General features: G+C 61.7%; 382 protein-coding genes, 3 tRNA genes, 6 pseudogenes and 1 riboswitch (2 of these 392 cut by a window edge). Of the genes and pseudogenes, 217 read left to right on the top strand and 174 right to left on the bottom strand.

Annotation, left to right across the window (positions count from 1 at the left end):
• The 4 genes from IC757_RS14780 to IC757_RS14765 all read right to left on the bottom strand — a co-directional run.
• Window positions 1-97, bottom strand: partial view of a YceH family protein gene (locus tag IC757_RS14780; RefSeq protein ID WP_190975051.1) — the start only. Its footprint begins 566 nt before the window's first position; 97 of the gene's 663 nt are visible here — the first part of the coding sequence; the start codon lies at window positions 95-97; its stop codon lies off the left edge, out of view.
• A gap of 120 nt (window positions 98-217) precedes the next feature.
• Window positions 218-421 (bottom strand): cold-shock protein, encoded by a 204-nt coding sequence (locus IC757_RS14775; RefSeq protein WP_190975050.1) that lies wholly within the window; start codon window positions 419-421, stop codon window positions 218-220.
• Between the two features lie 211 nt (window positions 422-632).
• A complete protein-coding gene (locus tag IC757_RS14770; protein ID WP_190975049.1) occupies window positions 633-1,997 on the bottom strand; it encodes a GTPase/DUF3482 domain-containing protein in 1,365 nt (454 codons plus the stop codon).
• A complete protein-coding gene (locus IC757_RS14765) occupies window positions 1,994-3,451 on the bottom strand; it encodes a DUF2868 domain-containing protein (RefSeq protein WP_190975048.1) in 1,458 nt (485 codons plus the stop codon). Before IC757_RS14765 ends, IC757_RS14770 begins: the two co-directional genes overlap by 4 nt.
• Window positions 3,452-3,613: 162 nt before the next feature.
• Here IC757_RS14765 and ccoN point away from each other — a divergent pair, with 162 nt between their 5' ends.
• From ccoN to ccoS, 9 genes are read left to right on the top strand one after another with little or no spacing between them, the layout of a single operon-like run.
• Window positions 3,614-5,041 carry a cytochrome-c oxidase, cbb3-type subunit I gene (gene ccoN / locus IC757_RS14760; RefSeq protein WP_190975047.1) on the top strand — a complete coding sequence of 476 codons (1,428 nt, stop codon included), beginning with the start codon at window positions 3,614-3,616 and terminating at the stop codon, window positions 5,039-5,041.
• Window positions 5,038-5,694 carry a cytochrome-c oxidase, cbb3-type subunit II gene (ccoO, locus tag IC757_RS14755; RefSeq protein WP_190975046.1) on the top strand — a complete coding sequence of 219 codons (657 nt, stop codon included), beginning with the start codon at window positions 5,038-5,040 and terminating at the stop codon, window positions 5,692-5,694. Before ccoN ends, ccoO begins: the two co-directional genes overlap by 4 nt.
• Window positions 5,691-5,864: a CcoQ/FixQ family Cbb3-type cytochrome c oxidase assembly chaperone gene (locus IC757_RS14750; RefSeq protein ID WP_190975045.1), complete on the top strand. Its 174-nt coding sequence runs from the start codon at window positions 5,691-5,693 to the stop codon at window positions 5,862-5,864. The genes ccoO and IC757_RS14750 overlap by 4 nt, the downstream gene beginning before the upstream one ends.
• Complete coding sequence (gene ccoP, locus IC757_RS14745; RefSeq protein WP_190975044.1) at window positions 5,861-6,769, top strand: cytochrome-c oxidase, cbb3-type subunit III; 909 nt, start codon at window positions 5,861-5,863, stop codon at window positions 6,767-6,769. The genes IC757_RS14750 and ccoP overlap by 4 nt, the downstream gene beginning before the upstream one ends.
• Complete coding sequence (locus IC757_RS14740) at window positions 6,762-7,067, top strand: hypothetical protein (RefSeq protein ID WP_190975043.1); 306 nt, start codon at window positions 6,762-6,764, stop codon at window positions 7,065-7,067. The genes ccoP and IC757_RS14740 overlap by 8 nt, the downstream gene beginning before the upstream one ends.
• The gene (ccoG, locus tag IC757_RS14735) at window positions 7,064-8,452 is read left to right on the top strand and encodes a cytochrome c oxidase accessory protein CcoG (protein WP_190975042.1); all 1,389 of its coding nucleotides are present in this window, start codon (window positions 7,064-7,066) and stop codon (window positions 8,450-8,452) included. Before IC757_RS14740 ends, ccoG begins: the two co-directional genes overlap by 4 nt.
• A 4-nt stretch (window positions 8,453-8,456) precedes the next feature.
• Entirely contained in the window at window positions 8,457-8,969 is a 513-nt protein-coding gene (locus IC757_RS14730; RefSeq protein WP_190975041.1) for a FixH family protein, read from the top strand.
• On the top strand, window positions 8,966-11,524 hold the full coding sequence (locus tag IC757_RS14725; RefSeq protein ID WP_190975040.1) for a heavy metal translocating P-type ATPase: 2,559 nt from the start codon (window positions 8,966-8,968) through the stop codon (window positions 11,522-11,524). Before IC757_RS14730 ends, IC757_RS14725 begins: the two co-directional genes overlap by 4 nt.
• Window positions 11,521-11,697, top strand: coding sequence for a cbb3-type cytochrome oxidase assembly protein CcoS (gene ccoS / locus IC757_RS14720; RefSeq protein ID WP_190975039.1), 177 nt, complete (start codon window positions 11,521-11,523; stop codon window positions 11,695-11,697). The genes IC757_RS14725 and ccoS overlap by 4 nt, the downstream gene beginning before the upstream one ends.
• A 22-nt stretch (window positions 11,698-11,719) precedes the next feature.
• Here the strand turns inward: ccoS and IC757_RS14715 are convergent, their stop codons facing one another.
• Window positions 11,720-12,067, bottom strand: a complete 348-nt coding sequence (locus tag IC757_RS14715) for a PilZ domain-containing protein (protein ID WP_190975038.1) — start codon at window positions 12,065-12,067, stop codon at window positions 11,720-11,722.
• Between the two features lie 95 nt (window positions 12,068-12,162).
• On the opposite strand from IC757_RS14715, the gene IC757_RS14710 reads away from it, so the two are divergent.
• On the top strand, window positions 12,163-12,882 hold the full coding sequence (locus IC757_RS14710) for a sulfite exporter TauE/SafE family protein (protein WP_190975037.1): 720 nt from the start codon (window positions 12,163-12,165) through the stop codon (window positions 12,880-12,882).
• 255 nt (window positions 12,883-13,137) lie between these two features.
• Here the strand turns inward: IC757_RS14710 and IC757_RS14705 are convergent, their stop codons facing one another.
• From IC757_RS14705 to IC757_RS14695, 3 genes are all read right to left on the bottom strand, one after another.
• The gene (locus IC757_RS14705; protein ID WP_190975036.1) at window positions 13,138-13,608 is read right to left on the bottom strand and encodes a PaaI family thioesterase; all 471 of its coding nucleotides are present in this window, start codon (window positions 13,606-13,608) and stop codon (window positions 13,138-13,140) included.
• A 135-nt stretch (window positions 13,609-13,743) separates the two neighbouring features.
• The gene (locus IC757_RS14700) at window positions 13,744-17,571 is read right to left on the bottom strand and encodes a translocation/assembly module TamB domain-containing protein (RefSeq protein WP_190975035.1); all 3,828 of its coding nucleotides are present in this window, start codon (window positions 17,569-17,571) and stop codon (window positions 13,744-13,746) included.
• On the bottom strand, window positions 17,568-19,505 hold the full coding sequence (locus IC757_RS14695; protein WP_190975034.1) for an autotransporter assembly complex protein TamA: 1,938 nt from the start codon (window positions 19,503-19,505) through the stop codon (window positions 17,568-17,570). Before IC757_RS14695 ends, IC757_RS14700 begins: the two co-directional genes overlap by 4 nt.
• A 197-nt stretch (window positions 19,506-19,702) precedes the next feature.
• Here IC757_RS14695 and IC757_RS14690 point away from each other — a divergent pair, with 197 nt between their 5' ends.
• Entirely contained in the window at window positions 19,703-20,914 is a 1,212-nt protein-coding gene (locus IC757_RS14690) for an aminotransferase class V-fold PLP-dependent enzyme (protein ID WP_190975033.1), read from the top strand.
• Window positions 20,915-20,989: 75 nt separating this feature from the next.
• A complete protein-coding gene (locus tag IC757_RS14685) occupies window positions 20,990-21,448 on the top strand; it encodes a hypothetical protein (RefSeq protein ID WP_190975032.1) in 459 nt (152 codons plus the stop codon).
• Window positions 21,449-21,487: 39 nt separating this feature from the next.
• Here the strand turns inward: IC757_RS14685 and IC757_RS14680 are convergent, their stop codons facing one another.
• Entirely contained in the window at window positions 21,488-22,090 is a 603-nt protein-coding gene (locus tag IC757_RS14680; RefSeq protein ID WP_190975031.1) for an ATP-binding protein, read from the bottom strand.
• Window positions 22,091-22,155: 65 nt separating this feature from the next.
• On the opposite strand from IC757_RS14680, the gene IC757_RS14675 reads away from it, so the two are divergent.
• Genes IC757_RS14675 through IC757_RS14665 form a run of 3 tightly spaced genes read left to right on the top strand, consistent with a single transcriptional unit; the run spans window position 22,156 to window position 26,769 of the window.
• The gene (locus IC757_RS14675; RefSeq protein WP_190975030.1) at window positions 22,156-23,295 is read left to right on the top strand and encodes a tyrosine-type recombinase/integrase; all 1,140 of its coding nucleotides are present in this window, start codon (window positions 22,156-22,158) and stop codon (window positions 23,293-23,295) included.
• The gene (locus IC757_RS14670) at window positions 23,282-24,970 is read left to right on the top strand and encodes a hypothetical protein (protein ID WP_190975029.1); all 1,689 of its coding nucleotides are present in this window, start codon (window positions 23,282-23,284) and stop codon (window positions 24,968-24,970) included. Before IC757_RS14675 ends, IC757_RS14670 begins: the two co-directional genes overlap by 14 nt.
• Entirely contained in the window at window positions 24,970-26,769 is a 1,800-nt protein-coding gene (locus tag IC757_RS14665) for a hypothetical protein (protein ID WP_190975028.1), read from the top strand. The genes IC757_RS14670 and IC757_RS14665 overlap by 1 nt, the downstream gene beginning before the upstream one ends.
• A gap of 453 nt (window positions 26,770-27,222) precedes the next feature.
• Here the strand turns inward: IC757_RS14665 and IC757_RS14660 are convergent, their stop codons facing one another.
• Window positions 27,223-29,778 (bottom strand): SIR2 family NAD-dependent protein deacylase, encoded by a 2,556-nt coding sequence (locus tag IC757_RS14660; RefSeq protein WP_190975027.1) that lies wholly within the window; start codon window positions 29,776-29,778, stop codon window positions 27,223-27,225.
• Between the two features lie 676 nt (window positions 29,779-30,454).
• On the opposite strand from IC757_RS14660, the pseudogene IC757_RS14655 reads away from it, so the two are divergent.
• The 8 genes and pseudogenes from IC757_RS14655 to IC757_RS14620 form a co-directional block, all read left to right on the top strand.
• Window positions 30,455-30,574 (top strand): annotated as a pseudogene (locus tag IC757_RS14655) (transposase); the annotation flags it as partial.
• An 82-nt stretch (window positions 30,575-30,656) separates the two neighbouring features.
• Window positions 30,657-31,040, top strand: coding sequence for a transposase (locus IC757_RS14650; RefSeq protein WP_190975025.1), 384 nt, complete (start codon window positions 30,657-30,659; stop codon window positions 31,038-31,040).
• Window positions 31,037-32,098 (top strand): DDE-type integrase/transposase/recombinase, encoded by a 1,062-nt coding sequence (locus tag IC757_RS14645; protein WP_190975024.1) that lies wholly within the window; start codon window positions 31,037-31,039, stop codon window positions 32,096-32,098. The genes IC757_RS14650 and IC757_RS14645 overlap by 4 nt, the downstream gene beginning before the upstream one ends.
• Window positions 32,040-32,447 (top strand): IS200/IS605 family transposase, encoded by a 408-nt coding sequence (gene tnpA, locus IC757_RS14640; RefSeq protein ID WP_411913460.1) that lies wholly within the window; start codon window positions 32,040-32,042, stop codon window positions 32,445-32,447. Before IC757_RS14645 ends, tnpA begins: the two co-directional genes overlap by 59 nt.
• A 325-nt stretch (window positions 32,448-32,772) precedes the next feature.
• Window positions 32,773-33,435, top strand: coding sequence for an NUDIX hydrolase (locus IC757_RS14635; protein ID WP_190975023.1), 663 nt, complete (start codon window positions 32,773-32,775; stop codon window positions 33,433-33,435).
• A 24-nt stretch (window positions 33,436-33,459) separates the two neighbouring features.
• Complete coding sequence (locus IC757_RS14630; protein WP_190975022.1) at window positions 33,460-34,353, top strand: SPFH domain-containing protein; 894 nt, start codon at window positions 33,460-33,462, stop codon at window positions 34,351-34,353.
• Window positions 34,343-35,278, top strand: coding sequence for a hypothetical protein (locus tag IC757_RS14625; RefSeq protein WP_223846150.1), 936 nt, complete (start codon window positions 34,343-34,345; stop codon window positions 35,276-35,278). Before IC757_RS14630 ends, IC757_RS14625 begins: the two co-directional genes overlap by 11 nt.
• Before the next feature lie 40 nt (window positions 35,279-35,318).
• Complete coding sequence (locus IC757_RS14620) at window positions 35,319-35,567, top strand: hypothetical protein (protein WP_190975020.1); 249 nt, start codon at window positions 35,319-35,321, stop codon at window positions 35,565-35,567.
• A gap of 957 nt (window positions 35,568-36,524) precedes the next feature.
• On the opposite strand, the gene IC757_RS14615 is transcribed toward IC757_RS14620, so the two are convergent.
• The 6 genes from IC757_RS14615 to IC757_RS14590 form a co-directional block, all read right to left on the bottom strand.
• Entirely contained in the window at window positions 36,525-37,622 is a 1,098-nt protein-coding gene (locus IC757_RS14615; RefSeq protein WP_190975019.1) for a DUF262 domain-containing protein, read from the bottom strand.
• Window positions 37,619-38,716, bottom strand: coding sequence for an adenine-specific methyltransferase EcoRI family protein (locus IC757_RS14610; protein WP_190975018.1), 1,098 nt, complete (start codon window positions 38,714-38,716; stop codon window positions 37,619-37,621). The genes IC757_RS14615 and IC757_RS14610 overlap by 4 nt, the downstream gene beginning before the upstream one ends.
• 141 nt (window positions 38,717-38,857) lie before the next feature.
• Window positions 38,858-39,373, bottom strand: a complete 516-nt coding sequence (locus tag IC757_RS14605; RefSeq protein WP_190975017.1) for a hypothetical protein — start codon at window positions 39,371-39,373, stop codon at window positions 38,858-38,860.
• Between the two features lie 156 nt (window positions 39,374-39,529).
• Entirely contained in the window at window positions 39,530-43,120 is a 3,591-nt protein-coding gene (locus tag IC757_RS14600) for a PIN domain-containing protein (protein ID WP_190975016.1), read from the bottom strand.
• A 551-nt stretch (window positions 43,121-43,671) separates the two neighbouring features.
• Complete coding sequence (locus IC757_RS14595; protein ID WP_190975015.1) at window positions 43,672-43,965, bottom strand: hypothetical protein; 294 nt, start codon at window positions 43,963-43,965, stop codon at window positions 43,672-43,674.
• 223 nt (window positions 43,966-44,188) lie between these two features.
• Entirely contained in the window at window positions 44,189-45,151 is a 963-nt protein-coding gene (locus IC757_RS14590) for a YifB family Mg chelatase-like AAA ATPase (RefSeq protein ID WP_190975014.1), read from the bottom strand.
• Window positions 45,152-45,390: 239 nt separating this feature from the next.
• Here IC757_RS14590 and IC757_RS14585 point away from each other — a divergent pair, with 239 nt between their 5' ends.
• The 4 genes and pseudogenes from IC757_RS14585 (at window position 45,391) to IC757_RS14570 (ending at window position 46,973) form a co-directional block, all read left to right on the top strand.
• Window positions 45,391-45,735, top strand: a complete 345-nt coding sequence (locus IC757_RS14585) for a UPF0175 family protein (protein WP_190975013.1) — start codon at window positions 45,391-45,393, stop codon at window positions 45,733-45,735.
• The gene (locus IC757_RS14580) at window positions 45,717-46,205 is read left to right on the top strand and encodes a DUF3368 domain-containing protein (protein WP_190975012.1); all 489 of its coding nucleotides are present in this window, start codon (window positions 45,717-45,719) and stop codon (window positions 46,203-46,205) included. Before IC757_RS14585 ends, IC757_RS14580 begins: the two co-directional genes overlap by 19 nt.
• A 254-nt stretch (window positions 46,206-46,459) precedes the next feature.
• A pseudogene (locus IC757_RS14575) lies at window positions 46,460-46,714 on the top strand (transposase); the annotation flags it as partial.
• Window positions 46,715-46,811: 97 nt separating this feature from the next.
• Window positions 46,812-46,973, top strand: coding sequence for a hypothetical protein (locus tag IC757_RS14570; RefSeq protein WP_190975010.1), 162 nt, complete (start codon window positions 46,812-46,814; stop codon window positions 46,971-46,973).
• Between the two features lie 13 nt (window positions 46,974-46,986).
• On the opposite strand, the gene IC757_RS14565 is transcribed toward IC757_RS14570, so the two are convergent.
• Both IC757_RS14565 and IC757_RS14560 read right to left on the bottom strand, forming a co-directional pair.
• Window positions 46,987-47,472, bottom strand: coding sequence for a PIN domain-containing protein (locus IC757_RS14565; protein ID WP_190975009.1), 486 nt, complete (start codon window positions 47,470-47,472; stop codon window positions 46,987-46,989).
• Window positions 47,473-47,477: 5 nt separating this feature from the next.
• A complete protein-coding gene (locus IC757_RS14560) occupies window positions 47,478-47,777 on the bottom strand; it encodes an AbrB/MazE/SpoVT family DNA-binding domain-containing protein (RefSeq protein ID WP_190975008.1) in 300 nt (99 codons plus the stop codon).
• Between the two features lie 128 nt (window positions 47,778-47,905).
• Between IC757_RS14560 and IC757_RS14555 the strand changes: the two genes are divergently transcribed.
• Window positions 47,906-50,245 (top strand): glycosyltransferase, encoded by a 2,340-nt coding sequence (locus IC757_RS14555; protein ID WP_190975007.1) that lies wholly within the window; start codon window positions 47,906-47,908, stop codon window positions 50,243-50,245.
• Window positions 50,242-51,105 (top strand): EamA family transporter, encoded by an 864-nt coding sequence (locus tag IC757_RS14550; RefSeq protein ID WP_190975006.1) that lies wholly within the window; start codon window positions 50,242-50,244, stop codon window positions 51,103-51,105. The genes IC757_RS14555 and IC757_RS14550 overlap by 4 nt, the downstream gene beginning before the upstream one ends.
• Before the next feature lie 34 nt (window positions 51,106-51,139).
• Here the strand turns inward: IC757_RS14550 and IC757_RS14545 are convergent, their stop codons facing one another.
• Window positions 51,140-51,391, bottom strand: a complete 252-nt coding sequence (locus tag IC757_RS14545) for an accessory factor UbiK family protein (protein ID WP_190975005.1) — start codon at window positions 51,389-51,391, stop codon at window positions 51,140-51,142.
• Between the two features lie 158 nt (window positions 51,392-51,549).
• Here IC757_RS14545 and IC757_RS14540 point away from each other — a divergent pair, with 158 nt between their 5' ends.
• Complete coding sequence (locus IC757_RS14540; protein WP_164228770.1) at window positions 51,550-51,888, top strand: P-II family nitrogen regulator; 339 nt, start codon at window positions 51,550-51,552, stop codon at window positions 51,886-51,888.
• A gap of 68 nt (window positions 51,889-51,956) precedes the next feature.
• Here IC757_RS14540 and IC757_RS14535 read toward each other — a convergent pair whose 3' ends face one another.
• Complete coding sequence (locus IC757_RS14535; RefSeq protein WP_190975004.1) at window positions 51,957-52,430, bottom strand: hypothetical protein; 474 nt, start codon at window positions 52,428-52,430, stop codon at window positions 51,957-51,959.
• A 69-nt stretch (window positions 52,431-52,499) separates the two neighbouring features.
• Between IC757_RS14535 and IC757_RS14530 the strand changes: the two genes are divergently transcribed.
• The 3 genes from IC757_RS14530 (at window position 52,500) to IC757_RS14520 (ending at window position 56,965) form a co-directional block, all read left to right on the top strand.
• Window positions 52,500-54,416 carry a M1 family metallopeptidase gene (locus tag IC757_RS14530; RefSeq protein WP_190975003.1) on the top strand — a complete coding sequence of 639 codons (1,917 nt, stop codon included), beginning with the start codon at window positions 52,500-52,502 and terminating at the stop codon, window positions 54,414-54,416.
• A 121-nt stretch (window positions 54,417-54,537) separates the two neighbouring features.
• Window positions 54,538-55,089 carry a putative Fe-S cluster assembly protein SufT gene (gene sufT / locus IC757_RS14525; RefSeq protein ID WP_190975002.1) on the top strand — a complete coding sequence of 184 codons (552 nt, stop codon included), beginning with the start codon at window positions 54,538-54,540 and terminating at the stop codon, window positions 55,087-55,089.
• A 76-nt stretch (window positions 55,090-55,165) separates the two neighbouring features.
• Complete coding sequence (locus IC757_RS14520) at window positions 55,166-56,965, top strand: carboxypeptidase-like regulatory domain-containing protein (RefSeq protein WP_190975001.1); 1,800 nt, start codon at window positions 55,166-55,168, stop codon at window positions 56,963-56,965.
• On the opposite strand, the gene IC757_RS14515 is transcribed toward IC757_RS14520, so the two are convergent.
• The gene (locus IC757_RS14515; RefSeq protein ID WP_190975000.1) at window positions 56,896-57,924 is read right to left on the bottom strand and encodes a helix-turn-helix domain-containing protein; all 1,029 of its coding nucleotides are present in this window, start codon (window positions 57,922-57,924) and stop codon (window positions 56,896-56,898) included. The genes IC757_RS14520 and IC757_RS14515 overlap by 70 nt on opposite strands.
• A 185-nt stretch (window positions 57,925-58,109) precedes the next feature.
• On the opposite strand from IC757_RS14515, the gene IC757_RS14510 reads away from it, so the two are divergent.
• On the top strand, window positions 58,110-59,339 hold the full coding sequence (locus IC757_RS14510) for a hypothetical protein (RefSeq protein WP_190974999.1): 1,230 nt from the start codon (window positions 58,110-58,112) through the stop codon (window positions 59,337-59,339).
• Between the two features lie 48 nt (window positions 59,340-59,387).
• On the opposite strand, the gene IC757_RS14505 is transcribed toward IC757_RS14510, so the two are convergent.
• The 3 genes from IC757_RS14505 to IC757_RS14495 all read right to left on the bottom strand — a co-directional run bounded on the left by IC757_RS14505 (window position 59,388) and on the right by IC757_RS14495 (window position 65,093).
• Window positions 59,388-61,166 carry a TonB-dependent receptor domain-containing protein gene (locus tag IC757_RS14505; RefSeq protein WP_190974998.1) on the bottom strand — a complete coding sequence of 593 codons (1,779 nt, stop codon included), beginning with the start codon at window positions 61,164-61,166 and terminating at the stop codon, window positions 59,388-59,390.
• 118 nt (window positions 61,167-61,284) lie between these two features.
• Window positions 61,285-61,490: riboswitch (cobalamin riboswitch) on the bottom strand.
• A gap of 241 nt (window positions 61,491-61,731) precedes the next feature.
• Window positions 61,732-64,212, bottom strand: coding sequence for an acyl-CoA dehydrogenase (locus IC757_RS14500; RefSeq protein WP_190974997.1), 2,481 nt, complete (start codon window positions 64,210-64,212; stop codon window positions 61,732-61,734).
• Entirely contained in the window at window positions 64,209-65,093 is an 885-nt protein-coding gene (locus tag IC757_RS14495; RefSeq protein WP_190974996.1) for an alpha/beta fold hydrolase, read from the bottom strand. Before IC757_RS14495 ends, IC757_RS14500 begins: the two co-directional genes overlap by 4 nt.
• 123 nt (window positions 65,094-65,216) lie before the next feature.
• Between IC757_RS14495 and IC757_RS14490 the strand changes: the two genes are divergently transcribed.
• A complete protein-coding gene (locus IC757_RS14490) occupies window positions 65,217-65,819 on the top strand; it encodes a TetR/AcrR family transcriptional regulator (protein WP_190974995.1) in 603 nt (200 codons plus the stop codon).
• 27 nt (window positions 65,820-65,846) lie between these two features.
• Here the strand turns inward: IC757_RS14490 and zapE are convergent, their stop codons facing one another.
• Both zapE and IC757_RS14480 read right to left on the bottom strand, forming a co-directional pair.
• Window positions 65,847-66,944, bottom strand: coding sequence for a cell division protein ZapE (zapE, locus tag IC757_RS14485; RefSeq protein ID WP_190974994.1), 1,098 nt, complete (start codon window positions 66,942-66,944; stop codon window positions 65,847-65,849).
• Window positions 66,945-66,962: 18 nt separating this feature from the next.
• Window positions 66,963-67,622 (bottom strand): alpha/beta hydrolase, encoded by a 660-nt coding sequence (locus IC757_RS14480; RefSeq protein WP_223846149.1) that lies wholly within the window; start codon window positions 67,620-67,622, stop codon window positions 66,963-66,965.
• Window positions 67,623-67,709: 87 nt separating this feature from the next.
• Here IC757_RS14480 and IC757_RS14475 point away from each other — a divergent pair, with 87 nt between their 5' ends.
• The gene (locus tag IC757_RS14475; protein WP_190974993.1) at window positions 67,710-68,318 is read left to right on the top strand and encodes an ACP phosphodiesterase; all 609 of its coding nucleotides are present in this window, start codon (window positions 67,710-67,712) and stop codon (window positions 68,316-68,318) included.
• Here the strand turns inward: IC757_RS14475 and IC757_RS14470 are convergent.
• Both IC757_RS14470 and IC757_RS14465 read right to left on the bottom strand, forming a co-directional pair.
• A complete protein-coding gene (locus IC757_RS14470; protein WP_190974992.1) occupies window positions 68,294-68,797 on the bottom strand; it encodes a c-type cytochrome in 504 nt (167 codons plus the stop codon). The two genes, IC757_RS14475 and IC757_RS14470, sit on opposite strands and share 25 nt — an antisense overlap.
• Before the next feature lie 98 nt (window positions 68,798-68,895).
• Window positions 68,896-69,273 carry a hypothetical protein gene (locus IC757_RS14465; RefSeq protein WP_190974991.1) on the bottom strand — a complete coding sequence of 126 codons (378 nt, stop codon included), beginning with the start codon at window positions 69,271-69,273 and terminating at the stop codon, window positions 68,896-68,898.
• A gap of 172 nt (window positions 69,274-69,445) precedes the next feature.
• Here IC757_RS14465 and IC757_RS14460 point away from each other — a divergent pair, with 172 nt between their 5' ends.
• Window positions 69,446-71,734: a putative bifunctional diguanylate cyclase/phosphodiesterase gene (locus tag IC757_RS14460; protein WP_190974990.1), complete on the top strand. Its 2,289-nt coding sequence runs from the start codon at window positions 69,446-69,448 to the stop codon at window positions 71,732-71,734.
• A gap of 22 nt (window positions 71,735-71,756) precedes the next feature.
• On the opposite strand, the gene IC757_RS14455 is transcribed toward IC757_RS14460, so the two are convergent.
• From IC757_RS14455 to IC757_RS14445, 3 genes are read right to left on the bottom strand one after another with little or no spacing between them, the layout of a single operon-like run.
• Window positions 71,757-73,010 (bottom strand): EAL domain-containing protein, encoded by a 1,254-nt coding sequence (locus IC757_RS14455; RefSeq protein ID WP_190974989.1) that lies wholly within the window; start codon window positions 73,008-73,010, stop codon window positions 71,757-71,759.
• A 54-nt stretch (window positions 73,011-73,064) separates the two neighbouring features.
• Entirely contained in the window at window positions 73,065-75,695 is a 2,631-nt protein-coding gene (locus IC757_RS14450; RefSeq protein WP_190974988.1) for an ATP-binding protein, read from the bottom strand.
• On the bottom strand, window positions 75,692-76,771 hold the full coding sequence (locus tag IC757_RS14445; protein ID WP_190974987.1) for an ABC transporter substrate-binding protein: 1,080 nt from the start codon (window positions 76,769-76,771) through the stop codon (window positions 75,692-75,694). The genes IC757_RS14450 and IC757_RS14445 overlap by 4 nt, the downstream gene beginning before the upstream one ends.
• 665 nt (window positions 76,772-77,436) lie before the next feature.
• Between IC757_RS14445 and IC757_RS14440 the strand changes: the two genes are divergently transcribed.
• The 8 genes from IC757_RS14440 (at window position 77,437) to IC757_RS14405 (ending at window position 86,539) form a co-directional block, all read left to right on the top strand.
• Window positions 77,437-77,513, top strand: a tRNA-Arg gene (locus tag IC757_RS14440).
• Between the two features lie 312 nt (window positions 77,514-77,825).
• Window positions 77,826-78,194 (top strand): hypothetical protein, encoded by a 369-nt coding sequence (locus IC757_RS14435; RefSeq protein ID WP_190974986.1) that lies wholly within the window; start codon window positions 77,826-77,828, stop codon window positions 78,192-78,194.
• A gap of 124 nt (window positions 78,195-78,318) precedes the next feature.
• A complete protein-coding gene (locus IC757_RS14430) occupies window positions 78,319-78,612 on the top strand; it encodes a DUF1778 domain-containing protein (RefSeq protein ID WP_190974985.1) in 294 nt (97 codons plus the stop codon).
• Entirely contained in the window at window positions 78,605-79,120 is a 516-nt protein-coding gene (locus IC757_RS14425) for a GNAT family N-acetyltransferase (RefSeq protein ID WP_190974984.1), read from the top strand. Before IC757_RS14430 ends, IC757_RS14425 begins: the two co-directional genes overlap by 8 nt.
• An 813-nt stretch (window positions 79,121-79,933) precedes the next feature.
• Window positions 79,934-80,785: a type IV toxin-antitoxin system AbiEi family antitoxin domain-containing protein gene (locus IC757_RS14420; RefSeq protein WP_317976580.1), complete on the top strand. Its 852-nt coding sequence runs from the start codon at window positions 79,934-79,936 to the stop codon at window positions 80,783-80,785.
• 10 nt (window positions 80,786-80,795) lie between these two features.
• Window positions 80,796-81,437: a nucleotidyl transferase AbiEii/AbiGii toxin family protein gene (locus IC757_RS14415; protein WP_263405571.1), complete on the top strand. Its 642-nt coding sequence runs from the start codon at window positions 80,796-80,798 to the stop codon at window positions 81,435-81,437.
• A 669-nt stretch (window positions 81,438-82,106) separates the two neighbouring features.
• The gene (locus IC757_RS14410) at window positions 82,107-85,337 is read left to right on the top strand and encodes a DEAD/DEAH box helicase (RefSeq protein WP_190974982.1); all 3,231 of its coding nucleotides are present in this window, start codon (window positions 82,107-82,109) and stop codon (window positions 85,335-85,337) included.
• A 173-nt stretch (window positions 85,338-85,510) separates the two neighbouring features.
• Window positions 85,511-86,539, top strand: a complete 1,029-nt coding sequence (locus IC757_RS14405; protein ID WP_190974981.1) for a M28 family peptidase — start codon at window positions 85,511-85,513, stop codon at window positions 86,537-86,539.
• Between the two features lie 42 nt (window positions 86,540-86,581).
• Here the strand turns inward: IC757_RS14405 and IC757_RS14400 are convergent, their stop codons facing one another.
• Window positions 86,582-87,580: a hypothetical protein gene (locus tag IC757_RS14400; protein ID WP_190974980.1), complete on the bottom strand. Its 999-nt coding sequence runs from the start codon at window positions 87,578-87,580 to the stop codon at window positions 86,582-86,584.
• A 302-nt stretch (window positions 87,581-87,882) separates the two neighbouring features.
• Window positions 87,883-88,386, bottom strand: coding sequence for a hypothetical protein (locus tag IC757_RS14395; protein ID WP_190974979.1), 504 nt, complete (start codon window positions 88,384-88,386; stop codon window positions 87,883-87,885).
• 228 nt (window positions 88,387-88,614) lie between these two features.
• Here IC757_RS14395 and IC757_RS14390 point away from each other — a divergent pair, with 228 nt between their 5' ends.
• The 5 genes from IC757_RS14390 (at window position 88,615) to IC757_RS14370 (ending at window position 96,092) form a co-directional block, all read left to right on the top strand.
• On the top strand, window positions 88,615-89,991 hold the full coding sequence (locus tag IC757_RS14390) for a sigma-54-dependent transcriptional regulator (RefSeq protein WP_190974978.1): 1,377 nt from the start codon (window positions 88,615-88,617) through the stop codon (window positions 89,989-89,991).
• Window positions 89,984-91,276: a sensor histidine kinase gene (locus IC757_RS14385; RefSeq protein WP_190974977.1), complete on the top strand. Its 1,293-nt coding sequence runs from the start codon at window positions 89,984-89,986 to the stop codon at window positions 91,274-91,276. Before IC757_RS14390 ends, IC757_RS14385 begins: the two co-directional genes overlap by 8 nt.
• Before the next feature lie 153 nt (window positions 91,277-91,429).
• Window positions 91,430-92,680 (top strand): efflux RND transporter periplasmic adaptor subunit, encoded by a 1,251-nt coding sequence (locus IC757_RS14380; protein ID WP_190974976.1) that lies wholly within the window; start codon window positions 91,430-91,432, stop codon window positions 92,678-92,680.
• 89 nt (window positions 92,681-92,769) lie between these two features.
• A complete protein-coding gene (locus tag IC757_RS14375; RefSeq protein WP_190974975.1) occupies window positions 92,770-93,522 on the top strand; it encodes an ABC transporter ATP-binding protein in 753 nt (250 codons plus the stop codon).
• Between the two features lie 59 nt (window positions 93,523-93,581).
• Window positions 93,582-96,092, top strand: coding sequence for an ABC transporter permease (locus tag IC757_RS14370; RefSeq protein ID WP_190974974.1), 2,511 nt, complete (start codon window positions 93,582-93,584; stop codon window positions 96,090-96,092).
• Between the two features lie 14 nt (window positions 96,093-96,106).
• Here IC757_RS14370 and IC757_RS14365 read toward each other — a convergent pair whose 3' ends face one another.
• From IC757_RS14365 to IC757_RS14355, 3 genes are all read right to left on the bottom strand, one after another.
• Window positions 96,107-97,321, bottom strand: coding sequence for an EAL and HDOD domain-containing protein (locus IC757_RS14365; protein ID WP_190974973.1), 1,215 nt, complete (start codon window positions 97,319-97,321; stop codon window positions 96,107-96,109).
• A gap of 90 nt (window positions 97,322-97,411) precedes the next feature.
• The gene (locus IC757_RS14360) at window positions 97,412-100,084 is read right to left on the bottom strand and encodes a serine/threonine protein kinase (RefSeq protein WP_190974972.1); all 2,673 of its coding nucleotides are present in this window, start codon (window positions 100,082-100,084) and stop codon (window positions 97,412-97,414) included.
• Window positions 100,081-100,680: an ECF-type sigma factor gene (locus IC757_RS14355; RefSeq protein WP_190974971.1), complete on the bottom strand. Its 600-nt coding sequence runs from the start codon at window positions 100,678-100,680 to the stop codon at window positions 100,081-100,083. The genes IC757_RS14360 and IC757_RS14355 overlap by 4 nt, the downstream gene beginning before the upstream one ends.
• Window positions 100,681-100,930: 250 nt before the next feature.
• Between IC757_RS14355 and IC757_RS14350 the strand changes: the two genes are divergently transcribed.
• From IC757_RS14350 to IC757_RS14265, 18 genes are all read left to right on the top strand, one after another.
• Window positions 100,931-101,725 (top strand): type II secretion system protein, encoded by a 795-nt coding sequence (locus tag IC757_RS14350; RefSeq protein ID WP_190974970.1) that lies wholly within the window; start codon window positions 100,931-100,933, stop codon window positions 101,723-101,725.
• 34 nt (window positions 101,726-101,759) lie between these two features.
• A complete protein-coding gene (locus IC757_RS14345; RefSeq protein ID WP_190974969.1) occupies window positions 101,760-102,647 on the top strand; it encodes a type II secretion system protein in 888 nt (295 codons plus the stop codon).
• 4 nt (window positions 102,648-102,651) lie between these two features.
• Window positions 102,652-103,128, top strand: a complete 477-nt coding sequence (locus IC757_RS14340; RefSeq protein WP_190974968.1) for a hypothetical protein — start codon at window positions 102,652-102,654, stop codon at window positions 103,126-103,128.
• Entirely contained in the window at window positions 103,125-104,402 is a 1,278-nt protein-coding gene (locus tag IC757_RS14335) for a hypothetical protein (protein ID WP_190974967.1), read from the top strand. The genes IC757_RS14340 and IC757_RS14335 overlap by 4 nt, the downstream gene beginning before the upstream one ends.
• Window positions 104,399-104,941 carry a hypothetical protein gene (locus tag IC757_RS14330; protein ID WP_190974966.1) on the top strand — a complete coding sequence of 181 codons (543 nt, stop codon included), beginning with the start codon at window positions 104,399-104,401 and terminating at the stop codon, window positions 104,939-104,941. The genes IC757_RS14335 and IC757_RS14330 overlap by 4 nt, the downstream gene beginning before the upstream one ends.
• A complete protein-coding gene (locus IC757_RS14325; RefSeq protein WP_190974965.1) occupies window positions 104,938-105,591 on the top strand; it encodes a hypothetical protein in 654 nt (217 codons plus the stop codon). Before IC757_RS14330 ends, IC757_RS14325 begins: the two co-directional genes overlap by 4 nt.
• Complete coding sequence (locus IC757_RS14320) at window positions 105,588-106,331, top strand: type II secretion system protein (RefSeq protein WP_190974964.1); 744 nt, start codon at window positions 105,588-105,590, stop codon at window positions 106,329-106,331. Before IC757_RS14325 ends, IC757_RS14320 begins: the two co-directional genes overlap by 4 nt.
• Window positions 106,332-106,368: 37 nt before the next feature.
• Window positions 106,369-108,039, top strand: coding sequence for a pilus (MSHA type) biogenesis protein MshL (mshL, locus tag IC757_RS14315; protein WP_190974963.1), 1,671 nt, complete (start codon window positions 106,369-106,371; stop codon window positions 108,037-108,039).
• Complete coding sequence (locus tag IC757_RS14310; RefSeq protein WP_190974962.1) at window positions 108,036-109,013, top strand: tetratricopeptide repeat protein; 978 nt, start codon at window positions 108,036-108,038, stop codon at window positions 109,011-109,013. Before mshL ends, IC757_RS14310 begins: the two co-directional genes overlap by 4 nt.
• A gap of 2 nt (window positions 109,014-109,015) precedes the next feature.
• Window positions 109,016-110,416: an ExeA family protein gene (locus tag IC757_RS14305; protein ID WP_190974961.1), complete on the top strand. Its 1,401-nt coding sequence runs from the start codon at window positions 109,016-109,018 to the stop codon at window positions 110,414-110,416.
• The gene (locus tag IC757_RS14300; RefSeq protein WP_223846147.1) at window positions 110,394-112,133 is read left to right on the top strand and encodes a GspE/PulE family protein; all 1,740 of its coding nucleotides are present in this window, start codon (window positions 110,394-110,396) and stop codon (window positions 112,131-112,133) included. The genes IC757_RS14305 and IC757_RS14300 overlap by 23 nt, the downstream gene beginning before the upstream one ends.
• On the top strand, window positions 112,130-113,401 hold the full coding sequence (locus tag IC757_RS14295; RefSeq protein WP_190974960.1) for a type II secretion system F family protein: 1,272 nt from the start codon (window positions 112,130-112,132) through the stop codon (window positions 113,399-113,401). Before IC757_RS14300 ends, IC757_RS14295 begins: the two co-directional genes overlap by 4 nt.
• 1 nt (window position 113,402) lies before the next feature.
• Complete coding sequence (locus IC757_RS14290; RefSeq protein ID WP_190974959.1) at window positions 113,403-115,700, top strand: hypothetical protein; 2,298 nt, start codon at window positions 113,403-113,405, stop codon at window positions 115,698-115,700.
• Complete coding sequence (locus IC757_RS14285) at window positions 115,697-116,887, top strand: type II secretion system protein (RefSeq protein ID WP_190974958.1); 1,191 nt, start codon at window positions 115,697-115,699, stop codon at window positions 116,885-116,887. The genes IC757_RS14290 and IC757_RS14285 overlap by 4 nt, the downstream gene beginning before the upstream one ends.
• Window positions 116,888-116,913: 26 nt before the next feature.
• On the top strand, window positions 116,914-118,074 hold the full coding sequence (locus tag IC757_RS14280; RefSeq protein ID WP_190974957.1) for a Tfp pilus assembly protein FimT/FimU: 1,161 nt from the start codon (window positions 116,914-116,916) through the stop codon (window positions 118,072-118,074).
• Window positions 118,075-118,078: 4 nt separating this feature from the next.
• A complete protein-coding gene (locus tag IC757_RS14275) occupies window positions 118,079-118,786 on the top strand; it encodes a prepilin-type N-terminal cleavage/methylation domain-containing protein (RefSeq protein ID WP_190974956.1) in 708 nt (235 codons plus the stop codon).
• A gap of 38 nt (window positions 118,787-118,824) precedes the next feature.
• Complete coding sequence (locus IC757_RS14270; protein WP_190974955.1) at window positions 118,825-119,550, top strand: SOS response-associated peptidase; 726 nt, start codon at window positions 118,825-118,827, stop codon at window positions 119,548-119,550.
• 97 nt (window positions 119,551-119,647) lie between these two features.
• Window positions 119,648-120,484 carry a methylated-DNA--[protein]-cysteine S-methyltransferase gene (locus tag IC757_RS14265; protein WP_190974954.1) on the top strand — a complete coding sequence of 279 codons (837 nt, stop codon included), beginning with the start codon at window positions 119,648-119,650 and terminating at the stop codon, window positions 120,482-120,484.
• 30 nt (window positions 120,485-120,514) lie between these two features.
• Here IC757_RS14265 and IC757_RS14260 read toward each other — a convergent pair whose 3' ends face one another.
• Window positions 120,515-121,711: a globin-coupled sensor protein gene (locus IC757_RS14260; RefSeq protein ID WP_190974953.1), complete on the bottom strand. Its 1,197-nt coding sequence runs from the start codon at window positions 121,709-121,711 to the stop codon at window positions 120,515-120,517.
• A gap of 78 nt (window positions 121,712-121,789) precedes the next feature.
• On the opposite strand from IC757_RS14260, the gene IC757_RS14255 reads away from it, so the two are divergent.
• The 5 genes from IC757_RS14255 (at window position 121,790) to IC757_RS14235 (ending at window position 136,650) form a co-directional block, all read left to right on the top strand.
• The gene (locus tag IC757_RS14255) at window positions 121,790-122,554 is read left to right on the top strand and encodes an SDR family NAD(P)-dependent oxidoreductase (RefSeq protein WP_190974952.1); all 765 of its coding nucleotides are present in this window, start codon (window positions 121,790-121,792) and stop codon (window positions 122,552-122,554) included.
• 290 nt (window positions 122,555-122,844) lie between these two features.
• Entirely contained in the window at window positions 122,845-132,051 is a 9,207-nt protein-coding gene (locus IC757_RS14250) for an isopeptide-forming domain-containing fimbrial protein (RefSeq protein ID WP_190974951.1), read from the top strand.
• 124 nt (window positions 132,052-132,175) lie between these two features.
• Window positions 132,176-133,960, top strand: a complete 1,785-nt coding sequence (locus tag IC757_RS14245) for a GGDEF domain-containing protein (RefSeq protein WP_190974950.1) — start codon at window positions 132,176-132,178, stop codon at window positions 133,958-133,960.
• On the top strand, window positions 133,960-134,688 hold the full coding sequence (queC, locus tag IC757_RS14240) for a 7-cyano-7-deazaguanine synthase QueC (RefSeq protein WP_190974949.1): 729 nt from the start codon (window positions 133,960-133,962) through the stop codon (window positions 134,686-134,688). Before IC757_RS14245 ends, queC begins: the two co-directional genes overlap by 1 nt.
• A gap of 123 nt (window positions 134,689-134,811) precedes the next feature.
• Window positions 134,812-136,650, top strand: a complete 1,839-nt coding sequence (locus IC757_RS14235; RefSeq protein ID WP_223846146.1) for an SLC13 family permease — start codon at window positions 134,812-134,814, stop codon at window positions 136,648-136,650.
• A gap of 18 nt (window positions 136,651-136,668) precedes the next feature.
• Here IC757_RS14235 and IC757_RS14230 read toward each other — a convergent pair whose 3' ends face one another.
• On the bottom strand, window positions 136,669-136,995 hold the full coding sequence (locus IC757_RS14230) for a Rieske (2Fe-2S) protein (RefSeq protein WP_190974948.1): 327 nt from the start codon (window positions 136,993-136,995) through the stop codon (window positions 136,669-136,671).
• 28 nt (window positions 136,996-137,023) lie between these two features.
• On the opposite strand from IC757_RS14230, the gene IC757_RS14225 reads away from it, so the two are divergent.
• Window positions 137,024-137,287 (top strand): hypothetical protein, encoded by a 264-nt coding sequence (locus IC757_RS14225; protein ID WP_190974947.1) that lies wholly within the window; start codon window positions 137,024-137,026, stop codon window positions 137,285-137,287.
• Window positions 137,288-137,291: 4 nt separating this feature from the next.
• Here the strand turns inward: IC757_RS14225 and IC757_RS14220 are convergent, their stop codons facing one another.
• The 11 genes from IC757_RS14220 to IC757_RS14170 form a co-directional block, all read right to left on the bottom strand.
• Window positions 137,292-138,983 carry a Na(+)/H(+) antiporter subunit D gene (locus IC757_RS14220; protein ID WP_190974946.1) on the bottom strand — a complete coding sequence of 564 codons (1,692 nt, stop codon included), beginning with the start codon at window positions 138,981-138,983 and terminating at the stop codon, window positions 137,292-137,294.
• The gene (locus tag IC757_RS14215) at window positions 138,973-139,227 is read right to left on the bottom strand and encodes a hypothetical protein (protein WP_190974945.1); all 255 of its coding nucleotides are present in this window, start codon (window positions 139,225-139,227) and stop codon (window positions 138,973-138,975) included. Before IC757_RS14215 ends, IC757_RS14220 begins: the two co-directional genes overlap by 11 nt.
• A 29-nt stretch (window positions 139,228-139,256) precedes the next feature.
• On the bottom strand, window positions 139,257-140,729 hold the full coding sequence (locus IC757_RS14210) for a proton-conducting transporter membrane subunit (RefSeq protein ID WP_190974944.1): 1,473 nt from the start codon (window positions 140,727-140,729) through the stop codon (window positions 139,257-139,259).
• Window positions 140,726-142,207, bottom strand: coding sequence for a monovalent cation/H+ antiporter subunit D family protein (locus IC757_RS14205; RefSeq protein ID WP_190974943.1), 1,482 nt, complete (start codon window positions 142,205-142,207; stop codon window positions 140,726-140,728). Before IC757_RS14205 ends, IC757_RS14210 begins: the two co-directional genes overlap by 4 nt.
• Window positions 142,204-142,566, bottom strand: a complete 363-nt coding sequence (locus tag IC757_RS14200) for a cation:proton antiporter subunit C (RefSeq protein WP_190974942.1) — start codon at window positions 142,564-142,566, stop codon at window positions 142,204-142,206. The genes IC757_RS14205 and IC757_RS14200 overlap by 4 nt, the downstream gene beginning before the upstream one ends.
• Window positions 142,563-143,015, bottom strand: a complete 453-nt coding sequence (locus tag IC757_RS14195) for a Na(+)/H(+) antiporter subunit B (RefSeq protein WP_190974941.1) — start codon at window positions 143,013-143,015, stop codon at window positions 142,563-142,565. Before IC757_RS14195 ends, IC757_RS14200 begins: the two co-directional genes overlap by 4 nt.
• Complete coding sequence (locus IC757_RS14190) at window positions 143,012-143,581, bottom strand: DUF4040 domain-containing protein (protein ID WP_263405570.1); 570 nt, start codon at window positions 143,579-143,581, stop codon at window positions 143,012-143,014. Before IC757_RS14190 ends, IC757_RS14195 begins: the two co-directional genes overlap by 4 nt.
• A 29-nt stretch (window positions 143,582-143,610) precedes the next feature.
• A complete protein-coding gene (gene mnhG, locus IC757_RS14185; protein WP_190974940.1) occupies window positions 143,611-143,961 on the bottom strand; it encodes a monovalent cation/H(+) antiporter subunit G in 351 nt (116 codons plus the stop codon).
• Complete coding sequence (locus IC757_RS14180) at window positions 143,954-144,247, bottom strand: monovalent cation/H+ antiporter complex subunit F (RefSeq protein WP_190974939.1); 294 nt, start codon at window positions 144,245-144,247, stop codon at window positions 143,954-143,956. The genes mnhG and IC757_RS14180 overlap by 8 nt, the downstream gene beginning before the upstream one ends.
• A gap of 1 nt (window position 144,248) precedes the next feature.
• Window positions 144,249-144,740, bottom strand: a complete 492-nt coding sequence (locus tag IC757_RS14175) for a Na+/H+ antiporter subunit E (protein WP_190974938.1) — start codon at window positions 144,738-144,740, stop codon at window positions 144,249-144,251.
• Between the two features lie 83 nt (window positions 144,741-144,823).
• A complete protein-coding gene (locus IC757_RS14170; RefSeq protein WP_190974937.1) occupies window positions 144,824-145,609 on the bottom strand; it encodes a nuclease-related domain-containing protein in 786 nt (261 codons plus the stop codon).
• A 171-nt stretch (window positions 145,610-145,780) separates the two neighbouring features.
• Here IC757_RS14170 and IC757_RS14165 point away from each other — a divergent pair, with 171 nt between their 5' ends.
• The 4 genes from IC757_RS14165 to metF all read left to right on the top strand — a co-directional run bounded on the left by IC757_RS14165 (window position 145,781) and on the right by metF (window position 151,059).
• Window positions 145,781-147,187, top strand: a complete 1,407-nt coding sequence (locus tag IC757_RS14165) for a phospholipase D-like domain-containing protein (RefSeq protein WP_190974936.1) — start codon at window positions 145,781-145,783, stop codon at window positions 147,185-147,187.
• Between the two features lie 90 nt (window positions 147,188-147,277).
• Complete coding sequence (gene metK / locus IC757_RS14160) at window positions 147,278-148,498, top strand: methionine adenosyltransferase (protein ID WP_190974935.1); 1,221 nt, start codon at window positions 147,278-147,280, stop codon at window positions 148,496-148,498.
• Window positions 148,499-148,617: 119 nt separating this feature from the next.
• A complete protein-coding gene (gene ahcY / locus IC757_RS14155) occupies window positions 148,618-150,078 on the top strand; it encodes an adenosylhomocysteinase (protein WP_190974934.1) in 1,461 nt (486 codons plus the stop codon).
• A gap of 111 nt (window positions 150,079-150,189) precedes the next feature.
• On the top strand, window positions 150,190-151,059 hold the full coding sequence (gene metF / locus IC757_RS14150; RefSeq protein ID WP_190974933.1) for a methylenetetrahydrofolate reductase [NAD(P)H]: 870 nt from the start codon (window positions 150,190-150,192) through the stop codon (window positions 151,057-151,059).
• Between the two features lie 67 nt (window positions 151,060-151,126).
• Here the strand turns inward: metF and IC757_RS14145 are convergent, their stop codons facing one another.
• Both IC757_RS14145 and IC757_RS17015 read right to left on the bottom strand, forming a co-directional pair.
• The gene (locus tag IC757_RS14145; RefSeq protein ID WP_190974932.1) at window positions 151,127-151,963 is read right to left on the bottom strand and encodes a glycosyltransferase family A protein; all 837 of its coding nucleotides are present in this window, start codon (window positions 151,961-151,963) and stop codon (window positions 151,127-151,129) included.
• 107 nt (window positions 151,964-152,070) lie between these two features.
• Window positions 152,071-152,247, bottom strand: coding sequence for a CPXCG motif-containing cysteine-rich protein (locus IC757_RS17015; protein WP_190977050.1), 177 nt, complete (start codon window positions 152,245-152,247; stop codon window positions 152,071-152,073).
• Window positions 152,248-152,637: 390 nt separating this feature from the next.
• Between IC757_RS17015 and IC757_RS17010 the strand changes: the two are divergent.
• Window positions 152,638-153,033 (top strand): annotated as a pseudogene (locus IC757_RS17010) (DUF885 family protein); the annotation flags it as partial.
• Window positions 152,964-153,725, top strand: a complete 762-nt coding sequence (locus tag IC757_RS14135) for a DUF885 domain-containing protein (RefSeq protein ID WP_263405568.1) — start codon at window positions 152,964-152,966, stop codon at window positions 153,723-153,725. The pseudogene IC757_RS17010 and the gene IC757_RS14135, both read left to right, overlap by 70 nt.
• Here the strand turns inward: IC757_RS14135 and IC757_RS14130 are convergent.
• From IC757_RS14130 to IC757_RS14120, 3 genes are all read right to left on the bottom strand, one after another.
• Window positions 153,617-154,216 (bottom strand): GNAT family N-acetyltransferase, encoded by a 600-nt coding sequence (locus tag IC757_RS14130; RefSeq protein WP_223846145.1) that lies wholly within the window; start codon window positions 154,214-154,216, stop codon window positions 153,617-153,619. The genes IC757_RS14135 and IC757_RS14130 overlap by 109 nt on opposite strands.
• Before the next feature lie 108 nt (window positions 154,217-154,324).
• On the bottom strand, window positions 154,325-155,041 hold the full coding sequence (locus IC757_RS14125; protein ID WP_190974931.1) for an alanyl-tRNA editing protein: 717 nt from the start codon (window positions 155,039-155,041) through the stop codon (window positions 154,325-154,327).
• Between the two features lie 29 nt (window positions 155,042-155,070).
• Window positions 155,071-156,069 carry an isoaspartyl peptidase/L-asparaginase family protein gene (locus IC757_RS14120; RefSeq protein WP_190974930.1) on the bottom strand — a complete coding sequence of 333 codons (999 nt, stop codon included), beginning with the start codon at window positions 156,067-156,069 and terminating at the stop codon, window positions 155,071-155,073.
• Between the two features lie 92 nt (window positions 156,070-156,161).
• Between IC757_RS14120 and IC757_RS14115 the strand changes: the two genes are divergently transcribed.
• Entirely contained in the window at window positions 156,162-156,569 is a 408-nt protein-coding gene (locus tag IC757_RS14115; protein WP_190974929.1) for an MAPEG family protein, read from the top strand.
• Here the strand turns inward: IC757_RS14115 and IC757_RS14110 are convergent.
• On the bottom strand, window positions 156,519-157,079 hold the full coding sequence (locus tag IC757_RS14110) for an NUDIX hydrolase (protein ID WP_190974928.1): 561 nt from the start codon (window positions 157,077-157,079) through the stop codon (window positions 156,519-156,521). The two genes, IC757_RS14115 and IC757_RS14110, sit on opposite strands and share 51 nt — an antisense overlap.
• Before the next feature lie 104 nt (window positions 157,080-157,183).
• Between IC757_RS14110 and IC757_RS14105 the strand changes: the two genes are divergently transcribed.
• Window positions 157,184-158,551, top strand: a complete 1,368-nt coding sequence (locus IC757_RS14105) for a hypothetical protein (protein WP_190974927.1) — start codon at window positions 157,184-157,186, stop codon at window positions 158,549-158,551.
• Here IC757_RS14105 and IC757_RS14100 read toward each other — a convergent pair.
• Both IC757_RS14100 and IC757_RS14095 read right to left on the bottom strand, forming a co-directional pair.
• Window positions 158,520-159,452: a 5'-3' exonuclease H3TH domain-containing protein gene (locus IC757_RS14100; protein ID WP_190974926.1), complete on the bottom strand. Its 933-nt coding sequence runs from the start codon at window positions 159,450-159,452 to the stop codon at window positions 158,520-158,522. The two genes, IC757_RS14105 and IC757_RS14100, sit on opposite strands and share 32 nt — an antisense overlap.
• 15 nt (window positions 159,453-159,467) lie before the next feature.
• The gene (locus tag IC757_RS14095) at window positions 159,468-160,082 is read right to left on the bottom strand and encodes an HNH endonuclease (RefSeq protein WP_190974925.1); all 615 of its coding nucleotides are present in this window, start codon (window positions 160,080-160,082) and stop codon (window positions 159,468-159,470) included.
• A 248-nt stretch (window positions 160,083-160,330) separates the two neighbouring features.
• Between IC757_RS14095 and IC757_RS14090 the strand changes: the two genes are divergently transcribed.
• Window positions 160,331-161,686 (top strand): Do family serine endopeptidase, encoded by a 1,356-nt coding sequence (locus IC757_RS14090; protein ID WP_190974924.1) that lies wholly within the window; start codon window positions 160,331-160,333, stop codon window positions 161,684-161,686.
• A 59-nt stretch (window positions 161,687-161,745) separates the two neighbouring features.
• On the opposite strand, the gene IC757_RS14085 is transcribed toward IC757_RS14090, so the two are convergent.
• Complete coding sequence (locus IC757_RS14085) at window positions 161,746-164,070, bottom strand: Tex family protein (RefSeq protein WP_190974923.1); 2,325 nt, start codon at window positions 164,068-164,070, stop codon at window positions 161,746-161,748.
• 170 nt (window positions 164,071-164,240) lie between these two features.
• Here IC757_RS14085 and IC757_RS14080 point away from each other — a divergent pair, with 170 nt between their 5' ends.
• Window positions 164,241-165,290, top strand: coding sequence for an OmpA family protein (locus IC757_RS14080; RefSeq protein ID WP_190974922.1), 1,050 nt, complete (start codon window positions 164,241-164,243; stop codon window positions 165,288-165,290).
• An 86-nt stretch (window positions 165,291-165,376) separates the two neighbouring features.
• Here the strand turns inward: IC757_RS14080 and IC757_RS14075 are convergent, their stop codons facing one another.
• The 9 genes from IC757_RS14075 to IC757_RS14035 form a co-directional block, all read right to left on the bottom strand.
• Window positions 165,377-166,504, bottom strand: coding sequence for a hypothetical protein (locus IC757_RS14075; RefSeq protein ID WP_190974921.1), 1,128 nt, complete (start codon window positions 166,502-166,504; stop codon window positions 165,377-165,379).
• 110 nt (window positions 166,505-166,614) lie between these two features.
• Complete coding sequence (locus IC757_RS14070) at window positions 166,615-167,634, bottom strand: hypothetical protein (protein WP_190974920.1); 1,020 nt, start codon at window positions 167,632-167,634, stop codon at window positions 166,615-166,617.
• Window positions 167,635-167,636: 2 nt separating this feature from the next.
• Window positions 167,637-168,152 (bottom strand): hypothetical protein, encoded by a 516-nt coding sequence (locus tag IC757_RS14065; RefSeq protein WP_190974919.1) that lies wholly within the window; start codon window positions 168,150-168,152, stop codon window positions 167,637-167,639.
• Window positions 168,153-168,228: 76 nt separating this feature from the next.
• Entirely contained in the window at window positions 168,229-170,046 is a 1,818-nt protein-coding gene (locus tag IC757_RS14060) for a DUF294 nucleotidyltransferase-like domain-containing protein (RefSeq protein WP_190974918.1), read from the bottom strand.
• Between the two features lie 38 nt (window positions 170,047-170,084).
• Entirely contained in the window at window positions 170,085-172,247 is a 2,163-nt protein-coding gene (locus tag IC757_RS14055) for an exonuclease domain-containing protein (protein WP_190974917.1), read from the bottom strand.
• A 2-nt stretch (window positions 172,248-172,249) separates the two neighbouring features.
• A complete protein-coding gene (locus IC757_RS14050; RefSeq protein WP_190974916.1) occupies window positions 172,250-172,618 on the bottom strand; it encodes a response regulator transcription factor in 369 nt (122 codons plus the stop codon).
• A 135-nt stretch (window positions 172,619-172,753) separates the two neighbouring features.
• A complete protein-coding gene (locus IC757_RS14045) occupies window positions 172,754-175,507 on the bottom strand; it encodes a sensor histidine kinase (protein ID WP_190974915.1) in 2,754 nt (917 codons plus the stop codon).
• The gene (locus IC757_RS14040) at window positions 175,507-175,704 is read right to left on the bottom strand and encodes a hypothetical protein (protein WP_223846144.1); all 198 of its coding nucleotides are present in this window, start codon (window positions 175,702-175,704) and stop codon (window positions 175,507-175,509) included. Before IC757_RS14040 ends, IC757_RS14045 begins: the two co-directional genes overlap by 1 nt.
• Window positions 175,701-176,777 carry a DUF294 nucleotidyltransferase-like domain-containing protein gene (locus tag IC757_RS14035; RefSeq protein ID WP_190974914.1) on the bottom strand — a complete coding sequence of 359 codons (1,077 nt, stop codon included), beginning with the start codon at window positions 176,775-176,777 and terminating at the stop codon, window positions 175,701-175,703. Before IC757_RS14035 ends, IC757_RS14040 begins: the two co-directional genes overlap by 4 nt.
• Before the next feature lie 183 nt (window positions 176,778-176,960).
• On the opposite strand from IC757_RS14035, the gene IC757_RS14030 reads away from it, so the two are divergent.
• The gene (locus tag IC757_RS14030; protein ID WP_190974913.1) at window positions 176,961-180,560 is read left to right on the top strand and encodes a PAS domain-containing hybrid sensor histidine kinase/response regulator; all 3,600 of its coding nucleotides are present in this window, start codon (window positions 176,961-176,963) and stop codon (window positions 180,558-180,560) included.
• Between the two features lie 54 nt (window positions 180,561-180,614).
• Here IC757_RS14030 and IC757_RS14025 read toward each other — a convergent pair whose 3' ends face one another.
• The 9 genes from IC757_RS14025 to acs all read right to left on the bottom strand — a co-directional run bounded on the left by IC757_RS14025 (window position 180,615) and on the right by acs (window position 188,941).
• Entirely contained in the window at window positions 180,615-181,454 is an 840-nt protein-coding gene (locus tag IC757_RS14025) for a hypothetical protein (RefSeq protein WP_190974912.1), read from the bottom strand.
• An 8-nt stretch (window positions 181,455-181,462) separates the two neighbouring features.
• On the bottom strand, window positions 181,463-182,074 hold the full coding sequence (locus IC757_RS14020) for a hypothetical protein (RefSeq protein ID WP_190974911.1): 612 nt from the start codon (window positions 182,072-182,074) through the stop codon (window positions 181,463-181,465).
• Window positions 182,071-182,298, bottom strand: coding sequence for a helix-turn-helix domain-containing protein (locus IC757_RS14015; RefSeq protein ID WP_190974910.1), 228 nt, complete (start codon window positions 182,296-182,298; stop codon window positions 182,071-182,073). The genes IC757_RS14020 and IC757_RS14015 overlap by 4 nt, the downstream gene beginning before the upstream one ends.
• 241 nt (window positions 182,299-182,539) lie before the next feature.
• Complete coding sequence (locus IC757_RS14010; RefSeq protein WP_190974909.1) at window positions 182,540-183,091, bottom strand: hypothetical protein; 552 nt, start codon at window positions 183,089-183,091, stop codon at window positions 182,540-182,542.
• A 198-nt stretch (window positions 183,092-183,289) separates the two neighbouring features.
• Window positions 183,290-185,062, bottom strand: coding sequence for a sodium:solute symporter family protein (locus IC757_RS14005; protein ID WP_190974908.1), 1,773 nt, complete (start codon window positions 185,060-185,062; stop codon window positions 183,290-183,292).
• Window positions 185,063-185,074: 12 nt separating this feature from the next.
• Window positions 185,075-185,344, bottom strand: a complete 270-nt coding sequence (locus IC757_RS14000; protein WP_190974907.1) for a DUF4212 domain-containing protein — start codon at window positions 185,342-185,344, stop codon at window positions 185,075-185,077.
• Window positions 185,345-185,492: 148 nt separating this feature from the next.
• A complete protein-coding gene (locus IC757_RS13995; RefSeq protein ID WP_190974906.1) occupies window positions 185,493-185,789 on the bottom strand; it encodes a DUF3817 domain-containing protein in 297 nt (98 codons plus the stop codon).
• 432 nt (window positions 185,790-186,221) lie between these two features.
• Window positions 186,222-186,884: a response regulator transcription factor gene (locus IC757_RS13990; RefSeq protein ID WP_190974905.1), complete on the bottom strand. Its 663-nt coding sequence runs from the start codon at window positions 186,882-186,884 to the stop codon at window positions 186,222-186,224.
• A 110-nt stretch (window positions 186,885-186,994) separates the two neighbouring features.
• Entirely contained in the window at window positions 186,995-188,941 is a 1,947-nt protein-coding gene (acs, locus tag IC757_RS13985) for an acetate--CoA ligase (RefSeq protein ID WP_190977047.1), read from the bottom strand.
• 550 nt (window positions 188,942-189,491) lie between these two features.
• Between acs and IC757_RS13980 the strand changes: the two genes are divergently transcribed.
• The 5 genes from IC757_RS13980 (at window position 189,492) to IC757_RS13960 (ending at window position 194,577) form a co-directional block, all read left to right on the top strand.
• Entirely contained in the window at window positions 189,492-190,808 is a 1,317-nt protein-coding gene (locus IC757_RS13980) for a DcaP family trimeric outer membrane transporter (RefSeq protein ID WP_190974904.1), read from the top strand.
• Between the two features lie 196 nt (window positions 190,809-191,004).
• Complete coding sequence (locus IC757_RS13975) at window positions 191,005-192,114, top strand: MlaE family ABC transporter permease (protein WP_190974903.1); 1,110 nt, start codon at window positions 191,005-191,007, stop codon at window positions 192,112-192,114.
• Window positions 192,108-192,905: an ABC transporter ATP-binding protein gene (locus IC757_RS13970; protein ID WP_190974902.1), complete on the top strand. Its 798-nt coding sequence runs from the start codon at window positions 192,108-192,110 to the stop codon at window positions 192,903-192,905. The genes IC757_RS13975 and IC757_RS13970 overlap by 7 nt, the downstream gene beginning before the upstream one ends.
• Before the next feature lie 5 nt (window positions 192,906-192,910).
• Complete coding sequence (locus IC757_RS13965; RefSeq protein WP_190974901.1) at window positions 192,911-193,879, top strand: MlaD family protein; 969 nt, start codon at window positions 192,911-192,913, stop codon at window positions 193,877-193,879.
• A complete protein-coding gene (locus IC757_RS13960; RefSeq protein ID WP_190974900.1) occupies window positions 193,876-194,577 on the top strand; it encodes an ABC-type transport auxiliary lipoprotein family protein in 702 nt (233 codons plus the stop codon). The genes IC757_RS13965 and IC757_RS13960 overlap by 4 nt, the downstream gene beginning before the upstream one ends.
• Window positions 194,578-194,613: 36 nt before the next feature.
• Here the strand turns inward: IC757_RS13960 and IC757_RS13955 are convergent, their stop codons facing one another.
• The 3 genes from IC757_RS13955 to IC757_RS13945 all read right to left on the bottom strand — a co-directional run bounded on the left by IC757_RS13955 (window position 194,614) and on the right by IC757_RS13945 (window position 198,437).
• The gene (locus IC757_RS13955; protein WP_190974899.1) at window positions 194,614-195,681 is read right to left on the bottom strand and encodes a response regulator; all 1,068 of its coding nucleotides are present in this window, start codon (window positions 195,679-195,681) and stop codon (window positions 194,614-194,616) included.
• A 150-nt stretch (window positions 195,682-195,831) separates the two neighbouring features.
• Window positions 195,832-196,782 carry a D-Ala-D-Ala carboxypeptidase family metallohydrolase gene (locus tag IC757_RS13950; protein WP_190974898.1) on the bottom strand — a complete coding sequence of 317 codons (951 nt, stop codon included), beginning with the start codon at window positions 196,780-196,782 and terminating at the stop codon, window positions 195,832-195,834.
• Window positions 196,779-198,437, bottom strand: coding sequence for a murein L,D-transpeptidase (locus IC757_RS13945; RefSeq protein ID WP_190974897.1), 1,659 nt, complete (start codon window positions 198,435-198,437; stop codon window positions 196,779-196,781). Before IC757_RS13945 ends, IC757_RS13950 begins: the two co-directional genes overlap by 4 nt.
• A gap of 197 nt (window positions 198,438-198,634) precedes the next feature.
• On the opposite strand from IC757_RS13945, the gene IC757_RS13940 reads away from it, so the two are divergent.
• A complete protein-coding gene (locus IC757_RS13940) occupies window positions 198,635-199,147 on the top strand; it encodes an Hsp20/alpha crystallin family protein (RefSeq protein ID WP_190974896.1) in 513 nt (170 codons plus the stop codon).
• 107 nt (window positions 199,148-199,254) lie between these two features.
• On the opposite strand, the gene IC757_RS13935 is transcribed toward IC757_RS13940, so the two are convergent.
• A complete protein-coding gene (locus IC757_RS13935; protein WP_190974895.1) occupies window positions 199,255-199,521 on the bottom strand; it encodes a hypothetical protein in 267 nt (88 codons plus the stop codon).
• Here IC757_RS13935 and IC757_RS13930 point away from each other — a divergent pair.
• The 13 genes from IC757_RS13930 (at window position 199,502) to pmbA (ending at window position 216,207) form a co-directional block, all read left to right on the top strand.
• Window positions 199,502-200,854 carry a leucyl aminopeptidase family protein gene (locus IC757_RS13930; protein WP_190974894.1) on the top strand — a complete coding sequence of 451 codons (1,353 nt, stop codon included), beginning with the start codon at window positions 199,502-199,504 and terminating at the stop codon, window positions 200,852-200,854. The genes IC757_RS13935 and IC757_RS13930 overlap by 20 nt on opposite strands.
• Before the next feature lie 84 nt (window positions 200,855-200,938).
• Entirely contained in the window at window positions 200,939-201,451 is a 513-nt protein-coding gene (locus IC757_RS13925) for an energy transducer TonB (protein ID WP_190974893.1), read from the top strand.
• Window positions 201,452-201,547: 96 nt separating this feature from the next.
• Window positions 201,548-204,136 carry a leucine--tRNA ligase gene (gene leuS, locus IC757_RS13920; RefSeq protein WP_190974892.1) on the top strand — a complete coding sequence of 863 codons (2,589 nt, stop codon included), beginning with the start codon at window positions 201,548-201,550 and terminating at the stop codon, window positions 204,134-204,136.
• Window positions 204,136-204,630 carry an LPS assembly lipoprotein LptE gene (gene lptE / locus IC757_RS13915; protein ID WP_190974891.1) on the top strand — a complete coding sequence of 165 codons (495 nt, stop codon included), beginning with the start codon at window positions 204,136-204,138 and terminating at the stop codon, window positions 204,628-204,630. Before leuS ends, lptE begins: the two co-directional genes overlap by 1 nt.
• Complete coding sequence (gene holA / locus IC757_RS13910; protein ID WP_190974890.1) at window positions 204,627-205,646, top strand: DNA polymerase III subunit delta; 1,020 nt, start codon at window positions 204,627-204,629, stop codon at window positions 205,644-205,646. Before lptE ends, holA begins: the two co-directional genes overlap by 4 nt.
• The gene (gene nadD, locus IC757_RS13905; protein WP_190974889.1) at window positions 205,643-206,290 is read left to right on the top strand and encodes a nicotinate-nucleotide adenylyltransferase; all 648 of its coding nucleotides are present in this window, start codon (window positions 205,643-205,645) and stop codon (window positions 206,288-206,290) included. The genes holA and nadD overlap by 4 nt, the downstream gene beginning before the upstream one ends.
• Before the next feature lie 94 nt (window positions 206,291-206,384).
• The gene (gene rsfS / locus IC757_RS13900; protein WP_190974888.1) at window positions 206,385-206,753 is read left to right on the top strand and encodes a ribosome silencing factor; all 369 of its coding nucleotides are present in this window, start codon (window positions 206,385-206,387) and stop codon (window positions 206,751-206,753) included.
• 17 nt (window positions 206,754-206,770) lie between these two features.
• Window positions 206,771-207,232: a 23S rRNA (pseudouridine(1915)-N(3))-methyltransferase RlmH gene (rlmH, locus tag IC757_RS13895; RefSeq protein ID WP_190974887.1), complete on the top strand. Its 462-nt coding sequence runs from the start codon at window positions 206,771-206,773 to the stop codon at window positions 207,230-207,232.
• A gap of 124 nt (window positions 207,233-207,356) precedes the next feature.
• Entirely contained in the window at window positions 207,357-207,923 is a 567-nt protein-coding gene (locus IC757_RS13890) for a Maf family protein (RefSeq protein WP_190974886.1), read from the top strand.
• A gap of 73 nt (window positions 207,924-207,996) precedes the next feature.
• A complete protein-coding gene (rng, locus tag IC757_RS13885; protein WP_190974885.1) occupies window positions 207,997-209,469 on the top strand; it encodes a ribonuclease G in 1,473 nt (490 codons plus the stop codon).
• A 35-nt stretch (window positions 209,470-209,504) separates the two neighbouring features.
• Window positions 209,505-213,230, top strand: a complete 3,726-nt coding sequence (locus IC757_RS13880; RefSeq protein WP_190974884.1) for a YhdP family protein — start codon at window positions 209,505-209,507, stop codon at window positions 213,228-213,230.
• A 65-nt stretch (window positions 213,231-213,295) separates the two neighbouring features.
• Window positions 213,296-214,726 carry a metalloprotease TldD gene (tldD, locus tag IC757_RS13875; RefSeq protein WP_190974883.1) on the top strand — a complete coding sequence of 477 codons (1,431 nt, stop codon included), beginning with the start codon at window positions 213,296-213,298 and terminating at the stop codon, window positions 214,724-214,726.
• A gap of 95 nt (window positions 214,727-214,821) precedes the next feature.
• Window positions 214,822-216,207 (top strand): metalloprotease PmbA, encoded by a 1,386-nt coding sequence (pmbA, locus tag IC757_RS13870; protein WP_190974882.1) that lies wholly within the window; start codon window positions 214,822-214,824, stop codon window positions 216,205-216,207.
• 6 nt (window positions 216,208-216,213) lie between these two features.
• Here the strand turns inward: pmbA and IC757_RS13865 are convergent, their stop codons facing one another.
• The gene (locus IC757_RS13865) at window positions 216,214-216,789 is read right to left on the bottom strand and encodes a DUF2845 domain-containing protein (RefSeq protein ID WP_190974881.1); all 576 of its coding nucleotides are present in this window, start codon (window positions 216,787-216,789) and stop codon (window positions 216,214-216,216) included.
• Between the two features lie 212 nt (window positions 216,790-217,001).
• On the opposite strand from IC757_RS13865, the gene IC757_RS13860 reads away from it, so the two are divergent.
• From IC757_RS13860 to nuoN, 19 genes are all read left to right on the top strand, one after another.
• Window positions 217,002-217,592, top strand: a complete 591-nt coding sequence (locus IC757_RS13860) for a YceI family protein (RefSeq protein WP_190974880.1) — start codon at window positions 217,002-217,004, stop codon at window positions 217,590-217,592.
• Between the two features lie 261 nt (window positions 217,593-217,853).
• Complete coding sequence (gene tpiA, locus IC757_RS13855; protein WP_190974879.1) at window positions 217,854-218,603, top strand: triose-phosphate isomerase; 750 nt, start codon at window positions 217,854-217,856, stop codon at window positions 218,601-218,603.
• Window positions 218,604-218,633: 30 nt separating this feature from the next.
• Entirely contained in the window at window positions 218,634-219,044 is a 411-nt protein-coding gene (gene secG, locus IC757_RS13850) for a preprotein translocase subunit SecG (protein ID WP_190974878.1), read from the top strand.
• A 27-nt stretch (window positions 219,045-219,071) separates the two neighbouring features.
• Window positions 219,072-219,158 (top strand) — tRNA-Leu (locus tag IC757_RS13845).
• Between the two features lie 66 nt (window positions 219,159-219,224).
• Window positions 219,225-219,581 (top strand): NADH-quinone oxidoreductase subunit A, encoded by a 357-nt coding sequence (locus IC757_RS13840; protein ID WP_190974877.1) that lies wholly within the window; start codon window positions 219,225-219,227, stop codon window positions 219,579-219,581.
• Complete coding sequence (locus IC757_RS13835) at window positions 219,572-220,120, top strand: NuoB/complex I 20 kDa subunit family protein (protein WP_190974876.1); 549 nt, start codon at window positions 219,572-219,574, stop codon at window positions 220,118-220,120. Before IC757_RS13840 ends, IC757_RS13835 begins: the two co-directional genes overlap by 10 nt.
• The gene (locus IC757_RS13830) at window positions 220,117-220,842 is read left to right on the top strand and encodes an NADH-quinone oxidoreductase subunit C (protein WP_190974875.1); all 726 of its coding nucleotides are present in this window, start codon (window positions 220,117-220,119) and stop codon (window positions 220,840-220,842) included. Before IC757_RS13835 ends, IC757_RS13830 begins: the two co-directional genes overlap by 4 nt.
• Window positions 220,839-222,092 (top strand): NADH-quinone oxidoreductase subunit D, encoded by a 1,254-nt coding sequence (locus IC757_RS13825; protein WP_190974874.1) that lies wholly within the window; start codon window positions 220,839-220,841, stop codon window positions 222,090-222,092. The genes IC757_RS13830 and IC757_RS13825 overlap by 4 nt, the downstream gene beginning before the upstream one ends.
• A complete protein-coding gene (nuoE, locus tag IC757_RS13820; protein WP_190974873.1) occupies window positions 222,089-222,616 on the top strand; it encodes an NADH-quinone oxidoreductase subunit NuoE in 528 nt (175 codons plus the stop codon). Before IC757_RS13825 ends, nuoE begins: the two co-directional genes overlap by 4 nt.
• A gap of 267 nt (window positions 222,617-222,883) precedes the next feature.
• Window positions 222,884-224,179 (top strand): NADH-quinone oxidoreductase subunit NuoF, encoded by a 1,296-nt coding sequence (nuoF, locus tag IC757_RS13815; protein ID WP_190974872.1) that lies wholly within the window; start codon window positions 222,884-222,886, stop codon window positions 224,177-224,179.
• Between the two features lie 184 nt (window positions 224,180-224,363).
• Complete coding sequence (gene nuoG, locus IC757_RS13810) at window positions 224,364-226,712, top strand: NADH-quinone oxidoreductase subunit NuoG (protein ID WP_190974871.1); 2,349 nt, start codon at window positions 224,364-224,366, stop codon at window positions 226,710-226,712.
• A complete protein-coding gene (gene nuoH / locus IC757_RS13805) occupies window positions 226,712-227,728 on the top strand; it encodes an NADH-quinone oxidoreductase subunit NuoH (protein ID WP_190977046.1) in 1,017 nt (338 codons plus the stop codon). The genes nuoG and nuoH overlap by 1 nt, the downstream gene beginning before the upstream one ends.
• A 4-nt stretch (window positions 227,729-227,732) precedes the next feature.
• On the top strand, window positions 227,733-228,221 hold the full coding sequence (gene nuoI, locus IC757_RS13800) for an NADH-quinone oxidoreductase subunit NuoI (protein WP_190974870.1): 489 nt from the start codon (window positions 227,733-227,735) through the stop codon (window positions 228,219-228,221).
• An 18-nt stretch (window positions 228,222-228,239) separates the two neighbouring features.
• The gene (locus IC757_RS13795) at window positions 228,240-228,836 is read left to right on the top strand and encodes an NADH-quinone oxidoreductase subunit J (RefSeq protein ID WP_411913459.1); all 597 of its coding nucleotides are present in this window, start codon (window positions 228,240-228,242) and stop codon (window positions 228,834-228,836) included.
• A 1-nt stretch (window position 228,837) separates the two neighbouring features.
• Window positions 228,838-229,143 (top strand): NADH-quinone oxidoreductase subunit NuoK, encoded by a 306-nt coding sequence (gene nuoK / locus IC757_RS13790; RefSeq protein WP_190974868.1) that lies wholly within the window; start codon window positions 228,838-228,840, stop codon window positions 229,141-229,143.
• Between the two features lie 175 nt (window positions 229,144-229,318).
• Window positions 229,319-231,274, top strand: coding sequence for an NADH-quinone oxidoreductase subunit L (gene nuoL, locus IC757_RS13785; RefSeq protein WP_190977045.1), 1,956 nt, complete (start codon window positions 229,319-229,321; stop codon window positions 231,272-231,274).
• Window positions 231,275-231,287: 13 nt separating this feature from the next.
• Window positions 231,288-232,799, top strand: a complete 1,512-nt coding sequence (locus IC757_RS13780; protein WP_190974867.1) for an NADH-quinone oxidoreductase subunit M — start codon at window positions 231,288-231,290, stop codon at window positions 232,797-232,799.
• A gap of 18 nt (window positions 232,800-232,817) precedes the next feature.
• The gene (locus IC757_RS13775; protein ID WP_190974866.1) at window positions 232,818-232,976 is read left to right on the top strand and encodes a hypothetical protein; all 159 of its coding nucleotides are present in this window, start codon (window positions 232,818-232,820) and stop codon (window positions 232,974-232,976) included.
• Window positions 232,973-234,409: an NADH-quinone oxidoreductase subunit NuoN gene (nuoN, locus tag IC757_RS13770; RefSeq protein WP_190974865.1), complete on the top strand. Its 1,437-nt coding sequence runs from the start codon at window positions 232,973-232,975 to the stop codon at window positions 234,407-234,409. The genes IC757_RS13775 and nuoN overlap by 4 nt, the downstream gene beginning before the upstream one ends.
• Window positions 234,410-236,480: 2,071 nt before the next feature.
• Here nuoN and IC757_RS13765 read toward each other — a convergent pair.
• Window positions 236,481-236,984, bottom strand: coding sequence for a DUF456 domain-containing protein (locus IC757_RS13765; protein ID WP_190974864.1), 504 nt, complete (start codon window positions 236,982-236,984; stop codon window positions 236,481-236,483).
• A gap of 129 nt (window positions 236,985-237,113) precedes the next feature.
• Here IC757_RS13765 and IC757_RS13760 point away from each other — a divergent pair, with 129 nt between their 5' ends.
• Window positions 237,114-238,838 carry a hypothetical protein gene (locus IC757_RS13760; RefSeq protein ID WP_190974863.1) on the top strand — a complete coding sequence of 575 codons (1,725 nt, stop codon included), beginning with the start codon at window positions 237,114-237,116 and terminating at the stop codon, window positions 238,836-238,838.
• Between the two features lie 214 nt (window positions 238,839-239,052).
• On the opposite strand, the gene IC757_RS13755 is transcribed toward IC757_RS13760, so the two are convergent.
• The 3 genes from IC757_RS13755 to IC757_RS13745 form a co-directional block, all read right to left on the bottom strand.
• Window positions 239,053-239,457: a hypothetical protein gene (locus tag IC757_RS13755; protein ID WP_190974862.1), complete on the bottom strand. Its 405-nt coding sequence runs from the start codon at window positions 239,455-239,457 to the stop codon at window positions 239,053-239,055.
• A 124-nt stretch (window positions 239,458-239,581) separates the two neighbouring features.
• Complete coding sequence (locus tag IC757_RS13750; RefSeq protein WP_190974861.1) at window positions 239,582-242,899, bottom strand: UvrD-helicase domain-containing protein; 3,318 nt, start codon at window positions 242,897-242,899, stop codon at window positions 239,582-239,584.
• Window positions 242,892-245,510: a PD-(D/E)XK nuclease family protein gene (locus IC757_RS13745; RefSeq protein ID WP_190974860.1), complete on the bottom strand. Its 2,619-nt coding sequence runs from the start codon at window positions 245,508-245,510 to the stop codon at window positions 242,892-242,894. The genes IC757_RS13750 and IC757_RS13745 overlap by 8 nt, the downstream gene beginning before the upstream one ends.
• 378 nt (window positions 245,511-245,888) lie before the next feature.
• Between IC757_RS13745 and ilvD the strand changes: the two genes are divergently transcribed.
• From ilvD to ilvA, 10 genes are all read left to right on the top strand, one after another.
• Window positions 245,889-247,616 carry a dihydroxy-acid dehydratase gene (ilvD, locus tag IC757_RS13740; RefSeq protein WP_190974859.1) on the top strand — a complete coding sequence of 576 codons (1,728 nt, stop codon included), beginning with the start codon at window positions 245,889-245,891 and terminating at the stop codon, window positions 247,614-247,616.
• Window positions 247,613-248,629: a ketol-acid reductoisomerase gene (gene ilvC / locus IC757_RS13735; protein WP_190974858.1), complete on the top strand. Its 1,017-nt coding sequence runs from the start codon at window positions 247,613-247,615 to the stop codon at window positions 248,627-248,629. Before ilvD ends, ilvC begins: the two co-directional genes overlap by 4 nt.
• A gap of 22 nt (window positions 248,630-248,651) precedes the next feature.
• Entirely contained in the window at window positions 248,652-250,361 is a 1,710-nt protein-coding gene (gene ilvG / locus IC757_RS13730) for an acetolactate synthase 2 catalytic subunit (RefSeq protein ID WP_317976531.1), read from the top strand.
• Window positions 250,358-250,687 carry an ACT domain-containing protein gene (locus IC757_RS13725; protein ID WP_190974857.1) on the top strand — a complete coding sequence of 110 codons (330 nt, stop codon included), beginning with the start codon at window positions 250,358-250,360 and terminating at the stop codon, window positions 250,685-250,687. Before ilvG ends, IC757_RS13725 begins: the two co-directional genes overlap by 4 nt.
• Before the next feature lie 79 nt (window positions 250,688-250,766).
• Window positions 250,767-252,359 (top strand): 2-isopropylmalate synthase, encoded by a 1,593-nt coding sequence (locus tag IC757_RS13720; RefSeq protein WP_190974856.1) that lies wholly within the window; start codon window positions 250,767-250,769, stop codon window positions 252,357-252,359.
• Between the two features lie 33 nt (window positions 252,360-252,392).
• A complete protein-coding gene (locus IC757_RS13715) occupies window positions 252,393-253,367 on the top strand; it encodes a branched-chain amino acid transaminase (protein WP_190974855.1) in 975 nt (324 codons plus the stop codon).
• Window positions 253,348-254,799 carry a 3-isopropylmalate dehydratase large subunit gene (leuC, locus tag IC757_RS13710; protein WP_190974854.1) on the top strand — a complete coding sequence of 484 codons (1,452 nt, stop codon included), beginning with the start codon at window positions 253,348-253,350 and terminating at the stop codon, window positions 254,797-254,799. The genes IC757_RS13715 and leuC overlap by 20 nt, the downstream gene beginning before the upstream one ends.
• Window positions 254,796-255,380, top strand: coding sequence for a 3-isopropylmalate dehydratase small subunit (leuD, locus tag IC757_RS13705; protein ID WP_190974853.1), 585 nt, complete (start codon window positions 254,796-254,798; stop codon window positions 255,378-255,380). The genes leuC and leuD overlap by 4 nt, the downstream gene beginning before the upstream one ends.
• Window positions 255,380-256,519, top strand: coding sequence for a 3-isopropylmalate dehydrogenase (leuB, locus tag IC757_RS13700; RefSeq protein ID WP_190974852.1), 1,140 nt, complete (start codon window positions 255,380-255,382; stop codon window positions 256,517-256,519). The genes leuD and leuB overlap by 1 nt, the downstream gene beginning before the upstream one ends.
• A gap of 17 nt (window positions 256,520-256,536) precedes the next feature.
• Window positions 256,537-258,090: a threonine ammonia-lyase, biosynthetic gene (gene ilvA / locus IC757_RS13695; protein WP_190974851.1), complete on the top strand. Its 1,554-nt coding sequence runs from the start codon at window positions 256,537-256,539 to the stop codon at window positions 258,088-258,090.
• Between the two features lie 22 nt (window positions 258,091-258,112).
• Here the strand turns inward: ilvA and IC757_RS13690 are convergent, their stop codons facing one another.
• Complete coding sequence (locus IC757_RS13690; RefSeq protein WP_190974850.1) at window positions 258,113-258,379, bottom strand: ribbon-helix-helix domain-containing protein; 267 nt, start codon at window positions 258,377-258,379, stop codon at window positions 258,113-258,115.
• 24 nt (window positions 258,380-258,403) lie between these two features.
• On the opposite strand from IC757_RS13690, the gene IC757_RS17005 reads away from it, so the two are divergent.
• The 10 genes from IC757_RS17005 (at window position 258,404) to IC757_RS13640 (ending at window position 264,979) form a co-directional block, all read left to right on the top strand.
• A complete protein-coding gene (locus IC757_RS17005) occupies window positions 258,404-258,550 on the top strand; it encodes a putative quorum-sensing-regulated virulence factor (protein ID WP_190977043.1) in 147 nt (48 codons plus the stop codon).
• 498 nt (window positions 258,551-259,048) lie between these two features.
• The gene (locus IC757_RS13680; RefSeq protein WP_190974849.1) at window positions 259,049-259,300 is read left to right on the top strand and encodes a type II toxin-antitoxin system Phd/YefM family antitoxin; all 252 of its coding nucleotides are present in this window, start codon (window positions 259,049-259,051) and stop codon (window positions 259,298-259,300) included.
• On the top strand, window positions 259,290-259,703 hold the full coding sequence (locus tag IC757_RS13675; protein ID WP_190974848.1) for a putative toxin-antitoxin system toxin component, PIN family: 414 nt from the start codon (window positions 259,290-259,292) through the stop codon (window positions 259,701-259,703). The genes IC757_RS13680 and IC757_RS13675 overlap by 11 nt, the downstream gene beginning before the upstream one ends.
• A gap of 179 nt (window positions 259,704-259,882) precedes the next feature.
• Complete coding sequence (locus tag IC757_RS13670; protein WP_190974847.1) at window positions 259,883-260,596, top strand: Crp/Fnr family transcriptional regulator; 714 nt, start codon at window positions 259,883-259,885, stop codon at window positions 260,594-260,596.
• Window positions 260,597-260,945: 349 nt separating this feature from the next.
• A complete protein-coding gene (locus tag IC757_RS13665) occupies window positions 260,946-261,653 on the top strand; it encodes a Crp/Fnr family transcriptional regulator (RefSeq protein ID WP_190974846.1) in 708 nt (235 codons plus the stop codon).
• A gap of 212 nt (window positions 261,654-261,865) precedes the next feature.
• Window positions 261,866-262,231, top strand: coding sequence for a DUF4398 domain-containing protein (locus IC757_RS13660; protein WP_190974845.1), 366 nt, complete (start codon window positions 261,866-261,868; stop codon window positions 262,229-262,231).
• A 65-nt stretch (window positions 262,232-262,296) separates the two neighbouring features.
• Window positions 262,297-263,259 (top strand): OmpA family protein, encoded by a 963-nt coding sequence (locus IC757_RS13655; protein ID WP_223846143.1) that lies wholly within the window; start codon window positions 262,297-262,299, stop codon window positions 263,257-263,259.
• A 95-nt stretch (window positions 263,260-263,354) separates the two neighbouring features.
• Window positions 263,355-263,681, top strand: coding sequence for a PA2779 family protein (locus IC757_RS13650; protein WP_190974844.1), 327 nt, complete (start codon window positions 263,355-263,357; stop codon window positions 263,679-263,681).
• Window positions 263,681-264,634, top strand: coding sequence for a PA2778 family cysteine peptidase (locus IC757_RS13645; protein WP_190974843.1), 954 nt, complete (start codon window positions 263,681-263,683; stop codon window positions 264,632-264,634). The genes IC757_RS13650 and IC757_RS13645 overlap by 1 nt, the downstream gene beginning before the upstream one ends.
• Before the next feature lie 156 nt (window positions 264,635-264,790).
• Complete coding sequence (locus tag IC757_RS13640) at window positions 264,791-264,979, top strand: Thivi_2564 family membrane protein (protein ID WP_190974842.1); 189 nt, start codon at window positions 264,791-264,793, stop codon at window positions 264,977-264,979.
• A gap of 116 nt (window positions 264,980-265,095) precedes the next feature.
• On the opposite strand, the gene IC757_RS16890 is transcribed toward IC757_RS13640, so the two are convergent.
• Window positions 265,096-265,383 carry a prealbumin-like fold domain-containing protein gene (locus IC757_RS16890; protein ID WP_263405599.1) on the bottom strand — a complete coding sequence of 96 codons (288 nt, stop codon included), beginning with the start codon at window positions 265,381-265,383 and terminating at the stop codon, window positions 265,096-265,098.
• Window positions 265,384-265,515: 132 nt separating this feature from the next.
• Window positions 265,516-266,055, bottom strand: a pseudogene (locus IC757_RS17000) (ice-binding family protein); the annotation flags it as partial.
• 1,001 nt (window positions 266,056-267,056) lie between these two features.
• Here IC757_RS17000 and IC757_RS13630 point away from each other — a divergent pair.
• The gene (locus IC757_RS13630) at window positions 267,057-267,260 is read left to right on the top strand and encodes a hypothetical protein (protein WP_190977081.1); all 204 of its coding nucleotides are present in this window, start codon (window positions 267,057-267,059) and stop codon (window positions 267,258-267,260) included.
• On the opposite strand, the gene IC757_RS16995 is transcribed toward IC757_RS13630, so the two are convergent.
• Genes IC757_RS16995 through IC757_RS13610 form a run of 4 tightly spaced genes read right to left on the bottom strand, consistent with a single transcriptional unit; the run spans window position 267,191 to window position 268,528 of the window.
• Window positions 267,191-267,340, bottom strand: a complete 150-nt coding sequence (locus tag IC757_RS16995) for a lmo0937 family membrane protein (RefSeq protein ID WP_190974840.1) — start codon at window positions 267,338-267,340, stop codon at window positions 267,191-267,193. The genes IC757_RS13630 and IC757_RS16995 overlap by 70 nt on opposite strands.
• 59 nt (window positions 267,341-267,399) lie before the next feature.
• Window positions 267,400-267,810: a hypothetical protein gene (locus IC757_RS13620; RefSeq protein ID WP_190974839.1), complete on the bottom strand. Its 411-nt coding sequence runs from the start codon at window positions 267,808-267,810 to the stop codon at window positions 267,400-267,402.
• Window positions 267,807-268,253 (bottom strand): phage holin family protein, encoded by a 447-nt coding sequence (locus IC757_RS13615; RefSeq protein WP_190974838.1) that lies wholly within the window; start codon window positions 268,251-268,253, stop codon window positions 267,807-267,809. Before IC757_RS13615 ends, IC757_RS13620 begins: the two co-directional genes overlap by 4 nt.
• 14 nt (window positions 268,254-268,267) lie before the next feature.
• A complete protein-coding gene (locus IC757_RS13610) occupies window positions 268,268-268,528 on the bottom strand; it encodes a DUF883 C-terminal domain-containing protein (RefSeq protein WP_190974837.1) in 261 nt (86 codons plus the stop codon).
• Window positions 268,529-268,720: 192 nt separating this feature from the next.
• Between IC757_RS13610 and IC757_RS13605 the strand changes: the two genes are divergently transcribed.
• Window positions 268,721-269,200, top strand: a complete 480-nt coding sequence (locus IC757_RS13605; RefSeq protein WP_190974836.1) for a hypothetical protein — start codon at window positions 268,721-268,723, stop codon at window positions 269,198-269,200.
• 188 nt (window positions 269,201-269,388) lie between these two features.
• On the opposite strand, the gene IC757_RS13600 is transcribed toward IC757_RS13605, so the two are convergent.
• From IC757_RS13600 to cls, 4 genes are all read right to left on the bottom strand, one after another.
• Complete coding sequence (locus IC757_RS13600; protein ID WP_190974835.1) at window positions 269,389-270,090, bottom strand: hypothetical protein; 702 nt, start codon at window positions 270,088-270,090, stop codon at window positions 269,389-269,391.
• Between the two features lie 248 nt (window positions 270,091-270,338).
• Window positions 270,339-271,301: a hypothetical protein gene (locus IC757_RS13595; protein ID WP_190974834.1), complete on the bottom strand. Its 963-nt coding sequence runs from the start codon at window positions 271,299-271,301 to the stop codon at window positions 270,339-270,341.
• 26 nt (window positions 271,302-271,327) lie between these two features.
• Complete coding sequence (locus IC757_RS13590; protein ID WP_190974833.1) at window positions 271,328-272,944, bottom strand: murein L,D-transpeptidase; 1,617 nt, start codon at window positions 272,942-272,944, stop codon at window positions 271,328-271,330.
• 260 nt (window positions 272,945-273,204) lie between these two features.
• Window positions 273,205-274,635, bottom strand: coding sequence for a cardiolipin synthase (gene cls / locus IC757_RS13585; RefSeq protein WP_190974832.1), 1,431 nt, complete (start codon window positions 274,633-274,635; stop codon window positions 273,205-273,207).
• A 106-nt stretch (window positions 274,636-274,741) separates the two neighbouring features.
• Here cls and IC757_RS13580 point away from each other — a divergent pair, with 106 nt between their 5' ends.
• The 3 genes from IC757_RS13580 to IC757_RS13570 all read left to right on the top strand — a co-directional run bounded on the left by IC757_RS13580 (window position 274,742) and on the right by IC757_RS13570 (window position 279,158).
• The gene (locus IC757_RS13580) at window positions 274,742-276,037 is read left to right on the top strand and encodes an AI-2E family transporter (protein WP_190974831.1); all 1,296 of its coding nucleotides are present in this window, start codon (window positions 274,742-274,744) and stop codon (window positions 276,035-276,037) included.
• Window positions 276,038-276,251: 214 nt separating this feature from the next.
• Window positions 276,252-278,399, top strand: coding sequence for a PKD domain-containing protein (locus IC757_RS13575; protein ID WP_190974830.1), 2,148 nt, complete (start codon window positions 276,252-276,254; stop codon window positions 278,397-278,399).
• A 177-nt stretch (window positions 278,400-278,576) separates the two neighbouring features.
• Window positions 278,577-279,158 carry a YSC84-related protein gene (locus tag IC757_RS13570; protein WP_223846142.1) on the top strand — a complete coding sequence of 194 codons (582 nt, stop codon included), beginning with the start codon at window positions 278,577-278,579 and terminating at the stop codon, window positions 279,156-279,158.
• 65 nt (window positions 279,159-279,223) lie between these two features.
• On the opposite strand, the gene IC757_RS13565 is transcribed toward IC757_RS13570, so the two are convergent.
• The 5 genes from IC757_RS13565 to IC757_RS13545 form a co-directional block, all read right to left on the bottom strand.
• Window positions 279,224-280,285 (bottom strand): NAD-dependent epimerase, encoded by a 1,062-nt coding sequence (locus IC757_RS13565; protein ID WP_190974829.1) that lies wholly within the window; start codon window positions 280,283-280,285, stop codon window positions 279,224-279,226.
• Between the two features lie 159 nt (window positions 280,286-280,444).
• Window positions 280,445-280,654, bottom strand: coding sequence for a DUF3185 family protein (locus IC757_RS13560; protein ID WP_190974828.1), 210 nt, complete (start codon window positions 280,652-280,654; stop codon window positions 280,445-280,447).
• Window positions 280,655-280,839: 185 nt separating this feature from the next.
• Window positions 280,840-281,235, bottom strand: a complete 396-nt coding sequence (locus IC757_RS13555) for a PRC-barrel domain-containing protein (protein WP_190974827.1) — start codon at window positions 281,233-281,235, stop codon at window positions 280,840-280,842.
• A 52-nt stretch (window positions 281,236-281,287) separates the two neighbouring features.
• Window positions 281,288-282,457 carry an IS4 family transposase gene (locus IC757_RS13550; RefSeq protein ID WP_190974041.1) on the bottom strand — a complete coding sequence of 390 codons (1,170 nt, stop codon included), beginning with the start codon at window positions 282,455-282,457 and terminating at the stop codon, window positions 281,288-281,290.
• Window positions 282,458-282,593: 136 nt separating this feature from the next.
• On the bottom strand, window positions 282,594-282,746 hold the full coding sequence (locus IC757_RS13545; protein ID WP_190974826.1) for a CsbD family protein: 153 nt from the start codon (window positions 282,744-282,746) through the stop codon (window positions 282,594-282,596).
• A 525-nt stretch (window positions 282,747-283,271) separates the two neighbouring features.
• Here IC757_RS13545 and IC757_RS13540 point away from each other — a divergent pair.
• From IC757_RS13540 to IC757_RS13520, 5 genes are all read left to right on the top strand, one after another.
• The gene (locus tag IC757_RS13540; RefSeq protein ID WP_190977040.1) at window positions 283,272-284,015 is read left to right on the top strand and encodes a matrixin family metalloprotease; all 744 of its coding nucleotides are present in this window, start codon (window positions 283,272-283,274) and stop codon (window positions 284,013-284,015) included.
• Window positions 284,016-284,274: 259 nt separating this feature from the next.
• On the top strand, window positions 284,275-285,522 hold the full coding sequence (locus IC757_RS13535) for a YcjF family protein (RefSeq protein WP_190974825.1): 1,248 nt from the start codon (window positions 284,275-284,277) through the stop codon (window positions 285,520-285,522).
• Window positions 285,519-287,048: a GTPase family protein gene (locus IC757_RS13530; RefSeq protein ID WP_190974824.1), complete on the top strand. Its 1,530-nt coding sequence runs from the start codon at window positions 285,519-285,521 to the stop codon at window positions 287,046-287,048. The genes IC757_RS13535 and IC757_RS13530 overlap by 4 nt, the downstream gene beginning before the upstream one ends.
• A gap of 440 nt (window positions 287,049-287,488) precedes the next feature.
• Window positions 287,489-291,715, top strand: a complete 4,227-nt coding sequence (locus tag IC757_RS13525) for a choice-of-anchor D domain-containing protein (RefSeq protein WP_190974823.1) — start codon at window positions 287,489-287,491, stop codon at window positions 291,713-291,715.
• The gene (locus tag IC757_RS13520; protein WP_190974822.1) at window positions 291,708-293,087 is read left to right on the top strand and encodes a Kelch repeat-containing protein; all 1,380 of its coding nucleotides are present in this window, start codon (window positions 291,708-291,710) and stop codon (window positions 293,085-293,087) included. Before IC757_RS13525 ends, IC757_RS13520 begins: the two co-directional genes overlap by 8 nt.
• 120 nt (window positions 293,088-293,207) lie before the next feature.
• On the opposite strand, the gene IC757_RS13515 is transcribed toward IC757_RS13520, so the two are convergent.
• Window positions 293,208-294,023 carry a PRC-barrel domain-containing protein gene (locus tag IC757_RS13515; protein WP_190974821.1) on the bottom strand — a complete coding sequence of 272 codons (816 nt, stop codon included), beginning with the start codon at window positions 294,021-294,023 and terminating at the stop codon, window positions 293,208-293,210.
• Window positions 294,024-294,424: 401 nt separating this feature from the next.
• Between IC757_RS13515 and IC757_RS13510 the strand changes: the two genes are divergently transcribed.
• The 11 genes from IC757_RS13510 to IC757_RS13460 are packed head-to-tail and all read left to right on the top strand — an operon-like array spanning window position 294,425 to window position 306,927.
• Window positions 294,425-295,060, top strand: a complete 636-nt coding sequence (locus tag IC757_RS13510; protein ID WP_223846140.1) for an XrtA/PEP-CTERM system exopolysaccharide export protein — start codon at window positions 294,425-294,427, stop codon at window positions 295,058-295,060.
• Between the two features lie 13 nt (window positions 295,061-295,073).
• Window positions 295,074-296,618, top strand: coding sequence for an XrtA system polysaccharide chain length determinant (locus IC757_RS13505; RefSeq protein ID WP_190974820.1), 1,545 nt, complete (start codon window positions 295,074-295,076; stop codon window positions 296,616-296,618).
• On the top strand, window positions 296,615-297,376 hold the full coding sequence (locus IC757_RS13500) for a tyrosine-protein kinase family protein (RefSeq protein WP_190974819.1): 762 nt from the start codon (window positions 296,615-296,617) through the stop codon (window positions 297,374-297,376). The genes IC757_RS13505 and IC757_RS13500 overlap by 4 nt, the downstream gene beginning before the upstream one ends.
• Before the next feature lie 10 nt (window positions 297,377-297,386).
• Complete coding sequence (locus IC757_RS13495; RefSeq protein ID WP_190974818.1) at window positions 297,387-298,718, top strand: hypothetical protein; 1,332 nt, start codon at window positions 297,387-297,389, stop codon at window positions 298,716-298,718.
• Window positions 298,719-298,725: 7 nt separating this feature from the next.
• Entirely contained in the window at window positions 298,726-299,943 is a 1,218-nt protein-coding gene (locus tag IC757_RS13490) for a glycosyltransferase family 4 protein (protein ID WP_190974817.1), read from the top strand.
• Entirely contained in the window at window positions 299,943-301,040 is a 1,098-nt protein-coding gene (locus IC757_RS13485; RefSeq protein WP_190974816.1) for a glycosyltransferase, read from the top strand. The genes IC757_RS13490 and IC757_RS13485 overlap by 1 nt, the downstream gene beginning before the upstream one ends.
• On the top strand, window positions 301,037-302,356 hold the full coding sequence (locus IC757_RS13480; RefSeq protein ID WP_190974815.1) for an O-antigen ligase family protein: 1,320 nt from the start codon (window positions 301,037-301,039) through the stop codon (window positions 302,354-302,356). Before IC757_RS13485 ends, IC757_RS13480 begins: the two co-directional genes overlap by 4 nt.
• Window positions 302,353-303,171 carry a polysaccharide deacetylase family protein gene (locus IC757_RS13475; protein WP_190974814.1) on the top strand — a complete coding sequence of 273 codons (819 nt, stop codon included), beginning with the start codon at window positions 302,353-302,355 and terminating at the stop codon, window positions 303,169-303,171. Before IC757_RS13480 ends, IC757_RS13475 begins: the two co-directional genes overlap by 4 nt.
• The gene (locus IC757_RS13470) at window positions 303,171-304,292 is read left to right on the top strand and encodes a glycosyltransferase (RefSeq protein WP_190974813.1); all 1,122 of its coding nucleotides are present in this window, start codon (window positions 303,171-303,173) and stop codon (window positions 304,290-304,292) included. The genes IC757_RS13475 and IC757_RS13470 overlap by 1 nt, the downstream gene beginning before the upstream one ends.
• Window positions 304,292-305,596 (top strand): glycosyltransferase family 4 protein, encoded by a 1,305-nt coding sequence (locus IC757_RS13465; RefSeq protein WP_190974812.1) that lies wholly within the window; start codon window positions 304,292-304,294, stop codon window positions 305,594-305,596. Before IC757_RS13470 ends, IC757_RS13465 begins: the two co-directional genes overlap by 1 nt.
• Window positions 305,590-306,927, top strand: a complete 1,338-nt coding sequence (locus IC757_RS13460) for a nucleotide sugar dehydrogenase (RefSeq protein ID WP_190974811.1) — start codon at window positions 305,590-305,592, stop codon at window positions 306,925-306,927. The genes IC757_RS13465 and IC757_RS13460 overlap by 7 nt, the downstream gene beginning before the upstream one ends.
• Window positions 306,928-307,164: 237 nt before the next feature.
• Here the strand turns inward: IC757_RS13460 and IC757_RS16945 are convergent, their stop codons facing one another.
• Window positions 307,165-307,752: a serine O-acetyltransferase gene (locus tag IC757_RS16945; RefSeq protein WP_190974810.1), complete on the bottom strand. Its 588-nt coding sequence runs from the start codon at window positions 307,750-307,752 to the stop codon at window positions 307,165-307,167.
• Between the two features lie 252 nt (window positions 307,753-308,004).
• Here IC757_RS16945 and IC757_RS13450 point away from each other — a divergent pair, with 252 nt between their 5' ends.
• Both IC757_RS13450 and IC757_RS13445 read left to right on the top strand, forming a co-directional pair.
• Window positions 308,005-308,862 (top strand): YdcF family protein, encoded by an 858-nt coding sequence (locus tag IC757_RS13450; protein WP_190974809.1) that lies wholly within the window; start codon window positions 308,005-308,007, stop codon window positions 308,860-308,862.
• The gene (locus IC757_RS13445) at window positions 308,813-309,604 is read left to right on the top strand and encodes a class I SAM-dependent methyltransferase (protein ID WP_190974808.1); all 792 of its coding nucleotides are present in this window, start codon (window positions 308,813-308,815) and stop codon (window positions 309,602-309,604) included. The genes IC757_RS13450 and IC757_RS13445 overlap by 50 nt, the downstream gene beginning before the upstream one ends.
• A 163-nt stretch (window positions 309,605-309,767) precedes the next feature.
• Here IC757_RS13445 and IC757_RS13440 read toward each other — a convergent pair whose 3' ends face one another.
• The 4 genes from IC757_RS13440 to IC757_RS13425 form a co-directional block, all read right to left on the bottom strand.
• Window positions 309,768-310,997: an ISL3 family transposase gene (locus IC757_RS13440; protein WP_190974807.1), complete on the bottom strand. Its 1,230-nt coding sequence runs from the start codon at window positions 310,995-310,997 to the stop codon at window positions 309,768-309,770.
• Between the two features lie 175 nt (window positions 310,998-311,172).
• A complete protein-coding gene (locus tag IC757_RS13435; protein ID WP_190974806.1) occupies window positions 311,173-312,324 on the bottom strand; it encodes a GNAT family N-acetyltransferase in 1,152 nt (383 codons plus the stop codon).
• A gap of 85 nt (window positions 312,325-312,409) precedes the next feature.
• Window positions 312,410-312,643, bottom strand: a complete 234-nt coding sequence (locus tag IC757_RS13430) for a hypothetical protein (protein WP_190974805.1) — start codon at window positions 312,641-312,643, stop codon at window positions 312,410-312,412.
• A gap of 140 nt (window positions 312,644-312,783) precedes the next feature.
• A complete protein-coding gene (locus tag IC757_RS13425; protein ID WP_190974804.1) occupies window positions 312,784-314,235 on the bottom strand; it encodes a lipopolysaccharide biosynthesis protein in 1,452 nt (483 codons plus the stop codon).
• Window positions 314,236-314,357: 122 nt separating this feature from the next.
• On the opposite strand from IC757_RS13425, the gene IC757_RS13420 reads away from it, so the two are divergent.
• The gene (locus IC757_RS13420) at window positions 314,358-314,996 is read left to right on the top strand and encodes a serine O-acetyltransferase (protein ID WP_190974803.1); all 639 of its coding nucleotides are present in this window, start codon (window positions 314,358-314,360) and stop codon (window positions 314,994-314,996) included.
• 19 nt (window positions 314,997-315,015) lie between these two features.
• On the opposite strand, the gene IC757_RS13415 is transcribed toward IC757_RS13420, so the two are convergent.
• On the bottom strand, window positions 315,016-316,542 hold the full coding sequence (locus tag IC757_RS13415) for a right-handed parallel beta-helix repeat-containing protein (protein WP_190974802.1): 1,527 nt from the start codon (window positions 316,540-316,542) through the stop codon (window positions 315,016-315,018).
• A 140-nt stretch (window positions 316,543-316,682) separates the two neighbouring features.
• On the opposite strand from IC757_RS13415, the gene IC757_RS13410 reads away from it, so the two are divergent.
• Genes IC757_RS13410 through IC757_RS13400 form a run of 3 tightly spaced genes read left to right on the top strand, consistent with a single transcriptional unit; the run spans window position 316,683 to window position 320,118 of the window.
• Entirely contained in the window at window positions 316,683-317,789 is a 1,107-nt protein-coding gene (locus IC757_RS13410) for a GNAT family N-acetyltransferase (protein WP_190974801.1), read from the top strand.
• Window positions 317,786-318,961 carry a DegT/DnrJ/EryC1/StrS family aminotransferase gene (locus tag IC757_RS13405; RefSeq protein ID WP_190974800.1) on the top strand — a complete coding sequence of 392 codons (1,176 nt, stop codon included), beginning with the start codon at window positions 317,786-317,788 and terminating at the stop codon, window positions 318,959-318,961. The genes IC757_RS13410 and IC757_RS13405 overlap by 4 nt, the downstream gene beginning before the upstream one ends.
• Window positions 318,962-318,963: 2 nt before the next feature.
• Window positions 318,964-320,118 carry a GNAT family N-acetyltransferase gene (locus tag IC757_RS13400; protein WP_190974799.1) on the top strand — a complete coding sequence of 385 codons (1,155 nt, stop codon included), beginning with the start codon at window positions 318,964-318,966 and terminating at the stop codon, window positions 320,116-320,118.
• Window positions 320,119-320,198: 80 nt separating this feature from the next.
• On the opposite strand, the gene IC757_RS13395 is transcribed toward IC757_RS13400, so the two are convergent.
• On the bottom strand, window positions 320,199-321,866 hold the full coding sequence (locus tag IC757_RS13395) for a right-handed parallel beta-helix repeat-containing protein (protein WP_190974798.1): 1,668 nt from the start codon (window positions 321,864-321,866) through the stop codon (window positions 320,199-320,201).
• Between the two features lie 418 nt (window positions 321,867-322,284).
• Here IC757_RS13395 and IC757_RS13390 point away from each other — a divergent pair, with 418 nt between their 5' ends.
• Window positions 322,285-323,283: a hypothetical protein gene (locus IC757_RS13390; protein WP_190974797.1), complete on the top strand. Its 999-nt coding sequence runs from the start codon at window positions 322,285-322,287 to the stop codon at window positions 323,281-323,283.
• A gap of 246 nt (window positions 323,284-323,529) precedes the next feature.
• Here the strand turns inward: IC757_RS13390 and IC757_RS13385 are convergent, their stop codons facing one another.
• From IC757_RS13385 to IC757_RS13365, 5 genes are read right to left on the bottom strand one after another with little or no spacing between them, the layout of a single operon-like run.
• A complete protein-coding gene (locus tag IC757_RS13385) occupies window positions 323,530-324,648 on the bottom strand; it encodes a polysaccharide deacetylase family protein (RefSeq protein ID WP_190974796.1) in 1,119 nt (372 codons plus the stop codon).
• Window positions 324,645-325,619 carry a glycosyltransferase gene (locus IC757_RS13380; protein ID WP_190974795.1) on the bottom strand — a complete coding sequence of 325 codons (975 nt, stop codon included), beginning with the start codon at window positions 325,617-325,619 and terminating at the stop codon, window positions 324,645-324,647. The genes IC757_RS13385 and IC757_RS13380 overlap by 4 nt, the downstream gene beginning before the upstream one ends.
• Window positions 325,616-326,683, bottom strand: coding sequence for a UDP-glucose 4-epimerase GalE (galE, locus tag IC757_RS13375; RefSeq protein ID WP_190974794.1), 1,068 nt, complete (start codon window positions 326,681-326,683; stop codon window positions 325,616-325,618). The genes IC757_RS13380 and galE overlap by 4 nt, the downstream gene beginning before the upstream one ends.
• Entirely contained in the window at window positions 326,683-327,651 is a 969-nt protein-coding gene (locus tag IC757_RS13370) for a glycosyltransferase family 2 protein (RefSeq protein ID WP_190974793.1), read from the bottom strand. Before IC757_RS13370 ends, galE begins: the two co-directional genes overlap by 1 nt.
• Window positions 327,648-329,189: a TIGR03013 family XrtA/PEP-CTERM system glycosyltransferase gene (locus IC757_RS13365; RefSeq protein ID WP_190974792.1), complete on the bottom strand. Its 1,542-nt coding sequence runs from the start codon at window positions 329,187-329,189 to the stop codon at window positions 327,648-327,650. Before IC757_RS13365 ends, IC757_RS13370 begins: the two co-directional genes overlap by 4 nt.
• Window positions 329,190-329,397: 208 nt before the next feature.
• Here IC757_RS13365 and IC757_RS13360 point away from each other — a divergent pair, with 208 nt between their 5' ends.
• The 4 genes from IC757_RS13360 (at window position 329,398) to IC757_RS13345 (ending at window position 335,242) form a co-directional block, all read left to right on the top strand.
• The gene (locus IC757_RS13360; RefSeq protein WP_190974791.1) at window positions 329,398-330,216 is read left to right on the top strand and encodes a class I SAM-dependent methyltransferase; all 819 of its coding nucleotides are present in this window, start codon (window positions 329,398-329,400) and stop codon (window positions 330,214-330,216) included.
• 226 nt (window positions 330,217-330,442) lie between these two features.
• Entirely contained in the window at window positions 330,443-331,153 is a 711-nt protein-coding gene (locus IC757_RS13355; protein ID WP_190974790.1) for a Crp/Fnr family transcriptional regulator, read from the top strand.
• A 145-nt stretch (window positions 331,154-331,298) separates the two neighbouring features.
• A complete protein-coding gene (locus IC757_RS13350; protein WP_190974789.1) occupies window positions 331,299-333,614 on the top strand; it encodes a S8 family serine peptidase in 2,316 nt (771 codons plus the stop codon).
• Window positions 333,611-335,242, top strand: a complete 1,632-nt coding sequence (locus IC757_RS13345) for a right-handed parallel beta-helix repeat-containing protein (protein WP_190974788.1) — start codon at window positions 333,611-333,613, stop codon at window positions 335,240-335,242. Before IC757_RS13350 ends, IC757_RS13345 begins: the two co-directional genes overlap by 4 nt.
• Before the next feature lie 9 nt (window positions 335,243-335,251).
• Here IC757_RS13345 and IC757_RS13340 read toward each other — a convergent pair whose 3' ends face one another.
• From IC757_RS13340 to IC757_RS13320, 5 genes are all read right to left on the bottom strand, one after another.
• The gene (locus IC757_RS13340) at window positions 335,252-335,998 is read right to left on the bottom strand and encodes a hypothetical protein (RefSeq protein WP_190974787.1); all 747 of its coding nucleotides are present in this window, start codon (window positions 335,996-335,998) and stop codon (window positions 335,252-335,254) included.
• 356 nt (window positions 335,999-336,354) lie between these two features.
• Window positions 336,355-338,907 (bottom strand): chemotaxis protein CheB, encoded by a 2,553-nt coding sequence (locus IC757_RS13335; protein ID WP_223846139.1) that lies wholly within the window; start codon window positions 338,905-338,907, stop codon window positions 336,355-336,357.
• A 16-nt stretch (window positions 338,908-338,923) separates the two neighbouring features.
• Entirely contained in the window at window positions 338,924-339,514 is a 591-nt protein-coding gene (locus IC757_RS13330; RefSeq protein ID WP_190974786.1) for a PAS domain-containing protein, read from the bottom strand.
• Between the two features lie 103 nt (window positions 339,515-339,617).
• On the bottom strand, window positions 339,618-341,066 hold the full coding sequence (locus IC757_RS13325; protein ID WP_190974785.1) for a M48 family metalloprotease: 1,449 nt from the start codon (window positions 341,064-341,066) through the stop codon (window positions 339,618-339,620).
• A 133-nt stretch (window positions 341,067-341,199) separates the two neighbouring features.
• A complete protein-coding gene (locus IC757_RS13320; RefSeq protein ID WP_190974784.1) occupies window positions 341,200-341,358 on the bottom strand; it encodes a DUF3309 family protein in 159 nt (52 codons plus the stop codon).
• A 200-nt stretch (window positions 341,359-341,558) separates the two neighbouring features.
• Here IC757_RS13320 and IC757_RS13315 point away from each other — a divergent pair, with 200 nt between their 5' ends.
• Window positions 341,559-341,969 carry a hypothetical protein gene (locus IC757_RS13315; RefSeq protein ID WP_190974783.1) on the top strand — a complete coding sequence of 137 codons (411 nt, stop codon included), beginning with the start codon at window positions 341,559-341,561 and terminating at the stop codon, window positions 341,967-341,969.
• Between the two features lie 47 nt (window positions 341,970-342,016).
• Here IC757_RS13315 and IC757_RS13310 read toward each other — a convergent pair whose 3' ends face one another.
• The 11 genes and pseudogenes from IC757_RS13310 to IC757_RS13260 form a co-directional block, all read right to left on the bottom strand.
• Window positions 342,017-342,568: a hypothetical protein gene (locus tag IC757_RS13310; protein ID WP_190974782.1), complete on the bottom strand. Its 552-nt coding sequence runs from the start codon at window positions 342,566-342,568 to the stop codon at window positions 342,017-342,019.
• A 271-nt stretch (window positions 342,569-342,839) separates the two neighbouring features.
• Window positions 342,840-343,982 carry an acyl-CoA desaturase gene (locus tag IC757_RS13305; RefSeq protein ID WP_190974781.1) on the bottom strand — a complete coding sequence of 381 codons (1,143 nt, stop codon included), beginning with the start codon at window positions 343,980-343,982 and terminating at the stop codon, window positions 342,840-342,842.
• 102 nt (window positions 343,983-344,084) lie between these two features.
• Window positions 344,085-344,507, bottom strand: coding sequence for a PRC-barrel domain-containing protein (locus IC757_RS13300; protein ID WP_190974780.1), 423 nt, complete (start codon window positions 344,505-344,507; stop codon window positions 344,085-344,087).
• Window positions 344,504-344,683 carry a CsbD family protein gene (locus tag IC757_RS13295; protein ID WP_190974779.1) on the bottom strand — a complete coding sequence of 60 codons (180 nt, stop codon included), beginning with the start codon at window positions 344,681-344,683 and terminating at the stop codon, window positions 344,504-344,506. Before IC757_RS13295 ends, IC757_RS13300 begins: the two co-directional genes overlap by 4 nt.
• A 25-nt stretch (window positions 344,684-344,708) precedes the next feature.
• Window positions 344,709-345,023 (bottom strand): BON domain-containing protein, encoded by a 315-nt coding sequence (locus tag IC757_RS13290; protein ID WP_190974778.1) that lies wholly within the window; start codon window positions 345,021-345,023, stop codon window positions 344,709-344,711.
• A 116-nt stretch (window positions 345,024-345,139) separates the two neighbouring features.
• Window positions 345,140-346,483 carry a diguanylate cyclase domain-containing protein gene (locus IC757_RS13285; protein WP_190974777.1) on the bottom strand — a complete coding sequence of 448 codons (1,344 nt, stop codon included), beginning with the start codon at window positions 346,481-346,483 and terminating at the stop codon, window positions 345,140-345,142.
• A gap of 421 nt (window positions 346,484-346,904) precedes the next feature.
• Window positions 346,905-347,573 carry a hypothetical protein gene (locus tag IC757_RS13280; RefSeq protein ID WP_190974776.1) on the bottom strand — a complete coding sequence of 223 codons (669 nt, stop codon included), beginning with the start codon at window positions 347,571-347,573 and terminating at the stop codon, window positions 346,905-346,907.
• Window positions 347,570-348,328, bottom strand: a complete 759-nt coding sequence (locus IC757_RS13275; protein ID WP_190974775.1) for a class D sortase — start codon at window positions 348,326-348,328, stop codon at window positions 347,570-347,572. The genes IC757_RS13280 and IC757_RS13275 overlap by 4 nt, the downstream gene beginning before the upstream one ends.
• 109 nt (window positions 348,329-348,437) lie before the next feature.
• Window positions 348,438-349,302 (bottom strand): annotated as a pseudogene (gene istB, locus IC757_RS13270) (IS21-like element helper ATPase IstB).
• Window positions 349,292-350,313 (bottom strand): annotated as a pseudogene (gene istA / locus IC757_RS13265) (IS21 family transposase). The pseudogenes istB and istA overlap by 11 nt, the downstream one beginning before the upstream one ends.
• Window positions 350,314-350,650: 337 nt before the next feature.
• Window positions 350,651-351,847: an ATP-binding protein gene (locus IC757_RS13260; protein ID WP_190974774.1), complete on the bottom strand. Its 1,197-nt coding sequence runs from the start codon at window positions 351,845-351,847 to the stop codon at window positions 350,651-350,653.
• A gap of 227 nt (window positions 351,848-352,074) precedes the next feature.
• Between IC757_RS13260 and IC757_RS13255 the strand changes: the two genes are divergently transcribed.
• On the top strand, window positions 352,075-353,280 hold the full coding sequence (locus IC757_RS13255; RefSeq protein ID WP_190974773.1) for an ATP-binding protein: 1,206 nt from the start codon (window positions 352,075-352,077) through the stop codon (window positions 353,278-353,280).
• A 350-nt stretch (window positions 353,281-353,630) separates the two neighbouring features.
• On the opposite strand, the gene IC757_RS13250 is transcribed toward IC757_RS13255, so the two are convergent.
• Window positions 353,631-354,281 (bottom strand): hypothetical protein, encoded by a 651-nt coding sequence (locus IC757_RS13250; protein WP_190974772.1) that lies wholly within the window; start codon window positions 354,279-354,281, stop codon window positions 353,631-353,633.
• A gap of 775 nt (window positions 354,282-355,056) precedes the next feature.
• Here IC757_RS13250 and IC757_RS13245 point away from each other — a divergent pair.
• On the top strand, window positions 355,057-357,288 hold the full coding sequence (locus tag IC757_RS13245) for an Ig-like domain-containing protein (protein ID WP_190974771.1): 2,232 nt from the start codon (window positions 355,057-355,059) through the stop codon (window positions 357,286-357,288).
• 36 nt (window positions 357,289-357,324) lie between these two features.
• On the opposite strand, the gene IC757_RS13240 is transcribed toward IC757_RS13245, so the two are convergent.
• Both IC757_RS13240 and fic read right to left on the bottom strand, forming a co-directional pair.
• The gene (locus IC757_RS13240) at window positions 357,325-357,477 is read right to left on the bottom strand and encodes a hypothetical protein (protein WP_190974770.1); all 153 of its coding nucleotides are present in this window, start codon (window positions 357,475-357,477) and stop codon (window positions 357,325-357,327) included.
• A gap of 17 nt (window positions 357,478-357,494) precedes the next feature.
• A complete protein-coding gene (gene fic / locus IC757_RS13235) occupies window positions 357,495-358,607 on the bottom strand; it encodes a protein adenylyltransferase Fic (RefSeq protein WP_190974769.1) in 1,113 nt (370 codons plus the stop codon).
• Window positions 358,608-359,050: 443 nt separating this feature from the next.
• Between fic and IC757_RS13230 the strand changes: the two genes are divergently transcribed.
• From IC757_RS13230 to IC757_RS13220, 4 genes are all read left to right on the top strand, one after another.
• Window positions 359,051-360,256 carry a hypothetical protein gene (locus IC757_RS13230; RefSeq protein ID WP_190974768.1) on the top strand — a complete coding sequence of 402 codons (1,206 nt, stop codon included), beginning with the start codon at window positions 359,051-359,053 and terminating at the stop codon, window positions 360,254-360,256.
• A gap of 74 nt (window positions 360,257-360,330) precedes the next feature.
• Window positions 360,331-360,456 carry a hypothetical protein gene (locus IC757_RS16880; RefSeq protein ID WP_263405567.1) on the top strand — a complete coding sequence of 42 codons (126 nt, stop codon included), beginning with the start codon at window positions 360,331-360,333 and terminating at the stop codon, window positions 360,454-360,456.
• Window positions 360,457-360,582: 126 nt separating this feature from the next.
• Window positions 360,583-361,416, top strand: a complete 834-nt coding sequence (locus tag IC757_RS13225; RefSeq protein ID WP_190974767.1) for a DUF5694 domain-containing protein — start codon at window positions 360,583-360,585, stop codon at window positions 361,414-361,416.
• A 7-nt stretch (window positions 361,417-361,423) separates the two neighbouring features.
• Window positions 361,424-362,848, top strand: a complete 1,425-nt coding sequence (locus IC757_RS13220) for a hypothetical protein (protein ID WP_190974766.1) — start codon at window positions 361,424-361,426, stop codon at window positions 362,846-362,848.
• A 224-nt stretch (window positions 362,849-363,072) separates the two neighbouring features.
• Here the strand turns inward: IC757_RS13220 and IC757_RS13215 are convergent, their stop codons facing one another.
• Window positions 363,073-363,963 carry a LysR family transcriptional regulator gene (locus tag IC757_RS13215; RefSeq protein WP_190974765.1) on the bottom strand — a complete coding sequence of 297 codons (891 nt, stop codon included), beginning with the start codon at window positions 363,961-363,963 and terminating at the stop codon, window positions 363,073-363,075.
• 103 nt (window positions 363,964-364,066) lie between these two features.
• Here IC757_RS13215 and IC757_RS13210 point away from each other — a divergent pair, with 103 nt between their 5' ends.
• On the top strand, window positions 364,067-364,432 hold the full coding sequence (locus tag IC757_RS13210; protein WP_190974764.1) for a VOC family protein: 366 nt from the start codon (window positions 364,067-364,069) through the stop codon (window positions 364,430-364,432).
• 49 nt (window positions 364,433-364,481) lie between these two features.
• Here the strand turns inward: IC757_RS13210 and IC757_RS13205 are convergent, their stop codons facing one another.
• The 3 genes from IC757_RS13205 to IC757_RS13195 form a co-directional block, all read right to left on the bottom strand.
• Window positions 364,482-365,045: a GNAT family N-acetyltransferase gene (locus IC757_RS13205; RefSeq protein ID WP_223846138.1), complete on the bottom strand. Its 564-nt coding sequence runs from the start codon at window positions 365,043-365,045 to the stop codon at window positions 364,482-364,484.
• Between the two features lie 89 nt (window positions 365,046-365,134).
• Window positions 365,135-365,608, bottom strand: a complete 474-nt coding sequence (locus IC757_RS13200) for a hypothetical protein (RefSeq protein ID WP_190974763.1) — start codon at window positions 365,606-365,608, stop codon at window positions 365,135-365,137.
• Between the two features lie 570 nt (window positions 365,609-366,178).
• Complete coding sequence (locus IC757_RS13195) at window positions 366,179-366,904, bottom strand: AraC family transcriptional regulator (protein ID WP_223846137.1); 726 nt, start codon at window positions 366,902-366,904, stop codon at window positions 366,179-366,181.
• Window positions 366,905-367,118: 214 nt separating this feature from the next.
• On the opposite strand from IC757_RS13195, the gene IC757_RS13190 reads away from it, so the two are divergent.
• From IC757_RS13190 to IC757_RS13130, 13 genes are all read left to right on the top strand, one after another.
• Complete coding sequence (locus IC757_RS13190) at window positions 367,119-370,349, top strand: amidohydrolase family protein (protein WP_190974762.1); 3,231 nt, start codon at window positions 367,119-367,121, stop codon at window positions 370,347-370,349.
• 161 nt (window positions 370,350-370,510) lie between these two features.
• Window positions 370,511-372,847: a M9 family metallopeptidase gene (locus IC757_RS13185; protein WP_190974761.1), complete on the top strand. Its 2,337-nt coding sequence runs from the start codon at window positions 370,511-370,513 to the stop codon at window positions 372,845-372,847.
• Window positions 372,848-373,007: 160 nt separating this feature from the next.
• Complete coding sequence (locus IC757_RS13180) at window positions 373,008-376,187, top strand: diguanylate cyclase (protein ID WP_190974760.1); 3,180 nt, start codon at window positions 373,008-373,010, stop codon at window positions 376,185-376,187.
• A gap of 88 nt (window positions 376,188-376,275) precedes the next feature.
• Entirely contained in the window at window positions 376,276-377,226 is a 951-nt protein-coding gene (locus tag IC757_RS13175) for a proline racemase family protein (protein ID WP_190974759.1), read from the top strand.
• Window positions 377,226-378,338 (top strand): NAD(P)/FAD-dependent oxidoreductase, encoded by a 1,113-nt coding sequence (locus tag IC757_RS13170; protein ID WP_190974758.1) that lies wholly within the window; start codon window positions 377,226-377,228, stop codon window positions 378,336-378,338. The genes IC757_RS13175 and IC757_RS13170 overlap by 1 nt, the downstream gene beginning before the upstream one ends.
• The gene (locus tag IC757_RS13165) at window positions 378,335-378,586 is read left to right on the top strand and encodes a (2Fe-2S)-binding protein (RefSeq protein ID WP_190974757.1); all 252 of its coding nucleotides are present in this window, start codon (window positions 378,335-378,337) and stop codon (window positions 378,584-378,586) included. The genes IC757_RS13170 and IC757_RS13165 overlap by 4 nt, the downstream gene beginning before the upstream one ends.
• Entirely contained in the window at window positions 378,583-379,893 is a 1,311-nt protein-coding gene (locus IC757_RS13160) for an FAD-dependent oxidoreductase (RefSeq protein WP_190974756.1), read from the top strand. Before IC757_RS13165 ends, IC757_RS13160 begins: the two co-directional genes overlap by 4 nt.
• Complete coding sequence (locus IC757_RS13155; RefSeq protein WP_190974755.1) at window positions 379,890-380,795, top strand: dihydrodipicolinate synthase family protein; 906 nt, start codon at window positions 379,890-379,892, stop codon at window positions 380,793-380,795. The genes IC757_RS13160 and IC757_RS13155 overlap by 4 nt, the downstream gene beginning before the upstream one ends.
• The gene (locus tag IC757_RS13150; RefSeq protein WP_190974754.1) at window positions 380,795-382,387 is read left to right on the top strand and encodes an aldehyde dehydrogenase family protein; all 1,593 of its coding nucleotides are present in this window, start codon (window positions 380,795-380,797) and stop codon (window positions 382,385-382,387) included. Before IC757_RS13155 ends, IC757_RS13150 begins: the two co-directional genes overlap by 1 nt.
• 13 nt (window positions 382,388-382,400) lie before the next feature.
• On the top strand, window positions 382,401-384,713 hold the full coding sequence (locus IC757_RS13145; RefSeq protein WP_223846136.1) for a DPP IV N-terminal domain-containing protein: 2,313 nt from the start codon (window positions 382,401-382,403) through the stop codon (window positions 384,711-384,713).
• A gap of 233 nt (window positions 384,714-384,946) precedes the next feature.
• Window positions 384,947-387,859, top strand: a complete 2,913-nt coding sequence (locus IC757_RS13140) for a TonB-dependent receptor plug domain-containing protein (protein WP_223846135.1) — start codon at window positions 384,947-384,949, stop codon at window positions 387,857-387,859.
• Between the two features lie 367 nt (window positions 387,860-388,226).
• Window positions 388,227-390,968 carry a TonB-dependent receptor plug domain-containing protein gene (locus IC757_RS13135; RefSeq protein WP_190974752.1) on the top strand — a complete coding sequence of 914 codons (2,742 nt, stop codon included), beginning with the start codon at window positions 388,227-388,229 and terminating at the stop codon, window positions 390,966-390,968.
• Window positions 390,969-391,595: 627 nt separating this feature from the next.
• Window positions 391,596-394,688, top strand: coding sequence for a TonB-dependent receptor plug domain-containing protein (locus IC757_RS13130; protein ID WP_190974751.1), 3,093 nt, complete (start codon window positions 391,596-391,598; stop codon window positions 394,686-394,688).
• Between the two features lie 89 nt (window positions 394,689-394,777).
• Here IC757_RS13130 and bioB read toward each other — a convergent pair whose 3' ends face one another.
• From bioB to IC757_RS13110, 4 genes are all read right to left on the bottom strand, one after another.
• Complete coding sequence (gene bioB, locus IC757_RS13125) at window positions 394,778-395,770, bottom strand: biotin synthase BioB (protein WP_190974750.1); 993 nt, start codon at window positions 395,768-395,770, stop codon at window positions 394,778-394,780.
• Window positions 395,771-395,887: 117 nt separating this feature from the next.
• Window positions 395,888-397,045, bottom strand: a complete 1,158-nt coding sequence (locus tag IC757_RS13120) for an ABC transporter permease (RefSeq protein WP_190974749.1) — start codon at window positions 397,043-397,045, stop codon at window positions 395,888-395,890.
• The gene (locus IC757_RS13115) at window positions 397,042-397,773 is read right to left on the bottom strand and encodes an ATP-binding cassette domain-containing protein (protein WP_190974748.1); all 732 of its coding nucleotides are present in this window, start codon (window positions 397,771-397,773) and stop codon (window positions 397,042-397,044) included. Before IC757_RS13115 ends, IC757_RS13120 begins: the two co-directional genes overlap by 4 nt.
• Window positions 397,766-399,226 (bottom strand): alpha/beta hydrolase, encoded by a 1,461-nt coding sequence (locus IC757_RS13110; RefSeq protein WP_190974747.1) that lies wholly within the window; start codon window positions 399,224-399,226, stop codon window positions 397,766-397,768. Before IC757_RS13110 ends, IC757_RS13115 begins: the two co-directional genes overlap by 8 nt.
• 210 nt (window positions 399,227-399,436) lie before the next feature.
• On the opposite strand from IC757_RS13110, the gene IC757_RS13105 reads away from it, so the two are divergent.
• The 4 genes from IC757_RS13105 to IC757_RS13090 are packed head-to-tail and all read left to right on the top strand — an operon-like array spanning window position 399,437 to window position 401,160.
• Window positions 399,437-399,637, top strand: coding sequence for a helix-turn-helix transcriptional regulator (locus IC757_RS13105; protein ID WP_190974746.1), 201 nt, complete (start codon window positions 399,437-399,439; stop codon window positions 399,635-399,637).
• Window positions 399,634-400,086, top strand: a complete 453-nt coding sequence (locus IC757_RS13100) for a hypothetical protein (protein ID WP_190974745.1) — start codon at window positions 399,634-399,636, stop codon at window positions 400,084-400,086. The genes IC757_RS13105 and IC757_RS13100 overlap by 4 nt, the downstream gene beginning before the upstream one ends.
• Window positions 400,087-400,096: 10 nt before the next feature.
• Window positions 400,097-400,309 (top strand): DUF3820 family protein, encoded by a 213-nt coding sequence (locus tag IC757_RS13095; protein WP_190974744.1) that lies wholly within the window; start codon window positions 400,097-400,099, stop codon window positions 400,307-400,309.
• Window positions 400,306-401,160, top strand: coding sequence for a DMT family transporter (locus IC757_RS13090; RefSeq protein ID WP_190974743.1), 855 nt, complete (start codon window positions 400,306-400,308; stop codon window positions 401,158-401,160). Before IC757_RS13095 ends, IC757_RS13090 begins: the two co-directional genes overlap by 4 nt.
• Window positions 401,161-401,267: 107 nt before the next feature.
• Here IC757_RS13090 and rraA read toward each other — a convergent pair whose 3' ends face one another.
• Both rraA and IC757_RS13080 read right to left on the bottom strand, forming a co-directional pair.
• On the bottom strand, window positions 401,268-401,747 hold the full coding sequence (gene rraA, locus IC757_RS13085; RefSeq protein WP_190974742.1) for a ribonuclease E activity regulator RraA: 480 nt from the start codon (window positions 401,745-401,747) through the stop codon (window positions 401,268-401,270).
• An 83-nt stretch (window positions 401,748-401,830) separates the two neighbouring features.
• Window positions 401,831-401,905: transfer RNA gene (locus IC757_RS13080), tRNA-Val, on the bottom strand.
• A 168-nt stretch (window positions 401,906-402,073) separates the two neighbouring features.
• On the opposite strand from IC757_RS13080, the gene IC757_RS13075 reads away from it, so the two are divergent.
• From IC757_RS13075 to IC757_RS13065, 3 genes are all read left to right on the top strand, one after another.
• Window positions 402,074-403,828 (top strand): DUF885 domain-containing protein, encoded by a 1,755-nt coding sequence (locus tag IC757_RS13075; RefSeq protein WP_190974741.1) that lies wholly within the window; start codon window positions 402,074-402,076, stop codon window positions 403,826-403,828.
• A gap of 52 nt (window positions 403,829-403,880) precedes the next feature.
• Window positions 403,881-404,696: an alpha/beta hydrolase gene (locus IC757_RS13070; protein ID WP_190974740.1), complete on the top strand. Its 816-nt coding sequence runs from the start codon at window positions 403,881-403,883 to the stop codon at window positions 404,694-404,696.
• 98 nt (window positions 404,697-404,794) lie between these two features.
• Complete coding sequence (locus IC757_RS13065; RefSeq protein ID WP_190974739.1) at window positions 404,795-405,781, top strand: hypothetical protein; 987 nt, start codon at window positions 404,795-404,797, stop codon at window positions 405,779-405,781.
• Between the two features lie 17 nt (window positions 405,782-405,798).
• On the opposite strand, the gene IC757_RS13060 is transcribed toward IC757_RS13065, so the two are convergent.
• From IC757_RS13060 to IC757_RS13040, 5 genes are all read right to left on the bottom strand, one after another.
• Window positions 405,799-407,328: a Ppx/GppA phosphatase family protein gene (locus IC757_RS13060; RefSeq protein ID WP_190974738.1), complete on the bottom strand. Its 1,530-nt coding sequence runs from the start codon at window positions 407,326-407,328 to the stop codon at window positions 405,799-405,801.
• A complete protein-coding gene (gene ppk1 / locus IC757_RS13055) occupies window positions 407,321-409,420 on the bottom strand; it encodes a polyphosphate kinase 1 (RefSeq protein WP_190974737.1) in 2,100 nt (699 codons plus the stop codon). Before ppk1 ends, IC757_RS13060 begins: the two co-directional genes overlap by 8 nt.
• Before the next feature lie 103 nt (window positions 409,421-409,523).
• Complete coding sequence (locus IC757_RS13050) at window positions 409,524-412,544, bottom strand: efflux RND transporter permease subunit (protein ID WP_190974736.1); 3,021 nt, start codon at window positions 412,542-412,544, stop codon at window positions 409,524-409,526.
• Window positions 412,541-413,677 carry an efflux RND transporter periplasmic adaptor subunit gene (locus IC757_RS13045; protein WP_190974735.1) on the bottom strand — a complete coding sequence of 379 codons (1,137 nt, stop codon included), beginning with the start codon at window positions 413,675-413,677 and terminating at the stop codon, window positions 412,541-412,543. Before IC757_RS13045 ends, IC757_RS13050 begins: the two co-directional genes overlap by 4 nt.
• A 23-nt stretch (window positions 413,678-413,700) precedes the next feature.
• Window positions 413,701-414,300 (bottom strand): TetR/AcrR family transcriptional regulator, encoded by a 600-nt coding sequence (locus IC757_RS13040; protein WP_190974734.1) that lies wholly within the window; start codon window positions 414,298-414,300, stop codon window positions 413,701-413,703.
• 218 nt (window positions 414,301-414,518) lie between these two features.
• On the opposite strand from IC757_RS13040, the gene IC757_RS13035 reads away from it, so the two are divergent.
• Together IC757_RS13035 and IC757_RS13030 are read left to right on the top strand one after the other, a co-directional pair.
• Complete coding sequence (locus tag IC757_RS13035; protein ID WP_190974733.1) at window positions 414,519-415,589, top strand: efflux RND transporter periplasmic adaptor subunit; 1,071 nt, start codon at window positions 414,519-414,521, stop codon at window positions 415,587-415,589.
• A gap of 7 nt (window positions 415,590-415,596) precedes the next feature.
• Window positions 415,597-418,824 (top strand): efflux RND transporter permease subunit, encoded by a 3,228-nt coding sequence (locus tag IC757_RS13030; RefSeq protein WP_190974732.1) that lies wholly within the window; start codon window positions 415,597-415,599, stop codon window positions 418,822-418,824.
• 17 nt (window positions 418,825-418,841) lie between these two features.
• Here the strand turns inward: IC757_RS13030 and IC757_RS13025 are convergent, their stop codons facing one another.
• Both IC757_RS13025 and IC757_RS13020 read right to left on the bottom strand, forming a co-directional pair.
• A complete protein-coding gene (locus tag IC757_RS13025) occupies window positions 418,842-419,486 on the bottom strand; it encodes a 2OG-Fe(II) oxygenase (RefSeq protein WP_223846133.1) in 645 nt (214 codons plus the stop codon).
• Window positions 419,483-420,490, bottom strand: a complete 1,008-nt coding sequence (locus tag IC757_RS13020; protein ID WP_190974731.1) for a serine/threonine protein kinase — start codon at window positions 420,488-420,490, stop codon at window positions 419,483-419,485. Before IC757_RS13020 ends, IC757_RS13025 begins: the two co-directional genes overlap by 4 nt.
• Before the next feature lie 131 nt (window positions 420,491-420,621).
• Here IC757_RS13020 and IC757_RS13015 point away from each other — a divergent pair, with 131 nt between their 5' ends.
• Entirely contained in the window at window positions 420,622-421,818 is a 1,197-nt protein-coding gene (locus tag IC757_RS13015; RefSeq protein WP_190974730.1) for a hypothetical protein, read from the top strand.
• Between the two features lie 58 nt (window positions 421,819-421,876).
• On the opposite strand, the gene IC757_RS13010 is transcribed toward IC757_RS13015, so the two are convergent.
• Window positions 421,877-423,214 carry an erythromycin esterase family protein gene (locus IC757_RS13010; RefSeq protein ID WP_190974729.1) on the bottom strand — a complete coding sequence of 446 codons (1,338 nt, stop codon included), beginning with the start codon at window positions 423,212-423,214 and terminating at the stop codon, window positions 421,877-421,879.
• 44 nt (window positions 423,215-423,258) lie between these two features.
• On the opposite strand from IC757_RS13010, the gene IC757_RS13005 reads away from it, so the two are divergent.
• The 3 genes from IC757_RS13005 (at window position 423,259) to IC757_RS12995 (ending at window position 429,513) form a co-directional block, all read left to right on the top strand.
• Window positions 423,259-424,527, top strand: a complete 1,269-nt coding sequence (locus IC757_RS13005) for an FAD-dependent oxidoreductase (protein WP_190974728.1) — start codon at window positions 423,259-423,261, stop codon at window positions 424,525-424,527.
• Window positions 424,528-424,595: 68 nt separating this feature from the next.
• Window positions 424,596-426,737, top strand: a complete 2,142-nt coding sequence (gene rlmKL, locus IC757_RS13000) for a bifunctional 23S rRNA (guanine(2069)-N(7))-methyltransferase RlmK/23S rRNA (guanine(2445)-N(2))-methyltransferase RlmL (RefSeq protein WP_190974727.1) — start codon at window positions 424,596-424,598, stop codon at window positions 426,735-426,737.
• Window positions 426,738-426,768: 31 nt separating this feature from the next.
• On the top strand, window positions 426,769-429,513 hold the full coding sequence (locus tag IC757_RS12995) for a serine/threonine-protein kinase (protein ID WP_190974726.1): 2,745 nt from the start codon (window positions 426,769-426,771) through the stop codon (window positions 429,511-429,513).
• Here IC757_RS12995 and IC757_RS12990 read toward each other — a convergent pair whose 3' ends face one another.
• From IC757_RS12990 to gltB, 4 genes are read right to left on the bottom strand one after another with little or no spacing between them, the layout of a single operon-like run.
• Window positions 429,514-430,938 (bottom strand): FAD-dependent oxidoreductase, encoded by a 1,425-nt coding sequence (locus IC757_RS12990; protein WP_190974725.1) that lies wholly within the window; start codon window positions 430,936-430,938, stop codon window positions 429,514-429,516.
• A gap of 14 nt (window positions 430,939-430,952) precedes the next feature.
• Complete coding sequence (locus IC757_RS12985; protein ID WP_190974724.1) at window positions 430,953-431,390, bottom strand: type II toxin-antitoxin system VapC family toxin; 438 nt, start codon at window positions 431,388-431,390, stop codon at window positions 430,953-430,955.
• The gene (locus IC757_RS12980) at window positions 431,391-431,630 is read right to left on the bottom strand and encodes a type II toxin-antitoxin system Phd/YefM family antitoxin (RefSeq protein WP_190974723.1); all 240 of its coding nucleotides are present in this window, start codon (window positions 431,628-431,630) and stop codon (window positions 431,391-431,393) included.
• A gap of 48 nt (window positions 431,631-431,678) precedes the next feature.
• Window positions 431,679-436,124, bottom strand: coding sequence for a glutamate synthase large subunit (gene gltB, locus IC757_RS12975; protein WP_190974722.1), 4,446 nt, complete (start codon window positions 436,122-436,124; stop codon window positions 431,679-431,681).
• Between the two features lie 205 nt (window positions 436,125-436,329).
• Between gltB and grxD the strand changes: the two genes are divergently transcribed.
• Window positions 436,330-437,232: a Grx4 family monothiol glutaredoxin gene (gene grxD / locus IC757_RS16940; protein ID WP_190974721.1), complete on the top strand. Its 903-nt coding sequence runs from the start codon at window positions 436,330-436,332 to the stop codon at window positions 437,230-437,232.
• 10 nt (window positions 437,233-437,242) lie between these two features.
• Complete coding sequence (locus IC757_RS12965; protein ID WP_190974720.1) at window positions 437,243-438,724, top strand: lytic transglycosylase F; 1,482 nt, start codon at window positions 437,243-437,245, stop codon at window positions 438,722-438,724.
• A 7-nt stretch (window positions 438,725-438,731) separates the two neighbouring features.
• Here the strand turns inward: IC757_RS12965 and xth are convergent, their stop codons facing one another.
• Window positions 438,732-439,496 (bottom strand): exodeoxyribonuclease III, encoded by a 765-nt coding sequence (xth, locus tag IC757_RS12960; protein WP_190974719.1) that lies wholly within the window; start codon window positions 439,494-439,496, stop codon window positions 438,732-438,734.
• A gap of 345 nt (window positions 439,497-439,841) precedes the next feature.
• On the opposite strand from xth, the gene can reads away from it, so the two are divergent.
• Window positions 439,842-440,450 (top strand): carbonate dehydratase, encoded by a 609-nt coding sequence (can, locus tag IC757_RS12955; RefSeq protein ID WP_190974718.1) that lies wholly within the window; start codon window positions 439,842-439,844, stop codon window positions 440,448-440,450.
• A 40-nt stretch (window positions 440,451-440,490) separates the two neighbouring features.
• Here can and IC757_RS12950 read toward each other — a convergent pair whose 3' ends face one another.
• The 3 genes from IC757_RS12950 to IC757_RS12940 form a co-directional block, all read right to left on the bottom strand.
• Window positions 440,491-441,918 (bottom strand): Glu/Leu/Phe/Val family dehydrogenase, encoded by a 1,428-nt coding sequence (locus IC757_RS12950; protein ID WP_190974717.1) that lies wholly within the window; start codon window positions 441,916-441,918, stop codon window positions 440,491-440,493.
• A 142-nt stretch (window positions 441,919-442,060) separates the two neighbouring features.
• Entirely contained in the window at window positions 442,061-442,393 is a 333-nt protein-coding gene (locus tag IC757_RS12945) for an SET domain-containing protein (RefSeq protein ID WP_190974716.1), read from the bottom strand.
• A complete protein-coding gene (locus IC757_RS12940; protein ID WP_190974715.1) occupies window positions 442,390-443,490 on the bottom strand; it encodes a hypothetical protein in 1,101 nt (366 codons plus the stop codon). Before IC757_RS12940 ends, IC757_RS12945 begins: the two co-directional genes overlap by 4 nt.
• Window positions 443,491-443,551: 61 nt before the next feature.
• Here IC757_RS12940 and IC757_RS12935 point away from each other — a divergent pair, with 61 nt between their 5' ends.
• Window positions 443,552-443,989 (top strand): GNAT family N-acetyltransferase, encoded by a 438-nt coding sequence (locus IC757_RS12935; protein WP_223846132.1) that lies wholly within the window; start codon window positions 443,552-443,554, stop codon window positions 443,987-443,989.
• On the opposite strand, the gene IC757_RS12930 is transcribed toward IC757_RS12935, so the two are convergent.
• Both IC757_RS12930 and IC757_RS12925 read right to left on the bottom strand, forming a co-directional pair.
• The gene (locus IC757_RS12930) at window positions 443,969-444,532 is read right to left on the bottom strand and encodes a YkvA family protein (RefSeq protein ID WP_190974713.1); all 564 of its coding nucleotides are present in this window, start codon (window positions 444,530-444,532) and stop codon (window positions 443,969-443,971) included. The two genes, IC757_RS12935 and IC757_RS12930, sit on opposite strands and share 21 nt — an antisense overlap.
• 87 nt (window positions 444,533-444,619) lie before the next feature.
• Window positions 444,620-444,994 carry an MAPEG family protein gene (locus IC757_RS12925; protein WP_190974712.1) on the bottom strand — a complete coding sequence of 125 codons (375 nt, stop codon included), beginning with the start codon at window positions 444,992-444,994 and terminating at the stop codon, window positions 444,620-444,622.
• A gap of 118 nt (window positions 444,995-445,112) precedes the next feature.
• Between IC757_RS12925 and IC757_RS12920 the strand changes: the two genes are divergently transcribed.
• Entirely contained in the window at window positions 445,113-445,634 is a 522-nt protein-coding gene (locus tag IC757_RS12920) for a hypothetical protein (protein ID WP_190974711.1), read from the top strand.
• A gap of 66 nt (window positions 445,635-445,700) precedes the next feature.
• Window positions 445,701-447,911 (top strand): putative bifunctional diguanylate cyclase/phosphodiesterase, encoded by a 2,211-nt coding sequence (locus tag IC757_RS12915; RefSeq protein WP_190974710.1) that lies wholly within the window; start codon window positions 445,701-445,703, stop codon window positions 447,909-447,911.
• Between the two features lie 6 nt (window positions 447,912-447,917).
• On the opposite strand, the gene tatA is transcribed toward IC757_RS12915, so the two are convergent.
• The 7 genes from tatA to nosR all read right to left on the bottom strand — a co-directional run bounded on the left by tatA (window position 447,918) and on the right by nosR (window position 455,894).
• Window positions 447,918-448,121: a twin-arginine translocase TatA/TatE family subunit gene (gene tatA / locus IC757_RS12910; RefSeq protein ID WP_190974709.1), complete on the bottom strand. Its 204-nt coding sequence runs from the start codon at window positions 448,119-448,121 to the stop codon at window positions 447,918-447,920.
• A gap of 30 nt (window positions 448,122-448,151) precedes the next feature.
• Entirely contained in the window at window positions 448,152-448,661 is a 510-nt protein-coding gene (locus tag IC757_RS12905; RefSeq protein ID WP_190974708.1) for a nitrous oxide reductase accessory protein NosL, read from the bottom strand.
• A 25-nt stretch (window positions 448,662-448,686) separates the two neighbouring features.
• Window positions 448,687-449,517, bottom strand: coding sequence for an ABC transporter permease (locus tag IC757_RS12900; RefSeq protein WP_190974707.1), 831 nt, complete (start codon window positions 449,515-449,517; stop codon window positions 448,687-448,689).
• On the bottom strand, window positions 449,510-450,442 hold the full coding sequence (locus IC757_RS12895; RefSeq protein ID WP_190974706.1) for an ABC transporter ATP-binding protein: 933 nt from the start codon (window positions 450,440-450,442) through the stop codon (window positions 449,510-449,512). Before IC757_RS12895 ends, IC757_RS12900 begins: the two co-directional genes overlap by 8 nt.
• Window positions 450,439-451,722 (bottom strand): nitrous oxide reductase family maturation protein NosD, encoded by a 1,284-nt coding sequence (locus tag IC757_RS12890; RefSeq protein ID WP_190974705.1) that lies wholly within the window; start codon window positions 451,720-451,722, stop codon window positions 450,439-450,441. The genes IC757_RS12895 and IC757_RS12890 overlap by 4 nt, the downstream gene beginning before the upstream one ends.
• Before the next feature lie 73 nt (window positions 451,723-451,795).
• Window positions 451,796-453,706: a TAT-dependent nitrous-oxide reductase gene (gene nosZ / locus IC757_RS12885; RefSeq protein WP_190974704.1), complete on the bottom strand. Its 1,911-nt coding sequence runs from the start codon at window positions 453,704-453,706 to the stop codon at window positions 451,796-451,798.
• Window positions 453,707-453,770: 64 nt separating this feature from the next.
• Window positions 453,771-455,894: a transcriptional regulator NosR gene (gene nosR / locus IC757_RS12880; protein WP_190974703.1), complete on the bottom strand. Its 2,124-nt coding sequence runs from the start codon at window positions 455,892-455,894 to the stop codon at window positions 453,771-453,773.
• Between the two features lie 235 nt (window positions 455,895-456,129).
• Here nosR and IC757_RS12875 point away from each other — a divergent pair, with 235 nt between their 5' ends.
• Window positions 456,130-456,483 carry a hypothetical protein gene (locus IC757_RS12875; RefSeq protein ID WP_223846131.1) on the top strand — a complete coding sequence of 118 codons (354 nt, stop codon included), beginning with the start codon at window positions 456,130-456,132 and terminating at the stop codon, window positions 456,481-456,483.
• Window positions 456,484-456,695: 212 nt separating this feature from the next.
• Here IC757_RS12875 and IC757_RS12870 read toward each other — a convergent pair whose 3' ends face one another.
• The 6 genes from IC757_RS12870 to IC757_RS12845 form a co-directional block, all read right to left on the bottom strand.
• Window positions 456,696-457,394 carry an alpha/beta hydrolase gene (locus IC757_RS12870; RefSeq protein WP_190974702.1) on the bottom strand — a complete coding sequence of 233 codons (699 nt, stop codon included), beginning with the start codon at window positions 457,392-457,394 and terminating at the stop codon, window positions 456,696-456,698.
• Between the two features lie 82 nt (window positions 457,395-457,476).
• Window positions 457,477-458,313, bottom strand: a complete 837-nt coding sequence (locus tag IC757_RS12865; protein WP_190974701.1) for a polysaccharide deacetylase family protein — start codon at window positions 458,311-458,313, stop codon at window positions 457,477-457,479.
• Window positions 458,314-458,330: 17 nt separating this feature from the next.
• Complete coding sequence (locus tag IC757_RS12860) at window positions 458,331-458,798, bottom strand: hypothetical protein (RefSeq protein ID WP_190974700.1); 468 nt, start codon at window positions 458,796-458,798, stop codon at window positions 458,331-458,333.
• 52 nt (window positions 458,799-458,850) lie between these two features.
• Window positions 458,851-459,732 carry an ABC transporter permease gene (locus IC757_RS12855; RefSeq protein WP_190974699.1) on the bottom strand — a complete coding sequence of 294 codons (882 nt, stop codon included), beginning with the start codon at window positions 459,730-459,732 and terminating at the stop codon, window positions 458,851-458,853.
• Complete coding sequence (locus tag IC757_RS12850; protein ID WP_190974698.1) at window positions 459,729-460,688, bottom strand: ABC transporter permease; 960 nt, start codon at window positions 460,686-460,688, stop codon at window positions 459,729-459,731. The genes IC757_RS12855 and IC757_RS12850 overlap by 4 nt, the downstream gene beginning before the upstream one ends.
• Window positions 460,685-461,373 carry the final stretch of an ABC transporter substrate-binding protein gene (locus tag IC757_RS12845; RefSeq protein ID WP_190974697.1) on the bottom strand. It continues 1,096 nt past the right edge of the window, so 689 of the gene's 1,785 nt are visible here — the last part of the coding sequence; the start codon falls outside the window, past its right edge — the gene reads right to left on this strand; the stop codon is at window positions 460,685-460,687. Before IC757_RS12845 ends, IC757_RS12850 begins: the two co-directional genes overlap by 4 nt.

The raw sequence follows: 461,373 nt of genomic DNA, 5'->3' as shown, positions 1-461,373 counted from the left end.
CCTTTTCCATCAGGCAGCCGAGCACCCGGGCTTCGGCTGCATCCAGTGGCGGATCAAGTGGCAGGTCCATGGTCTCGGGTGTTTCGCTGTGGGTCATGGCGGTCTCCTCGGGCTAGTGAATCATGTTACTCGGGCTAGTGATGCGCGCATTGTGCAGACAAAAAAAGCCCCGCACGCGGCGGGGCTTCTCGTTCCCTGTTGATCGCAGTGATCCGCTTCAGTCCGCCTGGACGTTTGCGGCCTGCGGGCCCTTGGGGCCATCCTGGATGTCGAAGGAGACCTTCTGACCTTCGGCCAGGGTTCTGAAACCGGAGCCCTGGATGGCGGAGAAGTGAACGAAGACGTCCTTGCCGCCGTCATCCTGGCTGATGAAACCGAATCCTTTGGCCTCGTTGAACCACTTGACTGAACCTGTTGCCATGATACTTGTTACCTGTATAAAAATGAACAAAACGCTTGCAGCTTATTGCGGAAGGAATGTCGGACGGGAACCTTGGCGAAACGCGGAGGGAACTGTCTTGACTCAATCTGCCATAGGCTACAGGCCGCTTTATTGTACGCCCTTGTCACGGCAAAAGCCAGCGTGACGTCAGGCACACTGCCACCGGGGCTGACCGGACCGGGTAAGGTCTTCAGGCATCGTCTCCGGTGGTTCGCATTTTCCCGGCCAGGCGCTGGATGCAGTCTTCGCGACGGGTGTCGGGTCGCCAGCGTTTGTCCAGTGACGACCAGCTTGGATGAAAGCGCGACTTTCGGAGCGGGGCGGGCAGGCGATCAAAGACCGGCCGCGACTTGTCGATAGCACCGACCGGCGCCTGGCTGCCATGACCGCGGCGAACCAGGGTGGCCAGCAGGTGCAGTTGCCGGGTCGCCAGCAAGCCCAGGGTCTTGTCATCCACCGCCAGCACGGCACGACTGCGCATGCGGCCCAGCAGTCGGTCTCCGAGTGTTCTTGTCAGACCCACACCCGTACCGATGAGCGTACCGGCCAGGGTGCCGGTGCCGAGGGTCAGCCCGCCGGTGCCGATGTCGATGGCGGCTCCCGTGCTCGCGCCGGCGCCCAGGTACTTGCCGGTGCGAATGCCGTAGTACTTGAGCGTTTCGGTGTCGAAGGGGTCGGCGTCCCACTGCCCCCCGCTCAGGGGCAGGTCACTGTCGTCGTAGTCCTCATGGCCGAACCGGTAAAGCTCGAGCAGGATCTCGACACAATGCTGTTCGCGCTCGCTCACCCGGGCCTGCATGGCTTGCCACTCGGTCAGGGCGGCGGTCTCGGGCACCTCCTGTCGATAGGCGGCCACATCCACCAGCATCTCGGCGATGGCGCGCCGGGCGGCGTGATGTCGTTTGGCTTCCTGTTCGCGGCGGTGATCCATCCAGCGTTTGATCGTGGCGGCGTGCTCGTCGAGCAGGGTGGCGATCTTCTCGAGCAGGCGCCATTCCGTGCCGGGGTCGCGAATGGCCGCGTCGAAAGCCACCACGTTGTGCAGCATCAGGCGCGACAGCGCTTCGCGCCACTCGGCTTCGCGACTGGAGGGGGCCGCGACAAAATTGAGCAGGGCCACGATGGGGCGGCCGCTCAGCCCGAGGATGGCCAGCTCGTCCTTGTACTTCTCCAGTACAGGTTCTCGCGTGTCGATCACGTAGAGGGCAACATCCACCTGGCCGACCAGCTCCAGCACCCGTGCTTCGTGGTCGAATCGTTCCCGCGCCTGACGGTCTTCGAGCAGCCGGCCGATCCGTTCAGGGCCATCGTGGCGTCGCCCCGGCAGATCTTCCAGCCATTCGATCAGTTCCGGGGCATTTTCCAGGCCCGGCGAGTCGAACAGTTCGATCAGGGTTTCATCGGCGATCGCCAGATCCACCACGCTGACCTGACGCGTGGTGCCGCCGCGATCGGCGACTTCGCCAAAACCGCGGTCGTGCGTCAGGGTGCGCACCAGCGAGGTCTTGCCGGTATTGGTGTGGCCGACCAGGGCCATTTTCAGGCTCCTGTTCACGATACGGATTCGCCCCGCAGAGATTGCTGCAGGTGCGCCAGTGCCGAGGCGTCCGGCTGTTGGCTGTCAAGCGCCACGCAGTCGGCACCCACCCGCTCGGCCAGGTCCTGCCAGTCGGCCAGACGAGTTTTCAACGGTCCGCCTCGTTCGACCAGCAGTTCCGATTCGTCCAGCACCAGGATCAATGGGGCGCCGGCCGTGTCGGCCAGCCCGGCCAGGAAACGCTCGGTGCCGGCATCCGGCGTGCGCAGCATGGAACACACTGCAATCAGCGCTTCAGGAGGCCGCCGGCGTTCACCGACGAGCCGGCGCACGGCCTGACGCCCAGCACGATCATCGGCCAGACCAATGCGGTCGGCAGCCAGGCCGGGCAGCTCCGGGGGATGCCCATCGTGATCACGCTCCAGTTCTATCCCGAAGACCACCGCCCGGGATGGATTGTTCGGCCGCTTGTGTCGGGCACGCTTGCGCGGTTTCGCGGGCTGGTCGCCCAGGGTCCGCGATGACAGCGAGATCGGCTCGAGTTCCGCGGCCAGGCGCAGATACTCCGGGTGGGACGTGTCCAGCGCCAGATTGCGCCGGGCACGCCATGCAAGCCAGGCCGACAGCAGCACCAGCAGCAGTCGTGGCAGGCTGCCGTAGACCAGCACGCTGGCCATGAGAAAGCTGGCCCATTCGGCGCGCGCACCGATCTCGGGTGTGTCCTGTCGAGCAGCCAGGATCCACTCCGCTTCGGGCACGCCCATCAGTCCCAGTGCCGCGGGCAGGGCCGCCAGGCCCGAGACCAGTTGCACCACGCTGTCTTCGTCGAGAATGGTGGTGCCCCAGACCAGGTCGTACTGGGCAAAGGAAAAGTAAAGCCCCAGGGTCAGCGTTGCCACCAGGGTAAAAACCAGCCAGAACCCGTGCATGATGCTGGCCAGAAACCAGCGGCCCAGGCGGGCCTGCATCAAGCCGGCACCGGCCTCGGCCAGTTCGCGGGCCAGCGGCCCGGACAGAAAGCGGGCGCCGATGCGACGCAGCGCGCCGGTCAACGCCTGGCCGATCAGTCCACCCGAGCCGGTGGTGCCACGCCGGGCAGACATCAAGATCAGCCACAACAACAGGGTCAGCGTGGGTGGGGCCAGCACCACGATCATGGCCAGCAGCACATTGATCTGTTCATCAGGAACACTGGCGCGTGCCGTGGCCAGTCCGGCCAGAGCGGCCATGGCCAGCGTCAGTCCGGCCAGGATCCGCAACAGGCTTCCCAGGCGAGCAAGATCACGCCCGGAGGCCTGACCCACCGTCAGCCTCGCGGCCCGTGTCATCAGTCGCTGCGACAGGCTGCCGGCCGAGCTGCGCGCCAGGGCGACGGCGGCAGCGTCCTCGCAGCGGCCCTGACGGGCCTCGTGCAGGCGCACGGCTTCTGCCAGCAACCAGCCCTTCACTCCGTTGACCTGAGCGCTTGCCACCTTGCCTCCTGGTGAAATTCGTGAGCCACATCATACCCATCGACTGCACGTCGGCATAAGATGTATGTAAAATGAACTATTGACCGGGATCAATAATTCAGTCGTGTGCACGCCTGATAATATCGGCGACTCGCGCGCAGCATCTCTTTGAAAGGGAACTTCATGAGCCAAACCACTACCTATAACGACAAGGTCGTCCGGCAATTTGCCTGGGCCACCGTGATCTGGGGCATCGTCGGCATGGCCGTCGGCGTGTTCATCGCTGCCCAGCTGATCTGGCCGGGCCTGGGCTGGGAGATTCCGTGGCTGAGCTACGGACGTCTGCGACCATTGCATACCAACGCCGTGATCTTTGCCTTCGGCGGTTCGGCCCTGTTTGCCACCAGCTATTACTGCGTGCAGCGCACCTCGCACGTGCGACTGTTTTCCGACAAGCTGGCCGCCTTCACCTTCTGGGGCTGGCAGGCGGTCATCGTCGGCGCGGCCATCACCCTGCCCATGGGCCACACCATGGGCAAGGAATATGCCGAACTGATCTGGCCGCTGGCGGTGCTGATTGCCATCGTCTGGGTTGCCTATGCCGTGGTGTTTTTCGGCACCATCGTCCAGCGCAAGGTCCGGCACATCTACGTGGCCAACTGGTTCTTCGGTGCCTACATCCTCACCATCGCGGTGCTGCACATCGTCAACAACCTGGCCATTCCTACCGGCTGGCTGCACTCCTACCCGCTCTATGCCGGCGCGGTCGACGCCATGGTGCAGTGGTGGTACGGCCACAATGCAGTCGGCTTCTTCCTGACCGCCGGCTTCCTCGGCATGATGTATTACTTCGTGCCCAAGCAGGCCGGGCGGCCGGTCTACTCCTACCGCCTGTCCATCGTGCACTTCTGGTCGCTGATCGCGATCTACATGTGGGCCGGCCCGCACCATCTCCACTACACCTCGGTGCCCGACTGGGTGCAGACCCTCGGCATGGTGTTCTCGGTCATGTTGCTGGCGCCGAGCTGGGGCGGCATGATCAACGGCATCATGACGCTCTCGGGCGTGTGGTACAAGCTGCGCACCGACCCGGCGCTGCGCTTCATGATCGTGGCGCTGTCGTTCTACGGCATCGCCACTTTCGAGGGTCCGATGATGTCGATCAAGACGGTCAACGCGCTGTCGCACTACACCGACTGGACCATCGGCCACGTTCATGCCGGTGCGCTGGGCTGGGTGGCGATGATCTCCATCGGCGCGCTCTACAGCCTGTGGCCACGCCTGATGGGCGTGGAGAAGATGTATTCCACCCGCCTGATGGAGTGGCACTTCTGGGTCTCGACCATCGGTACCGTGCTCTACATCGTGGCCATGTGGATTGCCGGGGTGATGCAGGGTCTGATGTGGCGCACCTTCAATGATGACGGCACGCTGACCTACACCTTCATCGAGGTGCTGCAGTTCACCGAGCCCTACTACATCCTGCGCCTGATTGGTGGATTCATCTTTACCGCCGGCATGTTCTTCATGGTCTACAACTTCTGGAAGACCGCCCAGATGGGCCGCACCGATGAGGCGCCGGTCATCGAGCCGAAAGGAGCGACGGCATGAGCGACAAGAAAGGCACATTGCACGAAAAGATCGAGAAGAACGTCGGACTGATGGGCATTCTCATCGTGCTGGTCATCAGCATCGGCGGCATCGTCGAGATCGTGCCGCTGATGTTCAAGGCCTCGGTGGTTGAGCCGGCCGAGGGGGTTCAGCCCTGGGGCCCGCTGGAACTGGCCGGGCGCGATGTCTACGTCGCGGAGGGCTGTTACAACTGCCACAGCCAGCAGATCCGGCCGTTTCGTGCCGAGACCGAGCGCTACGGCCACTACTCGGTGGCCGGCGAGCATGTCTACGACCGCCCCTTCCAGTGGGGTTCGAAGCGCACCGGACCGGACCTGGCCCGTGTCGGCGGGCTCTACAGCGACGACTGGCATTACCTGCACATGATGGATCCGCGTGCGGTGGTGCCGGGCTCCAACATGCCGGCCTATCCGTGGCTGGCCGAGCGCTATGTCGATCCGGAAGTGATTCAGCGGCGCATGCGTGCTCTCCAACGTATCGGCACCCCCTACACCGACGAGGACATCGAGGGCGCCGTCGAGGCGGTGGCCGGCAGAACCGAGATGGACGCCATCATCGCCTACCTGCAGAGTCTGGGCACCGATTGGACCGGACAGCACGCCGCCGCCGACGATAGCGGGGGTGACTCATGAGCAGCGCGATCGTGACCGTCCTGGCCATGCTCGGTTTCGTTGCCGTGGTCGTCTGGGTGTTCATCGTCAAGAACCGCGAGGACTTCGATGAACAGGCCAGCCTGCCGCTGGATGAAGATCAGTCCAATGACCGCAACAGCACCGGCCACAACGGGGAGGAATCGAAATGAGCGCCTTCTGGCACTGGTTCGTCATTATCGGAACCCTGGGCTTTACCGCCTGGGTCATCTGGCTGCTGGTCAGCACCCAGCTTGCCCGCGTGCCCTCGATGAAGAACGAGGAAGGCGAGGAAACCACCGGCCATGTCTGGGACGAGGACATCACCGAGCTCAACAAACCGCTGCCGCGCTGGTGGCTGTGGCTGTTCTACGGCACAATCATCTGGACGCTGCTCTACCTGGTGCTCTACCCGGGGCTGGGCAATTTCCAGGGGGTGTTGGGATGGAGTTCCGAAGGCCAGTACCAGGAAGAGCGGGCGCAGGCCGCCGCGGACTTTGAGGAGCGCTTCGGCGAGTTGCTCGACCGGCCGATTGAAGAACTGGTCGAGCATCCCGATGCCCTGCGCATGGGCAGCAACATCTATGCCCACAACTGCTCGACCTGCCATGGCTCGGATGCGCGCGGTGCGCCGGGTTATCCCAACCTTACCGATGGCCACTGGATCTGGGGCGGCGAGCCTGACCAGGTCTTCACCAGCATCTACGAAGGTCGGCATGCGGTCATGCCGCCATTGGGCGATGTGCTGGGTGAGCAGGGTGTGACACGCACCGCTGTCTACGTCCAGCAACTGGCGGGGCAATCGGTCGACAGCAGCATGGCTGCGGCCGGCCGCCGTCACTATGAACAGCAGTGTGCTGCCTGTCATGGTGTAGATGGCACAGGCAACGTCCATCTTGGTGCCCCCGACCTCACGGCCGGAAGGTACATTTATGGCAGCAGCCTCGAAGCTCTGCGCCAGACCATTCGCGATGGCCGCGAAGGCATCATGCCGGCACAGGATCGGCTGCTTGGCGAAGGCCGATCGAAGCTGGTGACCGCCTACGTGCTGAGCCTGAACCGGGACGACGATGACTGATCGTGCCTCGCGCCGGAGTTCGGATCGCGGCGCGATCGGCCCGTGGCCGATGGTGCAGTGGTTCGGGGCCATACTCTGGCCCTCGTTCTTTACCGCGGCCATGGCAACGGTGGTGTTCTTCATCTTCGTCGACCCGCTGGCACTGCGCGACATCACCTTTCCCGAGCTAGAGATCACGCGCGGCGGTGGCTATACCATCGCCTTCATCATGTTCTGGGCCGCGACGGCCGCTTCCAGCCTGTTCACCGCACTGTTGCTCAAGCCACTGAAGCGACGAGGTGTGAAACCCGAACAATGAGCGATTCCGGCAACCAGGAAACCATCCCGCTCTACGTCAAGGCCCCCAAGGTCTATCCGCGGGAGGTCAGTGGACGTTTTGCCCGGCTGCGGGTTACCGCCGCCTGGGTGTTGCTGGGCCTGTACTACCTGTTGCCCTGGATCAACGTGGGCGGGCAGCAGATCGTGCTGTTCGACCTGGTCAATCGCCAGTTCCATTTCTTCGGTATCACCCTGTGGCCGCAGGACCTGTTCATCCTGTCATTGCTACTGGCCATGGCGGCCCTGTCGCTATTCTTCTTCACCGCCCTGGCCGGTCGCCTGTGGTGCGGTTATGCCTGCCCGCAAACGGTCTGGACCGAAGTGTTCCTGTGGATGGAACGGGTTACCGAGGGCCGGCGCAACAAGCGCATCAAGCTCGACAAGGGACCGTGGACGAAGGAGAAGCTCGCACGCAAGTCGGCCAAGCAGTTCCTCTGGATCACGTTCGCGCTGTGGACCGGTTTCACTTTTGTCGGTTTCTTCGTGCCGATCCGTGATCTGGGTCCGCGCGTGCTGGATTTCCAGCTCGGCAGCTGGGAGACTTTCTGGCTGTTCTTCTATGCCTTTGCCACCTACGGCAATGCCGGATACCTGCGTGAGCAGGTGTGTACCTACATGTGCCCGTATGCCCGCTTTCAGGCGGCGATGTTCGACCAGGATTCGCTGGTTATTTCCTACGACGAGCAGCGTGGTGAACCACGGGGTGCGCGCAAACGAACTGCCGATCACAAGGCCCTGGGGCTGGGAGACTGCATCGACTGCGAGGCCTGCGTGCAGGTCTGTCCCACGGGTATCGACATCCGCGATGGCTTGCAGATCGAATGCATCGCCTGCGCCGCCTGCGTCGATGTGTGTGACGAGGTCATGGACAAGATGAGCTACCCGCGTGGCCTGATCCGCTATTCCACCGAGAACGCCATGGCCGACCGGCCCACCCGCATTCTCAGGCCGCGGATCTTTGTCTATCTTGCCGCACTGATATTGCTGGCAACCCTGGTCGGCGTGATTCTGACCGGTCGCGACCCCCTCCTGGTGGATGTGCTGCGCGATCGCGGCGCCATGTACCGGGTGGCCGGGTCCGACCTGGAAAACGCCTACCGGCTCAAGCTGACCAACCGCAGCGACGAGGAAATGTTCATCCGGGTCACGGCCGAGGGGCTGCCCGAGCTGCGGGTAATAGAGCCCTCTCGGGGGGTCAGCCTGGACCCCGGGCAAGTGGTCGATCTGCCCATGACCCTGGCCGTCCCAATGGAGATCGCCGCACCTGGAATGCATACTATCGAGATCCTTGGCGAGGATGCCGAAGGCAATATCAGTACGCGCGAGGAAACCCGCTTTTTCATCCCCCAGGAACCGAGGGGTTAGCATCATGGAATCAGAAATCACTGTTCGACCCTGGTACAGGGAACCCTGGCCCTGGTTCATTCTGGGCATACTGAGCCTGGGCCCGATCTTTGGCCTGGGCATTCTGACCATTGGCCTGAGCAATCCGCCCGAGATCGTCAGCGGCGATCATGCTCCGCTGGGCAGGGCCCTGGTCGATACCAACCAGCGCACCGCCATGGCGCGCTCCATGGGCCTGAGTGGCGCATTGCGGGTCGACGGAGGCCAGGTCTGGATCGAACTGGGCGCCAATGACCTCAAGAACCTGCCGGACTCGCTGCTGGTCAAGTTCGTTCACCCCGCTACCAGCGACGGAGACACCACCGCCGTGGTCCATCGCAATGGTGACAACCAATATATGGGCGAGCTGGCCGGCAGCCCGAGCGAGCGCTCACGCATCGTGGTCAGCGACCTGTCGCAGACCTGGTGGCTGGGCGGTCGCATGCGCTCCGAACCCGATGCTCCGGATGAGATCCGGCTGAGTGCGCAGCGCCTGTGACCGTGCAGCACCACAACGACTGCTGGCACTGCGGGGAAAGCATTCCCGAAGGTGTCGATATTCAGGCCATTGTCGGCGGGACTGAACGGGCCATGTGCTGCCACGGCTGCCTAACCGTGGCCACCCTGATCGACTCGGCCGGGCTGGGCCGTTATTACGAATTCCGCGACGCGCTGCCCGAGCGCCCGGAGCTGGCCAAGGCCTCGCGCCGGGACTTCGCCGCCTGGGATCGCGACGCCATCCTCGAGCACTATGCGCGTCCCGACTGCGACGGATTCCAGCGATTGACCCTGGTGCTGGAAAACGTGCACTGTGCTGCCTGTGCCTGGCTGATTCACCGCTACGTTGGAGAACTGGAAGGCGTGGCCGAGATCCGGGTTGATGTCACCGATGGCCGCGCCCACCTGAACTGGAATCCCGAGCGCACTGCCTTGAGCGAGATCGCGGCGCGCCTGGCCGCGCTGGGCTACCGTCCGCACCTGGACTCGCCCATGGCCGGGCAGGCGCGCAACCGGGCTGAGCGACTGCAGATGCTTAAGTACATCGTCGTGGCCGGCCTGGGCATGATGCAGGTCATGAGCTACGCCCTGGCCAAGTACATCGGCTCCTGGCAGGACATCGACCCGCAGTCCGAGCGCTTCTTCCTGGTCATTTCCATGGTCGTGGCCGTGCCGGTCTGCCTGTACTCCGGCCAGCTGTTCTACCGCTCGGCCTGGCGCGCCTTGAGGCAGAAGCGCATGTCCATGGACATCCCTGTGGCCAGCGCCATGCTGCTGGCGCTGTTTTCCAGCGTAGTGATTACCACACTGGATGCCGGGCAGGTCTACTTCGACTCGGTGGTGATGTTCATCTTCTTCTTGCTGCTGGGCCGCTACGCGGTGCTGGTGGCGCGCCAGAACGCCGGTCAACTGCACTCGGCGCTGGCCCGCTCGCTACCGGTGCAGGCCCGACGCCTGACCGAAAGCGGCGTCGAAGACGTGACCCTGGTCGAGCTCGAGGTCGGTGACCGGGTCCAGGTGGGCGCGGGCGAGACGCTTCCGGCCGATGGCGTCATCGAATCCGGTAACGCCATGATCGACGAATCCCTGCTGTCGGGCGAATCCACCCCGCGCCGGCGGGTCGGCGGTGACGAGGTGCTGGCCGGCAGCCTGGTGCGCGAAGGCAATCTGACCGTGCGCGTCGAAAACCTTGGTCAGTCCACCGTGCTATCGGGCATCGTGCGTCTGCTCGACCAGGCACGCAGCTTCAAGCCGCGCATGGCGCAGATGGCCGATCGCCTGGCCAGCTATTTCATCGTCTTCGTGCTCACCGGCGCGGCCATTGCCGGCATCGTCTGGTGGCAGATCGACCCGGCCCGCGCTTTGCCGGTGATGATCTCGGTGCTGGTGGTCTCCTGCCCCTGTGCGCTGGCGCTGGGCACCCCCGTTGCCCTGGCCGCGGCCAGCCGCGGTTTCGCGCGCCTCGGTGTATTGATTTCAACTCCCGATGCACTCGAGAAACTGCCGAAGATCACCCACGTGGTGTTCGACAAGACCGGCACGCTGACCCGACCGGAGATGACCATCGGCGAGGTTCGGATGGCAAGCGATCACTTCTCCAAAGACGAGGCCTGCCGCCTGGCCGGAAGACTCGAGCGTGTCAGTCGCCATCCGGTTGCGACCGCCTTTGCCGAACATGACGATGGTCATCCGGTCAGCGACGCCGAAGCCATTACCGCCTGCGGCGTGACCGGCACGGTGGACGGCGTCACTTTTTGCCTGGGCAAGCCGGAATTCGCTGCACAGGCGCTGGAACAGACCCTGAGCGAACCTGATGAGGGCCAGTGGGTGGCGCTGGTCGGCCATGGTGAGCTGATTGCCTGGTTCCGCATCGACAGCCCGCTGCGCGACGGCGCTCACGCATTGGTCGACGGCTTGCGGGCCAACGGGCTGAAGGTCCTGCTGGCTTCCGGTGACCGTCTCGACAACGTCGCCCGGGTCGCACGGGAGCTGAGAATCGAAGGTTATCATGGAGACATGAGCCCGTCCGACAAGCTGGAACTGGTGCGTCGACTGCAAAGCGAGGGTGCGCGCGTGGCCATGGTCGGCGACGGCATCAACGATGCCCCGGTGCTGGCGGGTGCCGATATTTCCCTGGCCCTGGCCGAAGGTGCGGACATTGCCCGCAGCCAGTCCGACCTGGTGGTCACCGGCCGTGGCCTGCAGCGGGTGTCATCGGCTTTCGCACTGGCGCCGAAAGTGCGCCGCATCGTGCGCCAGAACCTGGCCCTGTCGTTCAGCTACAACGCCACCGCACTGCCTTTTGCCGCCGCCGGTTTCGTCCCGCCCTGGCTGGCCGCCATCGGCATGTCGGCTTCCAGCCTGGTGGTGGTTCTCAATGCGCAGCGGTTGGGACGCCGCAGCGCATCGGGAAGCGGGAGACGGAAGAGGGGAGACGGGAGATGGGAGGCGGAAGATGGAAGATGGGGGAGGGACGATGGTCGATCGAGTGCGGGGGACGAGGCTCACCCGTCATCCGCCTCCTGTCTCCCGTCGCCCGACGCGAGTCGCCCATGAACATCATCTACGTCCTCATCCCGCTGTCGGTCATTCTCATGGTGCTGGCCATCGGCGCCTTTTTCTGGGCCGTGAAGAACGATCAGTTCGATGACCTGGATACTCCGGCGATGGATATTCTCGACGACGATGAAGAGCCGCCGAACGATAATGATCGCTCTGGCTCGCAGTAGGCCGGGGCATGATTATTCCGGGCTAGTTGCCGGTAAACATGTATCCCTTGACCAGGCTTTCCAGCGCATCCTCGAAAGACTTTGGCGGATTGATCAGCTCGAAGCCGATGTCGTACAGGTCGGGATTGATGTCCTGTCGACACCAGCGCACCACCGCTTCGAAGTCCACCGTATAGTTGCCGTTGACTGGTTCGGGCAGATGCATGCGCAAGGCATACTGCTGGTCGTTCTCCATGGGCGCCTTGCTGACCAGCATGACACCTTTTTCCGAAATATCGACCAGGTTGCCCAGTGCCGAACCCGAGTCCCGGTCGAACACCTGCAGGTATATGATCGAATGCCGGCGATCGTAAGCGCGTCTGTCGTTCATGGGCTGCTCCCGGCATGGTTGGGGATGGTAATGATCAGATTAGCACAGCCCGATCCTTTCATGCCTTCACCACCGGGCGGGGAGCCAGCGGAACGATGACGCCGGAGGCGGCTTTACTGGCCGGCCTGCTGGCCGGACTGTTCGGTTCGACTCACTGCCTGGGCATGTGCGGGGGCATCGCTGGCATGTTGCATGCCCAGTTGCCCGGCGACCGGCCCGGGCTGGCGGCCGGTTTTCATCTGGGACGGATTGCCAGCTACCTGGCCATAGCCCTGGTGGCCACGGGCATCGGCATGCTCCCGGCCACGCTGTTGCCGGAAACGGCTCCCTTGATCATGCGAGTGCTGCTCGGCGCCTTGCTGGTCGCCATGGCCGCCTACATTGCACTGCCCGGACGCTTCCGCGACCGGGCCGGCGAACTGGCGGCACCATTCACGCGCCGTCTGATGCCGCTACTTGCCCGCTTTCTTCCCGTCAGGTCGCTGGACAACGCACTCGGGCTTGGGCTGTTGTGGGGCTTGTTGCCATGCGGGCTGCTCTATTCAGTGGTCGCCGCCGCCGTGTTTCTGGCCGACCCGCTGGCCACGACCGCCATGGTCCTGGCATTCGGTATCGGCACCGTGCCCTTGCTGCTGGGCACCGGCCTGGCCGTGCTGAAGTTTCGTTCGGCCGTCAATCGCCGGGGGTTGCGTTACACCGCTGCGTTTCTTGTTGCCTTTTCCGGGTTGCTGGTGGCACTGGGGCCCTGGCTGGCGCATTCGATCGACCATCCGTGGATGCAGTTCGTCGTCGACTGCGTCACCCCACGAAGGTAGGTGGGGGTGGACGGGTGGTGTCGGGCAATGCGGCGGCATTTGCGGCGCGGCCGCTACTTATGTGCTTGCCGTACCAGCCGTAGCACTGGCCTGACTCGAATCCCTTGATCCAACCGATGCATAGGCGGTGTTTCAGTGGCACCAAAACGCCTGCGTGGCATTACGAACCCTTGCCGGCCGATCGCCACAAATGCCGCCGCATTGCCCGATACCGCCCGGCGTCTACTCCCACCCCCGGTGTTCGCTCCGCTGCGGCTACCAGCGGTGGTAAGCCGGATGCCCCGGCTGTACGGCGATGAACTTGCCGGTGGCGCGGTCGCAGATCTTTTCGCCCGCGCTCAGTTCGGCCTCCACGGTGACCATGTCGCCGTCGGTGTCGGTCACCCAGGCTTCCAGGTGCAGCGGGCCGTCGGTCGGGGTCGGGCGGCGCAGCTTGACCGCGTACTCCATGGTGACCGTGCACGGCGGCTTGTCCAGCTTTTGCGATTCCATCAGGTGCCAGGCCGCCGTCCAGTTCATGTGACAGTCGAGCAGCGATCCGATGATGCCGCCGTTGAGCACGCCCGGGAACGCCTCGTGATGCGCCTCCGGCGTCCAGTCGGCCACCACCCGATCGCCCTGGACGAAAGACCGAATCCGCAGCCCTTTTTCATTGGACGGCCCACACCCAAAACAGGCGTTATGCGGTGCATAGGTTTCCTGAAGGCACTTGGCCGGATTAGTCATGGGCGTTCCTCATTTCTACGACGGAAATTTGTTGAAACAATTATACGGTTGAGGTTTCAGGGTTCAGGTTTCAGGGGCGGGCAGTTGAGACGATTTCCTGAACCCTGAACCCTGAACCCTGAACCCTGAACCCTGTTACCTATCGGTAATGAAGCCAATATCCACCCCGGTATCCCGCTCACCCGATACCACCCGCACACCCCAGCGTTCCGACAGTTCGTAGCGTCCGGACAGCACGTTGCCGGCCTCGAACAGGCCAATGCCGTAGCTGACGAACAGGCGGGGCAGCAGGTAGAAGCCGACGTTCACGGCCGCCTGGCCGCCGGCATGATCGAAATCGGCGCCGGTGACCACGTAGGCCAGGGCCTTTTCGTCGGTGGTTGGTGGGTCGGTGTAGAGTTCGACGATGGGGTCGCGGGCCGGGCCACGGATGTGTACCCCGGCTGCCTCGACGCGCGGGTCGCCGAAGATGTCGCGCACCGCGCGGATGTCGAGGCGGGGGTTGTCGAGTGGGTGACCGGTAAACAACACTTCGCCGTCGCGGATCTCCAGGTTCTGGCCGTAGGCCCGGTAGGACCCCTCGGGTATGAGGATGACGCCACGACCTCGCGGTTCCGGGCCGCCGTTCCACAGCAGCTCCAGATCGCCGGCAAGGCGCGCCTGCAGGCCCAGAGCGGACATGCGTGCATTGTCACCAACATGGATACCGAGCCGGCCGTGTAGACGCCGTACCGGCAGGTCGGGGTCGTCTTCAATCGTTTCGCCCAGCACGACCACGTCGCCGGAGGGCCGGATCCGCTCACCGGCGCCAGGTGGCAGGCCGCCGCGCAGACGGTCGATTTTGATGTCGCCATCAATGTCGAGACGGTCGTGATTGCCGGTCAGTTGTATGGACGGGCTAGCATCAATGCGCAGCCAGTCGACGTCGGCAAAGGAAAAACCGTCGCCTTCGATGCCGGCTTCCATCACCCAGCGTCCGTCCTGCTGGGTCAGCGCGCCGTCGAGATTCAAGTGGCCATCCCCCGACTTCATCCGTCCGACCAGCGTGGCATGGTCAGTCACGCCTTCCAGGTCGAAGTCGATGTCGGTGACCCTCAGGCCCAGTGGCGCGTGGGCCAGGAAGCCGTCGGAAATACTCAGGCGGCCATTGATATTGGGCGCGTTCACGCTGCCGGCCAGGTTCAGACGCGCATGCAGGCGGCCTCCCAGCTGATCGAGTTCGGCGACCAGGTGGTTGAAGGCGCCGATGTCGGGCAGGTCGAGCCGGGTGTCGGCATTGATCAAGGTGCTGCCGGGGTCGCGCAGGTCGATCACATGGGCCTGTCCGGTCAGTTCGCTGTCTCCTTCCAGGCGGGCGATCAGGTCGAGCAGCAGGCCGTGGCCCCCCTGCGGGATGAAGTCCAGTCTGACCGAATCGATGGTCAGCAGGTCGTCGTCGTCGCCGAGGGCGCGCAGAGCGCCGGGTTCGAGTTCGAGATGGCCGGTGACCTGCTCGATGCCACCACCACTCCAGCTTGCGTCCATCTGGCCAGACAGTGGTGTGGTCAGCGTGAACACCGGGTCCAGCGGCAACAGCAAGAGATCCATGGGCACCTGGTGAATGCCGATGCGCACGTGGTTGTCGCTGTCGAGTTGCAGCTCGCGCAGGCACAGCCGGCCGTCTCCATCGCCCACGGCGCGCAGGCAGCCCGGCCCCGCTTCAGTGGTATCAGGATCGATGCGGATCGGCAATCCCTCGGCCAGTTGCCAGTTGCCGGCGACGGTCTCACCCAGGTAGAGGCGCTCGATATGGCCCTCCCACCCCGAATAGTCGGTCAGGCAGCCTTCCAGCGTGCCGCGCCCGGCCATGTCCAGGGTGCCGCGCATGCCCGACAAGTTGAGTTCCATACGATGGTCGACGCAGCCACCACTGACCACCATCTCGATCTGGTCAATGCGGTCCCAGGGATTGAGATCGAGGTCGCTGAGCTTCAGGCTGGCATCCACCCTGGGTTGTTCGTCCCAGTGCAGTTCGGTGTCAAGGTGGACACGTTCGACGGAGAAGTCGCCGAATCCGGCAGCCTCGACCTCGCCACGGGCCAGCAACCTGCGCTCGTGCGGCGACAGGCTGCCTTGGAGCAGGGCGCTGCCCGAAATGCCCGGCCAGAGCTGATCCAGTGCGTCGGCATCCAGGCGCCATTGCCAGTGATTGCCATCTTCGCTGGCAATGCCGATCTGGTTGTCGCCCAGGCTGATATCCAGCCGGGCGGCTTCGGGCATATCGTCGGTCAGTCGCAGCCGGCCACTACCGGCCAAGGCGTGATCCCGAAGCTGGCCGGCGAGCCGGTCGAGTTGGATATCGAGTTGCAGGCGCTCGTTCTGTCGGGCAGCAACAGTGGCGCGGGCATCGATGCGCCCGGGCAGCTGCGCAACAAAGCGCCCCGGGTCGAGCTGTTCCAGGGTCAGCTCAATGCGGGTTTCCAACTCGGGTGCCCATGCGACATCGCCCTGGGCGGCCAGTCGGCCGGCCTCTTGCAGGTTCAGCGACAGCCGTTCGAAGTCGGCGCGCTCGTTGCTTCCGGTTGCGCGCAGGTCCAGTTGGCCGGCCGGCAGCTCGGCGCTCGCCAGCAGGGCATCAAGTTCCAGCTGCCAGTCACTGATGCGTCCGCTCAGGCGCACCCGTCCGGATTCGCTGGACAGCAGGGGTTCACCTTCGTCGAGCAGGGGCGGCCAGACCAGGTTGGCCCATTCCAGGTCCAGGGCCAGCTCGTCGGCCGCGGGCACGAATCGGCCATTGCCCGTGAGCTTCAACTCTGTTGGCGGGGCTGACAGGTCAACGTGCTCGAGATGGATCTCGTCGCCGTCGATCCGGGCCGCCAGTTCGCCTTCGACACGGGCCTGGTCAGGCCATTCCGGGTAAAGCGAGGTAAAGTCCAGGCCGCTGAACTGCAAGTCCATGCTGGCCGCCAGGGTCTCGCCACCGTGATCAAGCCAGCCACGACCCTGGATCTCGCCGTCCAGAATATCGCTGCGCAGTGACTCGATGTCGACCCGCGCCAGGTCGCCGCTGGCCTGGAGCTGCCAGCGTGCCGGCGGTATCTCCATGCCGTTCAGGCGCGTGTCGAGTACCAGCGACCAGTCATCAGCGTCACCCTCGGCCTCGATATCAAGCTCGGTCAGGGCCAGATCCAGACCGGGCCAGTCGGCGAACTGACCTTCCAGCCGCAGGCGCCCGGAGGGCACGTCGGGCAGCCCGCGCACACGCGCCTGGCCGCTGAGTGCCGCGGGGCCTTGCGCTGTCAGGCCCACTTCCAGTGAATTCATAGGTCCGCGGATTTCCAGGTCCAGCGCCTGGCCGGTTTCCTCGTCTATCGCGAGTTCGGAGCTCAGGTTCAGGCGCACGGAGTAGGGCTGGACCAGCGACCACTGACCGCTGCCTTCAAGCTGACCGGCGGGTGCGGACACAGCCAGGCGGTCGATGCGGATGTGGTCGGAATAGTGTCCGGAGAAACTCAGCCGATCGACCGCCTGTGTTTCTCCATCGTGCTGGTGGAGCTCGAAGCGCTCGATGCGCAGATCATGGATGTCGATGGCCAGCGGCAAGGCCAGCGCGCCGGGATCGAACGGGTCGCCGGGTTCGCGCTCCTCGTCCGCCGGTGCGGGCAGATGAACGTTCGGACCATGCAGGTAGAGATGCTGGACGTGTACCCGGGGCCCGCCCAGCAGATGAACGCGTGCTGCCAGCTCCAGCCGATCTGCGGTCACGCGGGTGCCGGCCTGTTCCAGCACCACGCCATCAAAGACCAGGCCGCTGGCCAGGCCGCCTTCAAGCTGCTCCCAGCTCAGAACGTCCAGGTGCGGCGCGGCCCGATTCAGCGCCCACTGGGCGCCGCTGCGGGTATCGGTCAGCCACCACCAGGCCGAGACCAGGCCGGCGGCCAGCAGGGCCAACAGGATCGCGACGATGATCAGCAGTTTCTTCATAGCAGTTGCGTGCCAATGGTGAAGTGCAGCCGCCAGGATGTGTCGGGGTCATCCAGGGGGCTGGCGATATCGAGCTGAATCGGTCCGATCAGCGTATACCAGCGAAAACCGACACCGGTGCCGCGGCGCAGCTTCGGATTGCCGAGGTCGTTGAAGGCGTTGCCGACATCGTAGAAGGCCGCCAGCGACCAGCTCTCACCAACGCGATACTCGTATTCCATCGAACCGACGACCAGGTGATTGGCGCCATTGCGGTTGGTGCTCAGGTTCTCGAAACCGTAGCCGCGCACGCTGCGGTCGCCACCGGTTCTGAAACGATAGCGCTCCGGCAGCTCGGTCAGCGACAGCTCGAGCTGTCGGTCATCAAGCGTCAGATCCATTTCACGGGTACGCGCCTCGGTGTAGCCGAGCTCACCACGCAAGAGCAGCTTGTGGCGATCACCGAACAGGTGATGCCAGCGCCCGCCGAGATAGCCTTGGGTAAAGCTGACCGGAGATCCCAGCGATTCGTGGGCGGCGATGACGTGTGCGCGCAGCACCTGCCCCTGGGTGTGAAATCCGCTGCCGCTGATGTTGGGCAACCGCCAGCGCGCACCGACCGATATGGTGTCGGTGCTGGTGCGCAAAAGCTCTTCCAGGTCGGGGTTGGCCGCCAGCAGGGCTTCATTCTCTTCGGAAAAACGGGCTTCCCGAAAGGCATCGAACGATTCGTGCAGCACGGAAATGCTGAGGCGTTCCTCGACCGGCTGGAACCACCGCGGCAGCCAGCCACGCTCCTGCATGCGACCGAAGCTGATCTCGGATTGCTCACGCCGTCCCTCGAAAGCGTCGAAGACCGGCTCCAGTCGGTTCTCGTCGATGAAGCGGAAGTTGTCCTGTTCGCGTCTGAGAAACATGCCGGCGGTCAGAAAGTCGGACGGCGTGCTGCCGCGAGGGTGTTGATACTCCGACCGTGCCACCATTTCATTGTTGCGCTGCTGCAAACCCAGGGCGGAATCCAGGCGATTGCCGCGGCGCGACAGGTAGTGGCGTTCCCAGCCAAGCTGGAGGCGGGCACCGGTGTCCGTGCCAAAGCCGGCGGTTGCCCGATAGGTGTTGGGCGGACGCGTTTCGAGCTGGTAGTCCAGGTCAACGACATGCTCCTCGCTGTCGCGTTCCTCTTCGATGATCACGCGTCGGAACAGACCGGCTCGGACCAGGGCTTCGCGTTGTTCGTCCACCCGGGTAATGTCGTAGGCCTCGCCGGGCTCGACGATGGTCAGACGATTGATCAGCCGATCGGAAAAATCGGCGTCCCGAGCCCGGTAGGTACCGAAGCGGTAGCGCGGCCCGGTGTCGTAGACCAGCCTGAGATCGGCCCGGTTGCGGTCCGGGTCGACCTCGATGCGGCGGGCCACGAAATGTGCGTCGAAGTAGCCGCGGCGCTCGGCCAGTCGTTCAAGATCGCGCCAGGCTTCACTCCAGTCCTCGTGGCGCAACACCGCGTCTTCCGGCAGCGGCCATTCGGCCTGCCACTCCTTGAGTTCGGGGTCATCGGCGCCTTCACCGGTAATGCGGATCTCGGCGGCATGAACCCGCACAGGGCGACCTGGTTCAACCCGAAGTGTGGCGCGCCAGGGGTCGCCTTCGGTCTCGGGTTCGTCCAGCCGCACTTCCACCCGGGGCCGATAGTAGCCAAAGGGACGCAGGGCTTCGCGTACCTCCGAACGAGCATCGGTGGCCATCTGGCGCAACCGCCAGACCGATATCTCATCGAGTGATTCAGCTCGCACCAGCGACACGCTCAAGCGCACGTTCTCGAGCAATTCGCCGCTGATGCCGGATACTTCGGTCACAACGCTGCCGGAATCGGCGCGTACCGCGATCGACAGGCTCAGGGCGAGCAGGGCGACAATCAACAATCTGGGCAAAGAGGCCAACCAGGATGCAACCATGTGTAAAGCGCTATGGTAACCGCGAGCCCGGGTTTCAAGTGAATCGCACGTGAACCGGGGGCGTTCCCGGTGATCGGCCGGCCATGAGTGCTAAGCTTCGGGCCCAGACCACTCAGCGAGATTTGGTATGTTTGCAGGCTGTATCAGACCATTGTTCGAACACACGATCGGTGGCAGGGCGAGCGGAGGCCGCGAGTATGGCAAGCGCAGTTGATCGCTACGCACCGCCCCGGCTGGGTAGCCGGGAGTTGTTCCCGGAGCTTGAAACACGGGTTTACGCCAACCATGCCTCGCTCTCGCCGCCGTCGCAGCCGGTGGTCAATGCGGTTAGTGCCTGCCTGTCGCAGTATGCCCGTGATGGCATGGGCAGCTATGCCAACGAGACCGAACGGCGCGAGCGCCTGCGTGGGCGACTGGCCCATCTGATCGGTGCACCGACCCGCGACCTGGCGCTGGTGGGCAACACCACGGCCGGCGTGCTGGCGGTGGCGCTGGGCATTCCCTGGCGGCGCGGGGATCGCATCCTCGTTTTTGATGGCGAGTTTCCCACCAACATCACGCCCTGGCAGCAGGCGGCACGGCGCGAAGGGCTGGAACTGGTGTGGATGAGGGCCGATGATTTCCGTACTGATCACGCCGGCTGGTTGCAGCAGATGGAAGACCATCTGCGCGCCGGCATCCGCCTGGTGGCCGTCAGTGCAGTGCAGTTCACCACTGGTCAGCGCATGCCGCTGGAAACCATGGGGGCGATGTGTCGCCAGCATGGCGCCGAACTGTTCGTCGATGCCATCCAGGCGATGGGCGTGGTGCCGCTGGATGTCGAAGCCTGCGCCATCGACTATCTGACCTGCGGCAGCCACAAATGGCTGATGGGGCCGGAAGGCACAGGTTGCTTCTATGCCCGCGCGGAAGCGGCAGCACGCCTTGAACCCAATGTCGCCGGCTGGCTCAGTCACGCCGATCCGTTTGCATTCCTGACCCGCGCTCCGAACGAGTTGCGTTATGACCGCCCCCTGGTTCAATCGGCACGCATGGTCGAGTTCGGCACCCCGCACACACTGGCCGCCGCCGGCCTGGAGGCCAGCGTCGGCCTGATCGATGCCATCGGAGTCGAGTCCATCTTCGAGCATGTCCAGGCCTGGCATGATGCACTCGAGCCCGGCCTGCTCGATCGCGGGTTCAGCAGCGCCCGCATGGTCGAAAATGAGGGGCGCTCCGGCATATTGAGTGTGTGTACAACCGACGCCGCGGCCGGTCCGGCCTGGTCGCGGGCACTTGCCGAGTACGGCATTGAGAGCGCCAGCCCCGACGGCTGGCTGCGCCTGTCGCCGCACTGGCCCAATGGTCTCGACGAGGCTGACATCCTGCTTGCGGCTATAGACGAGATCCGGGCCGGCGGCGGTCCATAGCCGGCCCGTTTCGCTCTCGCCGGCCGGCGCCGTTCGGTTCTATACTGGGTCCGCAACCGTTGTTGAGGAACAGGGATGAAAAAGCTCAGCGAAACCCGCGATATCCTGGCCTACATCGAGCATCTGCATCACCAACTGGGCGAGACCTACAAGGCGCTGGACGCCAATGTCAGCGATCCCCGCGCCCATCTGCTGCTCGAATATCTCGAAGCGATGGAAAACAAGTCGGCCGAGGCCCTGCACGGTTACTCGCGCGATTCGATCAATGCCGCCCTGCGCGAGTGGGAACCGGCTGATCTGGATGACCGCGTCGTGCGCGAGCGCCTGACTACCCTGCAACATCCCGACGTCAGCGCCAATGAACTGCTCGATGCCGCCCTTGATGTGGCCGAATGGTTCGTCGAGTTTTACGGCGAGCTCGAACGGGCCGGCACGCTTCCCGAACAGACCGAATTGTTCAAGTCGCTGCGCGATCGTGCCGAGCGCGAGAAGAAGCGCCTGGTGCGCAATGTCAACATGTTGTCCGACTTCTGAATTTCAATCACGGGTCGAGTAGCCCGCGACCGGATCGTGTCAGGCGCTTTGCGCCCACTGGCTGGAACGTCGGTCGAGCTGACGGTAGCCAATGGCCTCGGTCAGGTGGGGCATGGTGATCTTCCCGCTGCCATCTAGATCGGCAATGGTGCGTGCCACCCTGAGAATGCGATGGTGGGCACGCGCTGACAGTTGCAGTCGTTCACAGGCCTGTTCGAGCAGGTTCGAGAGCTTGCCGTCGAGCACACAGTGCTCGCGTATGCCCCCGACATCCAGCCGCGCGTTGACCGTGCCGCGCCCGGCCTGGGTTTTGCGGGCATCCATCACCCGTTCGCGCACCGCCGAGGACGGCTCGCCGGGCGGCAGATCCTTCAACGACTGGCGCGGCACCTCCACGTGCAGGTCGATGCGATCGAGCAACGGCCCCGAGATCCGGTCGCGGTAGCGCTGGATCTGATCCGGCGTGCAGCCGCAGCGGCCCGACGGGTCGCCCTCATAGCCGCACGGGCAGGGATTCATGGCCGCGACCAGTTGAAAATCGGCCGGAAACTCGGCCTGCACCGCGGCCCGCGAGATCACCACCCGGCCCGACTCCAGCGGCTCGCGCAACACCTCCAGCACATGCCGGGAATACTCGGGCATTAGGCTATACTCTAGACTAAGGCTTTCAGTATATGCCTAACCCTTTGATAAAAAGGTACTTGTGCATGACAGACCTGCGGGTATTCGAGTCCAAGGCGGCTGAGGATCTGGTTGGGCACCATGACGCCAGAATTCCTGATGGCTTTCCCTGCGTTGTTGACATTGATGGGAAGCCCGTTGACGCGATCAATGACTACTTGCTGGACGCATACTTTGTCTCTTGTTCTGTATCGAGTCTCAAGACACTAAGAACCTATGCAGAGCATCTTGCCGATTGGTTCGCTACATTGAGTCGAAATCGCCTAACTTGGTCATATGCGCGTAGTTCAGATTTGGTTTCGTACCGTTCAGCGTTGTTGCGGCCTACTGGTATTAACGGAAAGTCCCTCGCCACTACGACGATAAACGACCGACTCTCATGTGTTATCCGACATTATCGATGGGCAAATACCAGAAATATTTCCTTGAGCAAATCGATGTTAACGCTTATAAGCTCAGACAATTCGCGTACCGGTCTTTACGTTTCCCCCAAAAGACGAACGCTCCTGGTAAAGAAGTATCAGTATTTACCGAGAGCGATTAATCCCGACCATCTTGACGATCTGCTGAAGAACCTAAATAATCCTTATCGGTTAATAGCACTGTGGGCTCTTTACTCCGGGGCTCGCAGAGGGGAAATAGCTATGCTTAGGACCGGAGACATTTTTTCCGCTTCGGTGGAAGTTCAAGTTCTCTGCGAACTTGAAGTGAAAACAAAAGGTGGTGGTTACCGGACTTTGTATGTACCCAATACCATTGTCAGCAAGACAAAGCGTTATATGGCTGAGCTTTCCGCGAAGAATCCCAACTTTCCACTTGATGGGGCAGGCCTTCTCTGGCGGAACCGGTTCGGTCAAACTATAACACCGGCCGCCATAACATCAGCCTTCTACAGAGCAAGAGTGGCTTCGAAGTTTCCTCGGCGCGTGAGATTCCATGATCTTCGTCATACATATGCGATCAATACCCTCAGGTCCCTTTATGTCATTGCTAAAGCAAAGCCCATTGCGCCATTAAAAATGCTACAGAGGCTGCTAGGCCATCGATCGATCGAATCGACCATGATATACATAAAAAGTATAGAAGAAGATCCTTCAACTTTGAACGAGGCCCTCGGGTTTCTAAACGGCGAAGTGCTAGAGGGTATGGTCAGTGAAGGGGCGTGATCTTCTTGATGAGCCCATTGAATTCCGTGTGCGCAACGGTCGAGCGTACTTCGCGAGAGGCAAAAACGGAAAGAGCAGTCAATCCTTCGCCTTCAACAGGACACGACTCCCCGAAGCTTGGTGCTCGCCCGTCGCCAATGCCTTCGTCCAGATCAATACGCCTCGAAGGCCTGGTACTCGTACCCAAGCTTTCTATCGGCTTGGATACTTGGCAAAATTCCTAAATAGAGAAGCTATTGCGAGCCCTTCCCAGTTTGGCGATAGCGAGTTTGTAGCGTTTATCAGGTTTTGCGAAGCCCTTCCAAAGTCAATGCGGACGAGAGATGGAGTCTTCAACGAATCCAGAAGCCTGCTTGCCTGGATGCAGGACTATGAGATCTGCGAGTTCAAGAACCGGATTCGTACTCAAAGAGGACTAAAGAAGCAACGGACGTTTCATATACCGAAGGTCATTATTCCGGCTTCTGAGATCAAACGGATCCTGATTGAGTGTTACAAAGCAATAGAGCAGATTGAAGAACGAATTGAAAGTCGGGGTAAATTCATTGAGGCTTCCCGAAGCCACACAATAAGAGAAGAGTTTGGAGAGCTGTACCAACCAGACAGGAATGAGCTGATCAAGGAGGTTCTCGCGCACGGTGAAGGAGAACTCCCTAAAGCTAACTCATTGCCAATCCCGCTTATAAGGAAAATGCAGCAATTGGGAATGGGGCTCACAGAGCTCAGATGTCAACTTGAGCTTACTGGCCCCGACTTGATGCCGTTCTACGTAGCGTTGCTAATTCAGACTGTAGGCAACCCTCTATCGATTTGGAATCTGAGGCGAGATTGTATCGAGCAGTGCGGCACAAACAAGGAGACTATATTTTGGGAGAAAGCGAGGGCATCACGTGAGCAATGTAAGACGTTTGACCCTAGGGTGAAGTGGGCGGCACCTAACATCATTAGACGGCTGAAAAATCTACAGGAATACTTCCAAAGCCAAGTGTCGGCAGACTTCAGGAATAGACTATTTGTCTGCCAACTGAAAAGCAGGGTCTACGCAACGCCATCGGATGCCCACCTCTATAATCTCTGGCCAAGGTTTTCAGAAAGGCTCGGGATTGATGGAGTAGAGTTACGACGCTTTCGTGCGTCGATCGCGAGCGAAATCGATAGCAAAGCAGGCGTTGAAGCCGCAACAAAAGCGCTTCAGCACGGCGAGATGAGGACTACTCAAAGATACCTAAACAATCAAGCCCAAATGGCCCGCCATAACAGTACTATTCGCCATTTCCAAGGTGAGATTGTAAAGTGGTCTGCTGAAGATGAGGCCCGCTCATTTGGAAGGGGGTTCGAAACGCTTTTCGGAACTCATTGCAAGGATCCGTATGCAGGAATTGCCGAGGGACAGAAAAAGGGAAGTTTGTGTACAAATTTTCTGGGATGCTTCTTCTGCCCAGGCGCCATTATTCCAAAGAATAACGTCTATATTGCAACCCGAGTCGAGCAAGCCAAACGCCACCTAGAGCAGACGAAGAGCCGAATGATGCTAAGCCCCGAGGGGGCAAGACGCTTCCGAAACGTATATCAGGAATTACTCAATGTGATTTGTCATGATGTGCAGCCCAAACTGAGTGTGGGCTATAGCGATGACCTTCTCCGAGATCTTGCCCCGCTACCAGAGCTCTACTGATGCTTATAGATCAAGCACAAGCAATCAAGTGTATCGATGAACGCGCCTCTATGCTGAGCATAGCGAAGTCTATTACCCGAAGCAGATGGGTTTTTGTGAACGTGGCAAACTCCGATCGAGATATAGCAATCATTTGGGGAACGCGACATAAGCTAGGTGGCCTTATGCAACCTGAGTTGCACAAGCTCCTATTCTTGGCAAAAGTGTATACAATAAGAAAACTTGAGGCGCCAGATGACAATCGGGATGTTCTACAAGTAAGCTCGGTGAAGGCGACTCTCCAAATTGTAAAAGTTTTTCTCCTTTGGGCAGCAGGAGAAGGAATTAGGGATCCAAAAAACATTAGCGAAAAGTTATGCGAGCGATTTCTGCGTACGCGGGGGCAAAATAATGAGCGACCTTCTACAGCCTACTTAGATGCTATCGTGGCGGTCCTTTCGGACCTGCACAATACCTCACAAGACTTTGGTATTCCATTCGGGGTTCGTCCTAAGTCGATCATCAAGCTTCAAAACCAAGTGAGCAGTTTGGGGAGGGTAAAAGGTTGCGCTGTAGAGTCAATTGAAAGGCCGCTTGCCAAAGAGATGATTGCGTTTTCCAAGGAGGTTGTTGAAGAAGGCGCTAAGTTGCTCCCGATTTGGATTCGATGTCAAGACATTGCTGATATGGAATATGCAAAAGGCAGTTCCACTTGTGTAGTTCGCGACAGGATTCATAAGTATCTACAGAGGACGTGTTCTGGGAAGAGGCTGCTTTTGCCGAACTCGTTTATCCCGTTTAAGCTGAACTCAACGGGGTGGCTGGCAAGAAACATTAGGCTGATCAATGCTGGTGCGGTCACTCTTATCATGATGCTCACCGGGATGCGGCCTTCCGAATTCGTGGATTTACGTACTAATTGTATCGTCTATATTAAGCACTCCGATGGTGTTAAGTATCCTTACGTCAAAGGAAAGATTATCAAGTATGGCAGGCGTGATCACTATTGGCCGGCAATAGAGCTACTTGTGTCCTCTGTGGATACAATCAAGCGTCTTCAGAGCCACAGACGATCTCCGGAATCAAATTATTTATTTGTTGGCCTAGGAGGGCGAGGTGCCTTTTTTGATAAACGCCGGGAGCCTGGTAGGCGATTTGCAGCCCCAGAGAAAATTGGACCCGTGATGCAAACAGTAGCCGATGAGGTGGTGTCCAGGAACAATGGCTTAATGCGTGGTTCAGTCAACCCACGCCTAGCTCGAAAGACATTCGCTCAGTTCGTCGCTACCCGAGACAAAGCTGGTCTGGATAGTATCTCGACGTTGTATGGTCACATCGATTATAGGATGACTGACGACAGCTATGTTGGATCTGATTTCGAATTACAGGCACTAATCGCCGGATATGCTGAGGAAGAGCTGCTTTCTGAGATCGCGAGCCTAGTCAAGAATGGGGAAATTGTTTCAGGCTCAGTCTTTTCAGGCATGGTGTTCCAAGGTGAGGTGGAGCAAGAGCAAGTTATTGAGCATCTCCGAAACCAGGGTGTCAGCATACACGCATGTGAGTGGGGATATTGCCTTTTCATCAAGGAATTGGCCAAATGCAAGGGCGATTCTGGGCCAGATGATAGGCTTAGATCTCCAGAAATCTGCGCGGGCTGCAGCAACAACATTCGTACACAGGAAACTTTGGACTGGTGGAGGCGCACAAGAGGTAGGGATAAAGAACTTTTAGCTCGCGGCGGTATCCCCACTCAGACCGTTGAAATGCTAAGAGAGCGAATTGCTACGGCAGACAGAGTTCTAAACAGCGAAGGTTGATGAGATGAGCACAACCCTTTCAAAGCTTGTTTCAATCGGAAGGCGGATGCTAGAGCGGGATGGTGTTAAAACATTCTCGATTCCGGACCTGGCAAAGGCTTCTCGTGTGCCAAGATCTACGGCATATACATATCGGCGGCAGCTAATTGCGGAATTTGGTCCAGATATATTGGTAGCTAGGGGACGTGCCCCGTCGAGCGTTGGGCTCTTAAATAGGCGTCTAAGGGAGGCAAGAGAGAAGAACAAGCGCCTGCAGCGCACCATTCACGCATTATGCAATTTGCATCTCAGTGAACGATTGAAGCGTTTGGAGACTGAAGACTAAGTTGACACTGCGGGTATTCATCTTTGGCTTTGCCAACAACGTGAGCTGCGAATCCCCTAAAAACTGGGGTACGACGAGATCGCTGCCTTAGGTTGGAAGCCCTCGTTCGCAGAGTTATCCAAAGCGGCTTAACTCTGTCTACCACTCTCTCTCTGCCGAACTACGTCCCTCATTTTCTCAAAGAAGCGATCTTCATATTCATCAAAAAGTCTTCCGATTTGATCTTTTTCTAACGCAGAATTGGCATCCAAATCAATATCCCGTCTATTCGCTTCAATGACAACATCCTCTGCGATATCATCAACCACAGACCCCATTGAAGCAGCCAATGCAGCATCATACTCACGTAATGCTTGATTAATAAGGTATCTACGTATTCTCTCAGCGTGATCGGTGCGACTGACAGCCCACATTAGTCTTCCAGTGGACGTAGACAACTCGCCGCCATCCTCGTACGCAGCAGCAATGAGCCGTGTCATATTGACAAGGCCAACATGGCTCATCATATAATTTGATAGATCCGCGTAATTTGTTTCCCCTAAGGTCTGACGAAGAGTGCGGTCCGCTGTAACAAAAATGCTCCGCTTACCCCCCATAACCCCACTGTGCAACCGGGATAACTGCTGAGCATCATGCCTGATTAGCGCTGCATCTTTCCTTTCCCAAAAAGAACGGCGCGAATAAGCCTTTTCCAATGCATGGAGTATATCTGGATAGCTTTCTGCTTCCTCCGTCCTTTCATTACCTACGAGCATAATAGTCGTCGTTCTCTTTAGATACCCCTCGAGATCTCTCTCTTTTCCGTAGGAGGCATACTTCCGAATGTATTCAGAAAAATCTGAAACCGCGCCATCCCGCTTAGTTTGAATGTAGCCAGCAAGGAATACATTCATATTATCCAACCCGTAGTAGGTCGCCTCCCTCTCGACCTCCGAGTCGTTGCTTCCTAACCTTTCATATTCCTGGATAGCTAACCTTCGATGACTTACAATTTCATTGAGGACAACCCTGTGTGCCCGAATGAAGAGATTGGATTTGGACTCAGCAGCAAACCTTTGAATTTTTCTAATAAGCCTTGAATATACCGCGTTAAAAGGATGGCCGTGAACTATGGCTGGCATCAAAACGTTTGCATCCAGATAAATTTCTTCTGGTAAGGTTTTTTCTAGGAAAAACGCACTTCTTGGAGCCCTTAGCACCAATTCGAGGCCAAACGCTATCTCCCCCAGACGAGCCAATGCCTTCGATTCCCTCGGCTCTGGATTGAACAACATTCCCTCAACGCTGCGAGTGAAGGTCTTTTTGGGGAACCCTTTAGGAAAGGAATACCCGTGAAATATATCTGGGACAGAAACATGATCTGGAACTCGGTGCGTTGCAAACGAGGCGCTCAGGTGCCAGCCTCTTGAGAGAACAAGGTGTTCAATAGCAGGGGCGATAGCCTTACGATGAGCTTCATTCTGAAGCCCGACCCCCTCCAAATCCATCCTGGCTCCAATGGATTTGGCTAGAGTATCGAGATCCTCAAGCTTTCTAGGCGCCTTTCTTGTCACACGAGAGACATTGCCTTCAACAATCGCAACGTACCCGCCCGAATTCAGCTTGAATAGTTGTCCGCGAATGTCATTCTCTATTTGCACAGATCTAACCGATATCACGTCTGCAACATTTTCGACAAGCTTAGAAACGTCGATAGATCCATCAACCTTATCTAACTCCGACAAAAGCACCCCTTCAACAATGATATCCAAAAGAGGAGCTAACTGCCCTTGCATTTTGTATCGCGCGTAACAGGTCGCGAAATACGCTCGAGCGACAACGAAAGGATCAGTCGTTTCCAGACCTGTTATGCTATCCGAGCTCTTCTCTGTCCTGCAAATTGCATCCCAAAGCACCCTATGGTTATCCTTTGAATCATAGGTCAATACTTCAACGTTCAGTTTGCTCAACTGCCCCACTAGCTCTGTACTTTCATCGTCGGGTATCAGCGCCAGATGGCGGCCGGACTGAATCGTACCTACATTAGCAGCTACTGCGGTCAGGACGTTTTGGATTGCTGGATCTAGGAAGGAATAGCCAACAACGAGAAGGTTGCAGTGAGCGAAAAGGTAAGTCAGAACATCCAAATAGGTTGTGTCGTCTATCAAAGCATCGTAGTCCTGCTCCTGTAAAACAATCTTGTTCGGGTTCTCTATACGCCCATGAATTCTTGCAACAAAAAAATCATCTGAAAATTGAACCTGATTTAATGAGGGGTCGGGATAGAAGAAATCCGACGGGCTGCCATTCTCATCGGAAGAATAAACATCTAACAGGGATCTATCATAATTAGTAGTTACCACTCCGGACACCGGGAGCTTTGTTAGACACTTAACAACCCCTTTGTGGTTATATTCTCTAAGCTGATCTCTAATGGCGCTGTATCGCTCTGCCTCAGGTATATCAGCGATAAAGTACAATGTTGCTGCGGAGGTCAACCGATTCTGAGAAATCCTGGCAGCCATCGCATGGTACAGATTTATATCGTATTGTCGGCATGTCTGCGCAAGGTTTTCCAGAAAGCCTTTCCAATCAGGCAATCCTGCAGCTACACCAACCCCTGCGCCTGCAAATAGGTAGACGTCACCATGACGGCCGAAAAACTCGTTTACTGCTTCGCGCAGCGCATTGGCATCTTTTGGCATACAGGAACTCCATCTGCAACAAGGCTATAAAAACAAAAGTTTATACGCATCGGCACACGGCCGTAGGGCTGGATATGGAATCTCGGTAACGCCCCCGCTATACAAATAGAAACGATTTCCTCTGGAGGCGGTGGTAACGCAATTGGCTACGATCCTCCAGTCGGGTATATATCAGATTGCTCGACCACTCTCATGCACTCAGCCTGCAACATAAGCATGCGCACCGCAAGTAGGTTCGCCACATGGACATTCCTCTCTCCAGCAAGTGCGAGATAGGCATTCATGCAGATCGGCAGAGCAACGGGTTGCCCGGCCGCCCCTACTGCCAGCGCAAACGCAAGCCCCTGGCCGGGCGGCCATATCTTCCAGCTTACTCACACCCTCGGTGTATCGAATAGTTCCCGTGCCCTAGCAGGTTGCATGTTCAGTGCTGGACGGCGAGGTGAAATGCTCTTTGTTGAGATCCTGGGAATACTTGACTCGCTGCTCGAATCTGTCCCGAAGGCCCCGTGCCTGCTGGATCTTACCTCCTCGCTCCGCAGTTTCCACAGCAACCGCTAGACAAATTCGGGAGACCCCCCAGCTCTGCTGGGGAGGCATTCAATGTTTGACGATTCCGGAAATCTCATGGTAACTCCAAAGCGTGAGCCGCCAAGCACCACGCTAAGGAGAAACCATGAGACAAGTCAGCAGTTTACGACACACACGATGGGAGTGTAAGTACCACATCGTTTTCATCCCGAAGTATCGCCGGAAACGCCTTTATGGTGTGATTCGGCGGGAGTTGATCGAAGTTTTTCCCCTGTGTGTCAACATTACTCCCAACAGCACCTGATCGGTTTTATCTGTAACATTCAGGGCGCTAACGGAGTGGAAATATGTCTGATTCCAATGAAGTGGTCACCGATCCGCGCCTGGAAAAGCGCACCCGTCGCCGGTTCAGTGTAGCCGAGAAGAAGCGTCTGTTGGCTGAGGCCGATGCCTTACCGCACGGAGAGAAAGGCGCCTGGCTGCGACGGCAGGGCCTTTATGCAGGTCAGCTGTCTACTTGGCGCAAGGATCTGGCCGAGCATGGCGAAGCCGGCGTGGCCGCCCGCCAGCCGGGCCGTAAGCCCGCCGACCCCCGCGACAAGGAGCTCGAGCGCCTGAAAAAGGCTAACGCCAAGCTGGAGAAGCGCGCCTACGTGGCCGAGCAACTGGTCGATCTCCAAAAAAAAGTATTGCACCTGTTCGACAGCGACAAAGACGGCAACAAATCGTGAGCTGCCTGACTACCTTGCCGCCGGATGTGCCCAAGGCGCAGGCCTGCCGGGCTCTGAATGTACCGCGCCACTGGTGCTATCCGGATCGCCGGCAACGCAAGCGGGCTGCAGCGCCAACTGGCCGGGACCGCGGACTGTCGGAGATCGAAGAGCAGCGCATTCTTGACGAGTTACACTCCGAGCGCTTCCTGGACACCGCCCCGCGCCAAGTCTACGCAACGCTGCTCAGCGAAGGCACCGTGCTGGGTTCAATCTCGACCATGTATCGCTTGCTCGGCCGGCGAAAGGAAACGCGCGAACGTCGCAACCAGCGGCCGGCACAGCACCACGTCAAGCCGCAACTGGAGGCGACGGGTCCAGACCAGGTCTACACCTGGGACATCACGAAGCTGGCGACGATCACACGCGGCTTTTACCTGAGCCTGTACGTCATCCTGGACCTGTTCAGCCGATATCCGGTCGGCTGGATGGTCTCGCGCAAGGAGAACGCCGGTCTGGCTTGTCACCTGTTCCGCGAAGTCCTGTCGCGTCGGGATATCGAGCCCAATCAACTCATCGTCCATCAGGACCGTGGCTCGCCGATGATCGCACACAGCTTCGGTGATCTGTTGTCCGATCTTGGCGTTACCCGCAGCTTCTCGAGGCCGAGAGTCAGCAACGACAATGCATTCAGCGAAAGTCAGTTCAAAACGCTCAAGTACTGGCCAAGCTACCCAGGTCGTTTCCGGGACGAGGGCCACGCCCGGCAGTGGGGCAGCGAGTTCTTCCCAGCCTACAGCCGCCGACCGCACGAGGGTCTGGCGCTGTTTACACCTGAAGACCTCTACACCGGACGGTTCGAATCAATCTGGCAGGTTCGACAAGCGGCGATGGACCGGCACTATGCGGCGCATCCCGAGCGTTACGTCAAAGGGCCGCCCCGAGTCGCCCGGCCACCAACAGTGGTCTCGATCAATCCGGACGATGGTCAGACCGCAGCGGAGTTACTCGACAAGCCCGATGCGTTCCAGATCTCACCAACCCCGGTCAACAGCGAGCTACCCGAGGTTGTTACATAGAAAAACGCGCCGATGTGTTGGGAAAGTGTTGACACGTTCCGTTCGGTCTCTGGCGAGGCAGAAGGAGAGCGATATCGAAGAGGGTCATCTGATGCCTGATCACGTTCACATGATGATATCGATCCCGCCGAAGTACGCTGTTTCTCAGGTGGTCGGATTCATCAAAGGGAAGAGCGCGATCCATATCGCCCGGGTTCACGCGGGTCGCCGGAGGAACTACGTGGGCCAGCATTTCTGGGCCCGGGGCTACTTCGCTTCGACGGTGGGGCGAGACGAGCAGGTGATCCGGGACTATATCCGCAATCAGGAGGCCGAGGACCGTCGACTGGACCAGCTAAACTTGATGTAACGCCCCCTTTAGGGGGCTCAAGGAGCGCTAGCTCCGTCACAGGCCGCTTCGAGCGGCTCACAATTAAAGCCCCCGGCTTTGCCGGGGGATACTTACTCTCCAGAGTCGCTCTGCTTTATGGCTCATCTGTTCTCTCCTGTGCATTTGGCTGCCCCATTGTCTGGTGGCGCGGCGGAAGGCGCGATAGACAGCTAGCCTAAGCGCCTGTAGGAAATTTCTGATGCGAGATGTAGGAATCTGGGCTGGAAAATTTGTGTCTCAGCCCGCTTGACATAGTGTAAAATGGACACTAATATAAGTGTCACATTAACACTAAGTGTCCGAAATGAGCTTCTCACCCACCAAGGTCCTGCTGACTACCGACATCGTCCTGTTCACGATCCAGCAGGAGCGACTGAAGGTTCTGCTGGTCCGCCGCGCCAGCGAGCCGTACAAGGGCTCCTGGGCCCTCCCGGGCGGCTTTGTGCAGGAAGGGGAGTCGTTGGCCGAGTGCGCCCGGCGCGAGTTGCTGGAAGAGACCGGCGTCGACGAGGCCTATTTGGAGCAACTCTACACCTTCGGCGACCCGGACCGGGATCCACGGGGCAGGGTCGTGACCGTGGCCTATTTCGCCCTGGTCCGCTCCGACGAGCTGATTCTCGAGGCCGCGACCGACGCCGACGCGGCCGCCTGGTTTCCGGTCGACGAACTGCCGGACTTGGCATTCGATCACGCCGAGATCCTTCAGGTGGCCCGAGAGCGTCTATCGGCCAAGGTCGAGTACTCGACCATCGCTTTCCAGTTGCTACCCGAGGAATTCACGCTCAGACAGGCTCAGGGCGTCCATGAGGCCGTTCTCGGCCATTCCCTGGACAAGCGTAATTTCCGAGCTGCCCTCAAGGCCAGAGGCCTTGTGAAGGGCACAGGGCGAAAATTTCAGGACGGCCCACACCGGCCGGCCGAACTGTTCCGGCTCGTGTCCGACGAGCCGGTGCAGATCATCAAGTGACCTCACAGAAAGGAGGAGGCAGCCATGCTCCGCTACTACAAAGGTGACCCCAACCACCAGATCCTCGTCCAACGGCAGGGGCAGATCCGCCGCTCCGGGCTCGGGTTGTCGTTCTGGTACTTACCCCACAACACCAACATCCTGGCCGTTCCGGCGACTTCGCTCGATGCGGGGTTCTCCCTGAGCGAGTACACCCAGGATCACCAGGAGCTCCACATCCACGGCAGCGTCAGCTTCCGCATCACCGATCCGCTCGCGGCCGCTGGCAGCTTGCCATTCGAGGTGGACCCCGAGACCGGCCGGCCGACCGTTCAGGGCCGCCAACTGCTGGAATCGCGTGTCATCGCGGCCGTCCAGAGCCACTGCCGGCCAATCGTGCAGGAAATGGCCTTCGAGCATGCCCTGCGCGCCGGCGCCGAGCTGGTTGGTTCGCTTGAAGAGCGGCTGACCGAGGATTCGGAACTGAGAGCGCTGGGGCTGACGGTCGAGGGAATCCACCTGCTCGAACTCAGCCCGGCGCCCGAGCTTCGGAAGGCCCTCGAGGCCGAATACCGCGAGAGCCTGAACAAACGGGCCGACGATGCCATTTACGGCCGGCGCTTTTCCGCCCAGCAGCAGGAATCGAAGCTGGCCAAGGACAAGCTCGACGCCCAGATTAGCCGGGAAGAGGAGCGCAAGGAGCTGGTCGAGCGCCAGACGGCCAATCAGCTCCGGCAAGCGGAGGCTGAGGCCAAGGCGGAGCGGATGAAGCTCGAGCCCTACGCCGAGCTCTCCGGTCAGTCCCTGGTCGGGCTGGCGCTTCGGCAATTTGCCGAGCATCCGCAGACCATCGGCCAGCTCAGCATCACGCCTGACCTGCTCTCGCAGCTCAGCGGCTGGATGACCCGCCAGGACGGGGCGAAAAGTGATGCGGCCTGAGCGCCTGATCGTCGTCACCCGCGAAACGCGGCTGGAGGAACTCAAACAGCGTTTCGTGACCCTGGAGCAGGCCCGGTTCTACCTAGACAGGGCCGGACAGGACCTCGGGCCGCTGGAAGACGAGCACCAGCGGTTCGACCGAGCGCTACGGGCCGTGCGTGGCGCCGTCCCGGAGGACTTACCCGTCCAGATGGTCCGGCGCGGGATGGTCAGCAGTTTTCCGTTTCGGGACTCCGATCTGGTGGTCACCATAGGTCCGGACGGGCTGGTGGCCAACACCGTCAAGTACGCAGTCGGCATTCCGATCATCGCGGTCAATCCTGACCCCGACACGATCGAGGGCGTGCTGTGCCGAACCGAGCCCGGTGACTTTGGGCATGTGCTACAGCGGAACCTGGCGGGCCGCGCGGACCAGAAAGCCGTCACGCTTGCAGAAGCCGCTACCTCGGATGGTCAGAAGCTTCTGGCGGTCAATGACTTGTTCATCGGGCGCAAAGACCACGTCTCGGCCCGTTATCGGATCCAGGCCGAGGGCCGAGCCGAGCACCATTCCTCCAGCGGGATCGTGGTCTCTACCGGGGTTGGCTCGACCGGTTGGATGCGCTCCATTGTTCAAGGTGCCTATCGGACCGCGAGCGTTTGGGGTGCATCTGTGACGATTCCGGCGTCGAGGCAGGCACGAATGCCTTGGGACGCCGATTCGTTGTTCTACTTCGTGCGCGAGCCATTTCCGTCCGTCGGGCTGGGCACGGAATTGACCACCGGCCACATCAAGGCCGGATCTCGCCTCTCCGTGACCTCGGAAATGGCCCAGGGCGGGGTGATTTTCTCCGATGGGATTACTGAAGACGCGATCGCGTTCCACTCAGGACTGTCAGCCCATATCACGTTGTCAGCCCAACGTGGCCTCATCGTTGAGGGATGAGCGAACAGGTCTGGCACTCTGCGAAAAGAAGGAGCAAGTAATGGAAAAGACGGGATGGCCGAAATCCAAGCCCTGGCTGCGCCCGATTGAAGATGCGGAGTCCGCTGAGCTGAGCGCCGAGGAAGAGCGCATATTCGAAGAACTCGGATTCGAAATGAGTCCATTGCCCGAAGACGAGCTGAACCCCTTAGAGGAAGACTCGGCCAGAGAGCGTGAAAACAATGAAGCACTACTGGGACCTGCTCGCTTTCCTCCTTTCCCACGCCAGAAAGTGGAAGTGGATCGATGACGATCCTATGAAGGGCGTCAGGCCTATCACAAAGCTCCGGAACGAGCGAACCCGCTACCGGGACGAGGATGAGCGGAAAGCGCCGCTGGCGGCCTGCAAGGCCAGCCGCAACCCGCAGTTTTATTCTATCGTCGCCTGTGCCCTGTGCCCTGGGCACAGGCATACGCAAGGCGAAATTCTTGGCCTTACACTGGAAGATTTGCACTTGGAACGGGGGTGGCTGTATTCCGGAATACGAAGCACGGCGACACGCGAGCCGTGACCCTTGAGTCTGTAGAACCCAACCTTGCCAAACGATCGTTAGGCTTAGAGTAATCATCGATCTTCATGAGTTAGCCTTTCTTGAAGAGTTCTTCTGACGTCCAATTCCCCGAAAACAAGATCTCTGGAAGGCAAATCAAAATCAGTTCGAAGATCAGCAGCGAGATCAATTGCTTACAGCCCCATGCCCGCCGCATGTTTAGCAAGAACATCTGAGGTATCCTCACGATCCGCTGTCACATCCCACCAAAACTCAACATGCTGCTGTGCTTGGTGAATCTTTTGCGGTAAAGACAGCACTCGATCGATTAAGGCGCCTTTACGTGGGCGTAAAAATTCCGCTACTACAGATATTCTTGGAAGATCAGGTAGCTCCGGCACTCTGGGTAAGGGTGCTCCAGTATGCCCCTCAGAATCGTATACCAAATCATGATTGATAATCGCTTTTGGGCACACGAAATTCCATAGCCCTCAAGAGAAACGGCGGCCGCGAGCGCATCATACCTTGCCGTCTGCTTTGCAACCCGACTACGAAGCCACTCGTTAATGGCTGCACCAGCGACGGTCGCAACGAGCGCGCTAGTAATGACAGTTGATAGAAGCTGCATCTAGGTAAACCTAACGATTAGCGTAACCGGCCGGCTTTGGAGCGCCAGCGGAAAGGCCGGCCCGCATTGACGCTTTTGTTAGACTAGGCTATTTACCACCCTTTTTTCGGTTGTCGTCGATACAAAGCATCTGGCAGTTTGCTGCCTCCGTTTTTCCGCCTTCGTGCCACGGTTTGATATGGTCTGCTTGCATCTCTTCGATAGTAAAGGTCTCGTTGCAAGCAGGACAGACCCCTTTTTGGCGCTCAAAAGCCTCACGCCTCATCCTTTCATCAAATTGACGAATGCTCAGATGCTTCTCTTTGCCGTTTAGAACAAACAAGTAGATACCCTTCTTGTTCGTTACGTCCGGGTCGGCCATCAACTTCGCGACTTGTTCTTCGAGCGCGTCAGGGTCAAGGTCCGCATCCTTGTGCTGGTTGTACAGTATTCCCCAGGGTTGCCCTTTCATTTCTTTCTTGCGCTCCACGGGAAAGGTCGCTCTCACCCACGCAACGACGTTTTGGAAGTAGACCCACAGATCATTTGCCTTAGATTTTTTCTGGTTTTTTCCCATGAAGTCTCTGATTGAGGCATCGCTCTTATCGCCACATTTCCACGCAATGACCGTTTCGAGATATTCCTGTCGAATCGGCGTGCCTTTCATGAGGTCACCACCGACCTTGTAGGCTACACAGTCGGTTTTGCTGAAGTATTTCTTTGCGTCAGACAACCACGGACCGGCGAAGACGGCGTTTCGAAGTTCCTGCTTGGTCAACTCCTTTCCGGCGATATTGATGGTTTCGAACCAACTGAGTCGTTCGCTATCGGTCCCTTCACAAAAATAGACCATCAGCTTGTAGTTGAGTATCTGTTCTTGCTGATCGTCTGTGAGGTTATGGAAGTAAAGGCCGTTCCATGAGAAATCGCCTTCGACGTACTGGCAGATGGAGATTGTGCGCTGCTGTCCATCAATCACCTCGAAATGGCCGTCGTCGCGTACTGACCAGTACATGACGTTGAGAGGAAAGTCTTGCGTCACGGTTTTGATGACTGCTTGCCGCTCCTTCTCCCCGTAGATAAACTCGCGCTGGTAAGGAGGGCGAATATCGAGTTTGCCCCCGTACCCTCGGACTCCTGCTTCTTCGTGGTCTTCGTAGTCGGAAACTAAATCTCGCACTGGAATTTCCTGAAGTTCGATCTTCACTTCTCCACCTTCTTGTTTCTGATGAAAACGCGTGCATAAAGCGATGTGAAGTATTCCTCGCCCACTATGTAATATGTCTTATCCTTGGGCGGTGAGTCCACCTTGATTGCCGGCGCGTCGTTGAGTTTTCCGACGTTGCTCCTTTTGCCGTTTGAGCTCACCTGAATTTGTGTCGGGTACTGCTTGGAGGCTGCGCCGTACCAAGACTGAGAGATGCCGACTATCTCGAACTGGTCGGGATTGTGCTTAGTAAGGAAACCAATCGTTACACCCATAACGCCCGGATAGTCCTTTGGAATATCCGCGACCTTGCTCACTTCAATCGCGTCAAAGTTATCGTACCTCGGGTACTCATCTGGGTTATAGGTCTTGTACAGAATCAGATCCTCGTGACGCTTTGTAAAGTCTAGGTTCGTAAACCAGCACATATTTCCGAAACTCCGCCACTTCTGACCATTGTCGTCTATCCAGAAGCGGGTGGCGCGAGGCGTGTAGTAGTCCGGGACCCTGAAACTCATATCCCCACTATTGGCACCGACCCACAGCTCGCCGCGCTGTATCAGAGGGAAGATCCCTTTGTACTTAAGGGCATTTTGGTTCGCAAGGATAATGAACTTCTTGTCGTACTCGAAGAGCTGAGCGATGTACTCCCGGAACAGCGAGAAGGGCGGGTTCGTGACCACGATGTCCGCCTGCTTTAAGAGCTTGATAGCCTCAGCGCTACGGAAGTCTCCGTCGCCCTCCAAGAAATTGACCTCGATTTCATCATCCCCAGGGATGCGGTCACCATCCTTGTCACCCTCGTACTCAAGATAGATCGCACGCTCGCTGCTATTTTCGCTGAAAAGGTCGCGTTTGTTGTTCTTGTAGCAGGTCGCGATTAACTTCTTGAGACCGAGCTTCTCGAAGTTATACGAAAAGAAGTGGAAGAACGCACTGACCCTAGGGTCGTCGCAATTAAGGTAAACTACCTTGCCCTTGAAGTGCTTCCGATAGTGTTTGAGTTCTCGCTCGACGTCTTCCAGCTGCGTGTAGAACTCGTCTTCTTTGTTCGTTTTCGCCCTGCTCAGACTTGAATTCTGCGTATCTGCCATTCTATCGTCCTATAATCGACTGACACTTTTGTGGATGTATTCGCTTCGTGAATGACTCGGTGGTCTAACGTCTAGGCTAAGCGGCGCGGCGTTAGCCGCGTCCGGTGGAGCGCGAAGCGCGGAACAAGCTTGAACGGTGTGTTAGATGTCATCACGACTATGCCACCTTTTTAGCAATTCTCTTTCTTCGATCTGAATTCGCTCTTTTGGAACCCCACTTCTAAGGGTGAAGTCGACAGCCATATCAGCAAGAGCCTTCATGAGTGAATGCGACTCCTCAGCTATCTGGTCTATTCGGGCGTGTAATGCTTCAAATGCTTGCGTATCCACGATAGCTTGCTCGCTGTCTACTCTTGATCGATGAACAAGCCAGTTACGCTCTTTTAGGATACTTTCGAAACGTTGCTCTAGTTCACCAGAAATCACTCCTTTCCGCCGCATGGAGTGCACGGTCTTCCCAAAAGTATTCTTCAACGCCGATCCCAGCAATTTGCTACCCATCTTTTCGCCCATTCCACGCTTTGCCTTTGCCATGAGCACGAAGGCTTGAGCCGAACTCGCCTCCAGGGATTGAAGCTGCCATAAAGCGAATCCAGCGCGCTGGCAGATCACCTCAAGCCGCTCAGCTCTAGCTAGCTTTTCTTCGAAGACTCCCATGACATTTAACGACTGGCATCACTGGCGGCAATGGAGCGCAGCGGAATTGCTGTCCGCGTGCATGCCTTTGTTGGGAATGCTTTGTTTTTACTCTTCATGTTGATTGCTAAGTATCTGTTCCAATGGATTTCAGACGCTGTTTTCATGCTGGATCCCTCATTCAATATCCAGGTAATCAAAGCGACCGAGCCGCAACAGATTTTCCCGGGCACGTTCAGCATTTTCGCGGACCTGAGGGTCTTCAGCAGTCAGGCCAGCCTTTAGAATTGGCTTGGCCTCATCAGCTGAAATATACATCTCCGTGCCTTGGTCCATGGCAGCCGTAATTTTCGCAAAGCATTCAACTACCAATGCCTGGTGATTCGGGAGCAGTTTATTCAGAGCTCTCACCTCAAGCAAAAGCCCTACATCTTTTCCCCGGCCAAGATCGAGAATCTTCGAGTACGATTGCAAACGCCAGTCAGAGCCGAGACATTCGGCTTCCAGCCAAAAGGTAAATTCCTGAAGCTCCAGCGGCTCAGCGGCTTCAAAGCGCCAATCGAAAAAAGCGATAATGCGGTCGGTCAGAGTTTTTTCTAGTTGCCTGCCGCTATTTCTCAGTGATCGACCAACATGGTCGAAGAGTTGCCCCCAACGTTTCCGGTCATCTTTGGTCTTTTCATAAAAGCGCTCAAGCAGGCTTTCATTACCCGTCAGAGGGTAGACTTCCCAAAGGTAGTAGGTGAAAAGGTGCTGGCCCAGTCTGTCGATAAGCCCCTTACCGTCGCCTTTTTCGATCGCCAGGATATTCAGGTTCTCTATTGCGTATTCAAACTCACCCCGCAGAATTTCAAACGTTAGCTTGACCGGACGGTTAAAGCGGATATAGCTGCCAAAAGCATCCCGCCAAACAGCTTCATTTGCCTGCGGGAAAAAGATCTCGCGTTGCTGGACGGCCCAATCCCGATTGAGGGTGCAGATGTTTCCGAAGTGCATCCCCAGCAGCGCCTGCTCAGGCCGGGTTAGCGGAATTTCAGCATTCTCGGCTAGACGTTCCGCGAGGATGTCGGTCACTTCCGGCAGCTGGTCTTCCGGCAACTGGCGGCGAATCCAGAAGCCGAAATTGACGAGGGATTCAAGTGCCCGGCTGCGGGTATTGTTGATGGCCTCGGTGATAGGATCGTCGCGGTTAAGCAGCACCGGGCGGTCGTGGTCGAGCCGCCAGTCGGACTGACCGCACGCCTGTCGAAGGAGAGCGGCAAGGCCGTCCCTTGCGGTAATTGGCGCTTCCGTATCCTTGTTCACACAGGCGTCAATAAAATTAACCACGGCCCGGCGCGAGCTGCCCCAGTCGGGATGGTCGCGTGATTCGTCTCGCGGCTCGGGTTGTCCTTCCACTCGCGACGTGTCCGGATGTGACAGGACCCATGCACAGAACTCAAGCCACTGGTCCAGTTTGTCGAAATTCTTTTCCTTGACGAGTTCGAGCATGGCCTTGAGCATCGCGGCGACGTAGACCGGCCGAGCAATCCTGTCACGGTTCGCCAGCCAGAAAGCCAGGCGTTCGTCATCTGGTACAATCTTTTCTTTGAACAGGGACTGAAAGACGCCAGCCAGCGCGGAGATATTGATCTCAACCAGCCAGTTGTCCTTGTCCCGATGCTCCTCGTTCCAATCGTTCAGATAGGTCAGAAGCTCATCATCGGTGAAGCTCTCAAGATCCTCGGTGGACTTCGGGCTCCGGTAGCTGACCGTGCCGCCGGTTACTCCGCCGTAGGGAGAATAGCTATCATCGGTAACACCGTCAGCCGAGGATTCACTTTCGAGCTCATCGAAATACCGTCGAACATCCCCGCCTCCTAGCAGTGCGGCGAATGGGCGTAGCTGCATACGATGAAAGTAGCGCTGATGCTGCTGAAAAGCCTCCTCACTGTATCGTTCCCCCATCCATTCGCGAAAATCCACTTTGGAAGGCCCGCTGAAAATGGCGTCGAAAATCCCTTTTCGTTCGTCCTCACTGAGTAAACGGAGGCCAAAGTGTTCACTTGCCTTGCGGATCATCAATTGGAATTCGTAGTGATGTTCCCACTTGGAATAGCCATCGTGACCAAGGATCTCCTCGCGTATCCATGGGAGGGTCTGGTCATTGGGATGTGATGCGTAAAGGTGCTGCCGCAGACGCTTGAACACGTTCCAGCGATGATTTCGCAACGCCTGATCCAGGGCGTTAATGGATTCCGGGGTTTTGTCATAGACTTGCTCACAGGCATAGGTCAGCGTCTGCACCAGAGCTTCCTTCGAATCCTGATAGTCGCGATCCGGCATATCCAGCCTTTTGCACCAGATCTCCGAATAGTCCTGATCGCTGCCTTCTTCGAAATCTTGCGGGTGCTTTCCCAGTCTGATCATGCTTGCCACCGCATCAATCAGGATGCGGGAAACCTGATAAGGTTCATGCTCAGCCAAGGGGCGAACGCCTTTTTCCAGGATTTGCTGGTACTCCCATTGATCGAAACGCGGCTTCGGCTCTAGCGAAGTGTTCCAGGCTTCCGGGTTATCTTTGCGCCGGGACTGCCTCTCCTGTTCACGGGGATCTCTGCGGAACTCAACAATATTGAGTAGTAAAGAAGGTGTAACTTCCGAAAGGTGTGCATCAAAAATGAATGGCTTTTTCAGCAAACTGATGATGAGCTCGTGACCCCATCGGCAGTTTTTAACAAAGGATGTAATGAATCGCGAAAAACTCAAAATCGCGTCAGCCGAATCGGCTTTTAATACAATTTTCAAGACACCTTCCAGAACCCGAAAATTCACCGTATTCGGAAGTGATGAAATTACTCCCAACACCTCAGCAGGGGCTGCATCAAAAATGCGTATCAGATATTCGAGGGGGGGCCACCATGGGGCAATATAGTGCCCTTCGGTAGTCTGTTCTGTGCCGGGAGGATTGGTAAAATATCCTCTTTCCGAAAGTGGCGTTAACCAAACAGCGTCGTCAGCGTTTTGGAAAAAGTAATCGTAATTAGACCCTCTGCTCTCCAATAACTGCATGACCCGTTCAACTTCAATTGGAGTCACCTGGTTCCCACGAGCAAGTATGGCCTTCAGTTCTGTCAGATCCTCGGTGGTGATGGGTTTCGTAAGATCGACGTCACCGGGCAGCCTTTCTTTGCCTAACAGTTCTGGCTGGAATGCCTCTATGTACTTTTCCAGATTAGGGAAATACACAATGTAGCGCCTACTCGCGCAAGCTTGACTAACATCACCATCCAAACCAACGACAGCAATGTTTGCGTGGTGTTGCTTATGATACTGATCTAGAGTGCTGATAATGAACGCGTCGGGAAATTCCTTGGATTTCTTCTCGGAGAAAGGAGGACGGATTTCAAAATACCAGTCAACGACATCCTCGAGATTGCCAGCGATCGGCAGGTTTTCAACGACAAAATGCTCTTTGAAGGAAGACCATTTTCGGTTCATCTCTTCAATACATTTCGTTTTCATTTCGTCTTGAGAAGGGAGTTCAGCAAGAGCTAATTCGTTGACAGGATATGCCTTATGTGCGTTTGTGACTGCATTGGCGACTTTTTCAGCCTCCCTGACAAAATGGCGAAGTAACTCACGCTCCATAATTACCGGGACGAGCAGGCGAAGGCCACCTTTGGCAAATGTGTCAATTAATGCGGTGAATGCCTTTGTGTCAAAACGCAGCCCTTGCCTTTTGAAGAACTCGGTATCGATATAGAGAGAGGTCGGAATATGTCGCATTGAGCACTTCCCCTAATCTCTGCCGGTGCTATAGTAGATTTTTGTCATCGAGATATATCCGTCGCCCAACGTTTGGGTTAACCGGCGCCGCCACCGAGCTCGCCCGGCTTTGCCGCCCGGAAGCTTACCGGCGTCCGGTTGAACCCTTTGTTAGAGCATAAAGCGTCAGCTACTATTCCACATCGCATAGGTCTCTCTCCTCAAGTTCTCGCACCATGGTAGTTGCCCTTTCGAGCCTTTCCTGAACCCGCTTTCGTTGAAGATCAGAATCACCGTCGTAGATGCGTAACCTTGGTAGATTGGACCTCATAAATATGCAATTCCATCTTAGAATGGTTTCGTAATCTTCATCCAACGCGGCTTTAATGGTTCCGAGATGTAGGCTTGTCGTTATCTCGGCGTGTTCTCGTTCGACGCTCCACATTAGATCAAGAAACGGATCAATTTCTCCATACCTCTTTTCGGCGACAAGGTACGCAACTGCTAGGCCTGAGCCAACAGCCACGAGGAAAAAGATTAAATGGAGAAGGTAGGATTTCATTGTGCTCTAACTAGAAAGTGTGTTTCAACATTGCGTCATACGGATTATTTTGTATAAACAGACAGGTAATGCTCGGCAATAGGGCTGTGAGAATAAGAAGTTCTTGATAATCATCTACCGACTTTTTGACTGTCGCTGGAATTATCACCCATCCGTGACGCATATGGATACGGGCGAAATCCGTATAAATTAGCGGGGAAGTCGCAGGGGTGGAATAATTTTGAGGTGACAGGCGAGCTAAAACCCCTGTCAACTGGATGGACATGTGGGCATTTCGGCAAATTTTTCCAACGCCGATATTCATGTGCGGATCGTCCTGGGCACGATCACTCTCCCTTCAAATGCCTGCAAACCAGGCCCGCCACTCCGAAGGGGGCCTGATCTGCCCTGAGATTATCATATTCGGTGAGTTTGGCGACAACGTACGGGACGTACGTCATGGGGAAAGTGTAGGAAGGTAATTTATCCTAGACGAGCGTGAATCCGCCGCCGCCTCCGGGCCTACTCAATTGGGCACCGGCAGAGAATCAACAGGGCACTGGCCCCTCAAGCTGGACTGGATTCTCTTGCAGCCTAAGCACTAATTCGTCTAGAAAAAGCACACCGGCATGCGCCAGCGAGATCTCCCCTGGCCTGGGTTTCGAGCCCCCACCCACCAGTGCCACCCCGGAAGCGGTGTGGTGAGGGGTGCGGAATCGGCGCTGTTTCCAGGTCGCCGGATCCAGTCCCAGGCCGGCCACCGAGGCCACCGCCGCCGCCTCCAGCGCCTCCTCTTCGGCCATGGGTGGAAGGATGCCGGGCAGGCGTGAGGCCAGGAGCGTCTTGCCGGTGCCGGGTGGGCCGAGGAGCAGAAGATTATGGCCGCCAGCGGCGCAGATCTCCAGCGCGCGGCGCGCGCGTTGTTGCCCGAGTACATCGCTCAGGTCCGGCCCGGTGAACTCGATCGTGTCCTCGGTCGGTTCGGCTCGCACCAGTGTCTGGTGATTATTGAGGGCGGCGGCAACTTCGGCCAGCGACTCGGCCAGATAGACCTCGGCATCGCCTACCAGCCCGGCTTCCTCGGCATTGGCGCGCGGCAGGATCAGCTTCCTGCCGGCATCACGGGCGCGAATGATGGCCGGCAATGCGCCTTTCACCGAGCGCAGCCGCCCGGTCAGCGACAGCTCACCGAGAAACTCCCAGTCATCGAGATCCTCCACCTCGACCTGCCCCGAGGCAGCCAGCACACCCACGGCAATCGGCAGATCAAACCGCGCCCCTTCCTTGGGCAGATCGGCCGGCGCCAGCGATACCGTGGTGCGCCAGCTCGGCAGTTTGAACTCGCAATTGCGAATGGCCGCACGCACCCGGTCCTTGCTCTCTCTGACGGCGGTTTCCGGCAGGCCGACGATGCCGAACAGCGGCAGGCCGGGCGACAGGTTGACCTCGACCGATACCTCGGGCGCCTCGATGCCTACCGCGGCGCGTGAATGAATGGTGGCCAGTCCCATGATCGATCACTCGCTGGTGGATTCCGGCCTTCATGGTGCCGGGCGATCCGATTAAGTTCGATGGCAATGCCGCCCCGACCCTTGTAGGAAATTTGCTATGAGGATCAGTGGGCCGGTGGGGTTGTTTCCGATGGGTCGTAGTACTTCCATAAAAAGGGCGAGGTTCTTGACCTCTGCCTTGTCTGTCGGCTTCTTTCCCCGTATAATCTTCCCATATTATATTCCCACCAAATATTCCCATGAAAACCGTCAACGTCAGCGGACTGAAGAACAACCCCAGTGAGGCCTTGCGTCAGGCGCGCGAGGACCTGGTGTTGGTGATGAACCGAAATCGCCCGGATGCCTTGATGGTCAACCTGGAACGCACCGGTGTGCTGGACATGGCCGGGGTCCGGGCAGCGTTGGCCACCGCGCTGTTCCGAGATGGCGAGTTATCGCTCAACCGGGCGGCAACGTTGGCCGAAATGACGATGTCGGACTTCATCAGCCACCTGTCGCGCCTTGGCATACCGGTGATTCGTCAGAGTGCAACGGAAGTGAACGAGGACATGGAGTCGCTCGACCAGTGGCTCGCTTCGTCGTAAGCGACGCCAGTCCGCTGATCGCGCTCGGTCGGGTAGGTGGACTGCCCTGGCTCAAGCATCTCTTCGGTACGGTCTGGATCCCGGCCCAGGTCGAAGCCGAAATCTTCCCCACTCCCAGCACCGCCGACCAGGACGCACTACGGCAGGCCGTTGATCGCGGTTGGCTGAAGGTCTGGCCGCAGAGGGTCGTGCCTCGCGGGCGCCTGGACCTGGACGATGGCGAGCGGGCCTGCATCGAATTGGCCCTCAAGCATCCCGGTACGCTGCTGTTGATTGACGAGCGTGCGGGCCGGGCGCATGCGCGTGAGTGTGGCCTGAACATTGCGGGCACTGCCGCCGTGATTGGCGAGGCCCGGGCGCGCCAGGTCATCCCCTCGGCCCGCCAGGTGTTCGAGAGCCTGCACCAAAGCGACTTTCGCATCGCGCCGGAGGTGATTCGAGCCGTGCTGGAGCGGGTCGGGGAGCTTTAGCTGGTGGTCGTGCGCGATTGACACGCCGTCGATCTGCGCAGCGCTGCTGGTTTGCACGGCATCGGCAGGTCCGGATCGTCGTGCTATTCTCCCGCTTTTCACAGAGTTGGCAGGACCGTGCGCGTTTTTTCGGCGCGTTTTCGTTTTTTTTCGGGACGTTTTTTTTCGGGACAGGCATTGAACAGGAGATTTCCTACTGCCCATTGAGGAGATCTCCGATAGACCAGTAGTTGTCCGCTGGCAAGAATGCCGGCATGACTTATCCACGCAGTCATCTGGTTTCCGAAAACGACCCCGGTTACTACCATGTCGTGACACGATGTGTGCGACGTGCTTTTCTGTGTGGCCAGGACAGGCTGACTGGACAGTGCTTTGAATATCGCCGCCAGTGGATCGAGGCGCGGATACTGGAACTGGCCGAATGCTTTGCCGTGTCGGTGTATGCCTATGCGGTGATGTCGAATCATTGTCACGTCGTCCTCTACGTCGACCCTGGCGAGGCGCAGTCATGGAGGGAACGCGGGTTCGCTGGCGGCCGGGCGCGGCTACTCCGTGCCAATCAAGGAACCGGACGAGTGTCCGTTACAGCCCGGATTTCTTGAAGAAATGGCGCGAGACAACGGTCTTGGGGTCGCACTGCATCGCTCATCCTGGGAGATTTTCAATCGAACGGAGAACCCCGGCCTGCTGGAGCGTGCCGTGATCCGCGTGTTGTTCCACCTGGGTGGCAATGGTGTCGTGGGCATGTGGCTGCTCAAGCATGCGTGACCAGTTCCAGGCATCAACTGCCCTGGCCGTAGAGCGGCGGCAGTTGCTGGACTTTTCCTGATCCAACCAGGAATGGGTTGTTGATGCGCACGCTGCCGTAATGGCGGCCGTGTTCGAAATCCTCCGACAGGATCTCCGGGATGCCGAAGGTTTCGGCGCAGGCCCAGAGATGGGCATCGAACCACGACAGTTTGTAGGCGGCGACGCCTCTCAGTGCGGTGGTCAGTACCTCGCGATTCGGGTAGATCATGGGAAACTGAAGGATCAGCGATTCGGCCTCGCGCAGGGCGTCGGGCTGGTCGAGCAACGGCGCTCCTTCGAGATCGGCGCGGGGGCGGGATACGGCGGCGACGAACTCGATGATGGCCTGATGGGGCAGTACCAGGCTGTCGTCGGTCAGGCCCTCGCGGAGCACGCGGCTGGCGATCGCCTGCTTGAGCGGGTCGCGCGGGTCGAACCGGTAGACCAGGACATTGGTGTCAATCAGCCTGGAGCGCATCCGGGTTACTCGCCGTTTTCCTTTCCGCGCGTGTAGAGATCGTCGCGTTGCCAGTCGCGTTCGGCCGGCGGATGATCAGGCAGGGCAAGTTTCGATGCACGCTCGGCCTGGCGCTTGCTGGCTTCGTCAAACAGACGCAGACGTTCGCGCTGGTCGAGCCGTTCGCGCGACCGGCTTCCAGCCGGGACGATGCGAATGACTTCGCCCGCGGACTGGAACTCGATCTCGTCACCGGGGGCAATGCCATGCTGCTCGGCAATGCGCTTGGGCAGCGTGATCTGCAGTTTGGACGTGACCTTGGCCATGTCCTTACTTTAGCAAGGATCGTTTCCTTGTCAAGATTCTGGCATTGGAAGGCGTCTGTTGGTGACGACACCCCCCAGAACATCGAATCGGCCGGACTGGCCGCACTGTGGCAGAATCGCCACCATTCGTGTCGGGGACTGATATCCCGGCCTTCCCGCCATTCATGGCGTTTCACGCAGAGGCCGAGTACGGCATGTCGGAAACGGATTCATCAGGGCAGCCGCCTGCCAGTGCCGGCGGTCTCTCGTCGCAGCAGCAGCTCGATCGACTGCTGAACGACATGCGTGCCGCGTTGTCCGACGATGCGGGCACGTCCGTGGAGACGGAGAGGGAAGGCCATGCAGGCGCGTCCGTTTCGCGACTGGTGGCCCTGCGCCAGCGTGCAGGACGCTGGCTGACTTCGCATCGCTGGGGAATGCGCGCCTGGTTGATGGCCCGGCGCCTGTTGCGCCGGCCGGTTGCCGCGCCGCAGCCGGCGGCAAGCCGGCAACGCGAAGCCTTCCGGGCATTGGCCGAGCCGGCGTTGGAAGAATTTCTTTCGGGAACGGCGCGCCTGTCGTTCGATCGGCCCGATCAGCCGATGGTGTCCGTGCTGCTGGTGCTCTACAACCAGGCCGCACTGACCCTGCAGTGCCTGCGCTCGCTTCAACAGCAGGGTGTCCCTTTCGAGTTGATCGTGGTCGACAACGCTTCGTCTGATCGCACCGGCGAATTGCTGAAGCGCCTGGACGGCGTTGAGATCATTCGCAACGATCACAACGCCGGTTTCGTCGAGGCGGTCAATCAGGCCGCGGCCCGGGCGAAGGGCGAGCATCTGCTGCTGCTCAACAACGATGCCGTGCTGCTGCCCGGTGCCATGGCGCGGGCTCATGCCCAGCTTGCCGGTGACGAGGTCAGCGGCAGTGTCGGCGCGCGCGTGGTGCAGCTCGACGGCCGGTTGCAGGAGGCCGGGTCCATCATCTACGCCGACGGCACCTGCGAGGGCTACGGTCGTGATGGTCATCCCTCGGCTTGCGAGTTCATGTTCCGGCGCGAGGTCGACTATTGCTCCGGCGTGTTTCTGATGACCCGGCGAGCCTTGTTCGAATCGCTGGGTGGGCTGGATGCCCGCTACTCGCCGGCCTATTACGAAGATGCCGACTACTGCGTGCGCCTGCTGCTTGCCGGCTATCGCAATGTCTACGAGCCCGGTGCGGTGGTACTGCACTACGAGTTCGGCAGTTCGTCCAATTTCGAGGCAGCCGCCCGCCTGCAGGCCGAGCATCGCCGGGTCTTTTCCGAGCGCCATGACGCATTCCTGTCCGGACAGCCCGTACGTGACCGGGCAACAAGACCGCTGGCGCGCAGCCGTCCTGACCGGCCGCGCCTGCTCTACATCGACGACCGGGTCCCGCATGCCAGCCTTGGCACCGGCTATCCGCGCTGTCGGCAAATGGTGCATGAGCTGGTGGCGCTGGGGTTCGAAGTCACCTTCTATCCAATGTGGCCGGCGAGTGAATCCTGGGCCGATATCCGCGCGACGCTCCCCGAAGAAGTGGAAGTGATGCGGCCGGGCGGGCGGCTGGATCTGCAATCGTTCCTGCTCTCACGCCACGATGTCTATTCGCGCATCGTCGTGAGCCGCTCGCACAACATGCAGTTTGCCGGCGATGCCATCGCTCGCATTCGCAAGCGTCTGCGCGAGTTCGAGCTGGTCTACGACGCCGAGGCGGTCACCGCCAGCCGCGAGATGCTGGCCCTGGAACTGGCCGGCAAGACGCTGTCGCCCCGGCGGCGTGCATCGATGCTCCAGGCCGAACTGGCTCTGGCCGGCCAGGCCGACCAGGTCATTGCCGTGTCCGAACACGAGGCCGGGCTGTTTCGCGAGGCTGGCTGCGAACACGTCTCGGTGATCGGTCACGCGCTCGACCATGACCTTACGCTCGCCAGCTTCGATCATCGCAGCGGCTACCTGTTTGTCGGGGCCTTAGGCGATGCCGATTCGCCCAACGTCGACTCGCTGGTCTGGTTTGTCGAGGACATCCTGCCGTTGCTGGCCGCCGGTCAGGCCGATCCGGTCGAGCTGACCGTGGTCGGTGACTGCAGTGCAGATATCCGTCACCGCCTCGAGCGCGATGGCGTGACGTTCACCGGACGACTGGATGACCTCGAGCCGGTGTTCGATCGGGCGCGCGTATTCATCGCCCCGACGCGCTTTGCCGCCGGCATTCCACACAAGGTGCACGAGGCGGCCGCTTTCGGCCTGCCGTGCGTCACGACCTCGTTGCTGGCACGGCAACTGGGCTGGCGGCATGGCCGGGAGCTGCTGGCCGCCGACGATGCGCACGACTTTGCCGGGCATTGCCATGCCCTGCACGAGGACGAGACGCTGTGGGCGGCCGTCCGCCAGCGTGGTCGTGAAGCGGTCGAGCGCGACTGCTCGCCGGCGGCCTTCCGTGCCGCCGTCGAGTCGGTATTCGCGCCGTGATCCTGCTGTGGCTGGTCACGCTGGGCTGGGCGTTCAGCTTCTCGCTGATCGGGGTCTACCTGTCCGGGCAGGTAGACGACTACATCTCGGTCTTTCTTCGAGTGACCCTTGCCGCGCTGTTGTTTGCGCCGCTGTTGCTGCGCGTGCATGTCAGCCTGCGCCCGGCACTGTCGCTGATGGCCATCGGTGCGGTGCAGATCGGGCTGATGTACCTGTTTCTGTTCCACTCCTACGCGTACCTGAGCGTTCCGGAATTGTTGCTGTTCACCATCTTCACCCCGCTCTACGTCACACTGATCGACGAGGTGATGATCGGTCGCCGGCGCCTGCCGGGTCGCTTCTGGCTCGGGGCAGCGCTGGCCGTGGCGGGTGCGGCGATCATTCGCTACGGGGAGTTGAGCGACAGCTTCGTGACCGGGTTCTTGCTGGTGCAGGCCGCCAACCTGTGCTTTGCCGCCGGGCAGGTGGCTTACAAGCGCCTGGACCTGGGCGGTGAACTCGAGCAGGTGCACGTGTTCGGCCTGTTCTTTCTCGGCGCGGCACTGGTGTCCGGGCTGGGCATGGCGCTGTATGCCGACTTCGCGAACATGCCAGCCACCGGTGTGCAATGGGGTGTGTTGCTGTGGCTGGGCCTGGGCGCTTCGGGGCTGGGCTACCTGGGCTGGAACCTGGGCGCCAAGCGCGTCAACACCGGCCAGCTCGCGGCGATGAACAACATGCTCATTCCCGCCGGCATCCTGGTCAACGTGATGATCTGGGATCGGGATGTGGATTGGCTGCGGCTGACGGTCGGTGCAGCCGTGATCGTTGCAGCGGTATTGATTGCCGGCAGGAAAAGAGTGGACAGGCGGAAGACGTAAGACCGCAGACGGCAAGAGGCCATGAGATGGCTGCTTACTCGGGGTCTTTGCCGTCCTCCCCGTCAAGTTGCGCCTCTATCGCTTCCAGTTTCTCACGGGTGCGCGCCAGCACCTTCTTCTGAATTTCGAATTCCTCGCGCGTGACCAGGTCCATGCGGTTGAAGGTGGTCTCGAGGATGGCGCGGAACTGTTCATGCAGCTCGGCGCGCGCGGTCTTCAGCTCCTCGGGCACGGCGGCGGCCAGCTTGCGGGTGATGTCGTCGATGGTCTGGAAGTCGGGGCGCATGGTCGGGTCGTCAATGTCGTCAAGCCCCAGATTATCGCAGATCAGCGCAGATGGGCATGAATTCAGGAACGTCGTAATCCGTGATTTCTGCCAATTTTCATTTGCATCTGCGTTAATCTGCGTTCATCTGCGGTTGTAATGTTCCGGTGAGTGAATCCATGAAACTGATTACGGCGATCATCAAACCCTTCAAGCTCGATGACGTGCGCGATGCGCTCGGCGAGGTTGGTGTGACCGGCATGACGGTATCCGAGGTCAAGGGCTTCGGTCGCCAGAAGGGGCATACGGAGCTTTACCGTGGTGCGGAGTACGTGGTTGATTTCCTGCCCAAGCTCAAGCTCGAGATTGCCGTTCCCGATGACGATGCCGAGCGGGTGGTTGAGACCATTGTCGAGACTGCCTCGTCGGGGCGTATCGGCGACGGCAAAATCTTTGTTACCGACGTCGAGCGAGCGGTGCGCATTCGCACCGGCGAGGAAGGCGACGACGCCTTGTAGCCGGCTACGCGTATCGTCGGCACCAGCGCCGGCCCGAGCCATAAGCGTTTTCCGATGCCTTCAGCGGGCTATTCCACTTCCTGCTCGGTAAACATCGGCTGGTCGTTCATGAATGGCACGTCCTCGGCCACGTGGCAAGCCATGCAGGCATCGCGGGCCTGGCCGAACTGCTTGCGGATGGCCTCGCCATCGCCGGATTCCAGCGTTTCCAGGTAATTCTTCCAGATGCCGTCGAGAAACAGGGCGTCGGCATTGGCCTGGCGGGCGGGGCGTTTCATGTAGCCACCGCGAATGGCGCTGCCGATCTTGTCCCAGTGATAGTGGGCGAGCTCGAAGTTGTCGTCGCGAATGGCCTGTGCCATGCGTTCCCAGCGATTGCCGACTTCCCACATCGCACCACTGAAGCCGCCCAGGTAACTGCTCAGTCGCTCGGCACGCGTGTCCTCGTCGGCATTGGTCAGCCAGTCATCGGCCAGAACGGGCTGGGCTACAACAAAGGTCAAGGCAGCTGCCACCAGGGCGAGGTTTCGCAAGAGCTTCATGACTGTGGTCTCCACTTCCAGTTGTGCGATGATTGGAAAGATTACCAGAACCCGATGGATTGAGAATCGATGAACCCGATTACGCGCCTTGTTTCACTGACTGCCGCTGCCATCCTGCTGGCCGCCTGCCAGCCCGAAGAGCCGCCCGCGCCGCCGGAGCCGACCGAGCCCCGGGAGCCGACCGCCGAGGTCCGCGTGGAAACCGGCACCGACCCGCACAGCTTCGCCGAGTACGAAAAGGTCCATGTCACCCACATGACGATGGACCTGGACGCCGACATGAATGCCCGCACGCTGTCGGGGCATGTCGTGCTGGACCTTGAACGCCCCGAGGCCAGCCACCCGCGACTGGTGCTCGACACCCGCGATCTCGACATTCGCGACGTCAATGCAGTTCAGCCCGACGGCGAATACCTGCCGGTGTCCTGGCGCCTGGGCGAGGATCATGGTCATCTCGGCCAGCCGCTGATCATCGTGCTGCCGCAGGGTATCGAGGCGGTGCGCATCGACTATGCCAGCTCGCCGGATGCCTTCGGCCTGCAATGGCTCAACGAGGAACAGACCTCCTCGGGCAAACCGTTCATGTTCTCGCAAAGCCAGCCGCATTACGCCCGTACCTGGGTGCCTCTGCAGGACACGCCGGCGGTGCGCTACACCTTCGATGCCACCGTGCGCGGCCCGCGCGATCTGATGGTGGTCATGGGCGCCGACGGCAACGCCTTCGAGCGCAACGACACCGGCGAGTACAGCTTCCACATGCCTGAAGCCATTCCGTCCTACCTGATGGCGATTGCCATCGGCGATCTGGTCTTTGCCGAGACCGGACCGCGTTCGGGCGTCTACGCCGAACCGCAGTGGATCGAGGCTGCGGCCGACGAGTTCGTTCAGCTTGAAGAAATGATCGACATCGGCGAGGAACTCTACGGCGAGTACCGCTGGGGCCGATACGACCTGCTGGTGCTGCCGCCGAGCTTCCCCTTCGGTGGCATGGAGAATCCGCGCCTGTCGTATGTCACGCCCACCATCATTGCCGGCGATCGCAGTCTGTTGTCCTTGGTCGCACACGAACTGGCCCACTCCTGGTCGGGCAACCTGGTCACCAATGCCGCCTGGCGCGACCTGTGGCTCAACGAGGGTTTTACCGTCTACTTCGAGGCGCGCATCATGGAAGCACTCTACGGCGAGGAAATCCGCGACCAGCTCGCCAAGCTGGCCTGGGACGGGCTCCAGGACGTGGTCGCCGAGGCCGACCCGCGCGACCGGCAACTGGTGCGCGACCTGTCCGACCGCGACCCCGAGCAGGCCTTCATGCGCGTGCCCTATGACATGGGCCGTTTCTTCCTCGACTGGCTGGAACACGAATTCGGCCGCGAGACCTTCGACGCCTTCCTGCGCGAATACTTCGACCACTTCGCCTTCCAGTCCATCACCACCGAGGACTTTCGCGACTACGCCCGCGAACACCTGGTCGAAGCCCATCCGGGCAATGTGACCATGGAACAACTCGACGAATGGCTCTACGAGCCCGGCATGCCGGAATTCGCCATCGCGCCGGAGTCCGATGCCTTCGAGCTTGTTGACGAGAGTCGTGAAGCCTGGCTGGTCGGGGACAAGGCACTGGAAGACCTGCCGGCCGACGACTGGTCGGTGCACCAGTGGCGCCATTTCCTGATCAGCCTGGAAGGCGAGATCGACACCGATACCATGGTGGCCATGGACGAGCGCTTCGAGCTGACCGATGAGCAGAACTACGAGATCCTTTTCCTGTGGCTGATGCTCGCGGTCGAAAACGAGTACGAACCGGCCATCGCCCGGCTGGAAGACTTCCTGCTCGAAGTCGGCCGCAACAAGTTCACCCGCCCCCTCTACGCGGCCCTGGCCGAAAGCGAATGGGGCCACGAATGGGCCATCGAAGTCTACGAGCGCGCCCGCCCCGGTTACCACCCGCTCACCCGCCAGGCGGCCGAACGGGCGTTGGGGCTCTAAAAGGCAGGTAACAGGTGAAAGGCGAAAGGTGAAAGGAACGAGCCTTTCGCCTTGATCCTTGCACTGCCATCCCCCCATCCCGATATAATAGGGACCGAATCAATCCTGTATTGAGGGCCGCATGTTCGGCAACTCCTACACCCCGGTCAAATTCGAACGCGACTGCGAGGCGGTCATGGTGCCCGAGGGCGCCGAAGTCGAGCTGCCGGCCGGCACCGTCGGCTACATCACCCAGTCGCTGGGTGGCACCTACACCATCTACGTCGACGGCCGCCTGTTCCGCCTATCGGGCAATGATGCCGACGCCATCGGCAAGGAACCGCCGCCGGTGCCGGAGCTGCCGGAAAACGCCAGTGACCAGGACGTTGAGGAACTCGTCTGGGAGCAGATGAAAACCGTCTACGACCCCGAGATCCCGATCAACATCGTCGCCCTGGGCCTGATCTACGAGTGCAAGATAGAAAAACAGGACGACGGCAGCCGCCACGTCCACGTCGAAATGACACTCACCGCCCCGGGCTGCGGCATGGGCGACTTCCTCGTCGCCGACGTGCGCGAACGCCTGCTGCGCATCCCCACCATCGAGCGTGTCGACGTCGAGATGGTCTTCGACCCCCCCTGGAACCAGCACATGATGAGCGAAGAGGCCCGCCTGGAAACGGGCATGTTCTGAAGTGGTGACCCGGGGATGCAACCCCGGGCTACTCGTTGCCGGGAATTCCGTGGTCAATCGCATCCTGCTTTTCTCCATGTTGGTGGTAACCGCCTGGCCTGTCTGGGCGGTCGAGGCCGATCTGATCCTGCGTGATGTCCGAACGGGCCTGGCGCTTCAGGGTGACGTGTTTTACCGGCCCGTCGAGGTGTCGGTTGAGCCTTTGGCCGGGGTCATTGATGCGTTGTTGGATGAACCCCGGGCCGTTGGACAGGTTCAGGTGCATGGCCGCGGTGTGTTGCCGGTCGACGGGGTGACGGCGGTACGCGCCGAGGTGGAAGGCTACCATCCGCTTCATGCCGTCCTGCGCGGCGCGGGCCGTGGGTCGGGCTGGACCCTGATGCTCGACCCGGTGGACCATCCGGTTGCGCCCCGGCCCAGAGAGGCCGGGCGGTTGCTGATTTCCGGCTGGGTTCATGACCGGCAAGATTTCGAACCCGTGCCGGGTGCGCGGGTGGAGACCAGTCACGATGCGGCAACAACCTTCAGCGATGCCAATGGCTATTTCGAGTTGGAGGTACGGCCACCGGCGATTCGGGAGCATCGGCCTGAATCTTTCGCCATGCAGGTGTCGCATCCCGACTTTCCCGACTGGCGACGGGACGAGATTCTGGCGGGTGCCGGTGCGCTCGAGATGCAGGTGCCACTCGGTGCCTTGCATACCGCTTCTGCCCATCGCGCTCATGCCGATCCGTCCATTACCCCGGAGCCGACTACGGTGGACGACTCCCGGCAGGTGCAGCGCGAGTCGGGTGGTGACCAGCCACCGGCCAGTGTCGTCGTCGGCTTTGCCGATGCGGCCTGCAGCGAAACCTGCGGTCGGCCAGGCTGCCTCAATGCCTGTCAGCACAGCTGTGTGTTTTCGCTCGAAACCTATACCCGGCGCGGTGTGCCCAACGAGTGGTTTGGTTCCTGGAATGCCGATGCGCTGGCTGCCGGTGCGGTGGCCTACCGCAGCTTCGGCGCCTGGCATGCATTCAATCCATTGCCGGAAGGGGAGTGGGACATCTGCTCCAATGCCTGCTGTCAGGTCAACAACGACGAAACCCAGTCCGGCACGGATCAGGCGGTCGCAAGCACCGCCGGATTAATGCTGGTACGGGAAGGCAGTGTGTTTCGCTCGGAGTATTCGGCACAGAACAATAATCTGCTGGGTCCGCGTGCCTGCTCGAACGTTGATTGTGATGCTGACAGTGGACAGTGCGCATGTGGTGACGGTTATGCCGGATCACCATCGACCGACTGGTCGTGTCTGGCTGATCCGCCCAGTGTTGGCGATAGCTGCTTCGGCCACGGCCGTGGCATGAGTCAGTGGGGCAATCAGTTCTGGACGCTGGAGGATGAGCCGAAGAACTGGAAACGGCAACTGGACCATTACTACAACGCGGATGGTGAGGGCAGTGGCTTGCGTACTGCGACCATTTCTCAGGTGTTCGTGATCGACGAGGTCAGGGTGGTGCCCGCGAGCGTGCAGCCGGGTGAGGCTTTCACCATTGAGCTCGACGTCCGCAATCTTGCATCCGAACCGCACGCGGCGGTGCTGATCGGGGCCAGCGTTCGCCGACCCGGTGATGATTTCATCGATGACCCTGACAACGACCGGCTGGTTGCACTGCCGTCCGGCGTTTCGACCGTGGAGAGATCGTTTTCACTGCCAGCCAACCTGCCGAATGGCCTGTACGATCTGTGGGTGGCGTTGAGGATCGATGTGGATCGGGACGGTGCCATTTCCAGTGCCGACCTGGTCCAGCAACAGGTCACCCTGAATCAGGTGTTCCGGGTTGATGAGGGGCTGTTCCGGGACCGCTTCGAACTGCCGTTGGTCGGTTTCGAGTGACGGGCGCGCCAGGTCCCGGGTGTGGTTCCGTAGTGCTCATTGAAACTCCGTGTGAAATACGACATGTCGGTAAAGCCGTGGCGCAGTGCGATGTCGCCGATGCTCGACTCCTGCAGGTCCGGACTGACGAGGTCGCGTGCGCAACAGCGCAGGCGCTGCTCCCTTATCCACAGTGGTACGGTGGTTCCCTGAGCCTGAAACAGGCGCTGCACCTGGCGAATGGACAGTCCGAATCGGTTGGCGACCACCGACGTATTGAGATCGGGGCGCGACAGCGAGTGGAGCAGAAAAGCATGAATGCGCGGCAGCAGGCGGTCTGAGTCGCTGCCTGGGCCGGTGGGTTCTATGGCCGAGATCACCAGGCCGATGAACTGGTCGTAGAGGCGTGAGGGATCGGTCGAGTCGTCGTCGGTCAGGGCGGCGAGAAAACCGTGCAGTGCCGCACCGCCCGGAGGCGGTACCTGGGTGCCGTGAGCCAATGGGGTGAGCGCTTTCAGGTCGAGCAGGTCGGCGCGGGGCAGCATGGCGGATACAAATTCGAACTCCTGATCGAACTCCAGTGAAAACGGCTGGGTCGAGTCGACAAAGCTGGTCTGACCCTCATCGATTCTCAGACGTGTGCCGTTGGCATGCAGCCAGCCATGGCCAGACACCATGGTGCTGGCAAATAGCCATTGACCCGGACTGCTGCTGATCTCGCCGGCCTCTCGCTCCAGCCATTGCGCCATTCCGCTTACGGCCAGAAAAGCACCATCGCCAAACTCGCCCAGGCGAAAGCTGGCCCTGAACCCGGCCCTGTCCCCGGGGTTTTCTACGCGCGCACGAATGGGCAGTATCAGTTCGCTCAATCGGCGCTGCCATTGATTCAGGGGGCAGTCGGCAGGATCGGAGTGCAAGGTTGACCATTTGAGCACGTTGCCTGTGGACTCTCCGATCTCCGGCGATGGCTTTATCGACATGGCCTCGTCCATTTCTTGCCAGCCCACGATTATCCATACCGTTGTCGCCTCAGTCCATTGTGCGGTCGTTCCAGTTCTAACGATGTCAGGTGATTTGTGCCTAGCATCACGCTTTGGGGTGCGTGTCAGCGAGCTTTGGGGATGTCAGGTGAATGATCGTCCGGAATTCAATGACGAGGGAGACCATGCTCAAAGCGACATTGTTGATCCTAACCTTTTCGATCAGCCACATCGTGCTGGCTGACTGTGATTCGTCCATGTTCGCCGGTGGTGACGGCACCAGTAGTGATCCATGGCAAATCTCTACCCCTGAGCAACTCGACCACATCAGGCACTGTCCCGATGACCACTACTTCCAGCAGATTAATGATATCGACTTGAATGTGGCGCCCTGGAATGAAGGCGATGGTTGGCAGCCGATCAACGCAAGTATCAGTGACTTTTTCATTCACTACGATGGCGGTGGATACACGATTTCCAACCTCTTTATTGACAATGACGATGCGTTCTATGTTGGTCTTTTCGGATACGTGAGTGCGTCGACCATCTCCAATCTTGGGCTCAGGCGGGTCAGTGTGCATGGATCTGCCGAGGTCGGAGCCCTGGTTGCATGGGCCAACCGACAGCAGTTCGATGACCAGATTGTGATCAGCAATATCGAGAACGTGTGGGTAACGGGCACGGTAAGCGGCAATAACTTCGTTGGCGGCGTGATTGGCAATCTGCGCGGCTCGGCCCGATTCATGCAATGTGAATGCGATGTTGATGGTGCCGGCACTGTCGGTGGAATCATCGGTGGCCTCGACTCCAGCCCGGACGAGAATCCGCTTGAACTCAGTGACAGCCGATTCTACGGTCAGGTGAATGCCGAATCACTGGTTGGCGGGCTGGTCGGAAGTACCAATGAGGACGCCTGGATTCTTCGCAGTCATGTTGTGGGTGATATCTCTGGAAATGACCAGGTTGGTGGACTGAGTGGTCGCGCGAGAAGTCAGGTTGTTGACAGTTACATGCTCGGAAGCGTTGCGGGTGTTGAGCAGGTCGGTGGTGCTGTTGGTGAGCAGACATCTTCCGGGAGCCTGCAGAATGTCTATGTTGCCACCCAGATTGATGGCGAAGATGAGGTGGCTGGGCTGATCGGTCGCAATAGCAATGAAGTGCCTCCTGAGAGCAGCTTCTGGGACGAGCAGGCGTCAGGTTTGTCAGGCGAGTTTGACGCAACGGCGAAGACAACCAGCGAGCTGACCAAAATTGAAACCTTTACCGATACCGACACTGACGGTCTGGACTCACCGTGGGATTTCGATGATGTCTGGGCCATCGACCCGGAGATCAATGATGGCTATCCGTACCTGCTTGGCAATCCGCCGATTGAGCTTCCCGACATGATCTTCCACAGTCGTTTCGAAGAGTAGGCGGGCAATAGCCCGGATCGGAGGCGAGCCCCGATCCGGGCATTGTGTTTATCCTTCCCAGCGCAAGGCCATAAACAGGCTGCGGCCATGGGCATTGAAGCCGAACAGCGGCTCGTAGTTCTTGTCGGTCACGTTTTCCAGACGGCCTTCGACCTGGAAACCGCTGCCCAGCGGGTAGCCGGCACGCAGGTTGACCAGGGTATGCGAAGGCAGACGCTCGGCGCCGACATCCAGCCGTTCACCGGTATGGACGATTTCTCCACCCAGCCAGCCTCCGGTCGCGAGCAGGCGGTCGACTGACACGGCAGCCTTGTGTTCGGCACGTCGCAGCAATTGCTGACCGGTGTCGCGGTCTTCCGGGTCCTGCCAGGTGTAGCTCGCCTCTGTGCGCCAGGCATCCAGGCTGAGCTGGTGCCGCAGCTCCACGCCCCGGATACGTGCCCGATCGACGTTGACGGCCTGAAATTCCGGGCCGCTGAAGTCGATCAGGTCGTCGATGCGGGTTTCGAACAGGTTGAGTGTCACCGTCTGGCCGTCTGTGGGCCGGATCTCACTGCCGACCTCGTAGGTCCAGGACGACTCCGGGTCCAGTTCGGGATTGCCGGCGAACAGGCCTCCTGATCCGGGAGAGTAAAGCTGGTTGAAGTTGGGGGCGCGGAAGCCGCGTCCGGCACTGGCATACAGCCGCACGGCGTCGCTGGGCCGCCAGCCACCGGCCAGATTGCCGGTCACGGCGCTGCCGAACTGTTCGTCTTCATCAACACGCAGACTGGCCTCCCAGTCGGTACGGTCGCGATGGGCATGCAGTCCGGTCCAGGCACCCACGTTATAGCGGTTCTCGGCCCAGCTGTTGCGGCTAACGCCGGATTCTCGCCAACTGTCCAGGCCGATCAGCCAGAGGGTGTATTCCTCGATCAGGCGCTCGGCCTGCACGCCGGCCTGGACTCGCCGCGTCACTGCCTCGGAAAACCCGAATGGCGTTTCGGTATCCAGCCGGTCGCGGTACATGGCGACTTGGCCCTGCCATTGCCAGGGGCCGTTGCCATCGTGCCGATATTCGGTCTGGATGGCGTAGTTGAGAAAGTCCGACTCACCCTGGTCGAACTCGATTTCGCCGTCGCTGGCGCGCGCACTCCAGCTCAACTGGCCCGGCCCCAGGTCATTGCTGCCACGCAGGTTCAGGCTGAGATTCTCGAACCCGTCATCATCCGGATCGAAGGCAAAGCCGCGCTCGTTCTGTGCCGAAAACCCGTCAACCCGGCGTCCCGCAAGACTCATGCCGAAGGCTTCGCTGCCCCATGAGGCTGACAGCGCCCGGTCGTTGTAGCGGCCGTAGGCTGCACGCACCGATGTGCCTTCGGGCTGGCGGGTGAAGATCTGGATGACGCCACCTATGGCGTCCGATCCGTAGCGCGCCGCGCGCGGACCACGAACGATCTCGATGCGCTCGATGTGGCTGGGGTCGAGGATTTCCCAGGTGAATGACCCGGTGCCCGACGAGGCGGCACGCACGCCGTCGATCAGCACCAGCACATGGTTGGAGTTGGTGCCGCGCATGAAGGTGCTGGTCTGACCACCTGGACCCCCGGCGCGGCTCATGTCGATACCGGCTTCCAGGCGCAGCAGTTCCAGTATGTCGGGCGCCTGGCTGCGCTCGATGGCGGCACGGTCGATGACGCTGACCGAGGCCAGCGGCTGTTCGATCAATTGTTCGCTGCGTGTGGCCGTGACCACGACGGTGTCGTGCTCTGCGTCCTCGGCAACGACATGAAGAGAGGTCAAAAGCAGGCCTGAACCGGCCAGGCCGGCAAAAGTACTTCGTTTCATGGTGTTGTTGGCTCCTCGCGCTCACCCGCGCACTGGTCGGAGAGGGTGGAAGGAGCACGAGAAGCCGTCAGGATATGCACAGGCAACGTCGACCCCGGTCGCCCACCGCAACCCGAATGGTTCATGATCTGGCTCAGGCCGGTCTCCTGACTTTCGGGGATGAACAGTCGTGTCATCCCGGCTGGACCTTCCCCCATCATCCGACGGAGTGGTTGTACCAGCCGCATGTCCGGGCCGAATCACCCTGGGCGTGCCGATTACAGTTGCGGGGGCAGTGCCGGACTTTCACCGGTTTCCCGAAACACCTGATGCCGTGGCTTTTTTCTTGAGTCGCTGACTCGGTGGTCCCAAGTAGCAAGCCGCCATGTTAACCCAATCAGGCCGGTTGGAGCGCGGCAATTGGTGGAGGCCGTGCAGCAGTGAGCGTGCGGGGTCCCGGCTCTTCGGCCGGTAGGACGGTGACTGGGGGTGGGCGATGCAGGATCGAGCCTGTGAGGTCCCGGCGCGGTGGCCGGGGCGACGTTGAGGAGATGCCAGACGCTGTTGGTGGGGCAGGTTGATCCGGTCAGGCGGCCTTGCGGTCGCCGTTGCGGATCTTCTCGCCGGTGCTGGTCAGGCTGGCCTGGAGCTCTTCGAGCTCGAAGTCATCAACGGTGATGATTTCCATGACGCGCTCGCGTACCGAGGCCAGGAATTCGGCTTCCTTATCGGTTAGCACCTGATTGTTGACCGCCGAGGCAATATGCTCGTCCGAAGTGTACCCGGAGAGCTGTTCGGCCCGCTGGGCCTTGAGCATCTTGCGCTCCAGTGGCTCGGCGGCGATCACGTCGGGCAGCAGTTTTTCCATGACGCCCACCCAGTGGCCGGCGGCATCCGATCGGTAAACCCCGCGGGTGAGGCGGTCGCGCGTTTCCGAAGGCGAGAGCAGCAGCGAGGCCACCTTGTGACCCAGGCGGTCATTGGGTGCCCGCTCGACGCGACCCAGCGGGAAGATGATCATGCGCAGGAACGGGCGCACCCAGGGCATCGGGTAGTTGTCGATCACGCCGCGCAGCGCGGTCTGGATCTTGAAGATGGCATCGTGGAAAGCCCAGGCCAGAATCGGCTGATCGGCAGCCGGGCGGCCCTCGTGCTCAAAGCGCCTGAGCATGGCCGAGCAGATGTAGAGCTGGCTGAGTGCGTCACCCAGGCGACCGGAAATCTTTTCCTTCTGCTTGAGCTTGCCGCCATAGGTGAGCATGGCGATATCGGCCAGGTAGGCAAACGCGGCGCTGTAGCGGCTGAGCTTGCGGTAGTACTTGCGCGTGCGGCGGTCGCCGGGCACGGCGGCAAAACGGGCAAAGCTCAAGCCCAGGATGAAAGCCCGCACGGCATTGGAAATCGAATGACCGATGTGGGCAAACAGCAGCTTGTCGAATTCCCTCAGGCGCTCGTCATCATCCTCGATCTTGAGGGCTTCGAGCTCCTTGAGTACATAGGGGTGGCAGCGGATGGCGCCCTGCCCGAAGATCATCATCGAGCGGGTCAGGATGTTGGCGCCCTCGACCGTGATCCAGATCGGAGCGCCCTGCCAGGCGCGGCCGAGGTAGTTCTTCGGCCCGAGAATGATGCCCTTGCCGCCATGGATGTCCATGGCGTCCTTGATGATGTCGCGGCTCTGCTCGGTGCAGTGGTACTTGGCGATGGCGCCCGGCACGGCCGGTTTCTCGCCGTCGTCGACTGCCGATGCGGTCTGGCGGCTCAGGGCGCTGATGGCGTAGGTATGGCCGGCCATGCGCGCCAGGGCTTCCTCGACGCCTTCGAAGCGGCCGATGGGCAGGTTGAATTGCTTGCGGATGCGGGCATAGGCGCCGGTGACCAGGGTGGCGGACTTGGCCCCGCCGGAGGTCGAGGAAGGCAGTGAAATGGCCCGGCCCACCGAAAGCGATTCGATCAGCATGCGCCAGCCATTGCCGGCATGCTCGACGCCACCGAGCAGGGTATCGAGCGGCACGAACACGTCCTTGCCAACGATCGGCCCGTTGGGGAACGGGTTGTTGAGCGGGAAGTGGCGCCGGCCAATCTCCATGCCCGGCGTGTCGGCGGGCAACAGCGCCACGGAAATGCCGATGTCTTCGGTATCGCCGATCAGGCCGTCGGGGTCGTACAGGCGGAAGGCCAGACCGACCACGGTGGCACAGGGCGCCAGGGTGATGTAGCGCTTTTCGAAGTTGAGCTTGATACCCAGCACCTGCTTGCCGTCGACCTTCTTCTTGCAGACGATGCCGAAGTCGGAAATCGAGGTGGCATCGGAGCCAGCGGTGGTGCTGGTCAGGCCGAAACACGGGATTTCCTCGCCGGTGGCCAGGCGCGGCAGGTAGTGATCCTTCTGTTCATCGGTGCCGTAATGCAGCAGCAGCTCGGCCGGGCCCAGGGAGTTGGGTACGGCGATGATGGAGCCGACCTGTGAACTCATGCCGCCGACTTTCTCGAGCACGGCCCGGTGGGCAACGGCGGAAAACCCGAGGCCGCCGTATTCCTTCGGGATGATCATGCCGAAGTACTTGTTCTTGCGCAGGTGGTCCCAGACCTCGTCGGACACCCCGGCGCGGTAGTGCGAGAACTCCCAGTCGTTGATCATGCCGCACAGTTCTTCGACTGGACCGTCGAGAAAGGCCTGTTCGTCCGTGCTCAGTTCATGCAGGGGTTTCTTGATGAAGCGGTTCCAGCGCGGATTGCCGGTAAACAGTTCGCCCTCGAACCCCACGGTCCCGGCTTCCAGGGCAATGCGCTCGGTTTCCGAGATCTGCGGTGTCATCTTCTCGAAGCCCTTGAGGATGGGCCCGGTGATGAACTCGCGTCGCCAGGGGCGGTGATTGAGCGGAATGGCGACTGCCAGGAACAGCAGCCAGAACAGCGTCAGCAGGATCCAGCCCGGCTGCCCGGCGATGGAAAAGCTCAGCAGCACGATCGCGGTGGCGATGGACCAGGTCAGAAAGGATGTCTTGAAATAGGCGCATCCCAGGCCGACCGCCAGAAGGGCCAGCAGGAACAGCACGGTGGTCATGATTGTTGCGCTCCTCGGGAGGCCATGCGCTTCAGAAACGGGGCCACGGCACCCATGAAGTGTTCATTGTTGTCACCGGCCACCATGTGGGTTGCGTCGGCGACGGTTGCTTTCTCGGCATTGGGGGCCAGCTTGAGGAACTCCTCGATATGCTCCTCGCCGATCATCTCGCTCTGGCTGCCGGCCACCAGCAGGGTCGGAATCTTGAGCCGGCGGGTGGCCGACTTCAGGCGCGATTGCAGGTTGGCACTTTTCTCGGCCAGGGCCAGCATGGCCGGATCCCAGTGCCAGTACCAGCGCCCGTCCGAGCCCTGGCGAAGGTTGCGGGTCAGGCCATCACTCTTGCCGCCACGACGACGATGCGGCAGAAAGCCGCGTACCGATTCGGTGGCCTCCTCGAGCGTGGCGAAACCCTTGGGGTTCTGTCGCATGAAGGCGATCATGGCGTCAACGCCACGATCGTCCCAGCGCGGGGCGATATCGACCAGAACCAGTGCCTCGAGATCGACCTTGGGTTTTTCAGAATGCGCCAGCAGGGCGGTCAGCCCGCCCATGGATGCCCCGATGACCAACGGTGGGTGGGGCAGAGAAGCGCATACGCGTCGGAAATCTTCGACGAACTGCTCGAAGTCGTATTCTCCGCTGGGTGCGCGGTCACTCTCGCCGTGGCCACGGGCATCATAGCTGACGGCCTGCCAGCCAGCCGCGGCCAGCCGCCGACCCGTTTCTTCCCAGGCATACTGGGTCTGGCCGAAACCATGGGCCATGAGCACACAAGGGGCCCGATCATCGCCATAATACCGGAGGTTCAGGCGAATGCCGTCATCGGTCCAGATCTGGCGCCGGCGAATATCGTCATGTAATTTGCGAACAGCTTCCATACGGCAGAGTATGGTTATACCTTTTGGATTAGTCAACTAGACCTCATATTGGTTCGCTCTGATCCCGATACAAGGCCGCCCCGAAGGCTTCCGCCCCCGAATGGAGTACCATCCCCGATTATCATGCAGAATTCAAATCCTTCAACACGAAATGGCGGCGAACGCGCCACGCTCACACCGGCGGACTGGGAGCAGGCCGCGCTGGAGTTGATTGCGGAAAAGGGAATCAGTGGCCTGGGCGTGGAGCCGCTGGCGCGGCGGCTTGAAATCACCAAGGGCAGTTTCTACTGGCATTTTCCCGGTCGCGGCGAGTTGTTGGCCGCGGCGCTGGAACGGTGGGAAAACCAGGATCGCCAGCACCTGAAGCTGTCGCTGACCGCCGAGATGCCGCCGGCCGAGCGCCTGAGCCAGTTCGTGTGGCGAACCAGCCAGCAGACCCTGACTCACCGCATCTACCTGGCACTGTGCGCCGCCCCGGAAGATCCTTGCATCGGCCCGGTGATCAAGCGCGTGACCGCCCGCCGCATCAAGTACCTGGCCGGCGCATTCGAGGAACTGGGGCTGAATCGTGATTCGGCGCGCCAGCGCGCGAACCTGCTGTACTCGTCGTATGTGGGCTACTTGCACCTGCAGGCCCAGAACCTGGTGCCCGAGCCCGGCCCGGACAACCCGGAGTTCGAGCAGTACATCCGACATATCATCGAGACTCTGGTCGAGGTGGGTTGAGGCTCTCGGCCAGAACCGGTTGGGATTTCAGGGGCGGTGAGGCAGCGCCAGGTAGTCGCGGCTCTGCATTTCGATCAGTCGTGAGACGGTTCGCTCGAAGGGGGCGGTGAGCTTGCTGCCGGTGTAGAGTTCGGTGGGTGCCACCGCGGCCGAGACGATCAGCTTGACCGAGCGGTCATAGCATTCGTCGACCAAGTGAATGAAGCGACGCGCGGTGTTGTTGTCGTTTTCCTGCATCTGCGCCACATCGCTAACGATGAGCGTACCAAAGCGCTTGCACAGCTCGATATAGTCGGCGCTGGCGCGCGGGCCCTGGCACAGCGTGGCAAAGTCGAACCAGACCACCGAGCCGGCGCGTCTGAGCGGCTGGAGTTCTCGACCCCGAATGTCCAGCGGCGCGGTTGATACCCGCTCCCCGGCCGCCAGCGCCTCGAACTCCCCGGCCAGCTCCCGGCGGGCCGCTTCGTCGGCCGGGTGCAGGTAGGTGGGGTGGCGCACCAGTTCCCGCAGCCGGTAGTCTTCGCGGCTGTCCAGGCAAATCACGTCGCAATGGGCCTTGATGGCCTCGATGGCCGGCACGAAGCGTTCGCGCTGCAGGCCGCCGGCATAAAGATCGTCGGGGGCGGCGTTGCTGGTGGCCACCAGCGTGACCCCGCGCTCGAACAGGGTCTCGAGCAGGCCGGCGAGGATCATGGCATCGCCGATATCGCCGACATGAAATTCATCAAAACACAGCACGCGGGTTCGCGCCGCGATCTCGCGGCCCAGTCGGACGAGCGGTTCGCCTTTCTCGCGCAGGTGTTTCAGGCGTTCGTGGGTCTGGTCCATGAAGCGGTGAAAGTGAATCCGCTCCACCGGGATGCCGGACTCGGCCAGACTTTCGGCCAGCAGATCCATGAGCATGGTCTTGCCGCGACCGACCTGGCCATGCAGGTAGATGCCGGGTACGGCCGGATAGCGTTTCTGCCAACGCTCGACCAGGCTGGCGCGCTTGTTCCCGAGACGCTCGAAGGTGGCCTGCAGCGCCTCGACGATCTGCCGCTGAGCCGGGTCGGCCTTTAGTTGCTCCCGCTCGCACAGCTTTCGGTAGCGGGGTAGGGGTCCGGAGGCGTCACCGCCGTTCAAGGCTTCTTCCTCGTCGGATCAGGGCAGATTGGGCTGAACGTGATTCTTGATCAGCCCGCGCAGATCCATGAGTCGACGATGGAAGAAATGACCGGTGCCCTCCATCACCACCAGATTGGCATCGGCCTCGAGTGGCTCCGCCCATTTGAACACGGCATCGGGCGAGACCACCTCGTCCTCGTCGCCCTGGACGACCAGCCAGGGGCAGTTGGGCGGCATGAGCTGGTCGAAACCGTAGCGTTCCACCGGGGGAGCGATGGAAATCAGCTGGCGCACCGGCAGATCCTGGGCGGCCTTGAGGGCCACATAGGCGCCGAAGGAGAAACCGCCCAGCCAGAGGTCGTCGTCCGGACAGGTCTTGCGTGCCCATTCGACGACGGCCAGCAGGTCTTCGGTTTCGCCTTCACCGTCGTCGAACTCGCCCTCGCTGTCGCCGGTGCCGCGAAAGTTGAAGCGCACGGTCTTCAGCCCCAGTTCGCGCAGGCTGCGTTCCATGATGGTCACCACCTTGTTGCGCATGGTGCCGCCGTGCAAGGGATGCGGGTGGCACAGCACGGCCACGCCCGGACGTGCCGCGTCCGCTTCGGGGGCGTCAGCCAGGCATTCCAGGTGGCCGCTTGGGCCACTCAGGAAGAATTCGGTGGTTTCGGTTGGAAACTGCTCTGGATCCATTAACATTGGTTGTCCTCGGCACCATTGGTCCCCGCCCTCGGCGCGGGGGCACATCATAACCCAGTCACATCCGCCCATGAAAACCGTGAACCCATGAATCATCTGGCCCATGTGGTCCTGGCCGGATCGCAGGAAGGGCTGCGACTGGGAGCCTTTCTCGGCGACCACGTGCGTGGTCGACGTGCGCTCTCCGCGCTGCCGCCTGACTGGGCGGCGGGGGTGATGCTGCACCGGCGCATCGACACGCTCAGCGATTCGCATCCGGCCGTGCGCGCACTGCTGGCACGATTTCACCCCCCGTGGCGGCGCTACGCCGGGGTGATCGTTGATGTTCTGTTCGATTACATGCTCAGCCGCCACTGGGATCGCTTCGGGCCGGCGCCGCTGGGCCAGTTGTCTGCCGAACTGGATGATCTGCTGGCGCGGCATGCGGCCGACCTGCCAGCGCGCCTGGTGCGCTTCAGCCGCTGGGCGCGGGCACGGCGGCTGTGGATGCGCTACGGCGACAAAGCCATGCTTGATGAAATTTTCTATCGCCTGGCGCAACGCCATGGTCGCCCGGGTCCGCTGGCCGACGGCATCGAGGTACTGTCGGCCCGGGAGCGGGAAATCGAATCAACGTTCCTGAAGTGTTTCCCCGACCTGGTTCGGCAGGCCGGGGAAGAGCGGCTGAGGCTTCAGTCGAGATGGTCGAGCATGTAGTCGACCGAGGCGGCTGCCTGTTCGTCGCTCAGGTCGGCGCGACCCGCGCGCGGCGGCATGGCACCCAGACCATCAATGACCGAAGCAATCAGTGCTTCACGGTCCTGATCGAGTCGATCGCCCCAGGTCTCGCGCGCCAGCGTGGGTGCGCCGGCGACACCGGCATCGTGACAGGCGGCGCAGACCCGTTCGTAGATCATTTCGCCATCGGTCGAGCCGCCGAAGGCAACTTCGGGCTCCTCGGCAACTGCCTCTGCTGCCGCCGCCTGGGCCGCAGCCCGGCCGGTTTCGCCGGCATAAACACCGGCCAGCGGCTGCAGGCGCTCTTCCACGGCCGCTATGCGGGCGGCGCTGGGTTCGCGCTCCTGCGTCTGGTGGATGGCCAATGACAGCAGGATGATCAGCACGGTAAAGGCCATCAGCGCAACGATGACGATGCTGAAGTTCCTTATGAAAATACGATCATGTTCCTCGGACACGCCGGACAGACCTCATGTTGAATTCGGGGGTGGCTGCCTGCAGGCAGATTCGTGGGCGGATTATAGCCCAGTGATGGGCCGGTTGGAATCCGGGTCGGTCAGGCAATGACGCGGCGGGCCAGTCCCGCACCGGCGATTGCGCCGGCCAGCGGAACACCTGCCATGACAAGGACAGGTCCGGGCAGGCCGGCCAGGATCATCATCAGGATCATGGGCAGGCCCAGCAGGCAGCCGATCAGCCAGCCGGTCACACGATGGCCGGTCAAGGCCGTGGCCAGCGCGCTTCCCAGCGCAGCGCCAAGCCACCAGATTGCGATCAGCGAGATCGCGACTGCCGGCGGCAGTAGTTGCCCATTGGCCAGGGCGGCATGCGCATGCGCGCTATCGGTCAGTAACCGCAGGCCGGCCAGCAAGGCCTCGATCAGGATCACGGCCAGTCCCAGCCCGCCCGCCAGGGCCCGAAGCATGCACAGCAACGTTGGAACTCCTGCAATGGGACAGCGTGAGAGTCTAGTGTACCCCGTGGTGATCGCGCGCGCGGCAAGATATACTCGCGCCATAAACCAGCAATCCAAATAGAAGAAGACTGAATGAAGCCTGCTTTTCGCCGAGCTGCCATGTGGCCCTGTCCCGGGACCTGGCGCTGACATGAGCCGGACTCGTGCTCAACTGCCGGCACTGCGCCGCTCGCAGGCCACCCTGCTCGCGTTGTTGATCCTGGCGCTGGGCTGTGGCGGGACGATCCTCCTGTACCAGGGGCTGAAGTCAAACGAGCATGCGGCAGTGCAGCGCTATGCCGAGAATCTGGCATCGTTGATTCAGTCCGACCTGCTTAGCGACCTGAGCGAGCAGATCAATGCACAGGAGCGCATGGCCACCCGCTTGAGCCTTGGGGGGATGGATCAGGGCGAGATGTGGGAATCGACCGCTGGCCTTTTTCTGGAGCACTACCCCTACTATCGCTCGCTGGCCACTCTGGCCCCGGACCTGACCATACTCGATGTACACAGTCGGGCGCCGGTTGATCTCGTGCCCGGTGAGCGCTTCCAGGTAGAAAGCACATACCGGATCAGGCTTGAGGAGGCCGCCAGAAACGGTGAGTTCGTCATCACCCGCCCGTGGTACCTGCCCGACGGTATGCCCGGGATTACCTTCCTGACCCCCATAGGCCAGGGGGAGATGCATGACGGGTTTCTGGCTGCCGTGCTGGTCATTCCCGATTCCATCGAGACCATGGTGTCGGCCAGTTGGCGAGAGGAGGTGTCGCTGCATGCCCGGCATCGAGGGCGGGATGTGTATCCGTTTCCGTTCGATGCGACAGATGCACCGGATGAATATGATGCTGCGTTTACTCTGGACCCCGATGAGGATGGCCAGGGCATGGCGTTTCAATTGGCGCTCAATCCCGAAGCGCGCGCAAACCTGACAACCATGCTGCCAGTCGTGGTTCTGGTCAGTGGTTTGCTGCTCAGCTTTCTGTTTGCGCTGGTGGTCTGGCTGGGCATCAGCGCACGTGGCCAGGCTCGTGTCCTGGGTGAGTCCAACCGCCGGCTGGAAAGCGAAGTGCGCGAGCGCGAGCAGGCCGAGGAAGATCTTGCCTTTCTGGTCGAGCACGACAGCCTGACTGGCCTGCCCAACCGCACCGGCTGTGCCGAAGCCATAGAAGCGCTGATTCGCCGAAACGGCGACAGCGACGATCAGATGGCGGTCATGTTCCTGGACCTGGATCAGTTCAAGGACATCAACGATTCTCTTGGACACCAACTGGGGGACCAGTTGCTCTGTGCCGTTCCGCAGCGTCTGGCCGGTGTGTTGCGTGAACAGGATCTGGTCGGTCGTCACGGCGGTGACGAGTTTCTCATTGCAGTGGTGCGCGAGAGCCGCGAACAGATCGAGCAACTGGCCGGCAATATCCTGCGCGTTCTCGATGGCGGGTTCGCGATCGATGACCACCGGCTGTTCATTTCGGCCAGTATCGGCATTGCCTACTTCCCGGAGTCCGGCAGAACGGTTGACGAGCTGATCCAGAATGCCGATACCGCCCTGTTCAAGGCCAAGAATGCCGGTCGTAACCAATTTGCCGTGTTCACTCGCGAAATGTTTGCCCAGGCGCAGCACCGGCTCAATCTCAGCCGCGATATCCGTCATGCGCTGGAAGACGGTGATTTTCGCGTGGTCTACCAGCCCATCGTCGATGTCGGGACATTGGAGCTGGTCGGACTGGAAACCCTGCTGCGCTGGCAGCACAGTCGCGGCTACATGGTGCCGCCGCAGGAGTTCATCCGCGTTGCCGAAGAAACGGGGGTGATCGGCCGACTGGGCCAGTTTGCCCTCGACCAGGCCCTGTCCGATCTGGCCGAGTGGCAGCAGACGGTGACGTCTCCTCCCTGGATTGCCGTCAATGTATCCGGCGCCCAGGCCCATGAAGCCGGATTCGCCGAACAGCTCAGCGTGATGCTGCACCAGCACCGGGTGGCTCCCGATCTACTGCATATAGAGATTACCGAGGAGGTTCTGATCGAGAACCTCTTGCGCAACCGGCGCATGCTGCAAAAGCTCGACGAGATTGGCATGCGGATCGTGGTGGACGATTTCGGGGTCGGCTATTCCTCACTGGCCTACCTGAAGAACTTCCCGATTTCGGTGGTCAAGATTGACCGCGGTTTCGTGCGCGATTTGTCGGTCGATCCCGAAGATCAGGCGATTACCCGCACGATTTGCGGGCTGTCCCGGGAGCTGGGCATGCGGACGGTTGCCGAGGGCGTGGAACAAATGGAGCAACTGGAGTTGTTGCGTCAGTATCAATGCACGCATGCCCAGGGGTTCCTGTTCTCGCGGCCGGTCGAGCGTGTCGAGGTTCAGGCCATGATAGAGGGTGACTACCCCTGGTCCGGTCTGATGGCAAAGCAGGCCAGTCGGCGCCGCGAAGGTGCCTGAGCGCCGGCCGGTTCTGTGCAGATTATTCGCGCCAGGAGTTCAGGTGACGACGGGCCCAGGCCAGTGCCTCGTCGGCTGGTAGCGGTCGGGAAATCAGGAAACCCTGGGCCAGGTCGCATTCGATTTCTTTCAGGTATTCCAGAGTGTCGGGGTCCTCGACACCCTCGGCGGTGGTGCGCAGTCCCAGGCTGTGACCCAGCTCGACAATGGACCGGATGACCGCGCGCGATTCCTCCGATCGGGGTGCGCTCATCACGAAAGACTTGTCGACCTTGACTTCGGAGAACGGCAGCCTGACCAGTTGCAGCATGGAAGAGTAGCCGGTGCCAAAGTCATCAATCGACAACTGGAATCCTTTCATACGCAGGCGAGTGAGCAGATCCAGCGAGCTCACCGGGTCTTCCATGGCACTGGTTTCGGTCAGCTCGAATACCAGGCAGAAAGGGTCGATACTGGCTGCCGCGCACTGTTCGTGGACGAACTCGATGAACTCGGCATCGCCCAGTGAGCGTGCCGAAAGGTTGATCGACAGAGTCAGGCGCTCGACCAGTGACGAGCGCCATGGATTGTCATTGAGCTCCGGGCAGGCGCGCACTTCTCGGGCAAACCATTCGATCGACCGACGGATGATCAGGCGGGTCAGCGGGGCAATCAGGCCGCAAGTTTCGGCGACCGGGATAAAGAGTGCTGGGGGCACCAGCCCGCGTTGCGGGCACCGCCAGCGTACCAGCGCCTCGAAACCGGCCAGATCGCTATCGGCACACTTGACCTTGGGTTGGTAGACCAGTTCGAATTCGTCGCGCTCCAGGGCGGCCTCCAACTCTTCGGTCGTGACTTCGAAACGGCGTCGGGCAGGGTCGGGATGCGGATCGGGCTCAAGTGCATCGCCCCGGCTGTCCCGATCCTTGTTGAGCAACTCGCGCAGTTGTCCCGGGGAAAACGGTTTGGGTACGACGCCTGCGATGCTCAGGCCATGTTCCACGGCCGAGCGACGCGCGGCATCCAGCACGCGACTGCCCACGCCGCTGGTGATCAGTATGCGCGCAGTGCATTCTTTTCGTGCCAGTTCAACCAGCACCTCCACCCCGTCCATGTCGGGCATGATCAGGTCCAGGGCGATATGGGTCGGTTGCCATTCATCCAGCGTTTTGAAAAAGGATTCGGGGCTGGTCGTGGCCCTGGTTTCGAAGCCCGACGATTCCCCAATCACGCTGATGGTGCGGGCGATCAGCGTGTCGTCGTCGAGGATCAGCAGTTTGTACTTGTTGTTATCCATCGTGGTGTCCCATCGGGTGCCTGCATGGCTTCGGGAACAGCGTGACTCCCCTTTTCACTCGTCCTTCTCCAGCACCTTGCGAATGGCGGTGCCAAGTTCACGACGGTGATACGGCTTGGCCAGCAGGTCAACGCCGGGGTCGAGTCTGCCGTGGTGAATGATGGCATTTTGCGTATAACCTGAAGTGTAAAGCACCTTCAGCCCCGGATACATGGCCCGGGCACGATCTGCCAGCTCTCTGCCGTTGATGCCGCCAGGCATGACGACATCGGTAAACAGCAGGTCGATATCGTCATGTTCCTGCAGTAACTTCAGCGCATCCGGGGCATTGGACGCTTCAAAGAGCTTGTACCCCAGCGCCTTTAGCTGCTCACTGGTATAGCGGCGGACCAAGTCATTATCCTCCACCAACAGGATAGTTTCGTTTCCCTGAAGGCTTTCGGGCTCGATAGCGGCTTCTCGATCAACCGGCTCATCGCCAGTGGCCGCAGGCAGGTAGATCCGGACCGTCGTTCCCTGTCCGGGCTCGGAATAGATCCGGACATGGCCCCGCAATTGCTTGACCAGGCCGTAGATCATGCTTAGACCCAACCCGGTACCCCGTTCCTTGGTGGTGAAGAAAGGCTCGAAAACATGGCCGAGATGCTCCGGATCGATGCCAGTGCCGGTATCGGATACGGCAATCAGGGTGTAGTCGCCCGGCTCCACTTCCTCGAGAATCGCGGCATAGTAACTATCGAGGTGAATGGGTTGTGTCTCGAGTGTCAGGCGACCGCCTCGTGGCATGGCATCACGAGCATTGATGCACAAATTGAGTACGGCGCTCTCGATCTGGCTGCGGTCGATCAGTGCCGGAAGGGGTTGTGACTCATCAAAGTTGAACTTCAGCTCGATGTCTTCACCCAGGCTGCGTTGCAGCAGTGGTTCCATGTCCGAAAGCATCCGGTTGATATCGATGATCTCCGGTTCGAGGACCTGGCGCCTGGCGAAAGCCAGCATGCGGGTGGTCAGGTCCGAACCGCGCTGACCCGCGGTCATGATCATTTCCGCCAGCTCTGCCATGGCCGGGTTGTCCTGCCCCAGAAGCTCCTGCAGCAGTTCGGCGTTGCCGATGATCACGGTCAGGAGGTTGTTGAAGTCGTGGGCGATGCCGCCGGTCATCTCGCCAATTGCTTTCAGGCGCTCGCTGCGGGCCAGGGTTTCACTGAGGCGGCGCTGATCAATCATTTTCGACAGGTGCGTGGCAATGGCGTTGATCAGCGCCTGCTCCTCGGGCAGAAAGAGCGGTTCATTCGGCATGGCATCGATTGGCTGTTCGCGATAAGCCACCTCGATGCGACCGATTTCTCGATCATCCAGTCGGATGGGTGTGTCGATGGTTTCGACCGGCTCACCCCAGTCATGGCTGGAAAAGCGCTCACCGTTGAGCTCGATGCGGGCAATGGCTTCGGCCTCGAAGCGCATGGTTTCGGGCAGGTGATCGACAATGCGGGCAACAATATCGGTCGGTGTCAGTTCCTGACTGGTCGTCAGTTCAAGGGCCTGGAACAGGCAACGCAACTCCTTGATGCGCTCACTGAGTTGCGACTGATGTTCCCGAAGCTCGGTCACATCACGCGCCACACCGGCAATTCTGACGATCCTTCCGGCTTCATCGCGTACCGGAAAACTGCGGTCGTTGATCCATCGCACCGTGCCATCGGGGTGCACCACCCGATATTCGGCCTGGTACAGACCTTCGGGATGTCGCTCCAGTGCCTTGAGCACGCGGGGGCGGTCGGCTTCGTGAATGGCCTTGGTCCAGAGACTGGCATCCCGGTAAACGGCTTCACGGCTATGGCCCCACATCGCTTCATAAGCCGGGCTGAGGTACAAAATGCGACTGTTGTCCGGCTCGGCCAGCCAGAATGCTTCGCCAATGTTCTCCGCGATCTGCGAGAAACGGTCACGAGACTCTTGCAGCTGTTTCTCGTGGTGCTGGCGCTGCTCGGCCATGCTGTTGAAGGTGCGGGCGAGCTCTCCGATTTCGTCATCGTGGCGAACCTTGATGCGTGTCTCCAGCTCGCCGCGGCTGTGAGCCCGTAACCCGGCACTAATGGTTCGAAGGGGGCGTATCAGGCGGCGGTGGATCACCAGCGCGGTCAGCAAGGTCAGGAAGGCAAAGGCAATGATGATCACTGCCAGTCGCTGCAGATCCTGATACAGAGATTTCTGCATGCGGGAGTTGTGTTCGACATGCAGTGCCGCCAAGGCCTCTCGGGCACCGGCATGGTGTATGCGAATCTGGCGTGACAGCAGAAGAAGCTGTTCAGCATCCCGCGGTGCCGGAGCCTGGTAATTGTCGGGAATCCGGGTCTCGAGCAGGAATTCTCCCATCGCTGAAATCTCTTCCAGGTGGCGAGTTGCCAGTCTGGCCTGCTGGCGGTTGACATCATCCAGCTCCTGGCCCAGACCTCTGGCGTCTTCGGATAGTGCCGCAATGACTGTGGCATCCGGCCGGACCAGCGTGATGTAGTCAATGGCTGCAGCCATCTGGTCCATGCGCTGAAGCTGGATCTCAAGCGCTCCGACATCCGCTATGCGTTCGTTGATGTCCTGCCAGGCAGCCATGCCCCAGAGCCCCACGTAGCCCAATCCGGACAGCGCCGCAATCAGGCCGATAGTCGCCAGAGTGCGCAACTTCATGGTTCTGTCCCCGGCTGCGCATGGCCCGACATCAGATAGTCGGGCAGAGTCACCAGCGTTGGGGCAACCCGATGCAGTGGTTCGGCGTGGAGAAATCGTCGGGGCTTGGGAAAGGTGTGCTCGCTCAATCCCGGCCAGGTCGATAGCCACTCGAACTGGATACCCAGATTGACCAGCACCGACCAGTTCATTCCAACACGCCACAACATCCGATCGGCCAGCGGTTCGAGCACTTCCGGGTCATGTCCGATGATCCCGCCGAACAAGGCAAGCATCTTCCCGGGGTGAACATCAATATGTTCTATAGCCTCGATGTAGGCCTTCAGAATGCGTTCGGTGCCGCCGGGGTGACGGTTGACAAAGTCGGTGCTGGCTAGCAGCAGCCAGTTGACCGTATGGAGCATGCGCATCGGAAGCACGGTGACTTCGTCGTCCAGTTCCTCGCGCAGGGTCAGGTCCCATGGTTGCCAGATGACCGCCGCATCGATCTGACCCTCAAGCAGAGCATTGGCCATATCGCTGACCGGCACATCGACCAGCGAAACATCATCGGCCGACAGGCCGTGGAACAGAGAAAAGCGTGACCAGCCGTAGTGGGCGGATGTGCCCTTCATCACGCCAATCCGTTGGCCGGCAAAATCATCTGGCTGCCGGATACCCACGGTATCGGGTGCAATGATGTAGTGGGACTGATTGGAAAGAGCGACGCTTGCCAGAACCACGATCTCTGGAGATGTGCCCCCTGATTCGTTCAAAAGCCCGGCAAGGGCGCGCGCCGTCGGTGTCGTTGCAGCCAGGGCCAGGTCAGCCTGGCCGGCCAGCAAGGCTTCAAGCGCTTCCATGCCCGATCCATAGAGGTCGACCTCGACCACCGGATCCTCTGCCGAACGCTGCTGATTGAACAGATCCAGCTCGCTGGCCACCCAGGTCGGCGCATCCCCAATCCAGCCGGACCCGGCAATCCGTATGGCTTCCGTGGGCTCGGCGCCGGCCGTGCCACTCAGCATCATCAGCCAGGCGCCAACAAAAATGCCGAGCATTCGCACGTGCTGCCGGTCTTCATCTATCCGACCCATTGAGCCTTGCACCTCCCGCGGCGTGGCAATCCCCATTTCGAACATTCCAGCACGTAAAGCAATGGTTTGCAAACCAATTGACCGGCGGGCAAGGGTCCAGAAGCCAACCCCGTTCATAGGTCCCGCAGCAGGAAGTCTTCCCGGTTCGTCGACGGATCAGTTAGAATGCCCATCATGTTCAGGCGAGGCCACCACCCGGCCGCGCAAACGAGCCGGCCGAGCCACGCCCAAAGGGTTCGCGTAGGATTCATCTACAATACGATTACAGAGCGCCCGTAGCTCAGTTGGATAGAGTGTCGGCCTCCGAAGCCGAAGGTCGCAGGTTCGAACCGAGCGGCATAGCCGCGAGCTCGCTGAATTGCGCAGCAATTCAGTCCGAAGGACAAGCCCGCTTTAGCGGGCGCAGCCATCCTGCCGGGCCGAACCCGAAGGGTTCGCGCAGGATTCGCCTACAATACATGCACAGAGCGCCCGTAGCTCAGTTGGATAGAGTGTCGGCCTCCGAAGCCGAAGGTCGCAGGTTCGAACCGAGCGGCATAGCCGCGAGCTCGCTGAATTGCGCAGCAATTCAGTCCGAAGGACAAGCCCGCTTTAGCGGGCGCAGCCATCCTGCCGGGCCGAACCCGAAGGGTTCGCGCAGGATTCGCCTACAATACATGCACAGAGCGCCCGTAGCTCAGTTGGATAGAGTGTCGGCCTCCGAAGCCGAAGGTCGCAGGTTCGAATCCTGCCGGGCGCGCCACTTCAAGAAAATTGCCTCGTCTACCCGACGGGGCATTTTCATATCCACTGCCCCAATTCGAACCTGCGACCATCAACAATCAGGTTCGCATTGTGCGCGTTAGCGCACAATCGCTGGAGCGAAGCGACAGTCCGAAGGACAAGCCCGCTTCAGCGGGCGCAGCAATCCTGCCGGGCGCGCCACTTCAAGAAAATTGCCTCGTCTACCCGACGGGGCATTTTCATATCCACTGCCCCAATTCGAACCTGCGACCATCTGGTTTTGATCCACTTTCGTGGACACCTGATCCTTTAAGAATAGGAGGTGTTCCAAATGCCAAAATCCCATTCCCCATATCGGGAGGAGTTCCGCAAACAGATGGTCGACCTGCCCGCCGCGGTCGACATGCTGGGCTGCGCGACAGTGCAGGTCGAGCAGCACCTTGAGAACGGGGGTCTGATCGGGGTCGAGAGCAAAGGCCGCACGCTGATACCGACCCTTCTGATGCCCGATGGATGTATCTTGCCCGGGCTGGGGAAGGTGATTCAGGCGATGGAGCTTGCGTCGCCCTGGTTGCGACTCATGTGGCTGATCACGCCCAATGATCGCCTGCGTGGTCGAAGTCCGCTCGAAGCGCTCGAATCCGATCCCGACGAAGTCGTATGGGTGGCCCGACGCATGGGGGTTCAGGGGGGGGGGTGAACTGTACTTCTGAGGCGCATCGAGTTCGGGGGATTACCCCCTTCACAAACGCCCAAGTGCCACCTTGCGGCTGCAGGACTTCCCCTGTAGAATGTACGGCAAATATCCGTACATGAGCACGTCCATGGCAACCGCAACGAATTCCAACCCGCCCGCGCGGGACGCCCGGCTGGATTTCCGGCTACAGAGTGAGCACAAGCGCCTGATCGAGCAGGCGGCGGTGGCCAGTGGCCAGACCGTCTCGGAATTCGTGCTGTCGCGCTTGCTTGATGTGGCTCGCGAGACGGTCGAGCGAGCGACGACCACGCAGCTCAATCGCCGTGACCGCGAGGCGTTCCTGGCGCTGATTTCGGAAGATTCCGAGCCCAACGAGGCGTTGCAAGCCGCTGCCGAACGCTATCGTCGTCGAGGTGGCTGATCCGGCCTGGACGATCGAGGCGCTGAGGAAGGGGCATGATCGCAAGTCCTTCGACTGCGGTGTCCCGGAGCTTAACGAGTACCTTCGCCGCTTTGCCCGCCAGAACGAGGCTGCAGGAATCAGCCAGCACTTCGTGGCCCTTGGTTCCCCGGGCTCGCATGACGTTTATGGCTACTATGCGCTCTCGGCAGGTGCCGTGGCCTTTGATCATGTGCCAAAGGACTTGCGCAAGCGCCTGCCCCGTTATCCCATACCGGTGGCGCACCTTGGTCGGCTGGCTGTCGCCCGATCCGCTGCCGGCCAGGGTCTGGGGGAGCACCTGCTGATGGATGCCCTGGCCAGAACCCTGCGTGCGGCCGACGAAATTGGAATCCATGCTGTCGAAGTGGACGCAATCAATGATGCTGCACGCGCGTTTTACCTGAAATATGGATTCCAGCCGCTGAAGGATGATCGGCATCACCTGTACCTGCCGATTTCGACGGTGAAGAAACTGAACCTCGTCTGATAGAGACGTGCGAGTGGGGGTGAGCTCGGCTCCAGTCCGCATTGGTGGGCCTTGAATGCCCCGCGGGAGCAGTCCTTCCAGGCAGGTCGATTCAATCCCACTGAATGGAGATGACGGCCCAGCCAACCGATCGGGCCGCGTATCGCGCGTGAATCCATCGGGCAGGGTTCTGGAGGGGCGGTCGCTTCCAGTCACTTTATAGAGTTGTCATTTTGTCCATCATGGATGGACATATCGCTCTATTGGTAGAGCGCTCGGCAAAGTCGTCCATTGGGCAGGCCCGATCGCCGATACCGGTAACCGGCTTTTCTGGGCAGGGTGCCTCCACAAGGGAATAGGGTAAACCCTTGCCCAGCTGCGTTGGCCTCCTGCTGGGGGCATAACAGGGGGGCGGTGCCCAGTTGAATTGTTTCGGTGCCCGGTTGAGCGAGGATGCTGCCGGTCGGCAGGGCTCAATTGAGCGCACCGGCAAGTAAAAAGTACGGCCACCCGGCTGAGGGGCTTGCGTGTTGGCGTTGGCAGTAGGGGGACAGCCGGGCGACCGGGACTGATAAAGTAACACGCCAGCCGGACTTGTTGTTGAACTACACCAATTCGACCGCGCATGTCCACGCTGCCTGATACGCTGAAACTCCCACATTGCTTCATGCTCGAATCGCGGGGTGCGGTCAGCGGGACTGCCGGACGAAGTTCAAGCCGGTGCTCCAGATTTACCACCAGATTCTCCGTGCTCGTGGTCAGGCATCCTCGGCCCTTTACTAATGCGGTCATTAATCAGCAGGCATTCAGCTTGCCTCTCAGCGTCCGTGGACAGTGCAGGCGAGAACGCAAGGGCGGCTTGTCGGAACGGGAAAAAGCCCTGGAGTGAAGCCGTTGCGCGTGTTCTCGGCGCTTGACGTAGTCCCCGCTACACCTGCGTGCCGACGCCTTGCCACGAACGCTGAGAGGCAAGCTGTGTGTCTGCTGATTCGTGCCGGGTTAATAGTATGCGATGGCCGGGTTAAGCAGGGCTGGCTGGAGCGTCTCGCTCGCGGCGTTTTCCGTCGCCCGGGAACGAGTGCCCGGTCGTCGGACAGAATCGACTGGAAGACCTGTGTGCTCTCGTTGCAGCACATCATGGGCTACACCGTCCATGTGGGAGGCATGACGGCCTTGACACTTCAAGGCTACACTCATTACCTGGCGCTTGGCGACAAGGCGCCCGTCTGGCTCTACGGTGCAGACGCTCCCAATTGGCTGAAAAAACTGTCCTTGGACGCTCCGCTGGAGATCCGCAATCAGCGCCTGTTTGGAGATCCAGAGATGGGGCAATTGGAAGTCCAAGGCGAGCCGGATTCGGGCCGAGCAGGAAGCCCCCCATGGGAGTGGTCGATGAGGATGTCCGGGCCGGAACGTGCCGTGATGGAAGCCCTGGATGAACTCCCGGATCATGTGAGCTTCCACAATCTGGATATGGCGTTCGAAAGCCTGACGACTCTGCGCCCCAAACTCCTGGGTTCCCTACTGAATGATTGCAGGAAGATCCAGGTCAGGCGCCTGTTCTTCGTCTTTGCCGATCGCCATGGGCATGCCTGGCGCAAACGGCTCAATCCCGAGGATTTCGACCTCGGGCGCGGGGACCGCGCCCTGGTCAAAGGCGGAACCGGCATCAATCTTATACCGTGATCTGCCTCGTTTGTCCGTTGATATCAACCTGACTTATCTCCCGGTGATGAACCGTGCCGACAGTCTTGCTGAAATCGATGCGGCCCTGGACCGAATTGCCGCAGGCATCGAGCGAACTGTGAAGGGAGCAAGAACACAGCGAATGGCCGGCGGGCGTGGCGGCGAGACATGGGTTTTCGCTCGGCTTGGCAGCGCTGAAATCAAGATCGAGACCTCGCCGGTGATGCGCGGCGTCGTTCACGAGCCCGAATGGCGGGAGGTCAGCGAGGCTGTTCAGGATCGATATGGGTATGCTGAAATCCAGGTGGTGTCGTTCGAGGATCTTTTCGGCGGAAAACTGCACGCCGCCCTGGATCGTCAGCACCCACGTGACCTGTTCGATGTGAAGTTGCTATACGACAATGAAGGACTGACCGAGGGTATGTTCCGGGTTTTTCTGGTGCACGTAGCGAGCTCCTATCGTCCGCCCCACGAACTGCTCGGTCCCCGCGCCTACGACCACGACCAGGTGTTTCGGCAGGAGTTCGCAGGCATGACCCGTGAGCCTGTGGCGCTAGTGGGCCATGCGGCAAGTAAGGTAACACTCAGCCGCCGCACAAGCGCCGAGGGCAGGGCAGGCGAAGCCGCATGGCGACTTTCGCGCAGAGAATGAAGCCTTGCGAGCGGAGCCGTTGCTCGTGTTGCACTCGCTTGAATTGGCGACGGCCAGTCCTGCGCTCGCGCGCCTTGCCCACGACGCTTGTGCGACGGCTGAGTGTTACCTAACTTGCCGCATGGCCCACTAGATGACCTGCATGCCACGAGAAGTCGTCTGATCGACGATGTCCGTACGTGCCTGGATGCCAAAGCCACTGCGTTCTTGCTGTCGTTGCATGAGGGCACACCCGACTTTTCTTCCATTGAACTGGAGCAAGCCGCTGAACTGCCGGCGGTCAAATGGAAGCTGCAAAGTCTTCGACGCTTGATGGAGCAGAATCCGGACAAGCATGCCGCGCAGCGTGAAGCGCTCCAGGTAGTGTTGGCCGGCGGCGAAGTGTTGGCCGGCGGCGCAGCGCCTTAGATTCAGCTGAAAGCAACTTGCGATCCCGGTGGGGGGAGCTGGCGCTTCGGAGGGTCTATGCAAGGATGTAGGTAAAACCCTTGCAGGAGCTTCGAATGAGGCAGCATAGAACATGGACAATGCGGGGAAGCCGTTGATCAGTTGCTTTCAGGTTGGGCTGCCTCGGATTGATGCAAGGGGGTACTGGCAGCGCTCGGGGTGACGCGGGCCTGACTGTCGTTACAATGCACCTGCTTTTTTGCCGACCTGAGATCCGCGCCCATGCCCCGAAAGATCGACCCCCGCACGTACGATGAATGTCTGTCGCCGCAATGGCTGGAGACGGAGGTCGATCCCGGGAGCTGGAGGCGTGGGCTGAAATACTTTCGCGAGGGTCGGGCTTCGTTGGTCGATGTCATTGTGGTGGAGGAAGGCTATCTGGGGATTCTCGGTCGTTGTCAGGGAAGCCGTGTCGATGCCTACGAGCAGGAAATCAGCTTGATCCCGGAGCGTCAGGGGGTGTTGCTGATGGGGTATTGTGACTGTCCGGTAGGGTTCGACTGCAAGCATGTGGTCGCCGTGATGCTGGAGTGGCAGCGCCAGATGTCGGGCAGTGGGGTCGAGAAAGCGGATCCGGTTGATGCCTGGCTGGAGGGTCTGGCGACCTGGACCGAGGGTGCGGGTCAAACCGGTGAGGAGGCGCTGCTCTATTTGCTTGCTCCCGCGCAGCGCAATCCGCAGACCCTCGTGCCGGAGTTCGCTGTCGCCCGCCCCCGCGCGGATGGATGGACTCAGGGGCGACGCACGATTCCTGTGACACTGAACAACCCTTGGCAACGTCCGGGCTATCTGAGTGGCGCCGATGAGGAAATCCTGGCCTTGATCCGCGCCTGTCTGCCTGTGCATTCTATTGGCCCTGGGTTCCAGTTGACCGGGGCCAGTGGTTATCTGGCGCTTGAGCACATGGTTCAGACCGGGCGCTGTTTTCTGAGTTCTGATCGTGATCAGCCACTGCTCTGGGGGCCAGATCGGGAGTTGCACGTGAACTGGAATCGGGATGATGGGGCGTTTCGGGTTGACCTGTCTCTCGCCGAGGGTGGGCAGATGCTGGATCTCGATCCGCCGGCATATCTGGATGTCGGGCGACATCTGGTTGGACGGCTTGACGGCCCATCCGGCCTCGACCGGGCGCGGGTGCGCGCGCTGGTGACGGCGCCGCCTATCCCGGCTGATCGGGCAGCGAGCGTGGCCCGGGCGATGGCGTTGACCCTGCCGGATATGCCGACCCCGGTTGCGGTGGAAAGGCAGGACATAGCGGAGGCACCGCAGCCGGTGCTGAGGGTCGATTTCGACCCGCGCGTTCCGCAGATGGCAGATGCGCGATTGCATTTCCTCTATGGCGGTCATCACGTGGATCCGGGAGGCGAGGCGGTGCTGAATCTGGAGGTCGAGGCCGGCCTGGTCAGGATCCTGCGGGATCTCGATGCCGAGCAGCGGGCGGTCGATCAGCTCCAGGCACATGGTCTGACGCGCCTGCACGGCAAAGCCGATCAGTTCATTCAACCTGGATGGAAGCCGGACGCGGCGTTGCGCGATGCCTGGTTTGCCTGGCTGGAGGAGGAAAAGCCGCGACTGGAACGGGCCGGCTGGCAGATCGAGGTCGTCGAACCATCGGGCGTCACTCTCAGCCAGGCCAGCGATATTCGTGGCGAGGTCGAGGAGTCGGGCAATGACTGGTTCAGTCTGCGTTTCGATCTGGAGTTCGATGGCTGGGTCATGCCGTTGCTGCCCCTGGTCAGTGAATTGCTGGAAAACTACGAGCCCGGCAGCTTGCCGGAAACGCTGTATCTGAATGCCGGCCAGGGGCACTTCGTGGCGGTGCCTGGCGAACGCATCGAGCCGGTGCTCACGACCATCATTGAATTGTTCGACCGGGTTGATGGCGACGCGCTCGAACTGCCGAGACCCGATGCGGCGCATCTGAATTATCTCGATGGCATTCCGATTCAAGGCGCGACTTCGCTGCGCAAGGTCGCGGCGCAACTGCGGGATTTTTCCGGTCTTGAGTCCGTGCACTTGCCGACCACTTTCAAGGGACAATTGCGTGATTACCAACAGCACGGCGTCAACTGGTTGCAGTTTTTGCGTCGGCGCGGTTTTGGCGGCATCCTGGCCGATGACATGGGGCTGGGCAAGACCGTCCAGACGCTGGCTCACCTGGCGGTGGAAAAACGTGCCGGCCGCATGCAGCACCCCAGCCTGATTGTCGCGCCGACTAGCCTGATGAGTAATTGGCAACGCGAAGCGGCTGCATTCACGCCCAAGCTGAAGGTGCTGGTGCTGCAGGGGCCTGAACGCGTCGAGCGTTTCGAATTCATTGATCAGGCCAACCTGGTGTTGACCACTTATCCGCTGTTGCCGCGCGACCGCGAAATTCTGCTGGCACAGGAATGGCACTACGTGATTCTGGACGAGGCCCAGCAGGTCAAGAATCCTCGAGCGCAGGCCGCGCAGGTTGTGCGGCGTTTGAAGGCCACGCATCGACTGTGCCTGACCGGCACGCCGATGGAAAATCATCTGGGGGAGCTCTGGGCCCAGTTCGACTTCCTGATGCCGGGGTTTCTGGGGGATCAGCAGACGTTCCAGCGCCAGTACCGTACCCCGATTGAGAAGCATGACGACCGCGAGAAACTGCAGTTGCTGACGCGGCGAACCGCACCGTTCCTGCTGCGACGCACCAAGGATCTGGTCGCCAGCGAACTGCCGCCCAAAAGCGAGCTGTTGCGAACGGTGGCCTTGGAGAGCAAGCAGGCCCTGCTGTACGAAAGCGTGCGTTTGACCATGGAAAAGAAGGTGCGCAAGTCGATTGCCAGGCGCGGCCTGGCGCGCAGTCATATCGTTGTGCTCGAGGCGCTGCTCAAGCTGCGTCAGGTCTGCTGCGATCCGCGCTTGTTGCCAGCTGCGACGCGTGGGGCCCGCGCGGCCGGCTCGGCCAAGTTCAACCTGCTTTTCGAGCTGCTTCCCGAATTGCTCGAGGAGGGCCGCCGAATCCTGCTGTTTTCCCAGTTCACCACCATGCTGGGCTTGATTGAGTGCGAGGTCAAGAAACGTGGTATCGCATACAGCAAGCTGACCGGGCAGACCCGCAAGCGGGACGCAGCCATTGAAACATTCCGGTCGGGCGCGGCCGATCTGTTCCTGATCAGCCTGAAGGCGGGCGGCGTCGGGCTGAACCTCACCGAAGCCGATACCGTCATTCACTATGACCCTTGGTGGAACCCTGCTGTCGAGCACCAGGCGACTGGTCGCGCCCATCGCATTGGGCAGGGTAAACCGGTCTTCGTCTACCGGCTCGTTGCCGAGGGGACTGTAGAGGAGCGCATGCTCTCGCTGCAGGAACGCAAGCAACAGCTGGCTGATCAGGTCCATGGCAGTGGTCGTGCACCCGACCAGCCACCGATTGACGAAGCTACGGTCGAGGCACTGCTGGGTGGATCAGGCGGTCACCATTGATCCGGCACGGGTGTCGTCGTTCGGTCGTCACGGCGCGAAACAGGGCTCGAAATAGCAGGTTGGATGGTTGTAATTGGAAGCTGTGTGTCTGCTGATTAGTGACCGCATGAGTATCAGGCAGGGCCTATGCAATCGGCATACAATGCTCAGGAGTCTTGCCGGGAGATCAGCGCATGACCGGTACACGCCGAATCGTTATGGCTGCCCGGATCGGCTTCTGGTTGGCGATTGTCGCACTATTGGCTGGATCTGTAGCCTGGATGACCAGAATGCCGGGAGAAAGTGTTTCCGAACCACTGGCCGAACTGACCTCGCTGGAAGCCCGGTGGGCTGCCCGCCTGGAGCGCGATGTGTATATGCTGGCCGACGAGATCGGAGTGCGCAACATGGGCCGGCCCGGGTCAATGACGCGCACTGTCGAATGGCTTGACGAGCGCTTTTCCGAGTCGGGGCTGAGACCGGTTCACCACCAGTACACGCTTTCAGGCAGCGGCCATGCGGATGCGACCGCCGTCAATGTCGTCGCCGAAATACCTGGCTCTCGCCGTGCGGACGAATACGTCATCATCGGTGCCCACTACGACACTGTGCCGGGCTCGCCTGGGGCCAACGACAATGCCTCGGCGGTGGCTGTCCTGCTGGCGCTGGCCGACTGGTTTTCAGACCGACCGCAGTCGCGCACCCTGCGTTTCGTGGCGTTTGCCAACGAGGAACCGCCCTTCTATCTGTCGGCCGATATGGGTAGCTACGCTTATGCAGACAGTTTGCGGGCCGCCGACGAACAGGTCAGCGCCATGATGGCGTTGGACGGGCTGGGTTTCTACTCGACAGAACCGGGTTCCCAGCAATTCCCCGCGCCGGGACTGGGCCTGGCTTACTCCGATCGAGCCGAGTTCATTGCCTTCGTCACCCGGATGCGGGACCGCTCCGTGCTCACCCGCTCACTTGGTGCCTTTCGCCGGGAAGCCAGCATTCCTTCCGAGGGTGCAGTGCTGCCTTCGTTCCTGCCCGGGGTGGGCTGGTCCGATCACTGGTCGTTCTGGCAGCACGGCTATCCGGCATTCCTGGTCACCGACACCCTGCCGTTTCGCGACCCGAACTACCACTCCCCGGCCGATACGCCACAGCGCCTCGACTTCGAACGCATGGCGCGGTTGGCTGTTGGGCTCAGGGCCGTTGTCCTGGAGCTGGCTGGTGAGTAAAGAAGCCCTGGGTGTCGGCTGAGTAACGACCTTGTTGATCTCCTACTGAGCCCAGCTTTCAAACTGATCCATGAAGACACTGTCAAGCATGTGAGCAGGGGGGGCGGTCTTGATGCGCAGGTCATCGATGGCATACCACTCTTCCCTGCGCTCCTCGTTGCTAAAGCCACGCCAGAAGTCATTGCCACCAATCGCGACCACGTTCCACCTGGGCATCTCGTCCACCTCCATTTCCGGCACCCACATCACATCGGCTCTGGTAATGAGAATTCCGTCATGCCATTGCTTGAAAACGCCATCCATCACTCCGGGTGCGGAGTTCATCTTCACGAAAATGCCTACCTTGGTCCAGCTGCCTGGAGGGCCGTAGACCTGTTGGTGAGCCGCCGTACTTTCGATGAGGCCGCCATGAAGTTTGTCGGGCACGGGGTTGAGCAGGTGACTGGTCCAATTGCCGGTAAAATCGCCGGAGTTGATCAATGACCGCGGCAGGCCTGAAATCATGTCGTCGGTCAAGCTGTACTGTTCGCCGTGCTTGCCACCGCGAAAGGCGAGCCGGTTGCTCACACCACTGGATCCGGCGCGGTAGTTCCAGAGCATGGTGGGACCGTGTTCTCTGCCGCTACCATAACCGTAGAAACTGCCCTCCCCGGACCAGGAGGTCACCCGAAACATCTTCGAGGTGCCCGTTGGTGTCCAGTCCTCCGAAAAGCTGACATAGAACTCGACATATAGCTGCGAATATCCTTCCTCGAAATACTTGGCCAGTATGGAATCGGAATTCCAGCGCAGCCAGCCGGGGTCGTGATAGTCGCGCCATGATACAAAGCTCTTGCCACTTTCGCCGCGAGCCTTGTGCGCGTTGCTGGCCAGTACTTCTATGGCTTCATGCCGATCCTCATGCCCCGTGGAAGGCGCCCAGGTCGGATCCTGGCGAATGGAAAACCAACCGTCTGGAATGGTGTGCGTGGAAGCATACTGGCTGCGATCGGTACTCCACATGGCACTGGTCCAGTCGTCCTGGCCATCGAAGGTTTCCACGAAAAGCTCCTCCGTTTGGGCCGACGACAGGACGAGCAGGCCGCTCAGCAGGCAAAGTAAGCCCCGAAGGGGGGCACGGTTGGGTCCCACTCTCATTAGCAGCAATCCCTTTTTTTGTTCGATGTTGATGCTCTCGGGTATCAGGCTGGCCCACTCTGCGTGAGCTCGGCCTGAAAGGCGGCAAGCAGCGGTTTGACCCTCGAGTCCTGGAAGCAGTCCCTGCCGCAATCACCCAGCCGGATGTGATGCTACCCGACTCCTGCCTGCTTGGCCATCACCCAGTCGGTTGTTGGGCTACCGGCTCAATGGGATACCGCCGCCGACCAGCCCGGGTGTTCAAAGTGCTCGCCGTAGGCTTTGAGTACGGCATGCAGTTGATGCAGGCCGTCGTGCGGGTCGTCCGACTCGCGCAGGGTTGCGGTGGCGCCGAAGGTGGCGGCCAGCAGCTTGTGCAGCTCGGCATCGGCATCGGCCGGGAGGTTGCAGTTGGCGAAGATGAATTGGACCTGTTCATCGACCTGATCGGCCAGAGACGCGGCTCCCTTGCTGTTGAGCGCGCCACTGCGGTAGGCGTCATGGGCTTGTGCGAAGGCCTCGAAGATTCCGTCCATGCCGGTGCGCAGCGACTCGTCGGTGCCCCAGCGTTCACCGTTGTTCAGGGCCAGCTCCAGCTCTCCGTCGTGGTGATGATGGTGATGGTGGTGGTCTTCCGGTTCTGCTGCCGCCTGGATCATACCGGCAGCGAGGCAGGCTGCAAACAGGATGGCCCGGATGGGCAGGGAGCGGGTTATGTGTGCCTGACTCATTGACGATATCCTCGGCTAAAAGATGCTTGCATTATACCTGTTAGACCCCTGCCGTATGGAATGGTGGGCGAACTGACCAAGGCTCAAGAGTGCCCGGAGAAATCCCTTGAACTTGAGCACCGTTCCGATAAGCTTGGGTACGGTCATGGGACCCTCCTCACTGGTCAGCTCTCAGATCACGCGACCTCGGCCCAGACGAATTCCGGATAGACCCACAGAAGGTGGCCCATGGACATGAAGGGTTCGACCATCATTGTCGCTGACGATCAGGCGGATGTTCGGCAGGCGCTGCGCCTGATGCTGAAAAAGGAAGGCTGTGAGGTGGTCTGTGTCGCCTCGCCGGAGGCGGCGCGGGCGCGGATGACAGAAGGCGGTATCGACCTGGCGCTGCTTGATCTCAACTATAGCCGCGATACCACGTCCGGTCGCGAGGGTCTGACACTGATCGAGGACATCAGGACGGCAGACCCAGAAACACCCCTGGTGGCGATGACGGCCTGGGGGTCGGTGGAAGTGGCCGTGGAGGCGCTCAAGGCGGGGGCGTCGGATTTCATCGAGAAGCCCTGGGACAATGTTCGGTTGCTGACGGTGATTCGTAGCCAGCTTGAACGTGCCAGGGCCTGTCGCGACCAGCGGCGCTTCCAGGCCATCTCGGAAATCCAGCGTGATGATTCGGGGGGCGGGGAGCTGGTGGCCGAAGCACCGGCGATGAAGGCGATGCTGGAGACCGTGGGCCGGGTGGCCAGCGCCGATGTCTCCGTGCTGATTACCGGCGAGAACGGTACTGGCAAGAGCCTGGTGGCGGAGATGCTGCACCGGCGCTCCCTGCGTGCAGGGCAGGCCTTCGTGGCGGTCAATATGGGCAGCATCCCGGAGCATCTGTTTGAAAGCGAGATGTTTGGACACCTGCGCGGCGCATTTACCGATGCCCGTGAAGACCGCATCGGTCGTTTCGAGCTGGCCGATGGCGGCACCCTGTTTCTCGACGAGATCGGCAATCTGCCGGAATCGCAGCAGGCCAAGCTGTTGCATGTGCTGGAGTCGGGCCAGTTTGAACGTGTCGGCGGCACCCGAACGCATGCGGTCGATATGCGTGTCATTGCCGCGACCAATGCCGACCTGCCCGAGCGCGTGCGCGCGGGAGCGTTCAGGCAGGACCTGTATTTTCGTCTGAATACCATCGAGATCCGTGTGCCGCCTCTGCGTGAGCGGTGTTCGGATATTCCGCTGCTGGCGCGACATTTTCTGCAGCGCCATGGCCGGCGCTACGGCCGTTCGCTCACGCTGTCGGACGCGGCAGAGGAAGCCTTGACCGCCCATGACTGGCCGGGCAATGTGCGCGAGTTGAGTCATGTGATCGAGCGCGTGGTGCTGCTCGGTGGTGAAGACGTTGTCGAACCGCAACATCTGAGCCTTGATCGCACTTCATTGTCCAGCCGCAAGCGGGTCTCCGGCGAAGTGATGCCGCTGATGGATGCCGAACAGCTCTTGATCCGCAACGCGCTGGATCGCTTTGGTGGCAATGTTGAAGCAGCGGCGCAGGCGCTGGGCCTGAGCCGCAGTGCGCTGTACCGGCGATTGCAGAAGTTCGGGATCGATGTCTAGGCCTGGCAGGCGCCCGGCTCTTGAGTGGTCGGTGATGCTGGCCATGCTGCTGGCCGCGGGCATCGTGGTGCTGGCCTGGGCTAGCGCGGTATTGCTTCCGGCTTTGCCGGGCTGGCTGCCGTGGTCTGCAGCCCTGGCTGGCGTCGCTGTGCTGGCCTGGTACGTGCCGGCCAGGATTCTGCGTCCGCTGGGTAGCCTGACCAACGTACTGGGTGCGGTCCGGGGTCATGACCTGGCCGTACGGGCGCGCGCCGATCGGGCCGGCTTGATGGGTGATCTGGCCCGGGAGATCAATCGCCTGGCCGATGGTTTGCGCGAGCATGGTCTTGGCATTCGCCAGGCCGATGCGCTGTTGGCAAAGCTGATGCAGGAAATCGACCTGCCCATTCTCACTTTCAACAGCGCCCGGGAACTGGTCGCCGCCAATCCTGCAGCGGAACAGTTGTGCGGCATGCGACTGGAATCCGGGGTGACCGCCGACACCCTGGGCCTGGATGACGTGTTGGAGCAGACGCATGACGAGCCGGTCAGACTCGAACTGGCCGGCGGCAGCGGCCGCTTCCTGGTGCGGCGTCGTCCATTCCGAAATGCCGGACAGGCCCATATCCTGCTGGTGCTGACCGAGGTCGGCGATGCACTGGGTGCCGAGCGCCGCGAAGCCTGGCAAACACTGGTGCGCGTGCTGGGCCACGAGATCAACAATTCGCTGGCACCGATCAAGTCCATATCCCAGACCCTGTTGTCGACCGATGGGCCGCTTGATCATGCCGAGGTGCGGGAATGCCTGAGCTTGATCGCCTCGCGTGCCGATGTGCTGGAACGCTTTGTGGGTGGCTACGCGGCCCTGGCGCGGTTGCCCGCACCGGCCATCAGCACGTTCGAGCTTGGCGAGTTGATTGCGCGTGTCGCGGAGCTGGAGGTCCGTGTGGGCGTTGAGCTGGACGGCGCCTCCATGACCGTGCGGGCCGATGCCGATCAGCTCGAGCAGGCCCTGATCAATCTGGTGAAGAATGCTGGCGATGCCGTGCCGGCCGAGCAGGGAAAGGTTGTTGTGCGGTGGCGCGCGCAGGATCCGGGTGTGTGCATCGAAGTGGTCGACAATGGTCCCGGGCCGCCGGAGTCGGACAATCTGTTCGTGCCGTTCTTTACCACCAAGCCGGGCGGCAGCGGCGTTGGGCTCTTGCTGGCGCGCCGCATTGCCGAGTTGCACGGTGGCGGCCTGACACTGGAAGCCAGGGACGAGGGGCAGGGCGCTGTCGCCCGGCTGTGGCTGCGCAGCGAATAAACGGTCTATTCCGGCGGTCGGAAAAATCCCGAATTTGGGATTGTCGGTCCCGGATTCGGGATTCACGGGGGGTCTCTGTATCGATGCGGATCGGGCAAGTGATTGAATTGATTGAGGTCGGGAAGTTGGCTCGATACTTGCTTACTATGGCCCATGGATATTCAACGCCCCGACCTGAAACGAAAGCTCTGGCGCAGGCGCATGCTGTGGGCCGGTGTGGTTGCTGTCAGCCTGACCGTTGCCGGGCTATTCGTTCATGATCTTGAGCCGGCCGTTCCCCGGGTGGCTGAAAGCGCGGTCTGGATGGACTCCGTGCGTTCGGGCGAATTCGTGCGTGAAGTCCGCGGGCCGGGCACCCTGGTGCCCCGGGAAACACGCTGGGTATCGGCCGCCAGCGCCGGAAGGGTCGAGCGGGTACTGGTCCGGCCCGGCGCCCTGGTCGAGCCCGATACGGTGCTGGTCGAGCTTTCCAATCCGGAGCTGGTGCAGGGAGTCGAGGACATTCGCTGGGAAGTCGATGCCCTGAAGGCGGGTCTGGCTTCACTGGAAGCAGAGCTAGAGCGTCAGTTGCTGGACGCGCGCAGTTCGCTGGCCGCGACCCGGGCCGAACATGAAAGCGCCCAGCTGGAAGCGGTCGCCGAGGAGGAGCTGGCAGAGCTGGGCATTGTTTCGCGCATTCATCATCAGCAAAGTCGGCTGCGCGCCGATCAGCTCGGCGTTCGCACCGAACTGGAGACCGAACGTATGGAACGTCTGCAGGCCTCGGTCAGCGCGCAGATACAGGCCGAACGTGCCCGTCTTGAGCAGGCGAAGCAGCGCTATCGTCGCCAGCAGCAACGTCTGGATGATCTCAGTATCCGGGGCGGTGTGGCCGGGGTGCTGCAACGCGTCGACGTGGAAGAAGGACAGCGGGTCGACCCGGGCGTCAACGTGGGGCGCGTGGCACGTCCGGATGAGCTGATTGCCGAGCTGCGCATCTCGGAAAGCCAGGCGCGCGACATTCAGCTCGACCAGCAAGTCACCATCGATACTCGCAATGCCAAGGTGCCGGGACGTGTTGTTCGCATCGACCCGGCCGTGGTGGGCGGCAGCGTGCAGGTGGATGTGGAACTGATGGGTGAATTGCCACCGGGTGTGCGTCCGGATCTTTCCGTGGATGGCACCATTGTCCTCGAGCGACTGGAAGATGCCCTGTTTGTCGGACGGCCGTCCCATGGTCAGCCGGAGTCCACCGCCACCCTGTTTCGGCTCGACGACAATTCCTATGCTCACAGGGTCGCGGTGGAGCTGGGACGTGCCTCGGTCAATGTCATTGAAATTCGAGCGGGACTCAATCCGGGCGATCGAGTCATTCTTTCCGATACATCAAAGTGGGACAGTCATGACCGTATTCGCCTGGACTGATGATGGGCATGCAGGAAGATCGTCTCGGCTTTCTGTTCATATTCATTCTTTTCGCATCCAATTGTTTCTCACCGTGCATGAGCAAGACCATGAACTCTAAAGACCTACTGATCTGTATGCAGAACATCAAGAAGGTGTTCTACACCGACGAAGTCGAAACCCGGGCCCTGGCCGGCATCGAGCTGGATATTAGCCAGGGTGAGTACCTGTCCATCACCGGTCCGTCGGGATGCGGCAAATCCACCTTGCTATCGCTGCTGGGCCTGCTGGATCAGCCCACTGAAGGCAGTTACCGGCTTGCCGGCACCGAGGTGGCGGAGCTGAGCATCGCCGAGCGGGCGCGCATTCGCAACCAGGAGATTGGCTTCATCTTTCAGGCCTTCAATCTGATCGGCGATCTCACGGTGGCCGAGAACGTCGAACTTCCACTGAGCTACCGAAACGACACGGGCCGCAAGGAACGCCGTGAGCGGGCACTGGAATCGCTGGATCGGGTGGGCATGGCGCATCGTCTCAACCACTATCCCGCGCAGTTGTCCGGCGGGCAGCAGCAACGCGTGGCGGTGGCCCGAGCCCTGGTCGGTCAGCCTTCCATCCTGCTGGCCGACGAACCGACCGGCAACCTCGACTCGCGCAATGGCGAACAGATCATGAAGTTGCTCGAACAGTTGCATCATGCCGGGACCACCATCTGCATGGTCACCCACGATGCCCGCTATGCGGCCATGGCCTCGCGCCAGATCTTTCTGTTCGATGGTCAGATTGTCGACGAGGAGGAAATGGAACGACGCCGTGACGAGGAGGACATGCGGGTTCGCGAACTGGCGGCCGGTATTGCCTGAGCTTCATCGATTGCCGGATTTCGGTCCGGTTGTCAGCAATGCAAGAAACAAGGGATTTCATGGGAACGATACTGGAAGATCTCCGATATGCCATTCGGCAACTGACCCGCAATCCGGCATTCACGGTAGCGGCAATACTCACCCTGGCACTGGGTATCGGTGCCGTAGCGGCTATTTTTGCCGTGCTGCGCGGCGTGGTGCTCGATCCCTTGCCGTTTCCCGAGCACGACCGCCTGGTGCGTTTGACATCACCGGTGCCGGGTGTGGCGGAGGACGCGGTGTGGCACCTGTCGAATGCGCAGTACTTTCATTTTCGCAAACAGGCCGAGGCATTCGAAAGGGTAGGGGTCTGGCAGATCACCGGCCAGACCGTGCGCGTCGGCGATGAATCGCAACGAGCCCTGACCGCGATTGTCAGCAGCGACATGATGTCGCTGCTCGGTGGGCGGCCAGCACTCGGTCGTACCTTTGCTTCACATGACCATGCGCCGGATGCCAGCGCCGTGGTGGTGTTGACGCATGAGTTCTGGCAGCGGGAGTTCGGGGCCGATCCGGGAGTGATCGGGCGCATGCTGGAGTTCGAGGGAGAGCGCCACGAGATCATCGGTGTCATGTCGCCGGGGGTGCGCCTGCCAGGCGATGCCGACCTGTCCGATCGAGCTGAACAGCCCGAGCTGTGGGTCGCACTGCGACTGGACCCGGCCGGTCCTTACTTCAACTCTCATGTTTTCCTCGGAGTCGCCCGACTGGCCGAGGGAGTTCATCACGATCAGGCGCAGGACGAGGTGTCCCGCATGACGGCTCGTTTGCACGAGGAGTTCCCGGACGCCTATTTCGAAGGTTTTATCGAACAGTTCGGGTTCCGTACGCGGGTGACACCGCTGAAGGATTTCGAGCTGGGCCCGCTGGCTCGGCACCTGTGGCTATTGTTCGGCGCCATCGGGCTGGTGCTGTTGATTGCACTGGCCAATGTTGCGAACCTGTTCCTGGTGCGCATGGAGGGTCGGCATCGCGAACTGGCCGTGCGCGCCGCCCTCGGGGCCAGTCGGCGGGTGATTGCCCGGCATGTTCTGATCGAGGCCATGGTGTTTGCCGTCCTCGGTGGCCTGCTGGCCGTGTTGGGGGCCTCCATGGCCGTGCGTCTGCTCATTGCCAAGGCGCCCGAGACGCTGCCCAGACTGGACAATATCGGCGTGGATGCCGACGTCGGATTGCTCGTCGTCGCGGTCTCGCTGCTGGCCGGGGTCGTCTTGACCGCACTGGTGCTTGTTCGCTATCGACACGACCCGGCGGTCGATGTGCTGGGTGGCGAGACCCGTTCGACGACCGCGGGCATCGAGCGGCAACATATGCGCGCCGGTCTGGTCGGCGGACAGGTGGCCCTGGCGCTGGTACTGCTGGTCGCCGCCGGCCTGTTGGTCCAGAGCTATCAGAAGCTCAGCAGTATCGATCCCGGCTTTGAGCCGGAATCGGTGATTCGCATGCAGCTTCACCTGCCATTCGCGCAGTACAACAGCCACGAAGCGGTCTGGCAGTTCCATGGCGAACTGATTGAGCGTGTCGAGGCCTTGCCGGGCGTGGTGTCGGCATCGGTCGGCAATCCCTTGCCATTGTCCGGCGAGTACGCCTGTTCCGCACAGGACTTCGAAGGTGCGACCGGGGTTGATCTGGAAAGCAAGGGTGAGGATGCCGCCTGCGGCGATATCGTGTTCACCGCCCCGGGCTACTTCGAGACCCTGGGGATTCCGTTGCTGTCAGGACGCACATTCACACATTCGGACCTGGATCATCCCGACACGGGCGCGGTGGTGGTCAGCCAGACCTTTGCCGAGCGATTCTGGCCCGATCAGAACCCGCTGGGCAAGGGAGTGCGTCCGCTAATGATGCCGGGTGATCCGCCCGAGTACTATCGGGTGGTTGGCGTGGTCGGCGATGTGCCCGAGGCTTCGCTGGAGGGATCCAGGCCGGCGGCCATCTACTACCCCATCACGCCCAAGCCCGGTGAACGCTTGCCCTTGAACCCGTCGCTGCATCTGCACCTGATCGTCAAAACCGGGAATGCCGTGCACGCGGACACCATTGCGCGGATTCGCGATATCCTCGAGGCGCTTGATGTCGCGGTGCCCATCAGTCTGGTCGGCACCCTGAAAGAAGATCTGGCCGACTCGAAGAGCCAGGTCAGCTTCATCATGACGCTATTGGCGATTGCCGCGATGGCCGCACTGCTTCTGGCTGCCGTGGGTCTGTATGGAGTCATTGCCTATCTTATTGCAAGGCGAACCAACGAGATCGGCATTCGCATGGCGCTGGGCGCCACGCCGCACCAGGTCGTGCGCATCGTGGTGGCCGGATCGATGAAGATGGTGGCGCTGGGCGTAGGCGTTGGTCTGGTTGCCGCGGTACTGCTCACCCGCCTGATGCACGGCATGCTCTACGGCATCACGCCGGGTGACCCGGGTACCTATCTGCTGGCGGCGGGTTTGCTTGTGGTCATCGGATTGACGGCCGCCTATGTTCCGGCGCGGCGTGCCTCTCGGTTGAATCCGGTGGCCGCCCTGAGAATCGAGTAGATGGCTGACCAGGTTCAGGTCAGCAGGCTCAGGCTCTGGTCGGCCCATTTCACGGCTTCGATGTAGGCCGATGAGATGGTCTGGGGTTCCAGGCCGGACTGCGCCAGCCGTTCGGGATCCATGCGTTCGTAGGCCAGAACCGATTCGAGCAGTTGTCCCTGTTCGCCGCTGTGCTCGAGCAATGCCAGCTTGATCGGAGTACTCAGGATGAGGTTGTCGAGCAGTTCGATCATGGGCTGGTCCATCAGTGCATCGAGTACCGAGAACAGTCCGATGATGAACATCTGCCGGCTCAGCTCGGGAGCACTCTCGCGAGCCAGCAGCTCGCACATGCGGGCCCGGGTCATGGCAATCACGATCAACTCCCGAGGCTTGTTGTCGTCGAGCCGGGTCATGACGATCAGCGTGAGCCAGTTGCGCACATTGTCGAGGCCCAGCAGGACCACGGCGTCGCGGATGGATTCGATTTCTCGGCGCAGGGTGAAAGCGGCACTGTTGATGTAGCGCAGCAATTTGTAGGACAGCGCGACGTCCTGTGCCAGCAGTCGCTCGACTTCGTGCAGGCAGATGTCGTCGCGCTGCAGTCTGGCCATCAGGTTGAAGACCACGCCCTTGTTGGCCGCGATCGTGCGGTGCGTCAGGGTCTGCGGCCGGCAGAAGAAATGACCCTGAAAATAGTCGAAGCCCAGGTCGTGGCAGAGCTGCTTCATCTCCTGGGTTTCGACCTTCTCGGCCACAAGCCGGGCCGGCAGATTCTGCAGCCGCTCGACTTCACGGCCCAGTTGCTGTCTGTCCTTGTCCAGCACATCCACCTTGATGTAGTCGGCCAGCTCGGCCAGCGGCAGGACGCTGTCGTCGTACTCGAAATCGTCCAGGGCGATCTTGAAGCCCATTTTCTTGAGTCGTTTGACTCCGGCGATGACGTCTTCCGTGGGCGCCACCGACTCCACGACTTCCAGCACGCAGTTCTCCCTGAACATCGGTGTCAGTGACTCGCTGGTGATGAACTGCTCGGGAAGGTTGATGAAGACCCGTGCGCTGCCGGTGAGATTGTCGATGCCGATGTGCAGAAACGAATTCAGTATGGTCTGCCCCGAAGCCAGATCGCCGTCACTGAATATGGCCCGGTCGACATTGCTGTTTCGATACAGCAGCTCGTAACCGATGACCTTGAGGTTTCGGTTGTAGATCGGTTGACGGGCGATGTACAGGTTTTCGGTGAGCGCCACTGCTGCGGTCCCGTTTCATGCAGGGAGGTGGGTTTCATGACTGCCCGGTCAGGGCGAGCCAGGTTCAATCTTAGCCCATGTGGTCGCAGGTCACGTTGAAGAGCTCTCAAGCCGCGACAGTCGGTTTAGCAGGTCGCGCATGATGAAGTGGTCGGGGTCGACGAAGTCATCCAGTTGCTGTTGCGCCTGTTGCAGCCGGTCGCGGGCCTGCCCAGGCTCGCCCTTGAGCTCGTCGAGTCGGGCCAGCAGCTTGTCGGCCAGGAGCTCGTTCTGCCAACCCAGTTCCAGGGTATCGAGATGGGCCAGCACATCAGCCTGGCGCTCCCTGTCGACTTCCCGGTTGATCTCCGTTTCGGCCACCAGCGCAATCAGGCTGAGCAGGACCAGGCTGCCCGAATCGGCCGGATTGTTGGACGCCAGGATCTTGTCGGCGATGTCGAGTGCGTTCTCCGGCTCGCCCTCATCCAGGCTTTCCGATGCCAGACGAACTGCACTGTTGATGGTCCAGGGATCGGTGGGGCCGTAGGCATTCATGCGCAGGTCGAAGGCCTGTCTGATCTTCTCCATGCCCCGGTCTGGCTTGCCCTTGCGATTGAGGGTGAGGCCGAGATTGTTCAGTACCACCAGGGTGCGTTGGTCGTTGCGACCGTGCATGCGGGTTCTTAACGCCAGGACCTCGCGCTGAATGGCTTCGGCCTCATCCAATTGGCCAAGGTCGCTCAGCGCAGAGGCCTTGCTGAGCCGGGCGCTGACCGCCCGGGGGTGGTCGGCTGATTCGGCCCGGGTCCATTCGTCTTCCAGTTGCTCCAGCGTGTTCAGGGCATCGTGCACCCGGCCCAGGCGGGCCTGCGTGTTGGCAATGTCCTGCAGTACGATGCGCGCCGCGCTTGCGTGGCCCCCGGCACGCCGATAGTTCAGCGAACGCTGATAGTCGTTGAGCGCCCTGGGCAGTGCACCGCGTTGCGCGGCGATATCGCCAAGCCCCTTGAATACGATGCCGCGAACCAGCTCATCGGCAAGGTCCGGGTCGGCGTCGAGCTTCGCGGCCAGTTCCTTCAGGCCGCTTTCAGCCTCTTCCAGGCGGCCGACCTGGCGCTGGTGAGACAGCCTCAGTGCCCGCAACTGCAGCGCCTCGCCTTCGCCCTCCGGGTCGATCCGTGCCATGCGCTCGGCAAGCTTAAGTGCATCCAGGGCCTGATCGATGAGTTGCAACTGGTGGTAGTTGGAAGCCACGCTGCGGGCCATTTCCGAACCGATCATGGGCATGTCGACGAAGTGTTCGCCGATACGCTCCAGTGCCGTGCCGAGCAGGGCACGGTCGATCAGCGTTCGCCCCAGGTCGGCCAGGTCGAGGGTCTCGCGCAGTTTCGCCGGCAGGTCGCCATCGGCCCCCAGTTCGTGTTGACCGAGCTCGTCTTCCAGCCATCCCATCACGGTTGCACCCATGTCGGCCGGGTCCAGTGTCAGCAGCAGCTCGTTCTGGAACTGGGCGACATGCTCCAGTTCCAGGCGCCTTTGTTCGGCTTCCAGGTAACTGGTCAGGGATGCGTTGAGGCCGAAGCCAACGGCCAGCACCAGGGCAATGCCGCTGCCCAGGGGCCAGCGGCGGCGCCGGATGAACTTGCCGATGCGATAGCCGACGGCGTCCTTGCGTGCGCTGACCGGCTCGTCGTCCAGGAAGGCGCGAATGTCGGCCGCCAGCGCCTGGGCAGTGGCGTAGCGGCGTTCCGGTTCCTTGCGCAGGCAGGTGAGCACGATGGCGTCGAGGTCCCCCTTGAGCTGTTGCTGCAGCGACCGGGGTGTAGTGCTTCGTGCACTTGCCACTTCGTTGTTCTTGCCGTCGATCTGTCGGGATGGCGGCAGCGGCTCCTGTTCGCAAACCATCCTCTCCAGCTCGGCCGGGCTTGATGTTCGGGCATCAAGTGGGAGGCATCCGGCCAGCAGGTGGTAGAGCATCACGCCCAGGCTGTAGATATCGCTGGCGGTGGTCAGGGGCGCGCCCTGAATGCGCTCCGGGCTGGAAAACTCGGGGGTGAGTGCGAGCAGTCGGGTCTGATTGTCGTCGGAGGTCTCGTCTTCCATCAGCGACGCGGTGCCAAAATCCAGCAGCTTGGGTTGCCCGTCGTCGGTGACCAGCAGGTTGCTGAACTTCAGGTCCTTGTGCAGCACCAGGCTGCGATGCGCAAACTGCACCGCGTCCAGGGCGCGCAGGAACAGGGCCAGGCGCTGCCGGATGCCGAGGCGTTGCGTGTCGCACCATGTGTTGATCGGCAGGCCTTCGATGAACTCCATGACCAGCCAGGGGCGACCGTCTTCGAGGACTCCACCGTCGAGCAACCCGGCAATGTTGGCGTGATTGAGGCGGGCCATGATCTGGCGCTCGCGCACAAAATAGTCGCCCAGGGCCGGGTCGCCGGCAGTCGCCACCAGCTTGAGCGCTGCGATTTGTTCAAAGTCGCCCTCGACCCGCTCGACCTGGTAGACGATGCCCATGCCACCACGGCCAATCCGTTGTTTGACCCGCCATGCGCCGATCTGGTCGCCGCTTTCCAGTTCTCCGGGAAAGGGCAGGCTGGTGGCTGCCCGACGTACGCGCCAGCCGATCTGCGTGCTGGTCGAGCTGTCAACCGCCAGCAGGTCTTCCAGCTCCGTGGCCAGGGCTGGATCGTCGCGGCGCAGCGCCTCGAGCGCGCCGCGACGGGCGTTTTCCGGCAGGGCGACGAGTTTGTCGAACCAGTTCTGGAGGGTGTTCCAGTCGTTCATGAGAGGTTGAATGTATCTCCGAGTGTCTTTGCCAACCAGGCCCTGGCGAACCTGAGCTCACGCGAGACCTTCATGGCCGAGACATCAAGGACGGCAGCGACTTCTCGGGTGGTCATTCCGCCGAAGTAGGTCAGCACCAGAATCTCGGCTTTCTGTTCGTCGCGTTGCGCCAGGGTCGTCAGTGCCTGATCCAGTGCCAGGAAATCGACTTGTTCCTCACCACCTTCCCCTGCGGGCAGTTCGTTGTCCTCCAGGCTGACCTGCAACTTGTCGCCGCCGCGCCGTTGGCTGGAGCGGGCCCGTGCCTGGTCGACCAGGATCCGGCGCATCATGCGCGCGGTCATGGCGTAGAAATGCGATCGATCGACAAAATCGACACTGGAATCGACCAGGCGCAGGAAAGCTTCGTTGACCAGTGCCGTGGGTTGCATGGTCGCACTGCGCTCGTGGGCCATGTGTCCGCGCGCCAGTTGAATCAGCTGGCGATGAACCAGCGGCATCAGCGCCTCCAGGGCCTGGTCATCCCCGGAGCGCCAATCCCTGAGCAGCCGGGTAATCGGCTGTGTCTCACTCGCAGAGATCGCTTTTCTTGTCATGGCTGATCGGCTGGTGTTGTCCCCCGCCTGGTTGTGCTTGTTGTGCGGCGTTCGGGGCGATTCCTGGACAAAGTGTTACAGGACGGCAAGAAATCACGCTGAATACGGTAACAGTCGCGGATTTGAGTCTATCAGAAGCTTCGGGGAGCGCGGTGTCAATGCCCTCCCGCCGGACCGAAAGTCGAGGGATCCGCTAGTGGACAAGTCCAGATACAGCAGCCTTTGAGGCATCCATGGAGGCAATAGCAAGATGAAGAAAGTCAATCGGTTCAATGGTCGGCAGTCCGGCTTCACCCTGGTCGAGATGGCCGTGGTGCTGGCGGTCATCGGTCTGATCCTGGGAGCGGTCATGATCGGGCTGGATATCCAGCGCAATGCCGAGTACACCAAGGTCAAGCAGAAGTTCATCGATCAGTGGGTGGTCGCCTACAACGCTTACTACCAGCGTACCGGCGTGCCAGTCGGTGATTCCCAGATCCAGCCACAGTTGATGGTCAACGGTGAGCGCTTTGTCGATTCCGGCAACTCATCGGGTGGCGACATGAGCGATATCGAGCCGTTGGAGGTGATCTGCGAAGGCGACAATCCGGCGCTCGATGGCCTGGCCAATGTCGATGCCGACCGCAGCCTGCGCACCCTGATGCTGCAGGCCGGTGTCACTCTGCCGCCGGGCCGCGGCGAGGGTTTCGAGGATCGCTACGTGTATCTGGACAGCAACGGCAACCCGCAGGAGATACAGGTCTGCTTCGGGTGGAATCCGCCGGATACGCCCTCGGGATCGGGCAACGTCATGGTGATTACCGGCCTGACGCCCGACCTGGCCCGCTACCTTGATCAGGCCATTGATGGCCAGGCCGATGCCCGTGAAGGCATGTTCCGGCAGGTCGGGCTCAACGGAGACGGCGACCGCAACCAGCCGGGGCTGCAATGGAATACCGACAACACCTACGGCATCGGTGACGAAGCCGGTGAGCCCGGCGCAGGTCCGGCACTCAACGAGGCCCAGGTCATCACCGTGGCCGCCCACTACAAGATGAATCAGTGATCCCGGTATTGACCGGACGATGGAGGAAGATCTCATGAAGCTGACAAGCAGTCATCCTGCCGCCGATTCGCGCGGCTTCACCCTGGTCGAGATGGCCGTGGTCCTGGCCATTATCGGACTCATACTCGGTGCCCTGGCCGTGGCCAAGGACGTGCAGCGCAACGCCGAATACAACCGGGTGGCCAACAAGTTCGTCATGCAGTGGCGTGCGGCCTACGACCAGTATTACCAGCGCACCGGCTCGGTTGTCGGCGACTGCCAGCAGGCGCCGACCTACATGATCAACGGGGCCGAGACCAACTTTGACGGTTCCGGAGGCGATGTCTGCCAGCGCACCAGCCCCTGGGCCGGTGGCAGCGGCGCGGCCGGCGTTCCGGCCAACTTCACCGATACCGGACTGAGGGTCTGTAACGGCGAGGGCTACCCGGCCAACTCCGTCGGCCCGGGCGATCCCGAACTGGCCGAACAGAACCTGCGCGACCTGATGTTGCGATCGGGTATTACCCTGCCGGCCGGTCGCGGCGAAGGCTTCGAAGACCGCTATGTCTACGAAGACTCCAACGGCAACGTCGCCGAATTGCAGGTCTGCTTTCAGTGGAACCCGCCGGAGCAGGCATCCGGCTCCGGCAATGTCATGGTCATTCGCGGCCTGACCCCCGATCTGGCCCGTTACCTCGATCAGTTGATCGATGGCCAGGCCGATGCACGCGAGGGTCGTTTCCGCATCCAGAACGAGGGTCAGCGCTCCGACGAGGCCGGCGGCGCCAACCAGCCGGGCCACCAGTGGGCGGCCAACGTGACCCACTCCCAGAATCACTTCGTGGTCGACCCGGATGAGCCGGCCAACGCCATCGCCACAGGTCGTGCCTTCAATGAGGACGAAGTGGTGCTGTTGACCGCGCACTGGCGAATGGACCAGTAATCCCGTGAGTCGTCCCGTCGTCATTTTGTTGTTCGTCGGCCTGATCGCGGCCCTGGTGGTCAGTGCGTTCTACGCGCGCCACGGCTTTTCCGAGCTCGATCAGTTGCGCGTGGAGTTGCACGCACTGGACCGGGAAGCCGCGGTTCTGGCCGAGCAGCGCGAACAGGTCGAGCGGCGCCGCGAGATAGAGCAGGCGGCGACCGATCTGCTGGACCGGGCCGAGTCCCTGGGCCTGCAGTCGGGTCGCTGGACCGAACGGCGCCTGCGCTATCGCAGTTCGACCATGCCACGACGTGACGTGCTGGCGGCGCTGGACGAGACCGTGCCCGAGGACCGCCGCGCCCTGTTTGTGCCGCGCGCCTGGACGGTCGGTGTGAGCGACCCCGGTTTCAGCCTGTTCAGTGTGCCGTCCCAGCGCGAGCGTGGGCTCAACTTCGAGTTGACCGGCACGCTTTACCTGCAAGTCGAGGAGGATGTATGACGCCGGTTGATGTCGTTCTGGCCGCGGGAGACGCCTGGACCCTGCTGGGGCCCGATGGCGAGACCCGCCAGCTCAAGCCGCGCGAGCGACTGAGCCGCCCGGCCATGGTCGTCATGTCCTTCCCGGGCGCCGTGCTTGGTGAGCTGAGGTTCGAGGGAAAGCCTACATTCGCCCGCGCCATGGTTGAGCGCCATGTGCGCATGGAAGGGTGGATCGAGGGCCCCAGCCATGTCGTCATTCATCGCAATCGCCGGCTTCCCGACGGCGCGCAGGTGCTCTACACCGCCGTTCCGCTGGCTGCCTGGCAGGATGGCATGGAGTGGGCCTCGCGCCAGTCCGATCATTGCATGATCGTGCTGCCCGGACAGTTGCTGGCTGCCGGTGCCGGAGGCAGGGTGCTGCGCCATGGCAGGCACTTGATGGCCTTTGTCGATAGTCCCCGGGGACTTGTCTATGAGGATGTTTTCGCCAGCGGCGATGGTCACGACGATCTGACTGCCGCGGCCACCCGCCTGGGTCGGCAACTGGTCGACCACCCGATGCTTCGCTCCGGCGAAGTGACGCTGGATTGGCTGCCGCTGAGCCGCTCCGGTGTTGATCAGGAGTCTGATCTGGTCGATGCCATGCAGCAGGAAGAAGCGCTGAGCGTCGAGCTCCTGCCCGGCACCTTTGTAGGAGGGCGCAGCGATGCCCCCTTCGATGGTCTGGCCGAGCAATTGAATGCCCAGCCGGCCATGAACCTGGCCAACCCGGTGCCGCAGCGACTGGCCTGGCTGGCCGAGAAGCGCGCGCCCATGGCCATGGCGTTGATCGCGGTGCTGGCACTCGGTCTGCTGGCCGGCGGCTGGCAGGCGCGCCAGGTGGCTGCAGAAACCCAGGGTGAGCTGACCACCCGCCAGGCCGAGATCGATGGTCTGCGCGAGGCCATCGGCAATGGCTCGGCGCCGCCGGACTGGGTCCGGCTGGAGTCGGTGGCCGGCTTTGTTCAGCAATTGGTTCCCGGCAGTCTGTATGCACCGGTTCCGGTGGTGGAACAGATTCGAGCGGCCGTGCCCGAGGGCGTGTCGATTCATCGCATCACGCTCGAAGACGTGCGCGGAGACTACCGCTTGCGCGTCGACGGCCGGGCAAGTGAAAGCGGTCAGAGCGGCACCATCAGTCGCTTTGTCGCGGCCCTGAACGAAGCGGGCTGGGAGGCCCGTTCGCTGGACCCGGCCGGCACCAGTCGGGGCAGTTTTTCCTATCGCTTGATAGCGCGGGAGGATCGGACGTGAGATTCGCATTTCTGACGCTCACCGCCATCGTCGTGTTGCTGCTTGCCGCGGCCGGTCTGGGCGGTTTCTTCGACGGCCAGAGGACCCACATGCCACCGCGCGCCGATTCCGGCTCTGCCGAGGTCTCGGCCCCGGTCAGCAGGGAAGCGCTGGAGGGGCTGGCCGCCAACATCGACAGCATCGCCCGCGAAATCGATACCCAGGCCGTTGCCTCGGTACGGGCCGATGCAGACGACGCGCCGCTGCTTGCGCTGGCGCCACGCGATCTGATCGACGACCGGATTGCCGCGGCGGAACCGGCGCCGGTGCTGCCGGATCGTCGGCTCAGCCTGATCGTGCTCGGATCCGAACCGCGGGCCATGATTGATGGGGCCATGGTCACGGAAGCCTCCAGCCTGGATCGTGGCGGTCGCGTTGAGCGTATCGAAGGCCACCAGGTGGTGATCCAGGAAAGAGAGGGCCGCCAGGTACTGACCCTGTCCCGGGACCGGGTCCGGCGCGGCACCCTGGAGAACTCGAGCGAGCGGGACGGATCATGATCAATCGCCAGGCTGTTCTCGGATTTTTGTTGGGGCTGCTGGTGGTTGGCGCGCTCTGGCTGTGGGTGCAGTACCGCTTTATCGCGCCGGCGCCGATGGATACCCCCGATCTGCCCACGACGCGAACGGAGCAGCCCGCCCCGGCGGATCGGCTGGAGCCGGCCCTTGCTCCTGACCGGGCATTTGATCCGGCAGATGCCGAAGACGTCCCCGGCCCCACCGTGCCGGAACTGTTCGGCGAACGCGAACCCAGGATTCACGAGCCGTCGACCGGTCTGCGCGCCCCGCTGCCCGGCAGCGAAAGCGTCGAGGAGCTGATGGATATCCAGCAGCGCCTGCTGGGACTGTCCCGCGAAGGCCTGGGCGCCGATCCCGACGAGTTGCGGCAGGTACTTGGGCGCCTGCGCGCCACCCTGGGCACCGACGAGGTGGCCGGGGTCAACCTGCAGGATCTCGAAACCACGGTTGATGTGGCCGGGCAGATGCGCTCGCGGGCGCAGGAGTTGTCGCGGCTGGCCGAAGAAAGCGGCGAGGTCGATCACAGCGACCGGATGATGGAGCTTTTCGAGGAAATCAGCGCGCTCCAGTCCGACATGCCGAACCTGATGGATCTCGATCCGCCGGGAATGCCGGACGAGGAATCGCCATGATTCACGGATATTCGGGCGCACACGGGTTCACACTGGTCGAGCTGGCCATCGCCCTGACCGTCATCGGGGTCCTGGCCTGGATCGCGACCGACACCTTCGGCAACCTGAACCCGGTGGCCGATCGCGCAACGGCGCTAGCTCATGGCGAGGAGTTGCGCTCGAGCATGCGCGCCTTTGCATTGGCGCATGGCCGGCTGCCTTGCCCCGACCGTGAAGGTGACGGCCTGGAAAGCCTGGAGCAGGATGCCTGCCCGCCGGAGCTGGAAACCGGCTGGGTCCCTTATGTATCACTGGGCATGTCGCAACCCATTCCCGAGCTCCGGGCCTATTACGGTGTTTTTCGTTCCACCGACTCGCAGGCCGACCTGGCCCGCGCCATCAAGCGTTTGCCCGGCGGTGGCCCGCCCGGCAGCGGCGACCTCGTGCGCGGGCTGATCAATGCCGATCGCCTGGCTACCGATCCGGATCGCATCATTCTGACCGGCAGCGGCGGTGGCGACGGAAATCCGGATTGTGTCAACAACCCGGTGCGCAACGTCGCCTGGTTCGCCGTCAGCCCGCTGACCGATCGCAGTGGCAGCGGACGACGGCTGGATTCCGTGCACGACCAGCCGGGATTTCCGTCCTGCGCGCATGCACCGTCCACACCGCCGGGATACAACCGCGACGATGTCGTGACCGCCGAAACCTTTTCAAGACTCGCTTCCTGGCTGCAGCGCCACGCTGCAACCAGTATTTGACCTTTCAGGGCTCACGCAGAATGCAGGAACCGAATACATGAACCGCATGACTTTTCAGACCGTCACCGTTTCGAGAATGCTGCTGACCATTGCGCTGGTCGCGGTCGCGACTGCATGCGCCACGCCGCGCAGCCTGGACCACCTCGAGCGCACCGAGCCGGATACTGAATCCGCTCCCGCGGTTGCCGAGCGGGCAGCGCAGCATTCCGAGCAACTGGCCCGCACCGTGGACATGCTGCGCGAAAAGATCGAACGGCGCCGTGAGCTCGAGGAAACCGAGCCGGTGGCGCCTGCCTTCGATCCGCTGGAGGCCGAGACCATCACGCTGATGGTCGACGGCGCGGACATCAGTGAGGCGCTGCGTGCCCTGAGCGAGGAGTCCGATCTCAACCTGATCGTCGACCCGGAAGTCTATGCGCTCGGTCAGCGCGCAACCATGTCGCTGGACAACGTCAGCTTGCGCGAGGCGCTGGACCAGATCCTGTCGGTCTACAACGTGCACGGCGAGGTGCGCGGCAACACCCTGCGCGTCCGGCTCTTCGAGGAAAAGACCTACTCGCTGGACTTTCTCAATGCCCAGTCCGATCTGCAACTCAGCGCCGGCGGCAATGTCTTCGGTGCCGGTACCGAAGGCGGAGGCGGCGGCAGCGGCATGACCGGTGGCGGTGGTGGCAGCAGCGCCCTGCGTGGCGACATCACGCTCAATGCCAGCGGCGGCAGCGACACCAACCCCTACGAAGGGGTGCGCAATGCGCTGGCCAATGTGCTGCGGACCAGCGATAGCGATGCAACGGTCATTTCGGTGGACGAGTCGTCCAGTTCGCTTTATCTCAAGGCCCGTCCGTCGGAGGTGGCCACGGTCGACAAGTTCATTCAGCGCCTGCGCAGCGTGATCGGGCGCCAGGTCTTCATCGAGGCCCAGTTGATCGACGTTCGCCTGAGCGATCAGTTCGAGTTCGGCATTGACTGGAACCTTTTGCGCAATCGTTTCGCCGGCACCATCGGTGGTTCGGGCGGCCGCATCGGCGAGGCGGCCGCGAGCCTGCCGCCGGGTGACCAGGGTTTGCCCGAGCGAGGCGTGGTGCTGCCGGAGCGGGCCCTGGGCCGCGAGGGCAGCGGTGGACTGGGCGGGGCCTATCAGTCCGACAACTTCAGCGCCGTGCTCAATGCGCTCGATTCCTTTGGCCATGTCTCGGTGCTGTCGAACCCCAACATCATGGCGCGCAACGGTTCGCCGGCACTGCTCAATGTCGGCACCACGTCGCGCTTCGTGTCCAGTACATCGGTCACCGATACCGGCACCGAAACCACCGCGGGGCGCACCCGCACGGAAGTACAAACCGACTCGGTCTTCTCCGGCGTGATGGTGGCCGTTGTTCCCTACCTGCGCGATGACGGGGTGATCGAGTTGTTGATCCATCCGATGCAGACCGAAGTCGACGAGGGCAGCCTGGCACTGGTTGACGTGGGGGGTGATACCCGCATCTCGCTGCCGCGGGTCAACCTCAAGGGTCTGACCACCACGCTGCAGCTGCGCGATGGCGACATGGCCCTGATCGGTGGGCTGATCGATCAGAGTCATGGCACCAACGACACCGGGGTGCCCGGCGTGTCCCGCATCGGATTGTTCGGCCGCCTGTTCGGACAGCGTCGTGAACAAAGCGAAACCCGTGAACTGGTCATCGCCCTGCGAGTGCACAGTCAATGAGTCTGATTCACCAGGCCCTGCAACGCGTGGAAGCGGATGCCGCGACCGAGCGGCAGGTGTATGCCGCTGCCCGCTCCCGGACAGGTCAAGTCACTCGCCGCACGCTCACGCTCGGCGGGCTGGCAGCCACCGGGCTGGCGCTGCCCATCCTGGTTTCAACCGTTTTCTCCATCAATGCCGACGGTGGCACGGACGGGCAGGAAACGGCCATCACGGAAATCGCCGCGGTTAGCCCCGAACGGCAGGTGTCGGCGATGGTCGAGGAGCCTGCAGCCGAACCAACTGAGCGTTCGAGGCCGGCTTCCGGCCAGCGTCGGTCCGATGATGCTCTTGCCGCCCCGATCGAGGAAGTCGAGCCGATTCAGGTGGCCCGGGCGGTTGATCTCCGGCCGCTTGAGGTGGCCTCGGTCGCAAGCGCCGGAGACCGGGGCGGTGAGCGCAATGGGCAACAGGCACGATCCGCGACAGACGCGGAGGCGTCGACCGGAACAGCGGATAGCGAACCCGAACCGTCGCCGGATTCGAAGTCGGATTCGAAGCCCGCATCCGACCGGGAAACCGGCCCTGAAACCGCGGCCGAGGAGGCCGGTCAGGTCAGTGTGAGCGTGGCCCGCCGAAGTGCGGCGGCGCGCGAGCTGCATTCCGACCTGCTGTCGGCCATCGGCAATCGCGACTGGGAGGCAGCCGAGGAAGCGCTGGCCGAACTGCAGGCGGTATTGCCGCGCGATCACCTCACGCGGCTGCGCGCCGAAGGATGGTTCTACCTGCAAAGCGGCGACCACCGCCGGGCCGTCTCGCCCTACCAGGACATCCTGCGGCGTGTTCCGGATGATGAGCAGGCCTTTGTCAACCTGATTCATGCGCACCTCGCGCTGGACGAGCGTGGCGCGGCCCGCAGATTGCTGGAGCAGGCCGCGCGTCAAGATGTGGACTCGTCCACGCTGCGTTCTCTGTCACGTTCACTGGGGCAGTAACGATGTCGACGATGGCGCCGGATCAGGTTCTCGGGCTGGAGCGTCACCCCTTTCCGGTGACACCCGATGCCAACAGCTATTTCCTGCCCCGGGGACGCGAAGCCGCTCTGGCCGAGCTGGCGCACTGCATCGAGGCCCGGCGCGGCATTCTGCTGGTTACCGGCGAAATCGGACTGGGCAAGACCACGCTGTTGCGCCGGCTGCTGGCCGATTTCGATCCCGACACCCTGGAATATGCGCTGATCTTCAATACCTTCCTGCGCGGCGGCGAGCTGCTGCAGGCCATCTGCAGCGATTTCGGTCTGGATGCAGGCGACTCGGTCAGCGACAACCTGGAAAGGCTCAACCATTTCCTCATCGATCGTGCCGAGGCCGGGCGCACCTGCCTGCTGGTGCTCGATGACGCTCAGAACCTGGATGCCGAAAGCCTGGAGATGATCCGGCTGCTCAGCAACCTGGAGACCGATCAGCACAAGCTGCTGCAGATTCTTCTGTGCGGACAGCCGGAGCTTGATGATCGTCTGTCCGCGCCGAATCTGAGACAGCTGTCGAGTCGTATCGTCTATCGGCTGGACCTGGAGCCGCTGTCGCGCGCGGAGTTGAGCGACTACGTGCGCTTTCGCCTGGATGCGGCCGGCAGCGCGGGCCGGATCGGTATTTCGGCATCGGCGCTGCGCTGCTTGTGGCAATGCAGCAAGGGCAATCCGCGCCGGATTCACCTGTTGCTGGACCGTTGTCTGTATGCACTGATCGGAGCGGCGCAGCAGCATATCAGCGTCGCCATGGTGCGCCAGGCCGCCGGGGAGCTGGAGATGGTGTCCGGCCATCATGCCTGGCGCGCGCCGGCGCTGAGTTTCGCGGCAGCCGCGGTACTGTCCAGCGCACTGGTGTTCGGGCTGGACCCGCAACGTGAAACCGCATCGCAGACCGATACCGTGCCGGCGCCGGTCGTGAAGCCGCTCGATTCAGAATGGCTGGCGGGCCTGGAAGAGACTTCCGCAACGGACACCACACCCCCTTGCCTGGATGAACTGCTGGAGCGCCACGGCGAGGCCGTCGGCCTGTACCCGCAGCCGCCGGCGCTGGATGGCGATGACGGGAGCGAACACCTGTGCCGCTTCGAGAAGGCCGACAGGCACTGGCTGGCGGTCGAGCCGGTACCCGGCGTCGGTGATCGCGGCCATGTGCGCGAGGTTCAGCGCCTGCTGTTCGAGCTCGGCCTGCTCGATGCCGATGGCGTCGACGGCTGGTTTGGTCCGATCACGCGTTCGGCAGTGGAAGCGTTTCAGCAGCAGTCGGGTCTGCCGACACATGGTCGTCCCGATGCCTTGACCTCTGGGCTGTTGCAAGCACTGGCCCGGCATGAAGCGCGCAAGTCAGATGAAACACATTCAGGAGGTTGACGAGATGCTCGATATGCCGGCTCAAGAGCCGATAACCGGATCAGGATCCAATGCCGGTGGTCGCTGGAACCTGGGCACGCTGGCCAGGCAGCAGGGGCTGATCAGCCAGACCGAGCTGGACTATGCCCTGCAGAAGCAGGCCGTGGAAGGCGGTTTGCTTGGCAATCTCCTCGTGGAGCATGGCTTTGCCACGCAGAAGGAAATCGCCCAGTTGCTGGCACGGCAGCGAACCGAAGGCGGCGAGTTCGTCGATGTCGACGATCTGCCCGAGCCGTCCGCCGACGCGATGGCGCCGTTCAACCAGTCGCTATGTCTGAAAAACGGTTTTCTGCCCATCAGTGTGCGCGACGGTCTGGCCACCGTGGCCCTGGGCGATGGCAGCCCCGAGCATGTGCGTGACCTGGTGCAGCGCAGGACCGGGTGGGACATCCGTTTTGTCCAGAGCGACTTTGCCGGCATCAAGCGCGCCATCCGGCAGCACTTCTATTTTGCCGCCAACCCCCAGGAAACGGTGCTGCAGCGCGAGATACGCTTGCTGGAGAACGACCGCGACCGGGTCTACAGCCCTGAAAAGCTGGTCGATCACCTGCTCAACCTGGCGGTACGCGAACGCGCCACCGATATTCATATCGCCCCCGGTGTCGACAGCCGTCACGTGCTGTTTCGCATAGACGGCGTGCTGCGGCCCATGTTCGCGCTTTCTCCGGCGCTTGACCGGGTCACCAGCTTCATCAAGCTGTGCGCGGAAATGGATGTAGCCGAGCAGCGACTGCCGCAGGACGGCAGCTTCAGCCGCGAGGTGATGGATCAGCCTTTCACCATGCGCGTCTCGACCCTGATTGCCGAGCATGGCGAGCGCATGGTCCTGCGCCTGCTGCCCGAACGCAACGCGCTGGACAAGCTGACCGATCTCGGTTTCCTGGCCGAGGACGTGGAAGCGCTTGGCCCCCTGTTCAGTCGCCCCTCGGGGCTGATCCTGTTGACCGGCCCGACCGGCTCGGGCAAGTCGACCACCCTGCACGCGGCGTTGAGAATGCAGGCGCTGGTGGAGCGCAATGTGCTCACGGTCGAGGACCCCGTTGAATACCGGGTCAATTCGGTCTGCCAGACCGAGGTCAATGCCCGCTCCGGCTATACCTTTTCCAATGCACTGCGCTATTTCCTGCGTCATGACCCGGATGTGATCCTGGTCGGCGAGATTCGCGATGCCGAGACCGCCCGCGCGGCCATTGACGCGGCCTCCACCGGCCACCTGGTGCTGTCGACGCTGCACGTGGGCAGCATCTTTGGCGTGGTGCCGCGTTTGAAGATCCTCGGCATGGATACCGAAACCATTGCCGAAAACCTGCTTGGCGTGATCAATCAGCGGCTGGTGCGGCGCATCTGCCCGCACTGCAAGGAATCCGTGCAGCCTACCGATGAGGAGCGGCAATGGCTGGGAGTTGACGACCAGGAACCGGTGCGCATCTGGCGCGGTCGCGGCTGCGATCACTGCCGCGGCAGCGGCTATCACGGTCGCCTGCCGATCTACGAGCAACTTGTCATGGACCGGATCATGGCCGATGCCGTCGCCGACGATGTGACCCGGGGTCAATTGCGCGACCTGGCGGCCCAGCAGGGCATGCGCTCGATTCACGCACTGGCCCGGCGTCAGGTGCTGGCCGGCGAGACCACCGTCGAGGAAATTCACCGGGCTGTGGGGAACGCACCGCAATGAGTCGGCTCAATACTTACTACTACCGCATTCTGAAACCCGATGGCGGAGTGCGTACCGGATTTTATCGGCTGGCCGTGGAGCGGGATTTCTCCGCCCGGGTGCGGCTGGAGCGTGAACAGGACGCCGTGGTACTCAGTCTTTGGCGCCTGCCCCAGGTGTTTACGGGAATACACGCCTTTGTCCGCGGGCTGTTTCAGTCCGATATCCGCCCCGAAGAACTGGCCGGGTTTCTGCGCGACCTGGGCGTGATGTTGCGTGCCGGCATTCCGGCACTGGACGCGCTCAGCACCCTGATTGGCGAAGGAGACACGGCCGGCTCGCGCCGCGTGGCGCGCGTGGCCTCGAGCATGCTCGAGGATCTCGATGCCGGCGTCAGCGTCAGCGAGGCCTTCGAGCGTCGTCCCGACGTCTTTCCCGAAACCGTGCGCAACCTGATCCGCATTGGTGACCAGTCGGGCAATCTGGATCGCATGCTGCTGGAATCGGCCAGCCATGTCGAGCGCATGATCAACGTGCGCCGTGACGTGCGCACCGCGCTGATCTACCCGGTAGTGGTCTTTGCCAGCATCTTCGCGGTGGCATTGTTCTGGATCTACTACGTGCTGCCGGCCATGCAGGACCTGTTCCTGCAACTCAATGCCGAGCTTCCCGCCCTGACCGTCACCGTCATGAACCTGGCCGGGGCGTCCGGTGATCATGTCTGGACCAGTCTGATCGTGGTGGTCATGACCGTGCTCGGCCTGTACTGGCTGTTCAGGCACCATGAACCCAGCCGCTACGTGCTGCACCGTACGCTGCATCGCCTGCCGGTCTCCCGCGTCATTGTCACTTCCGCCGGCATGGCCCAGTTGACCGAGCACCTGGGCATCCTGGTCCGGGGCGGGCTGGACATGGTCTCCAGCCTGGATGTGCTCGGTCGGTCGACGTCGGATCTCTACTATCGCCGGCGACTGCAGGAAGTGCGCGAGTCAGTGATGCGCGGCGAGTCGGTGGCGCGCTCGATGCGGGTGGCCGGCGGCTTTCCCGCCATGGCGGTGCGCATGATCGGCGTCGGCGAGGAGAGCGGCTCGCTCGATGAGCAGTTGACCCACCTGGCCGATGAGTATCGCCGCCGGCTGGAGGTTGTCGTGCGTTCGCTGGCCGAAATCATCAAGCCGGCCGTCATTCTGGTTGCCGGTGCGCTGTTTATCTTCCTGGTGATTGCCCTGCTGATCCCGGTCTACGACCTCATCCAGCAGTCGGTCACCCAGGGGATGGGAGGGGCCTAGCATGAGGGTGCGCACCAGGGAGGCGGGTTTCGGGCTGCTGGCCGTTTTCGTGTTGACCGTTCTGCTCGGGGCCACGCTGCTGGCCGGCTATATCTGGCTGAACAGTCAGCAGGTCAGTCAGCGCGCGGAAGATATTGCCGGTGTCCTGGAACATACCGATCGGGCCTTGCGCGGTTTCGCCCTGACCCAGTACCGCCTGCCGTGTCCGGACACCAGCGGCGATGGCTTCGAGGACTGCGACAGCAATGCTGCGCGGGGGCGCCTGCCGTGGCGCACCCTGAACCTGGAAGACCGGGAGCTCAGGGCCGAGATCGGGCATATGGCCTACCTGGTCGATCGCGAAGGCGCGGACCTGACCGTGGCCGAGAACCGCTTCCAGCCGGGACAACAGGGCACGGCCGAGTACCGCTTCTTCAACAACGGAGAAGACGGCAACGACGAATTCCATGACTATGATTTCGTTACCACGACCGACTTCTGTCTGGGCCTGGAACAGGCGGCAGCCGAACCCGGCGCGCGCGTGGCTGACGAGCTGCAGACACCCGTGGCGTACGCCATCGCCCATCCGGGTGGTCGCGACATGGATGGTTCGGGCAGCCTGTTTGATGGCCTGAATGCCGACGACAGCGGGCTGCTGTTCGAATCCCCGGCCCGCGGCCCCGGCCCGGGCTATGACGACCGGGTGCTGGCGCGCAGTCATGGCAGTCTGGCGACCGGATTCGATTGCCGCGGTCAGATCGTGTCGCTCGATACCCTGTCGCTGGCCTCGGCCACCGTCGATCGGACCAACGATGCCTTTCTCTGGACCACCATCGGTGCCAGCAGTTCGGCGCTGGTGTCGGGTGTCCTGATGGGGGTGCAGATCAAGGGCATCGTCACGGCCGCCGGTCAGATCAGTGCGGCCGTCACCCAGGTCGGCATCGCGGCGGCCGCCCTGGCCAGTGCCATTGCCGGTTGTGTCGTGATTGTCGGCTGTGCGGCAGTGCCCGGGGCCATTGCTTTCCTGGTAGCCGCTATTGCCGCCCTGGTGGCGGCCATCACGGCCATGGTCGCGGCCATTGCCGCGCTGGGTCTGCACGCGGTCGCTTTCGGGCTGCACCTCGGGGTGGCGGTGGCCGCAGGCGTCAACATCGATCAGTTCGACACCGATATCGACCTGTCGGAAGTGCGAGACGACATACAGAGCGGGCTGGATGAAGCGCGCGATGAAATGGACGATGCCGAAAGCGATCTCGACGATGCCGAGTCCGACTTGGCCGATGCGCGTGACGATCATCGCGATGCGCGTCAGGCGATGTTCGATGCGGCTCGGGCTCTGATCGATGAGCGCAATGACCGCAATGAGGTGGGCGGCAACCTGTCAAGAAGCCACCTTGATGGCGTGATCAATCAGTTCATTGATCGTTCCGAGACGGTTGAATCGCGGCGCCTGGAGCTCGAGCGCGCGCTCAGCCGCCTGGAGCAGGCAGAGGAAAACCGTGACGGCTTTGATGGCGGCAGCGCGCCCGAGCCGCCCCAGGAGGCCATCGACGAGCTCGATGACTTGATTGCCGAGGCCGAGGATGCCCTGGCCCAGACCGATGACGAGGATGAACAACTGCGGCTGCAAACGGAAATCGACGCCCTGCGTGATGCCAGGGATGACCTGGCCGACGGCTTTGGTGCCGGCGATCAGGACGAAGCCGGTTCAACGGCCGAGTTCGAGGCCGCCATGGCCCAGATCCGTGACCAGATCAACGACCTCGAGGCTCAGCTTGACGAAAACGATCTGAGCCCGGAGCGCGAAGCCGAGCTGCGTGAGCAGATCGAGGAGTTGGAAGACACCGAGCAGGAACTGGCGCGCCAGTTCAGTGAAATCGATACCGACGTGGCCGCTCGCCAGAGCGAGGTCAACACGGCCGAGTCGCGACTCGACACCGCGCTTGATCGACGCGCTTCGGCCTATGACCTCGTGGTCAGCCGCTTCCGACTCAGCTACCGCACGGAAGACTGCGAGGAGGACGACGACGGGAACGAGCAGTGCACCACCGAGACCGGCCACGTCGAAGCGCGATTTCTCATCCGTCTACTCATGGACGCCTATATCGAGGTGCTGGAAGAGTTCCGAACCGCCGAGGAGAATCGTGAAGATGCCCGGCGCAACTACGAGGATTCGGTCACCAGCGTCGAACAGCTCGAAGATGCGCTCGAGACCTTTGACGGGCCGGATGTTGATGTCGAGGACCAGGACGCCCTCAATATCTTCAGCGGCGACATGGAAATCCTGGAAGAGGCCACCGGCCGCGGAGGCACGCGATGAAGGTATGGCGTGGTTTCTCGCTGGTCGAGCTGGCCGTGGTGCTCCTGATCGTTGGCATACTCGGAGCGCTGCTGCTGCGCTACCAGCCCCTGATACAGGAGCTGACGGACCCGGCCACGGTGGGGTTGAGCGAGCTCAACGAGATGCGTGAGCAGGTCGAGGGGTTTGCCCTGCTGCGTGGTCGCATGCCCTGTCCCGATAGCTCGGGCAATGGTGAAGAGAACTGTTCGGGCGGACAGGACCGCGGGCGCATTCCGTGGAAAACGCTGGGGATGGACGCCCCATCGGCGCCGGTGGCCTATGGTGTCACGCGGATTGCGCGCGACAATGCCAGCATCGATGCCGACCTGGCCGCGCTCAGGCCACGGTTCTCGCCAACGCTGCCGCCGGAGGTCAGTGTCGGAGTCCAGCCCGAAGGACTGGATCTCTGTGTTGGAATCGAGAATGCCAACGGGCTGACCGGGACGGTCGTGGCCGATGATGTCGAGCCCGTACCGGTGGCCTACGCGCTGGAATCGCTGCCGGTGGGCGCCGAACCGGATGCTGCCTTCCAGTTCGGGTTGCCGGGGCGGGCGAATGCCGCGGACGGCGAGGTGTTGGCGGTTGGCTTCCACGAACTGTCTGGCCGACTGGGGTGCACGGCCCGGCTGGCCCAGACCCGCTCGGCGCTGGCCGGCATGCGTGCCGCCTACGACGTCGACCGGGTGGGTCAGATGCTGGTGGCATTCAATGCTTTCGATTTCCGTTCGCGTGACGCCGAGGTGGTCTTTGCCGCCACGCGCCTGGCCCTGGCCGGTGCCGGCCTGGCCGGCGCCATCGGCAAGGTGGCCACCAGCCTGTCGTTTACCGCCAACACCGTCGGTATCGGTACGGCTGATGTGGTCGCTGCGGTATTTGTCGTTGGTGGTGCCGCAGCCCTGGTCGGCACGACGACGGTGCAGGTCGTGCTGGCGGTGATCAACCGGGACGAGTCGATTCAGCGAATCTGCGATGCCGCTGGTGAGGGCTGGGAACCCGGTTTTGCCCTGCCCGGGGCCGAGGTCGAGGAGATTCCTTCCGGCAGCAGCGGCTTCTGCGGCGACCACGTGCCGGAGGGTTTCGAAGGTCATCGTGGTACCACGCTGGCCGAGTTCGGCCGCATGCTTGAGGAGGTCGAGCGTGAGTATGGTCGCGGGCTGATTCGTTGAGGTGAATGATGAGCCATGAGGTAGAGATGGGCCGAAGAAGTCTGAGACAGGACGGGATGAGTCTGGTGGAGCTGGCCATCGCCATGAGCGTGGTCGGCCTGCTCATCGTGGGGGTGCTGACCTGGCTGGTGTTTGCCCAGAACCAGCGCATCGCCCAGGCAGAACGCGAACTGATGGTGCGGGCCGAGATTGCCCTGGTCGATTTCGTTTATCAGAACCATCGCCTGCCGCGTCCGGCAGCCGGGCTGGAGGGTCATGAGGTCGGCCCCGGCAGCGATCTCCAGAAAGGCCAATTGCCCTGGCGCACGCTCGGCCTGGCCGATGCCGCGGCCGGTCAGCTGCGTTACGGGGTTTATCGTCAGCCCAACGAGGCACTGCCGGCCGTCGATCGCGATCTGGCGGTCGCCCGCGATCGTTTCATTCCGCTGCAGGCTGGCGAGCTCAGTGATTTCTCCGTGCCTACCGGTTCCTCGACCCTGGTCGATTTCTGTTACGCGCTCGACCTGGTCGATCGTATGCGCGATGGCGTGGAGACCGACTTCCTGCATACCGACAACGGTAACGGCCAGAGGCAGCAAATCGCCTATGCACTGGCCGCTCCGGGGCGTGCATTGCGCCCGGATTTTGATGGCAGCCAGCCGTCCCCCGCCCCCGTATTCGACCCGCCATCTCGCCGTACCGGACCGACCTACAGCGACCAGGTGGCCGTGGCCAGTTTCGCCGCCCTTTCGGCCCACTTAGACTGCGAACGCGGCCTGAGCGCCATCGGCCACACCCACTTCAATGCCGCGGCCAGCGCGCGCATGATGGAGCGGGCCATGGCCGACTACTACACGCTCAAGATCCTGACCGCGGTCAGCGCTTCGGCCGGCGTGGCGTCTGGTGTGGCCACCGTGGCGACATCGGCCGCCGGAATCGTCCAGGCCGGGGCCAACCTGGCACAGGCCATTGCCACGGCCATCGGTACGGTGGGCGGTGCGTCGGGCCTGATTGCCATCGCCGTGGCCGATATTGTTACCAACACGGCCGTGACCGTCGTGGCCGCTGCCTCGCTGGCCCTGGCGATCACGAACCTGGTGGTGCAGGGCATCCTGGCATCAGCGGCCGGAGACCTGGCCTCGGATTTCGAAGTGGTCGCCGATGCCATCGAAGCCAGCGCCGTGACCGCCGATGAGAGAGGTTACTGATTCCATGAAAGCCGCAGACAGAGCATTGAGAAAGTCGGCCGGAGTGCAGGACGGTTTTACCCTGCTCGAGCTGGCCGTGGTGCTGGTCGTCATCGGCCTGATCATCGGTGCCGTGACCATCGGCCGCGATCTCCAGCGCAACGCCTCCTACCAGCAGGTTTCGGCCAGTTTCGTGCAGGCCTGGCGGGTGGCCTACGATGCCTATGTCGACGGGCAGGGGATCGTCCCCGGTGATGACCCCTCGAGTCCCACGGGCCAGGTCAACCAGGGTGAGCGGCTGTGTGGCGATGAACTCATGAACGCGTTCCTGGCCGCGGGCATCAGCCTGCCGGCCGGTCGGGCCGAAGGCCAGCATGATCGGTATGTCTACCACGATTCCAACGGCAATCCGCAGCAGGTGCGGGTGTGCTTCGAGCATGTCGACTGGGCCGAGCCCGGCTCGTCGCTGGGCGAGTATCAACTTGGAGCTCGCAATGTCATGCGCCTGGAAGGGCTGACTCCGGCGCTGGCCGAACTGATCGACCGGCAGGTCGATGGCCGGGTCAATGCACGATTCGGGAGTTTCCGCGAATCGGGCCTGGCCGATTCGCTGGATCCGGACGACTCCGAGCAATGGAGTCTGGATGAGCGTGACGGCACCAGTGGCAGCAATGTTGGCGGCAACGAGTACCAGGTGGCCGTGCTGACGGCTTACTTCGCCATGCCGCGCTGATCGCCGACCCCGGGGCGCGATCGCTTAGAATCGTGATCATGTGCGGTCGCGGTGGACACGAGTTTTCCTGGGAACAGGTCTACCAGTACCTGAACATTCCCGGTCAGCCGCCCGCCGGTCAGTTTCGGCGCCTGAATGTCGCCCCTTCGACCCGGCGCGGCCAGGAGGTGCAGTGGACGGAGTTGCCCGCGGTCATTGAAGATGCGGAAGACGGGCGCCGGATGGTGCGCATGGTCTGGCCGCTGGTGCCCGGCTGGCTGAAAGGGCAGTTGCCGAAGTTCTCCACGGCCAACTGCCGATCCGAGGCCGGTGTGCCGTTTTCCACCACGGTTGCCGGCAAGCCCGCCTTTCGCACGGCCTGGAAGCGACATCAGCGCTGCCTGGTGCCGTTTTCCTGGTTCTATGAATGGGACCAGCGCAGCCGCCCGCGCCAGCCCTGGCGCGTAATGCCCGTGTCCGCTCCCATGCTGGTGTTTGCCGGCTTGTGGGACGAAAGCAGTCCGCCCGGCGGTTCCTCTTTCCGGTCGTTTACGTTGGTGACCACCGAACCCAACGATCTGCTTCGCGATATCGGTCATCATCGCGCCCCCGTGTTGCTGGCGCCGGAGCAGTGGTCGGCGTGGCTGACCGGGACCGCGGAGCAGGCCGAGCAACTGCTGGCACCGCCACCGGAAGGGAGCCTGCGTGCCCACCGGGTCACGACCCGGGTCAACAATCCCGGCTACCAGGGCGAGGAACTGCTCGCTGACGCCGATTCGGAGTAGCCGATGGCCAGAGCAGGAATCGGGTTGTCTGCGCAATCGCGAACAATCACCATGCGGTTGACGGTTTGGTCCGGAATATTGTCATGAATGACTATCCATGAATGACTATCAGCGAATCGAAAGCGCGATTGCCTTTATCGACAACGGGTTTCGCCGGCAGCCGTCGGTGGCCGAAGTGGCGGCACATGTCGGCCTGTCTGTATCGCAGTTCCACCGCGTTTTCCGGCGCTGGGCCGGCATCACGCCGCAGCAGTTTCTGGCCTATGTCACCGCCTCGCATGCGCGCCGCTTGCTGGCCGAGTCAACTAGTGTGCTCGAGTCGGCCTGGGCTTCGGGGCTTTCGGGCAGCGGGCGACTGCACGACCTGTTCGTCCGCCTCGATGGCGTCACCCCGGGAGACATTGGTCGCCAGGGCCGTGGACTGATCCTGCGCCACGGCGTGCACGACAGCCCGTTCGGAGACTGCTTTCTGGCCATCAGCCAGCGCGGTGTCTGCGCGCTTGGTTTTCCGGGCGAAGAGGGACCGGACGCCGACCTGGCCGCGCTCGAAGCGCAATGGCCCGAGGCCTCCCTGGTGCATGACAAGGATGCCACGGCCCGGGTGCTGGCAGACATCATGGCCGGCCTGGCGGGTCGAAATCCTTCACGACTGCGCCTGGCAGTCAGGGGTACCAACTTTCAGATCCGCATCTGGGAGGCGTTGTTGCGCATACCGCCCGGTCAGGTGGTCAGCTATGGTCAGCTGGCGGCCGCGACCGGATGCCCGGGTGCGGCGCGGGCGGTGGGCAGCGCGGTCGCGGCCAACCCGGTGCCCCTGCTGATCCCCTGCCATCGCGTCATTCGCGGAACCGGGGCCTTCGGTCAGTACAGCGGCGGTGTGCTACGCAAGCGCGCCATACTGGCCTGGGAAGCCGCACACTGCGTCGATCGATGATTCACCTGTGCAGGCCGCCGTGGCCGACGGTCATGAATGGCGAATCAGGGTTTCGGCTTCCTGCTGCAGCCGCGACTTGGTGCTCGAGGACTTCTCGAATACGGTGCGGATGAATCCGTCGACTTCCTGCATGGCCTCGCTCTGTTCACGCACCGCCGAGGAAATATGCGTATTGATGCCTTCCAGGTTGCTGATGTCTCCGGCCACGCTGGCGACATCCTGCGAGATCGACGTGATCTTGTCCTGGATGCCCTGAATTTCGCGGCCGATATCCGCGACCGACTGATGGGTCTGGCTGGCCAGCTTCCTGACCTCGCCGGCAACCACGCCGAAACCCCGACCGTGTTCTCCAGCCCGGGCCGACTCCACGGCCGCATTGAGCGACAGCAGGTTGGTCTTCTCGGATACCTCCTTGATGATGCCGAGAATGTCGCCGATCTTGTCCGAAGCGTTCTTCAGCTCCTGGGTCAGTGCGTTGACTTCTTCCATCCGGCGCGACACGGTGTTGGTGTTTTGCCGCGCTTCGTCGACGCGCTCGCTGATCTCGCGCACGCTGGAATTGACCTGTGTGGCCGAGCTGGCCGTCTTTTCCAGGTCGGAATTGATCTCTTCGATGAAGATCGAAGAGGCGGACAGAACTTCCGACATCCGGTTCGACTTCTTCTGGTAGGCCGTGATCGACATGGCCATATCATAGGTGAACAGGCGAATCAGCAGCTCGATGTCTTCGTGAGACAGCGCATAGCGGTTCCGGCGCAGTTTGCCGCCGCGGCGTGGCTTCAGACCGATCAGTTCGCGGATGATCATCGAGTAACCGACGATGAAGTAGGCCGGATTCAGACCGATGCGTTCATGCGCATCCCCCACACGCTCAACCCGCTGCCGGTATGCTTCCGTTGCTCCCGATTCCAGGGTGCTCATCCAGTGGTTCTTCTGCACCCGTTTGAGCCGATCGATCGAAGCTCCCTGCAGGTAGGCGGCCAGGGCCGGCTCGCGGGAGATGCGTTCATAGAAGTGATCGATGACATCGTCAAGAAACGGGCCGATGCGGCCCCGGATCTGCCGCAGCCGCTGCGTGGTGTCGGGGTGGTCGAGGTCGAACAGGGTAAGCAGTTGTTCCATTGGGCTCTGGCTCGGAGTGGGTCGAATCGGGCAAGCGTGTTCCGGTGCCTGCAGCGCGAGAGTCGTGGCGCGCGACCCGACCAACTTCGATATGCTTGCAGTCATGCTGGAAACTCCAGACCATATTAGAATACTCTGACATATCAATCAAGCAGTGCCGTAAACCCGGAGCGGGAGACAGTGATGAGCAGTTTGCAAGGCAAGGTGATTGTGCTGACCGGCGGTGCCGGCGGCATAGGCGAGGCAACCGCGCGCATGGCCCGCGAACAGGGTGCGAGCGTGGTCATTACCGATCTGGAGGCAGCGCCGGTGGAAGCGCTTGCGGATTCGCTGGGTGATCGCGCGATTGGTCTGGCCGTCGACGTGAGCAAGCGCGAAGACAATCGCCGCATGGTGGCAGCCGCGGTGGAGCAATTCGGGCGTCTGGATGCGGTGTTTCTCAATGCCGGTATCGAGGGCGAGGTGGGGCCGTTCGACAGCCGCAGCGACCAGGCCTGGGAGAAGGTCTTTGCCGTCAATGTCGATGGCGTGCGCTTCGGGGTCGAGGAAGCCCTGCCGGCGCTACGCAACAGCGGCGGTGGCAGCATCGTGATCACCTCCAGCGTGGCCGGGCTGCGCGGCGCCGCCGGCCTGTCGCCCTATGTCAGCAGCAAGCACGCTGTCATGGGCATGATGCGCTGCCTGGCCGCGGAACTCGGGCCGGAAGGCATTCGCGTCAACACGCTCAACCCCGGCCCGGTCGACAACCGCATGATGCGCTCGATCGAGGATCAGTCCAGCCCGGGCCACGGCGAGGAAGTACACAAGGCTTTTTCCGCCCGCATCCCGCTGGGGCGCTATGTCACCAACGATGAATGCGCGGCCATGGCCGTATTCCTGTTCTCCGACGCCTCCGGCGGTTGCAACGGCAACAGCTACCTGGTCGACGGCGGTTACTGCGCGCACTAGGGAGCCTCTGAATAACTCAGGAATTCGCGTGATGATCGCGCAGAACACAGTGGGCGTGGCTGTTGTGGCCCGCGGGCAGCCAGCCGGTGCTGCGCATCATTGGGTCATCTGCTAGACTTCTGAGAATAATCCACAGAGGGTCACGACACCGGCTCGCCAGCGCTGCGAGTCTCGCTTCCATTTCGGGAATGGGGATTCCCGCTGTTTGAAAGGGGTCGGCTGCCGGCATCGGGCAGTATCCGTCCTTGGTGGGAGACGTGATCACGTCGAGCTTTTGCAAGGTGATGGGTATGCAGATGAACAAGGCGGAGTCGGCAGGCGTACTGTCCGGTCAGCAACAATGGATGGTTACGGTCGTTCTGATCATTGCCGGTTTTTGTGCCGCCGGCCAGGTGTTTGCACAGCAGGCGAACCTGACCGAAGCGGTACCACAGGAATCCTTTCTCGGTGAGCAGTTCTGCTTTACCACCGAGTTTACCAACGATGGAGACACAGGTTTCGGGCCATACGTGCGTCTGGTGCTGCCGCCCCTGCTGCAATTCGATTCGGCGTCCGTGTTCGGCGGTGGAGACGTCAATTTCATCGGTGAATTCCCTGTCGATCCCGACCCGCAGGTGACCGAGACCGAACTGACCGACCCGCGAATCAGCGAGCCGGTCATCGGGCCGGAAGGCTTTTCCTATCGCAATATCGTGTTGCCGGTCGGCTCCCTGGTGGACGGTGCACCGCCGCTGCCGATCGACATCTGCGTGACCATCGACCCTGACGCCATCGTCGGCGATCCGCTGCCGATCGACCTGCAGCCTGTCTACGAGTTTGGCGACACGGCCACCGGCGCCAACGGCCCCATCGTCGGCAATGTGGTCGAACAGGAAGTGGTGCCGACGGTGCTGGTGTTTGACAAGACCGACAACGCGCCCGAGTCCGAAAGACCGCCGGGCTCGAGCTGGCCCTACACCTACACGCTGTCGGTGGATATCGCCAATACGGCGACCATCGATCCGATCACCATCAGCGATACCCTGCCGGCGGACTTTCTTTACGAGCCGGGCTCGGCGACGATCGTGGCCGGGGACGACTGCTCGGTGATTCAAGAGCCCGATGGCCTCACACCGGGCGGTAGTCTTGAAGTGGAGTGCGGCGAGAACGTGGGCACCACCGGGGGTGGCGATGTCGTGGTGACTTATTCGGGTCATATCGTCGACATTCTTGATGAGTCCATCTGTCAGACCAGCCCGATCATCAATGACGCTTCCGTGACGGCCACCTACATCGATCAGGCCAACGAGGAAAATATCCTTCCTGCGGTGTCGGACAACACCCAGGTAACGGCCGAGCATGTGGCCATCCAGAAGTCGGCCTCACCCGGGCAGGCCACGCCCGGTCAGACCATCGACTACAGCTACGCCATTCAGATCACCGATTTCGGCAATGTCTCCGACCTGGTGATCACCGATGTGCTGGGTGACGGCATCGATTTTGATGATCAGAGCGTGACCGTCTCGGTCGATGGTGGTCCGTCGGTCGCCGTCACGCCCGATGTGACAGTCAACAATGACACCACGGTGGTCATGGACCTGCTGGCCGCAACAGGCCTGAGTCAGTTCGATGCCGGGACGGCCATCTCGGTCAGCTATCAGGGCACCGTGCGCCAGGATTATCGCGAAACCGGTGAGCCGGTGCGTGCCTCCGACAGCCTTCCCAACTCGGTCGTGGCCACCTATGACCTGGTCGAAGGTGCCACGGCCTGTACCGAGGGCAGCTCGGCGTCGGTCGGCATTATCCCTATCGTGATCGACAAGTCGGTGGTCGATCAGCAGAACTTCTACGAGCCGGGTGACAATGTCGTGTTCCGGTTGCGCATGGAAGTGCCCTCCGGCGATACGCGCAATATCCAGTTTCTGGATTTCTTGCCCCTGCCCGTGCTTCAGGTCACGGATGTGGATACCGATTTCAGCACCGACCCGAGCGACTGCCCTGGCAGTGCCGGAATCTGCCTGACGGAAAACGATACGCTGGATTTCACGCCCGACGACATCATCATCAACCCGACCCAGAACTCGATTCAGATCGACTGGCCGGATGTCGACACTGAGGACCCCCAGGTCATCGAGATCGATCTCTACACCACGGTGACCGACGATCCCTTTGCCGATGGCCTGTTCCTGACCAATATCTTTCAGGTGTTCACGGCGAATACGCCGGGCGACATTGCCGCGGCCACCGGTCCGGTGCAGATCCTGGTTGGCGCCCCGGCGCTGGAACTGACCAAGGGCGTGATCGGTACCGACGGTGATGGTGTGATCGCCCCTGCGCCGGGCGATTTTCCCGAGAACAGCAACATCAGCGATGTCGAGGCCGGTGACGAGATCACATTCCGTCTCACCGTGGAAAACATGGGCCGGTCGCCGGCGTTCGAAGTCACCCTGTTCGACGATGTGCCGGACGGATTGACAGGGTGCTCGGTCGACAGTGTCACCAATCAGGCGGGCGATTCGTTGGATTTCAGCGGCAACCTGTTCGATATCGGTAGCCAGCTTGAACTCGACGACCCGCTGCCCGGTCTGGCCGATCCGCCCGACCAGACCAACGTGGCCTTCATCGATTTCACCTGCGAGGTGGCCATCGGTGTTCAGCCCGAACAGGAATTGACCAACTTTGCCGTGGGTGCCTACACCTCGCAGCCCGATGGGCCGGAGTTTCCGCCCATCGATGACGAAGCCGACATCGAGGTCGCTTCGGTCGATCTGACCAAATCCCTGGTCGCCAGCTCCGAAGCGCATACCAGCGATACCGCGAGCCCGCCAGAGCTGACCATCGGCGAAATCGCCCGCTATCGACTGGTCACGCAGATTCCACGTGGCACGATGCCGAATTTCGAAGTCGAGGATCTCTTGCCCAACGGCTTGCAGTTTCTCGATGATGAAACGGCTACGGTGGCGCTGGTGTCGGCCAGCGGAGGCAATATCACCTCGTCAACGCTCAGCGGTACGGGTCTGAATGTCGCCAGCACTGATCCGGATGTCGAGCCGACCTTCGAGATACCGGCTTCGGCGATCAGCGGTGGACCCTTCGGCAGCGGCTTCAATCCGACCTTCAGCCTCGGCGAGATCGTCAACGAAGAGACCGGTGAAGAAGACGAATGGATCGTCATCGAGTTCAATGCCCTGGTGCTCAACACTGGTGGCAACAGCGCCGGCACGAATCGCGACAACCGCTTCCGTGTTGACGTTGATGGGAGTCAGGTTGGCTCCGATTCCAACAACCAGCGCATTCGTGTGGTCGAGCCTGCCATTTCGGTGGACAAGTCGGCCAACCCGACGGGTGGCCAGGCCGGCACCGTCATCAGCTACCAGATCGACCTGTCGGTCGCCAGCGGCACCAACAGTGCTGACGCCTTTGACGTCAGCGTCGATGACACGCTACCGGCCAATGCCACACTCAACACGGGTTCGGCAGCCGTGACCAATCAGTCCGGTTGCGATTCGCCCGATATTACCAACAACACTGCGGGCAACACGGTTGCATTCGAGTTCGACACCCTGCCGACTGGTTGTACGTTGTCGGTGGTCTACGAGGCCACGCTGACGATCGACGTTGTGCCCGGCACAACCGTCAACAACACAGCCAATGTGGACTGGGAATCGCTGCCTGACGGTGGAACGACCAACAACCCGACCGATTCCGACACGCCGGGCGGCCCGGGTGATGGCAATGGTGCCCGACAGTATGACGGCAGTGACTCGGCACAGGTCACCATCGACAGCGTGGACAACAACAAGCTAGTGGTGGACTCCACCGAAGCGCACACCAGCGGCAACGACCTGGCCATCGGCGAGATCGTGACCTACCGTCTGGTCATCGAGCTGCCGCAGGGCACTTCGCCGGACTTTACGGTCATCGATACGCTGGACCCGGGTCTGGTGGTCGACGGGAATACCTTAAGGCTGGCTTTCGTGGCCAATGATGGTGGGATCGAGTCCGATGACCCGGATATTGGCACCTCTCCGCAGGTCACCGGCAACGATCCGAATGTCACGCCGACCTTCGAAATCCCGTCTGGAGCGGTGACGGTTTCGGGTGACGAGCAGGTTGACGGGCAGACGGTGACCTTCAGTCTGGGTACGCTGACCAACTCCGATGATGATGCCGACAGCGAGTGGGTGGTGATCGAATTCGATGCCCTGCTGCTCAACATTGCCGGCAACCAGGCCGGCGTGACGCGCGACAACCAGTTCACCGTCGAGATCGACGGTGAGCAGAATGGTGACGCGTCCAATGTCGAAACCATCACCGTGGTTGAGCCGGATATCGAGGGGCTGACCAAAACAGCCTCCCCGGATTCGGGCGAGGCCGGTGACGAAATCGATTTCACGGTGAGCTTCACGGTGGCCGGTGGCGCCAACACGGCTGATGCCTTCGACCTGGTGGTCGATGACGAGCTGCCCAGTGAGATGGAGTTGAACCTCGGCAGCATCGAGGTGGACTTCACCGACTGCCCCGGTGCGCCGGCGGAGAACAACCAGTCCTCCGGAAACCAGGTGCTGCTGGAGTTTGCAGCATTGCCCACCGGCTGCAATCTGCAGATCGACTACACCGCCGAGCTGCTGGTCGACGTCAATCCGGGTCAGCCGCTGGAAAACACGGCCGATGTGACCTGGACCAGTCTCCCGGGAGATCGGGGCACGGACGATGCCACGCCGGGCACACCGGGCGCTGTAAACGGCGAACGTACTGGCGAAGGCGGAGCGAATGACGACCGCAACAACTATGCCGATTCCGCATCAGCCGAGGTGGACATCGATGATGTGGTGCTGACCAAGACAGCGATTTCCGGCAGCGAGGACTCCACAGATCTGCCAGATGCGGCCATCGGCGAAACCATCACTTACCGTGTCGTGATTACCTTGCCGCAGGGCACGACGCCGGAAGTCACCCTGACCGACCAGGTGCCGCATGACAGCGGCGGCGTCATGGAGCTGCTGTCGGCCGAAGTGATTACCGGTGGAATCGGTTCGAACCTGACGGTGACGAATCCGTCCGGTGACCCCTCCGGCGATCCCCCGCCGCTTGAGAATGATCGCCTGAACACCCTGGGACTCAACGATACGGTGACGTTCAACTTCGGCGAGGTCGTCAATCCTCCGGGTGGACCAGCCGACGAGAACCAGATTGAGGTCGAGATCACGGCGCGGGTGAACAACCTGTCGGAAAACGAAAGTGGTGATCAGTTGACCAACGTAGCGACCGTGCAATTCGGTCCCGACCTGACCGCCACGGATTCGGCAGATATCGATTTGGTCGAGCCTGAGTTGATTATTTCCAAGGTGGGCGACATCACGTCGGGCGACGCCGGCGATCTGGTCGAGTTCACTATCCAGATTGGTCATGCCGGTGCCTCCACGGCCGATGCACAGAACGTGGTGTTTGTCGATGATCTGCCGAGCGCTGAACTGGTCTATCAGACCGGCACGGTGGGGGTCGATGGTTATGACGTTGACGTGGTTATCGATGACACCGACGGCATCATCACGATCGAATGGCCCGAATTCCCGCAGGGCGAATCCGCCACGATCACCTACCAGGCAGTACTCGACGACGCGGTTCAGTCCGGCAGCACCATCACCAATACCGGTGAGCTGGACTGGACTTCGCTACAGGACGATACCGAAGACGAAAATCGCGATTACTCAGACAGCGATACGCACGATATCGTGATTTCCGATCCCGGGGTCAACAAGTTCATCTTCGACACCAGTGAAGGTTCGACCGATGATCCAAATCTGACTATCGGCGAGACGGTGACCTGGCATATCGAAGTCGAGTTTGCCCAGGGGCTGACGCCCAACGCGGTGTTCGTCGATGAGCTGCCCTCCAGTGTTGACTTCGAACTTGTCAGCAGCCAGGTCTTTTCCATCGGCAGCAACCTGGCAGTGCCGGGTGTGAGTGAGGGTGATGCGGGTGTTCATGACACCGGCGATGACACGGTGACTTGGTCATTGGGTGGCGTCAACAATCCGCCTGGATCAGGCCTGTCCGCGGAAGATCAGCGCATCGTTTTCGAAGTGGTTGCAGTGGTGCTCGACACTTCCGGCAACCAGAGCGGTGACAGCGCCACCAATCGCGGAGTATTCACGGCCGATACGCTGGATGACCCAGTTCAGGACACCAGTACCATTAGCCTGGTTGACCCGCGACTCTCGTTCAACAAGTCAGTGGCCGATCCTTCTTCGGGTTTCGTCAACGCCGGCGACACGGTCACTTTCGACCTGGCCATCAGCCACACCGCTGCCTCGACGGCCGATGCCTTCTCGGTGGTCATGGTGGATTCGCTGCCCGGCGAGCTCAACTGGGTTCCGGGCAGTGCAACCGATGATTGTGATGGCACCGTGACTGTCGACGATAGCGACACCTCCGAAGTCGAGTTCACTCTGGACACTCTGGAGCTGGGTGACAGCTGCACCATCACTTACGAGGTCGAGGTCGATATCAGTGCCGAAGCCGGCACGAGCTTTACCAACAGCGTTTCGGCGGATTACGATTCCACTCCCGACTTCGTCGAAGATCAGACTCGTCGTCGCAGCGACACTACGTCGGACCAGGTCACCATGCGGGCGCCGACACTGATCAAGGTGAGCTTCGAGACCGGGCTCAGTGATACCGGTACCGGTCAGCATGACCCAAACCTGGACGATCTGGCCATCGGTGAATTGATTACCTACGCAATCGATGTGGTCGTGCCGCCGGGTACGACTTCGGATGCGGTGGTGACCGACTTCCTGCCGTCTGATCCGGCCACCGGCGTGATCGAGGCCGATAGCGCCCAGGTCTTTAATGTGGGCGACGGTATCACGATCAGTCAGGCCATGGGCGATATCATCACGATCTCCGACAGCAATGCCAATGGCTTTGACGATACGGTCGTCTTCGATTTCGACGAAGTGGTGGCAGGTATCAATTCCTCCGAGGAAGATCGTACGATCACCTTGCGCGTGACCGGGCGGGTGGTCGATGTCCCGGGCAATGTCGATGAAGTGGTTCTGATCAACCGGGCCGAGTTCGACTTCTTCGGCAATCCGGACGACCCGCTGGCCGACACCGCCGATATCGAAGTCGTCGAGCCGGAACTCGAGATCGAGAAGTCGATGACGCCGCGCGGTGACGGGGTGGTGCGCATTGCCCTGAGGGTCGAGAACACCGGTACCGGTCCGGCCTACGATTTCGAGATCACCGATGTACTCAGCGAAGTCGACTGGGATCTTGACAGCTTGCAGGTCGATACCGTCCCGAGCAACTATCAGCTCACGACCGAGTCGTCGGCTTCCGAGTTGACCGTGACATTCCAGCCCGACAGCGGAGTCGGATTGTTGCCGGGCGTGAGCCGAACGGCCACTTTCGACATCAGCCTGGCCAACAATCCGCCGGCTGCCGATGCCAACAATCCGATCGTCAACCAGGCCAACCTGGACAATGCCTGTTCCTTCCCGGAAGGCTGCAACCAGGATGAGCCGGAAGACAATATCGGTCGTGACCAGGATCCGGATGATGATTCCGATGAGCTGGGTTTCCCGGCCCTGTCACTCGACAAGTCGGTCGAGCTGCATGAAGATGCCGATAGTTCGGGCGATGTGTCCCCCGGAGATACTCTGCGCTACACCCTGGTGCTGGAGAACAACGGGGCGGCCGAGGCGACCGACCTGATCATTACCGATACGCCGGATCCGCGCAGTTCGCTGGTGGTCGGCAGTGTCACCACCACGGCAGGCACCGTGGTCCTGGGCAACAGCAGCGGGCAGACCTCGGTGCGTGTGGAGCTGGCCAGCCTGGCCGATAGTGAAACGCTCACCGTCACCTACGACGTGGTGCTGGATGATCCGTTCCCGGCCAGTGTGGACGAAGTGGAGAACCAGGCGGTCGCCCGCTCGTTCGAGCAACCCGACCTGACCGACGAGGAGGTCACGCCGGTTGTCGCCAGTCCGGAACTGTTCATCACCAAGACCGATGGCGGCGTGACGGCCGTGCCGGGCGGGGGTGTGGTTTACACGCTGGAATACGGCAATGTCGGTAACCAGGATGCCACCGGCGTGGTGATCACGGATGTCGTGCCCGACAACGTGAGCTTTGATCCGGACAACAGCGATGCCGGCTTTGCCTGCACACCGGACAACAGTGCCGGCAGCACCTGTACCCTGTCGATCGGTGACCTGGATGTCGGTGACGGTGGATCGGTGTCGTTCGCAGTGATCGTGGACGATCCGCTGCCGGCAGGCGTCGACAGTATTGCCAACCTGGCTGAAATCACCGACGACGGCAGCAATTCGCCGGAACCGGTGACCGACGAAGACGACGAGAACACGCCGATCGATGCCGATGCCGTGCTCGCCATCTCCAAGTCGCTGATCGAGGCAATCCCCGCTCCGGCGGATATCGGCAGTGTGCTGCGTTACGAGATCGAAGTCTGGAACGATGGCAACATGACGCTGACCGACGTGGTGATCAGCGACCCGCTGGTCGATCCGATCGATCCGGTGGCCGACTGCCAGTGGGATGGCGATGTCGGTACCCTGCGGGTCGACGAGTCGGTGACCTGTGCGGTCGAGTACACGGTCACACCGGCTGATGCCGATGCCGGCGAGGTCGAGAACACGGCGACTGCCGACAGTGAGCAGACCGGGCCGGTCGATGATGATGAAACCGTCACCATCACGCCCGAGGCTGGACTGCAACTGATCAAGTCGGCCAGTCCGACTCTGTTCGCCGCTCCCGGTGAAGTCGAGTACAGCTTTATCGTGCAGAACATCGGCAACGTGACCCTCAGTGACGTGGCCGTCGATGATCCAATGCTGGGCGGGCCGATCGCCTGTGAGCCCTCCGTTCTTGCCGCTGGCGCAACGGCAAGCTGCGGTCCGGTCACGCATTCCATCACCCAGTCCGATGTCGACAGCGGCGAGGACATCGTCAACGTCGCCACCGCCAGAGGGATCACGCCGGATGAAACGGTGGTCGATGACAATGACGACGCCACCGTGGAGTTCGAAGGAGCTTCTCCGGCATTGCAGTTGGTCAAGGAGGCCAGCACGGAAGGACCGGTGGCTGTCGACGAAGAAATCGAATACACGCTGACGGCAACCAACACCGGCAACGTCACGCTCACCGAGGTGGTGATCACCGATGACATGATCGACCTGAGCTGTGAGCCGGAGCTGCCGGCTACACTGGCCCCGGAGGAATCGGTCACGTGCAGCGGTGTCTACATGGTCGAGGCCTCCGACCTGGGTGGCGATATCGTCAATACTGCCAGCGTGACCGGTCTGCCGCCGGAAGGTGAATCAGTCGGCGATGACGACGAGATCAGCGTGTCGGGCATGGAGCCGATCCCCGTGCCGGTTGGAACTCCGACCGGTCTGCTGCTGCTGATGCTGATCATTGGTGCCATTGGCGCCGGTTGCATCGGATGGCGGCGTCGCTTAGCCGACGTCAACCGGCACGCCGCTTGATCGATGTGGCCGGTTCCCCGCCCCCCGGCTGACCTTCGTCTGGTCGGGCGGTCGGGGAGGGGCGGTTCTGTGCGCCCTGTTCGGGTCGTCGGCCTGCGCTTATACTGATCCCATGAGCATGTCGATGCGAGTTCTGCTGGTGTTGCTGCTGGGCTGCTGCCTGACGGTGGCCCGGGCCGATGTGTGCGTGTCGCTTCTGGATACGGCAGCAGAGATTCGCGAGTTGCGCAATGAGGATGCCGATCTGGGTGTTTCACGCGGCGAGGAAGCGCTCGAGCGCATCTATCGGCAAGATGTCGATTGCCCTCAAGCCAAGGTTGCCTTGCTGTCCGCGCTGGCAGCCAATCTGCATGTCAAGGGACGATTCCACGAGGCCCTGGTCTATGTGCGACGTGCCCTTGAGCTGCTTGAGCGGGCGCCGGAGCATCGGGCCGATGTACATCTCATGGCCGGTGTACTGCACTGGGAGCTGGAAGAGCATGACGAGGCCATCGCTCATTATCTCTCGGCCCGGCGGGCCAGTGAAGATGCGGGTGATGTGATTGCGGCGGCCCGGGCGGCTGGCAATATCGGCAACCTCTACAACACCATGGGCGACTACGTTCGGGCGCGGGAGCATCATCAGAGGGCGCTGGAGTGGTTTCGGGAAAGCGGCTGGCAGGAAGGTGTGGCCGGTACGCTGGTCAACCTGGCCGCACTGGCTGGCCGCCAGGCCGGCAGTTTCGAGTCGCTGGGTGACGATACCAGTGCCGGGGTAGAGTATGAACAGATGCTGGAGTTTGCCCGCCAGGGTTTGGCCCTGTTTGAAACCCTTGACAACTCCAGGGGTGTTGCGCACGCCCGCACCAATCTGGCCGAGGCCCTATCCGGTCTGCGCCGCTTCGATGAAGCACTGGAACACCAGAGTGCAGCCATCGACAAGCTGCGTGAGATCGGAGATGCCGGCGGGGAAGCCCGGGGCCTGCTGAATCTGGGTCGAATCCATCGCTCCGGCGGACGCTATGACAAGGCCGCCGAAACGCTGCAACAGGCCATCGACCGCAATCCGTATGAAAACGTCATGCTGCATTACGATGTGATCGAGCAGCTTGCCGAGCTGAAGGAAGCCCAGGGCAACTACCAGGCCGCACTGGATCATCAAAAGACACTCAACCTGTTGCGACGACAGATAGCCGAGGGTCAGATGAGTGCGCGGGTGGAAGAGACCAGGCTGGCGATGGAGGCTGACCAGCGCGAACAGGATCTGGCCCTGTTGCGCAGCGAGGCCGAGATCTCCAAGCTGGAACTTGAACGCCAGCGTATCCTGACCATGCTGACCGTGCTACTGGTCATTCTGTTGCTGGTGTTGCTGGGTTTGCTTCTCCGTCTCTACCGCGATCGTGTGCGTCGATCACGGCAGCTTGAACAGGTGGCCCGTACCGATTCCCTGACCGGCCTGGTCAACCGGCGTGGCATGACCGAGCGACTTGAATCGGCACATGAAGGGTGCCGGGTGACCGGAGACCGACATGCCATCATCGTGGCCGATATCGACGGCTTCAAGCAGATCAATGATCACCATGGTCATGCCGTGGGCGACGAAGTGCTCAAGCATGTGGCAGACTTGCTGGTCGATGGGGTTCGCGGTCGTGATGTGGTCGCGCGCTGGGGAGGCGAGGAGTTTCTGATCCTGTTGCCCAACACCGATCGGGCCGGGGCGGCTGCCGTGGCCGGGCAACTGGTCGCGCGGGTGGCATCGAATCCGGCCAGTACCGAGGTCGGGCAGATGCCGTTGTCGATGACCCTGGGCGTTTCGGAGCTGTCGCATGATGATTCGGTGGGCGAAGCCGTCCGGCGTGCCGATGCGGCGATGTATCGCGGCAAGCAGGCAGGAAAGAATCGCCACGTGACCGACGAGGACCTGACCTGATGAACACCGCATCGACGCAAACCGTGAACGCGAGTCGGTCAGAGGCCAGGCGCCCTGCGGTAGTGCTGCTGTCGGGCGGCCTGGATTCGGCCACCGTTCTGGCCTGTGCCCGGGAAGCGGATTTCGAATGCCATACCCTGGCCGTTGATTATGGCCAGCGGCACCGCGCCGAACTGAATGCCGCCGAAGTGCTCAGTCATGCATTGGAAGCCGCATCGCATCGCGTGGTCAGTGTCGACCTGCGCGCCATCGGCGGATCGGCACTGACCGATGACATCGATGTGCCGGAACAAGCCACGTCCGGAATACCGGTTACCTATGTTCCGGCCCGCAATACCCTGATGCTGTCGTTGGCGCTGGGGCAGGCTGAAGTGTTGGGCGCACTGGATATTTTTGTTGGCGTCAACGCGGTCGACTATTCCGGCTATCCTGATTGCCGCCCGCAATTCATCGCCGCATTCGAGGAGCTCTGCGGCTTTGCCACGAAAGCCGGTGTCGAGGGCGCGAGATTCCGAATTCATACCCCCCTGATCGATCTGAGCAAAGCCGAGATCATTCGTCGTGGTGCCGATCTGGGTGTGGACTACGCCATGACGGTCTCGTGCTACCAGGCCGATGATCAGGGGCGGGCATGCGGGCATTGCGATTCCTGTCGTATTCGACGGGCCGGGTTCGAAGCGGCCGGGCTGGCCGACCCGACACGCTATCGCAATGATCAGCCCGGCTGAACGGGGTCTGAACCGGAGCCGGACCAGCGCCGTTCATTTGCGTAATATCGACTTGTCGGCAGTTGAACTGGGTTATGGTATAGAGCCAACCCGAACTGCCTTTATCAAGAAGCGAACATCGTAATGGATGCCGGCCTCACGCTCAGTGGCGACATGATTCTCGTGCTCATGCTGCTGGGTTTGACGGTGACACTGTTCATCTTCGAAATCGTTCGCATCGACATTGCCGCTATCTGCATCATGGTGCTGGTCGGGCTGCTAGGCCTGGTGCCGGGTGATGAACTGTTTTCCGGGTTTGCATCCAACGCCGTGATCTCCATCATCGCGGTCATGATCATCGGTGCCGGTCTGGACCGCACCGGCGTGATGAACGTGGTGGCCGGGTTCATTGTCAAGGTGGGGGGGCGCTCGGAGTCGCGCATCATGTCCATGGTGTCTTCCACGGTGGGCGTGAGTTCGGGCTTCATGCAGAACACCGGGGCCACGGCCTTGTTCCTGCCGGTGGTCAGCCGTATTTCCGCCCGCCTGGACCTACCGCTGCCGCGACTGCTCATGCCGATGGGTTTCTGCGCCATCGTCGGTGGCACCATCACCATGGTGGGGTCCTCCCCGCTGATTCTTCTCAACGATCTGATCCTGACCTCCAACCGGTCATTGCCGCCGGGTGCCGAGGCGGTGCAACCGTTCGATCTGTTCGATGTCACCCTGGTCGGTCTGGCCCTGCTGATTGCCGCCCTGTCCTATTTCCTGCTGATTGGCCGGCACCTGCTGCCGACGGTGGATACCAAGCGTGCCGCGTCGCCAGGCCGCACGATGAACTATTTCGCCGAGGTTTACGGCATACAGGGCGATGTCTACGAAATGCTGGTCACCGTCGACTCGCCGCTGGTCGGCATGCGGATAGCGGAAGCCGAGCACCTGGCCGGTGCGCCATTGATGCTGGCGATACAGAGTACCGACGAGCCCCGTCTGGCGCCGCCGGCCGATGAAATGATCTGGGTGGGCACGGTGCTGGGTGTCATGGGCACGCGTGAACAGGTGGGCGAGTTTGCACTGGCCAACAAGCTGCGCCTGCAGCCGCGGCTGCGTGCCTTCGGCAACCTGTTCAACCCAACCCGTGCCGGGATTTCCGAGGTGGTCATACCCCCGGGCTCGAAGCTGATCGGAAAAAGCGTCGCCGAGGCCCGGCTGCGGTCGCGGTTCGGCATCTCGGTGCTGGCAGTCAATCGTCGCAACGAGATTTTTTCCGAGGATCTGCGCAACCTCGAGCTGCAGGTGGGCGACTGCCTGGTCAGCCACTCCACCTGGCGCGATCTGGCCACGGTGGCACGCGACAAGGACTTCATCGTCGCCACCGATATCCCCAAGGAAGAGCAGCGTCCGCAGAAGGTCGTCCATGCGCTGTCGTTCTTCGCGCTGAGCATGTTCCTGATCATCTTTACCGATTTTCAGTTGTCCATCGCCCTGCTGGCCGGTGCCGTGGGCATGATCCTGACCGGCGTGCTGAGCATGGACGAGGCCTACCAGTCGGTCAGCTGGAAGACGGTATTTCTCATGGCCAGCCTGATTCCGCTGGGGTTGGCCATGGAAGTGACGGGTACGGCCCCCTGGCTGGCCCAGCAGGTGCTGGGAATACTCGGCGAGGTGCCCGATATCGTGGTGCAGGCCGTTCTGGCCGTTCTGGCCACGATCTTCACGCTGGTGATGTCGAATGTCGGCGCCGCCGTGCTGCTGGTGCCGATTGCCATCAATATCGCACTGGAAACCGGTGGTAATCCGGCCGTGTACGCACTTATCGTTGGTCTGGCCACTTCCAATGCCTTCATACTGCCCACCCATCCGGTCAATGCCCTGATCATGGGCCCCGGTGGCTACCAGGTGAAGGATTTCATCCGCGTGGGCGGAGGGATGAGCCTGATCTTCCTGGTGGTGATGCTCGTGGCGGTCAACCTGCTATTCTGATGGTGCTGGTCGCCGGCGCTACAGACTGACCGTGATCCTGCCGTTGTCCTCGGCAAGGGTCACGGCCTTGAGCTCGGCATTTTCGCAGGGCCCGGAAATGCAGCGCCCCCGGTCGGGTTCGAAGACCGCGCCGTGCGCGCAGCAGACCAGGTGGCCGTGATCGTCGGTCAGGAAACGGTCGGGCGCGAAGTTGAGCGCGCGGCCCTGGTGCGGGCAGACGTTGTACCAGGCCCGGGGCTGGCCCTGGTGGCGGGTGGCCACGAGGTAAACGGTCTCGTCGTCGGTCTCGACCGTGAACTCACGGAAGCGACCATCGCTCAGCTCATCACTTTGACACAGGAACATAACAGCGCTCACGGAGTCTCAATCACTCATGCAGGATCCCTGGCGACAATTCTACCAGCCGCCGTCCCATCCCCTGGCTCGCCTGGGGCTGGTACTGGCCGGCATCGGCATTCTTGCCCTGAGTTTCATCCTCGGGCTTTTCTTTCTGGCCATTGCCATGGGCCTGGCGGTCATCGGTTTCATCGTGCTAACCGTACGTCGCTTGCTGGGCAGCAGAAAACAGGACTCAGCCGAACAGGGCCCCCTGGAAGTCGAGTACCGTGTCGTGAAGCGGGAAAAGCGCGACGAGTGACGCGTCACTCGCGTCCGATCCCGAACAGCAACAGCATGGCCAGAACAATCGCCGTCCACATTGCCATGGAGCCGATGGGCCAGCTTCGGGCCAGTCGGCCATCCTTGCCATAGTTGCGTTCCACCACATCCGCCATGCGCGTCAGTCGTTCCATGATGAATTGCCGCAGGCGCTGATCGGTGCGCGTGATCAACGCGGCAAGCGTGCTGATCAGGCCCGGGGCGAGGCGACGATACAGCCAGTCGGTGTCCAGCGTGATGCGGTCCTTGCCCTCGAGATACTTCAACAGCATGAAGAAGCCCAGGCCGGTGAACATCAGCACCTGCATTTCCTTGAGAAAGACCGACAGGGTGTAGGCGTTGAAGTCCACCGGTGAGGGCAGCAGCGCATAGAGCGGCCCGGGCATGATGCCGATCATGATGCACAATGCCGCGGCCAGACCCATGGCCAGGCGCATGTTGAGCGGGGCCTCTCTGGGCTTCAGGCCGGAGTCGCGACCCAGCCAGGTAAACCATGGCAGCTTCAGGCCCACGCTCAGGAAGGTGCCGGCCGATGCCATGGTCACCATCAGCCAGATCAGTGCGCGCTGATCCAGGGCGGCGGCCTCGACGATCATCGTCTTGGATACGTACCCGGAAAACAGCGGAAAGGCCGAGATCGACAGCCCGCCGATCATGTAGAGCAGGAAGGTCCATGGCATCCACCGGTACAGCCCGCCCAGCTCGCTGAGCTTGCTCTTGCCGGTCATGTAGATCACCGCGCCGGCCCCCATGAACAGCAGCGCCTTGTAGAGAATATGCGTGAAAGCATGCGAGGCCGCACCATTGAGGGCCAGGGCCGTGCCCAGACCCACGCCGGTGACCATGTAGCCGACCTGGCTGACGATGTGATAGGAAAGCAGCCGCCGAATCTCGTTCGACAGCATGGCGTAGGTCACCCCGTAGAGGGTCATGATCGCGCCCATCCAGACCAGGATTTCGGCCCCGGGATAGCCGCGGATCAGCGTATAGACCGCGGTCTTGGTGGTCAGCGCGCTGAGGAACACAGCCCCGGTAATGGTGGCTTCCGGGTAGGCATCGGTCAGCCAGGCGTGCAGCGGTGGCACCGCCGCGTTGATCATGAACGCAACCAGGATCAGCCAGAATGCCGGGCCGCGGGTTTCGATCTGCTCGAAGGTGATGCTGCCGGTCTCCAGGTAATACATGATGATGCCGGCCAGCAGCAGCAGGCCGCCGAAGGCGTGAACGATCAGGTAGCGGAAGCCCGAACGGAACGAGGCATCGGACTTGCGGCGCCAGATCAGCCAGACCGAGGACAGGGCCATCAGTTCCCAGAACACGTACAGCGTGATCAGGTCGCCGGCAAAGACCACGCCCAGTGCAGAAGCGGCATAAACAAAGGCCGCGGCATGCTGGAAGCGATCGTGCACATGCAATGCATAGATGGCGCCAACCAGCAGGATGATGGCGAATACCCAGGCAAACACCATGGCCAGTGCATCGACCCGCAGCATCGTCAGCGTCATGTCCAGGAAGTCGAACTGGCCATGCACGCCGGGTTGCAGCGTGGTCAGCAACCCGAGTACGAGCAGCGGCAGCAGCACCATCCAGGCCTGCATGGCCCGACCCTTGAGCAGCGGCAGGATCAATGTGCCGGCCAGCAGCACCAGCGTTGGATGAAGCCATTCAATCGTCATCGTAGTAGTCCTCTTCGCGATACAGCAGGCCCTTGCCCAGGGCCTTGGCGATGACGATGATCAGGACGCACGACAGCAGGCCGTAGAGCGCGGCAAAACCGCCGATGCCGTCCCAGGGGAAGCGCGTGTAGGGTGCGGGCACGATGATGTCGATCACGACCAGTGCCGCCATCACGATCAGCATCAGGTAACTGAGTGCCCGACCCCTTGCGACCAGGTATTCAAGGATTCTGCCCAGATTCATTGCTTCGACACGCTCCTCGGCCAGGCCCCTCAGGCGCCCGGCAAAAACAGGGTTTCCAGCAGCCTGAACACCGGCCCGGCGCCCAGGAACAGTACGATGGTGCCCAGCGCGGTGAGTACCAGCGGAACAACGCACATCCATGGCGCCTCCCGAACGCCGGCCGGCTCACCGTCCGGCAGCGGTCTGAGAAAGGCGCGCAGCACCGGTGGCAACAGGTAGCCGATGTTGAGCAGTGTAGAGAGTAGGAAGGCCAGCATGATGATGCCGTGTCCGGACTCCCAGGCACCCATGACCAAGTGCCATTTGCTCCACAGTCCACCGGTCGGCGGCAGGCCGATCACGCACAGCGCACCGACCAGAAAGGCGGCGAAGGTCCACGGCATGCGTCGTCCGAGGCCGTCGAGCTCGCTGACCTGCGTCTTGCCGCTGGCCACGTAAATGGCGCCTGCGCAGAAAAACAGCGTGATCTTCCCGAAGCCGTGCATGAGCATGTGCAGGCCGCCACCGATGGCGGCCAGCTGCACGGCCAGCATGGCGCCGACGACGATGTAGGACAGCTGGCTGACCGTCGAGTAGGCCAGCCTGGCTTTCAGATTGTCCCGGGAAATGGCCACGAGCGATGCGGCCAGCATGGTAAACGCGGCGATGTAGAGCACCACGTCGCTGGTGGCCAGCTCGCGCAGGTAATCGAGACCGAATATGTAGAGTGCGATCTTGAGCACCACGAACACACCGGCTTTGACCACTGCCACAGCATGCAGAAGGGCCGAGACCGGGGTCGGCGCGACCATGGCCGCGGGTAGCCAGCGGTGGAAAGGCATCAGGGCGGCCTTGCCCGCGCCGTACATGAACAGCATCAGCATCAGGGCGCCGGCCCATGGGCTGACCTGACCGTCGAGAATGCCGCCGGGTGCGAAATCCAGGGTGCCGGCCGCGCTCCAGACCCAGATCATGGCCGGCAGCATCAGGCCGATGCTGGTGGCCAGCAGCAGGGCAATATAGGTGCGTGCCCCTTTCCGCGACCGCTCATCGCCGCTGTGTGCCACCAGCGGGTAGGTCGAGACCGACAGGATCTCGTAGAAGACGAACAGGGTGAACAGGTTGTCGGCAAACGCGATACCGGCCGCCGCGCCCAGCGCGATTGCATAGCAGGCAAAGAAGCGCCCGAGATTGCTGTATCCCTTGGCATTCATGTAGCCGATGGCATACGGCGTGGCCAGCACCCACAGGGTGGAACTCATGGCGGCGAACAGCATGCCGACCGGTTCGAGCCGGAAGGCGATGGTCAGCCCCGGCATGATCTCCCAGACCGACTGGCTGACCGATTCACCGGCCAGGAATGCCCCCAGCAGGCCCATGACCGCCAGGAAGAACAGAATCGAAGCCAGCCAGCTCAGACCCTCGCGCAGCCATCGGTGGCCACCGGCCATTGCAATCAGCGCCGCGCCGACAAAGGCAATCAGGATGACGGTCAGCGGTTGCAGTTGCGGCAGGAGGTTCATGGCATGATCCCCCCGCCCAGCAGGGCTTCTGCCGCGGCCGTGGCGCCGCCGACGGTCAGACGTGTGTCAAGGCCGAAGTAGAAGTTGAGCGCCACCAGGACCCAGGTGGGTATCAGCAGTGCCAGCGGTGCTTCGCCCACCTGGCGCTGCTTGGGGTCTCTTTCCTGGAACCAGGCGGCTTCGATGACCCGCCAGATGTAGATGACGGCCATCAGCGAGGTGATCAGGATGAGTACGACCAGGAACCATTGCCCCTGTTCCAGCGCGGCCTGTATCAGGTACCACTTGCTGACGAAGCCGGCCGTGGTGGGGATGCCAATGATCGACAGCCCGGCCAGGGCAAAGGCCGTCAGGGTCCAGGGCATGGTTCTGCCCAGGCCACGGAAGTCGCTGATCCTGGCCGACCCCACCTGGTAGATGACGGTGCCCACGGCCATGAACAGCGCGGTTTTCATCAGTGCGTGATTGAACAGGTGGAGGAAGGCCGCCGTCAGCCCGATCACGCTGGCCAGCGACACGCCAAGCACCATGTAGCCGACCTGGGCCACCGAGGAGTAGGCCAGCATGCGCTTGATATTGGGCTGGAACAGCGCCACCCAAGAGCCGACGAACATGCCGGCCACGCCCAGGATCATGAACACGGTCGACAGCGGCAGAACCACGAAGCTCCAGTCCGGGGCGAAAACCGTGTAGACGAAGCGCAGCATGACGTATAGCGCCACCTTGGTTGCCGTGCCGGCCAGAAAGACGGTGACGAAACTGGGCGCATAGGTATAGGCGTTGGGCAGCCACAGGTGCAGCGGCAGCAGCGCCAGCTTGATGCCCATGCCGACGATGATGAAGGCCAGCGCGGCACGCACGGTGGAGGTGTCGCGTACCTCGGGTACCCGCTCGGCCAGATCGGCCAGGTTGAGGGTGCCGGTCATGATGTAGAGAAAGCCGATGCCGATGAGCAGGAAGGTGGCGCCCACCGTGCCCATGATCAGGTAGCGGAACGAGGCCAGCAGTGCGCGCCGGTCGCGGCCATGGGCGATCAGCCCGTAGGTGGCCAGCGAGGAGATTTCGAGGAATACGAAGATGTTGAAGGCATCGCCGCTGAGCGTAATGCCCAGCAGGCCGGCCAGCGCCAGCAGGAACAGCGCATAGAACGTGCCCTGGCGCTCCGGGATTTCCTGGTCGACGCTTTTCTTGGCCCAGGTCAGGGCAATGGCGGCCATGCCGGCGACCAGCAGCGCGACAAAGGCATTGGCCGCATCGACCCGGTACTCGATGCCGATGGGCGGCGGCCAGTTGCCGAAGGCGTACGAGAGGGTCAGGTCCGTTGCCGCGGGCAGCGTGATCGCGGCAATCACGGCCGCTGCGATGCAGGCACCCAGCGTGACTGCCCATGGCCAGAACCGCCCGGGCAGCAGTGCGCAGACGAGTGCGGCGATCAGCGGCACCAGCACGCTGAACGGCATCAGTTCGGTTATCGTCATTCCTCGTCCCCGCTATCCTTTTCGCTCAGGTGGTCGTCCTCGATCGAGCCGTAGGCTTCGTTGATGCGTACCGCCAGTGCAAGCCCCACGGCCGTGGTCGCCACACCGACCACGATGGCCGTGAGGATCAGCACATGGGGCAGGGGGTTGGAGTAGACCTCCACGCCTTCGCGCAGGATGGGTGTCGATCCACCCACGATCTTGCCGGCGGAAATGAACAGGATGAAAACCGATGTCTGGAACAGGTTCAGGCCCATGATCTTCTTGGCCATGTTGCCGCGCGCAATCACGCAGTAAAAGCCGATCATCATGAGAATGACCACCACCCAGTAGTTGAAAAAACTCAGTGCAGTCATCATGGGTGCTCGTCCTCCACCTGGGCGGCTTTCCATTCCGACTTGCGACGTGCAAACAGAGTGAAGACCAGCATCACCACCGTGGCCACGGTGACGCCGACGCCGAACTCCACTGTGATAATGCCGAACTGCTGTGCTGCGTGTTCCCCGGGCAGCAGCGGATAGAAGTCCAGAAAATGCCCGCCGAGCATCACGCCGGCCACGCCGACGGCGCAGTAAAGGATCACGCCAGCGACCATCAGCACGTACATGGCTCTCTCGGGAATCACCTTCAGTGCCGTTTCCAGGCCATAGATCAGCACGAACAGTATCCAGCCGGCGGCGAACACGATGCCGGCCTGGAAGCCGCCGCCGGGAGAATACTCGCCGTGGAACTGGATATACAGTCCGAACAGCATGATCAGCGGGATCAGGAAGCGGGCAATGACGCGCAGGATGCCGTTGGCTCTCATGACGACGACTCCTCTTCGTGGTTGCGCCGGTGGTGGCGATGCTCACGCACCTTGTGTTTCAGGTGTCGTCGGCGGCGCTTGCGGCGACGCGGCTTGTGTGACAGCAGGGCAAACACGGCCAGTCCGGCGGTCAGAATCACGAAGGCCTCGCCCAGGGTGTCGATGGAGCGATAACTGGCCAGCACGGCGGCCACCATGTTGGGCACCCCCATGTCGGGATAACTTTCTTCGACGTAGTAGGGGCCGACATGCACCTGGGCCGGGTTGTCGGCACCGCCGAACTCCGGCATGTCCAGGGTGGCGTAGATCAGCGCCGCACCGGTCACTGTCACGACCACCAGCGCCAGTACGTTGTGTCCGTCGATGGGATACTCGTGGCGCCGGGCCAGGGCCAGCACCGCCAGCAGCAGGATCGTGCTGATACCCGCGCCCACGGCCGCCTCGGTCAGGGCGACGTCGCCGGCATCGAGCACGGCAAACAGCGCGGCCGACAGCAACGAGTAGATGGCGAACAGCATGGCCGCGGCAAACAGGTCGCGTGCCCGCACGATGGCCACGGCAACCACGACCAGAAAGATCAGCAGGATGACGTCGATCAGGTATTCGATGACGGCTCTCCCGTTGTGGGCCCGGTTTCGTTGTCGATGACTTCGGGTTCGACCTCATCGACCATGGCTGCCCTGGCCAGGGCGTGGGTGGCCGTGGGTGCTGTAAACAGCAGAAACACCAGGATCAGCACCAGCTTGATGGTGACCAGGCTGAGTCCGGTCTGCAGCGCCAGTCCCAGCAGAATGGCCAGGGCGCACAGGGTTTCGGTGACGCCGGCTGCATGCAGGCGGGTGTAGAAGTCGGGCAGGCGCAGCAGGCCGATGCCGCCAATGACGCCGGCGGCGCCGCCGGTCAGCATCAGGATCCAGGACAGGATATTGATCGCGGTTTCAGCCATCGGTGATGTCCCCTTTTCCGGCCCGGGCCAGATCGCGCATCTTGCTGAGCTTGAGTACGGCAACGATGGCGATGAAGTTGATCAGGGCATAGACCAGGGCCACGTCGATCAGGTCGTGGTGGCCGGTGATGTAGGCGATCAGGGCCACGATCAGCACGGTCTTGGTGCCGAAGACGTTGACCGCGAGGATGCGGTCGTATACCCGCGGGCCCTTGAGTGCGCGCACCAGGGCCAGGGCCATGGTGGCAAACACCGCCAGGGTGGTCAGCAACAGAACCACGGTCATGTCAGGGTCGCTCCCTCTTGGAACCTTCGAGCCAGGCGATTTTTTCGTCCATGGCGCCGCTCTCGAGTTCCCGGGCCGAATGCACATCCAGTGCGTGGACCGTCAGTTCGTCCTCGTCGAGCAGCAGGGTTACCGTGCCCGGCGTCAGGGTCACGGAGTTGGCATAGGTGACCTTGGCCACGGCCGTCTCATGACCGATGGGCACCGAGAAAATGCGCGGCCTAACGCGCGATGGCGAAAGAATGATGTGTGCGACATTGAGGTTCGAGATCACGATCTGCCACAGCAGCCAGGCCCAGTACAGGGGCAGCCGCCAGGAAAACAGGCCGGGGTTGTGCTCGACACCGACCACTTCCATGCGCAGCGACAGCCAGACCACCAGCGCCACCGAACCAGCGCCCAGAAACAGTATGACCGGCTTGTAGACACCGGAAATGGCCAGCCACAGCGTGGCCAGAATCAGCGTCAGTGAAATGACATAACGTATAGACATAGCCAGCAAATGATATCAATTCTCGTTATTGGCTTGGAGCGTCCCGCAGAGCGGGTTGCCGCCAGGGCACCCCCGAGGCGCCCTCAGGCGGCGGCTGGAACCTGCGGGGCCGTGGTTTGCTTCAACAGGCTAAGCGCTGCCTGGCGATCATGGTCTGAAAATGCCGGGCCGGACTGTGTGGCCGCCACGTGTTCCAGCAATTCCCTCGTCGTGACCACCGGTATATCGGCCAGCTCCGGTTCGGCGATTGAAGCGTCGGAACGGGCAAAGCAGACCATGGCCTTCGGGCGCAATACCTGGCCGTGCCGCAGCGCCCAGCGTTCCAGTGTATCGACCTGCGATCGGACCTGTGGCAACGGGTTGTCTATGGCATTCCAGCCGGGTCGGCTGCCGCAACCGGCCCGGGTCACGACGCGCCACTGGCGCCGGTCGGGCTCGACCTGGATCAGGCCTGGCGTATTCTTGACTTCGATGATCGTCACCGCAGCGGGGCCCACAACCACGAAATCCAGTTCCCGGCGTCCATTGGGCAATTGCGGGTCGGGCACCTGGACCTGGTTGAACACCACGTGGTTATCGGGCAGCTCGCCGAGCCGCTCGAGTACACGGGCCTCGCCTTCGACTCCGGCCATGACATGATGCGGCACGCTTGATCCACCGGTCACCGCGGCAAAGAACAGTACCATGGCACCGATGCCAGTCAGCATCAGACCCAGGGGCGGTGAGACCAGGTAGCCCCCCGCGCTGATGGCCACGACCAGGCTCAGAGTCAGCGCCAGGCGTCGCCGGCGCTGCTGTCTGGCCTGTTCCATTTCCCGGCGATGTCGGGTCAGGGCGGCGTATTCGGTGACATGAGAAAGATCGGCCATGGGGTGGATTCTGCCATACTCCGGAAAGACGAAGGGTGGAGGCGAACGTGGGAGACTGCAAGTCAGACAGGCCAGGTCGGGCCCTTTGGGTTGCAAGTGTTGAAGTGGGAGCCGACACTGCTGACTGGCTGATGCTGGGTCGATGCCATGAATCCGGGCTTCGAAACTTTGATGATCCTGCTGTTCCATGCCGTGCTGGCGCCGGCCACGGCCTTGCATGCGCTGCTCTACAAGCGCGATCCGCGCGCGGCGTTCGGCTGGATTGCGGTGTGCGTGCTGGCACCGGTGGCCGGCCCGCTGCTTTATCTGTTCTTCGGGCTCAATCGGGCCCGTGGCCGGGCCCAGCGCCTGGATCTGGGTCGGTTGCAGATCGGCTACGAGCGAGGTCGAAGTATCGATCGCACCCACCCGCTGCCTGAACAGATCCACGATGAATTCCTGGCGCTCGGGCGGGTCGGGCAGGCACTGAGCCGGCATCCGATGGTGCGCGGCAATGCCGTCGAGCCGCTGATCAACGGAGAGCAGGCTTTCCCGGCCATGCTCGAATGCATCCGGCAGGCCCGCAGCCATGTGCTGTTGACCACCTACATACTTGATCACGACAAGACAGGGTCCGAATTCCGCCAGGCACTGGCCGATGCCGCCGCGCGTGGCGTCGATGTGCGCGTGATGATCGATGGTTTTGGGGAGTGGTACTCGATACCGCGCGCCAGCCGTTCGCTGGGGCGCTCGGGCGTTCGCGTGGCCCGGTTTCTGCCGCCCCGGCTGCTGCCCCCGTCGATCGCGATCAACATGCGCAATCATCACAAGATCCTGGTGGTTGACGACGAGGTCGGATTTACCGGTGGCATGAACATCAGCGACCGTCACCTGGTCGAGGACCCGGATAACCGCAATCGCACCCAGGATGTGCATTTTCGCCTGATCGGACCCATCGTCCATCAACTGCGCTCGGAGTTTCTGCGCATGTGGGCCTTTTCGGCGGGTGATCACCCGGAACCCCCGAAGGGGCGCGCGACAGCCACCGGTGACCTGGTTTGTCGCACCGTTACCGACGGTCCCGACGAGGACCTCGATCGCCTCAACATGCTGCTGTCGGCAGCCATCGCCACGGCGCGCCATTCGGTGCGCATCATGACGCCGTATTTCCTGCCGTCGCGCGAACTGATCGGTGCCATCCAGGCCGCTGCCGTGCGTGGGGTCAGGGTTCAGATCGTGTTGCCGGAGATCAACAACCTCCCGTTTGTCCACTGGGCCACCCGCAACATGCTCTGGGAGATTCTGTTTCGCGGCGTGCACGTGCATTACCAGCCCGCGCCGTTCAGCCACGCCAAGCTATTCGTGGTCGACGGCTACTACAGCTTGATCGGGTCGGCCAACTGGGACCCGCGAAGCCTGCGACTCAACTTCGAGTTGCAGGTCGAGGTCTATGGCGAGGCCTTTGCCGCCGGGCTGATCGATGCCATCGATCGTGCCGCCAGCAAGGGCCGCCCGGTTACCCTGGAGGAGGTCGATGGACGATCGTTTCCTGTCAGGCTGCGGGATTCCCTGTGCTGGCTGTTCTCCCCGTACCTGTGAACTGATCGCAAGGCAGTCGCGTACCCATGCATCCTCACGCCATCTGCGCTACAATCCATCTTTCTATCCCGATCAAGAGATATTTCCGTCATGAGTGCCTACCTGTTCACTTCCGAATCCGTCTCCGAAGGGCATCCGGACAAGCTGGCCGACCAGATCTCCGACGCGGTGCTGGACGCCATCATCGCCCAGGACCCTCATGCCCGCGTAGCCTGCGAAACCTTCATCAAGACCGGTGCGGTCATTGTTGGCGGCGAAATATCGACCACGGCCTGGGTCGACCTCGAAGCGCTGATTCGTCGCGTGGTAGTGGACGTGGGCTATAACTCGTCCAAAGTCGGTTTTGACGGACATACCTGCTCGGTGGTCAACATGATCGGCAAGCAGTCGCCGGATATCGCCCAGGGCGTGGATCGGGGTATACCCGAAGACCAGGGTGCCGGCGACCAGGGCCTGATGTTCGGCTATGCATCGAATGAAACACCCGAGCTGATGCCGGCCCCGATCTACTATGCCCATCGACTGGTCGAGCAGCAGACCCGCCTGCGCAAGCAGACCGACAACCCGCTGCCCTGGCTCCGGCCCGACGCCAAGAGCCAGGTTACCCTGCGCTACGTGGACGGCAAGCCGACGGCCATCGATGCCGTGGTGCTGTCTACCCAACATGATGACGGAATCGACCTGGAGCAGATTCGGGACGGAGTGCGCGAGCACATTATCGAGCCGGTGCTGCCATCCGAATGGCTGCATGCCGACACCCGGTTCCATATCAACCCGACTGGCAAGTTCGTCATCGGCGGACCGGTGGGTGATGCCGGCCTGACAGGCCGCAAGATCATCGTCGACACCTATGGCGGCATGGCCCGCCACGGCGGCGGCGCCTTCTCCGGCAAGGATCCGTCCAAGGTCGACCGTTCGGCCACCTATGCCGCACGCTACGTGGCCAAGAATGTCGTCGCTGCCGGCCTGGCCGACAAGTGCGAGGTTCAGGTCAGCTATGCCATCGGCGTGGCCGAGCCGACCTCGATTTCGGTCACGACCTTTGGAACTGCCAGGATCCCGGAAGAAAGAATCGAGACGCTGATCCGCGAGCATTTCGATCTGCGTCCCTACGGCATCCTGAAGATGCTGGACCTGCTGCACCCGATGTATCGCCGCACGGCCACCAACGGCCACTTCGGCCGCCACCCCGAAGAAGCCACCGCAAAGGTCATCCGCGACGACCGTGAAGTCACCGACCACTTCACAGCATTCAGTTGGGAGAAGACGGACCGGGCCGATGCGCTGCGTGATGCGGCGGGGATAAATTAGTGTGAAGTGTTCAGTGTGAAGTGTGAAGAGACAGGGGCTTCAAGGGGTGCCCGCCACTTCACACTTCAAACTTCACACTCAAGAGCTACCGACTTAAACGCTTAACGAGGACCCATCTTATGAACGCCAATCTCGAAGACGCAAAGAAGAGCGTGCTGTTTGACGAGCAGATTGCGCCGACCGACAACGACCACTGTGTTGCCGATCTTTCCCAGGCGGGTTTTGGCCGCAAGGAGATCGCCATTGCCGAAACCGAAATGCCGGGCCTGGTTCAGACTCGTGCCGAGTTTTCCGAGGACAAGCCGCTGGCCGGTGCGCGTATTGCCGGTTCGCTGCACATGACCATCCAGACCGCGGTGTTGATCGAAACGCTGATCGAGCTGGGTGCGGACGTGCGCTGGGCGTCGTGCAACATCTACTCCACGCAGGATCATGCCGCCGCGGCCATGGCCGAGCGCGGCGTGCCGGTGTTCGCCTTCAAGGGCGAGACACTCGACGAGTACTGGGAGTTCACCCACCGCATCTTCCAGTGGCCCGACGGCGGCACGGCCAACATGATTCTCGATGACGGTGGTGATGCCACCTTGCTGCTTAACCTGGGTGCGCAGGCCGAGGAAGATCCCTCGGTGCTCGACAATCCCGGCAGCGAGGAAGAGAAGGCCCTGTTCGCTTCGATCAAGAAACGACTGAAGGCCAATCCCGGCTGGTATTCGGCCGCGCTGGAGAACGTCCAGGGCGTGACCGAGGAAACCACCACCGGCGTCAATCGCCTCTATCGCATGCAGAAGGAAGGCACGCTCAAGTTCCCGGCCATCAACGTCAACGATTCGGTCACCAAGAGCAAGTTCGACAATCTCTATGGCTGCCGCGAGTCGCTGGTCGATGCCATCAAGCGCGCCACCGACGTGATGGTGGCAGGCAAGACCGCCATCGTCTGCGGCTACGGCGATGTCGGCAAGGGTTCGGCGCAGTCGCTCAGGGCCCTGTCGGCCAATGTCTGGATCACCGAGGTCGACCCGATCTGCGCCCTGCAGGCGGCCATGGAAGGTTACAAGGTGGTCAACCTGGAAGATGAAGGCGTGGTCGAGGCAGCCGACATCTTCGTCACCGCCACCGGCAACTACAACGTGATCAACCATGACCACATGGTGCGCATGAAAGACGAAGCGATCGTGTGCAACATCGGTCACTTCGACAACGAGATCGATGTCGCCAGCCTCGATGACTACGAGTGGGACGAGATCAAGCCGCAGGTCGATCACATCACCTTCCCCGACGGCAAGAAGATCATTCTGCTCGCCCGCGGACGCCTGGTGAACCTGGGCTGCGCCACCGGCCACCCGAGCTTCGTGATGTCGAACTCGTTCACCAACCAGACCCTGGCCCAGATCGAGCTGTGGAAGTTCGGCGAGCGTTACGACAATGAAGTCTACGTGCTGCCCAAGCACCTCGACGAGAAGGTCGCCCGCCTGCACCTGGAGCGCATCGGCGTACGCCTGACCGAACTCAAACCCGAACAGGCCGATTACATCGGCGTGGCGGTGGAAGGGCCGTACAAGCCGGAGCACTACAGGTACTGATGGTGAAAGGTGAAAGGTGCGCCCACTTCTTTCTTTCCTTTTACCTTTTACCTCTTACCTTTCACCTCCAGCAAAGTGTGATATTCGCCCCAACTAATCGTTGAAGCCGCAATGTCCGATTCCGCACCCCAACTCAGCTTCGAATTCTTCCCGCCGCGCAGTGCCGCGCAGCAGGTGGCATTCGAGCGTGCACGCGACCGGTTGGCCACGCTGCAGCCGGCCTACATGTCGGTGACTTTCGGTGCCGGCGGTTCGACCCGTGACCGCACGCGCGAAACCGTGCTGTCCATTGCCGAAGCCACCGGTATCGAGGCTGCTCCCCATATTTCCTGTATGGCCGAAAGCGACGACGATATCGAGGCACTGCTTGATGATTATCGTGCGCATGGCATCAAGCGCCTGGTGGTCCTGCGCGGCGACCGGCCCTCGGGCAGCGGTGCCGGTGTCTTCCCCTACGCGGTCGACCTAGTGCGCTTCATACGCAAGCGCTATGGCAATACCTTTCATATCGAGGTGGCCTGCTACCCCGAACATCACCCCGAGTCGCGGACCCCGGACGATGACCTGAAGCACTTCCGTGACAAGGTCGCCGCCGGGGCCGATGGCGCCATCACCCAGTACTTCTTCAGCGCCGACAGTTACTTTCGGTTTGTCGATGAGGCTCGATCGCTGGGTGTGAGTGTTCCCATTGTGCCCGGCATCATGCCGATCACCAACTACACCGGCCTGGCGCGTTTTTCGCAGATGTGCGGAGCCGAAATACCACTCTGGATCGCCAAGCGCCTCAAAGCCTGGGATGATGCCGGCGACCGCGAATCGATCGCGGCTTTCGGTGAGGACGTGGTAACCGAACTGTGCCGGCGTCTGCTCGATGGCGGCGCACCGGGGCTGCACTTCTACACGCTCAATCGCGCCCGGGCCACCCTGGCGCTGTGCCGGAATCTGGGGCTCGATCCCCAGCCGGCTGCGACTGGCTCCTGATTAATGATCTCAAAAGTGAGACCGTTAGTAAGTTACAGAATGAATGACGGGGTACATTGGTAATCGGTCAGTCGCGCGGCCGAACCCGGAAGTCGCTGCCCTTGCGGCCCTTCCGAGCGTGCCGGATCCGGTAGAAGCTGGCCGTGCTCAGCGGTTCACCGTGAGTGCCCAGCAGCCAGCGGTATGTGCGGTCTTCCCAGGTGTTGCCGAATCTTTTTGCCGGGCGCTGGTACACGCCGATGTTGGCGCAGTAGCCCACGGCCCGGGCGACGTCGCCGCGCAGGATCTGTAGCCCGCCGACGGCCTTTTCGCGTCGTTCGGGTTCGAAGCGGGACAGGTCCAGGTCCAGTATGGCCGGCGCCTGCTCGGCGTGGGTAAAGATTGGATCGTCGGGCTGGAGCATTTCGCTGACCTGGTGAATCTGCGGAAAGGTCAGTATGGCATCGTGCTCGCGCAATTCGACAGCGAGCTCGTCCAGGGCACCGACCTGGAAGGTTACATCGCAATCGGTGAACCAAATCCAGTCGGCGCGTGTTGCCAGTGCCGCCTGGTTGCGGCCGATGGCGCGTCGGAACAGCCTCTCCTTTTCCAACGGCTGCCAGTTCCAGATTACGTTGGTCACGCGCTGCCCGGCGAAGTAGTCGAGTATGTGCCCGGTATCGGCATCCTCGGGGCAGTGAAACACGGTCATGGTCACGCGACAGTTGCGTGGCGGGTGCAGCACGAGGGAACTGAGTTGGTAGTTCAGCAGACGCCCGTACTTCCAGCAGTGGCTGACGATCTCCAGGTCGAGCAGGTCGCCGGCCGGTGGAGGTGAATCGGGCAGTTTCGGCCGGAACAGGCGTCGGGGCACCAGGCCGCTGGCGGCCAGACGAAAGAATTGCTCTTCGATGAAATCTCTCAAGACAGTGGGCCGGCGAAATTGCAGGAGTGATCACGAATGACGGGCGAGTGAGCCGAAGTATAGATCTCGCCTGATCGCACGGTCAATCGGAATACCGGCGGGCCGTGTTACTGTCCTTCACCGCGCACCATGGGCTCGCCGTCGGGCTGGTCGGGCAGCTTGATCTCTATCGGCCGACAGCACACACGGCAGTCCATCACCACTTCCTGTCCCAGTTCACCGGGATCGAGCGGCAGTTCGTTGGGCTCGTTGCACCAGGGGCAGGCAAACGAATAAAGCTCCATGTTGTTCTTTCCTTCTCGGATTGCGCGGAAGGCCATGAATACAGTCACGTACGTCGGAAATCCAACGATGCCATGAAAGCCAGTCTCATGGGTCGTACCCGTCACGGGGCATGCTAATCCGCGCGACTGACTGATCCAAGGGTGATATGAGGATGTCGAAACTTTTGCCGTTCCTGTTGCTTTTTTCTGCTGCTGGCAGCCTGCGAATCCGGTCATGACGTGACCAGCGAGCCGGCCGAGCCCGAGGTGGTCCGCTCCGAATCGACTGCAGTATCTGCCGATGCCAACGGGGCGGTCGATGATGTCGCCGAGCGAGGCGCGCGACTCGACAACCTCTATGAGCAGTTCTTCGAGGCCTCCCTGGAACTGAGTCCCTTGCGGGCCACATTCATGGGCGACCACCGCTGGTCGGATCGCTGGCCCAACTCGCTGGGTGAAGACCACCGCAACCGCGTGCTCGAGCATCACCGGGATTCCCTGGAACGCCTGCGTGCGATCAGCAGCGACGGCTTGGCAGGCCAGGACCTGTTCAGCTACCGCATGTTCGAAAGCGAGCGTGAGCGTGCCATCGAGGGGGCCGAGTACCCCGGTCAACTGCTGCCGATCAACCAGTTCCGCAACCCGGTCAATACGCTCGTGATGCTCGGTTCCGGAGACGGCGCCCAGCCGTTCAGGAATGCCGAGGACTACGATGCCAGGCGCCAGCGTGTGACCGAATGGACCGTGTGGGTGGACCAGGCCATTGCCAACATGCGCGAAGGGATGGCTCGGGGCATCGTGCAGCCGGCGGTTCCTACCAGCGCCCGGCTGCCGATGGCTCGCGACCTGGCATCTTCTACGCCAACACCTACGATCTCAGCGCCCGCCCGAGCTGGGGCGTGGAGGCGCTGTTCCTGCACGAGGCCGCGCCCGGTCACCACTTCCAGCTCGCGCTGCAGCAGGAAACCGAAGAACTGCCGCGCTTTCGCCGATTCGGCAGCTATACCGCCTATGTCGAGGGCTGGGGCCTGTACGCTGAGTACCTGGGCCAAGAAATGGGCATCTATGAAGATCCCTATGCCCGTTTCGGTGCCTATGCCGCCGAACTGTGGCGCGCCATTCGCCTGGTCGTCGACACCGGTCTGCACTACCACGGCTGGTCGCGTGAAGACGTGCTCGAGTACATGTATGCCAACTCACCAGCAGCCGAGGCGCGCGCGGTCTCGGAGGCCGAGCGCTACATGGCCATTCCCTCGCAGGCGCTGGGTGATGATTTCGGTATCCGCGAGTTCCACGCCCGCGTGCTCGAGACCGGCGCGGTGCCGCTGGATGTGCTCGAAGCTCACGTCATGGACTGGGTCGAGGACCTGTGCGCTGATTGGTTCACGGTTCAATGCCTCAGGGTCCTGGTCATCAGGACCCAGTCGCCCGAGTGCTCGCAGCCGGGGAAGGAAACCAGCGGGCGGGTTGCCACGGTGCAAAAGCCCAGTCGCTCGTAGAGCCTGACTGCCCCGGTGTTGGCCCGGGCCACGATCAGGCTGAGGTCTTCAGCGCCCGAGTCCAGGCAAAGCCGTTCGGCTAGGCCCAGCAGGCGCGAGCCAATGCCCCGGCCGCGAACCTCGGATAGCGTGGCAATCGCGTTGACGTACCACGAACCGGGCGCCAGCGCTTCCAGCTCGATCAGAGGCCGGATGACTGCTGGCAACTCTTCGAGATTGCCGACGTCGTATGGGTCGTCCAGGCGATAGCCCAGCAGCATGCCGGCGACCGTGCCGTTGATCTCGGCGACATGGGCATTGCGGTAGCTGAAGCCGCTGTCCTCGCCAGCCACCCGCCGGCTGCCGAAGGCCATGGCGTCCTCGCCGGGTTCGGCCATCCGTGACCACAGCCAGGCAGGCAGCCCCTCGCCGGCCGCGTTCATCAAGCCTGCCAGTACCGGAGCATCCGCGGGACGGGCCGGACGAATGTCGGGTTCAGGATGGTTCGCCATGGGGTTTCATTTCGGTTCCACCTATCCTTGAGAAACGGGAAAACGAGCAAGGAGCCGCCTCTTGCTGTTGCCGGAGGGTTCGAATCAAGGGACAGATTCTGACCGGGGTCAGTCCGCCGTCTGCTCAAGCAACTCGAGCTTCACGCGCCGGTTCTGACGCCCCTTCTTCTCGATCTTCTTCACTCGTACCGTCCCGATCTCGGCGGTGCGCTCGACATGGGTGCCGCCGCAGGGCTGCAGGTCGACGCCGGGAATGTCGATTAAGCGAATGCGACCGGCGCCTTTGGGTGGTTGTACCGACATCGTCTTGACCAGCTCGGGCCTCGCCTCCAGCTCGGCCTCCTCGATCCAGCGTGAACCAACCGGATGATCGGCCCGGATCAGCTCGTTGAGTCGTTGTTCGACCTCGGACTTGTGCGGTGCATCGGGCAGGTCGAAGTCCAGCCGGCCGCTGCCGTCACCGACCTGGCCGCCGGTGACGGGGTAGGGCAGCACCGCCGAGAGCAGATGCAGGCAGGTGTGCATGCGCATCAGGCGGTGACGGCGGTCGAAGTCGATCGTGGCTTTCACTTCGGTACCGATTCCCGGTGACGCGCTCTCTGCGGCCAGCACGTGAAGGATTGCTCCATCATCCCCGTGTCGGGTATCGATGACCGCCGCTTCGCCGCCATTCCAGCTAAGGGTGCCCGTATCGCCGGGCTGACCGCCGCCTTGCGGGTAGAAGACGGTGGCGCAGAGTATCACCCCTCCCGGGGTGAGGGCCTCTACTCGTGCCGTGCATTCGGTGCGGTAGGCATCATCCCTGAACAGTGTGTCGGTGGTCATGGCAGACTGGCTCTACTGTTGACTCGTCGTCAGTCGTCATCTCGATAAATGCTGACTTCGACCGAACCGTCGGTGCGGATGGCGGCGCGGTACATGCCGGCGGTGTTGAAGGGCATGGCGACATTGCCCTCGGCATCGACCGCGATCACGCCGCCGTCGCCACCGGCTTCGACCAGAACCTGGTTGATGACGGTATCGGCCGATTCGGCCAGGCTCAGACCGGCATGACTCATGCGCGCACAGATATCGTAGGCCACCACGTGGCGGATGAAGTATTCGCCATGGCCGGTGGCGCTGACGGCGCAGGAGCGGTTGTTGGCATAGGTGCCGGCGCCGATGATGGGCGAGTCGCCCACCCGGCCCCAGCGCTTGTTGCTCATGCCGCCGGTGGAGGTGGCCGCGGCCAGGTCGCCATTGCTGTCGACGGCAACGGCGCCGACGGTGGAGAACCAGTCCTCGGAAAGCTGTGTGCTGGCCTGGCCCTGGTCGGATTCGCGAGCCTGGATGTCCTCGAGTTGCTGGCGGCGGAAATCGGTGATGAACCAGTCATCGTCCTTGAATTCCAGGCCGTGTTCACGGGCAAATTCCTCGGCGCCGTCGCGCACCAGCATCACGTGCGGTGATTCGTGCATGACCTTGCGGGCAGCCAGTATGGGACTGCGGATGCCGCGTACCCCGGCAACCGCACCGGCGTCGAGATTGGAGCCGTCCATGATGGAGGCGTCCATTTCCACAGTGCCCTCATTGGTCAGTACCGCGCCGCGACCGGCGTTGAACTGGGGAGCATCTTCCAGTACCTGCACCGCGGCACTCACGGCGTCCATGCTGCTGCCGCCTGCGACCAGAATGCCATGGCCCTCGCGAACGGCGCGCTCGAGGGCGTCGCGAATGGTCTGTTCGCGTTCCTCGGTCATCTGCCCGCGTTCGATGGTGCCGGCTCCGCCGTGAATGGCAATGGCAATCGGGGCATCAGCCATGACGCCTCCCGAAAGAAGAAGGGCGGAAACAAACAGTGCGCGTTGCATCATCTTCGATTTCCTTCGCTAAATAGGTTTGCATGACGTCACGGAGTCTACCACCGTGGCTATACTGACCAAAGTCAATCATTTTGGGACCGAACATGCCAGCCCTCATCACCCTCACGTATGCCAGCCTGCTGGCCCTGCTGCTGTTGTTGCTGTCTTTTCGCGTGGTCAAACTGCGCCGCGGCCTCGGCGTCGGCGTGGGCAGCGGCGGCCACGAGTCGCTGCAACTGGCGGTGCGCACGCATGCCAATTTCGTCGAGTACGTGCCGCTGGCCCTCTTGCTGATGCTCCTGCTGGAGCTGGGCGGTGCGGTCGACGTGTTGCTGCATGTCCTGGGTCTGATGCTGCTGGCCGGACGCGTCCTGCACGGGCTGGTCGGTCTCAATCGCGGGCCGGGCAAGTCGCTGGGACGCTTCTGGGGCACGCTGCTGACCTGGGTGACGCTAATGCTTTCAGCCGTCTTCGGCCTGTTTATCGTCCTCTCCGGGTGGCTGGCCGCTTAGACCGGCCCAGTACAGCGCGGTATGAATCTTCGGGTCCAGCGCCAGCCCGGCCCGGTAGCGCTCGCGCAGCCAGTCGTCAATCCGGGCGCGGTCAATGGCGTGCACGACGATGTCCTCGCTGGCGTCGCCGCCGCCGCTGCCGATCCGGACCAGATCGGTGGCCTCGATGAATTCCACTTCCTCGTCGCTGAGCCCGGCCGAAGTCGGACAACGCATGAGTCGCCGCAGGCGGCCGGCGCGCCAGCCGGTTTCCTCCTCGAGTTCGCGGGCAGCCGCCTGCAGCAGCGACTCCGACGACTGTCCCGGCTCGTCGCCCGTCAGGCCGGCTGGCAGCTCGATGGTGCGGCGCCCGACCGGAGTGCGGTATTGTTCGACCAGCAGCAACTCGTCTGCCGGTGTCCAGGCAATGAGCACCACCACCGGGTGGCGTCTCACGACATACTCCCAGCCGTCGCGCCGGGCCAACGCCAGGTAGTCTCCCGAGTACAATAGTTGATTGTTTTTCGTCATCGCCCTGTTCCCGAAACTTTGCGGCAGTTCCAATGATCTGAACGTTTAGACGTGCGCGAAGTCCCAAGGGCGCAACGACTCAAAAGACCATAACAGGAATTACCATGCGAAATCCTTTGTCCGCCATTCTGCCGCTGATGCTGGTCGTGCCCATGCTGGCCGGTGCCCAGGAAGCCAGTTCGCCTCCGTCCGGTCAGCAACTGTCGCACTGGTTCAACCAGGCAGCTCAGGCCTACGAGTCCGGCGACCACGAGGCCTGGGTCGAGGCCACCAAGCACTTGCACCGACTGCGGCCCTATAACCAGGATTTCATGACCCACCTGGTCAAGGGGCATGCGCAGACTGGCGATCTCAGCGCCGCGTTCGACATGATGCTGAGCATGCAGCAACAGGGCCTGGCCGAAGACTGGGATTCGATCGAGGCCGTTGCGCCCATGCGCAATACCCGCCTTTACGATCACCTGCGCGACCTGATGCACGAGGCCGGCCAGCCCTTCGGTGATGTGGAGCGCTGGTCGACGGTGGACAGCGAAGTGCTCATGCCCGAGGCGCTGGCCTGGGATGCCGCCAGTGAGCGCATGTTTCTGGGTACGGTCCGTGACGGCCGGATCCTAGTCAGTGATGACGGCGAGCGCTGGGAAGACTTTGCCAGGCCCGACGAGGTAGCCGAGCTCCAGGCGGTGTTCGATCTTGTCGTGGACGCCGAGCGGAACGCGCTATGGGTGGCCACGGGGCGTGTGCCCCAGTTCCAGGGCGAGGCGCGCGAGGACGGCGTGCGCAGCAGTCTGCTGCGCTTCGATCTGGAATCGGGCGAGCTGGATGCCGAATTCCCCTTGAGCTCCGGCAGTGGCCGCAACCTGCTTGGAAATCTGGCGCTGGCCGGCAATGGCAACCTGTATGCCGCCGACACCGTGGCACCCATGGTTTATCGGTTCGAGAACGACGACGATGGGCTGCAGCCTTTCTTCGGACACCAGAATTTCACTAGTCTGCGCGGGCTGGCAGTCGACGACGAGGATCGGTTGCTCTATCTGGCCGATTACGAGCTCGGCATTTTCGTGGTCAATCTCGACGGCGAGGAAGGGGCCTGGAAGCTGGCGGTGCCGGAAACGCTCAACGAGGGCGGCATCGATGGGTTGTATTTCTGGGACGGTCACCTGGTAGCGATCCAGAACGGCGTTTCACCGCAGCGCGTGGTCCGGCTGGAACTGGGCTCCGACGGCCTGGGCGTGACAGCGGTGGCACCGATTGCTGCGGCAGCACCGGAGTTCGATACCCCCACTTTCGGGGTCATGGACGGACAGTACCTGTATTTTCTTGCGGTCAGTCACTGGCAATATGTCGATGGCGAGGGCAACCCGCGTGGTGGAGAGCTGCCCGAGGTGCCGATCATGCAACTCGACGTCGATGCAGCCAGTGTGCAAGTGGTTGGTCAGGAGATCATGGAGCAGATGCGGCAGCAGGGTCAGTAGCGGTTGCCGCATCCCGAAGCCGGTGCAGGCGCTCGCGCAGCGGGCGCCCGAAACCCAGGGCATCCAGCAGCGCGTCCAGTGAATCGCCGCATCCACGCCCGCGGCGAATGTCGGCGGGTCGCTCGATGTGCGGGATGTCATCGGCCAGCCCGGTCAGCCGCCGCGACAGGCGCGCGGCCTGTTCGTGCTGGCGCAGTCTTGCAGCCAGCTTGCCGGCCCCGCGAATCTTCAGCCAGGCAATTTCGTCGAGTCGTGCGTAAACCGCATCCAGCTCCCCGAAGTGGGCCAGCAGCGCGGCTGCCGTCTTGGGCCCGACGCCCGGCACCCCGGGAATGTTGTCCACCGCATCGCCGGCCAGGGCGAGAAAATCCGGAATCTGGTACGGATGGACTCCGAAATGTGCATGCACCCCGGCGGCGTCCAGTCGACGCCGGCGCGAGAAATCCCACCACGTGTCGTTCTCGCCAACCAGTTGGGTGAGGTCCTTGTCGCCACTGACCACGCAGACCGGACGCCCGGCCTCGCGGCTGTCCCTGGCCAGCGTGGCAATCAGGTCATCGGCCTCGTATTCGTCATCGGCATAGACCGCCAGGCCCAGTGCGCGGGCGAGGTCCTTGCACCAGGAAAACTGGCGCTTGAGTTCCTCCGGTGCCGGTTCGCGGTTGGCCTTGTAGTCGGGATAGATGCGGTTGCGGAACGAGCGGGTCAGCGACTCGTCGAATGCGATGGCCAGATGCCCGGGGCGCGACTGTTCAATCAGTTCGCATAGAAATCGTGCAAAGCCGTAGACCGCGTTGGTGGGGCGACCGGCCGGATCCATGAACCGGTCGGGCATGGAGTGCCAGGCACGAAACACGTAAACGCTGGCATCGACAAGATGGGCGGCCTGGCGATCAGTCATTCAAGATCGCCGCTTTCAGGCCGGGCCTGGTGCCGGAACCGACTCGAGACGGCGGCGCAGTACACTGTTGCGGGGGAAGTGGGCGAGCAGGAATTCCATCTGGTCGGCCAGGATGCGCTTGCCCTGCAGATAGACATACTCGGCATGCGTGGGCGTAAACGGGATGGCCAGCAATTGCATGCCAGCCTCTTCTGGTGTGCGCGAGCCCTTGTGATTATTGCAGCGCTTGCACGCCGTCACCACGTTCGACCAGGTGTCGACACCGCCCTGGGCAATCGGCTTGACGTGGTCGCGCGACAGCAGTCGCTCGGGAAACTGTGTGCCGCAATACAGGCAGAGGTTTTCATCGCGGCGGAACAGGGCGCGGTTGGACAAGGGCGGCGTGTAGCAGTCGTAGAAGCGGTGCGCATCGGGATGTGAACCCTGCGTGGCGATGATGGCATTGACTGGTATGGTCGTCTGTCGGCCACTGCGGGCATTGATTCCACCGTGCAGGTGGTAAAGCACCCGGCCCAGCGCATAGCTGACCTGACCGAGCACGATGAGTCTCACGGCGGACTGATAGCCGATCCACTCCAGTGGCATGCCGGTTACGTCGGTGCGCAGAACTTGTTGATCCAGGTTCAACATCTAGTGCTCCCGGGGTCAAAGCTACACCACATATAGGGTGTTTTATTCCCGATCTGCGTTCATATCATCCGGTTTTTCGGCACAAATGCAAGCCCCCTCCGAACAAACCGCCTGCCGCCTGTACGACGGCACTGGCCTTTCCGCCGGATGATGTCCCGAAGCCCCTTGAAGCCCGTGCCATCCGGAACCAATTTCACGACGCGCCAGTCAAACGGCGCGATCCGCCTACTGCGACGATGACGAGACCGATGCGCAACTCATACAAGCTGTTTTCAGCCACCGTGTTGATGCTGTACGCGAGCCTGGCCCTCTCGGCACTGCCGGCCGAAGTGGACGGCGAGCCGTTGCCATCGCTGGCCCCGATCCTCGAGAAGGTCACGCCGGCCGTGGTCAATGTGCATACCCGCACGCGGGTCCAGGTGCGCACCAGTCCGTTCTTCGACGACCCGTTCTTCCGCCGCTTCTTCGATTTTCAGACGGTGCCGCGTGAGCGCGTGCAGCAAAGCCTGGGTTCCGGTGTCATCGTCGATGCGGCCGAGGGCCTGATTCTCACCAACAACCATGTCATCGACGGTGCCGACGATATTGCCGTGATGCTCGAGGACGGACGCGAGTATGCCGCCGAATTCATCGGCAGTGATCGCGATACCGACCTGGCGGTCATCCGCATCGATGCCAGCGACCTGCACGAACTGCCGCTGACCGATTCCGATCGCCTGCGCGTGGGTGATTTCGTGGTCGCGGTGGGCAATCCCTTCGGTCTCGGGCAGACCGTGACTTCCGGAATCGTCTCGGCGCTGGGTCGCAGCGGCCTGCGCGGACTCGAATACCAGAACTTCATCCAGACCGACGCCTCGATCAATCCCGGCAACTCCGGTGGCGCACTGATCAACCTGCGCGGCGAACTTATCGGCATCAATACCGCCATCTTCACCCCCTCGGGCGGCAATGTTGGCATCGGATTTGCCATTCCCGCCACCACTGCCGACCACGTCATGGCGCAGCTGGTGGAGTTCGGCGAGGTGCGTCGCGGCAGCTTTGGCGCCGAAGTCCAGGACCTGTCGTCGCAGTTGCGCGAAGCCCTGGAAGTGGACGTGCATCGCGGCGCGGTCATCACCCGGATCGAGCCTGGCGGCGCCCTGAAAGAGGCCGGCCTGGAAGCCGGTGATGTCATCGTGGCCATCGACGAACGGCCGGTGACCGGCGCCGGCGCGTTCCGCCATGTCGAAGGGCTGCTGTCGGTCGGCAGCACCGTGCGCATCGACTACCTGCGAAACGGACGCGAACGCTCCACCCGGGTTCGTATCGAGGAAGACCTGGATGCCCGCATATCGGGCCATCGGCTCGACGATCGCCTCGACGGCATCGTGCTCGAACGCATTCCAGACCGCTCCCGCGCCCAGGGCGTGCTGGTCAAGGAAGTCCGCCGCAACTCCGAGGCCTGGCAGGCCGGGCTGAGATCAGGCGATGTCGTCGTCGCCATCAACCGTCAGCTGGTGCGCAACCTGGGCGAACTCAGAAACCAGTTCCCGCTGTCCGAAGGCCGCGAAATGGTCCTGGAAATCCGCCGCCGCGGCGCCGGCTACCTGGTCACCCTGGAGTGACCGGGTGGGGCGGGTTGCTGAGGCATCCTGGCCAATAGCGCGCGCTTCGGGCCTCCCGGTCAGGAGCGCTTCGCGCGTTCGAAGGCGTCGGCCAGGCTGCCCCTGGCGGCTGGTTTCTCTTTCTGGCGGCGATTTCCGGAGGGTGACGGTTTCTGTTTGCCACCTGCCGGTTTAGCGTCCGCGGGTTTGTCATCCCCGGGCAGAGGATCGTCGAGGCGTAGTGTCAGGGCGATGCGTTTGCGTTGCAGGTCGACTTCGAGCACCTTGACCTGAACGACTGCACCGGCGCGAACCACCTCGCGCGGGTCCTTGATGAACTTGCGACTCATGGCGCTGATGTGGACCAGTCCGTCCTGGTGCACGCCCAGGTCGACAAAGGCGCCGAAGGCGGCGACGTTGCTGACCGTGCCTTCCAGCACCATGCCGGGCTTGAGGTCGGCCAGGGTTTCGACATCGTCGGCCAGCCGTGCGGTCCTGAACTCGGGCCGGGGGTCGCGGCCGGGCTTTTCCAGCTCGGCGAGAATGTCGCGGATGGTCGGCAGGCCGAAGCGCTGGTCGACGAAATCGGCCGCGCGGATGCGTCCGATCAAATCGCGCTTGCCGATCACTTCAGTGACCGGCTTTTCGAGTGTTTCCAGCATGCGTTCGACCAGCGCATAGGCTTCCGGGTGCACCGCGGAGGCGTCGAGCGGGTGGTCGCCATCGGCAATGCGCAGGAAGCCGGCAGACTGCTCGAATGCCTTTTCACCCAGTCGCGGGACTTTCAGCAACTGACGACGGTTTCTGAACGCACCGTGCTCGTCGCGCCAGGCGACGATATTGGCGGCCACCGTGGCCGAGATACCGGCGACGCGGGAGAGCAGGGCGGCCGAGGCGGTATTGACATGAACGCCGACGGCATTGACGCAGTCTTCGACGCGTGCATCCAGCGCCCGGCCCAGTCGGCCCTGGTCGACATCGTGCTGATACTGGCCGACACCAATGGACTTGGGGTCGATCTTGACCAGTTCGGCGAGCGGGTCCTGCAGCCGCCGGGCAATGGAGACCGCTCCACGCAGACTGACATCCAGATCGGGCAGCTCGCGACTGGCCAGCTCGGAGGCCGAGTACACCGAGGCGCCAGCCTCGCTGATGATCAGTTTCTGCGGCTTGCGACCAGGCAGTGCCCGCACCAGCTCCGAGGCGAGCTGGTCGGTCTCGCGCGAAGCCGTGCCATTGCCGATGGCGATGAACTCGACGGCGTGACGCCGGCACAGCTCGGCCAGCACGGTGAGCGCTTCGGCGCGTCGTTTCTGCGGGGCATGCGGATAGACCGTGGCCGTGTCCAGCAGCTTGCCGGTGCCGTCGACCACGGCCACTTTGACCCCGGTGCGCAGGGCCGGGTCCAGCCCCATGACCACTTTCGGCCCGGCCGGCGCGGCCAGCAGCAGATCGCCGAGATTGTCGCTGAACACCCGGATGGCTTCTTCCTCGGCCTTTTCGCGTGCCTGCATGAACAGGTCCACGCTCAGGCTGGTATGCAGCCGGGCCTTCCAGGCCAGGCGGACGCCGGTGGCCAGCCAGTCGTCGGCCGGTCGTGCGCCCGGATCGATTCCAAGGGCGGCAGCCACACGGCCGATGGCGCGGTCATGACCTTCCTCGGGCGGGTCGCCCGGCTCAAGGTCCAGGGTGAGAATGCCCTCGTTGCGGGCGCGAAACAGCGCCAGCAGGCGGTGCGAGGCGATCTTCGAGATCGGCTCGACGTGATCGAAATAGTCGCGGTACTTGGCCCCCTCGTTCTCCTTGCCGGCCACAAGCTGCGCATGAATGCGTCCGACCTTGTGCAGCCACTCGCGCAAGCCTCCAATGAGATCCGCATGCTCGCCGGCCCGTTCGATCAGGATCTGGCGCGCCCCGTCCAGCGCAGCCTGGGCATCGGCCACCCCCTTGTCGCTGTCGACGTAGGCTTCGGCCGCGTCTTGGGGTTGCCGGCCCGGGTCTTCGAGCAGTGCGTCGAGCAGTGGTTCCAGGCCGGCCTCGCGCGCGATCTGCGCCCGGGTGCGACGTTTGGGCTTGTAGGGCAGGTAAAGATCTTCGAGCCGAGCCTTGGTGTCGGCAGCTTCGATGTCTGCCCGGAGTTCATCGCTGAGCTTGCCCTGCTCATCGATGCTGGCCAGCACGGTGGCGCGCCGGTCTTCGAGTTCACGCAGGTAGCCCAGGCGCTGTTCGAGCAGTCGCAATTGCGCGTCGTCCAGACCGCCGGTGGCTTCCTTGCGGTAACGCGCGATGAAAGGCACGGTCGCGCCACCATCGAGCAGTTCGATGGCCGCCGAAACCTGTCCAGGCGGGGCGGAGACGTCGACGGAAATCTGTCGGGCAATCGCGGCTTGAACGGCTTCGGTCATGTGGAGGTTTCGAGTCGGCATGGAAAACAGCCGCGCATTATCCCCGATTCACCGCCATCATCACCAGCTTGACATGGCGAGCGGCCATCGGGACTGCATTTTCCCGGATTCACCCCATATGACCGGCGATTTCCCTACAATGACCGTTCATTCGAAATCACTGATTTATTATGATGTTGAAGCGAATCCTGTTGCTGACAGCCACGCCGGTTGCACTATTGATGGCGCCGGTCCATGCCATCGCCGGAGAGCCCGAGGAATGGGGCGATCATCGCCTTGTGCCACGCGTCGACGGCAGCGAGATCATCACCTACCGATTCACTGAATATGATCGTGTCACGCTGACTTTCGGCCCATACGATGACGGTGAGTTCCCGGATGAGCGCGAATTCGAGGGCGAGCACACCCAGCTGACCTATCTCCTGCGGGACACCATGATCAGCACACTGCAGGTCAAGCGCGCCTATCGTCAGGGCCTGGAGCAGGCCGGTTTCGAAATCGAGTTCGCCGGCAGTGGCCGGGATGATCTGGGTCGGCGTTTTCACCGCTTCGACACGTTTGATCGCGATCGACCCAGCGGACTCACTGTGCATCACCTGGGCTGGCCACGAAGCCGTAGCGAACGCGACATGCGATTTCTGGCCGCCAGCCACGAAGAAGAAAGCGTGTACGTGAACGTGTTGATGTACAACAATCGCCGCGACGATGGTCAACCGACCATCCGGGTCGATGTCGTCGAGGAGCCCCAGGAAGAAGCAACACTCGCAATGGCTGCACCTGAGCCGCCTGAAGAGCAGCCGACCGAGCGCGACGAAATCGTCGCCGCCCACGATCGTGAGGACCTCAGTGCCGAGGAGATCGAGGCCGGGATCATCTCCGAGGGGCGCGTGGCGGTTCGTGACATCCTGTTCGAGTTCGACAGTGCCGAGATCATCGACGAGTCGGCCGATGCCCTGGCCACCATTGCCGATGTGCTCGAGGACAACTCCGAGCTGGATTTGCTGATTGTCGGTCACACCGACAACGTCGGCGACTTCGAGTACAACCTCAACCTGTCGATGGAGCGTGCCCAGGCCGTGGCGTCGTGGCTCGAGGATCAGCACGGCATCGACGAGGACCGACTGCAGTCGGCCGGGGCCGGGATGATGGCGCCGGTGGCCACCAATCGCAACGAAGAGGGTCGTTCACAGAATCGCCGCGTCGAACTGGTTGAATTGTAAGTGCCAGTTGTACCGGGGCGGGAAAGGTCAACTGCCGGGCCCGCATCAACGCCGCTGCAGACATCCTGCAGCGGCGTTTCTTCGGTTCAGAGACTTCCCAGTTGCGTGCAGTAGTAGCGGTTGGAATCGAAGCGCAGCCCGCACAGGTCGCCATATAGCCAGTCGATGCTTCCCGGTGGCGAGTATTCGAAGAGCTGGTCGCAGGATTCGAGCTCGCCCTGATAGCACGACTTTGCCAGTTCCACGCTGGTGTCGATCAGGTCGGCAGGAATGTCCTGCGCCCGACGTCGTCGCAGGGTGCGTGGCCGGTCTTCGGCAACATCCTCGCAATAGTAGTCGTTGTTCCTCAGGCGTCCGCCACAGGTGTCACCGTAAGTCAGGGCGGCACTGTTCAGTGGGGCCTGGTCATACAGGTCGTCGCAGGCCACCCAGTCGCCGGCGTGGCAGGCTTCCGCCAAAGGCACCAGGTGTTCACCGATGGTGTCGGGTGGCCGGACGGCCGCCGGCATGTCGTCGACCGTCACCGACTCGTTCGCCGGGCGATACTCGAACTCTGAAAAGGCCTCACTTTCCAGGGCCGCCTTCAGGATGTCGTGGTCGGCATACGGCAGATCGGGGTTTCCAACAAACGGTTGCAACTGGGCGAAGGCTGCCCTCTCGAACAGCGGTTCGAACTGTGCCGCGGTCAGATGGACGGCCGCGCGCGTGACGTGAAACCGTTCCAGCGTTTCCGGTGGTTCGTTGACGACCAGGCTGTAGATCGTCATGACCTGCTCGAAGGCCGGCACAAGCGCTTCCAGTGACTCAGCCTGTTCCAGCGTGTCCCAGGCGTGCATGTTCAGGCAGGCCCGGAGCGTGGCCCGGATGACCTGCTGATCTTCCAGGTACACGAAGCTCGAGGTTTCGGGCATCAGGCGCTCCACCGCCCGTTCGCAGCTTTCAAGAGCGGCTTCGGTCTCGCCGATCTCGTAGAGCACATAGCGCTTGAGATTGTAGTAGTGGGCGACATGCCCGCGCTCGGGATCGTCGGCCTCGTCCATGAGTTCCTGCAGCTCGCGGATAGAATCTGCCGCGTCCTCCATTCGCTCTTCGTTCACCGCCGCGTGGGCCTGGTGCATGAGCTGATCGAACTGGCGTTCGTACCCGACGGCGGTGGCTGGAAGCGTCAGTACTACAAGGGCGAGAACGGGTATCAGTCGGTTTATTGCGGTCATTGGCTATCCTGCGGTTGGGTATCGGGGGTCGATACCCACCTATGCGCAGGATCGTGGCCAAATGCCTCATGCAAAACTGTCAGGGGGAGCGATGCTGACTGATGGAGGGATTACTCCTGTTCGAAGCGGTCATGGAATATCTGGAATTCCTCGAGCAGCTCGGTGTTGAAATGCCAGTTGAACTCCGAGGTTGAGCCCAACTCGATCTCGGCGCTCGAAATGCTGAAGTGATTAGTGCTGATGGACGTCGCGGATACCTGGCAGACTCCGAAGCTCTGGCCGGTCATTTTGACCGTAATGTCACAGTCATCATCGACGCCACCATACTCCAGCTCATAGGTGTAGTCCTTGGCCGTTCCCTGGGTGCGGTCGGTGCCGCCCATAGCCAGACGGATCATGGCGGCATCGTCATGATTTAGTTCGCGCCGGGTCTCGGAGTTGGTGATGCCCTGAAACATCACCGCGATGGTGTGATCCAGCTCCCGTTCATCCCAGACGTCCCAGCCGGCGATTTCGACAAACTCATGGCCGGTGGGGAGATCCGAAACATCAACTGAATAGGTGCTGCCATCGATAGTCGCCGGCCACGAGAAGGGGTCATTGCTGCTCTCGTGAAACCAGTTGAGGTTGAGGTCGTCGCCGCGCTGGTCGTCCCGAGTACCGATCACCTGGTCTGCTCCTGGATCCAGGTCATAGACATCGTTGGGGCCTTCCAGGGTCTTGGCGTAATGGGCATCACTGCCTGACAGGCCGGACTCCGAGGCCAGGTTGGGGTGAGCCAGACCAATGCAATGGCCGACTTCGTGCAACAGCACGCTTTCCGCATCGACCTCACTGACGTCCAGCTCCGGGTCCGGGCGATTCACGTTGCCCTGTGTGGGTGTGAACTGATTCCAGACCGTGATGGAATTGCGGACCGGAATCTCCAGCTCCGTCTTGCTTTCACTGTCGGGGTGTATGCACACGGAGATGCTCAAGTGTTGATTGTCGGCGCCGGTATATCCGGTGGGGTGGGTGATGAGATTGGCATTCGGAGCCAGGCCATTGGTGCCCTCGGCAAAAATGAACACGCCTGCGTGGGCGCATGGCAGGGCAGCGAGCATCAGTCCGGCCAACAGTACGGTTTTCATAATCATTCTCCCGACCTGGCAATCTGCTGATCCATCCAGCTGCGCAATGCCTGTTCTGCGCTGTTCATGACGGCGAGTTCATCCACATCCCGGGCAATGCGTGACCATACGTCCGGTGCCGGGGCTCGCAATGAAATCTCCAGGTCGTCGTTCCTGCGACGTTCGAAGTGCACGACATCGGCGTCGGCCACATGGGTCGGCGTCTGACTGCGCGACTGGTCCAGGTGCTGGTCGAGTCGGGACTGATCGATGGGCTGCAAGGTCTCGAAAATGGCATGAAGTTCGGCCATCTCATCGTCTTGCAGGTCGCGATGATAGGTGCCGGCGCGAGTGGTGTAGGAAGGAAATCGGATCTCCATGCGTCCGTCATCCCATACCCTCAGGCTGATGCGGTTGTCCTGGTCGGTAATCAGCGAGTGAATGCGCTGGTAGGAAATGGCTGGCTCTTCTGCGATGCCGGTCGAAACCAGGCTGATCAGAAGCGTCAGGGCTGCAATGACGCGAACGGGGCTGATCATGACTCCACCTCAACAGAGGAAAGGTCCGATAGTGCAAGCTTGGCACGGATGCTCTTGTTAGTAAAGTTACTGCCCACTAGACCTGGTACCGCTGGGCCAGCGCCTTCTGCGCGGTGCGCACGATGCCGAAGGCCGAGCGCAGGTAGCGACGGTGCAGGCCCGAAAGTGTATCGGGGTCGACCAGGTGGTTGGGTTTCTCGCCGCGCTCGTAGAGCGCGACCTGGTGCTTCAGTCGGATATTGCCGATGAAGCGGAAGGCATGAATAAGGTCGTCGGCATCGCGCTCGCTCATGATGCCGGCCTCGGCGGCGGACTGGATGCGCTCTTCGGTGTGGACGACCCGGATGGCGCCCTCGAGCGCGCGCACGCGGGCCAGGTCGACAATCGGCAGCACGCCGCGTTTTTTGAGATTAATGCCCTGACCCTTGTCCTCGCTGCTTTCCTGGACCAGCCGCCCGAAAAAGCCCAGGGGCGGGCGATGCTGCATGGACTCGGCAGCCAGGAAACGCCGGAACAATTTGCTCTCGCGGGCCTGGTCGAGCACTTCGCCATGCAGTCTCCGGCCCAGATCAATATCACCGGCGACCGGACGCATGTCGAAGAAGATCGAGGAGTTCATTACCGACTGCGGCTCGGGTTCGAGCATCCAGCCCTCGAAAGTGTGCCGCCACTGATCGAATGACATGCGCCACTGGCTCTTGGCCATGACATCGCCGGGGCAGTAAATGTAGCCGCAGTCGGCCAGTCCGTCGCAGACGAACTCGGCCAGTTGCTTGAAGTACCGTGACGCCGCCTCGTCGGGCGCTTCGGCCAGCAGCAGGCCGTTGTCCTGGTCGCTGACCAGGCCCTGTTCCATGCGCGCCTGCGAGCCGAAGGCCAGCCAGGTCCATTCCATGGGCGCCTGGCCGAGTTGCTCCTGCGCCAGTTGCAGCAGGCGCTTGGTGCAGGCATCGGTGATCATGCTGGCAATGCGCCCGACTTCGGTCACTTCGCTGCCGCGTCCGGCCAGGCTGGCCAGCAGGCAGGGACCCTTGCGCGCCAGCCGGGTCAGATCGTCCACCGCATCGGCACGCTGGATGTCGCGCACCAGCCGGAGCGGATGCGGCGCCTGCAGTCTGAGCAGATCGCCGGCACTGACCACCGCGGCCAGTCGTCCGGACTCGTCGCGCACCGGCAGGTGGTGAATGCCCAGGCGCATCATTTCCACCAGCGCATCGTCGATGCGGGTGACCAGGCGCGCGGTCAGCGGGTCGCGGGTCATGACCTGGTCGATGGCGGCGGACGGATCGATGCCGGCGGCCAGCACGCGGGTGCGCAGGTCGCGGTCGGTGACGATGCCGACCAGGTCGTCGCCGGCGGTGATCGGCAGGCAACTGACCTGGTGGCTGGCCATCAGGGACGCGCAGCGGGCAATGGGGGTGTCGGCGCTTGCCGTGATTGGCTGGCGCAGCTCGATGTCGGCCAGGGTGCCGGTGCTGCGTTGGGCCAGCGAGCGCAAACGCTCGCCGGGATCGGCGGTGAGAAAACGGCGCACGATGTCGTGGTCGGCACTGAACTGATCGAGGATGCCGGCATCCAGGTGAAACAGGTGACAGTCCTCGACGGCACGGACACGATAGTCGCGCACGCCGCCGTCCAGGGCGATGGCGTGGCCGAACAGTTCGCCCCGGCCGCGCTGTTCCAGTTCCTGGCCGGCCTCGTCGAGAATGGCGACGGCGCCGGCGCGGATCACGAACAGCCCGTGCCGGCCGGGTTGTCTGAAAGTCCCGATTTCCTTGCCCCCGGCAAAGCTTTTCTCGCTGAAGTATCCGGCCAGGTTGTCGATGGCCTCCCGCTCCAGCTCCGAGAAGGGCGCAACGGTACTCAGGAATTCGCGAATGTCGGTGGCGTTCATGGTTGGCGCTCCCTTGGGGCTGAGTCGAGGTCGGGTGATCAGTAACGCATGCGCGCGAACTGGGTTTTCTGTGCGGCCGAGCGAGCCTGGCCGAGGGTATGAATGCCCTGCTCGGCTAGCAGCGGGATCAGGCGCACGAAGATTTCGGCGGTGACCATGGCATCGCCGATGGCGGTGTGGCGACCGACGATGGCCAGGCCGAAGCGTTGGGCAAGCGCTTCCAGGTTGTGTTCGGCCTGGTGCTCGTGGACCAGTGCCGAGAGCAGCAGGGTGTCAAGCACCGGCTGGTCGAACACCACCCCTGTCCGGTTCTCGGCCACCTGCAGGCAACGCATGTCGAAAGCGGCATTGTGGGCTACCAGCACCGTGTCCTGGCAAAAGGCATGGAAGGCCGGCAGCACGGTTTCCAGGTCCGGCTGGCCGCGGACCATCTCCGGGGTGATGCCGTGGATGGCGGTGCTGGCGGCCGGAACGCTGCGGCCCGGGTTGACCAGTTGCTCGAAGAACTCATGCCGCAGCAGGCGGCCATTGACGATGCGCACCGCGCCGATCTGGATGATTTCGTCGTGTGTCGGGTCCAGGCCGGTGGTCTCGGTGTCGAAGACGGTGAAAGTGAGTCGGCCCAGCTCGGCATCGTCGAGCGAATGGGTCTCAGGGGTGGTGGCAAACAGGTCGAAGTCGTAGTACTCGGGTCGGCTTTCGCGATCGCCGGCCAGCGCCCCGGTGCCGCGCTCGACCGGCTCGGCGACCGGCAGCAGCAGACGGAAGCAGTGTTTCTCGCCGTTTGTGCTTTCATGCCAGCAGGTGCCGCCGTGGCGTTCCATGACATCGTTCACGCTCATGGACAGCTGCTCATTGCCCGCCTGCATCGGTTCGTTCTCCCAGGCCGGGTCGCTCGGGCCCTCGCCCCGTGCCTGCCACAGCAGATCCAGCGCGGCTCGTTTGCCGTGGCGGACCAGGCGCAGGCTGACCGATCCGGCCGAGTGTTCATCCGTGATTCGCCCGGCCAGATGGGCCAGTGCCTGCAGGATGGAAAAGCTGTCGACCTTCAGCCAGATCTCCTCGCCGTTGCCTTCGTGCGCCACGCGGATTTCCCCTTCTTCGGCCAGGTGGCGCACGGCGGCATCGACCAGTTCGCTCCCGAGCATTTCCTCCAGCGGCCAGCGTGAGCGCAGTCGCTCGGTGGAGCTGGCGCTCAACTCGTCGATGCGTTCGCTCAAGGAGGTGACTTCCTCGTGGATCACGCCGAGCAGGCGGTCGCGCAGGGCCTCATCGACCTCGTCATCGGCCAGGATCTCGATGGCGGCGCGGGTGTTGGCCAGTGCCGAACGGCTGCCCTCGGTCAGCGACTGCAGCAGGCGATCCTTTTCGGCATCAGCCTGCATGTCGTCGGTGATGTTCTCGGTCAGCAGCACGAAGCCGGCCATGCGTGTTGGCGAGGCTTCGCCGTCGCCGACCTCCGACACCGGCGTGACCTGCACGCGCAGGAGCTTGCCGCCCGGCGTGGCGGTCACGAACTGGGCGCCGGGACTCTCCGCGCCGCTTTCGAGCCGGCGCCGGACGGTATCGAGCGCGTGGGCAACCAGGCGGCGGTCGAGCACGGTGTAGATCGAACGGCCCAGTCCCATCAGTTCCGCGCCGCCGGTGACCTCGGCAGCGCCCGACAGCCGGCGAAACTGCTGCCGGGCCCGGTTGTTGTAGAGCAGGATGCGCCCGTCGAGATTGCACACGATCACGCTCTTGCGCAGTTCCGACATCAGGGCGGCCAGCCGGCCGCGTTCCAGTTCGATGCGCCGTCCGGCCTCGGCCACGCGCTCATCGGTGGCTTCCTGAAATTCGCGATGGCGCGTGATCAGGGTATTGAAGATGTCGGCGAGCTGTTGCGTCTCGCGGCTGCCGTCGACTTTCAGCGGTTCATCGACCGGGTTGTCCAGCCGCAGCCGGGCCGCCTCGGCCAGGCGGGCGGGCGCGGTGATGTAGCGTGCAATCAAAAAACGCAAGGTACCGGTGACCGGCACCAGCGCCAGCGCCCAGAGAAAGATCAGCAGCCCGGCGCGTCCGCCCAGGGCCTCGGTGACCGTCGCCCAGTCGGCCGGATCCAGCACCGCCCACAGCAGCACGCCGGCAACGATCAGCCAGGCCAGGCAGACCAGCCCGACCAGGGCGACGCCGGCAAACAGCCACTTTTCGGCACGCCGCATGTTCAGTTCTCTCCCAGCATATCGCGCACCTGTTCGGCCAGTTCGCGCGTGGAGAACGGCTTGACCACGTAGCCGTCGGCGCCCAGTGCCTCGCCCTTGGTGCGGTCGGTATCCCGCCCGCGCGCGGTCAGCATGAGGATGCGGGTGGCGGCCATCTCATCGTTGCCGCGCACCGCCTTGAGGACCTCGAAACCGGAGCGACCCGGCATCATCACGTCGAGCAGCACCAGGTCGGGGCGGTGCTCGGCAATCATCGCCAGCGCCTCATCACCGTCGCGCGCAACCAGCACCTCGTGGCCCTCGCGCTGCATCAGGTATTCCAGCGAGATGACGATGTTGGGTTCGTCGTCGGCAATCAGTACGGTGCTCATCGAAAACTCCTTGTTTCTTCAAACATCGTTCACCACAGAGGCACAGAGTTCACAGAGGAAGAACTGGATAAAAATTCCTTTAGTTTCATTTCTTGTTTCTGTCCTCTGTGCACTCCGTGTGTCTGTGGTGAACTGTCATTTGTCCATCTCGCCATCACCGCGGTCGATGTTTCGGGGCAGGTGGAAGCCGAAGGTGGCGCCTTCGCCGGGCTCGGATGCCACCCACATGTGGCCGCCGAAGTGTTCGATGATCTGGCGGCTGATCGGCAGCCCCAGGCCGGTGCCGCCCTGGCGGCGGTGGCGGTCGCCGACCTGGCGGAACTTGTCGAATACCTCGGCCTGTTCTTCGTGGCTGATGCCGGGCCCGTTGTCGGCCACGGTCACGGTCACGCCGTCGCGCTTATCGTTGATGGTGACGATCACCTGTCCGTTCGCTTCGGGCAGGTGACGCAATGCGTTGGAGAGCAGGTTGAGCAGCACCTGCACCAGGCGGTCGGCATCGGCCCGGATCGTGGCCGGTTGTCGATCGCCGCGCACTTCCAGCTTCGCGCCCTTGTCGCTGTAGGGTTCGGTGATGCTGGCCACGGCCTGATCGACGATCTCGGCCATGTCGACGTCGCTGTTGTGCCACTCGGCATGACCGGCCTCGATGCGCGCCAGGTCCAGTACCTGGCCGACCAGCCGGCTCAGTCGTTCGGACTCGCGCACCATGATGTCGAGAAACTGCTGGCGCTGGTTGACGGGCATGTCGGCATCGTCGCGCATCATCTCGGCGGTGGCGCGAATGGAAGTCAGCGGCGTGCGCAGTTCATGGGTGACCGAGGACATGAAGTCGTCCTTGAGCCGGTCCAGGCTTTTCAGTTTCTCGTTGGCGGCACGCAGTTCCGCGGTGGCCTGCTCCAGCGAGCGTGATTTTTCCTCCAGCGCCAGTGAGTACTGGCGAATCTGCGAGGCTTCCTCGAGGATGCGCATGACATCGTCGAGTTCCAGCGGCTCCTCGTCGACCGTGGAAGCCATCATCACCCGGGCCGAGGCCGAGCCGATGGCACCGGCAAGCTGGTGTTCGACCCGTTCGACCAGGCGCGCGTCGGCCGGGATATGCTCGATCTCGCCCACGCCGATGGCCGCGGCATGTTCCTCGAACAACCGTGCGGTGGCCTCCGGACCGAGGAAGCGTTCGGCCAGTGCATACAAATCCTCACGACTGGCGCGGCCCTGCCAGAACAGCGGTTCATGCCCGTCGGCCCGTTCGAAGACATCGACGAAACGTTCGGCCTGGCTGGCCTCGCGTGCCGAGGGCCGGGTCAGCAAGGACACCAGCACGAAGGCGCCGATGTTGGCCAGCAGGCTCCAGAACAGCGAATGGGTGAGGTGATCGAAGCCGCTCATGCCCAGCAGGGATTCGGGCCTGAGCCAACCGATGCCGAACGGACCGTGCTCGACAAAGTCCATTGCCAGCCAGCCGGAGCGGGCAATCGACGGCAGCATCAGCGTCCAGGCCCACAGGGCAAAACCGGCGACCAGCCCGGCCAGCACGCCGGCGGCGGTGCCGCCCTTCCAGTACATGCCGGCCAGCGCGGCCGGGGCGAACTGGGCGACGGCGGCAAAGCTGATCAGGCCGATGGCCACCAGCGCATAGGCCTCGCCGGCCAGGTGGAAGTAGAGATAGCCCAGCAGCAGCAGGCCGATGATGGCCAGCCGGCGGATGGTCAGCAGCAAGCGGGTCAGATCGCCGCCGCTGCGCCCGCGAAAGCGGCGGGTACGCAGCAGTGCCGGCATGACCAGGTCGTTGCAGATCATGGTGGACACGGCAATGGCCTCGACGATGACCATGCCGGTGGCCGCCGACAGCCCGCCGATGAACACGAACAGGGCCAGCGTTTTCGCCCCCTCGGCCAGCGGCAGCGAGAGCACGAAAAAGTCCGGGTTGGCCGTGTCGGCGCCGAAGTACATCAGGCCGCCCAGCGCAATGGGAATGACGAACAGGTTGATCAGAAACAGGTAGAGCGGGAACACCCAGGCGGCGCGCTTGATGTGACGCTCGTCGACGTTCTCGACCACCATGACCTGGAACTGGCGCGGCAGGAACAGCACCGACAGGCCGGCCAGCAGGATCAGCGCGAACCACTGCGTGTAGATGAAGTCGCTGGTGCCCTGGTCGAAACGCAGCAGTCCCTTGAGACTGTCGTCGGCCATGGCACGACCGAACAGGTCTCCCAGGCCTCCGTACAGTCCCCAGACCACGAAAATGCCGGCGGCAAGAAATGCGATGAGCTTGACCACCGACTCGAACGCGATCGCCGCGACCATGCCCTCATGGCGTTCGGTCATGTCGAGATGACGGGTGCCGAAGGCGATGATGAAGCCGGCCAGGGCCAGCGCCAGGTAGAAGGTGCTGTCCTGCCACCAGGCACCGGTTGCCTCGGTCACGGTCGTGGCCTCCGGGCCGGTCATCAGGGCAAAGCCGGCCGAGATGGCCTTGAGCTGCAGGGCAATGTAGGGGACGATGCCGACCACCGTGATCAGCGTGACCAACGCGGCGATCAGCGGGCTCTTGCCGTAGCGGCTGGCGATGAAGTCGGCCACCGAGGTGATGCGCCAGGTCTTGGCGATGCGCACCATTTTGCGGATCACCAGCCAGGCCAGGATCATCGCCAGCATGGGGCCGAGATAGATGGGCAGGAACCACACGCCTTCTTCCGACGCCCGCCCGACACTGCCGAAATAGGTCCAGGCCGTGCAGTAGACCGCGATCGACAACGCGTAGACCCAGGCATTGCCGATGACCGAGCGTCCGGCCGCGGCGCGCCGGTCGCCCCACCAGGCGATGGCGAACAGGATCAGCAGGTAGGCGAACGAGACGCCAATGACCAGCCAGAGAGGCAGCATCAGCGGCGTCCTCCGCTTTCCATCAGCCAGGCCAGGGCGATGATGAGCACACCCCACACGATGAACAGTCCCAGCGGAAACAGGGGCAGGCCGAACAGGGCGGCTTCTCGGTCCCACAGCATCATCAGCGGAAAGCCGAACAGCAGCCAGCCGGCTGCAAACAGCACCACCAACCACTGGCTCAGGCGCCCTTTCACCGGAATGCCTCGGCGTGGTAGCGCCGGGCCATGGCCTGTTGGGCATCGCGGATGGTTGCCAGGGAACGTTTCAGCGCCTTGCGGTCGCGCTGATCGATCTCGTCGGCGCGTAGCTGGTAGTCCGGGTGTTCACCGTCGCGGATGCGGCGGCACTGGTGGGCGATGCGAATGCCGCCGACATGGTCGAAGGCATCGATGAGCCTGTCGGCATCGTCGCCGCTGATCAGGTTGGCTGACGTAGCCAGCTTCAAGCGCTTGCGGGTCGACAACGCCGCCTCGCCCAGCGCCAGTGCATGAACCCGGGCGAGGTCGACCACCGGCGTGATGCCATGGCGTTTCAGATCCATGGTCTGTTTATCGCCATCACGATGAAATCGCAGTCTCCCGAACCAGCCCAGCGCCGGCCGGAACCCGAGCGCGGCGGCTGCCAGACGGGGCTGGAAAAGCGTTGACGAGCGCGTCATGCCGAGCACTTCTTCACGAAGCTGATCGAGCAGGCCGGCCTCGCCGCGAATGCAGCGCAAATCGAAAAAGATCGATACCTTGAGCAGGGCGTCCGGGTCGGCGCGTTCGATCCATTGGGCAAAGCGCCCCCGCCAGTCGGCCAGAGGACGTCGCCAGCGTGGATTGATGGCCATGATATCGCCGGGGCAGCGACGATAGCCGGCCTCGGCCAGGCCGCTGCAGACCTGGTCGGCCAGTTGTTCGAAATAGGAGCCGTGATGGTCCTCGCGGTAGTCATTTGACAGGATCAAACCGTTGTCCTGGTCGGAGCCGGCGATCTGTTCGCCGCGGGCCTGCGATCCGGCAACGATGAAGGCATAAGCCACCGGCGGCGGTCCCAGGTCTCGTTCGGCCAGCGCCAGCAGGCGGTCGGTCACGGCGCGGCCGACCCGGCTGACGGCCAGCGCGATCTCCGCTGCTCCAGTCTTGCGCTCTTGCAGCTTCAGCATCAACCTGCCCATCCGCGAGGCCATGTCGGCTAGCGCCCGCCCGTCGCTGGCCTGGTTGACATGATCAAGCAGTATTGCCGTTTCCGGCGCGTGGCCGGTGACCTGATCGGCGCTCGGCATCAAGCCGCCCTCCCGATTCCGCGGGCTTCGATGATCAGGTTAGCAGGGTGGGCGACAGGCCGCGCTTATACTTTGGTCGGGGTGTGGCCGAGCGGGCGGAATCGACTGCTATGATGCTGTTTTTTGTGGGACTGGGCCCACCGCCTGAAGACCACGGGAAGACCACGAGAAGACAAGAGCAAATTGTTCTCCGCCACGCTCATCATTCTGGTTTCGCTGGCCTACGTGGCGCTGCTGTTTCTGGTCGCCTGGTGGGGTGACCGGCGCTCGGTCCAGGGGCGCCCGCTGTTCTCCCAGCCGGTGATCTACTCGCTGTCGCTGGCCGTTTACTGCACCTCCTGGACCTTCTACGGCGCGGTCGGCCAGGCCGCCACCACCGGCTGGGATTTCCTGCCGGTCTATCTCGGTCCCCTGCTGGTGTTTGCCGTGTTCGGCGGCTTTGTGCTGCGCGTGGTACGCATCAGCAAGGAACAGAACGTCACCTCGATCTCCGACTTTCTCGCCTCGCGTTTCGGCAAGACCCAGCGCCTGGCCGTGCTGGTCACCGTGGTCGCCGTGCTGGGTGTGCTGCCTTACATCGCCCTGCAGCTCAAGGGCATCGCCATGGGCTTCAACCTGCTCACCAGCGATCCCGGTGCGACCACCGTGTTGCCGGAAGAACCGGGTCCGATTCTCGATACCGCCTTGCTGATTGCCCTGCTGCTGGCCGTGTTCACCATCCTGTTCGGCACGCGCCAGCTCGATGCCACCGAGCACCATCCGGGACTGATGCTGGCGGTGGCCTTCGAGTCGCTGGTCAAGTTGCTGGCCTTTCTCGCCGTCGGGGTGTTCGTGACCTGGGCGATGTTCGATGGGCTCGATACGCTCAATCCGTTCACGGTCGACGATGCGCTGGTCGCGAGCATGTTCGCGCCGGAAAATCTCAGGCTGAGCTTTCTCACCATCATGGTGCTGGCCATGCTGGCGGCCTTCTGTCTGCCGCGTCAGTTTCATGTTGCCGTGGTCGAGTCGACCAGCGAGCGTGACGTGCGCTGGGCGCGCGTGCTGTTTCCCGCCTACCTGGTGCTGATCGCCCTGTTCATCGTGCCGGTGGCCGTGGCCGGCCTGCTGACTTTCGGCGAGGGCGTGTCGCCCGACACCTTCATGCTGACCCTGCCCATGGCGGCCGACCAGGAATGGCTGACCCTGCTGTCCATGCTCGGCGGATTCTCCGCGGCCACCGGCATGGTCATCGTGGCGGCGGTGGCGCTGTCGATCATGGTGTCGAACGATATCGTCATGCCGGCCCTGCTGCGCAACCGACAGGCCGTGGCGCGCAGCGATGCCGACCTCGGCCGGCTGCTGCTGATGGTGCGGCGTATTGTCATTGTTGCCCTGCTGCTGCTTGCCTGGGGTTACTACCGGCTGTTCGGCTACGAGGAAAGCCTGGCAGGAATCGGTCTGCTGTCGTTTGCCGCGGTCGCCCAGTTCGGGCCGCTGGTGGTGGCTGCCGTGTACTGGCGCGGCGCCAATCGTCCCGGGGCCATGGCCGGGCTGACGACCGGTTTTGTCGTGTGGTTCTATTGCCTGATGCTGCCGGTGATCCTGCGTGGCACCGGGGTGTTGCCGGGCTGGCTGGAGACCGGTCCGGCGGGACTGACCTGGCTGCACCCCGAAGCGCTGTTCGGAATTGCTTTCGACGACCGTCTCAGTCACGGCGTGTTCTGGTCACTGACGTTGAATGTCTGTGCCCTGGTCATCGGCTCGCTGGCCGGGCGTGAACGTCCCATCGACCGCATCCAGGCCAATGCCTTCATGGGCGCGGCCGGCGGCACCACCACCAGCGTGTTGCCACGCACCGGTATTGCCACGGTGGCCGACTTCATGGACCTGACCCGGCGCTTTCTCGGCGAGCGGCGCACGCGCGAGACCTTTGATGATTACGCCGGTCAGCGCGGACGGGAACTCGCGATCGATCAGCCGGCCGACGGCGAGCTGGTCCGCCACACCGAGCGTGTGCTTTCGGGCGTGATCGGGGCGAGTTCGGCGCGCCAGGTACTGTCCTCGGCGCTGGCCGGTTCCGGCATGCCCTTCGATGCGGTGGTCAACCTGCTCGACCAGACCTCCGAGAAATTGAAATTCCGCCAGGAGTTGCTGCAATCGGCCATGGAGAATCTGTCCGAGGCGGTCAGCGTGGTCGATGCCGACCTGCGGCTGGTGGCCTGGAACCGTGCCTACCTGGAGATGTTCGAGTACCCGGAAGGCCTGATTCACATCGGCCGGCCGATCGAGGACGTGCTGCGCTACAACGCCAGCCAGGGACGGCTGGGCGCGGGCGAACAGGAGGAGTTGATCGCGCGCCGCCTCGACTGGCTGAAGAAGCGCAGCCCGCATTTCTACGAGCGCGTGGGTACCGATGGCCGGGTGATCGAGATCCGCGGCAATCCCATGCCCGGCGGCGGCTTTGTCACCAGTTTTACCGACATCACCGAGCGCAAACGCACCGAAGAGGCCTTGCGCGAGAGCGAGCGGCGCCTGACCGAGGCCAAGGAAGGACTGGAAAAGCGCGTGGCCGAGCGCACGCGCGAACTGACCGAGCTCAACGAGGAGCTGCGCCGGGAGGTGACGGTGCGCGCCCGCGTCGAGGAAGCCCTGCGCGTGGCCAAGCAGGAGGCCGACGAGGCCAACCAGTCCAAGACCCGTTTCCTGGCCGCGGCCAGCCACGACCTGCTGCAACCGCTCAATGCCGCGCGCCTGTTCGCATCGGCCCTGGATCAGCAGGACCGGCTCGACGACGAGCAGCGCCACCTGGTCGAACGCCTGGCCGGCTCGCTCGACAGTGCCGAGCAACTGCTCTCGGCACTGCTCGATATCTCGCGCCTGGATGCCGGCGCCATGCCGACCTCGGTTCGTGAATTCTCGATTGCCGAGATCTTCGATCCCCTGTATGCGGAATTCTCGGCCATTGCCCGTGAACGCGGGCTGGCGTTCTCCAAGGTCGACAGCCGGGCGCGGGTGGTCTCCGATCCCAAGCTGCTGCGGCGCGTGCTGCAGAACTTCCTGTCCAATGCGCTGCGCTACACCGAATCCGGCCGGGTGCTATTGGGCTGTCGTCGTCGGGCGGGCATTCTGAGCATCCAGGTCATCGATACCGGGCCCGGTATTCCGGCCGACCAGACCGAGGCGATCTTCCGCGAGTTTCATCGCCTGCAAGGCTCGCGCGGTCGCGGCCAACGCGGTCTCGGGCTGGGACTGGCTATCGTCGAACGTATCGCACGCATGCTCGACCATCCCGTCAGCGTGCGTTCCGAGCCCGGACACGGCACCTGTTTTGCCATCGATGTGCCGTTGGGGCAGGACGGGGAAGTGGCGCATGCCGCACGCAGTGGACCGCGTCGCTCTGCCCGCGATCTGGCCGGGCTGGTGGTGCTGTGCATCGACAACGAGCCGGAGATTCTGTCCGGCATGGCCTCGTTGATCGAACCCTGGGGCTGTCAAGTGCACACTGCCAGCGACGAGGACGAAGTGGCCGAGGTTGTTGATCGCCTGGTTGGCGGCCCCGACATCATCCTGGCCGACTACCATCTCGACGACGAAAAGAACGGCATCGACCTGGTCAGCCGTATCCGGGCGCGTTACGACAGCGCCATCCCCGCCATCCTGATTACCGCCGACCAGACCGAGACCGTGCGCAACGAGGCACGCGCCCAGGACTGCCGCGTGCTGCACAAACCCATCCGCCCGGCAGCACTGCGCGCACTGCTGGGACGGCTGGTCGATACCACAAAGCATGGTAGTGATTGAGGAGGTGGTGTTCACCACAGAGACACAGAGGTCACAGAGTTGTTCAGAGGCTCCTCAATAGTTGCACAATGGAATGTGCTTGATGGGCGTATTGCTGCGATAGTCTCTGAACTTTTCAGCGTCGTGAAGCTTTCTGGTCTCCTTTCTCCATTGCTTGGCAAGCGCAGAGAGGGAAGACCCAAAGTACTGCTCGTATTGATGCGCCTGGCCCGCCACTTGCTCCCGCGACATCTTCAGGACGGCTTCATCTCCAAAGCTGTCTCCAAGCCATTCAAAGAAGGCGGAACGAAGTGAGTAGGCTTGTGCACGACATGGAATATTCAATTGCTCGTGTTGATCTCTCAGGGTTTCCAGCGGGATATCGCTGCCCTCCACGATATGACCGGCTGCAACAATTGAAGGAGAAAACCCATGCCAGGGGAATCCGTGCATGGATTCGAAAACCCGCAATCGGACAAATTCGGCAAATCCTTCTTCAAAAAACCAGTCGGCAGATTCGGCCCTGTCGATTCGAAGCGCGTGCACCAGCTCATGCACAAACGCATGAAAATAATTCCTGATCTCGTCGGTATAGCGGAACAGGCTGATCACGCCGGCGCTGTCTACAAAAGGATAATCTCTGGCTGGCCCCGGTCCGACACGTGCCCTGCCTCTGAAAACAACAGTGACCTTCTCCGCCGGTTCCTTCTGAAGAAACGCCACGGTGTTGTCATAAAGCTGCTCCGAGATCAGCTTCACCGACTCCTGAGTCTCTTCATCATACTCGTCTGCCCATACAATCAGGAGATTGTCCGTCTCAACAGGATGGCCATGAACAAGCTCTGACTTCGCTAGAGCCGGTTGAGACACAGCCAGGGCAACGAGAAGCGCAATCGGTGTGTACAGTTTCTTCATGGCCACTCTCATACCACCTCTACCTCGCCGCCGCCGCGCAGGAAAAACGCCGCAAGCAACACCAGCGCCACCGGGTAGAACACGTAGACCACCGGCGCCAGAATGACGGTCATCGTCATCAGCGAACAGATCAGCAGCATTGCGGCGAAGATCTTCAGGAGAACCGTTCCGTCGTTTCGCAGCGCCAGCAAGGCAATCGACAGGGCGAGGCCAATCAGACCGACCAGTACCGACAGCCCGAGACTGACCAAACCGGCGACCAGCACCAGGGTTGAGCGGGTGCTCTCGGCCATGCCCGGTGTCAGGGCAATGGATACATCGAACAGGACGGTGGCCGTGAAAACACCGATGCCAATAGCCATGGCCAAGGCCATGCCGGCGGCAAAGGCGCTGTACAGCTGATGCTGCAGGATTCGCCGCAAACTCAGGAGCAGATAGATTTCCATGGTACCGATCAGGACAAACAGCCCATCGATCAGTGTCAGGCTGCTGGCGTCGGCCTTGAACGCTTCCAGCAACGATTCGCCGGTTGTGGAGAACAGACCCGAAAACCAGTAAAGCGGAAACAGCACGGCCAGCGCCAGGGCCACGATGCCCGGAATCAGAAACTCACGGTTCATTCTTCTGCTCTCCCTTGCACCTCATCGACGAATTCAAGCAAATCACCGGGCTGACAGCCCAGCGCCCGACAAATGGCTTCCAGCGTGGAGAATCGAATGGCCTTGACCCGTCCGTTCTTGAGCAGCGACAGGTTGGTCATCGACACCCCGACTCGCTCCGACAGCTCGGTCAGCGACATCTTGTTGCGCGCCAGCTCGATATCCAGATTGATGCGTATGGACATGAATGCCAAAAGTATATTTTATCTAAAACATATCACAGTTTACGTTAAACATAAAATATTCGATGAAAAAGGTCAAACGCTACTGCGGAGGAATCAGATTTCGCCCGGCGTGAAAGAGGGCAGCGGGTTGAACGGCGAGATGGTCAATTGGTGGCGCAGCAGACCCCCCATCGGATCCGCGGTGACTTGCTCTGTGTTCTCTGTGTCTCTGTGGTGAGATCTTGTGGCTGCCGCTTCAGCTTCAGCGCTCAGCCGAAGCCGGTCTGCCGCGAGCAGCGGATTCGCAGGCAGCCTGAAGGCCGCGGTCGTCGGCTTCCAGGCGGTACCAGTCGGCACCGTGGAGCGCGCCGTCCTCGCCCAGCTCGACACCGGAATGCAGATCGGCGCGGCGATGATCATCGCAATCGAAGACCACGGGCACTTCGCGCGTCGGCATCCAGCGCTCGAACAGCACCATGGTGGTCATCACGCGGCCCGGCCAGTCCGGGTGGGACCGGTTGCGCCGGGTGTCGACGGCGATCATGCGCAGGCTCAATGGAGAGATATAGGTCCAGGGCCGGTACCACATGCTCTGGCTGCTCTTCGAGGTCACGACCATGCCGTCGGGCAACTGCTCGGCAGTGCGCGGCGCCCAGGAATACTCCAGGTAGACCAGGAACAGGATCATGCCCAGCCCGGCCGCGGCCGGCATGGCCCAGCGCGGCAGGCGCCGCCCCAGCACGAGATTGAGCGCCATGACCAGACCGGCGATACCCAGTCCTAGCGCGATGGTGGCGATGAATTCAAGAAGCATGGGGGCAGGTTAAAGGTAAAAGGTGAAAGGTGAAAGGTGAAAGGTGAAAGGTGAAAGGTGAAAGGTGAAAGGTGAAAGGTGAAAGGTGAAAGGTGAAAGGAAAAAAGGAAGGGTGGGCAGCGAAAGGTGGAACCAATCCTTTTACCTTTTACCTTTCCCGCCGCAGGCGCGGGCTCAAGCCCGCGCCTGCGGCTCACCTCAGTGATCGACCGCACCGCTGGCGCCGCGGGGGACGCGGATGGATTCGACCAGCTCCTGGATGCGCTCCGGCGGCGGGGCGGTCAGCTTCATCACCACGATGGCGGCGGCGAAGTTGAGTATCGCGCCCACGGCTCCGAACGACAGCGGCGAGATGCCGAACAGCCAGTAGTCGGGTTCATTGGGCAGCATGTTGGTGCCCCGAATGAAGAACCAGCCCAGGTAGGTGAAGATGTAGAGCAGGGTGGCGATCAGACCCACCAGCATGCCGGCCACCGCGCCCTGGGTATTCATCTTCTTCGAGAAGATGCCCATCATCAGGGCAGGGAACAGGGTGGCCGCCGCCAGCCCGAAGGCCAGCGCCACCACCTGGGCGGCGAAGCCGGGCGGGTTCATGCCCAGGTAGGTGGCCAGGCCGATGGCAAAGGCCATGGATACGCGCGCCGCCATCAGCTCCTGCCGGTCGGTGATTTTCGGCATGAAGACCGATTTGAGCAGGTCATGGCTGATGGCCGACGAGATGGCCAGCAACAAGCCGGCGGCGGTCGACAGGGCCGCGGCCAGACCACCGGCGGCGATCAGGGCCAGCACCCATCCGGGCAGGTTGGCGATCTCGGGGTTGGCCAGCACCAGGATGTCCTGGTTGAAGGTGACGATTTCGTTGCCTTCCCAGCCGCGCGCCTTGGCCACGGACTGGAACTCCTCGGAGCGGTCGTTGTAGTACTGGATGCGACCGTCCTCGTTCTTGTCCTCGAAGGCCAGCAGGCCGGTCTGTTCCCAGTTGATCATCCAGTCGGGTTTGTCGTCGTAGCGGATCGGATCTTCGGCCGTGCCGTCGGGATAGATGGTGGTGATGATGTTGAGCTTGGCCATCGCGCCCACGGCTGGGGCAGTGAGATACAGCAGCGCAATGAATACCAGCGCCCAGCCGGCCGAGCGACGGGCGTCGGCCACGCGCGGCACGGTGAAGAAGCGGATGATGACGTGCGGCAGACCGGCCGTGCCCACCATCAGCGACAGCGTGAAAAGCACCATGTTGAGCGTCGAGGCGTGGTGGCCGGTGTAGTCATGGAAGCCCAGTTCGGTCAGCACCTGGTCGAGCTTGGTCAACAGCGGCAGGCTCGACTCGGCGTGGGTGGAGAACAGGCCCAGCGGCGGCACCGGGTTGCCGGTCAGTTGCAGCGAAATGAACACCGCCGGGATGGTGTAGGCAGTGATCAGCACGCAGTACTGGGCAAGCTGGGTGTAGGTAATGCCCTTCATGCCGCCGAGCACGGCGTAGATGAACACCACGGTCGAGGCGATCAGCAGCCCGGTGGTGTTCTGCACTTCGAGAAAGCGCGAGAAGGCCACGCCGGCGCCGGTCATCTGGCCGATCACGTAGGTAATCGAGATCACCAGCAGGCAGATCACGGCAACGATGCGCGCGGTGGTCGAGTAGAAACGATCACCGATGAACTCGGGCACGGTGAAACGTCCGAACTTTCTCAGGTACGGTGCCAGCAGCAGGGCCAGCAGCACGTAGCCGCCGGTCCAGCCCATCAGGAAGCTGGAGTTGCCGTAGCCGACGAAGGCGATCAGCCCGGCCATGGAGATGAACGAGGCGGCCGACATCCAGTCCGCGGCCGTGGCCGCGCCATTGATGACGGGGTTGACGCCGCGGCTGGCGGCGTAATAGTCGGCGGTGGTGCCGGCACGCGCCCAGATGGCGATGCCGATATAGAGCGCAAAGGTGGCGCCGACGACGATCAGGTTGAGTGTGAACTGGTCCATGGTGTCTCTCCCTTATTCCTGCTCGTCCACGCCGAACTCGCGATCGAGCCGGTTCATGTACCAGGTGTAGTAGAAAATCAGGGCGATGAAGGTCAGGATCGAACCCTGCTGGGCAAACCAGAAGCCCAGGTCGGTGCCGCCGATGGTGATCGGCAGCATGGCCAGCAAGGGCCTGAGCACGATGCCGAAACCGATCGAGACCAGCGCCCAGATCACCAGGCAGATGGATATGACACGGATGTTCGCCTTCCAGTAGGCGGCTGCGGATCTATCGTCGGACATGGCGTATCGCTCCCTGTATGTTCGGGTGTCGAGCCTCCCCGTGGAAAGTCCACGGGGAGCTTTTCATCCGAGTCTAGCGATCACCTGACCGGGTGCCCATACGACATTGGTAGGGCCGACTTTGGTCGTAGGAGTGGGAGCGTCGGCGTTAGTGCGCCATCTCCTTCGAAGAGGTTTCGCGGCGAACCATGCGATCTACATAGATGAAACCGAATGGCACCACGCCCATTCCCAGTACCAGCAGCCACTTCGGTATCGACCAGCCGCGCAGGTGGCTGGCGATCAGGCTGGCGGCAGCATAGTTCAGGAACAGAATGCCGTGGATCCAGCCCACCCAGGTAACGGCCATGGGCATGTCGGCCAGCGTGCGCAGCGGCATGGCCACGAACAGCAGGGTGATCAGGGAAATGCCTTCGGCGATGCTGATCAGGCGAAACCAGGTCATTGGCAAATGGCTTGGGCGGTGAGAGAGCTTGCGGAGACTATCACAGCCCGGACCCGGGCTGCTGCCGGAAAGCGGCTTGCTAACAACTGAATGAGGCAGCAACTTGCCTGATTGCGCAGATGGTGCAGCCATCCTTCGGTCGGATTCTTTGGGAACCGCAGATGAACGCCGATAAACGCAGATTGTTGATCTGTCCCATGGATCATGGATAGGAGCTGGGGTCAGCGATTCTTATACGGCTTAGGCTTTCATGCGTCCAGGAGCTGAGACATATGAATGCGACGCTCTTGGGTTGGGGGCGAGTACAGCTGCTATTGCTGATGTAGGTCCATGAATCTGCGTTAATCCGCGTTCATCTGCGGTTGCGTAATTCAAATCAGGGCCATGGCTGACAAACATGCGCAATCAGGACAACTTATGCAGGTGCAAATGTCAGGGCCGAGCGTCGGAAGAGTTGGGAGCTTCCACCGAAAGCCGCTGAGTCAGCAACACGGCATGCGTGCGATTGCTTACTCCCAGCTTGCGGAAGATGGCAGTCATGTGTGCCTTGACGGTGGCCTCGGATATATCGAGCTCGAAGGCGATCTGCTTGTTGAGCAGCCCTTCGGCGACCATCATCAGCACCCGGAACTGTTGTGGTGTCAGCTCACCGATATGTCCGGCGATATCGAGTTCCTCGCTGGGGGTGCCGGTGGCGCTGGTATCCAGTTCCGGCGGGTAGCAGATGTCGCCGGCCAGTACGCTTTGCAGGGCCTCGCGGATTTCATCCACGGACGCGGACTTGTGGATGAAGGCGGCGGCGCCGTGGTCCATCGCGCGCTGCATGACCACCGTGCTGTCGTTGGCCGAGATGATGCACACCGGCAGTTCGGGGTGGTGCGCGCGCAGGTAGATCAGCGCCGAAAAGCCCTGCACGCCGGGCATGTGCAGGTCGAGCAGAACCAGGTCGGCCTGTTCGTGTTCGCGCGATACCTGTTCGAGCTCGGCCATGTTGCCGGCCTCGACGATATCGACCCCGCCCAGCGCCTTCTGCAACGCCAGCCCCAGCGCTTCGCGAAACAGCGGATGATCGTCGGCGACGATGACGGTTGTCATGGGATGACAGGTTATAGGTAAAAGGTGAAAGGTAAAAGGTAAAAAGGAAGCCCCGGAAAGTCGTCTTTCCTTCCACCTTTCACCTTTTTCCTTTTACCCTTTACCACCTCCTATCGATTCTTCCGGTTGCCAATCAGATCATCGACCACCGCCGGTTCGGCTAGGGTCGAGGTGTCGCCGAGGTTGCTGTAATCGTTCTCGGCGATCTTCCTGAGAATGCGTCGCATGATCTTGCCCGAACGGGTCTTGGGCAGGCCTGGCGCGAACTGGATGAAGTCCGGTTTGGCGATCGGCCCGATGCGCTCCCGCACCCACTGGGTGAGCGTGCCGAGCAAGTCGTCGCTGGCTTCCACGCCGGCGGTGAGCGTCACGTAGGCGTAGATGCCCTGGCCCTTGATGTCGTGCGGGAAGCCGACCACGGCGGCCTCGGAGACATCCGGGTGGGCCACCAGCGCAGACTCGATTTCGGCAGTGCCCATGCGGTGACCGGAGACATTGAGCACATCGTCCATGCGCCCGGTGATCCACCAGTAGCCGTCCTCGTCGCGACGGGCGCCGTCGCCGGTGAAGTAGAGCTGATCGAAGGTCGCGAAGTAGGTGTCGATGAAGCGCTGGTGGTCGCCGTAGACGGTACGCATCTGGCCCGGCCAGGAGTCTGTGATGACCAGCGCGCCGGAGGTGGCGCCTTCGAGTACCTTGCCTTCGGTATCGCGCAGCCCCGGCTTGATACCGAAAAACGGCACCGTGGCCGAGCCGGGCTTGAGATCGGTTGCCCCGGGCAGTGGCGAGATCAGGATACCGCCGGTTTCGGTCTGCCACCAGGTATCGACGATGGGGCAACGGCCCTCGCCGACGACCTGGTGATACCACTCCCAGGCCTGCGGGTTGATCGGTTCGCCCACCGTGCCGAGGATGCGCAGGGACTTGCGCGAGGTTTTCGTCACCGGCTCGTCACCCTCTCGCATCAGTGCGCGGATGGCCGTCGGCGCGGTGTAGAAGATGCTCACGTCGTGTTTGTCGACCACTTGCCAGAAGCGCGAATGATCGGGGTAGTTGGGCACGCCCTCGAACATCAGCGTGGTGGCGCGGTTGGCCAGCGGTCCATAGACAATGTAGCTGTGGCCGGTGATCCAGCCGACATCGGCCGTGCACCAGTAGACCTCGCCGGGACGATAGTCGAAGATCGCCTCGTGGGTCAGTGCGGTGTAGAGCAGGTAGCCGGCGGTGGTATGCAGCACGCCTTTCGGCTTGCCCGTGGATCCGGAGGTGTAGAGGATGAAAAGCGGGTCTTCGGCGTTCATCTCTTCCGGTTCGCACTCGGCGCTGGCGTTGGCGGTGATGTCCTCGTACCAGACGTCGCGACCCTCGGTCCAGCCGATGTCGGCACCGGTGCGCTTGACCACCACGACCTTGTCGACCGTGGTGACCTCGTCGCTGGCCAGTGCCTTGTCGACATTATTTTTCAGTGGCACCTTCTTGCCGCCGCGAATACCTTCGTCGGCAGTTATCACCGCCGACGATTCGCAGTCGACGATACGACCGGCTAGCGCTTCGGGCGAGAAGCCGCCGAAGACCACCGAGTGCACCGCGCCGATGCGCGCGCAGGCCAGCATGGCCACGGCCGCTTCGGGAATCATCGGCATGTAGAGCGTGACGCGATCACCTTTCTTCACGCCCTGGTCCTTCAGCCCGTTGGCCAGGCGGCAGACCTTCTCGTGCAATTCGCGATAGGAGATGTGTGCGTCGTCGTCGGGGTCGTCGCCCTCCCAGATGATAGCGGTCTCGTCGCCATGCTTTTCCAGGTGACGGTCCAGGCAGTTGACGGTGACATTCAGGGTGCCGTCCTCGAACCAGCGGATGTGCAGGTCATCCTTTTTCCACGACACGTCCTTGACCTTGCTGAATGGCTTCATCCAGTCCAGTCGCTCACGCGCCTGCTCGGCCCAGAAGCCTTCCGGGTCGTCGATCGAGGCCTGGTACATTTCGCGATAGCGGTCGCGGTCGTATAAGGCGTCTTTCATGGAGTCGGGTACTGGGTAGGTCTTGTCGTTGGCCATAATCCTTACGCTCACTATCAAACCTTTGGTTTTCAGAATTCTGATCTTAGCAGGCATGGGGTGTCGGACCCAATGCGACATTGGTCTACACGGGGTGTGGGGGGGCGGGCCGGGTGGTATGGGTCGCGGTGGGCCGCCGGCGGTCTTCGGCGGTGTTGGCTGCTCGGGTGTCGGAGGCGTTCTGGTGCCACTGAAATCAGGCTGGAGTGTTGGCGAGATGCGCTGACCTCGACAGGCGCAATCGTTGCGGATGGCACGGCTGACCGGTTGCCGGCGTCCGGACCGCCTCTGTTCCACCGCGACCCATACCACCCGGCCTGAAAAGGTGGAAGAAGGTTTCGAATCGCCACGACATTGCTGCCTTTCAACCTTCTCCAAGCCATCCGCATCGAGTTGGCCGATCGCCCGGGCTTTCGCCAGAAACCACCCCCGCTCCCCGCACTACTCCGACCTTCGTCTAATAGACCAATCGCCAATGGTCGATGCCCGTGAAACCCCGCATAGTCGGGCGCAAGACAGTCCGCACTCGGGAACAGAACGGGAGAAACCTATGGCTACACGACACCTTGGCATCCTGGCGCTGGTGGTATTGCTTGCCTCGGTACCGGTTTTCGGCGATGCATCGCCTGGCGAGCGCGAGCGTGCGCTGGAAGAGCGCATCGAATCGCTCGAGCGCATGGTGCAGCGATTACTTGATGAGCGCGGTGAGGCGCATGCCGAAGACGAGGCTGTTCGCGGTGAAATGGAGCAGTTGCGCCAGGAGCTGGCAGCACTCGAGGAACGTGATGCCGAAAAAACACCATCAGGCACCGAGTTCAACTTCACCGGCTTCATCAAGCACGACATGATGTACAGCCGCTACAGCGCGGGCTCTGTGCCGCCCAACTCCATCCTGCGTGACTTCCACGTGCCGGCCGCCATTCCGGTGGGTGGCCAGACCTCGGCGACAGACTTCGATACCCATATCCGCGAGACGCGATTCATCTTTGACGTGCAACGGCTCGAAGACGACCTGCAGGCCTATCTTGAGTTCGACTTCTCGGCGGGTACGGGGGGCGACGAGCGTCTGACCAATACAACCAGCCCCAACATCCGGCATGCCTTCGTGCGCTGGAACGATCTGCTGGCCGGGCAGACCTGGACCACGTTCTTCAACGTCGGCGCCCTGCCGGAGAACGTTGACTTCATCGGTCCCGCCGAGGGCACCATTTTCGTGCGCCAGGCCCAGCTTCGCTATACCAACGGTCCCTGGCAGTTTGCACTGGAAAACCCCGAAACCACGGTCACTCCCTTTGGTGGCGGGGCGCGCATCGTCACCGATACCGCGTCGATTCCGGATCTCGTGGCCCGCTACAACCACGATGCCGACTGGGGCCAGTTCTCGGTGGCCGCGCTCGGGCGGCAACTGGGCATTGACGGGGTCAATGGCCCCGATCGTGAGACCTCTTTCGCGCTGAGTCTGTCAGGACGCTTCGATGTCGGCCAGAACGACATCCGCTGGATGGTCTCGGGCGGACCGGGCATCGGTCGTTACCTGGGGCTCAACACGGCCAACGAAGCCGTGCTCGACGCCGATGGTCGACTCGACACCATCGATGCCTATGGCGGCTTCCTGTCCTACCGTCACCTGTGGAATGATCGCTGGCGTTCAAACTTCACCCTGTCGGCCTTCCGTGCCGACAACGACACCGATCTGACCGGGATGAACGTGACGAAAAGCGCCGAAAGCGCCCATGCCAACCTGATCTACCAGGCCACCCCGCAGCTTCGCTTCGGGCTGGAATACCAGCATGCCCGTCGCGAAATCGAAGCGGGCCTCAAGGGCAACATGAACCGGCTGCAGTTCGCCACCATCTACGCGTTCTGAGTGCCTGGCGATTCTCCCAGTGTCGGCGTTGGCATATGTCCCGCGGCTTCGCAGGGGACATATGCCAAGCCGGCAGTCGTCCGAGGCCGCTGCCGGTCTCCGTTTTCTGATGCTTCCTAATGGCAAGCCATTGATCGATTGCCGCATGCGCCGTGCCATAATCAGCGACGTTTCCTGACTCGACCCGGCGTCGTGCATGACCGAGAAGCCCGACCTTCAATCCGACCCCGAGCGCCCTGGCAGGTTGCTGGCCACGGGTGACTGGCGTATCGATGCCGTCAGGGGACGCGGGTTCGTTCCGGCGACGCTGCCCGACGATGCCGTCGAGCTGGATGCTACCGCCATCGAGCGACTGGATTCGGTCGGTGCCCTGCTGCTCGTCCAGCTCGCAGATCGGATGGATATCGATCCGGCCAGTATTGTCCTGAGCGAATCTCACCAGCCACTTCTGCACGCCGTTATTGCCGCCTCGGGCGAAGCGGAGCCGGAGCCCCGGACGGAGCCGGCGTGGTTCAGTTTCCTGGCGCATGTCGGTGAGGTGACCGTGAGTTTCGGTGGCGGATTCAAGCAGTTTCTGGGGTTTCTCGGTCTGGGGGTCAGTTCCCTTCTGCGCACGATGTTCCGGCCCCGCCAGTGGCGCATTACCTCGACCATCCACCATATGGAACAGACCGGGCTGAACGCCCTGCCGCTGGTCGTGCTGCTCAGCTTTCTTATCGGTGCAGTCATTGCCTACCTCGGAGCCACGGTGCTCAAGGACTTCGGTGCCGAGCTGTTTGTCGTCGATCTGACCACCATTGCCTTCTTCCGGGAGATGGGCGTGCTGGTGACCGCCATCATCCTGGCCGGGCGCACGGCCAGCGCTTTTACCGCCCAGATCGGCACCATGAAGTCGCGCGAGGAAATCGATGCCATGCGCACGCTGGGGCTGGATCCGTTCATCCTGCTGGTCATGCCCCGGCTGGTGGCGTTGCTGGTCATGCTTCCCATCCTGGCAGCGGCGGCGACCATCGCCGGCATGGCCGGTGGCATGACGGTATCGGCGCTTTCGCTTGATATCGGACCCGATTTGTTCATGTCGCGTATTCATGAAACTCTGAACCTGCGTCATTACCTGGTCGGGCTGATCAAGGCGCCGCTGTTTGCGGTTGTCATTGCGCTGATCGGCTGCCTGGAAGGGTTCAAGGTCACCGGAACCGCGCAGTCCGTCGGCGAGCGTACGACCAGCGCGGTGGTGCAGTCGATCTCGCTGGTCATCGTCATCAACGCGCTGGCCGCCGTGTTCTTCATGGAGATGGGATGGTGAGTACGCCGGAGACTTCGGAAACCAGCGTGGTCAAGGTGCGTGGCCTGCGCAACCAGTTCGGACAGTTCGTTGTGCACCAGGGGCTGGACCTGGACGTTCGACGTGGTGAAGTCCTTGGCATCGTGGGCGGCTCGGGTTCGGGCAAGTCGGTGCTGATGCGGGCCATACTCGGCTTGCGCCCCCCGCAGGCCGGCACCATCGAGGTGCTGGGCGAGCGTATCGAACAGAGTGCATCGGCGCGCAGTCTGCTCAGGCGCCGCACCGGCGTGCTGTTTCAGGATGGTGCCCTGTTTTCTTCACTGACCGTTCGCGAGAACGTCGAGGTGCCAATCAAAACGCACTGCCCGGCCATGTCGGCCGCACTGCGTCGTGACCTGGCCCGACTCAAGATTCGCATGGTCGGCCTGCCGGTCGCTGCCGGGGCCAAGCTGCCCTCGGAGCTTTCCGGCGGCATGCGCAAGCGCGCCGGCCTGGCGCGTGCCCTGGCGGTGGATCCCGAGCTCCTGTTTCTCGACGAACCCACGGCCGGCCTTGATCCCATCGGCGCGGCGGCTTTCGACGAACTGCTCGTCACCCTTCGTCAGGCGCTGGGCCTGACCGTATTCCTCATTACCCACGATCTTGATACGCTTTATGCCATCTGTGATCGCGTGGCGGTCATCGGTGACGGCAGAATTCTTGTCAGTGGCCCGTTGTCTGAAGTGGAACAGTTCGAGCACGAGTGGGTCCAGAATTACTTTCACGGGCCACGCGCACGTGCCGCCAGCCAGGCCGGGAAGGCCGGGAGTTGAATCCTATGGAAACGCGAGCCAACCACGTCCTTATCGGTGCTTTCACCATTGCCGGGCTCATCATGATGCTGGCAATTGGTCTATGGGCGGCCCGCTACGCGGCAGATGATGCCTGGAAGGAATACGAGGTGGTCTTCGAGCACCCGGTCAGCGGCCTGTCGTCCGGGTCGACCGTGCAGTACAACGGCATCAACATGGGCAGCGTGCGCGAGCTGAGCCTGTCGCCGGATGATCCCAGCCGGGTCATTGCCCGCATTCGCCTGGAGGCCGGTGCCCCGGTACGCGAGGATACAGTGGCGCGCCTGACGGTCTCGGGGCTAACCGGCGTGGCCTTTATCCAGTTGCGTGGCGGCAGCCCGGAAAGCCCGGCACTGGAACCCGGCCCGGACGGCAAGCCGCCCCAGATACTGGCCGAGGAGTCGGGGTTGCAGAAACTCATCGATGCATCCGAGGACATTGCCTCCATGGCCAGCGAGGTGATGCTGCGCCTGCTCGAATTTCTCAGCGAGGACAACGCCGAGCGCGTCACTCACACGCTTGACAACATCGACCGTCTTTCGCAGACCATTCTGGCCGAAGGCGACATGATCGCCGAGACCATTGGCAATCTGCATGCCGGCAGTGCGGAACTGGCCGGCGTCATGACCCGTTCTCAGCAGTTGATGGAACAGATGAGCCAAGCACTGGCCGAGGTCGACGAACACCTGCTGAGCGATCTGCCCGGATTGTCGGAAGACCTGTCAACCACCATGGATCGGCTGGCGAGGGCGTCGGAGCGGATTGATCGAGTGCTGGCCGACAACGAGGCGGCCTTCAGCGAGTTTGGTGTCGAAGTGCTCGCACCACTGGGGCCGACAGTGCAGGAGTTCAGGCAGTTGGTCCGCGAACTGTCGCGACTGAGTTCGCGATTCCAGCGACATCCCACGCGCTTCCTGCTTGGGGGCGATCAGCCAGAGGAGTATCAGCCACAGTGAGTACCGTGAGTCATCGTAATTTCGGCGGGCGGATGGTTCTGCTGGCCGTGAGTGTCCTGATGCTCGGCGGCTGCATGCTGGCACGTTCGCCCGGGTCGGTCAGCATCATTGCCCCGCAGCTTGAGCCGGTCGAGGCCGAGAGCGAGCCGGTGGTCGACTGGTCCGTGGGGGTGCAGCGTCCAAGTGCCGACCAGATGCGCGACTCGGACCGGATCATGGTGCGGGTATCGCGGTCGCGACTGCAGCCCTGGCCCGAGGCGGCCTGGCTGGACAGCATGCCTGACATGGTTCACGCGATGCTGATCCAGACCCTGGAAGACTCGGGGCACTTTGCCGGTGTCGGCCGGGCCGGTGGGCTGCGTTCGCGCTTTGGCCTGACCAGCGACATCCGCCGCTTCGAGGTGGTCGATGACGGTGACGGTCGTCTTTCGGTCGATCTGGCTGTGCGCATCAACCTGGTGCACCAGCCCACGGGGAGTGTGATGGCCACGCATTCGTTTGAACAGGCCGAACGCGTCGATGGGCGATCCCTGGACGATGCGGTTGATGCATTCGAGCAGGCCATGTCCCGGCTCTTTCTGGATATCACGCAGTGGACCGTGGAGAACGGCGAGACGGCCGCTGCAGAGATGCAGGAGCGGCGCGAGGGCTGGCGCGAACGGGCGTCGGGTTCCGAGCGGCGTGGACAGTCTCGCTGAGACGCCAAACTACGGCATCTGTGCATGCGTGCCGCGTCAGTTGCTCTCCTCGATCAGGTCCAGCAAGGGGGCCAACTGCTTCCTGATTCGTGGCAGATGCTGGCGGACCCGATCGGCTTGTCCGCGAGCGATCCATTCCAGCGCCTCTTCCAGGCCGGGCTCGTCCTGATGCCCGACGCTTTCGTGCTGCGCTGTCGCCGGCGCCGGTTCGGCTGCGCCTGACAAGCCGGACTTGAGCAGTTCGTTGACATCTCTGGAGTCATCGATCGGCAGCGGTTGCACGGAAAAGCGCGCGCGCACCTGGAGTGTCTGCTCGCTTCCGGTCAGTCCCAGATCGGCCAGGTCGGGCGTGAAGCGGTCCTGCAGGTGCCTGGCGCCGTCGGCCGAGGTGGCCGGAAGAATGAACGTGAAGCTTTCGGGGCCGGTTCGGTAGACGGTGTCCTCACGGCGAATACTCTCCGACAGCGTCTGGCCGACACGCTGCCGGGCACGGCTGGCATAGGGCTCGCCAAGCTCGTCGAGCAACCGGGTCAGGCCGTCAAGATGCAGGTGCATCAGGGTCAGCTCCTGGTTGTGGCGCACGGCAAAACTCATGGCCTGGCCGAGCCGCTGAGCACAATAGCGCCGATTGCCCAGGCTGGTCTCGCGGTCGAGGTGGTGGTCGCGCTCCAGCGCCCGTACCTCGCGCCGGGACTGCACCGAGTCGGCGTGGGCGCTGGCCCGGGCCAGCAATTCGGGAGCCTGGAAGGGCTTGGAGATGAAATCGCTGGCGCCGCGCTCAAGTGCTTGCGCCCGCAACTCCTCTCGGTCTTCTGCACCGGTAATCAGGATCACCGGCAACTCGGCCAGCCGTGGCTGGTCACTTGAGCGCACCTGATCGAGCAGATCGAACCCGCTCTTGCCAGGCATGCGCAGATCGGTGAACAGCACCTGAATATGTTCGTCCTGCTCGAGCAGCTCCCAGGCGGCCTCGGCCGACTCGGCAAGCACAAGCTCGAACGACTCTTCCAGTACCTTGGTTGCACACATGCGCATCAGGCGGCTGTCATCGACAAACAGAATGCGCGGACGGGGTGAGAATTCTTGTTGGCTGACGGCGTTCATGCAGTCTTTCTTGCAATTACCGCGCCAATATGGTTGTCCTGTCGTGTCCGGTCAATTTTTTCCGGTGGCGTGTGCGAGAAAGTCGATCCTGTGCGCATTCGCCGTTGCCGCGGCCACGCGGTCGAACTTGACGCGCAGGGTCATATCCGGTCACGGAACCGTCCAGCGAGCCTCGTGCCCACGGGCATCGACATGCACGAAGGGGCCGCGGTGCGGACGTGGCCCATACAGCCCCAGCCCGCCGTGCAGGCGTTCATGGCGACCACTGTCGTAAAGATCGTCGATGATGGACAACAGCAAACGGGCGTCTTTGACACCGCTGCGGCCGTCGCCGTTGAGGTCGTCCATACGGCCATTGCCGTTGGTGTCGATAAAGATATCCGCGGCTCCGCCCCAGACATGGCGGGAATAGCGACCATTGCCAATGGCCCTGTTGTACCAGGGCGTGCGGTAACCGCTCATGACGTGAAAGCTGTCGGTGTGAATGCCCCGATCGTTGACCTCGGCCAGGATGATTTCCAGTTTGGCCACCAGCGCTTCGCGCAGGACCAGGTACTTGGGCCAGTGATCGGGCTGCTGCTTGCACAGGAACTGGCCCAGGGTGAAGTGGGGCGAAACCGGCAGGTCAGCCAGCTCCGGCGACACCTCGATCAGTCCGGGCGGTGGCAGATAGATCGGGTTGCCTCTGAGTGGCTTGTCCGGGTATCGGCCGATCCGATAGCCGTTGAGATATCCATTCTCGACCTCGGCCAGCGGTACCATGACGATGACATTCAGGCGTGCCGATTGTGCCTGTCCTGGATGGATGTCGAAGCGCACCAGTCCCGGCTCGTCGGGCGCGGTCCACACCCAGCGGGCCGGGCCGAGACGTCGCAGCTCGCCGCCGTTGACGACGGCTTCGGCCTGCATGCCGTCGGGCAGGTGCAGTGTCAGCTCGCGCTCCTGCCCGGGCATGACAAAGAAGGCAAGCTCCCGCCACTCCATCCGCTTGCCATTGAAGCTGATCTCATAGTCCAGCGTGCCGGGGTCGAAGTCGGACTCCGCAGCCAGGATGCCGACGGCAAGCAGGCTGCCGGCCAGTAGCATGATGAGCGATTTCAAGCGTCGTATCCTCTCGTCAGGGTGATGTCGGGTGACTCGGGGCCGGGCGGTGGCGTATTCAGTGCCTCGATCAGGCGCTGGTCGCGTTGGTAGATATCGCGCCGGAAATGGACCTGGTTGTCGTCGCCGACCCAGGCCGTCCAGTAAAGCAGGTAGACGGGCATGTGACGGTCAAGTCGCACGGTTGTCTCGCGGCCGTGGTTCCATGTCGACTCGATGCGTTCCTTGCTCATCAGATCCGAGCGTTGGGTGAGCAGCCAGCGAGCCAGTTCGTCGGCGTCCTCCAGCCGGATGCAGCCGGAGCTGAAGGCGCGCTCGTGTTGGCCAAACAGTTCGCGTGCCGGTGTGTCGTGCAGGTAGACGTTATGGCGATTGGGGAACATGAACTTCACCCGTCCCAGTGCGTTGTCCGGACCGGGCGCCTGGCGCAAGCGGTAGGGGAAATTGCGCGGTGAGAGACTGTTCCAGTCGACGTCGGCCGGGTCGATGCGGCGTTCCTCCGCGCCCCAGCCCTGCAGCACGGCAAACCCCATGTCAGCAAGATAGTCCGGATTGGCACGGATGCGCGGGAGCTGGTCGCGCACGGCCAGTCGCGGCGGCACCTCCCAGGAAGGGTTGAGTACGAGGTAGCTCATGCGTCCGGTGAACACCGGAGTGCGCCGGTAGGGCTGGCCAACGATGACCCGCTGGCGCATGACCTCCTCACCATTGCTGACCACCTGCATGCCGAACCCGGCGATGTTGACCAGCACATACTCCTCGCCCAGCGACTGCGGCAACCACCGCCAGCGCTCCAGGTTGGCGCGCAACTGCTCGACGCGGGCTGTCGGAGGCACGTTCAGTGCATTGAGGGTCTGAGGTCCGATGATGCCATCGACGGCCAGTCCGTGACGTTGCTGGAATGCACGCACGGCCTGTTCCAGCGCATCATCGAAATACTGTGGCTTGCTATCGGCCGGTACGGCCTCGCCCCTTTCCAGGCGCGCAAGATGGCGCCGGATGGCGGGGATGCGCTCATCGCTGTCGCCAGGCCGGATCAGCGGTAGTGCCGCGTCGACCGCCAGCCATTCGCCGTTGTCGGCCAGTTCGCGCTTGAGTGCCAGTTGCTCGACTAGGCGATGATAGGCGGGATGGCTCGGCAGCAGGGTTTCCAGCAGCTCTCGGCCGCCCTTGCCCCCCAGTGCATGGCGCATGACCGATGATGTCAGCGTTGGCTGTTCGCGTTCGATGAACCATTCCGGATCGATGGATTCGGGATCGATGCGGCCATGGGCGAGATGATGCGCCAGTGCGAGCAGCGCGTCGGTGGCCATCAGCTCGACATCGACCAGGGCGGGGACTGAATTCGGGGTGGACGATGACCGCAGCCCCTGCAGTGCGACAGTCAGTGCCTCGCGATGATAATGATCAGGCTCCAGCCCGTGGCTGGCGGCCAGTTCCAGCGTGGCGGGCACCTGCCGAAGCTGGTCAACAGGCTCCAGACGCTCAAACCACAAGGGTTCCCAGCCGTTGGCTTCATACACTGAGCGTAGCGGACCGTGCGCCATCAGCATGCTGCCGGCCACCGGCACTGCGTCGATTTCATGCGGCCGTTCCAGCCGCTGGCGCAGTTCTTCCCTGAATGTCTCCCCGGCGCCGGACCATGCCACGGGCATGAAAAAAACAGCCCCGACAGAAGCATGATCGGGCGTATCAGCGATGTTTTACTTGCGGCACTTGAGCACATGGTGATATTAGACGGTGAGTCGGGTGAATGATTCCCCGGCTGGGGCCGGACTTCTAACGCCTTGAAAATCGGCCATTTCAGAACTAATGAGAGTGCTATTCCGGTACTTGATTGAAGGAGGTAGGCATGAACCTGCAGAAACTTAGTCCTTGGAACTGGTTCAAGCGAGAAGAGCAGGGCGGCAGTGGCGATCTGCTGCCGGCCCGGGGCAGCGACGATCCACTCACGCGCATGCACCGGGAGATTGATCGCCTGTTCGAGGGCTTCTTCGGTGCCATCGACCGGCCCTCCGACTTGCAACACGGGCTGGTACTCCGGCCCAGTATCGACATTGCCGAGTCGAAGAAGTCCTATCGCATTTCCGTGGAAGTGCCCGGTGTCGACGAGGAAGACATCGATCTGACGCTCGATGGCGACGCACTCATCATTTCGGGTGAAAAGCGCCAGGAAAGCGAAGAGGACGAGGACGGATATCACCGCATCGAACGCAGCTACGGCAGCTTCCGCCGAGTCCTCACGCTGCCCAGCGACGCTGATCCCGATGGCATCACCGCGAACTTCCGAAAAGGCGTGCTCAAGATCGTGATTCCGCGCAGCAAGGAAGGAAACGGCAGCCGCAAGCGGATTGAGATTGGATGATTGGTGTGTGCGGGTAGTGGTGAAGAGGGGTGGACGACGAGAGGGGTAGAGGGATAGAGGGAGGAGAACGCAGGGGTTTTCCCTCTCCCCTTCTCCTCCTCTCCTCCTCATCCTCCTCTCCTCCTCATCCTCCTCTCCTCCTCATCCTCCTCATCCTCCTCTCCTCCTCTCCTCCTCTCTTCCTCTCTTCCTCTCTTCCTCTCTTCCTCTCTTCCTCTCTTCCTCTCTTCCTCTCTTCCCCTCTTCCCCTCTTCCCCTCTTCCCCTCTTCCCCTCTTCCCCTCTTCCCCTCTTCCCCTCTTCCCGCCCTTCATACGCTATCCTGCTCCACTGATTCCCACAGTCGAAGCGTCCAATGTTCTGCCAGGCAAGCAATACCGCCATCCCCATTCATTCTCTCGACCCGGCTGCTCTTGACGAGTGGCGGAAAGCGGCTCCCGACGCCCAGCGCAACTGGGTGAATGCCGCCGGCTTTGAGGCCGCGGCGGGCACTTATATGCTGGTACCCGGCGATGACGGCATGGCCTGCGTCCTGGCCGGCCGCGAAGCCGACGACCGGCTTTGGGCGCTGGCGCATCTGCCGGGGGTGCTGCCCGAAGGCGACTATCGGCTCGAGGCTGATTTCACCGAGGAGGAATACCAGCGGGCGGCCATCGGCTGGGGGTTGGGTTGCTATCGCTTTGATCGCTACAAGTCCGTTGAAAAGCCGAAGGCGCGACTGGTCTTGCCCGAGGCCTCGGCGGAGGAAATCCGCGCCCTGGTTGAGGCCTCCGCCTTCGTGCGCGACCTGGTCAACACGCCGGCAATCGACCTGGGCCCTTCCGACCTGGCAGATGTCGCCCGCGAACTGGCCGAAACCCACAACGCCGCCTGCGAGAAAATCGACGGCGAGCGGCTGGAAAGTGAATTTCCCGCCATCCATGTGGTGGGCCAGGCGGCCAGCCGACCGCCTTGCCTGATTCGCATGCAGTGGGGCGATCCGGCCGATCCGCCGCTGGCGCTGGTGGGCAAGGGCGTGATCTTTGACTCCGGCGGGCTCAATATCAAGCCCGGCGCCGGCATGGTGCTGATGAAAAAGGACATGGGTGGCGCGGCCCACGTGCTGGGCCTGGCCAAGGTCATCATGAGCCTCGGGCTGAAGGTCAACCTGCGCGTCTACATCCCGGCCGTCGAGAATGCCATCGCCGGCAACGCCTATCGTCCTTCCGACATCATCCGCACGCGCAACGGCACCAGCGTCGAGATCGGCAACACCGACGCCGAGGGCCGCGTGGTGTTGTCGGACGCCCTCACCCTGGCCTCGGAAGAAGGGGCCGAGCGAATCATCGACTTTGCCACACTCACCGGTGCGGCCCGCATCGCGCTGGGCGAGGACCTGCCGCCGATCTATGGCCGCGATACCGACTCGGTCCGCGCCATTCAGGAGCTTTCGTTCAAACAGGAAGATCCGCTCTGGCACATGCCGCTGTTCGAGCCCTACCGCAAGCTCATCCAGCCGGCCATCGCCGACATATCCAACACCGGCACCAGCAAGATGGGTGGCAGCCTGACTGCCGCGCTGTTCCTGGATCATTTTGTCGACCCCGGCATCGACTGGTATCACCTCGACATCTACGCCTGGAACCTTGGCGACCGCCCGGGTCGGCCCGCCGGTGGTGAGTGCCAGGGCCTGCGCGCCGTGTGGGAGTGGCTGAAGTCGCAGCATTGATGTGTCGCAGGGTGCCAGGCGGAGGATTTGGCGTTACGATATCCCTCCGTGTGCCGTGAAGCACAACTGTTGAGGAGTAAGGCAATGCGTTACCTGGTGATACTGTTGATGGCTGCCGCCCTGATGCTGGCCGGCTGTCAGAGAGATGATGCTGACGAGCCCGAGCTGACCGAGGAGGCCGCCGAAGCGCTGGATGAGGCGCAGGAAGAGGCAACTGATGCCTATGAAGAGGCCGTTGATACGACCGAGGACGCGGCCGAGGAAGTCCGCGACCGGGTCGAGAACGACGACAACGATGATGCCGTCGAGCGCATGTGGCAGCGCGCGGTCGAATTGGCCGAGGAGGCCCGCGAGCGTTCCGAGGAAGCCTGGGAAGCCACCCGTGAAGGTGGTGACGAGGCCATGAAGGAAGCTCGCGAGGCAGCCGAGCGGGCCCGCGAACAGGCACAGGAGGCCTGGGCAGAGGCCACCGAGTTGACCGGCGATGCCCGGGACGATGCCCGGAAGCGGGCCGAGAAGGCCTGGGAAGAGGCCGAAGCGGCCTGGGCAAGGCTCGTCGACGAAGATGATGACGATGAGGATAACGGCGACTACTGAGCCGCTGTCCCAGAGGTGCCCTGCGCCGCCCCGGCATGCCCGGGGCGGCGCTTCTGTTTAGCTGAACAAGACCCACACAATCGGAACTGACTCAAAGTGTCAGAGACTTACGATCCCGGCGTACTGGAGCCGGAAATCCAGGAATACTGGCAAACCAGCGATGTCCACCGTGCCGACAGCGGCGACGGCGACCGTTTCTATTGCCTGAGCATGTTTCCCTACCCGTCGGGCAAGCTGCACATGGGGCACATGCGCAACTACACCATCAGCGACGTGATTTCACGTTACCAGCGCATGCAGGGCAGGCGCGTGCTGCAGCCCATGGGCTGGGATGCCTTCGGCCTGCCGGCGGAGAATGCCGCCATGGCCAATGCGGTTCCGCCGGCCGAATGGACGCGCAACAACATCGATCACATGCGCACCCAGCTCAAGGCCCTGGGCTTTGCTATCGACTGGGAGCGCGAAGTCGCCACCTGCGATGCCGACTACTATCGCTGGAACCAGTGGTTCTTTCTCAAGCTGCTCGAACGCGGCATTGCCTACAAGAAGACCGGCACGGTCAACTGGGACCCGGTCGATCAGACCGTGCTGGCCAACGAACAGGTGGTCGACGGTCGCGGCTGGCGCACGGGTGCGCTGGTCGAAAAGCGCGAGATCCCGATGTACTACCTGCGCATCACCGACTATGCCGACGAGTTGCTGAGCAGTCTTGATGAGCTCGACGGCTGGCCCGAGCGCGTGCGCACCATGCAGGCCAACTGGATCGGCCGCAGCGAAGGCGCCGAAATTGAGTTCGCCTGTGGCGACGAGACCATCAAGGTCTTCACCACCCGCCCCGATACCCTTATGGGCGCGACCTTCATGGCCGTGGCCGCCGAACATCCGCTGGCGCGCGAGGCCGCGAAAGACAACCCCGAACTGGCCACGTTCATTGCCGAGTGCCAGAAGGGCGGCGTGTCGGAGGCTGAAATCGCCGCCCAGGAAAAGCTGGGCATGGACACCGGCCTGAAAGCCATCCATCCCCTGACCGGCGACGAGCTGCCGGTGTGGGTGGCCAATTACGTACTAATGGGCTACGGCGAGGGCGCCATCATGGCCGTGCCGGGCCACGACGAGCGCGACTTCGAGTTCGCGCTGAAATACGACCTGCCAATCCGCCAGGTCATCGGCCGGCCCGGCGGCGAAGTCTACGATGATCGACAGTGGCATGACGACTACGCTGCCAAGGACGGCGAACTGGTCAATTCCGGTGCTTACGACGGGCTGAGCTGTCGGGACGGGTTCAATGCCATCGTCGCCGACCTGGAGAAGAAGGGAGCCGGCCGGGCCCGCGTGCAGTTCCGCCTGCGCGATTGGGGCATCTCGCGCCAGCGCTACTGGGGCTGTCCGATTCCCATCGTCCACTGCCCCGACTGCGGCGACGTGCCGGTGCCCGAAGAGGATCTGCCGGTGCGCCTGCCCGAGGATCTCGTGCCCGACGGCTCGGGCAATCCGCTCAACCGCCACGAGGCCTTCGTCAACACCACCTGCCCGAAGTGCGGAGCCGCGGCGAAGCGCGAGACCGACACCATGGACACCTTTGTCGATTCGTCCTGGTACTTCCTGCGCTACACCTGTGCCGACAATCACGACGCCATGGTCGATGAGCGCACCAATCACTGGATGCCGGTCGATCAGTACATTGGTGGCATCGAGCACGCCATCCTGCACCTGCTCTACGCGCGTTTCTGGACAAAGTTGATGCGCGACGAGGGGCTGGTCGAGGTCGACGAGCCGTTTGCCCGGCTGCTGACCCAGGGCATGGTGCTGGCCGAGACTTACTATCGTGAAGACGATCAGGGCCGGCTGGAGTGGTTCAATCCGGCTGATGTGGACATCAGGCGCGACGGCAAGGGCGGCATCGAATCGGCCATGCTGAAGTCCGACGGCCAGCCGGTCGAGCCCGGTGGCATCGAGAAGATGGCCAAGTCGAAGAACAACGGCGTCGACCCGCAGGAGCTGGTCGACCAGTATGGCGCCGATACCGTGCGCCTGTTTTCAATGTTTGCCGCGCCGCCGGAGCAGTCGCTGGAATGGTCCGATGCCGGTGTCGAGGGTGGCTGGCGTTTCATCAAGCGGCTGTGGACGGCGGTCAATGCCTATGCCGCCGAGGGTGTGCAACCGGGTGTCCGGCCGGACGCGCTGACAGGCGATGCGGCCAACCTGCGTTGCCAGTTGCACGAGACCATTGCCAAGGTCGGCGACGACATGGGCCGGCGCTACACCTTCAACACCGCGATTGCCGCGATCATGGAGTTCTGCAATGGCCTGCTGCGCTTCAAGCCGGTCGACGACAACCAGCGCGCCCTGGTCCAGGAGTGCTGGGAGGCGGTGGTGCGGTTGATCGCGCCGGTCACGCCGCACTTGTCAGAAGCCCTGTGGCGCAGGCTGGGTCGCGAAGGCTCGGTGTTCGCGGCGGGCTGGCCCGAGGTCGACGAGTCGGCGCTGGTGCGTGCCTCGGTCACCCTGGTCGTGCAGGTCAACGGCAAGGTCCGTGGCCGTATCGAGGTGGCCCCCGGTGCCGACCGCGACAGCGTGCAGGCCGCCGCCCTGGAAGATGCCAACGTGGCGCGTTTCATCGAGGGCAAGACCGTGCGCAAGGTGATTCACGTGCCCGACAAGCTGCTCAATATCGTGGCTGCCTGATGCCGCTGCGTGCGCTGTCGCTGCTGCTGTTCTGCCTGGTACTGGCCGCCTGCGGCTTTCAGTTGCGCGGCGAGGCGCGACTGCCCGCAGTGATGGGCAGCACCTGGCTGGAAGTCAGCGATGCCGGGTCGGATTTTGGCCGCGATCTGGCCCGTCAGCTCGAGGCCAACGGCATTCGGGTGCTCGATGCCCACCAGGACGGTGCGGCCCACCTGAAGATACATCGCGAGCAGATCCGGCGCGAGGCCCTGACCTTTACCGGTCAGGCCAGGGTGCGGGAGTTCTTGCTCATCTACGATATGGCGTTCGAGCTGCGCGATGCGCAGGGCGATACCCTGGTCGGCCCGGAAACCCTGCAACTGACGCGAGAATACAGTTTCGACGAGCAGGAAATCCTGGCCGCACAGCGCGAGCAGGAGTTTCTGGAAGATGACCTCAGGCGTGCCATGGTGGCCCGCTTGCTGCGCCGGCTGGAGGCCGTCACCGAGTCATGAAGCTGTTTCCGGACAAGCTTTCGACCCGCCTTGAGCGGGAAATCGATCCGGTCTACCTGGTTGCCGGTCAGGAAGCGTTGTCGATCGAGGAGTGCTGCGATGCCATCCGGCAGGCCGCGCGCCGCGCCGAGATTGCCGAGCGCATCGTCCTCGAGGCAGACGGCCGCTTCGACTGGAGCCAGCTGGAATCATCCACCGAAACGCATTCACTGTTCGCCACCCGCCGACTCATCGAGGTCCGGCTGCCCACCGGCAAGCCCGGGCGCGAAGGCGGTGCGGCGCTGCGCGCCTTTGTCGAGCGTGGGGGAGACGACGTGATTCTCGTCAAGTGCGACGAGTGGGACATGAAAAGCGAGCGCTCGGCCTGGGTCAAGGCGCTCGATGGCGCGGGTGTCTATGTGCCGTGCTGGAAGATCAAGCCTCACCAGCTGCCAGACTGGATCACGCGCCGTCTGGCGGCGCGCGGCTTGCGCGCCGACCGTGCCACGGCCACTTTCCTGGCCGAGCGCCTGGAAGGCAATCTGCTGGCCGCCGCCCAGGAGATAGAACGCCTGGGCCTGTTGTTCGGGGCCGGGCCGATTGCGCTCGAGCAGGTGCGTGAAGCGGTGGCCGACAACGCACGTTTCGACAGTTTTCGCCTGGTTGAACTGGTGTTGGCCGGCCAGCCGGGAGCGGCCGTGCGGTCGATTCGCGGGCTGCGCGAGGCCGAGACGGCCATGCCCCTGATTGTCGGTGCGCTGGCGCGAGAGCTGCAGGGCATCGCGGCATTTCAGGCCCTGACGCGCCACATGTCCCCGGCCCAGGCCTTTTCGGAGCTGGGCGTCTGGAAAAGCCGTCAGCAGCCACTCATGGCAGCATCACGCCGTCTGCAGCCCGATATCGTGCGCCAGGCGCAGTCGCGGCTGGCCGATCTCGATGCCATGTCCAAGTCCAGCCGGCAGGGCGAATTCTGGGTTGCCCTGGAACGGCTGTGCGTTGGTCTGGCGACCAATCGTGCCGGGATGTGCGCGGCATGAATCGCGCCACGGCCGTTTTCGGGGGGACCTTCGATCCGGTGCATTACGGTCACCTGCGGGCGGCCGCCGAGGTCAGCGAAAAACTCGATGTCGACGACTTTCGTCTTCTGCCCGCCGGGCAACCGCCGCACCGCGACCTGACCGGGGCCGAGGCCTATCATCGTCTGGCCATGCTGGAGCTGGCGCTGGCACCGTATCCCGATCTGACGGTCGACGAACGCGAAGTGCGTCGCGAAGGGCCGTCCTACATGGTCGAGACGCTGCATTCGATCCGGCGCGAGTCGGCGGATGCACCGGTCATACTGTGTCTCGGGCAGGATGCCGCCAACCAGCTTGCCGGCTGGCATCGCTGGCGCGAGCTGTTTGAGCTCGCCCACCTGGTGGTCATGAAGCGGCCGCGAAGCCGACCACGTTATCCCGATGCCGTGGCCCGGGAGCTGGCCCCGCGTCGCGCGCGATCGACTGCAGCGCTGATGAACGAGCCGGCGGGCCGCGTACGCAACCTGGAAGTGACCCAGCTGGCCATATCCTCCACCGATATCCGCAACCGGCTGGCGGCCGGCCGAGACCCGCGATTCCTGCTGCCGGCCACGGTGCTGGCCTATATTCGCAAGCACGGGCTGTACGACGCCAGAGGCGGGTGAAAAGACCGGACATCCTGCCGGGTCGCTCGCGTGATGATGCCGGCGGCGATACGGGTTAGAATAGAGTCCGGTTTTACTAGAGCAAACTCCGTACTTGACTGAACAGCAAACGCTCTCCCCGAGTCAGTTGCGCGATCTCGCCATCGCCGCCCTCGAAGACGCCAAGGCCTCGGATATCCAGGTCATTGACCTCGCTGAACGCAGCACCTTCGCCGACTTCATGATCATCTGCAGTGGTACCTCCTCGCGCCAGGTCAAGGCCGCGGCCGAGCGGGTGGCGTTGCGCGCCAAGTCGGCCGGCGTCCGGCCCTTTGGCATCGAGGGCACCGACGAATGTGAGTGGGTCCTGGTGGACCTGTGCGACGTGGTGGTGCACGTCATGCAACCGCAGGCACGCGCCTTCTACAACCTTGAGAAACTCTGGTCGGCGCCGCCGGCGGCAACGCATTCGGCGCAAGCCTGAGCGCTGCGGGGTAGAAGGTGGACCTTGTGGTAGCCGCCGTCGGGACGCGCATGCCCGACTGGATTGCCGATGGCTGGCAGGAGTATGCCCGCCGCATGCCACCCCACCTGAAGCTGGAACTGATCGAAGTGCCCGTGGCCGGCAAGGCCGGTGCTGGCCGCGAGTCAACCGTCGAGGCCGAGCGACTGCTGGCCAGAGCCCCGGAGGATGCCTGCCGCGTTGCGCTGGAAATCGGCGCCCGACCCTGGTCGACCGAAAAGCTGTCATCACGTCTGGAGCACTGGCAGCTCGAAGGCCGTGCCGTATGGTTCTTCATCGGTGGCGCCAGGGGGCTGGATCGCAGCGTGCTCGACACCTGCCACGAGCGCTGGTCGCTGGGGCCGGCCACACTGCCGCACATGCTGGTGCGCGTGGTTGTTGCCGAACAGCTCTATCGTGCCTGGACTGTGTTGAGTGGGCATCCTTATCATCGGGGGTGATTGAGAGACGGTAAAAGGTGAACGGTGAAAGGTAAAAAGTGAATTCGGCAATGTCGTTCCTGAACACTGGCTTCCTCCTCTCCCCTATTACCTCTTACCTCTTACCTCTTACCTTTCACCTGTTATGAAAAACCTCATCCTCGCTTCCGCTTCTCCCCGTCGCCGGGAATTGCTTGGTGTATTTGGTATCGATTTCGAGGTCAGGCCGGCTGATATCGATGAGTCGGTGCTGGATGGTGAAACGCCGGCCGATTACACCTTGCGTCTGGCCGTGGAGAAGGCGCGGGCAGTGGCTGGCGACTGCCCGGGCGGTTTTGTGCTGGGGTCGGATACGACCGTGGCCCTGGATGGTGAGTGCCTGGGCAAACCCGTTGATGCCGCGCAGGCCCGCGATATGCTGCTGAGGCTCTCGGGCACCCGGCACGACGTGCTTTCGGCCGTGGCCCTGGTGCATCCCGATGGCGAGGTCGACAGCCGACTCAGTACCACCATCGTCGATTTTGCCCCGCTGCCCGCAGCTTGGGTTGATGCCTATGTCGACTCGGGTGAACCCATGGACAAGGCCGGGGCATATGGCATTCAGGGTGCGGCCGGGATCTGGGTGCGTCGGCTCGAGGGCAGTTATACCGGGGTGGTCGGCCTGCCACAGTTCGAGACCGGCGAACTGCTGCGCGCCGCCGGTCTGTGCTGATGCGCAACCGCCCGCCATGCGGCAGGGTGATATTCTTGCACGTTGAGAGCAACTGCCCCGGAAAGCCCGAGCCTTGAGCGACGATATCCTGATCAATGTCACCCCGACCGAGCGGCGCGTCGCGGTGGTCGAAAACGGCCTGCTCCAGGAACTCTACCTGGAGCGGATCAACGATGCCGGGTTTGTCGGCAATATCTACATGGGCCGGGTCGAGCGCGTGCTGCCCGGCATGCAGGCCGCGTTCGTCAATATCGGGCTCGACCGCACCGCGTTTCTGCACGCCGCCGACGTCGTGCCGCGCCAGCCCGAACTCAACGACGACGGTGAACCGCTGCCAACGCCACCGATCACGGAGTTGCTGCACCAGGGGCAGCAACTGCTGGTGCAGGTCATCAAGGACCCGCTGGGCACCAAGGGCGCCCGGCTCACCACCCAGCTGAGTATCCCGTCTCGCTATCTCGTGTTGTTGCCCGGCGTCGACAGCCTGGGGGTGTCGATTCGAATCGAGGCCGAGGACGAGCGCCAGCGATTGCGTGATGACGTGCGTGAACTGCTCGGCGAGTCGGCCGAGGCCGGGTTCATCATCCGCACCAATGCCGAGGGCGTCGGGCCCGAGGCGCTCAGGCGCGATCTGGCCTACCTGCGCCAGCTCTGGCCGCATATCGAGGCCGAAGCGCGGGAGGCCGGCCCGGGCCAGTGCGTCTACGAGGACCTGGCCCTGCCATTCCGATCCCTGCGTGATCTCATGCACGGCGGTGTCGAGCGGGTCCGGATCGACGACGAGGAGACCTGGCGCCGGGCCAAGCGTTTCGCCGGTGATTTCTTTCCCGAGTGGGTCGAACGCATCGAGCTTTACGGCGGTGATGGCCCGCTGTTCGACCTTTACGGCGTCGAGGGCGAGATCGAGCGGGCGCTGAGTCGCACCACGCAGCTGAAGTCCGGCGGCCACCTGGCCGTTGACCAGACCGAGGCCATGACCACGGTGGATGTGAATACCGGCGGCTACGTCGGCCATCGCAATCTCGAGGAAACCATCTACAAGACCAACCTCGAGGCGGCTCAGGCCATTGCCCGTCAACTGCGGCTGCGCAACCTGGGTGGCATCATCATCATCGACTTCATCGACATGTACGATGAAGAGCACAAGCGCCAGGTGCTGCGCACGCTGCAGCGTGCGCTGACGCGAGACCATGCCCGCACCACCGTGTCGGACATCTCCGCTCTCGGGCTGGTGGAAATGACCCGCAAGCGCACCACCGAAAGCCTGGAACATCGTCTGTGCGAACCTTGCCAGGCCTGCGAGGGCACGGGCCGGGTCAAAAGTGTGGATACGGTCTGTTCGGAGATATTCCGCGAAATTCTGCGCGCGGTACGACAGTTCGATACCGGTGAGCTCAGGGTCATGGCCTGCCCGCCGGTGGTCGATCGTATCCTTGAAGAACACCACCGCACCATTGCCGAGCTGACCGAGCAGCTGGGTACCAGCATCTGCTTTCAGCCCGAGGAAGGATACGGCCAGGAACAGTTTGACGTGGTTCTGCTTTGACCGAGGAAGTGCGCCCAAGACCCTGGCTGCCCACAATGATCCGACGCCTGGTGGGCCTGCTGTTCTATGCCTGTGCACTGGTGATCATCGGACTGGCGATCGTGGTCGGGGTGGGCCGCGCCCTGGCACCTCATGCCGACGAAATGCGCCCCTGGCTGGAAGTGGCGCTCACCGACCGGCTGGGTCTGCCGGTCGCCATTGAACGGGTCGAGGCGCACTGGCCCCGGCTCACGCCGCAACTGCAACTCAACGGGGTTCGGGTCGGCGAGCCCGATGCGCCGCTGGCCAGCATCGACAGCGCCAGCCTGGATGTCCACCTTCCCGGCCTGGCCGGGGGCGCCGGCAACCTGTTCGATCTGACCGTCATCGGTCTGGATGTGGAACTGACCGAGGACGAGGACGGATCGTGGGGGCTGCAGCTGGTGCGGGGCGGTCAACTGGGGGGTGGTGACGGTCTGCCCGCCGAGCGTGTGCTGACCGGCAACCTGCTGCTGCGCGAGGTGGAGGTGCGCATTCAGCCGCAGGAATGGCCGGCCACGGCCTGGCACTTGCCGGAGGCGGAGCTGGAGCGCTCTGCCGAGCGCACGGCCCTGATCGGCCGGATTCATCCGCAGGCTGACGCTGCATCCGTGCTCGAATTGCGATTGCTGGCCGATCATGCCGCCGGCAGCCTGGAAGCAATCCGGGCCTGGTTCGGGCTGCCCGGTCTCGATCTGGGAGCTGACCTTTTTGCTCCCTTCGTGCCCGAAGCCGTGGACACACGCGAACGCCTGTTGCAGGCGGACCTCTGGCTGGACTGGTCGCGCGAATCCGGGGCCGGTCTGAGCCTGGATTTTGCCCTGACCGGCGGCGAAGACGAGGCAGTCAGTGGCACCTTGCTGGCCGAGCGCATCGGTCGCCGGGTGGACCTGAATCTGCCGGAAATGAAAATCGGCGATGAGCCCGTAGTGAGCGGATTGGCACTGGCCTGGCATGATCGGCGCGCGGCGCTGGCCTTCGATGCGCTGGATCTGGATCGCCTGCATCGCCTCCTGGCGCCTGTGTCCGGTCTTTTGCCCTGGTGGCCGGAGCGTCTGGAAGGGCAGGTGGATTCGGTATCGCTGATGCTTGACCTTGATGAAAGCCTGCACGCCGTGAACGGTCGGATCCGGGAGCTCGTGCTGGCCCCTACCGGCCCCGTTCCGGGCGTCGAAGGGTTGGACCTTGAACTGGGTCTGGCCGGTGACCGCGTCGTATTGAGCCCATCGGGGCCGGCGACCGTGATGTGGCCGCAGCAACTGCGCGAGTCGGTTGAGCTGGACGCCATTGCCGGCCAGTTGCTGCTGGCCCCCGAAGGCATCGAGATGCGGGAGCTGTCGATTGCCGGAGATATCGTCTCCGCCCGGGCCGATGGCTGGATCTACCTGGGCCCGGAACGCCCGTTCCTCGATTTCGGAATCGACGTGCAGCGCATCGAGGCCGGTGATCCGCGACCCTGGCTGCCCCGGGGCATCGTGCCGCCAAGGGCACTGGAATGGCTGGAACAGTCGCTGGTGCATGTGGATCATGCCAGCGGGCAACTGCTGTTTCACATGCGCGCCGGCCAGCGCGCCGCGGATTTCGATCCCGGCGACTTTCAGGCAGAGATCGATTTTGCCGGGGCCCGCATGGACTACTGGCCGGAATGGCCGCTGGCCCGCCTGCATGAAGGGCAGGTCCGGTTTCTCGGACGGTCACTTTACGGCCAGGTGCCCTCGGCGCACCTGGGCGAGTCCACATTGTCGGTAGACCAGGTGGTCATTGGCGACCTGACCCAGCCGGAACTGGTTTTCCTGGCCACCGCCGACGATGCCGATGCCACGGCCCTGGCCGCGACCCTCGCCGACATGCCGGTGGCCGGCTGGCAGGCCCTGTTTGACCAGACGCGGTGGTCGGGTTCGCTGGCCTTTGCCACGGAGGTGACTTTGCCGCTGCGCCAGATGAGCGAGTGGCATCTTGATGGCGAAGTGGAGATCAACGACGCCCGGGTGGCCCTGCCGGCGCTGGGTATCGAGCTCTCGGCATTGCATGGCGCGGCATTCTTCGATCGACACCGGATTGTTCCAACGGCACTCCAGGCGCGTGCCGGGCAACGCATGCTGACCCTGGATCTTGCCGCGGACTTCGATGCGCCGACGCGGCTCGATATCGGCGCCGAGCTGCACCCGGCAGACCTGCTGGCCGACGACGAGCTGGCTGACCTGGTGGCCCGGCATGTCACCGGCACTACTTTCTGGCGCCTGGGACTCGATGCCGTGGAGGATGGCCTGTCGATCACGCTGGAAAGCGACCTCGAAGGCATAGGGTTCGAACTGCCCGAGCCGGCCAACAAGTTGATGCCGCAATCCTGGCCGTTCAGGGCCGATGTGCGCCTGGTCGATCAGGATATCGAACTCGACCTGAGCCTGGCCGAAAGCCTGGAGATGGCGGCATGGCGCGAGGCCGGAGACTGGACCACCACAGTCGGTCTCCACCAGCCCAGGCCGGCGCGTCCGGACAACCCCGGAACGGTCGTGCGGGGGCAGCTGAACGACCTTGATCTTGGCGCCTGGGTGAGCCTGATCGATGCGCTGCCGCTGCCCGATGCCCGCGGCGTGGGGCGGGCCGATATCGCGCTGTCGCTGGGTCGACTGGCCTGGGAGAACCTGTCGATTGATGCCGTCGAGCTGGGACTGGTTCGTGAAGAGGGTGCATGGGAAGCCAGTTTCGATGGTGACGGTGCCCGGGGGCGGGCGACCATCCCGTCGCCGCTGGATTCCGGCCGCGTTCTGGCTGTGGACCTCGCCCGCCTGCATCTCGATCATGACCGCCCCGAACCCGACCCGACTCAACTGATCGCCGAGCTGGGGCCCGGACAGACATCCACCGCCAGTCCGGTGGGGTACCCGCCATTGCACCTGCTGATCGAGGATCTTCGCTACCGGGATCTCGACCTCGGACGGGTGCGCGTCGAAAGCCACGCTACTGACAGCGGCGTGGAAATCGAGCGGGTCGAGGCCAGCGGCGAGACGCTCAGCCTGCAGGGGCGCGGCCGCTGGGTCGAGGGCGATGCCGGTCCTTACAGCGAGTTCGAGGGGCGGTTGATCACCGACAGCCTGACCGAGCTGATGACGGCGCTGGGTTATGAAATCGGCATTCAGGCCGCACGCGCCCAGGCCGACCTGGCCGGGCGCTGGCCCGGGGCGCCGCATGATTTCTCGCTGCAGCGTCTCGACGGCGCACTGGATATCGAAGTCAGCGACGGGCTGATCCCCGAGGCGCGTCCCGGCGCGGGTCGGCTGCTGGGCCTGATCAGCATCAGCACCATACCCCGCCGTCTGACGCTCGATTTCCGCGATGTCTTCGCCCAGGGGCTGAAGTTCGACCGAATCGAGGGCCGGTTCCGCATCGCCGACGGCGTGGCCAGTACCGACGAGCTGCTGATTGATGCGCCGGCTGCCAGTATCAAGGTCAGCGGCGAGACCGACCTGATCGACCGGCGTTACGACCAGTACCTGGTGGTCGAGCCGGGTGTGGGCGGCACCTTGCCCCTGATCGGAGGCTTGGCCGGCGGGCCGATGGGCGCGGCGGCCGGTCTCGTGCTGCAGACCCTGTTCGACGGCCCCCTGCGAGGCATTGCCGAGGCTCGTTACGCGGTCACCGGGGCCTGGGAGGCGCCGGAAGTCGATCTGGTCGAGGCCAGGGTCACCGATGAAGAGGGCGAGGAACGCATTCTGCTGCCCGAGGAGCTGGACCTGGATTGAAAGGCGCCGCTGTCGTCCGAATATCTCAGGGGTTGCCTTACACAATAGAGTCTGCGAGCAAATTCATGTACGAACGGGTTCTCGATCAACTGCTCACGCCGGCCGGGCTCGGAGAGCACGAGCTGGAAATGGCACTGGGCCGGCTGGTGTCCAGCCAGATCGATTTTGGCGAGCTTTACTTCCAGCGACGGGTGTCGGAAGGCTGGTCGCTGGAGGACGGAGCCGTCAAGGGCGGCAGTTACGATGCAGACCAGGGCATTGGCGTGCGCGCCGTGGCCGGTGCCGGTACCGGCTTTGCCTACGCCGACACCATCAGCCTGCCCTCACTGATCGACGCGGCCGCCAGTGCCCGTGCAATTGCCCGCCAGGGCAGTTCGGGAAGTCTCCAGGTGGGCCGCGCCGCACCGGTGCCGGCGCGCTACATTTCCGACGACCCCACCGTCAGTGGCCGTGCTTCCGACCGGGTCGAGCTGCTCAGAACCATCGATGCCTACGTGCGTTCTCTCGATGACCGGGTAAGCCAGGTCAGCGTCAGTCTCAACGCCAGTCACGAGTCGATCCTGGTCACGGCCACCGACGGTGTGGTCGGCGGCGATGTCAGGCCCCTGGTGCGTCTGGATATCCGGGTGCTGATGGAAGACGGTGACCGCCGCGAACAGGGTTTTTCCGGCGGTGGCGGACGTTACCGGATTGCGCAGCTGATGGCGCCGGAGTTCTGGCAGCATCATGCCAGCGAGGCGGTCCGCCAGGCGACCGTGAACCTGGGAGCCGAGCCGGCACCGGCCGGCTACATGACCGTGGTGCTGGGCTCCGGCTGGCCCGGCGTTCTGCTGCACGAAGCAGTGGGCCATGGCCTGGAAGGGGATTTCAACCGCAAGGGCATTTCGGCGTTTTCCGGGCGCATCGGTGAGCGGGTGGCGACCGAAGCCTGCACCGTGGTCGATGACGGCACCCTGGCTGACCGTCGTGGTTCGCTCAGCATCGATGATGAAGGTACGCCGACGAACTGCACCACCCTGATTGAAAACGGCCGGCTGGTCGGCTACATGCAGGATCGGCTCAATGCGCGGCTCATGGGCGTCGAGCCCACGGGCAATGGTCGCCGCGAGTCATTCGCCCACCTGCCAATGCCACGCATGACTAATACCTACATGCTGCCCGGTGAGCACGATCCGGGCGAAATCATCTCCTCGGTCGACGATGGCATCTACGCGGTCAACTTCAACGGCGGGCAGGTCGATATCACGTCCGGCAAGTTCGTGTTTGCCGCCTCCGAGGCCTACCGCATCAAGAACGGCAAGCTGGGCCCGGCCATCAAGGGGGCGACCCTGATCGGCAACGGACCGGACGTGCTCACGCGGGTGGGTATGGTCGGCAACGACCTGGCCCTGGACTCCGGCGTGGGCGTGTGCGGCAAGGAAGGCCAGGGAGTGCCGGTGGGCGTGGGGCAGCCCACACTGCGTATTGATGGGCTGACTGTCGGCGGAACCGACTGAAACCAGGATCAGACCGATGACCGGTTGCTTCCGTGCGTCGTGCCGGTGAGGTGCGGCGCCGCAACCGGTCCAAAAAATTCAGGAACACTGCAGGTATGAGTAACAGCGAACTGAAAGGCAGCGGGATCAATGCCCTGCTGCACGATCCGGACCGTGAGATCGACTTGCTGATCGATATTGCAACCCGGGTCATCGACCAGGCCAGGGCTGGCGGTGCCGACCAGGCCGAGGTCAGCATCAACTCCAGCCTGGCCCGTGAAGCCGGTGTGCGAATGGGCGAAATCGAAACCCTGGAAGAGGCCCGGGATCGCGGAGTACGAGTGACGGTCTATCGGCAGCAGTGCGCCGGCAGCGCCAGCACGGGCGACCTCAGAGCCGATGTCATCGACGAAACCGTCGAGCGGGCCCTGGCCATTGCCCGGCACACCCAGCCTGACCGCGACGCGGGCCTGGCCGATGCCGCCCTCATGGCCACCGACATCACCGACCTGGACCTGTGGCATCCCGCCGATCTCGGGCTGGATGTCCTGGCCGAGCGCGCGCGAGAGATCGAGGCGGTTGGCCGGGATGCCGACACGCGCATTGCCAATACCGAGGGCGCCAGTGTCAGCACCGAGGCCGGCGTGGCCGTGTATGCCAACAGCCATGGCTTTGTCGCCAGCAGCCGAGGTACCCGCTTTTCCCAGAGTTGCGTGCTGATCGCGCGTGATGAGGCCGGCATGCAGCGGGATTTCGACTATGACACGGCGCGTGCCTTCGGCGAGCTGGCCGCTCCAGAGGTAACCGGCCGCGAAGCCGCCCGCCGAACGCTGCGCCGGCTCGGGTCGAAACGAATCCCGACCGGCCGGGTGCCGGTATTGTTCAGCCCGGAAACGGCCCGGGGGCTGATCGGACACCTGGTAGCCGCGGCCTCCGGCAGCAATCTCTACCGTCGCTCGAGCTACCTGCTTGATGCGGCCGGACAGTCCGTCATGCCGGACTGGGCGTCGCTGGTTGAGCGGCCGCGCCTGCCGAGCGCGGCACGTTCCTCGTGCTTTGATGGCGATGGCGTGGCCACCCGGGAATCGGCCCTGGTCGATGCCGGTGTCCTCAAGCGGTATGTGCTGGGCAGCTATTCGGCGCGGCGTCTGGGCCTGAAAACAACCGCCAACGCCGGGGGCGTGAGAAACCTCGAGCTGGTCGGCGGCGCTTCCACCCAGGAGCAGTTGATCCAGGACATGGAGCGCGGGCTGGTGGTGACCGAACTCATGGGGCAGGGCGTGAACCTGGTCACCGGCGACTACTCCCGCGGCGCCGCGGGCTTCTGGGTGGAAAACGGCGAAATCGCCTGGCCGGTGGAGGAAATCACGATCGCCGGACACCTGCGCGACATGCTGGGCAATCTGCGTGCCGCCGGCACCGATATTGATCCTCGACACAACATCCGCACCGGGTCGCTGCTGCTTGACGAAATGACCGTGGCCGGCCAGGGAGATGACTGAGGATTCTCAACGCCGCTCGGACCTGATCCTGTGCAGCCGGCCGTCGACAAACAGCAACTCCCGGGGATGCTGGCGGGGGCCGAAGTCATAAGTCCAGCTCAATCTTTCGCGAGTGTCCGTCCGGCCGCCGTGGTAGCCGTAGTGGGCCGGTGAAGGCAGTTCGTAACTGTAGTCCGGCTCGCCGCAGCGGGCGAAGACCTCGGCAATGGTGTCGCCCGCATTTCTCAGTTCGTTGGGATTGCAGCGCCGGCTTCCGGGGCGGTGGTCGACGCCGTAGCCCAGGGAATCGATGCGGCTCAGGCGACCGTCGACAAACACCAGTTGGCGCATGAAACGGCGCTGCCCGAAATTGAGTGTCCAGATCTCCACGCGCTGCATGGCGAGCGGACGGCCCCGACGATCGGCGCCGCTGGCCCGGTCGTAGCTTTCGCGCCAGAACGGTTCAGGGCACTGGCGCGCCACCTGCCAGATCGGGTCGCCGGCGCGCACCAGCCGCGATCCGCAATGCAGCGAATCGGCCGAGGACCAGGCGGCAGGCGGCAGCAACAGCAGGCCGGCAATCAGGACGAATCTCATGCTCATGGGATCCATGATAATCCTCCTCATTGAACCGCCGATGAATCACCTTCACCTGGTGTTGTCTCAAACCGGGTGATAGTTGCCGGGTGCACTGCGTGCAAGCCGGCAGCCATCGACGGACTGCCAGGCGGCCAGGAACAACCCGGCCCGCCGGAAACGCTAACGGCAGCAACAATGCCCATCCGAACGAAACCGTCTCACGAGGAGAACAGGACATGAAGACCCGAATCATCGCCGCCATCTGCCTGCTGGCACTGGCCGCTCCGCTCAAGGCCGACAACCATGCCGAGCACTACGTGATTGACACCCCCGGCGCCCATGCCTTCATCCAGTTCAAGATTTCCCACCTGGGCTTTTCCTGGCTGTATGGACGCTTCAACGACTTCGAGGGCGAGTTCACCTATGACCCCGACACCCCCGAAAACTCCTCGGTGGAAGTGACAGTGCAGACCGCCAGTGTCGACTCGAACCATGAGCGCCGCGACGATCACCTGCGCAACGAGGACTTCCTCACCGTGGAAGAGTATCCCGAGGCCCACTTCCGCTCGACGGCCTTCGAGCGCGTCGAAGAAGGCCAGTACCGCATGACCGGTGAATTCACCCTGCTCGGCGTCACCCGCGAACTGGACATCGACGTCGAACATGTCGGCGCCGGCGAAGACCCCTGGGGCAACTACCGCCGCGGCTTCCACGGCACCACCACCTTCCGCCTGGCCGACTTCGGCATCGACTACGACCTCGGCGAAGAAGCCGAAGTCATCAAAATCATCCTGGACATAGAAGGCATCCTGAAAACCGACGACTAACCCTCCCCGGGGCGGCGGCCCACCCCGCCGCCCACCCCCACCTAACCCCCATCCCCCTCGCAGCCCCGCCAGCCAATCCAACCCCAACCCAACCGCAAGCCGCTCTTCACACTTCACACTTCACACTTCACACTTCACACTTAACACTTAACACTTAACACTTCACACCTCACACTTAACACTCAGCGCAAATTTCCCATTTGTTGTCCCCCCCCAAAACCAGTAAAATCTCCCCCCACTCGAACAGGGGTGGTATCCGAAATGCGAAACAAGCTGATTGCCGGCAACTGGAAGATGAACGGTACGAAGCCGGAGATCCGGAGTCTGATAGGCGGCATTCTTTCCCGACTGGACCCGGAGCGGTCAGCCGAAGTCATGGTGCTGCCCCCGTTTCCGTATATCCCGCTGGTGCAGTCTCTACTCGATCACACCCCGGTGCTGCTCGGCGGGCAGGATTTGAGCCCGCATGCTTCCGGCGCCTATACCGGGGATGTGTCCGGTTCCATGCTGGCCGACTGGAACTGCGGCTACGTCCTGGTGGGCCACTCCGAACGCCGCGCCCTGCACGGTGAAACCAGTGCGCAGGTCGCCGAGAAGTTCGTCGCGGCCCAGGAAGCCGGTCTGCAGCCGATCCTTTGTGTCGGGGAAACCCTGGACGAGCGCGAGGCCGGGCGGACCCGCGAGGTGGTCGGCGGCCAGATCGGTGCGGTCATCGAAGCGGCCGGCATCAATGCCTTTTCCAGGGCGGTGGTGGCCTACGAGCCTGTCTGGGCCATCGGCACCGGGCAGACAGCGACGCCGGAACAGGCACAGGAAATCCATGCCGGTATCCGTGCGCAATTGTCAGCAGAGGATGCTACAATAGGCGGTCGGGTCAGGATCCTTTACGGCGGAAGCGTCAAGCCCGACAATGCCGCCGAATTGTTTGCCTGTGAAGACATCGACGGTGGCCTGATTGGCGGCGCATCGCTGAAGGCCGAATCGTTTATGGCCATCTACCAGGCGGCCTGACAAGACAGCATGTTCAGAGACTGATAACCAATGTACACGGTTTTAATCGTATTTCACGTTCTGCTGGCCGCGGCGTTGATCGCCATCGTGCTGGTTCAGCGGGGCCCGGGTGCCACCATGGGTGCGGCCTTCGGTGCAGGCGCCTCGGGCACCGTATTCGGTTCGCGCGGCGCTGCCGGCTTTCTGACCAAGCTCACCAGCTGGCTGGGTGTCGGATTCTTTGCCATCAGCCTGTCAATGGCGGTCATGGTGGCTCGCTCCGGCGGAGTGGGCGAAGCGCCCGATGATCTCGGTGTGGCCGCCCAGGTCGCGCCGCTGCCCACGGCCGAGGAAGTCGAGGCAGGTGATGCCGAGGAGTTCCTCGCACTGCCGGGCGACGAAGAGGATGAAGATGAGTCCGTGATGGACGATGAAGTGTTCCCGGAGCCGCCGGAAGAATAAATCCTTCACGGGGGATCTGATACAAATGCCGAAGTGGTGGAATTGGTAGACACGCTGTCTTGAGGGGGCAGTGGCCTTACGGCCGTGCCGGTTCGAGTCCGGCCTTCGGCACCATGTTTTTCAATATAGCGATGCCTCCCTCCACCAGGGGTGTCGCATCCGGACAAGCGGCGTACGACCATGCTGGCAGAGTACTTCCCTATCCTGCTGTTCCTGGCGATTGCAACCGGGATGGGTGTGGCTTTGCTGATTGTTGGCGGTATTCTCGGACCGCGCAACCCCTCCGACGAAAAGCTTTCACCCTACGAATGCGGCTTCGAGGCCTTTGAAGACTCCCGCATGAAGTTCGATGTGCGCTTCTACCTGGTCGCCATCCTCTTCATTATTTTCGATCTGGAAATTGCCTTCCTGTTTCCCTGGGCGGTGGCCCTGGATCATGTCGGCATGACCGGCCTGGTGGCCATGGGCGTGTTTCTGCTCATCCTGGTCATCGGTTTCATTTACGAATGGAAGAAGGGGGCGCTGGAATGGGAGTAGTCAGCAATCTTCTGCATAACCCGTCACCGGACGGGCCGGTCGATGACATCCTGCGCCCGGAGGCCGACAACCCGCTGCTGGAAAAGGGTTTCGTGACCACCAGTGCCGATGCCCTGATCAACTGGGCGCGAACCGGCAGCATGTGGCCGGTGACCTTCGGGCTGGCCTGCTGTGCCGTCGAGATGATGCATTCGGCCGCGTCGCGCTACGATCTCGACCGCTTCGGCATGATCTTTCGCCCCAGCCCCCGGCAGTCCGATGTCATGATCGTGGCCGGCACCCTGTGCAACAAGATGGCGCCGGCACTGCGCAAGGTCTACGACCAGATGCCCGACCCGAAGTGGGTCATCTCCATGGGTTCGTGTGCCAACGGCGGTGGCTACTACCATTATTCCTATGCCGTAACCCGGGGCTGCGACCGCATCGTGCCGGTTGACATCTACGTGCCCGGTTGCCCGCCGACAGCCGAAGCGCTGGTCTACGGCGTGCTCCAGCTCTACAAGAAGATCCGTCGCACCAACACCATCGCGCGCTCATGAGTAGCGTATCGGAGCGCAATCAGCTGCTGGTTCAGCAACTGCGCGACGCGCTCGGGCAACGGATTGTCGCGATCACCGAGCATCGCCGGCAGCTGACCGTCGAGATCAGCCATGAACACTGGTTGGATGCGGCCTACGTGCTGCGCGATGAGCCGGCGCTGGCCTTCGAGCAATTGTCCGATCTTTGCGGTATCGACTATCTCGGCTATGGCGATGACGAGTGGGAAACCGGCGATGCCACTCGTTATGGCTACTCCCGGGCCGCCGACGCCCTTGGCCCCGGTCGCTTTGCCTGGTCGGAACGGCCGGTATCAGGTGATGTGCCCAATCGCTTTGCCGTGATCGTTCACCTGCTCTCGCTGCAACATAATCGTCGGCTGCGCCTGCGCTGCTTCGCCCCCGACGATGAACTGCCGGTATTGCCCTCGCTGGTCGAGGTGTGGAACTCGGTCAACTGGTACGAGCGCGAGGCCTTCGACCTGTTCGGCATTGCCTTCGAGGGCCATCCCGACCTGCGACGCCTGCTGACCGACTACGGCTTTATCGGTCATCCGTTCCGCAAGGACTTTCCGCTGATCGGCAATGTCACCGTTCGCTACGACGAGGACAAGGGCAGGGTGATCTACGAGCCGGTCGAAATCGAGCCGCGCGTGACGGTGGCCCGGGTCGTGCGCCGCGACAGTCGCTATGTCGATCAGGGCATCGATGGGGGTGAGAAGTGAGCGAGATTCGCAACTTCACGATGAACTTCGGCCCGCAGCACCCGGCTGCTCACGGCGTACTGCGCCTGATCCTCGAGATGGACGGGGAGGTGGTCGAGCGCGTCGATCCGCATGTAGGCCTGCTGCACCGCGCGACCGAGAAGCTGGCCGAATCCAAGCCCTACAACCATTCCATCGGCTACATGGACCGGCTCGACTACGTGTCGATGATGTGCAACGAGCACGCCTACGTGCGCGCCATCGAGCAACTGCTCGGTATCGAGCCGCCGGAGCGGGCACAGTACATCCGCACGATGTTCGACGAGGCAACCCGCATCCTCAATCACCTGATGTGGATCGGTTCCAACGCCCTCGACCTCGGTGCCATGGCCGTCTTTCTCTACGCTTTCCGCGAGCGCGAGAACCTGATGGATGCCTACGAGGCCGTGTCGGGCACGCGCATGCACGCCACCTACTATCGCCCCGGCGGGGTCTATCGCGACCTGCCCGACGAGATGCCGAAAGTAGCCGAATCGCCATGGCGCAAGGGGCGGGACCTGGCGCGCATGAACGAATGGCGCGAAGGCTCGCTGCTGGACTTCCTGGAAGCCTTTGCCGATGATTTCTTCGATCGCGTGGACGATTACGAAACGCTGCTGACCGACAACCGAATCTGGAAGCAGCGCACCGTCGGTATCGGCGCCGTCTCGCCCGACCGGGCGGTGCAACTGGGCTTTACCGGTCCCATGCTGCGCGGCTCGGGCGTGGAGTGGGATCTGAGAAAGAAGCAGCCCTATGCCAAATACCGCGAAATGGATTTCGACATTCCGGTCGGCAGCAACGGCGACTGCTATGACCGCTACCTGGTACGCATCGAGGAGATGCGTCAGTCCGCGAGCATGGTCAAGCAGTGCATCGCCTGGCTCAGGGACAACCCGGGTCCGGTGATGATCCGCAATTTCAAGGTCTCGCCGCCCACGCGCGAAGAGATGAAAGACGACATGGAAGCGCTCATTCATCACTTCAAGTTGTTTACCGAAGGCTACTGTGTGCCCGAAGGCGAGACGTACGCCGCGGTGGAAGCCCCCAAGGGCGAGTTCGGCTGCTACCTGGTCTCCGACGGTGCCAACAAGCCGTTTCGCGTGCATCTGCGAGCGCCGGGCTATGCGCACCTGTCGGCCATGCACGAGATGGCCAAAGGCCACATGCTGGCCGACATCGCCGCCCTTATCGCCACCCAGGACATCGTGTTCGGGGAGATTGATCGATGACAATCGAAGCCACCGACAACCCCCTCGAGGGCAAAAGGAACCTTCTCACGGAGGAGACGCGCAAGACCATCGACCACTGGCGGGCCAAGTTTCCCGAAGGCATTGAAGGACGGCGTTCGGCCATCATTCAGTCGCTGGTTGCCGCCCAGGAACAGAATGGCGGCTGGGTCAGTGGCGACCTGATGGACGCCGTAGCCGATTACCTCGAAGTGCCGCCGGTATGGGTCTACGAAGTGGCGACCTTCTACTCCATGATCGAGACCGAGCCGGTGGGGCGCCATTCAATATCGGTGTGCACCAACATATCCTGCATGCTGTGCGGCTCGGACCGCATCGTCGAATACATCGAGAACAAGCTGGATACCCCCATCGGCAAGACCACACCCGACGGCCGCATCTTCCTCAAGCGCGAAGAAGAATGCCTGGCCGCCTGTGTACGGGCCCCGATGATGATCGTCGACGGCCACTACCACGAGAATCTCACGCCCGAGAAGGTCGACGAGATTCTCGACGGGTTGGAATGATGGGGGGCTTCGGTGTGACAGGGTGGTTCGTTTGGCGGAGTGCCATGCCGGAGGCTCTGGAATCGGGACTCGGGACTCGGGACTCGGGACTCGGGGAAAACCCCGGATTTCGAACGAAGGAGTATCCCCACTTCTGCCGGAGCCAGCTCGGCAGCGGCCGACAGCATGCCCACAGTAGCGAGTCCCGAGTCCCGAGTCCCGAGTCCCGGATTCACCCGAAGTCACAAAACACACAGAAGTCCGCTCCCGTTGTCGGAGGCACCGCTCATGGCTGACCCCCACGTCTGCTTCACGCATCTGGACGAGGAGAACTGCTGGTCGCTGGAGGCGTACCGCAAGCATGGCGGTTGGCAGGCCTGGGAGAAGATTCTGCGTGAGAAGACGCCGCAGGAAGAGATCATCGAGACGATCAAGAACTCGGCCCTGCGCGGTCGTGGTGGCGCCGGTTTCCCGGCGGGTCTGAAGTGGTCGTTCATGCCGCGTTCGGCGCCGGGGCAGAAGTATCTGCTGTGCAATTCCGACGAGTCGGAACCGGGGACCTGCCATGATCGCGACATTTTGCGCTACAACCCGCATGCCCTGCTCGAGGGCATGGCCATCGCCTCCTATGCCATGGGGGTGACGCAGGCCTACAACTATCTACGTGGCGAGTTCCACCACGAGCCCTTTGAGCGTGTCGAGGCAGCCCTGAACGAGGCCCGCGAAGCGGGCTACCTGGGGCGCGATGTCATGGGTTCGGGTATCGATATCGAGATACACAATGTGCTGGGCGCAGGGGCCTACATCTGTGGCGAGGAAACGGCACTGATGGAGTCTCTGGAAGGCAAGAAGGGCTGGCCGCGCTTCAAGCCGCCTTTCCCGGCCAATTTCGGTGCCTGGGGCAGGCCGACGACCATCAACAACACCGAGACCCTGGCTTCGGTGCCGGCCATCATGCGTAATGGGCCGGCCTGGTTTCTGGAGCTGGGGCGGCCCAACAATGGCGGGTCGAAGATCTTTTCGGTGTCCGGGCATGTCAACCAGCCGGGCAACTACGAGATTCCCCTGGGTACTCCTTTTTCCGAGCTGCTGGAAAAGGCCGGCGGCGTGCGGGATGGCAACCGGCTCAAGGGTGTAATCCCGGGCGGTTCGTCCATGCCGGTGCTGCCGGGCGATGTCATGATGGATCTGACCATGGATTACAACTCCATCCAGAAGGCCGGCTCCGGACTGGGCTCCGGCGCGGTCATCGTCATGGATGAGCGGACCTGCATGGTGGCGGCATGCACCCGCGTGGCACGCTTTTACTATGCCGAGTCCTGCGGTCAGTGCACGCCATGCCGCGAGGGCACGGGCTGGATGTATCGAGTACTCCGGCGCATTCTGGCCGGACAGGGACGGCCAGAAGATATCGACCTGCTGCTCTCGGCGGCCGGCCAGATCGAGGGCCACACCATCTGCGCCTTCGGCGAAGCCGCCGCCTGGCCGGTTCAGGGCTTCATCCGCCACTTCCGCGAAGAATTCGAGCACTTCATCGAACACGGCCGCTCTTCGGTCACCGAAAAGTTCGGTGAGGCGGCATAGGGATTTTGGAACCGCAGATGAACGCAGATGAACACAGATTGGTTGCAGCATGGATTGCCTTGCCGGAATCCATGCATGACCGCTTCACTGTGGGATTTGGCAAAGGTTGCACTTATGGTCAATTGATCCGCGTTCATCCGCGTTCATCTGCGGTTTCAATGGTCTCAAGGATTGTGTAATCACGATGGCTACCGTCGAGGAAAAGAAGACCGACACCGTCACCATTGAGGTTGATGGCCGCGAGCTCTCCGCGCGCAAGGGCGAGATGATCATCCAGGTTACCGACCGGGCCGGTATCGATATTCCCCGTTTCTGCTACCACGAGAAGCTGTCGGTCGCGGCCAGTTGTCGCATGTGCCTGGTCGATGTCGAGAAGATTCCCAAGCCATTGCCGGCCTGTGCCACGCCGGTGCACGACGGCATGAAGGTCTTTACCCGATCACGCCGTGCGATCGACGCTCAGCGTGGGGTGATGGAGTTTCTGCTGATCAACCATCCGCTCGACTGCCCGATTTGCGATCAGGGCGGCGAATGCGAACTGCAGGATCTGGCCATGGGCTATGGTCGGTCGGTCTCGCGTTTTACCGAACGCAAGCGCGTGGTCAGGGACAAGAACCTGGGGCCCCTGGTCGCCACCGACATGACTCGCTGCATTCACTGCACGCGCTGCACCCGATTCTTGTCCGAGATTGCGGGCACGGCAGAGCTGGGCAGCATGAATCGCGGCGAACACCACGAAATCAGCACGTTCATCGAACGCAATATCGAATCCGAACTGTCGGGCAACATCATCGATTTGTGCCCGGTCGGCGCGCTGACCAACAAACCGTTCCGCCACACCGCCCGGCCGTGGGAGATGCGCGCCCGTCCCCATGTCGGCAGTCACGACTGTTTGGGCTCCCATCTCTACTACCACGTTCGTGCCGGGCGCATCATGCGCGCCGTGCCTCGATCCAACGAAGCAATCAACGAGTGCTGGCTGGCCGACCGGGATCGCTACGGCCATTGCGGCCTGGCCAGTGCCGACCGGCTCACGGCCCCGCGCATTCGGGTTGATGGCCAGTGGCAGGAAACCGACTGGGACACGGCACTGGAAGCGGCCGCCAACAGCCTGCAGCAGGCTGGCAAGGAGCTGGGCGTGCTGATGTCACCGCGCGCCACGACCGAGGAGCACCTGCTGGCCGCCCGTCTGACCCGTGGGCTGGGCAGCGAGAATATCGACCACCGCCTGCGCGTCAATGATTTCTCACACCCGCTTGCCGGGCTGTCCAGACTGGACCGCCCGACAAGAGACCTGTCCGAGGCCGATGCCATCTTCCTGGTCGGCAGCAATATTCGCCAGGATCAACCCATTCTGGGTCACCGGGTACGCACGGCCTGGCGCAAGCGCGATGCAAAAATCGTGGATCTCAACCCGGTCGCCTACGATTTCCATTTTAATCTGGCCGAGCGCCTGATCGTCGCGCCGCAGGCCATGGTCGACACGCTGGGCCGGGTGGCCAAGGCAGCCGTGGAGAAAAGCGGACATTCCCTGCCCGACGGTACGCTGGGCAACTTTATTGCCGCACGCGAACCCGACAGTCGCGATCATCGCGTCGCCGAGTTGCTCAACGAGGCTGACAACGGCATCGTGCTGCTCGGCGACGGGGCACTCAACCATGCCCGCAGCGGCTGGCTGCGCGGGCTGGCCGAATGGCTGGCCGAGGCGCTTGGCGTCGGCTTGATGATCCTGCCCGGGCCGGCCAACAGTGCCGGGGCAGCCGTGGCCGGTGCACTGCCGGGCCAAGAAGGCCTGGATGCCCGCGCCATGCTCCGCGAACCCCGGCGCGCCTACCTGCTGTGGGATCTCGAGCCCGGCTTTGACCTGGCCGATCCGCACCTGGCCGACTCGGCGCTGCAACAGGCCGAGTCGGTGATCGCCGTGACTGCTTTTGTCAGTGAAGAAATGGAGCGACTGGCCAGCGTGATGCTGCCGTTGGCGCCAGTCCCCGAGACCGCCGGCACCTGGATCAACGCCGACGGTCACCGGGAATGGCTTGACGCTGTCGGCAAGCCGCCCGGGCAGGCGCGCGAAGGTTGGAAGATCCTGCGACGGCTCGGCGAAATGGCTTCGGTCGACGGATTCGACTTCGCGACCCTGAATGAAGTCAGCGATCTGATCGGCGAGCATCAGCCGGTCGTCTCCGGCAGTCCGGAGCTTGAGGAAGCGGCGGTTACGGATGCCGAGACCTTGTGGCGCATCGGCGACGTGCCGATCTACGCGGGCGATACCTTGCTGCGCCGGGCCCCGGCACTGCAACAGACCACCCACGCCGGCCCGACCCGGGCACACGTGCACTCGGCCACCGCCAAGCGACTCGGCCTGGAAGAAGCCGAACGCGTGCGCGTCACCCAGGGCGAGGCCTCGGTGGAGGTGCCGCTGGTGATCGACGATCGCATCGCCCCGGGCGGGGTGTGGCTGCCGGCGGCAAGCTGCGTGACCCACGAACTGGGTGCGGCCAGCGGCGAGATTCGCCTGGAGGCCTGCCCATGATGGAGCAGCTTGGCGTGCTGGCCTGGACCTGGGCCAAGATCATGATGATCGTGTTTCCGATCACGATTGCCGTGGCGTATTTCACCTACTTCGAGCGCAAGGTGCTCGGCTACATGCATTCACGTCGCGGCCCCAACCGGGTCGGGCCGCTGGGCTTGCTGCAGCCGTTTGCCGACGTGTTCAAGATGCTGTTCAAGGAAATCATCATTCCGACCAATGCCAACCGGTTCCTGTTCCTGCTGGCACCGGTGCTGGCGCTGGCACCGGCGCTGACGGCCTGGGCGGTGATTCCCTTCGACCACTGGCTGGTGCTGGCCGACATCGACGCCGGGCTGCTGTTCGTGCTGGCGCTGACATCCATGGGGGTTTACGGCATTCTTATCGGCGGCTGGGCATCGAATTCCAAGTACGCCCTGCTCGGCGGCCTGCGCGCGGCCGCACAGACGGTCAGCTACGAAATCGCCATGGGCTTCGCCCTGGTCGGCGTGGTCGTGCTGGCCGGCACGCTCAATCTGTCCGCCATAGTCCAGGCTCAGTCGGGGGGCATCTGGACCTGGTTCTGGCTGCCACTGCTGCCGCTGTTCGTGATCTATTTCATCTCCGGGGTAGCCGAGACCAATCGCGCACCTTTTGATGTCGCCGAGGGTGAATCGGAAATCGTCGCCGGTTTCCATACCGAGTACTCGGGTTCGGCCTTCGCGGTATTTTTCCTGGCCGAATACGCCAACATGATCCTGATCTCGGCACTGGCCGCGCTGCTGTTTCTGGGCGGCTGGCTCAGTCCGTTCCAGGGTATTCCGGTCATCGGCGATACCTTCCTGGGTGCCGGCGGCATCCACTGGTTCCTGCTCAAGACCGCCGTGTTCTGTTTCCTTTACCTGTGGTTCCGCGCCACTTTCCCGCGCTATCGCTACGACCAGATCATGCGCCTGGGGTGGAAGGTGTTCATCCCCATCACCATTGTCTGGATCATGGTGGCCGGCGTGTTCCGGGTACTGGGCTGGTACGGGAGCTGATGCCATGAATACGATTGTTCGCTATCTCAGGTCGCTGATGCTGCTGGAACTACTGCGCGGCATGGCCGTGACCTGGCGGTTCGGTCGTGCGTCGAAGCCGACGCTCAACTACCCGGAAGAGAAGACGCCGAAGTCACCGCGCTTTCGGGGTCTGCATGCGCTCCGGCGCTACCCCAATGGCGAAGAGCGTTGTATTGCCTGCAAGCTGTGCGAAGCCGTGTGCCCGGCCCTGGCCATCACCATCGATTCGCACCAGCGCGAGGATGGCACGCGCCGCACCACGCGTTATGACATCGACCTGTTCAAGTGCATCTACTGCGGGTTTTGCGAGGAATCCTGCCCGGTCGATTCAATTGTGCTGACCGACATCAGTGAGTACCACATGGAAAGCAGGGACGAAAAAGTGGTCGACAAGCAACAACTGCTTGCCATTGGCGACCGTTATGAACAATCCATCGCCGCCAATCGCGAGCGTGATGCCAGATATCGCTGAGGCCTGAATCCTATGCCCGTGATCGAGATCGTCTTCTACCTGTTCAGCCTGGTGCTGGTGGCATCGGCACTGAGCGTGGTAACCGTGGGTAATCCGGTCTACGCCGTGCTGTTTCTCGTGTTGGCCTTCTTCTCCGCAGCCTGCCTGTGGATGTTGCTGCACGCCGAGTTCCTGGCCATTGTCCTGGTGCTGGTTTACGTGGGCACGGTCATGGTGCTGTTTCTATTCGTGGTCATGATGCTCGACGTCAACATCAGCCCGAGCAGCGAGGGCTTTACCCGCTATCTGCCGGCGGGTGTATTGGTCGCACTGGCCATGGCGATCCAGATGTTTCTTGTTATCTGGACGCGGGGCATGGAGTCGGTGCCGCTGCCCGAGCATGAAGGCGACGACTACAGTCATACCCGCGCTATCGGCGAGCTGTTGTATACCGACTACCTCTATGCCTTCGAGATTGCGGCCGTGCTGTTGCTGGTGGCCATTATTGCCGCCATCTCCCTGACCCACCGCAAGCGCCCGGAAGCCCGGCAGCAGGATCCCGGGCGTCAGGTCCAGGTCCGTCGTGAAGACCGGGTACGCCTGGTCAAGATGAAGTCCGAAGGGGAGGGCGGCTGACATGCTCACACTGGCTCATTTTCTCACCCTGGGCGCGGTGCTGTTCGCCATCAGCGTGGCCGGCATCTTCATCAACCGCAAGAACGTGCTCATCTTGCTGATGTGCATCGAGCTTATGTTGCTGGCGGTCAATATCAATTTTGTTGCCTTCTCGCGTTTTCTCGACGTGCTGGACGGCCAGGTGTTCGTGTTCTTCATCCTGACCGTCGCGGCTGCCGAAGCGGCCATCGGCCTGGCCATACTGGTGGTGCTGTTCAGAAGCCGCCGCTCCATCAACGTCGAAGACATCGCCGACTTGAAAGGTTGATTTGTAACCGCGGATGAACGCAGATGAACGCAGATAGACAAACAAAAAACCGGGTGTTTGTGGAAAGTTCCTGCCAAGAGAATTCTGGTCGCGGGGATCGGTCTTTTTTCCGTTCTATCTGCGTTGATCTGCGTTCATCCGCGGTTCAAAACAAAAGGCCTGAAACCCCGTGAATATCAAGACCGTCATTTTGCTGATTCCGATGCTGCCGTTGATCGGTTGTCTGATCGCGGGGCTGTTCCGGCATCAGGTGGGTCGGGCCGGGGCGCACTGGGTCACGATCGGGGCGGTGGCCGGGTCTTTCCTGTTGTCCGCTTACGTGGCATGGGAAGTCTTCTTCAACGGCCTGCCGGTGCTCGACTACAGCGTCTACACCTGGGCCGTGACCGACGGCATCCGCTTCGAGATCGGCTTTCTGATCGACAGTCTCACTGCCTTGATGATGGTGGTGGTCACCTTCGTCTCGCTGATGGTGCATGTCTACACCATCGGCTACATGGCCGAAGACGACAGCTACCAGCGCTTTTTCGCCTACCTCAACCTGTTCACCTTCGCCATGCTGATGCTGGTCATGGCCAACAACTTCCTGCAGCTGTTCTTCGGCTGGGAGGCCGTCGGCCTGGTCTCCTACCTGCTGATCGGCTTCTGGTTCAGGAAGGATTCGGCGACGAAAGCCAACCTCAAGGCCTTCCTGGTCAACCGCATCGGCGATTTCGGTTTTCTGTTGGGCATTGCCGCGGTATTGATGTATTTCGGGTCGCTGCACTATGCCGAGGTCTTCGGCCAGGTCGGCACGGTCGAAGGCACGACCATTTCCATCTTCGGTGCGACCGAATGGTCGCTGATGACCTTTATCTGCATCTGCCTGTTCATCGGCGCGATGGGCAAGTCGGCGCAGGTGCCGCTGCATGTGTGGCTGCCCGATTCCATGGAAGGCCCCACGCCGATCTCGGCACTGATCCATGCCGCCACCATGGTGACTGCCGGCATCTTCATGGTCGCGCGCCTCTCGCCGATCTTTGAGTCCTCGGAAGTGGCGCTGAGCTTTATCCTGATCATCGGCGCGGTCACGGCGCTGTTCATGGGCCTGATCGGCATCGTCCAGCACGACATCAAGCGCGTGGTGGCCTACTCCACGCTCTCGCAGCTCGGCTACATGACCGTGGCGCTGGGCGCATCGGCCTACACCGCCGCCATCTTCCACCTGATGACCCATGCCTTCTTCAAGGCGCTGCTGTTTCTGGCCGCCGGGTCGGTCATCATCGCCCTGCACCACAAGCAGGACATGCGCGAGATGGGTGGGCTGTCAAAGTATCTGCCGGTCACTGCAGCCACCGCCTGGATCGGTTCACTGGCACTGATCGGCTTTCCGTTCTTCTCCGGCTTCTATTCCAAGGATCTGATCATCGAGGCGGTCAAGCTCGCCGAACGTCCCGGCGTCGCATTCGCCACCTTCGCCGTCTACGCCGGCGTGGTCGTCACCGCACTCTACAGCTTCCGCATGCTCTACCTGGCCTTCCACGGCCCGACGCGCATGGACGAGGAAACGAAATCCCATGCCCACGAATCGCCGCTGGTCGTGACCATCCCGTTGATCCTGCTGGCCATTCCCTCGGTGCTGATCGGCTACTTTACCGTCGAGCCGCTGCTGTTCGGCGGTGCCCTGTCCGATGCCATTACCGTGCGCGCCGCCAACGACGTGGTGCTGGCCCTGGCCGACAAGTTCGACGGGCCGTTTGCCTTTGCCCTGCATGGCTTCATCACCCCGGTGTTCTGGCTGGCCATGCTGGGTGTGGCCATCGCCACATATGTTTACTTGTTCAACCCGTCACTGGCCGAGCGCATTCGCGCCCGCGTCATGCCCCTGTGGACCGTGCTCGATCGCAAGTACTGGTTCGACGAGCTGTATCAGAAGGTGCTCACGGGTGCCGGGCTCAAGGTAGCCGACGGCCTGTCGCGCGGCGGCGACCGTACGGTCATCGACGGCTGGCTGGTCAATGGTTCGGCGCGCCTGGTCGGACGCATGGCGGGCGCACTGCGCCAGCTTCAGTCGGGTTTCCTCTACCACTACGCTTTCGTCATGGTCGTCGCCCTGGTGGCGCTCGTGGCGTCGTTCGTGCTCCTGAGATAGAAGGATCGGAAGAATGCTCGACTGGCCATTGCTCAGCCTGCTGATCTGGATTCCGATCGTCGCGGCCTTCGGCGTTGCCGCTCTGGGCGTGCGCGCACCCAAACTGGTGCGGCCGGTGGCACTGATCGTCGCCCTGGTCAGCTTCGTGCTGTCACTGGTGCTCTACGCCGGCTTCGATGTCACCACATCGGCCATGCAGTTCCAGGAAAAGACCGTCTGGATCGGGGCTTTCGACGTCAATTATCATCTGGGTGTCGATGGTCTTTCACTGCCGCTGATTCTGCTGACCACGCTGATCGGGGTGCTGATCATCGTTGCCGGGTGGCAAATAAAGAATCAGCCGCACCTCTACATGGCCGCTTTCCTGCTGCTGCAGGGGCTGATGGTGGGCGTATTCTCCGCGCTCGACGCGTTGCTGTTCTACGTCTTCTTCGAAGCCATGCTGGTGCCGATGTTCCTGATCATCGGTATCTGGGGCGGGCCCAACCGCATCTACGCCACCATCAAGTTCTTCCTGTTCACCTTCTTCGGTTCGGTGTTCATGCTGATCGCGCTGATCTGGCTGTACCTGCAGTCGGGCAGCTTCGCCATTCTCGATCTTCATGACTTCCCGATTGCCCTGGCCGCCCAGATCTGGATCTTCCTGGCCTTCCTGATCGCGTTTGCTGTCAAGGTGCCGATGTGGCCGGTGCATACGTGGTTGCCCGACGCCCATGTCGAGGCGCCCACCGGCGGTTCCGTGGTGCTGGCCGCGGTCATGCTCAAGATCGGCGGTTACGGGCTGGTGCGGTTTTCGTTGCCGATTACCCCCGATGCCGCCGCCGCGCTGGACTGGCTGGTCATCGGTCTGTCGCTGGTGGCCATTGCCTATATCGGTTTTGTCGCCCTGGCGCAAAGCGATATGAAAAAGCTGATCGCCTACAGCTCGATTTCGCACATGGGTTTTGTCACGCTGGGGCTGTTTCTGGCCTTTGCCATTGCCCGCAATACCGGCGAGACCACCGGCGCCGGGCTGGGCATCACCGGGGCGATGGTGCAGATGATCTCGCACGGCTTTATTTCCGGCGCCATGTTCCTGGCCGTGGGCGTGCTCTACGATCGCATGCACAGCCGCGATATCAATGCCTACGGCGGCGTGGCCAACACCATGCCCTGGTTCGCCATGTTCGCCGTGCTGTTCTTTATGGCCAACTCCGGCCTGCCGGGCACCTCGGGCTTCGTCGGCGAATTCATGGTCATCCTGGCCGCCTTCCATGCCAACTTCTGGTTCGCCTTCGTCGCCGGCACCACCCTGATCCTGGGCGCGGCCTACAGCCTGTGGCTGGTCAAGCGGGTGTTCTACGGCGAGGTGGCCAACCAGGGCGTGGCCAAGCTCAAAGACCTGGGCCGGCGCGAATGGCTGGTCCTGACCGTACTCGCCGTGCTGGTCATCGGCGTGGGCGTATGGCCGTATCCGCTCATCGAAATGATGGAAGCGTCCGTCCAGAACCTGGTCGAGCACATCATGCAGTCGAAGCTTAATTGATGAATTATTGAACCGCAGATGAACGCAGATGAACACAGATTGGAAGGGCGGGCAGCCTTGCGGATGAAGCAAGTGAGGCATTCTTTTGCCGATGTCGAACTTGTTGTTCCTGTTGATCTGCGTTTATCCGCGTTCATCTGCGGTTCCAATCAAATGTTTGAAGTGAAGCCGACATGACGATTGCCGAATTACAACTGGCGTTGCCCGAGATCTTTGTGCTGACGATGGCCTGTGTCATTCTGCTGGCCGATCTGTTTATTGCCGAAGAGCGGCGCGGGCTGACGCATACGCTGGCGGTGGGCACGCTGATCTTTGCCGCCATTCTGACCGGGCGTTTGATGATGGAGCCTGGCGAGGTCGCGCATGCCTTTGCCGATACCTTCGTACGCGATCGATTCGGCGACGTGCTCAAGGTTTTCAGCTACATTATACTCGCGGGCGTCTATGTTTACGCCAAGCACTATCTCAGGATGTTCAGTCTGTTCAAGGGCGAGTTCTACACGCTCACCCTGTTTGCCCTGATTGGCGTGATGGTGATGATCTCGGCCTCGAGCATGCTCACGCTTTACCTGGGCCTGGAGTTGCTGGCGCTGTCGACCTATGCCCTGATTGCCCTCAATCGCGATTCACTGCCCGGCTCCGAGGCGGCAATGAAGTACTTCATCCTCGGCTCGCTGGCCTCGGGCATGCTGCTCTATGGCATGAGTCTGATCTTCGGTGCCACCGGCTCTTTGCAGCTTGGCGAGATCAGTTCGGCGCTTGGTGCGGGAGTGGGCGATGACATGCTGCTGACTTTCGGCCTGGTGTTCGTGGTCATCGGCATCGCCTTCAAGCTCGGCGCCGTGCCGTTTCACATGTGGGTGCCCGATGTCTACCACGGCGCACCGCTGGCCATCACCCTGTTCATCGCCTCGGTACCCAAGCTGGCCGGCCTGGCCCTGGCCATCCGCCTGCTCGACAATGGCCTGAGCGGCCTGCATGACGACTGGCAGGCCATGCTGGTGGTGCTGGCCGCGCTGTCACTGATCATCGGCAATGTCGCGGCCATCGCCCAGACCAACATCAAGCGCATGCTGGCCTATTCGACCATCGCGCACATGGGCTTCATGTTGTTGGGCATCCTGGCGGGCACGCCCGAGGGCTATGCGGCGGCCATGTTCTATGCCATCGTCTACGCCATCATGTCCGCCGGCGCCTTCGCCGTCATCATCCTGCTGTCGAACAACGGCATCGAGGCTGACCAGCTCGATGACTTCAAGGGCCTGGCCCGGCGTAACCCTTGGCATGCCTTCCTGATGATGATGATCCTGTTTTCGCTGGCCGGCATCCCGGTTTTCGCCGGCTTCTTCGCCAAGTGGCAAGTCATCGCCGCCGCCCTGTCCGCCGGCTTCACCGCCCTGGCCGTCCTGGCCGTAATCACCGCGGTCATCGGCGCCTTCTACTACCTGCGCGTCGTCAAACTAATGTACTTCGACGAACCCGAAACCCCCGACCGCGTCCCCGCCCCCGTGGACTTCCGCGCCGTCCTAACCATCAACGGCACCGCCGTCCTCGGCCTTGGAATCTTCTCCGGCGGCCTCATCAGCCTATGCATCAGCGCCTTCGTCTAGACATTCCCACCCCGTCGTTCCGGCCGTAGCGCCGGGACCTCGCACGCTGGCCATCTGCACGGTAATCTTCGTTCAACACCATGCCAACCCCACGGTGCGAGGTCCCGGATATCGCCTGAGGCGATTCCGGGACGACCATTAAATCTCTCCGCTCGCCTCACATCACACCCAACATCTTCCCACCCCGTCATCCCGGCCCTAGCGCCGGGACCTCGCACGCTGGCCATCTGCACGGTAATCTTCGTTCAACACCATGCCAACCCCACCGTGCGAGGTCCCGGATATCGCCTGAGGCGATTCCGGGACGACAACTAAACTTCTCCGCTCGCCTCGCATCACACCCAACATCTTCCCACCCCGTCGTTCCGGCCGTAGCGCCGGGACCTCGCACGCTGGCCATCTGCACGGTAATCTTCGTTCAACACCATGCCAACCCCACCGTGCGAGGTCCCGGATATCGCCTGAGGCGATTCCGGGACGACAACTAAACTTCTCCGCTCGCCTCACATCACACCCAACATCTTCCCACCCCGTCGTTCCGGTCGTAGCGCCGGGACCTCGCACGCTGGCCATCTGCACGGTAATCTTCGTTCAACACCATGCCAACCCCACGGTGCGAGGTCCCGGATATCGCCTGAGGCGATTCCGGGACGACAACTAAACTTCTCCGCTCGCCTCGCATCACACCCAACATCTTCCCACCCCGTCGTTCCGGCCGTAGCGCCGGGACCTCGCACGCTGGCCATCTGCACGGTAATCTTCGTTCAACACCATGCCAACCCCACCGTGCGAGGTCCCGGATATCGCCTGAGGCGATTCCGGGACGACAACTAAACTTCTCCGCTCGCCTCGCATCACACCCAACATCTTCCCACCCCGTCGTTCCGGCCGTAGCGCCGGGACCTCGCACGCTGGCCATCTGCACGGCAATCCTCGTTCAACACCATGCCAACCCCACCGTGCGAGGTCCCGGATATCGCCTGAGGCGATTCCGGGACGACCATTAAATCTCTCCGCTCGCCTCACATCACACCCAACATCTTCCCACCCCGTCATCCCGGCCCTAGCGCCGGGACCTCGCACGCTGGCCATCTGCACGGTAATCTTCGTTCAACACCATGCCAACCCCACCGTGCGAGGTCCCGGATATCGCCTGAGGCGATTCCGGGACGACAACTAAACTTCTCCGCTCGCCTCGCATCACACCCAACATCTTCCCACCCCGTCGTTCCGGCCGTAGCGCCGGGACCTCGCACGCTGGCCATCTGCACGGTAATCTTCGTTCAACACCATGCCAACCCCACCGTGCGAGGTCCCGGATATCGCCTGAGGCGATTCCGGGACGACAACTAAACTTCTCCGCTCGCCTCGCATCACACCCAACATCTTCCCACCCCGTCGTTCCGGCCGTAGCGCCGGGACCTCGCACGCTGGCCATCTGCACGGTAATCTTCGTTCAACACCATGCCAACCCCACCGTGCGAGGTCCCGGATATCGCCTGAGGCGATTCCGGGACGACAACTAAACTTCTCCGCTCGCCTCGCATCACACCCAACATCTTCCCACCCCGTCGTTCCGGCCGTAGCGCCGGGACCTCGCACGCTGGCCATCTGCACGGTAATCTTCGTTCAACACCATGCCAACCCCACCGTGCGAGGTCCCGGATATCGCCTGAGGCGATTCCGGGACGACAACTAAACTTCTCCGCTCGCCTCGCATCACACCCAACATCTTCCCACCCCGTCGTTCCGGCCGTAGCGCCGGGACCTCGCACGCTGGCCATCTGCACGGCAATCCTCGTTCAACACCATGCCAACCTCACAGTGCGAGGCCCCGGATATCGCCCAAGGCGATTCCGGGACGACAATCAAAACCTCCCAGCCCGCAACACCTAACACCTAACACCTAACACCCAACCCCCCCAAAGCCACCCAAACCTCCCGCAACAGAAAACCCACCCGCAAGCCCCACTTCACACTTCACACTTCACACTTCACACTTCACACTTCACACTTCACACTTCACACTTCACACCTCACACCTCACACCTCACACTTAACACTTAACCCCTCACAACCACCAAGCCACCCCAAACCAAACCAGCATGACAAACGCAATCACGATCTTCGAGATCGTGCCGACCATGACGCCGATGGTGGCCCCCACACCGGCACGCATCGAATCATCCAGGTTCGCCTTCCCGATCAGGTGGCCGACCACCGCCCCCACGAACGGCCCGAACAAAATGCCCGGCAGGCCGAAGAAGATGCCGACCAGCAGCCCCACGGCCGCACCCAGTATGGCCAGCCGTCCGGCACCGAAACGTCGTGCCCCTTCGGCTGTAGCCAGGAAATCGATAATGACCGACAGCATCGCCAGCACGGTCAGCCAGGCCAGCGTCCAGAATCCCACCTGCGCGAAACCATCCAGCCAGGCGATCAGGATCAGCCCCAGCAACACGATGGGCACGCCCGGCAGTACCGGGAGAATGGTTCCTGCCAGGCCGACCAGGATCAATACGATGGCCAGTACCCATGCCGGCCAGTAGAGTAGTTCCCAGCTCAGCCATTCCATACTAGACGCTCTCCTGATATCAGTCGCTTCATTCTATCGGTATTGCTGCCGAGGTGATTGTTCTGCTGGATAAATCGGGTAAAATCGTGGCTGGGAGATTGTTGCCGTAGATGGCGTAGGGAGTAGAGGGTGTCGAAGAGTGTACTGAATCTAAGCATAGATAATCGCTATGCATATCCTTTCATCATTCTGGCCGTTCTGGCGGTGGTGGTCTATTTTCTGACCAGTCCATTGCTGGTCCGTCCGTTTCCCGATCGATTCGTGACCGATGATGACGGACAGTTGCTGGTTCGGGTCGCGGGTCAATGGATGGCGGTGGACGAAGAACGCAGTCTCGATTTCCGTCCCCGCGGCATCGAGCGCTATCAGGGCGCCCTGCTGGAGCTCGGGGACGGCAGCTGGCTGATCAACACCGGCGGGAAGTCCGTTTCTCACCGTGACAGAATCCGGCGTTTCCTGAGGCACTCGCCCAGTGCCGGCGGCACAAGCACCATCGAGCATTGCCGGAATGGACTGCGACAATGTGATCGCTGGGGGGCAAGCGAACTCGAGCTCAATGACGATTTCGCCATGGTGTCCTTGCCCGACGAACGCTTCGCCCTGGCCGACACCGGTCGACACAAGGTCTACCTGCTTGACGGCAATGGCCGCATCCTGGATCGGTACCGGCAAGCCCGCTTCCCCAATGATCTGCACTGGAGGGACGATGCCCTGTACCTGGTCGATACCAATGGCCACAGGGTGACCCGGATGTCGGTGGCCGGCAACCGTTTCGGCGAATCCGAGACGGTGTTTCGCCTGCTGGAGCATGACGCGACGGATAGACGGCGCATGCCGATTCGACTGGGTTTTGCCGATGGCTTCTGGTGGTTGGTATCAACCAATATGGCCATGAAAGACGGAGAGCTGTTTCGAATCGACCCCGACTGGCAGCGTGTTCATCGAATCGCCGATCCCATGCTCACCGATGTGGTCGGACTGACAGCTTACCGCGAAGGCCTGATGCTGGCCGTTCTCGGGGCAGACGAGCTGTTGTACTTCGATCCTGCCGACGAGTCTCTTACCCCGGTCGAGCCACCCGGTCTTGGCCCGTACCTGGAAGAGCTTGGCGATGAGGTGGCGGCCCGAACCCGAACCCTGTGGTTGCAGATGGCCCTGTTGCTGTCTCTGGCCGGTGGTTTTCTGCTCTTCGGCCTGCGTCAAGCCAGAGCGACTGAAGACTCAGCCGAACCAGCAGAAGCTTCCGCGCATGCTGTGGTTGCCGAGGATGGGCCCTACTGGTTCGAGTATGATCTGAAAACCATCAGAAGCCTTCGTTTGACCACTAATTTCGGGCTGGCGGGCATACCTTTGATGTTAATTGCAGTGATTTGGTATACCTTCACCTCGTTGACGGGTGCGGCACCCGAGGATCAAGCCAGTACCATGAATCACTTGCTGATCATGACGTGGGGCATGTTTCTGATGTTGAGTGCATTCATGACGGTTGCCGCCCGACAGATCGGCCGATGGACCCGGTATAGACTGGGTATGGAAGAACAGCAGCTTCTGCTGGCGATAGACGATGAAACGGTGTGCCGAATCGAGCCGCGCGAAGTACAGTACGGCACCAACGCAATGCTATGGGATCGGCATTTCGTACCATTCCGGCTTGGTAATGGCAAGATCCTGATTAACGATAAACAGTTTGATCGGAGACTGATGCCCCTGCTGCAACGTCATGCGAAGTGGTTGACACAGAGTCAGCTGTTTCTGACCCAGCTCGAACGCAGGGATCCCATGGTGGTGGCACCAATGCTGCTTGTGCTAGGCATCACCGGGCTATGGTTTTATGTGAAGTATTTCGTCGGCTGATTAAGACTTACTCCGCCTGGAATCTATCGGCGAACAATGCGGGAAGGACAACTGCCCCGACCTCGGTGTCATCAGGGGGTGCCCGTCGTGTGCGACCATGAAAGTCGTCAGTGGCGCGCGGGTCGGTCGTGATGGCGCCCACCAGCGCGCTGGTTCCCTGTTGGGGCGTGAAGTCGCCGCCGGCACTATCCACGAATCAGCTTTCTCAGATCAGTCAGTCGTCGGAATTTTGTGCCTCGCCTACCTGCCTGGGATGTAGCTGCCAGCTGTCCTTGCTGATCCGATCTCCTTCGGAAACCCTGCGGTACATGCTGGAATGCACCTTGACACGCTGTAAGTCCCCATCCGGGGTCTCGATCTTCAGCCAGTAGTTGGTGCGCCGACGTTCCCGCTCTCCGGGGTTCTCATGGTCCGGGGGATCCCTGAAGAAAGCCAGCCAGTTGGCGGTGGTCTCCTTGGCTACCACTTCGCCCTCATAGCTCTGCGAGAAGCGCCAGAAGCCGGTGCCCACCTGGTGCACGACACCCAGCACCAGCGCGATGGCCAGCACGATGATGACCCACTTGACCAGGGGATAGAGCGGATGATCTTCGTCGAAATGAAAGTCGAAGGTGGCCATGGTATTACCCGACGGAAGCCCGAAGACCACATTAACCCAGGAGTCGCCCCGATGTGAAGAGCCGGGCTCACCCCTGCATTGGCATCATGCCCGGTTTGATCTTTCGAGGTGCCCGTCGAAACGATCAGACTTCCTGCAGTGCCTGGTGTCTGGGCAGGTACAGTGCGGTACGTACCGGGCGGTCTTCCATGGCCTCGAACAGTCGGCGGTAGAGATCAAGCTGGTCGCGGTAGCGCTTTGCCTCTTCGGTCAGAAAGTGTTCGAGATTGCCGCCTTCGTGGAAGCCGGACTTGTAGTCGATGATCCAGCGTACGCCCTTGTCGTCGACGAAGGTGCGGTCGACGATGGCGTTGACCAGTTGACCATCGATCATGCCGCTGACTGCGAGTTCGCAGCCGGCATCATCGTGTGTCTCGCTCAGTATCCAGCGCCCGCTGTCGCTGTCCAGCGTCTGTTCAAAAGCCTTCCGCACCACGGCTGCAAGGTCTTCGACTTCGTCATGGCTGGTTCCCATGGTTTGCAGCAGGGCGGGGATGCGATCGAGCAGTCGCTGTCGCTGCTGGTCGGTGAATGATTCGATGCCGATGCGCCCGACCTGTTCGAGCAGCCGGTGCAGAACGGTGCCGGTGCGCCGGGCCTGGACGCCGGCCCAGTTGAACTCGATTTCGATATCGGTCTCGCGCGGCGGCAGTCGTGGCGTGAAGGCCAGCGCCGGAGTGGTTGCGGGTGCCCAGCCGGCCGGTGGGTGTTTCAACGATTGATCGGGACGCCCGTTGTTGGAACCTGTCGTGTCCGGCTCGGGTGCCTCGTTCAGCGCGTTGATGAATTCCTGGCCCAGGGTGGGCCAGAGGTCAGCCAGCAGGCTGTCGGATGCCGGTTTTTGCTTCTTCGGTTCCGGGTCGAGTACGGTGGACAGCACCAGGTGTTCTCGGGCGCGGGTCGCGGCCACGTACAGAAGACGCTGATGCTCGAACCGGTCGCGCAGCTTCTGTTCGCGGCGAATCAGTTCATTGAGAGGCGGGTCGGTTGCTTCATTGGCCGAGCGCAGCGGTGCCAGCAGTACCTGCTCGCTGCCATCATCAGGCGTGAACGGCAACCAGTTCAGCAGGCTGCGATCCTGTCCGCGCGTACCGTGGCCCAGCCCGGGCAGCACCACCAGGTCCCACTCCAGCCCCTTGGCGCCATGCATGGTCAGGATTTCGAGCTGCACCGATTCGCTTGGCGGATCGCCTTCGGTCGACAGTCCGTCCAGCAACTCCTCGAAGTCGTTCCAGTCGTCCAGCAAACCTTCCTGTTCGGCCGTGGCCAGGGCATCGAGGTAAGCGCCGGCATCACGCAGCGCGGCTTCCGGGTCGCTACTGCACTGCGGGCCGCCCAGCCGGTGCCAGCAGCCCTCGACCAGTTCGCGCAACGGTCTTCGCCGCCAGTGGTCCTGGGCATTTTCCAGCGCCTCGGCCACCCGCAACACGCGAGCCCGCGACTCGCCGGTCAGCCCATCCAGGGCATCGGCATCCAGCGGGTGCTGTCCATTGGTCGCCAGCGTGGTCAGGTCGGCCAGGGTGGCGCCACACAATGGTGAGCGCAGTACCGAATAAACCGCGGCGCGATCGGTGGGATGGACAATGGCGCGGGTCAGCGCCAGCAGATCCTGGACCACCGGCCGGGTCTGCAGCGGATCGAGCTTGACGGCCCGGTAGGGAATGTTGTGCCGGGCCAGTGCCGGCAGGATATCGGCCAGGTGGCTGCGGGCCCGCACAATAATCGCGGCCTTGTAGTCGGGCCGATGCTGGTTCTCCGCCAGGGCGGTGGCGATGGTTTCGGCCACCGCTTCGGCTTCGCTGGCCCGGTCGGGCCGGGCCAGCAGTTCGACCTGCCCGCCACTGCCCAGCCCCGGTTCGGAGGGCGCATAGGCCACGGCCCCGGCCGAGATATCTTCGGTGGCCGGAAACACCGGCCCCAGCTTGCGATTGACCCAGTCGACAATCTCGGCGCGCGAACGAAAGTTGCTGGCCAGGCGACAGTCCTCGACTGACTGGTCACCGATGCCCGCTTCGCGGGTGCGAATGAACAGGCCCACCTCGGCTTCGCGAAAACGATAGATCGACTGCATGGGATCGCCCACCAGAAACAGGCTGCGCGCTTCATCGGCCTGCCAGCCACCGACCAGTCGGGTCAGCAGTTCGAACTGCGACCAGTTGGTGTCCTGGTATTCATCGACCAGGATGTGTTGAATGCGGCGGTCCAGGTACAGGGCCAGATCGGTATAGCCGCTGTCCTCGTCGCCCAGTCCGCGCAGCGCGGCCCGGCTGAGCCCGGTAAAGTCCGACTGGCCGGCGGCGGCGAACACCAGTTCCAGTTCCGCCGCGCTGCGTTCGAGCACGCGGATCAGTGCCGCCAGGGTGTTCCATTCATCATCGCGGTAGCGCGGCTCGGGCATGTGGGCGGCCTGGTGAATCAGGTCCGCCAGGTTCTCGTCATCGCCAATGGCTGCAAGAACATCGCTGAGCTGTTCTTTCTCCGGGGTCTTGGGTGGAAAGCCCTGTTTGATGGTGATCTGCTTGAGAAACTTCCCTTCCTTGGTGAGCAGCATCCTGGCCAGACCGCGCCAGTACGGCAGGTCGGCCGGGTCGGCGCCGGGCAGGGCGGTGATGTCCGAGCAGGCCACGATGGGCGACGACCGCCCTTCACCGTGAAGCGTATCGGCCGCGAAGCGCAGCAACCGCAATATGTTCTCGGCTGAAATGCAAGCCTTGGTCAGGGCATCGTTCAGCGCCGCGGCCGCCTGGTCCAGGCCGCTGACCACGCGCTGGTGAAGAATGTCTTCCAGCGCCTGGCGGTCGGGTGTTCCGTGAATGCCCAGTGCGCGCAGCCACTGGTCGCGGCTGCCCAGCAGGCCGACCAGCAGGTTCTCGATATCCTGGGTGCGGTGGTCGCGCCAGCGCAGCAACTGTTCCAGGTCATCGGCAATCGGGTCATTGGCGTCCACGGCGCCCAGCACGCGCCGGGCGGCCTCGCGGTAGAGCTTCTGGTTGTATTCCACCGGCGCGGGCACCGGACCGAGCTGGCTGGCCACCGGCATGGTTCGGGCCAGGTAATGGTTGAAACTGTCGATGGTGCGGATCAGCATGCGCTGCGGGTTTTCGCGCAGGCCCCAGTCCGTGACCCGATCCTGCACCGCCCGCGCCTTGGCCAGCGCCGCCTGCTCGTGCGGTTTGTCGCTGTGGAAATCCGGGTCCAGATACTTGAGGATACGCGCGCGCATCTCGGCGGCCGCCTTGCGGGTAAAGGTGATGGCCAGAATCTCTTCCGGTGCGTCGACCACGGCCAGCAGACCCAGGTAGCGTTCGACCAGCAGGGTGGTCTTGCCCGACCCGGCCGGTGCCTGCACGATCACCGAGCGGCTCGGGTCGACGGCGCGTTGGCGCTGCTCCAGGTCACTCATCGTCTTCTCCGGTCAGGCGGTCTTTTCGCTCATGTATGCGACACATTGGCTGCAGATGGCAGTATTTGCAGACATCATGGTGGCGCGGGTCGACCGCGGCCCGGCCCTCGACAAACTCCGCGGCCAGTGCCTCGAGTTCCGCTTCCCAGTCCCTCAACAGGTCCTGCCAGGACTCGGTTTCCTTGAATGGCTTGCGCGTGATCTGCCCGATGACATCGATCCCGTGGACTTCCGGGTTCACCTCGGCCAGCCCTTCGAATGCCATAGATTCGGGCTTGAGCCGGGCAAAGGCCAGGGCCACCGGCCTGGGGCGCAGACTGATGGCATAGGCGGGCATCTGCACGTCGGCCAGCCGCGCGTCCGGCGCCCAGCCATTGCGAGCCGCGTTGCCGGTCTTGTAGTCGATCAGCAGTTCCCCGCCGCCTTCGATCTCGTCGATGCGGTCGATTTTTCCGCTCAAGTGAAGTCGGCCGAACTGCATGTCGATGGGCGCTTCCAGGCGCTTGATCGAAAACGGCCCGCGCGTCTTCTCCAGCTCCAGCCAGCGCGTCAGGGCGCGTTTCAGGCAATCCAGCTCCAGTTTGCGGCCCCGTTGTCCCAGGGTCAGCCGATCGCGCTGCTGCCAGTCGTCCATGGCCGCTTCGGCCGCTTGATCGATGCGGGTCTCCAGACTTTTCGGGTTCAGGGCCAGCAGGGTGGCCTGGTCGGGAATGTCTTTCCAGAAGCGTTCCAGCGCGTTGTGCAACAGGCTGCCGCGGGCGCGGGCATCCAGCCCCGGCCGTGGTGGCCGGGTATCCTCGGCGCCCAGCCGCCACACGGCAAAACCCTTGAACGGACAGTCGGACTGGTGCTGAAGCAGGGCCGTGCCGCCGCCGCTTTGGTCCTGTTCCAGCGGCGGGGCCTGGCTGTCGTCTTCGATCTGTTCCAGTGCCACCGGCTCGACGGGATCGGAGACGTCGATCATTTCACCCGCCGTCCCATCGATCAGGGCCGTGCGCTGCAAGGGTTCATCCGCTTCCCCGCGGGCATGGCTGCCCATCACCTCGGGTGCCGTACGGCATAGTCCATCGAGTTCCTGGCGGGCACGAATCAGGCTGGCCTCGCTGCTGCCTCCCGGCAGCCCGGCCTGCAGCCGGGCCGGAATCAACGGGTCGCGGCGCACGCGGCCGGGCCAGTGCTCGCTGTCCAGTGTGCTGATCCAGACCGCATCGAAGCGCTCGCCCAGTGCTTCTTCCACGCCCAGCACTTCAATCGCGGCACCGGGGTTGCGCTCGCGAAACACCACCGAGCCGGCACGGTCGGCCAGTGCCTGCCGGGCCTGTGCCCGGGTCAGAGGTTGTTCATGCACGAGATCCAGGGCGCTGAACTCCTCGAGCAAATCGTGCCAGCGTTGCAGGGTCTGGTATTCGCGGCTGTTCAGCGCTCGGCCATGGCCAAACCCCAGCGCGCTGAGTTCCAGTTGAAAGTGTCGGGCCCAGTTCGATGGCCAGGCGCGATCGGGCTGTGCGCGTCGCTGGTTCTGCCAGTCCACCAGCTTGCGTCCCAGTACGACCGCCTGGCCCTTGCTGGCCTGATGCATCAGCTCGCCGGCCGTGATCGCGTAGGGCGAGCGCTGGGCCAGCAGCGCGCGCACCGCATCGCGAGCGCGCGCCTCTCTGTTCCAGCCATCGAGAAATGGCGAGCGCAACAGCCGCCCGGCTTCAGGCTGGCTGATGCGCCAGGGCTTGAGTGCCAGCAGGCTCAATGCATCATCAACCAGCGGCCAGTCCGACAGCGCGTGGCCTAGTGATACATGCCAGGCCCGCGAGCTGGCGGCATGCAGCGCAAAACCCGGAGGATCGAAAACCCGCTGGAACTGACGCTCCACCTGCAGCAGCCGCTGCCGCAGGTCCGGCACGACGATGCCGATGCGGGCGTCGGGATCGTGCTCCAGTTGCTTGCGCGCCCAGCGCGCGGCGGCGCATAGTTCAGCATCCGGCAAGTCAAACTCCAGAAGCTCCGGCCGTGCGGCTGGCCGGTCGTCTGCCTCGTCCTTGCCAACCTCACTGCCGGCCGCTTCTGCGGCCTTGATGATGGCGGCCTGCAGGGCATTCATGGGCAAATCGAAACCGCGCAGCAGCAGTTGTTTCGGAACGTCCAGCCGGCCCTCGCGGATCAACTCCGGCAGGCGTGCGGCCAGGCTCCAGTCATCGACCAGCCCGCGTTCCCGGCAAAGAGACTCGAAGCGCCCGACCCAGTCGCGAAAGCGGCGTTGGTCCTCCGATAGCCAAATGGATTCCCAGTCGCCGGGGTGCGGCAGCCGGTGTTCATGAATCAGTCGCCAGGCCGCCTGGGCCAGTTCGGCCACCCGGGGCTCGCCGATAAAGATGTCCTTGTCGATCACCGAACGCCAGAGCACCAGTGCCTGCGAAGCACTGACCGGTATGCAGTCATCGTCGCCGTCAAGAAACCACTGCTCGCGCAAGCGCGACAGCCAGGCCGGAAACGACAACACCTCGGGTTGCCGCCAACTGACCCGGTTGTGCTCGATGTTCGTGGCGGCGACTTGCCGCAACACCGACCGGGCCAGTCGGGCCGTCGGCGTCAGAATCAGGGAGCCCTCATCAATCATGTGCCCATTATGCCCAAGCCGATTCTCAAAACCTGAGAAGCAAGCGGCAGCCTGTCCAAGGATTCTTTTTTGAATTTGGGGGTTGACATTGGTTTGAAAATGCGCGCATGCTAAAAACCAATGAACGGCCAGACCTTCAATTCGCCTTCGACTTTCCGCGCCCGCAACGGCGCTGAAGGCGTGATTCTGGCTGCTTCCCGCCAGCAGGCCGTCGCGCTCGTACTCGTACTTATTATTTCCATTCTCGTACTTACCGGGACAGGTAGCGGGTACGTCTAGCGCAAGCACCAACAGCCAACAGACCTTCAGAAACCCCGCTACCGAAAGGAGCGGGGTTTCTTCGTTTTTGGGCTCGACAAACGGATCAACGAAGAAACAATGCAAAGCGACAAGATCAAGAAAGGGCAACACCGGGCACCGGCCCGGGCCATGCTCAAGGCCACCGGCCTCAACGACGAAGACATCGCGCGTCCCATGGTGGCCGTGGTCAATACCTGGAGCGAGGTCACGCCCTGCAACCTGCATCTGCGCGAGCTGGCCGAGCCGCTCAAGGCCGGGATTCGCGCCGCCGGCGGCACGCCCATCGAGTTCAACACCATCCTGGTGACCGACGGCATCGCCATGGGCAGCGAGGGCATGCAAGCCTCGCTGATGTCGCGCGAGACCATTGCCGATTCCATCGAACTGGCCGTGCGCGGCCATTGCCTGGATGCCGTGGTCGTGCTGGCCGGCTGCGACAAGACCCTGCCGGCCGCGGCCATGGCGCTGGCGCGCCTGGATCGTCCCGGCCTGGTGCTCTACGGCGGCTCCATCATGCCCGGGCGCCATCACGAACTGGCCATCACCATCCAGGATGTGTTCGAAGCCGTCGGCGCCTGCGCGGCCGGGCGCATCGACGAGAACGAACTGGAAGAGGTCGAGAACTCGGCCTGCCCGGGCGCCGGTGCCTGCGGCGGCCAGTTCACCGCCAACACCATGGCCCAGGCGCTGACCGTGCTGGGGCTCTCGCCCATGGGTGCCAACGACGTGCCGGCGGTGCATCCCGACAAGGCCGAACAGGCCCGGCGCTGTGGCGAACAGGTCATGGCCATGTTCCATCGCGAGCACAGCGCGCGCGATTTGATCACCACCGAGTCCATCCGCAATGCCGCCACCGTGGTCACCGCCACGGCCGGGTCGACCAACGCCATCCTGCACCTGCTGGCCATCGCCCGCGAGGCCGGCCAGGTCTTCGAGCTCGACGAGTTCGACCAGATTGCGCGCAACACGCCGGTGATCACCGACCTGAAACCCGGCGGACGATTCATGGCCCCGGACCTGTTCACCGCCGGCGGCACGGCCCTGGTGATTCGCGAACTGAGCCGGGCCGGGATGGTGAACGATGCGCCCACCTGCACCGGCCAGACCCTGTTCGCCGAAACTGCCGATGCCCGCCCGGCCGACGGTCAGCAGGTGGTGCGTCCGGCCGACGATCCGTTCAAGCCGCGCGGCGGCTTCGGCGTGCTCTACGGCAATCTCGCCCCCGAAGGCTGCGTGATCAAGCTGGCCGGTCATGGCCGCCTGGAACACGTGGGCCCGGCGCGGGTGTTCGACGGCGAGGATGCCGCATTTGCCGCCGTACAGGCCGGCGAGATCCAGCCCGGCAACGTCGTCGTGATCCGCTACGAGGGCCCGAAAGGCGGCCCCGGCATGCGCGAGATGCTGGCCGTGACCGCCGCGCTGGTTGGGCAGGGTTTAAGCGACTCGGTGGCCCTGGTCACCGACGGGCGCTTCAGCGGTGCCACCTACGGATTCATGATCGGCCATGTCTGCCCGGAAGCCGCCGATGGCGGTCCGCTGGCGCTGCTGGCCGATGGCGATGAAGTGCGCATCGACGTCGACGGCCAGCGCCTGGACACCGATGCCGGTATCGAATCGCGCCGCGCTCAATGGCAGCCGCCCGCACCGGCCGTGACCCAGGGCGCCTATGCCCGCTACATCGCCCAGGTCTCCAGCGCCTCGACCGGTGCGGTGACCGCTTTCCCGTTTTCCACGCCGACCCCTTATCGGCAACCCGAACGCCATTCCCATCGCAATCCCCAACCTGAAAGGAGCACAACCGCATGAAGATCTGGACCGAAGCCGACCACCACAACAACGCCCTGGCCGAGACCACCATTGCCGTCATCGGCTACGGCAGCCAGGGTCGCGCCCATGCCAACAACCTCGCCGAGTCCGGCTTCAAGGTCATCATCGGCGCCCGCCGCGACGGTGTAAGTTGGAAACGCGCCGGCGACGACGGATTCGAGGTCGCCGAACCGGCCGAGGCTGCCGCCCGGGCCGGGTTGATCGCCATGCTCGCACCCGACATGGCCCAGCCCGAAATCTACCAGCAGGTCCAAGCGCGTATCCGGCCCGGTTCGGCCCTGCTGTTCGCCCACGGTTTCAACATCCACTTCGGCTGCATCCGCCCGCGCGCCGACATCGACGTCATCATGGTCGCACCCAAGGGGCCGGGCGATCTGGTTCGGCGCCAGTACCAGGAAGGCCGCGGCGTGCCCTGCCTGCGCGCCGTCGAGCAGGATGCCTCCGGCCAGGCCCATGCCCGGGCGCTGTCCTATGCCCACGGCATCGGCGGTACGCGCGGCGGCGTCATCGACACCAGCTTCCAGGAAGAAACCGAAACCGACCTGTTCGGCGAGCAGGTGGTGTTGTGCGGCGGCACCGCCGAGCTGGTCATCCAGGGCTTCGAAACCCTGGTCGAGGCCGGCTACCAGCCCGAGGTGGCCTACTTCGAGTGCCTGCACGAGCTCAAGCTCATCGTCGACCTGCTGCACGAAGGCGGCATGGCCAAGATGTACGAGTTTGTCTCCGACACGGCTGCATTTGGTGATCTCACCCGCGGCCCGCGCATCATCGACGAGTCCACGCGCGAGCGCATGCGCGAAGTGCTCGGCGAAATCCGCACCGGCGAGTTCGCCCGCGACTGGATCCTGGAAAACCAGGCCGGCCTGCCGCGCCACCGCGCACTGATCAAGGCCCGTACCGGCCACGAGATCGAGCAGGTCGGCAAGGCCCTGCGCGCGCGCATGAGCTGGCTGCAGGCCGGGGCCGACAAGTCCCGCGAACAGGCCGCCTGAGCTCTCGAGGAGGAACCGTCCAGTGAACCAGCCCATGGCCCAGGAACAACCGGAAACAAGCACCATCAGCGGCGCGAAGCTTTTGGTGCGCTGCCTGCGCGAGCTGGGCGTCGATACCGTGTTCGGTTACCCCGGCGGCGCCATCATGCCCATCTACGATGCGCTGCCGGACTCCGGCATCCGTCACATTCTCACCCGCCACGAGCAGGGCGCGGCGCTGGCCGCCGACGGCTATGCCCGCGTCACGCGCCGTGCCGGCGTGTGCATGGCCACCTCCGGTCCGGGTGCCACCAACCTGGTCACCGGGCTGGCCAACAGCATGCTCGATTCAGTCCCGGTGGTGGCGATTACCGGCCAGGTGGCCACGCCGATGATGGGCACCGATGCCTTCCAGGAAGTCGACGTGTTCGGCATCACCCTGCCCGTGGTCAAGCACAGCTACATCATCCGCGACACCGCCGATCTCCCCGAAGTGCTGGCCGAGGCCTTCTTCCTGGCCACCGAAGGCCGGCCCGGCCCGGTGCTGATCGACGTGCCCAAGGACATCACCGTCAACCCGATCAACGCTGGCGTGTCGATGCCCAGGTTCCGCAGCACCTCTAAAGCGGTGCCGGCGGCCGTGGCCGACGCCGCCCGGGCCATGGCCGAGGCCCAGCAACCGTTGTTCTATCTCGGCGGCGGCATCGAGATCGCCGCTGCCGAGGAACAGGTCCGGTCACTGGTCACCCGCAGCGGCTTTCCGGCGGTCAGCACGCTCAAGGGCCTGGGCGCCATTCCCACCGACGATCCGCAATTCCTGGGCATGCTGGGCATGCACGGCTCGGCCGCGGCCAACCTGGCCGTGCAGGAAGCCGATCTGCTGATCGTGGTCGGCGCGCGCTTTGACGACCGCGCCACCGGCAAACTCGACGAGTTCGCCCCCAACGCCCGTGTGATCCATATCGATGCCGACGCGGCCGAAATCGGCAAGCTGCGCCATGCCGACATCGCACTGCCCGGTGACCTGGCCGCCAACCTGGCCGCTCTCACCCAGCGCATCGAATCCAAAGCCGGGCCCTGGCTGAAGGGCTGGATGGAAAGTTGCCAGGAGCTGCGACAACGACATGCCTGGCCCTACGATGCGCCCGGCGAGTTCATCTACGCCCCGGCGCTGCTCAAGACCCTGAGCGAACGCGCCGGCGATCGTGCCACCATCGCTTGCGATGTCGGCCAGCACCAGATGTGGGTGGCCCAGCATTGCCGCTTCACCCGCCCGCGCAGTCACCTGACCTCCGGCGGGCTGGGCACCATGGGCTACGGTCTGCCCGCCGGCATGGGCGCGAAGCTGGCCCGGCCCGACGATCTGGTCGTGGTGGTCTCGGGCGACGGCTCGATCATGATGAACATCCAGGAGCTGGCCACGCTGAAACGCTACGCCATCGATGTGCGCATCGTGCTGCTCGACAACAGCTCGCTGGGCATGGTGCGCCAGTGGCAGGAGCTGTTCTTCGACGGCAACTACTCCGAGATCGACTTGAGCGACAACCCCGACTTCGCCGCCCTGGCCCGTGTCTTCGGGCTCAAGGCGCGCAGCATCGAAACCCGTGATCAAGTGGACGAGGCGCTGACCTGGCTGCTCGAAGAGCCCGGCCCCTCGCTGCTGCACGTTCGTATCGACCCCAAGGCCAACGTCTGGCCCCTGGTTCCCCCCGGCAAAAGCAACGCCACCATGATGGAAGGAGAGCAACGATGAGTGTTCATTTCGAAATCCGCCTGAAACCCGCCGAAGGCGCACTGCTGCGCACCCTCGGCCTGATCCAGCGCCGCGGTTTCGCGATCACCGAGCTCGCGCTGCGCGAGGCCGGCGAGGGGCAGCTCCTGCGTCTGGCGGTCAATGGTCCGGGTCGCTGCCCAGCCGTGCTGGCCCGGCAGGTCCAACGCCTGCGCGACGTCGCCTCGATCGAGCGGGTCGAGCACGAACCCTGGCAGGCCACCGTGGCCGATTGCGCCCGCGCCCTGGCCAGCCTGGTGCCCTCCGGCGACCTCCAGCGCCTGGCGACTTCCGAAGCGCGTGGTTAGGGATGAAAAGATTCACCACAGAGACGCAGAGGGGTGTGCCTCTGTGGTGCATTGAGAACTTTCAACAAGGCACTGAATCATGATTGACGACAACGAACGGGTAGTGATCTTTGACACCACCTTGCGCGACGGCGAACAGTCGCCCGGCTGCAGCATGACCGTGGCGCAGAAGCTGCGCATGGCCCGCAGCTTGGCGGCCATGGGCGTGGATGTGATTGAGGCCGGCTTTGCCGCCGCCTCGCCGCACGACTACGATGCCGTGCGCGAGATCGCCGGCTCCGTCGAGGGCCCGACCATCTGCTCGCTGGCGCGCTGCAACAGCCACGACATTCCGCAGGCCGCGCGCGCGCTGGCGCCGGCCGCGCGCCGCCGGCTGCACGTGTTCATCGCCACCAGTCCGATTCACCGCGAACACAAACTCGGCATGAGTCGAGCCGAAGTGCTTGAACGCGCCGTGGCCGGGGTGCGCCTGGCACGCGAGTTCTGCCGCGACGTGGAATTCTCGGCCGAGGACGCCATCCGCACCGAGCCCGATTTCCTGGTCGAGGTCATGAGCGCGGTGATCGAGGCCGGCGCGACCACCGTCAACGTACCCGACACGGTCGGCTACACCACGCCCGATGAAATGGGCCGAATCATCACTCACCTCAGGCAGCATGTAACCGGCATCGAGAACGTGGTCATCTCGGCGCATTGTCACGACGATCTGGGCATGGCCGTGGCCAACTCGCTGGCCGCCGTCGCCGCCGGCGCGCGCCAGGTCGAATGCACCGTCAACGGTATCGGCGAGCGCGCCGGCAACTGCGCGCTGGAAGAAGTCGTCATGGCACTCAAGACCCGGGCCGACCGGTTCGGCGTCGACACCGGTGTCGATACCCGTCGCCTGTACCCGGCCTCGCGCCAGCTCGCGGCCATCATTGGCGGCTTCGTGCCGGCCAACAAGGCGATTGTCGGCGACAACGCCTTCGCCCACGAGGCCGGCATCCACCAGCACGGCATGCTGGCCAACCGCGAAACCTACGAAATCATGCGCCCGGAAGATGTCGGCATCAGTCGCTCCACCCTGGTGTTGGGCAAGCATTCCGGCCGCCATGCCCTGGCCGAGCGCGTGCGCGAGCTCGGCTTCGAGCTCAACGACACCGAGCTGGAAAAGCTGTTTACCCGTTTCAAGGATCTGGCCGATCGCAAGCGCCAGGTTTTCGATGCCGATATTGAAGCCCTGGTGGCCGGGCAGCCCGGCGCGCATGGCGGCCCGTGGCGGCTCGTCAGCCTGCAGACCACCAGCAGCCTGGGCGAGGGGCAACTGCCCAGTGCCGCCGTGGCCCTGCAGGGCGCCGACGGCCAGCTCGTGCGCGAGGCGGCCACCGGCGACGGCCCGGTCGATGCCGCGCTCAAGGCCATGGCCCGGGCCACCGGCATCGATTTCGAGCTGACCTCGATGCGCGTGCGTTCGGTCAGCGAGGGCGAGGACGCCCAGGGCGAGGCCTCGCTGCAGGCCCGTATTGCCGACGAGCAGTGGGCCGGGCGCGGCGTGGATACCGACATCGTCGCCGCCTGCGCCCAGGCCTTCATCGAAATTCTCAACCGCGCCAGTCGCAGTCCGGCTTCGGCCGAACACGTGACCGTCGCCCGACCCGACACCCAGCCGGCCCGCGCGGCCGCCGCTCCCTGACCCGATCCCGGCACTTCAAGGAACCGACATTACATGGCCATTCAAGCATCGAAATATATCTGGAAAAACGGCGAGCTGCTGCCCTGGCAGGAAGCCACGGTGCACGTGCTCAGCCACGCCATCCACTACGGCTCGAGCGTCTTCGAGGGCATCCGCGTCTATGCCACGCCCGAGGGGCCGGCCGCGTTCCGACTGCAGGAACACATCGACCGCCTGTTCGACTCGGCCCGCATCCATCGCGTGCCCATGCCGTTCGACCGCGATGCGCTGCTCAAAGCCTGCGAGCAGGTGGTGGTGGAGAACGGCCTGGACTCGGCCTACCTGCGCCCCATCGTGTTTCGCGGCTACGGCGGCCTGGGCGTGGTGCCGGGTGAAGATGTCGAAACCGAGGTGGTGGTCGCGGCCGTGTCCTGGGGGCGCTACCTGGGCGAGGAAGCCATGGAACACGGCGTCGATGTGGCCGTGACCTCCTGGCAGCGCCCGGCGCCCAACACCGTGCCGACCCTGGCCAAGGCCGGGGGCAACTATATTTCCGGGTCGCTGATCAGCTCCGAGGCCAAACGGCACGGCTACGGCGAGGGCATCGCGCTGTCCCACGACGGCCTGGTCAGCGAAGGAGCCGGCGAGAACCTGTTTCTGGTGCGCAACGGCGTGCTCTACACCCCGCCGGTGGCCGCGTCCATTCTGGGCGGCATCACCCGCGACACGGTCATGCATATGGCCGCCGAGCTCGATATCGAAGTGCGCGAGCTGGCCATGCCGCGCGAGATGCTTTACCTGGCCGACGAGGCGTTTTTCACCGGCACCGCCGCCGAGATCACGCCGATCCGCTCCATCGACGGCATCACCGTGCGCGCCGGTGGCCGCGGCCCCATCACCCGGCAGTTCCAGGACCGCTTTTTCGGCCTGTTCGACGGTTCCACCGCGGACCGCCACGGCTGGCTGACCCATTTTTCCCGCCCGATGAATGAAGATCAGGAGATACCCCATGTCGCGAACGCTGTTTGACAAGCTGTGGGATGCCCACGTTGTCCGCCCCGAAACCGAAGATGCCCCGGCGCTGATCTATATCGATCTTCACCTCATCCACGAGGTCACCAGCCCGCAGGCGTTCGCCGAACTTGCCGCGCGTGGCCTCAAGGTGCGCCGTCCCGATCGCACCGTCGCCACGATGGATCATTCCACCCCGACCTGGCCGGCCGACCTGCAGGGCCAGCGTCGCTACGGCAGCGAACAGGCCTGGGAGCAGGTCCAGACCCTGCTGGAAAACTGCGACCGTCACGGCATCACCGTGCACGACTGGGACAGCCCCAACCGCGGCATCGTCCACGTCATGGGCCCGGAACTGGGGCTGAGCCGCCCGGGCATGACCATCGTCTGCGGTGATTCGCACACTTCCACCCACGGCGCCTTCGGCGCACTGGCCTTCGGCATCGGCACCAGCGAGGTCGGCCACGTGCTCGCCACCCAGTGCCTGCTGCAGCGCAAGCCCAAAACCATGCGCATCACCGTCGACGGCCGTCTCGGCACCGGCGTGAGCGCCAAGGACCTGGTACTGCACGTCATCGGCCAGGTCGGCGTCGATGCCGGCACCGGGCATGTCATCGAGTTCGCCGGCAGCGCCATCCGCGCACTCGACATGGAAGGCCGCATGACCGTGTGCAACATGGCCATCGAGGCCGGTGCCCGCGCCGGTCTGATCGCACCCGACCAGACCACCGTCGACTGGCTGCGCGGCCGAGCACATTGCCCGCAGGGCGAGGATTTCGAACGCGCTGCTGACGCATGGCTGCAACTGCAAAGCGACAGCGACGCCCGCTTCGACAAGGAATTCCACTTCGACGCCGACGAGATCCAACCGACCATCACCTACGGCACCCATCCGGGCATGGTCGTGGGCATTGCCCAGCCGGTGCCGGCCACCACCAATCCAGCCAACCAGCGGGCGATGGAGTACATGCAGGTCACCCCCGGCAAGCCGCTGATCGGTCGCAAGGTCGATGTCGTATTCGTCGGTTCGTGCACCAACGCCCGGCTGGGCGACCTGCGCGCCGCCGCCGAGATCATGCGCGGCCGGCGCGTGGCCGAGGGTGTGCGCATGCTGGTCGTGCCCGGATCCGAACAGGTGCGCAAGGCCGCCGAGGCCGAAGGTCTGGATGATGTCTTTCTCGCCGCCGGCGCCGAATGGCGCGAGCCGGGTTGTTCGATGTGTATTGCCATGAACGGCGACCAGGTCGCGCCGGGCCAGACCGCGGTCAGCACGTCCAACCGCAACTTCGAGGGCCGGCAGGGCCCGGGCAGCCGTACCTTCCTGGCCAGCCCGGCCACCGCCGCGGCCTGCGCGGTCAAAGGCTGCATCACCGACCCGCGCCATATCGACGCTGCGCCGGAAGTCCGCATCCACTTTCCCTCGCCCCGCCACATGGAGGCCCGCCAATGACGCCGCTCAAGCACCTGCAATCGACCACCGTCGTACTCACCGAGCGCAACATCGACACCGACCAGATTGTGCCCGCGCGCTTTCTGACCACCACCAACCGCCTCGGGCTGGGCCAGGCCGCCTTTGCCGACTGGCGCTATGACAAGGATGGCAGCATGCGCAGCGACTGCCCGCTCAATGCCCCCGATGTCGCGCACAGCGAGATCCTGGTTGCCGGCGAGAACTTCGGCTGCGGTTCCTCGCGCGAGCATGCCGTCTGGGCCTTGTCGCAGTTCGGTTTTCGGGTGGTGATCAGCTCGCGCATTGCCGATATCTTCCGCGCCAATGCGCTCAGAAATGGCCTGCTGGCCATCGAGGTGGATGCCGACACCCACGCCTGGCTGCTGGCCCATCCCGGGGCTGAAGTCACCGTGGATGTCGACCGGACCCGCTTGCACCTGCCCGATGGGCACGAGATTGAATTCGGTCTCGATCCCTTCGCCCGAACCTGCCTGATGGAAGGAGTGGATGCGCTCGGTTATCTGCTGGCGCAGGAGCGGGCCATAGCCTGGTTCGAGGAAAAGTCGAGGGAGGCAGCCTGATGCGCGCAACCATCACCCTGCTGCCCGGCGACGGCATCGGCCCGGAGATCACGACCGAGGCCGAGACGCTGCTGAATGAACTGGCTGAACAGCACGGCCACGACTTCGAACTGCATCGCCGCCCGATCGGCGGTGCGGCCATCGATGCGCTCGGTGTACCGCTGCCATCCAATACCCTGGCCGCCTGCCACCAGTCCGATGCCGTGCTGCTCGGCGCGGTCGGCGGCCCGAAATGGGATGATCCGGAAGCCCGCATCCGTCCCGAGCAGGGTCTCCTGCAACTGCGCCAGGAACTGGGCCTGTATGCCAACCTGCGCCCGGTCAAGCCGCACCCGGCGCTGTTCGATGCCAGCCCCTTGCGTTCCGAGCGGCTGGAAAACGTCGACCTGGTGGTGGTACGTGAACTCACCGGTGGCCTGTATTTCGGCCGCAAGGTGGAGTTCAGGGACATGGCCGAGGACGTGTGCCGCTACGAGCGTGGCGAGATCGAGCGGGTGGTGCGCCGGGCAGCGGCGCTTGCCCGCACGCGTCGTGGTCGCCTGACCCTGGTCGACAAGGCCAATGTGCTGGCCACTTCCCGGCTGTGGCGCAGTGTTACCCGTGAGCTGGTCCGGCGCGAGTTTCCCGATATCGAGCTGGAGATCATCCTGGTCGATGCCGCCGCCATGCACCTGCTCTCGCGCCCGGCCGATTTCGATGTCATCGTCACCGAGAACCTGTTCGGCGACATCCTCACCGACGAGGCCGCCATGCTGGCCGGCTCCATGGGCCTGCTGCCGTCGGCTTCGCTGGGTGACAAGGCACCGGGACTCTACGAGCCCATCCACGGCTCGGCCCCGGACCTGGCTGGCTGCGATCGCGCCAACCCCTTCGCCATGTTCCTGTCGGTGGCCATGATGCTCGAGCAGTCGCTGGGGCTCATCGACGAGGCGCGCCAGGTCGAGGCAGCCGTGCACGCCTGCATCGATGCCGGTCAGACCACGCCCGACCTGGGCGGTAGCCTGGGCACGCGCGCCGCCGGCGCGGCCGTTCGCCAACGGCTTGCCGAGTCTCACCAATCGGCAAGCACCGAGGCGGCAGTTCGTCAGCCCGATCCGGCACCACACACCTCCGCGCTCGCGACCGCGCGCGCCTCGTAGGCCGGGTAGACAAGACCATGCAGGCACTGGAACTATTGCAACGCATCGTCGCCGCCCCGGTCCAGGCTGTGGCCCGGGAAACCCCGGTGGAACAGGCCGCCCTGCTGTCGCAGGACACCGGAAGAGCGATCTGGCTCAAGCGCGAGGACCTGCAGCCGGTATTCTCCTTCAAGCTGCGCGGTGCCTATGCACGCATGGCGCGCATGAGCCAAACCGAGCGCGAGCGCGGCGTGGTCGCCGCCAGCGCCGGCAACCATGCCCAGGGCGTGGCCGTGGCCGCGAAAAAGCTGGGCGTTCGAGCCTGCGTGGTCATGCCCCAGACCACCCCGGCCATCAAGGTCGATGCCGTGCGCCGGCTGGGCGCGGAAGTCATCCTGCACGGCGACGGTTTCGATGCCGCCCAGGCCAAAGCCCATGTGCTGTGCAACGAGTCCGGCGCGGTTTTCATCCACCCCTTCGACGACCTTGATGTTATTGCCGGGCAGGGCAGTGTGGCCACCGAGCTTTTGCGCCAGATGCCGGTTGCCCCCGATGCCGTGTTCGTGCCGGTCGGTGGCGGCGGCCTGCTTGCCGGCGTGGCCGCGGCCATCAAGACGCTGTCGCCGGCCACCCGCGTTATCGGCGTGGAGCCCAAAGGCGCGGCCAGTTTCGCTGCCGCGCTCCAGGCCGGAGAGCCGGTCGATATCGGCCCGGTCAACCTGTTCGCCGACGGCGTGGCCGTGCGCAAGGTCGGGCGCCATTGCTTCGATATCGCCGCCGACCTGGTCGATGAGATGATCGCGGTCAGCGTCGACGAGATCTGCGCGGCCGTACACGACATCTTTCTCGACACCCGTGCGGTCATCGAGCCGGCCGGCGCCCTGGCCGTGGCCGGCATCCGTCGCTACCTGGCCGAAGGCGGCGCGGGTGAGCATCTGGTCGCCATCAACTCCGGCGCCAATATCGGGCTGGAACGCATGGCCCATGTCATCGAACGCGCCCAGATCGGCCTGGGCCGCGAAGTGCTGTTTGCCGCCACCATCCCCGAACGACCGGGCAGCTTTCTCAAGTTCTGCCGCGCGCTGGGCGAGCCCGAACTGACCGAATTCAACTACCGCTTTTCTTCATTGAAGGAAGCCCACGTGTTCGTGGGCCTGAGAATGAACGCCGGGCCCGAACAACGCAGCCGCCTGTTCCAGCGCCTGCAAACCGCCGGCTTCGATATCCTCGATCTGACCGACAACGAACTGGCCCGCGACCACCTGCGCCACATGGTCGGCGGCCACCGCCCCGCCACCGGCCGCGAAGTCCTCTATCGTTTTCGCTTCCCCGAACGCCCCGGCGCGCTTGAAGAATTCCTCACCCACCTCAAGGGCCGCTGGTCCATCAGCCTCTTCCACTACCGAAACCATGGTGCGGCCTACGGCCGCGTCCTCGCCGGCTTCCTCGTCCCCGAAACCGACCAGCCCGAGTTCGAGCAATTCCTGCAGGCCACGAGCTATCCGTATCAACCGGTCGATGACCCGGCTTGTGAGTTGTTTGTGGGGGAGGCCGCGCGTCGACACTCGCGCTCGACAGCCACACTTCCCTGAACCGCGCTCCGCGCAGAGTTGTTTAGACGCTCCCTAGCTTGCGCGCCAGCTCCTGGTCTTCGAGGTTGCCGGCCAGTTGCAGCGCCTTGTCGAGATCGATGCCGCGGGCCGGGCGGCCCAGGGCAACGGGCTTAAGCTGGTATGGCCGACAGGCGGGGGGTGTGGCGGTTTGCTCCAGACCGGTGCGCAGTGCCTCGCTGACCACCTCCTTGAACGGGCGGCCGGTCTCAGCGGCGCGTTGCTTGAGTAGCCGGGCCAGTTCGTCGTCGATGGTCAGAGTCGTTCGCATAAAAACATCGTAGCATCATAGAATCTGGCATCAACGCATCTTTTTCAGTGCCGGGACAGAAAACGCGGCGAGGATTTTCCCGACGGCAAGCTCGGCCGGCAACTGGCCTTGGTCTACGAAGTCAAGCTTAACGGGTTGGAAGGCATGCTGCGCCAAGTGATACCGTGGTGAAAACACACCATATCCTTGGTCTGACTGCACTGGCGCTGACCGCATTCGCCGCCAATTCCATCCTGGCACGCCTGGCGCTGACCGAAACGGCGATCGACCGGTCACATCACCGCCATGCTCGGAATCCTGCTTCTCGTCGCGCCCGTCACCCTGCGCCTAGCCTTAGTTCGGCCTGTCCATTCTCGGCGGCATCGCGCTGGTGACGATGAAACGATCAGGAAGATCCACCCGAGCATGACAATCTGCCTTGGTGTGTGTCCGCGCCGGGGTTCGGGTGCAGGGGATTGGAATGACCCGGTGCGGTAGGCTCAACGCTGTCTGGGGATCTCTCGCGACTGAGTAGACCCGCTGTCCGTCCAATTGCATCCTGAGTGGACGCGCATTTGTATCCCGAGGTCAGGGGGAAGTTGTTCGATCAAAGGTCATCCACCATTGAATCAGCTTGCCCAAATAATTATTCATAGCTAAAATAGCTAATCTAGCTGATGGAGCGACGTGATGAAGGTCTTTACTGCACTGGAAGCCAAGAATCGATTCGGGAAGGTGATTGATGCCGCGCAGCGCGAGCCGGTGACGGTGACCCGTCAGGGACGCCCAAGCGTGGTCATCGTTTCGGCCGAGGAGTACGAGCGGCGCCAGAGTCGCGCATGGCGCAATCTTCTGGCCGTGATGGAACAGACCGGCCGCTATGCCGCCGAGCAGGGATTGACGGAGGAGGCGCTCGACCAGTTGCTGGCCGATGAAAGCTGATCGGGTGGTGGTCGACACCAATGTGTTGATCAGCGCACTATTGCTGCCTGACAGCAAGCCCGGTGAAGTGATGAGAGGTCTGTCCACTTCAGGGGCAACACTACTGCTTTCCCGAGTGACATTCCTGGAGCTGGCAACCCGGCTGGCTCGCCCCAAGTTTGATCGATACCGAACCGCCGAGCAGATGAACCGCTACCTGGATTGGCTGGCCGATCTGGCCGAATGGGTCAAGCCTTCGATTCGGATTGCCGATTGCCCCGACCCCGATGACAATCGTTTCCTCGAAGTGTTGATTGACGGCGGCGGTGATCTGTTGATCACAGGAGACAAGGATCTGCTCGTACTGAGTCCTTACGAAGGCAGGCCGATCATTACACCGGCGGCTTTTCTGTCCAGGCGCTGACAGTCAACGAATTCCATGCCTGTCCCGCAACGAATTCCATGCCTGTCCCGAACTTGTCGGTCATGCTGACCACACTCATGACAATGACAAACGACGTGCGTGCAGCCATGCCAGGCTGTATGCTACCGTCGTGCTGACTTCACGATTCTGCTTGGCCAGCATGCCGCAGAGAGGTGGCCATGAAGACCGGACCGGAGCGAAACGACCTGCTCGCGCTGTTACCGACAGGGGCAAAAGAGCGTGTATTTCCGATGTTGCGCGAGATCGAGCTGCCACTTGGCAAGGGGATCTATGCCGCCGGCCAGGAGGTGGAGTACGTTTACTTCCCGGTCGACTGCATCATTTCCTTGCTCTACGTCATGCTCGACGGTCACTCCGCCGAGATCTCGGTGGTGGGCCGAGAGGGTATCGTCGGCATCGCGGTTTTCATGGGCGGCGACAGCACGCCCAGCCGAGCGATCGTCCAGAGTGCCGGCACCGCATACCGGCTGCCTGCCGCCAGGCTCAAGCACGAGTTCAACAACGATCAGGCCATGCGCATGCTGCTGCTGCGCTACACCCAGGCTCTGATCACCCAGATGGCCCAGACTGCCGTTTGCAACCGGCACCACACCATCGACCAGCAACTTTGCCGCTGGCTGCTGTTGTCCCTGGATCGACTCCCGACCAACGAACTGACCATGACCCAGGAACTGATCGCCAACATGCTGGGCGTGCGCCGGGAAGGCGTCACCGAAGCGGCCGGCAAGCTGCAGAAGCTGGGCGTCATCGAATACCAGCGCGGTCGTATCACCGTACTCAACCGCCCGAAGCTGGAAGAACTTGCGTGCGAATGCTACGCCGTGGTCAAGGTAGAAACCGAACGCCTGGCCGCTTACGCGAAGCATCTTTAGCGACGCCTGATCGACCTCGTACCTCAGACGAAAGCGAGAAACTCCGACAACCACGGTGGGTACCGGAATCCAGTGGGAGGATTCGCTGAAGGCTTCGCCACCGCGTCGAGCTGAAGCGAATCCTCCCGCTGGAGGTCGACTCGGAGGCCAAGGCAGTCTGTAGCGATACACGACACCGACCTGGCCCTGCCAAAGCCACCTGCCAGTCCGATCGGCACCAGATGGTCTAAACGTGCCCCGGCGAACAGACAGGCCCCGGCCTCTTCAGTGAGCATGCCCACTGCAGGATCGCTGCAACACCGGCCAATGCTGGCTGATGACGGCTTCTTGCCCCGGGAACCCCAAGCCCATGGCCATTCAAACCTCTGCCACCAATAGACTGATCGATCAACTGCCCGCTGCCGCCGCCCAATCGCTGCTGGCCACCTGTGAGCTGACCGATCTCGAATTCGATCAGGTGATCGCCGAAGCCGGCGCGCCGATCGAAAGGGTGCTGTTTCCGACCACGGCCATCATCTCGGTCACCGCCCGGGTCGACGACCACAACCCCCTGGAGATGGGCATGATCGGTTTTGAAGGTATGCTGGGCGCAACCCTGGCCCTGGGCATGAAGCGTCATCCCATGCCGGCCATCGTCCAGGGCAGCGGACTTGCCCTGGAGATCCCCGCAGCCGCGTTCCGGCGCCAGCTCACCGCCACGCCGGCCCTCGAGCGCCTCGTCCATGGCTATCTGTTCGTGCTCGTCGAACAACTGTCCCAGACCGCTGCCTGCAACGCCTTCCATGAAGTCGCCGCGCGCCTGGCCCGCTGGCTGTTGATGATGGAGGACCGCGCCCGCGGCCAACCCCTGGTGCTGACCCACCTGTTCCTGTCGGACATGCTGGGCGTGCGCCGAAGTGCGGTGACCATCGCGGCCGGCCGCCTGCAGGCACAGCAGTTGATCCGCTACACCCGCGGTCATATCCAGGTGCTGTCGCGACCCGGCCTGGAAGCGGTCGCCTGCCAATGCTATCCGGCCGGCCTTGCCGCCTATGCGCGCCAGTTCGGCATCGATTGAAGTCATCCATGACCCGGGCTCAGTGCGCTGGCGTACCGACGGCGCTACACCTCAAGGCGCAGGCTCAAAGTCCTGCCGTAGCAGAGCTTTCCCGATTCGTCGGGAACGATCTGACCAGGAGCCCGCGGCGCTGAGCATCAGTGCCACGCGACACACATTTCCACTGGAGCATGAAAATGCCACGTTCAAACGGAGCAAGCCTGAAACGAATCTTGAAGTCAGCCGCGGTCCCGGCTGTTTCCCTGCTGTTGCTCGGCGCCTGCGCTTCCACGCCCCAGCCGCCCACAGAATCCCTTTCCGATGCGCGCCAGGCGATTGCCAACGCCGAACAGTCAGATGCGCGCCAGTACGCAAGCGCCGAACTTGACGAAGCACGCAGTCAGTTGTCCCTGGCCGAGCGCTCAGTCGGCCAGGAACGCATGACCGAGGCGGATCGTTTTGCCAGGCAATCGCGGATCGCGGCCGAGCTGGCCATTGCGAGAACCGGTTCTGCCAAGGCAGCCGAGATCAACCACGAAATACAGCGCAGCACCGAAGCGCTGCTTGAAGAAATGCGCCGAACTGGAGACAGGCAATGACACTCATTATGACAACCGTGAAACACAGAAACTGGAACCGGGGCATGCGGATGGCCGCATTGGCAATGGCAACGCTACTGGTGGCGGCATGCGCCACCACGCCGTCAGCCCCGCCGGGCGCCATGGAAGCGCGAGAAAAACTGAGCGCGCTTCAGAGCGATCCGAATCTGGCACCGCATGCGCGTGTCGAGATCCGGGAAGCCGAAGAGGCCGTGCGAATCGCGGAGCAGTCGCTGACCGGCTCATCGGATTCCGCCCTGGCTGCTCACCGGGTGTACCTGGCCGACCACAAGGTGGAAATCGCCAGGGCCAGGGCAACAACCCGATACGCGGAAAGCCAGCGCAAGGCGCTTGGCGAAGAACGCGAGCGGGCGCGCCTTGCGGCTCGAACGAGAGAAGCGGACCGGGCACACGCCGACGCCAGGCATGCTCGCGGTGAGGCCGACAGAGCCCAGACCGATGCGCAACGTGCCCGTTCCGAAGCGGGCCGCGCTCAGGCCGATGCACAGCTCGCCCGTGAGGAAGCGGAAATGGCAAGACGCGCCGCTGAAGCTGCACGCAGGGCTGAATCCGAATCCGAAGCAGCCGCTGCGCGGCGGGCCGCCGAGATGCAGCGCCAGATCGAAATCCTGGAGGCCGAGATCACCAGTCGCGGACTGGTGCTGACCCTGGGTGATGTGCTGTTTGCCACGGCCAGCACGGAGCTGCAGGCCGGCGCCCACGTCAATCTCGACAAGCTGGTCAACTTTCTCAATCAATACCCGGAACGGCGCGTCCATATTGAAGGCCACACCGACAATATCGGCGCGATTGAGTACAACCGCGACCTTTCGCAACGCCGTGCGGACTCAGTAAGACATTTCCTGACTCAACAGGGCATCGCATCGGGACGGATCACCACGGCCGGAATGGGTATGGATCGACCGGTGGCATCCAATACATCGGCGACCGGTCGCCAGATGAACCGTCGGGTGGAGATCATCATCGAGAACCCGTCCGGCTCGCAGGCTTCAGCCGGTTCAGATTGAATCGCCCCTGACCAACGGGAAGGCCCAACAGGGCTTTCCCACATTAGAGATATCAACCAAGGAGCACCGAAATGATCAAATCACTATCAATAGCAATGAATGCATTAGTCGCCCTGGCCATGGTCTCCTTGATCATGCCGGCACAGGCTCAGCTTGTATCCACCGGAGATGCGCTGGCGCTGGATGCCGGCAACATGGAAACCCGAGTCGAGGCGTATCTCTTGCGCGATGACGTGGCTGCCGAACTAGCCAGCCTCGGCGTAACCCATGAAATGGCGATGGCGCGGGTGGGCAACATGAGCGCCGAAGAGCTTGCTCTTGTCGCCGGAGAGATCGACGACATGCCGGCCGGCGCAGGCGTAATTTACGTGCTCGGCGTCATCTTTCTGGTTCTCATCGTTCTTCACGTCATGAGGCGCTGATGCCGGAAGTACGCAACAATGGCGCGGCCTTCCTGGCCGCGCTTTTTTTTCTCCTGGCCACCGGTTGTGCCACCTTCGACACGAAGATTCCGGACTCATGGGCGCCGCACATCGAATTGAGCGAGACACCGTTTTACCCGCAACTGGCGCATCACTGTGGCCCGGCGGCGCTGATCACGGTACTCGAGGCGTCAGGCGCCACACCGGCCTATGACGAAGTCGCCGACCGGGTTTATGTACCGGGCCTGGAGGGCAGCCTGCAGGTCGAGATGATGGCTGCGGCCAGAAGCTTCGAACGCATTCCCTTCCGGCTACCGGGCGAACTCGAACCCGTGCTTGCCGAGGTCGAGGCCGGGCGGCCGGTGCTGATCCTCCAGAACCTGGGACTGCGCAAGGTGCCGACATGGCACTACGCTGTCGTCATTGGCTACCACCGCGAACGCGCCGAAATCCTGATGCGCTCTGGCACCGATCCGCTGCAGGCCACGCCGACCCGACGCTGGATGCGCGAGTGGGACTGGGCCTCGCGCTGGGCCATCGTGGTACTCGAGCCCGGCGAACTCCCGGCCAACCCGCATCTTCCGGCCGTGCTGCGCGCGCTGGCCGACTTCGACGATCACGCACCGGCCGAGCCACGCCTGCGGGCATGGCGGGCCGTGGCCGAACAGTGGCCCAACGAGTCGCTGGCCTGGATGGGCATGGGTAACGCCCGCTACGAACTCGGCGCCCTCGAAGACGCCGCCACCGATTTTGAACGGGCACTTGAGAGCAGGCCCGACAACTTGCCGGCGCGCCTGAACCTGGCCCAGGTCTTGCTGGAACTCGATCGCCCCTGCCAGGGCTTGAGAATCGTCGAGAACGAGCCGATGGCGTTCGATCACCCGTTGTTTGAACTCCACGCCAATCTGGCACTACGACTCGAACTGGCCTGTCTTGCCGGCGCCGGCACTTGACTGCATGTTTTCCCTGGCCTGTGGGGGGAGTTTCCGATCAAGGAGCCTCTCAACAGTCGCGTCGGAATTCCTGGACGTGTGTGTGCCAGAGCACCGACGCGCATGTCCCCGAATTCTATATTGGCGTTGTCTCCAACTCTCTTGAGGAATCTCTGAATGTCCCTTATTAATCTCATCATTACCCTGGTCGTCGTTGGCGTCCTGTTGTGGCTGATCAACAGCTTTATTCCGATGCAGTCCACGATCAAGAAGATCCTGAATGTGGTCGTCATTATTGTCGTCATCATCTGGCTGCTATCCGCGTTCGGCGTGATCGGCCCGATATCGGGAATTCGCATCGGATAGCCGGTCGCCCGCAGCAAGACGGCTCGTACTCCATTAAAAAAATCCTGGTCGCGTGAGCAACCAGGGTTTTGTTTGGAGAGACTCTCGAGCAGAGACTCTCCCGGGTATTGCAACTGCTACCTTCGAGTCAGATCGGTACGCCGCAGAAAGACTGCCGCCATCAGCATCATCATCAGGATAATCAGCACAACCCCGCCCTGTGAAAAGATCGGCACAGGCAGCGCTGCTGCCCGCTGCGAATTGTTGAATGTGCAGGTCACGCTTTCACCGGCTTCAAGTTCGATGGCGCTGACCGGCGAGCCGTCGTCGCAGGTGGCGCTGTCGAGCCGCCAGCCATTCGGTACCGTTTCGCTGACCGCGTAGGTGCCGGGCGGCAGCGTTTCGACGATGAACTCGCCGTGCATCAGGCTGAAGTTGCCGAGATCGCCGGTGAAGTCGAACGACTGACCCGTGCCGGGTGGGTCGGCCTGCTTGAGGATGGTGATCGTGCCATCAGTAGCACCAATCTCCGTGTTGATAAACACACAGGTCACGGTTTCGCCGGCCTCGAGCACAAAGTTTGCCGTTGCCGTTCCGATATCGCCGGTGCTGTCGGCATCGTTGCAGATGATGTCGGTCAGCTCCCAACCGGCCGGAACCGATTCAGTCGAACTGTAATTGCCCGGTGCCAGGTTGTCGACAACGATTTGTTCGCCGTCGGTCAAATCGCCGGCGGCATCACCGGTAAAGGTGAAGCTTTGCAGGCTGCCCGGCGGGTTGGTTCGCTTTTCGACGATGATGGTGCCGGGGCATTGATCAGGAACGGCAATCAAATTGTTGTCAGTGGTGACGGTCGAACCAAATGCCAGCGCCCTGCCTTCCAGTGAGGCCGAGTCCCCCAATGTAATGTTGAGACCGGCGGCTGTGCCACGAAACACGGTGCCGACAAAAGCGGCATTGGCGCCAATGGTCGTGCCGCCTTCAGGCGCCCAGAAGACATTGTCCGAACAGGCGCCATCAGCGGTAATGACACTGGAATTGGCGCCCGGATCCAGCGCGCCGCCGGGTCTGAAGATGTACACACCCTCGCCGCTTAGCGTGAGCGTCGCGCCTGTGGTTTAGCTCATGGCTCCGGTACTCGAGTAGCAGCCGGGCGGGAATTCCCCGGGCGGGTTGGCGCCGATACTGATCGTGTCCAGCGCTACGGCAGCACCGATCGAAGTACATGGTTGTGCGACCAGATCGGCCCGGGCGGCATCCTGATCGATTCCGGTCTGTGCCGCGCATGGCGTCTGTACAGACCCGTTAACTACGGGAGCAACGACAGGCCCGGTCGTGAAACAGACATCGCCATCGACAACCGTCCCGGGCGTGGTATTGGTGAAGGTTTCGGATACGATCGCGAATGGGCTGGTGGTTCCAAGGTCCGGGGCAGTCTGGGACAACGCCGGGGCAGCCAGCAATAGCAGCGCTACACCTGCAATTCCCACGATCTTGAAGAATGTCCGCCGGCGCAATGCCCCTGCGTCTCGAGCAATGGGCACGCCGCACCTGGTAAAAACGGGCCGGAGACTGTTCATCACGGAAAATCCTCGCTAAGTTTCTCAAATCGCCAAACAGACGAACATTCAGGCTAACTGCCAGGCCCGCCAATACTCTGTGCGCTACCGAACATACATCTGCATTGGTGCGCTTCAGGCTGGTTTGCTTGATCAGGACCGATTCAGGGTGGAGGGCATAGACGTGATTTGCGTTCTCCATGTGAAATTGGTGCGGCTGCGGTATGCGTTGTTTGCTGCCGAACAGACACTCAATCCGGGAAGTGTCATATTGCTTTCCCAAGCGACCGAAAGTTGGTCACCCGGCCTTCTTATGCGGGAATGGGACCGACTTGGTCAGACCGGTTCGCTCCATTGCCAAGAGGATTCCAAGGATGACTACATACACCACGAATGGCCACAGGCATTCGACAAGGGAGATCGAGCCCGAGATTATTCTGGGGATCGCGAGGAATCAGGTCGCGCAATCCACGCGAGCGCGGTGGCAGTTGCGAACGCTACCGGAGAGGTTCCGCTGTCTCGAAAGCGCAGATCCCAAGATGCAACTTCAGGCAGCACTCACGCAAATCGAGGACCTGCTGCAAAGGAACAGAAAACTTCTGGAAACCGTGCTTTTGCTCAGCCAGGCACTGGATGACACCTATTCGATCAATTCAGCCGAACACGGTGCGGTCTATCCGACCCGGCGTCCGCTGAGCAGCTGGAAAAGCACCATGATGACTGCGATTACGATCAGGAGGTGAATTAATCCACCCAACGTGGTTCCGGACACGAACCCCAGGAGCCATAGCACCGCAAGAATGGCAGCAATTGTAAATAGCATGATCTTTACTCCTTCAGTTCAGTAACCGGGTCAGGGATTGCCCGGCAATTCGACCTCATTCACAGCATGCGCCTGCGCCCGCGCTCTTCTGTTCGCTGTCGCACATCTTCGGTCGTTCCGAGGCCTGTTTTCATCCAGATAATTCTCAGACCCTCCGCGAATTTCAGCAGCAACACGACATTCGCCAGGGCGGTGGCTGGCGGGCGGCGCGGTGAGCTCGATACTTGCTGGCTGGCCGGACGAAGTCCCCGCGCCGGCCGGTATATCCACTCGGCAGCCACAAACCCTGCGCATCCGGCGATCCACAGCCCGCCGGGCGAGACGAGCGCGGAGCGCAGGCGGGATCGGAGTGATGCACTCAGCACCCCCGCGGTTCTCCTGTGCTCATCCAGGCGGTCGGTCGTCCGACTGATCTGGAGACCCAGTGATTGGCTGTCATTTCCGAACAGACTTTTGTATGTCGCTTTCACGGACAACGATCCGCAGGTGGATCCGAGTGCAATGCCGGTTCAAGCCGACTCATCGTGGCTGGAAACATCAGGGATCTGCTACGCCTGCGAATGGCGGCAACCAGCAGCATGGCAAGCAGGCAATGAACAGCGAACACCAGCACCAGGGCCGTACCGACCGTGACCAGCGAGTGCTGCACCAGCATGATGACCACCGCGCCAGCCAGCGCCAGCCAGGCAGTCAGCAACAGGTAGGCCACGATCACGCCCATGGCGATGATACTGACCAGACTTTCCCCCGCCTGTCTGGTTTCCAGAGCAGCAAGGAACAAGTGATCATGCACGATTGCACCCAACTCTCGCCCCAGCAGACCCGCTGCTTCCAGCAGCCCGGGCTCCTGCCCGGACGCTACGGAAGCAGTGCCTGTGCCGAGATCCGACTGATCATCAACATGACGGGACATGCAGACCAGCGCTCCTATCTTGCCCGCAGGAGGCGACTGAGGAGATAGCCACTCGCAAGCGCTATGCCGAGCGAGGTTGCCGGGTTCTCCTGTACAAACTCGCGCGCTGTCGCCAGCCACTTTTCTTGCGTTGCCTTCATTTCATGGCCCGTATCGGCCAGGCTGTCCGTTGCGCTGTTAGCTGTGTCGGCTGCCCAGTCGACAGCCCTGTGAGCGCCGGCCGCTGCGGCGTCGACGGTCTGATGCACTGCACGTTCATTAGTGTTCGTTTTCATGACTTTCGCTCCAAAGGGCCTACCGCGTGACCTGAATGTCAGCGGGCACTATCACCGAGGGTTGAATGTCTCGCCGTCAGGAAGTGTTCAGCATTGTGAACTTGACCGGCCTTCCCGTCTGTACGTTGCGCCACACTGATACGAACATGGCCTGGATAGGTTCGATAGCGAACAGACCCTGATGCGACATGAATGCAAGACTGGCCATCTGAGACAAATCAGTGGACGAAAGACACAATGAAGAGTCTAGTGATCTTGAAATGCCTGACCATCGCAGTGGCATTTCTGGCTATCGCCGGCTGTGCTGCAATCAAGGGTACCGCCGGGATCGCGGACAGCTCTAGAACCGGCACGATCCACGACGTAAAGTTCGAGGAGCGCATGACGCCGGTGATTCTGCGGGTGCGGCAAGGCGATGAAGTTCGCTGGGTCAATCGGCGCAGCACCGATGTGAAGCTGGAATTCCTCGACGGTGCGCTCGACGATGTGGTTTGTCAGTCCGGCTTTTCCAATCTGTTCCGGCGGCAGCAGGAGTCGGCCACGATCAAACCCAATGGCAGCGCCAGTCTCTGCTTCGGAAGAGTCGGCACGATCACATACAACGCCCGTATGGATTCTCCGGTAGCCGGTGGCCAGATGATTGAGTCGGGCACGATTCAAGTCACTCAATAGATCTGGACAACGACCAGAATCCAGAACAACGGGCATTCACCCCAACGTTGCATAAAATTCCGGGCCAGAATCGCTACACGCGCGACGGCTCCACTCCAGGGCTTCTTTGCTTCGCAAAACCGCCCTATCGTTTCCGCCTGCGCTACTCTCCAGGCTTCTGACTCCGGAATTTTATGCAACGTTGGGGTTCACTGTCGGTCTTCAACCGGAGCCAACGGCGGAACAATCACTGCTTCGGCAAGCTCTTGCGGTCGGAACTTCGGGTAGGGTGGGCCACGACGGCAGTAAGGAGAATGTGCACAGACCGAGGCGCCAAAGGCGCGTGCCACCCCATCGGCCCAGTGGTCATCAGCCCAGTTCGGGTCGCCGTAGTAGTGGCCGATGGCATGCGCCATCTCATGCGCCACGACGTAGTAGAAGCGCCCGTGCAGCCAGGGCTCGGGCCAATGACCCGAGTAGATGCGGTCATGATTGATGCTGATATAGGGCCCCTCCCCTTCCGGGCAGGAGCGATACGGGCAGGTAACGCCCCAGTGGCGTGATTGCCTGGCGCGCAAGCCTTGCCCATTGCACAGCTTGCGCCATCGACCGCCTTGCCACCACGGCGCCAGCCAGGCCTGGGCGTGATCCGGGCCGAATCGATCAAGCGTGTATTCCCAGATTGCATTGGCGGCCGCCCAACAGCGCTGGTTGGGCAGGTCGTCGGGGAATTGCTCGGCGGCACGGAACAGGCTCTGCTCCAGGTAAGGGCGGGCCGGGAAATCATAGTCGGCATGGACACCAGGAAGCGTCCAGGCCAGGACAAGCACCAGACCACCAAATCGCGCGCAAAAGCTCCTGATATCGCTTCTCCCGAGATCATCGACGACCTCGTTGGCAAGAAAAACCATCCCGAGCCAATCGCCAGGCTGCATCGTCCGACGTTCCCGCTAGCAGCGTCAAGTCTTTTATCGAGTTGAAGGACTGAAATGAGAAGCAGGTCACAGTTGCAGGCACCGGACCAGCCGGAGAGTTCGACGACAAACAGCTCGATGGGGCTTTAGAGGTTGAGTGGTTCTTTGAGAATTTCACGCCGGGAGTCAATTCGCCGGCTGTGATTGTAGTGGCGGGCGCTGGATCGGCGGCCAGTAGATGCGCTTCAGGGCAATTCCCAGCGCGCCTCGTGGCCGCGGGCATCGACGTGCACGAACGCCCCGCGGTGCGATCTCGGACCATACAACCCGAGACCGCCGTGCAGATGCGCGTACTCACTGACCTGATACAGATCCTCGATGATTCCGAGCAGCAGCCGGGCATCGCGCAACCCGCTCCTGCCGTCGCCATTGAGGTCATCCATGCGCCCGTCACCGTTGGTGTCGATGTAGATATCGGCCGCGCCGCCCCACTGGTGGCGTGAATACTGGCCATTGCCGATGGCCTGGTTGTACCAGGGCGTGCGGTAGCCACTCATGACCACGAACGAGTCGGCACGAATCCCTCGTCTATTGACCTCGGCGAGGATGATCTCGAGCTTGGCCACAAGGGCCTCGCGCAACACCAGGTACTTGGGCCAGTGGTCGGGCTGCTGCTTGCACAGGAACTGGCCCAGGGTGAAGTGCGGCGAGATTTTCAGGTCGATGAGTTCCGGGGTGACCTCGACCAGGCCGTGCGGCGGCAGGTAGATGGGATTGCCGCGCAGGGCCTGATCCGGATACCGGCCAATGCGATAGCCGTCGAGTTCCTCGATTTCATCGGCGACCAACGGCACCTTGACCAGCACATTGAGCCGCATCGATTCGCGGCCTTGCGGCTGGATAGTGAGCGTGTACAGCCCGGATTGTCCGGGCGCGGTCCAGACTCCCTGATGCGTGGACTGCATGTCCAGCCGGCCACCGTCATGGCTGATTTCTACCTCGCTGTCGCCATTGACATGGACCTCGAGCGGCAGCGTGTCTCCCGGCATCACGTAAAAGGCGAACTCCCGCCAGGCAATGTCGTCGCCACCGAAGGTGATGCGGTAATCGAGGGTGCCGAAGTCGAACGCCTGTGCATCGGACGCGGCAGTGCTGGCCGATACCGGGACGACCAGCGTGCAAGCCAGCAGGAGCAAGTGTCTGATCAAGGCAGTGATTCCTGTCTGGTAGAAGTCTATGGTTCGGAATCATGTTCCAGCGGTGGTGCATCGAGCGCCTGCACCAGCGCAACATCGCGTTGGTAGACATCGTGCCGGTAGTGCACGATGCCGTCATCGTCAACCCAGGCCGTCCAGTACAACAGGTGCACGGGCATGGCCCGGTCCAGCCGGACCGTGGTCTCCACGCCGCTTTCGATGATACGCCGAATCGATTCGGCCGTGTGCTTTCCGTCACGCTCGATCAGCAACCATTCGGTCAGCCGGCCCGGATCTTCCAGACGGATGCAACCGGAACTTGCCGCCCGGTCGTCAAGTGCGAACAGCCCGCGCGCGGGCGTGTCGTGCAGGTACACGTTGTGACGGTTGGGGAACATGAACTTGACGTGGCCCAGCGCGTTCTTCGGGCCCGGCGCCTGGCGCAGCCGGTACGGAAAACTGCGCGCCGACAGCGCCTGCCAGTCGACCTCGTGCGGATCGACCCTGAGCTCGTCGGCGCCCCAACCCTGCAAGACGGCAAAACCCATTTCCTCCAGGTAGCCGATGTCAGCGCGAATCTTCGGCAACTGGTCCTGGGCCGCCAACCGTTGCGGCACTTCCCAGGACGGATTGAGCACCAGGTAGGTCATGCGGCCGGTGAACACCGGGGTGCGGCGATAGGGCTGGCCGACGATCACGCGTTGCGAAATCACTGTCTGGCCGTGGCTTGCCACCTGCATGTCGAAGCCGGCAATGTTGACCAGCACATATTCATCACCGAGATCATCGGGCATCCAGCGCCAGCGCTCAAGGTTGGCCCGCAACTGGCCGATGCGCTCATCCGGCGTGATATTGAGCGCCTGCAGCGTGCGCGGACCGATGATGGCGTCGGCATTCAGGCCATGGCGATGCTGGAAGCGGCGCACCGCTTCGGCCAGCATCTCGTCATACCTGCCGGTTTCCACATCGTTGTCTCCACCCTCATCCAGGCCTCCAAACAGCACGAGGCGCTGACGAATCACCGCGATGCGCTCATCCAGGTCACCGGGCCTGATCAGGCCGCCGCCCGGAATCGGTGTCCACTGGTCACTGAAAGCGAATTCGCGTTGCAGGGCCAGACTCCGGACCAGGGTGTGATAGGCCTCGTGCCGGGGCAATTGCGCTTGCAGAAAGGACCGCGGTGTTGCATCGGCATCGGCTTCCAGTCCTCGGAGCCACTCCAGCATGCTCGGCGACTGTTGCGGGATGAACCACTGTGGATCGATCGATTCCGGGTCGACCCGGCCCTCGGACAGGTGATGGCCAAGGGTCAGAATGGCATCGGTGGTCAGCAGTTCCAGGCTGATCAGGGCACTGAACCGATCGGGACTGACAGCCGCCCCATCCAGTTCATCAATCAGTCCCTCGATCATCGGGCGGTGGTACCTGGACGAATCCAGGCCGTGTTCGTCGGCCATGTCCAGCGCCTCGACCGCCAATTCCAGCATCGCGCTCGGTTGCAGGCCATCATCCAGCCACAGCGGCTGCCACGCGCGATGCTCGTAGACCACGCGCAGGGAATCGAGTGCGAATAGCACGTCACCGGCAGCCGGCTGAAGTTCGGCCGTGATCTCCAGGCGATGGCGCAACTGCTCACTGAAATTGTTGCTCGCCATGGCTGGAAACACCAAGGCAATCAAGACAACTGCCAGCAAGTGAGTTCGGGCAGGCTTCATGGCATCCGGCGACAGGGGTTCAGTGGTTGGACTGGCATGGCGGCAATTAATTCCCGGTTGGCCGCCGACTCTCGCCCCAGCAGACCCGCCCCTTTCAACAGTCCGGACTCCTGCCCGGACGCTTCGGAAGCAGTGCCTGTGCCGAGATCCGACTGATCGTCAGCTGTACGTTGCGCCACGCAGATGCTGCCACGGCAAGCTCAGAGCGCCGGCGCAAAAAGATTCGCTGCTCGTGACGCGAGGCGAATCCAGAGCGGCATGTCGGCAACTTCGTTTTCGACCATTTCGCGTGAACTGGCGAAATCGTTCTCGAACATCCGCTCGACCTGGCCGGCGAACGTGGGGTCGGCCACCAGTGCGGTCAGTTCGAAATTCAGGCGAAACGAGCGGTTGTCCATGTTGACCGTGCTGACGGCCCCACCGCGGTCGTCGATCAGAAAGACCTTCGCATGCATCAGCCCCGGCTGATAACGGAAGATGCGGACGCCGGCCGCGCTCAGCGCGTCCATGTACCTGTATGCCGCCAGGCTGGCCAGACGGCTGTCGCTACGTTCGGGGATCAACACACGCACGTCCAGCCCACCCAGGGCGGCAAGCTTAAGGGCTCCTACGACGCCCTCGTCGGGCACAAAATACGGACTGGAGATCCAGATCCGCTCCTCGGCCAGATGGATGAATTGCTGCACCATCAGGCTGGCGGTTTCAAATTCGTCGGCGGGTCCGGACGGAACTATAAGAATCGGCACTCCAGCATCGCTTACCGGGTGCGGCTGCCATGAGACAGCCGGCAAATCCTCAGTGACCCAGCGCCAGTCCTCGAGAAACGACAGTTGCAAATTCAACACTGCCGGACCCTCTATTCGTGCATGTGCGTCTCGCCAACCCTCCGACTCGTACTCATCCCCAATGTTCAGACCACCGATCCAACCGACCTTGCCGTCGGCAATTACGAGTTTTCGATGGTTACGAAAATTCAACTGGAAGCGATCGATCCAGCTTTTGTGTCGGAGAAACGAACGAACTTCGACACCCGCTTCGATAAGTTCGCTGATATACGATCTGCTCAAATCGAGGCTGCCGATGCTGTCGAACAATACGTAGACCCGCACCCCCTCCCGTGCCTTCCGGATCAGCTGCTGTTGCAGTTCGCGGCCCCGTTTGTCGTCACGCAGGATGTAGAACTGCACCAGCAGGTAGTCCTGCGCGGCATCAATTCCGTCGAAGATGCTTGCGAATATCGCTTTGCCATCCACAAGCAATTCGGCCTGGTTGCCGTCGACAAACGGGATGTGCGCCAACTGCTCGAGTGCGCGCAGCTTCGGATCGCTCTCGCTCCATTCGCTCCGGAATGGCGCCAGTTCCACCAGGTGAGACTCCAGTGATCGGTTCAGCAAACTCACACGTTCACGCCGTAGCTGAACATAATCCTCAATCTGATCCCGTCCGAACACCAGGTAGGCGGGTACAGCCAGATAAGGGATGGCGTTCAGCGATACAACCCATGCAACGGTGCCGGGCGCGGTGCGGGTACCCATCAGTGCGTGCAATGACGTTGCAAACCCGATCAGGTGCGCGACCAGCACGATCGCGGAAAACGTAACTGTTCGTCTGACATCAAGACGCCGGATCATACGGCAGGGTCGCATGCATTGTCCCGGGCTCTCTGTACGATGGCGAACGGAGCACATCCGGAAAACCAGCAACTGTGTGTGTCAACGAACAGCAGGTAAACCCCCGATGCCGCACAGTGGTGAGGCCGATACCGCCAGTGGAAATCAAGATGATCGTGGCTATGCGAAAGAACTCATGAACGCGAAAGCTGAAACCCAATTCTTTGGTGCGGTGGAGCGCCGCCTGTTAAGAGCGACAGCGATAATGTTTGCCATCCTCGCGATGATCGGCATCGTTGCAGGGATGATCTGGATCCTCGGTGTAGCAGTGGCATTTTTCTACAACCTGATCATGCCGCTATGCGTGACTGGAATCCTCGTGCTCGTGCTGCACCCCGTGCTTAACCACCTTGAACGATGGAAGTGGCTGAATCGAACGGCTGCTACCAGCATCGTTGTGTTGCTTTTCATGGGAGCCATTGCCGGATTCATCGTCATGGTCGTGCCCACCCTGCTTCGTGAGATTGTTCTATTCTCCGAGTTAGTGCCAGCAATGCTTGCGGGATGGCGGGACTTCATGTTCACCAACTTCCCGGCCTTTACACGGATCATCATGGAGAGCGCGCAGGACAGTGAATTCAAGGTGGTAATGCCGGGCCTTGAGAGTACCAGACGTTCGGTGCAGTCGATTGGTGGCGTGTTGGCCGGTTTGAGTTTCGTGCCCCTGTTACTGTTCTTTGGCTTGCTGTCCGGCAGACACCTGAACAACCACCTTGCCGAGACACTGACGGTGTTCAGCGACCGGGCACAAAAAAAGATCACCTACTTCGTTGAGGTTTTCCTGGCGCAGGTGACCGGTTTCTTTCAAGGCCAACTCGTCATTGCCATGATCATGGGCGCCATGTTTGCCCTCGGTTTCACGTTGATCGACCTGAAAGGTGGAATCATGATTGGACTGATCCTGGGACTTCTGAACATCGTGCCCTTCCTGGGCACGCTGATCGGACTGCTGATTGTACTACCCTGGGCATATATGCAGCCGTTCGGAGGTATTCAGCTAGTCGGTCTCAGCCTGCTCGTATTCACTATCGTACAGCTCGTGGAGAGCTGGATACTGACGCCAAAAATCATGGCAAATCGTTCGGGACTGCACCCTGCATTAGTCGTGATCTCGGTGTTCTTCTGGGGAATTGCATTCGGCGGCATCACCGGCATGATTCTGGCCGTAGCCCTCACGGCATTTCTTGTCGCGGTATGGAGCCAGGCAAAAGTCGGGCTGACTCGTAGCATGACATCCGATTATGATGCCGACCGAATTGAAACCTCGACCGGCACCGAGCAAGCATCAACGATACGGGAATCCCGGGAGCAACCTGCCAGCACGGCGAGTCGAATCATATCGACCGAGCAGATCAAATCCTGACCAACACAGCTGATTTCGCGCTGTCCGCTACCACACATTGAGCAGCTGCTCACCATTGCCTGGCGGCCTTGTGATAGCGCACTCCCAATTCAACATCCAGCCAACCCTCGTCGAATGATTTTCCAACAAAGCAGGTGGGATACTTTTCACTTGCTTTAGAAGACTATGCCCACCGCATGCCCGACATGCGGACCAGTCCAGGAAAATCAAGACAATGATATTACTCAGCGCAAGGTCCATTACGGACCGATTGGCACTCGCATGCCTGCTTTTCATCCTTGGGGTACCAGCAGCTTCGGCTGCCACCTACTACGTTCGTCCCGATGGTGGCGATACCAGTCAGTGTACCGGCCTTGCCGACAGCCCTTACCCGGGCAGCGGCACCGGCCAGGCCTGTGCCTGGAACCATCCCTTCATGGCCTTGCCGCCGGCTGGCACGGCAAGAATCGAGGGTGGCGATACGCTTCATATCGGCTCAGGCGACTACCGCATGGGCTACGGCGCCCCCGGTGCCGACAATTGCAGTCAGAGCTGGCCCTGGGAATGCGTCATGCCGCCCATCCCCAGCGGTCCCTCGCCGGACCAGCCCACCCGAATCCTTGGTGAAGGGCATGCGGACGGCTGTGATCAGGCCCCGGAACTGTGGGGTACGGAACGGGCATGGATGGTCGTGAACCTCGAGGGCAGTTCAAACTTGGAACTGGCTTGTCTCGAAATCACCGACCGCGCCAGTTGTGTCGAGCACCACTGCCACAGCGGCAAGTGCGAAGGAGAGATCGCTGCCTGCAACCGGGATTCAGCGCCGTATGGCGACTGGGCCTCCACCGGAATCTCCGGCCGTGATTCAAACAACGTCGTGTTGCGTGACCTGGATATCCATGGCCTGTCCAATCGCGGTGTTCATGCGGGTCGCATCAGCGACTGGTTGCTCGAGCGCGTCGAGATCCGCGCCAACGGGTGGGCAGGCTGGGACGGCAACATCGGCTCCAGCACTGCCAACAGCGGCACCATCACGTTCAGGGAATCGGTCGTCGGGTGGAACGGCTGTATAGAGCGATGGGACACCGGGGAGATCTTTGGTTGCTGGGCCCAGCAAGGCGGCGGCTGGGGCGACGGCATCGGCACCGGGGCAACAGGTGGTCATTGGGTATTCGAAGACAGCACCGTGCATCACAACACGTCCGATGGCATCGACCTGCTTTACCTCAATGACAACGGTCGGGTATCCATTCGCCGGACGCTGGTCGAAGGCAATGCCGGCAACCAGATCAAGGTGTCCCGCAGCGCGATCATCGAAAATTCACTAGTTGTTGGCAACTGCTCGTACTTTGTCAATCATCCCAATATGCTCGACGGGGACCACTGCCGCGCAATGGGCGATGCCATCTATGTCGGCCTGAGCAATTCTTCCCAAACCGACCTAATCAACAACACGATTGTCGGTGAAGGCAATTGCCTGGTCAGCGGCGGCAGTGGCACCAGCACGTCACGATTGCGCATGCTCAACAACCTGTTTCTCGGCAAGCCCTACTTTCAGGATCCAGGCAAGCAGAGCTGCCTTTACTATTCCGGCAGCAACGAAGAGATCGTATGGGAGAGTAACTATATCGATGGTGTTCGCCATAACGCCTGCCCCGGCAGCAGCCTGTGCTATGGCCCGCCGGGCATTACAGACGACAGTCTGTCAAGCTTCGATGCTCACCCGCTGTCAGACAGCGCTCTGATCGACAGCGCCGACTACACCTTTGCCCCACCGGTAGATTTCCACAACCTGGCGCGAGATGTTGGTGCCGGCCCGGATATCGGTGCTATTGAATGGGGAACTGTCAAGGATGACACTCCGGTCGATGATTCCGATGGTCCACCCAGCGATCCGCCAACAGCCGGGTTCAGTTACGAGTGCAATGACCTGCAATGCAGCTTCACCAGCGACAGCAACGATTCGACCCTCAGCTATGCCTGGAACCTGGGCGACGGCAAAGCGGCTACCGGTGCGGTGATCGATCATACTTATGGCGCTGACGGCAGCTATACCGTGACCCTGACCGTTACCGACGATAACGGCCAGAGCAGCTCGGCAAGTCAGACCGTCAACGTCCAGGACAGCAGCAGTGATGATGCCGGGATCTCGATCGATGCCACAGGCTACCGCACAAAAGGCCGCTGGACAGCCGACATCACCTGGGCCGGCGCTACCACGTCAAACGTCGACCTTTTCCGCAATGGCAGGCGGGTCGCCACAATCGCGAACTCCGGGTCGACTACCGACCACACTGACATCAGAGGCGGCGGCACACTGGAATACAGAATCTGCGAAGCCGGCAGCAGTGTCTGCTCAGAGATCGTGCTCGTAGCATTCTGAACCCGTCAATCAGGGCACACGAAAATGTCAGCCCGCACCTCCTGGTGCGGGCTTTTGCTTTCCTGGCCCCTGGTCACCGGTGCGCCAGCGCACAGACTTGTAATGGCAACCTGTCTACTCTGATGGTTGTGTGCTCATATGGAGCACGTTTATCGAGCACAATCAGAGGTACCAAGCATGTTTACTTCAAGCAAACGAACACCCTTAACCACGTTCGCCTATGGCCTGTTGATTTCGGTCGTGGGTATTACCTTCCTGGCCGCCTGCGCTACGGCACCCCGTACTGTAGATGACAGAAAAGAGCTGATGCGGGATGCAGACACAGCACTGGGCCAGGCCAGATCGGTCAACCCGGGTTTTGATTCAATCATCCGGAATGCACCCGGCTACGCGGTTTTCCCCACCGTTGGCAAAGGCGGCATGGGTATTGGCGGCGCCTATGGGCGTGGCATCGTCTATCAGCGTGGCGTACCGATCGGTTTTACCGATGTGAGCCAGGGAACCGTCGGCGCTCAGATCGGTGGCCAGACCTACACCCAGATCCTGGTATTTGAAGATACCCATGCACTGGACAGGTTCCAAAAAGGCAACTATGAGTTCAGCGCACAGGCTACAGCAGTTGCTTTGCAATCAGGCACAGGCGCAAATGCCCAATTCAGGGACGGCGTGGCCGTATTCACCATGGCTGAAAAAGGCTTGATGGCCGAAGCCGCAGTCGGCGGACAGAAATTCTCTTATGAGGCTTTCGCCTCCCGGTAAGCAACGTCGACATTTGCTATACGTTTTGACCCACGGCACTCCCTTAGCGGAGTGCCGTGGTTTTTCTAGCGCTTTGCCCCAGCCCCAATACCATCCTCGCGCCGCGACACTCGGTTCGAGTCATAGTAATCCCTGTACCACTTGACGAAGTTGGCCACACCCTCTTCCACATTGACCCTGGGTGTGTAATCAACCGCCTCTTCCAGGCGGGTGACATCGGACTCGGTATCGGGAACATCACCGGGTTGCATCGACAGCATATTCATCTCGGCTTTCTTGCCAAGTTCCTTTTCGAGCAATTCAATGTAGCGCGGCAGTTCGACGCTGTTTTCGTTGCCTATGTTGTAGATGCGATACGGGGCGACACCGCTGATAGCCGGGTTCGGAGTATCGCCCCTCCAGCCGGGATCGACCTTCGGAGGGCACTCCAGGATGCGCACGATGCCTTCGACGATATCGTCGATGTAGGTAAAGCTGCGACGGTGTTTGCCGTAATTGAATACCTGTATGGGCTCACCGGACAGGATCGCCTTGGTGAACAGGAAAAGCGCCATGTCCGGGCGCCCCCACGGGCCATAAACGGTAAAGAAGCGAAGACCCGTGCAGGGAACAGCATAGAGATGGGCGTAGGAATGCGCCATCATCTCGTTGGCTTTTTTGGTTGCCGCATACAGCGTCAACGGATGTTCGGTGCTGTCAGCCTCCTTGAACGGCATATTCGTGTTGGCGCCATAGACCGAGCTGGTCGAGGCATAGATCAGATGTTCCACCGGAAAGTGTCGGCATCCCTCCAGAATATGGAGCGTTCCAGTGACGTTTGAGCTGACATAGACATGCGGGTTTTCGGCTGCGTATCGCACACCGGCCTGCGCGGCCAGGTGGATCACGTGGCCGGGACGATGAGTGGCAAAGCAATTCTCAACCGCCTCACGGTCAGCCAGGTCAGCAGTAATGTGAGTATAACCGGGGTGTCCTTCAAAGCGTGCCAGGCGCGCCTTCTTGAGATTGACGTCGTAGTAGTCGTTGAGATTGTCGTAACCGATTACCCGGTGGCCATCGTCGAGAAGTCTCAGGGCGACGTGGGAGCCGATAAAGCCGGCAGTGCCGGTTATGAGTATAGGCCGCATTGGATTCCTTTCACGTGTTGGGGCCATGTCCCAAGCTTGCACAGATAATTGCGCACAAAGCGCAGAGCGTCAAAATACAACGCCAGGGCGCCTCTGAACAACTCTTTGCGGGCGTACTACCGGTCTGGTGGGCCACAAGTGGGTCACTAATGTACCCCTCTAGCGTGCGGATTTACCGAACAGTAGCAGCCCGACACCGGCTGCTGCAGAAGCCGCGCCAAGGATCAGAAACCAGATCGTGGAATCGGTGAAACGGCCGGTAAAGGCCTCGGACACCTGATCGCCCAGGCTTTGGGACTGCTGATAGGCAAAGAAAAGCAGAATCGCGCCGACAACAAGCAACACAATACCCAGAATCTTGCTATTCATCACTTCAATCTCCTTGTCGTGGATGAGGAATCATTATTCCGTCATTCCAAGTAGTTTTCCGGAAGCGCAGCCGGGATTTTCCGCTACTGCTCTTCCTGGTCTGGTCCGTACATGGCCCTGCTGGAACGGTTGATCCGGACAGGCTGTGCTATCCGGATCTTCCGGTTTTCTCCAGGCCAATTCGATCAGCGGGCGTCGTAGTAGGACTCGACCGTCGAATTCCATGTGGGATCAGCCATATTCGGCCATTCATCCTTGTCGAAACCAGGCGCGTTCTTCAAACGCTCGACATCAACGTCGAGCCTGAAACAATGATTCTCCTTGTCCAGCTTCAGGGCCTTCCACGGAACTGCGAACAGGCGATCACCCATCCCCAGAAAGCCACCAGATGCGAGAACCACGTACCGTATCTTGCCGTCAGCCGTATCGAGCATGACGTCCTGTATCTTTCCGAGATTTTCATTCTGGCTGTTGCGGACTTCGTCACCGGTAATGGTGCTGGCGCTCAGCAGTGCAGCTCCAGCCTGCATGTTGCTTGCAGCGGATTGCCTGGTGTTCGGTTCTGTCGATGAATGATTCATTTCGCCTCCTTGCCGGCATCGTTTTTGATATCTCCGTACACTAGTGTCCGGTTTAAAAGCCGAATAGATTCAATTGGTTACCGTCTTTGATCTGATCCAGATCGCTTCGGTCGATCGTAACCGCCTGTTTCAACTGTGTTTTTTCAAATACAGTTATGGAGATAATCTGTAGCATTGCGTGCAGCGAAATATCGAGGTCCAAACGCTTTTTGATGATGGCGATCAGCACATAGGTCGACACAGCAATCCAAATTTGTGTCTTGACTGCGTTCTCCGATCGGCCGAAGAAGCACTTGATACGGAGATTTTGCTTGATCCACTTGAAGAACAGCTCGACCTGCCACCGGCTTTTGTACAACGCGCAGATCGTAAGAGCCGGGAGTTGGAACTGATTGGTGAGAAATACCAGGGTCTTTCCGGTTTCCGGGTCCTTGAAGCGAATGCGTCTCAAGTGTTGAGGATAGTACTTGCTTGGACGCTGGCCGCAGAGCGCAATAGTTTGGTCGCAGATCAGCCCAGCTTGCCGATCTGTAGCAGCAGAATAGACCCGCCGGAAGTCCAGGTTTGATTTGGCCCGGATTACAAAGAAGGCGCCGGCCTGGGCCAGATTGAATAGTCGAGCATAGTCCAGGTAGGCCCGATCCATCACGTAAAACGAACCTGCCTCCGGAATCAGCAAGTCTAGAACATTGACGTCGTGCAGCTTGCCGTCGGAGATATGAATGAAGCTGGGAATCGATCCGCGCAGATCCAGCAGGGTATGAAGTTTGACTGCCGCTTTTGCCGTGCGAAATGGTGCCCATGGGAACATCGACAGACATAGGTCGATGGTGGTTGAGTCGAGTGCGTAAACCGTATCGGGAAGACCCGAGCTTATGGATTCGTCGACATAGAGGCTTCTCGCTTGTGCAATCAGATGCTGGGCATAGTCGCCGTAAATTCTCCAATCTCGCGACTCGTTTGCATCGGCAAGAGTTGCTCGACGAATCGGCTGGCGAAAGCCCATGTGGTAAAGCTTTGCAGACTGAACCTGGAGACAGGCTTCGATGTCCCGCAGGCTCTCGCGGTAGGTCAGCTGGGCAAAGGCCATACAGCGGAACTGTTCGGCGCAGCTCAGAGTTCGCACTCGCCGGTTGCCGTCGTATCGGTCGACGGTGCGGTGGAAAGTCTTCCAGGGAAGGAAATCCATAATCTGAGCAAAAAGCGTCTTGCCGATGTTCATTTGCCACTCCGGAGGGCACGGTATCGGCTTGGTTATACACCGCGAACTCCGCGTTCAAATCGGGGACACCTTTTTCCGCTTGTAATGTGCTGTAAAACATGCGATTTTCGGGATTCAGAGCACTTTTAACCGGACACTAGTGATCTCCGTATATAATTTGCGCCTTTCCGCCATGCTTCTGGGCTTTACCCTTGTATTCCGTGCTCTTGTTGCCGGTCACTTTGCCGGTGGTCTCCTTGATCTTGCCCTTGATCTCGTTCGTTTTTCCTTTCACCTGATCCTTGTTCATGAGCTGATCTCCAGATAATCGTTCGGTTTGAGTTCTGTCTCTGGCCCTGCACTCGGAGAAGTAGCAGAGTGAGGGTAGACAAGATCCATGAATCGCGGGGACGGTTCTGTGCGATCTCCAACATATAGAGGATCATTTTCCCGAAATACCCCACCAATTCCGGTGCCGTACCGTTTTTTATCAAGGGAGCCTCGGTGGACCGATTTCGGGTTGTTTTCTGCCGCACATTGGGTTGTCGATCACAATTGGTCAGCGGTCTAGTGATGACGTACTCCCAAATAAGCGCCAGCCAGCACTCAATCCATGGCTCTCCGGTGGGATAATTGCACTCACTTCAGAAAGCCATGCCCACCGCATGGGCGACATGCGGACCAGCCCGGAATTGGCGGATCGACCAGACAGGGAAATCGAGACAACGATTCACTGATCGATACAGCATCGATTCCAATGCTTTCAGGTATCCATGTTCAGGAGACTGCAGTGCAATCAATCAATCGTGCATTCCTGCCCATACTTGCGTCATTGATGGTCAGCCTGCTGCCATTTGGGGTACCGCTGACATCCCAGGCCGACGACGGTGGGTACCAGCTGCTGGAACTGGACGGTCACAAGGTAAAGTGGGGAGACCAACGGTTGGGAGTGGGAGCCAGTATCAGCTATGCCTTTGCCAGGGAAACGCTACGGTTCGACGATGCAATCAATTGTGCCGACATGGCACCGATTGAGAGGCTGTCCGGGGACAATCTCACCATGGAAATGTTGGCACGCGAGACTGCGGCTGCGTTTCGGGTCTGGGAAGCCGCTGCCAGCCTTTCGTTTCACGAGGTCGATGATACCCGGGATGCGAATATCATCCTCGGTGCCCAGGGCCGGCCGCGTGGGCGCGCATTCGCCAACGTATCCTACGCACCCGATCAGGAAGACGGTGTGCGCGCCATCGAACAAGCGCTGGTGTGCCTGAATCCCGGCCACAAATGGAAGGTTGGGTTCGACGGTAACGAGGATGTCTACGACATCCGCTACACGCTGGTTCACGAGATCGGTCACGCCATTGGCCTGGATCATCCCGGGCCGTCCGGGCAGGTGATGGCGTTTCGCTATACCGAGGACTTCCATGATCTGCAACCCGGCGATCTGCGCGGCGTCCAGAGGCTCTACGGTCCTGCTGCCGGTAACCGCGAACTGGCCAATGACCTCGACAGCATCGAGACCGTCAACGACGGTGTTGGCCACTCCCTGGGCATCGGTGAGGACGAAAGAACGAACTGAGCAGCCCTTTATCTCGGACCATTTCGTGCCATCGCAAGTGCCGGGACTCGGGAAAACCAACAGAATCAATACAAAGGACCAGCCCCATACCGGTCGGAGCCCTCGAGCTCGGCGATGCCTCGACGCCACCAGTGGCGAGCCCCGAGTGCCGGCAAACGACTCCCCTTGAAACTCGCCGCAAGACAACCACCCGTTTCGCCCGACTGCCGGTTTCACTGGCGCATGCGCTACGATAAGTAAACTTTTCGGCGGATGGAGCATGAGCGACGATCGCGGGTTCTGGACCGGGCTTAGACATCGGCTGCACCGGGCGCTGAGCACTCCGGATGTCGATGCCGAGCAACTTGCAAAGGCGCTGAACAAGGCGGCCGAACGCGAGCCGGCACCGGTGGTCTGGTTACTGGGTCTTGCCCAGTCGGGGAAGACATCGATTGTCCGTGCGCTGACTGGCAGTTCGCGCGCGGCGATCGGCGACGGTTTTCGGGCCTGCACCCGTACGGCCAGTATTTACGACTTTCCGCCAGAAGTACCGGTGGTGCGCTTTCTCGATACCCGCGGCCTGGGTGAAGTCGGCTATGACCCGTCCGAGGACATTGCCCTGTGCGAGGATCAATCCCATTTGCTGATCGTCGTGGTTCGTGCCGCCGAAACCCGGCCCCAACCGGTTCTGGAAGTCTTGCGAACCGTCCGCAAGCGCCACCCCGACTGGCCGGTCGTCGTGGCCCAGACCTGCCTGCACCATGCCTATGACCAGCCTGCCAATGACAATCAACAACCGGGCCATATCCTGCCCTATCCGTACCGCGACGATGACTGGCAGTCCGCCGTGCCGGAAGGTCTGAGTCGCCTGCTGCTCGCCCAGCGCGAGTTTTTCGCCAACCTGCCGGGCAAGGCGCCGTTGTTGTGGGTCCCGCTGGATTTTACCCAGCCTGAAGACGGGTTCGAGCCGGCTGAATACGGGCTCGATGCGTTGTGGGACGCGATCGAGCAAGCCGCATCCCTGGGCCTGGAAGCACGCTTGCGCGCCGATTCCGGGATCAGTGATCTCTACAGCCGTGCCGCGCATCCTCACATTGTCGGGTTCAGCCTGGCGGCCGGCACCGTCGGCGCCTTGCCGGTGGTTGACCTGGCACTGGTACCGGCCTTGCAGGCCGGGCTGTTGCACCGCCTGGCCGGCCTTTACCAGCAGCGCTGGACCGCGCGCAGCAGTGCCGAATTCCTGGGCTTGCTGGGGTCCGGATTTGCCGCCGGCTACGGCGCACGTCTTGCCGGGCGCAGCCTGGTCAAGCTGATCCCGGTCTGGGGCCAGACCGCCGGAGCGGTCCTGGGCGCCACGGCCAGCGGTGCGATCACATTCGCCCTGGGCAAGGCGGCCTGCGCCTACCTGGGCCGCAAGCACGAAGGCCGCTCTATCGACGCCACGGCCTTGCGGCAAGCCTATCGCGACGGCCTGGACAAGGGCCGGCAACTGCTTCGCCAGCGGCAAAACCGATCGGGACCGCAATGAGAAACCTGGTCAAGGAATTCGGCTGGCTGCGGGTCATTGCCCTGGGCATCACGGTGCTGCCGCTGGTCGTGCTGCCAATATTCGCGACTGTGTGGATGTGGCAAACGGGACTGTTGCTGTGGTGGCTGCTGGTGGCCGTGCTGGCCTCAATCGTGGGCCTGGCGATCAGCCGGATTGCGGTGGCGCGAGAACAGCGTGCACTACCGCGATCAACCACCCGGGCCGGTGCTCACTGGAGTGCCGAGGCGGATGAGTGCTGGGTCAGGATCGAGCAGTTGGCCTCGGAAGCCACCGTGGCCGAATGGCCGCTCAGCGACGGCGCCACCCTGCTACGCCTGGCGCGCCATGTCTTGATCACGGTGGCCGGTCATTTTCATCCGCACCGCTCGCAGCCATTACTGGAAATGACGCTCCCGCACACCTTGACGATCATCGAACGGGCAGCCCGGGAACTGCGCGACGAGGTCGTCAACAATATTCCATTCAGCCACCGGCTGACACTGGGGAACGTGGTGCGGGCCAATAATCTGCGTGCGTTGCTCAAACGACATGAAGGCTGGTTTCGCGCCGCGCGGGCCATATTCGCGCCGCAATCGGCCGCGGTGGCCGAGTTGCGCCGCGCGGTCGGCAGCCAGTTGCTCGACCACGGCTCGGAACGTGTGCAGACGTGGCTGTTGCGCGAATACATTCGCAAACTCGGCTACCACGCCATCGATCTTTACGGTGGCCTGGCCCGACTGGAAGATCAAACCCGGCTGGACGCGCCGGACAGGCGCCTGGCCACGGAAGGTGAAAGCCACAACGATGAGCATGAGCCGCTGCGCGTTCTTCTCCTGGGCCGCGCCAATGCCGGCAAGTCCAGCCTGATCAACGCATTGTTTGGCGAGGTAACGGCCGCTGTCGACCTGCTACCCGATACCACCACCGACATTGTCGGCTATCGGCTCGAGCGCGATGATGAGATCCAGGGACTGATTTTCGATACACCGGGGTTTGACGGCGAGTTGTTCGGCAGCCGGGTACTGGAAAAGACGGCCATCGACGCCGACCTGATTCTCTGGGTCACCGCAGCCCATCGTCCGGATCGCGACGAGGAGCGAAGGCGCCTGGACCAGTTGCGCAACATGCTGGCCGACCCGAAGCGGCGATCGCCGCCGCTGCTGGTCGTGATGACGCACATCGACAGGCTGCGCCCGGTGCGCGAATGGCAACCCCCTTATGTGCTCGACCCACCGGCCGGCACCAAGGCCGGCCAGATCGTCGCGGCGCTGACTGCCGTGGCGCGAGACCTGGATGTCGATGTGTCCCGAATCGTGCCCGTGTGCCTGGCCGAAGGCAAGACCTACAACGTCGACGACGCCCTCAATGCCGCCATGCTCAGGCAACAGGACGCAGCCAACCGGGTGCGTCTGCTGCGCTGCCTGCAAGCCCGCAAGCGCGAGGAGAACTGGGATCTGCTGTGGCGCCAGCTGGGCAATGCCGGGCGGATTCTGCTAACCATGCCGAACGATCCTCGGCCGCAGTAAAGACTCGTTCCCCCTTCTTCAGAAGGGGGCCAGGGGGATGCGAGCGAAGCGAGTTCTCTGAGCTTCCGAAAGACGACAGGACTCATCTATAGGGAACGAAACTACAGAGGCTATTCGGATTCCTGGGCGATCGCTTGCACGGCTTTGACTCGCTTCGCCCGCATTCCCCTTGCCCCTCCTCGACCGAACGGGCGCTCTCTGTTCGCTTGCGCACAGAACGCCGGTTCCGGTAGATCCAGAATTCACTGACAGCAGGACAACGCTGCCACCACGCTAGCCATCATGAATGTCTTGCGCTGCCGGGGCTGGTACTTGTCGTGGTGATTGGATATATCCCTGGAGCAGCACAGATGGTAAGCAACTTTATTGCGCGGGCATCGGCACCTCGCAGGTTCGTCGTCCTTGTCGTTGTAGTTTTCGCCACGTTCGGCCTGGCGCACGTGGCCGCAGAAGAACCCGGCACCGGCCAGTGGCAGACCACCAACACGGAATTCGGCGAGTCGCGCCACGAAGGCGCTTCGGCCCAGGCCGGTGAGGCCTTCTACGTGATGGGCGGGCGTGAGTCCGATGCGGTTCGAATCTACGACCCGTTCGAGGGCGAGAATGGAAGCTGGTCCAGCGGCGCCGTTTCTCCGATTCAGCTCCATCATTTCCAGGCCGTTGAACTCGACGGCCTGATCTATGCCATCGGCGCGATGACCGGCCCGTATCCCGAGGAACCCCCGGTCGAGAACATCTACATCTACGATCCGCTAGCCGATCGCTGGATCATCGGCCCGACCATGCCTTCAGGCCGCCTGCGCGGCAGCAGCGGCACGGTCGTGCATGACGGGCTGATCTACTGGATCAGCGGCAACACCCTGGGCCACGTGGGTCCGGTCACCGACATGGTGGATGTCTACGATCCGGCCACCGGAATCTTCACAGCACTGGCCGAAATCCCGAATCCACGCGACCACTTTTTCGCCACCCTGCACCAGGGCAGCATCTACGTCATCGGTGGTCGTCGGAGCGTGCCGGAAGAGGGGGCTTTCGAACCGACCATCCCCGAGATCGATGTCTACGACATTGCCGCAGATACCTGGCAGACACTGCCGGCCAGCGCCAACTTGAATCCTACCCGGGCGGCCGCGGCCACCGACCGGGTCGGCGACGAAATCATCATTGCCGGGGGCGAGAGCGGCTCACAGACCGAGGCTCACGCAGAAACCCAGGCCTTCAACCCGGCAACCGGACAATGGCGCGACCTGGCCAACATGCTGACTCCCCGCCACGCCGCCCAGGCCATCGTTTCCAACAACGGTTTTTACGTCGCCGCGGGCGCACCGAACCGCGGCGGACCGGGTGGTGCCGTGCTGAACACCGAAGCCCTGTTCCTGGCCGGCCCAACCACCCCGACCGGCATACCGATCACCGCGGGCACGATCAGTACACCGGCCTCGATCGTGTTTGACTCGGCGACCGGGCTGGTCCCGATCAGCCATGAGGGGGGCAACCAGGCGGTCATCATCAAGGATCTCCAGATCAGCGGCAGTGCCGCGTTCAGCCTGGCCGACCCTTTGCCCGGGCCGGTCAGCCTGGCGCCGGGGACTAATCGCGAGATCATGGTCCATTACGCCGGTGGGGATGGCACAGAATCCGCCGCTCTGGAAATCACCGATTCCAACGACCAGGTCACCACGGTCGCGCTGGAAGCTGAAGCGAACGGGGAACTGCCGCCCATAGCGTTTTCATCCCAAACCATCACTGCGCGATCATTGCCCACACAGCTTGAATTCGGGCCGGATGGAAGGCTGTATGTCGCCGAGCTGGATGGTCTGATCTATGCGTTCACGATTGAACGCGATGACGAGACCGGCGATTACTCGATTGCCGCGACCGAAGTGATTGACCTGATCCAGACCCTCCCCAATCACAATGACGACGGCACGCCGTATGTGGGTGCCCTGTCTGACCTGCGCAATGTAACCGGGATGATTACTGCCGGCACGGCAGACAACCCGGTGCTGTTTGTCACCAGCAGCGACCCCCGCATCGACGATCCCGAGGCCGACACCAATTCCGGCATCCTGTCGCGCCTGACCTGGACAGGCACCGAATGGACCAAACTGGACCTGGTCCGCAGCCTGCCGCGCTCGGAGCACGATCACCTCCCCAACGGTCTGGCGCTGGATGCACAAAGCGGCATCCTGTACCTGGCCCAGGGCGGGCACACGAACATGGGCGCACCGTCTTCCGCTTTCGGCTTTCTGCCGGAATACGCATTGTCGGCGGCCATCCTGTCGATCGACCTCGATGCCATTGGCGAGCAGACCTACGATATCCCCACCCTGATGGGTGAGGTATTCGGCGGTCGGTTCGGCCACAACCAGGCGATGATTGTCCCGGACGGACCGGTCCAGGTGCATTCGCCAGGCTACCGGAATGCCTACGACGTGCTGTTGACCGCCTCGGGTCAGCTTTATACGTTTGACAACGATTCCAATGCCGGCTGGGGCGGGCTCGTGGTCGGTGAGGGTCCGGGCGGCATCTGCACCAATGATCCCAATGAATCAGACAGCGCTACGCATAATGACAATTTCCATCTGATTACCGGGCCGGGCTATTACGGTGGGCACCCCAACCCGACCCGGGCCAACCGGGCCAACACCTTCGATGGGCTCTCACCGATTCCCGAAGGCCTTGAGAACCCGGTCGAATGCGAATTCCTGATCCCCGGGGTCGAGGACGGCGCTATCGGCCTGTATGACGCATCCACCAATGGCCTGGCCGAATACACGGCCACGAACTTTGACGGGCAAATGACCGGTAACATCATTGCGACCGCGTGGGATGGCAACGTGTTGAGACTCAGCCTCAACAGCAGCGGCGAACAGGTCGTTGAGCAAAATGCTCTGTTCACAGCCTTGAGCGGGCCGCTGGGAGTCACCGCACAGGGGGATGCCGACCCGTTTCCCGGCACCATCTGGATCGGGCAATTTTTCAACGGCAACATCACCGTTTTCGAGCCCCAGGACTTTTTCGAGTGCGATCCGGATTCACTGGACCCGGACGATACCAGTCCAAACGGCTATACCTACGGCGACCTGATCGACAACGGCCTCGATCCCTGCAACCCGGCGCAGGTACCGCCGGATTTCGACCAGGATTTCGTATCCGACCTCAATGACCCTGATATCGATGGTGACGGCATTGCCAACCAGGACGACCTGTTCGACTTCGATGCCGACAACGGTCGTGGCAACCCACTGCCTCATCGGCTGGCCTGGAGCAGTGACGTCATCGGCTCGCTCGGAGGCATGAGTGCGTACAATGCACCCGGCTTTACCGGGCTCATGGCCCATCCGACCAGCCCCATCAGCGTGTTCGATCAGTTCAACCCCGACAACCTGATTCCGGGTGGTGCGGCCGGAATGTTTACCGTGGAAGAGATCACCCCCGGTGACGCGCAACTGAATACGCAGGAAAATGCTTTCCACTTCGGCGTCGATGTGCATGGTGGGTCGCCGGTATTTACGGCACAAACTCGGATCATGGCTCCATTCGCCGGGGCAACTCCCCAGGACAACCAATCCATGGGCCTGGTGATCGGCCGAGGCGATCAGAACAATTACATCAAGCTGGTCACGAATGCCAACGGCGGTAACGGCGGCATCCAGTTTGCCGGTGAAATCCAGGGCGATTTCAATGGCCAGCAAGTCAATGCGGACATCCTTGGCGCCGACTCCGTGGATCTTTTCATGGTCGTTGATCCCGCGGACGCCACCGTCTCGGCCAGCTATGTGATCACCACGGATGGGGTCCGTGGTCCCCGCACGCTGGCGGGCCAACCCATTACCATGCCGTCAAGCTGGTTGAGCGATACGATCAACGGACCGGCCATCGGTATCATTTCCACCTCCGATGGCGCTGATTCGTTTTCGGCCAGTTGGGGCTTTATCGAAGTCTATGAAGGAACTGGTGAAGATTTTCCTGTTCCCGGCGAGGGACAACTTGACGCCGATCCGCCGGCCCTGGTTTTCCCGGAAACGCGGGTCGGCGACACCGCTGCCCTGACCGTGACGCTGAGCAACAGTGGCGATGCGGCGCTGGACATCAACGATGCCGCCATCACCGGAGACCAGGTATTCAGCACGGATCTGGCGTTACCACAAACCCTGGCGCCAGGCGCAGCACATGCCGTCTCGGTCAGTTTCAGCCCGAATGTCGCGACCGGCTTCGAGGCGATCCTGACCCTGTCACACGATGGTGGCAATAGCCCGCTGCAGATTTCAATCGCGGGCCAGGGCATTCAGTCCGAACCGGTTCTCGTGCCCGATCCCGGCCAGGTCGATTTTGGCGGGGTCGTGGTCGGAACTACATCCGGACAGCGGTTGATCAACCTGAGCAATACCGGTGACGGAGCTGCGACGATTGGAAACCTGGAGATTGGCGGTGAGCACGCAGGTGATTTCAGCGTGGACACGGCGACAGACATTTGCTCGGGAGTGACGCTGGAACCCGGACAGGATTGCAGCTTCGCCATCGATTTCCAGCCGACCGGGACGGGTGAACGAAGCGCCCAGGTCAACGTTCCATCCGATTCGGATGATCTCACTGTAGCGTTACAGGGTCAGGGACTGGACAATCGCCTCTTCCATGATCGCTTTGAAGTGAGTGATGAGTAGACCCGTGGCATCACGCGGGCTCCTTGCCACGGTCGCCATAAGTTTCGCCACGTTCGGCCTGGCGCACCTGGCCGCAGAAGAACCCGGCACCGGCCAGTGGCAGACCACCAACACGGAATTCGGCGAGTCGCGCCACGAAGGCGCTTCGGCCCAGGCCGGTGAGGCCTTCTACGTGATGGGCGGGCGTGAGTCCGATGCGGTTCGAATCTACGACCCGTTCGATGGCGAGAATGGAAGCTGGTCCAGCGGCGCCGTTTCACCGATTCAGCTCCATCATTTCCAGGCCGTTGAACTCGACGGCCTGATCTATGCCATCGGCGCGATGACCGGTCCGTATCCCGAGGAACCTCCGGTCGAGAACGTCTACATCTACGATCCCCTGGCCGATCGCTGGATCATCGGCCCGGCCATGCCTTCAGACCGCCTGCGCGGCAGCAGCGGCACGGTCGTACATGACGGGTTGATCTACTGGATCAGCGGCAACACCCTGGGCCATGTGGGTCCGGTCACCGACCTGGTGGATGTCTACGACCCGGCCACCGGAATCTTCACGGCACTGGCCGAAATCCCGAATCCGCGCGACCACTTTTTCGCCACCCTATACCAGGGCAGCATCTACGTGATCGGTGGCCGCCGCAGCGTGCCAGCAGAGGGTCCGTTCGAACCCACCATTCCCGAGATCGATGTCTACGACATTGCCGCAGATACCTGGCAGACACTGCCGGCCAGCGCCAACTTGAATCCAACCCGGGCGGCCGCGGCCACCGACCGGATCGGCGACGAGATCGTCATTGCCGGCGGCGAGAGCGGCTCACAGACCGAGGCTCACGCTGAAACCCAGGCCTTCAATCCGGCAACCGGACAATGGCGCGACCTGGCCGACATGCTGACCCCCCGCCACGCCGCCCAGGCGATCGTTTCCAACGATGGTTTTTACGTCGCCGCGGGCGCACCGAACCGCGGCGGACCGGGCGGTGCGGTGCTCGATACCGAAGCCCTGTTCCTGGCCGGCCCAACCACCCCGACCGGCATACCGATCACCGCGGGCACGATCAGTGCACCGGCCTCGATCGTGTTTGACTCGGCGACCGGGCTGGTGCCGATCAGCCATGAGGGGGGCAACCAGGCCGTCATCATCACAGACATCCAGATCAGCGGCAGTGCCGCGTTCAGCCTGGCCGAACCGCTTCCCGGACCGGTCAGCCTGGCACCAGGGACCGGTCGCGACATCATGGTCAATTACGCCGGTGGGGATGGCACAGAATCCGCCGCTCTGGAAATTACCAATTCCAACGACCAGGTCACCACGGTCGACCTGGAAGCTGAAGGTAGAACCAATCTGGTTTTCCACGACCGCTTCGAAACGAAGTGACCGACCCTAGTCCCTAGTCCCTAGTCCCAAGACCCGAGTCCCGGTAAAGTCAAAAAAAAGCCGCCGCTGGTTACAGCGGCGGCAAATCCTGGTCACTGGAAGTGATCAGGTCGTTTCATATTACCGGCGTGAGCGCGCAGGCTTCATGTCACTTTCGTACTTTGGTGCATCCTTCAGGCTCTCTTCGGTCAGGTTGACCCACAGAGTGAGTTCGTCACCATCAAACGAGCGTTCGACCTGGTCCCATGCGATCGCGACGTCACGCTCACCAATGCCCAGAAAACCGCCGATACCGACGACTACTGCGACTACCTGGCCATTCTCATCCATCAGGAAGTTGCTGACGGTGCCGATAGTCTCGTTGTTGGCTCGGCTCTTCACATCTTGACCGACCAGACGGTCGGAGTGAAAGCCACGGGCAGGCAGGGTTGCCACGTAATGATGATGGGCGGTGCCTTGTTGGTCAGCGCGCTTTTCGGCGCGGTCAGCAACCATGTCGGCGCGTTTGTCGGCGCGGTCGGCGACCTTGTCTGTGCGCTTTTCGGCACGATCGGTACGCTGCTGTTCCCCACGCGAGTATGTCGTTTCGCTAGAGAACTTTTTTGCGTCCTTCAAGTCCTGTTCGGTCAGATTGACCCACAGAGTGATGTCATCACCATCAACACGACGTTCGACCTGGTCCCATGCGATCGCCACATCGCGCTCACCGATGCCCAGAAAACCGCCGACACTGATGACTACGGCGATTATCTTGTCATTCTCGTCCAGCAGGAGGTTGTTGACCTTGCCGATGGACTCGTCGTTGGTTCGGCTCTTTACCTCATGACCAATCAGACTGTTGGAGTAATAGCCATGAACAGGCATGGTCTCCAGGTAATAGTGGTGGGTGGCGTCTTGGCCAGGGTCGTTGCGTTTTTCATCGCTGGCATTGGCCATCGGTATACCCATTGCCAGGGCCGGCAACAGGACAATTGCACATTTCAGGGAATTCAATGTGTTCATAAGTCTTCTCCAGATTTCCAGATTTACCGGAAGACCGAATTGTCAGCCGGTGCCCATCGCACAACCGAAGCGGTCGGTTGCCAATGGGGAGCCGACAGTATTGATTGACGTCCTTCACCGGGTCTGTGCGTTGCGCCACAAACATTAATTTAACCACCGCTTTGGAGTTCCTCCTTCTTCAGCTCGCTTCGCTCTCATCCATCCCCTCAATGTTCGCTGACGCACGGAACAGAATCAGCTCCAGCGATAGATTACCGAAACGGGAAGAGTGACTTTTCCCGGACCGGCCAGGGCCGGTTTTTTCCCTGTCCGACCGACTACTGGAGGGTTGGCTGATGTTGTATTCAATTTATGGTCGCTTGCTGGTTCCGTTCACCCTCGCCGTGTTGATCGCACTGGGTGGTTGTGCGGGCCAGGCTGCGAAAAAATCCGCTCCGCCGCCGGTGACCGCCATGCCCGCCGCGGACTATCTGATCGGAGTCGACGATCAGATCCAGGTCAGTGTCTGGAACCACCCGGACCTCGGTGTCACCGTACCGGTACGCGCCGACGGCAGGATCACTATTCCCCTGATTGGTGACGTGCAGGCCGGCGGGCGTCGGCCGGTGGATGTGGCCGACGATGCCAGCCAAGCCCTGGCCGAGTTCATTCATGACCCCCAGGTCACCATCATCGTCGCCGAATTGCGCAGCCATGAATACCTGTCCCGCATACGCGTGACCGGGGCAGTGAACACGCCGGTCTCCCTGCCTCATCGCCAGGGCATGACGGTGCTCGATGCCATTCTCGCTGCCGGCGGCCCGAATGAGTTTGCCGCAGCCAATCGCAGCACACTGCATCGCCACCTGGACAACGGCACGATCGCCACCTACGAGCTGCCCTTGAAACGCATGCTCGAAGAGGGCGACCTGAGAGCCAATCACTTGCTGGCACCAGGCGATGTCGTCGTCGTGCCCCAACGCAACTTCTAGAGCGGGCCCGACCATGAATCAGCTACCCAACACCCCGCAGCCCATGCCATTGATGGAACTCCTTCCGGCCAGTCTGCGCGAGATGCAGCGCAGGCTGGCCTGGATGGCGATGCTGTTCGTGGCGATCGCACTGATCACTTTACTGATTGCCTTTTCCTGGCCCAAGCAGTACTACGCTTCGACCTCCATCCTGGTTTCCGAAGACAACATCATCCGCCAGTTGATGGACGGCCGGGCGGTAGCCACCAGCGTCTACGACCGGGCGGCGATCGCTCGAGAAGTGGTTTTCAGCCGCAAGGTCATGGACCAGGTGCTGGAGGCCGGTGGCTGGGAGATAACCGATTCGGAACAAGCCGAACGTGACCGCCTGGCCCGGACCGTCGAGTCGCGGACCACGATCGGTTCACGGCGAGACAACCTGATTTTCATTGAATACTGGGATACCGACCCGGTCCGTGCCAAGGCGGTGACCGCCAGCTTCGCCGAGCTGTTCATGGATGAAAGTGCCGAGGCCAAGCGCCGGGAAAGCCGTGAAGCCTATGAATTCATTGCCGCCCAGGTGGCCCAGTACCACAGCCGGCTGATCGGGGCCGAACTGCGCCTGAAGCAGTTTCGCGATGACAGTGAAGAGGCCCGGCCCGGCTCCGGCCTCGAGGTCAGCGCACGAGTGTCCGAATTGCGACGTGACCTGGCAAACTGGCGCATGCAGCAACAGGACCTGCGCTCGCGCATGCTCGCCTTGCAGGAACAGGTGGGAGAACTGGGCTCGGACACGCAGCTTGACAGCTACCAGAACCAGTTGCGCCAGCAAATCGCGCGCATGCAAAGCGAGCTTGACAGTCAGATGCTGGATCTGACCCCGCGCCACCCGGACGTGGTTCGTACGCGCCATCGGATCGAAGCGCTCAGGGAAGAACTGGCCGCCTCGGCCGACCGCATTCGCCGGGGAGAGGACACCAGCCGTACCCTGCACAGCCCCATGCACCAGGAACTGGGCAGTGCGCTGGCTGGGGTGCGGCGCGAAATCGCGGGTCAGGAAGCGCGCATTCGCGCCGGCGAGGCCCTGCTGGCCGAGGAGCGTCAGCGTGGTCGGCGGGTGGCCGAAAGCGATATCGAACTGGCCGAGCTCAGTCGCGATCACGAGGTCAACCAGTCCATTTATGCCGACCTGCTCGACCGGCTGGAAAATGCCCGCCTGTCGATGCGCATGGATGAAACAGGCCATGGACTGACCTTCAGCATTCACGAACCCGCCTTCGAACCGGCCCGTCCATCGGGCCTGCGATTTCTGCACATCGCCGCCGGTGGCCTGACAGCTGCTGTTGCCATGCCCCTGGGGCTGATCCTTTTGCTGGTTCGGCTCGATCCCCGGGTACGCTCGCCGCAGGCGCTCGAACGGGCCGCCGACTTGCCGCTACTGGCTGCCATGCCTCGCTACTGGACCAAGACCGACCGGCGCCACTGGTGGATCAGGGTTCGGCTGGCCGTACTGGCCCTTTTAATAACGATTCTCGCCTTTGCCGGAGCAGGCTGGTTGCGCCTGACGATGAGCATATGAAAACCAGCATTCACACGATCAATGATTCGGACAGTGACAGTACCGATGCCGACCAGGCACTGATCTCGTCACGGCAGTCCATTGCGCGAATGCCGGAAAGCCGAGCGTTGGCGCCAGACCAGCTCCACGAGCGGCGTCTGATCCATGCCGGTCTGCGCGACTATCACCAGCTCGACCTGTTTCGAGAGCTGCGGGCCAACGTGCTGCACAATTGCGCCAGTCGCAATCCCGTGATTCTGGTCACCGGTGTGAACGCTGGCTGTGGCACCAGCTTTCTGGCGCGCAACCTGGCGGTCTCGATTGCCTTCGATGAGGCCCGTACCGCCATTCTGATGGACTGCAACCTGCGTCGACCAGCCGTGGCCGCAAATTTTCTCCTGCCCGACAAGAGCAAGGGTCTCATGGACCTGTTCGGCCATGGCGACCCCGATCCAGCCCACATCATTCACCACAGCGGTGTGCCGCGCCTGAGGCTGATTCCGGCCGGCAACGGCGTTCTCAACGGCGTTGAATACTTCGCCTCGGTGCGCATGCGCGCCCTGATCCATGAAGTAAGCAGCCGATACGAGGATCGCTGCCTGGTCATCGATGCGCCGCCGGCACTGGGATCGCCCGATGCGCGAATCCTGGCCGAACATGCCGACCTGGTCGTGATCGTGGCCGGCGAAGCCCGCCACCGCGCCGAGACCATCCGTCGGGCCACGGCGGTTTTCCCCCGGGAACGCCTGGCCGGCGTGGTTTTCAATCACCTTCCATGAAAGGCGACCCATGAAACACACCCTCTCTATTCGCCTTGCCGCGATTCCCGTCGTGATGCTGGCGGTTGTCTGCGAGAACTCTTTTGCACAGGATCGGGGTCCGACCGCGACACCCCAACTCTACGAGTTGACCCTGGAGCTGGGCGTGGAGCACAGCGACAACCGGGCCCGCACCGATCCCCCCGGCAGCGACGAGACTGCCCTGGTGCCCCGAATGGTCCTGGATATGTTCCGGTCCGGCCAACGCACGACACTGCGCGCAGCCGGCCACGCCGACTTGCGACTCCCCCTTGACGGTCCCTTCGACAATGAATTTCAGGCCAACCTGGCCGGCCGGCTGAACTGGCACCTGATCGAAGACAGCCTGGACTGGATCGTCGAGAACGTGACCAGTGGCGCACCGCTGGACCTGACCGCCCAGGATACGCCGGACAACCGCCAGCAGACCAATGTATTCAGTACGGGGCCACGCTGGCTCATTCGTCCGGCGGCGCCCTGGAGCGGCCTGCTCGACGCGCGCTACATCCACAGCTACGCCGAAGACAGCGATGCATTCAATAGCGATCGATTGGTGTTGGCCGCTCGTGCACTGCGTCGGCTCGGTGGGGGCCGGCAGTTTTCGGCCGGTGTCGAAGCGACCGAGGTTCGTTATCGTGAAGATGAGTTTGCCACCGCCGATTATCAGCGCCTCGATCTGGTCGGGCGATACCGCGCCACGCGCGCGGCGCTTGACATGGACATTGCCGCCGGTCGCACACGAATCGATCTGGATCGCGGCGAGCGCTTCGAGGGCAACCTGGTTCGCCTGCGGCTGGTCTGGACCCTGGACGACCTTCACACCCTGGTGGCCAGTGCCGGGCACGAACTGTCCGACAGCGTGCGCCAGCTCGCCGCCGATATCGAGCAGCTCGACCTGCCCATCGCCGGCACCAGGCGGTTGCCGATCGGCAACGAGTTCTATGTGCTCGACAATGTCTCTCTCGGCTGGCGCTACCACTACGGTCGCCTGCGCGGATCGCTGACCGCGGCCTGGCGTGACTACCAGTTCGAGCTCGATCCGCTGCTCGACATCGAGGAATACGGGATCGACCTGGGCCTGACCTGGCAACTGGCCCCGACCATGGCCCTGGACGGCGGGGTCGGTCTGGACCGACGCCGATTTCGCATGAGCGATCAGCGCGACACCGACGCCCGGTTATCGCTGTTTCTGGTCCGCCAGTTCAATCCGCGCTGGTCCGGCCGTGTCGGCGCCGTACGTCATCAACGCGACAGCAACATCGTGGGCGAGGACAGCCGCGAAAACATCGTGGCGGTTTACCTGGCCTACCATACCGGGCGCTGACCGGATCATGAGTACGTTACTGGAACTGCCGGCAAGAACCCCGACGGCGAAACCCTCCGTAAATCCCGGTTCAGCTACGGGGGGTCGCCGCCTGCGCATGCTGGTGGTCACCGATACCGACCTGGTGCTGCGCGGCGGCAGCGAACGGTTCCTGACCCATCTGCTCGAGGGACTGGATCCGGATCGATTCTCGGTCGATGTCGTCCAGCTCGATCGCGGCGACAGTACTTGCGGCCTGCAGGCGATTCCGATCTCGCGCAGTAACATTCGGCTCGAATATCGACCGGTCCGCGCCATTTACGGCCTTGCGGCCTGGAAAGTCTGGCGTGAACTGCGGGCCCGGGTCAGTCGTGGCGACTATGACCTGGTCCAGTCGCAGCATGAAAAATCCGACCTGTTGTGCGCCTTGCTGCCCTCCGGCCCGCTGCGCATCAGCAATCGTCGTGATACCGGCTTTCAGAAGGGTTTGATGCTGCGCCTGCTGTTCGTGTTGCTCAATCATCGATTCGACCTGGTCATCGCCCCGGCCCGGGCCATTCTGACGCAACTGGTCGAGCACGCAGGCATCGATCAAGAGCAGACCCATTGCCTGCCCAATGGCGTGGACTGCGAGCACTTTCTACCCTGGTCCGGTGACGAGCACTGTGCACGGCGACAGGCGCATGCCCTGCCGCCACAACAGTACCTGTTCGGCTGTGCGGCCCGCATGGTGCCGGTCAAACGGCACCGCGATCTGATCGATGCATTCGCCCAGGTCGCCAGTGTCCATCCACAAGCCGGCCTGGTCCTGATCGGCCGGGGGCCACTTGAAGCCGAGCTGCGCGCTCGGGTCGCCGGATACGGCTTGACCGACCGGGTGGTCTTTCACGGCGAAGAGGCGGATATGGCCAGCCTACTGCCGCTGCTCGACGCGTTTGTCATGGCATCGAGCAGTGAGGGTCTGTCCAACGCCATCATCGAGGCCATGGCCTGTGGCCTGCCGACCATCGCCACGGCGGTCGGCGGCAACACCGAACTGGTGGAAGCCGGCCTGAACGGCTTCCTGGTCCCCCCTAGCGCACCCGATCAGATCGCATTGGCCATGGGGGAGTTTCTGACCCGCCCGGACCTCGGGCGGACCATGGGTCGCCATGCCCGCACACGAGCTGTCGAACAATTCTCCCTGCCGGGGATGATTGCAGGCTACTCCTCGTTCTACCAAAGTCTCCAGCCGGAGATCGGCTGATGAGGTTCGCGATCACGCACCTGCGCTCCAGCAGCGGGCTGTACGGTGCCGAACACATGATTCTGGAACTGTGCCGGCAGCAGTCCAGTCATTACCCGCAAACCCGGCTACTGGTCTTTGCCCCGGCCGGGCAAGGGCCGGGCGATCTGTTGCTCGAGGCCCACTCACGCCACTTGCCGGTCGCCTCCCTGCCCTGCCGCGGCGCATTTGATCCGGGCTGTGTGCTCGATCTGCGCCGGCGGCTGCGTGCCGATACCGGCAACCACCGTGCCGTACTGCACTGCCACGACTACAAATCGGTGGTCTATGGGGGGCTGGCCTCGGCCGGCCTGCCCGTGACCCGGATTGCAACACTGCACGGCTGGCTGGATGATCACCGCCGACTGCGGCTCTATCACTGGATGGAGGCGCGCATGCTCCAGGGGTTTCAACAGGTCTGCGCGGTATCACCCGCGATTGCCGATCGCCTGTCCGACCAGGGCCTGGAGCCGGCGCTGATCTGCCGTGTCAACAACGGCATCGATATCAGCCGCTTCCGGCCGCGCCGACACGACCAGAATCACTCCGGTCGTCTGCTGCTGGGCACCGCGGCACGCTTGTCGCCGGAAAAAAACCTCAAGATGCTGATTCAAGTGATCGCGACCTGCCGCGACCAGGGGCGCAAGTTCGACCTGGAGATTGTCGGCGAGGGGCCGCAACGGCAAGAACTCGAGAACCTGGTCCGGCAGCTCGACCTCGGCGATCAGGTCAGGCTGCCCGGCAACATCAACGGACTGGAGCACTGGTACCCGCGCCTGGACGCTTTCGTGCTGCCGTCACTGACCGAAGGCATGCCATTGACGGTACTCGAGTCACTGTCGTGCGGTTGCCCGGTGATTGCCTCGGCCGCCGGCTCCATACCCGAACTGCTTGAAGGGCTGGCCGGCTGCCGGACGGTCCGCCCGGGTGACGCCCCCGGCCTGACCGCGGCCCTGCTTGAACTGCCTGCCGCCGGGTTGCCGCTGATGGCGGCTCACCAGCGCATCAGCCAACATTATTCCAGCGCGCACATGGCCACCCGTTACAGCGGCATCTACCGCTCGGCGGTGACGGGATGAACGTGAACGCGACCACGGTCGAGTCGAACACGGTCGCAACCCTGAACCATGCGCGGCCGGCCCGCCAGAACTGGGCGCTGTACCTGTTCGTGATCCTGATACCACTGCAGAATATCTACGTGCAGTATGTGCCCGACTTTGGCGGCGGCCTGAACTTTCTCAACCTGATGTTGATCGCCTCCTTCCTGATGGCCCTGCGCTGCGGCGGCGGCCTGGTGCGCGGCACCGGGGTCAATGGCTGGGTCATGCTTTACCTGGCCGGCGGCGTGCTCGCCCTCATGATCGGCCTGGCCAATGTCGCCGACGCTTCCGGCCACGGCAATGCCCTCAAGGACAAGTCCATCGCCGTGTTATTCGTCTTTCTTGCCCAGATGAGCGTGACCGACCGGGTTGGCCTCAAGCGCATGTTCCTGGCCTCGCTGCTTCCCCTGCCCTACATGTTCTATGTGCTGCGCGACCAGAGTTCCGCCGTCAGCGCCTGGCATTACACCGACCACATGCGCATCAGTGCCACCTTCATGGATCTGGGCGCCAATGAAATGGCGGCTTTTTTCGTCACCGCCTGCCTGGTGGCATTCGGGTTGGTCATAGGCTCACGCGTCGGCTGGGTCTGGCGGGCCGTCTATGCCATGGCCGCCGGGCTGACGGCCGTCGGCGTGGTGCTGAGCTATTCGCGCACCGCCTATATTGCCATCCTCGCAGGCCTGGCCGTCACCCTGCTCCTGTCGAAAGCCCGGTGGCAGCTGTTGCTGCCGGCCCTGGCCCTGCTCGTGGTGCTGCCCCTGATCATGCCGCCGGCTGCCATGGAGCGATTCCAGACCATTTCGATCGAAGAGGAGCACCGCGACGAAAGCACGGACTCTCGCTTCGTGTTCTGGGAAGAAGCGATTCACCATTTCAAAAAGCGCCCGCTGCTCGGCATCGGATTTCATAATTTCCACCACGCCGAATTCAGTTCTCACGAAATGGATGTGCACAATTTCTTCCTGCGCGAACTCGTGGAAAAAGGCGTGCTCGGGGCGGTAATCCTGCTCGGGCTGATCTGGAGTATCACCCGTCTTCTCTGGCGAGGCCTGGCCATCGCCAGGCCTGGCAGCTGGTACGTTGGCCTGATGCTGGGCCTGGCCGGGGCCTGGGTCGCGCTGTTGATCGGCAACGTCTTTGGCGATCGCTTCACCCACTACGCAATGATTGCCCATTTCTGGCTGTATGTGGGGCTGGCTCTGCGTGGCCTGCAATTGCGCCATGCCGAACTGGATGTCCAGCCGGATGCCGCGCCGGATCCCGAGCTGAGTGACAGGGAGAGCACCCCATGAGCACGCCGAACGACTCGCTGATGTCGCCGCCACCGGGCCGCTTGCTGGTGTTGATGTATCACGGCCTCCATGAATCGCGCACCGATCGTGGAAGATTCGATCCGCGTTACAGCCTCCAACCCGGGAAATTTGCCGCGCAAATGCACTACTTGAGTGAGCTGGGTGTGGCCGGCTGGTTGCCGGTGACCGGCGAGGCACTGGTGGCGCCGGAGGCGCCGGCAGGCCGGCAGATGGTGCTGATCACATTCGACGATGGTGATGCCAGCAACGTCGAAAAGGCGCTGCCGATGCTCCAGGAAGCGGGCCTGACGGCGGTCTTTTTCATCACCCGGAATTTTGTCGGTCAGCGCGGCATGATCTCGCGCGCCGGGATCCGTAAGCTGGCCGATGCCGGCATGGTCATCGGCTCGCACGGGCTTTCGCATCGATTTCTCAATACCCTGTCTCCGGCGGCGCTCGCGATCGAGCTTTCCAGCAGCCGTGATTTTCTGCAACAGATCACCGGCCGGGAGGTCAAGCTGCTTTCCCTGCCCGGCGGACGAGGCGGGCCTCGCGAGATCGAGGCGGCGCATACCGCCGGCTACCGCAGCGTGTTCGGTTCCAGGCCGGGCAATAACGTGGCCACGCCGGCCGGTGGCCTGATCGATCGTGTGGTGATCACGCGGCGGACCAACAGCCAAGCGTTTGAACAACTGGTTCGCTGGCAGGGACCGGCGGTATGGCGTCAGTGTGCCCGTTACCGTGTGCTGGGCTTGCCCAGGCGCTTGCTGGGCGACCGTGTCTACAACCGCCTGCGTCAACTGGTGGTGCACTGATGCCTGAGCTGATCTTCATCACGGCCCTCCTACTGGCCGGCTGGACTTTCGCCGGCTATCCGGCGCTGGCGGTATGGCTGGCACGCAGACGCGAGAAGGCCCCCTTGCCGGCTACTGTCGAGCTGGCCGACGTCACCGTGATCGTGGCGGCGCGCAACGAGGCTGAGCGGATCGGCGCGCGGGTGACCAACCTGCTCGAGTCGGATTATCCGGCAGCACGGCTCAAGATACTGGTCATCGACGACGGCAGCAGTGATACGACGGCGACGGCCGCGCTGGTCAGTGAAGACCCGCGCGTCCAGGTGCTGCGCCTGCCCGAATCGCTTGGCAAGGCCGCCGCTCTGAACGCCGGCATGCACCGGGTGGCAACGCCGCTGACGGTGTTTGCCGACGCCCGCCAGGCCTTCTCCGGAAATGCCGTCAGCGCACTGGTCAGTGCGTTTTCCGACGCCAGAGTCGGCGTGGCTGCCGGCCACCTGGTGCTGCCCGGAAACGAAAGCAGCGGGCTGTACTGGCGCATTGAAAGCGCCTTGCGCCATGCCGAGTCGACCCTGGGCTGGGCCCATGCGGCCAGCGGCGCGATCTATGCCATTCGCACACCCCTGTATCAGCCGATGCCGGAAGGGCTGCTGCTCGATGATGTCTGGATCCCGCTGCAGGCGCTCAAGCATGGCTTTCGAATCGTCGATGCGCCAGACGCGCTGGCCGTTGAGCCACAGGCCGTGGCCCCGTCCGCGGAATTCAGGCGCAAGCTCAGAACCCTGGTCGGCAACTGGCAACTGATGGCGGCCGCACCCTGGCTGCTGAACCCCTGGCGCAATCCGGTGTTTTTCCCCTGGCTGTCGCACAAGATGGCGCGACTGCTCGCGCCCTGGGCACTGCTGGCAGCACTGATCGCTTCGATGGTATCGACCACCCCATGGATGCGCTGGGCACTGATCGCACAACTGCTGGCCTATACGGTGGCCACCGCAGCACTGCTGGCCCCGCGCCTGGCTCGCCGAGTGCCGCTGGCCACCGCGGCCGGCAGCTTTCTGCTGCTCAACCTGGCCGCATTGCTGTCGCTGCCACGATTCCTGATACGGCCGGATCGATCCACATTATGGAAAGGGAGAGACTGATGGCGCGCATCCTGTTTGTCACCAGCCGCCTGCCGTTCCCGCCGACCGAGGGCCATCAGTTGCGTGCCTGGCACCTGCTGCGGGCCGCTGCCAGGGATCATCAGGTCACCCTGCTGAGTCTGCGGCGTCCTGACGAGCCGCCGCTGCCGGAAACTCTTCCCGGCATCAAACTGGACGGCGTTCATCAGATCGATCTGCCGACCTTGAGATGGCCACACCAGTTCGTGGGCCTGGAGCTGCATGGGCTGCTGACAGGGCAAACCCTGCTGGACCTGCGTTACCGCCCCAGTGCGCTGCAACAGCGCTTCGATCAACTCGTGCAGCAGGCAGACCTGGTTCACCTGGACATTCTGGCCGTGGCCGGCCTGCTCAAGCAGGTGCCCGAAGGCGTACCGACCGTACTCAACGAGCACAACGTCGAAAGCCTGCTGGCCCACAAGCGGGTCGAGATCGAAAAACGCCCGCTGCACCGCTGGCTGCTGCGACTCAAGAACCGCGGCCTGGAAAGCTTCGAGCGCTCGGCCTGCACCCGCGCGGACGGGGTACTGGCCTGCTCACAGGAAGATGCCGAACGCCTGCTGGCGCTGGCGCCGGGTTGTCGGGTCAGCGTTGTTCCCAACGGGGTGGATCTCGAGGCATTCAGGCCGGGCAGGCCCGGGATCGAGAAGGGCGGGTCGATGGTGTTTGTCGGGCACATGGACTGGTTCCCGAACCGCGATGGCATGGATTTTTTCATTGCCGAGGTCCTGCCGTTGCTGAAAGCGCATTACAACCTGAACCTGGAGGTCATCGGCCGCAACCCGAATCCTTCCGTACCGAAGGCTGGGTCCGGGCGAGTGAAATTCTCCGGCTTCGTCGATGACCTCCAGGCCCGGGTTCAGCGCGCCGCGGTCTTTATCGTGCCGCTGCGTGCCGGCAGCGGAACGCGCCTGAAAATTCTCGAAGCCATGGCCATGGGCAAGGCCATCGTCAGTACACGAATCGGTGCCGAAGGCATTGGCCTGGTCGACGGGGACAGCGCCTGCCTGGCCGATACCGCAGAGGAGTTCGCCGGCGCCATCAACCGGCTGCTGAACGATCCCGAGCTTCGTGACCGCCTGGGCCGACGAGCCCGTCATCTGGCCGAGCAACACTATGGCTGGACTGTGATCGGCGAGCGATTGCTGGCAACTTACCAGTCCCTTCTGCAGACAAAGGCAGAACCCGCCCACCGTATCGAGCGGACGAACCGACATGAGACCCGGCCGAACGACCAGGCCCATGAACACAGTAAACAGACACACGGAAATCAGGATCCATGCTGAGCGATATCACAACACGGCTTTCCGAACTGCAGGCCGGACAGACGAAGCTGGCGGTCATCGGGCTGGGTTATGTCGGCTTTCCACTGGCGGTCCATTTCGGCCAGCACTTCCAGACGATCGGTTATGACAGCAACACCAAGCGGGTCGACCAGCTCAACCATGGTGTGGACTTCACCCATGAAATCGAAAGCGATCAGATCGAGAAGGCTGACAAGCTGGTTCTGACCAGTGATCCGGAATACTTGAGCGACTGCCAGGTCTATATCGTTGCCGTTCCAACCCCCATCGACCAGGCCAAGCGGCCGGACCTGGAACCGCTGCTGTCCGCCTCCCGGCTGATTGCGGCATATCTCAAGCCCGGCGATGTGGTGATTTTTGAATCAACCGTCTATCCCGGCGCCACCGAAGAGGATTGCGTGCCCGTCCTCGAGCAAGGTTCGGGACTGGTCTATCAACAGGGTTCGGATCCCCCGCCGGGGGAAACGGATCACCTGTTCTATTGCGGCTACAGTCCGGAGAGAATCAACCCCGGCGATCGCGAGCATGGACTGACCGATATCCTGAAAGTCACCTCGGGCAGCACGCCGCAGGTGGCCGACTTCGTCGATCAGCTCTATCTTGAGATCATTCGCGCAGGCACCTTCCGCGCCCAGAGTATCCGCATCGCTGAAGCCGCCAAGGTAATCGAGAATATCCAGCGTGACCTCAACATCGCCCTGGTCAACGAATTGGCCATCCTGTTCAACCGGATGGACATCGACACCGCCAGCGTACTGGCCGCGGCCGGCTCAAAATGGAACTTCCTGCCATTCAAGCCGGGCCTGGTCGGTGGCCACTGCATTGGCGTCGACCCCTACTACCTGACCTACAAGGCCCAGTCGATCGGCTTCCATCCCGAAGTGATCCTGGCCGGGCGCCGGGTCAATGACGGCATGGGTATTTTTGTCGCCGGTGAGTTGATCAAGCTGATGGCCCGGGCCGGCGTCTACCGCCCGCAAGCCCGCGTGCTGGTGCTGGGACTGAGCTTCAAGGAAAACTGTCCGGACCTGCGCAACACCCGCGTGATCGACGTGATCCGCGAGCTGGAATCCTTCAACCTGGAAGTGGACGTGCACGACCCCTGGGTCAGTCATGACGAGGCCCGCGAAGTGCATGGGCTGGAGCTGGTCGACCCGGCTCCCGAAGGCGCCTACGACGGCGTGATCATGGCGGTGGCCCATCAGCAGTTCCTGGATCGCCAGAATGACTTGAAGCGCTACCTTGCCCCGGGCGGGGTTCTGTATGACGTGCGTTCGGTTCTGGCCCGCGACCTGGTTGACGGGCGGCTTTGAGTCAGGAGGGGACCGTCTTTTCTGAGCCTGCAGCGGGATCGATGCGTTCGCATTTCATGGCGGGCCGCTCAGGCCCGTTCGAGGGATCAAGGTGGAAGTCAATCGAAAGCATTGAAAGCGAAAAGAGGGAAGAACGGATTATGGAACCTCTGAACAACTCTGCGCGGGCGCGACGGAGCCTGGGAGAATTTCTCAGATCGTGCTTGCCTCGAAAGGCGGCCTTTTCAAACAAGGCCTTTATCTCCCGGTATTCTGTCTATGCCTGTCCCAGTATTCTGTGTTACTCCAGAATTTGGTCGGCTTGTTGACGGCGGGGACGCCGGCAGCCAGATGATGCGACGGCACGTCCTTGAGCACCACGGCATTGGCCCCCACCAACGTGAAGTCGCCTACGTGCACGCCGCCAAGTATCTTCGCGCCGACGCCGATGCGCACGTGGTTGCCGATCCTCGGCACCCCCTCGTCGCCATCGTTGGCGCGGCTGACGATGCAGACGCCGTTGTTGACGGTGCAATTATTGCCGATGACGACCCCGTTGGTAATCAGCAGCCCGCGGCCGGTATGAACGGTGAGGCAACGACCGATCCGCGCGCCGGGGCGAATGTCGGCACCAGTGACGGTGGAAACAAACAGGTTCACGATGACATAAATCAGGCGCGCGAGGTGGCTGACTACGGGCACGCGCAACCGCACGGCCCACGCACCGAAGCGATAGGTCGCCACCAGCCAGAAATAACGATTGGAGAAAGCCCCCCAGAACGTGTGGCCGGGTAACCCGCGCCAGTACCAGAGAAAATCGTCGGCAATTTGTTGCGGCAGGTTCATCGGCGACCTTCAGGAATGGTGGAATTCAAGCTATGCCATCTTCCTCGAATTTTCAAGCTTTCAACCACAAAGCCCACGTTGCCTCCGACTGACACGGGATCGGGGATTTCATGACAGTTTGCTCTGCCACCATGACCTGCGTTCGGTCCTGACTCGCGGCCTTGTAGACGGAAGCCCTTGAGCCGACAGATGCGGCCAATGTTCGCCATCGCACAGTCGGATGGGTGAGGTTTCGTCAATCATTGGCAGCCCATGACCTGGTATTCACCACTCATACCGCTACTGGTCGGCATGGCGCTACTGGCCGTGTCCGCCTTCATGTCCCGGCCTCGCCTGGCCATTATTGGTCTGTTGCTGGCTCTGCCGGGCTACGTGCTGATGACCCCACTGGGCGCCAATCTGCTGGTTCTGACCATCGAACACCGTACCAAGGCAGCCGAAACAGCCCCGGTCTGTGATCAAGTCCAGGCCGCGGTGCTGTTGTCCGGTGGGCTGAATCGTCCGGCCGAAACGACCAGCGACTTTGGTGCGCTGTCGCCGGAAACCCTGGCCCGGATCTTTGCCTGGCGGAATCGCGATTTGACAACAGATGCGCCCATCCGGCCCCTGACCATTGCCGGGGGCGGTCCGTTTCGCATTCCCGAGGCCGAGGTGATTGGTTCATTCCTGCGCCTGATCGATCCCGACGAACCGCCATTGCAACTCGAAATAGCCTCGGCCAACACCTGGGAAAGTGCCAAGGCAGTGCGCAAGTTGCTGCCGGAGTCGACCAGCCGCATTCTGCTGGCATCCAGTGCCCTGCATCTGCCACGTGCATCATTTGCCTTTGAACAGGCCGGATTCGAGGTTTGCCCCCTGGCGCTCAATCGTCACTACCTGGCGGTCACCGGCTGGACAACCCTGTTGCCGCAATCCTCATCCCTGGCCAAGAGCGAGTCTGCACTTCACGAGATCCTTGGTGAACTTTCCTACCGCATCAATCCGCCAGACACCCCGGTTACCGTTCCTCATTCCCGTGAGCAAGGCCATGATCAAGAGAGCAGCAAGAAAAGCCGACGGCTTGTTATTCAACAGCTTCATTCAGCGTCGTTTCACCTGGCTGGCGACTGATGCCATTGCCGCATCGGTCGAATCCAGCCGCGCCATCGACAACTTCAAGAGAGACTTTGAATTCCGCCATGTCACTCATTATGACCAGCGATGGACTCTGCTTTCCGAGCTGTGTGATCGCCATGGCTCCGACAAGGGCCAGTTACGATCGGATGAACAACCATACGACTGGCCAGCGCATACCTATACCGAGCACTACAATACGCTATACGATCATTGCCGGGAGCATGTAGCCAACGTATTCGAGTGCGGCCTGGGCACCAACAATACCGAGTTTCGATCGAACATGGGCATTCACGGTCGACCCGGCGCCTCACTACGGGTATGGCGCGATTACTTTCCGCAGGCCAGCATTGTCGGGGCCGATATCGATGCCGGCGTTCTGTTCACTGAACCGCGCATCCTGACATTCCAGGTCGACCAGACCGATCCCGAGTCCATCGCATCACTCTGGCGCAAGGTCGAGGTAGAGTGTTTTGATCTGATGATTGATGATGGACTGCATGAGTTCGATGCCGGATCGTGCCTGTTCATGCACTCGATTCACAAGCTGTCATCCAATGGCATTTACGTCATCGAAGATGTCAAGGCTACTGACCTGGCCAGCTATCGGAAATTCTTTGTTTCGCGCCCCTACATGGTCGACTATGTCAATCTGCATCGGCCGGACATGGAGGTCGAAAACAACAGCATGATCATTATCCGCCATGCTCTGCGTGCCGACCAAAAGAATCTCGAATAGAAATCTCCAGAAATTTCTTCCTCTGCGACCTTCGCGCCTCCGTGCCTATCATCAAACAGATTCCACTCCTTGACTTGACTGAAAAGCAAAAGCATTCACCACAGAGAACACAGAGCTCACAGAGCAATTAAATAAGGCTCTTCACTAAATCGTGTGGGTAGCATCACTTCGTGACTGCATCGGGATACAGGTCAAGGCCACCAAGATGAAAGTAGATCGCTGCTCTGAACCGGTCTCGATTGCGGAATCCCCGAGCATCGCGCTTGAGCTTCTGGATCAGTGTGTTGAAACCTTCCGCTCGGGCATTGGTTACGCCGGTGACCACGGCGGTCACGATCCCATCAAGATGATTTTTGATCATCCGAGCCACCTTCTTGATCGGCTCGAGTTGAGAGCGAATCGCCCAGCTGTACCAGCTCTGCCAGCCGCGCCGGGCCCAGCCGCGGGATTTGTAGTCCCAAAGGCACATCGCATGGGTCTTGATCGCCCAAGCCCGCGCAGTCTTGAGGTTCGCGGACTTCAGCCCTGCAAAGTACTCCCAGGCCCTGTCGGTCATTCGGTCAGGATGCTGCAGCCACAGATACTTGGTGCTGGTCAGCACAGAATCGCCTGTCGCGGACTGAAGCGCCTTGTGTTCGGCCCGACGTACCAGGTCAACCGCATCCCCCAAATGCTTGGCGACATGGAACTTGTCAAACGCGATCTTCATCCAGGCATCGGGCACATGCGCGACCGTCGAGCGTATGTAGGGCGACCACATGTCCATCGCCACCGTATTAAGCCCGGCCAGCATCTCGGGCGGTTGTGCGGCATACCACCCGTCAAGAGCGTCCCGGCCGCGGCCGTCGGCCACATGCAGAACCCGGTCCTCGGTGCTCACGACCGTGACATACTCATGCTGCTTTTGAAACGAGGTCTCATCGATGCCAATGTCCTCAGGAAAACACTGCGCTCGCCGCGCCAATCCCCGGCGAACCGCCCGTTCCTGAACACCGGCAACCACCGACCAGCCCAGATCCAACCGGTTGGCGACTTCCGAGATCGTGGCCACCTTGAGCCAGTCGATCAGCAAGGCCTCAAACAGCGCCGTCAGCCGGCTGTTGCCTTCGGCCCAGGGAACCGGCACCTGGTGGACACCGTGCTCCTGACACTCCACTCGCGGCACCTCGGCCACCAGCCAGGTCTTGTACTGGCAGGTATCCAGATGGCGCCACTTGCGCGTTCGGGTGTCGTAGCCCGGGCAACTTGCAGCACATTGCGGACAGGACAACCCTTCACCCGAATGCCGAATATGGACGGTCACGCCGGTACCGGGCAGATCAACTTCCACCTCGGAAACCTCCCAGGGTGCTTGGATACCAAGAATCTGTCGGTAGAGCTCACGGTCGTGCATGATAATGGACTTGAATCGGGGCCAGCAGGTAGCCTATCCGAAGCGGTCAACCCACACAAAGTCGGGAAGAGCCTTAAATAATTACTTTTCTCTGTGTCCTCTGTGTTCTCTGTGGTTCAATCTTTATTCCCCGATTGCTGATCGAAAGCGGATTAAGGGACGAACTCGGGCTTGTTCAGTGGCTCCCTCGTATAGTCGGGAGCAATCTGCATTTGATGAGATGCAACAGGCGCCCCCGCAAGGAATCCGAGTAGCAATGCAACCACTGGTGCGTGTGGGTGGCATCAGTCCAGTGCATCTTGAACTCGTCTGTATCGCCCAACAGATCCATGCCGATCAAGCCCTCGTCATGGGCCCGCTGGAGAATCAGGCCGAGTATCACGGTGCCGGGTGAAAACCGGGCATAGGCACTGCTGTGACCTGCCTTGAGGGAATAAAGACAGCGATTTGCAATGACGGAATAGTCAAATGCGATACGCACATCATTCAGCGTCAGGAAGTGCAAACGTAATTGCCCCCTGTCTGCCATGACCCCGGCCAGCTCGGTATAGAAGCCCTCCACTTCCGGTTGTGATGAGATGGCCGTTCTGTTGGAGCCTTTCCAGCCTTCGGCCTCGATATGCAGACCGTCAGCCAGTGCCTTGTCAAGCTCCTCGCGGCCGGTCACCGTTTCCAGACCCACCCTTCCCGCCGCGGCCAGTCGTCGCATCTTGCGGCGTAGTGCCTTGCGAAAATTGGCGCTGCGTGAATCAAGATAGTCATCCCAACAGGGAAAGATATGGATCCAGGGTGATTCAGGCGCGCGTTGCCAGAGACTATGATTCACGTTTTGCTCTTCAGCCAGTCGGACAAAGCGATCAGCGGTAGTCGAGTCGGCGCTCAGCCGGGGAAGATCGAACACATCCCATCGGTTTCGTAGCGTCATCACATGGTTCCAGATGTCACGATGCAGATGCTCGTCATCATCAGCTCTGATCAGGTCGAAGCGTGGTGTGTGGTCATTTCCGATCGCCGCCAGTCGACGCAATGGAATCCCGTGGCGCCAGGCCCTTTCCAGCATCAACGGAAAAACCGCGCGCAAGCGGCCATTGCGCCTCGCGGTCACCAGATACAGCTCGCGACTCTCGCCAAAGGCCCGCCACCACTTCGCAAACCAGTCACAACTCAGGAATGGATCCTGCTCCTCGCCTGGTTGCCGCAGCAGCTCCCACTCCGGGCGAAGCCGCTCAAACTCCGACGCATCGTTACAAATTGAAATGGCATGCCCAACCTGCGACACGATGCCGTCAGAGTATCGCTCGTTAGAAAGATCTGCCGCGGGCTGCATCGAATACTGCTCACCTGACATCAAACAAACCCCCGCCTGAGCGGGGGTTTGAGCACTTGATCAAGCTCAGGTGCCTATCAACAGGTCAGAGGTGCTTTCTGTCAGACTTGTCGTCACAGGGAGTGCTGGAAGCGATCTTGCCCTTGCCTTCCTTTTCCTGGTTCGCACGTTCACGGTCACTCTTGTTGTCGTGGTCCCAGGAGGACTTGCCCGGGACCTGCTGTGCTTGCTGGCCAGGCTGACGCTTGCTGTCGGACTGGTTCTGCTGCTGTTGTTGGCTAGACTGGCGCTTGTTGTCGGTTTGTTGTTGGTTCTTCATGGTTAATCCTTGGTTTGGATGGATGGTGTGTAGTGACTTCTCGGCCAGCTGCCACTCACGGACTGCCAGCCGAGTCGTTAGGCTAGAAGCACGCAATCAATTTTTCTGTACGTTGCACCACAGATGGAATCTGATCGCGCTTACGGCGTGACCCGTGCAGCAAGGATCCGCCGGATGCGGGCTCGCAATGTCGGGTCCAACGCAGCCAGCCCGATCGCGGGGACCAGTACCGTCATGGTTCCGACCAGCAGCCGTGACCCCGGGGAGGCGGCACCGAAATAGTCAATCTGGACCAGGACCACTAGCATGAGCGGGGCAAACAGGGCCGACCCGGCCAGGCGGCGCAGCCGCGGCAGGTAGCGTAACTCGGCCGGGCATTGCCACAACTGGACCAGTGCCAGGAAAGCGTAGCTGAGCAATGTGGCGGCGACGGCGCCGGTCACGCCCCAGGCCAGGATCAGGGGGACATTCAGGGCCAGATTCAGCACGGTCGCGGCCAGCGTGATGACAAGTACCCTGAGTGCCCGACGCTGCAGCAACAGACCGTACTGGGCAATGGTAAACAGAGAGCTCCAGACCATGGCGATGCTGATGGCCACGAATACCGGAGCCGATGCGGCCTTGTCCTGACCTGCCAGAAGAACCAGGAAATCCTGTCCGACACACAGCAGCAATGCACTGGCCAGACCGACCACAAGCACCCAGATATCGAGCATCTCGCGCTTGAGCTCAACCACGGCTGCGGCACCACTGGCCTTGTAGAGCCTAAGCGCCGTCGGCAGAAAGGCTTCGCTAAGGGTGCGGCCCATGACGGCGGCAACCGCCATGGCCAGGCCGTACCCAATGGTGTAGATGCCGACTTCGGTAAAGCTGCCGGTCAGTGCACGTAGCAGAATGCGATCGGCAAAGCCGAACAGCACCGAAACCAGTTCAGTGAACATCATCGGCACGCCGAATGCCATCCCGGCCACGATCGGTGCACGGCTTGGCCTGGCGATACGACCGCGACACCAGCGCAGAAACCACCACGTCAGCCAGGCGGCTACGACAATCAGCACCACCAGCCGGGCACTGAACACGCCCAGGGCACTGCGCTCGATCATTGCGATGGTCAAAAGCACCAGGGCCAGTTCGCTCCAGCGCCACACGGTCTTGAGCCAAAGGGAGATGTCCGAGCGTTCCAGCGCATACATGATCGCCTCGACGAAGCTCGACCAGATCATCAGCGGCAGGGTCACGATCAGAATCCACAGAATAGGCTGCTCGGCAACCGGAAAGCGCGCAATCGCCAGCACGACTATGGCTGCGCAGACCAGCCACAGCAACATCGAAAGGGCCAGCGGCAATAACAGGTAGTTGGTGCGAAAGCGCCGCAGGGCACGGGCGCTACCCTGATGAGGGTAAAACCGCAGTATTGCGTGCTGCGCACCCAGCTTGAGCAGACCGGCAATCACCAGCAACCAGGCCTCGTAGTAGCCCAGGATCCCGAACTGGTGGTTGTCCAGCAGCCGGGTCATGACCGGGAAGGAAACGAAACCTGCGGCAATGATCATCAGGTTCCCGCCCAGGTAACGCAGGTAATGCACCAACACGCTCGTCTTCGCTGGCTGATTCGTGCTCACGGAGCACCTATGTTTGCCAGCGAACAGACTTCACGGGGGGTCGGATGGCAGTCTGTCGGATGGCAGGAGGAGCACTCTCGAGGCATCCGTTCATGAATCAGACAACCCAGACGCCACAGCAATCGCCACTGAAGTCCGACTTCAGGCGATACCTCGTCACCATGCAGCCCATCCACGGGCCCTGGCGTGCGCGAATTGCCGCTGCCACCGAGTTCGGTTTTCTGGCCATAGCCGTTTACCGCCTGGGGCGCTGGAGCCGCACCATTCGGCCACGCTGGCTGGCGCTGCCGGTCAAGGTGGTTTATCGCATCCTCGAGTTCTTCATCCAGGTGCTGTTCGGTATCAGCATCTCGACTGACTGTGAAATTGGTCCGGGATTCTATATCGGTCACTTCGGTGGCATCCATCTTCACTGCAAGCTGGGTGCCCACTGCTCCATCGGTCAGGGTGTAACAATTGGCGCGCGTGGTGCGGGGCACTCTGACAGCGATCCGGTCATTGGTGATCGGGTCTATGTTGGTGCCGGGGCCATGGTGATCGGTGGCGTAAAGATAGGTGACGATGTGATCATCGGCGCCAACACCACCGTGGTTACCGATGTGCCCGACGGTTGCCGGGTGGTCAGTGCGGCCACCCGAATTCTTCCGCCGACCACCCACACATCTCATCACAAGAACCCAGTTGCAACGCCGTCATCATCTCCGGCCCGCGAGTCCGGTTCAGTGCGCTAGCGAACAGATGATCATCGCTTCAAGGCGTCAATCTGTTGATCAACGTACTAGGGAATAGACCTTGATTAAGGAATCCAATACGCTCAAGGCGGCCATCATCGCGAATCGCTTCCACGCCGCAGCGACTGCGGGGTGGGCAGTGACGGTGGCGAACCTCACCGATGGTGTTGGCCAGCCAGTCTACCCCGCCGTGGCGCGAGCTGGCATGGAACAGACAAGCCTTCTTCCTCGAATCATGCCAGTAGTCACTGCCCACCATGAGATTGCCGGCCAGCAGCAGGCGCGAGTGGCGATCACTTTCGCCGCTGCTGACCAGGCAGTTGCCCTGGCCGGCAATGACATTGTCGATCAATTGAGTTTGCGCGCCATCGCTCATGCCCACGTACACGGCATCACCGAGCCCGCGACAGTGATCGGAATCATGCATGTTGGGGTGACCGGAAAAATATCCGCAGTTGCCGATGATCACGCTGTCGCTGATCCGGCTGGCACGGGATACCTTGACCTGGTTGCCGGCATTGCCCTCGACCCGTGTGCGCTTGATCGTGACCCGGCCGCCATCGGTCAGATAGAGCAGGTCGATGCCATCGGAAGTGTTGTGGTGGACCCGGCTGTCTTCGAACACCCAGTGACCGCCGGTCGCCCCCGTGCCCAGACCATCTCCATAGCCGCCACTTCCTTGCGCCCAGCATCCGAAGACATCGCCCTGGGGCCAGCGCTCGGCGCAACCGTTGAAGGCGATCTCGACCTGGCGAAAGATCATTGTGCCGCTGTTGGCGCTGTCGGGGCCGATGTCACCATCCCAACCGGCCCAGCCATTGGCCCATATAGTCACCCGCTCCAGCGTCCAGTCGCTGATGCGGCCGGCATGAATGCCGCGATTGGCCAGGCCGTGGATATTGACATCACGAAGGATGACTTGACTGGAATCGCGTGCAGAGATGCCAGTTGTGGCCCACTTGCCAAGCGGTGGCTTGCCTTGATTGCAAGCGGCCACTTCGCCACCACACCTGCCGTTGTGGCAATGCGACAAAATGCAGCCGCCACGATCAGTGATTTCCAGACAGGCCAGTTCGACATTGGAACTGCCTTCCATGTTGACCACCATCCAGGCGCTTTCCGTGCCCCACAGTTCGGGGGCCTGGGCACAGCCATTGTCATGTCCGGCACCGAGGATTCGGGTGGGCTGAGAAGGCGATGGTCCGCTCGGGATCGGGGTCATGAAGCAATTGTAGGAAATGCTCTCGTGACATCTTTCAGTGTCGGGCGCACCGTAGCCCATCATGTAATCTCCGGGACCGATGTGCAGCGTGTCGCCGCCGGCGATCCTGGCCGGGCCGCCGGGGGGCAGGGCGATAAAGGGATGCGCCCAAGCGCACGGCTGGCCCTTGCCAGTACCGCTGTAGGGGGCGTCGACCAGGCCGGTGCACTGTTCAGCGCTCCCGCCGTCGGCGCGCACATGCCAGGTTTCGGCTGCAGCGATGGAACCTGCCGCAGCCAGCAGGATCAGGGTGATGGCGAGCCTGGTAATGGGGGAATTTCGCATGTCGATTCGATTTCCTTGAACAAATGGTCGAGCGGGCTGCTCAGGGACCTGAGACGAATCTTGCACAGTCCGGTGGCCGGTTCGGTGCGATCGCGCACACTGGCGGCCCTTCGACAAGCCCAGGCATCACCATGCTGGTCATGACACAATCGCAGCGCTCGCCGTGCCTTCGAGTGGAAGTCGTCGCTTCGCCTTCCGCGTTCCGTGACCTGAGGTCCGAGTGGAATGCGCTGGTCTCTCGCACTGACGACCAAGTCTTCTATCGCCATGAATTCATCGAGACCTGGCTCAATCACTTTGCCACCGGCAAGTGGCGCATTCTTTTGCTGCGCGATCCCGCCGACTGCCTGGTGGCGGCCCTGCCCTTGCTGCATGGCTGGGCACGCCTGCACGGATTGCCGCTGCGCCAGCTACGCGGTGCGGCCAATTCGCATTCGGGCCGGTTCGACCTGATTGCCGATGAGCCCGAACAGGCCAGTGCCGCCTTTCTCGATTATCTGGCTGACGCGCGCGACTGGGATGTGCTGATCCTGACCGATTTACCGCGTCAGGGCCATGCAAGAACACTGGAACAGGTCGCCGGCGACCGGGGCTTCCCGACCGGACGCTGGTGCGCGATGCAATCCCCTTGCCTTATGCTGCCGGCCTCCTGGGCCGAGCTGGAAAGTGAGCTGTCGAGCAGTTTTCGCGCCAATCTACGCCGCCGCCGGCGCGGACTGGACGCGCTGGGCGTGGTGCGGGTCGAACGCTGTTCCGATTCAGCCGAACGGGTCGAGGCGGGCATCGAACTCGAGCGCCAGGGCTGGAAGGGTCGCGCCGGAACTGCCATGGCCCAGGATGCCGATACCCGCGGCTTCTATACCGACCTGGCACGAGTGCTTGGCGCACAGGGCCGGCTGGCGCTGTGGGCGCTGTACCTGGATGAACGCCTGATCGCATTCCAGTTCGGCCTGGAACATCGAGGCAGCTACGCGCTGCTCAAACCGGCTTACGACGAATCGCTGGCCCGTTACAGCCCCGGTCAATTACTGATGGCCGAAGTGCTGCGCGATGCGATCGACCGTGGCCTGAGCCAATTCGAATTTCTGGGTGAAGACATGCCCTGGAAACAGGACTGGAGACCGGACACCTGCCCCCAGGACTGGCTGTTCGTGTTTCGCCGGTCCGCCAGCGGCCGAATGCTGCGAGCACTCAAATTCAGTCTGTTGCCGCGCCTGCGAAGAATCACAAGGAGCATGCACCGATGACCCACTCACGCCTGATTCCCGATATCCCGACCCTGTATCCAGCCATGCTGCTGGGACGGTCCAGGACCAATCGCCGCCCGCCCTTCTGCGGCGGTGACGTGCACTGGTATTTCCTGGCCCGCAACGCCATTTTCGAAGCCTGCCGCCTGCTCGAACTTGGCAACGGAGAAGTGCTGATGCCGGCCTATCATCACGGGGTCGAAGTCGAGGCCGTCGTGGCCGCCGGGGCGCGCCCGGTGTTCTACCGGGTGGATGCCCATTGGCAGGTGGACCTGAAGGATCTGGAGCGACGAATCGGACCGGACACCAAAGCGCTCTACCTGATCCATTACGCAGGCTTTCCCGGCCCGGCAGCACAGATGCGTCAGCTGGCCAATGATCGCGGCCTCATTCTGATCGAGGATTGCGCGCTGTCGCTGCTGTCATGCGATGGTGTGTCCGAACTGGGCAGTCGCGGCGATGTCAGCATCTTCTGCCTGTACAAGACCCTGCCGGTGCCCAATGGCGGTGCGCTGAAGTTCAACCGGCCGCGGCACGGCGAATGCCTGCCGCAAAGGGCTCCAAAGCTGGCCTCGGTGGTCAGCCTGACCCTGTCATCGCTGTTGCTCAACCTGGAGATGCGGGCCGGACGCGCCGGCAATCTGCTCCGGGCCGCGATTCGGCGCATGGCCCATCTGGTCGTCCGTGCGTCCGGCGTCGACCGGGTTCCGGTCGGCACCATGCATTTCAAGCCCGAGCACGCGGATCTGGGTATATCGCCCCTGTCGCAGTCCATTGCCGAACGCCAGCAGACCGATCGCATCGTGGCCACCCGGCGACGCAATTACCTGCTGCTGCACGATCGGCTCAAGTCTTTGTCACCACCGCTGTTCGAGCGCCTGAACCCTGGGGTGTGCCCGCTGTTCTACCCGCTGTGGGTCAGTGACAAGCCCGCCATGCTCGAGCGCCTGGGCGAACGGGGCATACGCGCCGTCGATTTCTGGGGTGACCATCATCCGGCCTGCGATCCGGCCGAGTTTCCAGAAGCCATGCGTGCCCGGCGCCATATTGTCGAAATCCCCTGTCACCAGGACCTGTCACCGGCCACCATGGACTGGATCGCCAAACAGGTGGAGTTGGAACTGCGTGGCCACCAAGCCGAACTCGACCCCTCCATCGTTGCCGGCGGCTGAAGATGAGCCTTGGCGCCATTCTGACGGTTTGTGTCATCACTGACGCGGCGGCATTGGCCGACCTCCGGCCCGAGTGGCGGAAGCTGCACGCGGCCAGCGGCGCGGATCTGTTTTTGTCCTGGGAGTGGTTGAAACCGTGGTGGCATCACCTGGCCGGAGATCGCGAGCTGTTCATCATGCTCGCCCGCGATGACGACGGGCTGTTGCGGGGTCTGTTGGCGCTGAGCCTGGAGACGACTCGAGTCGGATTTCGCCGCATTCGCAGACTGCGCTTTATAGGCGACGATCAGGTCGGCAGCGACTACCTGGATGCACTGATCGAACCCGGCTGGCACCGGGCAGTGAACCGGGCTTTCGGCGCGGAGCTGGTTGCCCGAAAAAGCGACTGGGATCTGCTCGAACTGCGCGATATGGACCAGCAGTCGAATACACCGCATGAACTGCTCGATGCGCTGGGCGACGGGTTCGACATGCGCTCGGATGCAGGTCTCATCTGCCCTATCCAGGACTTCGACCCCGACCTTCCGCTGGCCGATTTCATGAGCCAGACCAGCCGCTTTCAGAACTACACCCGCCGGCGCAAATGGCTGGAACGCCAACCCGATTTCCGGATCGAGGTGTGCCGGGATGAGCGCACCCTGCAACCGGCCCTTGAGCATTTCTTTCGCCTCCATCGCATGCGCTGGCACGAGGACGGGGGTTCTTCCGGAATCGCTGACGCACGGGTCGAGGCCTTTCATCGCGACGCAATGCCCCGACTGATGGCCGCCGGCCAGTTGCGTCTTTACACCCTGTGGGTGGATGGGCAGGCGGTATCCAGCGTGTATGCACTGATCCACGGCCAAACGTTCTACTACTACCAGGCCGGCATGGACCCGGCCTGGCGTTCGCGCAGTGTGGGCCTGGTCCTGATTGGCGAAACCTTTGCCGACGCCATCCGTTCAGGCTTGTCCCGCTACGACTTTCTCCGCGGTGATGAAGCGTACAAGTCCGACTGGGTCAATGGCAGCCGCCGGCTGGTGAGCCGGCGACTGTATGCACGCCGTGGATCCGGCGCCAGCGCAGTCCAGGGTGACCTCCGCCTGTCCCGGGCGCGAGCACTGGTCAAGAAATGGATTCGGCGCGCTGGCTCGACTATGTGGGACAGCGCACGGTGAAGGCCTCGGCAATGTCCGATCCTGTCTTTCCTGACTGTAGTCGGTCCGATCTGTTGAACCGAATGAGCATGCCATTGAACCTAGTCAAAGCGGCTGCCGAAGATCCGGTCGGAGTCATCCACGGCAGGCGCCCCCGCGCCATACTCGATGGCGCCGATATCCGGCCCGTTGCCTACCGGGCGCGGCAGCGACCGGTAGTCGTCGGACGGCGCCAGTACTGTCGAAGCCGTATCGATCAGCGGGCTCGACGGCAATGGCTCGGGATCAAAGGTGCCCAGATCCAGGCTGGCGATCCCCGGTGCGCTTCCGCAGAGGCTGTTGCCCGGGCAGGCACCGTTGCGAACATTGCTGATGAAATTGCGGTCCCAGATCATCTCCTCGCTGGCGCCGGAATAATACAGGCAGCTGAGCTTGCTCGGATCAAGCCAGTAGTCCTTGCCAATGATCAGGTTGTTGGTCAGGCGCAGTCGCGAGCCCGAGGTGCCACCGCTACTACTGATCACGCAGTTGCCCTGGCCGACAAAGGTGTTGTTGATCAGGTCGGTTTGCGAATTGTTGCTCAGCCCGACATAGACTGCATCGCCCATGGCGCGGCAGTGATCACCGGCAAGCATGTTGCCCTCGCCATTGAAGTAAGCGCAGTTGCCGACCACAACGGAATTTTCGATCAGGGCCGAACGCGAGACCTTGATCTGGTTGCCGGCATTGGAATCGACCAGTGTGCGCCGGATCGTGACCTTGCCCTGATTATTGAGGTAGAGCAGGTCGATGCCGTCGGAGGTGTTGCGGTGGATGGTGCTGTCTTCGAAGATCCAGTGACCGCCGGACTCACCAACCCCCAGCCCGTCACCGTATCCACCACCGCCCTGACCCCAGCAGCCGAAGATTTCGCCACTCGGCCAGCGTTTGGCGCAGCCGTTGTAGCCGATCTCGGATTCAAGAAACTTGATGGTGCCACTGTTGGAGCTGTTCCCGCCGAGGTCGCCATCCCAGCCGACCCAGCCGTTAGCGTTGATCCGGGTGCGCTTGAGTGTCCAGTCGCTGATGCGACCGGCATGAATGCCGCGATTGGCCAGGCCGTGGATATTGACATCACGAAGGATGACCTTGCTGGAATCACGTGCAGAGATGCCGGTCGACGCCCACTTGCCAAGCGGCGGCGAGCTTTGATTGCACGCGGCCACTTCGCCACCACACTTACCGTTGTGGCAATGCGAAATAATGCAACTGGAGCGGTCAGTGATTTCCAGGCAGGCCAGCTCGACATTGGAACTGCCTTCCATGTTGACCACCATCCAGGCACTTTCCGTACCCCACAGTTCGGGAGCCTGGGTACAGCCCTTGTCATGTCCGGCACCGAGAATTCGGGTGGGTTGTGTGGGCGATGGACCGCTCGGGATCCGGGTCATGAAACAATTGTAGGGAATGCTCCCGTGACAGCTTTCCGTGCTGGGCGCACCGTAGCCCATCATGTAGTCGCCGGCTCCAATGTGCAGGGTATCGCCGCCCTGGATTCGAGCCGACCCACCCGGTGGCAGCGCCACGAATGGATGGTTCCAGGCGCAGGCCTGGTTGCTGCCGCTACCCGGATAGGCGGCGTCGACCTGTCCGGTGCATTGACTGGCGCTGCCGCCGTCGGTCCTGACATGCCACTCCGTAGCCAAGGCCACCGGAACGATCAGAAACAGGAGAATGAATATGGCTGACCCGCGCAATGCGCGGATTTGGAAACTGGATCGAGACATCATTGAGCTTTCTCTCGTGGTTGACACACCCCTTGTTCCGGGGGGTCGACAATCAGCCATCATTCGGGCTGACCGCCTACCGGCCGGTCTTCGAGAAAAAGTATGGCCGTGAAGTTGTTAAGAAACGCCTGCAACCGGCGTTGCCGGTTCGTTGAATCGTAGTGCGGTAGTCGATGCTTTCAGGCAAGAAACAGGAGGGCGATCACAATGTTTGCCAGCAAACACTGAATATCACCCAAAAACAAGACACCTTTTTGCAAAATTCCCGGGCCATGCAAGCGGCCTGCAAAGAGGTGTTCCCTGACCCCTGACCCCTGAACCCTGAACCCTGAACCCTGAACCCTTGAACTCTGAACCCAAAACCCGGACCCTGCAACTACCTGATGAGCCTTCAGCGAGGTCCGTTCGAAAGGACATCGCGATGAACATCGAGCAAGCCACCGTCGACGACAGCCAGGCCATCGTTCGCCTTTTCAAGCGCTACCGATTCGCCCTGCAGTCCATGGACTGGTTCGAGTGGAAATACGATGCGAATCCCGCCGGCAAGGCGCAGCGCTTCAAGATACTGTCCGAAGGAGAGGTCGTGGGTGCGGTGGCGATCATTCCGCAACGCTTCCTCTGGCGTGGTCGCGAAATCATCGGCCTTCAGACGGTTGATGGATTGCTTGGAAAGGAGGTTCGCGGCAAGGGAAATTTCTCCGAGGTGATGCAGTTCCTTGTAGCGCAACGGCCTGCGGGAGTGTCCGACCAATCGTTTTACCTGAGCTTTCCGTCGCTTCCCGCATCGATACGGGCGCATGAAAGCTCCGGTTGGGACCGGCTTGCCAGTTTCAGCCTGTCGATTTGCATGCTCACACCCAGGCTGCCGCTTGAAAAGGCCGGGGTCGCCCTGATGCGGCGGGCATTCGAGTTTCCCTGGACCGCTTATCGAAAATGGGTCATGGGGCCCAAGACCGGAACGGTGCAGGTACGCTGCTGGAGCGGCGATGATACCCAGTTCAATGTGTTTGCCCCGGTCGAGCGGATCTGTGGTGATCGCTCAGCTCAGTTCATGAAATGGCGAGTAAAGCACAACCCGAGAGATGATATCCAGCTCCTCATGATCTACGAGCGTGAGCTTCTGGAAGGCTATGCCGTAACCAAGATCATGGGAGCCACGACCAAGGTACTCGAGTTGAGGCTTCGACATCCACGAAGGCGACACATCCAGGCCTTGATCCGCCATATCTACGAAAATCACCGTAGTGATGCCGTCGCATTCTGGTCGCTTGGCCGACCGCGGGTAGATGCACTGATACGCGGCATGGGCTTTGTTCGACGCCACCGGTCAGGCCACTGCTTCGTGCAACACCTCGAGCGTGCAGGATTGCCCGCCGACCCGGACGAGTGGGACCTCACATTCCTGGATTCGGATTGGTAGCTGGTTACCAGGGACTAGGGACTAGGGAAGACGGACAGGCTCCTCGGGCTCACCGACCTTTGACGGTTTCCGGTTTCCGGTTTCCGGGTCCTCTGACCTCTGACCACCGGTCCCTGATCCCTGGCCCCTGTTCCCTTACAAACGGCTGCAACCAGAAGAACTACCGGTCAGGCACCGGGCGGCCCAGCCATCAGGCACGTGTCGTCCCGATTGGTGGCTTCCCGGTGCCTGGCCGCTATCCCCTCACTAGCAAGTCCAGCGGCTGGTCGGCGCCCTGACCATGCTGTACAGACCGCTGAGCTTCCACTCGAAACGCGCCATGCAGTCCTGGTAGCCGATACCGATGCGCGGCAGGGCCAGCAGGTGATTTTTGTGAAAGACCTGAAAATGCCCCAACCGGGTCGTTACGGCAGAGGAGAAGCCGAGCTCTTCAGCCACGCTGAACTCACGAGTCGCTGCATGCGCCTCGCCACCGAACGGATAGGCCAGATGTTCGATCGGCTGCTTGAGCCAGTTTTCCAGCAACTCCTTCGAGTGAGTGATCTCATGGCGCAGTCGGATGGGCTTGAGTTCACTGAGCGCCAGATGATGATGGGTATGCGCGCCGATGGTAATCAGTGGATCGGAAGCCAGTTCAATCAGCTGCCGATGGTTCATGAATTGGTTGTCCTTCTCAACGGGCTGGCGTGAGCTTTGCCGCAGCAATCCCATGAACCTGATCTGCTCGGCAGAATCCATGCGTTTGAGCATGGGATTGAGAATGTCGAAGGTTCTGCGTTTGGCATCGGCATCGATGGTCGAGAAATGCAGATGTTGATTGTCCCAGTGAATGTGGAATCCGTCAGCACCGGCAATCAGATCCTCGAGCTCATACCACCAGGGCAGCTCGGCCTGCTCGATCAGGCCGGTGGCAATGTAGACGGTGGCCGGGACCGCATGCCTGCGCAGGATCGGCAAGGCCAGGGTGAGATTGTCCAGGTAACCGTCATCGAAGGTCACGATCAGGCTGCGCTTCGGCAGCGTTCCTGCGGCCAGCTGTTCAATCGCTTCCGGCAGTGAAAGACAGTTGAAGTGTCGCGCCGCGAAGGCCATCTGTTCATCGAAAGCACCTGCCGTGACGCTCAAGTCAAGGTTCGGGGCAAAACCCCGGGCCATGTCGTCAGAACCGGCTTGATCCGGACAGATGCGGTGATACATCAGGCAAGTGGCCAACCCCGCCCATGGACGGCTCAAAGCACGCATCAGGCGTGACCGCGCCAGGGCGCCGCGCCAGCGACTACCGAAGGCCGGAGATTGAAGGGGAGTCGAGTTCGGCTGCAGTTCGCTCGGCGGTGAGCCGGTTGCTGATTTCAGTCGCGAACTCATCGCAGGGCCGCCCTTCCGGAACGGGCCAGTGCTTCGGGCAGGTAACTGCGCAGCAGGCTGCGCGTGGCAGGTACCGACCAGCGTCTTGAAAGAGAGCGTCGCAGCATGGTGCGGGCCTGGCTGACCTGGCCTTCATCCAGCAGACGATAACCGAAGCCGTACAGGTAAGTAGCCAGGTGATCATCGATACGCTCGCGATGCTGGCGTGCAAAGTCCGGATGCTGAACCAGGTACCGTTCGATGGTGGCCAGATCCACGCGAGCATCCAGGTCGAAATCCTCGCGACTCAGACTGTCTGGCCGAACCGTGCGTTCGAGCAGTATCTGCGGCGCGCAGCCGACCAGGTAAGCACTGACGATGCGCAAGAACAGTTCGTTGTCTTCGCCGACTTTCAGGGTTTCATCAAACCCGCCCACCTTTTCAAGGACTTTCCGGGGAACCATGACAGCAGAAGTGATCAGGAAGAAGTCGCAGAGGAATTCCAGCAGGACATCGCCTTGATCCAGTCGCGACCGACGCGGCCAGTCAGGCAGGGCGGTCCCGTGCTGATCGACAAAGTCAAAGCCGCAGTGGATCAGGCCCACATCCGGATCGGCCTGGTAGATCCCGACCTGGGCCGCGATCTTGTCGGGCAGCCAGCGGTCATCGGCATCAAGAAAGGCAATCAGTTCACCGGAACTGACAGCAATGGCCAGGTTGCGGGCAGCCGCCACGCCCTGGTTGGGCTGGCTGAAGACCTTGACCCCGGACACTTGCCCCTCAAGAGCCTGGGCAATGGCCAGTGTATTGTCGGTCGATCCATCGTCGATCACGATCGTCTCGATCCGAGCGGCCGGATAGCTTTGCCCGGCCACCGAAACCAGCGCTCGTGGCAGGAAACGGGCCGCATTGAAAGCAGGAATGATCACGCTGACCAGCGGAAGCTTGCTGCCCATTTGCCTGACCGATCGATTGTTGCTCATTTCACTCATGGGTTTACCCCTGGCCTGGCAGCCGATTTGCGCCATCCCGTTACAGCAGGCTCTGGGATGTCTGCTTGAATTTCTGCCCGTGCCAGGCGTTGTTTTTCCCAGGCCAGGGCCGATGCAAGGATCAGATCCAGGTCGTCGCGCGACGGGCGCCAGCCCAGCCACTCACGCATCAGGTCGCTGTTGGCGACGATACTGGCCATATCGCCGGCCCGTCGGCCGGACTCCCGGACATTGAGCACCTGGCCATGAATCCGCCCAAGAGCGTCAATGACTTCACGCACGCTGAATCCGTGCCCATAACCACAGTTGGCTATCAGCGAGCCGTTTCCTTCACGCAGATATTCGAGCGCGAGCACGTGGGCCGCGGCCAGGTCTTCTACATGAATGTAGTCGCGCACGCAGGTGCCATCCGGTGTCGGATAGTCGGTGCCGAAGATCTCCAGGTTGGGCCGCAGGCCCACGGCATGCTGACAGGCCACCTTGATCAGGTGGGTTGCTTCGGGCGTGTCCTGGCCGATCCGGCCCAGGGCATCGCAACCGGCTACGTTGAAGTAGCGCAGGATGACATGGCGCATTCTTGATGCCGCCGACAGGTCGCCAAGCATCCACTCGGTCATCAGTTTCGAGCGACCATAGGGGTTGGCCGGGTCAACCAGGCTGGATTCACTCGCCTGGCCGCCGGCCAGGTCGCCGTAGACCGCAGCCGTCGACGAAAAGATGAATTGTTCGACGCCGGCTCGCTCGCATTCGGCCAGCAGAGTACGGGCCTTTGCCGTGTTGCAGTCGTAATACTCAAGCGGTTTGGCGACCGATTCCGGCACCACGATGCGGGCGGCAAAGTGGAGGACGGTCTCGATCCGGTATTCACGAAACAGGGCGCGCAGCAGGCGCTGGTTGCCAATATCGCCAACCACGAGGCGACCATGCAGAACGGCCCGGGAATGCCCAGTACTGAGATTGTCCAGCACCACGATGCGCTCGCCGCGAGCTCCAAGTTGAGCCACGACATGGGAACCAATATAGCCGGCACCACCGGTCACGAGCAGGGTTGGTCTGCGTTTCATCAGCTTCGACCTCGATGGGGGTTGGGGAGATATTGCGGCACCAGCGAACGGCAGGGCGCCAGCAGGGCACCAATGAACCGGCGCTGGATCAGCCGGTCGGTCGGGCTCTGGTGCAAGGCAGCCCACTGCCGGGCAATCGCCCGGATATGGCGCCCTTGCTCGGAAAGGCCCAGCCCGAGATCACTGTCGATCATGGCCTCCATTTGCGACACCAGCCGCGCACCTTGTGCCGAAACGGCCAGCTTGGCGACCAGCAACTGTCGTGCCAATGCCATGCGCTCGCTGGCAGCGCTCATGCTGGCCGGGTGGAGACGATAGCGAGCAGTGACCTGGTCAAGAAAGCGGATACGAAAGCGTGCGGCGATGCGCAGCCAAAGGTCGCGATCCTCGCAACCCAGCCCGGTGAACCGGGGATCGAAACCGCCGACCATGTCAATGGCTGCGCGAGAAAAAACAGCGGTGGGGCAGGACACGTGCTCATGGCGCAAGGCCAGGGCATCGAAGGCGTCCATGTCTTCATGCCATGATCGTTCCGGGATGTTGACACGGGCACCATCGGCGTCGACGCGCTCGATGTTGGCATGGACTAGGCCCAGATCGGGATCGCGTTCAAACGCCTGCATGGCCAACTGCAGATGATTTGGAAGCCAGGCGTCATCGGCATCGAGCAGGGCCATGTAGGCGCCGCGAGCCATCTTCAGCGCCCGGTTGCGGGCGTTCGGCAGGCCGGCGTTGTCCTGGTCGATGACCCGGATTCTTGAATGGTTGCGAGCCCGGGCACGAGCAATGGCCAGGCTGTCATCGGTCGAACCGTCGTTGACCACGATGATTTCCAGGAAAGGAAAGGTCTGGGCCAACGCACTGTCGATCGATTCTTCCAGCCAGGTCGCACCGTTGAACACGGGCGTGATCACCGAGACCAGTGGCAAGCGGGAAGTCGGATTGCTTCTGGCTGCCCTGGTATTCATCGGCTGCCCCGCCGGAACAAAACGACCTCGATGGTCTGTAGCAGGATCTGCAGATCGAACAGCAGGCTCTGGTTCTTGATGTAGTACAAATCGTAGCGCAGCTTCTCGATCGCATCTTCGACCGATGCACCGTACGGATAGCGCAACTGGGCCCATCCGGTCAGACCCGGAGTGATACTGTGGCGCAGTCCGTAGTAGGGAATATCGCGTTGCAGGCCGGCGACGATCTCGGGTCTTTCAGGACGTGGACCGACCATGCTCATGGAGCCCCTGAAGACGTTATACAGTTGCGGCAGCTCGTCCAGGCGCAGCTTGCGGATCAACGCGCCGACCCGGGTGACGCGGTCATCGCCGGCCTGCGCCCAGCGCGCAACGCCGTCATTTTCCGCGTCGGTACGCATGCTGCGGAACTTGACCAGGGCGAAGACCTTGTCGCCTTCACCGACCCGGTCCTGGAAATAGAGCACAGGGCCCTTGCCGCCGGACTCCAGCCAGATCGCAAGGGCAACCATGATCATCATCGGCCAGGCCAGGAGCAGAATGCCGGTAGCCGAAGCCAGATCGAACAGGCGCCGACTGAAGCGGCGCAATACCGTGCCGTTGAAGCGCTGGGTAAAGATGAACCATGAAGGCAGCAGGCCTTCCAGCATCACGCGCCCCATTTCACGTTCATAGAAGTTTTCCAGGCGCAAGACATTGATGCCGGCCAGCCGGCATGTCATCAGTTCATCCATGGACAGACAGTTGCGCATATCGTCAGAGGCCACGACGATGTCATCAATCTGCTGTTCAAAAGCCGTGTCCACCAGCGACCCGTTAATCTTGATGACTCGAGAAGGGTCCCGAGTCAGGGGCCTGGACTGGGTTCCAGGTCCGCTGGCAGCAAAGCCCACGATCTGGACAGAGCGCAGGTCGTCTTCCAGGTTTGCGTCGTCAAGCAAGGCTGAAGCCCTGCTGCCCTCACCAAGAAAGAGCGCGCGACGACGCAGACGGCCACCGTGGGCAAGCCTGGAAAATGTCAGGCGAGACAGGATCAGAAGCATGAAAGCATAAACCAGGGACAACGCAAGTACACCGCGGCCGACTTCCACACCCGGCGCAAGAAAGTAAAACACCATCAAGACCAGCGCACCGCCGATCATTGCCAACACCAGACGAGTCAATGTGCCAATCACTACACCCTTGATCTCTCGACCGTGACGTTGGTACATGCCCAGCGCCACCATGCTGACCCAGATCACTGCGGCGAATACACCGCTGTGAAGTGGCAGCATCGTGCCGGCGGCACCCAGGCTTGCCGGGTCGGCATGAAAGCGTGTCTGGATCGCTAGCCAGGGCGCAAGCAGAAGCAGGATGACTTCAACGGCCGCCAGTATTACGAACCAGCGCAGGCTTTGCTGACGGACCAACCTGCCGACCAGACAATGATGAATCTGAATTCTGGTTGCCAGCCTGGCCGAACGATGTGGTGGTTCAAGCGTGCGTAATGTTTCGCTTTCGCTTGTCGTTACCGAAGCCGGCTCGAATGTCTTGAACATGCCTGTCACTCTATGCCTTCAAATCACGATCAGGGATAGCGATCTTCCGGCATCTGTTCGAGTGCATCTGTGCGCTGGCGAACCTAACATGCACGCTGATGATGTTTCGGGTAGTAAGGTGTGCTGGCGTACAGATCTATTCGCGCATGCGCTGCATAATCTTGTATTTGTCGAACCGACAAGGTCGCGTTCTTAAGGAAGGTCATGCATGGGTATATTGGGTGGAATAGTCGGGGTGCGGATTCTCAGAACCATTGCGCGGGATTTACCGAAGCGTGACTTCGTGGAAGAGGAAACGGAATCGGATGCAACTGACAGAAAAATCGAATCCGCTTTCGGTGGGAGGTTGCAAGCCGCGCTTGCCGGCAAGACGGTGATCGATTTCGGTTGCGGTGATGGCCAACAGGCCATTGCCATGGCCAGGGCGGCACCCGACTGCCGGGTCATTGGTCTGGACATTCAGCACAAACACCTGGATCGGGCGCGCCAGCGCGCCGAGCAGGCCGGCCTGGAGAATCGCTGCAGTTTCGCAATGAATACGGAAGAGCGTGCGGACGTCATCGTCAGTTTCGATGCCTTCGAACACTTTTCGGATCCGCTGGCCATACTGGAAATCATGAGCAAGCTGCTCAAACCGGACGGTGAGGTTCTGGTGTCCTTCGGGCCGACCTGGCTACATCCTTATGGAGGTCATTTGTTTTCGGTCTTCCCCTGGGCACACCTGCTTTTCACCGAGCGGGCGCTGATCCGATGGCGGGCACGCTTTCGCCAGGACGGTGCCCAACGCTTCGGTGAAGTCGAGGGGGGATTGAACCAGATCCGCATCGCCGAGTTCGAGCGGCTGGTCGAAGCCAGTCCGCTGACGATTGACTGGCTGGAAACCGTCCCCATCCGGGGACTGTCGATCCTGCGGCATCGACTCTTGCGCGAATTCGGCTCCAGCCTGGTTCGTTGCCGGCTGGTTCCAGCTCACCACAGAGACACAAAGAGCACACAGGAGAAAGCTGAAGATCAATTGAATTCCTGATAACGCAGGAGAAGCTACGCCATCAATCCAGAATTTGCGGTCATTGTGTGCGGTAACGCACGCATAGTGAACGAAAAATTGTGGCAAACTCGAGACTGGGGGCAGTCGCCCGCATGCCGCTGGGATTGAGTAGTCTGTCCTTTGGACAGCAAGATCACATCTTTTGGGGAATTGGCCGAGTGATTGCCGGGTTCGTCGGCGGCACTGAGTGCTGGAGGTAAAAAGAGTGAGTCATCCAAAGCAGAATCAACTGCTGAATGCTCTACCACAGTGCGTCAAGGACCGGATCATCCCGCATTTGCGGCTGGTCGAGTTGCCTTTGGGCAAAGTGCTCTACGAGTCCGGCGAGGAAATCCAATACGTCTACTTTCCCAATGACTGCATCGTTTCCTTGATCTGCGTGATGCGCGACGGCCATTCGGCCGAGATCTCTGTCGTCGGCCACGATGGCATCGTCGGCATTTCAGCGTTCATGGGCGGGGCCAGCACAACCAGTCGGGCAGTCGTGCAGAGTGCCGGCCCCGCCTACCGGCTGTCGGCGACCCAGCTCAAGAGCGAATTCAACAACGATGCCGCCATGCGTATCCTGTTGCTGCGCTACACCCAGGCCCTGATCACCCAGATGGCCCAGACCGCGGTGTGCAACCGGCACCACACCATCGACCAGCAATTGTGCCGCTGGCTGCTGCTGTCGCTGGACCGATTGCCGACCAACGAGCTGACCATGACCCAGGAACTGATCGCCAACATGCTGGGCGTGCGCCGCGAAGGCGTGACCGAGTCGGCCGGCAGATTGCAGGAGTTGGGCGTGATCCAATATCGGCGCGGACATATCACCGTGATCGATCGGAAGGAACTGGAAGCACTCAGCTGCGAGTGTTACGCCATGGCCAAGAAGGAAACCGACCGCCTGGCAACTTACACGCAGCACCTGTAGTCCGGCGCCTGGCCGGTCCCTCGGGGTGCCCATGTGTGCTGTATCGAACAGACGGGCATCGGCGTAAGAAGTGAGTATGGGCCTACTTACGACACCTGACCATTGACGGCAGGTGACCTATTCATGCCCAGGAAAACCCATACGCTTGTCAACTTCGGTCCTCATCGTCGCTAATCGTTTCCTGCAGGCCGGCGTGTTGCTGGCCTGGAGCGTGGTTGCCTGCGGCGCCGAATCATCGTGGGTCAGGGTGATGACGACCAACCCGCATGAGGCCCGCCTGGGCGCGGACCTGGCACTTGCCGATTACGGCGCCTTTGCCTGGGGCCGGGTGAACCCGGCCGAGCTGGCTGGCATGAGGCAGCAGGGTCTGATCATCAGTACGCCAGACGACCCCTTCTCGGTGCACCTGGGCGGCCAACGATTCGATCCGCTGGTCGATCCACGGGGTTCGGACCGCGCGGACGGGCCATGGACGGATTACCAACCCGACCCGACCGGCGATTTTTACCTGGTCCAGTTTTCGGGCCCAATCAGGCCTGAGTGGTTGCAGTCGGTACGCGAAAGCGGCGTTGAGCTGGCTCAGCCACTGCACCCGTTCAGTTATCTGGTCTGGGCCACCCAGGAAAGGATCGCCGCGGTCGGACAGCGCGCGGAGCTGCGCTGGCTCGGTGCGATGCTGCCAGCCTGGAAAGTCCAGCCCCATTCGCGGCGGCTCGGCACTGCCCTGGTCGATACCATGCTGCTGACCAGTGCTCACGCCGATGCCGGCCGGGTTCATGCCGGCTTGTCCGAACTGGGTCGCGTCATCAGCAGCACCCCGCAAGGTGCTCACTTCAACGTCGTCCACATGGCCGTGCCCGGTGATCGCTATCTCGACCTGGCCGCACTGCCCTTTGTCTACACCGTGCAGGCCATTCCACCGGATGCCGGCTACCGTGGCGAGATGAGCAACCAGTCGGTGGCCGGCGGCATTGACGACACCGGCACCATCCAGACCGGCTATGCCGACTGGTTGAGCGATATCGGGTTCGACGGCAGCGGCATCGTTGTCAGTGTCATCGATGGCTCGGTTCTGGCCAGCCACCAGGACCTGGTCGGGCGCATGCGGCCCTGCCTGGGTGAGCACGCCAGTTGCAGCGAAGGGCAGCTGAGCAATCACGGCACCCACGTGGCCGGCGCCCTGGCCGGAACCGGCGCCAGTGAAATCACGCTTCACGACTTTCTGCGCGGCCAGGGCATGGCACCGGGTGCCGGGCTGGTCAGCCAGATCTGGGCCCCCTTTCTCGACGCCGACGGGCCGGGTGGACTGGCCCCGGACGGCATGCTGAAAATCTACGAGGATGCGGCGCGCAGCGGTGCCGTGCTGGCGAACAATTCCTGGGGGTCGAGCGACACGCCGCAAGGCTACGACATCCCCACCCGTCAGGTCGATCTGATCAGTCGTGATGCAGACCCGGACCAACCCGGTCAGCATCCGATACTGGCTGTCTGGTCCATCATGAACGGGCACGGCGATGGCGAGGGTGACTGCGCCCCCAGCTCACTGGGCGCGCCCGATGAAGCGAAGAATCTGCTGGCGGTGGCATCGAGCTGGCTGACGGACGGCTCCGGCGCGCAGGGGACCGACATCTACAGCATGTCGGCGAATTCAGCCCACGGCCCGGCCTGTGACGGTCGCCGGGTCACGCAGCTGGTGGCGCCGGGTTGCAGCACCGACAGCACCATTGCCGATTCGGATACCGCCCACGCGCACAATTTCTGCGGCACCTCCCATGCCTCACCCATCGTGACCGGGGCGATTGCCGTGTGGGCCGAAAAGGTCATTGCCGAGACCGGCACACCCCCATCTCCGGCTCTGGCCAGGGCAGTGTTTGCCGGGGCCGCTCTTGACCTGGTCGGCCACCTCAATGCCGACGGTGACCCATTGGGGCATCGTCCGGATCGTTTCCAGGGCTACGGCCGGCTGGACCTGCAGGCGGTCATGGCGCCCGCTGGCAGACTCTTCGTCCACGATCAGCAGACCGTGTTGACGGCCACTGGTCAGCAACGGCGCTTCAGCCTCTCTGCAGCCGACCCGCATGCTCCCATGCACATCACGCTGGCCTGGACCGACGCACCGGGCCACGGCCTGGGCGGCAGCACGCCGGCCTGGGTCAACAATCTCGATCTGCTGGTCCGGGCCAACGGCTTGAACTACGTCGGCAACGACATCGGCGTCGATGGCTGGTCGGCGCCCGGTGGCCAGCCCGACGAGCGCAACAACCTGGAGGCGGTCTACCTGAACCCGGACCAGCACCAGGGTGTGGTCACGATCATCGTGTCAGCCGCGGAAATCGCCGGCGATGCACTTGACCCCTGGCAACCCGTCAGCACCCGCCAGGATTTCGCCCTGGCCTGTTTCAACTGCCGCGTCGAGCTGTTTCAGGACCGCTTCGAAGCCAAAACCGGAGATATTCAATGACACTCATATCGCAGCAACTTCACCATCCACTCATCCACCGGCTGGTCCCGGCCGTGCTGTTGGCCAGCCTGATGCTGGCCGGCCCGCTTTCGGCGCAGACCTTCACCGTCAATTCGACCGGCGATGACCCCGCTACCGTACTGGACGGTGAGTGCGCCACCGACAATCTGATCGACGAGGTGGCCGAATGCACACTCCGAGCCGCACTGCAGGAAGCCAACCAGATGGGCCCGGTCCCGGTCGAAATCCATTTCGACATCGCCGGCTGTCCCGATGACCACTGTGTCATCGAGATCGACTCACAGGATGGCCAGAAACTGCCGCTGATCACCAGCCCGGTGGTTCTGGACGGGTCGACGCAGCCGGGCAATGAAGGCGTGTGTCAATCCGACATCGTTGATCGGCCTGCCTACCTCGTTTCCCTGCAGGGTAACGGCGGGGAGGATGTTTTTGGCCTGGAGCTGGGTCCGGGCAGTGACGGCAGCGTGATCCGCGGCCTGAATATTCGCCATTTCGAGCACGGGGTCGCGCTGGTCGGTTCGCATGACCACCGCATCGAATGCAATGCCATCGGCACCGACAGCACCGGCATGTCGCCCGGCCCGGGCAACCTGACCGCCGGTGTCTTTCTGGCCTGCGACAGTTCCGGCAACGTCATCGGCGGCGCCGAACCAGAGCAGGCCAACCTGATTGCGGCCAACGATGTCAACGGGGTGGAGATTTTCGGCGGCAATCTTTGCGGCGCCGAGCCGGAAGACAATATGCCGATCAACAACTCCGTACTGGGCAACCAGATCGGTATCGCCGCCGATGGCGTCAGCCCGCTGGGAAACGAGTTCGCCGGCATCGCCATCTTCGGGGGTCCGGGTGCAGACCATAACCTGATCGGCGTCCTCCAGGATCGGGAGACCATCCGCGGCAATGTCATCGGCTTCAACGGCACCGCCGGGCTGTATATCGATAGCGATGGCCTACAGGCCACACCCACCGAAAATACGGTAGTACAGGGAAATTTTTTCGGTACCGACCGCAACGGCGTGCTCGATCTGGGCAACACCCTCGCGGGAATCGACATCATTCGGGGCGCATCGACCATGATTGGCGGGCCCGAAGCGGGGCATGCCAACGTCTTCGCCTTCAATGGCGGGGGTGGCGATGGTGATGGTGGGATTTACATGGAGCTGGAGATGTCTGAGAGAAATCGGATCCAACGCAATGTCATGTACGCCAACGAAGGTCGCGGCATCATCCTGCGTGGCGATGAGGGTACCGGACCGAACAATCTGCAGCCCGCACCGGACATGAGCCATACATTCAAGGAAGACGGCATCGTCACGATCACTTATTCCGTACCGGACCAGGAAGAGAACTTTCCGCTGGTCATCGAATTCTTTCTGGCCGATGGCGAACGTGAGCAGGGGCGGCTGTTTTTGATCGAACACGAATACCCGGAGGCCGGTAGCCGCACGCTGACATTCAGCTCAACACAGATCGACGCGGGTGAGTTCATGGTCGCCACGGCAACCGACAGCGAGGGCAATACCTCTGAATTCTCGGCCGTCTCCGAGGTGCTGGGGGAAGTGCCAATCGAGTTCGACCAGATCTTTCATGATCGATTCGAGCAGTAGTGGTCGCCTTCAGTCGCCGAGCGGGGCTCTCGGTGGTACGACCACGGCATCCAACGAAGCATGCGATTCAAACTTCGGGTAGGGTGGTGCACGACGGCAGTATGGAGAATGCAAGCAGACCGGGGCGCCAAAGGCGCGGGCCACGCCGTCGGCCCAGTGGTCATCGGCCCAGTTCGGGTCACCGTAGTAGTGACCGATGGCATGGGCCATCTCGTGCGCCATGACATAGTAAAAGCGCCCGTCCAGCCAGGACTCGGGGCGCTGGCCCGAGTAGATGCGATCATGATTGATGCTGATGTAGGGCCCCTCGCCTTCCGGGCAGGAGCGATAGGGGCAGGTAATGCCCCAGTGGCGTGACTGCTGCCTGGCGCGCATGCCTTCGCCATCGCACAGCTTGCGCCATTGGCCGCCGTGCCACCAGGGAGCCATCCAGGCGTGAGCATGGTCCGGACCGAAGTGATCCAGGGTGTATTCCCAGACCGCGTTGGCCGCCGCCCAGCAGCGCTGGTGGGGCAAATCGCCGGGGAACTGCTCGGCCGCACGGGCCAGATTCTGTTCCAGATAAGGGCGGGCCGGATAGTCATGATCATGGTCAAAACCATAGTCATAGCCGGCCTGGGCGGCCGAGCCCCCCAAGGCCATGACGAACAGCAGACCGACAAACCGTGCGCAAACGCTCTTGATAGCCTTTCTCCCGAGATCATCAACGATCTCATGGGCAAGAAAAATTATCCCGAGCCAAACACCAGGTCGCATCCTCCGCCGTTCCGGGTACCGGCGTCAAGTGTTTTGGGTGCTGAAGCGCCGAATATGGGAGGTGGGTCACGCTTTCAGGTCGGTTGGGAGCACTCGAATTAGTTCCCCCTTCTTCAGAAGGGGGTCAGGGGGATGCGAGCAAAGCGAGTTTCCTGACTTGCGCTGTGTCTCAGTCGTACTTGTGCCCCGGGACTCGGGACTCGGGACTCGGGACTCGGGAAAACCACCAGAATCAGAACAAAGGACCAATCCCATATTGGTCGGAGCCCTCAAGCTCGACCATGCCTCGGCGCCGTCAGTAGCGAGTCCCGAGTCCCGGGTCCCGAGTCCCGGCCTCTTAGCGAGTCCCGAGTCCCTCAATGCTTCTTGTCAGGATTGCGCAGGGACTCTTCGATTTCCTTTGTATCGGTAATATCGACCAGTGTGATCACGACCCCGTCGATCACGTCGTCCAGGCGGCGGTAGGGCATGATGCGAACGGAAAACCAGCGCTCATCCGATGACTGTATCTGCTTGTCTGTCGGCTTCAGACTGCGCAGGGTTTCGGTGGCATCGCGCTGCAGATCCGGGTACTGGAGAGTGGTCGTCAGATCACTCAAGGGGCGGCCGACATCACTTTCGCGCAGATTGACGATCTTTGAGGCGCGTTCGGTGTAGCGGCGCACGTTCAGGTCCCGATCCAGGAACAGAATCGCGATTTCGACGCTGTTAAGGATATTCTGCATGTCGCTCTGGGCCAGCATGAGATCATCCAGCCGGGTCTGCAGTTCACTGTTGATGGTCTGCAGCTCCTCGTTCATGGACTGCAGCTCTTCTTTCGAGGTGGTCAGCTCTTCATTGGTCGACTGCAGTTCTTCATTGGTCGATTGCAGTTCCTCCTGTGCCGCTTCGGCTTCTTCACGGTGACGCTGGGACTCCTCGCGCAGGGCCTGGATCTCGTCTTGATGGCGCTGGGCCTCGGCCTGCCGGGCTCGCGATTCCTTGCCTTTTCCCTTTCCAGACGCCGCTGGAAGATCCGGTGCATCGCGAAACACGACCATGGTCAGTCCGCGCAGGCTGGCCGGCTCGTGCAAGGCCCGTACGGTCACATCCACCCGTTGCGAGCTGCCGTTGGTTCTGACTTCAATGCCATGAAGGTTGACCGAGGCAGTCTCGGTGGCGGCCTTCTTGATGGCCTGCGCCAGGGGAGCCCTCAGGCCGTCGCGGGCCATGGCGTGAATATTCCAGTTGGCCTTGCCGGCCGCCGGTTCCAGGTACTTTCCGGTACGGCCACTGATGTAGACGATATCCGCATCGCGGTTCAACACCACGGCAGCCGGTGCATAGACCTGCAACAGGACCCGGTCGGCTGCCGCTTGCAGGCTTTGGCTCCCATCGCCGGACGAGGACGTTTCGGGCTTTTTCACTTTGGGCTCCTTGGCTTTCCCCGAAAGCGGAGGATAGGAATTGAGCAGGAACTCAGGCCTTTGGCTCGCCGCGCGGTCCTGCCGCCGGAAAAGTCTCAGCTTGGACTGCAAGGGGGTAAACAGGTGGCCGAGTCGGCCCACTGATTCGGAACTCCCGAGTAACAGCAGGCCACCGGGGCACAGACTGTAGTGGAACAAGGGTAACAGTCTCCGTTGCAGCTTTGGATCGAAATAGATCAGCAGATTGCGGCAGGCAATCAGATCGAGCTTGGTAAAGGGCGGGTCCAGGATCACGTCATGTTGCGCAAACAGCATCTGGTCTCGGATCGACTGTTTGACCCGGTAATGATCATCGTGTTTGCTGAAAAACCGGGCCAGGCGTTTCTCGCCCAAGCGTGACTCGATGGTGAGCGGATACTCTCCGCGACGCGCACGTGCAATCGCATCCGAATTAATATCGGTGGCAAAAACCTGCAGCTTGAAATCGTGTGACTGGCGCTCCATGGCTTCGACCATGATCATGGCCAGCGAGTAGGCTTCTTCACCGGTCGAGCAACCGACACACCACACTCGCAGTTCCGAACCCTCGTCCTTACTGCCCAGGAGATCCGGGATGGCGGTATCGGTCAGGTATTTCCAGACTTTCGGGTCCCGGAAGAAGTCGGTCACGCCGATCAGCACTTCATTGAACAGCAGATCCACTTCTTGCGGGTTGGCAGCCAGCAGGCTGGCGTACTCGCTCAGTTCGCTCAGACCGTGAATCGCCAGGCGGCGCGCGATGCGTCGGTTCAGGGTGCTCGATCGATATTGGGAAAAGTCATGTCTGGTTTGCTGCTGCAGCAGCTCGACGATGGACTGGAAGGCCTCCTCGCTTGATCTTGATTCGGTCGGTTCGGGGTCGATTGCCACCGCCTTCTTGAGCTTTCCGACGTAGTCCAGGATTCGCTCCGGCAAGGCATTGGCCGTGTCCACGATGTCATCGCATCCGACGGCGATTGCGCTTTTGGGCATCGAATCGAACTGGGCCGATGCCGGAGCCTGCACGACCGTCAGGCCGCCGACTGCCCTGATGGCCTGCAGGCCCAGGGTTCCGTCAGAGCCCATGCCGGACAGGACAACGCCAATGGCCTTTCTGCCGCGGGCACTGGCCAGGGAAGAAAACAGCACATCGATCGGTAATCGCAAGCCCCGCGGTTCGGTTGGTCTGGCCAAGTGCAGGCGATCCTTGACCACCCGGATTTCGGTGTTTGGCGGGATGACATAAACGCAGTTCGGCTGGATCAACTCTTCCTGCCGTGCCTCATGCACGCTCAATGAGGTGACGCGCTGCAGCAACTCCGAAAGATTGGTTTTCTCGGTCGGTGAGAGGTGCTGGACGATGACGAAGGCCAGGCCGCAGTCGGCCGGCATATGCGAAATAAACGCTTCCAGGGCCTCCAGGCCGCCGGCCGAGGCACCGATGCCGACGATGTCAACGCTGGCGGTGGCGGACTTATCAGTCACTGCGCGCGGGGGGAGATCAGCCTCCCTGGGTCGGGCGTTCCGGAAACACCATCACCAGAACGGCATCCTTTCCCGGGGCCATGCCGGCTAACAGGCCAAGGGGGCGGGAGTCCAGCGCCTGTACCTGGATCGCTTCGGTGGCCTTGCCGATTCCGGCGTCTTTCAGCGCGGTCTGGAGTGCCGACCGGCTTTCCGGGCTCAGCAGGCTGGTCAGCATTTTGTCCTCGAGTTGATCCGCGTCCAGCCCGAACAACTCACTTGCAGTCCGGTTGGATCGGAGAATGCGACCATTGGGGTCAAGCACCAGGTAGCCTGCCGGCGCATGGTTATACAAACATTCGTAATTGGCCAGCTGCAGCGCCAGCTCATGCTCATTCTCTGCCAGTTGGGCATGCTGCAGATCCAGTTCGACCTGATGGGTCTGCAATTCGTGCAGCAGTTTCTGGGCATTGGCGGAACTGTTCGGGTCGCTGGCGAGCCGGTACAGCAGTGACAGCGCCTCGGCCCCAACCGTCCACCCCGCTGACACTGGTGCCGTGCCGGTGCGCAGTCGCCCTTCGGCATCGGCGCGCAAATGCTCCGGTCCGTTCCGCTTGCTGCTGGTCATGACCAGGTACCTCCTTCCGGGATGGTTTGACCATTCTAGTCCAGAGACGACAGTGGTGTGGTGGCCGATCTCACCGGGACTCGGGACTCGGATGTCCGAATGGTTACCGCACCACCCGCTTGACCGGGGTGCCGGCCGGAATGGGCACATCGGGGCCGGAGACCTGGTTGATCAGGGCCAGGCGTTCGAGGTCGATGACCGACGGATACTGGGCGTTGAACGACGCCAGCGTCATGGCCCGGGACGTGCGCACGATGGCAATGCGCTCGGGTTGCCTGGCCAGCGCCTTGCGGTCGGTCAGCCTGGCGAAACTCAGGATGGATTGCTCGAAGGCTGAACCGTAGTGGCTGAGCCGGTCGGCCGGGGTGTATGCCAGCACGCGGTAGGTGTGCCCACCATGGGCAATGAAGGCCGCTAGGCCGCCGAGCTGGCCGCTTGCGGTCTGCGTCTGGAAGCGCCCTAGCATGGCGCTGAGGCCATTGATTGACCGTTGGCCCACATTGCTGGATGTCAGGCCCTCCTGGGCGAAGAACTGCTTGGCAGCCTCAGATGGTGTGCCGCCGGCCAGCGCCAACTGCACCACGGCATCCTGATCGGGACTGCCTGCCAGGACCACCTGGGCCAGGTTCTGGGTTTTCCAGCCGGCGGGAAACGTGATCCGAAAAGCCAGATCCGGATGCATGAAGCGGTTGTCCTCGAAATAGCCCTGGCGCGGATTCACGCCGAACACCATGCCATCGACTCGGGCCAGGTAATCATCCCGGCCCACGCGCGTACCGGCCAGCGACTGGTCCAGATTGCCCAACCGGGTCTCGATGCGCTGGATGCGTTCGGCCGGGCCGGGGTGGCTGGCCAGCCAGTTGGGCAAGGGGCTGTGGCCGGCGAGCTGGCCAGCGTGCTGCAGCGAGGCGAACACATTGACCATTTCACGCACGTCGTAGCCATGGTCAAGCGCGTACTGAAAACCAAGATCGTCGGCCTGGCGTTCGGCGTCGCGTCCATAGCTCAGGAACAGCAGTGACAGACCTCCGGTCGCAGCTTCGCTGAACTGGGCCAGTTCAGGGCTGAGAATGCTGCCCACACCCAGCCCGATCTGGGCCACCTGCGCGCGGGTCATCATGGCTACCGAGTGACGTGCGGTCACGTGCCCGATCTCGTGCCCCAGCACGCTGACCAGCTCGGCCTCGTTGCCCATCAGCCCCATCAGGCCTCGGGTAATGAAGATATAGCCGCCGGGAAAAGCGAATGCATTGGGGGTGGGATCATCGAGCACGCTGAACGACCAGGGCAGGTGCGGACGTTCGGAAGCCAGCGCCATCCGGCTGCCCAGTTCCTGAACATAAGTTTGCAGCGCGGGATCATCGACAACACCGATGGATTGTGAGACCGATGCGGCACCCTGCGCGCCCATGGCGATCTCTTGGCTTTCACTGACCAGGACGAATTGTTGCTTGCCACTGACCGGATTGACAGCGCAGCCTTGAAGCAGCATGAATGCAGCCGCCAGGGAGACAAGTAGTCGGTAATTCAATGTGAATGAAACGTTCATCATGTGCCAAACCAAGTCAAGCGATGTTGTGAGTTGCAGAGAAGCAGTCGACTGGCCACTCGTGCCACGGTCGGTTCGCTATCGCAAAAAAAACCGGGCATGCGCTACCAGCAAAACATGCCCGGCCCTGCCAGAATCAAATCCTGCCCATAACGAACAGGATCAACAACACCAGCAGTATGAAACCGATGATGCCCGTGGGGCCATAGCCCCATGCCTTGCTATGCGGCCAGACCGGGATGATTCCGACCAGCGCCAACACAATCAGGATCAGCAGGACCGTTCCAACACTCATCTTGAGCATGCTCCACGCAGGCATTCAACGGTTACAGTCTGGACCGATCGAGAGCTGCCTTCCGTGCGCTAGCGCACCAACCATGTTCGCGCAGGTCGGTTGGCCCTGGCGCCAGAATCGGATAACGACCGGCTGCTCGACCATGCCTTCTGTTCCCTGACGCACCGACCGCCCATTCCCTTGCGGCCACAATTGGCGGCATGAACACGATGCTGCCGCCACGGACACGATCAAGGACTGCCACCGCGCTGCTTTACGGGCTGGCGCTGGTGCTGGTGCTGCTGGCGCCGCTGCTGGGGGCCCTGGCCGCGGCCGTCGCCATCTGGCAAGCCCTGCTGGCCGGGTCGATCTGGTACATGCCGCTGGGTCTGGTGCTGGTACTGGCGGCAATCGCAATGGTGCACAGTCACAAGCTGTTCGATGTGGCCCTGCTCGGCCTGGTGATTGTTGCGGTGGTCGCCTGGTTCATGGCCGGTGCGCTGCAACAGGGCCGCCTGGTGGATGCCCTGCTGGCACTGGCACCCCAGACTGGCCTAATGTCCGGCCTGCTGGTGATGATGCTGGTGGCACTTGTGCTTATCCATGTGGCGCGCAGGACCGGCCGGTGGTGATAAGCCGACGAGGCCGGTGGCTCCGCCGGAGACTCTGAAAGAGAACACTAGAAGTTGTAGCCCAGGCCCACCGTGTAGGCCCAGGCGCCATCCTTGAAGCCTTCATCGAACTCACTGCGTTCCTTGCTGAAGAAGAACTGGTACTCCACTCGACCCAGAAAGTAGGTTGTCGGGTTCATGTAGTGCTTGACGCCGGTCTCAAGGCCGGAGAAACCGCTGTTCTTGACACCGTCGCCGTATATGAGACCGAGACTGCCGCCAACAAAAGGCCGTGACGGACCGGTGCCGAACTGGTAATTCAGGTAGCCACGAGTCGAACCATTCCAGAAATCATTCTTCAGGCTCTCTCCACGGATGCTGGCATAGTTGATGCTTTGCCGTACACCCCAGATCATTTGATCACTTCGATACCAGCCATAGTCACCGGTTACGCCAAAGGTGCCGCTTTTGAAACGTTTGTCGCTGCTGCCGGTACCGGAGATCGAGAATTCCCTGTCGCCTGCTGAAGCTCCAGCATTGCTGCCGGAAGACTGCTGTGCGACGACCGAAACCGGCAACGCGCAGATGAGAAGAAGTGCTGCATATCCTGTCTTGTTCATTTCAGTTCCTCGTGATTCGGGTTTGGGGTGGCAAGCGCGAGATCTTGTTGAGTCTGCGGCTGCTGGATTGATGCTGGGATATTGAAGTCGGTGCATTGATTGATAAACCTGCCGCAGCACCAAACACTGGATGGCAGAAGACAAACCACGTATGCACGATAAGCCACCTGCGGATTGCGGTCTGTGCGGTGGCACACTTTTGAGAGAGAAGACCGATCAGTCGATCATCGGCGTAACCCAAGGCCTGCAATACATCCACCGACGAGTGGGGTCAAACCACATCACGACTACTTTCATGCCATTGCTGTTGCAGGCAGGCCAGGCGGCGGGCCTGGTCCTTCAGGGTCCGATCGAGTTCCCGGAAGCGCTGCCTGAACTTGTGCCGCTGCCATCGATCGCGTGCTGCAGCAGTGCCGGCCTGAACACGTTCGGCCTGAACGGCCTGCCACTGGCTGACGATGTCCATGAACTGCTGATACTCGCGCTCGATGGCCTCGGCCCAGGTCTCGCTGGCATGGCCTGAGGCCAACTCACGTTCGAGTTGGCGAAACTGCATTGTCATCTTTGCCCTCCGGATTCTGAAGGCCGGGGTGCGTTTGAGACTACCGGCCAATCCAACCGACGAACAGGCTGCGATCAGCCACTTGCCGGGGTCGAAATGCCACCAGCACACGCCATTGCGGTAATCGGCCTGGAAGGCGTGATGAAAATTGTGATAACCCTCGCCCCAGGTCACCAGCGCCAGCCAGGCATTGTCACGAGAAGTATTGCTGTCGGTATAGTGACGCTTGCCCCAGGTATGTGCCAGCGAATTGATGAAAAAGGTGCAGTGCTGGCTGAACACCAGACGGACCGCGCCGGCCAGCAGTACCATGCCGATCACCTCGCCAATCAGCACTCCGAGCAGGACCGGCACGCCCAGATTGAGCAACCAGGTCAGCAGCCAATAGTGACGGTGCTGCCATCTCAGCAACGGGTCGCGTTCCAGGTCCTTGACCTGGTCGAAATCGATCTCACTCGTGGGCCAGTGACGTAGCATCCATCCAATGTGAGCATGCCAGAATCCCGTTCGGATCGAATGGGGGTCGCGCTCAGTATCATCGACAAAGCGATGATGCAGGCGATGGCGCGCGCACCAGACCAACACCGAATTTTGCAGGGCGAAGGTGCCAAAGATGACAAAGAACAGCTTGAGTGGCCAGGTCGCCTGGTAACTGCGATGCGACCACAAACGATGGTAGCCGGCAGTGATCGAAAGCCCACTGAACAACCAGATCAACCCGGCAGTCAGCCAGGCCCAGCCGCTGAAGCCGACCAGCAGAGCCCACAGGGGCGCGGCCACCAGAGCGAGCAGGTGGACGGCCACGAAGTAGATTAGGTTGGCAGTGGCCAGGGGTGGTTTATTCGTCGTCATGATCGCGGGCTGCCAAGCGAAGCGAAGAACCCAGGCTCATTCCATCATGCCCACAGCGGTTGGATCTGTTCGCTGCCGAACGTAACCAATCCACGCCCACGACTACAACCTTGAAGTCGAGTCATCCCTGATTCGACGAAAATGGTAGCGCACCTTGCCGGCCCATTGCTCATCGGCCATGTTGGGCCAGTTATCCTTGTCAAAGCCCGGTGCGGCCTTGAGACGATCGATGCCGACGTCAAGCTGAAAACGCTTGTGCTCAGTATCAAGGTCAAGCGCACTCCAGGGAATGGCAAACAATCGGTCTCCCATGCCAAGAAAACCACCGCAACTCATCACCGCATAGCGAATACGCCCATTGTCCATATCTAGCACGAAATCCCGGATATGGCCGAGCTTTTCGCCATAGCGGTTGCAGATCTCGTTGCCTGTCAGCGTGGTGGCCGAGAGCAGCAAAGCTTTATTGCTGTGTCCTGACCGGCCTTCCGCCAAGGATTCCCTGGCGATCTCGCTGGCCTTGTTCATGATGTGCTCCGCTTGATCTTTTCCTGTGCATTGCCCACGGCTTTCTGGGCCTTGCCCACAACACGTTTGGTCTTGCCCTTGCGCTCCATTTTCTTGTTGCCAACGGCCTTCCCGGTGGTTTCCCGAAACTTTCCGGCGAGTTCCTTCGAACTACCCTTGATCTGGTTCTTGTTCATGACTGATTCTCCAAATGATTCCAACTCAGCGCAGCCGCATATCGTTCTTTACCGACTGCACTCCAGCGATGGTCCGGGTCAGATCAACCGCGGCATCAATCTCGGCCTGAGAACTGACAAAGCCGCTCAACTGGACGACATTCCTGTACGTTTCGACGTTGATCTCGGATGAGCGCAGATCGGGATGGTTGAAAATGGCCGCCTTGACCCGGGCAGTGATGGCTGTATCGTCAAGGTACTCGCCGGTTGATGAACGGGTATCTGTTCCGGCGCAGCCGGCAAGAACAGCCAGCATCAGGGCCACGGCAAATAATGCAAAAATCCTTGTGAAAACTTTCATGATCGTATATCCACAGTGATGACGGAAATGGCAGGCATGTCAAGGCCGGCGCCGGGTTTGATCTCGCCACGAAGATAGTCGAGGCAAGAGAGCATTGGATGGAATCTTCACCCGGATCATCCAAGGCGGTCTGTGCGCTTGGACACATTGGCTACTTTGTCAAAGCGAGACCCAGCCATGGGTCGTTGCATGCCGGCCTCATAGAAGCAGTATCGCCTTCCACCACCGAGCTTGGCGTTATACATCGCGACGTCCGCCCGGTGCACCAGTAACTTCATACTGGCGCCATCTTTGGGATAGAGACTGATTCCAACACTCAACTCCAGGCTTGCCGGATGGCGATGAACATGGAAAAGCCTGGCTGCTGCCATCTGCATCTTCGTGGCAATTCTGCCTGCATCTTCGGGCTGCCTGATTTCAGTGAGCAGCACAACGAACTCGTCGCCACCATAGCGGCAGACAAGGTCGGTGCTGCGCACGCAGGAGGTCAGTCTCCGGGACAGATCTTTCAAAAGCCGGTCCCCCACCTTGTGCCCCAGGTTATCGTTTACCTGCTTGAAATTATCGAGGTCGATGAACAGCACTCCCACTTGATTCTGATGCCGCCTGGCCAGATGGATGGCCTGATCGAACCGTTCGAAAAACACCGCCCGATTGGGAATGCCAGTCAGGGCATCGTGGCGGGCGAGGTAAGTCATCTTCGCCACGCTCTGCCTGGACATCTTGCGGTCACGAAACACCACGACCGCGCCGGCAAGCCGACCGTCTGCGTCGATGATGGGTGCGGCGGAATCCTCGATAAGCAGCTTGCTGCCGTCCCGCCTCAGCAGCTGGCAGTTTGGCGGCATCTGCACGATTTCCAGCCCCTTCATGGCCCGATCAGCCAGATTGTGCACGGGTAGACCGCTATCCGCATAGACCACCCTGAACACCGCACTGAACGGCCGACCGCAAGCAGCTTCGCGGGGCCAGCCGGTAAGCTCTTCGGCCACGGCATTCAGATAGGTCACCTGGCCTGCGGCATCGGTGCTGACGACCGCATCGCCGACACATTCCAGCGTGACCCGGGCGCGTTCCCGTTCTCTAGACAGTGCTTCCGTGGCAGTCTCCACCGCCTGCTCCGAGGACTTGATCGCGGTGATGTCTTCGATAGTGTGGATACGCGTTTCGACCTCCGGCGCCGGCGCAAGACGGGCAATACTGTGTCGTGTCCAGATTCGCTTTCCCGAGGGGGTCACCATCCGCAACTCGAAAGTCAAGGGATCTCGGCCGTTGCCGGCTTCCTGCCAACGGGCAGGAATGGTCACGCGATCCCGCGCATCGATGGCCTGGCACCAGTGGGTGCCAAGCAGTTCCGACGCCGAAGCGGCATACAACTTCTGGCAGGCTGGATTGCTATAGACGATGTTGCCGTCGAGATCGGTGATCAGAATAGCTGTGGGCAACGAATCGAGCAGCACGGAACCGGATTCGGAACAAACCCTGCTCTGGTGATTATTGGAGTACTCTGCCGTAATCAACTCAAATACGCTGCCGCCTTCATTCTCCCACTCATCCAGATCTTGGGAATGCCACCGAGGGCCGTGAATGTACGATTGACGATCGGACATTTGATCAGACATACACTTTTTCCTGGCATATTCAGCCTGGCAGATCGATCAGCCTAGCAAGCAATGGAAACTTTCATCTGTGCGCGAGCGCACACTTGCTCGATTGGTCTGCAATCGGACAGTGTTCGTTAGGGAACCGCTGAATAGCTCTGCGCGGGCGCGACGGGGCTTTGCGGGATGACCCCGTGTGACTTCGGCGGGCCGCGCAAAAGGACATGGGCGCATCAGCGCCCATGTCCTTTTCCAACTTGCCAGTCAGTGGCAGAACTGATTATCGACCATTCCTACCGGTCAAGCACCGACGCATGGTCAGACTGATTCCACCCAACAGCGACAACAGTCCGCCCAAAACCATGATCGGTAGTAGACCTGCGGTCGCCGGCAGGGTGGCAGGTCGAGTCGTCGTTGTCGGTTCCGCTTGGGCCAGTTGTCGTGGCGGTTGTGAAACCGGTGCCGGCTCCACAATCTGGACTACTTCGGTAGCCGGAACGCCGGGCGCAGTGGTAAAAGCGTACATGCCTTCCGGTGCGTAGAAGTTCAGCACCTGGCCGCGTTGCAGATCCGAAAATCGTGTGGGACGACCGTCCAGCAACACGCGCTGATCCGGACCCGGCTTCAGGGTAACGTTGCCCAGTGAGCGGCCACGATCATTCCTGAAATTCGAGGTAATCGATCCATCTCGATTCAGTGTCTGGAAAACCGCCTCGAAGCGGGCCCACTTCTGCCCATCGACGACGATGGCTTCATGGCAGGCGTTGGCAACCCAGGGATAGTCACGCTTCATATTCTGATGCCAGTCAACCTCGGTACAACTGACCCGGTCCAGTTCCGGCGCCGGCATCGCAGGTGAGGCTTGCTGGGCCAGTGAGTTTCCAGTCCATGCCAGACCCAGCAGCAAGGCTGCCGATGTCATGGCCAATACATTCAAGCGGGTATTCATGGTGTTTCTCCTAATGGTAGTGCGGTGAGAAGAGCGTCCGAAGTGGATACCTTCCCGGATTGATCAACGGCAATGGCCTGCACGATGTAGCGACGCGGTGCATTGCCGATGAAATAAAAGGGGTAGCAGGTGACCAGAGTGACAGTGGGCACCGTAGTGTCATCGAGTACCGAGACTTCGGCCGGGTCGACAATGACAATCCTGGACACGCGAAACTCACCGCGACCGGAGAGACTCTCCAGCTCGAGGATGTCACCGACCTTGACGTCCTTCAGCGGTCGAAAGTAGCGATCACGATGGGCCGCAACCGCCACGTTGCCGCCCGTGTTGGGCGCGGCAGTTCCGCCAATCCAGCCAGCACCACGGCTCAGGTTCAGTTCGCTGATGTCCGGGTAAACCGGAACCTCCAATCCGACTCGATCCATGCGCAACACCGCAATCGGCAGGGGGGGCGTTTCGATAGCGCCTGCGCTGATGGGCATGGGTACAACGGCTTGCCTGTCCTGAAGCCGTGCAGACGCATTGGTGGCGGGGCGGTTGGCAACCGGGCCAGCGAGCATTGCCGTTGCCCTCGCCTCGGCAAACAGCTCGATGCCCTGAGTGCGTTGATTCTCCAGCGTGGCGGTTGCTGCAAGGTAAGTGGTGATCAACGCGATGCCCAGAATCCAGAAAGCCAGTTCCAGGCGCATCCATCCAGCGCCACTACCATGCTGGAGTCTGGTTACTCCGGAGAGGATCAAGCCGGATCGGTACATTACGGGACATTCCTTTGCAAGCTGCAACAGGCGCCCATCTTGTGGCCTAGCTCAGTGGCTGTCTGTACGCAAGCACACGCAACGACGATGCGACGTCAAGTTCGGCAGGTTATCGGGACAGCGGTGCGAACCCAACGAGGCTGAGCAAGTCTTGTGAACGAATCAGCCTGTCGTCAACGGGATCATCCTGGCACCCTTTAGGTAGCCGGCGAAATGCACGCGCCTCGCTTCCCTCCTGATTCGTTGTTGAGTGTTTCAGCCGGTAACTCTCGTTGCCGGTCTCCAGAATGTGGCAATGATGCGTCAGCCGGTCCAACAGGGCCGTGGCCATCTTCTCATCGCCAAATACGCTCGACCATTCGCTGAAGCTCAGATTGGTCGTGATCATGATGCTGGTGCGCTCGTAGAGCTTGCTGATCAGGTGGAAAACCAAGGCGCCGCCGGCCTGACTGAAAGGCAGGTAGCCCAGTTCATCGAGCATGACCAGATCGGTATGGATCAGTCGGTTGGCCAGCCGCCCCTGTTGCCCGGCTTGCTTCTCCTGTTCCAGCGCGTTGACCGGCTCGACCGTGGACAGGAAGCGTACCCGCAACCGGTGATGCTGGATGGCCTGGATGCCGATTGCTGTGGCCAGGTGCGTTTTGCCGGTCCCCGGCCCGCCGATGAGCACGAAGTTGTGGGCATCCTCGAGGAACTCGCAACGATGCAGGGCGCGCGCCAGGGCTTTGTCGACCGCGCTCTGGTTGAAGTCGAAGCCGGCCAGATCCCGGTAGGCCGGGAACTTGGCAGCCTTCATCTGGTAGTTCATCGAGCGCACGTCGCGCTCCGAGGCTTCTGCCTTGAGCAGTATCTCCAGTATCGGGAGCGCCTGCTGGCAGGGGGGGTGAGGATTGGCCTGCCAGGGTAGTTACGGCATCGGCCATCCCGTGCAGCTTCAGGGTTTTCAAGGTGGTGATCATGGCGTCAGCCTTCATGATGGGCGCTCCTCAGTATGTCGTAGCGGGCCGTATTGGCCTGCGGCTCGTTGACCAGCTTCAGCGCCGGCGGGGTGTGCAGGGGTTGCGGCCGCCGCGGTTGCTCCAGGCGACTGAGGCAGTTCAGGACGTGGTCCTTGGAGGCTTCACCGATTTCCAGCGCCTGGACGATGGCCTGTTCCACGAGCTGCTCATCGTGCAACAGCACAAGCGCCAGGATATCGACCATCTCGCGGTCGCCACCGGGGCGCTTGAGCAACCGGCTTTGCAGGTGCCGGAAGCTCTCCGGCAGTTGTGTAAACGGCGCGCCGTTGCGCAGGGCGCCGGCTCAAACAGGTAATGCCCGACCATGGCGTAGAAGCGCTTGTTCACCTGGTGCTGCTTGCCCCGGCCGATCTTGTCCACCGCCGTCTTCATGTTGTCGTAAATGCCGCGCTCGGGGACACCACCGAAGGCGCTGAAGGCGTGGTGGTGGGCGTCAAAGAGCATCTCGTGGGACTGCGTCAGATAGGTGTGCATGAAATAAGCGCGACTGAAGCTCAGCTTGAAATGGGCAATCTGGAGCTTGGTGCTGACACCGTTGATTCTGACCCAGTCCTCGCTCCAGTCGAACTGGAAAGCCTCGCCGGGGGCAAATTGCAGCGGCACGTAGGCCTGTTTGCCGGCAAGATGCCTGGCTTCCTGCTGCCCCTGGCGCCATTGGCGGGCAAAGGCCGCAACCCGGTCATAGGAGCCGGTATAACCCAGTTCGACCAGATCCCGATACAACCGCTTGACCGTTCGGCGCTGCTTGCGGTGCCGCCGGGACTCGCGGAACGGCCAACTGGTCAGGGTCTTGCCGTAATCATCGAGCTTGCTGGGGCTCCTACGAGCCGGATAGCTCGGCTCCAACTCTTCATTGGACAGGTATTTGCGAACTGTATTTCTCGATAGGCCGGTTCGCCTGGCGATCTCGCGGATGGACGTGCCATCGCGAAGATGCCAACGCCGGATTACGCTGACTAATGCCACGTTTATCACTCCTCGATACCCCTGCAAAATTCGTTGGCAGGGAAGGGTTGTACGTGGGTTAAAATTCGATGCAAATCCGGGGGGCTAGTGGGTCAATTTTGGGTGCAATTCAACACGGGCGGCCAGTCTCGGCGGCGCGTCGCTTGAGCAGCCGGGCCAGTTCGTCGTCAATGGTCAGTGTCGTCTGCATGGATGCATCCTGGCATCACTACTGAAAGCATCAAGACATCAATCTTCGATCAGCCCACTGAAGCCAACGAGCGAATTCAGTCCTCTACCGATCGGTAGTCTTCGTCCGGCCGTGGCAGGTCGTCATCGACATCGGGCAATGCCTCTGTCAGTGGTCCCGTTTGGCTGGCATTGCCAGCAAGTCGAGGTCCTGCAGCCGGTTCACCGCGCTGGCGAATCCGACCACTTCGATCGCTTCGGTTAGCGGGTAGTCTTCCCGCCCGGGATACACGACGATGCGCTGGTCTGTTCCGAGGTCATCGCAGGCGTGATGAAAGCCGCGACGAGGTCGAGGGGACAGGCTCAACTTGACTTCGAATGCCCATCGGCCATGGCGCGGAATGTCCAGCACGAGATCGATTTCGGCACCGGCAGCCGTGCGATAGAAGGTTGCGTTGGTGTCGTCCGGGGCGGCATTGATCAGTGATTCCACAACCAGCCCCTCCCAGCTGCTCCCGGCCACCGGGCTGCCCAGCAGCTCCTCTTCGTTGGCCAGGCCAAGCAGTGCGTGGACCAGGCCGCTGTCGCGCACGTAGGTGCGTGGGGAGCGAACCTGGCGTTTGCCGATATTGGCCAGAAGAGGTGGCAAGCGTCTTACCAGCAGCAGATCGACCATCAGGTCGAGATAGTTGGCAACGGTCTTGCCATCAACGGCAAGGCCTCGGGCGAGCTGGGCGGCGTTGAGCAGTTGGCCTTGCTGGTGAGACAGCATGGTCCAGAATCGACGCAGGGTTTCGGCCGGGATTCGCGAGCCGAGTGCCGGGATGTCGCGTTCCAGGTAGGTGCGAATGAAGTTCTGTCGCCACAGCAGGCTGGTCTTGTCGTCGGAGGCCAGCAGGCTTTCGGGAAATCCGCCGCGCAGCCACAGGGTTGATTGCTGGTCGGCGCCGATTTCACTGATGTCCAGTGGTGTCAGCTCCAGGTAGCCGATGCGTCCGGCCAGGCTTTCTCCGGTCTGTTGCAGGAGGTCCATCGAGGCCGAACCCAGCAGAAGGTAGTGGCCTGCTTTTCGTCCCTGTCGCCGGGCAGCATCGATCAGTCCGCGCAGGGGTTGAAAGATCTCCGGAGCGCGATGGATCTCGTCGAGGATAACGAGCCGATCCCGGTGGCGGGACAGGTAGAGCTCGGGCTCGCGGAGCTTGTTGCGGTCGGCTGGTGATTCCAGGTCCAGGTAGACGGCATCGAGTTCCTTGCCGATCTCCAGCGCAAGGGTTGTCTTGCCCACCTGGCGCGGGCCCAGCATGGCCACGGCGGGAAATACGTCCAGGTACTCCAGCAGCCTGGTTTTCAGTTTGCGCGATTTCATCCTTGCAATTATGGAGCAAGCCTCCAGATTTGCAAGGTTATTGGGTGCCTGCCATTGGCTCTTGTCGTTTCTGATGCGGCTTCCAGCCTCTCCTCGGTCACCACGTCATCGCCTGCTTTCGAGGCCGGCAGCAACTCAAGCCGATACGCATCCGCTCGAGAATCTGTGAGGGGGCTTGATCCCGTACTGAATTGACGTACTCAAATCATTGAGTAAAAATACTCAACATGATGAGTAAGTCAGATAATTCGTTTCAACGATCGCAAGCTGCGGAGCTTGCGAGACGTCTGGAAGAGCCTCGGCGATGGATTCAGGTCGTCACCGGTGCACGTCAGGTGGGCAAGACCACACTGGTTCAGCAGGTGACCCGAAAGATCGACTTGCCGGTTCGATTCGCGAGTGCCGACGAACCCTCGCTGAGAGACCGCGACTGGCTGGTGTCCCAATGGGAGGCAGCGCGGTTCGAGCTGGCTGAGGCTGGCGGGATCCTCGTTATCGACGAGATCCAGAAGGTTGAGCAGTGGTCTGAGGCCGTCAAGCGGCTGTGGGACGAGGATAGCCGCGAGAAGCGCCCGCTCAAGGTGGTGCTGCTGGGCTCGGCGCCGCTATTGCTTCAGCAGGGCCTGACCGAGAGCCTCGCCGGCCGATTCGAGACCCTTCATCTGCCGCATTGGTCCTTGTCGGAGATGCAGGAAGCTTTCGGCTTCTCCCTGGAAGACTATCTGTACTACGGCAGCTACCCCGGTGCCGCACCGTTGGCCGGCGAGCCAGAGCGCTGGCGCCGGTATATTCTGGATGCATTGGTCGAGACCACCATCGCCCGCGATGTCATGCTTCTGACCCGGGTCGACAAGCCGGCGCTGATGCGTCGTCTGTTCGAGCTCGGTTGCCGCTTTTCCGGGCAGGTGCTGTCCTACACCAAGATGCAGGGACAGCTGCAGGACGCCGGCAACACAACAACGCTGGCCCATTATCTGGAATTGCTGGAGGCTGCAGGCATGCTCACGGGCCTGCAGAAATACGCCGGCAATGCCGTGCGCCAGCGTGCTTCCAGTCCGAAGCTGCAGGTATTCAACACTGCACTGATGACCGCCATGTCCGGCCTGAGCCCGGAACAGGCCCGCGCCGACAGCGAGTTCTACGGTCGACTGGTGGAATCCGCCGTCGGCGCCTACCTGGTCAATGAGGCTGCGCGAGGCGCCTGCGAGCTGTACTACTGGCGCCAGGGCGATCGGGAAGTGGATTTCGTCGTCCGAGCAGCCCAGCGCCTGTTCGCCATTGAGGTCAAGAGCACGGCCCGGCGTGACGCCCTGTCGGGAATGGCTGCATTCCGAAAAGCTTTCGAGCCACAGCGCACCCTGCTGGTCGGCGCAGACGGCATCGACCTGGCACAATTTCTTTCCCGCCCCATCCAGGACTGGATCAATTCATGAGGAAAGTCTGGAATGGCGCTCACGTAGCAGGCCAGGTGGCTAAGAAAATCCTGCGCGAACGGCCTACCTGACGATTCAACTCAACCTGGAACTGACTTGAACCTGCACTGCCGGGTGTTGGCGTGCCCGGGATTCGGATTTTCGGGTGATTCAGGGTGGGGCTGGTGCCTGATGCAGCGAAATTCACGCGGCAGAAAGGAAATTGAACGCACCGTGATCAGACGCTGGCGCGGGGTTGTGGAGGCGGGTAAAACAATGAATAACGTAGGTCCTGGTTTTATCGGTTGCGACCAATGGCGTAGTGCTTCGATTTTTGCCTGCAGGCCGTTTCGTTCCATCGTTGTTAACTGCTAGTGGGCCAGGTCGTTAGGCACCATAGGTACAAATGGTGAAAATGGCCAGGCCTTTTGATTCCTGTTCAGTATCTCGATAAAATCATCCGACCATGTCGCTTCCACCAGGTTGGTCACTACTTTGCAGACCTGGTTGCGGAGCTTTCCCGGATCGGAAGGCCCTTTCTCAACTGTCACGGAGGCATAGTTCCATGAAGTCTTCAGGCCTTGGCTCTCAAGTAGCCGAGCGAGTGTGCGGTTAAGTTTGTCTCCGGCGTAAGTTCGAACCGTGGCCTTTCCGTTTCCAATATGAACGTATTCGAGTGATTGCGGCGACCAGCCGGTGCTAGTGGGTCCGTCCTGACACAATGAACGTAGGGTGCTAAGGGAAGACTCATCTAAAAATGAAGGCAACGAACGATGCCCGTACAGAAACTCACCTACTCGTTGGGCGGTCTCTAATGGAGTGTCCGGACCACCAAATGAGCTCCACTTTGGCGCCATGCCTTCCTTCGCCTTCTTGGCTTTTATCGCGTGATTTTCAAAGTCCACACGCTCGGCCTTCCAGAGTCTGCTGGCAATGGTAAAGTAGATAGGTGCTTCCAGACTTTCCACGAATGCCGTATCGAGCGTACCGACCTGTGTTCGGCCCTCTGGCACTTCGTACATTGGCGCTGTGCTGAAAACCACGAACAGCTTGCGCCAATCGAAAAAACTTACTGATGTTGGAGTGATGAGTTCGAACCTTGATCCGATGTCTGCTGATTAGTGACCGCATTATTAACCCGGCACGAATGTAGATCGCATTCAGCCGCAGTGTGCGCTTCGGCAGCAAGGCAGCGAAACGCCGCTGTAGCACTCCTACAGCAAGTTTCGATAACGCAGTCTGCCGAAGCGCACACTGCGGCCTGACTTTTTAGAATCAGATAGTTAGGGACTTCAATCAGGGCCCGACTCTGCGTTCTCGCTCTTGCCAAGGGGATCACCCTTGGCGGCGAGCGACGCCTTGATTCGGGCCCTGATTGAAGCCCTGAATGTGATCTACATTCGTGCCGGGTTAATAGTAACCCGTCTATTGCATAAATGTCCGGATACAGGAGTCCGGAGAGCAGTGTTTTCGGGGCGTGGCGTGGAGATCTTTCAACCGGAGCATAGTTCACACTATGTGAGGATTGAAAAATCAAGCACGCGCACCGGAAACACGCGCAACGGTTCCACTGCAGGGCTTTTTTCGCCTTCGGCGCAAACCGCCCTTCCGTTCCCGCCTGCGCTGCCATACCGGGCAGTAGAGCGGTCCTGCGCCGGAGATTTATGCAATAGCCGGGTTAGTCCGTCGTTGGTGTCCCGGCGGATCTCGGCACGCTGGCAGGGCGCCTGTTAGACTGTCCGGCAGGGGACGGCTGAATGGCCCGGGTGCAGGCCAGATCCAAAAAGGGAGAATTCCATGCTTCGCACCGTGTACGCCTGTGTCCCGGCACTGGCTGTCTGCTTGTTCGCCACGCCTTTTTCAATGCTTGCCCTGGCCGACGATGTCGTGATCATCGACGGGGTGGAGTTCGGAACCACCCTTCTGCCCAGCGGAACTGAGCTGATCGTCGAAAGCACCGGTGTCATCGAGCCGCCCGACGATGCTCGCGGGATCGATGCCGAGGTCGGTACCCGTATTACCGTTGATGGTGGCCGCATCGAGACGGTCAATGGCAATGCCATTGCCACGCGGTCGCATAGCGATATCACCATCGTCAACGGTGCCGAGCTGCTATCCGGAGATACGACAACGCTCAACCTGGCTGCACGGGCCAATGTGCTGGTTCAGGATTCAACGCTCAGTGACGATGTGTCGGCCGATGAACGGCTGACGCTCGAGATCATCGATTCGGGCTTCAGCGGCAATGTGCGCGGCAACGAAGGCAGTCGCGTGAAGCTGGTCAACACCACCCCCGGACGCGTATGGCTTGACAGTGATGCCATCGTTGAAATCTTCAACAGCACCGTCTCCGATCGGCTCCGATTTTCTTCCAATGTGGAGTTGTTGCTCGACGAGCAATCTGCACTCAACAGTCGCATCAGTGCCGACCACAACCTGGAGCTGGACCTGCGAGGGCCGCTCATCCTGGACGATGATGTAGGCCTGGAAGGGCGGGCCGGAATCAGCGCTGATTCCAATGCCCGGATTCACATGCGCGGTGGCGGCATCACCGGGCAGGGGATCGATCAACTCGGTATCGATATTGGCGGGGGCGGTGTGGTTCGTCTGTCCGACGGGGCGTCGATCGACACCCCCGGCAATGCCATCGAGATGATCGACAGCGGTACGGTCGTGATCGAATCCGGCAGTGTCGTGACATCGGCCGAGGGTGCTTCGGTGAACCATGGCGACGGGCTTGTACTCAGTGTCAATAACGCGACCCTGACCGGGCAGATCGATACCGGGGAGTCCTCCCAGGTCAGCCTGCATCAGGCCATCGTCAACGGCCACAATCGTGCCGTTCGCGTGGGCGAAGGCTCGCTGCTGACGATCAGTGGCGCTAACACTTCGATATCGGCACTCTCCGGGCGTGTCGTTGACGTCGATGATGGCTCTCGCATGATTCTTCTGGACGGTAAGATCGAGGCACCGGCCGGGTCCGATGCCAACCGGCCGATCAACCTGGGCCGGGGTGCTGAGCTGTTCGTTCATGGCGGCCAGGTGTTGACGGGCGTTGAAAATCGCCCCGGCATCAGAGGCAATCGCTCTCGGGTCGAAATGACTGGCGGCAGCATCGAGGCGACGGCGGTGGATGCACCAGGCATCTACTTCTTTGCCGAGGGCTCGGTGGCCGTCTCCGGCAGTACCTCAATCACGACCACGGGCGATCGCGAATCGACCGACCCGCAGAGCGGGGCACACGGCGCCTTCGGTCGCAGCTCGGTGTTCGAAATCAACGGTGGAGAAATTGACATTCAGGGCAGTGGCAATTTCGGTTTGCTTGGTCTCGAAGAATCGCTGATCGTGATGCGCAACGGCCAAGTGCTGGCGGACTCCGCGCTCGATTCCTACAGCCTGGGCGCATTCGAGGAATCAATCATCCGTATTCAAGGGCTTGCCGATGACTTCACCGTCGACATCGACGGCAGCGTTGATGGGCCGCAGCCGGTAGTCGTGGGTGAAGGTCAAAGCGTCAGCCTGGTCGATCTGTATCCGGAATTCGCCGACAGCGATCCATTTTCGGGCGTGATCGACGGTACCTGGTCCGACGGCGAATCGTTTTCGCTGAGCTTCACCAACCAGTACGAAGAGCTCGCGCCCGGCGAGATTGTGCTGCGTGGCGTGGCGGCCGACCCAGAACCGGACCCGGGCACTGAAACCACAATCGACAGCCTGCTCAACCCCTCCGAGGTCGATGAGGTCGTGACCTTTGTCGTCGAAGTCAGCAACCCGGATGCCGCGCCCGATGACGGCCTGGTGACCGTCACGGCAACCAGCGCCGAGACCTGCCAGGACAGCGACCCGGCGGTTTCAGGCAATACGGCGACCTACTCTTGTGAGATCGCCTTCGAGACCGTTGGCGATCGTGGCGTCGAGGCCGGGTTCACCGACTTGGAAGCATTCGAGGATTCCACCTCCCAGCCCATCATCCAGACCGTCAACCTGGGCTTGTTCATTGATCGCTTCGAGGAGGATCCCGACCAATGAGCATCACCAGCTCAAACCAGGTATGCAGGGAACCGGTCAGGATGCGTGTGCTTGAATCTCAGACGCATCGCCATTCGACCGCCACACCCGTTCGCCAATCTCGGCCAGGGTCTGTTCCAGACCCTTGAGGCCGGTTTCGGTCAGCGGCTGGTTGGTGCGCAGGCGGCGGATGCCCAGGTGCTTGCGCACTTCGTTCTGGGAGTCGGTTAGGGCGTGGGGTAGGGAATGATCTCGTTGTCTGCGTAAGTCATCAGCCGCATCAGCTTCGGGTGGACGAACAGCTTCTCTCGGCCCTCTTGTCGTTCTTCCAGCACGCCGATATCGACGAGTTCCTTCAAATAGACCGAGGCGGTTTGTCGCTTGGCGATATCGCGTTCGACCAGGGAAGCGATGCGGCAATAGGGTTGTTCGAAAATGACCTGCATCAGTTCGTGGCTGTGGATTTTGGGCAGTTGCTGCCTGACATGGCGGGATGTCTCCTCCATCAGTTGCCGGATTGCGGCGACCTTGGCACAGGTCCACTTCGAGACCTGCTCGACGCCGTTGAGCATGAACAGAATCCATGACTCCCAGTCGCCATCGCGGGTGACCTGCAACAGCATGCGGTAGTAGTCGCCCTTGCTTCCGACAATATAACGACTCAGGTAAAGGATGGGCAATGTCAGCAGATCCTGCTCGATCAGGTACAGGACGTTCAGGATTCGGCCCGTGCGGCCGTTGCCGTCGGTAAATGGATGAATGGCCTCGAACTGGTAGTGGGCAATCGCCATCTTGATCAGCGGGTCGAGCTCATCACCGGCGTGCAGGAATTGCTCCCAGTTGCCGAGCAGATTGCGCAGCCGGCTTTCGGTCTCGGGTGGCGTGTAGATGGGCACGCCGGTGCGCTGGTTGCCGATGATGGTGCCCGGTACCTTGCGGATCTGCATGGGCCGGTTCTTGATCGTGCTGCAGACCTCGACGGCCGTGGCCGTGCACAAGGGGCGGGTATTGAGCTGCTGGAAGCCCTCGAACAGCGCGGTTCGGTAGCGCAGTGCCTCCCGCGTGGCCGGATCGGCGCTGTCCTCCCGGTGGGCATGCCGGAACAGGTCGTCGGTGGTGGTGACGATATTTTCGATCTCGGAGCTGTCGCGGGCCTCCAGGATCGGAACTAGGTTGGTCAGCAGATTTGGATCCGGCAGTAGCTCGCCGGCCTGCCGGAGTTCCGCCAGTGCGGCCCGCGCCGGTATGCAGGCCTTGAGCACAGCCCGGGTTTCCACCTGGTCCGGCTCAGGCGGCAGCAGCGGTAGATCGTTGTACGGCCGGTCGGCCGGCCAGGTCATGTTCGAATTCCCGCGTTTCATCGACATATTTGCGCTGGTGGCCAGCTTAATGTCGATGGAATCGACAGGTCAAGCGATTGTGTCGAAAAATCATGAGATATCGACATGTTGATCAAAGCCAGCGAACCGATGCGGGCGGGTTCAACGTTGGTCCGTCTGCAGAGAGGCGAACGGCGGAGTAGGTCGGGGTTGCATCCCCGACGGTCGAGGTATCCAGAATCGACACGAATTCGATGTGCGTTGTTGTCGGGGGTTATGACGGATAAACACCAACAAACCGGTGGGGGTGAGTTCGAGGTGTCTCGAAGATGATGTCATTTGGTCAGGGGTGGCTGCTATGCTGGCCTGCGGCTCCGGGTGGATACAACAGCCGGGCCGGGCTAACGGTTGCGTAATCGGAGGAGGGCTGCACGATGGGGCGATTGGGCTCGGTGACTCGGAAGTTGGGCTGGGCGCTGTTGGCATTCTCGGTGGTGGTTGTTCTGGCCTGGGGTGTCTCTTTCACTGTTGGTCCGAGCGACGAGGAGATGGCTGCCCGGGAGTTGCTGGCTTTCGAGGAGCCGGCTACGGGCACTAACGGCGCGGACCTGTTCAGGGAGATCCGTGCTGGGACGGATGGTGATGGGGAAGATATTGTCGCCGAGGGTCATGCCGAGCTTTTCTGTTCAGCCTCGCATGGCGAGTGCCTGGCGCGGGTTCGTTCCGAGCCGGACCGGTATCGGGACCTGGTTGATCGCTACGGGGGCGTGATTGAACAGTTGGAACGCCTGAGTGGTGCCGATCACGTGACGAGTAGTTTCACTCACGACGATCTTGTGTCGCTGTCGGAAGTGCGGCTTGCCAAGTTGCCGGCCACCGCCCTTGCAGTGCGGTTCGTTGATGGAGATGTTGACAGCTCTCTGGGCGAGGTTTGCGAGTATGCCAGTGCCTTGCTCAGGCTATCTGATCGTGCCGATTTGCTTTCTACAGGGCTCGTGCTGGGAGATGTGGCCACTGGTCTGTACGGGCGTCTCATGGCCGAGATGTTGGTTGAGTTGCCGCCCGGCTATCTGCTGCCGGAAAGTTGTCACGGCCTGGGCGCGCCAGTCGAGCCAGGTACTCCGAATTTGTGCAGTTTTGCGCGGGGGCAGTACCAATTACTGACGTCCACACTGAATGAGCTTGAGAACACCTACCGGGAACATGCAAAAGGTGTTCGGTCGTGGTTGCCCGAAAGGATCACTGGTTCTCGCGCCGAAGCTGTGCTGGATCTGGCTGGCCCGTATTACGCACAATGGTGCGAGGCGGACATGCTTGCTGCCATCGAGGTTGATAAGCCATCGCCACAGCAACGCGAAAAACCATCGCTTTGGCAGCTTCGCTGTCTGTCCAATGTTACCGGGTGTCAGGTATTCGGGTTCATGGCATACGATTTCGGTACTTTCCACGTTGCCCAGCTCGAACAACGAGCAAGACGACATGCTCTGGCCGTCGCGCTCTGGCTGCATCACGCACGGAGTTCAATGCCCGAAGCATCTCTTGACCTCCCCGCCGGGCTGATGCATCCCCGCCACCAGCTGATCACAGTGGATGAAGAACCTTATCTGGAGGTCCCGCCCCACAACGGGCCCTGCGAACCGCGGCCCTGGAGATTGCCACTACCTGGGTAGTCTAGGCAATGGCAGTCGGTCATAAAGCGTTCGATATTTTTGCGGTCTGTGGTTCCCGGCGGCAGGCCATGAGCATGAATATCAAGGGTCCGGAAGTTCATTGTCTGGCCTACGAGATGGTGCACACCAGCGCTCAGCCATTGTGGTTCAAGGGTAAGGATTCTTTTCCGGCTGCCGATGAGGCCAGTGCCCTCGATTGATCGTCGGGAAGATAGTCATGCTTGGCCGGTTTGATGCAGCGACTCGTTACTATAAGCACATGTGTTTCAATTGTGAGAATTCTATGATTAGTGCATTCCTGACTCACAGTGAGCTCCTAATCCAGTATGTCCAAATTCATCATGATTACTCTGCTGGCAGGATTGAGCCTGCCAGTGTTTCCCGATACTTCGGTGGAACTTCTGAGTGAGCGTAAGCTCGAACAGCAGCCGAAGATTCTGGTGCTGGGAGTGCCACACTTTGCCAATCCGGGGCGCGATGTGGTGAATGTTGAGGTCGAGGACATCCTCATCCCCCGGCGTCAGCAGGAGCTTGTTGCTCTGACTAAGAAGCTTGCAGAATTTCGCCCCACGCATATCGCGGTCGAATGGCTAGAAACCGACCAGCACCGCTTGGATGAGCTTTATGGTGATTATCTCAGTGGCGAGCATGAGCTTGGCCGTGGTGAAGAAGAGCAGATCGGTATGCGGCTGGCAGCTCATTTGGGCCATAAGCGCGTCCATGCCGTGGACTGGAATGACTATCCACCCGGCGAACTGGATGACTATAACTGGCTGAAATGGGGCGAGAACAATGAGCACCAGGACTGGGTTGCTGCGATGCGAGATCCAGACCGGTTCCACCTTAGTACCCAACTGGGTGACCGCAGCGTGGGTCGCTGGCTATTGAATGTCAATCGTGAAGAATCTCTGGCGCAGGGACATCGCAGATACTTCAACTATGCGATGCTCGGAGATGAGGAGCAACAGCCGGGCGCCAACTGGCTAGGTCACTGGTATGCGCGAAATATGCGTATTTTCGCCAATCTGGTCCGGCTTGCTGACGACCCTGGTGATCGGATACTAGTTATCTACGGCAGTGGACATGCCCATCTTCTGCGTCAGTTTGTGCGCGAATCGGGTGCCATGCGCCTTGTCGAGCCAGATGAGATCTTGAGGTAGGCTGGCAATGATCAATATCAAACCAGCCCTAACGTTCATTGCGCTCACTCTGGCAGGCGGCAGCGCGCTGGCCGCAAACGCCGATCCGCATGTAGAAGGCAGCCTGGTGCTGACGATGGACAAAGGCATGCTTGAAGGCAATTTATGTGTTTCAGGCCTGGCTGAAGCCGATGAGTACGAGTTCCTGCTCAATCGTGGCCTTAATCTGCGCGCCATTCGAAGCAGCCCCGACGGTGACCCGCTCGCCTACCAGGGGTTTTTCAACGCAGTCAGCGAGGGTGATGCGACTCGCTACAGTGTGAGCGGGTTGTTCCCCGAGCAAAGTCTGTGCGTGGAGTATGTAGGCGCCTATCCTATCTATGACGTGGATGCCGGCGAGCGCAGCACCATAGACTGGAAAGGACAGATTGCTTTCGACGGTAGCACAGTGAGGGCAACCGAGCAGGCGCGTTTCTATCCTGTGCCGATTGACCCTGTAAGTGGCGCTCCACTTCAGCGTGTCACTTTCGATATCCACGTTTCCTGCTCTACCTGCAACGCCATCTACATCGGTGGGTCTGCGCCAGTGGTCGGCCAACACCGTGCTCGTTTTCAATCTACCGATCCACGAGCCTTGCTGCTGTATGCTGGCAGCTTTCCGGTGCTTTCCACCGACGATGCACATTTTCTGGGTGCCGAAGTCAGTCCCAAGGTGTCGGTGGCCATCAATCAGGAGGTTGTCAGAATCGCGCGGACACTGGAGCGCTTTCTGGGTATTGAATACGACGAAAGGCCGGCTCTGCTTTCGTTTGCATCGGTGTCAAGGGAGCACCAGCTCGGTGAGGTGGACTGGGCATTTCTGACCTGGCCCACTATCGCTCTTTCCGGTAGACGGCCTTTCGCGGCACTAATGGAAGAGCAAGATGGGGAGCTGCAACTCACGCCTGACAAACAGATGCTGATAAGCCATGAAATGGCACACTACTTCTTCGGTGGTCGATATATGCCCCGTGGACCTTTGGTGAACTTCCTGTTGGAATCCACGGCTGAGTTTCTGGCGCTTCAGGTCATCCGTGAGCTTGACGGTGACGCCCGGTACGAGGCCCAACTTGGCCTGCATTATCAGGAGGTAGCGTCCAGCGAGATGGTTCCAATGGATCAGGTTGAGCGGGCTCCGCAGCTTAGCGGGGACTTTCCATTTCGCATCGGTCCGCTACTACTGGTCGTGTTGGCCGAGCGCATAGGAGAAGACGTGCTTATGCGTGCCCTATCGAAGCTGGTTCTGGAGTCACCAAGAGACCCGGTCAACTACGCCGACTTCAGGTCGCGCCTGTTGGCGGCGGGTGCCAACGAGAAGATACTCAAGAGCTACGAGAAGGACTGCTTTTTGGAGTCTGTGGCGGCTTCATGTTTGAAGGACCGTTTCTCCAGCAACGCAGGAGGAAACCACTGATTGTCAGCCCTTTGAGCGTTTGTTGTCCGGGTGCCGCCGTCGAAAGCCCACGTATGCGTACGACTGAACCGGTTATCTCAAAAAGATTGCTCACCGCGTGTACAGCTGATGTTTGCCTGGTGCTGATGCATGACTGTCGTTAGAGTGGCTGTTGTTCAATTTTTCGCCCACACGCCGGGAAGGTTCCTTTCGGAACGTGCGGATCCGGCTTAGATTGGATGTCGTCACAGGCGCTCATGCAGAAAATCCAGTGTACTCTTCATCGCCGCGCTCATGTGGCTGCGATGCTGATAGACCAGGTGAACACTGGACGGCTCGGGCATGAATGACTCCAGCACGGATTGCAGTTTCCCCTGTTCCAGCTCATCGCATACCTGGTACCGGGGCAAGTTGGCTATGCCGACACCATTGAGCAATGCGTGGCGTATGGCCGCGCTGTGGTTGCTGGCCAGGGGGCCATGAACCTTCACGGTGAAGGCCTTGTCGTCGCGCTCGAAGCGCCAGTAGGTGGCACCACCAATGTCGGTCAGCACTAGGCAGCGGTGACGGCAAAGGTCTTCCGGACAGGCCGGTTCGCCGTGACGTTCCAGGTAGCCGGGGGTAGCGGTCAGTACGTGTGGAAGGCTTGATGCTCGCCGGGCAATGTACGAAGAGTCGGTCAATGCACCGCAGCGCACGGCTATGTCGATGTTGTCGGCGACCAGATCGAGCTGACGGTTCGTTAGCACTAAATCGACATGTAGCTCCGGATGGCACTGCAGCAGTTCAGAAATCAACGGGGCGATACGGACCGATCCGAAGGTGGTTGGTGCAGTCACTCGAAGGGATCCGCCGGGCTTTTCCAGAAAGGCGCGCAAATGCCCTTCAGCCGCTTCGGCCTGCCACACGACATCGCGGCAATAGTCGTAGAGCGCCCGGCCCTCGAGCGTCACTGTCATGCTGCGTGTCGTGCGGTTGAGCAGGCGCAAGTTGAAATGCTCTTCCAGCCGTCGGACAGTCTTGCTGACAGCCGCCTTGGAAAGCCCGACCGTCTCTGCGGCGGCGGTAAAACTGTTGGATTCCACGACTCTGGCGAACACCGCCATATCGCGAACAAAATCAGGAGAACCAGTCATGGATTGTATCGTGCAGGAAACAGTGAATCATCTCAAGGTGGGTTAACGGCTGTTCTGAGAAACAGTATAGTGCAGGTTCACTTCTGAACGAAAGGATTTCGTTATGCACTACTTCGATCTGCTTGTCGACAATATTGCACGCAGCATTGAGTTCTACACCCATTTCTTCGGGGCTGGCTTGGTTTGTGAATCAGGCTGTGGTGCAACATTGTCACTGGGTCGCCAGCGCCAGCTACGTTTACGCGAATTGCCCGGCATTCCCAGGCCGGTACGTTCGTCTGACCTATGTGTCCCCCTGTCAACACTGCCGCTCAATCGCGTAATGCTTCGGCCTGGGGCTTGGCGTACTGTTTTTCAGGGTGTGCGTGCGCCGAACTCAGATCATCTGCCGGTGCGGATTGTCGACCCGGATGGTCACATGTGGTCGGTTTGCCTGTCGCCTTCCATGTCACCGGATGCTGCAAAATGATCGGTAGGCTATAGGCCGGGCAATGAAATGGATAACCCGGCCCGGTTCACTATTGTTGCTGCGGGCAGGGGTCGCTGGCCAGTCTTCCGTACAGTGCGGAATCGGAGACGATGCCGTTGACTTCCCATCGTTGTCGCAGCAGGCCTTCCTGCTGGAATCCCAGCCTTTCCAGTGCTTTTGCCGAGGCGTGGTTGTCCGGGTCGATGTCCGCTTCTATGCGGCGCAGGCCCAGTGACTTGAATCCGTACTGGATCAAGGCTTCTCCTGCCTCGCCGATGTAGCCTTTTCCCCAGTAGTCCCGGCCCAGGCCGAAACCTATTTCCGCGCGTTTGGACTGCTCGTCATATGAGAAGAGCATGCATTTGCCGGTCAGGTCGTTGGTCGACTTGCTGTAGATTCCCAACACGATTGATTTTCTGGCCTTCATGGAATCGTGGCTTTCATTGATGAAATCCAGAGCGTCTTGCATATCCTTCCATGGCGGTGTGTTCCAGTACCTCATTACGTCCGCATCCGAGAAAATGCCCAACAGTTCCGCCGAGTCTTCGTCTGTCAGGGGGTTCATCAGCAGTCGTCCGGTCTCAATGGTGGGGAAGAATAGCGCCTCTGACACTTGATCTCTCCATTGTTGGTTCTTGTTGGTGGCTTGTCCGACCGAGCAGGTCGGGCCGTGAAGTGAAGGGAGTCCTGGCCGGGTCCCTGTCAGCCTCGGCTCTGATCCTTTGTTCCTGGACTGGTTCCACCGGATTTTCCGAAACTTCCGGGGTTCTGGTCCTTGTTGCTGCCGAAATCCGGCGGGATGCCTGCCAGGGAGTAGACGATCTCCTTCAGCCTGATAAATGCCAGCGGCAGAAACGAGAGCAGGCTCAGCGAGAAGACAACCCAGAGCAGGGTTTCCTGCGCGGACGGGGGTTCTGTTTTCGGTGTGCCAATCGCCGCAAGAAGCGAGGTCAGAGCAACGAAAGCTCCAGCAGCCGCGGTCAGTACCGTCCAACGAGGGTAGTGGCCTATCCGGGGTGGCTCAAGAATGTCTTCTCGATCCTGTTCGGGCGATGTAGTCGGTCGCTTATTGCGGGCCGACTGACGAAACCGCCAAACCTTGATTCGAATCGCTACAACCAGGAAGGCAATGAAGAGGCCGGCGGCGAGCGCGCTTTTCAGTAGCAGTTGAGTCAAGGTGCGGTCCGGTTCTGATGGTCAGCGGGGCTTGTGAGGCCGTCCTTTTCTGGAGGTGTCGGCTGGAAGTCACGAAGGCGCATTGTTGAACTGGATTCCAGAAAATCGGCAACATCCTGGACGTGTGCGAACGTCATTACCGCCTCTTTTCCACCTTTATATATTGTCAGTACGATGGGTTGGCCGTTGATGCTGATTGATGCGCGTTCGTTCGTGCCAACTGAATGGATGCTGGCCTGCAGATGCTTTCCTGATGTAATCCATCCAAATCGTTCCCTTCCTGTATTGAGTGCATTGCGCTTCTGGCGAGGATGATGCCGCAACTCACGCTAACCATTCCCAAAATAAGAATGAAATGCGAGTAGTCTGCTTCCAGAATAAACCGGATTATGGATATGATCAGCAGCAGGATCGGGAGGTAAACAGATAGTACTCGCTTGCTCAACATCGTGACTCCGGGTTCATCGGTCAGAATCCATTCACGAGCTCATTGAAGCAGATTATCTGCCCGCGCCCGGATCAATTTTGCCGTACCCATGGCCGGAATTCAATGGCGTTGCGGGCGCCGGGTCAGGGTTGCTTGCTGGGCTCGGACTGGGTCATCTTGCGGAACTGCATGGGGGTGATGCCGACGGTGAGCTTGAACTGTCTGGAGAAGGCGCTCTGGTCGCTGAAGCCGCATTGCTGGCCGATGCAGGCGATGTTTTCATCGCCCTCGAGCAGCTTCATGGCCAGCTCGATTCGCAGCTTCTTGAGGTACTGCTGGGGGCTGACCTGGAAGACATGGCGGAACTGTCGTTCGAGTTGTGCGACGGAGATGTCGGCAAGCTCGGCCAGAGCATCAATTCGGGTGTGTTCGTCAATATGATCTCGCATATGGGAGACGACCTTCTTCAGTCGCTCGTAGGCCGAGTGGCGACTGTTGGTCTTGCCAAGGTCATGGGATATGCCGATCAGGCCCTGTACCTGTTCCTTGTCGTACAGCGGGCGCTTCAGGGTGAGGCACCAGCCCGGTCGGCGATTGGGGTAGAGGTGGATTTCGAGCTTGTCCGATATCAGATTTCCCTTGACCACCCGCATGTCCTGTGAGCTGTAGGACGCTCCCAGCGGCGATGGAAACAGTTCTTCGGAGGTCTTGCCGATGACCTCGTCGTGGGTTCTGCGTCCGAGGCGTTTGACCAGGGTGAGGTTGCAGTGGGTGTAGCGGCCATGCTGGTCCTTGATGAAGAAGACCGTGTCCGGAAGCGCATCGAACAGAACCTGAATGTCAGCCGAAGGGACTGACGAGCTCATCATCGCTGTTGGCCTCGGTGTGTGCTGCATGTGGTGCAAGTTATCCGGCCCGGTTGCCGGCGTCAAATTGTGCTCAATTCCGCATCCGGGATGTCGGATTCCAACTAGTTTGGCGCATCCTGCGGTGGGATGATTGCTGAGGGGGCGATGCGGGCCGAGCTGGCCAGAGGGGCTGGTGCATAATGAATACACCCGGCAATCAGGATACTGGACGCTTATGTTTCACTCATGCAGACATTCACTGACACCGGCATGCTTTTCCCTACCGCTGTTCCTGCTTCTGTCACTCTCGCTCTCGCCGCTGCATGCCCAGGGGCTGCCCGACGGTGATGGACAGGCCTGGGACGTGACCGTTGCCCGCGACGTGGGCAGCGAGGTCGATTTCTGGACCGAGGAGGGGACATGGATGAATGTCGATGTCTCGCCGGACGGGCGCGAGTTGGTGTTCGACATGCTTGGCCATGTTTACCTGATGCCTATCAAAGGCGGCGAGGCCAGGCGGCTCACCAGCGGACACGCCTACCAGACCCAGCCCCGCTTCAGCCCCGACGGGTCCCGGATCGCCTTCGTCAGCGACCGGGACGGGATCGAGAATATCTGGGTGATGGATCGGTCCGGGGAGAATCTCCAACAGGTCAGCCGCGAGAATGAGCGCCAGGTGAAGAATCCGGTCTGGAAGCCGGACGGGGACTACATCGTGGCCCGCAAGCATTTCCGGCACCGTCGGTCCCTGGGTGCCGGCGAGATGTGGATGTGGCATGTGGATGGCGGCGGGAGCGGCCTTCGGCTGACCGACCGGCCCAACTGGGAGCAGAATTCCACCGATCCCGAGATATCCCCGGACGGGCGCTACCTTTTCTACACCGAGGATGTCTCGCCCGGCGGCGGCTTCGAGTACAGCCGCGACCCCCACGGGCTGATCTACGCCATTGTCCGCGTCGATCTCGAGTCCGGCGAGCGGGAGCGCTTTCTCAGCGCACCAGGTGGGCAGGTCACTCCCCGGGTCTCTCCCGACGGCAAGACGCTGGCCTTTGTGCGCCGCATCGATGAGCGCTCCGTGCTCATGCTGCACGAGATGGAAAGTGGGCGCGAACGCGCGCTATGGGACGGCCTCGATCACGACCAGCAGGAGGGCTGGGCGCTGTTCGGTCTTTATCCCGGTTACGCCTGGACGCCGGATGGCGAGTCCATCGTGATCTGGGCCGGTGGGCAGCTTCACCGTATCGATGTAGCCAGCGGGGAGGCCGAGAAGATTCCCTTCCGCGCCCACGTTCAGCACCAGATCACCGAGGCGGTGCGTACCTCGGTCGACCCGCACCCGGAGCGCTTCGATGTTCGAATGCTCCGTTGGGCCAGCGTGTCGCCGGACGGTCGGCAGGTGGTTTACTCGGCACTTGGACGGCTGTATATCAAGGATTTCCCGGACGGCGAGCCGCGACCACTGACTCGCCAGAACGATCACTGGGAGCTGCACCCAAGCTGGTCGCCGGACGGGCGTCACATTGTCTACACCACCTGGAGTGACGATGAGTTGGGCACGGTCCGCACCATCCGCGCCAATGGCCGTGGCGGCCGCATGGTGCTCGGCGAACCGGGTCATTATGTCGAGCCGGTCTTTTCCCCGGACGGGCAGCACATTCTCTACCGGCGCGTGGCCGGTGACCGGCTGCGGGGCAATCTCTATTCACGCGACACCGGCATTTACGAAATATCCGCTACTGGCGGCCAGCCGCGATTGGTGACCGAGTCGGGTGCGCGGCCGCGCTTTACCGAAAGCGGGGAGCGGGTCTATCTCAACGGTTTCGAGGAGGGTGACCGCACTCTGTTCAGCGTCAATCGTGACGGCCGCGAGCCCTTTGTTCATATGCGCTCCGATCAGGCCAGCGACTTCATCCCCTCGCCGGATGGCCGATTCGTGGCCGTGATGGAGCGCTTTCGGATGTATATGGCACCGATGCCGTCCGCCGGCCGAGTCGTGACTTTCTCACCGGGAGAGCGCGCCTATCCGATCCAGCCGGTAACGGACGATTCCGGCTTTTATCTGCACTGGGCCCCGCAGGGCGACCGTGTCTACTGGGCGCTGGGTCCCAACCTGTATGAGCAGCCACTGGCCGGGGTCTTTGACTTCCTGGGGGACGAGGATGCTGGCCAGGCCGAGATTGCATCGGCCCGAAAGACTCCGATTGGGTTCCGGACGGCAAGCGACCGCCCCGGCGGCACCATCGCCCTTGAGGGGGCCCGCCTGGTGACCATGCGCGACGATGAGGTGATCGACGAGGGCACGGTCGTGGTCACTGACAACCGGATTGCCGCTGTCGGCCCTTCCGATGAGGTGAGCATTCCTGCCGACGCCCGGCGGATCGATGTCTCCGGCCGCACCATCATCCCGGGGCTGATCGATGTGCACTGGCATGGGCCCACCGGTAGCAACGGGATCATGCCGCAGACCCACTACGAGTACCTGGCGAGTCTGGCCTTTGGTGTCACCACGATTCACGACCCGTCCACGGATACCGAGCAGTTCTTTGCCAATGCCGAGTTGATTCGAGCCGGTGAGATGATCGGCCCGCGCCTGTTCAGTACCGGAACCAACCTCTATGGTGCCGAGGCGCCTTTCCGTGCCGAGGTGGAAAGCTACGAGGATGCCCTCATGCATCTTCGCCGCCTGCGCGATGTCGGCGCGTTCTCGGTCAAGAGCTACAACCAGCCCCGCCGGGACGTGCGCCAGATGTTTGTCGCGGCGGCCCGCGAGCTCGGTATGCTGAACGTCTCCGAAGGCGGGTCAACGTTTGTCTTCAATATGACTCATATTCTGGACGGGCACACGGGCATCGAACACAACGTGCCCATCGCACCATTGTATGAAGACGTGCTTCGGCTCTGGGCCGAGTCCGACACCCGCTACACCCCGGCCCTGGTCTCGGTCTTTGGTGGCCAATGGGGCGAGCGCTACTTCTATGCCCGCGACCGCGTCCATGAAAACGAGCGATTGCTCACCTTCATGCCCCGCGAAGTGGTGATTCCAATGGCCCGCCGTCCGGTGTGGTCGCCGGAAGAGGACTATCACCACTTCGAGGTGTCGCGCAGCGTGGCCGAACTGGCAAGGCGCGGGGTCGCGGTACAGATGGGCGGGCACGGGCAGATGGCCGGTATCGACGCTCACTGGGAAATGCGCTTGCTCGCCCAGGGCGGCATGGGTAATCACGAGGTGCTGCGTTCAGCTACCCTGCGCAGCGCCCGGTACCTCGGCATGGATGCCGATCTCGGTTCCCTGGAGGTCGGCAAGCTCGCCGACCTGGTGGTCGTTGACGGCGATCCCCTGGAAGATCTGCGTCATGCCGAAGAGATCGAATACACCATGGTCAATGGTCGCCTGTTCGATGCCCTGACCTTGCACCAGATCGCCCCGCAGCAGCGCGAGCGCGGCTCACTCCCGTGGGAGCAATGAAAACGACTGTGCTGATATCCGCATGAACCGAGACGAGTGCCGCCTATATTTGCCTTCCACCAGTGCTGAGAATGTCAGACAAACAACAAGGGGATGACGTTCTCGCTACGCCTGCAGAGGCAAGGCGAGCTTATTAATAACCAGGGAAACGGGAGGTTTTCATGCGGTATCCGCGCAATGGCGGCGGAGCGATTCGCTTTGCTTTTCTACTTGCTCTTTCAGTCATTCCATTCACCATGGCGCTCTCTGCGCCGCCACCTGCTTCATATGATTCCGTAGGGTCGTTAAACAATCCGGCTGCAGAGCGGCCGGATCGCCGGACGTTCACGCCTGACGAGCGTCCGCCCTTTTCAGAACCACTTCCACATCCGGATCAAGCCTACGAAAAGCATCCGGACCATCATGCTCACCCGCATCGCGCCATTGCAGCGCTGGAACGTGGTGAGTGTGATCATGCACAATTTGCATCTCTGAATGGGTGGGCGCTTGTGGATTACGTGCGTTCTCGCTCAACGACATGCATCAACAGTCTGTTCTCGATTGACGACGCCCTGGCGAATGATGCCTTCGCTGAAAGTCGCATGGTCGACATGGCCAATGGTCTGCAGCACCATGCCAGCCAGTACCAGGGAGATAACAGTGACGGGCTGCTGCAGATCATTCTCTATCTGCGTGCAGGATACTTTGTGGCATGGTATTCGGATTCCATTCCGGAGTATGGGGCTTCGCTGAACAGCGCGATTGGTTCCGCCATGGATCAGTTCGTTGGTTCACCCCATTTTCTTGATGCCAGCGAACCTCATGCGGAAACGCTTTCCGAATTCATAACCTTGATCGACAGCGCCGAGCAGGCTCTGAGTCATTTCGATACGTTGGTTACCGTGCTTGACGCTTTCGATAGTCAGCGCAATGGTATCTGGCACTGGCGTGGTGCAGCAAATGGCGTGTTTGTCGTGCTGTTCCGCAGTCATCAGCTTGATGGGGTGCTGAGTCATGTGCTGAACGATTCGGAGATCCTGAGCGCGCTGGACAGGTTCCTGTCCGACAATTCTTACCTGGAAGGCACGGACAGCGAGTACTTGCTTGCCAACGCCGGGGGAGAGCTTGCCCGCTTCCTCCAGTATGCCGATCTCCGCCCAACGATCAGGCCGATGGTCGTGAACGTGCTGCAGGAATGGTCCATGATGGGCCCGGGTGCTTCCATATGGGTTGGAACGGCGGATATCGCGTTGTGGTTCGATCCGGATTACTGCCAGGAATACGGAATCTGCAACTTTCGAGAGGATCTGGAGAACCAGGTGCTTTCGATTGAACACGAATGCAGCGCAACACTCTACATCCGCGCGCAGGAAATGACCGAGCCCCAGTTGGAGGATAGTTGCAGTCAGGCGCTTGCACTGGAGCAGGAGTTCCACGATGAGTTTGACACGACGCCGGACACCCCTGTTCCCGACGACTATAACGAAACCCTGGAAATGGTGGTTTTTGACTCAAGCAATAGCTACCAGACCTATTCCGGTGTGATTTTCGGCAACGATACCAATAACGGTGGAATATACCTGGAGGGCGATCCCTCCGACCCCAACAACCAGGCCCGCTTTATTGCCTACCAGGCTGAGTGGTTGTTGCCCGATTTCGTGATCTGGAACTTCCTGCATGAGTATGTGCACTACCTCGATGGAAGATTCAATCTCTACGGTGGGTTCGTGGAAAGCATTTCAGCCCCGACCATCTGGTGGATTGAAGGGTTGGCAGAGTATATTTCCATGCGAAACGATAACCCATGGGCGCTTGATATCAGCTCGAACAAGACCTATGAGCTGAGTGAGCTGTTCCAGAACACCTACCAGCACAATGCCGACCGTGTCTATGCATGGGGGTACCTGGCCACGCGGTTCATGTTCGAACTTCACCGAGAGAAGGTCGATGAGATGCTGGACTATTGGCGGGTGGGTCAGTATTCGCAGTATCATCAGTACCTGGACGGGATCGGTTCATCTCTCGACCAGCAGTTCCATGAGTGGATCGACTGCTTGAATGATGCCGGATCGTCGGATCTCTGTGATACCTCCGAGCCGGAGCCGGGAACCGACGAGATCTTCCACTCGAGATTTGAGGCTGGAGATGAATCTCCTGATCCAGATCCCCCAGAGCCGGATCCGGAGGCGTGCGACCACGAGTCCGACAGCGAGGTGGGTCCGGACTGCTACCTGGAGGATCTCAGCCTCAATGATGGCGAAATTGCATACTTTTACACCTTCGTGCCGGAAGGGGTGAATTCGATCCGGATCGAGTTGTCCGAAGGCAGCGGCGATGTAGGTCTGTACGTGCGTCAGGCCGGATGGGCCACCACGGAAGAGTACGACCAATCCGACACGAGCACGGGCACCGCGAAGACCATCGTCGTGTCATCTCCTGAAGGCAACGAGTACCTATACACATCCCTGTATGGACTGTCCGAGGTGGATGGCGTAAGGCTCCATGTGAGTACTGAATAGACAGTCTGTCTGGCCCCGTACGGCTTGGACGGGAACGTGCCGAGATCCGGCCGAAAGTGGCCGGATTCTCGCCGGCCGGCACAAATATATTAGAATGCTATTAGCGCCTTCTTAGATTAATGCGTTATATGCATTTGTTCGTCAAAGTCAGTTTCAAGACGTGACCTCCGTCAAGGGGGGTGGGTCTTTCGACTTCTTCGACATCGCGCCCAGGGTCACATTTTGTCTTCGCCCGGCCAGTGTCTTGCTGGCCCAGTTCTCTTTGGTTCTGATGGCCTCGATGGCGCTGGCCGGTCCCGAGACCGGTCTGCCGCCCCTGCAGGTCTTCGACGATGACGACTATGGCGCGGCCCGCCAGAACTGGGCGCTGGCCGAGGATGATCGGGGCATGGTGCACGTCGGCAACGTGGACGGCGTGGTATTGAGTTTCGACGGTGTGCGCTGGCGGAGCACCCGCGTGGGGACTGAAACCATTCGATCGCTGGCAGCCGATGCGGATGGCCGCATTTATGTTGGCACGGTTGGAGACTTCGGGTATCTGGAGCCCGATGAGCAGGGGCGTCGACATTTTGTCTCTCTGCGCGATCAGTTGCCGGAGGAGAATCGGGAGTTTGCCGATGTCTGGGCCATCTTTCCCACCTACGATGCCGTCTACTTTTCCACGTTTGCCGGGCTGTACCGTATTTCCGATGATGGCGTGCAGGTCTGGGAGCCGGAGACCCGTTTTCATCTTGCGTTCGAGGTGGCTGAACGGATCTTTGTCCGCGAGGTGGATCGCGGGCTCTTCGAGCTGATCGATGATGAACTGCAGCCCGTACCCGATGGCGATCATTTCGCCGACAAGCGGGTGTATGTCATGTTGCCCTGGGGAGAACGAGAAGGGTACCCCGAGGGGTCCATACTCATCGGCACCCGGGAGGTCGGCTGGTATGTGCATGACGGAGATGGTCTCGAGCAATGGGAAACGGGGATTGACGAGTTTCTGCCCGATGACCTGCTGTATCACGCCGTTCGCCTGGACAACGGTGATCTGGCCGTGGCCACGTTGCGCGGCGGCCTGAGTCTGCTCGACGAGAATGGACGCCTCCTGCGCCGGATGACCCGCGAGGATGGCCTTCCAGATAGCGCAGTGTTTCGCTTGCACGCGGACCGTCAGGGTGGCCTGTGGATGGCGCTCAATAACGGCATTGCCTGGCTGAAGCCAGGCAGCCCGATCAGCCATTTTGACCGCAGTCTGGGTCTGGCAGGCGAGGTGCTGGCGGTTGACCGCTACCAGGGTACGATTTTCGTCGCCACCACCGACGGCCTGCACCGAATGGCGGTCGGTGCGGACGGGGCGGCTCGCTTCGAGCCCGTCGAGGCGATTCGGGGACAGACCTGGGGTCTGCTGCCCACCGATGATGGCTTGCTGGTCAGTGCCATGGAAGGCGTTTTCCGGTGGCGAGAGGGTGAGGCCCGGATGATACGACCATCGGCCCAGACGTCTTATGCAATGCTGCGTTCGCGCAGCAACCCGGACCGAATATGGATCGGCAAACACACCGGGCTGGCCGCCATCCGCAGTGATGGAGCTGGCGGTTGGGTTGACGAGGGCCGCTCCCCCGAGGTCAACGACGAGGTTCGAACCTTTCATGAGACGGAAGACGGGGTATTGTGGGCCGGCACTCAGTACAGGGGGGTACTGAAAATCGCACAGGATACCGATCCCGAGCCGGGGCAGAATGTCTGGCAGCAGATGTCATCACCCCAGCGCCTGGGCATCGTCGAGGCGGAGGAGTACGGTCTGATCCAGGTCGGTGAGATTGACGGGGCTCTGCGCTTCGGGTCGCGGCGCGGCATACTGCGCTATGACGCCGAGCGTGGCGGGCTGGTCGGCGATCAGCGCTTTGCGAACCTGTTTCCGGAGGGGCCTCGCCGGATGTTCCCTTTCACCCAGGACCGGCAGGGGCGGGTCTGGATGTATACCGTGGAACCCGAGCAGGAGATACAGCAGACCGCGGTTGCATCACCGACAGCCGACGGCGAGTATCAACTGGAGCATGAGCTGGCAGCACCGGTATTCGGCATGACGGTGCAAGCCATTGAAGCGGACGACGAAGGCGTGGTCTGGCTGGGCGCCGACAACGCGCTGTACCGCCTGGATGCCGATCGGCGAGTGGAACCCCCGTCATTCCCGACGCTGGTACGGGGCGTGTATGAGCGGGAGACCGGTCAGGTGCTTTACGGCGGCTATGGCTCGCTGCCTTCGTTGCAGCTGGCGTATGCCGACAATACCCTGCGCTTCGAGTACGCCGCCCCCAGCTATGAGCGTTTTGATGCCACCGAGTACCGGGTGAAGCTGGAAGGGCTCGATCGTGACTGGTCGGCATGGAGCAGCGAGACCTTCCGCGACTATACCCATATCCGTGAAGGCCGATACCGATTTCGGGTGCAGTCACGCAATGTCTACGGTGTGCCTGGCGAAGAGGCCGCGATGGAGTTTCGCATTCTGCCGCCCTGGTATCGCAGTTTGTGGGCCTATCTCGCTTATGTCATCGCCGCGGCATTGCTGGTGGCCGGCGTTTTCCAATGGCGTTCGACGGTGCTGCGCCGTCGCAATCGCATCCTCCGGCAATTGGTGAATGAACGTACCCGGAAACTGTCGGAGGCCAATCGGGCCCTGGCCGAGCAGAGTCTGACCGACCCGCTGACCGGGCTGCGCAATCGGCGCTTTGTCTCCGAGCAGATTCCCACCGATATCGCCATGGTCGACAGGCATTACCGCAATCAACGTCCTGACAATGCGGACCTGCTGTTCATGATGATGGATATCGATCACTTCAAGGAGGTCAATGACCAACACGGACATGCAGCCGGTGACCGGGTTCTGCAACAGATGGCACAGGTGCTGGGGCAGCAGGTGCGTGATGCCGACACCATCGTTCGCTGGGGTGGTGAGGAGTTTCTGGTTGTGGGCCGGTTTGCTGATGCCGGTTTTGCGCAGAGCATGGCCGAACGGCTTCGCCAGGCGATTGCTGCTCATCCATTCGATATAGGGGGAGGTCAGAGCCTGCGGCTGACGATCTCCCTGGGCTTCGCCCAGTACCCGCTGTTCGCTCAGTGCCCCCACCGGGTCGACTGGGAGCAGGTGGTCAATGTGGCCGACCAGTGCCTGTATGCAGCCAAGCAGAGTTGGCGAGATGCCTGGGTCGGGGTGCGTTGCGGTTCGGAGCCACCGTCTACCGATCAACTACAGCAAGTATCCCGGCGCCTTCCGGAGCTGATTGAACAGGGATCGCTGGAAGTGCTTGTATCACGTTCTGATGACCCGAACGGATTGCGGTGGACCCAGAAGAAGTAGCGGGCTCCTTGGCATTGTGCTGACTTCCGCATAGCGACAACCGGAAACTCACTAGTCTGTGTGGATGGGCAGTGGGATCATTGCTTCCATGGACTGGATTGAAGTAATGGACTCCCACACGGCCGGTGAGCCGACCCGGGTTGTGTTGTCGGGTTTTCCCGATCTCGGCCAGGGTGACGTGCTGACTCTGCGTCAGCGCTTTGCCGAGCGCCACGATGCCTGGCGGCGCGCCATAGTCTGTGAACCGCGCGGGTCTGATGTGCTGGTTGGTGCACTGCTGGTGCCCCCGGTCAGTGCTCAGGCCTGTACCGGGGTCATCTTCTTCAACAACGTCGGTTACCTGGGCATGTGCGGGCATGGCCTGATGGGGGTGGCCCGTACCTTGCTGGAGCTGGGAAGGATCGGCTACGGACGGCATTGGGTTGATACGGCAGTGGGCCTGGTGTCATTCGACATCACCGCCGATGGCTGCATCTCGCTGGAGAACGTGGAAAGCTATCGCCACCAGGTGGACGTGGAACTGACCGTGCCCGGACATGGCCTGGTACGTGGCGATGTGGCCTGGGGTGGCAACTGGTTCTACATTACGTATCAACCACCCTGCTCCATGTGTATTGCCAACGCCCGTGAGCTTGGCGAGTACGCCGAAAGCATTCGCAAGGCCCTGCGCTCACAGGGTATTTCTGGGCCGGAAGGTGCTGAGATCGATCACATCAAGATCGAGGGCTGGGCGCCGGACGGCAGTGGTCAGGCACGCAACTTCGTGCTGTGCCCGGGCCTTGTGTATGACCGCTCGCCCTGTGGCACCGGTACCAGCGCCAAAGTCGCCTGCCTGGCTGCCGATCAGCGACTGGCCGAGGGCGAGTTGTGGGTGCAGCAGGGCATTCTGGGAACCCGGTTTCTCGCCAGCTATCGACGGGGTGAGCGGGGAGTCATTCCGCGCATTTCCGGCCAGGCGCATGTCACGGGTCGGTCCCGTCTGTTGATCGACCCGGACGATCCCTTTGCCTGGGGCATAGCCAACGAAGCGGCCGCCTGATGGCTCGCTTTGATCTTGTTGTCGTGGGTGCCGGTATTGTCGGTGCCGCCTGTGCCGAAGCCGCTGCCGGTGAAGGGCTGCGGGTTGCCGTGGTGGAATCGGAAACCATTGGCGGCGGCACGACATCGGCGGCGATGGGACACGTGGTGGCGCTCGATGGCACACCGGAAGAACTGGCGTTCGCTGCCTGGTCGCAGCAGTTGTGGCAGCGTTTCGCTGCAAGCAGCGGGATCGAGCTCAACCGTTGCGGAACGTTGTGGCTGGCACCCGATGATGCCGCACTGGCCGAGCTGTCGAAACAGAAGCAAAGAATGGCCCAGGCGGGTGTGAATGCCGACATGGTCAACCAGACCATGCTGTACCGGCTTGAACCCGAACTGGCACCGGGTCTGGTCGGTGCCCTGCGGGTGTCGGGAGATATGGTCATCTACCCGCCCGCAGCAGCCCGCCTGCTGATGGACGTGGCCTGTTGCAATGGTGCCGAACTGTTCTCTGGACGACGTGTGCTCGAGGTCCTGTCCGGCGGGGTGCGGCTTGATGATGGTGAGGAGCTGACCGGGCAGGTGCTCCTGGCCTGCGGTCTTGCACTGCCCGAGTTCTTGCCGGAACTGCCGCTGTACCCGCGCAAGGGCTACCTGGCCATCACGGATCGCCATCCCCGTTTGATCAAGCATCAACTGATTGAAGCCGGGTACGTGGATTCAGCCAAGTCCACCGAAGAGGACAGCGTCGCCTTCAATGTGCAGCCGCGTCCCGGCGGACAGATTCTGATTGGTTCGACACGGGAAACCGGGAACACCGATGCCTCCATTGATCCCGAGATGCTGGCGCGCATGCTTCGTCGAGCAACCGGGTTTCTGCCGGCATTGCGCCCGATGCAGGTGATTCGGGTCTGGAGCGGCTTTCGACCGACCACCGCGGATGGCCGTCCCTACCTGGGCGCTGTGCCCGGTCGAGACGACGTCTGGGTGGCGGCCGGCCATGAAGGCCTGGGTGTGACCCTGGCGCTGGGCAGTGCACGTGTACTGATTGATCAGGTGCTTGGACGCGCGCCGACTCTCGCGCTGGACTGTTTCTCGCCGGAACGCGTGGTGCGAGGTGCGGCCGCATGAGCAGGCAGTGGATTCATCTGACCGTCAACTCCCGGCCGCTTTCCGTGCCGGCGGGAACCAGCGTGGCCGCGGCTATCGCCCGGCTCGATCTCGGTTTCAGGCGCTCGGTGAGGGGTCAGACGCGAATGCCGCTTTGCGGGATGGGAGTCTGCTTTGAGTGCCGGGTGCGAATCAATGGCAGGCCGGGGCAACGCGCCTGCATGGTTCCGGTCACCAACGATATGTGCGTGGAGGTCGATGCGCGATGACATCGGTCAGCCGGGAATTTGATGTTCTTGTTGTCGGTGCCGGGCCCGCTGGCCTGGCTGCGGCCCGCGCCGCCTCCCGGCACGGTAAGCGTGTTGGCCTCATGGATGCCCGGGCCGATGCCGGCGGCCAGGTCTGGCGAACCGATGTAAAACAGGGAATGCCGCCGCCGGCGCGCCGCATGATGGCCGCGCTGACCCGTCATGGCGTGACCTGGTTGGGGCAGTCGGAAATCCTGATGGGACAGCCCGATGAGCTGTTGGCCGAGACGGCAAAAGGCACAGTGCGCGTGCCGTGTCGGCGCCTGGTGCTGGCCACCGGTGCCCGGGAGCTGCTGTTGCCGTTTCCCGGTTGGACGCTGCCGGGCGTGATGGGAGCCGGCGGGGCACAGGCGCTGGCCAAACAGGGCTGGCCGGTGCGTGATCGCTCGGTGGTGGTTTCCGGCAGTGGTCCGCTGCTGCTGGCCACGGCCGCCACGCTGCGCCGGCATGGTGCCCGCGTACTAGCGATCCACGAACAGACAGCGCCGCGCAACCTGTGGCGATTTGCCGCTCACCTGCCCCGCTGGCCGCAGCGACTGCTGCAGGCCATGGCTTTGCGTACACGCCTGGCCGGGGTGTCTTACCGGGCTGGCAGCGTGGTGACTTGTGCGCACGGCGATCAGCGACTGCAAGCCGTGACCGTGGAGGATCACCATGGTCGACGGCAACGTATCGACTGCGATTTGCTGGCGACCGGTTACGGACTTGTACCGAATGTCGAACTGGCCGCGATGCTGGGCTGCCAACTGACCCGGGAGGCAGGGCAGCCTTGTGTGCTGGTTGATGACGGCCAGCACACCAGCATCGGCCATGTGCTGGCCGCAGGCGAAGTGTGCGGTATCGGTGGACGTGATTGCGCGCTGATTGAAGGTGCCATTGCCGGACACATGGCCGCCGGCCATGCCGCCCCGGCACAGGCCCTGGCCCGGCAAAGACGGCGTGCCCGCGCCTTTGCCGGGCTGTTGCACGACTGCTTCCGGCTGGACGAGCGTGTTGCTGCGCTGGCCGGAGACCATACCCTGGTGTGCCGCTGCGAGGATGTTCCCCTGCACGCGCTCCGCGATTGCACCGATGCTCGCGATGCACGCCTGGCCGCGCGTTGCGGCATGGGGGCCTGCCAGGGACGGATCTGCGGTGCGGCCCTGCGAGTGCTCAGGCCGTTTCCGGGATATGCCAGGCCGTTGGCCCGACCGCGGCCTCCACTGGTCCCCGCCACCATAGATTCACTGACTTCCCTTTCAACCCACTCAAGAGGTGCTGATAGATGAGTACACATTCGATGTGGCACGGCGTACTGCCGGCCATCACCACACCGTTCACGCAAGCCGGAGACGTTGATCACGAGTTTCTCGCCCGGCATTCGCGTCACCTGGTCGATGCCGGATGTCGCGCCATCATTCCCATCGGTTCCCTGGGCGAAGGCGCCACGCTTTCATTCGAGGAAAAGGCCGAAATCATCCGGACGGTTGTTGCCGCAGTGGGTGATCGTGTGCCGGTGGCCCCAGGTATTGCCGCACTGACGACCGATGAGGCCGTGGAGCTGGCACGCGTGGCCAAGGACGAGGGCTGCGGTGGCCTGATGGTATTGCCGCCCTATGTCTACAAGAGCGACTGGCATGAAATGGGTGCTCACATGCGTGCAGTCATGCAAGCCACCGAACTGCCGGTCATCTTCTATAACAACCCTCTGGCCTACAGGGTGGACTTTACGCCAGAGCAGATTGCGGAACTGGCCAATGAGTTTCCGCACATGCAGGCGGTCAAGGAATCTTCAGGCGATATCCGTCGCTTTGCCGCCATCAAGGAGCTTGTAGGTGATCGGTTGACCCTGCTGGTTGGCATGGATGACCTGTTGGTCGAAGGTGTCAGCATGGGGGCGGAAGGCTGGATTGCCGGTGTCGTCAATGCCTTTCCGGAAGAGTCGGTTCGCTTGTTCGAGCTGGCGCGTGATGGTGGCTACGAGGCGGCGCGAGAGTTGTACGACTGGGCGTTGCCGTTGCTGCGCATGGATACCGTGCCGAAGTTCGTTCAGTTGATCAAGCTGATGCAGGAGCGGGTCGGACTGGGCCAGGCCACGGTGCGCGCACCGAGACTGCCCCTGTCCGAGGAAGAGCAGCGCCAGGCCCTGGCGGTGATCGATCAGGCCATTGCAGTGCGAAAGGCCGCGTGATGAGTAGTGATCAGCCGCTATTGCTTGCCGGGTGCTGGCAACCCAGCATGGATGCGACCAATGTTTTTCGTGCCGAGGATCCGCAACAAGGTGTGGCCATCGGGCCGGAGTTTCCGGTCAGTGGCCAGATCGATCTGGAGGCGGCCCTGGCCGCCGGCCAGGAGGCTGCAGCAGAGTTGTCGGCGGCGAGTCCGGCCCAGGTGGCCGATTTTCTTGCCACCTATGCCGATGCTCTGGCCGGTGATGCGGAGACTCTGTCCAATTTGGCCCATGCGGAAACTGCCTTGCCAAAAACGCCACGCCTTGTGCAGGTGGAGTTGCCACGCACGGTCGGTCAGTTGCGCGAGGCGGCACAGGCCGTGCGGGCATGCAGCTGGACTCATCCGGTCATCGATACCGAGGCCGGTCTGCGCTCACACCTGGCGCCGCTGGGTAAACCCGTTTTGGTGATGGGGCCCAACAACTTTCCGTTTGCCTTCAATGCAGTGGCCGGCAGTGATTTTGCCTCCGCCATCGCGGCGCGCAATCCGGTCATTGCCAAGGGGCATCCGTCGCACCCGGCCACGACCCGACGCATGGCCGAACTGGCGCATCATGCGCTGGCCACGGCCGGGCTGCCTGCTGGCACGCTGCAGTTGCTCTATCACTTCGACCATGCACTGGGCCAGCGAGTGGCCGCCGACCGACGACTCGGGGCCATTGCCTTTACCGGTAGTCGTCAGGCCGGACTGGCACTCAAGGCAGCAGCCGACCCGGCCGGCGTCCCCGTGTTTGCCGAGCTCTCCAGCCTGAACCCGGTATTCCTCCTGCCGGGCGCGCTGGCTGAGCGGGGTGGGGACATTGCCAACGAGTTCGCCAGCTCCTGCATGCTGGGCAGCGGACAGTTCTGCACCAATCCGGGGCTGGTTGTCGCGCCCCGTGGCCGTCATGGCGATGACTTCGTCGACCAGGCCAGTCAGTTGTTCGGGCAGGCCGATCCGATGGTGCTGTTCTCGCGCGGTGTCCTCGACGAGCTGGAAGCATCCGTTGAGCAGTTGCGTGCCGCCGGCGCCAGCCTGATCTGTGGTGGCCACTCCGGTACACCCGGATATCGTTTTGTTCCCACGCTGATGAGCGTCGATGGCGAGCGCTTTCTGGCTGACAGTGAACAGTTGCAGGCCGAAGCATTCGGGCCGGTCAGCTTGCTTGTTCGGGTCAGCGACATGGAGCAGGCGCTGGCAATAGCAGAAGTGCTGGAAGGTAATCTGACGGCAGCCATCTACCGCGGCGGCGACGGTGCAGACGATGATCACTGGAAGAAACTGGCAGCCCGCCTGCGGCCGCGCGTCGGGCGCCTGATCAACAGTCACATGCCCACCGGCGTGGCTGTCAGTGCGGCACAGAACCATGGCGGGCCGTATCCAAGCACGACCAGCGTCCATCATACTGCTGTGGGCATGCCGGCGGCGATTACCCGCTTTGCCGCACTGCACTGCTACGACGATGTTGCCGACGATCTGTTGCCCGTCGAGCTGCGAGATCGCAATCCTGGTGGTGTACAGCGCCTGATTGACGGTCACTGGACAACCGCCGACATCGAACCTCGGCGCTGAACCCTGGAGAGACATGATGCAAAACAGACATGCTGGCGTATTGTTCCTGCTGCTCTACTGCCTTGGTGTCACCACAGTCGTGGCGGCACCGGCAGTGAACGATTACGAGCGTTCTCTGAACCTGCGGGATCAGTGGATGTACCTGACTCGGGATATTGCCGAGCCCGCTCGATGGGCCGATGAGCAGCATTTCTACTATCGCCGCACAACAGCCGGTGGTTTCGAGTTCATGTTGCGTCATGTAGAAGACGGCGAGGCACGGCCAGCCTTCGATCACCAGAAACTGGCTGATGCGCTGGCCGATGCAACCGGCCGCGAGCAACAGGCACTGAGGCTGCCATTCAGCTCGTTCTCCTTCCGCGATGACCGGCGAGCCGTTCGTTTCCGGGCACACGGAGACGAACTCCGCTGCGACATAGAAGACGAATACGCATGCCAAACCGTGACACGCGACGGACCGGAATCCCGTCCACGAGCCTTCGGTGTGGTCAGGGACCTGTCGGTCCCGGCCGACAACACGCCCAGACCTTCACCGGATGGTCGTTACGAGGCTTTCGTGCGTGATCACAATGTGATGCTGCGCAGCACCGAAGACGGTGAAGTCCGCCAGCTCAGCCAGGACGGCACCGAAGGCCACTTCTATGATCCCGAAAGCCTGGTCTGGTCGCCGGATTCCAGCCGCCTGGCCATCTACCGGGTCCGGCCCGGTTATCCGCGCCAGGTCAAGCGCGTGGAAACCGCACCCGGGGATCAGCTTCAACCGCGCCTGCAATCCCAGCTTTATCCCAAGCCGGGAGATCCGGTGGATATCGAAAGCCCGGTAATCTTTCAGGTCGACGAGTCCCGCCAGCTCAATGTCTCCACGGACCTGTTCGCCAACCCCTTCCGCATGTCGGCCATGCAGTTCCGCGACGACGGAAAGTCGCTGGCCTTTCGCTTTGTCGAGCGCGGGCATCAGCGGGTGCGACTCATTGAAGTGGATACAGAAAGCGGCGAGGCCCGGGTGGTCATTGATGAAACCAGCGAGACTTTCGTCAACGACTGGTGGCACCGTGGTTTCTTCCACGATGTCAAGCAGCTCGGGCGCGAAATCCTGTGGATGTCGGAAAGAGATGGCTGGAACCACCTTTACTTGTACGATGGAAAGACTGGCAGGGCCCGGCAGCTGACCGAAGGAGAGTGGGTCGTTCGCCGGGTGCTGGAGGTGGACGAACAGCGTCGCGAGATCTGGTTTGCCGCCAGTGGCCGGGAACCCGGCGATCCCTATTTCCAGCATGTCTACCGCATCGACTTCGATGGGCGCAATCTGCGCCACATGACCCCGCACGATGCCTGGCACGATGTCAGTCTGTCCCCCGATCTGGACTACTACGTGAACACCTGGTCGCGGGTTGATCATCCCACGGTCAGCGAGCTGCGAGATGCCCGCAGCGGCGAGTTGCTGGCCACGCTTGAAGAAGGTGACGTCGAGACCTTGAAAGAAGCCGGGTTCCGCTACCCGGAACCCTTCGTCGCGCCGGGGCGAGATGGCGAAACACCGATCCACGGACTGATCGTCAGGCCCACCGACTATGACCCGGAACAGCGCTATCCGGTCATCGAGAACATCTACGCAGGCCCGCATGATTCCTTTGTGCCCAAGACGTTCTGGCCATTTGGACGCCATGCAGCAGGCGACAAGGTAATCGGCATGCAGGCCCTGGCCGATCTCGGCTTCATTGTCGTGCAGATTGACGGCATGGGCACCATGAATCGGTCCAAGGCATTTCATGATGTCGCGTGGAAGAATCTCGGCGATTCCGGTTTCCCGGACCGCATTGCCTGGCACCGTGCGTTGGCCGAAGCCGACCCTTCCTACGACATCGAGCGAGGCGTGGGGATCTACGGGGCTTCGGCGGGTGGTCAGAGTGCGTTGGGTGCCTTGTTGTTCCATTCGGACTTTTACACCGTTGCGGTGGCCTATAACGGCTGCTATGACAACCGCATGGACAAGATCAGCTGGAACGAGCAGTGGATGGGATGGCCCGTGGATGAAAGCTATAGCCAGTCCTCGGGAGTGGATCAGGCTCATCGTCTGCAGGGCCGCCTGCTGTTGATCCTCGGTGAGCAGGACAGCAATGTCGACCCGGCATCGACCTGGCAGGTGGTCGATGCACTCATCCAGGCGAACAAGGATTTCGATCTGCTGGCGCTTCCCGGTGAAGGGCACGGAGTGGGAAGATCGAACGGCCCCATCGATTATGTTAATCGAAGAAAATTCGACTTCTTCGTAACTCACCTGCTTGAGCAGTCCACGCCGGAGTGGAATAGACAGACTACTCCCTGAGTGCCACTCGCCGGGCAGGCTGAAAGTTTGCTCCGGCAATCCCGGTGGTGGTGCGGAGCAGTGACGTGAGAGGTTTCTCGGTACTGCTTGCAATGTGCCGACTTCCGCACCAATTGGGATTCATCCGTGCTATAGAACACATGCGTCTCTTCCTAAGATTGACCTGTAAATGCCGAGACTCCGCACAGGAGCAGCAAGATTCAATCTGAAAAACTCCGAGAGGGAGGAAACGTATGAAGGGTTCAGACAGACTAAGCAGCGCAGTTCGCATGCAACTGATGTGTGGGGTCGCACTGGCAGTCTTTGCCAACGTAAACATGTCTGCTCAGGAGGCAGGGGAAGACGAGCCTCGGGAGTCGGAGAGTGCGCCCGAAGCCCTGGAAACCATTGTTGTTACCGGTTCGCGGCTCCGTCGAACGGGATTCGATGCTCCAACTCCTACGATATCGGTCGAAGCAGAAGAAATCGAGGCGGCGGGTATCGTGAACGTGGCCGATATCATTAATGAACTTCCACAGATTGCTACTGGCTTCTCCAACGAGAATACAAGTTTTAGTTTTGGAAACATTGGGCTCAATCAGGTCAACTTGCGCAACCTGGGAGTGCGGAGAACCCTAACGCTGGTGAATGGTCGTCGCAGGGCGGGAACGCCGGACGACTCCAACTTTCTGGCGTTTGATTTGAGCAACATTCCAACGGCGCTTATCGAGCGAGTTGAAGTGCAGACCGGCGGCACATCTGCCGTGTACGGTGCCGATGCTGTCGCGGGGGTCGTCAACATTATCCTCCGTGACGACTTCGAAGGTTTGGAGACATTCGGTCAATACGGGATAACCGGAGCCGGCGATTACGATACATCAATGTTCGGGCTGACCGCGGGCGCCAACTACGACCGTGGCAATGCCGTCTTTCACGTCAGCCGATCAGAGAATGACCGCCTCACCAGAGCTGACCGCGATCTAGGGGCAAGCTTCGCATTCGTTTCCAATCCCGAGAACACCGGGCCGGACGACGGCATTCCCGCCAGAATCCCTCTACGGGACCTGAGGTTCGCATACTTCGGTATTCCAACGCCGACGGCGTTCCTGCCGTTCGGTTCTGATGGTGAGTTCACTGACGTCATCTTCGATAGCAGCCTGCAGACGTTTCGTCCGATAGAGGCGGGCCCAAGAGGCGTGATCGACGGATCCTACTCTCAAGTAGAAGGTGGCACCCAAGGCCCGGATACCCTGGTCGCTCCGCTTGAGCGGACAACGATCTTCGGATCGGCGAACTATGAGTTGCGGCCCAATCTGGACTTCTTTGCCGAGGGCACTTTCAGCGATAGCAGCGCTGAGGATCGTATCGGCCCGGTCTTTGACTCCTTCAGCACGTTCGTCAGTGTCGATAACCCATACATGCCTGAACAGGTCCGTGAAGGCCTTCTGGCGGAGGGGTTGGACGAATTCTCGTACGCACGACAGCACGACGAATTCGGCATGCGCGGGGCTGATATCAACCGTAAATACTATAGCGTGGCTGTTGGCTTTGAAGGTTCAGTGGTTGACGACTGGACTTGGTCGGCTGCTTACGAATTTGGGCAATCCAACACAACGAACCGCAACTTGAACGACCGAATCGATGAGCGGTGGTTTGAGGCGTCGGACGCCATTCGAGACCCTGATACAAACAAGATTGTGTGTCGTAGCGCTAAAGCGCGGGCCCGCGGTTGCGTCCCTGTCAATATCTTTGGCGAGGGAACAATTTCACAGGAAGCAGTTGACTACATCCGCGTGGATCACACCACCACCACTGAAACTACACAGAATGTCTTTCAGACTCTGGTTGCAGGGGAGTTGTTCGAGGTGCCCGCCGGTGCTGCCCAACTCTCCGCTGGTCTTGAATATCGAAAAGACGCCTTGGATTTCAGGCCGTCATCCGTATGGAAAGGAGCCCAAGGCTTCTTCGCGAGCCAGTTTTCGCCGGTCAGAGAATCGAATGACGTTAGAGAAGCGTTTGCTGAAGTTCTTGTGCCGTTGGTAGTTGATCGTCCGCTGATTCAAGCCCTGGAGGTTGAAGGGGCTTACAGACGTTCTGACTACCAGCGTGCTGGCGGAGTTGACTCCTGGAAGTTGGCCGGTTCATGGGCGCCGGTGGATGATGTCCGCTTCCGGGTTACCCGGGCGCGAGCAGTGCGCGCTCCGTCCTTGGGAGAGCTTTTCGATCCCGGTAGCCGGGGTGCTGCCGGGTTGAGCGACCCATGCGATCCGCTGCTTCTCGATAGCGGATCTGAATCACGGCGCTCGAATTGTGCAGCCCTGGGGCTTGATCCCGACACCTTCAATCCTGACACCCGCAGGGTCACAACACTGGTGTTCACCACCGGGAATCCCGACCTCGATGTGGAGGTCGGTGACACATGGACCATCGGCGCGGTCGCGCAGCCTCGCTTTGCTCCGGGGCTGAGTATCTCAGCAGATTGGTACAGCATCGATCTCGGCGGCGGCATCGCCCGTGTCGGAGCCCAGCAGATTCTCAACAACTGCGTGGATCTGCCGAGCCTTGACAATCAGTTTTGCGACTTTGTTACTCGCCAGCCAGATGGGAATATCGGAGAAGTGCGCGACAGCTACATCAATGCGTCAGCATTTGAGGTCGAGGGCGTAGACATGGAAGTGTCCTATCAGTTTGACGGTGCAGATCTTTTCAGAGTCGACCGTGAAGTAGGGAGCTTCAACCTCAGGGGTATCTCCTCCTATCTCATGAAAAACCGCTTCATTGAGCGTGACCTGGTCAGTGGAGAGGAGACACCCTTCGAAAACGCCGGACTATCAGGGAATCCTGAGTTTCAGTTCATTGCTAATATCGGCTATGAGTTCAGAAGGTTCAACCTGACCTGGCAAAGCCGATATGTGGGCGGTACCGTCACCAGCAATATAGTTGAGAACCCTCAAGAGGACGTTGGCGAATGGTTCAACATTCCGTCCATTTGGTATCATGACCTTTCCGCCGGCTATAACCTAACTGATGATCTCCGGGTTTATGGCGGGGTGAATAATGTCTTCGACACCGGTCCCCGCGGCCATCCGTTTACGGCTCGTGGCAATCAAGTTCATGACAATCTGATTGGCCGTTTTGTATTTGCAGGCGTCCGAGCCCGTTTCTAGGAAAGCACTGTGACACGCACTGAGGGCCACTCCGCAGGTGGCCCTCTTTCCCGCACCCCTTTTTGGGATCGATGCGACATGCGGCGGGCAGATCGAACGGCCCCGTCAAGTCTGTTCAAAGAGAAAAGTTCGACTTCCTTGTCCAGCACTTGCAGGGTGCGATCGTGCCGAAGGGAGATCGCAAGCTTGTGCCGGATTCCGCATCAAATTGATTCAATGAATGCTATAGCGGCCGGAATGTTCCTCCCTAGTATGAGTTGTAAGACAAGCAATTTTCATCTCAACGAACAGGGAGGAGGGATAAGCAATGCAGGAATTCTATTTCAATGCAGCTTTGAAAGTGATATGCGGAATTTTGCTGCCATCAATGATGGTGGTTGGCAATCTGCATGCCGAAACGGAAACCGAGGATGATTACGACGAGGAGGATGCGCTTGAGCGCATGGTGGTGACCGGGTCAAGGATTCAGCGTATCGATCAGGAAACCGTCGACCCCGTTTATGTGCTCTCCTCCGAAGAGATTGATCGACAGGGTTTCGCCAACGCCTTCGATGTTCTCAGCAACCTGAGCATCAATACCGGAATGTTCATCGGCGAGGAAGTGACGAACAACTTCCTGGCCAATGCCCAGTCACTCAATCTTCGTGGCTTTGGCCCGGGCTACACCCTGGTTCTTCTCAACGGGCGACGTATCCCCGTATTGCCCAAGCCGGCCGGAACCGTGTCAGGCAATGTCGTTAACCTGGCCATGATCCCGTCCACGGCCATCGAGCGGGTGGAGGTGCTCAGCAGTGGTGCTTCTGCAATCTATGGCTCAGACGCAGTTGCCGGGGTGGTCAATATCATCCTGAAGGACAATGTTGACGGCATGGAGCTGACCTACAGGTATGGCGATAACTGGCATGGCGGAGGGCAATCCCACCGCTTTTCGCTGGTGTCCGGTCTGGGCAATGACACAACGCGGTTCACCTATGGGCTGGAGGTTGACAGGAGACGGCCCATAAGAGGTGATCAACGCGACTGGTTCGATCGTCCCGAGCTGTCGCCCGATCCGGAACAGCGCGAGCTTTCGCAGGTCATGTCATATTGGGATCGCACAGCCGATTGGGACCTTCTGGATATCGGCGACATGTGCGAGCCACTGGGCTATTCGTCGGTTCGTCCCGGCTGGGCGGGGGAGGGGCCGGAACAGTACTGCGGTGACAATATCTTCGGGACATACACCGTGAGGAATGCGCGCGACCGTCTGTTCGGATTTGCCAGCCTGTCGCACGAGATGGGCATGCATGAAGTGTATGCGGATCTGCTGGCCACCCGTTCTGAAGCTGATGCAGGCCTGTATCGCTACAGCTTTGGTGTCGACTATCAAGTGGTCGACGATATCGATGCCGAAGCGCCCCAGACGGTTGGCTGGCGACATGTCTGGCGATCCTTCAGGGATCATGAAGTTCCCACCAGCCAGCAAGAGTTCAGTGAGACCAATCTCGTGCTGTCGCTGGGCATTCAGGGGTTCATTGGCGAGTATGATTACGGACTGAACTATACTGCAGGTCGCTATCAGTACAAGGACAGCGTAGGTCGATTCAATGACGAGGCCATGTTGAGCCTTCTCTTTGGGCAGAAAGGTGAAGACTGGTTCCATCCCTGGGAGGGCAGTCGTTGGGTTCGGGTTGGTGAACAACAGTTGAGCCAGGATTTGCTGCCGACCCGATTCGATCTGTTTGGCGAGCTCACTCCCGAGATGTTCTCCGAAGCCTTGCACGAATCCAGCGGTGATGGGCGTTCGACGACCCAGTCTTTGAGTGCAGACCTGACAGGTGCCGCTTTCAGCCTGCCTGCGGGAGACGTCCATTTCGCTGCTGTTGCCGAAGCCAGTCGAGACACCTATCGTTTCATTACCGATCAGCCTACCGTTGATGGAGAGATCTGGGGCTGGAGTGGTATCCGCGGCAGCGGCAGTCGAAATCGCTATGCCATCGGGGGTGAGCTGGCCGTGCCGTTGCTTGAGCGGGATTCCCGGATCGGACAGTGGGACATGAAGCTCGCGGCCCGATACGATTACTATGATGATGCATCGGATGTGGGTGGCGCCATGACCTACCAGGCCGGCGTGAGCTGGCGGCCGACAGACAGCCTCATGTTCCGGGCTTCGCGTGCCACGTCGTTTCGTGCGCCGGACATGCATGTCATGTTTGCCGAGCGCAGCTCATCATTCACCTCAGGCGTCGACTATCTCCAGTGTGTCAACGAAGAGGGTCTGACCCGGGGCGAGAGCTGGCAGGGCTGTGGTGAGCTCTATGGTACGGGCTCCATTCGTCAGTTCTCGGAGGGTGATCCGTCCTTGCGCGAGGAAAGCGGCACCAATGTCAACATTGGCATGGTGGGTGATATCGGAAACAACCATTCCTTTACCGTCGACTACTTCCGCATCAAGCTTGAAGATCAGATCGGCCTGATTGGTGCCAATACCGTGTTGAGATACTATGCCGAATGCATGCTGGGCTTTGATGAAGAAGGTCGCGATAGCGATGCGTCTTCCCCGAGGTGCCAGGCGATGCTCGACAGGGTCACCCGGGGTGGTCCGAATGATGAAGTTTCATCGGTCATTACGAGTCCCTTCAATACCGGGCTTCGGCAGCAGGATGGTGTCGATGCTACCTGGCGTTCGAATTTCAATACGGAAAATCTCGGCCGCTTCTCTCTGAACGTGTCCTATACCCATATCCTCAGAACGCTGGATCGGTTCCTTCCGGAAGACGACATCGAGGATATTCGGGATCGACTGTGGAACACCGAGTTCCGGACCCGGACCAATGTCACCCTGGGCTGGTCTGGAGGGAAGCTGGGGACGTTCATGCACATCAATCGACTGGGTTCATCACCTGTTCGGTATGCAGAAGAGTACGAAAGACATTCTCCCTGGACGACCGTCAATCTGACGACCAACTATCAGGTATCGGATTCGCTGTACTTTGGCGTCAATGTGGTCAACCTCTTTGACAAGACACCTCCCCGACACGAAACGGAAGCCTGGTGGCCCTACGCCGACATCAGGAAGTACAACCCGGTCGGCAGAGAGTACTTTCTTACCGTCGGATACAGACTCTGACCATCAAGTGACTCTGAATATCGAGTCGATTGTGCCCGCGGCTCCCTGTTTTGCCCAGTGTGGCAATCAGGGAGTCCGGGCAGCTTTTTTTGCGATTTCGCACAACATCAAGTCAGGAATTGAGTCGCAACCGACACACACCACCGGTTGATTGAAGCCTGGCGCGGATTCGTGTTGGCAATCGCCCCCCAATAGACAGAATCTGATTCAGCTTCGACCTCGATCGAGGCCCCTTGCCTGATTTGCATTCGTTGTCACCGGTTGGCTGCTCCTGCCTTCGGCAGATGCCATGCGCTTGCGACACTGCCCCGGTTAACATAAACTGAATACAAGAATAACGGATCAATTACCCTTAGGTACGATGGAAGGTAAGGGCGTAGGGTCCTGTTAAGTGTCTGATTTTGCAGCACTTTGATGGGGATGCGTCATTGTTTTCCTGTGTAGCCGGGTTCACTTTGTGAGGGGAGCTGAAGTCGGAATACACGTCCATTTTCGGGCGTGTCTTCACAAACTAGAACAAGAAAACCTGCCCCATTGCTTGCCAGTCAATCCTGCCGCGACAGCCGGTTGGCCTCACAACTGGTCACTGCTGTGCGGATATTGCACCAACCCAACGGGAGGAGAACCGTGAAACATAAAACCTTATATACCCTTGTGGCGTCATCACTGGCCCTGGCCGGTGGTGCGTTGATGCCGGCATCGCCAACCTGGGCCCAGGTGGACGAGGCGGTCGCCGAGCAGGACGACGAACATGAGACTGAAGATCGTGTGGTGGTAACCGGCTCAAGGTTGCGACGAGACGAATACACCTCGATTTCTCCGCTGCAAGTCATCGATGCCGGTGAAGCCCGGCAGTTGGGGCTGGTTGATGCCGGTTCGATCATTTCAGACGCGACGGTGGTTTCCGGCGAACAGCTCGATGGATCGGTCACGGCAGGTTCACCCACCGCCGCGGTTGAAGGTATTTCATCCACCGGTCTGGGTGGACAAGCCGTGGCTTTACGCGGCCTGGGGGCCGAGCGGACGCTGTTGATGGTCAACGGTCGTCGCCTGGCACCCGCCGGTGTCAGAGGTGCACCCGTTGCGCCGGACCTTAACCTGATTCCCGGTTCGCTGATTGAGCGGGTGGAGGTTCTGACCGATGGTGCATCCTCGATCTATGGTGCCGATGCGGTGGCCGGCGTGGCCAATGTGATTCTGCGCAGTGATATGGATGGATTGGAGTTGACCGCATTTGGAACTGCTCCAGAGCGTTCTGGTGGTGACATTACCCAGATCGGACTGGTTGGCGGCTCCTCCAACGATCGGGGCAACTTTACCGTTGCGCTGGAGTATTTCGATCGCAGTTCTGTCATTGTCGGCAACCGTCCCAACTACAACGATTGCCTGCGCAGCCATCAGATTGGTGACGACGGCAACGTCTATTCTGCCTGCCGTGACAATCGGCCGGCCAATTCCGCCTTTGTGGGCAGTGCGGGAGGATTCGTGTTTTACGCGCCGGGAATGAACAGCCCGGGCTTGCCCGACAACTGGATTACCGGTGGCGATCTGCTCGACGAAGGCATTAACTTCCGCACCACCGATGAATACACCTTGCAGCTTTCCGAGCGCGAAGGCAACCTCCTTGAAGAGCTGGAGCGTTTCAATATCTTCACGACCGGTCATCAGGATGTCGACCTTTTTAGTCGCGACACGCTGTATTTCGAAGCCTCCTACGCATCACGCAACTCCGAAGGTGTGTTTCCTCGCGAGCAGGTGTTTCCGGGTATTCCGGGATTCATTCCCCAGGAGGACGAGAACGGCAACATCATAGTTGATGAGTCCGGAGCTCCAGTCCTGGTCGAGAATCCGCTCAATCCGTTCGGAGAGGACGCCCTGCCGGTACTGCGCATCCAGGACCTGGACCAGCGTCGCGGTTCGGAGGTCTCCAACTTCCGTTTCGTCGGCGGCATGGAAGGCGACCTGGACTTCGGCGGGCTGGGTGAGCGTAACTGGGTTTATGACGCCTGGGTATCCTACGATCGCAGCTTTGGTACCTCCAAGCAGCGTGTCATGATCGATCCGCACCTGCGTGAGTCCATTTACACCATGCGCATGGATGCCGATGGCGAACTCGTCTGTGGTATCCGCGATGACGATACCCTGAACTTCGGCTTCCCGAACTCGCCGGGCTGTGTCGTGGCCAACTTCTTCTCGCCTACACTGTTTACCGCAGCCGGCGGTGACGGCACGTTTGCGACACAGGAAGAAGCCGATTTCCTGTTCGGCAATTCGATCACCCAGACCAAGCTTGAGCAGTCCATGGCCTCGGCCGTTGTGACCGGTGACCTGTTCGATATCCCCACCGGCACGGTCGGTCTTGTGCTGGGTGCCGAGTTCCGTGAACAGCGCATTGCCTCGGAAACGGATGTCGTGCGCGGCCAGGGCCTTGCTTCATCCGAAGTGCCGGATGTGGAAGGGGATACCATCGGCAGGACTTCGCTGTGGGAAATGTTCGCAGAAACCGAAATTCCGCTGCACGATACCTTCGCCCTCAACCTGTCGGGTCGTTACACCTCCGAAGAGAACTTCGGCTCGGAGTTCACCTACAGCATCAAGGCCGACTATCAGCCGACAGACAGCTTGCGCTTCCGCAGCACTTACGGCACCACCTTCCGCGCCCCCAACCTGCGAGAGCAGTTCCTGGCCGGTCAGGCCGGTACCATTGCCGGTACGCTTGACCCGTGCCGTGTGCCAAACGATGCCCGCGACAGTGATGGCAACTACGATCCGGCGCTGGACAACCGGACTAGCGAGTTGCTGGCCAACTGTGTTGCCGATGGCGTGGACCCGACCCAGCTGGGCCTTTTGGCCACCACCGGTATTCCGACCACCACGGGTGGCAACCCGGATGCCAATGCCGAAACTTCGGACTCGTTCACTCTTGGGCTGGTCTTCTCGCAGCCTTGGTCGACCCGGTATGACTGGCAGTTCTCGGCCACTTACTTTGATATCGAGATCAATGACACCCTGCGTGAAAGCAGCCCGTCAGCGATCCTGAGTCAGTGCTATGGCGGTGCCCCGGATCTGGCCGACCCCAACTGCGAGCGCATTCGGCGTGCTTCGGGTGATCCGGCCACGGCGGTCATCACCAACGTCGATGCGGCCTTTATCAATATCGGCAAGCTGACCTCGCGCGGGTTTGACTTCAACAGCCGCTTCCGCACGGATCTTGGCGACTTCCTCAATGGTGCCAGCCTGAACGTCACGGCCACGGTCACCCATCTGCTCGAGCAGAAGGAACAGGTCACCCCCGATTCGCCCACTGTCGACTACGCCGGCACCATCGGCACGCCGGAATGGCGCGGCAATCTGGCGACCTCGCTGGAGACGGGTCCGTGGACCGGCCTGTGGCGCATGCGCTACATCGGCGGCGGTCAGCAGCTGGACACGCCTGATTTCGCCGATCCGAGCCCGGCCAATGCCTGCGGCATCCTGGGTGCGCCGGATGGTGTGCGCTGTCGTGAGATCGACTTTATCGGCAGCTACATCCAGCACGATCTCTCGGTGTCCTACGACCGTGATGACTGGACGATGACGCTGGGCGTGGTCAATGTGCTGGACAAGGCCCCGCCCCTGATTGGCCAGGGCACGGGACCGGCCCGCATGAACATCGTGGTGCAGTCCGGCCACGACCTGATCGGACGCCGGGCATTCCTGAGTCTCAGCAAGCGCTTCTAAGCATCTGACATCAGGCATGCACTTCGACAACGGCCACCACGGGTGGCCGTTGTCATTTCTCGGTGTTGAGATTCCGGGCAAGGGGCTTGCTAGGTGGAATGATGGACGGGCTCGGGTCGGATCCCCAGGCGTTTGAACAGTCTGTGGTCGTGGTGCTCGTCCGGGTTGTCTGTGGTCAGTAGCTTGTCGCCGTAGAACACGGAGTTTGCGCCGGCAAGAAAGCAAAGGGCCTGCATCTCGTCGCTCATCTCGGTGCGACCGGCAGACAGTCGCACGTGGGAGTGGGGCATCAGGATGCGGGCAACGGCTATCGTGCGTACGAAGTCGAAGGGATCGACCGGCTCGGCATCTTCCAGCGGCGTGCCGGGTACCCGGATCAGCTGATTGATGGGTACCGACTGCGGGTGTTCGGGCAAATTGGCCAGAATGCGCAGCATCTCGACCCGGTCGCCAAGGGTCTCGCCCATTCCGACGATGCCGCCACAGCAGACATTGATGCCGGCAGTCCGCACGTTGTGCAGAGTCTCCATCCGGTCACCAAAGGTGCGTGTGCCGATGATGTCCTTGTAGTGCCGGGGCGAGGTGTCGATGTTGTGGTTGTAGTAGTCCAGGCCTGCGTCCGACAGGCGTGATGCCTGCTCGGGCTTGAGCATGCCCAGCGTGGCGCAGGTTTCCATGCCCAGCGCCTTGACCTCGCGAATCATCTCGATGATGGTTTCGAGGTCGCGGTCTTTCGGGCTGCGATAGGCGGCACCCATGCAGAATCGCGTTGCCCCGGCATCACGGGCGGCTTCTGCCTGTGCAACGACATCCTGCACCGGCATCAGGCGCTCGGGTTCCAGGCCGGTGTGGTAGCGAATGCTTTGCGGGCAATAGGCGCAGTCTTCGGGGCAGGCACCGGTCTTGATCGAAAGCAGCGTGGCAATCTGCACCTCGCTGGGCGAAAAATGCATGCGATGAACCCGCTGTGCCTCGAACAGCAAGTCGTTGAAGGGCAGGGCAAACAAGGCGTGAACCTCGTCGTGCTGCCAGTCGTTGCGTACCGGGCCATGTCCGGTTGCGGCTGGATGGGGCGAAGACATGATGCGGGTCCCGTGCAGGCGCAGTTCCGTAAACCAAGGTAAGTAGAATGGAGTTTACAGCAAGTCTGCCCAGGATGCGATCCACATTCGTGCCGGGTCAATAGCAACAGGAGCGCCCTATGCCGACACTGCCCGTTCCCGCTTGAGCATTTGGGCGGCCAGCCCGGTCAGCAGGATTGCCAGCACAAGAGTCGGCACGGCGGCTGCAACAAAACTGATGGTCGTCGGTACAGTACCGCGCAACACTTCCATGGCCAGTTCATGCTGCGCGACGACGGGCGTCAGGGATTGCCAGTTGCCCTCCTCGATGCCGAGGAAGTCCAGTCCGAACAAGACCATCATCGGTAGGAACATCAGGCCGGACAGGTAGAACTGCGCTTCCTTGTAGCTGCGCGCGAACAGGGAGAGCAGGGATTGTAGCCCTGCGGCAAGAAAGGCCAGTGGGGCGATGGCCACGCCGAGCAGCAAGCGCTGTTCCAGGGGCAGGTCAAGAATCGTGCCCAGGCTGCTGACATCAACACGGGGCAGGATCAGGCCCGAAGCCACCAGTATGAGGGCTGTACCTGCCAGGCCGAAGAGTGCGGCCGTCAGCCATTTGCCGGTGGCCAGGTGCCAGGGAGCAACAGGCTGTACCAGCAGTAATTCCATCGAACGCCGTTCGCGTTCTCCGGCCAGCATGTCGATGGCCAGGCTCATGCTGGCAGCGAATGGCGCCATCAGCAAGAAGAATACGAGTATGCCCAGCAGCTGCGCGGCACGCTGTGCCGGTGTCGAGAAGTCCTGGCGCTGGATATCCACAGGACGTATCAACTCCGGCGATACACCACGTGACTGCAGGCGCAGTTGAGCCAGCTCGGCAGCATAGGCACCGATGGTCTCGTCCAGGCGGTCGGCTGCCGACTCATCGCGGGGGCTGTCTACCATCAGGAACACCCGTGCCGGCCGGCCCTGTTCCATCCGGGCGCCGAACTCGGGATCGACCCGCAAGGCCGGGCGTTGCCTTTCCGGGCGCACGTCCGAGCCCGGCTCGCCCTGTGCATCGACCAGTTCGTAGCCTTCGGCTCGCAGGTGGGCCATCAGTCCCGGTGCTGCCGACTTGTTCACGATCTTGACCTCGCCGGGGCCTTCCGCCTGCTGTTGTTCGGCGGCATTGAGCATCATGGCCAGGAGCAGGGGCACAAGAAGTGCATAGCCGACAACGCCGGTCATGGAGCGACGATCACGCAGGCCGTCCTTGAGTTCCTTGCGCACCACTTCAATGATTGAATGGTTCATGCCGCGATGCCCTCCTCGCCGGCCAGTCTTACGAAAGCATCTTCCAGCAGGGGCTCACCCGCCAGATCGCACAGCTCTTCTGGTGAGCCCGTGGCCACGTTGCGACCGGCCACCTGTACCACGATTCGGTCGCACAGCGCGGCTACCTCCTGCATGACGTGACTGGAAAACAGGATGCAATGCCCGTGTTCACGCAGACCCATGAGCACCTGCCTCAGGGCCCGGGTGCTCATGACATCAAGTCCGAGACCGGGTTCGTCGAGCACCAGGTTGCGCGGGCGATGCAGCAGGGCAATGGCAAGATTGAGCTTGACCCGCTGGCCCTGCGAAAAGCCCTCGGCCCGTCGATCAATAATGCTGCCGAGCTCCAGCTCGGCGACTACCCGATCGATGGCTGCCGCGCGATCGGACGGCGTCAGGCCCTGCAGGCCACCGAAGTACTCGAGATGTTCCCTGACGCTCAGGCGTGGATAGTTGCCGGCGCGGTCGGGCACCAGGCCGAGGTGGCGACGAACATCGACCGGATCGGTTGCCGGATTCATGCCATCAACGCCAATCTGCCCGGCATCGGGCCGGACCAGGCCGCACAGGCAGTGAAGTGCTGTGGTTTTACCCGCCCCGTTGGGGCCGAGCAGGCCGGTGATCATGCCGTCTTCGGCACGAAAATCGAACCCCGCCAGAGCTGAGGTTGCACCATATCGTTTCTCTACGGCTTTCATCTCAATCATGATTTTTGCTCTTGTTGCCCGACAGGTAGCCGGTCCGGTGAGTCAACAGCGGTGCTGCCTGCTGGCGCTTCTTGCATTCGGCATCCAGTGCTTTCGGGCGCGGATCGTTAAAGAACTCGTTGAGCAGGGTTCGCATGCAGCGCCCACCTGCAAAGGCCACCGTGTGTCCGCCCCCGGGTATGACCAGGTGGCGGGCATTGTCCAGTCCAGCCATCACGTCTTCGCCGTAGCGCGGCGGTGTGACCGGGTCGAGTTCGCCTGAGATCAGCAGGCTGGGAATATCGCCCGTGACTGGGTTATCGAAGTCATCGGGCACCTGGTAACGCGGCCACTGCTCGCACACTGCCATCCAGAAATCGACCTGGGCGCTGCCCACGAAGGATTCATGTTCGGTCATCGGTACGGCCTCGCGCCCGAAACGTCCAATGTCTTCACTGCAAAGAACCGTGGCCGTCAGCCCGAACGACATCTGTTCGTCGTAGCGCACCTCGAACTGTTCTGTCAGCGCCATCAGCGACCGGAAATCCCCTTCTGTAGCCTGGTGCAGCATGAGCGGCAGTAGCCGCTGCATGGATGGCTGGTACAGCAGACCGCGCAGTACCGTGACCAGGCCGTCCCGATCCAGTTCACGCTCCATTGCCTTACCGGTGTCCGGGTGATCGAATGTCACCTTCACCGGGCTTCGTTCTAGTTCCTCGATCAGGGATCGAAAGCGTGATTCCAGATTCGGAAAGGCGGTTCGACAGCCCGCCTGCGCCTGGCAGCGTTGGAACAGGGCACCGAGTACCGGTTGTGCATCCGCACCCATGCTGGCACCCACCACCATGCCCATGGGGGCAAGTCCGTCGAGCACGGCGCTGCGGATGGCGCCAGCATGCTCACGCATGTAAAGCTGGCCCACGCGGGTTCCATAGGAGCCCGCGAACAGGTTCCATTGCTCGTATCCCAGGGCCAGGCGCACCGATTCCAGATCCTTGATGAAACGCAGCGTGGAGAAATCCCGAGGCCTGAAGTCCGCGGCGGCAAAGTCGATTGTGTCCAGGCATCGCCCGGCCCAAGCCTTTTGCGCCTGGACGCTGGTCTCGGTCGGAAAGTCAGGGCAGTCCAGGGGCATGGATTCGCCGGTGCCGCGCTGGTCGACGAAGACCAGATCGCGTCGCTTGCCCGTCTTCGCCAGCAATCTTCCCGTCGGCCCAGCCAGGTCCCGGGCTGCCTGCCCCGGCCCACCCGCCAGTATCAGCACCGCATCCTCGCTGCGCCGGTCGGGCCGGGCCGGAACCACCGTAAAGGCCAGCTCCACTCGGGCATCGTCTGCACTGTTCGACGACACCGCGTAGCTTCCACAGAGCGCCCTGGCCGGCAGGTCGGTGACGTGACAGGGCTCGAGTGCGGGGCTGTTCGCAGGCCCGCCTGCTACGGCCAGACCGATCACCAGCATCCATCCGCCGATCATGGCCGTTGACCTGAATTGATGAGTTTCATATCAAATACCCTCGACTAAATATCAAGTATGCTTTACACATCAGGATAGTCGAACTTGACTAAATGTCAAGCGTGCTATACAAAAGTAGCCTGTTCCCCGGAGATGCCGGTTGCCGCCACGGTCCGCGTGTCCTGCTGGCTGGCCGGGGCGCGTGTTACGACTGGGGTTGCAAGACGTTCAATGAAGAATCGACTCAAGGTCCTGCGCGCGGAGCGGGACTGGACCCAACAGGCGCTGGCCGAGAGGCTCGGAGTGTCGCGCCAGACGATCAACGCCATCGAGAAGGGAAAATACGATCCGGCCCTGCCCACGGCATTCCGGCTGGCGCTCCTGTTCGATTGCCGGATCGAGGACATTTTTCAGTACGAGGATGAGTCATGAACAACCACGACTCCGAGGACAAGGCGTCCTGGCCCTACAAGACACTGCTGTTTCTGGGTTTCTATGGCATGGGCGAATCGGCTGGCAGGCGACTGGTCTGGCAGACCCACACCGCCCTGGGCGTGCTCATCGTCTCGGTCATCATGATTCGTGCCGAGCCTGACATTGTCATTCCGCGCTTCGTGTGGATCGTGGCGGTTCCGTTGTCGGTGATGGCCACAGCCTGGGCTCACGCGCACTACCTGAAGGGATTGGACGAGCTGCGCCAACTGATCCAGCTCAAGGCCATGGCAGTTGCCTACGCCTGCGCCATGACCCTGTGGTCCATTGTCGTTGTCATATGGGCGGCATTTGACACGGTTCCGCTGGATGCATTGGTGCTACTGATCGTCCTGGCCGAGATCGGACGGGGTATCGCCCTGGCCTGGTTTGCACGACAGTATGACTAGCAGCGAGACCATGACTCAGCAGGACCTGCTGGAGGCGATGAACCAGACCATGCCGTTCGGGCGATACAAGGGCCGGCGTCTGCTGGACCTGCCCGAGCCCTACCTGGCCTGGTTTCATCGCCAGGGGTTTCCCGACAGCAAGCTCGGTCGGCAGCTGGCCTTGATGTACGAGGTCAAGCTCAACGGACTGGAGGGCATGCTGCGCGAGGCGGTATCGCGGTGAAAGCATTTCATGTTCCAGTACTGACGGCGCTGGCGCTGACCGCTTTTGCGGCCAATTCCATTCTGGCGCGCCTGGCGCTGACCGAAACCGCGATCGACCCGGTGTCGTTCACAACATTGCGGATTGTGTCCGGTGCCTGCGTCCTGTGGTTGATTCTGCGCCTGAGAGTGCGAGCCGCCGAGTCCACTGGCGGCTGGCCACCAGGCCTGGCCTTGCTGGTCTACGCACTGGCCTTTTCGCTGGCCTACCTGAGCCTGACTGCAGCCACCGGCGCACTGATCCTGTTCGGTGCGGTGCAGATCACCATGATCGGATGGGCGCTTTTTCGGGGTGAGCCGCTTTCATTGCGCCAGTGGACCGGCTTCGTGCTGGCCACCGCGGGACTGGTGTGGCTGTTGTTGCCGGGCCTGGCCGCTCCCCCGCCGGGCGGTGCCGCATTGATGATCGCGGCCGGCATCGCCTGGGGGATTTACACGTTATTGGCCCGGGGGACGGGCGATCCGGTCCAGACCACGGCAACCAATTTTCTCCGGGCCAGCCTGCCGGCGATCCTGATTTCGGCCGCATTTCTGAACTGGGCGCGCATCGACTTGGCCGGCGCCGTGCTTGCCGTGGCTTCGGGTGCCCTGGCATCGGGGCTGGGTTATGTCATCTGGTATGCCGCCCTGAAATACTTGAAAACCAGTACTGCCGCGGTCAGCCAACTCAGCGTACCGGTCATTACCGCCATCTTCGGCGTGCTGCTGCTGGCCGAGCCCGTCACCCTGCGCCTGCTGCTTTCTGGCCTGGCCATTCTCATCGGCATCGCGCTGGTCACCCTTCGGCCGGCTAAGCGATCAGTGGAGCGGTAATATCGGGTTCGTCTGGCAAGCCCGCGAGTCCAGATTTATGCCACGGGCGGGTAGACCCCGGATGACCGGATCAAACGGGATCAGCAAGAACTGAAGGAAATCATGAATCAGACCAGGGCCCGGCTGGCGCGGATGATGCCATTTTCGTCGGCGTAGACGTGGTCGCCGGGATAAAAGCGCACGCCACCAAGACTCACCACGATTCCGAACTGCCCCTCGCCACGCCGCACGCTCCGGACCGGTACCGAGCCCAGTGCCATGATGCCGATTTCTATGCCGGCCAGTACCTCCACGTCGCGACAGGCGCCGTGAATGATCACACCGGCCCAGCCCATTTCCGCCGCCCTGGCGGCAATCATGTCGCCGATCAGCGCGTGCCGCACCGAACCTCCGCCGTCAACCACCAGCACCTGACCCTTGCCGGGCTCTGCCAGCGCTTCCTTGACCCGGGAGTTGTCCTCGAAACACCTGACCGTGGCCGCCGGGCCGCCAAAGCGACGAACGGCCCCAAAGTGTTGCCAGCCAATTCCGGTGACCACGTCGATTTCCTCGGCGTGCGCGTCACACAAGTCGGGAGTCGTCCACATGCCGTGCCTGCTTACTGGGGGCGGAAACAGCTTACATTATGGCCGAACAGGCCCTGAATCCGAGGAGAAAAAGAGGGGGGAAGTGGTGGGCGATGCTGGGTTCGAACCAGCGACCCCTGCCGTGTGAAGACAGTGCTCTCCCGCTGAGCTAATCGCCCACTGTAGTGGTTCGGGGTAGTCCCGAGCCGCACTATGATAGTGGCAAATGCGGCATCTGGCAAATATCGGCTGGTGTATTGCGCGGGTGACGGTGCCTGCCGGTACTTTCGGCCCGCTATCGCAATCGCGTATCCTTTGGCATCTGTATTTTCTGACTGGAGTTTTTCATGCGCTTGCTGAGCGGCATTTTGTTAATGACGATGTTTCTGGCCCCGGCGCTTGCCGACGAGGATGCTTTTGATCGCCTGGTTGAAGAGTTCGAGGCGCACGAGCTGGAGCACAATCCGATCCGTGCCGGCGAGCAGGGGGACTTGGATGCGGCCGGTCGCTGGCCGGATCATTCGCCCGAAACCCTGGCGGCCAAGCTGGAGCGCGAGGCGGAGTTTCTGGAGCGGCTGGAAGCCATCAGCGTCGACGAGCTCGACGAAAGCGATGGTATTACCTACGCCCTGATGGAGCACCTGCTGACCTCGCGCCTGTCGCTGGCCGAGTTTGAGCCGCAGCGGGTTTCGTTTACCAACGACTCCGGCTTTTTCAGTCAGCCGTTCAATCTTGCACGCAGCACGCGCCCTTCATCGATTGCCGAGGCCGAGGCCTGGCTGCGTCGGCTCGAAGCGCTGCCGGATTTTCTGGCCGAGCGGACCGCGTGGCTCAAGCGCGGGATCGAGAGCGATTTTGTGCAGCCCGGACTGGTGGCTGAACGGGTGGTCGAACAACTGGAGTCGCTGGCTGCTGAGGATGTGGAGGATCACACGCTGCTGCTGCCGCTTGAGGCCTTGCCGAGTCGGGTTGACGCCGGCGAACGCGAACGAGTGGAGTCGGCCATGCGCCAGGCCATCGAGGACAAGGTCGCGCCGGCTTACCGGGAGCTGCTGCGGTTCTTCCGCGAGGAGTATCTGGCCGAGCCACGCGAGTCCGTGGGCATTTCCGCCGTACCCGAAGGACGCGAGTATTACCGTGCGCTGGTTCGCCATCACACCACCCTGGACACGACGCCCGAGGAAATTCACGAACGCGGCAAGGAAGAGGTCGCGCGCATTCGTGCCGAAATGGAAGAGGTGATCGAGCAGGCCGGGTTCGAGGGCAGTTTCGAGGAGTTCCTGCACTACCTGCGCACGGATCCGCGCTTCTACGCCGAGACCGAACGCGAGTTGCTGATGCATGCGGCGTGGATCGCCAAGCGGGCCGATGACGAGATGCCGCGCTTTTTCCGCAATCTGCCGCGTCTGCCCTACGGGGTGCGGCCGGTGCCGGAAAGCATTGCGCCCAATTACACCACCGGAAGGTACTGGTCGGGCAATCTGGAAGCCGGCGTGGCCGGTGGCTACATGGTCAATACCTACCGCCTCGATCAGCGGCCGCTCTATGAATTGCCGGCGTTGACGGTGCACGAGGGTGTGCCCGGCCACCATCACCAGATCGCGCTGGCCCAGGAGCTGGACGATGTACCGGATTTCCGGCGCAACTCCGGCATCACGGCCTTTTCCGAGGGCTGGGCACTGTATACCGAGCACCTGGCGATCGAGATGGGCATTTATGAAACGCCCTACGAGGATTTTGGGCGGCTGACCTATGAAATGTGGCGTGCCTGTCGCCTGGTGGTGGATACCGGTCTGCACTACTTCGGCTGGAGCCAGGCCGACGCCGAGGCCTGTCTGCTGGAGAATTCGGCGCTCTCGACCCACAACGTACGCACCGAGGTCGAGCGCTACATCTCCTGGCCGGGCCAGGCACTGGCCTACAAGACCGGTGAGCTGCTGATTCGCGAATTGCGCGAACAGGCCGAGGACGAGCTGGGCGAGGATTTTGACCTGCGCGACTTCCACGACCATATTCTCAGCCAGGGCCCCATGCCGCTGAGTGCGCTTGAACAGCGCATGAAGGACTGGATTGACAAGCAGAGTGCCAAGCTCGAGGGCTGAGGACAGGTTGGCTGACTTGCAAGGGTAATCATCGCGGCAACGGAGTCTGGCCATGTTGAGATTTCTGCTGATGCTGGCGCTGGCCTACGGGGCGCTCCTGTTGCTGCTGTATCTGTTCCAGCCGCGGCTGTTGTTTCTGCCCGGTGTGCCGGGACGTGACCTGGTGGCCACGCCCGAGCACATCGGTCTTGAATACCGCGAGCTAAACTTCGAAACAGCCGATGGCGAAACCCTGCACGGATGGTGGTTGCCGCATGCCGATGCGCGCGCGACCTTGTTGTTCCATCACGGCAACGCCGGCAACATTTCGCATCGCCTGGACAGCCTGCAGATATTCCACGATCTGGGTCTGGAAGTGCTGATCTTCGACTACCGGGGTTATGGCCAGTCCACCGGCAGCCCGTCCGAGGCCGGCTTGTATGAAGATGCCCGTGCGGCCTGGCGCTGGTTGCTCGAAGAGCAGGGGGCTGAAGCTGACCAGGTGATCCTTTTCGGGCGATCAATGGGTGGTGCCGTGGCCGCCCGCCTGGCCAGCGAAGTGGAAGCCGCGGGCCTGATTACGGAGTCAACCTTCACCTCGGTGCCCGATATCGGCGCCGAGCTCTACTGGTGGTTGCCGGTACGGTTGCTGGCAAGGCTGGATTTCAACGCCCGCGAGGCCGTCGCCGAGGCGGCGATGCCGGTACTGGTCGTCCACAGCCCGGATGACGAGATCATTCCCTTCGAACACGGACAACGGCTTTACGAGGCTGCCGGCGAGCGCGGCACGCTGCTGGAGATCCGCGGCGATCACAACACCGGTTTTCTCGCTTCGGGTGATACCTATCGAGACGGGCTGAATCGCTTCATCTCCGAACTTGATCAGTAGGAACCTGCCGGGTTAATAACAGTAGCAGGAATCGAGGGGGTGTATTGGTGACCTCACGGGGAGAAAGCATGGCTTGGAGACCGGTTACAGGCGTTTCCGTGGCGATTCTTGTCGTCATTGCAGTGGTGTGGTGGCGGCTGCACGGGCCGGCGGAGGAGTCGGATGGCGTCCAGCTTGAGGATGAGTCGTTTGCCGCTGAGAGTGTGGATGATGGGGGCAAGGAGCCACCTGCCAGGGCCTCTGATGATTCGCATGGCTTTCCCGCGAGAAGAGCAGTCTCACCGGATCAGCGCGTTGTTCGGGAGCAACCGGCACCCGATCCGTATTCGGAGGGGAAGTCCATTGCGGATGTATTGCGGGAGGCCGCGCTGATCTACGGCTGGAGTGAGCGTCGGGTGTATGCCAACAAGACGCAGTGGCAACAGTGGTGCGAGGAAGTGGGGCCGGCATCGGGTGAGCGCGAAGTGGATTTCGACCGGATTCGAGAGAAGATGCCCGGAATGGAATCCCGGGCGGTGTTTTCCCAGTTGTGCCGCGAGTTCATCGATGAGGTGGGTGCTGATCTTGAGCAAGAGTCGCTTCTTCTGCTTGATGAGTCAGCGCAGCATGAGGCGCCGGGCATTCGACCCCAATGGCAGCTGCAATGGGAGAACATAGAGGAGTTGCACCGTGTCGGCGCCCAGGATCAGGCGCGTGAACAGATCATCGAACAACTGGATCAGGCCTTGAGTGTGCTGGACGAGGGTCTTGTTGCCTCGGCGTTGTCGAAGCTGTATTTGCGTGGCGCCGAGTTGATAGAACCTCCGATTCCGGGAGACGAGGGTAGCTACCATTTTTACTTCGACGCCAGCTTTCTGGCCGCGGCTGCGTTGATCTGCCGGGAGGCCGGGGGCTGCCATGGTGAGCAGCACCCACTGGTTCTGCGGCAGTGTTCACTGGGCCCGCCACGCAATACGGGCTGTTACCGGCCTACCGATTTGCTCGATGCCATCTATCAGACCACTACGCCGGTGGAGTACATGGCGTTTACCGCACTTTACGACCAGGTGGTCAGTCTGCTTGTCTCTTACCGGCGAGGTCAGTAGGTTTCCTTCGGGGACGTTTATGTCTGAGTTTGGTCAGTAGGCATCTGATGCTTGGGCAGGTCGCGCAACTCAAGATCGAAGCCCAACTTGCCAAGTTGTCGTTTCTCCTGAAGCAGACCTTGCATCGTCAGGGGATGGGATTCCAGCCAGCCGGACGGCATGCGCAACGTCAGCGTCCGATCATTGAGTGCCAGCCCGAAATCCGGCAGATCGGCGTCGCGCCGGGCGCGACAAACCGTGACCGCCAGTCTGAGCGCGGCGATCAGCAGGCGCAGAGCCTGCTGGTGTCGGGGTGCTTGTTGTTCGATCAGTGAAGGATCGAGCTTGCCACGGTGGCAGCCGATCAGCGTGGCCATGAACTGCTGCTCCTGGTGACTGAAGCCCGGCAGGTCGGCATGCTTGACGATGTAGGCGCCATGCAGGTGGTGGCGATCATGGGCAATCGCCAGCCCCAGTTCGTGAAGCCGGGCCGACCAGTCGAGATATTCCAGTTGGGTCCGGTGCAGGGCGGAGTCGCCGGTGATCTGTTCGGCGGCCTGCATTGCCCAGTCACGCACACGCTCGGCCTGGTCCCGGTCGCACTGGTATCGCAGGGCCATGGCCTCAATCGAGCGCAGTCGAGGGTCCTGTTCCGACAGGCGGCCGAGCAGGTCATGCAGCACGCCTTCGCGCAGTGCATGGGGCGAGATCGCCAGTGACTCGATATCGAAGTGCTGCATGATGGCCTCGATGATGACCATGCCACCGGCGATGACCGGACGCCGCCGCACCGACAGGCCTGGCAGGTCCAGCGCATCGACATGTCCGGCTTTCAGTATCAATTCTCGAAGCTGTTCGATATCCGACTGAGCGAAAGATCTGCTAGCCTCGCCGGACTGACTTGCACTCATTGATTCCAGTGCCCGCAGCGTGCCGGAACTGCCGATTGCCTGTTGCCAGCCCAGCTCGCGATATGTCTTCTCGATATCGAGCAGTTCGGTCTGCACGAGTTGCCTTGCCTGCTTCCAGCGTTTTCGGGTCAGTCGCCCGTCGGCAAACAGGTGTTGCATCATCCCCACGCAACCGAAGGGAATGCTTTCGGCAGCCAATGGCTCTGGACCTTCTCCGATGACCAGCTCGGTGGATCCACCGCCGATATCGATCACCAGGCGGCGGCCGGGGTCGGGTGTGGCCTGACAGACGCCCAGGTACACCAGCCGTGCTTCCTCGCGACCGCTGATGATATCGATCGGACATCCCAGTGCGGTTTCGGCGACCACGAGAAAACCATGCAGGTTGTCGAGCTGGCGGAAGGCCTGCGTGCCCACGGCCCGGACCTGGTGTCTGGGAATGTCTGCGATCCGCTGCCCGAAGCGCGCCAGGCTGGCCAGCGCCTTGTGATGCGTTTCGGCATTGAGGTGACCCTGGTCGTCAACGCCACCGGCCAGGCGGATCATGTCCTTGAGACGATCGATGACACGCAGTTCGCCATGTTCACGACGCGCTACCAGCATGTGAAAGCTGTTGCTGCCCAGGTCGATGGCGGCGAACAGTCCGGGATCAGGCATGGCAGATTTTCCTGATCAGGAGCTCCTGCGCATCCTCGGCTGATTTCTTCTTCGGGCCCACACGGTGATAGGTCCCGTCGGGTTGCAGTTCCAAGGCCACGACGCGGTCATCGAAGGCCAGGTCGATGCTTTCGGCCCGCACTCGCTCCGCCGCTTCGGCGTCAAGAATCGGAAAGCAGGTTTCCACGCGCTGGAATAGATTGCGCTCCATCCAGTCGGCGCTGGCAGCAAAGGTTTCCGGAGCGCCGTCGTTGGCAAAGTGAAAGATGCGGCTATGTTCCAGGAAGCGGCCGAGGATGGAACGGACCCGAATGGTTTCCGACAGGCCGGACACGCCCGGCCGCAGACAGCAGATGCCACGCACGACCAGCCGCACTGTCACGCCGGCGCGCGAGGCACGGTACAGGGCACGGATGATGTTGCGCTCTGTCAGTGAATTCATTTTTGCCGCGATCAGGGCCGGCTTGCCCTCGCGGGCATTCCTGGCCTCGCGCTCGATGCGTTTGAGCAGGAAATCATGCAGGGCAAACGGAGACTGGACGATGTGCTTGAGCGCCTGCACCTTGCCCAGTCCGGTCATTTGCTGAAACACGCGATGGACATCCTGACAGACTTCGCTGTTTGCCGTAATCAGACTCCAGTCAGTGTACGCCCTGGCGGTGCCATGATGATAGTTGCCCGTGCCCAAATGGGCGTAGCGTCGAAGCTGATTGCCCTCGCGGCGCACGATCAACATCATCTTGGCGTGGGCCTTGTGCCCGACGACTCCATAGACAACCTGTACGCCGGCTTCCTGGAGACGCGTGGCCAGGGAGATGTTGGCTTCCTCATCGAAACGGGCGCGCAGCTCGACGATGACGGTGACATCCTTGCCGGCGCGCGCAGCCTCGATCAGCAGGGCAACCAGCGGTGAGTCTGTGCCGGTCCGATACAGGGTTTGCTTGATGGCCAGTACCTGGGGGTCGGATGTGGCGTGATGAACCAGGTCCAGTACTGGCTGAAAGCTGTCATAGGGGTGGTGCAACACCCAGTCCCGTCGCCGAATGGACGTGAACAGGTCATGACGCTCAAGCTGAGGCGGAGTGCGTGGCTGAAAGGGCGGGTATTTCAGTTCCGGCCTTTCGGTCAGATCGCACACGGCAATCATTCGGTTGAGGTTCACCGGGCCGTCGCAGGCATAGGTATCGGACTCCCCCAGGTCGAAGTGTTTCATCAGGTACTCGAGCGTGGCCGCCGGACAGTTGTCTGCCACTTCCAGCCTGACTGCCTCGGCAAAGCCGCGTCCGAACAGTTGTCCTTCAAGTGCCCTGGCGAGGTCCTCGACTTCTTCTTCGTCGACGAACAGTTCGCTGTTGCGGGTCACGCGGAACTGATAGCAGCCGCGAACTTTCATGCCGGGAAACAGTTCGTCGATGAAGGCGTGGATGATGGATGAAAGAAACACGAAGTCATTGGGCCCGCGGGAGTAGCTGCGCGGGATACGGATGATGCGGGGAAGTGAACGCGGTGCACGCACCAGGGCGATGCCGCAGTCGCGCCCGAATGCATCGCGCCCTTCCAGGGTGACGGCGAAATTGAGGCTCTTGTTGAGGATGCGCGGGAATGGATGCGCGGGGTCCAGTCCCAGTGGACTGAGTACCGGCATGATCTGGCGGCGAAAGTGATGGTGCAGCCAGCGGTTCTGACGCTTGGTCCATTCATCGCGGCGGACCACGTGAATGCCCTGGTCGGCCAGTGCTGGCATCAGTTCCTTGTTGAGGACCCGGTACTGGGTCTCGATCAATTCCAGTACGGTCTTGCGGATGGCGGCGAGCGTGTCCTGCGGTGTCAGCCCGTCGGGTCCGGGCTGAGTGGCGCCGTACTGCATGCGCTGTCGGATTGAGGCCACGCGCACTTCAAAAAACTCATCGAGATTGGTGCAGGAGATGCACAGGAATCGCAGGCGCTCGAGCAGCGGAATCTGTTCGTCGCGGGCCAGCTCCAGCACACGCCGGGTGAAGGTGAGCAGGCTGATTTCCCGGTTGAACAGCAGGCGTGAGTCGTGCAGGTCATCCTGCTCCCAGCTGGTCGGGTCGCCAGTGGGCTGTCCCATAATAATAGAGCGTGAAGAACGCGACATGATGGTCTGGCTTTGTAATGCAAAACCTCACGCTATTGCACTTTGATGACTGCCCGATGACAGGTGATGACTTTGATCAGAGGCGCGCTCCGGGCACGGACCCTTTCATCAGCAGTCGGTAGGCGGCCGGGATGACCAGCAGGGTCAGCACGGTGGCGGCCAGCAGGCCGGAGATGATGGCCCAGGCCAGGGGTGGCCAGAGCGTGGACTGGGTGAAGGTCAGGGGCAGCAGGCCGGCGACGGTGGTGGCGGTGGTCAGCAGGATGGGCCGGATGCGTCGCCCCACGGCGTGGCTGATGGCCTGGTCCATGGTCAGGCCCTGTGCACGGTGCCGACCGATGACATCCAGCAGCACGATGGCGTTGTTGACCACGATGCCGATCAGGGCCACCACGCCCAGCGTGGCGGTAAAGCTGAAGGGTTGACCGGCCAGAATCAGGCCGGGGATGACGCCGGCGGCCGCCAGGGGGACAGTCAGCAGCACCAGCGAAACCAGCCGGAAGGAATTGAATTGCCACAGCAGAAACACCAGCAGCAGCAATACCCCGATCGGTAGCGTGGAAAACAGCGCGGTATTGGCGGTGTCGGCTTCGGCGGCGGCCCCGCCGAGTTCGATGCGCACGTCATCGGGCAGAGACAGTTCATCGAGTTGCCGCATCAGGCGGTCGATGACCTGACCGTAGGTCACACCTTCGGCGGTTTCGGCCAGCACCGCGGTCTTGCGTTGCAGGTCGCGATGCTCGATTACGGCCGGTTCCAGGCTCAGGCGGGTGCGGACCAGTTGCGCCAGCGGCACGTTGCCGTTGTTGCCTTCGACTTGCAGGCCGTCGAGTGCCGGCAGCGGCAGTTGTTCGCCCTCGGGGCTGCGCAGGCGCATGGGCACGGGTTCGCGTCCGGCTCGCCAGGTCGAAAATTCTCGACCCATCGAAGCCCCTGCCAGGGTATCGGCAATCTGGCGTCGGCTGATGCCGTGGCGAGCCGCCTCGGAATCGTCGATTTCAAACGACAGCGTGGGAATGCCTTCGCCCAACCTGTGGCGAACATCGACCGCGCCGGGCGTGTTGCGAACGGCGGTCATAACCTGTTCGCTGGCGGTTGCCAGCTTGCCGAGATCGTCTCCGAATAGACGCACCTCGATGGGTGCGTCGATCGGTGGGCCCTGGCCCAGACGGCGGGCCACGATCTGGGCTTCCGGCGCCAGTTCCGATGCGTGCCGTCGGGTCCAGCGCAGCAGCCCGGCGATGCGTGACTCGTCGTCGGTGATCACGACCAGGCGAGCCAGGTGCGGAGAGTTCGGTGTGTCGATCAGGTTGTAGTAGAAGCGGGGGCCTCCGAATCCGGCGAACACATGCACGGCTTCGACGCCCTCGAGGTCTCGTATCAGCGTGGCCAGTTCATTGCCCTTCAGTGCGGTGGCCTCGACGCGAGTGCCTTCACTGAAGCTCAGGTCGATGATGAATTCGTTGCGATCGGTGCTGGGGAAAAAGTCGCGTTGCATCAGACCGCTCATTGCGACGGCAATGCCAACGATGGCGATCGCGGCGATGAGTATCGGCACCGGCCGGACCACGGCCAGATGGCCGAGCCGCCGGCCGACGGTCTCGATCCGCGCCGAATGCTGCCCGGCTCCGGGTTTGAGCAGCGGGGCGGCCAGGGTCGGCGTCACGAATATCGCATACAGGTAGCTGGTGGCCAGGGTCAGCATGACCATGATGGGAATGGCCCGGGTAAAGTCGGCGGTATCGCCAGAGGCGAGCAGAAGCGGGGTGAAGGCGGCCAGCGTGGTGCCCGTTGCTGCGGCCAGCGGACCGGCCAGTTCACGCACCGCAGCCTGTGCGGCCTGGGCGCGTTGTTTGCCGCGGTCCAGGTGCCACTGCAGGTTCTCGACCATGACAATGGCATTGTCGACCAGCATGCCCAGAGCAATGACCATGCCGGCAATGGCCATCTGGTGCAGTACGCCGCCACCGATGGCGTAGATGGCCAGCGCGCTCATGGTGACCAGCGGTAGCAATCCGGCCACGACCAGGCCCAGTCTCAGGCCCATGGCGGCCAGCAACAGGCTGGCCACGATGATCACCCCGATCAGCAGCGACCGGCCCAGCTCGGCAATGCGTTTTTCCACCCACTGCGGCTGGTAGAACATTTCTTCGATCTGCAGTGGTTCGTAGCCGGGTCTGAAATCGTCAAGGTGTTCTCGCAGTTGCTGTCCGAATCGCACTGCGTTGGTGCGGCTTTCCGGTATGACGATGCCCAGGGTGACTGCCGGGCGACCGTCATGCCACACGCGCGGGGCGGCCGGTTCGCTGGGGCCGAGGCGAATGTCGGTGAACGAACCGAGCCGGACCTGGTCGCCATTGGCTGTGGCGATGGGGGTGTCGGCCAGTTGCTCGACCGCATCGAAGTCGGTCAGTGGACGCAGGACCAGGTAGCGATCCCCGGCGGCCAGCGTGCCGCCGGGGGCGACGAGGTTTCGTTCGGCCAGTTGTGCGGCCACCTGATCGTGGGTCAGGCCCAGTTCGGCTGCACGTGCATCATCCAGGGTGACCAGCAACTGCTCGCCGGGATCGCCCAGCAGGTCGATGCGGCCGATGCCCGGCACCCGGAACAGGTCGCGTCTGAGCTGTCGGGCCGCCTCGAGGAGTTCGAGCAGGTCATCGCTGCCGGTCACGGCCAGCACCACGCCGTGGGTATCCATGGTTCGGTCTCGGATCTCGATGTCGGTCACGCCATCGGGAAAACGGCGTGCCGCCTCGTCCACGGCCACGCGAATCCGGTCCCAGACCGTGTCGGTGTCATAGACGTGCTGCTCCATGCCGACTATCACGTGGGCAAAGCCGAGCCGTGCTGTTCCGTTGATCTCGTTGATTTCGTCGACCGAGGCAACCTCTTCTTCGAGCACGTTGAGCACCAGGCGCTCCATGCGTTCGGCTTCGGCGCCGGGCCAATGAACCAGTACGTGACCGTAGCGGTAGGGAAAGAATGGATCTTCCTGGCGGTCCATGCCCAGCCAGGCGGCCAGGCCGATGACCGACAGCAGGCCGACAGCCGCCAGGACCAGGCGCTTGCGTTCGAAAGCCGAGACAATCAGGTTCATGGCAGTACCCGAACCGGATCACCGTCAAGCAGGCGCCCGTGACCGGCAACAACGACTTCATCGCCGGCCTCCAGTCTGCCGTTGACCGTTACGCGACCATCGCGCAGCGAACCCGGAATGACTTCGATGCGTTCGGCCGTGTCCCCGTTGATGCGAAACACGCGCGGTGAGCCGGAAGCCGGGCGGATGACGGCAGCCATCGGCACGCTCAGCAGGGTGTCGCCATCGAACGTGATCGTGACCTGTACCGGCAACCCCGTGCGCCAGTTCGGCGCCGGTTCGGCCGGCAGACTGACGATAACCTCGGCCGGATGACCGGCGCCCGCCGGACCGACTTCCGTGATTTCGGCGGTGAGTGTGGCGGCCTGGTCGGCCTGTTGCACCGTGACCGGGTGCCCTTCGCTCAACATGCCGGCCAGCCGCGCCGGCACATTGACAGCCACTTCCAGCCGATCGGTTGAGACCATCGACACGATGGGCTGTCCGGCCGCCACATGCTGGCCCGGTTCGGCCAAAAGGGCGACGACCTGCCCCGAAAACGGGGCTCGAAGACTGCCTTCCTTGAGCTGGTCGCGGGCCTCGTCCAGGGCCGATGCGGCGGCCTGGCGGGACTCGCTCAGCGCATCGCGGCGCGAACGGGTGCGGTCCAGATCGTCGGTGGCCACCAGGCCACGCTCATGCAGCCGCTCCAGACGCTGTGTCTCCCGTTCCAGTTGTTCAATCTGGCGGTCGATCTCGCGCACCCTGGCCTGGGCCGACTCGACCCCGGGCATCAGCGCCGGATTGTGCAGCACCGCCACCACATCACCGGCACTGACCTGTTCGCCGCGGCGAACGCGGCGCTCGGCCAGGTGTCCGCCCTGCAGAAAGGCCAGCTCGGCGCGCTGAATGGCCCGGGTCACGCCAGGCAGGCGCAGCGTGGTGGCATCGTCGGCGGACTCCACTGCTGCCGTGCGTACCGGCTGGCGAGACAGCTCATCGGTCAGTGGCTGCGGATCCGCATTGCGCTGGCATCCGCTGAGGGCAAGAGCGAAAACGAAAACAGCCGCCGTGAAGGCCCATCGCCATCGTAAACTGGCCGGCCGGTCAGTTATCTGGGCAAGGGAATTCGAAATTGGGATCCGGGTATTCATGAGTCATCCTCTCCGACCGGCGCCTAGTCCGGTTGCAGTCCGCGCATGAAGATTTTCAGAAAGTCGTCGAGATACTGCTCGTCGTTCCCCATGCCGGGCCAGTCGGCATGGTGTTCGCAGGTGGCGAACCATTGCGTGCAGGCGTTGATGAAGGTCGTGACCACGTGCGTGGGATTGACGTCGTCGCGCAACAGGCCGGCCTCCTGGGCTTGACGCACCCGCTCGGCCCCGAGACCGACGAGCTCGGCATCCATGTGCACGCAGCTCGAGTCGCCTTCCAGGTGCGCCCAGGTAAACAGTCGCACCACCTGCGGGTTGTCGGCAAGAAACCGGAAATAGCGCACCACGCCGTTTCTGAGCAGATCGGCGTCCGGCACTCCGGCTTGCTCCAGTTCCTGCTTCTGGCTCTCGTAGTAACGCGAAAAGGCCAGTTCCTTGACCGCGTCCCACAACGCTTCCTTGTTGCCGAAATGGTGATGGATCAGGCTCTTGGTCACGCCCGATCGCTCGGCCAGCTCGCGCATGGTCACCGCCGCAAAACCCTGGTCGACAAACAGCTCGAAGGCCGCCTGGAGTATGCGGGCGCGGGTTTGTTCGGCGTCGCGGGTGGCGGGTTCGGTCATGGGGGGGATTGTATCGCTAACTGGTCGGCCGGTCAATTGAGGGGATGGTGTTAAGTGTTGGGTGTTAAGTGTGAAGTGTGAAGTGGGGGGGGTGGTAGATGGTGGGGTGGGGTGGATGGGTGGGTCTGGTTAAGGGTTTGTTCAAGGTGTGTTCATGGTTTGTTGCGGAAATGGGAATATCATTGAACGTTTGTAGTCTTGTGCTATCGAACAACGCGATGAGATTTGGTTTTCGGATTCCTGTTGCCCTGGTTACGGGCGTTTTGTTGCTGGCCGCCTGTAGTGGTGATGACGGTGTTGTTGAGCAAGCATCCGATGGGGAGCGTCAGGAGCGCTCTCTGCCGGTGCGTGCCGCGGAGACGGGTTCGCGTGACTTGTCGCGCATCGTTCGGCTTTCGGCGCCGGTTGAACCCATGCGGACCATTCGGCTGGCGGCTCGCACTGATGGTGTGGTCACCGATGTTCGGGTCGAAGAGGGTGACCGGGTCGAGGCCGGCGAGGTGCTGGCCAGTATTGATGTGCGCGAACAGCGCGCGGAGTTGTCGCGGGCGCGGGCGAGGCTGGCCGAAAAGGAAGCGAATTTCCAGCGCATGGAACAGTTGCGCGAGCGCGACTACGTCGATGCCGCGCAGTACGAGACCGCGCGCGCGGAGCTGGAGATTGCCCGTTCCGACCTGGAGTTGTGGCAGACCCGGGTGGATTTCGGCACCGTGACGTCGACCATCGACGGCACCGTGGTGGAGCGCTATATCGAGCCCGGCGAGGCGATCTCGCGTCACGAGCCGCTGTTTGCCATCGCCGATCTGTCCAGCCTGGTGGCTCGGCTGGGCGTGTCGGAGCTCGATGTCTGTGGTCTGCGGGTGGGCGATAGCGTGGTTGTCCAGGTCGATGCCGTCGCTGACGGCAATCCGGTTGGCGGTGTGATTCGGCGCATCTTTCCCGCCGCCGACGAAACCAGCCGCCTGATTACCGTGGAAGTGGAACTGCCCGAGGCGCTTGAGCTGGGTTTGCGACCGGGCTTTCTGGCTCGCGCGCGACTGCTGGTCGACAGTCGGCCCGATGTGCTGGCCGTGCCTTCGGTTGCGGTCGGAGAAGAACGAGGCCAGCACTTTGTCATGCTGATCAATGGCGATGATCGACTGGAGCGACGCGAGATCGAGGCGGGGGTGATCCGGGGTGCCTGGCGCGAGGTGATTGGCGGGCTGGAGGCTGGCGAGAAAGTGGTTGCCGCCAATCCGCTGGAGATGAATGCCGGCGAGCTGGTGCGCATCGTCGACCGGGTGGAGTGAATGAATCATGACCGAGAAGCACGAACGACCCGAATCCGAACAAGTTGATCCCGCCCGCGGGACGAAGTACTACAGCGGCCTGACCCACTCGGCCATCCGCCGGCCGGTGGGCACGCTGGCCATTGCCTCGGTAGTGCTGGTGCTGGGCCTGTTTTTTGTCGATCGGTTACCGGTCAACCTGCTGCCCGAAGTCGAATTCCCGCTGGTGCGCATCACCGTCAATTATCCCGGCGTGGCCCCGGAGGTGATGGAAGAGCAGGTCACACGCGTACTCGAGCGCAACCTGTCGTCGGTGGAGAATCTCGCCGGAATATCCTCGCGCGCCTCGGAAGGGCGCACCAACGTTAACCTGACCTTCGAGCATGGTGTCGATCTCGATATCGCCATGCAGAATGCCGCGCGCCAGCTTGAGGTGGCGCGCCAGCAGTTGCCCTCCGATATCCAGCCGCCGCGCCTGCGCAAGTGGGATCCGGGGGAGTGGGCCATCTGGCGGGCGGGCTTCTCCTCGCCCACGCGTGAACCACGCGAGGTTCGCGACTGGGTGGAACAGCGCCTGGTGCCGCAGTTGCAGTCCATCAGCGGCGTGGCCTCCGTGGAGGCGGCCGGTGGCCAGGTCCGGGAAATCGAGGTGGTGCTTGATCAGGACCGCCTGCGCTACTACCGCCTGACGCTGTCGGATGTCGCCGACCAGCTCGCCCAGCAAAACGTCAATATTGCCGCGGGCAACATCACCTCGCCCAACTTCGATGTGATGGCGCGTACCGATGGGCGCTTCGCCAGCCCGGATGACATCGGCGATATCCTGCTGACCGTGCCGGGGACTGAGCGGCGGATTCGCCTGCACGAGATTGCCGATGTGCGCGACGGCTTTGCCGAGCAACGCCTGTTCGTGCGTCTTAACGGCACCCCGGCCACGCAGCTTTCGATCTACAAGTTGCCCGAGGCCAACGTGGTGCAGGTGGTCGACGCCATCAACGAGCGCATGGCCCAGCTCGATGAGTCGGGCTTCATGCCGCCCGACGTTCACTGGGAGGCGACCCGCGATGGCGCCTATTTCGTGCGCGGTTCGGTCGACGCAGTCGCCACTGCGGCCATTTTGGGCGCAGTGCTGGCCATGGTCGTGGTGCTGGCTTTCCTGGGGTCGTTGCGAAAGAGTTTCGTCATCGGTCTGTCGATCCCGCTGGCCGTGCTGTTCACCTTCGTGCTCATGGGTCTGGGCGGACAGACACTCAACGTGATCAGCCTCGGTGGCCTGGCGCTGGGGGTCGGCTTGCTGCTCGACAACGCCATCGTCATGCTGGAGAACATTTCGCGCCACCGTGACAAGCTCAAGAAATCCTCACAGGATGCGGCCCACGATGGGGCCCAGGAAGTGATTTCGGCGATTACCGCCGGTACTTTGACCAACCTGGCCGCGGTGGTGCCGTTCTTGCTCATTACGGGCATGGCCGCGCTGGTGTTTCAGGAGCTGATCCTCACCATTTCCTTTGCCGTGGTCGCCTCGCTGGCCGTGGCGCTGACCCTGGTGCCCATGCTGTCGGCCCAGTTTGGCAAGGTGCAGTACCGGTCCGGCCTCAATCGCACGGCCATCTATCGCGGTTTCGATGCCTTCATCGAGTGGCTGATCGTACGCTATCGGGCCATCCTGCGTCCTGTTCTGCGCTGGCGCTGGGGCGTGGTGGTCGTTTCGCTCGGGCTGTTCGTGGTTGCGGTGCTGGGCATGGGACGGCTGGGCAACGAGTTTCTGCCGCAGCTTGATGACGGTCAGGTCAACGTTCGTATCCATCTGCCGCCGGGCACCACGCCGGAGCAGACCGATGAAGCCGCGCGCATGGTGGAGAACGAAATCCGCAACATGCCGCATGTGGAGAGCGTGTTCGCCATTGTCGGCGGCCATCTGCATGGCGGCGTGGTGTCTGAAAGACCGGGGACCGCGCGCATGGACGTGGTGCTGACCGATGCCGCTGAACGCCCCGAACTGCCGGCCGGACTCTGGGTGGCCGAGGCGCAGGACCGTCTGCGTGAACTCGATATTCCAAACGCCCGCACCTGGATTCGCCCCCCGCGTATTCCGGGGCTTAATTTCGGTGCGCGTGGCACCGACATGGACGTGATGATCGTCGGCGAGGATCTCGACACCCTTGAGAATCTGGCGATGGAAATGGTCGACCGGCTCGATGGCCTGACCGGCCTGGACGATATCGAAATGGCGCGCGACGACCGCACGCCGCTGCTAAGCATCGATGTCGACCGCGAGCGTGCCGCCGCGCTGGGGTTGAATGTCGGCGAGGTCGGCCGCTCATTGCGCGATGCGGTCACCGGGTCCGTGCCCACTCGCTATTCCACCGGTGCCAATGAGTATGACGTGCGCGTGCGCCTGCCGCGAGAGGTCACCGGCGACGAGCAGCAGCTTGGCCAGCTCATCGTGTCCTCGGGCAACGGGCGCGTGATTCAGCTGGCCGATGTCGCCCGCTTCAACATGGGAGAGGGCCCGGCCCACATCGAGCGGGAAAACCAGGTGCGCGTGCAACGCGTGACCGGGAACTTCAATACCGCGCTCAACGATGCCGGCTCGATCATGGATGAGATTCGCGAACGGGTCGAGGCCATGGCCATCCCAGACCAGTACGGGCTGATTTTTGCCGGCCAGTTCGAGACCGCCGAGGAAACGGACCGGGAAATGCTGACCGTCATCCTGCTCGCCCTGTTTCTGGTCTTCGTGGTGCTGGCCGTTCAGTACGACCGGCTGTCCAATCCGCTGGTCATCATGGCCGCTGCCCCCCTGAGCCTGATCGGTGTGGTCAGCATGCTGGCGATCACCGGCACACCCTTGTCGGCACCGGCTTTCCTCGGCGTGATTCTGCTGATCGGCATCGTGGTCAACAACGCCATTTTGCTGGTCGAATACATCGAGCGCGGTCGGCGGCGCGGACTGACCACGGCGGAAGCGGTGGTCGAGGCCGGCGGCATTCGCTTGCGGCCGATTCTCATGACCACGCTGACGACGGTCGCCGGTATGACCCCGCTGGCCATTGGCATGGGTTCTGGCGCAAACCTGATGCAGCCGCTGGCCGTGGCCGTGATCGGCGGTTTGCTGGTGGCCATGCTGCTGACGCTGTTCCTGATCCCCTGCCTGTACGTGATCGTGCAGAATGCCAGCGACTGGCTGGTCGAAAAGCTGACCGGCAAGCGGCCGGATCCGACCCTTGGCGGAGCTGAAACTCAACCGGGCTGATACATTTGGCCCGACCGCTATCGTGGCGGGTCGATGTAGCTGGCCGTGGTGTTGTTGAGCCGAAACCACCCGGCAATACTGGCACGATGGATGCGCGAGGGCAGGACCTCGTGCGGGATCTCTTCGCTCAGGAACAGGGCGATGGTACCGGCGCGCGGCTCGATGCGGGCCATCTCTATATCGCTGTCGGGACGATAGAGAACCAGTTCCCCGCCGTCGCCGAGTTGCCAGTTTTCATTCAGATAGATGGTCACCGAAACGATCCGGTTGGCCGCGCCCCGGAAGCTGTCGAGGTGTCGACGGTAGAAGGTGCCCGGGGGGAAGTGGGCCAGGTGGCCCTCGAACTCGAACAGCCCCAGGAACAACTCGCGGTTGAGATCCAGGCGCAGCTCCTCCAGGCGGTCGAGCAGACGGCGTTGCACGGAACGTTGCCGGGTCAACCAGAAGATGCGATCGCCGCGCACATCGTGGTCGATGTGGAAGTCGGATTCTCGGCCGACACCGGCCTGTTCCAGCCGCTCTTCGCGGGCCAGTTCGATCAGTTCCGAACGCAGGTCGGGCAGCAGGTCGCCGCAGACCATGTTGTCGCCCGACCACCAACCCACGCGTCGCAGGGCATTGGTCGCTGACAGGATGTCACAGGCCGAGACAATATTGCTCACGTCATGCGCTCCGGCAAGAGTGGCGGCGGTTCCGACATTTCTCCCAATTGTTCCTTGAGTTGCTGGATCACGTTTTCCCAGTGCCGGTCTTCTCCGAACCAGGGGAAGGCGGCGGGAAAGGCCGGATCATCCCAGCGGCGCGCCAGCCAGAACTGATAATAGATCATGCGCATCGTTCTCAGCGGCTCGATCAGGTGCAATTGACGAGCATCGAAATCGTGAAAACGACGATACTCCTCCAGCAACCAGCCCAGTTGCTGGCCGCGTTGTTCGGCCTCGCCCGACACCAGCATCCACAGGTCCTGTATGGCCGGGCCGGTCAGACAGTCATCCAGGTCAACGAAATGCGCCTGATCATCCCGCCACAGGATATTCCCCGGGTGACAGTCGCCGTGCAAGCGCAGTTCGGCGACATCGCCCGCGCGCTCCCAGCCGGCCTCGATGGCTTCGAGCAGTTGTTCGCCAAGTTGTTGAAACGGTTTTTCCAGGTGCAGGGGCAGCCACTGCTTGTCCAACAGCCAGCGCACGGGCGCCCGCGCGCGCTGTTCGATGTCGAGTCGTTCGCGGTGCTGAAAGTCGCGGGTGGCCCCGACAGCGTGCATGCGACCGAGCACCCGTCCCAGGTGACGCAGGGTGGGTTCGTGGGCCGGTTCCGGCGCATGGCCGCCACGGCGCGGGAATACGGCGAGGCGAAAGCCCTTGCAGTGGTGCAGGGTGCGTCCGTCAATGGTCGTGGGCGCCACAACCGGCAGGTCATGTTCGGCCAGTTCGGCGGCAAACTGGTGCTCTTCCTCGATGGCCGAGTCAGACCAGCGCTCCGGTCGGTAGAACTTGACCACCACCGGTTCTTTGTCTTCCAGGCCCACCTGCCAGACGCGGTTTTCGTAGCTACCCAGCGCCAGCAGCCGGCCATCCGGCACCAGGCCAAGCTGTTCGATGGCATCCAGCACGTTTCCGGGGTCGAGACCGGCGAATGGGCGTGTCTTGGGGGCAGGGTCGGACAAGGTTCGGACTCCGTGAGTGATCTGCGTCTTGCAGATGCCACCTGTTGGCTTATGATCTATTCATGCCGGCCAATATCGATCTGGTGGCCCATTCGCGTTGACCCTGGCAGTCATTTCGGGAGTATTGTGGCATGAAACTGCATCAATTCGCTGTAGTCCTGGCCTGTGCAGCCTGCCTGAATACTGCCTGGGGAGATGACGATCAGGAGCGCGAGGAGCGCAAGCGCCAGCAACAGGAGCTTCAGGACCTGTCTTGTCGCGACGACCTGGACCGGCCGGAAAGCTGGCTCGACCGCTCACATTCCTATCTGGGTCAGCGCCTGTGCGAGCCGGCCGCCTGGTTCGATGGCTTCTTCGGCGATGAGCGGGCCCTGGAAGAAACCCCGGTAGGCACCTTTTTTCGATTTCGCAATTCGGTCAAATGGGATCAGACCGAAGGCACCAGTCCGGGCATGCAGGTGCGGGCCAACATCATGCTGCCGCGAATCTCCGAACGGGTTCGCTTGCTGGTCAGTCGTGATGAAGATCTCAGCAGCGAGTTTGGCGATGGGCCGCCGGTGGGCGACCCGGACGATCGGACACGTCTCGGCCTGCGATTTCTGGCCAGCGACCGGGCCCGTACCCGATTTGATATCGATGGCACGGTGCGGGTCAGTGGCACCGAGCTCAACCCACGGGTACGCGGTCGCTATCGCCATGTGCAGGGGTTGACCACCCACACCCTGACCCGCCTGACCCAGTCGCTGTTCTGGGAGCGGGAGGAAGGTGTCGGTACCACCTCACGCGTTGACTGGGAGTGGTTGCCAGACCGCGACCGCCTGGTGCGCTGGACCGGTCAGGGAACCTGGTCGGAGGCATCCGACGGGGTGGACTGGCGTAGTTCGCTGGTCGGTTTCCGGCAGCTTGACGCCAGCACCGCCCTGCGCGGAGAGCTGGGGGCTTTCGGCTTTACCCATCCGCGTTTCGAAGTCGAGGAGTATTTTGTCGCCCTGCGGTTCAGGCGCCAGTTCCTGCGTCATTGGCTGTTCTACGAGATCCAGCCCGAGCATGCCTGGCCGCGTGATTTTGAAACCGGCGAGTCGCGCCGCAACGACTGGCGCCTGACCTTTACCCTGGAAGTGCAGTTCGAGAACCGGCGGGCCCGACGGGAACGCCTGAGGCGCTATGCGGGCGAGCAGGAAGAGCTGCAGGAATGGCATCTCGAGCCGATTCCCGTCGAGGCGCCAGGGGAGGAACGGGCCGATGACCCCGTGCTGGAAGACGAAGACAATGACGAGAATGACGAGGACTCCGACAACGGGGAAACGGAAGACCTCGATGGAGCCTGATGGGTGACTATTATCCCGGCACGAATGTGATCGACATTCGTGCCGGGATAATAATCGTTCATGGGTGCAACGGATTGAGTGCCGACGTGCGACTGATGAAAATCAATGCGTCATAACGCCAGGGCAGCAGGGTCGGTACGTAGGCGGCGGGCTGGGCCGGATCGAAGACGACGCCGATGGCGCGGTGGTCCAGTGCAACAGCGTGGTCCTGCTGCCGGAACGCCGATCCAAACAAGACCAGTGCCTGCTCCGGTGCGTGCGCCTCCAACAGGGCCTCGACGCTGCCGGCCTGAGCCTCCTCCAATTCGAAGACCTCCTGTGACGCGCCATCAGTCCGTGCGGCCATGACCTCGCCCGAGTGGGTCGAGAAACCGACGGTGAATACCTGATCCTCGCCCTTGTCCTGGCGCAGGAGCTGGCCGATGCTGACCTGGCCCTGGCCATGCATGGGCGTGGCCCGGGCATCGCCGACATGGGTGTTGTGTGCCCAGAGCACTCCGCGAGCCTGATCGCCGTGGTGTCGGGTCAGTTCTTCGAGGGTGTCGTGGAAGTGGGCCACCCGGCGGTTCCAGCCGTCCGTGCTACTTCTCCGGACCGTGCCATGAATATATTGCTCGAAATGGGCAATGGCCCTGGCGTTCTGACGGGCCTGCCAGTGTTTCGGCGTCTCGTCGCTGGTCTCGTCGAGGATCTCAAGTGCCAGCCTGGCCTGATCTGACAGGCGCTCGTTGCCGGCGACCAGATGGTCCGGATAACCATCGAACGAGTCCGGGAGGTCCAGGAAGTGGCTATAGGCGCTCTTGACGCGGTCGTGATCATCGGGCTGATGCGTCTCGAACCATGCCAGGACGAAGTCCACCGAGTCTTCGGGATTCTGCAGGTCCAGTCCGTATAGACCAATCCGGTCTTCGGCATCCAGTGACTTGTTGTGATCGCGCAGCCACTCGCAGAAATCGGCGAATGCATTGTTGGCCCAGAGCCATTGCGGCCAGCGGTCCAGCTCCTGCATCACGCCGCCGGCACCGTCGTCGTGGTCCCTGGTCAGGGTGACATACTCATTCAGTCGGCCAATGGCCCGCCAGTCACCTTCCACGGCGATGAAATCGAAGCCTTTCTCCTGCACCAGGCGCCGGGTGATGCGGTCGCGCCAGACATAGAACTCACGCGTGCCGTGCGATGCTTCGCCCAGCAGCACGAACCGACGTTGTCCGATGGCCTCGATCAAAGGCTCTAGGTGATCTTCGTTCTCGAGCTTGGTGGCATGTTCGGCGATCAGTTCACCGTAGCGTTCGGCGCTATCCGGCTCGGATTCCGCGGACGCGCTGGCAGCGAGCAGGATCAGGGCTGTCAGGCATACCAGGCGTCGGATGACGCTTTGATTGCAGCTAAAGGACATTCGGTCTTAGAGTCTGTGTTGATCTAAACTGATGGTAGCAGTGTATGAGCCTGAACGTGGCGGTGATCGGAAGCGGTATTGCCGGGTTGGCGGCAGCCCGGGCCTGCCGGGATGCCGGTTCTGCGGTCAGGCTGTTCGAGGCCCGCGAGGAACTGGGCATGGCATCGCAGGCCCTGGAGGTCGACGGCGGAATCGTTGACGTGCCACTCAGGGTCATGGGCGAGGGGCGATGGGACAGGACCCTTGAACTGGCCCGGCGGGTGGGTATGGAGACCTTTCCGGCCGATGTGCAGGTCAGTTGCAGCTGGATGGATCAGCGTACCTGGTTTCGCAGTGGGCAGATGCCACTGACCGGATGGCCCATGTTCGGCTCGCTGCGCCATCTGGGTCTGCGGGGACTGCGTCTCGGGCTCGGCCTGTGGCGACTGGCGCGTCGGACGCGAGACCTGCTGCAAGGAAACGACGACATGCGGCTGGATGAATTCGCCTGGCGGTATGTTCCCGACCGGCTGTTCTGGCGCGGGTTGATTCTGCCCATGCTCTCGACTATCTGCACCTGCAGCGAGCGGCGCCTGAACGACTGGCCGGCCCGTCAGCTGCTTGCTCTGCTTGACGATATCGTGCATTCCGGCGAATTGTTGCGCCTGAAGGGAGGCGCTGCACCTTTTGCCCGCGCCCTGGCTGCCGATATTCCTGCCCATGTGGGCAGTCCGGTGCATACGGTAAAGCCCGATGGAGAGGCGCTGGCTGTACGCAATGCCCGTGGCGATGGTGGTGTCTATGACCGGGTCATTGTCGCCACGCAGGCCAATCAGCTCGACTTTCTCGATGACGATGCGTTCGGTGCCGAACGCCAGCTGCTGGCCGGTATCCCGTATGCCAGTGGCGAGCTTGTGGTTCATCGTGATCCGCGGTTCATGCCGCGCCGCCGGCGTGAATGGACCGCCCTGAATTTCCTGATGGACCGGGGGCTGGAGAACAGCATGTTCACGGTCTGGGTCAATGCCGTCGAACCCACCCTGGCCGGACGAGCGCCGGTCTTCCAGACCTGGAACCCGTTGTTCGAACCGCGCGATGAGCACGTCATTGCCGGCTTTCCCATGCAGCGGGCCGTGGTCAACCAGGGCAATGCCGGTATTCTCGAGCAGTTGGCGCGGTGGCACGACCAGCCCGGGCGTCGGCTATTCTACTGCGGGTCCTGGGCCTGCCCCGGCGTGCCCCTGCTGGAGACCGGCGTGCAATCGGCCGAGGCTGTGGTATCGCGCCTGATCCGCGACCCTCTCGGACCGGCCGGACAGGTGGTCGCCGGCTGAGCGGAGAAAGCGGGTGACCGGTGCGCGACGCGGTTTATCATGAAGTACCCGCGATCACGAAACCCGTCATGTCCACCATCCATTCCCTTTTTGCCACTGCCCCCCAGGGCCTGGAAGACCTGCTGGCGGTCGAGCTGGCCGGCATCGGTCTCGCCGGGGTCCAGGCCGGGCGCGGCGGAGTGCGTTTCCAGGCTGATCTGGGTGGCGCCTACCGCGCCTGCCTGTGGTCGCGCGTGGCCAACCGGATCTTGCTGCCGCTGACCCAGTTCACCGCTGCCGACGATGAGGCCTTGTATGCCGGTGCGCGAAAGATTGAGTGGCGCGACCATCTGGGACCGGACCAGACCCTGGCCGTGGCCTTCACCGGGATCCGGGCCAGTGTCGGTCACGGCCGCTTTGCCGCCCAGCGCATCAAGGATGCCATCGTTGATCAGATGCGGGAACAGACAGGGAAGCGGCCCTCGGTCGACCTCAGCCAGCCCGATCTGCGCATCCATGTGCACATGCACGGCGACCAGGGCAGTGTGTCCCTGGACTTGTCGGGAGACAGCCTGCACAAGCGGGGTGTGCGCGAGGCCGGCAACCAGGCCCCGTTGAAGGAAAACCTGGCCGCGGCCATGCTGCTGCGCGCCGACTGGCCCGAGATGGCCGCCGCCGGTGGCGGTTTCGTCGACCCCATGTGCGGTTCGGGCACGCTCGTTATCGAAGCGGCCTGGATGGCAGCCGACGTGGCGCCGGGACTGTTGCGCACGCGCTTTGGATTCCAGCATTGGCGCGGCCACGACGACGAGGTCTGGAAGGCATTGATCGACGAGGCCCTGGAGCGCCAGGAGGCCGGCCTGGAAAAACTGCCGCCCATGGCGGCTTTTGATCATGACCGCCGTGCCGTCTACCTGACGCGCCAGCATCTCGAACGCGCAGGACTGGCCGGACGGGTGCATGTCGAGCGGCGCGATGTGGCCGATGCCGCCCCCCCGGCGAAGGTGAAGACCGGCCTGGTGGCGGTCAACCCTCCCTACGGCGAGCGCATCGGCGAGCAGCACGAGCTGATGCCGCTCTATCTCAGGCTGGGCGAGACCCTGCGCCGGCACTTCCCGGGTTGGCGGGCCATGGTGCTCAATGGTGCCGGTTGCCGTATCGGGCTGAAGCCCGAGCGCACCTGGCAGGTCAGGAACGGGCCGATCGAGTGCAGCCTGGAACGATTCGAGATCGGCATGGATGCGGGTGAATCAACAGCGCAACCAGCCAAGGACCTGGTCAACAGGATAGCCAAGAACCGCCGCCAGCTCAGGCGCTGGCTGGAACGCGAGAACATCCGGTGCTACCGCATCTACGATGCCGATATTCCGGAGTATGCGCTGGCGGTGGATGTTTACCGCGGAGAGGAGGGTGACTGGCTGCACGTGCAGGAATACGAGCCGCCGGCTACCGTCGATGCGGCGAAGGCCCGCGCCCGCCTGCAGGCCGCACTCACCGCGCTGCCGGGCGTGCTGGGTGTGCCGCCCGAACGCATGGTGTTCAAGGTGCGTCGTCGTCAGCGCGGCAGCGAGCAATACACTCGCCAGAGCCGGCAGTCAAAGACATTGACCGTGGCCGAGGGCCGCTGCCGGCTGGAAGTCAACCTGACCGACTACCTCGACACCGGGCTGTTTCTGGACCACCGCCCGGTGCGCCTGTGGCTGGCCGAGCACGCAAAAGGCAAGCGCTTGCTCAACCTGTTCTGCTACACCGGTGCGGCCACCGTGCACGCCGCCGTGGGCGGGGCGGCGCATACCACCAGCGTCGATCTGTCCAACACTTACCTGGAGTGGCTCAAGCGCAACCTGGCGCTCAACAACTGCCTGGACGAGCGCCACCGCATCGTGCCCGCCGACTGCCGTGAATGGCTGGCACGCAACCAGGAGCGCTTTGACCTGATCTTTCTCGACCCGCCCAGTTTTTCCAACTCAAAGCGCATGGACGGCACCCTGGACATCCAGCGCGATCACGCCGAACTGATCCGTGCCGCCGCGGCCCACCTGAGTGCCGACGGCACCCTGATCTTCTCGACCAATCTGCGTGCTTTCAGGCTGGATAGCGCGCTGGCATCGGAGTTCGATCTGGAAGACCGTTCGAAGTGGTCCATTCCCCAGGACTTCGCACGCAATCGGAAGATCCACCAATGCTGGTTCCTGCGCCCAACTGGCGACAGCAGTGCCACACGGGCATAATCGGCGTGGTCAATTGCTGCCCGGGTTTGAAATGAGCAAAGACAGGTACGATCAGGATCAAGCCGGCGGCGAAGGTGAAGACGAGGCAACCCATGTCTTTCAGGAGGAGCCCGCCGACGAGACGGGGGCTGCTGGCGAGTCTCTGAATCTGCCCGGATACCAGGTCATTCGTCCACTGGGAGCCGGCGGCATGGGACAGGTCTTCCTGGCCAGGCAGCTCGAGCCGGTCGAACGCGAAGTGGCCGTCAAGCTGATTCGGAAGAAGATTCTCGGCCCGGCCAGCGAAGTCCGGTTCCTTGTAGAGCGTCAGGCCCTGGCGCAGATGCGCCACCCCGCCATCGCCCAGATCTTCGAGTCAGGCACCAATCCTGACGGCTATCCCTACTTTGCCATGGAGTACGTTCCCGGCCTGCCATTGAACAGGTTCTGCCAGGAGCAGCGGCTGTCCCTGGAAGATCGGATCGAGCTGTTTATCCGCATCTGTCAGGGTGTGGCACATGCTCACCAGAAGGGGATCATTCATCGCGACCTCAAGCCCGCCAACATACTGGTCGCCCGGATCGACGGCGTGCCCAGCCCGAAAATCATTGATTTCGGTATCGCGGGAACGGCCCTGTCCCGACACGAGCGACGGGACCAGAGTTCGGCTGGAACGCCTCTGTACATGAGCCCCGAGCAGTTCGATGAAGAGGCGGCCATCGATGTGCGCAGCGATGTCTATTCACTGGGAGTGATCCTGTATGAACTGCTGAGCGATCAGCGTCCCTTTGAGCAGCATCTGTTTCGGGGTGCCGACACCGAAACGATCCGGCATCGCCTGGCTGGAAGAACCCCCGAACCCCTGACCGGTTTGCTGGCGGGTGGGGGGCGGCAACTCGCAGAGACTGCCCGATGCCGGCAGACGACGGTACGCGGTCTGGTGCGCAGCCTGCGTGGAGAGTTGAGTGCAATTGCCCACCGGGCAGTGGACCCTGATCCGGACCAGCGCTACGAGAGCGCCTCCGAACTGGCCGAGGAGTTGCGCCGTTTCCTTTCGGGTCAGCCAGTGCGGGCCATGGGCGATTCCCGGGCCTACCGGATTCGTTGTTTTCTGCGCCGCAATGCCCTGGCTGCAACCGGCGTGACGACGATCATGATTTCTCTTGCTGTCGGTTTGAGCGCCGCGCTCCTGGCCATGACGGAAGCTCAGCAGCAGCGCAGGATCGCGGAAGACCGGCAGCTTGAACTGGAAAAGATGATTGGCTTTCAGCAGTCCATGCTGGGGGATCTGGAGCCTCATTTGCTTGGCGAAGGGTTTGTCGAACGACTGCGGCAGCAGTACGCCCAATCCTTTACCGATGAAGCTGATCACGAGGCTGTCAAGGCCGGCATTGAGGCCTTCGAGATCGCTGTGGGACGAATCAACCCGACCGATCTGGCGCAGGACCTGATCGATGAGTTCATGCTCAGGCGGGCGATTGATTCCATCGAAAGCGACTTTGCCGATGAACCCTTGCTACAGGCCGATCTTTACGAAACCGTGCGTGATGTCTATACCGACGCCGGGATGATCGACCTTGCATTGCCACTGGCCGAGCGGGTTGTCCAATTGCGTGAGGATGAGTTGGGACCGGATGACGCACGCACTCTGACTGCACTTCAGCGCCACTATCGCCTGCTTTCCCGAAACAGCGAGCATGAACGTGCTGGCGAGGTGCTTGACCAGGTGCTTGATCGCATGCACGAAGCAGCTCCTGATCAGTTGAGCCTGCGGCACAATGCCTGGGATTCGCGGGCCAATCTCCTGGTCGATACGGGGCAGAACGATGAAGCCATGCGGGTGGCTACCGAGAACATCAAACGGGCCGAAGCCGAGCTTGGGCCTCATCATGAATACACCATTCGGGCAGTGAATACATTGGGTTATGTACACGCTCTGTCGGGGGATATCGAATCGGCACTTGTGCATTTCCGCGACAGCGCTGACCGCGCCCGGGATCACCTCGAGTCGGGCAGTGGAAATTACTACAGTGCCATGCTCAACGTGGGTGCGGCACTGGGAATGCTGGGGCGTCTGGAAGAGGCGCTGGAGATCGAAAACGAGGTCTACGACATCCTGGCCGAGCGCTATGGCCGACGCAATCGCTCTACCCTGAACGTCATGAACAACCGGGCGATGACCCTGATGGAGATGGGGCGGCTGGAAGACGCGGCATCGGAGCTCCGGCAGCTGGTTTCGCTGGCACGCCAGACCTATGGGCGCAACCACCTGACCACGCTGAACTTCCGCCTCAGCCTGGGCCTGTTACATCTGCGCAAGGAAATGAACGAGGAGGCATTGGAAGACCTGGCGGAGGTAGCAACGTGGCGTGAGCATCTGCTGACCGCGGACCATCCCGACACACTTCAGGCGCAGCATCACGCTGCCCGCGCCCATCTGGCGCTGGGGCAGCTCGATCAGGCTGGAGAGCTTGCGTTGCGAGCCTATCGACAACGGGTGGAAGTCCTGGGGGATGATCACGAACTGACGCTGGGTACGGCACTGTTGCTGGCGGATGTACACGCTGAAGCTGATGATCGAAAAGCTGAGCGCGAGTGGCGCGAGCGTATTCACGCCGCGGTTGCCGATCACGGCGAAACGCTGGAAAGCGAACTGATCATGAACGCCGTGGAACTGCTGGCGCTGCGAAACGGCACGTCCGGCTCGCTGGTCGACTGGCTGACTGCCGTGCTGGACAATGAGGACGAGTCTCTGGACGAAGCCCGGGCGGCGTTCGCCGAACTGATCAGTCAGTGATCAGCCCTGGGGCTGCAGATCCAGACACGAAATCAATGACCTGGCGGCCTCGCGGCCCTCGTAGACGGCAGTCACCACCAGGTCGGCGCCACGTACCATGTCGCCGCCGGCAAATATCTTTTCGTGGCTGGTCTGGTAGGCAGAATGGCCGTTCTCGCCGACTTTCAGGCGCCCGTCCTCGTGGGTTTCCACACCGGCCGACAGCAGCCAGTCGGGCGGGTTGGGGCGAAAGCCGAAGGCGATGACCACTGCGTCGGCCGGCAGGGTTTCCTCGCTGCCTTCGACCGGCTCGGGCCGCCGCCGGCCGGCCTCATCGGGCGGGCCGAGCTCGGTGCGGACTACCTTGACACCCTCGGCGCCGTTCTCGCCGACGATCTCGACGGGCTGGCGGTTGAACAGGAATTCCACGCCTTCTTCTTTCGCGTTCTGCACCTCGCGGCGACTGCCCGGCATGTTCTCCTCGTCGCGGCGATAGGCGCAGGTGACCGAAAACGCGCCCTGGCGGATCGCGGTGCGCACGCAGTCCATGGCGGTATCGCCGCCGCCAAGCACGACCACGCGCTTGCCTTCGAGGTTGATATAGCCGAAGCCGTCCATCGGTTCCCTGAGGACCTGACCGATGTTGCCGATCAGGTAGGGCAGCGATTCGATGACGCCGTCCTTGTCCGATCCGGGCAGGTTGCCGGTGACGTACTTGTAGGTGCCCATGCCGACAAATACGGCGTCGTAGTCAGCCAGTAGCTGCTCGAACTCGATATCGCGACCGATCTCGGTACCGAGGTGAAACTTGACACCCATGCCTTCCAGAATCTCGCGCCGGGTCTCGACCACCTGCTTGTCGAGCTTGAATGGCGGGATGCCGTAGGTCAGCAGGCCGCCGATGCGCGGGTACTTGTCGAACACGTGTGCCTCGACGCCGTTTCTGACCAGGATGTCGGCCGCGCCCAGTCCGGCCGGACCGGCACCGATCACGGCTACACGCTTGCCGGTGGGTTGGACCTTCGACAGGTCGGGCCGCCAGCCCTGGCGGAAGGCCTCGTCGGTAATCCATTTCTCCACCGAGCCGATGGTGACCGCGCCCAGCCCGTCGTTGAGCGTGCAGGCGCCCTCGCACAGCCGGTCCTGCGGGCAGATGCGCCCGCAGATCTCGGGCAGGGTATTGGTCTGGTGGCACAGCTCGGCGGCCTCGAACAGGCGACCCTGGCGGGCCAGCCGCAGCCAGTCGGGAATGTAGTTGTGCACCGGGCATTCCCACTCGCAGTAGGGATTGCCGCAGTTGATACAGCGCGCCGACTGATCGGCCGCGCCATCGGCATCGTAGCCGCCGTAGATCTCATCCCAGCCGCGCACGCGAATCGGTACGGACAACACTTCGGGGTCGCGGCGCGGGCTTTCGAGGAAATGGAGAGGACTCGGATTTTTCATGGCATTCATTCAATTCATTGCCAGCCGGAGCTGGGGTTTTGAACATCCAGGCCCCAGAAGTCTGCTGCTTTGGCCAGGGCTGCATCAAGGGTGACCAGCCTGGCTGAACAATCCTGGGCGCAGGCCAGGTGCAGAGCGTCGAGTGTGCGCAAGGCGGTCTTGCGACGACTCAGCCACTCCCGGGCCTGCTCGAAATGACGACCCGTCACCGGTGCCCTGGAAAAGCGCCCGGCATTGAGGTCCTCGCGAAAAGTGGCTTCAATGCGATGGGCCTGCGGTTCGTCCAGTTCCCCGCAACGCACCCAGCGCGCCAAGGCCGAAGCGAACTCGACTTCAACGAGGTCACTGATCAGCACGGGCGTGCTCTGCGCCTGCAGCAAAGACTCCACGGCTTCGCTGGCGGCTTCCTGGCGGTAGTAGGGCAGCACGGCGCTGGTGTCGAAGTACAGCAATCAGAATCGCTCCTCTTCCCGCAGCGCCCGAATGGTTCCGGCCGAAGATTCCTTCGCCGGTGGCAGGGATTGCCGGAGTTTGGCGCGCGAGGGGAAGCGAACCGGCTCTTCTGTGTGGGCGGCAACCAGTCTGGCCACGGGCTTGCCGCGTCGACTGATCACCACGCTCTCTCCACGCTCGACCTGGTCGAGCAGGGCCGATAGTCTCTTGCGTGCTTCGCGAACGTTGGTCGTGTTCATGCTGATGTCTCCATGTGCACACATAAAGTGTACCATTCCGTTCCCGGATCAGGCCGCATCGCGCAGGGCGGAAATCAGGTCGTCGAGTTCGGCGGCCTTGGGTTTGACCAGCCAGAACTTGGGCAGTAGCCGGCGCATGTCGTCGAGCACCCACGCGGCCTGCTCGCTGCCGGTCAGTTCGATATGCCGCATGATCAGTCCCCTGAGGTGATGGACGTGGTTCTCCATGCTGTCAGGTTCGATATGGCGGATGTCGATCAGCTCGTGGTTATAGCGGTCGACGAAGCCGCGATCGAGGTCGAGCACGTAGGCGAAGCCGCCGGTCATGCCGGCACCGAAGTTGATGCCGGTGCGGCCGAGCACGACAACGACCCCGCCGGTCATGTACTCGCAGCAGTGATCGCCGGCGCCCTCGATCACGGCAATGGCACCGGAGTTGCGTACGGCAAAGCGCTCGCCGGCCGTGCCCTGGGCAAAAAGCTCGCCGCCGGTCGCCCCGTACAGGCAGGTGTTGCCCATGATGGGCGTGGTGCGGGCCGGGTAGCCGATGCCCTCGGGTGGAGTGAGCACGATGCGACCGCCGGCCATGCCCTTGCCGACGTAGTCGTTGGCCTCGCCGGTGAGTTTCAGGTGCAGGCCGCCGGCATTGAAGGCGCCGAAACTCTGCCCGGCCGTGCCGGTAAATTCGATGTCGATGGGATGCTCGGCCATGCCCTGGTTGCCCCAGTGCGTGGCGATCTCGCCCGATAGCCGCGCGCCGATGGAGCGGTCGCTGTTGCGGATCGGATATGCAAACCGGCCGCCACGGCCATTCTTCACGGCTTCGGTGGTGTCGGCCTGGATGTCTCCGGCCAATTCGGCGGTATCGTGCGGTGGGTTGCGCTCGGCCAGGCAGTAGTGGGCGGTGTCCGGACTGAGGCCGGATGTGGCCAGCAGCGGCGAGAGATCAAGCTTGTTCTGGCGCAGGGTCAGGCCTTCGATGCGCTTGAGGTACTCGGTGCGGCCGATCAGATCCTCGATCCGGGCCACACCCAGTTGCGCCAGGATCTCGCGCACTTCCCGGGCGACAAACATCAGGTAGTTGATCACCATCTCGGGCAGCCCGATGAAGTGTTTCTTGCGCAGAATGTCGTTCTGCGTGGCCACTCCGGTGGCGCAGTTGTTGAGGTGGCAGATGCGCAGGTACTTGCAGCCCAGCGCCACCATGGGCGCGGTGCCGAAACCGAAGCTTTCGGCGCCGAGAATGGCGGCCTTGACCACGTCCTTGCCGGTCTTGAGTCCGCCGTCGGCCTGAATACGCACCTGGCCCCTGAGGTCATTGGCCATCAGCACCTGGCGGACCTCGCTCAGGCCCAGCTCCCAGGGTGCGCCGGCGTACTTGACCGAGGTCAGCGGGCTGGCGCCGGTGCCGCCGTCGTAACCCGACACGGTGATCAGGTCGGCATAGGCCTTGACCACGCCGGCAGCAATCGTGCCGATGCCGGGTTCGGCCACCAGCTTGACCGAGACCAGTGCATCCGGGTTGACCTGCTTGAGGTCGAAAATGAGCTGCGCCAGGTCTTCGATGGAATAAATGTCGTGGTGCGGCGGCGGCGAGATCAGGCCGACACCGGGCGTGGCGAAGCGCAGCCGGGCGATCAGCTTGTCGACCTTGTGGCCGGGCAACTGGCCGCCCTCGCCGGGTTTGGCGCCCTGGGCGATCTTGATCTGAATGACCTCGGCATTGATCAGGTACTCCGGGGTCACGCCAAATCGGCCCGATGCGATCTGCTTGATCTTGGAGCGCTTCTCGGTGCCGTAGCGGGCCGGGTCCTCGCCGCCCTCGCCGGAGTTCGAGCGCGCGCCGAGCCGGTTCATGGCAATGGCCAGCGCCTCGTGTGCTTCGGGTGAAAGGGCTCCCAGGCTCATGCCGGCCGAATCGAATCGCTTGACGATGTCTTCGGCCGCTTCGACCTGGTCGATGTCGATGGGTGCGTGCGGTGAAGTGAAATCGAGCAGGTCGCGCAGCGTGGCCGGCTCACGCTCGTTGACCAGCCGGGCGAACTCGCGATAGCTGTCTTCGCTGCCGGTCTGTGCCGCATGTTGCAGCGCTTTGGTGACGTCCGGGTTCCAGGCATGGTACTCGGCGCCGTGTACGTAGCGGTACAGTCCGCCGTGTTCGATCGGCACGGTCTTGTTCCAGGCCCAGCGCGCGAGCGATTGCTGGTCGGATTGCAAGTCGGAGAAGTCCACGCCCTGGATGCGACTGACCGCGCCCGGAAAGCATTTGTCGACCACTTCGTCGGCCATGCCGATGATCTCGAACAGCTGAGCGCCGCGGTACGAGCCAATGGTGGAAATGCCCATCTTCGACAGGATCTTGTAGAGCCCCTTGCGGATGCCGCGACGGAAGTTGCGACCCAGCTCCAGCACCCGGTTCTCCGGGCTCTCGATTTCCCCGGCCTCAACCATGGCGTGCAGGCTCTGGTAGACGAGATAGGGGTAGACGGCGGTGGCGCCGAAACCGATCAGGCAGGCGAAGTGATGCGGGTCGCGGGCGGTGCCGGTCTCGATGATGAGGTTGCACTGCGGGCGCTGGCCGGTCTCGAGCAGGTGGTGATGGATCGCGCCGGTGGCCAGCAGGGCATGCACCGGCAGGTGGCCGGGCTTGAGGTAGCGATCGGAGATCAGCAGGATCAGCTTGCCGTCGTCCACCGCCGCACTGGCCTTTTGGCAAAGATCGTCGATGGCCTGCTCCAGCGGCAGGTCTTCCGGGTAGTTCAGGTCGATGAACTCCGATGGCACGCCCAGCTGCGGGGTGTTGATCAGCTGCCTTAGCTTGCGCTGGCTCATTACTGGCGAGTTGAGCACCACGCGTTCGGCCAGCTCCGGGCCGGGGGTGAACACGTTGCCCTTGCGGCCGATGCCGGTTTCCAGCGACATGACGATACGTTCGCGCAGGCTGTCGATGGGCGGGTTGGTGACCTGGGCAAACTGCTGACGGAAGCAGTCATAAATGGACCGGACCCGGGTCGAAAGCACCGGCATGGGCGTGTCGTCGCCCATGGAACCCACCGCCTCGGACTGGGTGCGCGCCAGCACCTGGACCACTTCGCGACGTTCTTCGCGCGACAGGTTGAACATCTTCTGGTAGGTGGCCAGCGTGTCCTTGTCGAACGGTTCGGCGGCCATGTGCACGTCGACCAGTTCGGAATCGAGGTACTTGACGCCCGATTTCAGCCACTCCTGCCAGGGATGCAGGTTCTTGAGTTGCTCGTCGACCCCGCGATGGTCGAGCAGTTCGCCCGATTCGATGTCGGCGACCAGCAGTTGTCCCGGCCCGAGGCGCCCGCGGGCCTTGACCTCCCGGGTGTCCAAGTCAACCACGCCGGTCTCGGAAGCAACGATCAGGCGACGATCAGTGGTCAGCGTCCAGCGTGCCGGCCTGAGGCCGTTGCGGTCGAGTGCGCAGACGGCGAATCGCCCGTCGCACATGACCAGGCCGGCCGGGCCATCCCAGCCTTCCTGGTGGAAAGTGAAATACTCGTAGAAGGCCCTGAGATCGGCATCCAGGTTGTCGGCCGTCTGCCAGGCCGGCGGCATCAGGATGCGCACGGCCTGGGGCAGCGGCATGCCGCCGGTGACCAGCAGCTCGACCATGTTATCCAGCGAGCTGGAGTCGGACCCATGCATGGCGACGGGTTCGTCCAGATCGCCCATTTCCTCGAGCAGCGGCGAGGCCAGCAGCTTGCGCCGGGCCCGGGTCCAGTTGCGATTGCCGCGAATGGTGTTGATCTCGCCATTGTGGGCCAGCATGCGAAAGGGCTGTGCCAGCTCCCAGCGTGGCAGGGTGTTGGTGGAAAAACGCTGGTGAAATACCACGGCCGAGGTGGTCAGACGCTGATCGGCCAGGTCGGGATAGAACTGTGAGAGGTACTCGGGCATGACCATGCCCTTGTAGGCCACTGTCTCGGCCGACAGGCTGGCGACGTAGAACCCGCTATCCGGGTCGATCGAGTTTTCGCAGTGGCGCCGGGCCATGAACAGCCGCCGGCCGAGATCGCCGCGCGGGAGCTCCTGCGGGACGTTGACAAAGATCTGCTCGATGCGGGGCCGGGTGTCGGCGGCACGCTCACCCAGTGCGTCCGGGTTGATCGGGACGGTTCGCCAGCCGGCGACCTCGAGCGCCTGGTCACCCAGGCAGCGCTCGAGCACCGCGCGTTGCTCCTGGTGCTGATCGGGGGACAGAAACACCATGCCCACGGCAAAACGCTCACCCAGCTCGATGCCATCCTCGCCAGCCACGGCGCGCAGGAACTCACCAGGCAGGCGAATGAGAATGCCGCAGCCGTCGCCGGTCTTGCCGTCGGGAGCCACGGCCCCGCGGTGGGTCAGGCGAGTCAGTGCGGCCAGCGCGTCGGCAAGAATGCGGTGTTCGGCGCGGTCTCCGAGGCTGGCAATCAGCCCGAATCCACAGGAGTCGCGTTCAAAATCAGTCTGATGGAGCGTTTTCAATGGGAGGGTGCTGCCCGCCGCCGTTGACGGCTGTTTCAAACGAATGGTCTAGCATAACCAAAAATGACGGACAATCTGAGCACGTTAAGCCATAAGTTTATGGGTCTGAGCTATTCGCGGTTTCGCCCCGTGGCCTTGATCGTGGCCCGGATCGTCCCGACAATAATGCACGCAGCACTCTCATTCATACTGGACTGGAATTCCCATGACTCTCGACCCCGCCGTTCGCGACCGAATTGAACAGCAGATCGCATCGCATCGCTATGTGCTCTACATGAAGGGCACGCCCAAGATGCCGCAATGCGGCTTCTCCGCCCGTGTGGCCGGCATGATCGATCAGCTGCTCGATGGTGATTACGCGGCCTACAACGTGCTCGAGGACGACTCGATTCGCGAAGGCATCAAGGTCTACGGCGACTGGCCCACCATTCCGCAGCTCTATGTCGACGGCGAGCTGGTCGGCGGTTGCGACATCATCACCGAGATGTTCAACTCCGGAGAACTGCACGAAACGTTCGGCCTGGAAAAGCCCGACCGTACGCCGCCCGAGATCGAGATCACCGACAAGGCCGCCGAGAAGATCCGCGAATTTCTCGATGCCTATCCCGGCAACCACCTGCATTTTTCCATTGACTCGGGCTGGGATGCCCAGTTCCAGGTCGGGCCGAAACAGGGCCACGAAATCGAGACCGAGGCCGCCGGCATTACCGTGTTGATGGACCTGGCCTCGGCGCAGCGGGCCAAGGGTGCGAAGATCGACTGGGTGGAAAGCGTGCAGGGCGAGGGACTGAAGCTCGACCTGCCCGGCGCCCCGGCAGCGGTCAAGCAGATGACCCCGGCCGAGTTGCAGGAACGACTGAACTCCGGCGAGCGTCTGCTGGTCATCGATACCCGCTCCGAGGCCAACCGCGCCGACAAGCCGCTGGATTTCGCCCGTCCGCTGGATGCCGACCTGATGGCCGAGCTCAAGGACGGCGATCTCAACCAGCCACTGGTATTCGTTTGCGATGTCGGTGTGACCAGCCAGCAGTACGCCGAGCATTACCGCAAGCAGGGCTACACCCAGGTCTACAATCTCGAGGGCGGTGCCGCCGCCATCAGCGGCTGAGCCGGGTGTCATGACGCTGCCGTGGACAGTCTTGCGACTATTCTGCGCGGCGCTGGTCTTTGCCGTGCTGGTGGCTTGTTCCCCCGATGACGAGGGGGCGGCCCCGCAACCGTCCGATCCCGATCCTGTCGACGAACTGATCGAATTGGCCGACCCGCTGCTCGGTCGGTGGAGTGGTGATCTGGAGGGCATGATCGAGCGACGTCAGATCCGCGTGCTCGTTCCCTACAGCCGCACGTTCTATTTCCTGGACGAACGCGGCAGTCAGCGCGGGCTGTCGTTCGAGTTCATGGAAGCTTTCGAGGACTTTCTCAACGAGCAGCTTGGCCGCGGGCACCAGCGCGTCAATGTCATCTTCGTTCCGGTCACCCGCGATCGTCTGATTCCGTGGTTGCGCGATGGCCGGGGTGATGTGATCGCCGCCAACCTCACGGTCACTCCCACGCGCCAGCGCCAGGTGCTGTTCAGCGAACCGTGGTCGCGCGGTATCGATGAAGTGCTGGTTTCCGGCCCGTCGGCCGAGCCGGTCGAAACCACCGACGACCTGGCTGGCCGCACCGTCTACGTGCGGCCGCACAGCAGCTACTTCGAAAGCCTGGAGCGGCTCAACCGCAGCTTTTCCCAGCGCGGGCTTGAGCGTATGCGCCTGGAGCCGGCCCCGGGCCACTTCGAGACCGGTGATGTGCTGGAGATGGTGGCGGCCGGCCTGATCGATCATGCGGTTGCCGACGACTACCTGGCGCGACTGTGGGAGCAGGCGCTGCCCGATCTGCAAGTGCACGAGAACATCGTGCTGCGCCAGGGTGCCGAGATGGCCTTCGCCGTGCATCCGGAAAGCCAGCAGCTCAAGGTCAAGCTCGATGAGTTCCTGCGCAATCATCGTGCCGGTACGCTGTTTGGCAACGTCACTTTCCGACGCTACCTGGAAAACACCCGCTGGGTGCTGGAAGAGGGCCGCGATGAGGCCGTGGCCCGTTTTGCCGAGCTGGCCGACCTGTTTCGCGAGTATGGCGACGAATACGATCTTGATTGGCTGATGCTGATCGCCCAGGGTTACCAGGAGTCCCGGCTCGATCAGTCGGCACGATCCCCGGCCGGGGCGATCGGCGTGATGCAGCTATTGCCCACGACCGGAGCCGAGATGGGGGTGGGTGACATTACCGAGCTGGAAAACAATATTCATGCCGGGGCGCGCTACGTGCGCTGGATGATCGACCGGTACTATGCCGACGCCCCCATGGACGAAGACAACAAGCTGCTGTTTGCGCTGGCTTCGTACAATGCCGGTCCGCGGCGGGTGCGTGAAATGCGCCGCGAGGCCGAGCGTGTCGGCCTGGATCCGAATATCTGGTTCGACAACGTCGAAACCATTGCCGCCCGGGTCATCGGCCGCGAAACCGTGCAGTACGTGTCCAACATTTACAAGTACTACATTGCCTTCCGACTGGTCAGCCGCCAGCAACGGCTGGAAGTGCCCATCATCGAGGGGTGATGCTGTCTCAGGAAAATTCGGCCACGGCCGGGGCGTGATCGGAGGGTCGTTCGAGCTTGCGCGGTTCTTTGTCGACGTAGCTGGCCGAGCAAGTCTCTTTCAGTGCATCCGAACACAGTACCAGGTCGATTCTCAGGCCCATGCCCCGCCGGAAGGCGGCGGCGCGGTAATCCCACCAGGAAAACACGCTTTCAGGCTGGTCAAACAGACGAAAGGAATCGTGCAGGCCCAGGTCGAGCATGCCCTTGAGCGCCTCGCGCTCGGGGGTGGAGCACAGAATCTTTTCGTGCCAGGCTTCGGGATCGTAGACGTCGCGGTCGTCCGGGGCGATATTGAAGTCTCCCATGACCACGGTTTTCGGGTGACGCGAGAGTTCGTCGGCGACCCATTTGTTGACCGCGTCCAGCCAGGCCAGCTTGTAGTCGTACTTGTCCGAGCCGACTTCCTTGCCGTTGACCACGTAGAGATTGATCACCCGTACATCGTCGACGGTGGCGGCAATCACCCGTTTCTGCTCGTCGGGGAAATCCGGGATTTCCGTTTGCACGTCCAGCAGTTCGTGACGGCTGATCAGGGCCACGCCGTTGTAGGTCGGTTGACCGGCAAAGGCGACATGGTAGCCAAGCTCGGCCAGTGGCTCGACCGGAAACTTGTCGTCGGTGAGCTTGGTTTCCTGCAGGCCGAGCACGTCGGGACGGTGGTGGTCGAGCCATTCCAGTACGTGTTCCAGCCTGACTTTCAGCGAATTGACGTTCCAGCTTGCGATTTTCATGGGACGAGAGTGTAGTGGGATCGGCATGGAAACGCCATAGTGCAGACTGTTTGTGAGAGTCGCATAGGCTCCGAGGCCCGGTTTTTGGGGGGTTGGTGGCTCCGAGGCCGGCCTCAAGCGGGAGGATACGCTTCAGTTCGACGCGGTGGCGAGGCCTTCAGCGTATCCTCCCGCTTGAGGCCGGCACGGCCTGTGTGGCTTGTCTGCGGTATCCCGGAATTTTCGCCGGTGTAAACTTGTGTGGTCTCTACGCTCGGCACAAAAGCGATTCTGCTCCGGTGCTGCCGGATCAGACAGCCTTGTCGAGATCACCAACCAGAAACCATAGCCCCGGAGTCTGAAGGCATGCCGACACTTTCCGATCTGCTCGAGAACAATCGTCAATGGGCCGAGGCGGTGACCGCCGAGGATCCGGATTTCTTCAAACGCCTGGCCGGGCAGCAGAAACCGGAGTTTCTATGGATCGGCTGTTCCGACAGTCGCGTCCCGGCCAATCAGATCGTCGGCATGCAGCCTGGCGAGGTGTTCGTTCATCGCAATGTCGCCAACCTGGTGGTGCACTGTGACATGAACCTGCTGGCGGTGCTGCAGTTTGCCGTGGAGTACCTCAAGGTGCGTCATGTCATCGTCTGCGGCCATTACGGCTGTGGTGGCGTGCAGGCGGCACTGGAGGACCGGCGCCTGGGGCTGATCGACAACTGGCTGCGGCCCATCCGGCAACTGGCGCTGGATCATGCCGCCGAACTCGATGACCTGCCTGAAGATCAGCGCCTGAACAGGCTGTGCGAACTCAATGTGAAACGACAGGCCATCAACCTGGCACGAACCACCGTCGTGCAGGCGGCCTGGGAACGGGAACAGCCGCTGAGCATCCATGGCTGGATCTATGCCATCGGTGATGGCCGGCTAAAGGATCTCGGGCCCGTCTATCGCTCGATGGAGGATCTGGCCTGAGCCAGCTTCTGCGGCGAGCCACTGGTGATCAGGCGACGGGTCAATAGCCGATATCCAGGTAGGACCGCGCAATCTTCTCGATGGCAATGACGTAGGCTGCCATGCGGTAGTCGTGGATTCTTTCGTTGCTGCGGCGCTTCTCGATGATTTCCTGCATGGCAAGGCGCATGGTGTCATCGAGGCCGGAGCGCACCAGGTCGAACTCATTGGCACCCTGGGCAATTTCTTCGCGCAGCCAGTCGGGAACCGTGGTGTTGGTGGTCAACTCAATGGCCGAAATGATGTGGCGTCCACGTGCTTCGTGAAAGCGCTTCTCCATCCGGCCGAATCGCACATGATTGAGGTTCCGGATCCACTCGAAATACGACACGATGACACCGCCGGCATTGCAGTAGGCGTCGGGGATGATCTCTACGCCTCGCTTGCGCAGCCGTTCATCGGCCTCGTAGGTCACCGGGCCATTGGCGGCTTCGGCAATCAGATGGGCCTGAATTTCATCGGCGTTGTCGGTGGTGATGACACCTTCCAGGGCTGCCGGAATGAGGATGTCACAGTCTGCTGTCAGAACACTCGCCCCGTCCTTTTCGAAGGTTGCATCCGGATAGCCCCGGATGCCGTCGTTTTCTTTCATGTACTCTTGGACTGATGCGACATCGAGCCCGTCTTCGTTGATGATGGCACCATCGCGCTCGATGATGCCGATGATGATGCAGTCGTCTTCGGTCTGCAGGAAATGGGCGGCGTGGTAACCGACATTACCCAGGCCCTGCACGATGACCCGTTTGCCGCCGAGGTCGCCGTCCAGTCCGGCACGGCGGACTTCGTCACCGTGCCTGAAGAACTCCCTGAGCGCATACTTCACGCCGCGTCCGGTGGCCTCGTGACGTCCACGCACGCCACCGTGTTCGACCGGTTTTCCGGTCACTGCTCCCATGTAGTTGATGTCATCGGGGAAGAGCTGACGGTAGGTGTCGGTCATCCAGCCCATCTCGCGCGGCCCGGTGCCCATGTCCGGGGCCGGCACGTTCTTGGCCGGGCTGAGATATCCCTTGCCGATGAGTTCGCGGGCGAATCGCCTTGTGATGGCTTCGAGCTGGTGGCGTTCGTACTTGCGCGGGTCCACGCACAGGCCGCCTTTCGAGCCGCCAAACGGAACATCCACGATGGCGCACTTGTAGGTCATCAGTGCCGCCAGTGCTTCTACTTCGTCCTGGTCGACGATGGGGGCATAGCGAATGCCACCTTTCGAGGGCAGGCGGTGGTCGCTGTGGGTGGCGCGCCAGCCTGTGAAGATTTCCGCCTTGCCGTTGATTTCGACCGGAAACGAGATCTGGATGACGCTCTGACAGGTCTTGAGAGCATTGCCGATGCCAGGGTCCAGATCCATGATGCCGATAGCCTGGTCGACCGTGTGCTCGACGCTCTCGCGAAAACTCATACCGCCGCGGGCAAACTTGGTATCACTCATCGATCAGATTCCCTGGTTCGTGTCGTGTCCAGCAACATACTTTCCAGGGACAGACAGGTCAAACGGGGACATCTGCCGCCGGCCGGCGCCGGCGAGGTGGTCCATCGGGCAGGCGGCGCGGGCTGCTCCGCTGCGAAGCGCCTTACTCCGGTTCGTCCCAACCGTAGTCGAAGGTGATTTCCTCATCGGCGGCGATGTTGCGGATGGCGTAGAGTTCGTTACCCCACCAGTCGGCATTGGGTTTGGCCGAATGGTTGAGAAAACGCAATTCGTTTTTGCCGTCGATACCCTCCCAGCACTTGCGCTCTTCGTTCCACAGCCACAGCACGTGCATGCCGTCGCTGTCGGTGGCCGGGCCTTCGTAGGTGCCGATGTAGACATCCCGGGCGATGGGGTGGCGGGCGAATACTCCCCGGCCGTGAATCGGGGAGTCATCCACGTACACCAGCGGGTTGTCGTCGTATGACTGGCTCATCTTGGGTCCGTCGCGGGTTGGAGGCATCCTGACATCGGGTCGGTCTGCGGACTGCGGCAGTGTACCGCGCGCTGACCGTGCCGGGTGGACAATTCCTGTTCAATGGCTTCCGCTGCACTGGGGCGAAGCGGGTGGAGGTGGTGCATGTTGCCATCCTCGACCACGGTCCAGGCCAACAGTCCCAGTTGTGGATGATGGTGCACGGTGAGGCCGTCGGCATGGCTGGCCGACCCGGCGGCCTCGATCATCATCTGCCGTGCCGAATCGAACGTCAGTGGGTTCTCGCCGATGGCCTGCCAGTCCACGGCATGAGCATCCAGCAGCGCGATCATTGTGCGGAAGGCGCGAGTCCATAGCACCGGATCGAGCTGCCGGGCCAGTGCCTGATCGTGTCCCAGGAACTGTACGTCCAGGCGTTTGGCATGTGCGTTCCAGTTCGCGGACAGTGCGCCGGGAAGTTCGAATGTCCGGGGCTGATCCGGTGCCATCAGGGCATGTTCGATCACCGGCCAGAAGCCGCCCAGTCCGGCGCCGTCGAGCTGTACGTGCTGCAGGGCGATCAGGTCGTTGGCGGTCAGCAACTGCCCGTGGACCGTGTCAAGGCCCAGTTGCGTTTGCAGCAGGGCACGGCCCGGTGGATGCACCGCACCGGTCTCGAACAGGCTCGCTTCAAGCCGCTGCTCTATGCTCGTGGCCTGGTCGGTCGGGCCCAGTAGCACCAGGGGAATGACGAGAAACTGCCCCAGCGGGGCATCGGCGCCGGGTTGCAGGTCGCGGTGGGGCAGGCGGCCTTCGTGCGCACCGATGGCCAGCACCTGCGGCTGAAAACCCGATTGCCGCAGCAGATTGCCGGCCAGCTCCTCCAGTGCTGTCCAGGCGGGCAGCCCGGGCTGGAGCAGCTCGGTGGGCTCGAACAGCGCACCACCCGCGACCAGCATGGTCTGCTCGACCTCCGGCACCACCCTGGCCAGGTCACGGGCCAGATGCGCGGCCAGTTCGCTGGCCGGTTCCCGGGCCAGTACCCGTTTTACGGATGCCGGGTCGGACTGGATTTCCAGCCCGGCGGCCAGGCGGATATGATGCAGGGCTTGATTCATGATCAGGAGCTTCGGCTTGGTTGCAGAAAAAACGCTCTGGTGCGTTCAGGAATACCATGAAATGACATGCTCGGAGCTTTACTCGGTGCTCGCAGCGCGGGTGGAGGTATTTGTTGTCGAGCAGGACTGCCCCTATCAGGATATCGACGGGCTGGACGATCGGGCGATTCACGTCAGCGCCCGGGATGAAGCGGGGGGCGTGCTGGCCTATGCGCGTATCCTGCCGCCCGGCTTGCGCTTCGCGGAGCCTTCGATTGGTCGTGTTCTGACCGCCATGCCGGTGCGAGGCACCGGCATGGGTCGGGAACTCATGCGTCGTTGCCTGGCCGAGTCGGCCAGGCGGTTCTCCGGGCAGGCACTGAGAATCTCGGCCCAGCAGTATCTAAACCGCTTCTACACCGAACTGGGCTTCGAGGCCGTGCGCGGGCCGTATTCCGAAGACGGCATTCCCCATCTTGAGATGGTCCGGGCGGCCGACTCAGAACAGCGAAAAGGGTGAGCGACGTCGACCGCCGCCACCGCCATGACGACGCCTGCGGCGCATGCGCGCCAGCAGGGCCTGCTCGCGAGCCTTCAGGAAGTCGCCACGATTAAGTTCATCCGGGTCCATCCCGCGTCGCTTGGCTTCTTCTGCCCGATACTGCACGAAGTCGCGGTAGGCGTCGATTTCCGGCGTCAGTTCACGGCACAGCAGTTCCACCATGATGGCATCGTCGAGAAAGCCGATGCCTGGCAGATGGTCGGGGATCAGGTCCTCGGGGTTGTTGAAGTAGGCCAGTGCGGCCAGCACGCGGCGCTGTCCGACCTCCTGCATGCCCCAGCCCTCGTCTTCGAGCATGTCGATGAGGACCTGCAGCTGACCGAGCCGGTCGCGGATGTAGTCGGACCCGACCGTCTCGTCGACCTCCCGGAGCAATTTGCGGGCACTTTCGATGATCACGTCACGGGGTTGTTCCTCAGTGTTCTCCATGGCCTGGCGGGCCATGCTGCGAAAGCGTTCGAGATCCTTTTCGGTAAATTCAAGGGTGATGCGCAGACTCATGAATGGGTTCCTTGGGATTTGATCAGTCGAAGGAAGGCATCGAAACCGTATAGCGTAGAGGTCTGGTGACGGGCCGTCAATGCCCGCTCAGGCGGCCGCGATGAACAAGGCGACACAGGCGCCCAGGCCTACCAGCCAGGCCAGTGACCGGGCCAGGTGGACATCGGCCAGATAACAGCCGGCATAGACGATGCGCGCGGCAACGAATATCATGGCAATGGTATCGATGGTGGCCTGTGCGGCTCCGGCAAGGTGGGCGATGATGACCGCGGCGGCAAATAGTGGAAACGCTTCGAGGCTGTTCTGTTGCGCCCACCAGGCCCGCTTGCGGTATCCGGTGACCGTTTCATACCATTCTCGCGGTCGGCGGTTGTTGAAACTGCGGTCGCCGGCCTTGGCAATGCCGGCCAGGACGAAGGGAAACAGGGCGGCGATCAGCACACACCAGAAAGCAACGGTCATGGGTGGAATGCTCCGTGTCCAGAATTGAAGCAAGCATACGGCATGGCCGGCATGGAAGACAGTGCCAATGGCCATGCCCGGGTTAGAATTTGCTTTGCTCAGCCATGGCAATCAACTGATGACCCATTCATTTCAGCTGGATTCGCGCCTGGACGGGTTCGTGACCATCACCGAAGTGGCCGATGCCAGCCGGCTGGCCGCGGCCGTGCTGAGGCGAAAGTACAACATGGATGTTCCGCCTCACGGACATCATGTGATTGCGTTTGTCGCCGGCGAGACGGGCTGCTGGTGGCCCGCGTTCTACGTCAATTACCTGCCACATCGAAACGCCATGTTGATCGGCGGCGCCGCAACCGATGGCGAGGTGCTGCGACGGCTGGGTGCACACCAACAGGCCGCGCTGGCCGAGTCCGACGGGCTGATGCTGCAGACGGTACGCTACAGCGAAGCCCGCTTTGCTGATGAGTCGGTGGGAACGTTCGGGTATTGTGGCGACGAGCGTTCATGGTCGATTCTCCAGCGCTGCGGGTATCGCCGCATCGGCGATCATGCGCACCTGATCGTGCGCTGGAACCGGCAGCTGCCCGAAGTGGACCGGGAGGAATTGATCGACAGCGTCCGTGAACTGGGGCCGTTCTAGTGCTGACGGCCTGGTGTAGGATGGACAGCGTTTCCTGCCCGTTTTCGGCAGGATCGAGATCGAGGGGTGGGCATTGTTCAAGATGACGGCCGGGTTTCGAAACCGATGAAGGTGGCCGGGAATGCGCTGTTCGCAGTGGCACTGTTCGCGCTGTGCATGGGGCTTGTGGCCCGTCATATCCAGTCCGTGCAGGTGGCCGACGCCGAGATGAAGCGGTTCCACGCCCTGCAGGAACTGGCCACCCTGCGAGCGCGTATCGAGGGGCATCTCGGTGCCAACCTGATGGCCATGCGTGTATTGCGCGCCGAGCTGGCCGTCGATTCGGTGATTGACCCCGAGCGCGTCAAGCGTCTGGCCGAGGAAGTCCTGACCGATGACTTGCACACTCGCCATGTGGCCGTGGCGCCGGACCTGGTCGTCCGCCATGTGTACCCGCTGGCCGGCAACGAGGCGGCACTGGGTCTGGACTACCGGGACAACCCCGAACAGCTTGGCTCGATCGAGGCGGCGCTGGAGGCTGGCGATATACTCATCAGCGGTCCGGTCGATCTTGTCCAGGGGGGACAGGCCCTGATTGCAAGAGTGCCGGTCTACCTGCACCGCAGTGATGAACTGTGGGGCATTGTTTCCCAGGTGATCGATCACGAAGCTCTGTTTGCAGATGCCGGGCTGCTTGACGACGACCAGTGGTCGGTGGCTTTGCGCGGCGTGGATGGAACGGGCCTGGAAGGAGAAGCCATTGTGGGGCTGGATCGAGTCTGGGAACTCGATCCGGTCATGATGCCGGTAGACCTGCCGGTGGGGCAGTGGCGTCTGGCTGCAATGCCGGATTCGCTGTCCTGGGAGGAGCCTCTGGGGACCTATTCGGGTCGCTGGCTGCTTGGAGTAATGCTTGCGTTGACCGCGACATTGTTGATGCACGGTTTGCTGATCAGCCATATTCGCTTGCGCCGTGCATTCTCGACCATCAGTCACCAGGCACGCTACGACGGGCTGACCGGCCTGCCCAACCGCCAGTTTTTCACCCAGCATCTGACCGCCGAAATTCGCCGTTGCCGACAGCAGGATCTGCGCTTTGCGCTGATGTTTCTCGATCTCGATCATTTCAAGGAGATCAACGACTCTCTGGGCCACGAGGCCGGCGATGAGTTGTTGCAGGCCTGCAGTCAGCGCATTGTCGCGGCGGTTCGCGCCGAAGACATGGTGGCGCGCCTTGGTGGTGACGAATTCGTTGTCCTGATCAGGGGGTTGGGCGATCCCGTCGACGCCGAACTGGCCGCCGACCAGGTGCTCGCCGCCCTGCAGCCACCCACTGAGGTCGCCGGCCACGAAGTCAGCATCGGCGGCTCGGTTGGCATTGCCGTTTATCCGGATGATGGCACCACGACCACCGACCTGCTCAAGCACGCCGATCTGGCGATGTACGCGGCCAAGTCGGCCGGCCGAGCCACGTCCTACTTTTTCAACGAGTCGTTGCGTCACCAGTCGGAAACCCACTTGCTGCTGCATCGAGAGATTCAGCGTGGACTGGCCGACGATCAGTTCGAGGTGTATTACCAGCCGCTGGTCGATGCCACGGATGGTTCGCTGCGCTCGGTCGAGGCCCTGGTACGCTGGCAGCACCCCGAGAAAGGCCTGCTCAGCCCGGCCGATTTCATTCCCGTGGCCGAGAGGACCGGGGTCATCCGCGATCTGGGGCTGATGGTGCTGAAGCAGGGATGCATTGATGGCCGGAGAATGCGGGCCGAGGGGTTGGACATCACGCTCTCGATCAATCGTTCACCGCGCGAGTTCAACGACTACAAGATAGTGCGACGATGGCTGGAAATTCTTGAGGAAGAAGCGTTCGAGCCCAAGTACCTGACGGTCGAGCTGACCGAATCGCTGCTCATGCCTGACCGCGATCGGCAGCACCAGTTGCTGCGATGGTTGCACAAGGGTGGCGTGCGCCTGTCGATCGATGATTTCGGCACCGGCTATTCGTCAGTCACCTACCTCAGGAATTTCCCCGTCACCCAGATCAAGGTCGATGGGGCTTTTGTGGCCAGCATGCTGGAAGACAGGTCACAGTATGCGCTGGTCGAGGCACTGGTCAAGATGGCGCAGGCACTGGGCCTGGAAGTGGTGGCCGAAGGAGTGGAGACTGCCGAGCATGCTCGGGCGCTCGCCGCCATGGGTTGCCACCTGCTGCAGGGGTACTACTTCGATCGCCCCATGCCGCTGGCTGATCTGCTCGAACGATACAGGCCGGTGCAGCCGCAGGGCGGCACGGACTGACGTTCGTCAGTCGGTCTTGCCGGGGTCCGTGTTCTTGGAGCCACGGATTTCCCGATCGGCTTCCTCCACCTCGTTCATTGCGCTTCTGAAGCCCTTGAACGCGCCACCGAGATCCTTGCCCAGGTTCTTGATCTTGCCGCTGCCGAAGATCAGCAGGACGATAAGCAGCACCACGAGCAGCTGCCAGATTCCGATGTTTCCGATTCCCATTGTCCATTCTCCTTGATGTGAGGCCCGGGATCAGCCGCGGTGCTCGCGCATGATGTCCCAGTCCAGTTCGTCCCAGGTGTAGATCCGGCCGCCGTGTTGTCCGGCAAAGGTTTCGGCATTCTGTTTCACCGAAAACGGGGCGGGTGCATGGCCCATAGCGCCGCGCTGGTCGTGGCCGAGCACGAACCAGGCCTCGGTGGCTCGGACCCAGTGTTCGTCGGATGGATCGTCCCAGCCGGTCAGCGACAGGTCGTGCATGAAGAGTGCGGCGATGGCCGGGGCCGATTCGGGTTGCCAGGCCCAGGAAATCAGATCGCCGGTGGAGCAGAACGGCAGCATCTCGCCGTCTCTCAGGCAGGCCTGGCCCTTGGGTCCGGGGAAGCGCACGATGGTCATGCCGCACAGCGTGCACTCGTGTTCGTCGGTCAGGGTGAGCACTCGGCAGTGGTCGTGACCGACCTCGGCCTGCTGGCCGCAGCCGATCAGGCCGGCGGCCGGCAGCAGGGCCAGCATCTGCAGGATCTGTCGTCGAGTCGTCATTGCGCTTGCCTTCTCCGTTGTCCAGTCAGTGTCGCCGGGCGGCGAACAGGGCGGCGGCCAGGGCCAGCGGCAGCACGGTCCATGCCGCCAGTATGCCCATCAGGCGGCCGACCGAAAAGCCCTGTTCGGCGACCACCGAGAGCATGCCGGATGCAGCCGCGGCTTCTTCGAAGCCGGTCAGGTTGACCAGCCGGAACACGTCGGTGGGGTTGATCAGCAACAGCACCTGGAACAGGCCCTGGTCGACCCGACCCTCGGTGCCCACCAGCACGCCGAGCAGGGCCAGATCGTAAATCAGCACGAACAAAAACCAGGCCAGCAGCGCGAGGCCGGCCGCGCGTGCCTTTTCGCGCGTGATGGTGCTGATCAGGTAGGCCAGGGCCAGAAAGGCCCAGCCCAGCAATATGGCGCTGCCAATGAACAGGCTGAACGGGCCAAGCAGGTCGGCGAAGGCGGCTTCCTCGGCCACCAGGCCGATCACGGCCGCGGCAATGCCGAAGCCCAGTGCCGTGGACAGTGCCAGCATACCGGCATGGCCCAGGAACTTGCCGGCCAGCAGTCCGACCCGGCTGATGGGATAGGCCATCAGCAGCAACAGGGTGCCTTTCTCGTCCTCGCCGACAATGCTGTCGTAGGCCATCATCAGGGCGATCAGCGGGATCAGGAACACCGCCAGGCTGGCCAGGCTGACGATGGTGGTGGAAATGCGGGTAAAACCGATCTGGCCGGCTGCGGCCGCGCCGAACCAGGCCAGGGCGATGGCGAGCACGGCAAAGGCCAGCGTGGTGGCCAGCACCCAGCGGTTCCTCAGCCCGTCACGGAACTCCTTGGCGGCGACAATGGCGATCTCACGCATTGGCATCCTCCGGGGCGTCGGCCAGGCGATTGAAGTGAGTGTAGAGCGACTCCAGGCTGGGGGCGTCGACATGGACGTCGCTGACCTCCTCCTCGGCCAGCAAGGCCCGCATGATCTCCAGCTTGCGGCTGGCGGGTGCATCGAACTCGATCAGGTCATCTCGTACTTCACGAGCGGTCAGGCCCAGCCCGGCCAGGCGCTCGTTGATCTGTCCATTGAGCGATGTGGTGCGTGCACGAACGCGTAGCGGCAGATCGGCCTGTGCGCGCAACGCATCGATCGTGCCGTCGGCCTGCAGGCGGCCGTGGGCGAGAATGGCGACGCGGTCCAGGTGCTTCTCGACACCGGCCAGTACGTGCGAGCTCAGGATCACGCTGGTGCCGGTTTCGCGGAGCTCGTCGATCATGTCGTAGACATCGCGCGTGGCGATGGGGTCCAGGCCGACGGTGGGTTCGTCGAGCAGTAGCAGCTTCGGAGCGCCAAGCAGCGCCTGGGCCAGGCCCAGACGCTGGCGCATGCCCTTGGAATAGGTGCGCACGCGCCGGTCGGCCGCATCGCCCAGCCCCACCCGTTCAAGCAGCTGATCGGCCAGTTTGACCTCGATGCGCTTCAAGCGGGCGAAGTAACGCAGCACCTCTCGACCGGAGAGGTTGTCGTAGAAACTCACGTTCTCGGGCAGGTAGCCGAGCTGTAGCCTGAGATGCCCGGCGGCGCGACCGCGCGGGTTCTCGCCGAGCACCTGCACCTGGCCGGCACTCGGGGCGAGCACGCCCAGGATCATCTTCATGGTGGTGGACTTGCCGGCACCATTGTGGCCGAGCAGGCCGAGCACTTCTCCGGCGGCTACTTCCAGGTTCAGGTCGACCACGGCCCGGACCTTGCCGAAGTGGCGGCTGACGTTCTCCAGGCGAACCACGCTGGTCATGTTGTCGGCTCCTGCTGGGCCATGGGGCGCATCAGCGGAGCCGAGTCCCGGACACCGGAGGGGCGCAGCACCGGAAATTCACGCTGGACCCAGCGCAGCAGTTGCACGGCCGGGCTGTTCATCAGGATGCGCGCCATGGGGTAGGTCCAGAACAGGCGGTCGACCGCGTCATTGGGTTCGTGCGGCACATCGCCGATGCCGTCGCCGGCCAGGTCCCAGCCCATGTAGTCGCTCCAGTAGTTGCCGCGCCCGTCGATCGACCACTCCTGGTCGCGGGTGGCCACGTACATGACCTGGCTGCGGTTGTTGATCAGCGCATTCTCGTGGATCTTGTTGTTCTCCGAGCCGGCGGTGAGGTGAATGCCGATGTCGGTGCGCTCGAGATGATTGCGGCGGATGGTGTTGAACTGCGAGTTGTAGATGAACATCGCCTTGCCTTCGGAACCGCGGATGGGTGTACCGGTGCGCGGGTTGGTGCTGGCGGTGATGGCAGTGGCGGTGTTGTCGGTAATGTCGGAATCCTGCAGGTCGTTGATCAGAAAGCCGTAGCCCTCGTCGCCCTCGGCGTGGTTGCCGGCAATGACCAGCCGGCGCGACTGCATCAGAGCAAAGCCGGCGCGGTTGTTCCAGGTGCGGTTGCCGACAACCTCGTTGTCGTTGGAATTCATGTAATGCACCCCGTAGCGCTGGGTGTGCAGGTGGTTGCCCTCGAGGCGATTGTTGTGAGAGAAATCGATGTAAATGCCGTCGCGTGTCTCCCAGACCACATTGTTCCTGATCAGGCTGTGGCGGGTATTGAACAGGTGGATGCCGTTGCCGCGGTCCTGGTGACGCAGGGTGATGTCACCGCTGATGCGGTTGCCTTCCACGAGAGTCTCGTTGCTGCCATGCAGCCAGATGCCGAAGCCGCGTGCCTCGATGCGGTTGCCGATGAGCTTGACGCCTGTGGCATTGCGCGTGGTGTAGATGGCTGAATCCATGTCAGTCAGGTTGACGCCGCCGTTTCTCAGGTGCACGCCCTCGACGGTGACATCCGGTGCGTCGATCCACAGCAGGTGACCCTGACCGCCACCATCGATGGTGGCATCGTCGGTTCCGCGCAGGACGAGCGGGCGGGTGATGCGGAAGTTGCCCTCGTGAATGCCGGGCTGCAGCTCCAGCGTGGCGCCGTCCGGGGCATCTTCCAGCGCCTGTTCCAGCTCACCCGGCTCCACGGCAATCGTCGCGGCAAGCAGGGAGGGTGTGGACAGCAACAGCAGGATGGTCAGAAATGTCTTCATTGATGCCTTTGAATCGAGACGGGGCGGCGGAAGTCCGCCGCCCCGCGTGGTTGGTCCATGAGACCGTTCGAGTTTACGCCGGTTCTACCAGCATGCGCCCGCCCATTTCCATGTGCAGGGCATGGCAGAACCAGTTGCAGTAGTACCAGTACACGCCCGGCTTGTCGGCAACGAAGGTGGCCGAGGCGGTCTGCTGCGGACTGAGCTCGAAGCTGATGCCGTGGTCGGTCATGCAGAAGCCGTGGGTGAGATCCTCGACGCGGTCGAGGTTGGTGACCACGACGGTGACTTCGTCACCCTGCTTGACCTTGAACTCTTCCATGCCGAATGTCGGAGCGACCGAGGTCATGTAGACGCGGACCTTGTTGCCGTCGCGGATGATCTTGTTGTCGCGCTCGACATCGACGCCGTCGGCCTCGGCCATGGCGATGGTCTCGGCGAAGGTGGGATCGTCGCGGCTGTAGATCTGGGAGGTGTTGATCTGGTCGCGACGCACGATCACCGCATCATGCGGCTCAGCGAAGGTGGGCGTGTCGTGCACCAGCTTCATCTCCTCGCCGGAGATGTCGATCATCTGGTCGTTCTCGGCATGCAGCGGCCCGACCGGCAGGAAGCGGTCCTTGGAATGCTTGTTGAGCGAGAACAACCACTTGCCGTCGGCATCCTTGGACTCGGCCAGGGTGGCGTGGTTGTGGCCTGGCTGGTAATGCACGTCGAGCTTCTGGATGATGTAGTCGACGTCCTCGCCCTGCCAGTTGCGCACTGCCTTTTCCATGTCCCACTTGACGATCTGGCTGTCGAGGTAGAGCGTGGTGTAGGCGTTGCCGCGTCCATCATAGGTGGTGTGCAGCGGGCCCAGACCCAGCTCCGGTTCGGCGGCGATAACGTCGCGCGGGTCATCGAGCTCATCGGCAAACAGTGCGTCAAGACGATCGATTTCGATCATGCTGACCGTCGGCGAGAGCTTGCCGGCGGCGATGAAGTACTTGCCGTCGGTGGACGTATTGAGCCCGTGCGGGCTCTTGGGGATGGGCACGTAGCGGGTCACCGCCGAGCCCTTGCGACCGTCGACCACCGGGGTGTCGCCTTCAAAGGTCATGTAGTCGCCGTTGCGCACGGCTTCCTCGATGCGCTCGATATTGAAGATCACCACCCAGTCGCGTTCGGGTGCCATCATGTCGGCCTGGTGCACGGCGCGCTCGGAGTTGTAGCAGGTCGAGGCGGCGTACTTGCCGGTGTAGTCGGCATCCATATTGTCTAGGTTGCCGTCGACCAGTACCTGCCAGGCCACTTCCATGGTCTCGGCGTCGATTGCGCTCCACACCGTCCAGTATTCCTCGGGGTTGTCGAGGTGGCGGCCATCGTTGGGCTTGGGCGTGATGTATTCGGAATTGCAGAAGACGTAGTTGGTCTTGGGCACCTTCTGCAGCCTGAGTCCGTGAATAGCCTGGGCATTGGGTACGGTCGTCATCTTGTCGCACTTGAAGATGTCGAGACGGATGCGCGCCACACGGGTATTGGCCTTGTCGTTGATGAACAGGTACTTGCCGTCGTGGCTGCCGTCGGTATAGCTGACGTGGGGGTGGTGGGCATCACCGTTGGGGAAGCGATGCGAGTCGCCCATGATGCGCTTGGATTCGTTGGTCGTGCCCCAGCCCGAAGCCGAGCAGTGATTGAAGATCGGGATGCGCATGATCTCGCGCATGGAGGGCACACCGAATACACGCACTTCACCGGAGTGTCCTCCGGACCAGAAGCCGTAGTATTCGTCCAGTTCGCCCAGCGGAACATTGTAGTCCTGCGTCGAACCGGAGTTGCGTGCCTCGGCGGTGCGGGTGCCGCCAAGCAGCAGCCCGGCGCTGCCGGCACCGGCCATGCCCAGCGCACCGACGGTGGCGGTCACACCGAGAAAGCGGCGTCGGCCGGAATCCTGTATGTCGGTTTCGGGTGTTTTCGGACTCTTGTCCCGGGTCTTGTCGTTCATCGTTTCCTCTCCTGGTTTGCCTCGTCGTCGAGTAGGTTGTGTGCCTTCATCGCGGATCTCGCGATCAGGTTTCGGCCACTTTCAGTGGCACGCGGTTGTTGCCTGAAGCCAGTTTTTCCGCCTTTTCCCTGCGCTTGCGGCGCATGATCATGGGCGGACACTTCTCATCATTGAAGTAGGTGATCTGGCATTCCAGGCAGTAATGGCACTCGTTGGGATTGATATGGCCGTCGGGATGGATGGCCTGCACTTCGCATTCGGCCGCGCAGATCTGGCAGGGTGAGCCGCATTCCTTGTGGCGCTTGAGCCAGTCGAACAGCCGCAGCCGTGCCGGAACGGCCAGGCCGGCGCCCAGCGGGCACATGTAGCGGCAGAAGAACTTGCGGTTGAACACCGAGATGCCGAGCAGGATCAGGGCATAGAGAATGAAGCCCCATTCGCGCTGGAAGCGCATGGTCACGGCGGTCTTGAACGGTTCGACCTCGGCATAGACTTCCGCCGTGCCGAGTGAATGCAGGGAGATGCCGAACAGGGCGAGCAGGATCAGGTATTTGAGCGACCACAGCCGTTCGTGTACCGCCCAGGGCAGTTCGTACTGCTTGACCTTGAATTTCAGGGCAACGTCGTTGATCAGCTCTTGCATGGCGCCGAACGGACACAACCAGCCGCAGTACACACCGCGTCCCCACAGCAGCAGGGTGACGGCGACAAAGGTCCAGAGGATGAACATCATCGGGTCCATCAGGAAGGTGGACCACTGGAAGTCGGTCAGCAGCGAGTTGGTGAAAGTCAGGATATTGACCACCGACAGCTGGGCCAGCGTGTACCAGCCGATGAACACCACGGTGTAGATCAGAAAACCGGTGCGGATGACGCGAGTCAGTTTTTTTCGCTGGACCAGCCAGTCCTGGAACAGCAGGATGAAGGTCAGCAGCAGCAGGCCGGCGCCGAGCACGCCGATCTGCCAGGTGCGTTCCTCCCATACCGTCACCCACAGCGGTCGGTCGGACGGGCCGGGCATGGCTTGCGGTGGCTCGGGGTAGTCGAACCAGGCCTCCGGCGGTTCGTACTCCAGCGGGAAATTGACGAAGACCGAGTCAAGCGCACCGACCTGGCGGCGCACCAGCAGGTCCAGTTCCCAGGGGCGACCCGGATCGAAGCTGTATTCGGAGCGCACGATGAAGATATCGCGCTCACTGATCTCCGGTGCGCCGTCGGCGGCAATCTGCGACGGTGCGCGTACCAGGTCGGCATCGCGGAACTGGATGGCGCTGTCGCCCTGGTTGATCTGGATGCGGTCGAAAATGCCGCCGCGCACGAAGCCGGTGCCCTTGAAGGAATAGCGTCCGCTGGCGGCCAGGTAGATCGCGTGCTCGCCCTCATCGAGCCGGTCCATCAGCCGCTCGTAGTGGTCATCGCCGAGCAGGTTGCGCCCGGCGGTCGGGGCATTGAGGTAGGCGGCATAGAGGTCGATGAAAGTATCGTCCTCGGCGCCTTCGGGTGGATTGTCGACCTGCTCGGCCTCGGTGCCGATGAAGGCCTCGTCGACCTCGCCGCGGGTCAGGTGCAGTCGGCCGACGCCACCTGTTTCACGCAGTTCGGGCCAGTCCATGGGCTCGAAAACATCGTCCTTGACCGTGGCCGGGTCGGCAATGGGAACGGCATCCGGGTCGACCAGACCATGACCGACGGCGACCAGGCGCGAGGCGTTCATGATGTCCTCGCCCATCACCACCACGGTGACGGTGGCCCCGGAAACCGCATCGACGTAGCTGTAGCCCTCGCGGATGCGCGCCGACAGGCCAACGCGCACGCGGTCGCGGATGGTCTTGCCGACGTACTGGTCGACGAACTCGACCAGGCGGCGTTCGGGAATGCCGACCAGCATGATGGGTTCTTCGTGCTCCAGAACCCTGACGCCGGTGACCATGCCGTCCATGTCCAGCCCGACCAGCATGTTGACCGGTTTGCCGGAATAGGCGGGGATCGGTGCGACGTCGATGGTCTCGAATATCAGGCCGATCTGTTCGTCGTCGCGAAAGACCGGGCGGGCCGGCGGCTCCCCGGCACGGTCGCCGGCATGATCGGCCTCGGGGAAGAACTCACCCAGGGCACCGTCTCGGGGGTCGGCCAGAGCCGGGCCCCACAGCAGCACCGACAGGCTCAGTGCCGCCAGAAGGCGACTCATATGGCCTCCGTGGCTGTCGCGCACCTGTTCAGTGGCGATGGCACTGACTGTTGCTGGTGTACAGTCGGAATCATCCGCTGTCTTTTACCTTTCCCCGATCCGGAGACATGTAAACTGGATATATGATTCTGAATGAGTACGTTAATTGCTTATTTGATCTGGCGCAACTCGAGGGGTTTTTGTTGCAGACAGACTGCCTTGGGACGCGACGCGTAACCATGGAGGAGAACGGCCCATGAGCGAGCAACAAGAGAAGATTCCGGCGCAGATGTTTAGTCGTCCTGGCGTGGTCAATGCTCGCCGTTTTGTCGGTGAATACTGTTTCGAGCTGGAGGGGCTGTCGGAAATGATCCGCGTGCGGATCTTCGGCAGCCTGGACGATGACTGGTACGAGGTGGCGCAAAGCCACTACCTGCAGCCGCCGGGAGCGAACAGCCCGTCAATGAGTGAAACCCAGCGCTACGGCAGCGTGGAGGACGCGCTGAATGACATATTGACGTTGTTTTCCAGCGGCTACGACCAGGCCATCAAAGCCGGGCACGTGCCCGACGACTCCTGGCTGATGCCCAGCCGGGAGCTGGACTGGTAGCATCGTTGTCTGGTCGCATGATCGTTTTTTGGATTCCTGGCTGCGCAGATTTTTCAGGCACCTGTGGCCGGGAAATTACAGAACCGCAGATGAACGCAGATGAACACAGATTAGTCAAATTTCCGACCTGTCTTTCATCTGCGGTTTCTTGAATGAGAGCACGGCCATGGCTGAGAAATCTTGGTAATCGGGTAACGTTTCGAATCGAGGATTCACTGCGCCAGCGTCTCGGTAAGGCGCTGGTGGATCCAGTCGTCGACGCGTTCGACTTCTTCGGGCGAGACCGTGTGTTCGATCGGGAACTCGTTCCACTCGATCTGGTAGCCGCTGGCCTGCAGGGCATCGCGGCTGGCGCGGGCATCAGTGATCGGTACCACGCGGTCGTTTTCGCCGTGCAGCATGAGGATGGGCGTATGGCGACTGGCGGCCTCGGCTTCGTCCATGAGGCTGTCGGCAAACAGCAGTTCTCCCGACATCACCACGATGCCGGCCAGGCTGTGCGGGTAACGCAGGCCGGCGTGCAGTGCCAGAGTGGCACCCTGCGAGAATCCGGCCAGGATGATATGACGGGGATCGCGCCCCTGGTTGCGAAGGCGATCGAGTTGATCGTGCACCATGCGTGTGCTCTCGTCCATGCCGTCACGATCCAGTGGCGCCTCGCCGGGCTCGCCGCGCACGTCAAACCAGGCCCGGGTCGGTCGGTCCTGGTTGACCGTGATGCGCCTGATCGGGGCGCTGGGGGCGATGTAGTGCAGACCGATCTCGCGTGACTGGCGCAGGTTGACCAGGATGGGATTGAGGTCTTCGGCATTGACGCCCATGCCGTGCAGCCAGATGTTGGCCGCCCTGACTTTTCGGCGCGTGTAGACCTCGAAGATCTCCTGCCTGTCACGCTTGTCTTGCTCGTTCATGGTCACTCCCGTAGGCCTGCTGCGTGTGTGAATCTGATCGCGGGATTGTCTACTGTCAAGTGAATCTTTACTTTGATCCCGGTCAAGCGTGAGCTTGGGCGTCGTTCAGAAGTATTTCCAGGTCACCGGGTTGCTTCCAGTCGCGGGAAAACATGTAGCGCGGCAGGTGCCAGCGGTCGCTGGCGGCGGTGACGGGCTCCGGGTCGCAGGCCAGGGCGGCCTGCAGTCCCAGCTCGGGACCATATCTTGGCAGGTATTCCCGCCGTATGTACTCGCTGGACTGGCCGTAGGGGTAGGCGAAGAAACACGGGCGGCGGCCCGCGCGCCGCTCGATGTAATCGCTGGCCTGGTCGACCTCGGCGCGACATTCTGATTCGGTTTCGATCCAGCGGAAGTCGCCGCGCCGGTTGTCGCGTTGCACGGTGCGCTGGAGTGAGCCGTGATTGTGATCCCAGCTATGGTTCTCGATGCTGATCAGTCCGCTTTCATTGGCTTTCGCCCACCAGTCATCACGCCATACATCGAGGCTCATGTAGTCGGTCCTGTCGAGCTCGTCGCGCGCCTGTGGGGAGGCGATGGCGAAGGCGCTGACGTGGGGATGGTGTCGGCCCGAGCTGGCAGGCGAGTCGCGGAACTCGCGCAGGCGCTGGGCCAGGCTCTTCTGCGGGCCGCAGCTGGGATGATCGAAGGCCTCGAAGTCCATGATGGAACCGTCGTCGGCGGTCAGGACCGCCACCTTGTCGGGCAGTGTTCCCGAATCAAGACCGGCCAGGGCCTGTGCCAGAGGCAGCACAGTCCAGCCCTGCGCATCCAGGGTAAGCAGGTCCTCGCCAAAAGCGATCAGGTCGTTGTCGGCGTAGTGGTTGTCCAGCACGCGGATGGAATGCCAGGACAGGATAACGAAACGCTTGCCATGCATGGTCGATCACGCCTCCTCTATCGAAAACGGTTGATCTGGCCGGGCACGGCATGCAGCCAGCCTTCATACTCGACCGAGCGAGTGGGCCCGCGCTCGCCAATCATGCCCAGCTCCAGGGTCCAGGGCAGCGATTGGCGCTGGCCCTCCGACAGTTTGTTCAGGTGTTCCAGTCCCGCGGAGCTGCCGGTCGTTTCGATACGGATGACTTCGCGCGAGCGGGCCGGAAGCTCGAACGGCATTTCATGCCGGGTGCCGGCCAGCTTCGTGCCGTCCAGCTCGAGTTGAATTTCAAGTGCCTTGTAGGCCAGCTCGCGTTCTTGCAGGTTGCGCAAGGCCAGGTTGATCACGAGGTGATCTTCGGTGCGCTCCAGGCTGTCGATGCTGACGCGCAGCGTATCGGTGGAAACGCGCGGCAGCCCTCCCATGCAGCCCATGGTCAGGCTCAGTATCAGGATCAGGACAGTGGACAGGCGATGTCTCGACAACTGCAGCTCCAGGGCTGAAGGATCAGGTCGGTCATGATAACCGCTTCACCGTTCAGGGGAGTATCCGGGGATCGCGTTCGACGCCGGCCGGCTTGCTCTTGCGCCGCTTCGGGTCGAGGCGGTCCTGCAAATCGTCGGCGACCAGGCTGCCGGCCATGACCAGGCCGAACAGAAAGACCGAAGCCACCACGAAGTTCATGTACTGTCCGGCCAGAATGTCCTGACCGGCCTCGGCCAGCATCAGGCCCCAGCTGATCGAGTCGTGCACACCCAGGCCAAGGAAGCTGAGGATGACCTCGATCTTGATCGCTGCCACAAACACGAGCGTGGCCTGGACCAGCAGCACATGGGCCAGGTTGGGCAGCACATGTCTTCGCAGGATGCGCAAGGGTGCGCTGCCGCCGGCGCGTGCGGCCAGAATGAAACCGGATCGCTCAAGCCGGATCGCCTCGGCACGAACCACGCGCGCGGTGGTGGTCCAGAAGGCCGCCATCATGGCCACGTACATGGCTGACGGGTGGCGGTGCAGGGCAAAGGCAATGGCGCCGACGAGAAGATAGAAGGGGATGGCCTCGAGGGTGCCGGTCAGCCAGAGGATGAATTCGTCGATCCAGCCGCGGTGAAAGAATCCCGCGATGCTGCCCATCAGTCCGCCGAACAGGCAGGTGACGACGGCCACGACCAGCCCGATTTCGAATGCCGTGGCGGTGGCTGCCACGCTGCGCGCGAAGATATCCTGGCCGAGGCGGTTGGTGCCCAGCCAGTGATCGGGTGATGGGGGCGCCCACATCGGACCGGTCATGGCCGACCAGTGACCGGACCAAAGGCCGAGCCACACACCGACAGCGGCGAGGGCATACAGGCCCAGGATCAGGACGGGCAGGCCCGACATCCAGGATCTGTATCGAGGCAAGCGGACGATTCGCGGGGTCATGCGACTCGAATCCTAGGATCCGCCAGTTGACCGAGCATGTCGGCCACGGTCACCGTCAGGGCCAGCAGCACGGCACTCAGGCCCACCACGGCCATGATGACTGCCTGGTCGCCGGCCAGGATGGCCTGGTAGGTGATGCGTCCAATCCCGGGCACGGCAAAGTGGCTCTCGATGAGCAGACTGCCGGCAATGGCCAGGCCCGGCACGGTATAGATGATGCGCGTCATGATCGGCAGCAGGGCTGCCGGTAGTACGTGTCGGATCATGATTCGGCGCGGGGTGGCGCCGTAGGCCAGTGCGGTACGCACATGGTCGGCGCTCATGGCATTGACCAGCATGGCGCGAAAGAACCGGGTGTTGTAGCCCAGACTGGCCAGCACGAAGGCCAGGGTGGGCAGGGAGACATGCCGGACATAGCTGCCCGGGTCTCCCACAGCCCAGCCACGCACCGGAAACCAGCCCAGCCAGACGCCGAATATCGCCTGCAGGCCGATGATGATGACCACGAACGACAGGCTCATGCCGACCACCGAGCATCCTGTAATCCAGCGGTCCAGCCGACTGCCACGGTACCAGGCAGCCCACATCGCCAGCGCCAGCGCCAGGGCCGTGCCGAGCAGGAAGCCGGGAGCCAGCAGCATGGCCGACACCGGCAGCGTGCGCCCCAACAACTCACGTACCGATTCTCCACTGGCCTGTGCATGACCCAGATCCAGTGTGGCCAGTCCCCGCAGGTAGTCGGCATAACGGATCCAGAACGGCCGGTCCTGTCCCAGTTCCTGGCGCAACTGCGCCAGTTCGGCCGCGGTCGGGTTCTTGCCCACAAGGGCATGGGCCGGGTCCGGTCCGAAATGCACCGTCAGAGCAAAGCTGATCAGGGTAACGCCCAGCAGCAGCGGTACGGCCGCGGCCAGCTTGCGCAGGAAGAAGGCCGGCAGCTCGCGCCGATGGTTCAAGGTCGCGCTCCCACATCGACAAAGCGCAGGAAGAAACCGCCCAGCATCTCGCGGTCGGGTTGCATGTGCGCGTGCCGGTGCCACAGGTGCAGACGGGTGCGTGCCAGGCTGCCGATGAACACGCAGTCGTCCATCACGATGTCATTGAGCTGACGATAGAGGGCGGTCCGCTCGGGACCGTCAGGCAGCGCGGTAGCGCGCTCGAACAGCGCATCGAACTCCGGGTTGCGGTAGCTGAAACTGTTGGCTCCGGGGGCGGCATTGGGGCCATAAAACAGTTGCAGCGCATACTGTGCATCCGGCCAGGCCATGGTCCAGCCGAGAAGAAAGATATCAAGCTCGCCAGCGGCAATGGCGCGGGAGTATTCCCCGAACGAGGCAAAGGCCCGCGATTGCATGTGGTCACGTGGCAGGCCGGCTTCCACCATGCGCTGGCGAAACTGTTCGAACATCTGGCGCTGATGCACGCTGGCTTCCATGCCGTAGGTCAGTCGCGGCAACTGCTCCGTTGCGGCCAGTTCATCCATGTGTTCGCGGGCCCGCTCGGGTTGGTGGCGGATGCTGTCCTCTCCATGAGACGGATCGAACGCCTCCACAAATGGCGGAATGGCGCCGGGGAATACCTGGGCCAGGCCATGATGGAAGGTCTCGTTGTAGCGGTCCCAGTCGAAGGCGTCGCGCATGG

The sequence above is a fragment of the Wenzhouxiangella sp. AB-CW3 genome (genome assembly GCF_014725735.1).
Classification (GTDB): domain Bacteria; phylum Pseudomonadota; class Gammaproteobacteria; order Xanthomonadales; family Wenzhouxiangellaceae; genus Wenzhouxiangella.
Note: the sequence above shows the minus strand (reverse complement) of the source record. Positions and strands in the feature narration are given on the sequence as shown.

Excerpts from the sequence above, each read along its gene's own strand:
- IC757_RS14775 (WP_190975050.1), bottom strand. The coding sequence starts at position 421 with ATGGCAACAGGTTCAGTCAAGTGGTTCAACGAGGCCAAAGGATTCGGT.
- ccoN (WP_190975047.1), top strand. The coding sequence starts at position 3,614 with ATGAGCCAAACCACTACCTATAACGACAAGGTCGTCCGGCAATTTGCC.
- ccoO (WP_190975046.1), top strand. The coding sequence starts at position 5,038 with ATGAGCGACAAGAAAGGCACATTGCACGAAAAGATCGAGAAGAACGTC.
- IC757_RS14750 (WP_190975045.1), top strand. The coding sequence starts at position 5,691 with ATGAGCAGCGCGATCGTGACCGTCCTGGCCATGCTCGGTTTCGTTGCC.
- ccoP (WP_190975044.1), top strand. The coding sequence starts at position 5,861 with ATGAGCGCCTTCTGGCACTGGTTCGTCATTATCGGAACCCTGGGCTTT.
- IC757_RS14740 (WP_190975043.1), top strand. The coding sequence starts at position 6,762 with ATGACTGATCGTGCCTCGCGCCGGAGTTCGGATCGCGGCGCGATCGGC.
- ccoG (WP_190975042.1), top strand. The coding sequence starts at position 7,064 with ATGAGCGATTCCGGCAACCAGGAAACCATCCCGCTCTACGTCAAGGCC.
- IC757_RS14730 (WP_190975041.1), top strand. The coding sequence starts at position 8,457 with ATGGAATCAGAAATCACTGTTCGACCCTGGTACAGGGAACCCTGGCCC.
- ccoS (WP_190975039.1), top strand. The coding sequence starts at position 11,521 with ATGAACATCATCTACGTCCTCATCCCGCTGTCGGTCATTCTCATGGTG.
- IC757_RS14715 (WP_190975038.1), bottom strand. The coding sequence starts at position 12,067 with ATGAACGACAGACGCGCTTACGATCGCCGGCATTCGATCATATACCTG.
- IC757_RS14710 (WP_190975037.1), top strand. The coding sequence starts at position 12,163 with ATGACGCCGGAGGCGGCTTTACTGGCCGGCCTGCTGGCCGGACTGTTC.
- IC757_RS14705 (WP_190975036.1), bottom strand. The coding sequence starts at position 13,608 with ATGACTAATCCGGCCAAGTGCCTTCAGGAAACCTATGCACCGCATAAC.
- IC757_RS14700 (WP_190975035.1), bottom strand. The coding sequence starts at position 17,571 with ATGAAGAAACTGCTGATCATCGTCGCGATCCTGTTGGCCCTGCTGGCC.
- IC757_RS14695 (WP_190975034.1), bottom strand. The coding sequence starts at position 19,505 with ATGGTTGCATCCTGGTTGGCCTCTTTGCCCAGATTGTTGATTGTCGCC.
- IC757_RS14690 (WP_190975033.1), top strand. The coding sequence starts at position 19,703 with ATGGCAAGCGCAGTTGATCGCTACGCACCGCCCCGGCTGGGTAGCCGG.
- IC757_RS14685 (WP_190975032.1), top strand. The coding sequence starts at position 20,990 with ATGAAAAAGCTCAGCGAAACCCGCGATATCCTGGCCTACATCGAGCAT.
- IC757_RS14680 (WP_190975031.1), bottom strand. The coding sequence starts at position 22,090 with ATGCCCGAGTATTCCCGGCATGTGCTGGAGGTGTTGCGCGAGCCGCTG.
- IC757_RS14675 (WP_190975030.1), top strand. The coding sequence starts at position 22,156 with ATGACAGACCTGCGGGTATTCGAGTCCAAGGCGGCTGAGGATCTGGTT.
- IC757_RS14665 (WP_190975028.1), top strand. The coding sequence starts at position 24,970 with ATGCTTATAGATCAAGCACAAGCAATCAAGTGTATCGATGAACGCGCC.
- IC757_RS14660 (WP_190975027.1), bottom strand. The coding sequence starts at position 29,778 with ATGCCAAAAGATGCCAATGCGCTGCGCGAAGCAGTAAACGAGTTTTTC.
- IC757_RS14650 (WP_190975025.1), top strand. The coding sequence starts at position 30,657 with ATGTCTGATTCCAATGAAGTGGTCACCGATCCGCGCCTGGAAAAGCGC.
- tnpA (WP_411913460.1), top strand. The coding sequence starts at position 32,040 with ATGCGTTCCAGATCTCACCAACCCCGGTCAACAGCGAGCTACCCGAGG.
- IC757_RS14635 (WP_190975023.1), top strand. The coding sequence starts at position 32,773 with ATGAGCTTCTCACCCACCAAGGTCCTGCTGACTACCGACATCGTCCTG.
- IC757_RS14630 (WP_190975022.1), top strand. The coding sequence starts at position 33,460 with ATGCTCCGCTACTACAAAGGTGACCCCAACCACCAGATCCTCGTCCAA.
- IC757_RS14625 (WP_223846150.1), top strand. The coding sequence starts at position 34,343 with ATGCGGCCTGAGCGCCTGATCGTCGTCACCCGCGAAACGCGGCTGGAG.
- IC757_RS14620 (WP_190975020.1), top strand. The coding sequence starts at position 35,319 with ATGGAAAAGACGGGATGGCCGAAATCCAAGCCCTGGCTGCGCCCGATT.
- IC757_RS14610 (WP_190975018.1), bottom strand. The coding sequence starts at position 38,716 with ATGGCAGATACGCAGAATTCAAGTCTGAGCAGGGCGAAAACGAACAAA.
- IC757_RS14605 (WP_190975017.1), bottom strand. The coding sequence starts at position 39,373 with ATGGGAGTCTTCGAAGAAAAGCTAGCTAGAGCTGAGCGGCTTGAGGTG.
- IC757_RS14600 (WP_190975016.1), bottom strand. The coding sequence starts at position 43,120 with ATGCGACATATTCCGACCTCTCTCTATATCGATACCGAGTTCTTCAAA.
- IC757_RS14595 (WP_190975015.1), bottom strand. The coding sequence starts at position 43,965 with ATGAATATCGGCGTTGGAAAAATTTGCCGAAATGCCCACATGTCCATC.
- IC757_RS14590 (WP_190975014.1), bottom strand. The coding sequence starts at position 45,151 with ATGGGACTGGCCACCATTCATTCACGCGCCGCGGTAGGCATCGAGGCG.
- IC757_RS14585 (WP_190975013.1), top strand. The coding sequence starts at position 45,391 with ATGAAAACCGTCAACGTCAGCGGACTGAAGAACAACCCCAGTGAGGCC.
- IC757_RS14570 (WP_190975010.1), top strand. The coding sequence starts at position 46,812 with ATGGCGCGAGACAACGGTCTTGGGGTCGCACTGCATCGCTCATCCTGG.
- IC757_RS14565 (WP_190975009.1), bottom strand. The coding sequence starts at position 47,472 with ATGCGCTCCAGGCTGATTGACACCAATGTCCTGGTCTACCGGTTCGAC.
- IC757_RS14560 (WP_190975008.1), bottom strand. The coding sequence starts at position 47,777 with ATGGCCAAGGTCACGTCCAAACTGCAGATCACGCTGCCCAAGCGCATT.
- IC757_RS14545 (WP_190975005.1), bottom strand. The coding sequence starts at position 51,391 with ATGCGCCCCGACTTCCAGACCATCGACGACATCACCCGCAAGCTGGCC.
- IC757_RS14540 (WP_164228770.1), top strand. The coding sequence starts at position 51,550 with ATGAAACTGATTACGGCGATCATCAAACCCTTCAAGCTCGATGACGTG.
- IC757_RS14535 (WP_190975004.1), bottom strand. The coding sequence starts at position 52,430 with ATGAAGCTCTTGCGAAACCTCGCCCTGGTGGCAGCTGCCTTGACCTTT.
- IC757_RS14530 (WP_190975003.1), top strand. The coding sequence starts at position 52,500 with ATGAACCCGATTACGCGCCTTGTTTCACTGACTGCCGCTGCCATCCTG.
- sufT (WP_190975002.1), top strand. The coding sequence starts at position 54,538 with ATGTTCGGCAACTCCTACACCCCGGTCAAATTCGAACGCGACTGCGAG.
- IC757_RS14520 (WP_190975001.1), top strand. The coding sequence starts at position 55,166 with ATGTTGGTGGTAACCGCCTGGCCTGTCTGGGCGGTCGAGGCCGATCTG.
- IC757_RS14515 (WP_190975000.1), bottom strand. The coding sequence starts at position 57,924 with ATGTCGATAAAGCCATCGCCGGAGATCGGAGAGTCCACAGGCAACGTG.
- IC757_RS14510 (WP_190974999.1), top strand. The coding sequence starts at position 58,110 with ATGCTCAAAGCGACATTGTTGATCCTAACCTTTTCGATCAGCCACATC.
- IC757_RS14505 (WP_190974998.1), bottom strand. The coding sequence starts at position 61,166 with ATGAAACGAAGTACTTTTGCCGGCCTGGCCGGTTCAGGCCTGCTTTTG.
- IC757_RS14500 (WP_190974997.1), bottom strand. The coding sequence starts at position 64,212 with ATGACCACCGTGCTGTTCCTGCTGGCCCTTCTGGCGGTCGGCCTGGGA.
- IC757_RS14495 (WP_190974996.1), bottom strand. The coding sequence starts at position 65,093 with ATGGAAGCTGTTCGCAAATTACATGACGATATTCGCCGGCGCCAGATC.
- IC757_RS14490 (WP_190974995.1), top strand. The coding sequence starts at position 65,217 with ATGCAGAATTCAAATCCTTCAACACGAAATGGCGGCGAACGCGCCACG.
- IC757_RS14480 (WP_223846149.1), bottom strand. The coding sequence starts at position 67,622 with ATGTTAATGGATCCAGAGCAGTTTCCAACCGAAACCACCGAATTCTTC.
- IC757_RS14475 (WP_190974993.1), top strand. The coding sequence starts at position 67,710 with ATGAATCATCTGGCCCATGTGGTCCTGGCCGGATCGCAGGAAGGGCTG.
- IC757_RS14460 (WP_190974990.1), top strand. The coding sequence starts at position 69,446 with ATGAGCCGGACTCGTGCTCAACTGCCGGCACTGCGCCGCTCGCAGGCC.
- IC757_RS14455 (WP_190974989.1), bottom strand. The coding sequence starts at position 73,010 with ATGGATAACAACAAGTACAAACTGCTGATCCTCGACGACGACACGCTG.
- IC757_RS14450 (WP_190974988.1), bottom strand. The coding sequence starts at position 75,695 with ATGAAGTTGCGCACTCTGGCGACTATCGGCCTGATTGCGGCGCTGTCC.
- IC757_RS14445 (WP_190974987.1), bottom strand. The coding sequence starts at position 76,771 with ATGGGTCGGATAGATGAAGACCGGCAGCACGTGCGAATGCTCGGCATT.
- IC757_RS14435 (WP_190974986.1), top strand. The coding sequence starts at position 77,826 with ATGCCAAAATCCCATTCCCCATATCGGGAGGAGTTCCGCAAACAGATG.
- IC757_RS14430 (WP_190974985.1), top strand. The coding sequence starts at position 78,319 with ATGGCAACCGCAACGAATTCCAACCCGCCCGCGCGGGACGCCCGGCTG.
- IC757_RS14410 (WP_190974982.1), top strand. The coding sequence starts at position 82,107 with ATGCCCCGAAAGATCGACCCCCGCACGTACGATGAATGTCTGTCGCCG.
- IC757_RS14405 (WP_190974981.1), top strand. The coding sequence starts at position 85,511 with ATGACCGGTACACGCCGAATCGTTATGGCTGCCCGGATCGGCTTCTGG.
- IC757_RS14395 (WP_190974979.1), bottom strand. The coding sequence starts at position 88,386 with ATGAGTCAGGCACACATAACCCGCTCCCTGCCCATCCGGGCCATCCTG.
- IC757_RS14390 (WP_190974978.1), top strand. The coding sequence starts at position 88,615 with ATGGACATGAAGGGTTCGACCATCATTGTCGCTGACGATCAGGCGGAT.
- IC757_RS14385 (WP_190974977.1), top strand. The coding sequence starts at position 89,984 with ATGTCTAGGCCTGGCAGGCGCCCGGCTCTTGAGTGGTCGGTGATGCTG.
- IC757_RS14380 (WP_190974976.1), top strand. The coding sequence starts at position 91,430 with ATGGATATTCAACGCCCCGACCTGAAACGAAAGCTCTGGCGCAGGCGC.
- IC757_RS14375 (WP_190974975.1), top strand. The coding sequence starts at position 92,770 with ATGAACTCTAAAGACCTACTGATCTGTATGCAGAACATCAAGAAGGTG.
- IC757_RS14370 (WP_190974974.1), top strand. The coding sequence starts at position 93,582 with ATGGGAACGATACTGGAAGATCTCCGATATGCCATTCGGCAACTGACC.
- IC757_RS14360 (WP_190974972.1), bottom strand. The coding sequence starts at position 100,084 with ATGAACGACTGGAACACCCTCCAGAACTGGTTCGACAAACTCGTCGCC.
- IC757_RS14355 (WP_190974971.1), bottom strand. The coding sequence starts at position 100,680 with ATGACAAGAAAAGCGATCTCTGCGAGTGAGACACAGCCGATTACCCGG.
- IC757_RS14350 (WP_190974970.1), top strand. The coding sequence starts at position 100,931 with ATGAAGAAAGTCAATCGGTTCAATGGTCGGCAGTCCGGCTTCACCCTG.
- IC757_RS14345 (WP_190974969.1), top strand. The coding sequence starts at position 101,760 with ATGAAGCTGACAAGCAGTCATCCTGCCGCCGATTCGCGCGGCTTCACC.
- IC757_RS14335 (WP_190974967.1), top strand. The coding sequence starts at position 103,125 with ATGACGCCGGTTGATGTCGTTCTGGCCGCGGGAGACGCCTGGACCCTG.
- IC757_RS14325 (WP_190974965.1), top strand. The coding sequence starts at position 104,938 with ATGATCAATCGCCAGGCTGTTCTCGGATTTTTGTTGGGGCTGCTGGTG.
- IC757_RS14320 (WP_190974964.1), top strand. The coding sequence starts at position 105,588 with ATGATTCACGGATATTCGGGCGCACACGGGTTCACACTGGTCGAGCTG.
- mshL (WP_190974963.1), top strand. The coding sequence starts at position 106,369 with ATGAACCGCATGACTTTTCAGACCGTCACCGTTTCGAGAATGCTGCTG.
- IC757_RS14310 (WP_190974962.1), top strand. The coding sequence starts at position 108,036 with ATGAGTCTGATTCACCAGGCCCTGCAACGCGTGGAAGCGGATGCCGCG.
- IC757_RS14305 (WP_190974961.1), top strand. The coding sequence starts at position 109,016 with ATGTCGACGATGGCGCCGGATCAGGTTCTCGGGCTGGAGCGTCACCCC.
- IC757_RS14300 (WP_223846147.1), top strand. The coding sequence starts at position 110,394 with ATGAAACACATTCAGGAGGTTGACGAGATGCTCGATATGCCGGCTCAA.
- IC757_RS14295 (WP_190974960.1), top strand. The coding sequence starts at position 112,130 with ATGAGTCGGCTCAATACTTACTACTACCGCATTCTGAAACCCGATGGC.
- IC757_RS14290 (WP_190974959.1), top strand. The coding sequence starts at position 113,403 with ATGAGGGTGCGCACCAGGGAGGCGGGTTTCGGGCTGCTGGCCGTTTTC.
- IC757_RS14285 (WP_190974958.1), top strand. The coding sequence starts at position 115,697 with ATGAAGGTATGGCGTGGTTTCTCGCTGGTCGAGCTGGCCGTGGTGCTC.
- IC757_RS14280 (WP_190974957.1), top strand. The coding sequence starts at position 116,914 with ATGGGCCGAAGAAGTCTGAGACAGGACGGGATGAGTCTGGTGGAGCTG.
- IC757_RS14275 (WP_190974956.1), top strand. The coding sequence starts at position 118,079 with ATGAAAGCCGCAGACAGAGCATTGAGAAAGTCGGCCGGAGTGCAGGAC.
- IC757_RS14270 (WP_190974955.1), top strand. The coding sequence starts at position 118,825 with ATGTGCGGTCGCGGTGGACACGAGTTTTCCTGGGAACAGGTCTACCAG.
- IC757_RS14265 (WP_190974954.1), top strand. The coding sequence starts at position 119,648 with ATGAATGACTATCAGCGAATCGAAAGCGCGATTGCCTTTATCGACAAC.
- IC757_RS14260 (WP_190974953.1), bottom strand. The coding sequence starts at position 121,711 with ATGACTGCAAGCATATCGAAGTTGGTCGGGTCGCGCGCCACGACTCTC.
- IC757_RS14255 (WP_190974952.1), top strand. The coding sequence starts at position 121,790 with ATGAGCAGTTTGCAAGGCAAGGTGATTGTGCTGACCGGCGGTGCCGGC.
- IC757_RS14250 (WP_190974951.1), top strand. The coding sequence starts at position 122,845 with ATGCAGATGAACAAGGCGGAGTCGGCAGGCGTACTGTCCGGTCAGCAA.
- IC757_RS14245 (WP_190974950.1), top strand. The coding sequence starts at position 132,176 with ATGCGAGTTCTGCTGGTGTTGCTGCTGGGCTGCTGCCTGACGGTGGCC.
- queC (WP_190974949.1), top strand. The coding sequence starts at position 133,960 with ATGAACACCGCATCGACGCAAACCGTGAACGCGAGTCGGTCAGAGGCC.
- IC757_RS14235 (WP_223846146.1), top strand. The coding sequence starts at position 134,812 with ATGGATGCCGGCCTCACGCTCAGTGGCGACATGATTCTCGTGCTCATG.
- IC757_RS14230 (WP_190974948.1), bottom strand. The coding sequence starts at position 136,995 with ATGTTCCTGTGTCAAAGTGATGAGCTGAGCGATGGTCGCTTCCGTGAG.
- IC757_RS14225 (WP_190974947.1), top strand. The coding sequence starts at position 137,024 with ATGCAGGATCCCTGGCGACAATTCTACCAGCCGCCGTCCCATCCCCTG.
- IC757_RS14220 (WP_190974946.1), bottom strand. The coding sequence starts at position 138,983 with ATGACGATTGAATGGCTTCATCCAACGCTGGTGCTGCTGGCCGGCACA.
- IC757_RS14215 (WP_190974945.1), bottom strand. The coding sequence starts at position 139,227 with ATGAATCTGGGCAGAATCCTTGAATACCTGGTCGCAAGGGGTCGGGCA.
- IC757_RS14210 (WP_190974944.1), bottom strand. The coding sequence starts at position 140,729 with ATGAACCTCCTGCCGCAACTGCAACCGCTGACCGTCATCCTGATTGCC.
- IC757_RS14205 (WP_190974943.1), bottom strand. The coding sequence starts at position 142,207 with ATGACGATAACCGAACTGATGCCGTTCAGCGTGCTGGTGCCGCTGATC.
- IC757_RS14200 (WP_190974942.1), bottom strand. The coding sequence starts at position 142,566 with ATGATGACTGCACTGAGTTTTTTCAACTACTGGGTGGTGGTCATTCTC.
- IC757_RS14195 (WP_190974941.1), bottom strand. The coding sequence starts at position 143,015 with ATGAGAGCCAACGGCATCCTGCGCGTCATTGCCCGCTTCCTGATCCCG.
- mnhG (WP_190974940.1), bottom strand. The coding sequence starts at position 143,961 with ATGGCTGAAACCGCGATCAATATCCTGTCCTGGATCCTGATGCTGACC.
- IC757_RS14180 (WP_190974939.1), bottom strand. The coding sequence starts at position 144,247 with ATGACCGTGGTTCTGTTGCTGACCACCCTGGCGGTGTTTGCCACCATG.
- IC757_RS14175 (WP_190974938.1), bottom strand. The coding sequence starts at position 144,740 with ATGTCTATACGTTATGTCATTTCACTGACGCTGATTCTGGCCACGCTG.
- IC757_RS14170 (WP_190974937.1), bottom strand. The coding sequence starts at position 145,609 with ATGGCCGATCTTTCTCATGTCACCGAATACGCCGCCCTGACCCGACAT.
- IC757_RS14165 (WP_190974936.1), top strand. The coding sequence starts at position 145,781 with ATGATCCTGCTGTTCCATGCCGTGCTGGCGCCGGCCACGGCCTTGCAT.
- metK (WP_190974935.1), top strand. The coding sequence starts at position 147,278 with ATGAGTGCCTACCTGTTCACTTCCGAATCCGTCTCCGAAGGGCATCCG.
- ahcY (WP_190974934.1), top strand. The coding sequence starts at position 148,618 with ATGAACGCCAATCTCGAAGACGCAAAGAAGAGCGTGCTGTTTGACGAG.
- metF (WP_190974933.1), top strand. The coding sequence starts at position 150,190 with ATGTCCGATTCCGCACCCCAACTCAGCTTCGAATTCTTCCCGCCGCGC.
- IC757_RS17015 (WP_190977050.1), bottom strand. The coding sequence starts at position 152,247 with ATGGAGCTTTATTCGTTTGCCTGCCCCTGGTGCAACGAGCCCAACGAA.
- IC757_RS14135 (WP_263405568.1), top strand. The coding sequence starts at position 152,964 with ATGGACCGTGTGGGTGGACCAGGCCATTGCCAACATGCGCGAAGGGAT.
- IC757_RS14130 (WP_223846145.1), bottom strand. The coding sequence starts at position 154,216 with ATGGCGAACCATCCTGAACCCGACATTCGTCCGGCCCGTCCCGCGGAT.
- IC757_RS14125 (WP_190974931.1), bottom strand. The coding sequence starts at position 155,041 with ATGACCACCGACACACTGTTCAGGGATGATGCCTACCGCACCGAATGC.
- IC757_RS14120 (WP_190974930.1), bottom strand. The coding sequence starts at position 156,069 with ATGATGCAACGCGCACTGTTTGTTTCCGCCCTTCTTCTTTCGGGAGGC.
- IC757_RS14115 (WP_190974929.1), top strand. The coding sequence starts at position 156,162 with ATGCCAGCCCTCATCACCCTCACGTATGCCAGCCTGCTGGCCCTGCTG.
- IC757_RS14110 (WP_190974928.1), bottom strand. The coding sequence starts at position 157,079 with ATGACGAAAAACAATCAACTATTGTACTCGGGAGACTACCTGGCGTTG.
- IC757_RS14105 (WP_190974927.1), top strand. The coding sequence starts at position 157,184 with ATGCGAAATCCTTTGTCCGCCATTCTGCCGCTGATGCTGGTCGTGCCC.
- IC757_RS14100 (WP_190974926.1), bottom strand. The coding sequence starts at position 159,452 with ATGACTGATCGCCAGGCCGCCCATCTTGTCGATGCCAGCGTTTACGTG.
- IC757_RS14095 (WP_190974925.1), bottom strand. The coding sequence starts at position 160,082 with ATGTTGAACCTGGATCAACAAGTTCTGCGCACCGACGTAACCGGCATG.
- IC757_RS14090 (WP_190974924.1), top strand. The coding sequence starts at position 160,331 with ATGCGCAACTCATACAAGCTGTTTTCAGCCACCGTGTTGATGCTGTAC.
- IC757_RS14085 (WP_190974923.1), bottom strand. The coding sequence starts at position 164,070 with ATGACCGAAGCCGTTCAAGCCGCGATTGCCCGACAGATTTCCGTCGAC.
- IC757_RS14080 (WP_190974922.1), top strand. The coding sequence starts at position 164,241 with ATGATGTTGAAGCGAATCCTGTTGCTGACAGCCACGCCGGTTGCACTA.
- IC757_RS14075 (WP_190974921.1), bottom strand. The coding sequence starts at position 166,504 with ATGACCGCAATAAACCGACTGATACCCGTTCTCGCCCTTGTAGTACTG.
- IC757_RS14070 (WP_190974920.1), bottom strand. The coding sequence starts at position 167,634 with ATGAAAACCGTACTGTTGGCCGGACTGATGCTCGCTGCCCTGCCATGC.
- IC757_RS14065 (WP_190974919.1), bottom strand. The coding sequence starts at position 168,152 with ATGATCAGCCCCGTTCGCGTCATTGCAGCCCTGACGCTTCTGATCAGC.
- IC757_RS14060 (WP_190974918.1), bottom strand. The coding sequence starts at position 170,046 with ATGAACGCCACCGACATTCGCGAATTCCTGAGTACCGTTGCGCCCTTC.
- IC757_RS14055 (WP_190974917.1), bottom strand. The coding sequence starts at position 172,247 with ATGCGGCGTGCCGAAAAGTGGCTGTTTGCCGGCGTCGCCCTGGTCGGG.
- IC757_RS14050 (WP_190974916.1), bottom strand. The coding sequence starts at position 172,618 with ATGAGCACCGTACTGATTGCCGACGACGAACCCAACATCGTCATCTCG.
- IC757_RS14045 (WP_190974915.1), bottom strand. The coding sequence starts at position 175,507 with ATGCTGCCTCTCTGGCTGGTCATTGGCGTCTCGTTCGCCTACCTGCTG.
- IC757_RS14035 (WP_190974914.1), bottom strand. The coding sequence starts at position 176,777 with ATGCCGAGCGCCGATCAGGTCACCGGCCACGCGCCGGAAACGGCAATA.
- IC757_RS14025 (WP_190974912.1), bottom strand. The coding sequence starts at position 181,454 with ATGAAGAAACTGTACACACCGATTGCGCTTCTCGTTGCCCTGGCTGTG.
- IC757_RS14020 (WP_190974911.1), bottom strand. The coding sequence starts at position 182,074 with ATGAACCGTGAGTTTCTGATTCCGGGCATCGTGGCCCTGGCGCTGGCC.
- IC757_RS14015 (WP_190974910.1), bottom strand. The coding sequence starts at position 182,298 with ATGTCCATACGCATCAATCTGGATATCGAGCTGGCGCGCAACAAGATG.
- IC757_RS14010 (WP_190974909.1), bottom strand. The coding sequence starts at position 183,091 with ATGCTTCTTGAATTCATCGCCACCATCGCGCTAGGACTGGGTATCGCC.
- IC757_RS14005 (WP_190974908.1), bottom strand. The coding sequence starts at position 185,062 with ATGGACCAGTTCACACTCAACCTGATCGTCGTCGGCGCCACCTTTGCG.
- IC757_RS14000 (WP_190974907.1), bottom strand. The coding sequence starts at position 185,344 with ATGTCCGACGATAGATCCGCAGCCGCCTACTGGAAGGCGAACATCCGT.
- IC757_RS13995 (WP_190974906.1), bottom strand. The coding sequence starts at position 185,789 with ATGACCTGGTTTCGCCTGATCAGCATCGCCGAAGGCATTTCCCTGATC.
- IC757_RS13990 (WP_190974905.1), bottom strand. The coding sequence starts at position 186,884 with ATGACAACCGTCATCGTCGCCGACGATCATCCGCTGTTTCGCGAAGCG.
- acs (WP_190977047.1), bottom strand. The coding sequence starts at position 188,941 with ATGGCCAACGACAAGACCTACCCAGTACCCGACTCCATGAAAGACGCC.
- IC757_RS13980 (WP_190974904.1), top strand. The coding sequence starts at position 189,492 with ATGGCTACACGACACCTTGGCATCCTGGCGCTGGTGGTATTGCTTGCC.
- IC757_RS13975 (WP_190974903.1), top strand. The coding sequence starts at position 191,005 with ATGACCGAGAAGCCCGACCTTCAATCCGACCCCGAGCGCCCTGGCAGG.
- IC757_RS13970 (WP_190974902.1), top strand. The coding sequence starts at position 192,108 with ATGGTGAGTACGCCGGAGACTTCGGAAACCAGCGTGGTCAAGGTGCGT.
- IC757_RS13965 (WP_190974901.1), top strand. The coding sequence starts at position 192,911 with ATGGAAACGCGAGCCAACCACGTCCTTATCGGTGCTTTCACCATTGCC.
- IC757_RS13955 (WP_190974899.1), bottom strand. The coding sequence starts at position 195,681 with ATGAACGCCGTCAGCCAACAAGAATTCTCACCCCGTCCGCGCATTCTG.
- IC757_RS13945 (WP_190974897.1), bottom strand. The coding sequence starts at position 198,437 with ATGCCCGTGGCATGGTCCGGCGCCGGGGAGACATTCAGGGAAGAACTG.
- IC757_RS13940 (WP_190974896.1), top strand. The coding sequence starts at position 198,635 with ATGAACCTGCAGAAACTTAGTCCTTGGAACTGGTTCAAGCGAGAAGAG.
- IC757_RS13930 (WP_190974894.1), top strand. The coding sequence starts at position 199,502 with ATGTTCTGCCAGGCAAGCAATACCGCCATCCCCATTCATTCTCTCGAC.
- IC757_RS13925 (WP_190974893.1), top strand. The coding sequence starts at position 200,939 with ATGCGTTACCTGGTGATACTGTTGATGGCTGCCGCCCTGATGCTGGCC.
- lptE (WP_190974891.1), top strand. The coding sequence starts at position 204,136 with ATGCCGCTGCGTGCGCTGTCGCTGCTGCTGTTCTGCCTGGTACTGGCC.
- holA (WP_190974890.1), top strand. The coding sequence starts at position 204,627 with ATGAAGCTGTTTCCGGACAAGCTTTCGACCCGCCTTGAGCGGGAAATC.
- nadD (WP_190974889.1), top strand. The coding sequence starts at position 205,643 with ATGAATCGCGCCACGGCCGTTTTCGGGGGGACCTTCGATCCGGTGCAT.
- IC757_RS13890 (WP_190974886.1), top strand. The coding sequence starts at position 207,357 with ATGAAAAACCTCATCCTCGCTTCCGCTTCTCCCCGTCGCCGGGAATTG.
- IC757_RS13880 (WP_190974884.1), top strand. The coding sequence starts at position 209,505 with ATGATCCGACGCCTGGTGGGCCTGCTGTTCTATGCCTGTGCACTGGTG.
- tldD (WP_190974883.1), top strand. The coding sequence starts at position 213,296 with ATGTACGAACGGGTTCTCGATCAACTGCTCACGCCGGCCGGGCTCGGA.
- pmbA (WP_190974882.1), top strand. The coding sequence starts at position 214,822 with ATGAGTAACAGCGAACTGAAAGGCAGCGGGATCAATGCCCTGCTGCAC.
- IC757_RS13865 (WP_190974881.1), bottom strand. The coding sequence starts at position 216,789 with ATGAGCATGAGATTCGTCCTGATTGCCGGCCTGCTGTTGCTGCCGCCT.
- IC757_RS13860 (WP_190974880.1), top strand. The coding sequence starts at position 217,002 with ATGAAGACCCGAATCATCGCCGCCATCTGCCTGCTGGCACTGGCCGCT.
- tpiA (WP_190974879.1), top strand. The coding sequence starts at position 217,854 with ATGCGAAACAAGCTGATTGCCGGCAACTGGAAGATGAACGGTACGAAG.
- secG (WP_190974878.1), top strand. The coding sequence starts at position 218,634 with ATGTACACGGTTTTAATCGTATTTCACGTTCTGCTGGCCGCGGCGTTG.
- IC757_RS13840 (WP_190974877.1), top strand. The coding sequence starts at position 219,225 with ATGCTGGCAGAGTACTTCCCTATCCTGCTGTTCCTGGCGATTGCAACC.
- IC757_RS13835 (WP_190974876.1), top strand. The coding sequence starts at position 219,572 with ATGGGAGTAGTCAGCAATCTTCTGCATAACCCGTCACCGGACGGGCCG.
- IC757_RS13830 (WP_190974875.1), top strand. The coding sequence starts at position 220,117 with ATGAGTAGCGTATCGGAGCGCAATCAGCTGCTGGTTCAGCAACTGCGC.
- nuoE (WP_190974873.1), top strand. The coding sequence starts at position 222,089 with ATGACAATCGAAGCCACCGACAACCCCCTCGAGGGCAAAAGGAACCTT.
- nuoF (WP_190974872.1), top strand. The coding sequence starts at position 222,884 with ATGGCTGACCCCCACGTCTGCTTCACGCATCTGGACGAGGAGAACTGC.
- nuoG (WP_190974871.1), top strand. The coding sequence starts at position 224,364 with ATGGCTACCGTCGAGGAAAAGAAGACCGACACCGTCACCATTGAGGTT.
- nuoH (WP_190977046.1), top strand. The coding sequence starts at position 226,712 with ATGGAGCAGCTTGGCGTGCTGGCCTGGACCTGGGCCAAGATCATGATG.
- nuoI (WP_190974870.1), top strand. The coding sequence starts at position 227,733 with ATGAATACGATTGTTCGCTATCTCAGGTCGCTGATGCTGCTGGAACTA.
- nuoK (WP_190974868.1), top strand. The coding sequence starts at position 228,838 with ATGCTCACACTGGCTCATTTTCTCACCCTGGGCGCGGTGCTGTTCGCC.
- IC757_RS13780 (WP_190974867.1), top strand. The coding sequence starts at position 231,288 with ATGCTCGACTGGCCATTGCTCAGCCTGCTGATCTGGATTCCGATCGTC.
- IC757_RS13775 (WP_190974866.1), top strand. The coding sequence starts at position 232,818 with ATGAACGCAGATGAACACAGATTGGAAGGGCGGGCAGCCTTGCGGATG.
- nuoN (WP_190974865.1), top strand. The coding sequence starts at position 232,973 with ATGACGATTGCCGAATTACAACTGGCGTTGCCCGAGATCTTTGTGCTG.
- IC757_RS13765 (WP_190974864.1), bottom strand. The coding sequence starts at position 236,984 with ATGGAATGGCTGAGCTGGGAACTACTCTACTGGCCGGCATGGGTACTG.
- IC757_RS13755 (WP_190974862.1), bottom strand. The coding sequence starts at position 239,457 with ATGGCCACCTTCGACTTTCATTTCGACGAAGATCATCCGCTCTATCCC.
- IC757_RS13750 (WP_190974861.1), bottom strand. The coding sequence starts at position 242,899 with ATGAGTGACCTGGAGCAGCGCCAACGCGCCGTCGACCCGAGCCGCTCG.
- IC757_RS13745 (WP_190974860.1), bottom strand. The coding sequence starts at position 245,510 with ATGATTGATGAGGGCTCCCTGATTCTGACGCCGACGGCCCGACTGGCC.
- ilvD (WP_190974859.1), top strand. The coding sequence starts at position 245,889 with ATGCAAAGCGACAAGATCAAGAAAGGGCAACACCGGGCACCGGCCCGG.
- ilvC (WP_190974858.1), top strand. The coding sequence starts at position 247,613 with ATGAAGATCTGGACCGAAGCCGACCACCACAACAACGCCCTGGCCGAG.
- IC757_RS13725 (WP_190974857.1), top strand. The coding sequence starts at position 250,358 with ATGAGTGTTCATTTCGAAATCCGCCTGAAACCCGCCGAAGGCGCACTG.
- IC757_RS13720 (WP_190974856.1), top strand. The coding sequence starts at position 250,767 with ATGATTGACGACAACGAACGGGTAGTGATCTTTGACACCACCTTGCGC.
- IC757_RS13715 (WP_190974855.1), top strand. The coding sequence starts at position 252,393 with ATGGCCATTCAAGCATCGAAATATATCTGGAAAAACGGCGAGCTGCTG.
- leuC (WP_190974854.1), top strand. The coding sequence starts at position 253,348 with ATGTCGCGAACGCTGTTTGACAAGCTGTGGGATGCCCACGTTGTCCGC.
- leuD (WP_190974853.1), top strand. The coding sequence starts at position 254,796 with ATGACGCCGCTCAAGCACCTGCAATCGACCACCGTCGTACTCACCGAG.
- leuB (WP_190974852.1), top strand. The coding sequence starts at position 255,380 with ATGCGCGCAACCATCACCCTGCTGCCCGGCGACGGCATCGGCCCGGAG.
- ilvA (WP_190974851.1), top strand. The coding sequence starts at position 256,537 with ATGCAGGCACTGGAACTATTGCAACGCATCGTCGCCGCCCCGGTCCAG.
- IC757_RS13690 (WP_190974850.1), bottom strand. The coding sequence starts at position 258,379 with ATGCGAACGACTCTGACCATCGACGACGAACTGGCCCGGCTACTCAAG.
- IC757_RS13680 (WP_190974849.1), top strand. The coding sequence starts at position 259,049 with ATGAAGGTCTTTACTGCACTGGAAGCCAAGAATCGATTCGGGAAGGTG.
- IC757_RS13675 (WP_190974848.1), top strand. The coding sequence starts at position 259,290 with ATGAAAGCTGATCGGGTGGTGGTCGACACCAATGTGTTGATCAGCGCA.
- IC757_RS13670 (WP_190974847.1), top strand. The coding sequence starts at position 259,883 with ATGAAGACCGGACCGGAGCGAAACGACCTGCTCGCGCTGTTACCGACA.
- IC757_RS13665 (WP_190974846.1), top strand. The coding sequence starts at position 260,946 with ATGGCCATTCAAACCTCTGCCACCAATAGACTGATCGATCAACTGCCC.
- IC757_RS13655 (WP_223846143.1), top strand. The coding sequence starts at position 262,297 with ATGGCAACGCTACTGGTGGCGGCATGCGCCACCACGCCGTCAGCCCCG.
- IC757_RS13650 (WP_190974844.1), top strand. The coding sequence starts at position 263,355 with ATGAATGCATTAGTCGCCCTGGCCATGGTCTCCTTGATCATGCCGGCA.
- IC757_RS13645 (WP_190974843.1), top strand. The coding sequence starts at position 263,681 with ATGCCGGAAGTACGCAACAATGGCGCGGCCTTCCTGGCCGCGCTTTTT.
- IC757_RS13640 (WP_190974842.1), top strand. The coding sequence starts at position 264,791 with ATGTCCCTTATTAATCTCATCATTACCCTGGTCGTCGTTGGCGTCCTG.
- IC757_RS16890 (WP_263405599.1), bottom strand. The coding sequence starts at position 265,383 with ATGCACGGCGAGTTCATCGTCGAAACGCTGCCGCCCGGCACCTACGCG.
- IC757_RS13630 (WP_190977081.1), top strand. The coding sequence starts at position 267,057 with ATGCAACTTCAGGCAGCACTCACGCAAATCGAGGACCTGCTGCAAAGG.
- IC757_RS16995 (WP_190974840.1), bottom strand. The coding sequence starts at position 267,340 with ATGCTATTTACAATTGCTGCCATTCTTGCGGTGCTATGGCTCCTGGGG.
- IC757_RS13615 (WP_190974838.1), bottom strand. The coding sequence starts at position 268,253 with ATGTCCCGTCATGTTGATGATCAGTCGGATCTCGGCACAGGCACTGCT.
- IC757_RS13610 (WP_190974837.1), bottom strand. The coding sequence starts at position 268,528 with ATGAAAACGAACACTAATGAACGTGCAGTGCATCAGACCGTCGACGCC.
- IC757_RS13605 (WP_190974836.1), top strand. The coding sequence starts at position 268,721 with ATGCAAGACTGGCCATCTGAGACAAATCAGTGGACGAAAGACACAATG.
- IC757_RS13600 (WP_190974835.1), bottom strand. The coding sequence starts at position 270,090 with ATGGTTTTTCTTGCCAACGAGGTCGTCGATGATCTCGGGAGAAGCGAT.
- IC757_RS13590 (WP_190974833.1), bottom strand. The coding sequence starts at position 272,944 with ATGGCGAGCAACAATTTCAGTGAGCAGTTGCGCCATCGCCTGGAGATC.
- cls (WP_190974832.1), bottom strand. The coding sequence starts at position 274,635 with ATGATCCGGCGTCTTGATGTCAGACGAACAGTTACGTTTTCCGCGATC.
- IC757_RS13580 (WP_190974831.1), top strand. The coding sequence starts at position 274,742 with ATGCCGCACAGTGGTGAGGCCGATACCGCCAGTGGAAATCAAGATGAT.
- IC757_RS13575 (WP_190974830.1), top strand. The coding sequence starts at position 276,252 with ATGATATTACTCAGCGCAAGGTCCATTACGGACCGATTGGCACTCGCA.
- IC757_RS13570 (WP_223846142.1), top strand. The coding sequence starts at position 278,577 with ATGTTTACTTCAAGCAAACGAACACCCTTAACCACGTTCGCCTATGGC.
- IC757_RS13565 (WP_190974829.1), bottom strand. The coding sequence starts at position 280,285 with ATGCGGCCTATACTCATAACCGGCACTGCCGGCTTTATCGGCTCCCAC.
- IC757_RS13560 (WP_190974828.1), bottom strand. The coding sequence starts at position 280,654 with ATGAATAGCAAGATTCTGGGTATTGTGTTGCTTGTTGTCGGCGCGATT.
- IC757_RS13555 (WP_190974827.1), bottom strand. The coding sequence starts at position 281,235 with ATGAATCATTCATCGACAGAACCGAACACCAGGCAATCCGCTGCAAGC.
- IC757_RS13550 (WP_190974041.1), bottom strand. The coding sequence starts at position 282,457 with ATGAACATCGGCAAGACGCTTTTTGCTCAGATTATGGATTTCCTTCCC.
- IC757_RS13545 (WP_190974826.1), bottom strand. The coding sequence starts at position 282,746 with ATGAACAAGGATCAGGTGAAAGGAAAAACGAACGAGATCAAGGGCAAG.
- IC757_RS13540 (WP_190977040.1), top strand. The coding sequence starts at position 283,272 with ATGGTCAGCCTGCTGCCATTTGGGGTACCGCTGACATCCCAGGCCGAC.
- IC757_RS13535 (WP_190974825.1), top strand. The coding sequence starts at position 284,275 with ATGAGCGACGATCGCGGGTTCTGGACCGGGCTTAGACATCGGCTGCAC.
- IC757_RS13530 (WP_190974824.1), top strand. The coding sequence starts at position 285,519 with ATGAGAAACCTGGTCAAGGAATTCGGCTGGCTGCGGGTCATTGCCCTG.
- IC757_RS13520 (WP_190974822.1), top strand. The coding sequence starts at position 291,708 with ATGAGTAGACCCGTGGCATCACGCGGGCTCCTTGCCACGGTCGCCATA.
- IC757_RS13515 (WP_190974821.1), bottom strand. The coding sequence starts at position 294,023 with ATGGCCAATGCCAGCGATGAAAAACGCAACGACCCTGGCCAAGACGCC.
- IC757_RS13510 (WP_223846140.1), top strand. The coding sequence starts at position 294,425 with ATGTTGTATTCAATTTATGGTCGCTTGCTGGTTCCGTTCACCCTCGCC.
- IC757_RS13505 (WP_190974820.1), top strand. The coding sequence starts at position 295,074 with ATGAATCAGCTACCCAACACCCCGCAGCCCATGCCATTGATGGAACTC.
- IC757_RS13500 (WP_190974819.1), top strand. The coding sequence starts at position 296,615 with ATGAAAACCAGCATTCACACGATCAATGATTCGGACAGTGACAGTACC.
- IC757_RS13495 (WP_190974818.1), top strand. The coding sequence starts at position 297,387 with ATGAAACACACCCTCTCTATTCGCCTTGCCGCGATTCCCGTCGTGATG.
- IC757_RS13490 (WP_190974817.1), top strand. The coding sequence starts at position 298,726 with ATGAGTACGTTACTGGAACTGCCGGCAAGAACCCCGACGGCGAAACCC.
- IC757_RS13485 (WP_190974816.1), top strand. The coding sequence starts at position 299,943 with ATGAGGTTCGCGATCACGCACCTGCGCTCCAGCAGCGGGCTGTACGGT.
- IC757_RS13480 (WP_190974815.1), top strand. The coding sequence starts at position 301,037 with ATGAACGTGAACGCGACCACGGTCGAGTCGAACACGGTCGCAACCCTG.
- IC757_RS13475 (WP_190974814.1), top strand. The coding sequence starts at position 302,353 with ATGAGCACGCCGAACGACTCGCTGATGTCGCCGCCACCGGGCCGCTTG.
- IC757_RS13470 (WP_190974813.1), top strand. The coding sequence starts at position 303,171 with ATGCCTGAGCTGATCTTCATCACGGCCCTCCTACTGGCCGGCTGGACT.
- IC757_RS13465 (WP_190974812.1), top strand. The coding sequence starts at position 304,292 with ATGGCGCGCATCCTGTTTGTCACCAGCCGCCTGCCGTTCCCGCCGACC.
- IC757_RS13460 (WP_190974811.1), top strand. The coding sequence starts at position 305,590 with ATGCTGAGCGATATCACAACACGGCTTTCCGAACTGCAGGCCGGACAG.
- IC757_RS16945 (WP_190974810.1), bottom strand. The coding sequence starts at position 307,752 with ATGAACCTGCCGCAACAAATTGCCGACGATTTTCTCTGGTACTGGCGC.
- IC757_RS13450 (WP_190974809.1), top strand. The coding sequence starts at position 308,005 with ATGACCTGGTATTCACCACTCATACCGCTACTGGTCGGCATGGCGCTA.
- IC757_RS13440 (WP_190974807.1), bottom strand. The coding sequence starts at position 310,997 with ATGCACGACCGTGAGCTCTACCGACAGATTCTTGGTATCCAAGCACCC.
- IC757_RS13435 (WP_190974806.1), bottom strand. The coding sequence starts at position 312,324 with ATGCAGCCCGCGGCAGATCTTTCTAACGAGCGATACTCTGACGGCATC.
- IC757_RS13430 (WP_190974805.1), bottom strand. The coding sequence starts at position 312,643 with ATGAAGAACCAACAACAAACCGACAACAAGCGCCAGTCTAGCCAACAA.
- IC757_RS13420 (WP_190974803.1), top strand. The coding sequence starts at position 314,358 with ATGAATCAGACAACCCAGACGCCACAGCAATCGCCACTGAAGTCCGAC.
- IC757_RS13415 (WP_190974802.1), bottom strand. The coding sequence starts at position 316,542 with ATGCGAAATTCCCCCATTACCAGGCTCGCCATCACCCTGATCCTGCTG.
- IC757_RS13410 (WP_190974801.1), top strand. The coding sequence starts at position 316,683 with ATGACACAATCGCAGCGCTCGCCGTGCCTTCGAGTGGAAGTCGTCGCT.
- IC757_RS13405 (WP_190974800.1), top strand. The coding sequence starts at position 317,786 with ATGACCCACTCACGCCTGATTCCCGATATCCCGACCCTGTATCCAGCC.
- IC757_RS13400 (WP_190974799.1), top strand. The coding sequence starts at position 318,964 with ATGAGCCTTGGCGCCATTCTGACGGTTTGTGTCATCACTGACGCGGCG.
- IC757_RS13395 (WP_190974798.1), bottom strand. The coding sequence starts at position 321,866 with ATGATGTCTCGATCCAGTTTCCAAATCCGCGCATTGCGCGGGTCAGCC.
- IC757_RS13390 (WP_190974797.1), top strand. The coding sequence starts at position 322,285 with ATGAACATCGAGCAAGCCACCGTCGACGACAGCCAGGCCATCGTTCGC.
- IC757_RS13385 (WP_190974796.1), bottom strand. The coding sequence starts at position 324,648 with ATGAGTTCGCGACTGAAATCAGCAACCGGCTCACCGCCGAGCGAACTG.
- IC757_RS13380 (WP_190974795.1), bottom strand. The coding sequence starts at position 325,619 with ATGAGTGAAATGAGCAACAATCGATCGGTCAGGCAAATGGGCAGCAAG.
- galE (WP_190974794.1), bottom strand. The coding sequence starts at position 326,683 with ATGAAACGCAGACCAACCCTGCTCGTGACCGGTGGTGCCGGCTATATT.
- IC757_RS13370 (WP_190974793.1), bottom strand. The coding sequence starts at position 327,651 with ATGAATACCAGGGCAGCCAGAAGCAATCCGACTTCCCGCTTGCCACTG.
- IC757_RS13365 (WP_190974792.1), bottom strand. The coding sequence starts at position 329,189 with ATGTTCAAGACATTCGAGCCGGCTTCGGTAACGACAAGCGAAAGCGAA.
- IC757_RS13360 (WP_190974791.1), top strand. The coding sequence starts at position 329,398 with ATGGGTATATTGGGTGGAATAGTCGGGGTGCGGATTCTCAGAACCATT.
- IC757_RS13345 (WP_190974788.1), top strand. The coding sequence starts at position 333,611 with ATGACACTCATATCGCAGCAACTTCACCATCCACTCATCCACCGGCTG.
- IC757_RS13340 (WP_190974787.1), bottom strand. The coding sequence starts at position 335,998 with ATGCGACCTGGTGTTTGGCTCGGGATAATTTTTCTTGCCCATGAGATC.
- IC757_RS13330 (WP_190974786.1), bottom strand. The coding sequence starts at position 339,514 with ATGACCAGCAGCAAGCGGAACGGACCGGAGCATTTGCGCGCCGATGCC.
- IC757_RS13325 (WP_190974785.1), bottom strand. The coding sequence starts at position 341,066 with ATGATGAACGTTTCATTCACATTGAATTACCGACTACTTGTCTCCCTG.
- IC757_RS13320 (WP_190974784.1), bottom strand. The coding sequence starts at position 341,358 with ATGAGTGTTGGAACGGTCCTGCTGATCCTGATTGTGTTGGCGCTGGTC.
- IC757_RS13315 (WP_190974783.1), top strand. The coding sequence starts at position 341,559 with ATGAACACGATGCTGCCGCCACGGACACGATCAAGGACTGCCACCGCG.
- IC757_RS13310 (WP_190974782.1), bottom strand. The coding sequence starts at position 342,568 with ATGAACAAGACAGGATATGCAGCACTTCTTCTCATCTGCGCGTTGCCG.
- IC757_RS13305 (WP_190974781.1), bottom strand. The coding sequence starts at position 343,982 with ATGACGACGAATAAACCACCCCTGGCCACTGCCAACCTAATCTACTTC.
- IC757_RS13300 (WP_190974780.1), bottom strand. The coding sequence starts at position 344,507 with ATGAACAAGGCCAGCGAGATCGCCAGGGAATCCTTGGCGGAAGGCCGG.
- IC757_RS13295 (WP_190974779.1), bottom strand. The coding sequence starts at position 344,683 with ATGAACAAGAACCAGATCAAGGGTAGTTCGAAGGAACTCGCCGGAAAG.
- IC757_RS13290 (WP_190974778.1), bottom strand. The coding sequence starts at position 345,023 with ATGAAAGTTTTCACAAGGATTTTTGCATTATTTGCCGTGGCCCTGATG.
- IC757_RS13280 (WP_190974776.1), bottom strand. The coding sequence starts at position 347,573 with ATGAATACCCGCTTGAATGTATTGGCCATGACATCGGCAGCCTTGCTG.
- IC757_RS13275 (WP_190974775.1), bottom strand. The coding sequence starts at position 348,328 with ATGTACCGATCCGGCTTGATCCTCTCCGGAGTAACCAGACTCCAGCAT.
- IC757_RS13260 (WP_190974774.1), bottom strand. The coding sequence starts at position 351,847 with ATGAAATCGCGCAAACTGAAAACCAGGCTGCTGGAGTACCTGGACGTA.
- IC757_RS13255 (WP_190974773.1), top strand. The coding sequence starts at position 352,075 with ATGATGAGTAAGTCAGATAATTCGTTTCAACGATCGCAAGCTGCGGAG.
- IC757_RS13250 (WP_190974772.1), bottom strand. The coding sequence starts at position 354,281 with ATGTACGAAGTGCCAGAGGGCCGAACACAGGTCGGTACGCTCGATACG.
- IC757_RS13245 (WP_190974771.1), top strand. The coding sequence starts at position 355,057 with ATGCTTCGCACCGTGTACGCCTGTGTCCCGGCACTGGCTGTCTGCTTG.
- fic (WP_190974769.1), bottom strand. The coding sequence starts at position 358,607 with ATGACCTGGCCGGCCGACCGGCCGTACAACGATCTACCGCTGCTGCCG.
- IC757_RS16880 (WP_263405567.1), top strand. The coding sequence starts at position 360,331 with ATGAATATCAAGGGTCCGGAAGTTCATTGTCTGGCCTACGAGATGGTG.
- IC757_RS13225 (WP_190974767.1), top strand. The coding sequence starts at position 360,583 with ATGTCCAAATTCATCATGATTACTCTGCTGGCAGGATTGAGCCTGCCA.
- IC757_RS13220 (WP_190974766.1), top strand. The coding sequence starts at position 361,424 with ATGATCAATATCAAACCAGCCCTAACGTTCATTGCGCTCACTCTGGCA.
- IC757_RS13215 (WP_190974765.1), bottom strand. The coding sequence starts at position 363,963 with ATGACTGGTTCTCCTGATTTTGTTCGCGATATGGCGGTGTTCGCCAGA.
- IC757_RS13210 (WP_190974764.1), top strand. The coding sequence starts at position 364,067 with ATGCACTACTTCGATCTGCTTGTCGACAATATTGCACGCAGCATTGAG.
- IC757_RS13195 (WP_223846137.1), bottom strand. The coding sequence starts at position 366,904 with ATGATGAGCTCGTCAGTCCCTTCGGCTGACATTCAGGTTCTGTTCGAT.
- IC757_RS13190 (WP_190974762.1), top strand. The coding sequence starts at position 367,119 with ATGTTTCACTCATGCAGACATTCACTGACACCGGCATGCTTTTCCCTA.
- IC757_RS13185 (WP_190974761.1), top strand. The coding sequence starts at position 370,511 with ATGCGGTATCCGCGCAATGGCGGCGGAGCGATTCGCTTTGCTTTTCTA.
- IC757_RS13175 (WP_190974759.1), top strand. The coding sequence starts at position 376,276 with ATGGACTGGATTGAAGTAATGGACTCCCACACGGCCGGTGAGCCGACC.
- IC757_RS13170 (WP_190974758.1), top strand. The coding sequence starts at position 377,226 with ATGGCTCGCTTTGATCTTGTTGTCGTGGGTGCCGGTATTGTCGGTGCC.
- IC757_RS13165 (WP_190974757.1), top strand. The coding sequence starts at position 378,335 with ATGAGCAGGCAGTGGATTCATCTGACCGTCAACTCCCGGCCGCTTTCC.
- IC757_RS13160 (WP_190974756.1), top strand. The coding sequence starts at position 378,583 with ATGACATCGGTCAGCCGGGAATTTGATGTTCTTGTTGTCGGTGCCGGG.
- IC757_RS13155 (WP_190974755.1), top strand. The coding sequence starts at position 379,890 with ATGAGTACACATTCGATGTGGCACGGCGTACTGCCGGCCATCACCACA.
- IC757_RS13150 (WP_190974754.1), top strand. The coding sequence starts at position 380,795 with ATGAGTAGTGATCAGCCGCTATTGCTTGCCGGGTGCTGGCAACCCAGC.
- IC757_RS13145 (WP_223846136.1), top strand. The coding sequence starts at position 382,401 with ATGATGCAAAACAGACATGCTGGCGTATTGTTCCTGCTGCTCTACTGC.
- IC757_RS13140 (WP_223846135.1), top strand. The coding sequence starts at position 384,947 with ATGAAGGGTTCAGACAGACTAAGCAGCGCAGTTCGCATGCAACTGATG.
- IC757_RS13135 (WP_190974752.1), top strand. The coding sequence starts at position 388,227 with ATGATGGTGGTTGGCAATCTGCATGCCGAAACGGAAACCGAGGATGAT.
- bioB (WP_190974750.1), bottom strand. The coding sequence starts at position 395,770 with ATGTCTTCGCCCCATCCAGCCGCAACCGGACATGGCCCGGTACGCAAC.
- IC757_RS13120 (WP_190974749.1), bottom strand. The coding sequence starts at position 397,045 with ATGAACCATTCAATCATTGAAGTGGTGCGCAAGGAACTCAAGGACGGC.
- IC757_RS13115 (WP_190974748.1), bottom strand. The coding sequence starts at position 397,773 with ATGATTGAGATGAAAGCCGTAGAGAAACGATATGGTGCAACCTCAGCT.
- IC757_RS13110 (WP_190974747.1), bottom strand. The coding sequence starts at position 399,226 with ATGATCGGCGGATGGATGCTGGTGATCGGTCTGGCCGTAGCAGGCGGG.
- IC757_RS13105 (WP_190974746.1), top strand. The coding sequence starts at position 399,437 with ATGAAGAATCGACTCAAGGTCCTGCGCGCGGAGCGGGACTGGACCCAA.
- IC757_RS13100 (WP_190974745.1), top strand. The coding sequence starts at position 399,634 with ATGAACAACCACGACTCCGAGGACAAGGCGTCCTGGCCCTACAAGACA.
- IC757_RS13095 (WP_190974744.1), top strand. The coding sequence starts at position 400,097 with ATGACTCAGCAGGACCTGCTGGAGGCGATGAACCAGACCATGCCGTTC.
- rraA (WP_190974742.1), bottom strand. The coding sequence starts at position 401,747 with ATGTGGACGACTCCCGACTTGTGTGACGCGCACGCCGAGGAAATCGAC.
- IC757_RS13075 (WP_190974741.1), top strand. The coding sequence starts at position 402,074 with ATGCGCTTGCTGAGCGGCATTTTGTTAATGACGATGTTTCTGGCCCCG.
- IC757_RS13070 (WP_190974740.1), top strand. The coding sequence starts at position 403,881 with ATGTTGAGATTTCTGCTGATGCTGGCGCTGGCCTACGGGGCGCTCCTG.
- IC757_RS13060 (WP_190974738.1), bottom strand. The coding sequence starts at position 407,328 with ATGCCTGATCCCGGACTGTTCGCCGCCATCGACCTGGGCAGCAACAGC.
- ppk1 (WP_190974737.1), bottom strand. The coding sequence starts at position 409,420 with ATGGGACAGCCCACTGGCGACCCGACCAGCTGGGAGCAGGATGACCTG.
- IC757_RS13050 (WP_190974736.1), bottom strand. The coding sequence starts at position 412,544 with ATGAACCTGATTGTCTCGGCTTTCGAACGCAAGCGCCTGGTCCTGGCG.
- IC757_RS13045 (WP_190974735.1), bottom strand. The coding sequence starts at position 413,677 with ATGAATACCCGGATCCCAATTTCGAATTCCCTTGCCCAGATAACTGAC.
- IC757_RS13040 (WP_190974734.1), bottom strand. The coding sequence starts at position 414,300 with ATGACCGAACCCGCCACCCGCGACGCCGAACAAACCCGCGCCCGCATA.
- IC757_RS13035 (WP_190974733.1), top strand. The coding sequence starts at position 414,519 with ATGAGATTTGGTTTTCGGATTCCTGTTGCCCTGGTTACGGGCGTTTTG.
- IC757_RS13030 (WP_190974732.1), top strand. The coding sequence starts at position 415,597 with ATGACCGAGAAGCACGAACGACCCGAATCCGAACAAGTTGATCCCGCC.
- IC757_RS13015 (WP_190974730.1), top strand. The coding sequence starts at position 420,622 with ATGAAACTGCATCAATTCGCTGTAGTCCTGGCCTGTGCAGCCTGCCTG.
- IC757_RS13010 (WP_190974729.1), bottom strand. The coding sequence starts at position 423,214 with ATGTCCTTTAGCTGCAATCAAAGCGTCATCCGACGCCTGGTATGCCTG.
- IC757_RS13005 (WP_190974728.1), top strand. The coding sequence starts at position 423,259 with ATGAGCCTGAACGTGGCGGTGATCGGAAGCGGTATTGCCGGGTTGGCG.
- rlmKL (WP_190974727.1), top strand. The coding sequence starts at position 424,596 with ATGTCCACCATCCATTCCCTTTTTGCCACTGCCCCCCAGGGCCTGGAA.
- IC757_RS12995 (WP_190974726.1), top strand. The coding sequence starts at position 426,769 with ATGAGCAAAGACAGGTACGATCAGGATCAAGCCGGCGGCGAAGGTGAA.
- IC757_RS12990 (WP_190974725.1), bottom strand. The coding sequence starts at position 430,938 with ATGAAAAATCCGAGTCCTCTCCATTTCCTCGAAAGCCCGCGCCGCGAC.
- IC757_RS12980 (WP_190974723.1), bottom strand. The coding sequence starts at position 431,630 with ATGAACACGACCAACGTTCGCGAAGCACGCAAGAGACTATCGGCCCTG.
- grxD (WP_190974721.1), top strand. The coding sequence starts at position 436,330 with ATGACTCTCGACCCCGCCGTTCGCGACCGAATTGAACAGCAGATCGCA.
- IC757_RS12965 (WP_190974720.1), top strand. The coding sequence starts at position 437,243 with ATGACGCTGCCGTGGACAGTCTTGCGACTATTCTGCGCGGCGCTGGTC.
- xth (WP_190974719.1), bottom strand. The coding sequence starts at position 439,496 with ATGAAAATCGCAAGCTGGAACGTCAATTCGCTGAAAGTCAGGCTGGAA.
- can (WP_190974718.1), top strand. The coding sequence starts at position 439,842 with ATGCCGACACTTTCCGATCTGCTCGAGAACAATCGTCAATGGGCCGAG.
- IC757_RS12950 (WP_190974717.1), bottom strand. The coding sequence starts at position 441,918 with ATGAGTGATACCAAGTTTGCCCGCGGCGGTATGAGTTTTCGCGAGAGC.
- IC757_RS12945 (WP_190974716.1), bottom strand. The coding sequence starts at position 442,393 with ATGAGCCAGTCATACGACGACAACCCGCTGGTGTACGTGGATGACTCC.
- IC757_RS12940 (WP_190974715.1), bottom strand. The coding sequence starts at position 443,490 with ATGAATCAAGCCCTGCATCATATCCGCCTGGCCGCCGGGCTGGAAATC.
- IC757_RS12935 (WP_223846132.1), top strand. The coding sequence starts at position 443,552 with ATGACATGCTCGGAGCTTTACTCGGTGCTCGCAGCGCGGGTGGAGGTA.
- IC757_RS12930 (WP_190974713.1), bottom strand. The coding sequence starts at position 444,532 with ATGAGTCTGCGCATCACCCTTGAATTTACCGAAAAGGATCTCGAACGC.
- IC757_RS12925 (WP_190974712.1), bottom strand. The coding sequence starts at position 444,994 with ATGACCGTTGCTTTCTGGTGTGTGCTGATCGCCGCCCTGTTTCCCTTC.
- IC757_RS12920 (WP_190974711.1), top strand. The coding sequence starts at position 445,113 with ATGACCCATTCATTTCAGCTGGATTCGCGCCTGGACGGGTTCGTGACC.
- tatA (WP_190974709.1), bottom strand. The coding sequence starts at position 448,121 with ATGGGAATCGGAAACATCGGAATCTGGCAGCTGCTCGTGGTGCTGCTT.
- IC757_RS12905 (WP_190974708.1), bottom strand. The coding sequence starts at position 448,661 with ATGACGACTCGACGACAGATCCTGCAGATGCTGGCCCTGCTGCCGGCC.
- IC757_RS12900 (WP_190974707.1), bottom strand. The coding sequence starts at position 449,517 with ATGCGTGAGATCGCCATTGTCGCCGCCAAGGAGTTCCGTGACGGGCTG.
- IC757_RS12895 (WP_190974706.1), bottom strand. The coding sequence starts at position 450,442 with ATGACCAGCGTGGTTCGCCTGGAGAACGTCAGCCGCCACTTCGGCAAG.
- IC757_RS12890 (WP_190974705.1), bottom strand. The coding sequence starts at position 451,722 with ATGAAGACATTTCTGACCATCCTGCTGTTGCTGTCCACACCCTCCCTG.
- nosZ (WP_190974704.1), bottom strand. The coding sequence starts at position 453,706 with ATGAACGACAAGACCCGGGACAAGAGTCCGAAAACACCCGAAACCGAC.
- nosR (WP_190974703.1), bottom strand. The coding sequence starts at position 455,894 with ATGAGTCGCCTTCTGGCGGCACTGAGCCTGTCGGTGCTGCTGTGGGGC.
- IC757_RS12875 (WP_223846131.1), top strand. The coding sequence starts at position 456,130 with ATGAGCGAGCAACAAGAGAAGATTCCGGCGCAGATGTTTAGTCGTCCT.
- IC757_RS12870 (WP_190974702.1), bottom strand. The coding sequence starts at position 457,394 with ATGAACGAGCAAGACAAGCGTGACAGGCAGGAGATCTTCGAGGTCTAC.
- IC757_RS12865 (WP_190974701.1), bottom strand. The coding sequence starts at position 458,313 with ATGCATGGCAAGCGTTTCGTTATCCTGTCCTGGCATTCCATCCGCGTG.
- IC757_RS12855 (WP_190974699.1), bottom strand. The coding sequence starts at position 459,732 with ATGACCCCGCGAATCGTCCGCTTGCCTCGATACAGATCCTGGATGTCG.